The 461,373-nt window shown below is 64.0% G+C and carries 408 protein-coding genes, 9 tRNA genes, 3 pseudogenes and 1 riboswitch (1 of these 421 only partly in view); of the genes and pseudogenes, 247 read left to right on the top strand and 173 right to left on the bottom strand.

Annotation, left to right across the window (positions count from 1 at the left end; translation table 11 throughout):
• From AC56LV_RS14350 to AC56LV_RS14325, 6 genes are all read left to right on the top strand, one after another.
• Positions 1-256, top strand: partial view of a glycosyltransferase gene (locus AC56LV_RS14350; RefSeq protein ID WP_499558581.1) — the 3' portion only. 779 nt of this gene lie to the left of the window's left edge; the window shows 256 of its 1,035 coding nt (coding positions 780-1,035); its start codon lies beyond the left edge, outside the window; the stop codon is at positions 254-256.
• Positions 253-624, top strand: a complete 372-nt coding sequence (locus AC56LV_RS14345; protein ID WP_499558579.1) for a GtrA family protein — start codon at positions 253-255, stop codon at positions 622-624. Before AC56LV_RS14350 ends, AC56LV_RS14345 begins: the two co-directional genes overlap by 4 nt.
• Positions 621-2,225 carry a hypothetical protein gene (locus tag AC56LV_RS14340; RefSeq protein ID WP_499558577.1) on the top strand — a complete coding sequence of 535 codons (1,605 nt, stop codon included), beginning with the start codon at positions 621-623 and terminating at the stop codon, positions 2,223-2,225. Before AC56LV_RS14345 ends, AC56LV_RS14340 begins: the two co-directional genes overlap by 4 nt.
• 98 nt (positions 2,226-2,323) lie before the next feature.
• A complete protein-coding gene (locus tag AC56LV_RS14335) occupies positions 2,324-2,752 on the top strand; it encodes a CoA-binding protein (RefSeq protein ID WP_499558575.1) in 429 nt (142 codons plus the stop codon).
• Between the two features lie 67 nt (positions 2,753-2,819).
• Complete coding sequence (locus AC56LV_RS14330) at positions 2,820-3,413, top strand: glutathione peroxidase (protein ID WP_499558573.1); 594 nt, start codon at positions 2,820-2,822, stop codon at positions 3,411-3,413.
• 105 nt (positions 3,414-3,518) lie between these two features.
• Positions 3,519-4,130: an OmpW/AlkL family protein gene (locus AC56LV_RS14325; protein ID WP_499558571.1), complete on the top strand. Its 612-nt coding sequence runs from the start codon at positions 3,519-3,521 to the stop codon at positions 4,128-4,130.
• On the opposite strand, the gene AC56LV_RS14320 is transcribed toward AC56LV_RS14325, so the two are convergent.
• From AC56LV_RS14320 to argB, 5 genes are all read right to left on the bottom strand, one after another.
• A complete protein-coding gene (locus tag AC56LV_RS14320; RefSeq protein ID WP_499558569.1) occupies positions 4,118-5,956 on the bottom strand; it encodes a chorismate-binding protein in 1,839 nt (612 codons plus the stop codon). The genes AC56LV_RS14325 and AC56LV_RS14320 overlap by 13 nt on opposite strands.
• 9 nt (positions 5,957-5,965) lie before the next feature.
• Positions 5,966-6,544 (bottom strand): nucleoid occlusion factor SlmA, encoded by a 579-nt coding sequence (gene slmA, locus AC56LV_RS14315; protein WP_499558567.1) that lies wholly within the window; start codon positions 6,542-6,544, stop codon positions 5,966-5,968.
• A 25-nt stretch (positions 6,545-6,569) separates the two neighbouring features.
• Positions 6,570-7,298 carry a pyrimidine 5'-nucleotidase gene (locus tag AC56LV_RS14310; RefSeq protein WP_499558565.1) on the bottom strand — a complete coding sequence of 243 codons (729 nt, stop codon included), beginning with the start codon at positions 7,296-7,298 and terminating at the stop codon, positions 6,570-6,572.
• Between the two features lie 39 nt (positions 7,299-7,337).
• Positions 7,338-7,412, bottom strand: a tRNA-Thr gene (locus AC56LV_RS14305).
• A gap of 42 nt (positions 7,413-7,454) precedes the next feature.
• Positions 7,455-8,384 carry an acetylglutamate kinase gene (argB, locus tag AC56LV_RS14300; protein ID WP_183554827.1) on the bottom strand — a complete coding sequence of 310 codons (930 nt, stop codon included), beginning with the start codon at positions 8,382-8,384 and terminating at the stop codon, positions 7,455-7,457.
• 170 nt (positions 8,385-8,554) lie between these two features.
• Between argB and AC56LV_RS14295 the strand changes: the two genes are divergently transcribed.
• Positions 8,555-8,746, top strand: a complete 192-nt coding sequence (locus AC56LV_RS14295) for a cysteine-rich CWC family protein (protein WP_499558563.1) — start codon at positions 8,555-8,557, stop codon at positions 8,744-8,746.
• A 4-nt stretch (positions 8,747-8,750) separates the two neighbouring features.
• On the opposite strand, the gene AC56LV_RS14290 is transcribed toward AC56LV_RS14295, so the two are convergent.
• Both AC56LV_RS14290 and AC56LV_RS14285 read right to left on the bottom strand, forming a co-directional pair.
• Positions 8,751-9,830, bottom strand: a complete 1,080-nt coding sequence (locus AC56LV_RS14290; protein ID WP_499558561.1) for an extracellular catalytic domain type 1 short-chain-length polyhydroxyalkanoate depolymerase — start codon at positions 9,828-9,830, stop codon at positions 8,751-8,753.
• Positions 9,831-9,974: 144 nt separating this feature from the next.
• The gene (locus AC56LV_RS14285; RefSeq protein ID WP_499558559.1) at positions 9,975-10,454 is read right to left on the bottom strand and encodes a hypothetical protein; all 480 of its coding nucleotides are present in this window, start codon (positions 10,452-10,454) and stop codon (positions 9,975-9,977) included.
• 110 nt (positions 10,455-10,564) lie between these two features.
• On the opposite strand from AC56LV_RS14285, the gene AC56LV_RS14280 reads away from it, so the two are divergent.
• Both AC56LV_RS14280 and AC56LV_RS14275 read left to right on the top strand, forming a co-directional pair.
• The gene (locus AC56LV_RS14280; protein ID WP_183554821.1) at positions 10,565-10,759 is read left to right on the top strand and encodes a DUF1289 domain-containing protein; all 195 of its coding nucleotides are present in this window, start codon (positions 10,565-10,567) and stop codon (positions 10,757-10,759) included.
• Positions 10,760-10,847: 88 nt separating this feature from the next.
• On the top strand, positions 10,848-11,801 hold the full coding sequence (locus AC56LV_RS14275; RefSeq protein ID WP_499558557.1) for an NAD(P)H-dependent flavin oxidoreductase: 954 nt from the start codon (positions 10,848-10,850) through the stop codon (positions 11,799-11,801).
• Positions 11,802-12,014: 213 nt separating this feature from the next.
• On the opposite strand, the gene AC56LV_RS14270 is transcribed toward AC56LV_RS14275, so the two are convergent.
• Complete coding sequence (locus tag AC56LV_RS14270) at positions 12,015-12,611, bottom strand: hypoxanthine-guanine phosphoribosyltransferase (protein WP_499558555.1); 597 nt, start codon at positions 12,609-12,611, stop codon at positions 12,015-12,017.
• 144 nt (positions 12,612-12,755) lie between these two features.
• On the opposite strand from AC56LV_RS14270, the gene AC56LV_RS14265 reads away from it, so the two are divergent.
• From AC56LV_RS14265 to AC56LV_RS14225, 9 genes are all read left to right on the top strand, one after another.
• Positions 12,756-14,597: an aminopeptidase P family protein gene (locus AC56LV_RS14265; RefSeq protein ID WP_499558553.1), complete on the top strand. Its 1,842-nt coding sequence runs from the start codon at positions 12,756-12,758 to the stop codon at positions 14,595-14,597.
• Position 14,598: 1 nt separating this feature from the next.
• Positions 14,599-14,865, top strand: coding sequence for a hypothetical protein (locus AC56LV_RS14260; RefSeq protein ID WP_183554813.1), 267 nt, complete (start codon positions 14,599-14,601; stop codon positions 14,863-14,865).
• A 24-nt stretch (positions 14,866-14,889) separates the two neighbouring features.
• Positions 14,890-15,630 (top strand): MgtC/SapB family protein, encoded by a 741-nt coding sequence (locus AC56LV_RS14255; RefSeq protein ID WP_499558551.1) that lies wholly within the window; start codon positions 14,890-14,892, stop codon positions 15,628-15,630.
• A 60-nt stretch (positions 15,631-15,690) separates the two neighbouring features.
• A complete protein-coding gene (locus AC56LV_RS14250) occupies positions 15,691-16,269 on the top strand; it encodes a DUF924 family protein (RefSeq protein ID WP_499558549.1) in 579 nt (192 codons plus the stop codon).
• Positions 16,270-16,273: 4 nt separating this feature from the next.
• Entirely contained in the window at positions 16,274-17,113 is an 840-nt protein-coding gene (locus AC56LV_RS14245) for a Rossmann-like and DUF2520 domain-containing protein (protein ID WP_499558548.1), read from the top strand.
• 43 nt (positions 17,114-17,156) lie between these two features.
• Positions 17,157-17,534, top strand: a complete 378-nt coding sequence (locus AC56LV_RS14240; RefSeq protein ID WP_499558546.1) for an MAPEG family protein — start codon at positions 17,157-17,159, stop codon at positions 17,532-17,534.
• 122 nt (positions 17,535-17,656) lie between these two features.
• Entirely contained in the window at positions 17,657-18,019 is a 363-nt protein-coding gene (locus tag AC56LV_RS14235) for a hypothetical protein (RefSeq protein ID WP_499558544.1), read from the top strand.
• Between the two features lie 56 nt (positions 18,020-18,075).
• Positions 18,076-18,672 (top strand): alpha-ketoglutarate-dependent dioxygenase AlkB family protein, encoded by a 597-nt coding sequence (locus AC56LV_RS14230; RefSeq protein WP_499558542.1) that lies wholly within the window; start codon positions 18,076-18,078, stop codon positions 18,670-18,672.
• A 178-nt stretch (positions 18,673-18,850) separates the two neighbouring features.
• On the top strand, positions 18,851-19,423 hold the full coding sequence (locus tag AC56LV_RS14225) for an outer membrane beta-barrel protein (protein WP_482896768.1): 573 nt from the start codon (positions 18,851-18,853) through the stop codon (positions 19,421-19,423).
• 150 nt (positions 19,424-19,573) lie between these two features.
• Here AC56LV_RS14225 and AC56LV_RS14220 read toward each other — a convergent pair whose 3' ends face one another.
• The gene (locus AC56LV_RS14220) at positions 19,574-20,776 is read right to left on the bottom strand and encodes a glycosyltransferase family protein (protein WP_499558540.1); all 1,203 of its coding nucleotides are present in this window, start codon (positions 20,774-20,776) and stop codon (positions 19,574-19,576) included.
• A gap of 296 nt (positions 20,777-21,072) precedes the next feature.
• Between AC56LV_RS14220 and AC56LV_RS14215 the strand changes: the two genes are divergently transcribed.
• Positions 21,073-22,008 (top strand): glycosyltransferase family 2 protein, encoded by a 936-nt coding sequence (locus tag AC56LV_RS14215; protein ID WP_499558538.1) that lies wholly within the window; start codon positions 21,073-21,075, stop codon positions 22,006-22,008.
• A 148-nt stretch (positions 22,009-22,156) separates the two neighbouring features.
• Here AC56LV_RS14215 and ettA read toward each other — a convergent pair whose 3' ends face one another.
• Together ettA and rarD are read right to left on the bottom strand one after the other, a co-directional pair.
• Positions 22,157-23,824 carry an energy-dependent translational throttle protein EttA gene (gene ettA, locus AC56LV_RS14210; RefSeq protein ID WP_183554795.1) on the bottom strand — a complete coding sequence of 556 codons (1,668 nt, stop codon included), beginning with the start codon at positions 23,822-23,824 and terminating at the stop codon, positions 22,157-22,159.
• Positions 23,825-23,940: 116 nt separating this feature from the next.
• Entirely contained in the window at positions 23,941-24,822 is an 882-nt protein-coding gene (gene rarD, locus AC56LV_RS14205; RefSeq protein WP_499558537.1) for an EamA family transporter RarD, read from the bottom strand.
• A gap of 167 nt (positions 24,823-24,989) precedes the next feature.
• Here rarD and AC56LV_RS14200 point away from each other — a divergent pair, with 167 nt between their 5' ends.
• The 3 genes from AC56LV_RS14200 (at position 24,990) to AC56LV_RS14190 (ending at position 27,820) form a co-directional block, all read left to right on the top strand.
• The gene (locus AC56LV_RS14200; protein ID WP_499558535.1) at positions 24,990-26,867 is read left to right on the top strand and encodes a potassium transporter Kup; all 1,878 of its coding nucleotides are present in this window, start codon (positions 24,990-24,992) and stop codon (positions 26,865-26,867) included.
• 137 nt (positions 26,868-27,004) lie between these two features.
• Positions 27,005-27,436, top strand: a complete 432-nt coding sequence (locus AC56LV_RS14195; RefSeq protein ID WP_499558533.1) for an FKBP-type peptidyl-prolyl cis-trans isomerase — start codon at positions 27,005-27,007, stop codon at positions 27,434-27,436.
• Positions 27,437-27,616: 180 nt separating this feature from the next.
• Entirely contained in the window at positions 27,617-27,820 is a 204-nt protein-coding gene (locus AC56LV_RS14190; RefSeq protein ID WP_499558531.1) for a hypothetical protein, read from the top strand.
• A 15-nt stretch (positions 27,821-27,835) separates the two neighbouring features.
• Here AC56LV_RS14190 and AC56LV_RS14185 read toward each other — a convergent pair whose 3' ends face one another.
• The 9 genes from AC56LV_RS14185 to AC56LV_RS14145 all read right to left on the bottom strand — a co-directional run bounded on the left by AC56LV_RS14185 (position 27,836) and on the right by AC56LV_RS14145 (position 37,821).
• Positions 27,836-28,303, bottom strand: a complete 468-nt coding sequence (locus AC56LV_RS14185) for a GNAT family N-acetyltransferase (RefSeq protein WP_499558529.1) — start codon at positions 28,301-28,303, stop codon at positions 27,836-27,838.
• 40 nt (positions 28,304-28,343) lie between these two features.
• Positions 28,344-29,390 carry a histone deacetylase family protein gene (locus tag AC56LV_RS14180; RefSeq protein ID WP_499558527.1) on the bottom strand — a complete coding sequence of 349 codons (1,047 nt, stop codon included), beginning with the start codon at positions 29,388-29,390 and terminating at the stop codon, positions 28,344-28,346.
• 43 nt (positions 29,391-29,433) lie between these two features.
• The gene (gene gshA, locus AC56LV_RS14175) at positions 29,434-31,029 is read right to left on the bottom strand and encodes a glutamate--cysteine ligase (protein WP_499558525.1); all 1,596 of its coding nucleotides are present in this window, start codon (positions 31,027-31,029) and stop codon (positions 29,434-29,436) included.
• Positions 31,030-31,107: 78 nt separating this feature from the next.
• Positions 31,108-33,138, bottom strand: a complete 2,031-nt coding sequence (locus tag AC56LV_RS14170) for a DUF885 domain-containing protein (protein WP_499558523.1) — start codon at positions 33,136-33,138, stop codon at positions 31,108-31,110.
• 31 nt (positions 33,139-33,169) lie between these two features.
• Positions 33,170-33,991, bottom strand: a complete 822-nt coding sequence (prmC, locus tag AC56LV_RS14165; RefSeq protein ID WP_499558521.1) for a peptide chain release factor N(5)-glutamine methyltransferase — start codon at positions 33,989-33,991, stop codon at positions 33,170-33,172.
• On the bottom strand, positions 33,988-34,473 hold the full coding sequence (locus AC56LV_RS14160; RefSeq protein ID WP_499558519.1) for a disulfide bond formation protein B: 486 nt from the start codon (positions 34,471-34,473) through the stop codon (positions 33,988-33,990). The genes prmC and AC56LV_RS14160 overlap by 4 nt, the downstream gene beginning before the upstream one ends.
• A 126-nt stretch (positions 34,474-34,599) precedes the next feature.
• Positions 34,600-35,676, bottom strand: coding sequence for a peptide chain release factor 1 (gene prfA, locus AC56LV_RS14155; RefSeq protein WP_499558517.1), 1,077 nt, complete (start codon positions 35,674-35,676; stop codon positions 34,600-34,602).
• 110 nt (positions 35,677-35,786) lie between these two features.
• On the bottom strand, positions 35,787-37,061 hold the full coding sequence (hemA, locus tag AC56LV_RS14150) for a glutamyl-tRNA reductase (RefSeq protein ID WP_499558516.1): 1,275 nt from the start codon (positions 37,059-37,061) through the stop codon (positions 35,787-35,789).
• 70 nt (positions 37,062-37,131) lie between these two features.
• Complete coding sequence (locus tag AC56LV_RS14145; RefSeq protein ID WP_183554773.1) at positions 37,132-37,821, bottom strand: response regulator transcription factor; 690 nt, start codon at positions 37,819-37,821, stop codon at positions 37,132-37,134.
• 230 nt (positions 37,822-38,051) lie between these two features.
• On the opposite strand from AC56LV_RS14145, the gene AC56LV_RS14140 reads away from it, so the two are divergent.
• A complete protein-coding gene (locus AC56LV_RS14140) occupies positions 38,052-38,615 on the top strand; it encodes a hypothetical protein (protein ID WP_343828442.1) in 564 nt (187 codons plus the stop codon).
• A gap of 277 nt (positions 38,616-38,892) precedes the next feature.
• On the opposite strand, the gene minE is transcribed toward AC56LV_RS14140, so the two are convergent.
• From minE to minC, 3 genes are read right to left on the bottom strand one after another with little or no spacing between them, the layout of a single operon-like run.
• Positions 38,893-39,144 carry a cell division topological specificity factor MinE gene (gene minE / locus AC56LV_RS14135; RefSeq protein ID WP_183554769.1) on the bottom strand — a complete coding sequence of 84 codons (252 nt, stop codon included), beginning with the start codon at positions 39,142-39,144 and terminating at the stop codon, positions 38,893-38,895.
• A 1-nt stretch (position 39,145) separates the two neighbouring features.
• Entirely contained in the window at positions 39,146-39,961 is an 816-nt protein-coding gene (gene minD / locus AC56LV_RS14130) for a septum site-determining protein MinD (RefSeq protein WP_183554767.1), read from the bottom strand.
• A 37-nt stretch (positions 39,962-39,998) separates the two neighbouring features.
• Positions 39,999-40,811, bottom strand: a complete 813-nt coding sequence (gene minC / locus AC56LV_RS14125) for a septum site-determining protein MinC (protein WP_499558514.1) — start codon at positions 40,809-40,811, stop codon at positions 39,999-40,001.
• A gap of 364 nt (positions 40,812-41,175) precedes the next feature.
• Between minC and AC56LV_RS14120 the strand changes: the two genes are divergently transcribed.
• The 7 genes from AC56LV_RS14120 (at position 41,176) to AC56LV_RS14090 (ending at position 48,357) form a co-directional block, all read left to right on the top strand.
• The gene (locus tag AC56LV_RS14120; protein WP_499558512.1) at positions 41,176-42,354 is read left to right on the top strand and encodes an acetyl-CoA C-acetyltransferase; all 1,179 of its coding nucleotides are present in this window, start codon (positions 41,176-41,178) and stop codon (positions 42,352-42,354) included.
• A 102-nt stretch (positions 42,355-42,456) separates the two neighbouring features.
• A complete protein-coding gene (gene phbB / locus AC56LV_RS14115; protein ID WP_258836962.1) occupies positions 42,457-43,197 on the top strand; it encodes an acetoacetyl-CoA reductase in 741 nt (246 codons plus the stop codon).
• Between the two features lie 58 nt (positions 43,198-43,255).
• Positions 43,256-44,230 (top strand): hypothetical protein, encoded by a 975-nt coding sequence (locus tag AC56LV_RS14110; RefSeq protein ID WP_499558510.1) that lies wholly within the window; start codon positions 43,256-43,258, stop codon positions 44,228-44,230.
• Positions 44,231-44,306: 76 nt separating this feature from the next.
• Complete coding sequence (gene pip, locus AC56LV_RS14105; RefSeq protein ID WP_499558508.1) at positions 44,307-45,263, top strand: prolyl aminopeptidase; 957 nt, start codon at positions 44,307-44,309, stop codon at positions 45,261-45,263.
• Positions 45,264-45,318: 55 nt separating this feature from the next.
• Positions 45,319-45,780: a DUF2721 domain-containing protein gene (locus tag AC56LV_RS14100; RefSeq protein ID WP_183554758.1), complete on the top strand. Its 462-nt coding sequence runs from the start codon at positions 45,319-45,321 to the stop codon at positions 45,778-45,780.
• 25 nt (positions 45,781-45,805) lie between these two features.
• Positions 45,806-46,261 carry a hypothetical protein gene (locus AC56LV_RS14095; protein WP_183554756.1) on the top strand — a complete coding sequence of 152 codons (456 nt, stop codon included), beginning with the start codon at positions 45,806-45,808 and terminating at the stop codon, positions 46,259-46,261.
• Positions 46,262-46,317: 56 nt separating this feature from the next.
• Positions 46,318-48,357, top strand: a complete 2,040-nt coding sequence (locus AC56LV_RS14090) for an oxidoreductase (RefSeq protein ID WP_499558507.1) — start codon at positions 46,318-46,320, stop codon at positions 48,355-48,357.
• A gap of 9 nt (positions 48,358-48,366) precedes the next feature.
• Here the strand turns inward: AC56LV_RS14090 and AC56LV_RS14085 are convergent, their stop codons facing one another.
• Positions 48,367-49,488, bottom strand: a complete 1,122-nt coding sequence (locus AC56LV_RS14085; RefSeq protein WP_499558505.1) for a beta-ketoacyl-ACP synthase III — start codon at positions 49,486-49,488, stop codon at positions 48,367-48,369.
• A gap of 135 nt (positions 49,489-49,623) precedes the next feature.
• Positions 49,624-51,048: a S41 family peptidase gene (locus tag AC56LV_RS14080; protein ID WP_499558503.1), complete on the bottom strand. Its 1,425-nt coding sequence runs from the start codon at positions 51,046-51,048 to the stop codon at positions 49,624-49,626.
• 525 nt (positions 51,049-51,573) lie between these two features.
• Here AC56LV_RS14080 and AC56LV_RS14075 point away from each other — a divergent pair.
• Positions 51,574-53,658: a M13 family metallopeptidase gene (locus AC56LV_RS14075; RefSeq protein WP_499558501.1), complete on the top strand. Its 2,085-nt coding sequence runs from the start codon at positions 51,574-51,576 to the stop codon at positions 53,656-53,658.
• A 76-nt stretch (positions 53,659-53,734) separates the two neighbouring features.
• On the top strand, positions 53,735-55,795 hold the full coding sequence (locus AC56LV_RS14070) for a M13 family metallopeptidase (RefSeq protein ID WP_499558499.1): 2,061 nt from the start codon (positions 53,735-53,737) through the stop codon (positions 55,793-55,795).
• Between the two features lie 83 nt (positions 55,796-55,878).
• On the opposite strand, the gene AC56LV_RS14065 is transcribed toward AC56LV_RS14070, so the two are convergent.
• Entirely contained in the window at positions 55,879-57,183 is a 1,305-nt protein-coding gene (locus AC56LV_RS14065; RefSeq protein WP_499558497.1) for a hypothetical protein, read from the bottom strand.
• A gap of 30 nt (positions 57,184-57,213) precedes the next feature.
• Between AC56LV_RS14065 and AC56LV_RS14060 the strand changes: the two genes are divergently transcribed.
• Positions 57,214-57,426 carry a hypothetical protein gene (locus tag AC56LV_RS14060; RefSeq protein ID WP_499558495.1) on the top strand — a complete coding sequence of 71 codons (213 nt, stop codon included), beginning with the start codon at positions 57,214-57,216 and terminating at the stop codon, positions 57,424-57,426.
• A gap of 388 nt (positions 57,427-57,814) precedes the next feature.
• On the opposite strand, the gene AC56LV_RS14055 is transcribed toward AC56LV_RS14060, so the two are convergent.
• Positions 57,815-58,717: a c-type cytochrome gene (locus AC56LV_RS14055; RefSeq protein WP_499558493.1), complete on the bottom strand. Its 903-nt coding sequence runs from the start codon at positions 58,715-58,717 to the stop codon at positions 57,815-57,817.
• Positions 58,718-58,894: 177 nt separating this feature from the next.
• Here AC56LV_RS14055 and AC56LV_RS14050 point away from each other — a divergent pair.
• The 5 genes from AC56LV_RS14050 to AC56LV_RS14030 all read left to right on the top strand — a co-directional run bounded on the left by AC56LV_RS14050 (position 58,895) and on the right by AC56LV_RS14030 (position 66,055).
• Positions 58,895-58,970: transfer RNA gene (locus AC56LV_RS14050), tRNA-Arg, on the top strand.
• Positions 58,971-59,661: 691 nt separating this feature from the next.
• Positions 59,662-61,065 (top strand): TIGR03013 family XrtA/PEP-CTERM system glycosyltransferase, encoded by a 1,404-nt coding sequence (locus tag AC56LV_RS14045; protein ID WP_499558491.1) that lies wholly within the window; start codon positions 59,662-59,664, stop codon positions 61,063-61,065.
• A 97-nt stretch (positions 61,066-61,162) separates the two neighbouring features.
• Positions 61,163-63,238 (top strand): XrtA/PEP-CTERM system histidine kinase PrsK, encoded by a 2,076-nt coding sequence (gene prsK / locus AC56LV_RS14040; protein ID WP_499558489.1) that lies wholly within the window; start codon positions 61,163-61,165, stop codon positions 63,236-63,238.
• 13 nt (positions 63,239-63,251) lie between these two features.
• Positions 63,252-64,616, top strand: a complete 1,365-nt coding sequence (gene prsR / locus AC56LV_RS14035; protein ID WP_183554742.1) for a PEP-CTERM-box response regulator transcription factor — start codon at positions 63,252-63,254, stop codon at positions 64,614-64,616.
• Positions 64,613-66,055, top strand: a complete 1,443-nt coding sequence (locus AC56LV_RS14030) for a polysaccharide lyase domain-containing protein (RefSeq protein WP_499558487.1) — start codon at positions 64,613-64,615, stop codon at positions 66,053-66,055. Before prsR ends, AC56LV_RS14030 begins: the two co-directional genes overlap by 4 nt.
• Positions 66,056-66,061: 6 nt before the next feature.
• Here AC56LV_RS14030 and AC56LV_RS14025 read toward each other — a convergent pair whose 3' ends face one another.
• The 10 genes from AC56LV_RS14025 to AC56LV_RS13980 form a co-directional block, all read right to left on the bottom strand.
• Positions 66,062-66,955 carry a hydrolase 1, exosortase A system-associated gene (locus AC56LV_RS14025; protein ID WP_499558485.1) on the bottom strand — a complete coding sequence of 298 codons (894 nt, stop codon included), beginning with the start codon at positions 66,953-66,955 and terminating at the stop codon, positions 66,062-66,064.
• Entirely contained in the window at positions 66,945-67,802 is an 858-nt protein-coding gene (locus tag AC56LV_RS14020; protein WP_499558483.1) for a hydrolase 2, exosortase A system-associated, read from the bottom strand. Before AC56LV_RS14020 ends, AC56LV_RS14025 begins: the two co-directional genes overlap by 11 nt.
• On the bottom strand, positions 67,799-68,047 hold the full coding sequence (locus AC56LV_RS14015; RefSeq protein WP_499558481.1) for an acyl carrier protein: 249 nt from the start codon (positions 68,045-68,047) through the stop codon (positions 67,799-67,801). Before AC56LV_RS14015 ends, AC56LV_RS14020 begins: the two co-directional genes overlap by 4 nt.
• Before the next feature lie 51 nt (positions 68,048-68,098).
• Positions 68,099-69,559 (bottom strand): oligosaccharide flippase family protein, encoded by a 1,461-nt coding sequence (locus tag AC56LV_RS14010; protein ID WP_499558479.1) that lies wholly within the window; start codon positions 69,557-69,559, stop codon positions 68,099-68,101.
• A 57-nt stretch (positions 69,560-69,616) separates the two neighbouring features.
• Positions 69,617-70,792 carry a glycosyltransferase family 4 protein gene (locus AC56LV_RS14005; RefSeq protein ID WP_499558477.1) on the bottom strand — a complete coding sequence of 392 codons (1,176 nt, stop codon included), beginning with the start codon at positions 70,790-70,792 and terminating at the stop codon, positions 69,617-69,619.
• 125 nt (positions 70,793-70,917) lie between these two features.
• On the bottom strand, positions 70,918-73,230 hold the full coding sequence (locus tag AC56LV_RS14000; RefSeq protein WP_499558475.1) for a hypothetical protein: 2,313 nt from the start codon (positions 73,228-73,230) through the stop codon (positions 70,918-70,920).
• 280 nt (positions 73,231-73,510) lie between these two features.
• Positions 73,511-74,548 carry a GNAT family N-acetyltransferase gene (locus AC56LV_RS13995; protein ID WP_499558473.1) on the bottom strand — a complete coding sequence of 346 codons (1,038 nt, stop codon included), beginning with the start codon at positions 74,546-74,548 and terminating at the stop codon, positions 73,511-73,513.
• Positions 74,545-75,777, bottom strand: a complete 1,233-nt coding sequence (locus tag AC56LV_RS13990) for an aminotransferase class I/II-fold pyridoxal phosphate-dependent enzyme (RefSeq protein ID WP_499558471.1) — start codon at positions 75,775-75,777, stop codon at positions 74,545-74,547. The genes AC56LV_RS13995 and AC56LV_RS13990 overlap by 4 nt, the downstream gene beginning before the upstream one ends.
• A gap of 16 nt (positions 75,778-75,793) precedes the next feature.
• Complete coding sequence (locus AC56LV_RS13985; RefSeq protein WP_499558469.1) at positions 75,794-76,723, bottom strand: glycosyltransferase family protein; 930 nt, start codon at positions 76,721-76,723, stop codon at positions 75,794-75,796.
• Between the two features lie 115 nt (positions 76,724-76,838).
• Positions 76,839-79,013: a hypothetical protein gene (locus AC56LV_RS13980; RefSeq protein WP_499558467.1), complete on the bottom strand. Its 2,175-nt coding sequence runs from the start codon at positions 79,011-79,013 to the stop codon at positions 76,839-76,841.
• A gap of 193 nt (positions 79,014-79,206) precedes the next feature.
• Between AC56LV_RS13980 and AC56LV_RS13975 the strand changes: the two genes are divergently transcribed.
• The 5 genes from AC56LV_RS13975 (at position 79,207) to AC56LV_RS13955 (ending at position 85,965) form a co-directional block, all read left to right on the top strand.
• Positions 79,207-80,253: a glycosyltransferase family 2 protein gene (locus AC56LV_RS13975; RefSeq protein WP_499558465.1), complete on the top strand. Its 1,047-nt coding sequence runs from the start codon at positions 79,207-79,209 to the stop codon at positions 80,251-80,253.
• The gene (locus tag AC56LV_RS13970; RefSeq protein WP_499558463.1) at positions 80,250-81,986 is read left to right on the top strand and encodes an arsenate reductase/protein-tyrosine-phosphatase family protein; all 1,737 of its coding nucleotides are present in this window, start codon (positions 80,250-80,252) and stop codon (positions 81,984-81,986) included. Before AC56LV_RS13975 ends, AC56LV_RS13970 begins: the two co-directional genes overlap by 4 nt.
• A complete protein-coding gene (locus AC56LV_RS13965; protein WP_499558461.1) occupies positions 81,980-83,056 on the top strand; it encodes a polysaccharide deacetylase family protein in 1,077 nt (358 codons plus the stop codon). Before AC56LV_RS13970 ends, AC56LV_RS13965 begins: the two co-directional genes overlap by 7 nt.
• Before the next feature lie 61 nt (positions 83,057-83,117).
• Entirely contained in the window at positions 83,118-84,701 is a 1,584-nt protein-coding gene (locus AC56LV_RS13960; RefSeq protein ID WP_499558459.1) for an acyl-CoA ligase (AMP-forming), exosortase A system-associated, read from the top strand.
• 31 nt (positions 84,702-84,732) lie between these two features.
• Positions 84,733-85,965, top strand: a complete 1,233-nt coding sequence (locus tag AC56LV_RS13955; RefSeq protein WP_499558457.1) for a pyridoxal-dependent decarboxylase, exosortase A system-associated — start codon at positions 84,733-84,735, stop codon at positions 85,963-85,965.
• A 4-nt stretch (positions 85,966-85,969) separates the two neighbouring features.
• Here AC56LV_RS13955 and AC56LV_RS13950 read toward each other — a convergent pair whose 3' ends face one another.
• From AC56LV_RS13950 to AC56LV_RS13940, 3 genes are read right to left on the bottom strand one after another with little or no spacing between them, the layout of a single operon-like run.
• The gene (locus AC56LV_RS13950) at positions 85,970-87,316 is read right to left on the bottom strand and encodes a putative O-glycosylation ligase, exosortase A system-associated (protein WP_499558455.1); all 1,347 of its coding nucleotides are present in this window, start codon (positions 87,314-87,316) and stop codon (positions 85,970-85,972) included.
• Entirely contained in the window at positions 87,309-88,466 is a 1,158-nt protein-coding gene (locus AC56LV_RS13945; protein ID WP_499558453.1) for a glycosyltransferase family 4 protein, read from the bottom strand. The genes AC56LV_RS13950 and AC56LV_RS13945 overlap by 8 nt, the downstream gene beginning before the upstream one ends.
• The gene (locus tag AC56LV_RS13940; protein WP_499558451.1) at positions 88,463-89,647 is read right to left on the bottom strand and encodes a glycosyltransferase family 4 protein; all 1,185 of its coding nucleotides are present in this window, start codon (positions 89,645-89,647) and stop codon (positions 88,463-88,465) included. The genes AC56LV_RS13945 and AC56LV_RS13940 overlap by 4 nt, the downstream gene beginning before the upstream one ends.
• Positions 89,648-89,926: 279 nt before the next feature.
• Between AC56LV_RS13940 and AC56LV_RS13935 the strand changes: the two genes are divergently transcribed.
• Positions 89,927-91,291 (top strand): UDP-glucose dehydrogenase family protein, encoded by a 1,365-nt coding sequence (locus AC56LV_RS13935; RefSeq protein ID WP_499558449.1) that lies wholly within the window; start codon positions 89,927-89,929, stop codon positions 91,289-91,291.
• Entirely contained in the window at positions 91,291-92,280 is a 990-nt protein-coding gene (locus AC56LV_RS13930) for an NAD-dependent epimerase/dehydratase family protein (protein ID WP_499558900.1), read from the top strand. The genes AC56LV_RS13935 and AC56LV_RS13930 overlap by 1 nt, the downstream gene beginning before the upstream one ends.
• A 68-nt stretch (positions 92,281-92,348) precedes the next feature.
• Here AC56LV_RS13930 and AC56LV_RS13925 read toward each other — a convergent pair whose 3' ends face one another.
• From AC56LV_RS13925 to AC56LV_RS13880, 10 genes are read right to left on the bottom strand one after another with little or no spacing between them, the layout of a single operon-like run.
• Entirely contained in the window at positions 92,349-94,247 is a 1,899-nt protein-coding gene (locus tag AC56LV_RS13925) for an XrtA/PEP-CTERM system amidotransferase (RefSeq protein ID WP_499558447.1), read from the bottom strand.
• A 20-nt stretch (positions 94,248-94,267) separates the two neighbouring features.
• Complete coding sequence (locus AC56LV_RS13920; protein ID WP_499558445.1) at positions 94,268-95,452, bottom strand: TIGR03088 family PEP-CTERM/XrtA system glycosyltransferase; 1,185 nt, start codon at positions 95,450-95,452, stop codon at positions 94,268-94,270.
• Positions 95,453-95,469: 17 nt separating this feature from the next.
• The gene (gene xrtA, locus AC56LV_RS13915) at positions 95,470-97,044 is read right to left on the bottom strand and encodes an exosortase A (RefSeq protein ID WP_499558443.1); all 1,575 of its coding nucleotides are present in this window, start codon (positions 97,042-97,044) and stop codon (positions 95,470-95,472) included.
• A complete protein-coding gene (locus AC56LV_RS13910; protein ID WP_499558442.1) occupies positions 97,035-98,237 on the bottom strand; it encodes a TIGR03087 family PEP-CTERM/XrtA system glycosyltransferase in 1,203 nt (400 codons plus the stop codon). Before AC56LV_RS13910 ends, xrtA begins: the two co-directional genes overlap by 10 nt.
• Positions 98,238-98,241: 4 nt before the next feature.
• Positions 98,242-99,342: a FemAB family XrtA/PEP-CTERM system-associated protein gene (locus AC56LV_RS13905; RefSeq protein WP_499558441.1), complete on the bottom strand. Its 1,101-nt coding sequence runs from the start codon at positions 99,340-99,342 to the stop codon at positions 98,242-98,244.
• Positions 99,339-100,223 carry an XrtA system polysaccharide deacetylase gene (locus AC56LV_RS13900; protein WP_183554692.1) on the bottom strand — a complete coding sequence of 295 codons (885 nt, stop codon included), beginning with the start codon at positions 100,221-100,223 and terminating at the stop codon, positions 99,339-99,341. Before AC56LV_RS13900 ends, AC56LV_RS13905 begins: the two co-directional genes overlap by 4 nt.
• A 6-nt stretch (positions 100,224-100,229) precedes the next feature.
• On the bottom strand, positions 100,230-101,267 hold the full coding sequence (locus tag AC56LV_RS13895) for an XrtA/PEP-CTERM system-associated ATPase (RefSeq protein ID WP_499558439.1): 1,038 nt from the start codon (positions 101,265-101,267) through the stop codon (positions 100,230-100,232).
• Between the two features lie 18 nt (positions 101,268-101,285).
• Positions 101,286-102,908, bottom strand: coding sequence for a TIGR03016 family PEP-CTERM system-associated outer membrane protein (locus AC56LV_RS13890; RefSeq protein ID WP_499558437.1), 1,623 nt, complete (start codon positions 102,906-102,908; stop codon positions 101,286-101,288).
• On the bottom strand, positions 102,889-103,809 hold the full coding sequence (locus tag AC56LV_RS13885) for an XrtA-associated tyrosine autokinase (protein WP_499558435.1): 921 nt from the start codon (positions 103,807-103,809) through the stop codon (positions 102,889-102,891). The genes AC56LV_RS13890 and AC56LV_RS13885 overlap by 20 nt, the downstream gene beginning before the upstream one ends.
• A gap of 26 nt (positions 103,810-103,835) precedes the next feature.
• A complete protein-coding gene (locus AC56LV_RS13880) occupies positions 103,836-105,371 on the bottom strand; it encodes an XrtA system polysaccharide chain length determinant (protein WP_499558433.1) in 1,536 nt (511 codons plus the stop codon).
• 414 nt (positions 105,372-105,785) lie between these two features.
• On the opposite strand from AC56LV_RS13880, the gene AC56LV_RS13875 reads away from it, so the two are divergent.
• The 9 genes from AC56LV_RS13875 to pepA all read left to right on the top strand — a co-directional run bounded on the left by AC56LV_RS13875 (position 105,786) and on the right by pepA (position 113,083).
• Positions 105,786-106,541 (top strand): S1 family peptidase, encoded by a 756-nt coding sequence (locus AC56LV_RS13875; RefSeq protein WP_499558431.1) that lies wholly within the window; start codon positions 105,786-105,788, stop codon positions 106,539-106,541.
• Positions 106,542-106,734: 193 nt separating this feature from the next.
• The gene (locus AC56LV_RS13870) at positions 106,735-107,355 is read left to right on the top strand and encodes an XrtA/PEP-CTERM system exopolysaccharide export protein (RefSeq protein WP_499558429.1); all 621 of its coding nucleotides are present in this window, start codon (positions 106,735-106,737) and stop codon (positions 107,353-107,355) included.
• 172 nt (positions 107,356-107,527) lie between these two features.
• The gene (locus AC56LV_RS13865; protein ID WP_499558427.1) at positions 107,528-108,121 is read left to right on the top strand and encodes a hypothetical protein; all 594 of its coding nucleotides are present in this window, start codon (positions 107,528-107,530) and stop codon (positions 108,119-108,121) included.
• Positions 108,039-108,404: an HPr-rel-A system PqqD family peptide chaperone gene (locus tag AC56LV_RS13860; protein WP_499558425.1), complete on the top strand. Its 366-nt coding sequence runs from the start codon at positions 108,039-108,041 to the stop codon at positions 108,402-108,404. The genes AC56LV_RS13865 and AC56LV_RS13860 overlap by 83 nt, the downstream gene beginning before the upstream one ends.
• On the top strand, positions 108,392-109,309 hold the full coding sequence (locus AC56LV_RS13855; RefSeq protein WP_499558423.1) for an HprK-related kinase A: 918 nt from the start codon (positions 108,392-108,394) through the stop codon (positions 109,307-109,309). The genes AC56LV_RS13860 and AC56LV_RS13855 overlap by 13 nt, the downstream gene beginning before the upstream one ends.
• The gene (locus AC56LV_RS13850) at positions 109,306-110,406 is read left to right on the top strand and encodes a nucleotidyltransferase domain-containing protein (RefSeq protein ID WP_499558421.1); all 1,101 of its coding nucleotides are present in this window, start codon (positions 109,306-109,308) and stop codon (positions 110,404-110,406) included. Before AC56LV_RS13855 ends, AC56LV_RS13850 begins: the two co-directional genes overlap by 4 nt.
• 149 nt (positions 110,407-110,555) lie before the next feature.
• Positions 110,556-111,290, top strand: a complete 735-nt coding sequence (locus tag AC56LV_RS13845) for a GNAT family N-acetyltransferase (RefSeq protein ID WP_499558419.1) — start codon at positions 110,556-110,558, stop codon at positions 111,288-111,290.
• 134 nt (positions 111,291-111,424) lie between these two features.
• The gene (locus tag AC56LV_RS13840) at positions 111,425-112,090 is read left to right on the top strand and encodes a class I SAM-dependent methyltransferase (protein ID WP_499558417.1); all 666 of its coding nucleotides are present in this window, start codon (positions 111,425-111,427) and stop codon (positions 112,088-112,090) included.
• 183 nt (positions 112,091-112,273) lie between these two features.
• Positions 112,274-113,083, top strand: coding sequence for a flocculation-associated PEP-CTERM protein PepA (pepA, locus tag AC56LV_RS13835; protein WP_499558415.1), 810 nt, complete (start codon positions 112,274-112,276; stop codon positions 113,081-113,083).
• A gap of 126 nt (positions 113,084-113,209) precedes the next feature.
• On the opposite strand, the gene AC56LV_RS13830 is transcribed toward pepA, so the two are convergent.
• The 5 genes from AC56LV_RS13830 to icmF form a co-directional block, all read right to left on the bottom strand.
• Positions 113,210-114,088 (bottom strand): ThiF family adenylyltransferase, encoded by an 879-nt coding sequence (locus AC56LV_RS13830; protein WP_499558413.1) that lies wholly within the window; start codon positions 114,086-114,088, stop codon positions 113,210-113,212.
• A 78-nt stretch (positions 114,089-114,166) separates the two neighbouring features.
• Positions 114,167-114,838: a GNAT family N-acetyltransferase gene (locus tag AC56LV_RS13825; protein ID WP_258837016.1), complete on the bottom strand. Its 672-nt coding sequence runs from the start codon at positions 114,836-114,838 to the stop codon at positions 114,167-114,169.
• A 146-nt stretch (positions 114,839-114,984) separates the two neighbouring features.
• Positions 114,985-117,759, bottom strand: a complete 2,775-nt coding sequence (gene prsT, locus AC56LV_RS13820) for an XrtA/PEP-CTERM system TPR-repeat protein PrsT (protein ID WP_499558411.1) — start codon at positions 117,757-117,759, stop codon at positions 114,985-114,987.
• 190 nt (positions 117,760-117,949) lie between these two features.
• Positions 117,950-118,270 (bottom strand): hypothetical protein, encoded by a 321-nt coding sequence (locus AC56LV_RS13815; protein ID WP_499558409.1) that lies wholly within the window; start codon positions 118,268-118,270, stop codon positions 117,950-117,952.
• Positions 118,271-118,330: 60 nt separating this feature from the next.
• Positions 118,331-121,636, bottom strand: a complete 3,306-nt coding sequence (gene icmF / locus AC56LV_RS13810) for a fused isobutyryl-CoA mutase/GTPase IcmF (protein ID WP_499558407.1) — start codon at positions 121,634-121,636, stop codon at positions 118,331-118,333.
• A gap of 199 nt (positions 121,637-121,835) precedes the next feature.
• On the opposite strand from icmF, the gene AC56LV_RS13805 reads away from it, so the two are divergent.
• Entirely contained in the window at positions 121,836-123,053 is a 1,218-nt protein-coding gene (locus AC56LV_RS13805; protein WP_499558405.1) for an HD-GYP domain-containing protein, read from the top strand.
• A gap of 11 nt (positions 123,054-123,064) precedes the next feature.
• Here the strand turns inward: AC56LV_RS13805 and AC56LV_RS13800 are convergent, their stop codons facing one another.
• Positions 123,065-124,099 (bottom strand): GGDEF domain-containing protein, encoded by a 1,035-nt coding sequence (locus AC56LV_RS13800; protein ID WP_499558403.1) that lies wholly within the window; start codon positions 124,097-124,099, stop codon positions 123,065-123,067.
• 90 nt (positions 124,100-124,189) lie between these two features.
• Positions 124,190-124,378, bottom strand: a complete 189-nt coding sequence (locus AC56LV_RS13795) for a hypothetical protein (RefSeq protein WP_499558401.1) — start codon at positions 124,376-124,378, stop codon at positions 124,190-124,192.
• Between the two features lie 80 nt (positions 124,379-124,458).
• On the opposite strand from AC56LV_RS13795, the gene AC56LV_RS13790 reads away from it, so the two are divergent.
• The 11 genes from AC56LV_RS13790 (at position 124,459) to AC56LV_RS13740 (ending at position 134,739) form a co-directional block, all read left to right on the top strand.
• The gene (locus AC56LV_RS13790; RefSeq protein WP_499558399.1) at positions 124,459-124,653 is read left to right on the top strand and encodes a Flp family type IVb pilin; all 195 of its coding nucleotides are present in this window, start codon (positions 124,459-124,461) and stop codon (positions 124,651-124,653) included.
• A gap of 57 nt (positions 124,654-124,710) precedes the next feature.
• Positions 124,711-125,256 carry an A24 family peptidase gene (locus tag AC56LV_RS13785; protein ID WP_499558398.1) on the top strand — a complete coding sequence of 182 codons (546 nt, stop codon included), beginning with the start codon at positions 124,711-124,713 and terminating at the stop codon, positions 125,254-125,256.
• Between the two features lie 100 nt (positions 125,257-125,356).
• On the top strand, positions 125,357-126,721 hold the full coding sequence (locus AC56LV_RS13780) for an ATP-binding protein (protein ID WP_499558396.1): 1,365 nt from the start codon (positions 125,357-125,359) through the stop codon (positions 126,719-126,721).
• Entirely contained in the window at positions 126,718-127,569 is an 852-nt protein-coding gene (gene cpaB / locus AC56LV_RS13775) for a Flp pilus assembly protein CpaB (RefSeq protein WP_499558394.1), read from the top strand. The genes AC56LV_RS13780 and cpaB overlap by 4 nt, the downstream gene beginning before the upstream one ends.
• Positions 127,570-127,589: 20 nt before the next feature.
• A complete protein-coding gene (locus tag AC56LV_RS13770; protein ID WP_499558392.1) occupies positions 127,590-129,137 on the top strand; it encodes a type II and III secretion system protein family protein in 1,548 nt (515 codons plus the stop codon).
• Positions 129,138-129,146: 9 nt separating this feature from the next.
• A complete protein-coding gene (locus AC56LV_RS13765) occupies positions 129,147-129,419 on the top strand; it encodes a hypothetical protein (RefSeq protein WP_499558390.1) in 273 nt (90 codons plus the stop codon).
• Positions 129,420-129,449: 30 nt separating this feature from the next.
• Positions 129,450-130,625, top strand: coding sequence for a CpaE/TadZ family protein (locus AC56LV_RS13760; RefSeq protein ID WP_499558388.1), 1,176 nt, complete (start codon positions 129,450-129,452; stop codon positions 130,623-130,625).
• 37 nt (positions 130,626-130,662) lie between these two features.
• Complete coding sequence (locus AC56LV_RS13755; RefSeq protein WP_499558386.1) at positions 130,663-132,009, top strand: TadA family conjugal transfer-associated ATPase; 1,347 nt, start codon at positions 130,663-130,665, stop codon at positions 132,007-132,009.
• 10 nt (positions 132,010-132,019) lie between these two features.
• The gene (locus AC56LV_RS13750; RefSeq protein WP_499558384.1) at positions 132,020-133,000 is read left to right on the top strand and encodes a type II secretion system F family protein; all 981 of its coding nucleotides are present in this window, start codon (positions 132,020-132,022) and stop codon (positions 132,998-133,000) included.
• 7 nt (positions 133,001-133,007) lie between these two features.
• On the top strand, positions 133,008-133,952 hold the full coding sequence (locus AC56LV_RS13745; protein WP_499558382.1) for a type II secretion system F family protein: 945 nt from the start codon (positions 133,008-133,010) through the stop codon (positions 133,950-133,952).
• A gap of 16 nt (positions 133,953-133,968) precedes the next feature.
• Complete coding sequence (locus tag AC56LV_RS13740) at positions 133,969-134,739, top strand: LytR C-terminal domain-containing protein (protein WP_499558380.1); 771 nt, start codon at positions 133,969-133,971, stop codon at positions 134,737-134,739.
• 122 nt (positions 134,740-134,861) lie between these two features.
• Here the strand turns inward: AC56LV_RS13740 and AC56LV_RS13735 are convergent, their stop codons facing one another.
• Positions 134,862-136,433, bottom strand: coding sequence for a family 16 glycosylhydrolase (locus AC56LV_RS13735; RefSeq protein WP_499558378.1), 1,572 nt, complete (start codon positions 136,431-136,433; stop codon positions 134,862-134,864).
• A gap of 503 nt (positions 136,434-136,936) precedes the next feature.
• Here AC56LV_RS13735 and AC56LV_RS13730 point away from each other — a divergent pair.
• From AC56LV_RS13730 to AC56LV_RS13720, 3 genes are all read left to right on the top strand, one after another.
• On the top strand, positions 136,937-139,969 hold the full coding sequence (locus AC56LV_RS13730; RefSeq protein ID WP_499558376.1) for a TonB-dependent receptor: 3,033 nt from the start codon (positions 136,937-136,939) through the stop codon (positions 139,967-139,969).
• Positions 139,970-140,109: 140 nt separating this feature from the next.
• The gene (locus AC56LV_RS13725) at positions 140,110-140,820 is read left to right on the top strand and encodes a SapC family protein (protein WP_499558374.1); all 711 of its coding nucleotides are present in this window, start codon (positions 140,110-140,112) and stop codon (positions 140,818-140,820) included.
• Complete coding sequence (locus tag AC56LV_RS13720; protein ID WP_499558372.1) at positions 140,804-141,817, top strand: cupin-like domain-containing protein; 1,014 nt, start codon at positions 140,804-140,806, stop codon at positions 141,815-141,817. Before AC56LV_RS13725 ends, AC56LV_RS13720 begins: the two co-directional genes overlap by 17 nt.
• Positions 141,818-142,033: 216 nt before the next feature.
• Here the strand turns inward: AC56LV_RS13720 and AC56LV_RS13715 are convergent, their stop codons facing one another.
• The 9 genes from AC56LV_RS13715 to AC56LV_RS13675 form a co-directional block, all read right to left on the bottom strand.
• Positions 142,034-143,341, bottom strand: coding sequence for a sugar MFS transporter (locus tag AC56LV_RS13715; RefSeq protein WP_499558371.1), 1,308 nt, complete (start codon positions 143,339-143,341; stop codon positions 142,034-142,036).
• Between the two features lie 10 nt (positions 143,342-143,351).
• A complete protein-coding gene (locus AC56LV_RS13710) occupies positions 143,352-144,335 on the bottom strand; it encodes a glucokinase (RefSeq protein WP_499558369.1) in 984 nt (327 codons plus the stop codon).
• On the bottom strand, positions 144,332-146,851 hold the full coding sequence (locus AC56LV_RS13705; RefSeq protein WP_499558367.1) for a glycoside hydrolase family 3 protein: 2,520 nt from the start codon (positions 146,849-146,851) through the stop codon (positions 144,332-144,334). Before AC56LV_RS13705 ends, AC56LV_RS13710 begins: the two co-directional genes overlap by 4 nt.
• 59 nt (positions 146,852-146,910) lie before the next feature.
• Positions 146,911-148,275, bottom strand: a complete 1,365-nt coding sequence (locus AC56LV_RS13700; protein WP_499558365.1) for a GH1 family beta-glucosidase — start codon at positions 148,273-148,275, stop codon at positions 146,911-146,913.
• Between the two features lie 130 nt (positions 148,276-148,405).
• Positions 148,406-149,470 carry a LacI family DNA-binding transcriptional regulator gene (locus AC56LV_RS13695; protein ID WP_499558364.1) on the bottom strand — a complete coding sequence of 355 codons (1,065 nt, stop codon included), beginning with the start codon at positions 149,468-149,470 and terminating at the stop codon, positions 148,406-148,408.
• A gap of 60 nt (positions 149,471-149,530) precedes the next feature.
• Positions 149,531-150,592, bottom strand: a complete 1,062-nt coding sequence (locus AC56LV_RS13690) for an ABC transporter ATP-binding protein (protein WP_499558362.1) — start codon at positions 150,590-150,592, stop codon at positions 149,531-149,533.
• 5 nt (positions 150,593-150,597) lie between these two features.
• A complete protein-coding gene (locus AC56LV_RS13685; RefSeq protein ID WP_499558360.1) occupies positions 150,598-151,428 on the bottom strand; it encodes a carbohydrate ABC transporter permease in 831 nt (276 codons plus the stop codon).
• Positions 151,425-152,318 (bottom strand): carbohydrate ABC transporter permease, encoded by an 894-nt coding sequence (locus AC56LV_RS13680; protein ID WP_499558358.1) that lies wholly within the window; start codon positions 152,316-152,318, stop codon positions 151,425-151,427. Before AC56LV_RS13680 ends, AC56LV_RS13685 begins: the two co-directional genes overlap by 4 nt.
• Positions 152,319-152,322: 4 nt before the next feature.
• A complete protein-coding gene (locus AC56LV_RS13675) occupies positions 152,323-153,585 on the bottom strand; it encodes an ABC transporter substrate-binding protein (protein ID WP_499558356.1) in 1,263 nt (420 codons plus the stop codon).
• A 407-nt stretch (positions 153,586-153,992) separates the two neighbouring features.
• Here AC56LV_RS13675 and AC56LV_RS13670 point away from each other — a divergent pair, with 407 nt between their 5' ends.
• Together AC56LV_RS13670 and AC56LV_RS13665 are read left to right on the top strand one after the other, a co-directional pair.
• A complete protein-coding gene (locus AC56LV_RS13670; RefSeq protein ID WP_499558354.1) occupies positions 153,993-155,000 on the top strand; it encodes a response regulator in 1,008 nt (335 codons plus the stop codon).
• 445 nt (positions 155,001-155,445) lie between these two features.
• Positions 155,446-157,095 (top strand): methyl-accepting chemotaxis protein, encoded by a 1,650-nt coding sequence (locus AC56LV_RS13665; protein WP_499558352.1) that lies wholly within the window; start codon positions 155,446-155,448, stop codon positions 157,093-157,095.
• A 106-nt stretch (positions 157,096-157,201) separates the two neighbouring features.
• On the opposite strand, the gene AC56LV_RS13660 is transcribed toward AC56LV_RS13665, so the two are convergent.
• From AC56LV_RS13660 to petA, 6 genes are all read right to left on the bottom strand, one after another.
• Positions 157,202-157,277 (bottom strand) — tRNA-Thr (locus AC56LV_RS13660).
• 26 nt (positions 157,278-157,303) lie between these two features.
• A complete protein-coding gene (locus AC56LV_RS13655) occupies positions 157,304-157,810 on the bottom strand; it encodes a ClpXP protease specificity-enhancing factor (RefSeq protein WP_499558350.1) in 507 nt (168 codons plus the stop codon).
• 133 nt (positions 157,811-157,943) lie between these two features.
• Positions 157,944-158,555 carry a glutathione S-transferase N-terminal domain-containing protein gene (locus AC56LV_RS13650; protein WP_183554595.1) on the bottom strand — a complete coding sequence of 204 codons (612 nt, stop codon included), beginning with the start codon at positions 158,553-158,555 and terminating at the stop codon, positions 157,944-157,946.
• Between the two features lie 98 nt (positions 158,556-158,653).
• On the bottom strand, positions 158,654-159,418 hold the full coding sequence (locus AC56LV_RS13645) for a cytochrome c1 (RefSeq protein ID WP_499558348.1): 765 nt from the start codon (positions 159,416-159,418) through the stop codon (positions 158,654-158,656).
• A 30-nt stretch (positions 159,419-159,448) separates the two neighbouring features.
• Entirely contained in the window at positions 159,449-160,861 is a 1,413-nt protein-coding gene (locus AC56LV_RS13640; protein WP_499558346.1) for a cytochrome b, read from the bottom strand.
• Between the two features lie 2 nt (positions 160,862-160,863).
• Positions 160,864-161,478: a ubiquinol-cytochrome c reductase iron-sulfur subunit gene (gene petA, locus AC56LV_RS13635; protein WP_499558344.1), complete on the bottom strand. Its 615-nt coding sequence runs from the start codon at positions 161,476-161,478 to the stop codon at positions 160,864-160,866.
• Positions 161,479-161,701: 223 nt separating this feature from the next.
• Here petA and mscL point away from each other — a divergent pair, with 223 nt between their 5' ends.
• The 4 genes from mscL to AC56LV_RS13615 are packed head-to-tail and all read left to right on the top strand — an operon-like array spanning position 161,702 to position 164,391.
• Positions 161,702-162,115, top strand: coding sequence for a large conductance mechanosensitive channel protein MscL (mscL, locus tag AC56LV_RS13630; protein ID WP_499558342.1), 414 nt, complete (start codon positions 161,702-161,704; stop codon positions 162,113-162,115).
• Positions 162,116-162,153: 38 nt separating this feature from the next.
• Positions 162,154-163,323: a Do family serine endopeptidase gene (locus AC56LV_RS13625; RefSeq protein WP_499558340.1), complete on the top strand. Its 1,170-nt coding sequence runs from the start codon at positions 162,154-162,156 to the stop codon at positions 163,321-163,323.
• Between the two features lie 28 nt (positions 163,324-163,351).
• Complete coding sequence (locus AC56LV_RS13620) at positions 163,352-164,038, top strand: DUF2461 domain-containing protein (RefSeq protein WP_183554585.1); 687 nt, start codon at positions 163,352-163,354, stop codon at positions 164,036-164,038.
• Between the two features lie 11 nt (positions 164,039-164,049).
• Positions 164,050-164,391 (top strand): cupin domain-containing protein, encoded by a 342-nt coding sequence (locus AC56LV_RS13615; protein ID WP_332531914.1) that lies wholly within the window; start codon positions 164,050-164,052, stop codon positions 164,389-164,391.
• Between the two features lie 100 nt (positions 164,392-164,491).
• On the opposite strand, the gene AC56LV_RS13610 is transcribed toward AC56LV_RS13615, so the two are convergent.
• The 5 genes from AC56LV_RS13610 to AC56LV_RS13590 all read right to left on the bottom strand — a co-directional run bounded on the left by AC56LV_RS13610 (position 164,492) and on the right by AC56LV_RS13590 (position 167,424).
• A complete protein-coding gene (locus AC56LV_RS13610) occupies positions 164,492-165,520 on the bottom strand; it encodes an NAD(P)H-dependent glycerol-3-phosphate dehydrogenase (RefSeq protein ID WP_499558338.1) in 1,029 nt (342 codons plus the stop codon).
• A gap of 17 nt (positions 165,521-165,537) precedes the next feature.
• On the bottom strand, positions 165,538-165,999 hold the full coding sequence (locus tag AC56LV_RS13605) for an SH3 domain-containing protein (protein ID WP_499558336.1): 462 nt from the start codon (positions 165,997-165,999) through the stop codon (positions 165,538-165,540).
• A gap of 89 nt (positions 166,000-166,088) precedes the next feature.
• On the bottom strand, positions 166,089-166,547 hold the full coding sequence (gene secB, locus AC56LV_RS13600) for a protein-export chaperone SecB (RefSeq protein WP_183554579.1): 459 nt from the start codon (positions 166,545-166,547) through the stop codon (positions 166,089-166,091).
• A gap of 170 nt (positions 166,548-166,717) precedes the next feature.
• Positions 166,718-166,981 carry a glutaredoxin 3 gene (gene grxC / locus AC56LV_RS13595; protein ID WP_183554577.1) on the bottom strand — a complete coding sequence of 88 codons (264 nt, stop codon included), beginning with the start codon at positions 166,979-166,981 and terminating at the stop codon, positions 166,718-166,720.
• Between the two features lie 41 nt (positions 166,982-167,022).
• Positions 167,023-167,424 carry a rhodanese-like domain-containing protein gene (locus AC56LV_RS13590; RefSeq protein ID WP_482896884.1) on the bottom strand — a complete coding sequence of 134 codons (402 nt, stop codon included), beginning with the start codon at positions 167,422-167,424 and terminating at the stop codon, positions 167,023-167,025.
• A gap of 89 nt (positions 167,425-167,513) precedes the next feature.
• Between AC56LV_RS13590 and gpmA the strand changes: the two genes are divergently transcribed.
• The 16 genes from gpmA (at position 167,514) to AC56LV_RS13510 (ending at position 183,713) form a co-directional block, all read left to right on the top strand.
• Positions 167,514-168,260, top strand: coding sequence for a 2,3-diphosphoglycerate-dependent phosphoglycerate mutase (gene gpmA, locus AC56LV_RS13585; RefSeq protein ID WP_499558334.1), 747 nt, complete (start codon positions 167,514-167,516; stop codon positions 168,258-168,260).
• A gap of 19 nt (positions 168,261-168,279) precedes the next feature.
• A complete protein-coding gene (locus AC56LV_RS13580) occupies positions 168,280-169,770 on the top strand; it encodes a murein hydrolase activator EnvC family protein (protein WP_499558898.1) in 1,491 nt (496 codons plus the stop codon).
• A gap of 18 nt (positions 169,771-169,788) precedes the next feature.
• A complete protein-coding gene (locus AC56LV_RS13575; RefSeq protein WP_499558332.1) occupies positions 169,789-171,267 on the top strand; it encodes a S41 family peptidase in 1,479 nt (492 codons plus the stop codon).
• A 292-nt stretch (positions 171,268-171,559) separates the two neighbouring features.
• Positions 171,560-172,336 (top strand): HesA/MoeB/ThiF family protein, encoded by a 777-nt coding sequence (locus tag AC56LV_RS13570; RefSeq protein ID WP_499558330.1) that lies wholly within the window; start codon positions 171,560-171,562, stop codon positions 172,334-172,336.
• Positions 172,337-172,476: 140 nt separating this feature from the next.
• A complete protein-coding gene (gspG, locus tag AC56LV_RS13565) occupies positions 172,477-172,932 on the top strand; it encodes a type II secretion system major pseudopilin GspG (protein WP_183554567.1) in 456 nt (151 codons plus the stop codon).
• A 9-nt stretch (positions 172,933-172,941) separates the two neighbouring features.
• Positions 172,942-173,418 carry a type II secretion system minor pseudopilin GspH gene (gene gspH, locus AC56LV_RS13560; RefSeq protein ID WP_499558328.1) on the top strand — a complete coding sequence of 159 codons (477 nt, stop codon included), beginning with the start codon at positions 172,942-172,944 and terminating at the stop codon, positions 173,416-173,418.
• Positions 173,419-173,432: 14 nt separating this feature from the next.
• Complete coding sequence (gspI, locus tag AC56LV_RS13555; protein ID WP_183554564.1) at positions 173,433-173,819, top strand: type II secretion system minor pseudopilin GspI; 387 nt, start codon at positions 173,433-173,435, stop codon at positions 173,817-173,819.
• Positions 173,816-174,481: a PulJ/GspJ family protein gene (locus AC56LV_RS13550; RefSeq protein WP_499558326.1), complete on the top strand. Its 666-nt coding sequence runs from the start codon at positions 173,816-173,818 to the stop codon at positions 174,479-174,481. The genes gspI and AC56LV_RS13550 overlap by 4 nt, the downstream gene beginning before the upstream one ends.
• Positions 174,481-175,452 (top strand): type II secretion system minor pseudopilin GspK, encoded by a 972-nt coding sequence (gspK, locus tag AC56LV_RS13545; protein WP_499558324.1) that lies wholly within the window; start codon positions 174,481-174,483, stop codon positions 175,450-175,452. The genes AC56LV_RS13550 and gspK overlap by 1 nt, the downstream gene beginning before the upstream one ends.
• Positions 175,453-175,469: 17 nt before the next feature.
• Positions 175,470-176,687 (top strand): type II secretion system protein GspL, encoded by a 1,218-nt coding sequence (gene gspL / locus AC56LV_RS13540; protein WP_499558322.1) that lies wholly within the window; start codon positions 175,470-175,472, stop codon positions 176,685-176,687.
• A complete protein-coding gene (locus AC56LV_RS13535) occupies positions 176,684-177,202 on the top strand; it encodes a type II secretion system protein M (RefSeq protein WP_183554555.1) in 519 nt (172 codons plus the stop codon). The genes gspL and AC56LV_RS13535 overlap by 4 nt, the downstream gene beginning before the upstream one ends.
• The gene (gene gspN, locus AC56LV_RS13530; protein ID WP_499558320.1) at positions 177,199-177,972 is read left to right on the top strand and encodes a type II secretion system protein N; all 774 of its coding nucleotides are present in this window, start codon (positions 177,199-177,201) and stop codon (positions 177,970-177,972) included. The genes AC56LV_RS13535 and gspN overlap by 4 nt, the downstream gene beginning before the upstream one ends.
• On the top strand, positions 177,972-180,386 hold the full coding sequence (gene gspD / locus AC56LV_RS13525) for a type II secretion system secretin GspD (protein WP_499558318.1): 2,415 nt from the start codon (positions 177,972-177,974) through the stop codon (positions 180,384-180,386). The genes gspN and gspD overlap by 1 nt, the downstream gene beginning before the upstream one ends.
• A 4-nt stretch (positions 180,387-180,390) precedes the next feature.
• Positions 180,391-181,812 (top strand): type II secretion system ATPase GspE, encoded by a 1,422-nt coding sequence (gene gspE, locus AC56LV_RS13520; protein ID WP_499500387.1) that lies wholly within the window; start codon positions 180,391-180,393, stop codon positions 181,810-181,812.
• Positions 181,813-181,815: 3 nt separating this feature from the next.
• Complete coding sequence (gspF, locus tag AC56LV_RS13515; protein WP_258837063.1) at positions 181,816-183,036, top strand: type II secretion system inner membrane protein GspF; 1,221 nt, start codon at positions 181,816-181,818, stop codon at positions 183,034-183,036.
• Positions 183,037-183,080: 44 nt separating this feature from the next.
• Complete coding sequence (locus tag AC56LV_RS13510) at positions 183,081-183,713, top strand: hypothetical protein (RefSeq protein WP_499558316.1); 633 nt, start codon at positions 183,081-183,083, stop codon at positions 183,711-183,713.
• A 45-nt stretch (positions 183,714-183,758) separates the two neighbouring features.
• Here the strand turns inward: AC56LV_RS13510 and AC56LV_RS13505 are convergent, their stop codons facing one another.
• The 11 genes from AC56LV_RS13505 to AC56LV_RS13455 all read right to left on the bottom strand — a co-directional run bounded on the left by AC56LV_RS13505 (position 183,759) and on the right by AC56LV_RS13455 (position 194,721).
• Positions 183,759-184,490: a helix-turn-helix domain-containing protein gene (locus AC56LV_RS13505; RefSeq protein ID WP_183554543.1), complete on the bottom strand. Its 732-nt coding sequence runs from the start codon at positions 184,488-184,490 to the stop codon at positions 183,759-183,761.
• A gap of 147 nt (positions 184,491-184,637) precedes the next feature.
• Positions 184,638-184,841: a hypothetical protein gene (locus AC56LV_RS13500; protein ID WP_183554541.1), complete on the bottom strand. Its 204-nt coding sequence runs from the start codon at positions 184,839-184,841 to the stop codon at positions 184,638-184,640.
• An 18-nt stretch (positions 184,842-184,859) separates the two neighbouring features.
• Positions 184,860-186,197: an ATP-dependent protease ATPase subunit HslU gene (gene hslU / locus AC56LV_RS13495; RefSeq protein ID WP_499558314.1), complete on the bottom strand. Its 1,338-nt coding sequence runs from the start codon at positions 186,195-186,197 to the stop codon at positions 184,860-184,862.
• 13 nt (positions 186,198-186,210) lie between these two features.
• Positions 186,211-186,747, bottom strand: coding sequence for an ATP-dependent protease subunit HslV (gene hslV / locus AC56LV_RS13490; protein ID WP_482896899.1), 537 nt, complete (start codon positions 186,745-186,747; stop codon positions 186,211-186,213).
• Positions 186,748-186,982: 235 nt separating this feature from the next.
• The gene (locus tag AC56LV_RS13485; RefSeq protein WP_499558312.1) at positions 186,983-188,242 is read right to left on the bottom strand and encodes an STAS domain-containing protein; all 1,260 of its coding nucleotides are present in this window, start codon (positions 188,240-188,242) and stop codon (positions 186,983-186,985) included.
• Positions 188,243-188,508: 266 nt separating this feature from the next.
• Positions 188,509-188,958, bottom strand: coding sequence for an RNA polymerase-binding protein DksA (dksA, locus tag AC56LV_RS13480; protein WP_183554535.1), 450 nt, complete (start codon positions 188,956-188,958; stop codon positions 188,509-188,511).
• Positions 188,959-189,213: 255 nt separating this feature from the next.
• A complete protein-coding gene (locus tag AC56LV_RS13475; RefSeq protein ID WP_499558310.1) occupies positions 189,214-190,293 on the bottom strand; it encodes a CobW family GTP-binding protein in 1,080 nt (359 codons plus the stop codon).
• 160 nt (positions 190,294-190,453) lie between these two features.
• Positions 190,454-191,404, bottom strand: a complete 951-nt coding sequence (xerC, locus tag AC56LV_RS13470; RefSeq protein ID WP_183554529.1) for a tyrosine recombinase XerC — start codon at positions 191,402-191,404, stop codon at positions 190,454-190,456.
• Positions 191,405-191,409: 5 nt separating this feature from the next.
• Complete coding sequence (locus AC56LV_RS13465) at positions 191,410-192,075, bottom strand: DUF484 family protein (RefSeq protein ID WP_499558308.1); 666 nt, start codon at positions 192,073-192,075, stop codon at positions 191,410-191,412.
• Between the two features lie 109 nt (positions 192,076-192,184).
• Entirely contained in the window at positions 192,185-193,465 is a 1,281-nt protein-coding gene (locus tag AC56LV_RS13460; RefSeq protein WP_499558307.1) for a porin, read from the bottom strand.
• Positions 193,466-193,671: 206 nt separating this feature from the next.
• The gene (locus AC56LV_RS13455; RefSeq protein ID WP_499558305.1) at positions 193,672-194,721 is read right to left on the bottom strand and encodes a porin; all 1,050 of its coding nucleotides are present in this window, start codon (positions 194,719-194,721) and stop codon (positions 193,672-193,674) included.
• A 484-nt stretch (positions 194,722-195,205) separates the two neighbouring features.
• Here AC56LV_RS13455 and AC56LV_RS13450 point away from each other — a divergent pair, with 484 nt between their 5' ends.
• Positions 195,206-196,876 carry a tetratricopeptide repeat protein gene (locus AC56LV_RS13450; RefSeq protein ID WP_499558303.1) on the top strand — a complete coding sequence of 557 codons (1,671 nt, stop codon included), beginning with the start codon at positions 195,206-195,208 and terminating at the stop codon, positions 196,874-196,876.
• A gap of 144 nt (positions 196,877-197,020) precedes the next feature.
• Here AC56LV_RS13450 and dapF read toward each other — a convergent pair whose 3' ends face one another.
• Genes dapF through AC56LV_RS13435 form a run of 3 tightly spaced genes read right to left on the bottom strand, consistent with a single transcriptional unit; the run spans position 197,021 to position 199,588 of the window.
• The gene (gene dapF / locus AC56LV_RS13445; RefSeq protein ID WP_499558302.1) at positions 197,021-197,872 is read right to left on the bottom strand and encodes a diaminopimelate epimerase; all 852 of its coding nucleotides are present in this window, start codon (positions 197,870-197,872) and stop codon (positions 197,021-197,023) included.
• Between the two features lie 4 nt (positions 197,873-197,876).
• Positions 197,877-198,740 carry an LpxL/LpxP family acyltransferase gene (locus tag AC56LV_RS13440; RefSeq protein WP_499500398.1) on the bottom strand — a complete coding sequence of 288 codons (864 nt, stop codon included), beginning with the start codon at positions 198,738-198,740 and terminating at the stop codon, positions 197,877-197,879.
• The gene (locus tag AC56LV_RS13435) at positions 198,737-199,588 is read right to left on the bottom strand and encodes a lysophospholipid acyltransferase family protein (protein ID WP_499558300.1); all 852 of its coding nucleotides are present in this window, start codon (positions 199,586-199,588) and stop codon (positions 198,737-198,739) included. Before AC56LV_RS13435 ends, AC56LV_RS13440 begins: the two co-directional genes overlap by 4 nt.
• A gap of 184 nt (positions 199,589-199,772) precedes the next feature.
• Between AC56LV_RS13435 and metK the strand changes: the two genes are divergently transcribed.
• From metK to metF, 6 genes are all read left to right on the top strand, one after another.
• Positions 199,773-200,939: a methionine adenosyltransferase gene (gene metK / locus AC56LV_RS13430; RefSeq protein ID WP_499558298.1), complete on the top strand. Its 1,167-nt coding sequence runs from the start codon at positions 199,773-199,775 to the stop codon at positions 200,937-200,939.
• A 95-nt stretch (positions 200,940-201,034) separates the two neighbouring features.
• Positions 201,035-201,832 carry a PhzF family phenazine biosynthesis protein gene (locus tag AC56LV_RS13425; protein ID WP_499558296.1) on the top strand — a complete coding sequence of 266 codons (798 nt, stop codon included), beginning with the start codon at positions 201,035-201,037 and terminating at the stop codon, positions 201,830-201,832.
• Between the two features lie 30 nt (positions 201,833-201,862).
• Complete coding sequence (locus AC56LV_RS13420) at positions 201,863-202,486, top strand: glutathione S-transferase family protein (protein ID WP_499500401.1); 624 nt, start codon at positions 201,863-201,865, stop codon at positions 202,484-202,486.
• Positions 202,487-202,582: 96 nt separating this feature from the next.
• Positions 202,583-202,655: riboswitch (S-adenosyl-L-homocysteine riboswitch) on the top strand.
• A 29-nt stretch (positions 202,656-202,684) separates the two neighbouring features.
• Complete coding sequence (gene ahcY / locus AC56LV_RS13415; RefSeq protein ID WP_499558294.1) at positions 202,685-204,097, top strand: adenosylhomocysteinase; 1,413 nt, start codon at positions 202,685-202,687, stop codon at positions 204,095-204,097.
• A gap of 91 nt (positions 204,098-204,188) precedes the next feature.
• Positions 204,189-204,545 carry a phage holin family protein gene (locus tag AC56LV_RS13410; protein WP_332531946.1) on the top strand — a complete coding sequence of 119 codons (357 nt, stop codon included), beginning with the start codon at positions 204,189-204,191 and terminating at the stop codon, positions 204,543-204,545.
• Positions 204,532-205,362, top strand: coding sequence for a methylenetetrahydrofolate reductase [NAD(P)H] (gene metF / locus AC56LV_RS13405; RefSeq protein ID WP_332531947.1), 831 nt, complete (start codon positions 204,532-204,534; stop codon positions 205,360-205,362). Before AC56LV_RS13410 ends, metF begins: the two co-directional genes overlap by 14 nt.
• Positions 205,363-205,509: 147 nt before the next feature.
• Here the strand turns inward: metF and AC56LV_RS13400 are convergent, their stop codons facing one another.
• On the bottom strand, positions 205,510-206,115 hold the full coding sequence (locus AC56LV_RS13400) for a 5-formyltetrahydrofolate cyclo-ligase (RefSeq protein ID WP_499558293.1): 606 nt from the start codon (positions 206,113-206,115) through the stop codon (positions 205,510-205,512).
• A gap of 32 nt (positions 206,116-206,147) precedes the next feature.
• On the opposite strand from AC56LV_RS13400, the gene AC56LV_RS13395 reads away from it, so the two are divergent.
• The 5 genes from AC56LV_RS13395 to AC56LV_RS13375 all read left to right on the top strand — a co-directional run bounded on the left by AC56LV_RS13395 (position 206,148) and on the right by AC56LV_RS13375 (position 212,605).
• The gene (locus AC56LV_RS13395) at positions 206,148-208,172 is read left to right on the top strand and encodes a lytic transglycosylase domain-containing protein (RefSeq protein WP_499558291.1); all 2,025 of its coding nucleotides are present in this window, start codon (positions 206,148-206,150) and stop codon (positions 208,170-208,172) included.
• A gap of 150 nt (positions 208,173-208,322) precedes the next feature.
• Positions 208,323-209,039, top strand: a complete 717-nt coding sequence (locus tag AC56LV_RS13390; RefSeq protein ID WP_499558289.1) for a glutathione S-transferase family protein — start codon at positions 208,323-208,325, stop codon at positions 209,037-209,039.
• A 3-nt stretch (positions 209,040-209,042) separates the two neighbouring features.
• A complete protein-coding gene (locus AC56LV_RS13385) occupies positions 209,043-210,140 on the top strand; it encodes a tRNA nucleotidyltransferase/poly(A) polymerase-related protein (protein WP_499558287.1) in 1,098 nt (365 codons plus the stop codon).
• 110 nt (positions 210,141-210,250) lie between these two features.
• Positions 210,251-211,897, top strand: coding sequence for a diguanylate cyclase (locus tag AC56LV_RS13380; protein WP_499558285.1), 1,647 nt, complete (start codon positions 210,251-210,253; stop codon positions 211,895-211,897).
• Between the two features lie 48 nt (positions 211,898-211,945).
• Positions 211,946-212,605: a GNAT family N-acetyltransferase gene (locus tag AC56LV_RS13375; RefSeq protein ID WP_332531953.1), complete on the top strand. Its 660-nt coding sequence runs from the start codon at positions 211,946-211,948 to the stop codon at positions 212,603-212,605.
• A gap of 1 nt (position 212,606) precedes the next feature.
• Here the strand turns inward: AC56LV_RS13375 and AC56LV_RS13370 are convergent, their stop codons facing one another.
• Complete coding sequence (locus tag AC56LV_RS13370; RefSeq protein WP_183554481.1) at positions 212,607-213,116, bottom strand: Lrp/AsnC family transcriptional regulator; 510 nt, start codon at positions 213,114-213,116, stop codon at positions 212,607-212,609.
• Between the two features lie 189 nt (positions 213,117-213,305).
• Between AC56LV_RS13370 and AC56LV_RS13365 the strand changes: the two genes are divergently transcribed.
• The 3 genes from AC56LV_RS13365 (at position 213,306) to AC56LV_RS13355 (ending at position 220,526) form a co-directional block, all read left to right on the top strand.
• A complete protein-coding gene (locus tag AC56LV_RS13365; protein ID WP_499558283.1) occupies positions 213,306-216,878 on the top strand; it encodes an indolepyruvate ferredoxin oxidoreductase family protein in 3,573 nt (1,190 codons plus the stop codon).
• A 142-nt stretch (positions 216,879-217,020) separates the two neighbouring features.
• The gene (locus AC56LV_RS13360) at positions 217,021-218,634 is read left to right on the top strand and encodes a S41 family peptidase (protein WP_499558281.1); all 1,614 of its coding nucleotides are present in this window, start codon (positions 217,021-217,023) and stop codon (positions 218,632-218,634) included.
• Between the two features lie 128 nt (positions 218,635-218,762).
• Positions 218,763-220,526, top strand: a complete 1,764-nt coding sequence (locus AC56LV_RS13355; protein ID WP_499558279.1) for a M14 family metallopeptidase — start codon at positions 218,763-218,765, stop codon at positions 220,524-220,526.
• Positions 220,527-220,551: 25 nt separating this feature from the next.
• On the opposite strand, the gene pqqE is transcribed toward AC56LV_RS13355, so the two are convergent.
• The 6 genes from pqqE to AC56LV_RS13325 form a co-directional block, all read right to left on the bottom strand.
• Positions 220,552-221,721, bottom strand: a complete 1,170-nt coding sequence (gene pqqE, locus AC56LV_RS13350) for a pyrroloquinoline quinone biosynthesis protein PqqE (protein WP_499558277.1) — start codon at positions 221,719-221,721, stop codon at positions 220,552-220,554.
• Positions 221,721-221,990 (bottom strand): pyrroloquinoline quinone biosynthesis peptide chaperone PqqD, encoded by a 270-nt coding sequence (gene pqqD, locus AC56LV_RS13345; protein ID WP_499558275.1) that lies wholly within the window; start codon positions 221,988-221,990, stop codon positions 221,721-221,723. The genes pqqE and pqqD overlap by 1 nt, the downstream gene beginning before the upstream one ends.
• Entirely contained in the window at positions 221,987-222,715 is a 729-nt protein-coding gene (pqqC, locus tag AC56LV_RS13340) for a pyrroloquinoline-quinone synthase PqqC (RefSeq protein ID WP_499558273.1), read from the bottom strand. The genes pqqD and pqqC overlap by 4 nt, the downstream gene beginning before the upstream one ends.
• Positions 222,712-223,629, bottom strand: a complete 918-nt coding sequence (gene pqqB / locus AC56LV_RS13335; protein WP_499456824.1) for a pyrroloquinoline quinone biosynthesis protein PqqB — start codon at positions 223,627-223,629, stop codon at positions 222,712-222,714. The genes pqqC and pqqB overlap by 4 nt, the downstream gene beginning before the upstream one ends.
• Before the next feature lie 91 nt (positions 223,630-223,720).
• Positions 223,721-223,795: a pyrroloquinoline quinone precursor peptide PqqA gene (pqqA, locus tag AC56LV_RS13330; RefSeq protein ID WP_183555285.1), complete on the bottom strand. Its 75-nt coding sequence runs from the start codon at positions 223,793-223,795 to the stop codon at positions 223,721-223,723.
• Between the two features lie 185 nt (positions 223,796-223,980).
• Positions 223,981-224,631: a glutathione S-transferase family protein gene (locus AC56LV_RS13325; protein WP_499500413.1), complete on the bottom strand. Its 651-nt coding sequence runs from the start codon at positions 224,629-224,631 to the stop codon at positions 223,981-223,983.
• A gap of 181 nt (positions 224,632-224,812) precedes the next feature.
• Between AC56LV_RS13325 and AC56LV_RS13320 the strand changes: the two genes are divergently transcribed.
• Positions 224,813-225,430, top strand: a complete 618-nt coding sequence (locus tag AC56LV_RS13320) for a TetR/AcrR family transcriptional regulator (RefSeq protein ID WP_499558271.1) — start codon at positions 224,813-224,815, stop codon at positions 225,428-225,430.
• Here AC56LV_RS13320 and AC56LV_RS13315 read toward each other — a convergent pair.
• Together AC56LV_RS13315 and AC56LV_RS13310 are read right to left on the bottom strand one after the other, a co-directional pair.
• Complete coding sequence (locus tag AC56LV_RS13315; protein WP_499558269.1) at positions 225,361-225,885, bottom strand: SixA phosphatase family protein; 525 nt, start codon at positions 225,883-225,885, stop codon at positions 225,361-225,363. The two genes, AC56LV_RS13320 and AC56LV_RS13315, sit on opposite strands and share 70 nt — an antisense overlap.
• 49 nt (positions 225,886-225,934) lie before the next feature.
• Positions 225,935-226,999, bottom strand: a complete 1,065-nt coding sequence (locus AC56LV_RS13310) for a GlxA family transcriptional regulator (protein WP_499558267.1) — start codon at positions 226,997-226,999, stop codon at positions 225,935-225,937.
• Positions 227,000-227,103: 104 nt separating this feature from the next.
• Here AC56LV_RS13310 and AC56LV_RS13305 point away from each other — a divergent pair, with 104 nt between their 5' ends.
• Positions 227,104-228,210 (top strand): S-(hydroxymethyl)glutathione dehydrogenase/class III alcohol dehydrogenase, encoded by a 1,107-nt coding sequence (locus tag AC56LV_RS13305; protein ID WP_183554464.1) that lies wholly within the window; start codon positions 227,104-227,106, stop codon positions 228,208-228,210.
• Positions 228,211-228,229: 19 nt separating this feature from the next.
• Here the strand turns inward: AC56LV_RS13305 and AC56LV_RS13300 are convergent, their stop codons facing one another.
• Positions 228,230-229,093, bottom strand: coding sequence for a LysR family transcriptional regulator (locus tag AC56LV_RS13300; protein ID WP_229424723.1), 864 nt, complete (start codon positions 229,091-229,093; stop codon positions 228,230-228,232).
• A 122-nt stretch (positions 229,094-229,215) separates the two neighbouring features.
• Between AC56LV_RS13300 and AC56LV_RS13295 the strand changes: the two genes are divergently transcribed.
• The 3 genes from AC56LV_RS13295 to AC56LV_RS13285 all read left to right on the top strand — a co-directional run bounded on the left by AC56LV_RS13295 (position 229,216) and on the right by AC56LV_RS13285 (position 231,530).
• Positions 229,216-229,998, top strand: a complete 783-nt coding sequence (locus AC56LV_RS13295) for a DODA-type extradiol aromatic ring-opening family dioxygenase (protein ID WP_499558265.1) — start codon at positions 229,216-229,218, stop codon at positions 229,996-229,998.
• A 35-nt stretch (positions 229,999-230,033) separates the two neighbouring features.
• Positions 230,034-230,462 (top strand): DoxX family protein, encoded by a 429-nt coding sequence (locus AC56LV_RS13290; RefSeq protein WP_499558263.1) that lies wholly within the window; start codon positions 230,034-230,036, stop codon positions 230,460-230,462.
• Positions 230,463-230,678: 216 nt separating this feature from the next.
• Positions 230,679-231,530, top strand: a complete 852-nt coding sequence (locus AC56LV_RS13285; protein ID WP_499558261.1) for a transposase — start codon at positions 230,679-230,681, stop codon at positions 231,528-231,530.
• An 89-nt stretch (positions 231,531-231,619) separates the two neighbouring features.
• On the opposite strand, the gene ttcA is transcribed toward AC56LV_RS13285, so the two are convergent.
• From ttcA to AC56LV_RS13270, 3 genes are read right to left on the bottom strand one after another with little or no spacing between them, the layout of a single operon-like run.
• Positions 231,620-232,573: a tRNA 2-thiocytidine(32) synthetase TtcA gene (gene ttcA / locus AC56LV_RS13280; RefSeq protein ID WP_499558259.1), complete on the bottom strand. Its 954-nt coding sequence runs from the start codon at positions 232,571-232,573 to the stop codon at positions 231,620-231,622.
• Complete coding sequence (locus tag AC56LV_RS13275; protein ID WP_499558257.1) at positions 232,570-232,968, bottom strand: dihydroneopterin aldolase; 399 nt, start codon at positions 232,966-232,968, stop codon at positions 232,570-232,572. Before AC56LV_RS13275 ends, ttcA begins: the two co-directional genes overlap by 4 nt.
• A 2-nt stretch (positions 232,969-232,970) precedes the next feature.
• Positions 232,971-233,807 carry an SDR family oxidoreductase gene (locus AC56LV_RS13270; RefSeq protein ID WP_499558256.1) on the bottom strand — a complete coding sequence of 279 codons (837 nt, stop codon included), beginning with the start codon at positions 233,805-233,807 and terminating at the stop codon, positions 232,971-232,973.
• A 66-nt stretch (positions 233,808-233,873) separates the two neighbouring features.
• On the opposite strand from AC56LV_RS13270, the gene AC56LV_RS13265 reads away from it, so the two are divergent.
• The 17 genes from AC56LV_RS13265 (at position 233,874) to rpoC (ending at position 253,834) form a co-directional block, all read left to right on the top strand.
• A complete protein-coding gene (locus AC56LV_RS13265) occupies positions 233,874-235,022 on the top strand; it encodes a class I SAM-dependent methyltransferase (RefSeq protein WP_499558255.1) in 1,149 nt (382 codons plus the stop codon).
• 133 nt (positions 235,023-235,155) lie between these two features.
• Positions 235,156-236,094: a J domain-containing protein gene (locus AC56LV_RS13260; RefSeq protein ID WP_499558253.1), complete on the top strand. Its 939-nt coding sequence runs from the start codon at positions 235,156-235,158 to the stop codon at positions 236,092-236,094.
• 155 nt (positions 236,095-236,249) lie between these two features.
• A complete protein-coding gene (locus AC56LV_RS13255; protein ID WP_499558251.1) occupies positions 236,250-237,902 on the top strand; it encodes a response regulator in 1,653 nt (550 codons plus the stop codon).
• A 2-nt stretch (positions 237,903-237,904) separates the two neighbouring features.
• Entirely contained in the window at positions 237,905-239,440 is a 1,536-nt protein-coding gene (locus tag AC56LV_RS13250; protein WP_499558249.1) for an HDOD domain-containing protein, read from the top strand.
• A 168-nt stretch (positions 239,441-239,608) separates the two neighbouring features.
• Positions 239,609-239,693, top strand: a tRNA-Tyr gene (locus AC56LV_RS13245).
• Positions 239,694-239,729: 36 nt separating this feature from the next.
• Positions 239,730-239,803: transfer RNA gene (locus AC56LV_RS13240), tRNA-Gly, on the top strand.
• 39 nt (positions 239,804-239,842) lie between these two features.
• A tRNA-Thr gene (locus tag AC56LV_RS13235) sits at positions 239,843-239,917 on the top strand.
• Between the two features lie 86 nt (positions 239,918-240,003).
• Positions 240,004-241,197, top strand: a complete 1,194-nt coding sequence (tuf, locus tag AC56LV_RS13230; protein ID WP_183554297.1) for an elongation factor Tu — start codon at positions 240,004-240,006, stop codon at positions 241,195-241,197.
• Between the two features lie 102 nt (positions 241,198-241,299).
• Positions 241,300-241,375, top strand: a tRNA-Trp gene (locus AC56LV_RS13225).
• Between the two features lie 36 nt (positions 241,376-241,411).
• On the top strand, positions 241,412-241,798 hold the full coding sequence (gene secE / locus AC56LV_RS13220; RefSeq protein WP_183554440.1) for a preprotein translocase subunit SecE: 387 nt from the start codon (positions 241,412-241,414) through the stop codon (positions 241,796-241,798).
• A gap of 2 nt (positions 241,799-241,800) precedes the next feature.
• On the top strand, positions 241,801-242,469 hold the full coding sequence (gene nusG, locus AC56LV_RS13215) for a transcription termination/antitermination protein NusG (RefSeq protein ID WP_499558247.1): 669 nt from the start codon (positions 241,801-241,803) through the stop codon (positions 242,467-242,469).
• Positions 242,470-242,582: 113 nt separating this feature from the next.
• On the top strand, positions 242,583-243,014 hold the full coding sequence (gene rplK, locus AC56LV_RS13210; protein ID WP_137172442.1) for a 50S ribosomal protein L11: 432 nt from the start codon (positions 242,583-242,585) through the stop codon (positions 243,012-243,014).
• The gene (gene rplA / locus AC56LV_RS13205) at positions 243,014-243,712 is read left to right on the top strand and encodes a 50S ribosomal protein L1 (protein WP_183554438.1); all 699 of its coding nucleotides are present in this window, start codon (positions 243,014-243,016) and stop codon (positions 243,710-243,712) included. Before rplK ends, rplA begins: the two co-directional genes overlap by 1 nt.
• Before the next feature lie 273 nt (positions 243,713-243,985).
• On the top strand, positions 243,986-244,522 hold the full coding sequence (gene rplJ, locus AC56LV_RS13200) for a 50S ribosomal protein L10 (protein ID WP_183554436.1): 537 nt from the start codon (positions 243,986-243,988) through the stop codon (positions 244,520-244,522).
• Positions 244,523-244,582: 60 nt separating this feature from the next.
• Complete coding sequence (gene rplL, locus AC56LV_RS13195) at positions 244,583-244,957, top strand: 50S ribosomal protein L7/L12 (RefSeq protein ID WP_183554434.1); 375 nt, start codon at positions 244,583-244,585, stop codon at positions 244,955-244,957.
• A gap of 294 nt (positions 244,958-245,251) precedes the next feature.
• On the top strand, positions 245,252-249,361 hold the full coding sequence (gene rpoB, locus AC56LV_RS13190; RefSeq protein WP_183554432.1) for a DNA-directed RNA polymerase subunit beta: 4,110 nt from the start codon (positions 245,252-245,254) through the stop codon (positions 249,359-249,361).
• 225 nt (positions 249,362-249,586) lie between these two features.
• On the top strand, positions 249,587-253,834 hold the full coding sequence (gene rpoC / locus AC56LV_RS13185; protein ID WP_183554430.1) for a DNA-directed RNA polymerase subunit beta': 4,248 nt from the start codon (positions 249,587-249,589) through the stop codon (positions 253,832-253,834).
• Between the two features lie 72 nt (positions 253,835-253,906).
• Here rpoC and AC56LV_RS13180 read toward each other — a convergent pair whose 3' ends face one another.
• The 3 genes from AC56LV_RS13180 to AC56LV_RS13170 are packed head-to-tail and all read right to left on the bottom strand — an operon-like array spanning position 253,907 to position 255,169.
• On the bottom strand, positions 253,907-254,320 hold the full coding sequence (locus AC56LV_RS13180) for a hypothetical protein (protein WP_499558245.1): 414 nt from the start codon (positions 254,318-254,320) through the stop codon (positions 253,907-253,909).
• A 16-nt stretch (positions 254,321-254,336) separates the two neighbouring features.
• On the bottom strand, positions 254,337-254,660 hold the full coding sequence (locus AC56LV_RS13175) for a hypothetical protein (protein ID WP_499558244.1): 324 nt from the start codon (positions 254,658-254,660) through the stop codon (positions 254,337-254,339).
• Between the two features lie 14 nt (positions 254,661-254,674).
• Entirely contained in the window at positions 254,675-255,169 is a 495-nt protein-coding gene (locus tag AC56LV_RS13170) for a tlde1 domain-containing protein (protein WP_499558242.1), read from the bottom strand.
• 294 nt (positions 255,170-255,463) lie between these two features.
• Here AC56LV_RS13170 and AC56LV_RS13165 point away from each other — a divergent pair, with 294 nt between their 5' ends.
• Positions 255,464-256,030 (top strand): cysteine hydrolase family protein, encoded by a 567-nt coding sequence (locus tag AC56LV_RS13165; protein WP_499558240.1) that lies wholly within the window; start codon positions 255,464-255,466, stop codon positions 256,028-256,030.
• 141 nt (positions 256,031-256,171) lie between these two features.
• The gene (gene sodC / locus AC56LV_RS13160) at positions 256,172-256,693 is read left to right on the top strand and encodes a superoxide dismutase [Cu-Zn] SodC (protein ID WP_258837106.1); all 522 of its coding nucleotides are present in this window, start codon (positions 256,172-256,174) and stop codon (positions 256,691-256,693) included.
• 83 nt (positions 256,694-256,776) lie between these two features.
• Here the strand turns inward: sodC and AC56LV_RS13155 are convergent, their stop codons facing one another.
• The 7 genes from AC56LV_RS13155 to AC56LV_RS13125 form a co-directional block, all read right to left on the bottom strand.
• Positions 256,777-260,322 carry a pectinesterase family protein gene (locus tag AC56LV_RS13155; protein ID WP_499558238.1) on the bottom strand — a complete coding sequence of 1,182 codons (3,546 nt, stop codon included), beginning with the start codon at positions 260,320-260,322 and terminating at the stop codon, positions 256,777-256,779.
• Positions 260,323-260,413: 91 nt separating this feature from the next.
• Positions 260,414-261,007, bottom strand: coding sequence for a hypothetical protein (locus AC56LV_RS13150; protein WP_499456379.1), 594 nt, complete (start codon positions 261,005-261,007; stop codon positions 260,414-260,416).
• A 208-nt stretch (positions 261,008-261,215) separates the two neighbouring features.
• Complete coding sequence (locus AC56LV_RS13145; RefSeq protein ID WP_499558236.1) at positions 261,216-262,271, bottom strand: AI-2E family transporter; 1,056 nt, start codon at positions 262,269-262,271, stop codon at positions 261,216-261,218.
• Positions 262,264-263,115: an alpha/beta fold hydrolase gene (locus AC56LV_RS13140; RefSeq protein WP_499558234.1), complete on the bottom strand. Its 852-nt coding sequence runs from the start codon at positions 263,113-263,115 to the stop codon at positions 262,264-262,266. The genes AC56LV_RS13145 and AC56LV_RS13140 overlap by 8 nt, the downstream gene beginning before the upstream one ends.
• 103 nt (positions 263,116-263,218) lie before the next feature.
• Positions 263,219-264,856 (bottom strand): M28 family peptidase, encoded by a 1,638-nt coding sequence (locus AC56LV_RS13135; protein ID WP_499558232.1) that lies wholly within the window; start codon positions 264,854-264,856, stop codon positions 263,219-263,221.
• 109 nt (positions 264,857-264,965) lie between these two features.
• On the bottom strand, positions 264,966-267,212 hold the full coding sequence (locus AC56LV_RS13130) for a M28 family peptidase (protein WP_499558230.1): 2,247 nt from the start codon (positions 267,210-267,212) through the stop codon (positions 264,966-264,968).
• An 82-nt stretch (positions 267,213-267,294) separates the two neighbouring features.
• The gene (locus AC56LV_RS13125; RefSeq protein ID WP_499558228.1) at positions 267,295-267,957 is read right to left on the bottom strand and encodes an energy transducer TonB; all 663 of its coding nucleotides are present in this window, start codon (positions 267,955-267,957) and stop codon (positions 267,295-267,297) included.
• Positions 267,958-268,290: 333 nt separating this feature from the next.
• Here AC56LV_RS13125 and AC56LV_RS13120 point away from each other — a divergent pair, with 333 nt between their 5' ends.
• From AC56LV_RS13120 to AC56LV_RS13105, 4 genes are read left to right on the top strand one after another with little or no spacing between them, the layout of a single operon-like run.
• Positions 268,291-268,941, top strand: coding sequence for a response regulator (locus AC56LV_RS13120; RefSeq protein WP_183554407.1), 651 nt, complete (start codon positions 268,291-268,293; stop codon positions 268,939-268,941).
• 3 nt (positions 268,942-268,944) lie between these two features.
• Entirely contained in the window at positions 268,945-269,916 is a 972-nt protein-coding gene (locus AC56LV_RS13115; RefSeq protein WP_499558226.1) for a hypothetical protein, read from the top strand.
• A complete protein-coding gene (locus tag AC56LV_RS13110) occupies positions 269,913-271,460 on the top strand; it encodes a sensor histidine kinase (RefSeq protein ID WP_499500440.1) in 1,548 nt (515 codons plus the stop codon). The genes AC56LV_RS13115 and AC56LV_RS13110 overlap by 4 nt, the downstream gene beginning before the upstream one ends.
• 26 nt (positions 271,461-271,486) lie before the next feature.
• The gene (locus AC56LV_RS13105; protein WP_499558224.1) at positions 271,487-273,178 is read left to right on the top strand and encodes a M14 family zinc carboxypeptidase; all 1,692 of its coding nucleotides are present in this window, start codon (positions 271,487-271,489) and stop codon (positions 273,176-273,178) included.
• A gap of 51 nt (positions 273,179-273,229) precedes the next feature.
• On the opposite strand, the gene AC56LV_RS13100 is transcribed toward AC56LV_RS13105, so the two are convergent.
• From AC56LV_RS13100 to AC56LV_RS13090, 3 genes are all read right to left on the bottom strand, one after another.
• Positions 273,230-275,041: a DUF885 domain-containing protein gene (locus AC56LV_RS13100; RefSeq protein ID WP_499558222.1), complete on the bottom strand. Its 1,812-nt coding sequence runs from the start codon at positions 275,039-275,041 to the stop codon at positions 273,230-273,232.
• 24 nt (positions 275,042-275,065) lie between these two features.
• On the bottom strand, positions 275,066-276,202 hold the full coding sequence (locus tag AC56LV_RS13095; RefSeq protein ID WP_499558220.1) for a branched-chain amino acid ABC transporter substrate-binding protein: 1,137 nt from the start codon (positions 276,200-276,202) through the stop codon (positions 275,066-275,068).
• Between the two features lie 84 nt (positions 276,203-276,286).
• The gene (locus tag AC56LV_RS13090; RefSeq protein WP_183554394.1) at positions 276,287-276,772 is read right to left on the bottom strand and encodes an Lrp/AsnC family transcriptional regulator; all 486 of its coding nucleotides are present in this window, start codon (positions 276,770-276,772) and stop codon (positions 276,287-276,289) included.
• 149 nt (positions 276,773-276,921) lie between these two features.
• Here AC56LV_RS13090 and AC56LV_RS13085 point away from each other — a divergent pair, with 149 nt between their 5' ends.
• From AC56LV_RS13085 to AC56LV_RS13075, 3 genes are all read left to right on the top strand, one after another.
• A complete protein-coding gene (locus AC56LV_RS13085; protein ID WP_499558219.1) occupies positions 276,922-278,454 on the top strand; it encodes an aminotransferase class V-fold PLP-dependent enzyme in 1,533 nt (510 codons plus the stop codon).
• Between the two features lie 183 nt (positions 278,455-278,637).
• The gene (locus tag AC56LV_RS13080) at positions 278,638-286,905 is read left to right on the top strand and encodes a GH36-type glycosyl hydrolase domain-containing protein (protein WP_499558217.1); all 8,268 of its coding nucleotides are present in this window, start codon (positions 278,638-278,640) and stop codon (positions 286,903-286,905) included.
• 186 nt (positions 286,906-287,091) lie between these two features.
• Complete coding sequence (locus tag AC56LV_RS13075) at positions 287,092-288,246, top strand: sensor histidine kinase (protein WP_499558215.1); 1,155 nt, start codon at positions 287,092-287,094, stop codon at positions 288,244-288,246.
• An 18-nt stretch (positions 288,247-288,264) separates the two neighbouring features.
• Here the strand turns inward: AC56LV_RS13075 and AC56LV_RS13070 are convergent, their stop codons facing one another.
• Genes AC56LV_RS13070 through AC56LV_RS13060 form a run of 3 tightly spaced genes read right to left on the bottom strand, consistent with a single transcriptional unit; the run spans position 288,265 to position 292,490 of the window.
• Positions 288,265-289,161, bottom strand: a complete 897-nt coding sequence (locus tag AC56LV_RS13070) for a PfkB family carbohydrate kinase (protein WP_499558213.1) — start codon at positions 289,159-289,161, stop codon at positions 288,265-288,267.
• Entirely contained in the window at positions 289,158-290,147 is a 990-nt protein-coding gene (locus AC56LV_RS13065) for a LacI family DNA-binding transcriptional regulator (RefSeq protein WP_499558211.1), read from the bottom strand. The genes AC56LV_RS13070 and AC56LV_RS13065 overlap by 4 nt, the downstream gene beginning before the upstream one ends.
• Before the next feature lie 12 nt (positions 290,148-290,159).
• A complete protein-coding gene (locus tag AC56LV_RS13060) occupies positions 290,160-292,490 on the bottom strand; it encodes a GH92 family glycosyl hydrolase (RefSeq protein ID WP_499558210.1) in 2,331 nt (776 codons plus the stop codon).
• A gap of 563 nt (positions 292,491-293,053) precedes the next feature.
• On the opposite strand from AC56LV_RS13060, the gene AC56LV_RS13055 reads away from it, so the two are divergent.
• The 3 genes from AC56LV_RS13055 (at position 293,054) to AC56LV_RS13045 (ending at position 298,254) form a co-directional block, all read left to right on the top strand.
• Positions 293,054-294,670, top strand: coding sequence for a CehA/McbA family metallohydrolase (locus AC56LV_RS13055; RefSeq protein WP_499558208.1), 1,617 nt, complete (start codon positions 293,054-293,056; stop codon positions 294,668-294,670).
• Positions 294,671-294,772: 102 nt separating this feature from the next.
• On the top strand, positions 294,773-296,629 hold the full coding sequence (locus AC56LV_RS13050; protein WP_499558206.1) for a M1 family metallopeptidase: 1,857 nt from the start codon (positions 294,773-294,775) through the stop codon (positions 296,627-296,629).
• The gene (locus AC56LV_RS13045; protein ID WP_499558204.1) at positions 296,626-298,254 is read left to right on the top strand and encodes a serine hydrolase; all 1,629 of its coding nucleotides are present in this window, start codon (positions 296,626-296,628) and stop codon (positions 298,252-298,254) included. The genes AC56LV_RS13050 and AC56LV_RS13045 overlap by 4 nt, the downstream gene beginning before the upstream one ends.
• Before the next feature lie 54 nt (positions 298,255-298,308).
• On the opposite strand, the gene AC56LV_RS13040 is transcribed toward AC56LV_RS13045, so the two are convergent.
• Together AC56LV_RS13040 and AC56LV_RS13035 are read right to left on the bottom strand one after the other, a co-directional pair.
• The gene (locus AC56LV_RS13040; RefSeq protein WP_499558202.1) at positions 298,309-299,889 is read right to left on the bottom strand and encodes a S1C family serine protease; all 1,581 of its coding nucleotides are present in this window, start codon (positions 299,887-299,889) and stop codon (positions 298,309-298,311) included.
• A gap of 107 nt (positions 299,890-299,996) precedes the next feature.
• Complete coding sequence (locus tag AC56LV_RS13035; RefSeq protein ID WP_499558200.1) at positions 299,997-300,782, bottom strand: class I SAM-dependent methyltransferase; 786 nt, start codon at positions 300,780-300,782, stop codon at positions 299,997-299,999.
• Between the two features lie 351 nt (positions 300,783-301,133).
• Between AC56LV_RS13035 and AC56LV_RS13030 the strand changes: the two genes are divergently transcribed.
• The 10 genes from AC56LV_RS13030 to AC56LV_RS12985 all read left to right on the top strand — a co-directional run bounded on the left by AC56LV_RS13030 (position 301,134) and on the right by AC56LV_RS12985 (position 314,310).
• Entirely contained in the window at positions 301,134-302,768 is a 1,635-nt protein-coding gene (locus AC56LV_RS13030) for a TldD/PmbA family protein (protein ID WP_499500454.1), read from the top strand.
• A gap of 12 nt (positions 302,769-302,780) precedes the next feature.
• A complete protein-coding gene (locus AC56LV_RS13025; RefSeq protein WP_499558198.1) occupies positions 302,781-304,115 on the top strand; it encodes a TldD/PmbA family protein in 1,335 nt (444 codons plus the stop codon).
• 70 nt (positions 304,116-304,185) lie between these two features.
• Complete coding sequence (locus tag AC56LV_RS13020) at positions 304,186-305,823, top strand: TldD/PmbA family protein (RefSeq protein WP_499558196.1); 1,638 nt, start codon at positions 304,186-304,188, stop codon at positions 305,821-305,823.
• Between the two features lie 10 nt (positions 305,824-305,833).
• Positions 305,834-307,171 (top strand): TldD/PmbA family protein, encoded by a 1,338-nt coding sequence (locus AC56LV_RS13015; protein ID WP_499558194.1) that lies wholly within the window; start codon positions 305,834-305,836, stop codon positions 307,169-307,171.
• 15 nt (positions 307,172-307,186) lie between these two features.
• Positions 307,187-307,810, top strand: a complete 624-nt coding sequence (locus AC56LV_RS13010) for a DUF4159 domain-containing protein (protein ID WP_183554362.1) — start codon at positions 307,187-307,189, stop codon at positions 307,808-307,810.
• A gap of 3 nt (positions 307,811-307,813) precedes the next feature.
• Entirely contained in the window at positions 307,814-308,818 is a 1,005-nt protein-coding gene (locus AC56LV_RS13005; RefSeq protein ID WP_499456405.1) for an AAA family ATPase, read from the top strand.
• Between the two features lie 14 nt (positions 308,819-308,832).
• The gene (locus AC56LV_RS13000; protein ID WP_499558192.1) at positions 308,833-309,717 is read left to right on the top strand and encodes a DUF58 domain-containing protein; all 885 of its coding nucleotides are present in this window, start codon (positions 308,833-308,835) and stop codon (positions 309,715-309,717) included.
• Between the two features lie 6 nt (positions 309,718-309,723).
• Positions 309,724-310,707, top strand: a complete 984-nt coding sequence (locus AC56LV_RS12995) for a BatA domain-containing protein (RefSeq protein ID WP_499558190.1) — start codon at positions 309,724-309,726, stop codon at positions 310,705-310,707.
• Complete coding sequence (locus AC56LV_RS12990) at positions 310,691-312,778, top strand: hypothetical protein (protein ID WP_499558188.1); 2,088 nt, start codon at positions 310,691-310,693, stop codon at positions 312,776-312,778. Before AC56LV_RS12995 ends, AC56LV_RS12990 begins: the two co-directional genes overlap by 17 nt.
• Positions 312,775-314,310 carry a hypothetical protein gene (locus AC56LV_RS12985; RefSeq protein ID WP_499558186.1) on the top strand — a complete coding sequence of 512 codons (1,536 nt, stop codon included), beginning with the start codon at positions 312,775-312,777 and terminating at the stop codon, positions 314,308-314,310. Before AC56LV_RS12990 ends, AC56LV_RS12985 begins: the two co-directional genes overlap by 4 nt.
• 191 nt (positions 314,311-314,501) lie before the next feature.
• Here AC56LV_RS12985 and AC56LV_RS12980 read toward each other — a convergent pair whose 3' ends face one another.
• Positions 314,502-316,925 carry a TonB-dependent receptor plug domain-containing protein gene (locus AC56LV_RS12980; protein WP_499558184.1) on the bottom strand — a complete coding sequence of 808 codons (2,424 nt, stop codon included), beginning with the start codon at positions 316,923-316,925 and terminating at the stop codon, positions 314,502-314,504.
• Positions 316,926-317,154: 229 nt separating this feature from the next.
• Between AC56LV_RS12980 and AC56LV_RS12975 the strand changes: the two genes are divergently transcribed.
• Complete coding sequence (locus tag AC56LV_RS12975) at positions 317,155-317,541, top strand: hypothetical protein (RefSeq protein ID WP_499558182.1); 387 nt, start codon at positions 317,155-317,157, stop codon at positions 317,539-317,541.
• Between the two features lies 1 nt (position 317,542).
• Positions 317,543-318,043 (top strand): hypothetical protein, encoded by a 501-nt coding sequence (locus AC56LV_RS12970; RefSeq protein WP_499558180.1) that lies wholly within the window; start codon positions 317,543-317,545, stop codon positions 318,041-318,043.
• Here AC56LV_RS12970 and AC56LV_RS12965 read toward each other — a convergent pair.
• The 8 genes from AC56LV_RS12965 to AC56LV_RS12930 form a co-directional block, all read right to left on the bottom strand.
• Entirely contained in the window at positions 318,012-318,794 is a 783-nt protein-coding gene (locus AC56LV_RS12965) for a spermine/spermidine synthase domain-containing protein (protein ID WP_183554344.1), read from the bottom strand. The genes AC56LV_RS12970 and AC56LV_RS12965 overlap by 32 nt on opposite strands.
• Before the next feature lie 55 nt (positions 318,795-318,849).
• Positions 318,850-320,199 (bottom strand): sensor histidine kinase, encoded by a 1,350-nt coding sequence (locus AC56LV_RS12960; protein WP_499558179.1) that lies wholly within the window; start codon positions 320,197-320,199, stop codon positions 318,850-318,852.
• Positions 320,196-321,539 carry a sigma-54-dependent transcriptional regulator gene (locus tag AC56LV_RS12955; RefSeq protein WP_499558177.1) on the bottom strand — a complete coding sequence of 448 codons (1,344 nt, stop codon included), beginning with the start codon at positions 321,537-321,539 and terminating at the stop codon, positions 320,196-320,198. Before AC56LV_RS12955 ends, AC56LV_RS12960 begins: the two co-directional genes overlap by 4 nt.
• Positions 321,540-321,568: 29 nt before the next feature.
• The gene (locus AC56LV_RS12950) at positions 321,569-322,801 is read right to left on the bottom strand and encodes an ABC transporter permease (protein WP_499558175.1); all 1,233 of its coding nucleotides are present in this window, start codon (positions 322,799-322,801) and stop codon (positions 321,569-321,571) included.
• A gap of 31 nt (positions 322,802-322,832) precedes the next feature.
• On the bottom strand, positions 322,833-324,140 hold the full coding sequence (locus AC56LV_RS12945; protein WP_499558173.1) for an ABC transporter permease: 1,308 nt from the start codon (positions 324,138-324,140) through the stop codon (positions 322,833-322,835).
• 9 nt (positions 324,141-324,149) lie between these two features.
• Entirely contained in the window at positions 324,150-324,863 is a 714-nt protein-coding gene (locus AC56LV_RS12940; RefSeq protein WP_183554333.1) for an ABC transporter ATP-binding protein, read from the bottom strand.
• A gap of 16 nt (positions 324,864-324,879) precedes the next feature.
• Complete coding sequence (locus tag AC56LV_RS12935; RefSeq protein WP_499558171.1) at positions 324,880-326,148, bottom strand: efflux RND transporter periplasmic adaptor subunit; 1,269 nt, start codon at positions 326,146-326,148, stop codon at positions 324,880-324,882.
• Between the two features lie 157 nt (positions 326,149-326,305).
• A complete protein-coding gene (locus tag AC56LV_RS12930) occupies positions 326,306-328,084 on the bottom strand; it encodes a YbhB/YbcL family Raf kinase inhibitor-like protein (RefSeq protein ID WP_499558169.1) in 1,779 nt (592 codons plus the stop codon).
• A gap of 221 nt (positions 328,085-328,305) precedes the next feature.
• Here AC56LV_RS12930 and AC56LV_RS12925 point away from each other — a divergent pair, with 221 nt between their 5' ends.
• The 4 genes from AC56LV_RS12925 (at position 328,306) to AC56LV_RS12910 (ending at position 332,484) form a co-directional block, all read left to right on the top strand.
• Positions 328,306-329,889 (top strand): MutS-related protein, encoded by a 1,584-nt coding sequence (locus AC56LV_RS12925; RefSeq protein ID WP_499558167.1) that lies wholly within the window; start codon positions 328,306-328,308, stop codon positions 329,887-329,889.
• Positions 329,890-330,044: 155 nt separating this feature from the next.
• Positions 330,045-330,455: a hypothetical protein gene (locus tag AC56LV_RS12920; protein ID WP_499558165.1), complete on the top strand. Its 411-nt coding sequence runs from the start codon at positions 330,045-330,047 to the stop codon at positions 330,453-330,455.
• 87 nt (positions 330,456-330,542) lie between these two features.
• Positions 330,543-330,896 (top strand): hypothetical protein, encoded by a 354-nt coding sequence (locus AC56LV_RS12915; RefSeq protein ID WP_499558163.1) that lies wholly within the window; start codon positions 330,543-330,545, stop codon positions 330,894-330,896.
• Positions 330,897-331,119: 223 nt separating this feature from the next.
• A complete protein-coding gene (locus AC56LV_RS12910) occupies positions 331,120-332,484 on the top strand; it encodes a hypothetical protein (protein ID WP_499558161.1) in 1,365 nt (454 codons plus the stop codon).
• A gap of 797 nt (positions 332,485-333,281) precedes the next feature.
• Here AC56LV_RS12910 and AC56LV_RS12905 read toward each other — a convergent pair.
• The gene (locus AC56LV_RS12905; RefSeq protein ID WP_499558159.1) at positions 333,282-333,962 is read right to left on the bottom strand and encodes a PEP-CTERM sorting domain-containing protein; all 681 of its coding nucleotides are present in this window, start codon (positions 333,960-333,962) and stop codon (positions 333,282-333,284) included.
• 18 nt (positions 333,963-333,980) lie between these two features.
• Positions 333,981-336,158, bottom strand: a complete 2,178-nt coding sequence (locus AC56LV_RS12900) for a phosphocholine-specific phospholipase C (RefSeq protein ID WP_499558157.1) — start codon at positions 336,156-336,158, stop codon at positions 333,981-333,983.
• A gap of 110 nt (positions 336,159-336,268) precedes the next feature.
• On the opposite strand from AC56LV_RS12900, the gene AC56LV_RS12895 reads away from it, so the two are divergent.
• Positions 336,269-336,469 (top strand): hypothetical protein, encoded by a 201-nt coding sequence (locus AC56LV_RS12895; RefSeq protein WP_499558155.1) that lies wholly within the window; start codon positions 336,269-336,271, stop codon positions 336,467-336,469.
• Between the two features lie 500 nt (positions 336,470-336,969).
• Positions 336,970-337,116: pseudogene (locus AC56LV_RS12890) on the top strand (IS5/IS1182 family transposase); the annotation flags it as partial.
• 29 nt (positions 337,117-337,145) lie between these two features.
• On the opposite strand, the gene AC56LV_RS12885 reads toward AC56LV_RS12890, so the two are convergent.
• Complete coding sequence (locus tag AC56LV_RS12885) at positions 337,146-338,993, bottom strand: phytase (protein WP_499558153.1); 1,848 nt, start codon at positions 338,991-338,993, stop codon at positions 337,146-337,148.
• Positions 338,993-341,494 carry a TonB-dependent receptor gene (locus AC56LV_RS12880; RefSeq protein ID WP_499558152.1) on the bottom strand — a complete coding sequence of 834 codons (2,502 nt, stop codon included), beginning with the start codon at positions 341,492-341,494 and terminating at the stop codon, positions 338,993-338,995. The genes AC56LV_RS12885 and AC56LV_RS12880 overlap by 1 nt, the downstream gene beginning before the upstream one ends.
• A gap of 293 nt (positions 341,495-341,787) precedes the next feature.
• Between AC56LV_RS12880 and AC56LV_RS12875 the strand changes: the two genes are divergently transcribed.
• The 12 genes from AC56LV_RS12875 (at position 341,788) to AC56LV_RS12820 (ending at position 353,202) form a co-directional block, all read left to right on the top strand.
• Positions 341,788-342,657 carry a GGDEF domain-containing protein gene (locus AC56LV_RS12875; protein ID WP_499558150.1) on the top strand — a complete coding sequence of 290 codons (870 nt, stop codon included), beginning with the start codon at positions 341,788-341,790 and terminating at the stop codon, positions 342,655-342,657.
• Positions 342,654-343,688 carry an AraC family transcriptional regulator gene (locus AC56LV_RS12870; RefSeq protein ID WP_499558148.1) on the top strand — a complete coding sequence of 345 codons (1,035 nt, stop codon included), beginning with the start codon at positions 342,654-342,656 and terminating at the stop codon, positions 343,686-343,688. The genes AC56LV_RS12875 and AC56LV_RS12870 overlap by 4 nt, the downstream gene beginning before the upstream one ends.
• A 63-nt stretch (positions 343,689-343,751) precedes the next feature.
• Positions 343,752-344,246, top strand: a complete 495-nt coding sequence (locus AC56LV_RS12865) for a hypothetical protein (RefSeq protein ID WP_499558146.1) — start codon at positions 343,752-343,754, stop codon at positions 344,244-344,246.
• A 31-nt stretch (positions 344,247-344,277) separates the two neighbouring features.
• The gene (locus AC56LV_RS12860; RefSeq protein ID WP_499558145.1) at positions 344,278-345,252 is read left to right on the top strand and encodes an alpha/beta hydrolase; all 975 of its coding nucleotides are present in this window, start codon (positions 344,278-344,280) and stop codon (positions 345,250-345,252) included.
• 51 nt (positions 345,253-345,303) lie between these two features.
• Positions 345,304-346,191: a LysR family transcriptional regulator gene (locus tag AC56LV_RS12855; protein ID WP_499558143.1), complete on the top strand. Its 888-nt coding sequence runs from the start codon at positions 345,304-345,306 to the stop codon at positions 346,189-346,191.
• 272 nt (positions 346,192-346,463) lie between these two features.
• Positions 346,464-346,847, top strand: coding sequence for a 30S ribosomal protein S12 (gene rpsL, locus AC56LV_RS12850; protein WP_005663517.1), 384 nt, complete (start codon positions 346,464-346,466; stop codon positions 346,845-346,847).
• A gap of 134 nt (positions 346,848-346,981) precedes the next feature.
• Positions 346,982-347,452: a 30S ribosomal protein S7 gene (gene rpsG / locus AC56LV_RS12845; RefSeq protein ID WP_183554302.1), complete on the top strand. Its 471-nt coding sequence runs from the start codon at positions 346,982-346,984 to the stop codon at positions 347,450-347,452.
• A gap of 130 nt (positions 347,453-347,582) precedes the next feature.
• Entirely contained in the window at positions 347,583-349,688 is a 2,106-nt protein-coding gene (gene fusA, locus AC56LV_RS12840; protein WP_258837164.1) for an elongation factor G, read from the top strand.
• 84 nt (positions 349,689-349,772) lie between these two features.
• The gene (gene tuf, locus AC56LV_RS12835) at positions 349,773-350,966 is read left to right on the top strand and encodes an elongation factor Tu (protein ID WP_183554297.1); all 1,194 of its coding nucleotides are present in this window, start codon (positions 349,773-349,775) and stop codon (positions 350,964-350,966) included.
• Positions 350,967-351,155: 189 nt separating this feature from the next.
• A complete protein-coding gene (gene rpsJ / locus AC56LV_RS12830) occupies positions 351,156-351,470 on the top strand; it encodes a 30S ribosomal protein S10 (protein ID WP_183554295.1) in 315 nt (104 codons plus the stop codon).
• A gap of 203 nt (positions 351,471-351,673) precedes the next feature.
• Positions 351,674-352,591, top strand: a complete 918-nt coding sequence (locus AC56LV_RS12825) for a hypothetical protein (protein ID WP_499558141.1) — start codon at positions 351,674-351,676, stop codon at positions 352,589-352,591.
• Positions 352,585-353,202, top strand: coding sequence for a hypothetical protein (locus AC56LV_RS12820; RefSeq protein WP_499558139.1), 618 nt, complete (start codon positions 352,585-352,587; stop codon positions 353,200-353,202). Before AC56LV_RS12825 ends, AC56LV_RS12820 begins: the two co-directional genes overlap by 7 nt.
• A 172-nt stretch (positions 353,203-353,374) precedes the next feature.
• Here the strand turns inward: AC56LV_RS12820 and AC56LV_RS12815 are convergent, their stop codons facing one another.
• The 8 genes from AC56LV_RS12815 to AC56LV_RS12780 form a co-directional block, all read right to left on the bottom strand.
• Positions 353,375-354,715, bottom strand: a complete 1,341-nt coding sequence (locus tag AC56LV_RS12815; protein ID WP_499558138.1) for a TerD family protein — start codon at positions 354,713-354,715, stop codon at positions 353,375-353,377.
• On the bottom strand, positions 354,712-355,629 hold the full coding sequence (locus AC56LV_RS12810) for an HpcH/HpaI aldolase/citrate lyase family protein (RefSeq protein ID WP_499558136.1): 918 nt from the start codon (positions 355,627-355,629) through the stop codon (positions 354,712-354,714). The genes AC56LV_RS12815 and AC56LV_RS12810 overlap by 4 nt, the downstream gene beginning before the upstream one ends.
• Positions 355,622-356,713: a cysteine protease StiP family protein gene (locus tag AC56LV_RS12805; RefSeq protein WP_499558134.1), complete on the bottom strand. Its 1,092-nt coding sequence runs from the start codon at positions 356,711-356,713 to the stop codon at positions 355,622-355,624. Before AC56LV_RS12805 ends, AC56LV_RS12810 begins: the two co-directional genes overlap by 8 nt.
• On the bottom strand, positions 356,710-357,474 hold the full coding sequence (locus AC56LV_RS12800) for an HAD family hydrolase (protein WP_499558132.1): 765 nt from the start codon (positions 357,472-357,474) through the stop codon (positions 356,710-356,712). Before AC56LV_RS12800 ends, AC56LV_RS12805 begins: the two co-directional genes overlap by 4 nt.
• Positions 357,452-358,630 carry a phosphoribosyltransferase domain-containing protein gene (locus AC56LV_RS12795; protein WP_499558131.1) on the bottom strand — a complete coding sequence of 393 codons (1,179 nt, stop codon included), beginning with the start codon at positions 358,628-358,630 and terminating at the stop codon, positions 357,452-357,454. The genes AC56LV_RS12800 and AC56LV_RS12795 overlap by 23 nt, the downstream gene beginning before the upstream one ends.
• A complete protein-coding gene (locus AC56LV_RS12790) occupies positions 358,627-359,646 on the bottom strand; it encodes an ATP-grasp domain-containing protein (RefSeq protein ID WP_499558129.1) in 1,020 nt (339 codons plus the stop codon). The genes AC56LV_RS12795 and AC56LV_RS12790 overlap by 4 nt, the downstream gene beginning before the upstream one ends.
• A gap of 84 nt (positions 359,647-359,730) precedes the next feature.
• On the bottom strand, positions 359,731-360,306 hold the full coding sequence (locus AC56LV_RS12785) for a TerD family protein (RefSeq protein WP_332530672.1): 576 nt from the start codon (positions 360,304-360,306) through the stop codon (positions 359,731-359,733).
• Positions 360,307-360,474: 168 nt separating this feature from the next.
• Positions 360,475-361,608, bottom strand: coding sequence for an epoxide hydrolase family protein (locus tag AC56LV_RS12780; protein WP_499558127.1), 1,134 nt, complete (start codon positions 361,606-361,608; stop codon positions 360,475-360,477).
• A 158-nt stretch (positions 361,609-361,766) separates the two neighbouring features.
• Between AC56LV_RS12780 and AC56LV_RS12775 the strand changes: the two genes are divergently transcribed.
• Positions 361,767-362,522: an SDR family NAD(P)-dependent oxidoreductase gene (locus tag AC56LV_RS12775; protein WP_499558125.1), complete on the top strand. Its 756-nt coding sequence runs from the start codon at positions 361,767-361,769 to the stop codon at positions 362,520-362,522.
• Positions 362,523-362,534: 12 nt separating this feature from the next.
• On the opposite strand, the gene AC56LV_RS12770 is transcribed toward AC56LV_RS12775, so the two are convergent.
• The 3 genes from AC56LV_RS12770 to ggpS are packed head-to-tail and all read right to left on the bottom strand — an operon-like array spanning position 362,535 to position 366,889.
• Positions 362,535-363,425, bottom strand: a complete 891-nt coding sequence (locus AC56LV_RS12770; protein ID WP_499558123.1) for an AraC family transcriptional regulator — start codon at positions 363,423-363,425, stop codon at positions 362,535-362,537.
• Positions 363,426-363,453: 28 nt separating this feature from the next.
• Positions 363,454-364,569: a mechanosensitive ion channel family protein gene (locus AC56LV_RS12765; RefSeq protein ID WP_499558121.1), complete on the bottom strand. Its 1,116-nt coding sequence runs from the start codon at positions 364,567-364,569 to the stop codon at positions 363,454-363,456.
• Between the two features lies 1 nt (position 364,570).
• Positions 364,571-366,889 carry a glucosylglycerol-phosphate synthase gene (ggpS, locus tag AC56LV_RS12760; RefSeq protein WP_499558119.1) on the bottom strand — a complete coding sequence of 773 codons (2,319 nt, stop codon included), beginning with the start codon at positions 366,887-366,889 and terminating at the stop codon, positions 364,571-364,573.
• 403 nt (positions 366,890-367,292) lie between these two features.
• Here ggpS and AC56LV_RS12755 point away from each other — a divergent pair.
• The 30 genes and pseudogenes from AC56LV_RS12755 to dsbD all read left to right on the top strand — a co-directional run bounded on the left by AC56LV_RS12755 (position 367,293) and on the right by dsbD (position 383,928).
• Positions 367,293-367,369: transfer RNA gene (locus AC56LV_RS12755), tRNA-Val, on the top strand.
• A 276-nt stretch (positions 367,370-367,645) separates the two neighbouring features.
• Positions 367,646-368,302 (top strand): 50S ribosomal protein L3, encoded by a 657-nt coding sequence (gene rplC, locus AC56LV_RS12750; RefSeq protein WP_183554268.1) that lies wholly within the window; start codon positions 367,646-367,648, stop codon positions 368,300-368,302.
• A 3-nt stretch (positions 368,303-368,305) separates the two neighbouring features.
• Positions 368,306-368,926: a 50S ribosomal protein L4 gene (gene rplD, locus AC56LV_RS12745; RefSeq protein ID WP_183554266.1), complete on the top strand. Its 621-nt coding sequence runs from the start codon at positions 368,306-368,308 to the stop codon at positions 368,924-368,926.
• Positions 368,923-369,240: a 50S ribosomal protein L23 gene (gene rplW / locus AC56LV_RS12740; protein ID WP_183554264.1), complete on the top strand. Its 318-nt coding sequence runs from the start codon at positions 368,923-368,925 to the stop codon at positions 369,238-369,240. The genes rplD and rplW overlap by 4 nt, the downstream gene beginning before the upstream one ends.
• Complete coding sequence (rplB, locus tag AC56LV_RS12735) at positions 369,240-370,067, top strand: 50S ribosomal protein L2 (RefSeq protein WP_183554262.1); 828 nt, start codon at positions 369,240-369,242, stop codon at positions 370,065-370,067. Before rplW ends, rplB begins: the two co-directional genes overlap by 1 nt.
• A 9-nt stretch (positions 370,068-370,076) precedes the next feature.
• Positions 370,077-370,352 carry a 30S ribosomal protein S19 gene (rpsS, locus tag AC56LV_RS12730; protein WP_119811777.1) on the top strand — a complete coding sequence of 92 codons (276 nt, stop codon included), beginning with the start codon at positions 370,077-370,079 and terminating at the stop codon, positions 370,350-370,352.
• Complete coding sequence (rplV, locus tag AC56LV_RS12725; protein WP_183555278.1) at positions 370,349-370,681, top strand: 50S ribosomal protein L22; 333 nt, start codon at positions 370,349-370,351, stop codon at positions 370,679-370,681. Before rpsS ends, rplV begins: the two co-directional genes overlap by 4 nt.
• Positions 370,682-370,692: 11 nt before the next feature.
• Complete coding sequence (gene rpsC / locus AC56LV_RS12720) at positions 370,693-371,532, top strand: 30S ribosomal protein S3 (protein ID WP_332530667.1); 840 nt, start codon at positions 370,693-370,695, stop codon at positions 371,530-371,532.
• Between the two features lie 2 nt (positions 371,533-371,534).
• Positions 371,535-371,954, top strand: a complete 420-nt coding sequence (gene rplP, locus AC56LV_RS12715; RefSeq protein WP_145653055.1) for a 50S ribosomal protein L16 — start codon at positions 371,535-371,537, stop codon at positions 371,952-371,954.
• A gap of 12 nt (positions 371,955-371,966) precedes the next feature.
• Positions 371,967-372,158 carry a 50S ribosomal protein L29 gene (gene rpmC, locus AC56LV_RS12710; RefSeq protein WP_123069940.1) on the top strand — a complete coding sequence of 64 codons (192 nt, stop codon included), beginning with the start codon at positions 371,967-371,969 and terminating at the stop codon, positions 372,156-372,158.
• Entirely contained in the window at positions 372,155-372,427 is a 273-nt protein-coding gene (rpsQ, locus tag AC56LV_RS12705) for a 30S ribosomal protein S17 (RefSeq protein ID WP_183554240.1), read from the top strand. Before rpmC ends, rpsQ begins: the two co-directional genes overlap by 4 nt.
• 232 nt (positions 372,428-372,659) lie before the next feature.
• A complete protein-coding gene (gene rplN, locus AC56LV_RS12700; protein WP_183554239.1) occupies positions 372,660-373,028 on the top strand; it encodes a 50S ribosomal protein L14 in 369 nt (122 codons plus the stop codon).
• A gap of 9 nt (positions 373,029-373,037) precedes the next feature.
• Positions 373,038-373,352, top strand: a complete 315-nt coding sequence (gene rplX / locus AC56LV_RS12695) for a 50S ribosomal protein L24 (RefSeq protein ID WP_171085179.1) — start codon at positions 373,038-373,040, stop codon at positions 373,350-373,352.
• A gap of 6 nt (positions 373,353-373,358) precedes the next feature.
• Positions 373,359-373,898, top strand: a complete 540-nt coding sequence (rplE, locus tag AC56LV_RS12690; RefSeq protein ID WP_123069942.1) for a 50S ribosomal protein L5 — start codon at positions 373,359-373,361, stop codon at positions 373,896-373,898.
• A gap of 5 nt (positions 373,899-373,903) precedes the next feature.
• Positions 373,904-374,209 (top strand): 30S ribosomal protein S14, encoded by a 306-nt coding sequence (gene rpsN / locus AC56LV_RS12685; protein WP_332530666.1) that lies wholly within the window; start codon positions 373,904-373,906, stop codon positions 374,207-374,209.
• Positions 374,210-374,223: 14 nt separating this feature from the next.
• The gene (gene rpsH, locus AC56LV_RS12680; protein WP_183554237.1) at positions 374,224-374,619 is read left to right on the top strand and encodes a 30S ribosomal protein S8; all 396 of its coding nucleotides are present in this window, start codon (positions 374,224-374,226) and stop codon (positions 374,617-374,619) included.
• A 10-nt stretch (positions 374,620-374,629) separates the two neighbouring features.
• The gene (gene rplF, locus AC56LV_RS12675; protein WP_183554236.1) at positions 374,630-375,163 is read left to right on the top strand and encodes a 50S ribosomal protein L6; all 534 of its coding nucleotides are present in this window, start codon (positions 374,630-374,632) and stop codon (positions 375,161-375,163) included.
• An 11-nt stretch (positions 375,164-375,174) separates the two neighbouring features.
• A complete protein-coding gene (gene rplR, locus AC56LV_RS12670; RefSeq protein WP_183554234.1) occupies positions 375,175-375,537 on the top strand; it encodes a 50S ribosomal protein L18 in 363 nt (120 codons plus the stop codon).
• Between the two features lie 12 nt (positions 375,538-375,549).
• The gene (gene rpsE / locus AC56LV_RS12665) at positions 375,550-376,068 is read left to right on the top strand and encodes a 30S ribosomal protein S5 (protein ID WP_183554232.1); all 519 of its coding nucleotides are present in this window, start codon (positions 375,550-375,552) and stop codon (positions 376,066-376,068) included.
• An 11-nt stretch (positions 376,069-376,079) separates the two neighbouring features.
• Positions 376,080-376,259, top strand: coding sequence for a 50S ribosomal protein L30 (gene rpmD, locus AC56LV_RS12660; protein WP_123069947.1), 180 nt, complete (start codon positions 376,080-376,082; stop codon positions 376,257-376,259).
• A gap of 28 nt (positions 376,260-376,287) precedes the next feature.
• Entirely contained in the window at positions 376,288-376,719 is a 432-nt protein-coding gene (gene rplO / locus AC56LV_RS12655; protein ID WP_183554230.1) for a 50S ribosomal protein L15, read from the top strand.
• Positions 376,720-376,747: 28 nt separating this feature from the next.
• Positions 376,748-378,082: a preprotein translocase subunit SecY gene (secY, locus tag AC56LV_RS12650; RefSeq protein ID WP_183554228.1), complete on the top strand. Its 1,335-nt coding sequence runs from the start codon at positions 376,748-376,750 to the stop codon at positions 378,080-378,082.
• Positions 378,083-378,103: 21 nt separating this feature from the next.
• A pseudogene (locus AC56LV_RS12645) lies at positions 378,104-378,312 on the top strand (S1 domain-containing protein).
• Positions 378,313-378,351: 39 nt separating this feature from the next.
• On the top strand, positions 378,352-378,465 hold the full coding sequence (gene rpmJ / locus AC56LV_RS12640) for a 50S ribosomal protein L36 (RefSeq protein WP_005663407.1): 114 nt from the start codon (positions 378,352-378,354) through the stop codon (positions 378,463-378,465).
• 16 nt (positions 378,466-378,481) lie between these two features.
• Positions 378,482-378,847: a 30S ribosomal protein S13 gene (gene rpsM / locus AC56LV_RS12635; RefSeq protein ID WP_183554226.1), complete on the top strand. Its 366-nt coding sequence runs from the start codon at positions 378,482-378,484 to the stop codon at positions 378,845-378,847.
• 14 nt (positions 378,848-378,861) lie between these two features.
• Complete coding sequence (gene rpsK, locus AC56LV_RS12630; protein ID WP_005663404.1) at positions 378,862-379,266, top strand: 30S ribosomal protein S11; 405 nt, start codon at positions 378,862-378,864, stop codon at positions 379,264-379,266.
• A 249-nt stretch (positions 379,267-379,515) separates the two neighbouring features.
• A complete protein-coding gene (gene rpsD / locus AC56LV_RS12625) occupies positions 379,516-380,139 on the top strand; it encodes a 30S ribosomal protein S4 (protein ID WP_183554224.1) in 624 nt (207 codons plus the stop codon).
• A 283-nt stretch (positions 380,140-380,422) separates the two neighbouring features.
• Entirely contained in the window at positions 380,423-381,400 is a 978-nt protein-coding gene (locus AC56LV_RS12620) for a DNA-directed RNA polymerase subunit alpha (RefSeq protein ID WP_159627930.1), read from the top strand.
• Positions 381,401-381,535: 135 nt separating this feature from the next.
• Positions 381,536-381,931 carry a 50S ribosomal protein L17 gene (gene rplQ / locus AC56LV_RS12615; RefSeq protein WP_183554222.1) on the top strand — a complete coding sequence of 132 codons (396 nt, stop codon included), beginning with the start codon at positions 381,536-381,538 and terminating at the stop codon, positions 381,929-381,931.
• Positions 381,932-382,056: 125 nt separating this feature from the next.
• Positions 382,057-383,928, top strand: a complete 1,872-nt coding sequence (dsbD, locus tag AC56LV_RS12610) for a protein-disulfide reductase DsbD (RefSeq protein ID WP_499558117.1) — start codon at positions 382,057-382,059, stop codon at positions 383,926-383,928.
• A gap of 42 nt (positions 383,929-383,970) precedes the next feature.
• Here the strand turns inward: dsbD and AC56LV_RS12605 are convergent, their stop codons facing one another.
• A complete protein-coding gene (locus AC56LV_RS12605; protein ID WP_499558115.1) occupies positions 383,971-384,504 on the bottom strand; it encodes a Spy/CpxP family protein refolding chaperone in 534 nt (177 codons plus the stop codon).
• Between the two features lie 196 nt (positions 384,505-384,700).
• On the opposite strand from AC56LV_RS12605, the gene AC56LV_RS12600 reads away from it, so the two are divergent.
• The 5 genes from AC56LV_RS12600 to AC56LV_RS12580 all read left to right on the top strand — a co-directional run bounded on the left by AC56LV_RS12600 (position 384,701) and on the right by AC56LV_RS12580 (position 392,252).
• Entirely contained in the window at positions 384,701-385,429 is a 729-nt protein-coding gene (locus AC56LV_RS12600) for a response regulator (protein WP_183554216.1), read from the top strand.
• Complete coding sequence (locus AC56LV_RS12595) at positions 385,426-386,781, top strand: ATP-binding protein (protein WP_499558113.1); 1,356 nt, start codon at positions 385,426-385,428, stop codon at positions 386,779-386,781. The genes AC56LV_RS12600 and AC56LV_RS12595 overlap by 4 nt, the downstream gene beginning before the upstream one ends.
• A 130-nt stretch (positions 386,782-386,911) precedes the next feature.
• Entirely contained in the window at positions 386,912-388,081 is a 1,170-nt protein-coding gene (locus tag AC56LV_RS12590) for an efflux RND transporter periplasmic adaptor subunit (RefSeq protein ID WP_499558111.1), read from the top strand.
• Positions 388,078-391,185 carry an efflux RND transporter permease subunit gene (locus AC56LV_RS12585; RefSeq protein ID WP_499558109.1) on the top strand — a complete coding sequence of 1,036 codons (3,108 nt, stop codon included), beginning with the start codon at positions 388,078-388,080 and terminating at the stop codon, positions 391,183-391,185. The genes AC56LV_RS12590 and AC56LV_RS12585 overlap by 4 nt, the downstream gene beginning before the upstream one ends.
• Positions 391,186-391,325: 140 nt before the next feature.
• On the top strand, positions 391,326-392,252 hold the full coding sequence (locus tag AC56LV_RS12580) for a hypothetical protein (protein ID WP_499558108.1): 927 nt from the start codon (positions 391,326-391,328) through the stop codon (positions 392,250-392,252).
• Positions 392,253-392,468: 216 nt separating this feature from the next.
• Here AC56LV_RS12580 and hemB read toward each other — a convergent pair whose 3' ends face one another.
• Both hemB and yihA read right to left on the bottom strand, forming a co-directional pair.
• The gene (hemB, locus tag AC56LV_RS12575) at positions 392,469-393,476 is read right to left on the bottom strand and encodes a porphobilinogen synthase (protein ID WP_499456452.1); all 1,008 of its coding nucleotides are present in this window, start codon (positions 393,474-393,476) and stop codon (positions 392,469-392,471) included.
• A 19-nt stretch (positions 393,477-393,495) separates the two neighbouring features.
• Positions 393,496-394,245: a ribosome biogenesis GTP-binding protein YihA/YsxC gene (yihA, locus tag AC56LV_RS12570; RefSeq protein ID WP_499558107.1), complete on the bottom strand. Its 750-nt coding sequence runs from the start codon at positions 394,243-394,245 to the stop codon at positions 393,496-393,498.
• A 151-nt stretch (positions 394,246-394,396) separates the two neighbouring features.
• Between yihA and AC56LV_RS12565 the strand changes: the two genes are divergently transcribed.
• The 5 genes from AC56LV_RS12565 (at position 394,397) to msrQ (ending at position 400,176) form a co-directional block, all read left to right on the top strand.
• Positions 394,397-395,068 carry a c-type cytochrome gene (locus tag AC56LV_RS12565; protein WP_499558106.1) on the top strand — a complete coding sequence of 224 codons (672 nt, stop codon included), beginning with the start codon at positions 394,397-394,399 and terminating at the stop codon, positions 395,066-395,068.
• Between the two features lie 111 nt (positions 395,069-395,179).
• Positions 395,180-397,279: a cytochrome c biogenesis protein ResB gene (locus tag AC56LV_RS12560; RefSeq protein WP_499558105.1), complete on the top strand. Its 2,100-nt coding sequence runs from the start codon at positions 395,180-395,182 to the stop codon at positions 397,277-397,279.
• Positions 397,280-397,302: 23 nt separating this feature from the next.
• The gene (gene ccsB, locus AC56LV_RS12555) at positions 397,303-398,481 is read left to right on the top strand and encodes a c-type cytochrome biogenesis protein CcsB (RefSeq protein ID WP_499558104.1); all 1,179 of its coding nucleotides are present in this window, start codon (positions 397,303-397,305) and stop codon (positions 398,479-398,481) included.
• Positions 398,482-398,578: 97 nt separating this feature from the next.
• Complete coding sequence (msrP, locus tag AC56LV_RS12550; RefSeq protein WP_499558102.1) at positions 398,579-399,556, top strand: protein-methionine-sulfoxide reductase catalytic subunit MsrP; 978 nt, start codon at positions 398,579-398,581, stop codon at positions 399,554-399,556.
• Complete coding sequence (gene msrQ / locus AC56LV_RS12545) at positions 399,556-400,176, top strand: protein-methionine-sulfoxide reductase heme-binding subunit MsrQ (RefSeq protein WP_332530652.1); 621 nt, start codon at positions 399,556-399,558, stop codon at positions 400,174-400,176. The genes msrP and msrQ overlap by 1 nt, the downstream gene beginning before the upstream one ends.
• A 162-nt stretch (positions 400,177-400,338) precedes the next feature.
• Here the strand turns inward: msrQ and lysA are convergent, their stop codons facing one another.
• Together lysA and lptM are read right to left on the bottom strand one after the other, a co-directional pair.
• Positions 400,339-401,616, bottom strand: coding sequence for a diaminopimelate decarboxylase (gene lysA / locus AC56LV_RS12540; RefSeq protein WP_499558100.1), 1,278 nt, complete (start codon positions 401,614-401,616; stop codon positions 400,339-400,341).
• 29 nt (positions 401,617-401,645) lie between these two features.
• The gene (gene lptM / locus AC56LV_RS12535) at positions 401,646-401,828 is read right to left on the bottom strand and encodes an LPS translocon maturation chaperone LptM (protein WP_499558098.1); all 183 of its coding nucleotides are present in this window, start codon (positions 401,826-401,828) and stop codon (positions 401,646-401,648) included.
• A gap of 40 nt (positions 401,829-401,868) precedes the next feature.
• Here lptM and cyaY point away from each other — a divergent pair, with 40 nt between their 5' ends.
• Entirely contained in the window at positions 401,869-402,198 is a 330-nt protein-coding gene (gene cyaY, locus AC56LV_RS12530) for an iron donor protein CyaY (RefSeq protein ID WP_499558096.1), read from the top strand.
• Positions 402,199-402,262: 64 nt separating this feature from the next.
• Here cyaY and AC56LV_RS12525 read toward each other — a convergent pair whose 3' ends face one another.
• Positions 402,263-404,596 carry a penicillin-binding protein 1A gene (locus AC56LV_RS12525; protein ID WP_499558094.1) on the bottom strand — a complete coding sequence of 778 codons (2,334 nt, stop codon included), beginning with the start codon at positions 404,594-404,596 and terminating at the stop codon, positions 402,263-402,265.
• A gap of 362 nt (positions 404,597-404,958) precedes the next feature.
• Between AC56LV_RS12525 and AC56LV_RS12520 the strand changes: the two genes are divergently transcribed.
• From AC56LV_RS12520 to AC56LV_RS12485, 8 genes are all read left to right on the top strand, one after another.
• Complete coding sequence (locus AC56LV_RS12520) at positions 404,959-405,981, top strand: pilus assembly protein PilM (protein WP_499558092.1); 1,023 nt, start codon at positions 404,959-404,961, stop codon at positions 405,979-405,981.
• On the top strand, positions 405,981-406,598 hold the full coding sequence (locus tag AC56LV_RS12515; protein WP_499558090.1) for a PilN domain-containing protein: 618 nt from the start codon (positions 405,981-405,983) through the stop codon (positions 406,596-406,598). Before AC56LV_RS12520 ends, AC56LV_RS12515 begins: the two co-directional genes overlap by 1 nt.
• Complete coding sequence (locus tag AC56LV_RS12510) at positions 406,595-407,284, top strand: type IV pilus inner membrane component PilO (protein WP_499558088.1); 690 nt, start codon at positions 406,595-406,597, stop codon at positions 407,282-407,284. The genes AC56LV_RS12515 and AC56LV_RS12510 overlap by 4 nt, the downstream gene beginning before the upstream one ends.
• A gap of 14 nt (positions 407,285-407,298) precedes the next feature.
• Complete coding sequence (locus AC56LV_RS12505; protein ID WP_499558086.1) at positions 407,299-407,826, top strand: pilus assembly protein PilP; 528 nt, start codon at positions 407,299-407,301, stop codon at positions 407,824-407,826.
• Positions 407,823-410,033 carry a type IV pilus secretin PilQ gene (locus AC56LV_RS12500; RefSeq protein WP_499558084.1) on the top strand — a complete coding sequence of 737 codons (2,211 nt, stop codon included), beginning with the start codon at positions 407,823-407,825 and terminating at the stop codon, positions 410,031-410,033. The genes AC56LV_RS12505 and AC56LV_RS12500 overlap by 4 nt, the downstream gene beginning before the upstream one ends.
• A 40-nt stretch (positions 410,034-410,073) precedes the next feature.
• The gene (locus AC56LV_RS12495; RefSeq protein WP_499558082.1) at positions 410,074-411,975 is read left to right on the top strand and encodes an Ig-like domain-containing protein; all 1,902 of its coding nucleotides are present in this window, start codon (positions 410,074-410,076) and stop codon (positions 411,973-411,975) included.
• A 106-nt stretch (positions 411,976-412,081) separates the two neighbouring features.
• Positions 412,082-413,692: a bifunctional shikimate kinase/3-dehydroquinate synthase AroKB gene (aroKB, locus tag AC56LV_RS12490; protein ID WP_499558896.1), complete on the top strand. Its 1,611-nt coding sequence runs from the start codon at positions 412,082-412,084 to the stop codon at positions 413,690-413,692.
• Positions 413,689-414,837, top strand: a complete 1,149-nt coding sequence (locus tag AC56LV_RS12485; RefSeq protein WP_499558080.1) for a deoxyguanosinetriphosphate triphosphohydrolase — start codon at positions 413,689-413,691, stop codon at positions 414,835-414,837. Before aroKB ends, AC56LV_RS12485 begins: the two co-directional genes overlap by 4 nt.
• 93 nt (positions 414,838-414,930) lie before the next feature.
• Here the strand turns inward: AC56LV_RS12485 and AC56LV_RS12480 are convergent, their stop codons facing one another.
• From AC56LV_RS12480 to mutM, 4 genes are all read right to left on the bottom strand, one after another.
• A complete protein-coding gene (locus AC56LV_RS12480; RefSeq protein ID WP_499558078.1) occupies positions 414,931-415,320 on the bottom strand; it encodes a DUF3224 domain-containing protein in 390 nt (129 codons plus the stop codon).
• A 192-nt stretch (positions 415,321-415,512) separates the two neighbouring features.
• Positions 415,513-416,625, bottom strand: coding sequence for an A/G-specific adenine glycosylase (gene mutY / locus AC56LV_RS12475; RefSeq protein ID WP_499558076.1), 1,113 nt, complete (start codon positions 416,623-416,625; stop codon positions 415,513-415,515).
• The gene (locus tag AC56LV_RS12470) at positions 416,622-418,574 is read right to left on the bottom strand and encodes a dynamin family protein (RefSeq protein WP_499558074.1); all 1,953 of its coding nucleotides are present in this window, start codon (positions 418,572-418,574) and stop codon (positions 416,622-416,624) included. The genes mutY and AC56LV_RS12470 overlap by 4 nt, the downstream gene beginning before the upstream one ends.
• A 21-nt stretch (positions 418,575-418,595) precedes the next feature.
• Entirely contained in the window at positions 418,596-419,429 is an 834-nt protein-coding gene (mutM, locus tag AC56LV_RS12465; RefSeq protein ID WP_499558072.1) for a bifunctional DNA-formamidopyrimidine glycosylase/DNA-(apurinic or apyrimidinic site) lyase, read from the bottom strand.
• Between the two features lie 159 nt (positions 419,430-419,588).
• Here mutM and AC56LV_RS12460 point away from each other — a divergent pair, with 159 nt between their 5' ends.
• The 7 genes from AC56LV_RS12460 (at position 419,589) to pth (ending at position 425,656) form a co-directional block, all read left to right on the top strand.
• Positions 419,589-421,331, top strand: coding sequence for a tetratricopeptide repeat protein (locus AC56LV_RS12460; protein ID WP_499558070.1), 1,743 nt, complete (start codon positions 419,589-419,591; stop codon positions 421,329-421,331).
• Positions 421,332-421,366: 35 nt separating this feature from the next.
• Entirely contained in the window at positions 421,367-421,996 is a 630-nt protein-coding gene (lolB, locus tag AC56LV_RS12455; RefSeq protein ID WP_499558068.1) for a lipoprotein insertase outer membrane protein LolB, read from the top strand.
• A gap of 4 nt (positions 421,997-422,000) precedes the next feature.
• Positions 422,001-422,894, top strand: a complete 894-nt coding sequence (gene ispE, locus AC56LV_RS12450) for a 4-(cytidine 5'-diphospho)-2-C-methyl-D-erythritol kinase (RefSeq protein ID WP_499558066.1) — start codon at positions 422,001-422,003, stop codon at positions 422,892-422,894.
• An 82-nt stretch (positions 422,895-422,976) separates the two neighbouring features.
• Positions 422,977-423,053 (top strand) — tRNA-Gln (locus AC56LV_RS12445).
• A gap of 145 nt (positions 423,054-423,198) precedes the next feature.
• Positions 423,199-424,149, top strand: a complete 951-nt coding sequence (locus AC56LV_RS12440; protein ID WP_183554159.1) for a ribose-phosphate pyrophosphokinase — start codon at positions 423,199-423,201, stop codon at positions 424,147-424,149.
• 203 nt (positions 424,150-424,352) lie between these two features.
• The gene (locus AC56LV_RS12435; protein ID WP_332530634.1) at positions 424,353-424,946 is read left to right on the top strand and encodes a 50S ribosomal protein L25/general stress protein Ctc; all 594 of its coding nucleotides are present in this window, start codon (positions 424,353-424,355) and stop codon (positions 424,944-424,946) included.
• Positions 424,947-425,071: 125 nt separating this feature from the next.
• Entirely contained in the window at positions 425,072-425,656 is a 585-nt protein-coding gene (pth, locus tag AC56LV_RS12430; RefSeq protein ID WP_258837205.1) for an aminoacyl-tRNA hydrolase, read from the top strand.
• A gap of 21 nt (positions 425,657-425,677) precedes the next feature.
• On the opposite strand, the gene AC56LV_RS12425 is transcribed toward pth, so the two are convergent.
• Positions 425,678-427,420 (bottom strand): DUF3857 domain-containing transglutaminase family protein, encoded by a 1,743-nt coding sequence (locus AC56LV_RS12425; protein ID WP_499558064.1) that lies wholly within the window; start codon positions 427,418-427,420, stop codon positions 425,678-425,680.
• Positions 427,421-427,526: 106 nt separating this feature from the next.
• Between AC56LV_RS12425 and AC56LV_RS12420 the strand changes: the two genes are divergently transcribed.
• The 4 genes from AC56LV_RS12420 to AC56LV_RS12405 all read left to right on the top strand — a co-directional run bounded on the left by AC56LV_RS12420 (position 427,527) and on the right by AC56LV_RS12405 (position 432,119).
• Positions 427,527-428,624, top strand: coding sequence for a patatin-like phospholipase family protein (locus AC56LV_RS12420; RefSeq protein ID WP_499558062.1), 1,098 nt, complete (start codon positions 427,527-427,529; stop codon positions 428,622-428,624).
• A 142-nt stretch (positions 428,625-428,766) separates the two neighbouring features.
• Positions 428,767-429,858, top strand: coding sequence for a redox-regulated ATPase YchF (gene ychF / locus AC56LV_RS12415; RefSeq protein WP_499558060.1), 1,092 nt, complete (start codon positions 428,767-428,769; stop codon positions 429,856-429,858).
• A gap of 181 nt (positions 429,859-430,039) precedes the next feature.
• Positions 430,040-430,885 carry an MOSC domain-containing protein gene (locus AC56LV_RS12410; protein WP_499558058.1) on the top strand — a complete coding sequence of 282 codons (846 nt, stop codon included), beginning with the start codon at positions 430,040-430,042 and terminating at the stop codon, positions 430,883-430,885.
• 115 nt (positions 430,886-431,000) lie between these two features.
• Positions 431,001-432,119, top strand: coding sequence for a DUF484 family protein (locus AC56LV_RS12405; protein WP_499558056.1), 1,119 nt, complete (start codon positions 431,001-431,003; stop codon positions 432,117-432,119).
• 3 nt (positions 432,120-432,122) lie between these two features.
• Here AC56LV_RS12405 and AC56LV_RS12400 read toward each other — a convergent pair whose 3' ends face one another.
• Positions 432,123-434,102: a monovalent cation:proton antiporter family protein gene (locus tag AC56LV_RS12400; RefSeq protein WP_183554143.1), complete on the bottom strand. Its 1,980-nt coding sequence runs from the start codon at positions 434,100-434,102 to the stop codon at positions 432,123-432,125.
• Between the two features lie 109 nt (positions 434,103-434,211).
• Here AC56LV_RS12400 and AC56LV_RS12395 point away from each other — a divergent pair, with 109 nt between their 5' ends.
• The 9 genes from AC56LV_RS12395 to AC56LV_RS12355 all read left to right on the top strand — a co-directional run bounded on the left by AC56LV_RS12395 (position 434,212) and on the right by AC56LV_RS12355 (position 441,988).
• The gene (locus AC56LV_RS12395; protein WP_499558054.1) at positions 434,212-435,234 is read left to right on the top strand and encodes a KpsF/GutQ family sugar-phosphate isomerase; all 1,023 of its coding nucleotides are present in this window, start codon (positions 434,212-434,214) and stop codon (positions 435,232-435,234) included.
• Positions 435,234-435,770 carry a KdsC family phosphatase gene (locus AC56LV_RS12390; RefSeq protein WP_499558052.1) on the top strand — a complete coding sequence of 179 codons (537 nt, stop codon included), beginning with the start codon at positions 435,234-435,236 and terminating at the stop codon, positions 435,768-435,770. Before AC56LV_RS12395 ends, AC56LV_RS12390 begins: the two co-directional genes overlap by 1 nt.
• 5 nt (positions 435,771-435,775) lie before the next feature.
• Entirely contained in the window at positions 435,776-436,381 is a 606-nt protein-coding gene (gene lptC / locus AC56LV_RS12385; protein WP_499558050.1) for an LPS export ABC transporter periplasmic protein LptC, read from the top strand.
• Positions 436,382-436,426: 45 nt separating this feature from the next.
• Positions 436,427-436,975 carry a lipopolysaccharide transport periplasmic protein LptA gene (lptA, locus tag AC56LV_RS12380; protein WP_343026501.1) on the top strand — a complete coding sequence of 183 codons (549 nt, stop codon included), beginning with the start codon at positions 436,427-436,429 and terminating at the stop codon, positions 436,973-436,975.
• Positions 436,972-437,727 carry an LPS export ABC transporter ATP-binding protein gene (lptB, locus tag AC56LV_RS12375; protein WP_183554134.1) on the top strand — a complete coding sequence of 252 codons (756 nt, stop codon included), beginning with the start codon at positions 436,972-436,974 and terminating at the stop codon, positions 437,725-437,727. The genes lptA and lptB overlap by 4 nt, the downstream gene beginning before the upstream one ends.
• A 14-nt stretch (positions 437,728-437,741) precedes the next feature.
• Entirely contained in the window at positions 437,742-439,226 is a 1,485-nt protein-coding gene (locus AC56LV_RS12370) for an RNA polymerase factor sigma-54 (RefSeq protein ID WP_499558048.1), read from the top strand.
• A gap of 74 nt (positions 439,227-439,300) precedes the next feature.
• A complete protein-coding gene (gene hpf / locus AC56LV_RS12365) occupies positions 439,301-439,657 on the top strand; it encodes a ribosome hibernation-promoting factor, HPF/YfiA family (RefSeq protein WP_499558046.1) in 357 nt (118 codons plus the stop codon).
• Positions 439,658-439,755: 98 nt separating this feature from the next.
• Positions 439,756-440,832 carry an enoyl-CoA hydratase/isomerase family protein gene (locus AC56LV_RS12360; RefSeq protein ID WP_499558044.1) on the top strand — a complete coding sequence of 359 codons (1,077 nt, stop codon included), beginning with the start codon at positions 439,756-439,758 and terminating at the stop codon, positions 440,830-440,832.
• 85 nt (positions 440,833-440,917) lie between these two features.
• Complete coding sequence (locus AC56LV_RS12355) at positions 440,918-441,988, top strand: DUF5694 domain-containing protein (RefSeq protein ID WP_499558042.1); 1,071 nt, start codon at positions 440,918-440,920, stop codon at positions 441,986-441,988.
• Positions 441,989-442,158: 170 nt separating this feature from the next.
• Here AC56LV_RS12355 and AC56LV_RS12350 read toward each other — a convergent pair whose 3' ends face one another.
• The 6 genes from AC56LV_RS12350 to ilvA all read right to left on the bottom strand — a co-directional run bounded on the left by AC56LV_RS12350 (position 442,159) and on the right by ilvA (position 448,429).
• The gene (locus tag AC56LV_RS12350; RefSeq protein WP_499558040.1) at positions 442,159-442,923 is read right to left on the bottom strand and encodes an SDR family oxidoreductase; all 765 of its coding nucleotides are present in this window, start codon (positions 442,921-442,923) and stop codon (positions 442,159-442,161) included.
• A gap of 174 nt (positions 442,924-443,097) precedes the next feature.
• The gene (rapZ, locus tag AC56LV_RS12345; protein WP_499558038.1) at positions 443,098-443,976 is read right to left on the bottom strand and encodes an RNase adapter RapZ; all 879 of its coding nucleotides are present in this window, start codon (positions 443,974-443,976) and stop codon (positions 443,098-443,100) included.
• Positions 443,977-444,035: 59 nt separating this feature from the next.
• Complete coding sequence (hprK, locus tag AC56LV_RS12340; protein ID WP_183554122.1) at positions 444,036-444,971, bottom strand: HPr(Ser) kinase/phosphatase; 936 nt, start codon at positions 444,969-444,971, stop codon at positions 444,036-444,038.
• A gap of 67 nt (positions 444,972-445,038) precedes the next feature.
• Positions 445,039-445,521, bottom strand: coding sequence for a PTS sugar transporter subunit IIA (locus AC56LV_RS12335; RefSeq protein WP_183554119.1), 483 nt, complete (start codon positions 445,519-445,521; stop codon positions 445,039-445,041).
• 378 nt (positions 445,522-445,899) lie between these two features.
• Positions 445,900-446,736 (bottom strand): NADPH-dependent 7-cyano-7-deazaguanine reductase QueF, encoded by an 837-nt coding sequence (gene queF / locus AC56LV_RS12330; protein WP_499558036.1) that lies wholly within the window; start codon positions 446,734-446,736, stop codon positions 445,900-445,902.
• Positions 446,737-446,890: 154 nt separating this feature from the next.
• The gene (gene ilvA / locus AC56LV_RS12325) at positions 446,891-448,429 is read right to left on the bottom strand and encodes a threonine ammonia-lyase, biosynthetic (protein WP_499456489.1); all 1,539 of its coding nucleotides are present in this window, start codon (positions 448,427-448,429) and stop codon (positions 446,891-446,893) included.
• 183 nt (positions 448,430-448,612) lie between these two features.
• On the opposite strand from ilvA, the gene AC56LV_RS12320 reads away from it, so the two are divergent.
• The 7 genes from AC56LV_RS12320 to AC56LV_RS12290 all read left to right on the top strand — a co-directional run bounded on the left by AC56LV_RS12320 (position 448,613) and on the right by AC56LV_RS12290 (position 456,157).
• Entirely contained in the window at positions 448,613-449,116 is a 504-nt protein-coding gene (locus AC56LV_RS12320) for a YqaA family protein (protein ID WP_499558034.1), read from the top strand.
• Positions 449,117-449,159: 43 nt separating this feature from the next.
• A complete protein-coding gene (locus AC56LV_RS12315; RefSeq protein ID WP_499558032.1) occupies positions 449,160-449,468 on the top strand; it encodes a DUF1272 domain-containing protein in 309 nt (102 codons plus the stop codon).
• Positions 449,469-449,499: 31 nt separating this feature from the next.
• Positions 449,500-450,072, top strand: a complete 573-nt coding sequence (locus AC56LV_RS12310; protein ID WP_499558030.1) for a flavin reductase family protein — start codon at positions 449,500-449,502, stop codon at positions 450,070-450,072.
• Between the two features lie 219 nt (positions 450,073-450,291).
• Positions 450,292-454,305 (top strand): DUF3683 domain-containing protein, encoded by a 4,014-nt coding sequence (locus AC56LV_RS12305; protein WP_499558028.1) that lies wholly within the window; start codon positions 450,292-450,294, stop codon positions 454,303-454,305.
• Positions 454,302-454,733, top strand: coding sequence for an HIT family protein (locus tag AC56LV_RS12300; protein ID WP_499558026.1), 432 nt, complete (start codon positions 454,302-454,304; stop codon positions 454,731-454,733). Before AC56LV_RS12305 ends, AC56LV_RS12300 begins: the two co-directional genes overlap by 4 nt.
• Positions 454,734-454,746: 13 nt before the next feature.
• Positions 454,747-455,184: a gamma-butyrobetaine hydroxylase family protein gene (locus AC56LV_RS12295; protein ID WP_499558024.1), complete on the top strand. Its 438-nt coding sequence runs from the start codon at positions 454,747-454,749 to the stop codon at positions 455,182-455,184.
• A gap of 241 nt (positions 455,185-455,425) precedes the next feature.
• Complete coding sequence (locus AC56LV_RS12290) at positions 455,426-456,157, top strand: Npun_F0296 family exosortase-dependent surface protein (protein ID WP_499558022.1); 732 nt, start codon at positions 455,426-455,428, stop codon at positions 456,155-456,157.
• Between the two features lie 62 nt (positions 456,158-456,219).
• Here AC56LV_RS12290 and AC56LV_RS12285 read toward each other — a convergent pair whose 3' ends face one another.
• The 7 genes and pseudogenes from AC56LV_RS12285 to AC56LV_RS12255 all read right to left on the bottom strand — a co-directional run.
• Positions 456,220-457,188 carry an IS1595 family transposase gene (locus AC56LV_RS12285; protein ID WP_499558020.1) on the bottom strand — a complete coding sequence of 323 codons (969 nt, stop codon included), beginning with the start codon at positions 457,186-457,188 and terminating at the stop codon, positions 456,220-456,222.
• A gap of 171 nt (positions 457,189-457,359) precedes the next feature.
• Positions 457,360-457,566 carry a cold-shock protein gene (locus tag AC56LV_RS12280; protein ID WP_183554103.1) on the bottom strand — a complete coding sequence of 69 codons (207 nt, stop codon included), beginning with the start codon at positions 457,564-457,566 and terminating at the stop codon, positions 457,360-457,362.
• A gap of 193 nt (positions 457,567-457,759) precedes the next feature.
• A complete protein-coding gene (locus tag AC56LV_RS12275) occupies positions 457,760-459,166 on the bottom strand; it encodes a hypothetical protein (RefSeq protein WP_499558018.1) in 1,407 nt (468 codons plus the stop codon).
• Between the two features lie 38 nt (positions 459,167-459,204).
• On the bottom strand, positions 459,205-459,723 hold the full coding sequence (locus AC56LV_RS12270) for a hypothetical protein (RefSeq protein ID WP_499558016.1): 519 nt from the start codon (positions 459,721-459,723) through the stop codon (positions 459,205-459,207).
• Between the two features lie 12 nt (positions 459,724-459,735).
• Positions 459,736-460,425 (bottom strand): C39 family peptidase, encoded by a 690-nt coding sequence (locus tag AC56LV_RS12265; RefSeq protein ID WP_499558014.1) that lies wholly within the window; start codon positions 460,423-460,425, stop codon positions 459,736-459,738.
• Positions 460,422-460,823, bottom strand: coding sequence for a hypothetical protein (locus AC56LV_RS12260; RefSeq protein ID WP_499558012.1), 402 nt, complete (start codon positions 460,821-460,823; stop codon positions 460,422-460,424). Before AC56LV_RS12260 ends, AC56LV_RS12265 begins: the two co-directional genes overlap by 4 nt.
• Before the next feature lie 100 nt (positions 460,824-460,923).
• Positions 460,924-461,373: pseudogene (locus tag AC56LV_RS12255) on the bottom strand (hypothetical protein); the annotation flags it as partial.

Genomic DNA, 461,373 nt, shown 5'->3' with positions numbered 1-461,373 from the left:
CTATGGAAGCATTGCCCTGTTGTTCATGCTGGTTTCAGTCGTGCTTTCCATTCCACTGTTGGACACCTATGTGCAGACTGGCACGGTGCCACGCTTTCCGACCGCCATTCTCGCAACTGGGTTGATGCTGCTTGGCGGGATGTCGCTCATGTGCGGCGTGATCCTCGATAGCGTCGCCCGTGCCCGTCTTGAGCAAAAGCGCATCCAATATCTGCAGGTGCCGCGCTTCAAGACCGAACAGAGCGAGCAAGAGTGATCCTGCGCTTTCTCGTTGTGGGAGGCCTCGGTTTCGCGGTCGACCTGGGGTGCACCGCGCTACTGGTCTGGAGCGGTGTGTCGCCGTTTTATGCGCGCCCGCCCGCCATGGTGGTCGCCACCCTGGTGACCTGGATCGCCAACCGCAGCTTTACGTTCCAGGTCAAGGAAAAGACATCGCTGGCCGAAGGCCTGCGTTATGCGGCGACTGCGCTGGCGGCTGCGGGCGCCAACTATGCCATCTATTCTTTACTGGTGTGGAAGGACTGTCCTCCATTGCTGGCGGTTGCCATTGCCTCCGTGCTTCAGGCGGGCGCGAGCTATGTTGGCTACCGAAAATTTGCGTTCCGGATCGATACGCCAAAATGAACAACACCCTATCCCATACGTCCCCGACCGGCATGGACAAGATCCGTCACCACAGCCTGCCGCTGATGGGGATCCTGGTTGGCCTGGCGGCAATGATCCATTACTTTGCCATGCGCGGTTCGCTATGGGAAGACGAGCTGATTGCGTTGACCCATACCTTCCAGCCGCTGCCGTCCTTCTTCATTGAAATCCTGCGCAACGACATCCATCCCTTCTTCTATTTCCTGGTCCTGAAGGGCTGGATGCTGCTGTCACCGGGTAGCAGCTGGTGGGCGCTGGCAAATTCGTTTGCCGTCACCCTGCTGTCGGCCGTGGTCGTGTACCGGGTCGGGCGCGCGATCAGCGGCACCAGCGCGGCGCTGTGGGCGACCGCGATCTTCCTGTTACTGCCGACGACGGTCTGGGGCGCTGCCAACCTGCGCATGTACGGTTTGATGCCGGCGATGCTGGTGGGTCTGTGGTACTTGAATGTCCGCTTCCTGCAGCAGCCATCGCGCTGGGGCGGCGTTGCACTGGTGCTGCTCGGGATCTGCACGGCCTACGTGCACGCAATCGCATTCATCTTCGTTTTCTTTATCTTCCTCGCGGTCGCCATCGAGCAGTTCAAGGTCGCTCCACGCAAGACATTCAGGAACTGGTTCTTGCTGCAGGGCGTCGCCGGCATCACGATTCTGCCGCTGCTCGGCACTGCGCTGATGCGCGGCACCGAACCACTGCCTGCAAGTTCGTGGGACAGCATCGTGATGATCCTGGGGCAGACTGTTGCAGGCAATGGAGGGGGGCCCTACCGCACCATACTCATGTGGGCTGGCTTTGTCGTGTTCTTGTCGCTCCTGTACTTTGCCCTGCAGAGCAAGCGCTGGCGCGTGCCGGTACTGGTTATTCCGGTGGGCGTGCTGGTGGCCGTGTATGTCATCGGGTTCCTGGGTAAACCGATTTTCAAGTCGCCACCGTTTTCGGCTGCCGTGCTGCCGTTCCTGGCGCTGGGCGCGGGCGCCGGTATTGCGCACATCATGACGCTGCCGCGCCGCCTGCCTGCCGCCTTTGCTGCGACATTTATCGTCGCGCTCGCGGCCGTAACCATTCCGTGGTCGGACAAACTGCTGTCATTCGGTAGTTACGAAGCGGCCGCCGCCGAGGTAAAAAAACATGCCGTCGCGGGTGATGTCGTGGTCATTCCACATCTGAGCGTGTATTGGGGCGTGCTGTTCTTTGCCGAAGGCGCCGATTGGGGCCTGCCACTGGAAGTGCGCCCGCCCGACAATCAGCAGTGGCGCAAGGTGACCGACAAGCTCGGGCCTGAAATGGCCAATACCTTGTCGCTGCTGCCCAAGACGCAGTTTGTCGAGTTCAATGGGATCAGGTACTGCGTTGGCACCGATGTTGCCGCCTGCGCCAGCGGTGCCCGACGTGCGTGGGTGGTCGATCGTCGCAGCTACAACAATGGCGTGGAATTTGGCCAGCGCATGGCGCCGCAAAAGTCGGTCTATATCCACGAGCTCGTGGTGACGGAACTTCTGTCTTCCGAGCAGGGGCAGAAGCGTTTCGACAATCCTTTTCTGTCCGATCGGGAGATTCAAGGGCAGGAAACATCCTACTGACTGAAGGCCGACGCCGCGGCTGACATCGCCGCGGAGATCCGACGCTCATCTTTTGTTAAGCTGCCTGTCATCACAACGACGCTCACGCCTACACCACCATGCGCACCATTGCCCGGATTCTCGAAGAGAGCACCACCATCGCCATCGTCGGCCTGTCGAACAAGCCGGAGCGGGCCAGCCACGAAGTGGGCGCCTACCTGCAGCAGCACGGCTACCGCATCCTGCCGGTCAATCCCCAGTACGCCGGCGAGACAATCCTCGGCGAGCCCGTGTTCGCCACGCTGCAGGACGCTGCCGCCTCGCTGGCAGAGAGCGGCCAGCGCATCGATATCGTCGATTGCTTCCGCAAGTCGGAAGACATCGGTCCGATCGCGCGCGATGCGATCGCCGTGGGGGCAGGGTGCCTGTGGATGCAGCTCGGGATCGAGAACCAGGTTGCCGCCGATCTGGCGCGTGCTGCCGGCCTGGATGTGGTGATGGACCACTGCATCAAGATCGAGCACCGCAGCCTTCAGGCAAGTGCCTGAAAAGCGGCGCGTGGCGTCGCTGCCCGCGCTACAATCGCTGCTACTTCCACCTCGTCAATACCACGCCATGATCAAGACCATTGCCCTGCTGCTCGCCGCCACCGCCGCCGCCAGTGTCATTCCGCCTGCAAGCGCGCAGGCAGCGCCTGCTGCACCAGCGCCGGCATTGAGCAAAACGCCGGCCGCCTGCCCGGCAGTGCTCAAGCACAGCTTCAAGCGCCTGCAGGATGAAGCGCCGCAAGACCTCTGCCAGTACAGCGGCAAGGTGGTCCTGGTGGTCAACACGGCCAGCTACTGCGGCTTTACCAAGCAGTACGAAGGCCTGGAAAAGATCTACGCAAAATACGGCAGCCGCGGTCTGGTGGTGCTGGGCTTCCCGTCGAACGACTTCGGCCAGCAGGAACCGGGCAACGCGAAAGAGATCGCGGACCTCTGCTACAACACCTACGGCGTGAAGTTCCCGATGTTCGCCAAGACGTCGGTCAAGGGACCGGACGCCAATCCGCTGCACGCGCAGCTGATCAAGGCAACGGGCAAGGAACCGAAGTGGAACTTCACCAAGTACCTGATCGGGCGCGACGGTAAAGTACTGGAATATTTCCCGAGCAAGGTCACGCCGGAAGACCCGCAACTGGTCGGTATGATCGAAAAAGCGCTGTAACCTTACTGACAGCATGGTCATTTTGATGTGGATCAACGTTTTTTTGGGTCCACATCAATAAGCTTACCTTCGTCGACAGTGACATGACAACGAAAGGTAAGAACAATGAAAACGATGTTGAAATCCGTAGTAGTGGCCCTGATTGCCGTGGCGTCCGCGCAGGCGCTGGCACAGGAATCGCCATGGCTGGTACGTGCACGCGCCGTCCAGCTGGAGCCGGACAACAAGTCGAGCCCGGTTGGTGGTGTGGGCGCGGCGGACACGATCAAGGTCAGCAACAAGACCATTCCCGAGCTGGACATCAGCTACTTCTTCACGCCGAACTTCGCGGCGGAACTGATCCTGACCTATCCGCAGAAGCACAATGTGACGCTGGCCGGCACAAAGATCGGCAGCTTCAAGCACCTGCCGCCAACGCTGAGCGCGCAATACCACTTCGCACCGGGCGCCACCTTCAATCCGTACGTGGGCGTGGGCGTGAACTACACGCGCATCTCGAGCGTCAAGCTGCTCAATGGCGCGGCTGACCTCGAGAACGACAGCGTCGGGCTGGCGCTGCAGGCTGGCGTTGATTTCCGCCTGGACGAGCACTGGTCGCTCAACGCCGACATCAAGCGTGTCAACATCCGCAGCGACGTGATCGTCGGCGGCGCCAATATCAGCCACCTGAAAGTCGATCCGATGCTGTTCGGTCTGGGCGTCGGTTACCGCTTCTGAAGAAGCACCGCGCGCAGCGGCCCGCGCAGCGCGTTGCAGACGACGATATCGTCGGCCGCTTCGAGCATCGCGCGCGTGATCACGCCTTCGCGCGCATGCCATGCGGGCGCTGCCAGCAGCACGCCCCGCATGACGCCCGGCAGCACACCACAGCGGAGGGGCGGCGTGATCCACGCATCCCCCATGCGCACGAACACATTGCTGCGCCCACCTTCCGTCAATTCACCACGCTCGTTGAAGAACAGCGCATCGAACGCGCCGCGTGCTTCGGCTGCCTGCCAGGCCGCGTCGTAGCGGCTGCGCCGGCTCGTCTTGTGACGCAGGAAGATGTCGCTACTGGCCGTCGGTTCGTCGGCCAGCACCACCAGCACCGGCTCCTGCAGCGGCGCCAGCACGCCAGACGTGATCTTCATTGCGCCGGTTGCATCGATGGCCAGGCGCATGCGGTACGTGCTGTCGGTCGGCAGCGCCAGGCAGGCAGCGTCCAGGGCAGAATGCGCGGCGCCGGGGTCGAACGGGACACCGAAATAGGTGCATGAAGCGTGCAAGCGTTCGAGGTGCTGTTCGACGTGTCCGCAGCCGTGTTCGCGTGAGGCGCGCAGCGTTTCGAAAATCGTGACATCGTTGGCCAGCCCGGTCAGGAAGCCTGCTTTCAACTTGCACTCCGCGAATTCGTCATGTGCTTCGCTGTCGTGGACAATGCCGGCGCCGACACCCAGCTCGCCGCGCCTTATGCCGCGCTGTACGCCATCCTCTGGCGCCGCCAGTGCCAAAGTACGGATCGGCACCGACAGGCAGAAGTCGCCGAACGCGCGGCCCTGTGGCGCCGGATCGAACCAGCCAATCGCGCCGGTGTAGACGCCGCGTGCATCGGGCTCGAGGTCGTGGATGATCTCCATCGCGCGGCGCTTGGGCGCGCCCGTGATCGAGCCGCACGGGTACAGCGCGTCAAATATATCCACCAGCGCCGCATCGGGCTTCAGGCGCGCCTGCACCGTGGACGTCATCTGCAGCACGGCGCCGTAACGCTGCACGTCAAACAGCACGGGTGTCTGTACGCTGCCCGTGACGGCCACGCGGCCCAGGTCATTGCGCAGCAGGTCGACAATCATCAGGTTTTCGGCGCGGTTCTTGGTGTCCTGCGCCAGGTCGCGCGCACGCGCAGCATCGATGGTGGCATCGCCGCTGGCGCGCGCCGTGCCCTTCATTGGCCGCGCCTGCAGCACCCCGTCAGCGTGGCGCACGAACAGCTCGGGCGAGAACGACAGCAGCGCGCGGCCATCCGGCAGCGCCACCAGCGCGCCATACGGCACCGGCTGGCGCGCGCGCAGGCGCGCATACAGGGCGACGAGGGGGCCGAAGGCGTCGAAGCGCAAGCGATACGTGTAGTTGACCTGGTAGGTGTCGCCCGCTTCAATGAGTGCACGGATGCGGGCGATGGCCTCGACGAACTGGGCTTCGTCGACATTGGCCGTGATGCCGGCCACGCCGGCAATCCGGTCCGGGCCCGCGCTGCGCGTGGCAAGCCACGATGCAACCTGCTCGCCCGTCAGATGGTCGCAGTATGAAAACAGCAGCACCTGCGCCAGCGGTCCATCCACGGCGCGCGCCGGCAGGTTCTGCAGGTGCGCGCCAAGTTCGTACGTCAGCAGCGGCACCGCATACAAACCCTGCTGCAGCGCCGTTTGCAGGGCCGCTAGCAGCGGCGGCCAGCCGCTGGCGTCATCACACGTCAGCGTGCCGGCATGGCCGCGGTAGAGCCGTGAACGGGCCTCGTGCGTGGCGCGCGCATCGTCGAGCAGTGCAAAGACTTCACCAGTATCCATCCCCGGATTTTACGCTGCCAGCAGCAACGACAGGTGCAGCGCCGTACCTTCCACGGGATTGACCTTGAAGCCGGTCTTGGCAAAGCGGTGCCAGCGGCCGGTGACGTAATTCATCAACAGGCCCGCGCGGCCGGCGACATCGGCTTCCTGGCCATGGCCCTGAGTGACGGCCACGCGCAAGGCGCCCTTGAAGGCCAGCTCGACCTTGTCGTAAAACGCGTTCATGCGGTGCTGCAGGCGCTCGTCTTCGTTCACCAGCGCGTCGCCGATCAGCACGCGCGTCATGCCCGGATTGTTCGCGGCAAAGCCGAGCAGCATCTGCACGATCGCGCGCGTCTGATCCAGGCCGCCTTCTTCGTGTTCGCTGATCTGGTTGATGACGCCGAATACCGAGGTCTCGATGAACTCGATCAACCCCTCGTACATTTGCGCCTTGCTGGCAAAGTGGCGGTACAGCGCCGCTTCGGAGACGCCCAGGCGCGCGGCCAGGGCGGCAGTGGTGATTTTCTCGCCCTTGGGCTGCTCGAGCATCGCGGCCAGGGCCTGAAGGATTTGCAGCTTGCGCTGGCCGGGCTTCGTGCTTGCCATGGGATCCCTAGGAGTGGTTGATCGATTAACGCAGCCTCGACAGCCGCGCAGGAAGTTGCCGCACGGATTTTACTTTGACATTGACGTAACCGGGGCATTTCAATGTCCTCGGCAGTGGGGCAGTTCCGATCGGATCGCTCACACGCAGGTATTGGGTGACCCAGACGGTGCGCAGGCCCAGCTGGCGCGCGGTGCGCAGATTGGCCAGCGTGTCTTCGACCAGGATGCAGCGCTGCGCGGCCACGCCATGCTTGCGCAAGAGGCGGCGCAGCATCAGCTTGGACGGCTTGGGCCGCAACTGGCGGTGCACGTGCATGTGCTCGATCGCCACGTGGTGCGAGAAATGGTTGTGCAGCTTCAGGCGGCGCACGATCTCGGTCGAGTACGAGTTGGGCGCATTGGTCAGCAGGATCTTGCGGCCCGGCAGGCGGCGCAGCAGGCGGCCCAGGCCGCGCTCGAAGCGCAGCAGCTCGGCCAGCGGGCCGATATCGTGCGTCTGGCGCAGGAAGTCGGCCGGACACACCTGGTGATGGCGCATCATCCCGAGCAGGGTGGCGCCGTAGCGCTTCCAGTACCCGACGCGCGCGGCATTGATCATCGCTGGCGTGGCGGTCTCGCCATTCTGGCTGAGCACGCGCGCGATATAGGTGTTCATGTTGGCGCTGATCGCCGGGAAAATTGCATGCGATGCGTCGTGCAGGGTGTTGTCGAGGTCAAATAACCAGACAGGTGCGCGGGGTAGGGGAGTGGCCACGGTGCGAGGCGTTGGTAAAGCAGAGGGGAGGTGAAGCGATGGTGCCCTTTACGTGGATTGAACACGTGGCCTCTCCCTTACCAAGGGAGTGCTCTACCACTGAGCTAAAAGGGCGGTACTGGTTTTTCTGTGGCGATTGTTTCCGCCACAAAAAATTTAATGAGACCGGATCATAGTGCCAAAAGCCTGTTCGGTCAAGACTTCGAGCAGCAATGAGTGTTCGATGCGGCCATCGATGATGTGAACGGTGTTCACGCCCGATTTGGCAGCGTCGAGAGCTGATGAAATCTTGGGCAGCATGCCGCCCGAGATCGTGCCGTCGGCGAACATCTCGTCGATCTCGCGTGCCGACAGGTCGGTGACGAGGTTGCCCGATTTATCTTGCACGCCGGCGATGTTGGTCATCATGATCAGCTTTTCGGCTTTCAGGATTTCAGCGATCTTGCCGGCGACGACGTCGGCATTGATGTTGTAGGCCTGGCCGTCCTGGCCAAAGCCGATCGGCGAAATGATGGGGATGAATGCGTCGTCCTGCAGCGCCTTGACGACGGCCGGGTTGATGGCGTCGATCTCGCCAACAAAACCGATGTCGAGGAACTCGCCCGGTTTTTCCTTGTCGGGCATCGCCATGCGGCGCGCGCGGATCAGGCCGCCATCCTTGCCGGTCAGGCCCACGGCCTGGCCACCGTAGTGGTTGATCAGCATGACGATGTCCTGCTGGACTTCGCCGCCCAGCACCCACTCCACCACTTCCATGGTTTCTTCGTCGGTGATGCGCATGCCCTGCACGAACGTGCCTTGCTTGCCGATTTTTTTCAGCGCATTGTCGATCTGCGGGCCGCCGCCGTGCACCACGACCGGATTCATGCCCACCAGCTTGAGCAGGATGACGTCGCGTGCGAAGCCGTGTTTCAGGCGCTCGTCGGTCATGGCGTTGCCGCCGTATTTGATGACGATGGTCTTGCCGTGGAAATTACGGATGTACGGAAGCGCTTCGGCCAGGATCTGCGCCTTGATCGCCGGGGAGACGCCCGCGAGGTCGTTAGGTTGGTCGTCGGTGGTCAGGCTGGTCACTTGAGCGTTCATGGAGAGTCCGAAATAATTGTCGCGAGATTTTACAGCCAAATGCCGTAAAAACAGCGTAAACCTTGTGGGGAGTGGGCGGCGTTTCGTTGTATTTTATAGCAGTACCCACCACTCTACTCCTGCCATGCCATTCCCGCCGTTCGCCATCCATCCTCAAGGCTGTTCAGGCCATGAATAGTTGCACGCGCTGCGGCGCCACGTTCAGCTGCGCCATGGCCGATGGCGACAGCGCGCCGTGCTGGTGTACGGCATTGCCGGCGGCGGTGGCGGTGCCGCAGGAAGCGGTCGGCTGCTGGTGTCCGGCCTGTCTGCGCGCCCACATTGCCGCGCAGGGCCAGTCCCCAGCTGCCGCACCGCCCTGACGGCTCAGCGCTGGGTGCGGAAGAAGCGCATCATTTCGCGGCTGGCGTCAGGCCCCTTGCCGTCCGTGTAGCTGCCGTTTGCCTGCCCGCCCGACCACGCATGGCCCGCGCCATGCACCAGCCAGTGTTCTGCCTGCACGGTGCCATCCGTGGCCGGATACAGCGTGCGCGTGTAGGCATGGCCGTCCGGCACGTTGCCCGGTTCGGTCGTGCCTGGCTGCGGCAAATGGCGTGCGCCTTGGGCCACCACCTCTTCGCCATTGGCCGGGTGCACTGTCGTATCGCGGTCGCCATGGAACACGATGACCGGCAGCGGCTGGTTCTCGAGCTGGCTGCGCCGGAAGTCGCCCTTCATCGCCGCCAGGGCCGACGACAGATCGTTGGCCGACGCAAATGGCAAGCCGGAATGCACGCCGACGGCGGCGTACAGGTCGGGATACAGCGTGCCCATGATGGTGGCCATCGCGCCGCCGGCGGACAGGCCGGCGACATACACCTGGCTCGCATCGACGCTGTAGGTGTCCATGATCGCCTGCGTCATGCCGGCAATGAGCGACGGCTCGCCTTCATCGCGGCGCTGGTCGACGGCGTTGAACCAGTTCCAGCAGCGCGACGGGTTGGCGCTTTTACTTTGCGCCGGGTACAGCACCAGGCAGCCGACCTCTTCGGCCAGCACGTTCATCCCGGTGCCGGCGGCAAAGTCGTCCGGGTCCTGTGTGCAGCCGTGCAGCATCACCACCAGCGGCGCGGGGCCGTCCGTGTAGCTGGCTGGAACGTAGAGCTTGTAGTCGCGTGTGCCGGCGGCGTTCGTGTGGCTGCCGGCGATGAAGGTGCCGGTCAGTGGCGCGCTGGCCGTTGCTGCGGGCGCGGCCGCAGGCGTGACGGCGGGCGCAGGGGCCGGCGCGGATTCCGGCGCCGTCACCGTCAGCGTGAAGTCACGCATCTGTTGTCGGGCGACCCGGTGCAACGCGTTGACGTTGCTCATCGCTTGCCGTACTGCTGCGCCAGGGGTCACCGGACCCGAGCGCCAGAGCGTTCGGGTTGCGCTGCGCATTTGCGCCAGCATGAGTCGGTTGAGTTTCATGGCATTCCTTTTTTGTGCAGTGCACCAATTTCAGGCCATGAGCTTACACGAACCTTGCCAGCGTTGCCGAACGGCCCTTATATATGCTGTTACGTTAGATACGGAACATTGATCTATGTGATCACATCAAGCGCCAACGAATGCTCAACCGCAGGTTTCCACGTATTCCACGGCCGGTTTGATGCCCGCGTGCATGCGTTGCAGCTTGCCCTTGCTTGCTTCGAAGATCAGCGCCTTGTCCTTGCCCTTGGCCAGTGTCAGGTACTGGCCGTTCTCGTCGTATTTGTGGGGCCCGACCGTCAAAGCCGGGCGATGGCGCTGCGCATCCTTCACCGACATGCGCGCCGTGATACCGGCGCTGTTGCGCACGATCCGGTTGGCGTCCGCGCGCGTGATCACGCCGTTTTCGACCATGAAACGCATGTCGGGATACCGTTTGAAGGCCACCATCGAACAGGCCGGGTCGGCCGGGCGGGGAGAAGCGCGCTGGCCCAGCTGGCGCTCGACGGCGCCCAGCCGCTGGCCGAACCCGATCTTGCCGTAGCCGTCGGGAGAGAGTATCTGGCCGGAGGCGGTCGTGGACACGCCGAACAGGCCAGCCAGCAAAACAGATCGTAATTTCATGGACACCTCGTGCAAAGTGGCGTTGCCCAGTATAGTAAAAGACAGGCAACACGCGGCGCTGCACTGCCAGCCGCGCGATAATGCCACTTTATTTTTCACCACTGCGAACGATGGCTCCCGAACTGCAAACCCCCGTACCGTCGCCCTGTATCAATATCTGCCAGATGGTCCCCGAGACGGGGCTGTGCCAGGGGTGCCTGCGCACCATTGATGAAATCGTCGCCTGGGGCACGGCCACGGACGACGCCAAACGCGCGATCTGGGCCGAGATCCGGCGCCGCGAGGGCGAGATCGACTGGCAGTAACGGTCGTTTAGAGGCAGGAATCTAGCACGGTCGTACTTTTCTCAAGGCTATAATCTGGCCTATCCTCCACCCACCACCGAGAGCTTCCATGACGATGCCTGCTGCGCTGCAAGACCTGTCCCTTCCCGTCATCGCTTCGCCGATGTTCATTGCCAGCGGGCCCGCGCTGGTGGCAGCCCAGTGCAAGGCCGGCATCGTCGGCTCGTTCCCGGCACTCAATGCCCGGCCGGCCGAGATGCTCGACGTCTGGCTGACCGACCTGCAGCGCGAACTGGCCGACTATGCAGCGGCCAATCCGGGCAAGAAAGTCGGCCCAATCGCCGTCAACCAGATCGTCCACCAGTCGAACGACCGCCTGGCGCATGACGTCGAAGTCTGCGTCAAGCACCAGATACCGATCATCATTTCGTCGCTGCGCGCACCGCCGCGCGAGATGATGGACGCCGTGCATTCGTATGGCGGCATCGTGCTGCACGATATCGTCTCGATCCGCCATGCCGAGAAAGCGCTGGAAGCGGGCGTCGACGGCCTGATCCTGGTGGCCGCTGGCGCTGGCGGCCATGCGGGCGCCTTGTCGCCGTTTGCGCTGGTGGGCGAAATCCGCAAGATGTTCAAGGGACCGATCGCGCTGTCCGGCTCGATTGCCACGGGCGACGCAATCCTGGCCGCGCAAGCGATGGGCGCCGACTTTGCCTACATCGGTTCGCGCTGGCTGGCGACCAAAGAATCGAACGTCAGCGACGACTACCGCCATGCGATCGTCGAATCAACGGCGGCCGACGTCGTCTACACGAACCTGTTTACGGGCGTGCACGGCAACTACCTGAAAAAATCGATCGTCGCGGCCGGGCTGGACCCGGACAACCTGCCCGAATCGGACAAGAGCAAGATGAGCTTTGGATCGGGCAGCGCCAAGGCCTGGCGCGATATCTGGGGCGCAGGGCAGGGCGTCGGCCTGATGGATGACGTGCCGACGGTGGCCGACATGGTCGCGCGCTTGAGCGCCGAATACATGGCGGCACGCGCGCGCCTCGCGCTGTAAATGCATGGCGGCGCCCGTCCGCCTCGTTCGTAGGGTGGACGGGTTCCCCGTCCACGCGTTCAAACCAGGTTGGCGCAGAGGTTTGTCGTAGCGAAGGGAAGCCGTTGGTTGAACGCGTGGAAGGCGTAGCCTTCCACCCTACGGCACCGGCATCGGTACCAACATCGGCGCCGGCATCGACACCGGCGTCGGCCGCCACCGGCATCGTCCGGCTCAGGCTGCCGGCGTCTCAGGCTGCTTCAAATCCTCGGGCCGGATCGTCCACAGGCCCGGCAGGTTGCGCCAGTAGCCATACACGTCCATTCCGAAGCCGACAACGAACTTGTTCGGCAGGCTCAATCCGACCAGGTCGGCCGTGATCGGCTTGGCACGGCCCAGGTCCTTGTCGGCAAACACCACGACCATCACTTCGGCCGCGCCCATGTCCAGCAGGCGCTGCTTGACGTGGGCCAGCGTCTCGCCTTCGTCGAGAATGTCGTCGACCAGCAAAATCGTGCGGCCCGCCACGTTCTGGCGCGGGATCACTTTCCACACCAGTTCGCCGCCACGGTCGTCGTCGCCATAGCGGCTGACGTGGATGTAGTCGAAGTCGAGCGGGAAGGCCAGTTGCGGCAGCAGGGTACCGGTGAACACGACCGCGCCGCCCATCACGCCCAGCACGAGCGGGAACTCGGTGGCGCCCGGCGCGGCAAAGCGCGCATTGAGCTGGTCGGCGACGCTGGTGACAGCGGCCTGGACTTCAGTCGGCGTGACGATCTGCGTGGCATTCGCCAACAGCGCGCGGGCGCGCTCATGATGGAAATCGAGCATGGGTCTCTATGTCTGGTGGATGCCGCGCCATTATGCGTGATCCTCGGGCTGGAGGGTGTTCCGGTTGGGGCGCCCCGCGTATGTCGGCGACGCCAAATGGGGCGTATCATACGCAGCTTGGAAAACAAATCGACGCCTCCGCCCATGTCCGCAGCCACCGAACAAGCCAGCACTTCCCTCGATTCCCAGACTGTCCGCGCCGACCGGCTCGCACAGCTGCGCGCAGCCATGGCGCGCCACGGCATCGACGCCGTCATCGTGCCGTCGAGCGACCCGCACCTGTCGGAATACCTGCCCGGTCACTGGAAGGGCCGCGAATGGCTGTCCGGCTTCACGGGCTCGGTCGGCACCTTCATCGCCACCGCGAAATTTGCCGGCGTCTGGACCGATGGGCGCTACTTCACGCAGGCCGAAACCGAACTGGCCGGCACCGAGATCGCGCTGATGAAGATCCCGGGCGCGGCCAGCCAGCTGCATGTCGACTGGCTCGCCGCCAACCTGGCCGCCGGCCAGACTGCCGCCGTCGATGCGCGCGTGCTGGGCCTGGCCGGCGCGCGCCTGCTGGCCGATGCGCTGCAGGGCAGGGGCGTCGCGCTGCGCACCGATCTCGATCTGCTGGACGATGTCTGGAGCGAGCGCCCGGCGCTGCCGGCCGACGCCGTGTTCGAGCACCTGCCGCCGTTTGCCACCGCCACCCGCGCCGACAAGCTGCAGGCCACGCGCGCGGCGATGGAAGCGCATGGCGCCGGTTTCCACTTCGTCTCGACGCTCGACGACATCGCCTACCTGTTCAACCTGCGCGGCGCCGACGTCAGCTTCAATCCCGTGTTCCTGGCCCATGCGCTGATTGGCCGTGGCGACGCCACGCTGTTCGTTGGTGAAGGCAAGGTGCCGGCTGACGTACGTGCGCGCCTGGAAGCGGACGACGTGCACCTGGCGCCGTACGAGAACGCCGTGCATGCGCTCGAAGCGCTGCCAGAAGGCGCGACGCTGCTGCTCGATCCGCGCCGCGTCACGGCCGGCATGCGCGCGAGCGTGGCCAGCGGCGTGAACGTGGTCGAGGCGATCAACCCGACCACATTCGCCAAGTCGCGCAAGCTCGATAGCGAGGCCGTCAACGTGCGCGCCACGATGGAGCAGGATGGCGCCGCGCTGTGCGAATTCTTCGCCGCGCTCGAGCCACTGCTGGCGGACGCAGGCCGCAGTGCAATCAACGAAGTCGACATCGACACGCGCATCACCGCCGCCCGCGCGCGCCGCCCGAACTTCGTCAGCGCGAGTTTCTCGACCATTGCGGGCTTCAACAGCAATGGCGCGATCATGCATTACCGCGCTGAAGCAGCCACCTGCGCCACGATCGAAGGCGACGGCCTGCTGCTGATCGACTCGGGCGGCCAGTACCTGGGCGGCACCACCGACATCACGCGCGTGATCCCGGTCGGCACGCCAGGCGCGGACCAACGGCGCGACTACACGCTGGTGCTGAAAGGCCTGATCGCGCTGTCGAGCGCCCACTTCCCGCGCGGCACCCGCGCACCGCTGCTCGACGCGATCGCACGCGCCCCGATCTGGGCCGCCGGCATCGACTACGGCCACGGCACCGGCCATGGCGTCGGCTACTTCCTGAACGTGCACGAAGGCCCGCAGACGATTTCGCCGGCCGTGCCGCCGGACCCGCACACCGCGATGGAGCCGGGCATGATCACGTCGATCGAGCCGGGCATCTATCGTCCGGGCCGCTGGGGCATCCGCATCGAAAACCTGGTACTGAACGCGGTCGCGAACAAGACCGAATTCGGCGAATACCTGGCCTTCGAGACGCTCACCTTATGCCCGATCGACACCCGCTGCCTCGATCGTTCCCTGTTGCGTCCCGATGAAATCGTCTGGCTCAACGACTACCACGCCACCGTGCGTGCGCGCCTGACGCCCCACGTCGAAGGCGCCGCGTTCGAGTGGCTCATGCTGCGCACGGAGGCAATCTGACATGGCAAGTTCCCGTTCCACACGCGCCAGCAGCGCGGTCGACCGTCTCAAGCAGCGCACCGGTAATCCCCTGTATTCGATGGCGCGCACCGGCGATGGCCACTTCTACCTGTCCGAAGCGCCCGGCAGCCCGCCGCTGTGCGCGCCGATGGAGCTCGACGACTTCGTCACCTTCGTCAAGGGCCTGGGGCCGCAGGAGCAGCCGCGCATGAGCAAGAACGACATCGCGTTCGAAAAGCAGCTGGTGCGCAAGAAGCCACCGGCCTGACCGCGCCCGTTCGCTGACACGCGCATGACGGAACGCGACCTGTTCTCGGCCTACTGGTCGACCCGCGAGTTGTTCACCAATGGCCTGATCCTGCTGCACCTGGCCGGGGCTTTGGTGCTCGGGCTCCTGGTTGGCTACGAGCGCGCCTATCACGGGCGCGCGGCCGGCATGCGCACCTATGGCCTCGTGTGCATGGCGTCGGCGGCGCTGACGATCCTCGCGGGCTACCCCGAGATCTGGTACGGCGGGCATGCCGGCATGGCGCCGGTCGATCCGACCCGGATCATCCAGGGCGTGGTCACCGGCATCGGCTTTCTCGGCGCCGGCGTCATCATGCGCGAAGGCTTCAATATCAGCGGCCTGACGACGGCCGCCTCGATCTGGACTTCATCGGTCATCGGCATCCTGGTCGGCATCGGCTTTTACCTGGCCGCGATGGGACTAGCCTTCCTGGCGTCGATGATCATGATTTACCTGAACCGCCTGGAGACGCTGCTGCCATCGCGCCACGCGGTGGCGGTGCGGATGCGTTTTCGGCCCGAATTCCTGCCGCGCGAAGCGGCGATCCGCGAACTGGCGCTGTCGCGTGGCTATGAAATCGCCGGCAGTTCGCTCACCATCAGCAGCGACGATGGCCGCCAGGAGTGGCGCTTCGTGGCGCTGGCGCTGTCGCGCAAGACCGGCGCACCGCTGTCGGAACTGGCGCGCGAGCTGGACGCCACCGAGGGTGTCGAAGCGTTCCAGCTGTCGCACGCACGCAATTGATAACGCTGTAGTGCATAAATATCGACTGCATCACCATAACAATACCAACGGGGTTTATTCATGGACGCACAAGAAGTTCTCGATTTCTGGTTCCTGCCAGCTTCCCATCCTGACCATGGCAAGGCGCGCGCCGAGTGGTACCGCAAGGACCCGGCGTTCGACGCCGTCATCCGCGAACGCTTCGGCACGACGATCACGCACGCGGTTGCGGGCGGCCTGCGCGAGTGGGACGAGCAGGGCGCGCGCGGCGTGCTGGCGCGCATCCTGGTGCTCGACCAGTTCACGCGCAATGTGTATCGCGGCGCGCCGGAATCGTTCGCCGGCGATGTGCTGGCACTGAGCGCCGCGCGCCAGATGGTCGACGCCGGCGAGCACATGGCGCTTGCACCCATCGAGCGCCAGTTCGTCTACATGCCGTTCGAGCACGCCGAAGACGCCGGCATGCAGCAGCTTGCGGTCGACCAGTTCACCGCGCTGGCCGCCGACCACGAGGGCTTCGATGAAGCGCTCGACTATGCGCACCGCCACCGCGGCGTGATTGCGCGCTTCGGCCGCTTCCCGCACCGTAATCCGATTCTCGGGCGCGCCTCGACACCCGAAGAACTCGACTACCTGAGCCAGCCCGGCGCCGGCTTCTGACGTGATGTCGACGCTGACCCCGACGCTCAACCTGGTCGGCGCAGGCCACGTCGGCCGCGTCTTGGGGCGCCTGTTCGCCGCCAGCGGCGCGTTTGCGCTGCAGGATGTGCTCACCCGTTCGCCTGCCAGCGCGCAGGCAGCTGTCGCGTTCATTGGCGCCGGCCATGCTTGCGCCGATGCTGCGCAGCTGCGCCCGGCGCAAGCATGGCTGCTGGCGGTGAGCGACGATCAGATCGAGCCGGTCGCCGCGCAGCTGGCCCAGGCGCATGACCTGACTGGCGCCGTGGTGTTTCACTGCAGCGGCGCGAAAGCATCGTCTGCGCTGCAGGCGGCGCGTGCAGGCGGCGCACTGGTGGCCAGCGTGCATCCGATCCGCAGCTTCGCCGATCCGCAGCAGGTGGCGCGCGAATTCGCCGGCACCTTCTGCGGCGTCGAGGGCGACGCGGCGGCGCTGGCGCTGCTGGGCCCCGCATTCGAGGCCATCGGCGCGCGCCTCGTGCCGATCGACGGCGCGGCCAAGACGGTCTATCACGCAGCCGCCGTGTTCGCGTCGAACTACCTGACCACGGTGCTCGACGCAGCGCTGCGCGCCTATCAGGCCGCCGGGATTCCCGAAGCGGTGGCGCGCGAACTGGCGCAACCGCTGGCCACCGAGACGCTGGCCAATGTGTTTCGCCTCGGCCCGGCCGCCGCGCTCAGCGGCCCTGTCGCGCGCGGCGACCTTGCCACCGTCGCGCGGCAAGAACAGGCATTGCTGGACTGGGATGACGCAACGGGCCGCCTGTACGGCGCGCTGGTGCCGCCCACGACCGACCTGGCACGGCGCAAGCATGGTGGTAGCTGAGCGACAACGACCTTCTCATTCACGCCAGTCACAAAGGAAAACCATGTTCTTCACCGCCTGGGCCACGCTCGCCGTGCTTGGTGTCTATTTCTGGACTTGGGGCAATGCTGCACGCGCCCGCATCCAGTTCAAGGTGCCGGCCCCATCAATGGACGGTCCCGAAGGGTTCTTGCGCGCCCATCGCGTCCAGATGAATACGCTGGAAATGCTGCCGCTGGTGCTCGTGCCACTGTGGCTCTGCGCCATGTTCCTGGGTGACGTGTGGGCGGCTGCCGGGGGCTTGCTGTGGTGCGTAGGCCGGATCCTGTATGCGCTGGGTTACTACCGCAATCCGGCCAAGCGCGAAATCGGGTTCATCGTGAGCATGCTGGCAAGCGCCGTGTTGATTGGCGCCACAGTTTTTGGCCTGGTCATGCGGTAAACCGGGTAAAGCGAAAACTTCAGTCGACAAAGTTCCCATATGGAAATATGCTGGCAGACTGATTAACTGAAAAGCGATCTGCGAACTATCTCGCGGGTCACTAGCGCGCCAGGAGCACCGTGATGCTGTTTTTGAAAAGTACGAACGCCACCAAGGCGCCTGGAATCTACGAAGTGGACGTCGCGGCCAAGCCGCCGGGCAAGACCTTCGGTGTATTCCTTGCCACTGATCCGGACAATCCGCCACACACCGTGCTTGCCGGTCTGGCCGAGCTGGGTTTTCAGAACGTCCATCAGCAAAACTATATTCACCGCGACAGGGGCAAGGTGCTGGAGCTGCATTTCCAGAAAGATGGCACCGACCTGTTCAAGGGCTGGAAAACGGACGAGTGCAGCGCCAATCTGGCGGCGCTTGATGCCTTGTTCGGCAACGTCGGCATCAAGATGGAGCCACGCGTCATGAGCCTGGCAGAAGCTTACGCATAAGCCATGCGAGAATGACGCCATGGTGGCCTTCACCATGCCTGGCGTGATGATTGTCGATGGATTTATTTGCACCGCAAGCGGGCCTGCTCCCGCTGCCGTTCGAAGATGGTGAACTGGGCTGGATGGCCCAATTGCCACTGCCCTGGTCGAATGCCGAGGTCTTCGCGCGCCTGTTGGCCGACACCGGCTGGCGCGAAGAAACCGTCGTCGTGTACGGCAAGCGGCACCTGCAACCCCGGCTGAGTGCGTGGTATGGCGACAAAGCCTATGCCTATTCCGGCCTGCGCCTGCAGGCGACGCCGTTTACACCGCTACTGACGGTTCTGCGCGATGCCGTCGAAGCTGCAACGGGGCACACCTTCAACAGTGTCCTGCTGAACTATTACCGTAACGAGCGTGACAGCATGGGCATGCACAGCGACGATGAGCCCGAATTGGGCTGCCGACCCGCGATTGCATCCCTCAGTTTTGGCGAGGAACGCACTTTTGTCCTGAAGCACAAACACAAGAAACACACGGTTCGCGTCGCATTAGGCGATGGCAGCCTGCTGCTGATGGCGGGTGACACGCAGCGCTATTGGTTGCATGGGATCAACAAGATGACAAAACCGTTACAAGCCAGAATTAATCTAACTTTCAGGAACATCGTCTAAGTTCTAAGTAATATCGCTTATAGGGTGGCAAATATTACTTACCAATGGGTCATTTAGTTACACTTTCTTACAGTTCTTACGGAATCGCGACGGACTTGATCTTTCGACAGTGTTATCTTGACCCTATCGCGATTCATTGTGAATCACGAACTAGATGAACAAAAAGAGGAATTTAGAGATGAAAAAGCTGATCGTCGCCCTGCTCGCCACCACCGCCGCTGTGTCGGCTGTCCAGGCCCAAGAATTCACCCCGCGCGCCTACGTTGGCGCCGGTGCAGTCGCTACCGACTATGAGTCCCGCGTACCGGGCGCAACTACTGCCGACATCGATACCATCAAGGCATCGGCCAAGCTGTTCGGTGGCTACGAGTTCACCCCAAACTGGGCTGTTGAAGTCGGTCATACCGATTTCCGTAGCGCCGACATCTATTACACCCTGGGCCCAGTTGCTTCCAGCGGTGTGGTCGATGGCCGTTCGACCTACGTCGCAGCAAAGTTCAGCTCGCCGCTGACCGAAAAGCTGGTCGGTTACGCCAAGCTGGGCGTGTCGCATGACGTGAACGAACTGTCGGCGATCAATTCGTCGCTGAGCCGTCGTGACAGCGACAACAACGCCTACGGCGCCCTGGGTGTTCAGTACAACATCAACCAGGACGTGGCTGTGATCGCTGAGTACGAGCGTTTCGGCGGCACCCGTGACTTCGGCGTGCGTCCAAACGCACTGACCATCGGCGCAAAATACTCGTTCTAAACAGACCGCGTAGCCAATAAAAAGCCCTGCCGGGATTGCTCCCGGCAGGGCTTTTTTTGATGCAAACTTGTATTCTGGTCAAGCCCTGTGGCCCGGTTGAACGTCAGCCGGGCCATTTCTTTTCCCGACAGTGGCTGGTTTACTGGACGATCAGGTTTTTGGCGATTGCCCAGTGAACAGTTGCGTGAGAATGTCTTCCCACTGCACCAGGACCTGGGCCGACAATCTGCGCTGGTTGGCGTTCGCGAGCCCATTGGCCTTGATTGTCGAGCGCATCGTCTCACTACGCAACATGAGATCCATCGCGCCATGCCAGCCTTCTGCTGTGTTCTCACACAGCAGTCCTGTAACGCCATGCAGCACGCTGTCGCCGTAGGGCCCCACGTTGCTGTAGATCGCAGGAACCAGGCCAAACCCGTAATCCAGTGTCTTGATGTCTGACTTGGCGGAATTGAACTCGTTATCTCGCAACGGTGCGATGGCCATGGTCATGTAAGAACACACGGCGCGGAACCAGCGGACGAACTCTGGATATTCTCCTGCTGGAGGCACGATTTCACGCGCACCCGGTAGCAGGGCGCCGCCGCCGATCTGGATAATCTCCAGGTCGGGATAGTGTTGGCGCAAGCGCTCGACTGCCGGAAATATCAGCTGCAAGTCGTGCGAATGCGAGATGGTCCCCATATACAGAAGCTTGAGGCTGGGACTCATCAACCGATTGTCCTGGCCTATCTTTTCTATAAAGCTGGCAGGAAGAGGATCCGCCCAAATGGTTTCATCCAGGCCATTCGGCAGGATCGTTACGGTGCAGCCGATGGATTCCAGAATCTCTGCCAGGCGCCTGGTCGATACGGTAACGATGGCCGCTGCCCGGGCGAGTTGCTGCATCGAGCCTTTGTGCGCCTCCTTGATACCATGGTCGAGATGGTCTGCAGGAAGATTCCAGAGCCAGTCATCGATCTCATAGATCAGAGGGATGTTCGCCGAACGCAGTGTATCGATGAGGTCATTTGTCATCTCTGGTGGCAGGGCATCGCGCTGCACCAGCACGGCATCGACCTGAGCTGCTCCGCCATTCAACAGCCAGGATGCTGTGACAGCGCGCGAGTCGACGGACATGCGCTTTTCAAGCATGCGAAAAGCGCGCAGTACCCGAATGTGCGCTGTGGCAGGGTGCGCATTCTTGCCCTTGATGACAAGTGCGACACGACGCACCGGCCTGGAACTGCCCTTCAATACACCAGAGAATCCACGAGGCAGGAACATCGGCCCATGATGACGCCATAGAAAATAGATGTTTCTACGTATCCGCTTTACAAGCAACGCAGCATGCGCCTGCATCTGGCCACTCATACGCAGCTCTCATGAAAAAAATAGGGTCGGTATACAAGCATCAGATCAGTCAGAAAGGTAGTTGGTGCAGATAAAAAAGCAATACTGCAGTACGATACCATTTTTAAAAGAAACTCTAGTTGTTAAATTTTCCATTGTGTAAAATGAAAGAATGTGTCTGCGTGGGCACGTCGCATCCTCGCTACAGCAAATGTCGCATCAATTTAGTTAACATATCGCGTTCTCCAAGAACAGAACTGTCGGATCAGGTTCCAAGTAAAGTCGAAACGTCCAGAGTCATTTAAGGAAATCAAGAGATGAGTGCCAGGGTGTTCGTTGTGATCGTCACCTATAACGGGGCGAAGTGGGTCGAGCCGTGTTTTTCCAGTCTCCGCAAGTCGACGATTCCACTTGAAACGATTGTCATCGACAACGGTTCGACCGATGACACTTTGGCTCGAATCGAGGCAGGTTACCCCGAAGTGCAGATTGTCCGCACCGGGAAGAACCTGGGCTTTGGCAAGGGCAATAATGTTGGCATGGAGTTGGCCTATCAGCAGGGCGCCGACTATGTATTCCTGCTGAACCACGATGCGTGGATCGAACCCGATGCCGTTGAACGACTGGTCGCAGTACACCGCGCCCATCCAGCCTACGGCGTCATCAGCCCGATGCACATGAACGGCGCCGGTGATGCGCTTGACTATGGCTTCTCGAACTACATCGCACCAAACAAATGCCATGGCCTGTATTCGGACATTTTCTTCGGCAAAGCTGGAGAGATCTACGACGTGTCGTTCGTAAATGCCGCTGCCTGGCTCATGTCACGCGAGTGCCTGGAAAAAGTTGGCGGTTTCAGTCCTTCTTTCTTCCATTATGGCGAGGACGACAACTACACCAATCGCTTGCAGTACCATCGCCTGAAACTCGGTGTCGCACCGGGCGCGCGCATTTCTCACGACCGCGAGCAGCGTATTGTGAGCAAATTTTTCGAAGATGGCGAAGTGTACAGGCGTGAGTTGGTGCAGCGAAGTTCAGATCCCAACAAGACCATTTCGTTTACGCGCGAAGCAGTCACGCTGTATGCCCATCTGGTACTCGGATTGCTCGGGCGCGACACTAAGGCCGTCAAACTGCAAATACGCAAGCTCAAGCTCTTCTCGGCAATGGACAAGAAGATGATCATCGCCAACCTCGAACGCAGCAAACAAGGCAATGCAGCTTTTCTGAGCCTGCGTAACAGTACGGTATAGCCGCCTCGGCGCCTGGTCCTGTTGCGGCCGGGTAGGCGTAAAAAAAACGTCGTTCAAACGCAGTTGTCGCGAAAAAGTGGACTCCCCGACAATGAAAAAGCCCGCCAAATGGCGGGCTTTTGCTAAGGGCGCGTCGTCCCCGCGTCGATCAGGTCGTGAGCGGCTTGTAGCGAATCCGCTTCGGCTTGGCGCCTTCTTCACCCAGACGCTTCTTCTTGTCGGCTTCGTATTCCTGATAGTTACCGTCAAAGAAAGTCACCTGGGAATCACCTTCGAATGCCAGGATGTGGGTCGCGATGCGGTCCAGGAACCAGCGATCGTGGGAAATAACCATCACGCTGCCGGCGAACTCGAGCAGAGCGTCTTCCAGTGCGCGCAGGGTTTCGACGTCCAGATCGTTTGACGGTTCATCGAGCAGCAGGACGTTGCCGCCTTGCAGCAGCGTCTTGGCCAGGTGCAGGCGGCCACGCTCACCACCGGACAGGTTGCCGACGATCTTTTGCTGGTCCGAGCCCTTGAAGTTGAAGCGGCCCAGGTACGCACGCGACGGCATCTCGAAACGGCCGACGCTGAGCATGTCGGCGCCGCCCGAGACGTCCTCGAACACGCTCTTGGCATTGGCCAGTTCGTCGCGGTGCTGGTCGACAATGGACACGCGCGCGGTCTGGCCGATCTTGACCTCGCCGCTGTCCGGCTGCTCTTTGCCGGTGATCATTTTGAACAGCGTCGACTTACCGGCGCCGTTCGGGCCGATGATGCCGACGATCGCGCCTGGCGGCACGGTGAACGACAGGTTGTCGATCAACAGGCGGTCGCCAAAAGCTTTCGAGACGTTCTTGAATTCGATGACTTCATTGCCCAGGCGTTCGGCCACGGGAATGAAGATCTCCTGCGTCTCGTTGCGCTGCTGGTATTCGTACTCGGACAGTTCGTTGAAGCGCGCGAGGCGGGCTTTCGACTTGGCCTGGCGTGCCTTTGGATTCTGGCGCGACCATTCGAGTTCTTTCGCCAGTGCTTTCTGACGGGCCGATTCGGTCGATTCTTCCTGCTTCAGGCGCGCCTGCTTCTGGTCCAGCCACGACGAGTAATTGCCCTTCCATGGAATGCCACTGCCGCGGTCCAGTTCCAGGATCCATTCGGCGGCATTGTCGAGGAAGTAGCGATCGTGGGTGATGCCGACCACGGTGCCCGGGAAGCGCAGCAGGAATTGCTCGAGCCACTCGACCGATTCGGCATCCAGGTGGTTGGTCGGTTCGTCGAGCAGCAGCATGTCGGGCTTGGAGAGCAGCAGCTTGCACAGCGCCACGCGGCGCTTTTCACCGCCCGACAGCACAGCGATCTTTGCATCCCACGGCGGCAGGCGCAGCGCGTCGGCGGCCATTTCCAGTTGCAGGTTCAGGTTGCCGCCATCGGACGACGAGATGATCGCTTCCAGGCGTTCCTGCTCCTTGGCCAGCGCGTCGAAATCGGCGTCTTCTTCGGCGTAGGCTGCGTAGACGGCTTCGAGCTTGGCTTGCGCTTCAAACGCTTCGCCCAGGCCGGATTCCACCTCCTGGCGCACGGTTTTTTCAGGGTCGAGCTGCGGTTCCTGCGGCAGGTAGCCGATGTTCAGGCCCGGCATCGGACGGGCTTCGCCCTGGATGTCGGTGTCGATGCCGGCCATGATTTTCAGCAGGGTCGATTTGCCCGATCCGTTCAGGCCCAGCACGCCGATTTTGGCGCCCGGGAAGAAGGACAGGGAAATGTCCTTCAGAATCTGGCGTTTCGGTGGGACGATTTTGCCCACGCGGTTCATGGTATAGACGTAATTGGCCATGCTTGTACTCTGGTGTTGTTCGAGGTGCACAGGATACGACAGAACCCGCACCCGACACAGGATTTCTTGGCAAATCTGCCCCGCATGCGACCCAGATATGCCCCCGATACGCCCCCTCAGGCCTTGGCCGCAACGGGCTGCCGGCGCAGCAATCCTTCCCCGGCGAACAGCGCCAGCGCGCTCCAGATCAGCACGAAGCCGACGAGGCGATCGGCCGAGAACGCTTCTTTGAACAACCACACGCCGAGCAGGAATTGCAGCGTCGGCGACAGGTATTGCAACAGGCCCAGGATCGACAGCGGGATCTTGCGCGCACCGGTAGCAAACAGCAGCAGCGGGATCGCCGTGAGCGGGCCGGCCATGATCAGCAGCCAGCGCGTGGTATCCGACGCCGTGTTGATGAACACGTTCTGGCCGTGCACCGTCAGCCAGATCACGTAGCCGGCCGCGAGCGGAAACAGCACGATGGTCTCGAACGACAATCCCTCGAGCGGACCCAGCGCGGCCGTCTTGCGCAGCAAGCCATAGCCGCCGAACGACAGCGCCAGGAACAGCGCAATCCACGGCACCGTGCCGGCCTGCCAGGTCAGCCAGGCCACGCCCAGCGCCGCCACGCCAATGGCGGCCCACTGCAGCGGGCGCATGCGTTCTTTCAGGATCAGATAACCCAGCACGATATTGACCAGCGGATTGATGAAATAGCCAAGGCTTGCCTCGATCACATGGTGGTTCATCACCGACCAGATATACACGAGCCAATTGGCGCTGAGCAGCAGGGCCGACAGCACGAAACTGAAGAACACGCGCGGCTGGCGCACGACCTGCAGCCACTTCCAGTCGCGCCGCAGCAACAGCAGCACCAGCAGGAAAGCAAGCGACCACAGCATGCGATGCGCCAGGATCTGCAGCGGCGGCACCTCGCCCAAGGCGTGGAAATAGATGGGGAACAAGCCCCAGCAGAAGAAGGCCAGGGCCGCGTAAATAATGCCGGAACGCATGGGGAGGGGAGGCGAGGTTGCAGGGCCGACATTATCACTGAATAAGTAGCATGCTGCTGGCGCGCCGCCGGTTTTACACAGGTGTATGATGCACAACCGAATCTTCTTGCAATTCCAACCACTTCATATCATGGTGCGCCGCACCACTACAACAGCGATGGTGACTCTTGACCTCAGATAACAAGAAAAGCAGCCTGGCGGCCCTTACCCTGGCAGCGGTCGGGATCGTCTATGGCGACATTGGCACGAGCCCCCTATATACACTGCGCGCGGTGTTCGACGAAGACCACGGCCTGCCGCTCAATACGCCGAATATCCTCGGCATCATTTCGCTGATTTTCTGGGCCCTGACGCTGATTGTCTCGCTCAAATACGTGATCCTGGTGCTGCGCGCGCACAATCGCGGCGAGGGCGGCATCATGGCCCTGATGGCGCTGGCCACCAGTTCGATACCACGTAGCTCGAAATGGAGTTTTCCGCTGCTGGCCATCGGCGTCATCGGTGCCACGATGTTCTATGGCGACAGCGTGATCACGCCGGCAATCTCGGTACTGGGCGCCATCGAAGGGATCGAGGTCGCCGCGCCCGGCATGTCGCAATACGTCGTGCCGCTGGCGGTGGTGGTGCTGGTGGCGCTGTACAGCGTGCAGCGCCATGGCACGGCCGGCATCGGCCGCTTCTTCGGGCCCGTAATGGCAGTCTGGTTCCTGGTGCTGGCCGCGATGGGCATCGTCAATATCATCGAAGCACCGGTGATCCTGAATGCGCTCAATCCGTGGCATGCGCTGCGCTTCATGCTGGAAAATAAGATGCTGGCCTTCATCGCGCTGGGCGCGGTGGTGCTGGCCATCACCGGCGCCGAGGCGCTGTACGCCGACATGGGCCACTTCGGCGCCAAGCCGATCCGCTGGGCCTGGTTCCTGATCGCATATCCGGCGCTGACCCTGAACTACCTGGGCCAGGGCGGCCTGTTGATCATGCAGCCGGCCGCAGTGGAAAACCCGTTCTATTACCAGCTTGGCGCGTGGAGCGTGATTCCGCTGGTGATCCTGTCGACGATGGCCGCCGTGATCGCCTCGCAGGCAACGATCTCGGGCACCTATTCGATGACCAAGCAAGCCATTGCGCTGGGCCTGTTGCCGCGCATGCGCATCATGCACACGTCCGAAAGCGAGATCGGCCAGATCTATATCCCGGCCGTCAACTGGCTGCAACTGGTGGTCGTGCTGATCGCCGTGATCGGCTTCGGCTCATCCGACGAACTGGCCGGCGCCTACGGCATTGCCGTCACCGCCACCATGATGGCCACGACGATCCTGACGTTCTTCGTCACGCGCTACCGCTGGCACTTGCCGCTGTGGATGTGCTTGATGGCGACCGGCTTCTTCCTGACGATCGACATCATGCTGTTTGCCGCCACCACGACCAAACTGTTCCACGGCGGCTGGTTCCCGCTGCTGATGGGCGCCGTGCTGCTGACCCTGATGCTGACCTGGAAACGGGGCCGCGAGCTGGTGTTCGAGAACCTGCAGAAGCACGCGATTCCGCTGGAAGCGTTCATGGAGTCGCTGTTCGTGGCGCCGCCGACGCGCGTGCCCGGCACCGCCATCTTCCTGCGCGGCGAAAGCGATGGCGTGCCGCACGCCATGCTGCACAACCTGTCGCACAACAAGGTGCTGCACGAGCGCGTCGTGTTCCTGACCGTGCACATGCGCGAAGAGCCGTGGGTGCCGGCGGACGAACAGATCGTCATCAATGACCTGGGCCACAACTGCTACCAGCTCAATATCCATTACGGCTTCAAGGACGAGGCCGATATTCCGGACATCCTGCAGCGCAGCGCCGCACTGGGCCTGGAATTCGAGATGATGGAAACGTCGTTCTTCATTGCGCGCCAGACCGTGATCTCGGCCCCGGGCGGCGGCATGGCGCCATGGCGCGAGCACCTGTACGTGGCGATGTCGCGCAATGCCCGCAGCGCGGCCGACTACTATCAGATCCGGACCAACCGCGTGATCGAGCTGGGCACGCAAATCGAAATTTGATGCGCGAAAATTTGCTTAACTACAATTTTCAGACAAAGTCGGGACAGTTTCATGTGGCTGATTCGATAAGGTACGAGCTTTCGTAATACCCGGTTTCTCGTACCTATTTCGTGTAATTTTTCAGTCAAGGATGTCCCATGATGAAGCGCCCCCTGATCGCCGCCTTTGCCGCCATGCTCGCCCTGAGCGCCTGCGGCGGTGGCAGCGATGATTCGCCCGCCCAGCCGGCCGTGAGCAGCCCCGCTGCCCTGACCAAAACCGACAACGTCGTTGGCACCGGCGCCGAAGCCGTCGCCGGCAAGCGCGCCACCGTTGCCTACACCTTGTGGCTGTACAGCGCGACGGCGAGCGACTTCAAGGGCACGCGCCAGGAAGCCAGCGAATTTGCGTTCACCGTGGGCAGCCGCGATACGATTACCGGCTTCGACCAGGGTGTGACGGGCATGAAGGTCGGCGGCAAGCGCACGCTACTGATTCCAGCAGCGCTGGCCTATGGCGCGGCCGGCCGCGGACCGATCCCGGCGAATGCGGGCCTGGTGTTTGAAGTGACGCTCAACAAGGTCGAGTAAGCCACGCATGTTGAACGCGTGGACGGCAAACCCGCCCACCCTACCTGGTTTGTTGGCTGGACGTGCCCTGGTCATCGTCTGTGTGGCATCCACGCCAGAGGCGGTGCGCACGGCTGATCGGGCGCACGGGCGGCGTTTGCCCATCGGCGATGCTCGGGACTTTGTTGCCGCGAGCCCGCCATGCCGCCTTTCCTGCCGATCCTCGGCGCGTTACCGTTCCTTGTCCTGCCCTCATCTAACACCACCATGCCCGCACCGGCCCTGGTGGCGCCTGCCTGCGTCGTTGCCATCACCAAGCCCATGGTGAACCATGAACCACCCGCCTGGCTGTTGCTCGCCGGCGCCGTCATCCTGCTTGGCGCCGGCCGTCTGGCAGCATCCTGACAGGTATAAAGGCGCCTAGCGCAGCATGTCGATGTGCATGATCCCGTCTTCGTCGTACGGCGCCGACACCGTCTGGAAGCCGAAGCTCGCATAAAAGCGCTCCAGGTATTGCTGGGCGCCGATGCGGATGCGGTGGCCCGGGTGCAGCGCTTCGGCATGGGCGATGCCCTGGTCGAGCAGCGCTCGGCCGGCGCCGCTGCCGCGTGCAGCCGGCGTGGTGACGACGCGGCCAAGCGACATCTCGTCGTACTTCGCGCCCGGCGCCAGCACGCGCAGGTAGGCGGCCAGCTGGCGCTTGCCGTCCACGTCGCGCCAGCCGAGCAGGTGGTGCGCCTCGAGGTCGTAACCATCGATGTCCGGGTACAGGCACGTCTGCTCCAGAATGAAGACATTCTGGCGCGCGGCCAGCACGTCATACAGGTCGAACGGGGTCAGGTCGGCGAAGCGGGAGAATTGCCAGTCGATGGTGCTCGGGGAGGTCATGGGCAGATACGGGTGAATGAAAAAATGGAGCGGGAGTGCGCTATTCGGCGGCGGTCTCGAAGCCTTCGAGTACGTTGACGGTATGGATGCCCAGTTCCGGGCTCGTGGCCCCACCTTCGAAAACGAACACGGTCGGTAAACCCAGGTGCGCAATGCGCTCGCCGATGCGCAGGAAGTCGCCGCCGTGCAGATGGAAGCGCGGGTCGTTGCCATGGGCGAAGGTGTCGACGCCCAGCGACACCACGAGCGCCTGCGGGCGCGTCATGGCGATCTTCACGCACGCGGTTTCCAGCGCTGCAAACCAGGTGGCGCTGCTGCTGCCCGGTGCGAGCGGCAGGTTCATCGTGTAGCCGACCCCTGCGCCGCTGCCGGTTTCGTCGGCGTGGCCCAGGTAGAACGGGTAGGCGACGCGTGGATCGGCATGGATCGAGATGAACAGCACGTCGCTGCGGCCATAGAAAATGCTCTGGGTGCCGTTGCCGTGGTGGTAGTCAAGGTCGAGGATGGCGACGCGCGCGCGCCCGTCGTCCAGCAGGTGCTGGGCCGCCAGCGCTGCGTTGTTCAGAAAGCACGAGCCGCCGAAGAAGTCGCTGCCGGCGTGGTGGCCGGGCGGGCGCGTCAGCGCAAAGGTGCCGCGCTCGCCGCGCTGCAAGGCGTGGGCGGCATTGACGGCGCAGTCGGCGCCGGTCTTGGCCGCGACCCAGGTGCCGGCAGTGAGCGGCGTGCCGCAATCCATCGAGTACAGGCCCAGGCGGGCACCGAAGTTCTCGGGTTCGATGTCGCTGCGCAGCGTGCGCACGGGCCACACGGCAGGAAACGCATCCTTGCCGGCGTTGGCCGGATCGAGCGCGAGCCATTCGCTCCAGGCCGTGCGCAGGAAGTGCAGGTAGCGCGGGCTGTGCACGCGCTCGAGCGTCATCAGGGGCACGCCGTGCGGCGTGACGATGGCGCCCAGGCCACGCCGGTCGCACTCTTTCAACACCATCGCCACGCGCTCGGGTTGTTCCGGACACGACGCCAGCTCGCCGCGCCCGATTGCGGCGCGGCCGTCATGCTGGGCATGGTGTTCGTTATAAAACGTGAGCAAGTGGTCCTCGTGCGTCGGAGCAGGTGAGGCGGGGGCTGCAGTCTCAGTTATTGCCGCACAGCGTACTGCTGTTGTACGCCGCAACGAAGGCATCGAAGCTGCCGGTATCGGTTTGCTCGATGATCATCTGGTCGGCGATCGAAACCGCGGCCATTTCGTCGAACAGCATTTCTTCGGCCGGCATCAGCGGGCTGTCGCGGAATGACGCCGCATGCAGCGTGCTTTGCTGCAGGCCGAACGCCGCGGCCGAGCCCAGCGCGCGGATTTCTTCCAGCACGCGTGCCGATGGCGTCAGCGCCGGATCCTCGATCTTGGCTTTCTGGCGGCCCAGCGAGGCAGCGTGCACCTCACCTTCGTTGTGCCCGTCGTCGAGCAGCGCCGCCACGGGCCGGATGCGCTCGATCAGCTCGAGCGCCCAGGTCGCAAGCGGCACTTCGAGGCCGTCGCGCGTCAGCGTCAGGCCGGGCCGGCGGCCTTCCTTGACCGTGCGCGCGAAATTGCGGGCGTGCATGGCGCTGTCATGGTCGCTGATCAAAGGGCTTTCTTCGAGGGCGCAGAACAGCAGGAACGCGTCCAGGAAGCGGCCCGTCTCGAGCGAGATGCCGACCGGCTCATACGGATCCACGTCCATGCAGCGCACCTCGATGTACTGCACGCCGCGGTTGCACAGGGCCTGTACCGGACGCTCGCCGGTGCGGATCACGCGCTTGGGGCGAATCGTCGAGTAGTACTCGTTTTCGATCTGCAGCACATTGGTCGACAGCTGGATCCACTCGCCGTCTTTCTTGGTGCCCAGTTCCTGGTACGGCGGATAGGGGCGATTGACCGCGTCCATCAGGCTGGTGACGTAGCTTTCCAGGCTGTTCTCGTGCGGGCGCAGGCCCGACTGCGCATCGTTCTGGTAACCGAGGTCGCTCATGCGCAGGCTGGTCGCGTACGGCAGGTACAGCGTGTCATCGGACAGCGTTTCGAGCGCGTGCGGGCGGCCGCGCAGGAAGCTCGTGGTTAGCGCCGGCGTGGCGCCGAACAGGTACATCAGCAGCCACGAATAGCGGCGGAAGTTGCGCACCATCGCGATATAGCTCTCGGACTGGAAATCGCGCAGCGCATGACGGCGTTCTTCGACGATGCCTTCGTCCTGGGCAAACACCTGCCACAGCTTTTCCGGCAGCGAGTAATTGTAGTGAATGCCTGCGATGCACTGCATCGCCTTGCCATAGCGCAGCGCCAGGCCGCGCCGGTACACGTGCTTCAGTTGGCCGATATTCGAGGTGCCGTAGTAGGCGATCTCGATCTCTTCTTCGGGCGGCAGTTCGCCCGGCATCGACATGCCCCACAGCATTTCGTCGCCCAGCTTGGTGTAGGCATGGCGGTGGATCGCATCGAGACGGTGCAGCGCCAGCGAGATATCGTGCTCGACCGGGGTGATGAATTCCATCAGTGCTTCGGCGTAGTCGGTGGTGATGCTGGGGTGCGTCAGTGCCGAACCGAGGGCAGGGGGATGCGGGGTACGCGCGAGCTGGCCGGCAGCATCCACGCGCAGCGTTTCGCGCTCGATGCCGCGCAGGCCCTGGCCCAGCAAGGCGCGGTGTTCGTCGTCGCCCAGCAGGGCCAGACGGCGGTTGAATTGGTTCGACACGGTGTTTCCTTTCTTATACTGCCTGTTTCGGCTGGTGCAGAGATTAACCGAAAATCGGACTCCACGTTCGGGCGCTCATCATTCGCGCCAGGGCGGCGCCCGGTACGACGGCGCGGCGGGCGGCGGCGCGGGTCTGGCAGGCGGTACAAAATCGGGCGCCGGACCCGGTTCAAGACCGGGCGGAACTTCGCCGTCGAACGTGAAGTCAAATTCAAACACCGGTTCAAGCACCGGGACAACGGATTCGAATTCGGCATTGAACGTGTCATCCCGCGGCGCTTCCAGCATCGGCGCCGAGACCGGCGTGTCCGGTGCAGCGATCCAGCGCTCGACCTGGCGTTCCAGTTCGTTCAATGGCAGCGCACCGTTGCCCAGCACCGCATCATGAAAACGCCGCGCATCGAACCTGGCGCCCAGCGCCGCGCGCGCCTTGTTGCGCAGCGCCAGGATGCGCAGCTGGCCGATCTTGTAGCTCAGCGCCTGCGCCGGGCGGGCGATATAGCGATCGACCTCCGCCTCGTTGTCCGCCGGCGGATTGGCCGTGTTCGCGGTCAGGTAATCGATCGCCTGCTGGCGTGACCAGCCCAGCGTGTGGATACCGGTATCGACCACCAGCCGCGCAGCGCGGAACATCTCTTCGTTCAGGTTCCCGAACAGCGAGAACGGGTCCTTGAACAAGCCGATCTCCGGACCCAGGCCTTCGGCGTAAGTCGCCCAGCCTTCGCCGAACGCGTCGTACCAGCCGTAACGGCGAAACGCGGGCAGCGCGAGTTCCTGCGCACGCGCCACCTGCAGGTGGTGGCCGGGCACCGCTTCGTGCAGCGCGATGGTGTCGACCTGCCACATCGGCCGCGCGTCCAGCCGCACATTGTCGACCACCAGTGCGGCGCTGCGCTGGGCGCTGCCGGCCTCGTAGTAGGCGGCCGGCTGGCCGCTGCTGCCTGGCCCCATCGGCTTGACGACGATGCCGGCCGCCGGCACGCTGCTGACCACGCGGCCAAGACGTGCCTGGGCCAGCGCCAGCGTGCGCCGGTAGCGGTCCAGCAGGGCGTTCGGATCCGTGAAATACAGGCGCCGGTCGCTCCGCGCGAACACGATGAACTCCGCAAAGCCGCCCCGGAAACCGGTGCGCGGAATCAATGCCTCGATCGCGGCGCGCAGGCGCGCAACTTCCTGCAGGCCCAGCGCATGCACCTGGGCCGGCGTGAGCGCCGTACTGGTGCTGGTGCGTACCAAGAAGGCGTACCAGTCCGCGCCGCCGGCTTGCTGGCTCGCGCCGATCGTCGCGCGCGCACTTGGCAGATAGTCCTGGCGCAGGAATGTTTCGAGCGTGCGCAGGCTGGGCGCGACGGTATTGGCCAGCGCGGCCGCACCTGCAGCGCGCAATGCCTCGCGGCTCTCGGGCGCGATCGTTGCGGGGATGCGCTTGAACGGCGCGCCCAGCGGACCATCCTGCAGGCCCTCGCGCAGCACGCGCAAGGCGTCCGGCACCGGTGCCAGCGCCGCCTTCGGCGTGGTCCAGCCGGCTTGGCGGCCGGCGCGCAACTGCTCGATCAGGCCATCGACGTGGGCCGGCAGCGCTTGCAGGCGCGCCAGATACGTCTGGTAGTCGGCGTCACTCATGAACGGCATCTGCGCCACGAGGCGCGGCAGTTGTACGTGCAGGCCGTCGTAGGCGGTGAGCGGTTGCGGATCGAACGGCATCAAGGCGGCGCCGGCCAGTGCACGCTGCTTGTCGGCGCTGAACAGGTCGAGCGACAGCCCGTCCTGGCTCGACAGCGCGCTGCGCTCGATCGCACGGGCCGCGGTCAGCATGGCGCGCTCGTGCTCGATCGCCTGCGCGCGCGCAGCCAGCGAGGTGTCGGTCAGATAAGCGTTGTAGCGGTGCTCGCCCAGGGCCGTGGCGCGTTCGGGCGCGTGGCGCAGTTGCCACTGCCAGTCGCGCTCGAACAGCTGGGCCGCCTGCGTTGCCGGTGTTTCGGTTGGACTGGCCGCCTGCACAGCGGGAGGAACAGCGGGCGCGGCCGCGGCGGCGCAGACCGGCGGCACTAGCAAAGCAAGTGAGGCAAACAGGATGCGCATGCGCTCTCCGTTGACGGGACTGGTCATTTTAACAAGTCCATTGACGGGCGGGCGCGCCTTACGCGCCGCGCCGGCCACCGCTGACGCGTTCGATGCCGGCCAGGTCGCGCCAGCTTTGCACGTCGCCGTAGCCGCGCGCCGTCAGCAGTGCGCGCACGGCGCCGGCCTGGTCGTAGCCGTGTTCGAGCAGCAGCCAGCCACCAGCATCCAGATACGCGCCGGCACCCTCGACGATCTGGCGCAGGTCGGACAGGCCATCGGCATGGTCGGTCAGCGCATCCACCGGTTCGAAGCGCAGATCGCCTTCGCTCAGGTGTACGTCGCCGGCCACGATGTAGGGGGGATTCGAGGCGATCAGGTCGAAACGCGCATCGCCCAATCCGGCAAACCAGTCACTGCGCACGAAGTGCACGCGCGCGCCGTTGGCACTAGCGTTCATGCGCGCGATGGCCAGGGCGTCGTCGCTGACGTCGAGGGCGGTCACGGCCAGGTCGGGCCGGGTGTGGGCGGCGGCGACGGCAATGGCGCCGCTGCCGGTGCCCATGTCGAGCAGGCGCGCCTGCGGCGCCAGGCGTTCGAGCGCGAGCTCGACCAGCAGTTCGGTATCGGGCCGCGGAATCAGCACGGCCGGCGTGACCTTGAACGGCAGCCCGAAGAATTCACGTTCACCGGTGATATAGGCGATCGGTTCGCCAGCCAGGCGCCGCTCAATGAGGCCATTGAGCAACGCTGCTTCGGAGGTGGTCAGCTCGCGCTCGGATTGCGTGATCAGCGCCACGCGCGGCAGGTGCAATGCATGGCAGAGCAGGATGCGGTTTTCCAGCGCATCGAGCGGCAGCGCCAGGCGCGCCTGGGCCAGGGTGACGCCGGCCTCGATCATGCGTTGGCGCGGCGCAGCTGGCGCATCAGCACCCAGCCCAGCAGCACGGTAAGGATCACGAACCAGACGGCCGACCATTGTGGAATTGCCAGGCCCAGCACCTTGTCGGTCGCGCCTTCGCACAAGCCATCGGCGCGGAACAGCCATGGCAGGTATTCGGCCGTCGGGATCTTGTTGAGCATGGTTTCCATCGGATCGATGCCGCACGAGAAACCGGGGTTGGCGATCACGTACAGGTGCTTGCCGACCGTGACCAGGCCACCGACGGCAGCGACCAGCGCAACCACGACGCTGCCGCCGATCTTGCCGGTGAACGCGCCGACGAGGGCAGCCAGGCCGATGCCGAGGAAGCAATACCGCTGGATCACGCACAGCGGGCAAGGCCGCATTTCCAGGCTGTGTTGCAGATAGAGGGCAAAGCCGACCAGTGCAAAACTGATGAAGGAGATGATGAACAGGGCCTGGCGATTGGTAGGTTGCATGATGGGTGGTTTTCTCGGCGTGGGAGCGGAAGCGGCGCGATCGTGGGCTGAATCGGGAGCGCCCATTTTCGCACAAACGTTATCGGCAGCTTCCCGCTATTTTCAATCTGGCAACTTAAAGCGGCCTTAGTCGCCCAGCGCCGCCAGTTGCTCGGCCTGGTGCTCCGACGCCAGCGCATTGGTCAGATCGCTCAGGTCGCCATCCATGATGAAATCGAGCTTGTACAGCGTCAGGTTGATGCGGTGGTCGGTCAGCCGCCCTTGCGGGAAGTTATAGGTGCGAATGCGTTCGCTGCGGTCGCCCGAACCGATCAGGCTCTTGCGCGTGGCTGCTTCCTTCGATTGCTGCTCGCGCAGCTGGGCGTCCTTCAGGCGCGCGGCCAGCACTTTCATCGCCTGCGCCTTGTTTTTGTGCTGGCTGCGGTCGTCCTGGCATTCGACCACCAGGCCAGTCGGCAGGTGGGTGATGCGCACGGCCGAATCGGTCTTGTTGATGTGCTGCCCGCCGGCGCCCGAGGCGCGGTAGGTGTCGATGCGCAGGTCGGCCGGGTTGATGTCGACGTCTTCGACTTCGTCGGCCTCGGGCATCACCGCCACCGTGCAGGCCGACGTGTGGATGCGGCCCTGCGTCTCGGTGGCCGGCACGCGCTGCACGCGGTGGCCGCCCGACTCGAACTTCAGCTTCGAGTAGGCGCCGTTGCCGACGACGCGCACGATCACCTCGCGGTAGCCGCCCAGGTCCGAGGTCGACTCGGACACCATCTCGACCTGCCAGCGATTGCGCTCGGCAAAGCGCGTGTACATGCGCAGCAGGTCGCCCGCGAACAGGGCCGATTCGTCACCGCCCGTGCCGGCGCGGATCTCGAGAAAGATATTGCGCTCGTCGTTGGCGTCCTTCGGCAGCAGCATCTTTTGCAGTTCCTGCTCCAGATCCGCCATGCGGACCTTGGCTGCTTCGATTTCTTCCTGCGCGAAGTCCTTCATTTCCGGGTCCTGCAGCATGTCCTGCGCTTCGGCGGTATTGGCCAGCGCGCTTTCGTACTGGCGGTACACGGCCACCAGCGGCGAGAGCTCGGCGTGCTCGCGCGTCATCTTGCGGTAGCTGTCCATATTGGCGGTCACGCCTTCGGTCATCAACAGTTCGTCCAGCTCGACCAGGCGGTTGGCAAGTTGGTCCAGCTTGGAGAGCATGGAAGGTTTCATGGGCGGTATCAAGGATGAAAGGAATCGGACAGGCCACGGGTTGCGGCCGGATTACAGCAGAGAGGCGCCAGGCACGGCGCGGGCGGGCAGGCCGCCGGAGAGCAGGTGCGCTAACGGCGACCGCGGAACAGCTGCGGCAGCAGGCTGGCCAGGCGCGCGCGTTCATCGCCCTGGGCATGGTGCAGGGCCTGTTGCGGGCCATGCAGGAACTTGGCGGTCAGGCCACGGGACAGGGCTTCGAGCACGGCGTCGGCATCGTCGCCGCGCGCCAGCATGCGCCGTGCGCGTTCCAGTTCGGCCAGGCGCAGCACCTCGCTCGACTCGTGCAGGTCGCGGATCACCGGCACCACGGCGCGGTCGCCCACCCAGTGCATGAACGACTCGACGCGCGTTTCGATGATGGCTTCGGCCTGGCGCACGGCGGCCTGGCGGCTTTCCATGCCGGTCTGCACCACCTGGGCCAGGTCGTCGACCGTATACAGGAACACGTCGTCCAGGCGCGCGACTTCGGGTTCGATATCGCGCGGCACGGCCAGGTCGACCATGAACATCGGGCGATGGCGGCGCGCCTTGACCGCCCGCTCGACCATGCCCAGGCCGATCAGCGGCAGCGTCGAGGCGGTGCACGAGATCACGATGTCAAATTGGTGCAGGCAGTCAGGCAGCTCGGCCAGGCCGACCGCACGCCCGTTGTAGCGGCTGGCGAGCAACGCGCCCCGTTCCATGCTGCGGTTGGCGATGGTGACCGATTTCGGGTTCTGCGCCGAGAAGTGCGCCGCGCACAGTTCGATCATTTCGCCGGCGCCGATGAACAGCACGTGCTGGTCGGCGATGCGGTCGAAGATGCGGTGCGCCAGGCGCACGGCGGCGGCGGCCATCGACACGCTGTGCGCGCCGATCTCGGTACTCGAACGCACTTCCTTGGCCACGGCGAAGGTGCGCTGGAACATCTGGTGCAGATACGTGCCCAGGCCGCCGGCTTCGTCAGCGGTGCGCACGGCGTCCTTCATCTGGCCCAGGATCTGCGGCTCGCCCAGCACCATCGAATCGAGCCCCGAGGCGACGCGAAACGCGTGGCGCACGGCGTCGTCCTGCGGTAGCAGGTACAGGTGGGGGCGCAGCTCGGCGTAGTTCAGCGCGTGATAATGGGCCAGAAACTGCGCCGACGCGTCGAGCGGGTCGGGCAGGCTGGTGGCCGCATACAATTCGCTGCGGTTGCAGGTCGACAGAATTGCCGCTTCTTCATTGCCCGTAGAACCATTGCGCGCAAACCAGCCGCGCGCCGACTGCACCGCCGTGCCGATCTGGTCGGGGGCGAGCGCCAGCTGCTCGCGCAGCGAGACCGGAGCGGTCGTGTGGTTCAGGCCAACGGCGAGAAGTTGCATTCTGGGGAGGGTAGAGGGTGAATGACTGCGGTCATTATACCCTCATGGGGGCAGGGCTTCAGAAGCCGGGTCAGGCGCCTAGTTTTTCCAGGCGGTAACCATAGCTGTAGACGGGCACCAGTCGAAAGCCATTCTCGGGGCGCAGATGCAGCTTATTGCGCACCCGCGACACGTGCGTGTCCATCGTGCGCGACGGCACGTCATTCTCGCGGACCCAGACCGACTCGTGGATGTAGGCACGCGACAGCGGCCGGCCGATGTTACGGAAGAACAGCAGTGCCAGCGAAAATTCCTTCTGCGTCACGTCGATGACGGAGCCGTCCTTGAGCAGGCGGCCCGGGCGTGTTTCAAAGGTGTACGGGCCGAACTGCAGCTGCTCGGCGCTGTTTTGCGACGGGTAGGCGCGGCGCAGCAGAGCCGACACGCGCGAGACCAGTTCGCCGCGGCGCAGCGGCTTGATCAGGTAATCGTCGGCGCCGGCGTTGACGCCGGCAATGATGTCGTCTTCTGCGTTATTGCCGACCAAGAACATCGTCGGCGCCTGCGACGCCAGCTTTTCCTTGGCGCGGCGCAGTACTTCGGCGCCATCCATATCCGGAACGTTCCAGTCCATCACGAGCATGTCGGCGCTATCCTTGCGCAGTTGCGCGAGCAGGTCGCGGGCGCTGTCAAACGATTGGCAGTTGTGGCCGGCAGCACTGAGGACCTGGCAAATCAGGTCGGCTTGCGGGCGGTCTTGCTCCAGAACAGCGATCTTCATGATAGGACGAGTGTGAAAGTTTGCACTGTAGGAAGACTCCTACAAGGTTAAAAATGAATATAGCAGACTTTTACAAAATAGTGCTAAGGGTAAATACTGTTTTTTCGCTTCTTGTTGCAACTGTTGTGTTAAAGGGACCACGTACGGCGTCATGTCATGGGGGTACACTGGATTTCAGATGAAATCTGAATAACGAAAAGGGTGAGATTATGTTGTTTCGACGCAAAGATGTGACTGTTCCTGAAGACCGCGTGCCCGTCAGTGGCCCGGAAGTCGAGGCCACGCGCCTGCGTTGCCTGGCATTGGTCAAAAAGCGCGCCGCGATGTCGGCAGCGGTGGCGGCCGTGCCGATTCCAGGCCTGGATCTTTTGGCCGATATTACCGGTTTTGCGTCCTTGGTCGATGAAGTCAACGCCGAATTCGGCCTGACGCAGAAGCAGATCGAGCGCCTGAACCCGCGCCTGCGCATCATTGCCTATAAGGCAGCGGCGTCAGTCGGCGGCATGTTGGTCGGCAAGCTGGTCACGCGCGGCGTGGTGCTGCGCCTGTTCCAGCGCGTGGCGGGCCGGATGGCCGTCAAGTCGAGCGCGAAAATGGTGCCGATCGCCGGCCAGATCGCGTCAGCCGCCATCGGCTATACGCTGTTCAAGCGGATGGGGACGCAGCACGTTGAAGCGTGCGTGGCCGTGGCGCGCGAGCTCGAAAACGCCGGGATCGACCACAACGTGGCCGAGGACGACGATGCCGTGGGCGCGACCAGCGGCACGGCGAAGGCGCCGCTGCTGGTGATGTAACGCTGGCCGGGCATTTGACTTAACGATTTTGTGGCGCATTGACGTTCGTTGAACGCGTGGACGGGAAACCCGTCCACCCTGCTGCTGTGGCGTATTTGGGTTCGTTGAACGCGTGGAAGGGGAACCCTTCCACCCTACGGCCCTGAAACAATCGTCTGCTCGTAGGGTGGGCGGCTATGCCGCCCACGCGTTCAACGAACCAGTCCTCACCACAAAAGATGACCGCCCAAAACAAAGCCCGCGCGAAGCGGGCTTTGTCGTTCACGGGTGCGCACGTTCAATTATCCGGCAGCACCACGTTCACATCGAGCACTTCCAGGTTGCCCTGGCGGTCGAGCGACACCTTGATGTCGTCCGGATTGACCTTGACGTACTTCGAGATCACCGCGATCAGCTCCTGGTGCAGGGCAGGCAGGAAGTCCGGCCCGGCACGGTTGGTGCGTTCGCGCGCGATGATGATCTGCAGGCGTTCCTTGGCAGCTGTCGCGCTCTTCTTTTTTTCGGGGAAGAGAAAGGATAGCAGTGCCATCTCACTTGGCTCCGAAGATACGCTGGAACAACCCTGGCTTTTCGTAGCTGGTAAAGCGCAGCGGGCGTTCTTCGCCCAGGAAGCGCGCGACCACGTCTTCATAGGCTTCGGCCACGTCGGTTCCCTTGAAGTGAATCGCCGGGTTGCCCTGGTTCGATGCGTGCAGCACCGATTCTGATTCCGGAATGATGCCGATCAGCGGAATGCGCAGGATTTCCTGGACGTCCTGGTACGACAGCATTTCGTCGGCGTCGACGCGCTTTGGCGAATAGCGGGTGATCAGGAGGTGTTCCTTGACCGGCTCCGAGCCGCTCTGGGCGCGGCGCGATTTGGCCTGCAGGATGCCCAGGATGCGGTCCGAGTCGCGCACCGACGACACTTCGGGGTTCGTCACGACAATAGCTTCGTCGGCGAAGGTCAGCGCCATTAGCGCGCCGTGCTCGATGCCGGCCGGCGAATCGCAGATGATGAATTCGAATTCCATCTTGACGAGGTCGTTGATCACGCGCTCGACGCCTTCTTCGGACAGGGCGTCCTTGTCGCGCGTCTGCGATGCCGGCAGGATGAACAGGTTGTCGCAGTGCTTGTCCTTGATGAGCGCCTGGTTCAGGGTCGCTTCGCCATTGACGACGTTGATCAGGTCATACACCACACGGCGCTCGCAACCCATGATCAGGTCGAGGTTGCGCAGGCCGACGTCGAAGTCGATGACGGCGGTCTTGTGGCCACGCATGGCCAGCCCGGAAGCGAAGCTGGCGCTCGAGGTCGTCTTGCCAACACCGCCCTTGCCGGACGTCACAACAATAATTCGTGCCACAAATAAGTCCTTTACAGTATCTGTTCAATTCGAACGGTCAGGCGCGCGATGGCGCCGCGAGCGACTGGATATCGATCCGGTCGCCGACGAGCCGGATCTGCGTCGGCTGACGCGCCAGGTCGGTCGGGAAGCCTTCGTCGAACGTGCGGTAGACGCCGGCGATCGAGACCAGTTCGGGCTGCATCGACAGCGCGAAGATCCGCGCGTCGGCATTGCCCGAGGCGCCAGCCAGCGCGCGGCCATTGAGCGGCGCGTAGACATGGATGCTGCCATCGGCGATCAGTTCGGCGCCATTGTTGACCACGGCGGTCACGATCAGGTCGGTACCGCGTGCATAGATGCGCTGGCCGGCGCGCACCGGGGTGTCGATCACCAGCGGCGCCAGGGCGGGCGCGCCCGGCTGGCTGGCGGCCGGAGCCGGGGCTGGTTCTGGCGCGGGCGCGGCTGGCGCCGGGGCTGGCTCGGGTACGGGCGCGGCTGCCGCATGCACCACGAGCGGGGGCGGCGTGGCGTGGCCACCGGCGTGTACGCCGCCCGAGCCATCGTCCAGCGCCAGGCCCTGGGCCCGGATCGCGTCGATCATCAACGGGCTGGCGCCGCGTACGGCAACAGCGTTGAGGCGGTATTTCTTGAGCAGCGCCACGATGGCGGCCCAGTCGATCGTCCAGGCGCTCGAGGTGAAGGCGCTCACGTCGATCACCGCAAACTCATCCTCGAAAAAATCCGACACGCCGCCCGTCATCGAGGCCAGTGCGGAATCGATCGCCTCGAGGTCTGCCGAGTGCAGGATCGTCGAAATGGCGACGACCGTGGAAATCTTGATCTCGATGGGAAGCGTGGTCTTGGGCATAAAACAGAGTGGTTGGCATTGCGCTTGTGCATTCTACTGTGAAAATTGTAGAAAAGGACAGAAGCGCACGCATCATTCCTAGTGGCAATTGAACATGCATCGAGTTGGAAATTAAGTTCTGTTCTACATCAAACCCTGGCGCTTGCGACCTTGTTTTCGATGAATAAACTGCTAAGATTGCCAGTGCTTAAAGATCAGCATGGGTTCCTCGACCCCCGATCCTCGTTGCTATTTTTTATGGCAGTCCGGGCGGTTGGGGCTTCACTATTCCCATGCGCATGGGCACCGCACCCGACAAAGCTGCGCCCCGTCCCAGGGAAGTCCTGAATAATGCCGGTCTCAGGCCGGTTGAACGGAGAATGAAATGGAAGACGTCGTCATCGTGGCCGCTGGCCGCACCGCAGTTGGTAAATTCGGCGGCACGCTCGCCAAGATCCCCGCCGCCGAACTCGGCGCACAAGTCATCAAGCACCTGCTGGACAAGACCGGCATCGATCCTGCCGCTGTCAGCGAAGTCATCATGGGGCAGGTGCTTACCGCCGGTGTCGGGCAAAATCCGGCGCGCCAGGCTCTCATCAAGGCCGGCCTGCCCGAAATGGTCCCTGGCTACACCATCAACAAGGTCTGCGGCAGCGGCCTCAAGGCCACCCACCTGGCCGCGCAGGCCATCCGCTGCGGCGACGCCGACATCGTCATCGCCGGCGGGCAAGAAAACATGAGCGCCTCGCCGCACGTGCTGTCCGGTTCGCGCGACGGCTTCCGCATGGGCGACGCCAAGCTGGTCGACACCATGATCAATGATGGCCTGTGGGATTCGTTCAACGGGTACCACATGGGCGTGACGGCGGAAAACGTCGCGCGCAAGTACGAGATTTCGCGCGCCGAGCAGGATGAATTCGCGCTGCAGTCGCAGCTCAAGGCCGAAGCCGCCCAGAAAGAAGGCCGCTTCAAGGACGAAATCATCCCGATCGAGATCGTCTCCAAAAAAGGCACCACCGTCTTCGATACCGACGAGTATCCAAAACAGGGCAGCACGATCGAAGCATTGGCCAGCCTGCGGCCCGCCTTCAATAAAGAAGGCAGCGTCACCGCTGGCAATGCGTCGGGCCTGAACGACGGCGCCGCCGCCGTGATCATGATGAGCGCATCGAAAGCGCGCGAGCTGGGCTTGACGCCACTGGCGCGCATCAAGGCCTACTCGTCGTCCGGGCTGGACCCGGCGATCATGGGCATGGGCCCGGTGTCGGCCTCCCAGCTGTGCCTCAAAAAGGCCGGCTGGACCCATGAAGACCTCGACCTCATGGAAATCAACGAAGCCTTTGCCGCCCAGGCCGTTGCCGTGAACAAGGAAATGGGCTGGGACACGTCCAAGATCAACGTCAATGGCGGCGCTATCGCGCTGGGCCACCCGATCGGCGCCTCCGGCGCGCGCGTCCTGGTGACGATGCTGCACGAAATGATCCGCCGTGACGCCAAGAAGGGCCTTGCGAGCCTCTGCATCGGCGGCGGCATGGGCGTGGCGCTGGCAATCGAACGCGACTGACGCCCTCAGTATCCAACACGGTGATGTGCGGGGGCGGCCAGGACGGGCGTCGGCGCCATCGCCGGTTTCGAGTAGCAACCAACAATAAAACTGGAGAAGACAATGGCTAGAGTAGCGTTAGTAACCGGCGGCATGGGCGGCCTGGGCGAAGCGGTGTGCATCAAGCTGGCCGCGCTGGGGTACCAGGTCGTCACCACTTTTTCGCCGGGTAATACGAAGGTCGAGGGCTGGCTCGGCGCCATGCGCGAGCAGGGCTTCGATTTCAAGGCCTATGCCTGCGACGTTTCCGACTACGATGCGGCCCAGGAATGCGTGCGCCAGGTGATCGCCGACGTCGGCCCGGTCGACGTGCTGGTCAATAACGCCGGCATCACGCGCGACATGACGTTCAAGAAAATGGACAAGGTCAACTGGGACGCCGTGATCAAGACCAATCTCGACTCCGTCTTCAACATGACCAAGCCGGTCTGCGACGGCATGGTCGAGCGCGGCTGGGGCCGGATCATCAATATCTCGTCGGTCAACGGCCAGAAGGGTGCGTTCGGCCAGACCAACTACTCGGCGGCCAAGGCCGGCATGCACGGCTTCACCAAGGCGCTGGCGCTCGAAGTCGCGCGCAAGGGCGTGACCGTCAACACGATTTCGCCAGGCTATATCGGCACCAAGATGGTGATGGACATCCCGAGCGAAGTGCTGGAAACCAAGATCATTCCGCAAATCCCGATGGGCCGCCTGGGCAAGCCCGAAGAAGTCGCCGGCCTGGTCGCGTATCTGTCGTCGGATGAAGCGGCGTTCGTCACGGGCGCGAATATCGCGATCAACGGCGGCCAGCACATGTCTTGATGGCGCTGGATAGCATCGCAAAGCCGTGGCGACACGGCTTTTTTCTTTTGAGGGCCACGTGACAAGCGCATTGTCACGCTCCTTGCCGCGCGTGATTGCGCACTGCGACTGGAGCATCCACCCCGGCAAGCGCTGGATGGCGGTGGCGCTGCAAGATGGCACTGGCACTGGCGCTGGCGCCGGCACTGGCTGGCAGATCGGCGTGCCCGAGCCGGTCGGCGCGACCGCCACGTTCCTGGAACGGCTGGCGGCCCGTTCAAAGGCGCCCGGCCCGGTGCTGGTGGGCGTCGATTTTCCCATTGGCGTGCCGGCGGCGTATGGCGCGGCGACGGGGCTGGCGAATTTTGCCGAGCTGCTGGCCAGCGTCGGCAGCGGCGCCTGGGAGCGCTGGTTCGATGTCTGCGATGACCGCAGCGACATCGGCATCCACCGGCCGTTCTATCCGGTCCGGCCCGGCGGCTGCCGGCGTGAACACTTGCTGACGGGCCTGGGCCACGCCGATGCCGCCGACCTGCTGCGCGCCTGCGAGCGCAAGACCGACCAGCGTCCCGCCGCGTGCAGCCTGTTCTGGACACTGGGCGGCAACCAGGTCGGCAAGGCGGCGCTGGCCGGCTGGCGCGAAGTGCTGCAGCCGCAGGGTGCGCGCATCGCGCTGTGGCCGTTCGACGGCGCGCTGCACGACCTGCTCGGTGGCGAGCGCACGATCGTGGCCGAGACCTACCCGGGCGACACCTACCACCGGCTCGGCATTGGCCGCCGGCCCGTGTGGAGCAAGCGCAGCCAGGCCGGGCGCGCATCCGTTGCGCCGCCATTGTTCGACTGGCTGGCGCAGCGGGGGCACGCGCAGGCGCCGGGTCTCGCGGCCGCGATCCGTGACGGCTTCAGTGCCCACGCCAGCGGCGAAGACCAGTTCGATGCGCTGGTCGGCCTGTGCGGCATGCTCGACGTGGTCGAGGGCCACCGCGCCGAAGGCCCGCCGCTTGAGGCGCAGATGCGGCGCTGGGAAGGCTGGGTGCTCGGCCAGGCAGCGTGACCACGCCGTCTGCTTCTGCATCGCATGCCCGTACGTTACAATCGATTTTCCCATTCACTGACCGTCAAAGCCCCCAATGCCAGCTACGCCGCCGTCGCTGTTCCCGCCGCTCCAGCCGCTTCGTAGCGGGATGCTGGCGGTCGACGAACTGCACACGATCTACTGGGAAGAAGTCGGTAACCCGGATGGCATTCCCGTGCTGTTCCTGCACGGCGGCCCGGGCGCCGGGCTGTCGCCGCAGCACCGCCGCTTTTTCGATCCCGCGGCCTACCGCGTGATCCTGTTCGACCAGCGCGGCGCCGGCAAATCGACGCCGCTGGGCGAGTGGCGCAACAACACGACGCAACTCTTGATCGACGACATCGAGCGCCTGCGCGCGCTGTTCGGCATCAAGCAATGGCTCGTGTTCGGCGGCTCGTGGGGCTCGACGCTGGCGCTGGCCTACGGGCAGGCGCATCCCGAGCGCTGCCTGGGTTTCGTGCTGCGCGGGATCTTCCTGTGCACGCGCGCCGAAGTCGACTGGTTCATCAACGACATGCGCTGGTTCTATCCCGAGCTGTACGACGAATTCGTCGCGCCGATCCCTTTGGCAGAACGCGATGATTTGCTGGGCGCCTACGCGCGCCGCCTGCTGTGCCACGATCCGGATGTGTTCTGGCCGGCCGCGCGCGCCTGGAGCCGCTTCGAAGGCCGCCGCGTCTTTCTGCTGCCGCAGCCCGAAGAAGCCGCCAGCGATACGCTCGACCTGGGCGTGGGCCGGCTCGAGGCGCACTACATGGTCAACGGCGCGTTCCTGGACGAAGACCAGCTGGTGCGCGACCTCGGGCGCATCGCGCATCTGCCGGCCGTGATCGTGCAGGGCCGCTACGACGTGATCTGCCCGCCGCTGTCGGCCTGGCGCCTGCATCGGGCCTGGCCGGGTTCAACCTTGCAGATGATTCCCGACGCCGGCCACGGCGCGCTCGAAACAGGCATCGCGCGAGCACTGGTCGCGGCCACCGAACAGTTCAAGCGCCACCGGCGCTTCGAATGAGCGGCGGCTGTTAAACTACGCCAGACCCACACTACAACAAGATCAACGCGTTCTCATGAATATCCAGATCAGCGATATCGGCCACGTCATCCAGCTGGCCATCGCACCCGTTTTTTTACTCACCGGCGTGGCCACCAAACTGACCGTGCTGACCAACCGGCTGGCCCGCATCATCGACCGCACGCGCGTGCTCGAAGACCGGCTCAAGGTCAGCCCCAACACCGAGTTTTCCAGCGAGCTCGAACTGCTGTACCAGCGTTCGCACCTGATCAACTTCGCGATTGCTTCCAGCACCGCCTGCGGCCTGCTGGTGTGCGTCGTCATCGCGATGCTGTTCGCGGGCGACACCACCGGCATCCCGCTCGACCAGTACATCGCCGCGAGCTTCGTGCTGGCGATGCTGGCCCTGATCAGCAGCTTCGTCTATTTTTTGCGCGAGATTTTCATCTCGTCGCGTTTCATGCGCATGCAGCACCAGCAAATCATGATGCAGCAACCGCCGGCACCGCTGCCGTAAGGCGGGTGCGGCCAGAAAGAACCCCATGCACGACTACCAACGCCCACCGACCCTGCACCGCTACGCACTGCGCACCGAACTTGAAAATTCGCTGCGCCTTGGCCAGTTTCGCCTCGAGCCCAGCGGTGGCTTTCTGAACCTGTCGTTTTCCACCGCCTGGGACAAGGCGCTGTTCGACATCATCACGCCGAGCGACGCGTGCCTCGTGATCCACAATAGCGAAGAATTCGGCGAGCGCCTGCACCGCGCCGTGCAGCGCATGCTGCCCAACTGGGCCGGCATCGACGGCGCCATCGAATACGGCAGCCGTTCGCCGCTGGGCGCCGCGTTCACCAAGAGCGCGGGCCAGGCGCGCGAGAAAGAATGGCAGTTCGCATGGCGCTCGATGTCGCCGGGCGCGAGCCTGAACCCGATCGTCGTCAAGATCGGCAGCATCGAGAGCTTCGCCGAGCTGCGCGACCGCGACAGCCACCTCGCGTAACACCCGCCAGCCGTGTTTAGACGCACGGCTCGACAAAATCGCGGTGTAATGCCGCGATGACTATCTCTTCTGCCTACGCGCACCTGCTCGCGCCGCTCGACCTGGGTTTTACCACGCTGAAGAACCGCGTGATCATGGGCTCGATGCACACCGGGCTCGAAGACCGCTTCTACAACTACGGCAAGCTCGCCGCGTTCTACCGCGAACGCGCGCGCGGCGGCGTCGGCCTGATCGTCACCGGCGGCATTTCGCCCAATCGCCAGGGCTGGCTGCTGCCGTTCGGCGGCACGCTCAATTTTCTTGGTGACGTGCCGAACCACCGGCGCGTCACGCGCGCCGTGCACGAAGAGGGCGGCAAGATCGTGCTGCAGATCCTGCACGCGGGGCGCTACGGCTACCAGCCGTTCGTCGTGTCGGCGTCGAACCTGAAGTCGCCGATCTCGCGCTTCAAGCCCAAGGCCCTTTCTGAATCCGGCATCGAGTCGACGATTGCCGCCTACGTGCGCTGCGCCAGGCTCGCGCAGAAGGCCGGCTACGACGGCGTGGAAATCATGGGCAGCGAAGGCTACCTGCTCAACCAGTTCCTGTGCGCGCGCGCCAATCGCCGCACGGACGGGTGGGGCGGACCGATCGAACACCGCATGCGCCTGGCCGTCGAGATCGTGCGCCGCATCCGCGCTGCGGTCGGGCCGGACTTCATTCTGATGTACCGCCATTCGGTGCTCGACCTGGTCGACGGCGGCAACACGTGGGACGAGGTGGTGCTGGTGGCCAAGGCGCTGGAGGCTGCCGGCGTGACAATCCTGAATACCGGCTACGGCTGGCACGAGGCGCGCATTCCGACGATTGTCACGTCGGTACCGCGCGCCGCGTTCGCGCAGGTGGCGGGCCGCCTGCGGGCTGCGGTGGGCATTCCGGTGGTGGCCTCGAATCGCATCAATATGCCGCACGAGGCCGAAGCCTTGCTGGCGCGCGGCGATGCCGACCTGGTGTCAATGGCGCGGCCGTTTTTGGCCGATCCCGAATTCGTGAACAAGGCGGCGGGCGGCCGCGCCGACGAGATCAACACCTGCATCGCCTGCAACCAGGCATGCCTGGACCACACCTTCTCGAACAGGCGCGCCACGTGCCTCGTCAATCCGCGCGCCTGCTACGAGACCGAACTGGTGATCCGTCCGGCCGCGCAGCCGCGCCGCATTGCCGTGGTGGGCGCCGGCCCCGCCGGTTTGTCGGCCGCAACGGTGGCCGCCGAACGGGGGCACCGCGTGACGCTGTTCGATGGACTGGACCGCATCGGCGGCCAGTTCAATGTCGCGATGCGCGTGCCGGGCAAGGAAGAATTCGCCGAGACGATCCGTTATTTCGGACGCCGCCTGGTATTACTTGGCGTCGACGTGCGCCTGAATACGGTGGTCACGCGCGAGGCCTTGCTGGCCGAAGGCTTCGATGAGGTCGTCGTCGCCACCGGCATCCGCACCCGCAAGCCGGCCATTCCCGGCATCGACCATCCGATGGTGCTCAGTTACCTGGATGTGCTGCGCGATGGCCGCCCGGTCGGCGCACGCGTGGCGATCATCGGCGCTGGCGGCATCGGGTTCGACATGGGGGAATTCCTCGTGCACGATCCGCAGGTGCCGCTGCCAATGACGCCCGCGCACTGGATGGGCGAGTGGGGCGTCGATCCAATGGTGGCCACGGCGGGTGGTTTGACGGCACCGGTGGCGCCGCATCCGCCGCGTCAGGTCTGGCTGTTGCAGCGCAAGAGCACGCGCCCGGGTGCGGGGCTGGGCAAGACATCGGGCTGGGTGCATCGCGCAACGCTGGTGCGCAACGGCGTGACGATGCTGGCGGGTGTGCAGTACGACCGCATCGATGATGCGGGCCTGCACATCACCGTCGGTGGGCAGGCCCGCGTGCTGGCGGTGGACAACGTGGTGGTCTGCGCGGGGCAGGAGAGCCTGGCCGAGCTGATGCCGGCCGAGGCAGCTGGCAGCAGCGGGCCAGGTTTCCACAAGATCGGCGGCGCCGCGCTGGCGGCGGAGCTCGATGCCAAGCGCGCGATCCGCGAAGGATTTGTGCTGGCCGCGCGCTTGTAACCTTGGCGCTTACAGCTTGCGCACCACCACGCAGCCGATCGAGTAGCCAGCGCCGAACGAGCAGATCACGCCATTGGTGCCGGCCGCCAGATCATCCTGGTACTTGTGGAACGCGATGATCGAACCGGCTGACGACGTGTTGGCGTAGCTGTCCAGGATCACTGGTGCTTCGCCTGGTTCGGCATCGCGGCCCAGCAGCATGCGCACGATCAGCAGGTTCATGTTCAGGTTCGCCTGGTGCAGCCAGTAGCGCGCCACGTCATCGGTTGTCAAGCCGGCGGCAGTCAGGGTGTCCTTGATCGTCTCGGCCGCCATCGGGCAGACTTCCTTGAACACCTTGCGGCCCTGCTGGCGGAACAATTTGTCCGGCAGGCCGACGCCGGCTTCGTCGAAGCGGTTCATGAAGCCGAAGTTGTTGCGGATATTGTTCGAGAAGCTGGTCTTGAGGCGGCTGTCCAGGATTTCCCACTGGTGCGCGCCGGTAGCCGTGGCTTGCGCCTCGATGATGATCGCGGTGCAGGCGTCGCCAAAAATGAAGTGGCTGTCGCGGTCACGGAAATTCAGGTGGCCGCTGGTGATTTCGGGGTTCAGCACCAGCACCGCGCGGGCGCGCCCGCCGCGCACCGCATCCACCGCGGTGGCGATGCCGAACGTGGCCGACGAACAGGCCACGTTCATGTCGAAGCCGAAGCCGTCGATGCCGAGCGCTTCCTGGACTTCGACCGCCATTGCCGGGTAGGCGCGCTGCATATTGCTGCAGGCGACCAGCACCATGTCGATGTCGTGTGCCTGTTTGCCGGCGCGCTCCAGCGCTTCGCGCGCGGCAGCCACGCACATCTCGGCCTGCAGCGAAATCTGGTCGTCCGGGCGGTCGGCGATACGCGCCGTCATGTGGGCCGGGTCGAGGATGCCGCTCTTTTCCATCACGTAGCGCGACTGGATGCCGGATGCTTTTTCGATGAAGCCGCTGCTCGACGGCTCCAGCGCCGTCACCTCGCCCGCGGCGATGGCAGTCGCGTGTTCGGCGTTGTGCAGGTCGACGTAGGCGTTGAAGGCGGTCACCAGCTCGTCGTTCGAGATGGAATGCGGCGGCGTAAACAGGCCGGTGCCGCTGATGACGACAGGTATCATGTTCGGGAAACTTTCAAGGAAAATAAGGCCGCTTGGCCGCAAGATGCGCCGATTCTACACGCTCGGCGCGAGCGTGGGAATCGGCAGAAAGCCGGGTAGAAAGCCGGGCGGCAGCCAGGCTGCAGCGCCATACCTTCAGCGCCCCTGGCGCGCCAGTGTCGTGCTGCTGGCGCGGCCAGACAGCACCACCGGCTGGCCCTTCAGGTGGCGCAGCGCCTGGGCCAGCTGGAAGTCGTCGGCGCTGCCGTAATCGAGTGGTTTACGCTGGCGCGCTGCGTTCAACAGCCGCATCTGCTCTTCGATGTCATCGTCGCGCGTGGCGACTTCGGCCCCGCCGCCATTGGTCAGGTGGTGTTGCAGGTCGGCTTCGCGCATGCGCAGGGCGTTCAGACCGTCGCCGTCGGCATACTCATCGACCGGGACATCGGGCAGGATGCCGCGCGCCTGGATCGAGCGCCCGGCCGGCGTGTAGTAGCGCGCCGTGGTCAGCTTGACGGCGGCATTGCCGCCGATCGGGCGGATCGTCTGCACCGAGCCCTTGCCGAAGGTCTGGCTGCCGAGGATGGCGGCGCGCTTGTAGTCCTGCAGCGCCCCGGCGACGATTTCGGAGGCCGAGGCCGAGCCGGTATTGACCAGCACGACCATCGGCAGCTTCTTGAATGCCGGTGGCAGGCTCGCCAGCGGGTCGGCGCCGCTGCGCAGCATGTAGAACTCGGGCCGGCCGTAGAAGCGCTGGCGCGAGTCGGCCAGCTGGCCGTTGGTCGAGACGATTTCGGCGTTGTTCGGCAAGAACGCAGCGGCCACGCCGATCGCGCCCTGCAGCAGGCCGCCCGGATCGTTGCGCAGGTCGAGCACCAGGCCTTTCAGGTCGGGGTCTTCGCGGTACAGCGCCTGCAGCTTGGCGGCCATGTCGTCCACGGTCGGCTCCTGGAACTGCGCCACACGCAGCCATGCGTAACCCGGCTCGACCATTTTTGCCTTGACGCTTTTCTGGACGATCTCGCGCCGCTCGACGGTGATGGTGAGCGGCGCTGGCGCCGACTTGCGCACGACCGTCAGCGTCACGCGCGTGCCCGGTTCGCCGCGCATGCGCTTGATCGCATCGTCGATCGGCGTGCCCTGCACCGGGTGGCCGTCGATGCGGGTGATCAGGTCGCCCTCCTTGATGCCGGCGTGGTAGGCGGGCGAATCTTCCATCGGGCTGATGATTTCGATGTAGCCGTCTTCGCTGACGCTGATCTCGATGCCCAGGCCGACGAAGCGGCCTTCAGTGCCTTCGCGCAGTTCGCGAAACGCGCGGGCGTCAAGGTAGGCCGAGTGTGGATCGAGCGACGCTACCATGCCGGTGATGGCCTGCGACAGCAGGGCCTTGTCTTCGACCGGTTCGATGTAGCTGGTCTTGATGACGCCGACGACGTCGGCCAGTTCGCGCAACTCGGCCACCGGCATGCTCGATTCGAGCGACGGTTTGAAGGAGAGGGCGGAAAACTGCATCGTCAGGCCAACGCCGGCAACGATGCCCAGGCCGATCAGGCAGCCATTCTTGAAGGTGGAACCCATGTGATCCATTGTGGCAGCGCGCGCCGGTCGTGGAACCCGAGGCGCTGTGATCGGCCTGAGGTTGCGCAAGCGGAGTATAAACCGGTTCGCGCGCTGTTGTTGGTGGCCCCCTGGCCCCCACCATATCTCATAACGTTATCGAAATACGGAACATCGGATGAAATGGCCCGAATAGCGATTTGTTACATGCCGTTAGCGAGGGTAAGCAAATGTAAGAGTGGCGCCCGGTACAACAGTGCCCCCCTATAGTCGTGACTAGTTTTTCTCTCTCTCCACTCTTGAAGTGGTCTTGTCCCGCGGCTATCTTGCCGCGGGATTTTTTTTATCCATGTCACCTTGTTGTCACCTTCCAACACATGCATACGCGATATTCACCTGCCTGCGTGTATCGAAAAGTAAAAAAATCACCACGGCCAGCGCCGTTGCAAGTGCACCCGCTAGAATGTTCTTTTGCCGGCACGCAGCAGGCGCGACCGGTCAGATGTTGTTTATCCCTGCGAACACTTAGCAACCAAGGACTTACCCGTGAAGCGACTTCTCCTGAGTACCCTGACCCTGTCCCTGGCGGCAGCCTTCGCCGCACCGGCCATGGCCGCCGACGCCGCGCCTGCGGCCGGCGCAGCGCCGGCAACCGCCGCCGCACCGGCTGGCGTCATCTCCGGCATCGACACCCAGTACATCGACAACAGCGTGCGTCCGCAGGACGATTTCTTCACGCACCTGAACGGCAAGTGGCTGAAAGAGACCGAGATCCCGGGTGACCGCTCGAGCTGGGGCACCTTCATGAAGCTGCGCGAAGACACCACGCCGCAACTGCTGGCGATCATCGAGGCTGCGCAGAAGGACACCGGTGCCAAGGCAGGTACCGAAGCGAAGAAGATCGGCGACCTGTACGCCAGTTTCATGGACGATGCGCGCCGCGAAGCGCTTGGCTACAAGCCGCTGACGGGCGAACTGTCCCGTATCCGCACGCTCAAGGACAAGAAGGGCATTCCGGCGCTGGCCGCTCACCTGGGCAAGATCGGCGTGGCCAGCCCGTACGGCATCTACGTCGGCCAGGACATGCGCGAATCGACCCGCCACGCGACCTACCTCAGCCAGAGCGGTCTGGGCATGCCCGACCGCGACTACTACCTGAAGGCGGACGACGCCAAGCTGGCCGAGATCCGCGCCAAGTACCAGGTGCACGTCGAGAAGATGCTGGCGCTGGCTGGCGAAAAGAACGCTGCCGCGCAGGCCAAGGCGATCGTCGACTTCGAGACCGACCTGGCCAAGGTCCAGTGGACCAAGGTCGAGAACCGCGACCCGGTCAAGCGCTACAACAAGATGACGGTCGCCGAGCTCGCCAAGCTGGCGCCGGGCTACGACTGGAAAGGCGCACTGGCCGCCGCCGGTGTGGGCAACAAAATCGACACCATCATCGTCAACCAGCCAAGCTACTTCACGGGCTTCGATGCGCTGCTGGCCAAGACCGACCTGGCCACGCTCAAGTCGTATTTCGAATGGCAGCTGCTGCGCGAATACGCGCCGTACCTGTCGAAGGCGTTCGTTGACGAGAACTTCGCGTTCTACGGCACCGCGCTGACCGGCGTGGCCGAGCAGCGTCCGAGCTGGAAGCGTGGCGTCTCGACGGTCGAAGGCACGCTGGGCGAGGCACTGGGCAAGCTGTACGTGGCCGAGCATTTCCCGGCCGAGCGCAAGGCGCGCATGGAACAACTCGTCAAGAACCTGATCATCGCCTACGGCCAGTCGATCGACAACCTGGAGTGGATGAGCCCTGCGACCAAGAAGGAAGCGCGCGCCAAGCTGGCCAAGTTCACGCCGAAGATCGGCTATCCGGACAAGTGGCGCGATTACTCGCGCCTGACGATCAAGCGCGACGATTTGGTGGGCAATGCGATGCGTGCATCGACCTTCGCCTACAACTACAACATCGAAAAACTCGGCAAGCCGATCGACCATACCGAGTGGGGCATGACGCCGCAGACGGTCAACGCCTACTACCGCAGCACGATGAACGAAATCGTGTTCCCGGCCGCGATCCTGCAGCCGCCGTTCTTCGACATGCGCGCCGACGACGCGGTCAACTACGGCGCCATCGGCGCCGTGATCGGCCACGAAATCGGCCACGGTTTCGACGACAAGGGCAGCCAGTCCGATGGCGACGGCAATCTGCGCGACTGGTGGACGGCCGAAGACCGCGCCGCCTTCAAGGCCCGCACCGACAAGCTGGTCAAGCAGTTCAACGGCTACGCGCCGCTGCCGGGCTACAACGTGAACGGCGAACTGACACTGGGCGAGAACATTGGCGACAACGCCGGTCTGTCGATCGGCTACAAGGCCTATAAACTCTCGCTGGCCGGCAAGCCGGCGCCGGTGATCGATGGCTTGACGGGCGACCAGCGCTTCTTCATGGGCTTTGGCCAGGTGTGGCGCTCGAAGATGCGTGAAGCCCAGCAGATCAACCAGGTGAAAACCGATCCGCACTCGCCGGGCCAGTTCCGCGCCAACGGCACCGTGTCGAACATGCCCGAGTTCTACGAGGCGTTCAACGTGAAACCGGGCGACAAGATGTACCTGCCGCCTGAAGACCGCGTCATCATCTGGTAAGGTTCCATGACAAGGGGCCGGCGTCACGAGCGCCGGCCTTTTGCATTGCACTCACAAACTAACAAAGAGAGATAACATGCAACGAAAACTGATCAGTGCAGCAGCGCTGGTGTTGACCACGTCGTTCATCGCACCAATGGCGCTGGCCCAGGCCACCGCCGCCACGGCGCCGGCCGGTGCATCGTCCGGCATTGCGACGCAATACATCGAGCCGTCCGTGCGCGCGCAGGACGATTTCTTCGAACACCTCAACGGCAAGTGGCTCAAGAGCGTCGAGATCCCGGCCGACAAGTCGACCTGGGGCGCGTTCCACCAGCTGCGCGACGACACGCTGCCGCAACTGCGCGCGATCATCGAGCGCACGGCCGCCGACAAGAACGCCGCCGCCGGCAGCGAAGCGCGCAAGATCGGCGATTTCTACGCCAGCTACATGGACGAAGCGCGCCTCGAGCAGCTGGGCGCCACGCCACTCAAGGGCGAGATGAGCAAGATCGCCGCGCTCAAGAGCAAGGCCGAACTGCCGGCGCTGTTTGCCAACCTGAACCGCGCCGGCGTGACCGTGCCGTTCACGTTCTTCATCCACCAGGATGCCAAGGATTCGACCAAGTATGTCGCCGACCTGTACCAGTCAGGCCTGGGCATGCCCGACCGCGACTATTACCTGAAGCAGGACGATGCCAAGCTGGCGGACGTGCGCGCCAAGTACCAGGTGCACATCGAGAAGATGCTGGCGCTGGCTGGCAGCAAGACCGCCGCCGCTGACGCGAAAGCCATCCTCGACCTGGAAACCCGCCTGGCCAAGGTGCAGTGGACCAAGGTCGAGAACCGCGATCCGATCAAGACCTATAACAAGGTCGAGTTCAGCAAGCTGGCCGCGATGGCGCCGGGCTATGACTGGAACACGTGGCTGAAAGCCTCGGGCCTGCAGGGCAAGGCAACGTATCTGATCGTCAGCCAGCCGACCTACCTGAAAGGTTTTACCGACGTCCTGAACAGCGTGCCGCTCGCGACCTGGAAAGCGTATCTGCAATTCCAGACCGTCAACAGCTATGCGAACTACCTGTCGAAAGCCTTCGTCGACCAGCGCTTCTCGTTCAACGGCACCACGCTGGCCGGCATTCCTGAACTCGAACCACGCTGGAAACGCGGTGTCTCGACACTCGAAGGCAGCCTGGGCGATGCCGTGGGCAAGCTGTACGTGAAAGACCATTTCCCGGCTGAACGCAAGGCGCGCATGGAAGTGCTGGTCAACAACCTGCTGGCGGCCTACAAGGACTCGATCGACACGCTCGACTGGATGAGCCCGGCGACCAAGAAGGAAGCGCAAACCAAGCTGGCCAAGTTCACGCCGAAGATCGGCTACCCGAACAAGTGGAAGGAATACACGGCGCTGACCGTCAAGCGCGATGACCTGGTGGGCAACGTGATGCGCTCGCGCGACGTCGAATACAACCGCGAACTGAACAAACTGGGTAAGCCAATCGACCGCGACGAATGGGGCATGACGCCGCAAACCGTCAACGCCTACTATAACCCGGAACTGAACGAAATCGTGTTCCCGGCCGCGATCCTGCAGCCGCCGTTCTTCGATGCAAAGGCCGACGACGCGGTCAACTACGGCGGCATTGGCGCCGTGATCGGCCACGAAATCAGCCACGGCTTCGACGACCAGGGTTCGCAGTACGACGGCGACGGCAATATGCGCAACTGGTGGACCGAAGAAGACGGCAAGCGCTTCGGCGAAAAGACCAAGGCCCTGATCGCCCAGTACGCCGCATTCAGCCCGCTCGAAGGCTACAACGTGAATGGCGAATTGACCCTCGGCGAAAACATCGGCGACAACTCGGGCCTGGCGATTGCCTATAAAGCCTACAAGATCTCGCTCAAGGGCAAGCCAGCGCCCGTGATCGACGGTCTCACCGGCGACCAGCGCTTCTACATGGGTTGGGGCCAGGTGTGGCGCACCAAGATGCGCGAACCGGCGCAGATCGCGCAGATCAAGACCGACCCGCACTCGCCGGCGCAATACCGCGCCAATGGCACGCTGAAGAACCAGCCAGGTTTCTACGAAGCGTTCAAGGTCAAGGCCGGCGACAAGATGTACCTGGCGCCAAAGGATCGCGTGATCATCTGGTAAGCCTGCAGCGCAGGCCATTGCCTGCATAAAACAAGGGCCGCTTTCGCGGCCCTTGTTGTTGCTACTGCCTGTTGGCTACGCGATCAGCGCGCCTGGCTCGAATAGCTGCACGACTTGACCGTGCCTTCGATCGGATCGCCGAACACGGCATTGGTGCAGGCGGTGCGCGTCGTGAACGTCTTGGTGGCGTAGGCGCCGGGCACGCCGTAGCGCACATCACGGGTGCCGGTGAACGAGCAGGTGCCCTTTTCGGCAGCGCATGCGGTCCAGGTCACGGGCGTGGTCGGCGCCGGGGCTGGCGCGCTCGACGCGGTACCCGCATAGCTGCAGGTCTTGACCGTGCCTGCGATCGGATCACCGAACACGGCGTTCGAGCACTGGACATTGTTGGTAAACACCTTGACGACCCAGGAATTGCCCGCGCCATAACGTACTTCACGCGTGCCGCTGAAACCACACGTGGCGTTCTCGTTGGCGCAGTTGGTCCAGGTGGACGGCGTTGGCGTCGGGGCAGGCGTGGGCGCTGGCGCCGGCGCCGGTGCCGGGGTGCCGCCCGAAGTCAGCGCCGCGTAGGCGCCGATATCGCGCGCGCTTGCAGCAGCGCGGGTCTCGCCCGATGCCAAGTGCTTGTACTGTGCCACTGGCGTCAGGGACACACCAGATGCCGACACGCCCGGCGTCGAGCCGGCGTTAATCACCAGCACGTTCGCGATCGGATGCAGATCGAACAGCAGGCGATTGATGAAGCCGGGCACGAGAGAACGGAAGTTGGTCCGGTCGATGGCATTGCTCTGGTTGGTCACGGCGCCAGTACCGCCGAAGATATTGTTTTGCAGCAGAACCGGCGTGGTCACACTACCGCCGACGAGGACGAAGGTGCCGCGTCCACTGTCGTCGTTCAGGAACGTGTTGTTGACCACATACAGATCCTTGCCAGGATTGCTCGCGCCTTCACTGCCATAGGCCAGCAAGCCGGGATTATTGTGACTGGCCGGTTGGTGGATCACGTTGCCGATGACATACGAGGTACCGGCATTTGGCAGGTCGATCTCGTAGCTCGGTTTGCCGGTGCTGCTCGAGAAGCGGTTGTAATTGATCGTGTTGACGTTGGCGCGCGACTTGAGGTTATGCCCGCCATTGGCGTCGTGCGAATAGTTGTAGCGGAACGTCAGGCTGCCGACATGACCGATATAGACATTGTGGCTGTAACCGTCACCCCGGCCGTTGGAACCGAACTCGGTGTTCTCGATCACGATACTGCTGTTGGCATTGGCACCGGTCAGGATGCCGTTTTCGTTATCGTGCAAGTACGACGAACGCAGCGTGAAGTTGGTGCCTTCGATACGCAGTGCAGCGCCGTTGCGGTCCGGAACCGACGCTCCGGCCATTTCGACGTTTTCCACCGTGATGTTGCTGCCTTGGATAACCCATATGCCCTTGCCTTGGGCATTTTTGCCTTGAGCATTAATGGTTGGACGACCATTGACGCCGCGAATGGTCAGGTTGCTGGCACCGATGGCGCAAACGTCCCCATTGTAAGATTTACCGCCATCGATCTGGATGATATCGCCGGACTGCGCACGGGCAAAGGCAGCGCACGGCGCAGCATAGGTTTTTCCTGGCCCCACTGAGAGGGTGGCAGCGGATGCGCTGCCTGCAGCAGCGAGGGACATCAGGAAAATTGCTGACAGACGGCACGAGGCGGGCACGATGAATTGGGAGCGGAGGGACATGGTGGACTAATCCTGTAAAGATTCCATTAGGAATTAATTTCGACTGGAAGCTGTGCAGGATAAGGTATTTATTTGTCGCAATTTGTAAGCAATTGTTACTTTACTTTTCAATCAACATGTCACATATGATAAATATGGTGGTATGAAAGTAATGCAATTAATTGTTCAATTAATATGCGTAGAGGGTCATGTTCTGCAGGTACTCAGGCTGGGCTGGAGATAAAAACGACAGGTAAAAAAAAGCGCCGATGCCGGCGCTTTGTTGTTTTGCCGTTCCCGGCAACGGTTATTTGACCGCAGCAGTCATGTAGTCGACGGCAGCCTTGACGTCAGCATCAGGAAGCGTGGAGCCACCTTTCGGGGGCATATAACCGGCCTTTCCCTGGAACCCCTTGATGGCGTGGTCGTACAGGACCGAGGCGCCCTGACCGATACGTGCGCTCCACGCGGCCTTGTCACCAAACTTGGGCGCGCCTGCGATACCGTCGCCGTGGCAGGCGATACACGCCGTGTCGTATGCCTTTTTGCCGGTATCGGCACTGGCGACGGCTGGACCTGCAACTGGCGCCGCTGCTACCGCAGGCGCCGCTGCCGCCGTGGCGGCCGGCGCTGCAGCGACCGGTGCACCAACCGTCGCAGTGGCAGCGTCACCGGCAACCGGTGCGGCTGCAGCAGCGGGTGCGGGCGCCACCGGCTCCTTGAAGCTGGCGCCACTCTTATTGGTCATGAAGACGACGGCGCGCGCCACTTCGAGATCATCCAGGTCAGGGTTGCCGCCTTTGGCCGGCATGGCGCGGATCCCTGCGATCGCGTGCGTGACCAGCGTATCGTAACCTTGCGCCAGGCGGGCAGCCCAGGCAGCATTGTCGCCAGTCTTGGGGGACCCGGCCATGCCGCTGTCGTGGCACGCCGCGCAGGTGGCGGTGTACACGGCGCCGCCTGCCAGCAGGACACGGGGCGCATTGGCGTCGCGCAATGTGAAACCTGCATCGGAAACGGGACGGATGCGCGCGGCAATCGCCTCGGCGCTCTGGGCATTGCTGCCGGCGCCGGTGGTCGACGCATTGGTGACAAAGGTAACTAGCAGGATGATGCCAAGGACAATGACTAGGAAGAATCCCGCGACAGCAATCACGAGCTGTTTTGGCGTACGAATGAGGGATTCGTGGTCGTGCTGTGCGTCGCTCATGATTTCCTTAATTCAATTAAAAAAACCGGCCACTGGGGCGCTGCGATCTAGTGGCTTTTTTGCAAGTGCCGTCGAGCATCTTATTATAGTGTAAACCTCTATTGATGCCAGGGTTTTTCGGGCGCTGCCCATGGACGTACTCAACGAAAGACTGTATCCTTCGCTACGCTTGCCAGTGCGGCTGTAGCTCAGTGGATAGAGTATTGGCCTCCGAAGCCAAGGGTCGCTGGTTCGATTCCAGCCAGCCGCACCAATTTGGCATCTTGCCATCCCGTTTCCCGCATCTGGCGTTGTCGCACAACGCTTGCCGGCAGTCGTACTTCTTCTTGTCACTTCCCTATCAGTTCAGGTTCTGCTGTGTCTTATTGACCACTTCCTGGCTGCAAGTCTCTGTTGTTCATCAATTATTCTGAAATCTATAGCGCACGATTACAACCTTTGCGTGGTTTTATGCATCGTCAGTGCTAAAATCCCTCGACTTATTGCATGGTGGAACTAATTTTGTCTTTTGATGCAACTGTACTGACGAACTCACAGGGTTCAAACAGGCACATGTTGCAACAAGCTGACGGGTCAGCAGCCTGTCATTGAGTGGCCAGGTGTTTCCATGCTATATTGAATGTTAAAAATATGTCAAAACAATAACTTAAAAGTGATGTTGATCTTGCAAGAAACTTGTTGCGATGTCAGATCATGGAATAATTTCCCAGATTGACCTCGTCTCCATGACGCTGCCAGGGTACTGCCTCCATGCCGGTGTCCTGAAAAGCGCATGCGCGTATTTCAACGTGTAACGTTACGTGTGGTTGCCGTTGTATTGGTTGACAATTAATCGAAGAAGTTAGTAGCTGCCAACACAGGCAACGGTGGTGTAGCGGATGTACGACGCGTGCATTCGGCATCTCGGCATGCAGTAAGCGTAATCATCAATTCTGGGGAATAACATGTTTCGGATCTCTAACCACTACGTGTCGAAGATCGTTTTCGTCCTGCTATTCGTGGAAATATTGATCCTGTTGGGCGCTGCCTACGCAGGCGCAGCCATGCGTTTTCTCGACATCGGCGCGCCGCTCACGAGCGCCCAGTTCGATCACTTCCTGGCTTCGGCCGTCGCGTTTGCCGTGGCGGTCAGCTTCAGCATGAGCGCCATGGGCATGTACCAGCTCGATTTCGACGAGGGCTTGCGCCATCCGTTCTTCATGAAGCTGATGCCGGCGTTCCTGATGGGTTTCCTGATCCTGACGCTGGTGTTCTATGTGGCGCCCGACCTGTACTTCGGTCGTGGCATCCTGTTGCTGGGCTTTGGCCTGGCTGCAGCCGGCATTTTCATCGCACGCATCATCTTCTTCAAGACATCGGAACTGCGCCTGATGCAGTCGCGCATCCTGTTCCTGGGCAACGGCGCGCTGGCCAAGGAGTGCAGCGAACTGGCCGTCAACAAGAACAGCTACCACCGCTACAAGGTCGTCGGCTTCATTCCAGTGGGCAGCGACGACATGTGCGTGCCAGCCGCCGACGTGCTCAAGGTGCGCGAAGGCGACTCGCTCGTCAAGCTGGCGACCCAGTATGGCGCGCAGGAGATCGTCGTGTCGGTGCAGAACCGGCGCGGCAGCTTCCCGATCAAGGAACTTCTCGACTGCAAGCTGCAGGGCGTGAAGGTCACTGATGCCGCCACGTTCTTCGAGCGCGAAACCTGCCAGATCCGGGTCGACTCGCTGCAGCCGAGCTGGCTGGTGTTCGGCGGTGGCTTTGACCAGAGCTTCATCCGTATCTTCATGAAGCGCGGGTTTGACCTGATCTGCAGCACCCTGATCATGGCGGTCACGTTCCCGATCATGCTCGGCGCAGCGCTGGCCGTGTGGCTCGAAGACCGCAACCCGGTGTTCTATTCGCAGGAGCGGGTCGGCAAGGATGGCAAGATTTTCCGTGTCCACAAGTTCCGCAGCATGCGCGCCGATGCCGAAAAAGGTGGCACGCCACAGTGGGCGGCGCAGAACGATCCGCGCGTGACGCGTGTCGGCAACTTCATGCGCAAGACCCGGATCGACGAGCTGCCGCAAATCCTGAACGTGTTCAAGGGCGACATGTCGTTTGTGGGCCCACGGCCCGAGCGTGCCTACTTCGTCCAGCAGCTGATCGAAGTGGTTCCATATTACAATGTCCGTCATAGCATCAAGCCAGGCATTACCGGTTGGGCGCAGGTGCGTTATGGTTATGGATCGTCGGCTGAGGACGCGTTGCAGAAATTGCAGTACGACCTCTATTACGTCAAGAACAACAGCCTGTTCCTGGATGTACTCATCCTGATCAACACGCTCAAGGTCGTGCTGTTCCGTAGCGGCCGCTGATCGTCCCGGACCGGCTTGCGGTGCGTGCACCGCAGGCCGCTGGCTTTAACGTTTCTATCCCGAATTTTTCAATGGTCGTTTTCATGGATGGCATACGTTGACCACCATTGCCGTCTATAGCTATAGCGTCGCCGCCATCGGTTTCTTGCTGCTGATCGGCCTGCTGTTCACCATCTGGCGCGGCCGTACCCAGGTTGCCGCCATTGCCCTCGCATGCGGATTCACCGCGCTCTGGTCCGCCGCCCTGGCCGGGCAGGCCGCTACCGGCCACGAACTGTGGTCGGTCTGGACCGACACCCTCGAAATCCTGCGCAGCGCCGCCTGGTGCGTCGTGCTGCTGCTCTTGCTGGGCAACTCGCGCGATCCCGCCAGCCGCTGGCCGTTCAGCCTGCGCACGCCCATCTTCATCGGCGCCGTTTGCTATGGACTCCTGCTGCTGGTGACGGTATTCGTGCGTACCGACCTGATGCTCAATCTGGACGGTGGCCTGCTGCCCAATGTCACGGCGCGCGTGTGCCAGGCGGTGCTCGGCATGCTGCTGGTCGAGCAGGTCTACCGCAACAAGACGATCCAGGAGCGCTGGGCCATCAAGTTCGCCTGCCTGGGCATCGGCGCGATGTTCGCCTACGACTTCTACATGTACAGCCAGGCGATGCTGTTCCACGACATGCATCCGGATACCTGGGCCGCGCGCGGCATCGTCAATGCACTGGCCATGCCGCTGATCGGCACCGCCGTCAAGCGCAGCACGTCGCGCTCGAACGCACTGGTGCTGTCGCGCCGCGTGATGTTCCATTCGACCGCACTGTTCGGCTCGGCGATCTACCTGCTGGCGATGGGGTTTGCCGGCTACTACCTGCGCTATTTCGGTGGCAGCTGGGGCGGCGTGATGCAGGTCGCGTTCCTGTGCGGCGCCTTGCTGCTGCTGACCGGAACCCTGTTTTCGGGTACCTTCCGCGCCTGGCTCAAGGTCTTCATCAGCAAGCATTTCTACAGCTACGGCTACGACTACCGCGAGGAATGGATGCGCTTCACGCGCACCCTGTCGTCGGGCAGCACGCACATCGGCGAGCGCGCGATCGAGGCGGTCGGTGCGCTGGTGGAGAGCCCGGGGGGCGTGTTGTGGCAGCGCCGCGACGACGATGGCGGCCATTATCAGCCGGTGGCGGGGTGGCAAGCCACCAGCACCGCGACCGAGCCGGCCGACTCGAATTTCTGTCACTTCCTGGAATCCACGCAGTGGGTGATCGACCTGCGCGAATACGCGGCGCTACCCGAAAAATACGGCGACCTGGTCTTGCCGGAATGGCTCGTCGCGTTTCCGCGCGGCTGGCTGGTGGTGCCCCTGATCCTGCACGGCAAGCTGTTCGGCTTCGTGGTGCTGCAGGATGCGCGCAGCGCCGTGTCGCTGAACTGGGAAGTGTTCGACCTGCTCGAAATCGCCGGCAGCCAGGCCGCCAGTTACCTGGCGCAGCAGGATGCCGCCAACGAGCTGATGGTGGCGCGCCAGTTCGAGTCGTTCAACCGCATGTCGACCTTCGTCGTGCATGACCTGAAAAACCTGGTAGGCCAGTTGTCGCTGATGAACGCCAACGCCGAAAAGCACCGCGACAATCCCGAGTTCCAGCGCGATATGCTCGATACCGTGACACACTCGGTCGACAAGATGAAAATGATGCTGCAAAAGCTCAGTCGCAACGATGCGCCGGAACGGCCGTTGCCGCTGCGCGTCGAGAACGTGGTGCGCCAGGCGATTGCGCTCAAGAGCGCGTTCGAGCCGCATCCGGTGCTGGACGTGGTCGATGCGGGCCTTTTAGTGCTGGCCGATGGTGAACGCCTCGAGCGCGTGCTGGGCCACCTGATCCAGAACGCGATCGAAGCCACGCCGCGCAGCGGCCGTGTCAGCGTTTCGGTTGCCCGCGCGGGCGGGGAGGTTGCCGTCACCGTGGCCGATACCGGCGCCGGCATGAGCGAGGAATTCATCCGCGAGCGGCTGTTCAAGCCATTCGAATCGACCAAGCCGGCCGGCATGGGCATCGGCGTGTTCGAAAGCCGGGAATACATTCATGAATTGGGCGGGGCGCTGGCATTGACCAGCGTACCTGCGCAGGGAAGCACATTTACCGTCACGTTGCCGCTGTACCGCGAGGCTGGCGCCGGGCGCGCTGCGTGATGAAAGGAAAACCGTGAGCCAAAATAAACCGAAACTGCTGATCATCGAAGACGACCCGGGCCTGCAAAAGCAGCTGCGCTGGAGTTTCGATGCCTATGACGTGGTGGTCGCCGACGACCGCGAGAGCGCGCTGGCGCAGATCCGCCGCCATGAGCCGGCCGTGGTCACGATGGACCTCGGCCTGCCGCCCGACCCGGACGGTTCGACCGAAGGCCTGGCCACGCTGCAGCAGATCCTGGCGCTGGCGCCCGAAACGCGCGTGATCGTCCTGACCGGCAACCAGGACCGCGCCAATGCGGTCAAGGCGATCGCCATGGGCGCCTACGACTTCCACCAGAAGCCACCCGAGCCCGAGGTGCTCAACCTGGTCATCCAGCGCGCGTTCTTCCTGCACAACCTGCAGGAAGAAAACCGCCGCATGCAGAACGGCCAGGCCGATTCGCCGATGGCCGGCGTGATCAGCCGCGATCCCGGCATGCTCAAGCTGTGCCGCAGTATCGAGAAGGTCGCCCCGACCTCGGCTTCGGTGATGCTGCTGGGCGAATCGGGCACCGGCAAGGAAGTGCTGGCGCGCGCCGTGCACGCGATCTCGCCGCGCGCCAAGGAGCGCTTCGTGGCGATCAACTGCGCCGCGATTCCCGAGAACCTGCTCGAAAGCGAATTGTTCGGCTACGAAAAAGGCGCCTTCACCGGCGCCGCCAAGCAGACCAAGGGCAAGGTCGAGCTGGCCCACGGCGGCACCTTCTTCCTCGATGAAGTGGGCGACCTGCCGATGGCGCTGCAGGCCAAGCTGCTGCGCTTTTTGCAGGAGCGCGTGATCGAGCGTATCGGCGGGCATGAAGAAATCCCCGTCGACGTGCGCATTGTCTGCGCAACCCACCAGAAGCTCAAGGAATTGTGCAGCACCGGGCGCTTCCGCGAAGACTTGTATTACCGCCTGTCCGAGATCGTCGTGACGATTCCGCCGCTGCGCAACCGCCAGGGCGATGCGGCCCTGCTGGCGCACCACTTCAAGAACAAGTTCTGCGCCCAGGAGTCGCGTCCGACGCTGCACTTCTCGCCGGACGCAATCGCGGCGATCGAAGGCTATGCCTGGCCGGGCAATGTGCGCGAGATGGAAAACTGCGTCAAGCGCGCCGTGATCATGGCCGATGGCCCCACCATCGTGGCCGACGACCTGGGCCTGCCCGAAGGCGACACGCCGGTCGAGGAACCGCTGAACCTGCGCCAGGTGCGCGACGAGGCAGAGCAGGGCGCCATCGTGAAGGCGCTGGCGCGCGCGGACGGCAATATCGTCAAGGCGTCGGAAATGCTGGGCATCAGCCGGCCGACGATGTACGACCTGATGAACCGCCACGGCATCAAGAGCGGGACATGAGGCCTGTCGCCCGCCTGGCGCTGGGCGCGGCACTGCTCGGCGCATGCGGGGTCGTATCGGCACTTCTTGTGGTCGACCGCATGGGCGTGGCGCCGCGCGCGCTGGCGCCCTATGTCGAAAAACGCAGCAGCGGCCACAATCCCGCCATCGTCGGCGCCGGTCAGTACGCCAGCCGCATGCTGGTGGCGCTGGACCGGGGTGAGGTGCGCCCGGTGCTGCAGGCCGAGTTGCATGCTCTGGCAATCGGCGCCCAGCAGGTGGCCGTCGGGAGCAGCAGCGGCGAGGCCGCGCAGCGTGTGGACGTGATCGACGTCGACGGGCTGCGCGAAGCCATGAAAGAAGCCGCGCCAGGCACGATCATTACGCTCGCACCGGGCACCTACAGCATCGGCGGGCGCTCGCTCGAAGCCAACCGCGCCGGCAGCGCAGAAGCGCCGATCGTGGTGCGCGCCGCGCAGCCGGGTAGCGTGACATTGGTCTCGAGCGTGCTCATGGCCTTCAAGGTCAGCGCCCCCTACTGGCGCTTCGAAAACCTCACGATTGACGGTGCGTGCCAGCGCGATGACGATTGCGAACATGCGTTCCAGGTCGTGGGCGCGGCGAGCCACTTCGCGGCGCTGAACAATACCATCGGCGGGTTCAACGCCCACTTCAAGATCAACGGCAGCGATGGCCGTTTTCCGGACCATGGCCTGATCGAAGCCAATACCCTGTTCAATCCGGCGCCACGCGCCACGCGCCAGCCCGTCACACCAATCGACCTGGTTGCGGCCAGTCACTGGACCATCCGCAGCAATATCGTTCGCGACTTCGTCAAGATGCATGGCAACCAGATCAGTTATGGCGCGTTCGCCAAGGGCGGCGGCAGCGGCAATGTCTTCGAGCGCAACCTGATCTGGTGCGAACGCGAGCTGACCGGCCAGCCGGGGCAGCGGATCGGCGTGTCGCTGGGCGGCGGCGGCACCGGCAAATCATCTTGCCGCGATGGCCGCTGCATCACCGAACAGGATGGGGGTGTGCTGCGCGCGAACCTGATCGTCGGCTGTTCCGATGCCGGCATCTATCTCAATAGTGCGGCGGGCAGCCGGATCGAGGACAACACCGTGCTCGACACCGGCGGCATCGACGTGCGCTACCCGACCAGCAGCGCCCAGCTCGACGGCAACCTGGTCGACGGCCCGATCCGGGCGCGCGACGGCGCATTGCTGCGTCTGGGCGACAATCGCGATGCAGGGCTGTGGAGATCGTTCGTGGGCCACCATCCGGTGCGTGCGCTGTTCGCCGCGCCCACCCGGGGCGACTTCGGCTGGGCCGGCGATGCGCCGCTGCGGGCCACTGGGCCGGCGCCGGAATCGCGCGAGGACTTGTGCGGTGCTGCACGCGGCGCCACGCGGATCTATGGCGCGTTCGAAGACTTTACCGCCTGCCGGCGGCCCTAGCCGCTGTTACCAGGATCGCAGCCAGTCGGCTGTCCAGCGCGCGACCTGGTCACGCCATTCGCGGCGCGAGAACGTGTGGTCGGCGCCGTCGATCTGGTAACGCCGCACGCGCGGCGGCGCCAGCGTGCGGCGCCAGTGCGCATCGGCGTCGGCCAGGTCGGAAAACTCGCGGGCAGTCAGGTCGGAGCCCGACAGCACCAGGAGGATCGGGCCGCCAAAGTCGCGCAGGCCGGCATGCATCCGGTCCGGAAGCGAGCACGCTGGCCCCGTGGACTGCGCCGGCGCGGGCTGGCGCGCAGCCTGGCGCGTCAGCGCCACCAGTGACGACAGGGATTTACGCCACGAGAACTGGCCACTGAGCACACGCCGCCAGAAGGCGCCGTTGCGCAGCTGGGCGCTGTAGTAATGGCGCAGCGTGGCGCGTGCCAGTCCCTCGTCGGTACGCACCCACGGATTGAGCAGCACCAGGCCGGCCACGCGTGCATCGCGCGCGGCATACATGCCGATGGCCGACGCTGCGTCGCACAGCCCCCACAACACCACTTCGCGCAGCGCGGGCACGGCGGCCATCATGGTATCGATCGCCGCGCGCAGGTCGTCTTCGACGTCGTCGAAGGCCCGCACCATGCCGCTGCTGTCGCCCATGCCGCGGTAGTCGAAGCGAAACGCGGCGATGCCTTCCTGCGCCAGGCTGCGCGCCAGCAGAGTGAACTGACGGTGACTGCCGGCCCGGTACTGCGGCCCGCCGACCACGATCAGCACGCCACGCGCACTGGGCGCCGGGGGCAAGGTCAGGATGCCATACAGCCGCTCGCCGCCGCCGTCAAACGCCACGGCGCGTTCATCGAATGCACCACCATGGGCAGGTACCGGCAAGGTCTGCACGTCGTCAAGTTCCATCGCCGCGCGCCTCCAGCGCCAGTACCGTGGCCTCGACCCAGGCCGCGTTTTCGGTGATTTCGCTGGTCGACCAGAACGGCGCGCACGCGACCGGATGCAGGCGCAGGTCAATCCCCTTGCCCTGCCAGGCCGCTGCAGCCCGCGCGGCGCCCGGCGCCGGGCCCTGATTGCTGCCCGTGATGGCCTCGATCCAGTCGACCGGACAGGCTGGGGCAGCCGCGTCGAGTGGCTCGAGCGCATCGAGCGCCGCAGCCAGTTGCGGATGGAGGTCATAGCCGGCGATTTCGAGTACTTCACCATCATGCAAGGCCTTGCGCAGGGCTTGCGTGCTGCCGGGTGCGCTGGCACTGGGCTCGCCTTCGGCCAGCATGGCGCCGGCCAGTCGCAGGCGCAGGAACTGGGTCAGGTGGTTCGAGCCGGTGAGCACGGGCTGCCATAGCAGCAGGCCGTCGACCGGATGGCGCGCTTCGCGTGCGTAATCGAGTGCGAGCAGTGCGCCAAGGCGCAGGCCCCACAGCCGCAATGGGCCGTCGAAGCGCTCGAGCAGCCAGCGCGCGCCGGCGGCCAGATCAGCCTTCCACAGCGCCCAGCGGGCATCACCAAAGTCGCCACTGCTGTCGCCGCAGCCGGCCAGGTCGATCTGGAGCACGGCATGGCCGGATGCGGCCAGCGCGCGCGCGCCGAGCGCGGCCATGCGCCGGGTGCGGTTCATTTCTTCGGCAAACGGGTGCACGTACAGGACCACGCCACGGCAGCGGCCGGCAGGCGGGTGATACAGGCAAAAGCGCTGCCCGTCTTCCATTTTCAGGAAAAACGGTTCGGCAGGCCGCGCCACGGCGACAGTCATGGGGCGCGCTTGTCGGCCACGAATGCCGCCAGGCTCCCCAGGGTGGCGAAGGTGCTGGCGCTGATGTCGTCATCGTCGATCGCGATGTCGAAGTGCTCTTCCAGCGCGGCAATGAGGCTGATCACCGCCATCGAATCGAGTTCCGGCAGCGCGCCCAGCAGGGCTGCGTCGGCAGTGAGGTGACGACCGTTCTCACCCAGGCTGAGGACATCGGTCAGGATGGTCTTGATTTCTTCGAGATACATGCGAATTCCATTCCAGTGGGCGCCGCAGGTCGCCGGCGCACTCGGTTACGTTTATGGATTGGGGCGCAGCAGCGCCAGCCGGGCCTTGATTGGCGCTGCCAGCCGGTGCACCTCGTCCACCAGTTCATGGCGCGTCAGGCGCAGCAGCAGATACCAGACCGCCGCCAGCGGCAACGCCATGATCAGCAGGCGCAGCAGAGGCGCAAGTGTCGCCGGCACTGCTACCTGCAGCAGCAGGGCGGCGGCCCCGGTACCCAGTGCCACGACCGCGCTTGGCGCCAGCGCGCGCAGCAGATGTTGCAGCCCAAGGCCAAAATAGCGTTGCTGCATGTACAGCACCAGTGGCATGGTAACAATTGTCGCCGCACACAGTGCCCAGGCAAACCGCTCCAGCGAGCCATCATACATCAGCACGCCGAAAGCGATGCGGGCTGCCAGCGAGCCCAGTGTCGGCAGTGCGCTCAGATAGGGCCGGCCGATCGCCAGCACCGCCGGCGGAATGTAGTGGGACATCATGGCCACAGCCGCCGCCAGCGCCAGCGGCAGGATGGCCGGTACTGCCGTGACCCAGGTAGGACCATACAGGGCCGTGACAATATCCTCTCCGAGCACGGCGGTCAGGACCAGCGCAGCCCACCCGATGCCAGTCAGTAGCACGGTAGCGCGGGTCAGCATGGGCACCAGCGACTCGCCACGGTGGAAAATCTGGGCCAGGTAAGAGATTGCGCCGTAGTTCACCGTCGAGCCGGCGACAAGAAGGAAGATCTGCACGGTCGAGTTGGCGCGGCTGAGCAGGCCAACCTGGGCGGCCGACCCGAGCTTGCCGAGCAGGATGTCGGGAATGGAGTTGTTGATCGCCCCGGCCATGTTCGCCAAGAGCGAGCCGGCGCCGAAATGGACCACGCTGCGCCAGTGGGCGATCGACGGCAGCCATGGCAGCTTGGCCGGGCGTAACGGGATGTAGGCGATCACGCAGGCCGCAATATTGATCAGGTTCGCCCAGGCCAGGCTCATGCTGCCAAAACCGAGTTTGGCCAGCAGCAGGCAGCTGACGCAGAAGCTGATGGTGCCGACCGCATTGACGATGGCCTGCTTTTCGGCGGCGAACTCGCGCACCAGCAGCGCCGAGGTGATCGAGCCAAACGGGATCAGCACAAAGCCCAGGGCCAGCACGCGCATCACCGGCACGATCTCGGGTTCGGCAAACCATTTGCCAAGGGCGTCGCTGGCCAGGAACAGGCCGAGGGCGATCAGCCACGAGGTCGTATACACCACGCCGGTGGCCGAGCGGATTTTGTCGGGGGTTAATTCTGCTTCGCGCTGCAGGTACTGGGTGACGCCGAAATCGCGGAACACGTGGGCAAAATTGACGAATACCAGCGTCATCGAGTACACGCCGATTTCGCTTGGGCTGAGCATGCGCGCCAGGATGACACTGACCGCGAATTTCAGTACGGTCGAGCCGGACGTCGAGAAAAAATTGATGATCAGCGAGCGACGTAGGTTCGCCATAGGGGGAGCAGAAATCGATATTGAGGGGAGGGCGCGCCGCACCGGGCGGCGCAGCGATTAAAGAAATCGCACTATGTGCTGGGCAAATTCCTTGCTGTAACGCACGACATTATATTCTTTATCGACATGCGCACGTGCGTTTGCTCCGTGTTTTTTCGTCAGCGCGGGGTCGTCGACATAGCGCAGCACGGCCTGCCGGAAAGCGTCGAAATCGTGCAGCGGGATCACCGCGCCGGTCTCGCCATCGAGGATGGTTTCGCCCGGGCCCATGGCCGCGCTGGCCACCACGGGCACGCCACAGGACATGGCTTCGACCACGGCCAGCCCGAAGCTTTCGCGCTCGGCGCCATGCACCATCAGGTCGCACGCCTGGTACCACGGCAGCACATTGTCCTGGCGCCCGGCAAAGACGACGACATCCTGCAGCCCAAGCTCGGCCACCAGTTTCTTCCAGCCATCCACCAGCGGGCCGTCGCCAACGTACACGAAGCCCAGGGCGCGCCCGGGGCGGGCCTGGTGCACCTCATGGATCATCTGGATCAGTCGCTCGACCCGCTTCTCGGCGCGCGCCTGCGACACTGCCAGGATCCAGAAGCGTTCGGGCGCGAGGCCCAGCTGCGCGCGCGCGCGCGCCTGATCGCCCGGCGTGAAGCGTGCTGTGTTGATACAGTTGGTCATCAGGACCACGCGGCGGGACGGCAACATCGCGTAATTGCGCAGAAATTGCAATTGACCCTTCGAATTGGCCAGGTGCAGGTCATGCATCTGGCGCCCCAGCACGTGGCGTACGAAATATTTCGCAGCGCGCTTGGGCAGGCTGTCGCGGCGGGTAAGATCGAAACTGTCGTTTTCGGTGTTGAGCGTGCGTACGCCCAGGCGGCGCAACAGGTTCAGGCACACTGTCTCGGGCATCGCGCTCATGAACACGATGACCTTCACGCGGTGGCGGAGGACGAACTCTTCGATCCTGGCCCTGCCCTGGACCGAGTTGTCGTAGCAATCGAGTTCGACCGCTGGCATGTGGCGCAGGGCATAACTCGGATGACCGCTCAACTTCGGGAACGCCATGTACGGCCGGGCCTTTCCCGCCAGATGGGCACTGACCTCGTCGCGCAGATAGGCGATATGGTTCCATACGTAGCCGGTATCGTCCGGATAGCGCATCGTGAAGATGACACCTGGGAGTTCTTGCTGAGCGCTCATCGACTGGGCCGAGATATTAATAGAATGCAATCATATCCTATTGTGGCATTGCACAGCCACCACTTGCATGTGCAGCCGCCAACGCGCCAGCACAACGCACAACGGCCTTCCACCAGGTGGAAGGCCGTTGTTGCTACGTCAGCCGTTGCGGGATATCAGCGCGGAATGATATTCCACTGAGGACCGTTCTGGTACTTCGGCTTGGCATCGCGGGTGGTGAACAGGGACCATGCCTGCTGGGCGTTCGGCACCCCGGCAGTCGCCGCGATCGCCAGCGCTGGCTGCAGGTTGGCCGGGTAGCCGATCGTCGAGTCGGCGTAGCCGTCCATGCGGCGTGGACCCCAGATGAACGTGGACGAGGCGTTGAACCAGTCCGCCATCGCCTGGGTGGCGCATGGCTGGTCGATGAACAGCAGGCCCTGAGGATGGGTCTTGGTGCCGCCTTCGTGCGAAATGCTGGTGCCGCTGAAGTTGGCACGGTAGACCTTCTCGAACGTGTCGTAGACCGGCGACTTGTCATTGTCGCGGATTTTCAGCGAGTACGCAGACGCCTTGATCCAGCAATACCCTGCTGCGGTCATGCGGCCGACCGGATACTTGGCTTTCCACAGCATGATCGGCTGGGCTTTATCGAAGCCGAGCTCGGCGAGGTAGCCGAAGCTCCAGGTCAGGTAATCGTCCTGCCATGGCGGCGAGCCGCCGATCGGGGCTGCGTTCGGACCCGAACCGTCGTACATGCCGAGCTGGTTCGGATTGCCGACCACGTAGGCGTCGTAGTAGAACTGCAGGTTGTTGTCGAGCTGCTTGGTGAAGTAATCCTTCAGCGGGTGCCCATCGGGCGTGATGAATGCGGCGTGGCCGAGCGTACGCAGCGCCCATGCCTGACCGCGCACCTGGTGCCAGCGCAGCAAGCCCTTGCCGCGGCCCGAGTTACCCGGGTCGGTGCCCAACGGGTTCCAGGCGGCCCAGAACTGCAGCTCCTCGAGGTAATAATAATCACCCGTCAGCAGGTAGGGCAGGTAGGCCAGCGAAGGCTGGTGGGCAACATCGTCAGAATACGGTGACGCGGCGAAGCGCGGCGCCGGCAGGGGGCCGACCTTGAGCAGGTTGCTGTGCGTGGTTACAGTACTGTTGGCCTCGTTGTCGACGCGCAGCGGCTGGCCGGTGTTTTCGTCGCGCAGGTGGATTGACCATGTGCCCGAGCCATCGGCGAGGGCCATCATGGCAGCGCGTGCACGCTTGTCCAGCGACAGCAGGTAGGACACCGACCACGTCGGCAGTGGACCGATGTCGCCGCGCCCGCCGGTCGTGCCCATATAGGCGACCAGCGGCCCGATCGTCATCGGACCGGTCGTGTTGGCATTGGTTTCCTTGGCGAACGTGGCCAGCATGGTTTCCGCAGGCTTGGTGCTCAGGTCGTAGTTCGACACGGCCTTCGAAGCGATCAGGTAGCTCACATTCGGACGCACATGGATGGCTGGTGCGGCAGCGCCGTTCCACCAGGCCTTCTGGTGCCAGCGCGCACGGGCGTAATGGGTGAGGCCAGTCTTGGCATAGATTGAACGGCCGCCGACGTCGACGTCGACGTCATATTTCACGACATAGGCGCCGGACTTGAAGGTCTTGGCGTTCTCGACGACGACATCGACCCGCGCCTGTTTTTCCAGTCCTGGATACCAGCGCACGGCGAAACTGGCGGTCAGTTGCGGGTGCTCCGAACCATCCGCTGCCTTCAGCGGGGCCGAGACGATCCATTCGTTGGCCACGGCGCCGGACAGCCAGGTGATTGGCTTGGGGGCGACCAGAGCCTGGGCCAGCGAGGCGCTGTAGCGCACGCCGGCCACGGTGGCCACCACATTGCTCGACAGGCCGGTTGCAGCCAGGTCCTGCAGCGTGGCGCTGCCTTTTTCTTGCGGAGTCGACTTGACCAGCTGGATCTTCTCGATCTGGCCTGCGGCCAGGCTCGGCAGCACGCCGGACACGATCACGTGGCGCACCGTGCTGTCGGGGTGGCTTGCCTTGACGTCGGTCTGCAGACGCAGCAGTGTGCCATTGGACAGGCGCGCGGCCAGCCCTTCGTTCTTGGCGAGTTGGCCGACCGCGACCACCTGACCGAATGTGAACGGCACATTGGTCTGGGCCGCGCCTTCGTTCTCGATCTCGAAGTCAGTCAGTACCGCACCGGCAGTAATGACGTTGGCGCCGATCACTTTGTCCGGGGCTGGGACCACTGGTGCCATCTGGGACGGCAGCTTGGTAACGGTCTTGGCCGCCGAGATGCCGGCATCGACACCGACCTGTTCAGCCATCGTCGCGTCGGCGCCGCCGCCGCCACAGGCGCTCAGCAGGGCAAGGGTAATGAGGTTGGCGCTGACCAGCGCGACGCGCTGCGGACGGGGCAAGGCAGAAACGGAAGCGGCTTTGCCAGCGAGCACACGGCGCGCAGGGAATTCGGTGGTGGAGGTCATGTTGGTAGGCTCACGAAAAGTTTTCCAGGGAGAACTCAACTTTACGCCTAGAAACAGTTTCCGTCGTGCAAAATGCGCCAATTTTGCTGAATTTCTGTGCAAAAACAACGGAAATAACAAATTGAAAACGCCGAAAAACAACTCAAGTCAAGGAATATTTACGAGAGTTGTAAAATTGCAGCAACTAAGATGCATTTAAATCAAAAATGTTGTTTTTTTGAATAAATTTTATCTGAGTCTGCTGAAACTTTGCGCAAATAACCGGCAAAACCGGTAAATGTCAGGCACGGCGCATGCGCGCGTGAAGCCGTCCAAGCCAGGACCAGCGGTAGGCATTCAGGTGGTACAGCACGCGGAAATCGTCGCTCCAGCGCCTGTGCCATTCCATGACCCGGCCGTAGAACTCGATGCGCGCTACCTGCCCTGCGTCGAAGATGTCGCGCACGGCTTCCTCGCGCATCAGCAGCGCTGGCGACAGCTGGCCTGCACTGGCGGCAGGCAAGTCGAGGTGTTCGTCGTAGGCAGTCTTGAGCACGACCAGGAAAGCGCCGCCCTCGATGCACAGGTCCATCGCTGCCAGTTGCTCGCCGATCCAGTAACGGTAGACGCGCGCGCTGCCGTTGGCCGCGAACGCTTCGAGCAGGGCGCGATAGAAGCGACCCTGCGCGTTGCCGCTGGCGACGGCGGTGCCGTCCGCGCCCTTCCAGCCAGTGCTCTCCAGGCGGCCATAATCCTCGACTGCCGTCGCCATCTCGCCCACGGTTGTGCTCAGCTGCAGGCGGGTGACGATGCCGTCGTCCGCCAGGCGCTTGCGCTGCTTGCGCAGGTTGTTGCGCAGGTTCTTGCCGCGTGCCTGCCAGTAATCGTCGAAACTGCCGATGACATTGACATGCGCGGTTTCGATATAGTCCAGGCAGTGCAGCGCGGGGCTGTCGTCCGGGCGCGGCATGAGCAGGGGATCGCACTGGCTCAGGCCCAGCATCAGCGCTGGGCCGGGCAGGGCGCGCAGCAGGGCAGCCAGGCTGGCTGTACGACCAGGGTCGCCGCGCTGCAGCCAGAAGCCCAGCGGCGCCTGGGCTGGCTGGAAGGTATGCCAGACGCCGGCCTGGCCGGGCGTGAGAATGGCGATGGTGTCGACCTGGCCGTCGTGCGTATGCCAGGCCAGCCGTTCCCTGCCGCTGCCGTACACCGCCAGGGCAGCATTCACGAATTCGAGCGCCAGCAGGGGCGAGGCGGGTCCGGCGCGGTGCACCTGGCGCCAGCGCGCGGCCATTTCGGGCGCCGCCAGGTCGCGCGCCATCACCACGGTCCAGCTCATGGCGGCGCTCCGGCCAGGTCGTCGAGCGCGGCGCGCACCGTCGCCGCCAGCCAGGCGCGTTCGGCGTCGTCCAGCTCCTGGTGGCATGGCAGGCCGAACAACTGGCGGCCCAGCGCCGCACTGTTGGCGCAAGTGGCGGCATCCACCCCGGGCCACAGGCTGGCGCCAAAGCGCACCATCGGTACACCGGCCGCTTCCAGGCGCGCGAACAGCGCCTCGGGCTGCGCGGCCAGCAGCGGCACCACCCATGGGCAGGCGCCATCCGGCAGGGTGGCGAACAGGGGGCGCCAGCCGGGGGCGCCGGCCAGCACACGTTGCAGCGCGAGGTAGTTGCGCCGGCGGCGCGCGACGATGCGCGCGCTGCCCGCCAGGCGCAGTACCGCACGCGAGAACCACGACGAGCGCTTGTCGACCCAGCGCGGGTCGAACTCGAAGCTGCTGTCGGACGAGGCCGGCGCCAGCGCCGGGCCAGGCCGGGCCGCATCGGTCCCGGTCCCGGTCCCGGTGCCGGCACTGGCACGACGCCGCTTGATATGCGTCCACACGGCGCTCTTGAGCTTGAGCGGCAGCGCCAGCGCGGCCCGCAGAGGCGCCAGACGGCCATGGGCAAACGCCAGTTCGAGCGCGGTCAGCGCAGCCTTGGCTTCAAAACCGGCGCCGCCCCCGTGCAGCTTCCCGGATAGCCGATGCCGGCGCGATACCAGGCAGCCACCCTCGAAGATCGGGAAGAATTTCATGCTGCTGCCAATCGCGTAGTCACCGGCCGCGCCCACGGCAACCCCGTCCCGCTCGCCGAAGAAGCAGTGGGCGCAATCTTCGACCAGGCCGATCCCGTGGGCGTCGCACAGGGCGCGCAGGGCCGACAGGTCCTGGGGAAAGCCGAAGAAGTGGGTGGCCATGATGGCTTTCACGCGCGGGCCGAGCAAGCGTGCGATATCGTCCAGGTCGGGCGTGGTGTCTGGATGGATGCGGTAGAAGACGACCGTGGCGCCGCGCCAGTGGACCGGCGGGATCATCGAGGGACTGTGGTAGGCCGGCACCAGCACCGTGTCGCCGGGGCCGACCCCGAGTTCGCGCAGTGCCATGCCGATCGCAATCCGTCCGCTGGTGACCAGCTGGACCGCACCGGCATCGAGCAGCGAGGGCAGGGCAGGCGTGCCGCGACCGCCGAAGGTGGCCAGCGACAGCACCGGCACAGAAGGGATGAGGCGCCGCATTGGTTCACGCATCGCGCGCCGTCCCGGCTCAGGCAGCCTGCTGGGCGGCGTTGATCAGGCCGAGCGCCTGGCGCGTGGTCGTTTCGTACTTGCCGTTAATGAAGCGCATCGATCCGATGAAATGGAAGAACGCGGTGTCCGGTGTGGCCTGGTCGGGCGTCCCGTATTTGGGGAACGGCAGCACCCGGGTGCCGGCGGCATTCGCCACCAGGTAGTTCGACGTGACCTGTTCGGTGCCCCAGCGCGCCCAGTCGTCCCCCAGCTTGGCCATCATGCGGCGCGAGAAATCGGCCATGGTCTCCTGCATCGTGGCTGAGCGTGGAAAACCGGTAAAGCCCGAGCAGCCGCGGACATAGCGCGCGTCCGACGGCAGGCCGACATTGACCATCTCGGTTTCGGCAATGCCCTGGATGTGGGCGCCCGGCCGCATCCACGGCAGCGCATTCTCGCGCACAGCCGGCAGCTGGCGGATCGGGGTGTCCGTCGCCTCGCCGATCACGAAGCCGTGACCGGCCTGGATCGCGGCCACCACCTCGGGAATCGCCTGCACGGTCAGTGTGTCGGCGTCGAGCTGCACCACATAGTGATCGCGCGTCAGGCCGGCGATCGCATACAGCCGCTCCCAGGTGCCGCCGCGCGGCATGTCGGGATGGGCGAACTCGTCAGCATGGCGCAGTTCGATATGTGGCACATGGCGCTGCAGCAGCGCGCGGTCCTCGTCGGTGATCGACGGATCGCACACCACCACGATGCGCTCGGGATTGGCGAAATGGATGAACGATTTAAGCGCAACCAGGTACGGCACGACATCGCGCGTCTGCACCATCGAGAGAAGCAGGAAAGGCAATACCCCGCGCGTAGCCGGCCTGGTCGCCAGCACCTGGCGCGCCACCTTCTGGTAACGCGCGCGGAAGTGGTCGCGCTTGAGACGCTGGATCACCCGGGTGAAGAACGACATCCTTGCTGGCTCCTGTGTTGTATGAGTGAAGTGGAATGAGTTATTGCTTAATCGCACAACATTATAGTACGCATTTCCATATGCACATTTCCATTTCAATAATCAAACAGACAATCTAGCGCGCCCGCCTGGGTGTTTTGCCTGTCGCTACCGGCGCGGTGCGCGGCACGATCGCCCATTGCGGGGCGGCGGCATAGTTCGGCTGATTGGCGCGCGCCGTGAACACCGACCAGGCGCGCCCGGCGTCGGGAATGTTGTAGGTCGCGGCCATGGCCAGCGTCGGCTGCATATTCGCCGGGAATCCCATCGGCGAGCTGGAGTAGCCGACCATGCGGCCCCGCTCCCAGCGTTGCCCGGTGGCGGCCGACAGCCAGTCGGCCTGGGCCTGGCTGCCACATGCCTGGTCGATATAGCGCAGTCCCTGCGGATGCTGGACCGGCTTGTCGTCAATGGTGAGCTTGTCACGGTCGAAATTTTCGCGGTAGAGCTGGGCGAAGGTGTCGTAGGCGGGCAAGCCTTTGTCTTCACGGAATTTCAGGCTGTAGGCCGAGCCCTGGATCCAGCAATAACCGGGCGCAGTCATGCGCCCAACTGCGTACCTGGCCTTCCATTGCAGGATCGGCAGCGCCTTGGCGAAGCCGAGTTCGGCCAGGTGGCCGAAGCTCCAGGTCAGGAAGTCGTCCTGCCAGGGCGGCGAGCCGTTGACCGATGCCGCGCGCGGGCCGGAGCCGTCGTACAGGCCAAGCTTGTTCGGATTGCCGGCCACGTAGGCCGCATGATAGAAGGCCAGGTTATTGTCGACCTGTTTGGTGAAATAGGCCTTGAGCGGATGGGCGTCGGGCGTGATGTAGGCGGCGTGGCCGAGCGTACGCAGCGACCATGCCTGGCCGCGCACCTGCATCCAGCGCACCAGTCCCTGGCCGTCGCCCGAGTTGCCCGGATCGGTGGCCAGCGGATTCGAGGCAGCCCAGAACTGCAGTTCTTCGAGATAGTAATAGTCGCCGGTGAGCAGGTAGGGCAGGTAGGCCAGCGAGGGCTGGTGCGAGGTATCGTCCCCGTATGGCGACTTGCACGAGCTGCCCGGTGCGCTATCGCAGCGCGGCACCGGCAGCGGCCCCCGGTGCGCCAGGTTGTTATGGGTCGAAATGCCCTTGTTGGCAGCGTTGTCCGTGCGCACCGGGTAGCCGGTGTTGTCGTCGCGGTAGTGGATCGACCAGCTGCCCGATCCGTCTGCCGCCGCCATCATGGCGGCGCGCGCGCGCGCATCCATCGACAGCAGATAAAGGACGGAAAAGCCCGGCAAGGGCCCGATATCGTGGCGCCCGCCTGCAGTTGGCATGTAGGCGGTAAGCGGACCGATCTTCATTGGCCCGACGCTATCGGCGTTGAGGCCCTTGCCCAGCGCGCCGAGTGTCTGCTCGTCGGGCTTGAGCGTGCGGTCATAGTTCGGTACGGCGCCGGTGGCGATCAGGTAATCGGTGTCCGGTTGCAGGTGCACGGCGGGGGCGCGCTCGGCATCCCACCAGGTGCTGTGGCGCCAGCGCGCATGGTGGTAATGGGTCAGCCCGACCAGCGCATACGCGGGGCGGCCCGCGATCTCGACCTCGACGTCGTACACCAGGTTGCGCGCACCGGCCGCGAAGGTTTTGGCGTTCTCGACCACGACGTCGATGCGCGCCTGCTTTTTCAGCGTGCGATACCAGCGTACGTCGAAGCGTACGGTCAGCAAAGGATGGACCCGGCCGCTGGCGTTCTTGAGCGGCGCGTCGATCAGCCATTCGCTGGCGATCGGACCAGCCAGCCAGGGACGGGCCTTGTTTGTGGCCAGTGCTTCGGCCAGCGATGCGGTATAGCGCGCGCCGTCGACCACGATCGTTACCTTGCCGTCGAGGCCAGTTGCAGCCAGTTCGCGCGGGCCGGCCGGCCGCGCCGCCGGGGCTGGCGCCGCGGCGGCGACCAGTTGCAAGCTGGCGGGCTGGCGCGATGCGAGTGCCGGCAGCACGCCCGACACGATCGCATGGCGCACCGAGCCGTCGCCATGGGTGGCCTTGACGTCGACTTGCAGTGGCACCACGGTGCCGCCGGCCAGGCGGCCGCCCAGGCCCTGGCCGGGCTGCAGGTGGCCGGCTTCGAACACCTGGCCAAAGGTAAACGGCACGTCAGAGCGGGCCTCGCCCGTGTTCTGGATGCGCATGGTGGTGATGCCAGCCTCGGGCGCAGCGATGGCTGGCGCGCCAGTGCACAGCGCTGCCGCCACCAATGTGGCGCTAAAGAAATACGAGATTTTCATCCTGAAATCATAGACGATTGCGGGGAAAGCGCGGGTTATCTCAGCATTTTTACATGCTCCATGGTGCCCGATGGACGCATGTCACCCTATAAAATACCAATTGTGCGCGCCGTATAAGCGTGCAACACCTTGTGTTAGGATTGCAATATTTTGTTACGGCAGCTTGCCGCCCGTTTACGCCCGAAGGCAAAGAGTGTCCCCCCAATCACTAATCCGCACCAACGGCGAGCCGGCGCCGTCAGGCACTGATACGCAGGTGCCATGCCGCATCTCGGTCATTGTCCCGACGCGCAACCGCCATGTCCTGCTCGAGCGAACATTGGCGGGCATTCTTGCACAGGCCTTCGATGCGTTCGAAGTGATCGTGATTGACGATGCCTCCGACGCCACCACCCGCGCCGCTTACGCCGCCATCTGGCAAGGGCTGGATGCCCGTTTCCGTCTGGTCCAGCTGGGCGCCACCGGCGGCAGCGGCAGCGGCCCGTCGCAGGCGCGCAATGCCGGCATCGAGCTTGCGCGCGGCGACATTCTCACCTTCTGCGACGATGACGATTTCTGGACCTGCGCCAGCCATCTGTCGGCCATGGCGGAGGTCTTCGACGCCGGTCTGGCGGTCGACCTGTACATCGCCGACCAGGTCGCGGTGACCCATGACGGCACACGCGAGCGCGCACACTGGCTGCCGGCGCTGGCTGCGCTGGTGGGGCGGCGCAGCCGCGACCACGCACGCGGCTACCTGCTGCCGATCGACGACCTGGTGCGCGCCGGCGGCTTTGCCCAGCTCAATATCCTGGCGGTCTCCAAAGCAACCACAGCCGCCATCGGCGGCTTCTGGACCCGTACGTCATACGAGGAAGACCGGGACTTCTTCTGGCGCGCTGCCGATGCTGCGCGCGCCCTGTTTTTCAATCCCGATATCGTGGCCCAGCACAACGTTCCCGATGCGTCGCGCCAGAACAACCTGTCGCGCAGCTTTTCCCAGGCCGAGCGCTGGCTGCTGTCGGTGCTGGTGTCCCAGCATATCGCGATGACAGTGCGTAGCAGCGCCATTCGCACCATGTGCCAGGCCTATGAAGGCGACATCCTGCGCCGCCTGTCGCAATACTGGTCGGGGCAGGGCAGGCATGCGCTCGGCCTGCAGTACGCGCGCCGCGCGCTGGCTGCGCGGGTCTCGTTCAAGTGGGCCATATATACAGCGGGGCTGGCAACGCGCCAGGCGTTGCGCGGGAGGCAGGCATGAGCCAGGTTGTGACGCGTGAAAAGGTGCTCGTCATCGGCGATGACACCCGCAGCTTCCTGGCCACGGTGCGCTCGCTCGGCCGCCAGGGCATCGAGGTGCACGTGGCGCCGTTCGATTTCCGCGCGCCGGCCCTGGCCTCGCGCTACATCCACGCCACCCATTTCCTGCCCTATTACCTCGATGGTGGCCAGGCCTGGCGCGACGCCATGGAAGCGCTGCTGCGCGAGCACCAGTTCGCGCTCGTGATCCCATGCGACGAGCGTGGCCTGCTGCCGCTGTGCCTGCACCGCGACATGCTGTCGACCCTGACCGCGCTGGCGATTCCGTCGCCCGAGGCGCTCGACATCTACTTCGACAAGGTGCGCACGCGCGCGCTGGCGCAATCGTGCGACGTGCCGGTGGCCGGTGGCCGCCTGCTGGCGCCTGGTGACAGCGTCGACTCGATCGTGGCCGATGTCGGCCTGCCGGTGGTGGTCAAGGAGCCGATGTCGTATGCCTTGCCCGAGTTGTACGTGCGCACCAGCACCCGCATCGTGGCCGATCGCGCGGCGCTGGCGGCCTGGCTGGCGCGCCACGACCAGGCATCCGGCCCGATCCTGCTCGAGCAGATGTTCCCCGGCTACGGCGCCGGCGTGTCGGTGCTGTGCCACGAGGGCGAGGTGCTGCAGGCCTTCGAGCACCACCGTGCCCATGAACTCAACGGGAGCGGTTATTACCGCAAGAGCGCGCCGCTCGATCCGGGCCGGGTCGCTGCGGTCGAGCGCATGGTGCGCGCCAGCCGCTACACCGGCCTGGCCATGTTCGAGTTCAAGATCGACCCCGCGAGCGGCGGCTGGATCCTGATCGAGGTCAACGCGCGGCCCTGGGGCTCGCTGCCACTGCCGGTCTCGATTGGCGTCGATTTTCCCTATCGCCTGTTCCAGCTGCTGGCGCGTGGCCAGAAGACTGCGCCGGTCGACTATCCGGCCGGGCGTTATTGCCGCAATCTGGTGCCGGACATGTGGCAGGCCCGCTCGGCCGCTGCGGGGCTGGCGCGCCAGCCGGCGCGCCTGGCTGCCCACTGCGTCGGCTGGGCCTGGAACTTCCACCGGGTGCTGCTGGGCCGTGAGCGCAACGACACCCTGGTGCTGGACGATCCGCAGCCCGGCCTGCAAGAGCTGCGCGAATTGTTCGCCTCGCGCTTTGGCGCAGCGCGCGAGCACGCTGGCAACGGCCTGCAGCAGCGCCTGGCCGAACTGGTGGCAAAGGCCAACGGACGCAAGATCGAGGTGCTGTTCGTCTGCCAGGGCAATATCAACCGCAGCAGCTATGCCGAACTCAAGTCCAGTCAGCTGTTTAGCGCCAACCTGCACTTTTCCTCGGCCGGTATGCTGCCACGCAACCAGCGCGGTTCGCCAGCCGTGGCGATCGGCGCCGCGGCGCGCCACGGCGTGAACATGGCGGGCCACCGCTCGCGCCACGCCAGCGCTGAGCTGCTGGAGAACGCCGACCTCGTGATCGCCTTCGACCGCATCAACCTCGACGCCATCGCAGCGCGCTATCCAACGCTGCGCCAGCGCATCTACCTGCTGGGCGAGGCGGCGCCGACGCAGGGCGCAGACGCCCAGATTCGCGACCCCGAAGGCCGCGACGAAGCCACTTTCCTGTCGACCTACCAGCGGATCGACGCCTGCCTGGCCGTGCTGGCCCAGGCCGCGCCGGCGCCGCTGTTGCAAAAGTCCTCCCCATGCTAGGCACTACCAACCATGTACCGGCGCGTCTTGCAGCCGGCGAACCGCCAGTCCTGCTGATCGTCATCGATACCGAGGAAGAGTTCGCCTGGGACGGCCCATTCGACCGCGCCAGCGTCGGCACCACCTCGATCGCCGGCCAGCCACTGATGCACGAGCGCGTGTTCGACCGCCTCGGCATCGTGCCCACCTACGTGATCGACTATCCGGTGGCCACCACCCCGGCGTCGGTGGCGGTGCTGCGTACGCTGATGGAAGCAGGCCGCTGCGAGATCGGCACCCACCTGCATCCCTGGGTCTCGCCGCCGCATGACGAAGAAGTGACGCGCTTTAATTCTTACGCCGGCAATCTGCCGCGCCAGCTCGAATACGACAAGCTGCGCGTTCTCACCGCAGCCATCACCGAGTCGTTCGGACGGGCGCCGGTCGCGTTCAAGGCCGGCCGCTACGGCATGGGCCCGCACACCGCCGAGTCGATCGCCTCGCTCGGTTACCGGATCGATGCCAGTGTGGTCCCCTACAGCGCCTTCCTGGATGATGGCGGCCCGGACTTCCGTGCCTTCGATGAACAGCCCTACCGTTTCGATGCGGGCGCCACCACGCTGCTGGAACTGCCCGTCACCACCGGCTATGCTGGCTGGCTGCGCCAGCGCGGCACGGCGCTGTACGAAATGGCCCAGCAACCGTGGGCGCGCACGATGCGCCTCGGTGGAATAATGGCGCGCAGCGGGGCGCTCGAACGTATCCGCCTGAGCCCCGAAGTCGCCAGCGGCGACGAGATGCGGCGCCTGACGTCCAGCCTGCATCGCGACGGCTGCCAGGTGTTCTCGCTGACGTACCACAGCCCCTCGATGGTAGCGGGCCACACGCCCTATGTGCGTACCCAAGAAGACCTGGAGCGCTTCATCGCCACGGTCCACGACTATTGCACCTGGTTCCGGGACATCCTGGGTGGCCAGTTCATGAGCATGTCCCAGCTCGCCGCGCGTCTGCAGGTGCCGGTGCGTCCGCCGAATGTGCGCGAAGGCGGCGTGCCCGCCGAGGCGCCGCTTGTCGATCCGAAGCTGACCTGAACTGGTAAGATGCCAGTTGCGCCGCGCCATTTCCAGGCCGTGCGGGCACAATGACATCACGATGAACCACCTGATCCACGACAGCATTTTCAATAGCGCCGCGCGCACGCCCAACGCCGAGGCGCTGGTCTATGGCGAGGTGCGCTGTACCTATGCCGCGCTGGCGCTCCAGGTGCGCGCCGCTGCTGCCCTGTTCCTGGCCCACGGCCTGGGGCCGGGCGAGCGGGTGGCGGTGTACATGGAAAAGCGCATCGAGAACGTGGTCGCCATGTTCGGCGCGGCCGCCGCCGGCTGTGTGTTCGTGCCGGTCAATCCACTGCTCAAGCCGAATCAGGTGGCCTATATCCTGGCCGACTGCAATGTGCGGCTGCTCGTGACGACGCCGGAACGTCAGGCGCTGCTGGCGCCCGTGCTGGTTTCTTGCCCCGACCTGCGTATGCTGCTGCTGACCGGGGCGACGCCGTCGGGGACGTCAGCCGGGCAGGCCCCGGCGCTACCGGCGATTGTGGGCTGGCCACAGCTCGACGCGCTGGCGGGCACGCCAGTGCAGGGCCACCGCCGCATCGATACTGACATGGCGGCCATCCTGTACACGTCCGGCAGTACCGGCGAGCCCAAGGGCGTGGTGCTGTCGCACCGGAACATGGTAGCCGGCGCCGCCAGCGTGGCCGGCTACCTCGGCCTGGAGGCTTCGGACCGCCTGCTGGCCGTGCTGCCCATGAGTTTCGACTATGGCCTGTCCCAGCTCACCACCGCCTTCCTGCGCGGCGCAGCGGTGGTGCTGATGAACTACCTGTTCCCCAAGGATATCGTGGCCGCCGTGCGCGCCGAACGCATTACCGGCCTGGCTGCCGTCCCGCCGCTCTGGATCGCGCTGGCGCGCCTGGAGTGGCCAGCCGACTGCACCTTGCGCTTCATCACCAATTCCGGTGGCGCCATGCCGGTCGTGACCGTCGAGGCGCTCCAGCAGGCGCTGCCGCGCGCCGAGATATTCCTGATGTATGGCCTGACCGAGGCCTTCCGCTCGACCTACCTGCCGCCCGCCGAACTTGCGCGCCGTCCCGATTCGATCGGCCGTGCGATCCCCAACGCCGAAGTGCTGGTGGTGCGTCCCGACGGCACCCTGTGCGACGCCGACGAGCCGGGTGAGCTGGTGCACCGCGGCGCCCTGGTGTCGCTCGGCTACTGGAACGATCCTGCACGCACTGCCCAGCGCTTCCGCCCGGCGCCCGGCAAGGAGGTTGGCCTGCCGTTGCCCGAGCTGGCCGTGTGGTCGGGCGACACGGTACGGCGTGATGCCGACGGCTACCTGTACTTCATTGGCCGCAGCGACGAGCTGATCAAGGTGTCCGGCTACCGCATCAGCCCGACCGAAGTCGAGAGCGCGCTGTACGCGAGCGGCCTGGTGAGCGAGGTCGCGGTATTCGGCATCGACGACATGCAGCAAGGCCAGGCAATCGTGGCGGTGGCGGTGCCTGCTGCGGTGCAGGTCGATCGCGCCGGCCTGCTGGCCGAGTGCCGGCGCCGGCTGCCGGCATACATGGTGCCGGCCCATATCGTCCTGCGCGAGCAGGCATTGCCGCGCAACCCGAACGGCAAGATCGACCGCAATCTGCTGCGCCACACCTTCCAGTCCGGCGCCTGACGCCGGCATCCAACATCCCCCGCGACTTTCCATGACCAGCACGAAGCCCCAGCACGCTCCCCAGATCCATTTCCCGGTGGTCGACGACGTCCTTCAGGTGGGCGGCATTCCCCTGTCCAGATTGGCCGAGCGCGTCGGCCGTACGCCGTTTTATGCCATCGACCGGCGCGTTTGCAGCGCCCAGGTCGCCACACTGCGGGCGGTGCTGCCACCCGCGGTCGCGCTGCATTACTCGATCAAGGCCAATCCGATGCCGGCGCTGGTGCAGCACATGGCGGGCCTGGTCGATGGGCTGGACGTGGCCTCGGGTGGTGAACTCAGGACGGCGCTCGATACCGGCATCGACCCGGCCCGGATCAGCTTTGCCGGCCCGGCCAAGGTCGAGGGTGAATTGCGCCAGGCGATCGCCGCCGGCGTGTGCCTGAACATCGAATCGGGCAACGAGCTGGCCAATGCCGCCCGGATCGGCGACCTGCTTGGCATCACGCCGCGCGTGGCGCTGCGCATCAATCCCGAATTCGAACTGAAATCCTCGGGCATGCGCATGGGGGGCGGCGCCAAGCCGTTCGGCATCGATGCCGAGCAGGCCCCGCAGGTGCTGCAGCAGGCCGCGGCGCTGGGCCTGGATTTCCAGGGCTTCCACATTTATTGCGGTTCCCAGAGCCTGCGCCTTGATGCCGTCATCGATGCGCAGTCGCGCAGCATCGAACTGGCCCTGCGTCTGGCCGGCGACAGCCCGCTGACGGTGCGCCAGCTCAATATCGGCGGCGGCCTGGGGATCCCGTATTTTCCGGGCGAGGCGCGGATCGACCCGACGCCGCTGGGCGAGCACCTGGCCGGCTGGCTGCCACGCCTGGCGCAAGCGTTGCCAGAAGCGCGCCTGGCGCTTGAGCTTGGCCGCTACCTGGTGGGCGAGGCCGGGGTGTACGTTGCGCGCGTGATCGACCGCAAGGTCTCGCGCGGCGAGGTGTTTCTGGTCCTGGATGGCGGCATGCACCACCACCTGGCGGCCTCCGGCAACCTGGGCCAGGTCATCCGCAAGAATTATCCGGTGGCGATCGGTAACCGCATGGCGCCGGATGGCAGCCTGGCTTCGGCCACCGGTCCGCTGTGCACCCCGCTCGATATCCTGGCCGACCGCATGGAACTGGGCCATGCCCGGATCGGCGACCTGGTCGTCGTGTTCCAGTCGGGCGCCTACGGCGCCAGCGCCAGCCCGGCCATGTTCCTGGGCCATCCGCCGGCGCTGGAAGTGCTGGTGTGAGCGCCTAGCGCGGAAACGCCGAGCGCGCCTTGCGCTGCGCTGTGGCCGCCGCCTTGGCGCGGGCGCGTTCGCGGTACCGTTCGACCAGGCCGATCCGCATCGGCGGCGTATTGTCGGGCTGCGGATAGCGGATCAGCACCTTGTCGAGTACGACCAGGATCGTGATCACGTAGTAGATCAGATCGTAGTACGCCAGCGTCAGGAAGGCGCCAGCCGTCATGTAGCCGATCATGCTGACCTGGCACATGCGTGCCAGCATCGAGGCCCATCCCAGTTCCTCCTTGCCGCGGCAGAACCGTACGATTTTCGATCCGAGCCGCCAGCTGACTGCGAACAGGGTGAGGAACAACGCCAGTCCAAAGTAGCCGAGTTCGCCGAGTACCTGGAAATAGATGCTGTGGGCGTCGTAGTAGCGATCCGGATTCGGCGCGTACAGCATGAACATATGGGGCGAAAACACGTTTGGCCCCCCGCCTTGCGGAAAGGCGTTTGCCACATTAACGGCGAACATCCAGGAATTGATGCGCCCGGTGGCCGATTCGTCTTCCTCGTAGGTTTCGATCGTCTGCATGCGGCCTGTCCATTCCGGCGGCATGCTCAGCAGGACAATCGGCACCAGCACCGCGATGGCCAGGCCGGTCTTGAACTTCTGATTCGACTTGAGCCACAGGAAGAAGCCCATGGCGCAGGCGCCCAGCAGCGCGCCGCGCGAATACGAGCCGATCGCCGCCAGCGCAGTCAGCCCCGCGATCCCCATCACGCCGCGTTTGAGCCACTTGGAATCGACCTGGGTGATCAGGTAGGCGATCAACGGCGTGATGGTCACCAGCGCCAGCGCCAGCGTGTTGTTGTCGCCGATGAAGCTGCTGGACGGGCCCTTGAGGCCTTGACCACCGCCGCTCAGGAGCACGAAGATGCCGCTCTTGACGCCCCAGAAGCCGAGCGACAGCGCCACCGTCAGCGCCAGCAGCTTGACGTCACTGACGGTACGCACAGTCAGCATGGTCACGAAGATCATCAGCACGATCTTGCTGAACCGGTCCCAGTCGAACCAGGCCGCGGCCGGGTCCTGCGCCAGCACGGCGCCGATGGTGTACCAGGCAAAGAACAGCATCAGCACGATGACCGGCGGCGACATCGGGAGCTTCTTTTTCTCGCGCGATATCAACAGCGCCAGCAGCGTCGCGATGCACAGGTACATCGCGAACGGGAAGAAGGTCGCGGCGCCGTAGGTCAGCCGGTGCGGGTTCATCAGGCTGACCAGGGCGTAGGCCAGGGTGCCGACGACAGGCCGCTTGAAGATGAAGGGGATGATCGCCAGGAAAGCGGCAAACAGGATTAGATCACGCACGTTTCTGCAGTCTCTCGAAAAGGGCGACAACGCGGCGCGCATTGGCGCGCCAGGTCAGCTGCTGCTCGTCGATGGCGTCGCGCGCGCCTTGCGCCACGCGGGCGCGCAGCAGCGGATCGTCGCACAGGCGCTTGACCGCGCCGGCCAGGCCGCCTGGCGCATCCGGGTCGAACAGCACGGCGTTGTGGTCGGCGCGCAGGATCTCGCGGATATTCGGCTGGTCCGGGCCGACGATCGCCTTGCCCAGTGCCAGGTATTCGAACAGCTTCAATGGTGAAGCATACTTCACCACGGCCGGTTGCAGTGCAATGTCGAAGGCGGCCACGTAACGCGCCACGTCGTCGCGCCCGATGATGCCGGTGAACTGCACGCGGTGTCCGATGCCCAGGTCGCGCGCCTGCTGTTCGAGCGTGGCGCGCACGGGGCCGTCGCCGACGACCAGCAGGTGGCGCCGTGCATCCGGCGGATCCTGCGCAATCAGCTCGATCACCTTGTCCAGGCCATGCCAGTCGCGGACAAAACCGGTAAAGCCCAGCACCAGCACATCCTGCAGGCCCAGCGCGCGCTTGGCCTGTTCCACGTCGGGCGCACCGGCAAAGCGTTCGGGGTCGATGCCGTTCGGGATCACGTCGATGCGTTCCGGCGGCACGCCGTAGGCCTGCACGATATCGCCCAGCACGTGCGTGACCGGCAGCACCATGTCGGCGTTGCGCCACGCATAGGCCTGCGACCAGCGGCCCAGCTTCGTCAGTGCCAGGCCGTCGTAGCGGGTGCGCTCTTCCAGGATCGGGGCGTTCACTTCGAGCAGCATCGGCAGCTTGTACTTGCGCGCCAGCCAGATGCCCGCTGGCAGGAACAGGTTGTAGCGTTCATACAGCACATCCGGGCGGTGCTCCTTGACCGCCCTGGCCAGGCGCCGGTACGCGACCAGCGAATACGACAGCTCCATCAGTTCATAGAAGGTCTTGGGCAGGTGGCGCTTGAGCCAGGCGACCGGGCCGGCATCCGAGCCGAACGATTCGGTTTCGGCGCTGGGCGGGGCCACGATCACGACCTCATGGCCTTCGGCGCGCAGTGCGCGGATCATTTCTTCGATGTGGACGTACTGGCCGTCCTTGGAACGGGTACGGTGGTGATAAAGGATTTTCACGCGGCTTTTCTCGCCAAGATGGAGTGGAACAGGTCGATCTGGCCCTGGGTGGTCGGTTGCCAGCCGAAGTCTTCGGCGTAGCGGCGGGTGGCGCTGTGCGCCGGATAGTTGGCGCGCAACTGGCCCAGCGCCGCGACCAGGCCTTCGGGGGTGCGCTGCGGCATCAGGACGCCGGCGGCCGGCGCCGCCACCACTTCGGGCGTGCCCCACACATTGCTGGCCACCACCGGCGTGCCGCACGCCATGCTTTCGAGCAGCACATTGGCCCAGCCTTCGCGGCTCGACGCCAGCACCAGCGTGTCAGCGGCGTTGTAATACGTTTTCAGTTCGGTCTGCGGCACGCTGCCCAGCAGCTTGACACGGTCCTGCACGTTCAATTCACGCGCCAGACGCTCCAGATTGTTTTTTTCCGGGCCGATGCCGGCGATCAGGAGGTCGACGTCCGGCAACTGGGGCAGGGCGCGGATGATCAGGTCGTGCGCCTTGCGCGGATCGAGCAGGCCCACCGACAACAGCGTGAACCGCCCCGGCGCCAGGCCGACGGCGGCGCGCGCGGCGGCGCGGTCGATGGGTGCGAAGCGTTCCAGATCGACGCCGTTGCGCAGCGGGGTGATGTTGTCGGGCGCCACGCCCAGGCCGACCATCTCGTCCTTGAGCGCCTTGCACACGGTGATGATGCCGTCGGCGTCGCGCGCTGCGTCCAGGATCAGCTGGCGCGGCCGTGCGAACTGGGGGATCAGGTTGATGTCGGTGCCGCGCGCAGTGATCACCACCGGCTTGTTGAAGTACTTGCCAAGCATCACCGCTGCCACGCCGTCCGGATAGAAATAGTGGGCGTCGATGGCGTCGAAATCATAGCCGCTGTCGAGGATGCGGCCGATCTCCTTTTTGGCTGCATGCGCCAGCGTGTAGGGCGTGACGTTCATGCCCACGCGGGGCAGTACCAGGTAGCGCGGGTGCGTGACGTCGATGCCGTTGCGTGTCTCGCGCCGCGGTACCTTGGCAAGAGTGCCATAATGGCCAAAACGCTCTCCCTTGAGCGGGAACCATGGCACTGGCGCGACGACGCGTGACTCGACCTGCCCGCTGGCAATCAGGTAGCGCAATCGAGTTTCCACAAAGATACCGTGGTTCGGTTGCTGCGAATTGGGGTAAAGGGTGCTAAAAGTGAGTAACTTCATTGTGTCGTGCCGGGTGCTGATCGGTGCACCGCCGGATGGTTTGATCCGGGAGTGGAAGTGTTGTACTGCAATGTCGTGATTATGCGAAAAATTTTGCCAGAGGGCAGCACAATTAACGAGCAAACGCATAAATTTTTGACAACCATGATACTATAATTCAAGTTTTGCACGCATTTGTTACGTGTGGCAATTATTTTCCAATCTGTGGAAAAATAGCCTGGTTCGCCGTGCTGCTCTGCCCGGTTCTATTTTTCAGTTACTCGTTCCTCAATATAAATCATGAAGATCACCATCATTGGCACCGGCTACGTCGGGCTCGTTTCAGGCGCTTGCTTCGCCGATGTCGGCAACACTGTACTGTGTCTCGACGTCAACGAAGAAAAAATTGCAATGCTCAAGAACGGTGTCATTCCGATTCACGAGCCAGGCCTCGACAATATGGTCGAGCGCAACGCCAACGCAGGCCGCCTGCTGTTTTCGACCAGCTACGACGAAGCCGTAGCGCACGCTGACTGCGTGTTCCTGGCCGTGGGTACGCCGCCTGACGAAGACGGCAGCGCCGACCTGACCCACATCCTCGCCGCCGCCCGTTCGATCGGTCAGCGCATCGACAAGCCGGTGGTCGTGGTCGACAAGTCGACCGTGCCAGTTGGCACCGCCGACAAGGTCCGCGCCGCCATCCAGGGCGAGCTCGACAAGCGCGGCAGCACGCTGTCGTTCTCGGTGGTGAGCAACCCCGAATTCCTGAAAGAAGGCGCAGCGATCGACGACTTCATGCGGCCTGACCGCATCGTCGTTGGCAGCGACGACACCGTCGCGACCAAGCTGATGCGTCAGCTGTACGCACCATTCAGCCGCAACCACGAAAAGCTGGTCGAGATGGACGTGCGCAGCGCCGAGCTGACCAAGTACGCTGCCAACGCCATGCTGGCCACCCGCATCAGCTTCATGAACGAGCTGGCCAACCTGGCCGAAGTGCTGGGCGCCGACATCGAAGCCGTACGCCACGGCATGGGCCTCGATCCGCGCATCGGTTCGCAGTTCCTGTACGCCGGCATGGGCTACGGCGGTTCGTGCTTCCCGAAAGACGTGAAAGCGCTGGTCAAGACCGGTGGCGACCATGGCCAGGTGCTGCACATCCTGGAAGCGACCGAACTGGTCAACGACAACCAGAAAAACGTGCTGTTCAAGAAGCTCACGCGCTTCTACGGCGGCGTCGAAGGTCTCAAGGGCAAGACGATCGCCGTGTGGGGCCTGTCGTTCAAGCCGAACACCGATGACATGCGCGAAGCCCCAAGCCTGGTGCTGCTCAAGGAGCTGTTCGACGCCGGCTGCCACGTGCGCGCCTACGATCCGGTCGCCAGCAGCGAAGCGCTGCGCGTGCTGGAGCGCGAGCACGGTGCTGCACGCGTCGAATCCATGCTGACGATCGTCAGCTCGGCTGCCGCGGCAACCGAAGGCGCCGATGCGCTGGTCCTGGTCACCGAATGGAAAGAATTCCGCGCGCCGGACTTCGCTGGCCTGGCCACCATCCTGCGTGACAAGGCGATCTTCGATGGCCGTAACATCTACGATCCAGCCGTCGTCGCTGCCGCTGGCCTGGCGTACGAAGGGATTGGCCGCGTCAGCCGGACGGCTGCTTGATGACACCCCAGCGGATCCTGGTCACGGGTGCTGCCGGCTTCGTCGGCAGCTTCGTGGCCGCGCGTCTGGCGGCCATGGGCCATCAGGTGACCGGCTGCGACAACTTCAACGATTATTACGATCCGCGCCTCAAGCATGACCGGGTGCGCGCACTGCTCGTACCCGCCGGCGTTGCCTGCCACACGGTCGAACTGAGCGATGCAGCGCAAGTTGCCGCACTGTTCGAGCGCGAACGGCCGCAACTGGTGGTGCACCTGGCCGCGCAAGCCGGCGTGCGCTACTCGATCGACAATCCGTCCGTGTATATCCAGTCGAACCTGGTGGGCTTCGGGAATATCCTCGAAGCGTGCCGCCACGGCGCCATCGAGCACTTGTTGTACGCCAGCAGCAGCAGCGTGTACGGCAACAATGCCAAGGTGCCCTTCAGCGAGGATGACCAGGTCGATGCGCCCGTGTCGCTGTACGCCGCCACCAAGAAGTCCAATGAATTGATGGCGCACTCGTACAGCCACCTGTTCAGGTTGCCGGCCACCGGCCTGCGCTTCTTCACGGTCTACGGACCGTGGGGCCGGCCCGACATGGCGTATTTCAGCTTTGCCGAGAAGATGATGCGCGGCGCCACGATCCCCGTGTTCGCCGAAGGCCTGCTCACACGCGACTTCACCTATATCGACGACATCGTCGAAGGGGTGGTGCGCCTGCTGTTCAAGCCAACGCCGGCCACGGCCACGAGCGCGCCGCATACGGTGTTCAACATCGGTAACCACAATCCGGTGCAGGTGCTCGAGTTCATTCGCACGCTCGAGTCCGTGATGGGTGTCGAAGCGCGCAAGGAATTCCTGCCAATGCAGCCGGGCGACGTGCCGGCCACGCATGCATCGATTGCCAAGCTCAAGGCCTGGGTCGACTTCGCGCCGACCACGCCGCTGGCCACGGGCCTGGCCAGTTTCTGGACCTGGTACCGTGACTGGGCGCCGACGCGCGCATGAATGAAAAGGCCGGTTGCAACCGGCCTTTTTTTTGTGCAGTCAACGTTAAACAGGGCCGAGCACTGGCCTTATGGGCGGTTGGCGCTCACCCGCAAGAAGGTCTCGAACATCAATACCGACCATAACGGCGCGCTGTAATCCTTGCTGCCGGCGATGTGCTGGTCCACCATCTCGCGCAAGAATTTTTCGTTGAACATGCCCGTGTCGAGCAGCAGCGGCGACAGCGCCGCGGCGCGCAGCTTCTCGCGCAGCGGGCCACGCAGCCAGGCCGCCAGCGGAATCGAAAACCCCTTCTTGGCGCGGTACAGGACGTCGTGCGACAGGTAGGGTTCAAGCGCTTTCTTGAAGATGTACTTGCCTTCGCCACCGCCGAGCTTGATGTCCGGCGGCAGGCCGGAGGCCCATTCCACGAACGTGTGGTCCAGCAGCGGCACGCGTACTTCGAGCGAGTGCGCCATCGCCGCGCGGTCGACCTTGGTCAGGATGTCGCCTGGCAGCCAGGTCTTGAAGTCGAGGTACTGGATCAGCGACAGCGGGTCGTCCGTCGGCGATTTTGCAGCGTGGCCGAGGAACACCTCGATCGCGCTGTAGCCCTGCAGCTCGCGCTTGAACGAATCCGAGAACAGCTGCGCCCGCACGCGGTCGGGCATGATCGACACGCCGTGGAAGTAACCCTCGACCGTGTCGCGTGCCAGTGCCTCGAACGTGGTCTTGGCGCGGAACATGCGCGGCGCCCAGTCGGCCTTCGGATACAGTTTGCCCAGCGTGCCGAACACCGGTTTACGCAGGCTGGCCGGCACCTTGTCGCGCACGCGCTGCTCGGCCATTGCATAGCGGTAGCGGCGGTAGCCGGCAAAGCTCTCGTCGCCGCCATCGCCCGACAGCGACACCGTCACGTGCTTGCGCGCCAGCTGGCAGACGCGGTAGGTCGGGATCGCCGAGCTGTCGGCAAACGGCTCGTCGTACAGGTGGCCCAGCGTGTCGATGAGGCCGTAGTCGTCCTTGTCGACGATCTGCGCGTGGTGGGTCGTGCCGTAGCGCGTGGCCACCTCGCTGGCGAACTTCGACTCGTCGTACTCCGGATCGTCAAAGCCGATCGAGAGCGTGGTCACGGGATCGGGATTATTCTGCGCCATCATCGCCACCACGGCGCTCGAATCGACGCCGCCCGACAGGAACGCGCCCAGCGGCACGTCGGCCACGGTCTGGCTCTGCACGCATTCGCGCACGCGCTCGATCAGCTCCTGCTCGATCTCCTGCATCGGCCGCTGCGGTGCGCGCTTGAACGGCACGTCCCAGTACTGCTCGGGCGTGACCTCGCGCGCGCCGGCCTTGATCACGATGCGGTGGCCGGGCGCCAGCTTGTACGCGTTGTGGAAAATGGTGTGCGGCTCCGGCACGTAGCCGAACGCAAAGTAGTCCTCGACCGCGCGCGGATTGAGTTTGCGCGATAGCTCCGGGTGGGTCATGATGGATTTCAGCTCGGAGCCGAACACGAACAGGCCATTGGGCAGCAGCGAGTAGAACATCGGCTTGACGCCGACATGATCGCGCGCCAGGAACATCGTCTGCTTCTTGCGGTCCCAGATCGCGAACGCGAACATGCCGCGCAGGCGGTGCACGCAGTCCGGGCCCCAGGCCTGGTAGGCGTGCAGCAGCGATTCCGAATCCGACTTGGTGCGAAACACGAAGCCCAGCGCCTGCAGTTCGACGCGCAGCTCGCGGTAGTTGTAGATTTCGCCGTTGAACACCATCACCACGTCGCGCTCGGCGTTGACGATCGGCTGCTGGCCGCTGGCCAGGTCGATCACGGACAGGCGGCGGTGGCCCATGCCCATGCTCGGTTCCAGATACAGCTCGCCCTCGTCGGGGCCGCGGTGGTGCTGGCTTTCGTTCATGCGGCCCAACGCCGCGCGGTCGATCTCCCGGTTGCCGAGGGTATCAAAAATGCCGACTATTCCGCACATGCTGTCTGGTTCCGCTGAAGTTAAGAGTTGACGATGGGGCGCAGCCGCGCCGGCGCCTTGCGCGCACACAGGCCGTCGTACAGCGCGGTGTACGCGCCGAGCATGGCGGCCATGCTGTACTTGTCTTCGATGCGCGCGCGCGCAGCTGCGCCGTGGCGTGCCCGCAGGGCCGGGTCCTGGACGTAGCGCGCAAGCGCCCCGGCCAGCGCGTCGACCTCCACCGGCACCAAGATACCATGCACGTCATCGACGACGACTTCGGGGATCCCGCCCACGCGCGAACACACCGACGGCAGGCCGCAGGCCATTGCTTCGAGCAGCGACACGGGCGTGCCTTCGGCCAGCGAGGGCAGGGCGAAGATGGTAAAGCCATGCAGCAGGTCGGCCACGTCGGCGCGCGCACCGGGCAGCCACACGACATCCTGCAGGCCAGCTTGCGCGACCTGCGCCTGGATCTTGCCGAACAACGGGCCGTCGCCGACGATCGACAGGCGCAGCCGGTCGCGCAGCGCAGGCAGGCGCTCGCGCAGCAGCGCGAAAGCAGCCACCAGGCTGGCGTGGTTCTTGACGTCCTGCACCCGTGCAACGGCGCCGATGACGATGTCGCCGGCGCCCCACGGCGCGGCCGTCACCGCTTGCGCGCGGGGGGCGTAGCGGTCGGTATCGACGCCATTCTTGATCAGGTGGTTCTTGGCCGCGGGGATGCCCACGACCTCGGCAAACCAGCGCTGCAGGTCGTCCGACACCGGCACATAGCGGTCGATGAACGGCGCGAGATGGCGGCGCAAAAAGTTGTGCTTGGGGTTCAGGCCGTGCGGATCGGACGCGTCGCGGCCATGCTCGGCGTGGATGCGCACCGGCACGCCGGCAGCGGCGGCCGTGAAGCAGTACTCCATCGCCGACAGGTTGTAGGTGTGCAGGATCGTCGGCCGCAGGCGCCGCATCAGCTTCCAGAAGTCGACGTGCACGCGCAACCCGTTCCCGGGCGGCTTGTTCAGCGCATACAGTTCGACGCCCGGTTGCGTGATCTTGTCCGCGAACGCGCTGTAGCGGGTCAGGCAGACCACCGCATGCCGGTATTTTTCGGCCGGCATGCGGTTGATGCAGTCGACCAGCAGCGTTTCCAGCCCGCCGACATCGAGCGAATACACCAGGTGCACGACGAGCGGCCGCTGGGCGTTCAACACCGCCAGATCGCTGTGCATGGTCCGTGCGTCCCCGTTCAATGCGTGCGCGCGTGCTCGATGGCACGCTCGATCGCCTGGCCCTGGACCGTCATGAAGGCGCGCAGTGCAGCGCGCGCAGCGTCGGGGTTGTCGCCCACCGGCGCCGACAGCAGCACGACGGCGCCATCGTCGCCGCGGAAGCGCAGCTTGGCCTGGGCCTGCAGCAGCTTGCCGATGTAGTTGTTCGAGGTCAGGTGGCCGTCGATCGACATCCATTGCCACACCAGGAACTGGCCACCCGGACCGGTCATCCGCGTTTCGCGCAGCGTGACCGGCTTGCCGTCGATCGTTTCGCTGCGCGCCGAGCCGCCCAGCGCATGCCAGGCATCGTCAGAGGTCGCCAGCGTATTGACGGAGCTGATCAGGGCCTTGCCGTTGCGCTGATTGCGGTAGTACATGATGTCGAGCGAGACCGGCGCCGCAGCGTCGGGGTTGCGGAAGGTCGCGCGGTACGCGGCATCCGGGGCGACCCAGCGTGGCGTCCAGCCAGTAAATGGCGCCACCTGCGGCCAGCCGACCGCCACGTTCGTCAGCTCTACCTGCTGGGGATTGAGATTGGCCGCATCGTTGTAGCGGGCAAAGCCCGGCCACAGCGCGGCAAAGGCCACCACGGCGGCGCACATCGCCGCCATGCGGGCCGTGCTGACCGGCGGCACGCCATCGCGGCGGGTACGCGCCGCCACCGGCAATTCTGCCGCCGGCAGCGGATCGTCGTCGCGCCAGAAGCTGCCGATCCAGAACATCAGCAGCATGACAAGGCCGAAGAAGACCCAGCCATAGATCAGGTGGTCGACGCCGGTGGCCAGTTCCATGCCCGACAGGTGGCCGATCATCACGATCATGTAGGCGCGCAAGCCGTTGGCAATGATGGGCACGATGATCGACACGAGCACAAAGAGTAAACGCTTTTTTGTCGACTGGTAGGTCAGGTAGGCATACAGGCAGCCCAGCGTGACCGACGAAATCAGGTAGCGCACACCGCTGCAGGCTTCCACCACCGACCATGAGCCGGTCGGCAGTTCGAAGCGGGTGCCGTTGCGCAGCACCGGGATGCCGGTGGCCTGCACGGCCCACACGGTGAAGTCGGCGGTCAGGTTGATCAGCGGGGCGACAAACACTTCGCCGAACGGCACTGCCAGCAGCAGAAACAGGAGCGGAAACGCGAGCGCGCCGGCCAGGCGCGGCCCGAGCATGGCCAGCGCCACGATCGGGAACATCGCGACAAACGCGTACTGCATCACGACCTGGACTTCGCCCATGCGCGCCAGCAGCCAGCCGGCTCCCAGCACTGCCAGCAGGAGCAGCGCGGGCGCCCACGGGCGCGCGGGGATCGCGTCGAACACGTCGCGCCGGCGCCAGATCAGCCACAGGCTGATCGGCAGGATGGCGTAACCGTGGGCGAAGGTTTCCGAGCTGTTCCAGATTGCGACCAGCGATTCGGCGGTGCCCAGGTACAGGAAGAAGGGCGCGAGCAGCGCCAGCGCGATCAGCATGGCGCTCGAGCGTGCCAATGGAGTCGGAGCGGCGTCCAGATTGGCGCCGGCAATGCCGGATGGGGGTGTCACGTGCATTCCAGTCGCTCCTCGATGCAGGCCAGGTTGCTTGGCCAACTATAGTGATGTTCGACGCGCGCGCGTGCGGCGCGGCCCATGCTTGCGTTCTGCTGGTGCTGGCGCGCCAGCAGCGCGCCCACGGTTTCGATCCAGGCTGGCGCGCCGTCGGCCACCGCCAGCTCGCTGCCCGGGGCGGCATCGATGCCTTCGAGCGCCTGCGGCGAGACCACCGTCGGCGTGGCCATGGCCATCGCTTCCAGCACCTTGTTCTGGATGCCGCGCGCGATGCGCAGCGGCGCCACCGCCACGCAGCCGTGGCGGATATACGGGCGCACGTCGGGTACGGTGCCGGTTACGGTCACACCCGGCAAGGCGCCGAGCGCCTGCACCTGGGCATTCGGGCGCGAGCCGACGATGTAGAAGGCCAGCGCCGGATCCTGCGCGCGCAGGGCAGGAAAGACTTCGTCGCAGAACCACTGCACCGCGTCGACGTTCGGCCAGTAATCCATCGCGCCAGTAAACACCAGGGCGCGTTCGCCCGCGGCGTACGGGCTGGCAAAGGCGTGCTCGGGCGAGAAGTACTCGGTATCGACGCCGTTGCTGAAGTGGCCGATGCGCGCGACGCTTTCCGGTGCCAGCTTGCGGAACAAATCTGCCTCGGGCGCAGAGACGAACAGCGACGCGTCGTACTGGCTGGCGACCTGGCGTTCGTAGCGCAGCAACTGGCGCGCTTCGTGCCGGTACAGCCAGCTCATGGGCGGCGACTTCTTCTCGGCATACTGGCGCCACTTGTCCGAATCGACATCGCAAAAGTCGATCACGCGGCGCGCACCGCCCAGCTTGTCGGCGTATTGCGCCATGGGCGACGAAAACACCATCACGCGCTTGATATCGTGCGCGGCGACGGCCTGGTCGACCCAGCGCGCCATGCCGGCATCCTGGTAGTAGTCGAGCGACAGCGAGCGGTTTTTTACGAGCGCGCCCAGGCTGCGCACGCGGGCGCGCAAGGGGTTGAGGGGCGCGAAATGGCTGCTGGCGCACAGCGCCTCCACCGCCGGCACGTGCTGCCAGTCGTCGGCATCGTCGACGAACGTGGCCAGGTGCACGCGGTAGTCGCGCGCCAGGTGCTTGAGCAGGTGGTAGGAGCGGATCTTGTCGCCCTTGTTGGGCGGGTACGGGATGCGGTGAATCAGCAGCAGCAGGTCTTGCACGTTGTCAGCCCAGGTTGCGCACGATGTAAGGGCCCAGGAAGTTCGCCACCGGCAGCGGCAGCTTTTTCCACACCTTGATGAACAACTGGTACTTCGGGTTCAGCGGATTGTTGTCTGGCAGCGCATCCGTGGCGTACAGCTTGTACTCGTACGGCAGCGGCGTGGCGACAAAGCCCCAGTTCTTCTTGAAGTCGTAGGCGCCTGTGCCCAGCTTGCTGCGGCCGAAGTCGAACAGGCGGCAACCGCGGGCAGCGGCCGCCTGCATCAGGTTCCAGTACATGAAATCGTTGCCCGCCACTTCGCGCGCCAGGTCCATGCCGCCACCGTAGTAGGGCACAACTTCGTCGCGCCAGTAGAACGACAGCACCGAGCCGACCAGGCGGTCGTCGCTGGTGTAGATAGTGCGCACTTCGCATTCGGCGCCAAAGGTTTTCTGAAGCAGCGCGAAGTACTTTTTCGGGAACACCGGGGTGCCCAGGCGCAGCACGCTGTGCGCATACGCCGTGAACATATTGTCGACGTTGTCCTCGACCACCCCTTTCAGGCCCAGCTTGATCCCCTTGCGCACCATGGCGCGCTGCTTGCGCGGGATGGCGTTGAGGTTCTCGTCATCGACGGCGCTGATCTCCTTGCGGAACGTGACGTACAGTTCCTTGGTCAGCCAGCTCGGGTCGTGCGGGTGCGCGCGCTCCATGGCGCGGTATTCGAGGTGGCCCACGCCGAGCTGGCGCGCCAGCGCATCGGCCGCGCCATCGAGCAGCACGCGCGCGCCGTCGTCGATGGCAGCCACGCCACCGTACACGCAAAACGGCATCGCGCCCAGCGAATGGCCGAACAGGCGGCTCTTGATCTCTGCCAGCGGCAGCACGCCCTGGATCTGGCCGTCCTGCTCGACGAAGTAGAACCAGGTCTTGATGCCGAACGATTGCTCGATCACGGACTGCCAGCCGGACAGGTGGAAGAACGTCGCTTCCGGACAGGCCCGTACGAATGCATCCCAGCGCGCCGCGCTCTGCGGCGTCATCAAATGCAGCGTCTGCGGACCGGCGGCAGCGGCGACGGGCGCCGCGCGCCGGGCTTGCGCCGCTTCGATGATCGAATTCATGGCTTGTCCAGGAAGATGCGGTCCATGCGGTCCCACTTGAAATCACGCGCCAGCTGTTCGAGACGGCGCTCCATACGGTCGATATTGACGTAGTGCCGGAACTTCGCCTTGGCGCCCAGGCCGTCGGGCCGCGGCTGGTCGGTGTCGATTTCCCACGGGTGGAAATAGAACAGGGCCGACTCGCCGTCTTCGCGGTTGACCTTTTCCATCATCCAGCGCGACAGCGCGTACGGCAGCAGGCGGAAGTAACCGCCGCCGCCGGCGGGCAGGTGACGGCCAGCCATTTTCACCGTGGTGATCGGCACTTCGAGGATGCCGTCCGGGCCGTTCGGGTAGAACGCGAAACGCGGCGCGTCGGGCATGCCGTAGTGGTCGTGCGCGATCGGGTAGATGCTCGAGCTGTACTTGTAGCCCGCTTCGTGCAGCGCGTCGAGCGCCCACAGATTGCCGTGGCCAATTGAAAAACTCGGCGCGCGGTAGCCGACGACGGCCTGGCCGCCGATGTCTTCCAGCAGCGCCTTGGCCGAGCGGATATCGTTGTCGAATTCGGCGCGGCTCTGGTCCGAGGCGCGCAGGTGGCCGTAGCCGTGGCTGGCCAGTTCGTGGCCCGCCTCGACGATGCGGCGCACCATCGCGGGATAGCGCTCGGCGATCCAGCCCAGCGTGAAGAAGGTCGCGCGCACGCCTTCGCGCTCGTACAGCGCGAGGATGCGTTCCATATTGGCTTCGACGCGGCATTCGCGCGTCGGCCAGCTGTCGCGGTCGATGTACGGGGCAAAGGCCGACACCTGGAAGTAGTCTTCCACGTCGCAGGTCATCGCATTGCGGATTTTTTCACCCGGCGCTGGACGCGGTCGGGCTGCGGGAGCGGTCATTTTCATGGCGGGTTATTCCTGGTGGTCCGGGTGGTGGGGCGCGGCGCCGGCGGCGTTGGGTGGCGTGGCCGCAATCTTTTTCAGGATCGACAGCACCGACACGATCGATTTCTCGAGGCGCATCATGCGCTCGTCGAGCTGCTCGACGCTGGCGCGGCGCTCGCCCGGATGCAGCTCGCTGGCGTGGCTGCCGCCGCTCGTCTGGTCGGCATCGGCCAGGTTGTCGGTGTCGGGCGCGTCGAATTCTTCCGAGATGTCGCGCACCACGTCGTTGATGTGCGCTTCGGTGAACGCCTGCAGTTCTTCCAGGTAGCCCATCAGGAGCACGCGGTCCATCAGCGTGTTGGTCTTGCGCGGGATGCCGCCGCTGTAGGCGTAGATTGCACTGTACGCACCGTCGTCGAACGACGGCGTGCCCTGCCAGCCGACGGTGGCCAGGCGGTGCTCGACATACGCGCGCGTCTCGGCCGCATCCATCGGACCCAGGTGGTAGCTGGCGATCACCCGCTGGCGCAGCTGCTGCATGCCGGGGCTGTGCAGCGTGGCGCGAAACTCGGGCTGGCCGAGCAGGAACGTCTGCAGCAGCGAACGCTCGTCGGTCTGGAAGTTCGACAGCATGCGCAGCTCTTCGACCGTGCGGGCATTGAGGTTCTGGGCTTCGTCGATCACGAGCAGGGCGCGCTTGCCCTGGCGGTCGACCGTGCGCAGGAACTGCTCGAGGCGGTTGAGCAGCTCGGCCTTGCTCTGGCCTTCGTACGGCAGGCCGAAGCTCGACACCACCATGCGCAGCGTGTCTTCGGGATCGAGGCTGGTATTGACGATGTGCGCGGCCACGATCTGGTCGAGCGGCAGTTTGCCCAGCATATTGCGCACGAGCGTGGTCTTGCCGGCGCCGACTTCGCCTGTGATGACGATGAAGCCCTCGCCTTGCGACAGGCCGTACTCGAGGTAGGCCATGGCGCGCTTGTGACCCTTGGACCCATAGAAGAAATGCGGGTCAGGGCGGAGCTGGAAGGGCTTGGCCGACAGGCCGTAATAGGTTTCGTACATCGTGATTTACCGTTACTTTCAGAACTTCATGGAGACGCTCGCCACCAAGGCGTGCTCGGTAAAGGTGCCGCCGGCACTGGCGCCGTCGGCGTTCCAGCGGCCGAGGTTCCCGGTACGGCGACGCAGGTCGAGTGCAGCGCGCAGGTCGCCGAAGGTGCGCGTCACGCCCACCCGCAGCGTGCGCTGGTAGTCTTCGTACTCTCTCGATGTCGACTCGTTCTTGCTGACGTCATAGCCCGCGGTCACGTTCGAACGCGAACTGAGCCGGTACGTATAGCTTGCATCGAAGCCTTGCTGGTGCACGTTATCGTTCAGGCTGCCTTGCTGGCTGCCCAGCAGCGGGCTGTCGCTTTGCTGGCTCGACAGCGCATTGCTCCGCGTGGCATACAGCGAGACCACGGCATTGCTGTAGCCCCGGCGGTAGGCGACCGAAGCGCGCAGCGATTTCTGGCGTATGAAGCGGTTGCTCAGGTAGTTGACGCTGTCGGTCAGCGACGGCGGCAGGCCGTTCGCCTGAATGTAGGCGGCAACAACGCGCTGGCGCTCGGCCGGGTCCGGGTAGGCGGTGGCGAACATGCTGTCGAGCAGGCCTGCGGTGTCGATCGTCGACGGCAGCAGGAATTGCTGGCGCGAGGTCGTGACGACATCGTCGTAGCTGATGTTCCAGCTCGTACTACGGGAGCGGTGCACAGCCGACAGCGTGCCCGTGGTGCCATAGAAGTGGCGTCCGAGCGTCATCTGCAGATTGGTGCGCAGCGATGGCGACCAGGCAAAGCCGAGCGACCAGTTGGCGCCCTGGTCGCCACCGCCCAGTCCTTCGTATTGGTAGCGGTCGTAGCCGGCATTGGCCAGCAGCGACAGGCGCTGGCTGACGATGTAGCGCAGATTGGTCGACAGGCTCTCGTTCGACGAGTCGCCATACTCGGCGCCGCCGAGCTCTTGCCTGGTGTAATTGACGCCCCAGGCGACTGTGCGAAAGCCCGTTCCGCTGGTCAGCGAGGCCAGGAAGCTGTCACCACCGGTGCCGCGGTAGCCAAGGGCATCGCCGCCGCCGACCGAGTCGCGCGTGTAGCGCAGCGTGCCCTGCGCGGCGGTGCCGAAGCGGTGCATCAGGTACGGGCTGATGCTCCACGTGTCGATTTCGGTGCGGTTGCGGTTCGAATACATGTCGTTGCTTGCGCGCGGACCGAAGGCCGAAATGCTTTGCTGGCCGCGCGAGGCGCTTGCGTCGATATAGAACAAATCGCGCGCCAGTTCGCCTCTGAGGTTGCCGCGGTAGCTGCGCTGGGTATTGGCGGTGTCGAGGTTCTGGCCAACGACGGCGGGATCGGCCAGGTTGCGCCGGTCGTCGCCGTGCAGGAAGGCGAACGCATGCACCTGGGCAGTGGCGTCCACCGTCAGGCGCCGGCTGCGGTTGAGCACCGTGATGCCAGGCGAGACCTGGGTGATCAGGTCGCTGTAGGCCGACGCGTCGTCGGTCAGGTTGACGTTGTCGGTCCAGATTTCACTGACGAGCAGCGTGGGCGTGATCGTCAATTCGGCGTGCGCCGGGAAGGCGGCCAGCAACATCGCGGCCGCCGCGAGCGGCGTCAGGCGCGACACGGCGCGGCCCATGCGCTGCTTAGCCATAGTGGTAATCATACGTTTCTTCGATGCCAGGAATATCCCTGGTCTTGTTATACAGGAGGTTGACGTTGGCCATTCCTTCGAGCTGCTGCAAGGCTTCCTTGACCGCATGCTGGGTCGTGGTCTGGGCTTCCACCACCACCACGATCTGGCCCATGTGGCTGGCCAGCACGCGCGCTTCGCTCGTGAGCATCAGGGGCGGCGAATCGAAGATGATCACGCGGTCCGGGTAGCGGTGCGCCAGTTCGTGCACCATCGCTGTCATCGTCGAGCTGGCCAAAAGTTCGGTTGCACGTGGCGTGCTGGTACCCGCCGGCAGGATCGACAGCGTATCGACGTTGGTGCGCAGCATGACATCCGACAGGTCGAGGGTGTCGTCGAGCAGGATGTCCATCAGGCCGCGCTGGGCTGGCAGGCCGAGCGTGCGCAGCACCGAAGGACGCGCCACGTCAGCATCGACCAGCAGCACGGTGTGATCGAGTTCCATCGCGATGCTCATCGCCAGGTTGATCGCGCTGTAGGTCTTGCCTTCGCCCGGTAGCGAACTCGTCACCATGATCAGGTTGCCCGGATTGTCCTTGACGCCGCGTTCGGCAAAAGCGCGCTTGAGCAGCGGGCGCTTGATGATCCGGAATTCTTCCAGCAGGTTCGTGCGTCCGCCAGCGGCAGTGACCATGCCCAGCTCGCGCATGCGCGAGAGGTCCAGTTCGATGACGCGGGTGCTGTGGCGGCCGGCCGTTGGCCGTGCGGCCGCGGCCGGCGCCGGCACGGCAGGATCCGGCGCACGCGCGTGGACGAAACCGGTATCGGGCGTGATGGGGTCATGCGAATCTGCCACGCTGCTGGCGGCGGGGGTATCAGCAGCATTCTGGCGCTGCTGGTCGATACGGCTTGCTGCTTTTTCGATAATGCTCACAATTGCTCCTTGTTGGCCAACCGGCCTTACATCGTCGGGCGGACCAGGATGGCGGCAACGCCGGCACCGTACAGGCCGAACAGTACCAGCACCGAGGCTGCCAGTGCGAGCAGGCGGCGCTTGCGCAGCACGGTCTGTTCGGCGGTCCAGTTCATGCTCACCGACCCGAGGATCGGCAGGCCCGTCGCTTCACGCAGGGCAGCCTGGCTGAGGAAGGTCGGACGCAGTTGGCTCAGCAGGAATGCACCGGCCAGACCCGCGCCGAGCGCAGCCACAAACACCAGCGAGAACAAGCGCAGGCGGTTCGGACCACTTGGAATATTCGGTGCGGTTGGCGGGTCGATCACGCGGAAGGTCAGCATGTCGGTGGCCGACGACAGGTCTCCCGACAGCTTGGCCGACTCGCGGCGCTCGACGAGTTTCTGGTAGTTCTCGCGATTGACTTCGTAGTCGCGGTTCAGGCGCGCCAGCTGGGCTTCGATTTCAGGCACTTGCTCGCTCTGGCCGCGCAGGCGGCCGGAACGCGCGCTGAACTCGGCCACGCGGGCCTGCAGTGAGGCAACGCGCGCTTCGGCATCGGACAGTTGCACGGTCAGCTGTTGCAGCATCGGGCTGTAGCTCGCGCCCGGATCCAGGCTCGGCTTGGTATTCTTGGCTGCTTCGGCGCGGCGCGCCTGCAGTTGCTCGAGCAGGCGGCGATTGGCGACGATATCGGGATGCTGCTCGGTATACTGGGTGCGCAGCGTATCCAGGGTTTTCACCACCGTGGCAATGCGCTCGTCCATGACCGGATCGACAAAGATCGGCGCGGCGCGATTGCCGCTGCTGCCACGGTTATCGCCCGAAATCTGGCGACGGATGGCATTGCGTGCCTGTTCCGCTTCGGCCAGTTCCAGACGCGCCTGGTTCAGCGATTCATTGGTGGCCATCATGCGCGAACCGTAGTCGGCGCCCTGATTCGGCAGCATGCCGATGTTCTTGATCTTGAAATCCTTGAGCGCGTTCTCGGCTTCGGCCAGGCGCTCTTCGTAGCTGCGGATCTGGTCGTCGATGAACTGCACGGCCTTGTCGGAATCCTGCTTCTTGCCACCGAAGCTGCCTTCGACGAAGATGGTCAGGAAGGCCTGGACCACGTCCTTGCCTTCGCGCGCGCTGGTGCCGGTGTAGCTGATGGTATAAATGTCGTCGCGCTCGGTGCCGGCGATCTTGATGTTGGCCATCATGTCGTCGACCAGCTTGGTCATTTCGCTGGCATCCGTGGCCTTGACGTCGAGATCGACATCGCGTACCACGCGTTCCACGTTCGGGCGGCTGATCAGGGTGCGACGCATGAAAAGAACTTGCTGTTCCAGGTTCGGCAGCATGGTCATGCCCGACAGCAGCGGCTTGAGGATGCTTTGCGTATCCACATAGACGCGGGCCGACGCTTCGTACTGGTTGGGCAGCTTGTAGACGACGAGCCAGCCGGCGAGCGCCACCACCCACGTGATGATGACCGCGTGCCAGCGGTACTTGCCGATGGCTTTCAATAAGTTAAGAATCTGGGAAGTAATTTCAGCCATCGTATCAGTCTCGCCGGTCAGGTCCCGGTCTCTAAAAAAAACCAGGTTCACAAATAAACAATGTGCATGATCGCTTGTACCCTAAGCAATTGCAATTGAGGGTTAGGAAATCCAGCGATTCTGGGTAATTGGTAACATCTGTTTGCAACACAGCCGCAAACAGTCGCAGGGAATCTTAAATAAATTTCATTACCGCACGCTTAACTGTTGCATTATCGCAAACATTTAATGAACTTGCTCGGTGTATTTTTTGGAACGGTTGTTGCTGGACCGTGACAAAGCAGGCGTTGCAGAATGTTGCTGAAATTCAAAGGTCCTTATTATAATGGCTAAATTCCGAAACGGTCCGTACGATTGCTTCCGTTGTGCAACAACACTATATAGAGAAGCCGGGAAGTCCTGATGATGTGTCGAATGATTGGATTGAAGCTGGCAACAGCGGTGCTGGCCTGGAGCATGGCTCTGCCTGCCATCGCCGCCACGCTGGTGCAAACGGTGGCGGCGGTCAAGCCGTCGATCGTGGGCATTGGCACGCAAATGCAGACCCGCAGCCCGGCCATCGTGTTCAGCGGCACAGGGTTTGTGGTCGGCGATGGCCTGAGCGTGATCACCAACGCCCACGTCGTGCCGAACCAGCTCGACGGGGCCAAGCTGGAGCAGATGGGCATCGTGGTGCCCGATGGCGCCAATGTGCGTTTTCGCGCGGCTCAGCTGGTTGGCCTGGATCGCGAGCACGACCTGGCGCACCTGCGCATCCAGGGCACGCCATTGCCGGCACTGAAGCTGGGTGATGCGAACATGGCGGCCGAAGGGCAGGCGCTGGCATTTACCGGTTTTCCGCTTGGCATGGTGCTGGGCTTGTTCCCGGCAACGCACCGCGCACTGCTGGCGGCGATCACGCCGGTGATGCAGCCGTCACTGAGCGCCCGCCGGCTCGATGCGCGCGCCGTGACCCAGTTGCAGCGCACGCCGTTCAGTATCTATCAGCTCGATGGCACGGCTTACCCTGGCAACAGCGGCAGTCCGCTGTACGACCCGGATACGGGGCAGGTGCTGGCGGTGATTAATATGGTGTTCGTGAAGGGTTTGAAGGAATCTGCCATCACGGCGCCCAGCGGCATCACGTATGCGATTCCCGTGCGCCATGTAAAGGAATTGCTGGCGCGCTAGGCGCGCCTGCCACGTTGGCTTGTCAGGCATCGTGTTGAAGTTGCAACAAGAAAGTATTTCAATTGTGCATGGCTTGTTCCCATCCCGGACTGCGCTACAATAGCGCAGGCCATGATGGCGAAATAACAATTATTGATGCGCGCCGTACACCATGCAGGTACGTGGAGCACGCAGCGCGCTAGGGATCAACGCGATGATGACGAAACTGACGAAACACCTGGTAACTGCGGGCGCTGCTGCCTGCATGCTGATGCTTGGCGCTTGCGCTACGCCCGTGCCACCGAGCACTGCCGCGATGGCGCCAATCAACCCGGATTACCTGATCGGCCCTGGTGACAGCGTCAATATCATTGTCTGGCGCAACCCTGAAGTGTCGATGTCGGTCCCGGTCCGTCCGGACGGCAAAATCACCACCCCGCTGGTGGAAGACCTGCCGGCCGCTGGCAAGACCTCCACCCAACTGGCGCGCGATATCGAAGGTGCCCTGGCGAAGTTCATCCAGCAGCCTGTTGTCACGGTCGTGGTCACCAATTTCATCGGCAACTTCAGTGAGCAGATCCGTGTGATCGGTCAGGCTGCACGGCCGCAGGCGCTGCCATACCGCCGCGACATGTCGGTGATGGATGTCGTGATCGCCGTCGGTGGCGTGACTGAATTCGCTTCCGGCAACAAGGCCAGCATTATCCGTACCGTCGATGGCAAGCAGGAAAAAATCGTCGTCCGTTTGGACGACCTGATCAAGGACGGCGACATTTCGGCGAACATCATGATGCGTCCAGGCGACATCCTGGTGATCCCGGAGAGCTTTTTTTAAGTTGTTGTCGATGGTTTTTACACCCCAGCCCGGCTTCAGTCCTACAATGGGTGTGAATCGCGCTTGACAAGCGTCTAAGTTATTGTTTTAAGTGAATTATTCCCGCAGGAACTTTTTTGGGCGCGAATCTTGCTCCTTCATCTGCGTGCGCAATTGAAATCGAGGACTATCCGTGGCTAATGATCAACAACACAGCGGTAACGAGCCGCAGCAGCAACTTCCACAAGTGCCGCCAGCAATGGCCCGGCATGGCGCGGCGCGTCGCCGTCTGGCCAAGGCCGGCCTGGGCGCGGCTGGCGTGCTGTGGACGCTGGAAAGCCACGCCACGCTGAAAAAAACCGGTTTTGTGTGCGAGTCGGCCTCGGCCTACGATTCGGCTGGCCTGAACAGCAATGTCGCTACCGAGCAGCGCTGCAATCCGCTGTCGCCGACGAGCTGGTGCTTTATCCAGCACAGCTGGCCGTGCAGCAAGACCAAGAGATTCCACGATGTCTTCAAATGCAATGAGCGCCGCTTCGAACAGACGTACTACAAGGACACGCTGCTGGCGGTCATGAACGCCAAGTACGACTCCTACAATATTGGGCGTCACCTGGCAGCGGCCTACCTGAACGTGACGTCCAAGCGCATCGATTTCCTCGACGTGCCGACGCTGCAGCGCATGTGGAACGAGCTCAAGGTGAGTGGCCACTACAAAGTCAGCGCCAACCAATACTGGACCGTACGCGAGGTCAGAGATTATCTTGTCGCAGTCCACGGCTGGTGATCGATCAGGGTCCTGGCGCCGCCCAGGACCTGCAACCCTGCATTATCGCCAGTGGCAGGATGACGTGGTGCTGTTTAACGAGGTATCCGGCGCGACCCACTTGCTCAGTCCCGAGGCGCTGGTCGTGCTCCAGCAGCTGGGCGCCACGCCCACCTCCGTACTGACCCTTGCCGCAGCCTTGCGCGAACACTTCGACGTTGATGAGGCCACCTTGTCCGACGATGTGGCCGATCTGCTCGAACAACTCTCCAGCCTGGACCTGATCGAACCATGTCACTTGTAGCCGATCTGGGTCGCGCCGAACTGGCGCGGCGCCTCGGCGGCCCCGGTCTGTTGCTGCGTACCGGACCTTTTGTCAGCCGTGTCCAATCAAATATTGCCCTCGTTGCCGATGGCATCGGATCGCTCTACGGCGACTATCCGGTCGAGGAGCCGGGCGGCTTTGCCGACTTTCAGGTGCGTCTGGTGCGCTCGACGGGCCTGCGGCGCTGGTGGCATCCGCAAGCATGCTTCGACTATGATGGCCGCGAGCCATTCGCACCATTGCCGCTGGCCCAGGCCTGGCCGATGTTCGAATGGGTGATGAACTGGTGTGTCTCGAACCGCGCCCACCGCTACCTGATCGTGCATGGCGCCGTCGTCGAGCGTAACGGCTGCGCCATCGTCCTGCCAGCGCCGCCTGGTTCGGGCAAGAGCACGCTGTGCGCTGCCCTTGTGTGCCGCGGCTGGCGTTTGCTGTCGGACGAACTCACACTGGTACGGCGCGACGACGGCATGGTCGTCCCGCTGGCACGCCCTGTCAGCCTGAAAAATGCGTCGATCGACGTGATCCGTGGTTTTGCGCCCGATGCGCTGCTGGGCAAGCCGGTTCCCGGCACCACCAAGGGCACGATTGCGCACCTGAAAGCGCCACCGGACAGCGTTGCGCGCTTTGGCGAACCGGCGCGGGCGCGCCACATCGTGTTCCCGCGCTACCAGGCCGGCGCCGCGACCACGCTCACGCCGGTGCCCAAGGGGCAATTGTTCATGCGGGTGGCCGAGAATGCCTTCAATTATTTCGTGCTCGGCCCCGTCGGCTTTGACTGCCTGGCCGACCTGGTCGACGATTGCGATGGCCATGAGTTCTGCTACAGCCAGCTTGACGAAGCCATCGCCCTGTTTGACCGCCTGGCGGGAGTGGGACCATGATGTCGCCGGCCTCATCGCTGCTGGTCGAGGTCCTGGCCACGCCCGGCCGGGTTCGCTTTCTCGACCTGCCTGGCTGGGAGCGCTTGCTGCGCCAGGCCAACAGCGCCAATGTCGGCGCAATCCTGGTCTATTTGCTGGAAGAGTACGGCCTGCTTGAAGATGTACCGCCCAAGCCGCGTGAGCACCTGGAAGCAGCGCGCATCGTCGCTTTGCGTCACCGGCGCCTGGCCGGCTACGAGGTCGGCCGCATCCGAAGCGACTTGGACAGCCTCGGTCTGCCATTGATTTTGCTCAAGGGCGCGGCGTATGCAATGGCCGGCCTGCCGTCCGGACGCGGCCGCCTGTTCTCGGACATCGACATTCTGGTGCCCAAGGACAGCCTCGACCAGGTAGAGCGTGCGCTGATTTTGCACGGTTGGGCCAGCGCCCACCATGACGCCTACGACGAACGCTATTACCGTACCTGGATGCATGAGCTGCCGCCAATGGTGCATTTGCGCCGCGGCAATGCGATCGATGTGCACCACGCGATCCTGCCCGAAACGGCGCCGGTGCGGCCCGATCCGGCACTGCTGCGCGCAGCCGCGCGGGCGATTCCTGGTGAGCAGGGCGCGCCGGATATCTACACGCTGTGCCCACAAGACATGTTTTTGCACAGCGCCGTGCACCTGTTCTTCGGCGGCGAATTTGACCAGGGCTTGCGTGACCTGTTCGACCTGCACCGCCTGGCGCTGCATTTCGACACCGAGCCAGGGTTCTGGGATGGCCTCGTGGCCCGTGCCGATGCGCTGGAACTGACGCGCCCGTTGTTTTATGCGCTGCGTTACATCACCCGCACGTTCGGCACGCCGGTGCCAGCGGCAACGCTGGCTGCCGCCGCACCGTTTGGTCCAACGAGCTTGTTGTTGCCATTGATGGATGCGCTCTTCTTGCGCGCGCTGGCGCCGTTGCACCCGGAATGCACTACGCGCTTCGACGGTGCAGCCCGCTTCACCTTGTATGTGCGCGGAAACTGGCTGCGTATGCCACCATTGTTGCTCGCGCGCCACTTATTTCACAAAGCTTTCTTGTCGCCACGTACCGCAGAGGCCGCTTGAGCTGCTACTCTTTGCTTTCTGACGAGGTTAGTAGCCCTATTGCCAGAAAAAATTCATTCTGGTAATAAATTTATAAATTGTAATTATCGATGCTATGATGATCACATTTCATCAATGCATCACATACCGGTTTCGCCTGGAGGAAGTATATGATCGAGACATTAGCGCCAGACGTGCATTGCGCGAGTCTGGGCAGCGATGACTTCGCTAAGGGTGGAATGAATCCCAGCATCATCGACGTCACCATCAACGAACGCGTATTCGGGATTCGCGCAGCCGATATTGACACCCAGCGTAACTCCGCGAGCATGCTCATCAGTAAGATGTATGCCTGGCGCGGCTATAGCGGCAATCACCAGATCGGTAACGATCCAAACCGGATCACGCTGACCGCTTCGGACCATGGGCAGGTGTTCGGCACATTGAGCCTGGGCCTCGATTCCGAGATCGGCCTGATGGCCGACCAGGTGTTTGCCGACTATGTCGATACCCAGCGCAATAGCGGCAAGGTATGCGAAATCATCAAGCTGGCTGTCGATCCGGCGATCAAGTCCAAGGCCGTGCTGGCCTCGCTGTTCCACGTGGCCCTGATCTATGCCCGCGATCTGAACGGTTGCACCCACATCTTCATTGAGGTCAATCCACGTCACCGTCGCTTCTATGAAGCCATGTTGGGCTTCCAGACAGTGTGCGAAGCGCGGCCCAACCCGCGCGTCCAGGCGCCGGCGGTGCTGCTCAGTGCCGCTACAGCCTATGGTACCGAGCAGGTGGCCAAGTGGGGCGGCATGCAGGACAAGGCAGTGGGTGAGCGCTCGCTGTTTCCATGGTTCTTTTCGCAACGCGAAGAGGCCGGTATTATCAACCGTTTGCGCCAGCTCGGTTAATCAGTCTCCCTTCTGCGGTCCCTTCGAACGGGCCGCGGCAGCCTGCCATACTTTCTCTGTTGCATTTGTTCCTTGCCTGCTTGGCGGGAACGTCCTATATTCAGCGCTCTTGTATTTGACAATGAGGGTGCGCCATGACGACAGGTAAGACCAGAGACGAAATCGCCGAAGCTTACTCCTCCGAGCCGTGGTGGTACGACCTGCGGGGCTTTTTCATTCTGACCTTCGCCTATAACAGCACCATCGGCACCCAGATGCGCTTCTTCGGACCGAACTTCGGCCCGGAACACCTGGAAGTGGCATGCGGCACCGGAACGCTGCTCGAGATGGTGCTGAACTGGCGCCGTCGCCGCAAGCTGCCGCAAGTCAAGGTAACCGGCATCGACTACGCGCCATCGATGCTGGCCGGTGCCAAGCGCCGTTTTGCCAACAATCCCCAGGTCGTTGTCCAGCACGCCGATGCAGCACAGCTGCCGTTCCCCGACAACAGCTTCGACACGGCCAATATCGCCAACTCGATCCACTGCTTCCCGACAATCGATGGTGCCTTGCGCGACATCCTGCGTGTGCTCAAGCCAGGTGGCACGATGGCGGCGAACGTGTTGTTGTATCCAACCGGATTCGCACCGCTGCGTTGGGCAGCTCAAAAAATCAACGACTGGGGCATCCGCAAGGGCATTCTGTACAGCCCATTCCATACCGAAGAACTTCGCGCCAAGATGTTGGCGGCAGGTTATGAAATCCACTCCGAATTTACTTCGGGAAATACTTGGAATGTGGTGGTACGCAAGCCTGTGTAGGAGTACTCTGACAGCATCGTTTTCAGGCAGAAAATATGCTGTCGGTATTTTTTACACTGATGTTTGATCTGGATCAGTCTAAATCGCTAACTGTTTGATTTAAAACAAATCTCTTGAGCTGGCACGGTGATTGCTTATATAGCCTCGTGAGTAGTACCCCAGACAACCCAGGAGATTTACGAAATGACCGCTTTCAAGAAAACCATCGTCGCCGCATCGATCGCAGCTGCTGCCCTGTTCAGCGCAACCGCCAGCGCTGGCGTGTTCGAAGTCAACCCAACCGGCAGCACGGCGAACTTCTCCGCTGATCGTATCGGCGGTACCTACACCGAAGTGGCAACGTTCAACGCCAACGGCACCTTCGACGTGTCGCTGTACTTCCGCGCTACCTCGTTCGTGAACGCTGGTACGCCACTCGAGTCGCGTGAAACTGGTCTGGGCAACAACTACAGCATGTACGCACTCTACAAAGCGTCGGGTACTGTCACGCAACAAGGCACGAACACCAAGTTCACCTTCCTGCCAGGCACCGGCGGTCTGTCGCTGTTCTTGGATATGGACGGCATGACCAAGGTCGCGACCAACGCAACAACCGGCTTGGGCAACTTCACGCTTGCCAACAACGGTGACGACCTGCTGCTGGCTACCGGTAACCCACTGGCTGGTGAAGGCAACCTGAATCCAATGCTGTCCACCTGCGGCACGGGTACCGGCGCCGGCATCAATTGCGGCAGCTTCGGTTCGACCACCAGCTTCAACCTGACCGCTGACGGCAAGAACTTCTTCGTCGCGCCAAACCCGTTCTACAACCTGTCGTTCCAGTCGGGCCAGCTGACCCGCTTCACCGCCACGAACACCCAGACCATCACCGGTTCGCTGGACGTCGTGTTTGAGAACGCAGCAGAAGTGCCAGAGCCAGCATCGGTTGGCCTGCTGGGCCTGGGCATGCTGGGTCTGTACGCAGCACGTCGCCGCAACAAGAAAGCTGCCTAAGAATCACGGGTCTGCTGCGCAGGCCCTGTTCTCAAGCAAGAAAAAAACCACTGCCGGTGACGGCAGTGGTTTTTTTCGTTGCCGGATTCGTCAGCATGATGCGCCGATGAATCGACGCCCAGTCGTTCAGCGGCCAGCAGCCGCCATGCGCGCGAATTGACGCCGGCCGATGGCAATCGCCAGGCGCTGGATCGGATGCCGGTTGCCGCCCGGGCGCCACGTACGCTTGAGCTTGTTGCGGTAGGCGTCGAACTGCATGCCCCAGGGGGCCGCCAGCACGTCGCCGCGCCCCAGCAGGATCTTGAGCGATTCGGTGGCGATAATGCCGGCGCACAGCTGGCAGGCCATGAAGGTCGACGGGCCGCGCCGCTCGGCGAAGTTCACCGAACCCGGCACCATCAGGTAGTTGCGGTGCAGACCGGCCGGCGCCAGGCCGACCACGAAGCGGATCGCTTTTTCCTGTTCCGGCAAATCGCCCCAGCCAAAATACTCTTCAAACGTCATCTTGCCCGGCATGAAGTTCAGCAGGGCAGCGCCCATGCCCAGCGGTGCGGCAGTGGTGGCCGGGATGCCAAGCCGTGCGCAGGCGGCAAAGGTCTGCTGGCGCGCATCGAAGGCGAAGAAGTCGAGCGCATCGACATACAGGTCGACGCCGGCCAGGAATTCATCGAGATTGTCGCCGTGGACACCCTCGGGAAAGATCTTGATCTCGATGTCGGGATTGATGTCGCGTGCCATGCGCGCCAGCACGTCGGCCTTGGGCTGGCCGACGGTGGACATCATCGCGCCGACCTGGCGGTTAAAGTTGGGAATGTCGAACGTGTCGAAGTCGGCAATGTGAAAATGCGTCACGCCCAGGCGTGCCAGCGTCAGCAGATGCACGCCACCGACGCCACCACCGCCCGCGATGGCAATGCGCTTGCCACGCAACTGCTGCTGTTCGGCGGGGGTGACCCAGCCAATATTGCGTGAAAACGCCTGCTCGTACTGGAACGGATTGCTCATCGGGGACATTGCGAAAAAGTAGGGACAAGCTGGTCGGCGCCGCAGGAAGTGCAGGGCGCATACCGGCGGCGCGGGTGCTTACGCCGGGTGCGACTCATCCATTCGCAGCAGGCGGTTGATGATACCGCGTTCCTCGCGGGGCGAAAAGAAGTAAGGGTAGAACGAGCGCTCTTCGGTTTCGCCATCGGCAGCAAAGGTGCCGCCAAAAATGCTGATCTGCTCGGTAACGTATTTCAGGTTGACGCGCAGCAGGTAAGCCGGCGCATCCACCCGCGTATTGATCTTGAGCTCGCCCTCTTTGCGAAACCCCAGCATGCGCTCGTAGAAGCGGCGGTGGCGCGGGTTGACTTCGATGATGATGTCGGTGCAGCCATGCATGTCGCGCGCGTAGATGACGGCCAGGTGAAACACGTTGGCCAGCGCGGTTTTTGAGCGTACCGACGGGTCGAACGCAAATTTGGTGAACTCGCACAGACGCGCGCCGTTGGCGCGGTGGGCATCGAGCTCGGCGCCGAAGACTTCATCGGCCATCAGCCCGACCTCGGAATCGATGCCGATGCTGAGAGTGCCGACAACGTCGCCCTTGTCGGTGGCGGTCAGCGTGATGCGATTGGGGTCGTTGCTCGGCTGGTGATCTCCGGAATAGCCACGCCAGGCGTACATCCTGTTGATCAGCATGCTGGCCGAGTTACGACCGTCCGAAGTATCGGTAAGCCGGATTCCGTATGAATCGTCGTTCACGATAAACATCCTTATTTATGTCATGACATCTTATCTCGACATCAATAAATTGAGCGTTCGATAGGATGAATAAATATTACCGTCAGGATGCCGTATGCAACGGTAAACAAGGCCGCCGCAAGCCATGCGATAGCGTGCGGCGGCGGTGTGCCACATTACAGCGTCTTGAGCAGCGCGCGTGCCTCATCGGCTTGGGCGAACGGCGCGTTCGCTGCCAGCAGCTTGTCGAGCTCGCGCTTGGCACCGGCCTTGTCGCCACTCTTGTTCAGCGCCTGCGCCAGGTGATAACGGATCTCCATGGCGTTCGGCGCCTGGGTGCTGGCTTTTTGCAGCAGCGGCAGGCCGCGTGCGACATTGCCCTGTTCCACCAGCATCCAGCCCAGCGTATCCATCACCCCCGGATTGTCGCTGGCGACCTTGAATGCCTGCTCGGCAGTTGCCAGTGCCCGTGGATCCTTCACCTGCTGGTAGGCCCAGGCCAGGTTGTTCAGCACCAGCGGGTTGTCCGGCGCCGTCTTTTGCACGGATTCCAGGCGGGTAATGGCCGCCTTGTAATCCTTGCTCGCCATATTGATCTCGGAGACCATCAGCGCCATGCGTGCGTCGGACGGGTTCTGGGCCAGCCACTTCTCGGCGCGCGCCAGCGCTTCCTTGCTCTTGCCGCCTGCCTGCATCGCCTGCACGACCTTGGCGTTCAGCTCCGACGACGGCGCCAGCGCTGCCGCTTTTTCATACGCCTGCAGGGCGGGTGCGCTCTTTTGCTGGCTCATCAGGATGTCGCCCTCGAGCACGAAGCCGAGCGGTGCTTTCGGCGCCGCCTGCTGCGCCTGGCGCGCTGCTGCCAATGCATCGTCCGGGCGCTTGGCGCGCATCGCTGCGTCCACCTGCATCAGGCGCGCCGGCATGAAATCAGGCTGCAGGTCGACCGCGCGCTTGATGTGGCCGGCAGATGCGCTGTCGTTCTTGAGCATGCGCTGTACCTCGGCCAGGCGAATCTGCGCCGGCGCCGATTTCGGCAGCACATTGGCCAGCTTGCTGTAGGTATCGAGCGCGCCGTTCAGATCCTTGGTGGCGACCTGCGACTGGCCAAGCAGTTCGAGCACGCCGGCATCGGCCGGGTGCGTGGTCTGGAACTTGCGGGCCAGCGCCAGCGCTTTCGGCGCCTGGTCGGTGCGCAGGTAGTGCGCGCCCAGCTTCAGTGCCGGGGTCGTTGCCTGCGGATTGGCCGTGCTGGCTTTTTCGAACCAGGTAGTGGCTTCGGCCGTGTTCTTTTGCAGCAGCGCCAGCTCACCCAATGCCGCCATCGCATCGGCATTGTTCTTGTCTTTCTCGAGGAAGGCCGTGAAGCGCGCTTTGGCAGCGTCCGGCTTTTTCTCCTGCATGTCCAGGCGCGCCAGATTGGTTACGGCCGGCAGGAACGTCGGCTGCAGCTGCACGGCCTTTTCAAACGCCGTACGTGCTGGCGCATTCTTGCCCTGGACCATGTACACGGCACCCTTGAGCTGCTGCACTTGCGCGCTGTCAGGCTGCTGCTTTTCGAGCGATGCGACGGCGGCCTCGGCCCGGTCGTAGCGCTTCATGCCCATCTCGGTCTGCACCAGGGCCATCGTGGCCTGGATCGATTTCGGATCGAGCGTGGCGGCCGCTTCGAGTTCGCTCAGGCCACGGGCCTGGTCACCCTGCGCCAGGCGCGACAGGCCAAGCGAGGTGCGCACGGCGGCAGCTTGCGGCGCCAGCGTGGCGGCCTGCTGGAGGTAACTGCTGGCCTTGTCGAAGTCGCGCACCTGCATGTACGACTCACCCGCCAGTGCCAGCAATTGCGCATCCTGCGGCGCGTCTTTCAGGGCCGGCGCCAGGGTTTCGGCGGCATCGGCTGGCTGCGAATTGCGCAGCTGTGCCTGGGCCAGCAGCTTGCGTGCATACACATTGTCCGGGTTGTTTTGCAGGTATTTGCGCAGATGCTGCTCGGCCTGCTGGGTCCCGCCCAGGTTCAGCTCGGACGCGCCAGCCAGCAGGATGCTCGGCTGGTGATCGGGCGCGATCTTGAGGATCTTGGCCAGCGCATCTTTCGCTGCCGAGTGTTTACCTTGCGAGAACTCGAACAGGGCGCGCGTGTACACCACCAGCAGGCTGCCCGGCGAATTCTTTTCGGCTGCTTCGACTTCGATCTTGGCCGCATCGAACTTGCCGCGTGCGATCTCGACATAGGCCTTTTCAATGTGGGCGCCGCGGTGATCCGGCTTGAGCTTGAGCGCCTGGTCATACGACGCCAGGGCTTCGTCCGGCTTGTTCATCATGCGCAGCATCGAGCCGCGCATCATGTAAACTTCCGGGTTCTTCGGATCCTTCGCGACTGCATCCTCGACATAGCGCTGTGCTGCTTCGCGGTCGCCTTTGGCGGCGGCCATGCGCGCCATGCCCATCAGGGCCTCGCCCGAATTGGCATCGGCTGCCAGCGCGGCGGCGTAGGCCTGCTGCGCTTCATCCGGCTTGCCGCTGCCCAGCAGCGCATCAGCGCGCAGGCTCAGCAGTGGCGCCGAACCGGCCGCCACTTCGGGCGTGATCTCGGTCAGCACTTCCTTGAACTTGCCTTGCTGCGTCAGCGCCTGGCCGAGCAGCGGCAGCACGCGCGCTGCCGGGATGCCCAGCGAACGGGCACGGCCGAATTCTTTTTCAGCCGACACGGCATCGCCGGTCGATAATTGCAGGGCGCCCAGCGCCATGCGCGCTTCGCCATTTTCCGGGCTGTTTGCCACGGCGTTCTTCAACTGGATCAGCGCCGCCTTGATATCGCCTTTTTGTTGATAGTCAGTGGCTTCGGCCAGCAGGGTCTCGGTCGACTGGGTGCGGTTGCAACCAGACAGGCCGGCAGCAAGGATGGCGCCGGACAGCAGGGCGGTAAGAGTAAGCTTGGTAGCGTGGCGCGACATGTGGGATTCCTCAGGCAGTGGAGTTCGTTGTTTCGCCAGATAGCGAAATTCCTCAACAACAAATAATACCTGAAGGAACAGCGTCGCCAACGTGCAAACGGATGCAATTGTTGCAAATTCCAGCCACAGGTAACAGCAAAAAAGTGAGAGCAATTGTTACCAGAACGGGAAGGGGCGGGGGCAGCCCTTTTTAGGCGTCTTCGCTGCCGGGACCCTTGCGCAGACGTTGCAGCAAGGCATCGGCATGTTCGCCCACGGGCAAGCCATGGCGCCGTAATAACTGTACGTGAAGCACGAGGTTTTCCAGCACCAGCTTGGCCGAGACCGCAAGCAGCGTCATCAGGCGATCTTCCTGGCTGAAGTTCTCCATCGCCGCCGCCATCTCGCACAGGTGATTGGCGACGAGGTCGCGCAGTTCGTCTTCGGGGAAAGGGAGGTCGGCGAAGTCGATCGGATCTTCCTGTTCGACTTCGCGCATCAGGGCGGCGAGTTGTGCGGGGCGGATTGGCATGAATGACTCCGTGGTGTTCACGAAGTCATTCTAGGCCGTTTGCCGCCGCCATTATTACAATTACATATTGCGCCGATACTGTCCGCCCACTTCAAACAGCGCCGTCGTGATCTGCCCTAGCGAGCACACGCGCACGGCATCCATCAGGTGCGCAAACACGTTCTGGTTGTCGATCGCGGCCTGGCGCAGGGCGGCCAGGGCGGCGGGCGCGGCCTCCGCGTGGCGGGTGTGGAAAGCATCCAGGCGCTGCAGCTGCGACTGCTTTTCGTCGTCGGTCGACCGTGCCAGTTCGATGGTCGCCGGCGCGCCCGAGCCCTTCGGGTTGCGGAAGGTATTGACGCCGATGATCGGCAGCGTGCCGTCGTGCTTCTGGTGCTCGTACAGCATCGACTCTTCCTGGATCTTGCCGCGCTGGTAGCCGGTTTCCATCGCGCCCAGCACGCCGCCGCGTTCGGCGATGCGCTCGAATTCCTGCAGCACCTGCTCTTCGACCAGGTCGGTCAGTTCGTCCATGATGAACGCGCCCTGGTTCGGGTTCTCGTTCTTGGCCAGGCCCCATTCGCGGTTGATGATCAGCTGGATGGCCAGCGCACGGCGCACCGATTCATCGGTCGGCGTGGTAATCGCTTCGTCGTAGGCATTGGTGTGCAGCGAGTTGCAGTTGTCGTAGATCGCGATCAGCGCCTGCAGCGTGGTGCGGATGTCGTTGAAGTCGATCTCTTGCGCGTGCAGCGAACGGCCCGATGTCTGGATGTGGTACTTGAGCTTTTGCGAGCGGTCGTTGGCGCCGTAGCGCTCGCGCATCGCCACTGCCCACAGGCGGCGTGCGACGCGCCCGAGCACCGTGTATTCCGGGTCCATGCCGTTCGAGAAGAAGAATGACAGGTTTGGCGCGAAGTCGTCGATGTGCATCCCGCGCGCCAGGTAGGCTTCGACGAACGTGAAGCCGTTCGACAGCGTGAAGGCCAGTTGCGAGATCGGATTGGCGCCTGCTTCGGCAATGTGATAACCGGAGATCGACACCGAGTAGAAATTGCGCACGCCGTGGCGCACGAAATACTCCTGGATGTCGCCCATGACCTTGAGCGAAAACTCGGTCGAGAAGATGCAGGTGTTCTGGCCCTGGTCTTCCTTCAGGATGTCGGCCTGCACGGTACCGCGTACGCTGGTGAGGACCCAGGCGCGGATTTTTTCGCGCTCGTCCGGCGTGGGCTGGCGGCCGTTGTCGTGCGCGAACTTGTCGATCTGCTGGTCGATCGCCGTATTCATGAACATCGCCAGGATGGTCGGCGCCGGGCCGTTGATCGTCATCGATACCGACGTCGACGGGCTGCACAGGTCGAAGCCGTCGTACAGCACCTTCATGTCGTCCAGCGTGGCAATCGACACGCCCGAGTTGCCCACCTTGCCGTAGATATCGGGCCGCAGCGCCGGGTCGGCGCCGTACAGCGTGACCGAATCGAACGCCGTTGACAGGCGCTTGGCGTCCATCCCGGTCGAGACGAGCTTGAAGCGTTTATTGGTGCGGAACGCGTCGCCTTCGCCAGCGAACATGCGGGTCGGGTCTTCGCCTTCGCGCTTGAACGGGAATACGCCGGCCGTGTACGGAAACGCGCCCGGCACGTTTTCGAGCATCAGAAAGCGCAGGATTTCGCCGTGGTCTTCAAAGCGCGGCAGCGCGACCTTGCGGATCGGGTTGCCCGACAAGGTTTTTGTAACCAGGCGCGTGCGGATTTCCTTGTCGCGCACGTGCGTGACGTAGTCGTTGCCGGCATACGCGGCCTGCAGCGCGGGCCAGGCTGCCACGAGGTTTTTCGCTTCGCCATCCATCGCGTTGTCGCGTTCGGCCATCAGGCCGTCGAGCGCGTCGCCCATGGCAGCGCCCTGGCCGGCGGCCAGCAGCATGCGCTTCGATTCGCCCAGTTGCTGGCGCTCGCGCGCGAGTTTCACCTGGCGCGCCACGTGGCGGTGGTAGCCGCGCACGGTGTCGGCGATCTCGGCCAGATAGCGGCTGCGCGCCGGCGGCACGATCACGTTCTTGCCGCTCGAGTAGCGCAGCGCGGGCGCGGGCAGGCTGCTCGTATCGATCGGCAGGCCGAGCGCCGCGAGGCGGGGCAGCAGGCCGTGGTACAGCGCCGTCACGCCATCGTCGTTAAAGCGCGACGCCTGGGTGCCGAACACCGGCATCTGATCCGGGCTCTGGCTCCACAACTCGCGGTTGCGCTGGTACTGCTTGGCCACGTCGCGCAGCGCGTCGAGCGCGCCCTTGCGGTCGAACTTGTTGATGGCGATGAAGTCGGCGAAATCGAGCATGTCGATTTTTTCGAGCTGCGAGGCGGCGCCGAACTCCGGCGTCATCACGTACATCGACGTGTCGACGTGCGGCACGATGGCAGCGTCGCCCTGGCCGATGCCGGATGTCTCGACGATCACGAGGTCGAACCCGGTCACCTTGCAGGCGGCGATCACGTCGGGCAGGGCCTGCGAGATTTCCGAGCCGGCGTCGCGCGTGGCCAGCGAGCGCATGAAGATGCGCGTCTGGCCGTTCCACGGACTGATCGCATTCATGCGGATGCGGTCGCCCAGCAGCGCGCCGCCCGACTTGCGGCGTGACGGGTCGATCGAGATCACGGCGATGTTCAGGCGGTCGCCCTGATCGAGGCGAATGCGGCGGATCAGTTCATCGGTCAGCGACGATTTGCCCGCGCCGCCGGTGCCGGTGATGCCCAGCGTCGGCACGCGCAGGGTTGCAGCGTGTTCGAGGATCTGTGCGCGCAGCGCGGTGTCGACCTTGTCGTTTTCCAGGGCCGTGATCAGCTGCGCCAGCGGGCGGTGGCGCGCGGCCAGCTCGCCCTGCTGCAGCGCCGCCAGCGTGGTCGGCGCATACGGCGACAGGTCGACGTCGCAGGCTTGCAGCATCGCGTGAATCATGCCGACCAGGCCCATGCGCTGGCCGTCTTCCGGACTGAAGATGCGGGTGACGCCGTAAGCGTGCAGTTCGTCGATTTCGTGCGCGACGATCACGCCGCCACCGCCGCCGAACACCTTGATGTGCGCGCCGCCGCGCTCGCGCAGCAGGTCGATCATGTATTTGAAGTATTCGACGTGGCCACCCTGGTAGCTCGAGATGGCGATGCCTTGCGCGTCCTCGGCCAGCGCCGCCGTGACGACGTCGTCGACCGAGCGGTTGTGGCCCAGGTGGATGACTTCGGCGCCGTTCGATTGCAGGATGCGCCGCATGATGTTGATCGAGGCATCGTGACCGTCGAACAGCGAGGCGGCGGTGACGAAGCGCACCTTGTTGGCCAGCTGCGGGGTGGCAGGGGCGGGGGCGGCCAGCGTGGCGGCGGCGGTTGTATCGTTCATGGATAGCAGTCCTTGTAGACGGGAGGACGAGGGGTGCTGGTACGGTAGCTGACGTTAACGTTAACGTCAAGTCGTAGGCAAATGAACCGCTTTCATGAAGTTTACTAAAAATAACATTAAGTGATTTATTGCAATCATTTGGTATACTTTCTGCAGAGTGCGTGGCACACCCGCGCCGGTTACCAGAGGGGTACGTCAGATGTTGAAAAAAGTGGATGCGTCACAGCTCAGGGTTGGCATGTTCATCCACGATCTCGATTGTGGATGGATGGAGCATCCATTTGTGCGCAGTCAGTTCCTGCTGTCCTGCGAGAGCGAAATCCAGAAAGTCCGTGATGCGCGCATCCACGGCGTCGTGATCGATTGCAGCCGCGGCATGGACGTGGACGCGCCCACACTGGCCCAGGCGCAGGCAGCCACCGACGCCGAAGTGGCGGCGCTGGCCACCACCGCGACCAGCCGGGTACGGATCTCCGTTGGCGAGGAACTGCAACGCGCGGCCACGGTGCGGCGCGAAGCGGTGGGCGTGGTGCGCACGGTGATGCAGGACGCGCGTCTGGGCAAGGCCGTCCACCTCGACGAGGTCGGGCCGGCCGTGCAGAACATCACCGAATCGATCCTGCGCAACGCGGGCGCCTTGCTCGGCCTGTTGCAGATCAAGAACAAGGACGATTACACGTTCCTGCATTCGGTGAGCGTGTGCACGCTGCTCGTGGCGTTCTGCCGCTCACGCAATCTGGACGACGAGCGTGTCTACCAGGCCGGCATCGGCGGGCTGCTGCACGACACCGGCAAGGCGCTGGTGCCCGATGCGATTCTCAACAAAGTGGGGCGCCTGACCGACGCCGAGTTCGAGATCGTCAAGCGCCACCCGCGCGATGGCCACGACATCCTGCTGCGCACGCCCGGCATCGGCGCCATACCGCTCGACATCACGCTGCACCACCACGAGCGGCGCGACGGCAGCGGTTATCCGGACCATCAGGCCGGGGGCGCGATCAGCGAACTGGCGCAGATGGCGGCCATCGTCGACGTGTACGACGCGATCACGTCGGAGCGCTGCTATCACAAGGGGGTGGCGCCGGCCGAAGCGCTGCGCAAGCTGTATGAGTGGAGCAAATTCCACTTCGATCCCGCCCTGGTCCAGGAGTTCATGCGCTGCGTCGGGATCTACCCGGTCGGCACGCTGGTGCTGCTGGAATCGGGCCGCCTGGGCGTGGTGGTCGAGCCACACGAAACGAGCCTGCTCACGCCGAAGGTCAACGTGTTCTTCCATACCCGGGAACAGCGTTACATCAAGCCCGAAACCGTCGATCTGTCACGGCCGCTGGGCTTTGGTGGGGGCGACCGGATCGTGCGTCACGAATCGGCCGAGAAGTGGCAGGTCGAGCCGCTGCGCTTCATGCAGGTAGCCTGAGCGCAACGCGCTCAGAAGAACTCGGCGGTGTCGTTGGTCGTGACGGTCTGCAGCAGGCCGCCATCGACCAGCGATTCGTAATGGCAGACGCGGTTGCGGCCGTTGGCCTTGGCGAAGTACAGCGCCTGGTCGGCATGGCCGAGCGTGACAACCGGCGAATCGGCCGCGCTGACGCTTGTAAAGCCGATGCTGACGGTGACTTGCCCCACCTGCGGGAAATGGTGGCTTTCGACATCGAGACGAAAGCGCTCGATGATGCGGCGCGCGTTCTCGAGCGTCGTCGAACGCAGCAGCACCACGAACTCTTCGCCGCCAAAGCGGAACACCCGGTCCTGCGTACGGAATGACGATTGCAGCAGATTGGCGATCAGGATCAGGACCTCGTCGCCGTACAGGTGGCCGAAGCGGTCGTTGACCGTCTTGAAGTGGTCGACGTCGACCACGGCCAGCCACTGCGCCTCCGCCCCATGCTGTCCGCGCCGCTCGGCCAGGCCGGGCATGACGGGATCGACGTCCGTGGCATGCAGCATGCGCGCCAGCTGATCGTCGAAGGTCTTGCGGTTGAGCAGGCCCGTGAGCGAATCGCGTTCGCTGTAATCGAGCAGATTCTGGAAATTGCGGTACACGCTGACGATGCCGCTGACCATGTACAGCGCTTCCGGCGTGAACGGGGTGTCGTGGACGATCTCGAGGCAGGTATCGGCCCGCTCGCCGAACCAGATCGGCAGCCACAGGCGGCGCAAGCCATCCTGGCCCGTGCCTTCGGCGCGCGTGGCGTGCTGGCGCAGGCATGCCTCGAGTTCAGGATAGGCAGCGATCGGCTCGCCCGGGCCGCTGTCCTGTGGCTCTTCCTGGCAGGCTGCACCGCCAGCACGGATGCAGGCGCGCGAGCGCACGAACTGCTGGTCGCCGACGCTGGAAATGCCCAGGACCCGGATCTGGTTCGCGCCCGATAGTTCCTGGACCGCCGAGATCACGGAGATGTCCAGCATCGCATGATCGCGGTGGCCGGTCATGTCCACCATGTGTCGCAGCAGGGAATCCATGTCGTCGTTGTCAGGCCATCCAAAGCACGAAAAAAAGACCCTGCAGATGGCGTGGGATGACGCACAAGAGGGCCAGAAGTGCCGCATTTTTCAGCGGCCAAGCAAAACAGCATAATGCTTTTTTGTACTAGCGGCAACTATTCTTGGCAATTTTTCTCCTGCGTCATCGGGTCGCACCGCATCGGCCAATGAACCTTGTTTTCCATCAGGTAAAAATATTTCCATGCGGAAAAACTGTGCATCATCAAATTGCCGATCGGCACTAATGCCTATAGTCAACTTACTGGCGCAAGTCATATAGCAGGGGCGGCCGGGCCCGGTCGCAGCCAGTATTTTTCAACCACTAAAGGAGTTTTGTCATGAGCACGATTACCTCCGCCATCAAAGCCTTCATCGCAGACGAAAACGGTGTGACTGCCATCGAGTATGGCCTGATCGCTGCACTCATCGGCGTCGCAATGGCCACCGTGGCTGGGCAAGTCGGTGATGGTATCAAGGAAACGTTCGAGTACATCCGGGATCAGCTGGACGCCGCCAACCCGACCGCACCGTAACCCGCGTGCCCCCGGGGCTGCAGTCCGGCCCCGGGGGCATTTTTTCAGGAGCCGATCATGGATATCGCACCCTACCTCGACACGCTGCTGCTGCTGCTCGTGACGGCCGCTGCGATCAAGGACCTGGAAAGTCGGCGCATTCCCAATTTTCTGCTGCTCGCCGGCGTACTTGGCGCGCTGCTGCTGCACCTGCTGTCGCCCCAGCCAGTGACGGCGCTGCTATCCGCATTGGGCGGCTGCGCAACCGGCCTGGCCGTGCTGCTGCCGTTCTATCTGCTGCGCGGCATGGCCGCCGGCGACGTCAAGATGATGGCCGCCGTCGGCGTCTTCACCGGCGCGGGCGACGCGCTGCGCATCGCGATCCTGGCCTGGTGCGCAGGCGGCGTGATGGTGCTGGTGGTTCTCATTGCCAAAGGGCGGCTGCGCCTGGCCCTGGCCAATCTGTGGGCCATGTTGCTGCCCATTCTGCTGCGCCTGCAACGCTTGCCGAACCCGGATAACAGCGGCCGCCCCAGCGCAGGCGCGATTCCGTATGGCGTGGCCATTGCTGCCGGGACGATCGTGCATCTGGTCGGTCGTTACGGCGCCACGCCCCTCGCTTGATCGCTGCGGCTGCTCTTGTCAGGCATCAAGTGCCGCAAATAGATGCTCGTTAGAATCAATTGAGGTTTTCCCAGAACCAACTTCAGCAGCAGGAGACGTCATGATCGGAGTGTTATCGGCCGCCGCGCCAACCGGACCGGATGCATCGTTGCCCCTGTCTGCGCCAGGTTTTGATGCAGATGGCAATCTCGCCGCCGTGCTGCCACGCCAGCCGCGCACGGTGCACGACACGGGGCTCGACGCCCGCCTGGTGACGGCGCTCGTGGTCAAGACCCTGCATGCCGACGGCAAGACGCCGCTGTCCCAGTTGACTGGACGCCTGCGGCTGTCGGTCAGCGTGCTGCGCGAAGTGCTGCAGGCCCTGGTGGGCACCCAGCAGGCCGAAGTCGCGTATTCGGGCGACAGCGACCTTGATGTGCACTACCAGTTGACCGCCCTGGGCCAGCGCGCCGCGGGCGACTACCTGGCCGAATCGCGCTATCTCGGCCCGGCGCCGGTGACGCTGGCAGCATGGCGCGCCGTGGTCACGCGCCAGTCGCAGCGCCAGCCCGATGCCGCGCGCGTCACGCGCACCGAGCTCGATGCGGTGCTCGACGGCGACGGCCTGGCGCCGGCCATTCGCGAGCAGATCGGCGCTGCCCTGTATTCGGGCCGCCCGCTGCTGTTGTACGGGCCGTCCGGCAGCGGCAAGACGTCACTGGCGCGCAAGCTGGCGCGCCTGCGCCAGGATCCGATCGCGGTGCCGTATGCGGTGCTGGTCAACCACGAAATCATCCAGCTGCACGACCTGACCCTGCATCCTCTCCCGCTGCACGTGCGCGCCCTTGAAGAGCGCCGCAGCGGCGATGCACGCTGGGCCCTGAGCCAGCGTCCGCTGGTGCACGTGGGGCCGGAGCTGGCACGCGACATGCTGGAGCTGCGCACTGATCTGGGCAGCGGCGTGCTGCATGCGCCGCCCCATATCCTGGCCAACAACGGTTTGCTGGTGGTGGACGATGTGGGCCGCCAGCGTGTGCCGCCGGGCGAACTGCTGCACCGCTGGCTTGGCGCGCTCGAAGCGGGCCTGGACCATGTCACGGTGCCGGGCGGCGCCACGCACGTCTTGCCGTTCGATGTGAGCCTGGTGCTCGTCACCAGCCTGGCGCCGGAGTCGGTGCTCGACGAGGCCTGCCTGCGCCGCATCGGCTACCGGATTTCGGTCGGGCCGCTGTCGGAGCAGAGTTATCGCGCGCTGCTGCGGCGCCAGGCGCGGCAGCGCCGGATCGACCTGGATGACAGCGCGATCGCGTTCCTGATCGAGCACCTGCACCGCCGCACCGGGCGCGCGCTGCTGGCCGCCTATCCGCATGAGCTGCTGGGCCGGATCGCCGACTTCGCCGGCTTTGCCGGTCAGCCGCCGTGCTGCGACGTCGATGGCCTGACGCGCGCCTGGTACAGCCTGTTCGGCGAAGGGGACGCACCATGAAAAACCAACGGGCCGTGATCATGATGGCGCTGGCCGTGGTGCTTGGCCTGCTGGCCGTGGCGCTGGCCGCGCGCTGGCTGCTCAATGCGCCGGTGCCCGCTGCCGGCAGGATCGTCGTCGCGAAAAGCGACATCGACATCGGCCAGCGGCTGACTCCCGCGCTGTTCATCGTGGTGGACTGGCCCACTGCCAGCGTGCCCAAGGGCGCGTTCACCGAACCCCAGCCGCTGAACGGCCGGGTCCTGCGCAGCAGCCTGCTCGCGGGCGAACCGGTCAGCGAAGCCAAGCTGGCCCCGGCCGGCACGCTGGGCGGCCTGTCGGCCCTGATCACCGAAGGCAAGCGCGCGATCACGGTGCGCGTGAACGACGTGATCGGCGTGGCCGGCTTCGCCCTGCCGGGCAACTATGTCGACATCATCGTCAGCACCGAGACGTCGCCCGATCCGAACGCTCCGCAGGCCCGTGCGCACAGCATCTCGAAGATCGTCCTGGAACGCATCCTGGTGCTGGCGGTGGCCCAGGAAGTCGGCCGCGACGAGACCAAGCCCAAGGTCGTCAACGCCGTCACGCTCGAAGTCACGCCCGAACAGGCCGAAAAGCTGGATCTGGCGCGCAGCGTCGGCACGCTGTCGCTGGCGCTGCGCAACCAGATCGATCCTGCCGCCACTGCCACCACCGGCGCGACCAAGGAGAACCTGCTGCCGGCGCCGCCCGCCGCGCCGGTCGTGCTGCGCGCTGTGGCACCACCGCGGGTGCAGCTGGTGCGGGCGCCGGCGCCACCGCGGGCGCCGCACCGCGAATGCATCAGCGTCATCAACGGCCTGCACGCATCGCAGGAGTGCTTCTGATGTTTTCGACTGGACCGATCATGCACCGACATTCCACGATCGCACTGCGCGCCTGCCTGGCGACTGTTTTGGCAGGCCTGAGCGCGTTGGCCCTGGCTGCCCCGGCAGGCAAAAAAACGGTACCGCCTGACGTGGCAGCGCAGCCCGGGCTGCACCTGAAGGGCGGCTGCCAGGGCGAGGCCGCGCGCCCGGCCACCATGGCGCTCCAGATGGGCAAGTCGACCATGCTGCGCCTGCCCGAAGCAGTCACCCGGCGCAGCGTCGGCAACCCGGCCGTCGTGCAGGCAATGCTGGTCGCACCGGACACGCTGTATATCGCCGCCGTCGACGTCGGCACCACCAATATGATCGTGCAGGGCCGCAGTGGCGCGTGCAGCGTGATCGACATCACGGTCGCGATGGACCCGGCCAGCCTGCAAGCGATGCTGGGCCTCGCCATGCCGCACGAGAAGGATATCCGGGTGATGGCCGCGAATGATACGCTGGTGCTGACCGGCACCGTCAGCGACGCTGCCGCCGTCAACCGCGCCGTGGAACTGGCCAGCGCCTATGTGCGCCGCCCGCTGCGCCAGTTGCCGGCGGCCGACAAGGACAACGCGACCGACGGCGTGATCCAGATCGGCAATGGCAGCGGCGGCGGCGCCGCTGCCGGGGCGGGTGGCGCCAGCGCCCGCGTGATCAACCTGCTGGCGGTCAGCGCGCCCCAGCAGGTGCAGCTCGAGGTCAAGGTGGCCGAAGTCGCGCGCACGCTGCTCGAGCGGCTGGAAACCGGCGTGCGCCTGAGCTTCGGGTCGGGCAGCTGGACCACCACGCTGGCCACCGATTTCCTCAGCGGCCTGGCGCGCGGCGGCCTGGCCGGCCTGAAGACCAACGGCAACCGCTTCGGCATCGACACCGACAAGCTCGATGGCCTGGTGCGCATCCTGGCCGAACCGAACGTGCTGGCCATCAGCGGGCAGGAAGGCGCGTTCCTGGCCGGCGGCAAGTTCTTCGTCCCGGTGTCGCAGGACAATAACAAGGTGACGCTGGAAGAGAAGGAATTCGGCGTCGGCCTGCGCTTTACCCCGACAGTGCTGGGTGGAGGCCTCATCAACCTGAAGGTTGCGCCCGAAGTGTCGGAGCTGTCGCGCGAAGGAATCGGCATCAGCGCCGCCGGCATTGCGGGCACCGCGATCATGCCGCTGTTGACCACGCGCCGCGCCAGCACCACGGTGCAGCTGCACGACGGCCAGAGCTTCGCCATCGGTGGCCTGGTGCGCAACAACCTGGTCGCCAACCTGAAAGGCCTGCCGGGACTGAGCGACGTGCCGATACTGGGCGCGCTGTTTCGCAGCACCGATTTCCAGCAGGAGCGCACCGAACTCGTCTTCGTCATCACGGCGCGCCTGGTCAAGCCGCTGCCGGCCGGCAGTCTGAGCTTGCCGACCGACCGTTTCGACGTGCCGTCGCGCGCTGGCGTGCTGCTTGGCGGCCGCCTCGAAGGCACGCCCGTTAGCACGCCCGCCGTTGGCACGGCGCCTGTCCCACCCGCACCGGCGCCGGCCGCCGGCGGCCCCGAACCGGAATAGGAGAGCAGCATGGCATCCACATTCACACGCCGGGCGGCGCTGGTGCTGCTGGCCTGCGGCGCGCAGGGCTGCATCTCGAGCACGCCGCACTGGGACAGCCAGTTCGGCGCGGCGACCCGCGCCAACCTGGCCGCGCAGACGATCGACCCGGCTGCGGGTACCAGCCGCAACCCCGCCGCAGGGCTCGATGGCCGGGCCGCGCGCGCGGCCATCGACAACTACGAGCGCTCGTTCGCCCAGCCGGACACCGGCCAGCCGGCGCCCATGATCCGTGCGCAGTAAGCGCGCGGCCCTACCTTTATCGAGGACTTCATGAGAGCGCTCCTGATCAGCCGGGACAGCCACCTGTACGCGGAACTGGCCGCCCAGGGCGCCGCACGGGTGCCGCCGCTGCACCTGGGCGCGACTCGCGCCGGCCTGCGCGAGGCGCTCGACCGGCCCGATCCCGACGCGCCGCAACTCGTGATCGTCGATGCCAGCAATCTCGAACCGTCCGAGGCCAATCTGCTCGAGCGCCTGGGCCGGCAGTATCCGACGGCGCAACTGATGCTGCTGACTACCCAGCACCAGCCCGACCTGTTGATTACCGCGATGCGCGCCGGCGTGCGCGAGCTGCTGCAACTGCCGCTGGTGCACCGCGCCTTTCATGAGGCGATGGACCGGATTGCGAGCGCCGCTGGCATCTCGACCATGCGCGACGGGAAGGTGCTGGCCTTCATCGCCTGCAAGGGCGGCAGCGGCGCCACCTTCATCTCGACCAATTTCGGCTACGCGCTTGCCTCGCTGGCAGGCAAGAAGGTGCTGCTGATCGACCTGCACGGCCAGTTCGGCGACGCCGCGCTGTACGTGTCGGACCAGAAGCCGGCCATGACGATGTCGGACGTATGCGCGCAGATCGCCCGCATCGACGGGCCGTTTCTCGAATCGTGCCTGGTGCACGTGACGCCGGGCTTCGGCGTGCTGGCGGCGGCCGACGATCCGTCCCACGAGCGGCAGGCCAAGCCCGAACACATCGACACTATCCTGCGCGTGGCGCGTCAGCACTACGACTACGTGCTGCTCGACGTCGGGCGCCAGATCGACGCCGTGTCGCTGCGCGCGCTGGACGTGACCGACACGATCTACCCGTTGCTGCAGCTGGCGTTGCCCGATATCCGCGATGCGCGCCGCCTGCTCGATATCTTCCGCTCGCTCGGCTACGTGCTCGACAACATCCGCCTGATCGTCAACCGCTACGAAAAGGGCGGCAAGCTGCGCCTGCAGGACCTGCATGCGGCGCTGGGCTGCGAAGTGGTGCACACCTTCCCCAACGACTACATCGCGGTCACCGATTCGGTGAACCAGGGCGTGCCGGTGCTGCAGTTGTCGCGCTCGAGCGCCGCCGCGCGCAGCCTGGCCGACCTGGTCGAACTGGTGACCGCGCAGCGGGTCCACGAAAGCCGCGGCCTGCTGGGGCGCCTGTTCGGGCGCCAGGATCACGACGACTGAATCGTTCCAACGCTTGAACCACGCACCGGAGACATCGATGTCCCTTCGCGAACGCCTTGCGCTGCCCGACCCGGAACGCCCGAGCGGCGCCGAATCGCACGACGCCCCCAACCAGGCCTACCAGGAGCTCAAGAAGCTGATGCACCAGATGATCCTCGACCGGATCGACCTGGAGCGCCTGAAGCGCCTGACCGCCGAACAGTTCAAGCACGAGCTGGCGCTGCTGGTCCAGCGCATCATCGAAGACGAACGCATCGTGCTGAACCAGCACGAGCGCCACCACCTGGTGCTCGACATCCAGCACGAGATGCTGGGCTTTGGCCCGCTTGAGCCGCTGCTCGCCGACCCGACGATTTCGGACATCCTTGTCAATACCGCCAGCAAGGTCTGGGTCGAGCGCCACGGCAAGCTCGAGCTGACCGACGTCACCTTCCACGACAACGCCCACCTGATGAAGATCATCGAAAAGATCGTCTCGCGCGTGGGGCGCCGGGTCGATGAATCGAGCCCGATGGTCGATGCGCGCCTGCCGGATGGCTCGCGCGTGAACGCCATCATCCCGCCGCTGGCCGTCGACGGGCCGATCCTGTCGATCCGCCGCTTCGGCGGCAGCCCGCTGACGGTGCACAACCTGCTCGAGTACAAAAGCATGGCGCCGCCGATGATCCGGGTGATCGAAAGCCTGGGCACGGCCAAGGTCAACATCCTGATCTCGGGCGGCACCGGCAGCGGCAAGACCACCTTGCTCAACCTGATCTCGGGGTTCATCCCGGCCAGCGAACGGATCGTGACGATCGAGGATGCGGCCGAGCTGCAACTGCGCCAGCCGCACGTCGTGCGCCTGGAAACGCGTCCGCCGAATATCGAGGACAAGGGCGAAGTCACGCAGCGCGCGCTGGTACGCAACGCACTGCGCATGCGGCCCGACCGCATTATTCTTGGCGAGGTGCGCGGCGCCGAGGCGCTCGACATGCTGCAGGCGATGAACACGGGCCACGAAGGCTCGCTCGCCACGATCCACTCGAACACGCCGCGCGACGCGCTCTCGCGCCTGGAAAACATGGTCAGCATGGCTGCCGTGAACCTGACGCCGCGCGCGATCCGCCAGCAGATCGTATCTGCGGTGACGGTGGTGCTGCAGGTCTCGCGTCTGACCGACGGCACCCGCAAGCTGGTGAGCATGCAGGAGATCACCGGCATGGAGGGCGAGGTCATTTCGATGCAGGAGATTTTCCTGTTCGAACAGCGCGGCGTCGATCCGCAGGGCAGGGTGCTCGGCCACTTCAGCGCCACCGGTGTGCGGCCGAGGTTTGCCGATCGCCTCAAGCTGTTCGGGGTCCCGGTGCCGGACGACACGTTCGATCCCGACCGCGTGTTTGATTGAAGGAGCGGCCATGGACATCCTGTTCTACGGTTTCGTCGTGGTGCTGTTCGCCGCCGTCATCCTGGCGGTCGAAGGCTTCTACCTGTGGTGGATGAGTACCCGCGGCGCCGCAGCGCGCCGCATTGCACGCCGCCTGCAGGTCATGTCCGGCGGCGCGCAGACGCGCTCGGGCGAACGCATCTCGATCCTCAAGCAGCGCCCCTACAGCCACCGGCCTGCACTTGACCGGCTGCTGCACCGGGCGGCCCTGGCCCAGCGCATCGATGCGCTGCTGGTGCAGGCCGGCGCGCCCTGGACCGTCAGCCACTTCATTGGCGCCACCTTCGGCTGCGTGATCATGGTCCTGGTGGCGGGCAGCGTCTGGACGTTGCCGCTGCCGGCGCGCCTGCTGCTGTGCGTGGCCAGTCCGGGCCTGCCCTGGTGGCTGCTGCAGAGAATGCGCAGGCGGCGCCTGATCCGCATCGAGCACCAACTGCCTGAGGCGGCCGACTTCATCGCGCGTGCGCTGCGCGCCGGGCACTCGTTCATCAATGTGCTGCAGATCGTCGGCAATGAAATGCCCGAGCCGCTGGCCGGTGAATTTCGCATCGCGCGCGAAGAGATCAATTACGGCGTCCCGATGAACGAAGCCCTGCACGGGCTGGCCGCGCGCATTCCGCTGACCGACCTGCGCTATCTGGTGATCGCGGTGCTGATCCAGCGCGATTCGGGCGGCAACCTGGCCGAAATCCTCGGCAATATCAGCGGCATCATCCGCGCCCGCCTGAAACTCGTGGCGCAGGTGCGGGTGCTGTCGGCCGAAGGCCGCATGTCGGCCTGGATTCTGGGATTGCTGCCATTTGGCGTGATGGGCGTGATGACGGTGAGCAGCCCGAACTACGTCAGCATGCTGTGGACCGACCCGAGCGGCCAGCGGCTGCTGTGGTACGGGCTGGGCATGATCATCTTTGGCGTGCTGTGGCTGCGCCAGACCATCCGCATCCGCATATGAGGCCGCGATGAATACCATGCAACTGTGGTTCTTGCTGATCGTCTTCATTGTCGTCTGCGCGCTATGCTGGGTCGCGCTGGCCCTGTTCGCGCCGGTCGCGCTGCGCGAGCGCCTGCGCCGTCTTCATGGCCAGCGCGCGGTGGCGGGCATGGGTGACGCGCCGCGCCTGCGCTGGATCGAGCGTGTTGCCAGCGTTGCCAGGCCGCTCACCCGGTTGTCGATCCCCGAAGAGGGCTGGGAAAAATCGACGCTGCGCACCCGCTTCATGAACGCCGGCTGGCGCAACCCGGCGGCGCCGACGCTGTACTTCGCGGCCAAGACGGCGCTGGCGCTGCTGGCGCCCGCCGTACTGGCGCCCGTGATGCTGCTGCGCGGCGATACGTCGGTCCGCATGCTGCTGATGATCCTGCTGTGCGGCGCGGCGCTTGGCTACTACCTGCCCAACGCCGTTCTGGCGCGCCGCGTCAAGCGGCGCCGGCGCGAGATCTTCGAGACCATTCCCGATGCCCTCGACCTGTTGACGGTGTGCGTCGAAGCGGGCCTGAGCCTGGAGCGCGCCCTGGTCAAGGTTGCCGCCGAAATCCATATCAAGAGCGTGGTGCTGGCGCAGGAGATGCAGATCGTGCTGATGGAAATGCGCGCCGGCTTCAGCAAGGAAAAGGCGCTGCGCAATTTCGCGCTGCGCTCCGGCGTCGAGGATGTCGATACGCTGGTGGCCATGCTGATCCAGTCCGAACGCTTCGGCACCAGCGTGGGCGACGCCTTGCGCGTATATGCCGACAACCTGCGCCACAAGCGACGCATGATCGCCGAAGAAACCGCTGCGCGCATCGGCCTGAAGCTGCTGTTCCCGCTGATCTTCTGTATTTTCCCGACGCTGATGATGGTCCTCCTGGGACCGGCGGCGATCCAGATTTCCCGTGCCATGAGCGCGCTGGCCAGCGCGCGCTGAACCCAAGGAGGCCGCCATGCGCCTGACCATCCACCGTAGCGCCCGATTCACGCGGCTGGCATTGCTGTGCGCCGGCCTGGCGGCGTGCGCGCCGCTGCAGGCGCCAACGGGCGCGGAGCCAGGAGCGCTTGCCGTTCGGCGCGATCTGGGCGCATTGCTGCAAGCTGATGCCGGGCCGGATACCGCGCCGGATACCGCCCAGCGGTTCGTCGCTCTGGGGAGCGCGTACCTGCGCAGTGGCGATTACGACGCTGCCCGCATGGCGCTGGAACGCGCCTGCCTGCTCGACCCGCTGGTCGCGCACTCGTGGGAGTTGCTGGGCGAAGCGCTGGCGGCGCTGGGACAGGATGCCCGCGCGCGGCAGATGCTGCGCCAGGCGGCATCGCTGCGCCAGTACGACTTGCGCGCCGACTTCGCTGCGACCGGTGGCCAGACGGACGTCGCCGCGCTCGGCCAGGCCATGGAAACGCCACAGCCCGGCTGGGCCCAGGCGCAGATCCACGTCGGTGTGGACGGCATGATGGAACTGCGCCGCATACCGGCCAGCCGGCCTGTTTTGCCGCCAGTCCTGCAGCCAGCCGTGGCGCACCTCGAGATCAGCAATGGCAATGGCGTGACCGGGATGGCGCGCGCGCTGGCACGCCAGATCGACGCACCTGGCCTGCGCGTCACGCGCCTGTCGAATCAGCCCGGCTTTGCAGTGCGCCACACGCGCATCGAATACGACGCTGCCCACGTCGATGCGGCCCGGCGCCTGGCGCAGCGCGTAGGCAGCGTGCACCTGTAGGAAGTCGGCCACCGCGCGCTGTCCAACCTGCGCCTGGTGCTGGGCCGCGATCTGGCGCAGCGCGGCGCCATGCTGCGCCTGGATGCGAAGAAGGCAGAGTCACTGGCGCTGCGCTGAACCGGTCACCGCGCCGGCGCGGCATCCTTGCGATACACGCGCACATAATCGACCAGCATCCGGCGCGGGAACACGGTCGTGCTGTCCGGGTAACCGGGCCAGTAACCGCCGACAGCGAGGTTCAGCAGCACGAAGAAGGGGTGCTCGAATACCCAGTCGCCTTTCACCAGGGCCGGCGTGGCGGTGTGGTAATGCACACCGTCGCGGTACCAGCGGATCGCCTGCGGCTCCCACTCGACGGCAAACACGTGGAAGTCGTCACCATAGTCGGCACCGTCCAGCGCGATCGGTTTGCTGAAGGCGTGCTCGCCCGAATAGCCCGGTCCGTGCAGCGTGCCATAGGCATTGCGCGGCTCCTTGCCGATGATTTCCATGATGTCGATCTCGCCGCTGCGCGGCCAGCCCACCTTGCCGATATCGGCGCCCAGCATCCAGAACGCCGGCCAGATGCCCTGGCCCTTCGGCACCTTGATGCGCGCTTCGAAGCGCCCGTACTGCATCTCTTTCAGGCCGGCCGTCTTGAGCCGCGCCGATGTGTAATCCTTGCCTTCGTAGCGCTCCTTGCGCGCCTCGATGACCAGGTGGCCGTCCTCCACGCGCACGTTTTCGGGGCGCGCCGTGTAGAACTGCATCTCGTTGTTGCCCCAGCCATGGCCGCCCGTTTCCAGTGTCCAGATCGTGCGGTCGAGCGTCGCGCCGATGAATTCATCGCTCCAGGCAAGCGTCCAGCCGGGCAGGCGCGCCTGCGCCTTTTTGACATGCTGCATGATGTTGATGAACGTGTCAGTCCAGACCACGTCACGGTGCGCGGCCAGGTAACGCACCAGTTCTTCATGCGCCTGGGACGACACGCTCAGGTGGTCGCCCCCGATGCCATGGAAGGTGAAAGCGACCATGGTGCCGCGCGCGACCGCTTGCTCCACCAGCGCGATCAGTTCCGGACCGCTGGCGCCCACCGGGCCGACCGAGGCAACCTGGTACGGATCGACCGCCGCCATCGATGCCGGCACGCCAGGCCCGTTGTCCGCCTTGATCGCAACGAACGCCGGGCGCAGTGCCGGCAGGTAGTCGCCGCCCAGCGCCTGCACGTCGCCGCAGGGCGCTGTGTAGGTGCGCTCGCGCCGGCCGTCGATCGCTTCGAGCATCGTGTTGGCCAGCAGGACCTGGTCGACCATCTGCGCGCGGCTCGTCGTTGCGAGGTCGCGATGCGCAGCGACCCAGCCGCGGTCCGCGCCCTTGCCCGAACACTGGTGGAACAGGCTGTGGTTGCCCAGTTCATGACCGCGGGCGGCGGCAGCGCGCCACGCCGGCAGGCGCGATGCCACCGGCGGGCTCGATAGCTGCAGATAGAAGGTGCCCTTGATGCCGTGGCGGTCCAGCGCCGGCAGCGCGTTGTCGAGTTGCGAGTCGAGTGCATCGTCGTAAGCGAGGCTGACCGCAGCGCGCGCGCCGCCGGGCCAGGCAAATGCGGGCGTCGGTGCAGCGGCATGCACGGCACCGCTGAAAGCGACACAGACAGCGGCAAGGAGGGCGCCGCGAGGGGCGCTGCGAGTGAGGCGGGCCAGAAAATGGTGCATGCATGCTCCAGTTTGGAAACGTTACCAAAACGTCAAGGCGACTATAGCCTGTCGAACCGCTCCCGTCAATGCGGGACGCACACCCATGGTCCGTCATTGGTAAGGACTGCCTGACGCGCCGCGCGCACCAAAGTGTTGCAAAACTACGTCACACGGGTTGACGAGGTAACGGAATATTCCGTTGACAATTTATTTTCATAACTCTAAGATTCAGATCACTGCATGGAAACGTTTCCATGTGACGGACAAATTCCCTTCGATCCCCGATTGGCGCAACCCGCCAAGAAGCCGAGGACACATGACACAGTGCAGCGCGCACCCGGCGATTCACGCGGCGAGGCCATCGGTGCCAACCGATCGGTCTCGCTGCACCACATGGTGGCGTGTAGCCGGGCAAGGAGGCGCCCGGGTTTGAAAGGCAGTACCCGGGGCAGCGGCGACGCATCCGGATGGCGGAGACACCGTGTCTGAGCACGGTCATATTTATAAAAACAGGAGAAGACATGTACTACCCAAAGGCTAAACAGACCTTGATCAGTCTGGCAGTTGCCAGCGCATGCGCGGCGTTCATGCCGGCGTTTGCCCAGGAAGCGGCCAGCATGCCGCCAGCCGAAACCGCGACCAGCGCCCCCAACCAGGCAGTCGATGCGGCCAGCAATCCCACCGCATCGATCACCGGCCCGGCCCAGAACGGCACCCAGACCGTCGTCGTGACCGGCCTGCGCGCCAGTCTCGAATCGTCGATGAACCTCAAGCGCAATGCGCAGGGTTTTGTGGACGGCATCGTCGCCGAAGACATCGGCAAATTCCCCGACACGAACCTGGCCGAATCGCTGCAGCGCATCTCGGGCGTATCGATCGACCGCGAAATCGGCGAAGGCTCGAAGATCACCGTGCGTGGCGTCGGCCCCGACTTCAACCTGGTGCTGCTCAATGGCCGCCAGATGCCGGTGTCGAACCTGGGCGACCGCAATGGCCGCGCATTCGACTTCGCCAACATCGCTTCCGAAGCGATCTCGCAGCTGCAGGTCTACAAATCGAGCCGCGCCGAGACCCCGACCGGCGGCGTCGGCGCAACCATCAACGTGATCACCGCGCGCCCGCTGTCGCGTCCCGGCATGCAGGCCAGCATCGGCATCAAGGGCGTGCACGACACGTCGGCCACCAACCTGCCGGACGGTCTCCAGCACGGCAACAAGGTCACGCCGGAAGTCTCGGGCATCTACTCGAACACCTCGGCCGACGGCCGCTTCGGCATTGGCCTGTCGGCCAGCTACCAGGAACGTAACCTGGGCTACAACCGCGCGTCGGTGGCCAATGGCTGGAAGGGCCCGTTCCGCGGCGACCAGGCAACCTACGGCGCGATCCCGCTGCCAGGCCAGCCAGGCTCGGAGCTGATCACGAACCGTCCCGGCCCGACCGACCTGTATCAGACCCCGCAGAACCTGAACTACAACCTGAGCGGCGTGCAGCGCGAGCGCACCAACGGCCAGGTCGTGTTCCAGTTCGCACCGAACAAGTCGATCACCAGCACCCTCGACTACACCTACTCGGAAAACAAGATCCACACCCGCCGCAACGACATGTCGGCGTGGTTCAACTTCGGCCCGTCGTCGAGCAGCTGGACCGACGGTCCGATCGCCGGCCCACTGACCTACACCGAATTCATCCCGGCCGGTAACAGCGATATCGCGATGGGCGTGTCGGACTTTGCGACCCGCAGCGAAAACAAATCGCTGGGCTTCAACACGGTCTGGCGCGTCAATCCCGACCTGCGCTTCGAGCTCGATGCCCACAGCTCGTCGGCCGAATCGACCCCGGACAGCCCATGGGGTTCGAGCAACGTGATCGGCACCGCGAGCTTCAGCCGCGGCAATACCACCGCCGACTTCTCGCAAGACTTCCCGGTGCTGAGCATCCAGGGCGCCGACTACGCGCGCGCGCCGCAGCAGGTGACCGGCTCGGTGTTCGAGAACGGCTACATGAAGACCGAAGTCGACCAGATCCAGACGCACGGCAGCTGGAAAGTACTGGAAGCATCCGAGGTCAAGTTCGGCCTGGGCGCGACCAAGGTCGATTACCGCTCGGCGTTCTCGGTGCAGCAGCGCGACACCTGGGGCGGCGCGACGCAGGCATCCGACTACCCGGCCAGCCTGTTTACCGTCGATAGCCTTGGCAAGTACTTCGACCAGGTCAACGGCAGCAACAATCCCGCCCTGTTCGACCGCTTCCACACCTTCAATTTCAGCCAGATCCGCGACATCGTCGCGCAGGCGTCCGGCCTGCCGCAGCTGTACGTGCCGAAGACCACCTACGACACCGACCGCCGCACCGAAGAAAAATCGAAGAGCCTGTACCTGCAGTTCAACACCGAGTGGAACACGCGCTACCCGATCAATACCTCGCTCGGCGTGCGTTACGAGAAGACGGACGTCAGCTCCACCGCGCTGGTGCCGACCCCGATCGCGATCAGCTGGGTCTCGCAGAATGAGCTGCCAGTGGTGTTCGGCCAGTCCGGCTTCACCACGCTGAAAGGCGACTATAGCCACGTGCTGCCAAGCTTTGATGCCGACATCGCGCTGCGCGACGACATCAAGGGCCGCTTCAGCTACGGCCACACCATCGGCCGCCCACGCTACGACCAGATCGCCGGCGGCCAGGTGCTCGACACGCTGGCGCGCGTCGAAGGCGGCACCGGTTCGCAGGGCAATCCAGCGCTGGAGCCGGTCAAGTCGAAGAACTTCGACCTGGCGCTCGAGTGGTACTACGGCCGCCAGAGCTTCATCTCGGTCAACCACTTCCGCAAGCAGCTCGAGAACTACGCCGGCCAGTCGCAGATCATCGCCCAGCCGTTCGGCGTGCGTACGCCGGTGGGCGGCGCCTACTGGAATGCGGCGCTGGGCAGCTGCACGACGGCGGACACCACCTGCATCCGCAACTACATCTTCCGTAACTTCAACGGCCAGCCGGGTGTGGTCGCAGGGCCGAACAACGCGTCGGGCGATGCCACCGGCACCATCACGGCCATCGGCACCGATCCGGTCGCGAACTTCCGCATCACGTCGTACTCGAACCAGAAGAAGGCGAACATCCGCGGCCTGGAATTCAACCTCCAGCACATGTTCGGCAACAGCGGCTTCGGCGTGCAGGCCAACTACACCTACGTCAATTCGGGTCTGAAGTACGACAACGGCAGCGTGGGCGAGCAGTTTGCGCTGGTCGGCCTGGGCGACTCGGCCAACCTGGTGGGTATCTTCGAGAACGACAAGTGGAACGTGCGCGCGGCCTACAACTGGCGCGACGAGTTCCTGTCGTCGACCTTCGACGGCTCGGGCCCGAACCCGAACTACGTCGAAGCGTACGGCCAGCTCGATCTGAGCGTGGGCTACAACGTCAACAAGAACCTGTCGGTGTCGTTCGAGGGCATCAACCTGACCGACGAGATCCAGCGCACGCACGGCCGCACCAAGCAGCAGGTGCTGTTCGTGACGCAATCGGGTCCGCGTTACATGCTCGCGGCGCGCTACAAATTCTGATAGCGCAGCATCTGGCCGGCGCCGGTATTCGGGAGTAGACTTCCCGCACACCGGCCCTGCAACCGCAGCGGCGGGCCGGCATCAGCCGGCCCGCCGCTGTCGTTTCACCGAGTGCTTCCAATAACGACAACGAGACGTCCATGCCCAATATCGCCCTGCTGAACAATATCGAACACAAGGACCTGCGCATCATCGCCGGCCACCGCCCCGGCCTGGGCAGCGAAGTCGCGTGGGTGCCGACCTTCGCCGACGAATTCCGCTCCCTGCAGGGGATCTACCCGATCATCTTCCGCCAGCTCGAAGACGGCGCGAACTTCGAAGCGATCGCGCTGCTGGGCTTTACCGAAGACGAGAACCTGTTCCTGCAAGACGGCCGCTGGGATGCGCCGCTCGTGCCGTGGATGCACGAGCGCCAGCCGTTCTACATCGGCCGCAACGGCGACGAGCTGATGATCCAGGTCGATCTCGACCACCCGCGCGTGAGCACGACCGACGGCGAGCCGGTGTTCATGCCGCATGGCGGCAACACCGAGTACCTGGAAAAGGTCAGCACCATGCTGTCGAACATCCACAACGGCGTACAGGCCAATATCGGTTTTCTCGAAGCGCTCAAGCGCCATGATCTGCTCGATGCGTTCGTGCTCGACATGGAATTCGACAACGGCGCGCAGAACCGCCTGGGCGGCTTCTTCACGATCCACGAAGAACGCCTGGGCGCGCTCGAGGCAAGCGCCATCGCCGAACTGCACGCGGCCGGCTACCTGGCGCCGATCTACTTTGCACTGGCCTCGCTGTCGAACTTCCGCAACCTGATCGACCGCAAGAATCACCGCGATGCCGCCGGCCGCTAACGCCATCCGCGAGCTCGCCGGTGTGACGCCGGCCGATCTCGATGCAACGATCCTGGCGTCGACCGAGCCGCTGCTGCTGCGCGGCCTGGTGGCCCACTGGCCGGTGGTGGCTGCAGGGCGCCAGTCGCCGCAGGCAGCGCTCGATTACCTGCGCCGCTGGTGCAGCGACGCCACGGTCAATGCGATGCTCGGCCCGCCCGACATCAAGGGCCGCTTCTTCTACAACGCCGCGCTCGACGGCTTCAATTTCCAGTCGCTGCGGGTGCGGCTCGACGCCGTGCTCGATGAACTGGCCAAGCACCTGGCCACGCCGGCGCCGCCCGCGATCTACGTCGGCTCGACCACGATCGACGGCGCGCTGCCGGGCTTCAGAGGCGAGAACGACGTCGACCTTGGCCCGCGCGACCCGCTGGCGTCGATCTGGATCGGCAACCGCACCCGCATCGCCGCCCACTACGACCTGCCGGACAACCTGGCCTGCATCGCAGCCGGGCGACGCCGCTTCACGCTGTTCCCGCCGGGACAGCAGCACAACCTGTACATCGGCCCGATCGACCTGACCCCGGCCGGTCAGCCCATCAGCCTGGTCGACTTCGCACAGCCCGATCCCGAACGTTTTCCACGCTTTGCCAACGCGCTCGCACAGGCGCAGAGCGCCGAACTGGCGCCGGGCGACGCGTTGTTCATCCCCAGCATGTGGTGGCACCACGTCGAGGCGCTGGATGACGTCAATGTGCTGGTCAATTACTGGTGGCGCCAGTCGCCGGACTGGATGGACACGCCCAACAACGCCCTGATGCACGCCCTGATGACGGTGCGCGACCTGCCACCGGCGCAGCGCGCAGCGTGGGCCGAACTCTTCCGGCACTACGTGTTCGAGGCCGACGGCGAGACCGCAGCCCATATCCCGCCAGGCGCACGCGGCCTGCTTGGTCCAATGGACGACAACGCCTCGCGCATGGTGCGCGCACAGCTGCTCAAGCGCCTGAACCGCTAGCACCTCTTGAAAAGCCGGGGTCAGGTCTGACATTTGGACACGATCTGGACAGTGAGCTACCCGTAACCAGCTAGCACCGGGCCATGCTAATACTGCGCAAGACGCCATTGGAAGTGGCCAAGGCTGAGTTCGTGTCCGAATGTCAGACCTGACCCCGGCTGTGCCCAAAAAAATGCCCGCATCATGTGCGGGCATTTTCGTTGATGACGGAGGCGTTTATTCCGCCGCCACCTTCTGCTTGTGCAGATCGGCGTACTTCACGCCGTAGTACAGGATGAACAGATAGCAGGCTGCCGGCACCAGGAACGAGATCTGCAGGCCGACGGTGTCGGCCAGGATGCCCTGGATGAACGGGACGATCGCGCCGCCGACGATGGCCATGCACAGGATGCCCGAACCCTGGCCCGTGAACTTGCCCAGGCCGTGCAGCGCCATGCTGAAGATGGTCGGGAACATGATCGAGTTGCACAGGCCGACAGCGATGAGCGCCCACATCGCCAGGCTGCCATCGGTGAAGATCGCAGTGAGCACCAGCGCCATCGAACCGAGTGCGGTGACGGCCAGCGACTTGCCCGGGCTGACGTAACGCATCACGCCAAAGCCGATGAAGCGGCCCACCAGCGCGCCGCCCCAGTACAGGCTGACGTAGCTGGCCGCGTCGGCGTGCGACAGCGCTGCAATGTGCGGCTCGCCGATGAAGTTGATCAGGAAGCTGCCAATACTGACCTCAGCGCCCACGTACAGGAAGATGCCCAGCGCGCCGAGCACCAGGTGGCGGTACGCCATCGCGCCGCCCTTGCCATCGACGGCAGCGGTGGTGGTGTCCTGGAATGCGATCTTCGGCAGGCGCGCCAGTGCGAACAGCACGGCCAGCAGCGCGAGCGCAGCGGCCAGGCCCAGGTACGGGCCCTGCACGGCAGCCGCTTCGGCGGCGCGGTGCGCGGCCTGCTCGGCTTGCGGCAGCAGCGCCAGCTGGTCGGCGGACAGCGCCACCGTCGACAGGATCAAAAAGCCGCCCAGTGCCGGCGCCACCGTGGTGCCGAGCGAGTTGAAAGCTTGCGTGAGCGTCAGGCGGCTGGCCGCGGTGCGCGCAGGGCCAAGGACGGTGACGTACGGGTTGGCGGCGACCTGCAGGATCGTGATCCCGCTTGCCAGCACGAACAGCGCGAACAGGAACAGGCCGTAGCCGCCGTTCGACGCCGGATAGAACAGCGCGCAGCCGGTGGCGGCGACCAGCAGGCCGGCGACGGCGCCGTTCTGGTAACCGAGGCGGCGAATCAGCGCGCCGGCCGGCAGCGACACGACGACGTAGGCGCCGAAGAAGCACAGCTGCACCAGCATCGCCTGCATGTAGGTGAGGGTATAAATCGATTTCAGGTGCGGGATCAGGACGTCGTTGAGTGACGTGATCAGGCCCCACATGAAGAACAGGATGGTGACGATGAACAGCGCGCCGGTATGCGCATTGCGTTCGCCGTCAATCGCTGCACTGGGCACGGACGGGGTCTGGATGGGATTCTGCATGGTCTCTCCGTTATTGGTGCAGACTAAAAATTTGATCCGACAGCATAGCCGAAACGCCGCGCAAGGCGGGATATTGTTCAGTAATCAAGTAGGTCGGTATGCGTGCCAGGTAATCGCCCAGGCGCCCCTTGTCTTCGAAGCGCGCGCGAAACGCCGATTGCTCGAACAGCACGCCCAGGCGCGGTACGATGCCGCCGCCGATATACATGCCGCCGGTCGCCCCGAGCGTGAGCGCGACATTGCCGGCCACGCTGCCCAGGATCGCGCAGAACACCCTCACCGAGCCCTGGCACTCCAGGCACGAACCATCGAGGGCCGCGGTGGTGATGTCGGCCGCCTTCATGCGCCGGCTGGTGCGGGCCCAGTGGATCAGCTCCAGTCCCATGCCCGACAGCAGGCGCTCGGCCGAGACGTGCCCGTACTCGCTCCACAGCGCCTCCAGGATCGCCACCTCGTCGCGGTTGACGGGCGCGAAGCTCACGTGCCCCCCTTCGCCGGACAGCGCAATCCAGCGCCCGCCAGCCGGGACCACGCCCGAGACACCCAGGCCCGTGCCAGGGCCGATCAGGCCAATGGTCCGGTTGGGCAGCTCGATGCCGCCGCCGATGCGCTGGCGCCCTGCGGGCGGCAGGTGCGGCAGCGCCATCGCCAGCGCCGCGAAGTCGTTGACCATCAACAGCGTGGTCAAGCCCAGTTCCTGCCGCAGCGCTTCGATCGAAAAAGCCCAGTGGTGGTTGGTCATCCGGATCTCGTCGCCCTCGACCGGATTGGCAATCGCCAGCGCCGCATGGCGCACGCTGTCGACCGCCATCCCGCGCGCGCGGGCGCCTTCGAGGTAGGCGCGGATCGCGTCGCCCAGCGTCAGGTAGCTGGCGCCGGTCAGCACCTCGACATCATCGAAGCCGCCAGCCGGATCGGACTGCAGCGCGAAGCGCGCATTGGTGCCGCCGATGTCGGCCAGCAGCCGCAGGCCGTGCGTCACATCTGCCGTCATTTCAGGTCCTCACAGCGCACGGCATCGGCCTCTTTCGCGGCGCCACCGGCGATCTCGATGTTCGCGAAGGCCGCGGTGAACGGGCCGTCGCTGGTCACGCTGAACGGCGTGTCGACCTTGGCCAGATCGATCCCCTTGGCCTGGAAGCAGGCCAGGGGGATCGAGACCGTGTGCTTGCCGCCGTCGGCCAGGCGCTTGAACAGGTTCGTGGCATCGAGCGCCGTGTCGCTCGCGCCCTGGCGCATCGCGAGCATCACCTTGCCAGTTGGCGCCTTGGCGACCATGGTGTCAAAGCGCAGCGCGCCGTCCTTCGCCGCCGCTGCGGGCACCACCATGGCGCGCGCACCGCGCGCTTCGAGCGTGGCCGGGCCGGTCCAGGCGCCCATCTTGGCATCCTGCTGGGTGTTGACCTGCGCGGTCGTCACGACGATGCCCGGCAGCGTGAAGCTCGCATTCAGGTCGGCGCCCAGCACCGTGGTTTGCCCGCTGCTCCGGATCGCCAGCGGGAAGCTGGTGCGATCGGCCTGGCTGAACACGGGGAAGGTGTTGCCGGCGCTGCAGCCGCCTTGCGGGATCGTCTCATCGAGCTTGCCGAGCTTGGAGCGCGTGCCTGCCTTCAGGCCGTAACCGTAGGCGAACAGCGGTGCATACTCCTTGTCGCCGACGTTGAGCTTGACCTGGCAGGCGGACTTCGGCCACGAGAACGGCAACGTGCCGCGGAAGTCATAACGCTTGCCGCCTGCGATGAGCAAGTCCGACACGCCCTTGCCCTCGGAGCCCGGCAACCAGGCCGAGATGAAGGTGTCCGACAGATTCAAAAGGTCGTTGCCGTACACCGGGCGGCCCGTGACCATCACGGTAATCACCGGTTTGCCCTTGCCGGCCACTGCCTGCAGCACGGCCAGGTCTTCCGGATAGCGGCTGCTGTGGCGCAGCGTGCCGGATGGGTGGATGTCGCCATCGCCTTCCGCATATGGGCGTTCGCCGATGATAGCGATGACGGCATCGAACTGCGTCACGTCGACGTCTTTCGCGTCGACGCTGAAGCGCACGTTGTCGCTGCCGGCCGCTTCGCGAATGCCCGTCAGGATCGTGTCGGCGTTCTTGAAATCGGCATTCGTGGTGGCGGTGCCCTGCCACGTGATCGACCAGCCGCCGCTCTGGTTCGACAGCTCGTCGGCGCTCTTGCCCACGACGAGGATTTTCTGGCCGCGCTTGAGGGGCAGGGCCGGGCCTTCGTTCTTGAGCAGCACGAGCGACTCGCGCACGGCCTGGCGCGCCAGCGCGCGTGCCTGCATCGCATCGTCCTTGCCCGCATACGCGTTCTGGGCCGGGCTCTTGTCGAACAGGCCGGCGCGCAGCTTGACGCGGATGATGCGGGTCACGGCGTCGTCGATGCGCGCCATCGGGATCTCGCCCGACTCGACCTGCTTGATCGTGTTGGCGATGAAGGCCTTCCAGTCGTCCGGCACCATGAACATGTCATTGCCGGCGTTGACCGCCTGGGCGCAGCTGTCGTTGCGGCAGCCTTTCACTTCGCCGATGCCGTTCCAGTCGGTGACGACAAAGCCATCGAAGCCCATCTTGTTCTTGAGGATGTCGGTGATCGCCACTTTGCTGCCATGCAGCTTGCCATGCTCGACGCCGGCCGCCGTATCGGTCCAGCTGTTAAATGAGGTCATGACCGTCTGGGCGCCAGCGCTCAGTGCCGGGACGTAGCCGGCGCCATGGATGTTGATCAGGTCAACGGCGCTGGCTTCGGTCACGCCACGGTCCTTGCCGTTCCTGGTGCCGCCGTCGCCAATGAAGTGCTTGGCCGTCGCAATGGTGTTGGCGTCGTCCCTGAACGCGCCCTGCATGCCTTTGACGTACTCGCCCGCGTAGCTGCGCACCACTTCCGGATGCTCGGCATAGCTTTCATAGGTGCGGCCCCAGCGATCGTCGCGCACGACGGCCAGCGTCGGGCCGAACACCCAGGCGATGCCGGTCGCGCGCACGGCCTTTGCGGTGGCCGCGCCGATCTCGCGCATCAGCTTCGGATTGCGCGCCGCGCCCAGCCCGATATTGTGCGGGAACAGCGTGGCGCCTGGCACGTTGTTATGGCCATGGACCGCGTCGGTGCCCCACACGACCGGCACCTTGATCGCCATGTCGGTCTTCATCGACGCGTCGTGGTACGCCTGCGCCAGCGCCAGCCATTCCTTCGCGCTGGCCGCCTTGTTCCCGTTCGGCCAGCTGCCGCCGCCATTGAGCACCGAGCCCAGATAGTATTTGGTCACGTCGGCCGGCGTGGCAGTCTTGATTTCGGGCTGCGTCATCTGGCCGATCTTCTGGGCCAGTGTCATCTTGCTGACGATCTCCTGGACGCGCTTCTCGAGCGCGGCGTCCTTCCTGATCGCGCTGGTCACGCGCGGCCAGTCGGCCAGGTTGGTGTCGACCGGGGCGGCATGCGCAAAGGCAGGCAAGGCAAGGGCGATCGCAAGGGCGAGCAGGGAAGGGCGAAGCGTGGCTGTCATGGTTTGTCTCGTTCGTTGTCGTTGTATGGATTCATGCATAGGGATTCATGCATAGGGATTCATGCCTGGCGCAGGAAGGCGCCGTACCATTTGCCGCTGCTCTTGAGGCGGCGTTGCTGCGTAGCGTAATCGATGTGCACGAGGCCAAAGCGCTTCAGATACCCCTCGGCCCACTCGAAGTTGTCGAGCAGGCTCCAGGCGAAGTAGCCTTTGACGGGCGCGCCGCCGTCGATCGCGGCCTTGAGCGAGGCCAGATGGCGCATCAGGTAGTGGCGGCGCTGCACATCGTCGATCTCGCCGTCCGCGCCCACCACGTCGTCAAAGGCCGAGCCGTTTTCCGTCACGTACATCGGGCCCGGGTGGTAGTCGTTCTCGATGCGCAGCAGGAGTTCGGCCAGGCCTTCGGGCACCACGGGCCAGCCCATCGCGGTGATTTCGCCTTCGGTGGGCGGCAGCACCTTTGCGTCCAGCGGCGCGTGGCCGGCGGCATGCGCGACAGTTTCGGGGAAGTAGTAATTCACGCCCATGAAATCGGTCTTGACCGCGATGGCGTCCATGTCGCCCGGCGCGACGTCGGGCGCGGCGGCGCCGAGCTGCGCGAGCGTGGTTTCAGGGTAGCCGCGGCCGAACAGCGGATCGAGGAACCAGCGGTAGCGCAGGCCGTCGTGGCGCTCTTTTGCCGCGATGTCCTCGGCGCTGTCGCTCGCCGCGCGCAGCGGATGCAGGCTGACGGCCATGCCGACCTGCGCATCCGGCACATTCGCGCGGATCAGCGGCACCGCCTTGCCGTGCGAGACGAGCACATTGTGCGCGACCTGCAGCGCCGCCTTCAGGTCGGTCTTGCCGGGCGCATGCCAGCCTTCGAAGTTGCCGATGATCGCCGTGCACCATGGCTCGTTGTGGGTGATCCAGTGCTTGACGCGGTCGCCCAGCGTGCGCGTCATGGCATCGGTGTAGTCAAGGAAGGCATCGATCGTCGCCCGGTGTTCCCAGCCGCCCGCATCCTGCAGCGTTTGCGGCAAGTCCCAGTGGTACAGCGTGGCCCATGGCTGCAGGCCCCGTTCGAGCATGCCGTCGACCAGGCGCGAATAGAAATCCAGGCCCTTCTGGTTTGGCGCGCCGCCGCCTTCGCTATAGACGCGCGGCCAGGCGATCGAGAAGCGGTAGGCATTCAGGCCCATGCCGCGCGCGATGTCGAAGTCTTCCGGCCAGCGGTGGTAATGGTCGCACGCGACCAGGCCGTTGGAGCCGTCGCGGATGGTGCCGGGCGTGGCGGCGAAGCGGTCCCAGATCGATTCCACGCGGCCGTCGTCGCGGCCGGCGCCTTCGATCTGGTAGGACGATGTGGCGCAGCCCCACAAAAAATCGCGGGCAAAATCGCTGCGCTGCGGCGCTTGTGGCTCGGGGCGGTTGGCAGTGGTCATGGGTTTCGCTCTATCTGGTCAATAAGGTCTGAATGAAATTTCAGGAAAACATCCAAGTCGTTTGGAAAGCTTTCCAGTTCGTGTCCAAAAAAATGGCCGCGCGCGGCCGGTGCTGGCTGCGCCAGCGATGTCATGTTTTCTTGCCCTCGTGTTTGGCTTTGGCTTTGGCTTTGGGCCTGGCCTTGCTGCCTACGGCCCTGGCCAGCGATGCGCGCATCGTCACGCTGACGGGGAACGTGCGCGCCACCGGGCGGCCCAGCTCATAGCACCGATTGAGCAGGGCGTTGATGCCGGCCAGTGTCATTTCGCGCCATGGCATGTGCACCGACGTCAGGCGCGGCGCCGCGAATTCGGCGCTGGGCGTGTCGTCGTAGCCGATCACCGACAGGTCGCGCGGCACGCTGATGCCGGCTTCCTGGAAGTACGACAGCGCGCCCACTGCCATCTCGTCGTTGGCGCAGAACAGCGCCGTGCACGGCGTCTTCGATTCGACCAGCGCCTTGGCCGCCAGCCAGCCGCCCTGCGGCGAGAAGTCGCTTTCGGCGATCCAGACCTTGTCGGTATCGAGGCCTTCGGCCAGCAGTTCGTGCATGAAGCCATCGACACGCGCCACGTTGTCGACCAGTGCATTCGGGCCGGCGATGACGGCGATGTCGCGGTGGCCATGGTCGAGCAGCGCGCGCGCTGCGAGGCGTCCGCCCAGCGCATGGTCGACCGTGAAGCACTGGCCGGGCAGGTCGGCGAAATCGTGGTTGAGCGAGACGATCGTGCGCCGCTTGGCGCCCAGCGCGGCGATGTCGTCATCGGTCAGCGCGCTGGTCATCATGATCAGGCCATCGCAGCCGCGCTCGATCAAAAATTCGATGCCTTCGATGGCCTGGTTGCGCGCGTCGCCCAGGCCCACGCCAAAGGCCACCACCATGTGCAGGCCGGCGGCGCGCAGTTCGGTATCGATGATCTGCAGGATCGGCGTGTAGAAGGTGCCCGACAACACCGGGATGTAGACGCCGACCATCCGGCTGGTGCCCGACAGCAGGGCGCGCGCCGCGTGCGACGGGCGAAACCCCAGTTCGTCGATCGCCTTGCGCACGCGCTCGAGCGTGGCGGGCGAGACCGAGCCTTTGCCGCTGACCACGCGCGAGGCGGTGCCGAGACCGACGCCGGCCAGCCGCGCTACGTCCTTGATTGTCGCCACGTGCGATTCCTGTTCGATGAGTGGATCAAAATAGCCGCCAAGCATACTGTATTCATCTGACTATGGCATCCCTGTTTGCACGCGATTGCCGGTGGACCCGTCGAACAACGACACCCGCTGCGTGTCGATCGCAAAGCGCACCGATTGGCCGGCTGCCAGCGGCCGCGCATCGTGCACGATGGCGGACAAGGCCTGGCCGGCGCAGTCGAGCCATACCACCTGGTGATTGCCCATCGGCTCGACCAGCGTGACGCTGGCCTGCAGCGCGCCATGATCGTCGATCCGGAGATGTTCGGGGCGCGCGGCCAGCGTCACGGCGCCCGCAGCGATGGGACCTGCCAGTTGCAGCGTGACGCCGCCGGCGCTGAAGCGCCCGGCCGCATCGATGCTGCCGTCAATAAAATTCATCGATGGTGAACCGAGAAAGCCGGCCACGAAGCGGTTTGCCGGCGTGTCGTAGACCTCGGCCGGGGTACCGATCTGCTGGATGCGGCCACCCTGCATCACGACGATGCGCGTGGCCAGCGTCATCGCCTCGGCTTGGTCGTGCGTCACGTAGATCATCGTCGAACCCAGGCGCTGGTGCAGCAGCTTGAGTTCGCGTCGCAGTTCGGCGCGCAGCTTGGCGTCCAGGTTCGACAGCGGCTCGTCGAACAGGTACACGCCCGCTTCGCGCACGAGCGCGCGCCCGATCGCGACGCGCTGGCGCTGGCCGCCCGAGAGCTGCGCCGGCTTGCGATCGAGCAGGGCGCCCAGCTGCAGCATCTCGGCCGTGTGGCGCACGCGGCGCGTCACTTCGGCCTTCGGCGTGCCGGCGATGCGCAGGCCGAACGACATGTTCTTTTCGACCGTCATCGTCGGATACAGCGCGTACGACTGGAACACCATGCCGATCCCGCGCTCGCTCGGATCGGCGTGGCGCATGTCGCGCCCGCCGATTTCGATGGCGCCGCCCGAGACGTCGATCAGGCCCGCGATGCTGTGCAACAGCGTGGACTTGCCGCAGCCCGATGGGCCAAGCAGCACGAGAAATTCGCCCGGCGCGATCTCCAGGTCGAGGTCGCGGATGATCTCGTTATTGCCGCGGGTGATGCACAGTTTGCGCAGATGGACATTCGACATGAGGGTCAGCCTTTCACGGCGCCGGCGGCGATACCGCGCACGAACCAGCGTCCGGAGATGAAGTAGATCACCAGCGGCACGGCGGCCGTCAGGATGGTGGCGGCCATGTTCACGTTGTACATGCGGGTGCCGGTGGTGGTGTTGATCACGTTATTGAGCTGCACCGTCATCGGCAGGTTCTCGCGGCCAGCGAACACCAGGCCCAGGATGTAATCGTTCCAGACGCCCGTGACCTGCATGATCGCAGCCACCACGATGATCGGCAGCGACATCGGCAGCATCACCTGCAAAAAGATGCGCCAGAAGCCGCCGCCATCGATGCGCGCGGCCTGGAACAGCTCGTGCGGCACCGACGCATAGTAATTCCGGAACAGCAGCGTCATGAGCGGCATGCCGAAGATGACGTGCACGACGACGATCGCCGGCAGCGAGCCGAAGACGCCGGCATGCGCCATCATCCACACCAGCGGGTAAATCATGACCTGCACCGGAATGAAGGCGCCGGCCAGCAGCACGCCGAACAGCAGGTTCGCGCCACGCGGGCGCCAGAATGACAGCGCATAGCCGTTGATTGCGCCAAGCAGGATCGGGATCACGGTGCTGGGCACGGCGATTGCCACCGAATTCCAGAAGCCCTGGCTGACCGCACCCCAGGCCGCGCGCCACGGGTCCAGCGTGGCCACGCCGGGCAGGGCGAACACATTGCCCATCCTGATTTCTGCCATCGGCTTGAACGAGGTGATGATCATGACGTACAGCGGCAGCAAAAAGAACAGGGCGGCGCTCAGCAAAAAAGCGTAGATGCCGATGCGGGCCGGCGAGAGGCGCGCTGTCATGCGTGGCCTCCGCTCAGGCGCGCGCGGCGGCTGCGCGCATACGCATACGGTGCGAGCAGGGCCAGCACGGGCACCAGCAGCGTCACGGCGCCGGCCGACGCCAGGCCGATGTTCGAGCGCAGGAACAGGTGGTCCATGATGAACTTGGCCGGCACTTCGCTGGCGATGCCAGGGCCGCCCTGCGTCATTGCGACGACGGCGTCGAACAGCTTGACGACGGCGGTCGAGAGCAGCAGGAACACGGTCGCCACGGTGGGGCCGAGCATCGGCAGCACGATCTGCAGGTACACGCGCCAGGCCGGAATGCCATCCAGGCGCGCAGCCTTGTAAATCTCGGGATCGATGCCGCGCAGGCCGGCCAGCATCAGCGCCATGACCAGGCCCGAAGCCTGCCACACGGTGGCGATGACGACGGTGTAGATCACCAGGTCCTGGTGCACGATCCAGTCGAACGAAAAACCGGGAAAGCCCAGCTGGCGCACGGCGCCTTCGATGCCGCTGCCGGGCGCCAGCAGCCATTGCCACACCAGGCCCGTGGCGATGAACGACATCGCATACGGATACAGGAACACTGTGCGCAGCAGGCCTTCGCCCTTGACGTTCTGGTCGATGAACACGGCCAGCAGGAACCCGATGACCATGCAGGCGACGATGAACATCGCGCCGTAGATGGCCAGGTTATGCAGCGACAGCAGCCAGCGCTCGTTGTCGAACAGGCGCACGTACTGCGCCACGCCGATGAATTTATCGGACGGGAAGGTGCGCGAGGCGGTGAACGACGTGCGCAGGGTCCACAGCGCGCCGCCGACGTAGGCCAGCAGCACCGTCAGCGCCATCGGCAGCAGGGCGATGTGGGGACTGAGGCGCCGGGAGAGTCGGAATGGGTGCATGGTGTCAGTACTTGAGGGCACGGGCGATGCTGCGCTGGACCTTCTCGACGCGCGTGTCCATATTCCAGTAGGCGGTCAGGATGTCCTGCATCGCCCCGTTCTGGTCGGGCGTCAGGTAGACCTCGGTCACGCCGACCTGGCGCGCGCGGTCCTTGATGATGGCCACGCCCTTTTGCGCGCACAGGTCGAGCTCATTGGACTGGGCATCCAGGCGCACGGGGATCGAGCCTTTCAGTTTGCTGAAGGCGATCTGCAATGCGGGCTGCGAGACGACTTGCGCCAGCAGTTGCTGGGCCTTGATGGCGTCCGGCTTGTCGGTGCGCGGGAAAACGAAGACATCGCCCTGCATCAGGTACGGCGTGTCGGGTTTGAGGCCGGCGATGCAGCCATAGTGCTGGCCGGGCAGCTGGCCGGCATTGGTGAATTCGCCCTTGGCCCAGTCACCCATCACCTGAAAGCCCGCACGGCCACTGATGACCAGCGCGGTGGCGTCGTTCCAGTTGCGCCCCGGCGCGCCCGGATCGACATACGACTTCATGCGCTTGAAGGCCAGCAGCACGTCGCGAAAGGCGGGCGAGAGGATCGTGGCCTGGTCACGGTCGCGAATCACTTTCAGGTACAGATCGCGTCCGCCGATATTGGCGAGTAAAGCCGAGAACAGCACGGTCTCCTGCCACGACTGGCCGCCATGGGCCAGCGGGATGAGACCTGCGGCCTTCAGTTTGTCGAGCGCGGCGAAGAGTTCCGGCATGCTCGCCGGTTCGCGCGTGATGCCGGCTTTCTTGAAGGCGGCTTTCGAGTACCAGATCCACGTCTGCATGTGGATATTGAGCGGCACCGCGTAGTAGTGGCCATCGTGCTTGATGACGTCGATCAGCGGCTCGGGCAGGATGCGGTCCCAGTCCTGGGCCTTCGCGACGGCGTCGACGTTGTTGAGCATATTCTGCTCGATGACGTCGGTGAACTGCCTGGAGGTGTTGAACTGCGCAGCGGTCGGCGGATTGCCGCCGATGATGCGGTTGATGGTGACGGCGCGCGACTGGTCGCCGCCCGCGATGGCGCTGTCGACCCACACGCCGCCGGCATCGCGAAACGCCTGGGCGACCTGCTTGACGGCGTTCGATTCGCCGCCGGAGGTCCACCAGTGGATGACTTCTGCTTTCGGTGCGGCCGCACTGGCTGGCGCGCTACCGAGCACGATACTCAGCGCACCTGCAGCGGCGCACAACCATGCGCAGGCTGCTGCCAGGTTGCGGGATTTGACCATCTTGTCTCCGTTCAGTGCCATGTTTTTTGGCACGTTGGAAACGTTACCATTGGCTTTGCCCGACTATAGCATCGGGTCAATTGACGGTCAAACTAAACTTGCGGATTGTAATTTGGAGCGACGTTCTGTCAGGGGCAAAGTACGCAAGTCCGAAATCAGGCAACGCTCGAAGCGGAAAAAACGCACATGGTTTTCGTCATCGTGTAGAGTAATAGTTAATCTTTCAGGCAGGTGGAAATCTGGTTGCCACGCTTGCAAATGGCGCGACGCTTCGGAGGCATGTTGAGAAATTCAAAGATATTTCCACGCGAACCGCACCCCTGGATCAATGTTGATCGAGCAGGCCTGTCTGCCTGCCACGCCGGCGCAACATCAGTCGCGCTGGCCAACGCGCATGGTAGTAAGCCATGAGTCGCCCGACCATTTTACTTGTCGACGATGAGCCCGCCAACCTGGCCATGATGCGCAAGGTGCTCAGCGATGACTACACGCTGGTATTTGCCCGCAACGGCGCCGAAACGATGGCAGCGCTGCACAAGTATCGCCCGGCGATGGTGTTGCTGGACATCGGCCTGCCCGACATCAACGGCTACGACCTCTGCCTTAAAATCAAGCAGAGCGATACGACCGGGACCATCCAGGTCATCTTCGTGACGGCGTACGCCGACCCCGTGAACGAAGCCGCCGGGTTTTTTGCTGGCGGCGTCGACTACATCACGAAACCCGTTTCGCCCCCGATCGTACGCGCGCGCGTTGCCAGTCATTTATCTCAGGTGCGCGCGGAACTGCTGGCCAGGAGTTACCGGGAGGCGATCTCGATGCTGGGCCAGGCGGGGCATTTCAACGATACCGATACCGGTGCGCATATCTGGCGCATGGCCGCGTACGCAAAGGCGCTCGCCAAAAGGGCAGGGTGGAGCGTCGAAGACAGCGAGCAGCTCGAACTGGCCGCGCCGATGCATGACACCGGCAAGATAGGCATTCCCCAGTCGATCCTGCGCAAACCCGGTCCACTGGACGAGGCAGAGTGGGCCATCATGAAAACCCATCCACAGATCGGCTACGACATTCTGAGCAAAAGCGCAGCACAGGTGTTCCAGCTCGCCGCCGAGGTGGCGTTGTATCACCATGAGAAGTGGGATGGCAGCGGCTATCCGGCTGGGCTGGCCGGCGATGCCATTCCCCAGTCAGCGCGCCTGGTGGCGCTCGCCGACGTGTTCGATGCCCTGAGCATGCAGCGCCCGTACAAGGAAGCGTGGCCTGTCGACAAAATCGTGGCGTATGTGGATGGCCGCTCAGGGACGGATTTCGATCCGGCGCTGGTGGACGTGTTTCACAGGACGTTGCCCGAGTTGCTCGACATCCAGCAGACATGGGATGCGCGGGATAGCGAGCTGCACCCTGGTCAGGGATGATCCAGAAAAAAGCCCAACCTGAAGGATGGCTTTTTTAAAGTGATGACAAGAATGCATAGTGAGCCCTCACAGAAGATGGCATTAAAGCTGAACCGCATTTGTCGGACTTTTGCTACACAGCGGCATGATAATAATGGTCAGGTGAAACTTTCCCATGAGAAATTGCGATAAGCTTAGGACGTAGTCACCACTCACATTCACGCGCTGAGATAGCTATGCCACGAGTGCCTTTTCATACCTGCTGCAATGGCAGTGTGTATACACACCCGCCCCCGCCTTAAATACATGCGCGGATGCCAACCGCTTGTTTCATTTCTTTTATTCTTGGCAAATGCCTGATAAACGTTCTATTTTCGCAAGAGAATAGAGTCGGCTTGTCGAACTACGTCATTCTGCTTGGAAAAAATATATCCGACAGTATGGTGTTTCTTAATTCGGAGTCATCATGTACTTTTTCAGGCAGCGTCTTAGTCGACAACTGACAATCGCTTTTGCGACTCTCGTCTCAATTATTGTGGCCATATCTGCGCTGGCAGTATTCAGCTTGAGTGAAGCCCAGTCCAACTTTGACGGTTTTGTTGGTGATGAGTTCAACCGCGGCAGTGTTGCGCGTGATGTCAGGTCGTCAGTCAGCGCAAGGGCAATCGCAGCGCGCAACCTTATTTTATTGAATGCGCCTGCCGACATCGCTGCAGAAAAGGCTGCAGTGATGGCCGCCCACGAGCGTGTAAAAGACCGTATGGCGTTGCTGAAAAGATTACTTGATCTGGATAACAAAGCGACGCCGAGAGAGCATCAACTCTATGATGAATTGGTCAGTATTGAGCAGCGTTATGGCCCTATTGCACTCTCAATCGTTGAGATGGCACTGAACGGCAAGAAATCTGAAGCAACTGAAAAAATGAATGCCAAGTGCCAGCCACTATTAAAGAAGCTGATCGCTACGGTGGGCGAATATGCAAAATTGATCACTAGTTCGGCAGAAGGTGAAATCCAGAAATCAGCTGAAAAATTCCGCACCAAGCGTTTGTTGCTGATCTGCGTGTCGCTGATTGCCGTTGTCACGGCGATTGCACTTTCACGCTTGATAAAACGCAGCTTGCATCTCTCTTTGGGCGCCGATCCGCACGATTTGAGAAAAGCCGCGAATCAGGTCCGCTCCGGGGATCTGGGTATTTTGGAGGATGCAGCGACCGCGCCGGCAAACAGCGTAATGGCATCACTTGGAGAGATGCAGCAGTCATTGGCAACCATTGTGAATAGTGTCCGTCGTTCTTCCGATACGATCGAGTTCGGTTCAACAGAGATTGCTGACAGAAACAAAGATTTATCGGCGCGGACTCTGGAACAGGCAAGGCAGTTGCAGGAAAGTGCAAACGCGATGGAGAAAATCACCGGGACCATCCGGGTCAATGCCGACACCGCGGCCCGTGCCAGTGACTTGGCGTTGAGTGCGCGCGCGGCTGCCGAAAACGGCGGCTCCATGGTCGACGAAGTTGTCATCACCATGCAAAAAATCACGGCGAGCTCCAAAAAGATTGAAGACATCATTTCGGTGATTGACGGAATCGCCTTCCAGACCAACATCCTTGCGTTAAACGCCGCAGTCGAGGCGGCCCGTGCGGGTGAGCAGGGCAGGGGGTTTGCCGTCGTGGCAAGTGAGGTTCGCGCACTGGCGCAACGTAGCGCACAGGCGGCCAAGGAAATCAAGATACTGATTATTGACAGCGTCGGCATGATCGGCTCGGGCGCGGGCATGGTGTCAAACGCTGGTGAAGCAATGACCGCGATCGTCAGCGAAGTAAAGAGTGTTGCCGAGCTGATCAGCGAAATCAGCACGGCCACCCGTGAGCAGACCATGAGCATCAGCAGCGTTGGCGAGACAGTCATTGCACTCGATCGAGGCACCCAGCAAAATGCATCGCTCGTCGAACAGATGGCCGATGCGGCAGATGCCCTGAATCAGCAGGCGCATAGTCTGGTGTCGGCAGTGTCATTATTTAAAGTCGCAGGGGGCAACGATATGGCCAGTGCAGGCAAGGTGCCATCCAATCGCCGACCACAGTCGCCACTGCAACTGCAAGCGGTGGCGTGACCATATGTGACCGTGGAATGATCCGGTTCTCACGTTGATCCAGGCTACATGGCGCCCAGAAAGCAAAAAGCCCAATCCTGAGGACTGGGCTTTTTGCTTGACTAACTGGTGCCGGCTGCCGGTTTCGAACTGGCCACCTGATGATTACAAATCAACTGCTCTACCAAATGAGCTAAGCCGGCGTGATCTTTAGAGCAAGAATTATACGCTATTTGATCCGCGTGAGGGTCGGTCGTCCACCCTTCTTCGGTGGCTCGTCATCGCCACCCGACGGAGGGGCAGACACGTCCGTATCCGGCACCACCGGCGAATCCACGCCCTTGGACGGCACCGCCGACAGCGATGGCCCCGCAGGCGCCGTACCCACTTCTGGTGCCGATCCATCCGACGACGCAGCAGGCAATGCACCCACTTCAAACGCCATCCCCTGGCCATTCTCGTTGGCATAAATCGCCAGCACATTGTGTACAGGGATATAGATCTCGCGCGACACGCCGTTGAAGCGTGCACGGAAGTGGACTGCGTCGTTATCCATCTTCAGTGCCGAGGTGGCGCCGAAGCTGATGTTCAGGATGATCTCGCCCTTGCGGACGTATTCCATCGGCACCGTCGTCGATCCATCGACCTTGACTGCGAGGTAAGGCGTAAAGCCACTGTCGGTGCACCATTCGTAGATGGCGCGTAGCAGGTAGGGTTTGGTGGAGATCTCTGACATGGTGGTATGGGCTAGCAATACAGGCAAAACGGGCGTTCGCGCCAGTCTATCGGATTCGCCCGAAGAACGTCCGATTCCGGCGCGTACGGTGCGGCTGACAACAGGGGGCGGGAATAAGCCCGCCCCAGGTCCATCAACGACGCATCACTTTCTCGGACGGGGTCAGCGCCTCGATGTAGGCAGGGCGCGAGAAGATGCGCTCGGCGTACTTCATCAACGGTGCAGCCGTCTTCGACAGTTCGATGCCGTAGTGGTCCAGGCGCCAGAGCAGCGGCGCGATGGCCACGTCGAGCATCGAGAACTCGTCACCCAGCATGTACTTGTTCTTCAGGAACAGCGGTGCCAGCGTGGTCAGGCGGTCGCGGATTTCGGTGCGGGCCTTGTCGTGGATCTTGTCGTTCGACTTGTTGCGCTCGCTTTCCAGCGTGTGCACGTGGACGAACAGCTCTTTTTCGAAGTTGAACAGCATCAGGCGAGCACGGGCGCGCATCAGCGGGTCGGCCGGCATCAGTTGCGGATGCGGGAAGCGCTCGTCGATGTACTCGTTGATGATGTTCGATTCGTACAGGATCAGTTCGCGCTCGACCAGGATAGGTACCTGGCCGTACGGGTTCATCGTCGAAATATCTTCCGGCTTGTTGAACAGGTCGACGTCGCGCACTTCGAAGTCCATGCCCTTTTCGAACAGGACGAGGCGGCAGCGTTGGGAGAACGGGCACGTGGTGCCGGAGTAGAGAACCATCATGGTTTATAGTTCCTTAAGAAACAAAGGGGTGCAGCGCCGAGCACTCACCCCAGAGAAATGATTGCCCGTATTATAGCCAACCGGACAACGAAAGCGAATTACTTCACTTCTTTCCAGTACGATTCATTCAATCGCCAGGCCAAAAAGGCGAAAATCGTCAGGAACAAGAGCACGAATGCACCCAGTCGCTTGCGTGTCGCCTGGGCCGGCTCGGCCATCCAGACCATGTAGGCGACCAGGTCGGCGGTGGCCGTGTTGAACTCCTGCTGGGTCATGGTGCCGGGGCTCACTTGCTCGAAGCCAGCGAAGGTGTGAACCATCTTGCCGGCTTCATGCGGATCGGGCTGCTCCGTGAACTTTGCCGTGCGGATCCCCTGCTGCAGCCACATCGCGTGCGGCATCGCGACATTCGGCACCACCATATTGTTCCAGCCGGTCGGGCGCGTCTCGTCCTGGTAGAACGTGCGCAGATAGGTGTACAGGTAGTCGGCGCCCGAGCCGCCCGGTGATGCCTTGGCGCGCGCGATCACCGACAAATCCGGTGGCACCGCGCCGAACCAGGCCTTGGCATCGTTTGGTCGCATGGCTGTGGTCATCATGTCGCCGACCTTGTCGGCAGAAAACAACAAATTTTGCCGGATCTGGTCGTCTGTCAGGCCCAGGTCGCGCAGGCGGTTGTAGCGCATCGACGCGGCCGAGTGGCAATTGAGGCAGTGGTTGACGAACAGTTTGGCACCGTTCTGCAGCGACGCCAGGTCGGCGCGGTCCGGGGCGCGGTCGAGCGGGAAGCTGCCTTCGGCGGCGAATGCCAGGCCAGGCGCGAGGGCCAGGATGGCGAGCAGTTTTTTCACAAGCAATGTCATGGGATGTCCTTGTGCGCGGGTCCGAAGGCGTCAGTGCGGGGTGAAGGTGACACGGGTCGGCACCGGCTTGAAGGTGCCCATCGTGCTCCACCACGGCATCAGGAGGAAGAACCCGAAGTACGCCAGCGTGCACACTTGCGAGATCAGCGTGAACGCGGCCGTCGGCAATTGCGTGCCCAGGTAGCCCAGCGTCACGAACACCACGGCAAACACCGCATACACCCACTTGTGCCAGTCCGGACGGTAACGTAGCGAGCGGGCCGGCGAGTGGTCCAGCCATGGCATGCCGGCGATGATCATCACCGAAGAGCCGAACAGCACCACGCCCCAGAACTTGGCGTCGAGCACCTGCGGGAGCATGCCGATGACCAGTAGCAGCCCGACCACGGCAATGATCGCCTTGGTCACGAAGGCCAGGCGCGACTTGAACCAGATGAAGACGACGTAGGCGGCGACGGCTGCCATCAGCACGTACATGAAGTCGGCCGTGGTGGCGCGCAGCACCGAGTAGAACGGCGTGAAGTACCAGGTCGGCGCGATGTGCGACGGGGTCTTCATCGAGTCGGCTGGCAGGAAGTTGTTGTACTCGAGGAAGTAGCCGCCCATCTCGGGCGCAAAGAACACCACCGCCGAGAACAGCAGCAGGAACACGCTCACGCCGAACAGGTCCTTGGTGGTGTAGTACGGGTGCGACGGGATCGTGTCGAGCGGGTAGCCGTCCGGGCCGATGTGGTCCTTGACTTCGATGCCGTCTGGATTGTTCGAACCCACTTCGTGCAGCGCCGTCAGGTGGGCCACCACCAGGCCGATGATGACCAGGGGCAGGGCGATCACGTGGAACGCGAAGAAGCGGTTCAGCGTGGCGTCCGACACCACGTAATCGCCGCGGATCCACAGCGACAGGTCGCCCCCGATCACGGGAATCGCGCCGAACAGGTTGACGATCACCTGCGCGCCCCAGTACGACATCTGGCCCCACGGCAGCAGGTAGCCGAAGAACGCCTCGGCCATCAGGCACAAAAAGATGCCGAAGCCGAACAGCCAGACCAGCTCGCGCGGCTTGCGGTACGAGCCGTACATGAGGCCGCGCGCCATGTGCAGGTAGACGACGATGAAGAAGGCCGAGGCGCCGGTCGAGTGCATGTAGCGCACCAGCCAGCCCCACGGCACTTCGCGCATGATGTACTCGACCGAGCCGAAGGCCAGCGCCGCGTCGGGCTTGTAGTGCATCGTGAGAAAAATGCCGGTGACGATCTGCAGCACCAGCACGAGGGCCGAGAGCGAACCGAACAGATACCAGACGTTGAAATTCTTGGGCGCGTGGTACTTGCCCCACTGATCATTCCACAGCTTGGTGGCCGGAAAGCGGTCGTCGACCCAGGCCAGTGCCTTCTGGGCCGCCGGTGCATCGGCGGGCAGCTTTGTCTCCTTGAACGCGCCCATGGTTATGCCTCGCCTTTCTCGTCTTTGCCGATCACGATCCTGCTATCGGAGAGATACATGTACGGGGGAACGTCCATATTCGTCGGCGCCGGCTTGTTCTTGAAGACGCGTGCCGACAAATCGAAGGTCGAGCCATGGCAGGGGCACAGGAAGCCGCCGGGCCAGTCGTTGGGCAGGTTCGGCTGCGGGCCGGCGGCCAGGCGCGACGAGGGCGAACAGCCAAGGTGCGAGCAGATGCCCACGGTGACCAGGACTTCCTTGTGTTCGACGCGTGCGCGGTAGGGATTCTTGCAGTATTCCGGCATCTCGAGCTGGAATATCTTTTCGGAGGCGGGGTCGGCCAGTTCGTCCTGGTCTTTTTCGAGCGTGGCCATCATGGCCGGGGTGCGGCGCAGGATCCAGACCGGCTTGCCGCGCCATTCGACGACTTTCATTTCGCCGGGGGCGACGTCGCCGATATCGACTTCAACCGGTGCGCCTGCGGCCTTGGCGCGCTCGGATGGCTGGAAGGTGCTGACCAGGGCTCCCGCCGTGGCCACGCCGACGACGCCGCCTGCGGCGCATGTCGCGACCAGCAAGCCCCGTCGACCAGGATCGACCTGCTTTTGAGTACTCATACCAACCCCACTCCGTGAATATACGAATTATAAGAATTAAGTCCGAGCTTCCAGCTTGCAAAATTATATGTGAACGGCAACACCTATAGAAAAAATATTGTCTCGCCTACACGCCTTGCGAAAATGGTCTTTTACACCATCCCGGCACCCCGCTGACACCGCCGCCGATAGGCATCGGTTATCATGCAACGACTTATTTCAACAACAATGAGAGGGGTGAATCATGGCAATGATGGACGAATTCAAGAAGTTTGCGATGCGCGGCAATGTGATGGACCTGGCCGTCGGCGTGATCATCGGTGGGGCTTTCGGCCGCATCGTCGATTCGCTGGTCAAGGATGTCATCATGCCGCCGATCGGCGCGCTGTTCGGCGGTCTTGATTTCGGCAATTATTACATCCCCCTCAATGGCCAGGGCTATAACCTACCACTTGCCGAGGCGCAAAAGGCAGGTGCCGTGCTGGCGTACGGTAATTTCTTGACGATCATGCTGAACTTTATCCTGCTTGCATTTGTCATCTTCCAGATGGTGCGCCTGATGAACCGCCTGCGCGGCCCCGTCGAAGCGCCGACACCGGCCGCCACGCCTGAAGACGTGCTGCTGCTGCGCGAGATCCGGGACGCCCTCAAAAAGTGAAAGATGACATCGTCCGCGACATAAGACCCCCGCATCCGTTGCGGCGCTTCTGGGTACGTGCATGGCTGCTGTTTGCGCAAACGGTCACGGTGGTGCTGGCCATCTGGTTTGTCGTGTCTGCGTTGCGGCCGGCCTGGCTCGAATCGACGCCGGCGCCCAGGCAAGTGGAAGTGGGCGCGCCGGGCAAACCGGTGCCGATGCTGCAGGCGCCGCCCCGGCCCGCCACCGGCAGCTACCGCGACGCTGCTGCCAAGGCGATGTCGTCGGTGGTCAATATCTACACGAGCAAGGCCTCGCGCGAAGCGCATCCGTTGCTGAAAGATCCGCTGTTTCGCCGCTTCTTCGGCGGCGACCGCGCGCCGCAGGCCGAGCAGCTGGCCAGCCTCGGCTCGGGCGTCATCGTCAGCAGCGACGGTTATATCGTCACCAACTTCCATGTGATCGATGGCGCCGATGCGATCGAGGTGGGGCTGGCCGATGGCCGCAAGGCGGCAGCGACGCTGGTCGGCACCGATCCGGAAACCGACCTGGCCGTAATCCGCATCAAGGAGCGCAACTTGCCGGTGATGGTGCTGGGCGACCCGGAGCAGGCGCGTGTGGGTGACGTCGTGCTGGCCATTGGCAACCCGTTTGGTGTCGGCCAGACGGTCACGATGGGGATCATCTCGGCACTGGGCCGCAACAATCTGCACATCAACCACGTCGAGAATTTCATCCAGACCGATGCCGCGATCAACTTCGGCAACTCGGGCGGGGCGCTGGTCGATACCAATGGCCACCTGCTGGGCATCAATTCGGCGATCTATTCGCAGAGCGGCGGCTCGGTGGGCATCGGATTTGCCATTCCCGTGTCCACCGCCAAGAGCGTGCTGGACGCCATCGTCAAGAACGGCGAGGTGGTGCGCGGCTGGATCGGCATCGAGTCGCAGGACATCACGCCCGAAATGGTCGAGAGCTTTGGCCTGACTAAACGCAGCGGCGCCATGATTGCCGGCGTGGTGCGCGGCGGGCCGGCCGAGCGTGCCGGGATTCAGCCGGGCGACATCCTGGTGGCAGTTGCTGGTAAAAAAGTGGCTGATACGAGCGAGATGCTCAAGCTGGTGGCCCAGCTCGAGCCGGGCGCGTCCGTACCGATGACGATCGTGCGCCAGGGGCGTGAAACAGCGATCGCCGTCAAGGTCGGCCGCCGTCCACGCCAGACGCCCTGAACTTCTTGAATTTTATTTTCGGACCCACATGCACCTGCGCGACCTGACGCAATACCTGAACGAACTGACCGAGAGCAATAACCGCCCCTGGTTCATCATGAACAAGCCGCGCTACGATATCCTGCGCGAAGAATTCCAGGAGGTTGTCACCGAGCTGATCCGTGCCATCACGGCCTTCGACAAGCAGGTTGCGGCCTGCAACCCGAAGAAGGCGATGTTCCGCATCAACCGCGACATCCGCTTTTCAAAGAACAAGACGCCGTACAAGACGCGCTTTTCGGCCGGCATCACGCCGAACGACAAGCGCCGGCCCAGTGCAGGCGGTGGCTCGACCTATTATTTCCAGATCGATGCCAACGGCAAGCTCGGTTTTGGCGTCGGCGAATACCTGCCGCCACCGCCGCGCCTGAAGGCCATTCGCGAGCACGTGGTCAACGATGCGACGGGTTTTGGCAAAATGTTGAAGAATAAGCATCTCCGCGCCACCTATGGTGACCTCCTGGACGAGGACAAGTTGCAGCGTCCACCAAAGGGTTTCGATGCGGATCATCCGCATGTCGAGTACCTGAAGCTGAAAAGCTTCTTCGTGTGGACCGAAGTCGATCTGGCGCTCAATGCGCCGGAAAAGCTGGTGCCGCAACTGGCGCAGGGATTCAAGGACGCGTTTGCGCTGGTCACCTGGCTGCGCAGCGTTCCAGAACAACACGACGAATAGAGGAGGGCGACATGGCCTTGCATCACGCTACATCCGGCGAGAAAATCGCATTGCAACGCGGCGATAACGATATCGCCCATTTCACCTCGGTGGCCCTGGTCAAGACCGAGCATATGGAACTGATCCGGCTGGTGTTGCCGGTGGAACGCCCCATCCCCGAACACCGGGTCGATGGCGAAGTGACGGTGCTGTGCCTCGAAGGCGAGATCGCCGTCGATGCGCACGGTGCGACGACGTCGCTATTGCCGAACGAAATGGTGTATCTGAGCGGCGGTGTGCCGCACACGGTGCGCGCGGTAAAGGACGCGGTCGCGCTCATGACGATCCTGATCGGGCCGCAACAAGCTGCCTGATATGCAGCCACAACAAATTGCTTGATACGTAGGGTGGACGGCTACGCCGTCCACGCGGTGATGGTTGGCGGCGAGATCATCCGGCACGCCACGCTACGTTTTACGCGACTTCAATCCTCGGATCACGTGCCAGCAAACCCGCCGCCGTCTGCGCCGCATCCACCCCATCGAACAACACGCCCGCCACCGCCTCGGTGATCGGCATGTCCACGCCCATCTTGTGCGCCAGTTCGCGCACTGCCTTCGCACATGGCACGCCTTCGGCCACATGGCCCAGCTCTGCCACGATGGTGGCCAGCGCCTTGCCCTCGGCCAGCGCCAGGCCCACGCGCCGGTTGCGCGACAGATCGCCCGTGCACGTCAGGATCAGGTCGCCCATGCCACTGAGGCCCATGAACGTGCCCGGCTGCGCGCCCAGCGCCAGCCCCAGGCGCGTGATCTCGGCCAGCCCGCGCGTGATCAGCGCGGCGCGGGCATTCAGGCCCAGGCCCAGACCGTCCGATGTGCCGGTGGCAATGGCCATCACGTTCTTGACCGCGCCGCCGACTTCCACGCCGACCAGGTCGTCGCACGAATACACGCGCAGGTTGTCGCCATGCGCCAGCGCGACGACGCGTTCGCGCAAGGCGCGCGAGCTCGACGCCACGGTCAGCGCGCATGGCAGGCCGCGCGCCACTTCCTGGGCGAACGACGGGCCGGACAACGCCGCGCCCGGCACGGTGTCGCCCAGCACCTGCGCGACCACCTGGTGCGGCAGCAGGGCAGTGCCGGCCTCGAAGCCCTTGCACAGCCAGACGACGTTGGGGATCGAGCGGCCGCGCAATTGTTCGAGCAGGGGGCGCAGGCCGGCCACCGGGCAGGCCAGGATCAATAGCGGCGTCTCGTCCGGCGCGCTCGTGGCGACATGGGCCAGCGCCGCGTCGAAGTCGGCGCTCACGCGCAGGGCGGCCGGCAGCGGATGGCCTGGCAGGTAGGCGCGGTTGTCGCGCGCGCTGTCGATGGCCTGCATCTGCTGGGGATTGCGGCCCCACAGCAGCACGTCGTGGCGCGCTGCCAGGGCAATGGCAACGGCAGTGCCCCAGGCGCCGGCGCCCAGGACAGTGATTTTGGTGAGCTTATTCTGTTGCATGGAACTCCTGTGGTGAATTACAGGCCCCAGACATCCGAGACCTTGATGTAGCCGTCGATGCCGTCGCGGTGATGAACGCGGGCCCAGACGACGGCCGTCGGATCGCGCAGTACCAGCATGACGCCTTTGTCCGCCGTCATCAGGACGGCGGAGTGTTCATCGGGACTGGCATGCACGCGTGCGCCAGGGATGTTCACCAGCACATTGCGCTGCGCATTGAGGCCCTTGGCCTGGGTCCACGCTGTGTCGCCGTTCATGTCGCGCACCTTGACCCAGTCACCATAGGTGAGCAGGATTTGCAGCGGCATGCCAGGCGGCGCGATATAGAGTTTATTGCCCTTGGCCGATGGCGTCGCGTACAGGATCGCCGGGGTAGTACCGACAGTCTTGAAATCAAAGGCGAATGCGCTTGGGGCGACCAGCAATGCGGCGCATGAGGCGGTCAAAGCGAAGCCGGCAAGACGGCGTGCGGAGAACATGGCGGGCCTGGATGGTGGTTGAAACCGGGACGCCGGCCATCTGGCACGAACGCGGCGTGGCGCCGCGTTCGTCGGGTACGACGGACTGCTTAGTTCGACGGCGCTGCTGCGGCTTCGGCCATGGCCTGGGCGCGCTGCTGGTAGAAGGCTTCGAAGTTGATCTCGGCCAGGTGCACTGGCGGGAAGCCGGCACGGCTGATCACGTCAGCGATGTTCGCGCGCAGGTAGGGATAGATGATGTTCGGGCAGCCGATGCCCAGCAGCGGATCCATCTGGTCAGCCGGGATGTTACGGGCTTCGAAGATGCCTGCCTGCTTGCCTTCGACCAGGAACGCAACCTTGTCCTTGACCTTGGCGGTGACGGTGATCGTCACGGTCGACTCGTAGATGCCTTCGGCGATGCTTTCAGCACCCACGTCGAGCGACACTTCGATCGCTGGCGCTTCTTGCTCCAGGAAGATCGATGGCGAGTTCGGTTGCTCCAGCGACATGTCTTTCAGGTAGACGCGTTGGATTTGGAATACTGGTTGCAGAGTTTCGTCGGACATGGAACGCTTTCTAATAATAGTGGGAAGTGGCGGGCCACTCCGGTTGCCTGGTCGAGCGCGACGTCGTGAACGGGCCGTCGGATCGAACACGACGGCAATTGTAGCAAAATCAACTTGCTTGCAATAGCAGTCTTGCCGCCGGCGGCCACGCTACGCAGTGCGCATACAGCTTACTCGCCCTTGAGCAGCGGGTCCAGGCGGCCGGCCTGGTCCAGCGCATACAGTTCGTCGAAGCCGCCGACGTGGGTATCGCCAATATAAATCTGTGGCACCGTGCGGCGACCGGTGCGCTGCATCATGACCTGGCGCTGCTCGGGATCCAGGTCGACACGGATGCCTTCGATCTCGGTGACACCCTTGGCTTCGAGCAGGCGCTCGGCGCGGACGCAGTAAGGGCAAGATGCGGTGTGGTACAAAACGACGTGAGCTGCCATGATGAATCCTTTCGTGTGCCCGATCGACTCGATGGGGCGGTTTATTTGGTGAGCGGCAAGCCTGCAGCCTTCCAGGCCGCCAGGCCGCCTTCCAGGCTGTGGACGTCCTCGAAACCGGCCGCCTGCAACTGGCGCGCCGCCTTGTCGCTGCGTGCGCCAGTCTGGCAGACCATGACGACAGTCCGGTTTTTCGACTTGTCCAGTTCGCCAATGCGAGTACCCAAGTCTGCCAGCGGGATGTGTTTCGCGTCGCGCAGGTGACCGGCGGCGAATTCTTCGCTGCTGCGCACGTCGACAATCGTGGTCTTGCCGCGGTTGATCATCTGCGTCAGCTGCAGTGGCGATGCGCGTTTTCCGCGCGGCGCCAGGGCTGGCCACAACAGCGCGCCGCCAGCGAGAACGGCGATCGCTACGAGGAAAATGTTATCGATAATGAATTTCACAAGGGTTCCGATTGGTTGAACTGAATCGGGGCATTATAAAATAGATGCTGGACCGGACATCAACCAGAAATTTTGCGAAAAGAGCTTTCATGTACAAAATCGTATTCATGCGCCACGGCGAATCCACCTGGAACCTGGAAAACCGCTTCACCGGCTGGGTCGACGTCGACCTGACTGCCAAGGGTGTGGCCGAAGCAAAGGCCGCTGGCCGCGCGCTCAAGGAAGCCGGTTTCACCTTCGATCTCACGTACACCTCGGTGCTCAAGCGCGCGATCCGCACGCTGTGGCTCGCGCTGGACGAGATGGATGCGATGTATCTGCCGGTCAAGAACGACTGGCGCCTGAACGAGCGTCACTACGGCGCGCTGCAGGGCCTCGACAAGGGCGAGACCGCCGCCAAGTTCGGCGACGAGCAGGTGCTGGTCTGGCGCCGCAGCTACGACACGCCGCCGCCGGCGCTCGAGAAGGACGATTCGCGCACGTCGTTCGGCGACCCGCGCTACGCCAGCCTGGACGAGAGCCAGATTCCGCTGACCGAATGCCTGAAAGACACCGTGGCGCGCGTGATGCCAGCCTGGAACGACGAGATCGCCCCGGCGATCCGCGCCGGCAAGAACATCCTGATTTCGGCCCACGGCAACAGCCTGCGCGCCATCATCAAGATGCTCGACAACATCAGCGACGCCGACATCGTGGGCCTGAACATCCCGAACGGCCAGCCGCTCGTGTACGAACTCGACGCTGACCTCAAGCCGATCAAGCACTACTACCTGGGCGACCAGGCGGCAATTGCCGCTGCCATGGCCGCCGTCGCAAACCAAGGGAAGGCGAAGTAATCTTTTGCGTTTGCCAACCATGAAGGACGCCGGCAGCAAGCTGTTGTGCACACTGCTGGCGGTCGCGCTGTCCGGCGCGTTCGCGTCGGACGCGTGGGCGCAGCGCCAGACCGAGCGCAGCCGCCAGAAAGCGGCGGCCGAGAAGCAGCGCGCCGGCATCCAGCAACAGCTGGCGGCCATCAAGCGCGACATCAACCAGACCGAAAACGCCAAGGAAGACGCGGCCGACACGCTGGCCGAGTCCGAGGCTGCCATTTCCGACGCCAACCGCGCGCTGCGCGATCTGGCCGAAGAACAGGATACGACGGCAACCCGGCTGCAATCGCTGGCAAATCAGCAAGCCCAGCTGGCGCAGACCATCGGCGCCCAGCAACAGCAGCTGGCCAGGCTGCTGCGCGAGCACTATGTGGCCGGCAACGAAGACCGCATCAAGCTGCTGCTGTCGGGGGATAACCCGAACCGCATCAGCCGCGACCTGCAACTGATGGCGTACGTGTCGCAGGCCCAGGCGCGCCTGCTGGACTCGGTGCGCAGCAACCTGGCGCAGGTCGAAGTCAACCGCGACAAGGTTGAAAATGCCCAGCAAGAGCTGGAAGAAATCGCTCAGGAGCAGCTCGACCAGAAAGCCATGCTCGAGAAGGAAAAGGCACGCCGCGCGGCGTTGCTGGGCACGCTGTCGAGCAAGCTGGCCGACCAGCGCAAGCAGGCCGACCGCCTGAAGGGCGACGAAGAGCGCATGTCCGGCCTCGTCGACCGGCTGGCGCGTTTGATCCGTGAACAGGCCGAGGCCGAGCGCAAGCGTCAGGTGGCGGCTGCGGCCGCAGCTGCCGCGAAAGCCAAAGCCAAGGCCGAGGCCGATGAAAAAGCCCGCCTGCTGGCGCAGGCGCGTGCCAAGGCAGCGGCCGAACGGCGCGCCGAGCGCGAACGCGAACGTGAACGCATCGCGCGCCAGAACGCCAACGCCAAGCCGGGCGTCAAGCCCGAGCCGCTGCCGGCGCCGCTCCCCGCACCGGTCAAGGAAGCCCCGGTCGTGGCTGAACAGCCGCGGCCAGCGCCAACCCGGCCCGAACCGGCGCCGGCGCCAGAGGTCGTGCTGGGCCCGGCAGCGCCGTCCGGCTCGTTTGCCTCGCTCAAGGGCCGCATGAACAGCCCGATCAATGGCAGTGTCGTGGCACGCTTCGGCACCCGCCGCGGCGACGGCCCGAACTGGAAAGGCACCTTCTTCAAGGCGCCCGAAGGCACCGAAGTGCGCGCTGTGGCCCCGGGCCGCGTCGTGCACGCCGACTGGATGCGCGGCTTCGGCAACCTGATCATCATCGACCATGGCGGCGAGTACCTGTCGATCTATGGCTACAACCAGGCGCTGCTCAAACGGCCAGGCGACAGCGTGCGCGCGGGCGAGGCGGTGGCCAGCGCGGGCAACACCGGTGGCAACGAAGAATCGGGGCTATACTTTGAGCTCAGGCGTAACGGCAAGGCGTTCGACCCGGCAGGCTGGGTCCGGTTCTAAGGTCACCACAGGGTACACATGGGCATGAAAGCAAAGGGGTTCGGGCTGGTTGGCGTGGGGATGGTATTGGGTGTGGCGGCGTCGTTCCAGTTGTCGGCCTATGCACAAAAAACCGGCACGGCCACGTCGCTGCCACTGGACGAGCTGCGCCAGCTGGCCGATGTGTATGGCCTGATCAAGACCGACTACGTCGAGCCGGTCGAAGACAAGAAATTGCTCACCGAAGCCATCGGCGGCATGGTGGCTTCGCTCGACCCGCACTCCGTGTACCTCGACCAGAAAGCGTTTCGCGAGATGCGCGAAGCGGTGCAGGGCAAGTTCGTCGGCGTGGGCGTTGAGATCTCGAATGAAGACGGCTACATCAAGGTCGTCTCGCCGATCGAGGACACGCCCGCGTTCAGGGCCGGCATCAAGTCGGGCGACCTGATCACCCGGATCGACAATGTCCCCGTGCGCAATATGTCGTCCGACGACGCCATCAAGCGCATGCGCGGCAAGGTCGGCAGCAAGGTCACGCTCACCATTGCCCGGCCCGGCGACGACAAGCCATGGGTCGTGCCGCTGGACCGCCGCGAAATCAAGGTCGTCAGCGTCAAGGCCAAGGTGGTCGAGCCCGGCTACGCCTGGCTGCGCATCAGCCAGTTCCAGGAAAATACCCTCGACGAGCTGGCCAAAAAGACCAGGGAACTGTACGCCGAACAACCGGACATCAAGGGTCTCGTGCTGGATCTGCGCAACGATCCGGGCGGCCTGCTGCCGGGCGCGATCGGCGTCACGGCGGCGTTCCTGCCCAAGGCCGATCAGGTCATCGTCAGCACCAAAGGGCAATTGCCCGATTCGAATCAGTCGTTCTACGGCCGGCGCGAATTCTATGCCCAGCGCGGCGATCCGCTGGCCGGGTTGCCGGCCGGGCTCAAGACGGTGCCGATGGTGGTGCTGGTCAATGGCGGCTCGGCATCGGCCTCGGAAATCGTCGCCGGTGCGCTGCAGGACTACCAGCGCGCGATCGTGATGGGCAGCCGCACGTTCGGCAAGGGCTCGGTGCAGACGCTGCGCCAGTTGTCGCCCGACACGGCGATCAAGCTGACCACGGCGCGCTATTACACGCCAAAAGGGCGGCCGATCCAGGCGACGGGTGTGCAGCCTGATCTGCGGGTGGACGAAACGGCGGATGGCGACCTGCTCAACGCCCTGCGCGTGCGCGAATCGGATCTGCAGCGTCACCTGGTGGCTGAAGGCGAGCAGCCTGCGGCCGCTGGCAAGGACCAGGCGGCAAGCCTGGCCCAGCAACAACGCGCGCTGGCGCTGATGAAAGACCGCAAGCCGCTCGAGTTCGGCAGCAAGGACGATTTCCAGCTGGCACAGGCGATCAATCATTTCAAGGGCCTGAAGGTGGTGCTGGCAAAAGGCGAGCCGGTCGACGAAAAACCGGCGCCGGCGCCATTGCCGGGCGCGGAAAACAAACCGCCTGAGCTGCATGCGCCAGCCAAGAAGTGATTGGCGAATTGCCGCAATGGTGTGGCGTGGACGGCGCCACACCATTGCGGTAATGGCGTAGGGTGGACGGCTTCGCCGTCCACGCGGTGATCGCCAACGGTGCCGTTCTCGGACCGGATGATATCGCCGCCAACCATCACCGCGTGGACGGCAGAGCCGTCCACCCTACCGGATACGTGCCAGTTGATCCGGCGTCCAATCACCACCGTACGATGCAATGGTGTGGCGTGGACGGCGCCGTTCACGTGCCGGTCGATCCGGCGTCCAATCACCACCGTACGATGCTTTCCCCATGAACGACAACCAACTCCTGCGCTACTCGCGCCACATCCTGCTCGACGACATCGGCATCGAAGGCCAGCAACGCCTGCTGGACGCGCACGTCGTCATCATCGGCGCCGGTGGCCTGGGTTCGCCCGCGGCGCTGTACCTGGCCTCCGGCGGCATCGGCCACATCACGCTGGTCGACGATGACACGGTCGACCTGACCAACCTGCAGCGCCAGGTCATGCACACGACCGGGCGCATCGGTGAGCCGAAGGTCGAGTCCGGCCGCGCCGCCCTGCTGGCAATCAATCCCGACATCGAAGTCACTGCCTTGCGCGAACGCGCCGGCCCCGAGCGGCTGCTGGAACTCGCGCGCGCCGCCACGGTCGTACTCGATTGCAGCGACAATTTCGCCACCCGCCACGCCGTCAACCGCGCCTGCGTGGCGGCCGGCACGCCGCTCGTGTCGGGCGCCGTGATCCGCTTCGACGGCCAGCTGGCCGTGTTTGACGCACGCCAGCCGACCGCCCCATGCTACGCCTGCCTGTTTCCCGAAGACAGTGGCTTCGAGGATGTGGCGTGCAGCACGATGGGCGTGTTCGCGCCGCTGGTTGGCGTCGTCGGCGCGGTCCAGGCTGCCGAGGCGATGAAACTCATCATGGCCATCGGCGAGCCACTGGTCGGTCGTCTCCTGATGCTCGACGGCAAGTACATGGATTGGACGTCCATCGGCGTGGCGCGCAATCCGGCGTGCCCGGTGTGCGCGGCGCGCCATGGTGAGAGCGGCAACACTGTTGATTAGTGGTGTCTTAACGGGCATTGCGAAACGTGGTGTGCAGGTGAACGTGACATACAATTGCGTACTTTTCGCAGGTACGCTTGTCATAATTCGGGCTTATACTGTGCCGGTTCCATCGATTCCCCTGTCATCACACAAAGCTTATGAATTTTCAACGTACTCAGCGCAACACGCGCAGCACAGGTCGTGCACGCGGTTTTACCCTGGTCGAGATCATGGTTGTCGTGGTCATCATCGGCATCCTTGGCGCGCTGGTCGTGCCCAAATTGCTGGGCCGCACGGGTGAATCGCGTGTCACGGCTGCCAAAGTCGACATCGCCACGATGATGCAGGCGCTCAAGCTCTACAAGCTCGACAACCAGCGCTACCCGACCACCGAGCAGGGCCTGGTCGCACTGACTACCAAACCGACCTCGGGCCCGTCGGCCAATGGCTGGAAAGAAGGCGGCTACATCGAGAAACTGCCGAAAGACCCATGGGGTAACGCTTACCAATACCTGTCGCCGGGCGTCAAGGGCGAGGTCGACGTGTTCTCGTACGGCGCCGACGGGCAGCCGGGCGGCACTGGCGAAGACACTGACGTCGGTTCCTGGGACTAAGTTATCTCCATGCCGGCCATGCGCACAGCGCGCACACGCGGCTTCACCCTGGTGGAGCTGCTGGTCGTGATGGTCATCATCGGCCTCACGCTGGGCATGGCCACGCTCAACGCCATCCCGAGTCCGCGCCAGGATCTCGACAAGGAAGCGCAGCGCCTGGCGCTGCTGCTGCAACTGGCCCGTGACGAAGCGATCGTGCGTAACCGCCTGGTCGCGTTCGAGGCCAACGGCGACCGCTACCGCTTCATGGTGCGCGGCGACGCCGGCTGGGAGCCGGTCACGCGCGATGACCTGCTGCGCGAGCGTGAATTCAAGAATTCGCCCCTGCAATTGATCCTCGAACCGACCGGTACCGGCAACCCTGACATGCTGCGCATCACGTTTGGCCGCGAGCCGGTCGACCGCCCGTTCGTGCTGACGATGGCCAAGGGTGCCAATACGGTCGCGATCCGCGCCGATGGCATCGGCCACTTCACTGTCGAATGACATCCCCCGCCACCATGCGCCCAGTTTCCCGACCTGCTGCCGGTTTCACGCTGCTCGAAGTGCTGGTGGCGCTCGTCATCGTCGGCACCGCGCTGGCTGCCGGCCTGCGCGCGGTTGGCAGCCTGACCTCCAACAGCCAGGGCTTGCGCGCGTCGATGATGGCGACCTGGTCGGCCGAGAACCGGCTCGTGCAGATTCGCCTGGGGCGCGAGTTCCCCGAAGTGGGCAAGCGCAGCTTTCCGTGCCCGCAAGGCGGCCTGAACCTGATGTGCGAAGAAGAAGTCCTGACCAGCCCGAACCCGCTATTGCGCAGGATCGAAGTCTCGGTGTTTGACGTCGACAAGCCCGGTCGCCGCATTGTCAAACTGATCCAACTGGTTCTGAGGCCGTCCCCGGTATGACGCGGATTTCAAGCAGCAGGCAGCGCCCTGCAGGCTTTACCCTGGTCGAGCTCCTGGTGGCCATCGCCATCCTCGCCATGGTGGCCGTGCTCGGCTGGCGCGGCCTGGACGGCATCGTCCGTGCGCGCGTGGCGCTGACTGCCGACATGGAAACCACACGCGGCATGCAGCTCGCCTTTGCCCAGATGGAAAACGATTGCGAGCACGCGGCCGGCAACGACATCATGGCCGGGCGTCCGGCGCTGCTGTGGGATACCGACCGCCTGGTTCTCGTGCGCAAGGTGTTTGTCGAGAATGAACCGTCGCGCCTGCAGGTGGTGAGCTACCGCGTCGTCGAAGGAAAATTGGTGCGGCGCGAGTCGCCCGGTACGCGCGACCTGATCCAGATCGAGCAATTGTGGCAGGCGATCACGTCCGATGCAGCGGCCGAGAATTCGCCGTCCGTCGTGCTGCAGGTCGGTGTGGCCGGCATGCAGGTGCAGGGCTGGCAGAACAATGCCTGGCGCAACGAACCCACGGCCGTGGGCGGTGGGGCGCCGGACCCTGCCGGCACCGACCCCAATGTCAAAAACGCGCAGGACCCAACCGGCGTGCAGGTGGCGCTGACCGTGCAGGGCCTGGCCCAGCCGATGGTCAAGGCATTCCTGCTGGGAGGCACCTGATGCATCGCCACCTCACACGCCAGCGGGGCGTCGCCGTCGTCACCGCCATGCTGCTGACCACGCTGGCCATTTCCATTGTCGCCAGCCTGTTCTGGCAGCAGCAGGTGCAGGTGCGCTCGATGGAAAACCAGCGCCTGCAGTCGCAGACCAAGTGGATCCAGCGCGGCGCGCTCGACTGGGCCAGCGTGATTTTGCGCGTCAATAATACTAGCAACTACACCTCGCTTGATCAGGTCTGGGCCACGCCGCTGGCCGAAACCCGGCTCGACCAGTACATCGAGCGTGAGCGGATCCAGGGCGAAAACTTCGATGCGTCGCTGTCGGGGCAGGTTCTGGACGCCACGGCGCGCTACAATCTGAACAATCTGGCCAAGGGTGGCACGCCTGACAAGGCAGAGATCGACGTCATGCGCAGGCTGCTGACCAATCTGCGCCTTGAAGCGCGGCTGGCGCAGCCGATTGCCGAGTTCGTTGCTGCCGGTCAGCCCCTGGTCGCCGAGCCGCCGCCAGACGGTACACCCCCGCTGGCCCAGAAGCCGCGTACGGGGGCGCCGATGCGGCTGGAGCGGGTCGACGATTTATTGATGGTGCCAGGTTTCAAGCCAGAAGCGGTCGAGCGGCTGCGTCCGTTCGTCATCGTGCTGCCGGCGTCGAATACGGATGTCAATGTGAATACTGCGGCGCCTGAGGTACTGGCCGCCGTGCTGCCGGGAAGTTCGATGGCCGAAGCCAATTCGATCGTCGCGCAGCGCCAGCGGGTGCCGTGGGCTGACGTGGGTATCTTCAAGGCGTCGTTGCAGAATATGCCGGCGGAGAGCCAGCCGAAGATCACCGTCAAAAGCACGTATTTCCTGGTCCAGAGCCGGATCCGGCTCGACCGCGCCGCATTGGACGCCGAATCGCTGGTGCGAGTCGGCGGCAATCTGGTCAATTCCGGTAGTGTGAACGTGATCTGGACCCGCCAGAACTGAGAAGAAAGCGAGACAGTTTGAGTACTCTTTATATCCGGCATCCGGCACGCAGCCAGGGCGAAGGCGCCCTGTGCCGCTTCGCGCTGGTCGGCGACAACGGCGCCATCGGCCAGCAGGGCGAGGGCGTGCTGCGCAATCTGGGCGACGTCGTTGCCGCCAGCCGGCGCGTGGTGCTGGTGCTGGCCGCCAGCGACGTCACGCTGCTGTCCGTGCAGGCCCCGCCGCTGGCCGGTGCCCGCCTGCGCGCGGCGCTGCCGGCGCTCGTCGAAGAACACATCCTGGGCGACCCGCTCGATTGCGTACTGGTGGCTGGCCCTGTGCAGCCCGATGGCCGCCGGCCCGTGGCCGTGGTGCAGCAAGCCTGGCTCGAACCGCTCGTGCGCGCGCTGCTCACGCTCGGTGCGCGCCAGATCGCCGCCATCCCCGAGCAATTGTGCCTGCCGCTGCATCCGGGCAGCGTCAGCGCCGCCGTCGGTAACGGCGAACTGATCCTGCGCCAAAGCCAATATGACGGCCTGGGCCTGGCGCTCGACGGCAGCCCCGTGATGGCGCTGCAGACGGCGCGCGCGCTGTCGGGCGACGCGCCACTGGTGCTGTACGTCGACCGTGAACAGCTGGGTGAATACAATGCGCTGGTGGCCGAAGCCGGCCCCGGCATCACGCTGGAAAGCGATGACTGGGCGCACTGGATCGCCGGCGCCAAAGGCAGCACCGGCCCCGTGCTCGACCTGGTGCCGGGCCTGGGCACGGCCGGCGTCGCGCAGCGCGACTGGCGCCGCTGGCGCTGGCCGATCCGCCTGGCGCTGGCTGCCGTGGCGATCAACCTGATCGGCCTGAATATCGAATGGCTGGGCCTGAAGCGCGAAGCCGATGCCGTGCGCCTGCAGATGAGCCAAACGTTCCGCTCGGTGTACCCGAACCAGCCGGCCATCGATCCGGTCGTGCAAATGCGCCAGAACATCGACCGCGCCAAGGCCGGCAGCGGCCAGGTGGCCGGCAACGAGTTCAACTGGATGGCCGCCGCCTTCGGCGAAGCGACACGCACGCTGGGCGTGCCGCCTGCGATTGCATCAATCGATTACCGCGAACGGACCCTCACCGTGCGCGTCAAACCAGAGTCCACCAACCCCGGCATGGCCGACCAGCTCCGCGCGTCCCTGTCGTCACGTAACCTCAGCCTGGAATCGCCCGACGCGACCACCTGGCTGATCCGCAGCACAGGAGCCAAGCCATGAGCGCCATCGGCAAACTGAGCGGCCTGCGCGAGCGCGTGGGCGGCTACTGGAGCGCGCGCACCGCGCAAGAACGCAAGTTCCTGCTCGTCGGCGGCGGCGTGGTGGCGCTGACGCTGCTGTACCTGGTGCTGCTCGAACCAGCGCTGACCGGCCGCGAACAATTGCGCCGCGCGCTGCCCGAGCTGCGCCAGCAAGCTGCGCAGCTCGATGCGCTGGCGGCCGAAGCGCGCGCCGTCGCGGCCCAGCCGGCGCCGGCCGTTGCACCCGTCACGCGCGAGGCGCTGGCCGCCAGCATGACGGCCAGCGGCCTGAATCCCGCGTCGCTGTCGGTCAGTGGCGAGTACACCAAGGTGCAACTCAATGGCGTCTCGTTCGCCAACCTGATGGCCTGGCTCGACGCGCAACGCCGCGACAGCCGCCTGCTGGTGCAGGATGCGCAATTTACCGCCAAGGATGCCCTTGGCCAGGTCGATGCCACGCTCACGCTGCGTCAAAGCACCGAGCCGGCCGCATGAGGCGGGCGCTGACGTGGGGCCTGCTGGTGGCGCTGGCCGTGGCGGCAACGGTGCTGGCATTTTTGCCGGCGGCCTGGCTTGGCCCCATGGTCGAACGCCAGACCGGCGGCCGATTGACGCTGGGGGATGCGCAGGGTACGCTTTGGCGCGGCTCGGCCTTTATCGGCGGGGCGCCGGGCCAGGGCGGTGCGGTGACGCCATTGCTGCCAGGCCGTTTTGCCTGGACCCTGTCGCCACTGGTGGTGCTGGGCAACGTGAACATGACGCTCGAGAACCCGCAGGCGCTGGCCAATCCGGTGCGCGTGCAGGGCAGCTGGTCGCAGTGGCAAGTCAATGCCGGCGAACTCCTGCTGCCAGCCGAGGGGCTGGCAGGCCTGGGTGCGCCGCTCAACACGCTCGCGCCCACCGGCCGCATCCGGCTTTCCTGGAATACGCTAGACCTGCTGCGCCAGCAAAACATCGTGACGCTGCAGGGTCGTACCACGCTGTCGATGAGCGACATGGGTTCGCGCATGTCGCCCATCAAGCCACTGGGCAGCTACGAAATGATCATGGACTGGCGCGGACCGCAGGCCGATCTGACGCTGCGTACCGTACGCGGCGCCCTGCTGCTGTCGGGCGCAGGGTCATTGCAGAACGGCCGCCTGCGCTTTTCAGGCCAGGCAGCGGCCGCCGATGGCTATGAAGACACTCTGGGAATCATGTTGAATCTGCTGGGACAGCGCCGGATGGTGAACGGCAAAAACGTAATCGCACTCGAGTTCAGATAATGAAGAAAACAGACCACACCACCTTCGCGCACCTCGAACTTCCGGCCCTGCGCCGTCTTGCCGCCGGCGCCATGCTGTGCTGCGCCGCTTCCGCCGTCGTCACGACCCTGGCCCTGCCATTGTCGGCCTCCGCGCAAGAGACTGCGAACGCCGCAGCGCTCAGCTTCGTGAATGCCGACATCGAATCGGTGATCAAGGCGATCGGCCACTACACCGGCATGACCTTCATCATCGACCCGCGCGTCAAGGGCACGCTGACGCTGGTGTCCGAAAAGTCGCTCAGCAAGAGCGAAGCCTTTGGCCTGCTCACGTCGACCCTGCGCCTGCAGGGCTTCGCGGTGGTCACCAGCGGCGACGGTTATGCCAAGGTGGTGCCCGAGGCCGAAGCCAAGCTGCAATCTTCGCCCACGCAGGTGGGCGGCGTGCGCTCGAGCAAGGCCACCGGCGACCAGATCGCCACGCAGGTGTTCTACCTGTCGTACGAATCGGCTGCCAACCTCACCGCCGTGCTGCGTCCGCTGATTTCGCCGAACAACTCGATCATGGCCAACCCGGGCAACAACACCCTGGTCGTGACCGATTACGCCGACAACCTGCGCCGCCTGGCTCGCATCATCGCTGCGCTTGACGCGCCGGTGGCGGCCGAGCTCGACGTGATCCCGATCCGCAACGCCATCGCCAGCGATATCGCGCAACTCGTCACGCGCCTGATGGAACCGGCCGCCGGCGGCGACTCGGGCCGCGTCACGGTGCTGGCCGATCCGCGCACCAACGCCGTCATCGTGCGCGCGCCATCGCAGGCCCGCGCCAACCTGGCCAAGGGCCTGATCGCGCGGCTTGACCAGGAAAGCTCCAGCCGCGGCAATATCCACGTCGTCTACCTGAAAAACGCCGACGCCAGCCGCGTTGCGCAAACGCTGCGCGCCGTCGTCTCGCAGGATGCCTCGGCCGTGCCGGTGCAGCAGCAGGGCACGGCGGGCAGCTCGATCACGTCGGGCACAGGCAGCGGGCAGGGCGGCAGCGGCGCCGGCGGGCTCGGTGGCCAGCAAGGCCAGCAGAGCAGCACCGGCATGGGCGGCACCGGCAACACCTTCGGCCAGCAAAGCCAGCTCACCGCCAATGCCGGCGGCGCCGGCGGCGGGCAGGGCTCCGGCTTCATCCAGGCCGATGCGTCGACCAACAGCCTGATCATCACTGCGCCGGACGCGGTCTACCGCAACCTGCGCTCGGTCATCGACCAGCTCGACGTGCGCCGCGCCCAGGTCTATATCGAAGCACTGGTGGTCGAAGTCACGTCCAACAAGGCGTCCGAATTCGGCGTGCAGTGGGTTGGTGCGACGGGTGACTCCGACAGCAAATACCGCTTCGGCGGCTTGCAGAACTACACGGGCGGCGGTTCGAGCAGCAGTATCGTCAACCTGGCGCTGGCCGCCAGCCAGGGGACCAGCGCCACGACCACGCCAAGCGTGCCGTCGGGCCTGACCTTCGGCCTGTTCCGCCAGATCGGCGGCGAGCTGGGCCTGGGCGCCGTGGCCCGCGCACTGGAAAACGATGGCAATGCCAACATCCTGTCGACGCCAAACCTGATCACGCTCGACAATGAACTGGCCACCATCAAGGTCGGCCAGAACGTCCCGATCATCACCGGTTCGTACACCACGTCGGGCAACAACAGCGGCAACCCGTTCCAGACCGTCGAGCGGCAGGACGTCGGCCTGCTGCTCAAGGTGCGCCCGCAAATCTCGGAAGGCGGCACCATCAAGATGGCCATCTACCACGAGAATTCGAGCGTCGATGCGTCCACCCGCAATCTGGCCTCGGGCCTGACGACCAATGTGCGCGCCATCGAAAGCAATGTGCTGGCCGACGATGGCCAGATCATCGTGCTGGGCGGCCTGATCGAAGACACCGAAGGCGACGGCGAAGAAAAAGTGCGCGGCCTGGGCGACATTCCGGTGCTGGGCAACCTGTTCAAATACCGCACCCGCACGCGCAACAAGACCAACCTGATGGTGTTCCTGCGTCCGGTCGTGGTGCGCAGCAAGGATGCATCAAACTCGATCGCGATGGACCGCTACGAATTCATGCGCGCCGCTGGCGCGGCCGGCCGGCCTGAAAGCTCGCCGCTGCTGCGTGACCTGGGCGCACCGCTGCTGCCGCCGCTGGTGGGCGGTCAGCCGCCGGCCGGTGGGGGTATGGCCACCATGCCGGTTCAGGCGCCGCCGCCGGCCAACGCCGCGCCAGGCGCATCGAACGATGGCGCGGCCAATCGTCCGGGCGCCTCGCGATCCAGCTCTGTGAACCCGGCGAGCAATGCGGCAGAAACTGCACCGGGCGCAGCATCTGGCACAGTATCTGGCGCCCCCGTGCCAGCTTCGCAGTTTCGCCCGGTGACGCCACCGAACCGGGAGTAATCACATGACCAATCTCTTGCCCTACGCGTTCGCCCGTGACCACGTCGTCCTGGCGCGCGGTACTGGCGAACCGGGCCAGAGCGTCGAAGTGCTGGTCTCCAGCGCGACTGCGCCGGCCGCCATCGCCGAGGTGTCGCGCCGCTTCGGCCGCATCCAGCTGCGCCGCATGGACAAGGACGAGCTCGACACGGTCATCGCCGGCGCCTATGCCGGCGGCGGCAACGACGCTTCGCAAGTGGTCGACGAGTTCGATGCCGACCTCGACCTGACCAAGCTGCTGCAGGATGTCCCCGCGATCGAAGACCTGCTCGAATCGTCCGACGACGCGCCCGTGATCCGGATGATCAACGCGCTGCTCACGCAATCGCTGCGCGAAGGCGCGTCCGATATCCACATCGAGCCATTCGAACAGACGTCGGTCGTGCGCTTTCGCATCGACGGCGCGCTGCGCGATATCGTGCGGCCCAAAAAGGCCATCCACGCGTCGCTGATTTCGCGTATCAAGATCATGTCGCAGCTCGACATTGCCGAAAAACGCCTGCCGCAGGATGGCCGCATCACACTGCGCGTGGGCGGCAAACCAGTCGACGTGCGCGTCTCGACGCTGCCGACCGGCCACGGCGAGCGCGCCGTGCTGCGCCTGCTCGACAAAGAGGCAGGGCGCCTCGACCTGTCGCACCTGGGCATGGCCAGCGACCTGCTGCCGCAGTTCGACCGCCTGATCAACCAGCCGCACGGTATCGTGCTGGTCACGGGCCCGACCGGCTCGGGCAAGACCACGACGCTGTATGCGGCGCTGTCGCGCCTGAATGCGGCGACCGCCAACATCATGACGGTCGAAGACCCGATCGAGTACGACCTGAACGGCGTTGGCCAGACCCAGGTCAATGCCCGTATCGACATGACGTTCGCAAAAGCGCTGCGCGCCATCCTGCGCCAGGATCCCGACATCATCATGATCGGCGAGATCCGCGACCTGGAAACGGCGCAGATTGCCGTCCAGGCATCGCTGACGGGTCACCTGGTGCTGGCCACGCTGCACACCAACGATGCGGCCTCGGCCGTGACGCGCCTGCTCGACATGGGCATCGAACCGTTCCTGCTGTCCTCGTCGCTGCTGGGCGTGATGGCCCAGCGCCTCGTGCGTAAACTCTGCTCGCAGTGCAAGACTTTCGACGGCAGCACCTGGCACGCGGTCGGTTGCGAACGTTGCGGCCACACCGGTTACCACGGCCGCGTCGGGGTCTACGAGCTGCTCGAGACCACCGACCAGATCCGTGCCCAGATCCACAACCGCGCGTCCGAAGCCGACATCCGTGTCGCGGCGCTGGGCGTGGGCATGAAGACCATGCGCGAGGACGGCGAACGCTGGCTGCTCGATGGCACCACCACACGGGCCGAAATCGTGCGCGTGACCAAGGACTAACCGATGCCGGCATTTCGTTACGAGGCCGTCGACAACGGGGGCGCCACCCGCAAGGGCGTGGTCAACGCCGACAGCCCGCGCGCCGCGCGCGCCGACCTGCGCGCGCAGGGCCTGACGCCTCTGAGCGTCGAAGCCATCGCAGCCCAGCTCGACGCCGCCGGCGTGGCCCGCTCGCGCGGCATCGGCGAGCGCCTGTCGCAAAACGAACTGGCCCTGTTCACACGCCAGCTGGCCAGCCTGCTGGAAGCCGGCCTGCCGCTCGAACAAGCGTTTACCGCCTTGCTTGAACAGGCCGAGCGGCCGTACGTGCGCGACCTGGTCGCGTCGATCCGTGCCGAAGTCATCGGCGGCTCGGCCTTTTCCACCGCCCTGACGCACCACCCGCGCGACTTCGCCGAGATTTACCGGGCGCTGGTCGGCTCGGGCGAACAGATCGGCCAACTGTCGCGCGTGCTCTCGCGCCTGGCCGACTACATCGAGCGCCGCAACGCCCTCGTGCAAAAGGTGCGCCTGGCGTTCACGTATCCGGCGATCGTCACCGTGGTCGCGTTCGCGATCGTGATTTTCCTGCTCACCTACGTGGTGCCGCAGATCGTCTCGGTGTTTGCCAACACCAAGCAAAAGCTGCCATTCCTCACCGTCGTCATGCTGGCCGTGTCCGACTTCGTGCGCGCGTATGGCATCTATGTCGGCATCCTGATTGCCGGCGCGTTCTGGCTGTGGCGGCGCGCGCTGCGCAATCCCGTGCTCAAGCGCCGCTGGCACACGTGGCTGCTGACCGCGCCCATCTACGGCAAGTTCGAGCGCAGCCTGAATACCGCGCGCTTTGCCAGCACGCTGGCGATCACCACCGGCTCGGGCGTGCCGATCCTGCGCGCGCTCGACACCAGCCGCGAAACGCTGTCGAACGTGGCGATGGCCGAACTGGTCGAGCAGGCCACGGCCAGCGTGCGCGAAGGTGTGAGCCTGGCGCGCGCGCTGTCGGCGCAAAAGCTGTTTCCACCGATGCTCGTGCACATGATCCGCGCCGGCGAGATCACCGGCGAACTGCCTGCCATGCTCGAGCGGGCTGCCAATTCACAGCAGGCCGATCTCGAACGCCGCACGCTGACGATCGCCGGGCTCCTCGAGCCGGTGCTGATCCTGGCGATGGGCCTGGTCGTGCTGCTGATCGTGCTGGCTGTGCTGATGCCGATCATCGAAATCAATCAACTGGTGCAATAAGAAAATCGCGCAGCGATGCCAATGAACGAGATGCGAAAGACACCATGAACAAGCGTTTGCCCCTTCTTTTGACCCTGCTGGCCCTGCTTGTGCTGGCCGCATCGGGTGCCTATTGGGTGCTGCAGCTGTACAAGCCCGAGCAGCGCCCGCTGGCCGCCGCGCCGCCGGCGACCCAGCCTGCACCGAGTCCGGAAGCAGCAGCCACGTTGTTTGGCGGGCAGCCGACGGTCGCGATTTCCAGTTTCCAGTTGACCGGTGTGGTCTCGGCCGGCGCCAACAGCGCCGTGATTCTGGTTGCCGACGGGTCGCCGCCGAAAGCGGTGCGCATCGGCCGCGAGATCGCGCCTGGCGTCGTGGTGGCCGAAGTGCATCGGCGCTATGTGATGTTGTCCGATAACGGTGTCATGAAGCGCGTCGAACTGGCGCCCGATGCCGGCCAGTCGAGTGCGATCAGCCAGCCGGTGCCGCGCGCGATGCCGCCGCAGCCGATGATGGAGCCGCAAATGGCGCCAGGCGTGGTCAGCGCGCCGCCGATGATGCAGAGCGCACCACCGGACGCCAATCAACAGGGGATGCAAAGCCAGCCCCGCGATCCGCCGCCGGAGCAGGACAACCCCGGCCAGCCGCAGATGCCACAGAACGCACAGCCAATGAACGGAGAGCGGCCGGTGATGTAATCAGCTCGGTGTCGGCAGCGTGGCCGCGCATCAGCAGCAGCAGCCTTAGCGCCGCAACGCCGTAAACGCCGCCAGTTCCCACGACCTGAAGCCTAGCAGCAGCGTATGCCCCTTGCGCTCGTCGGCCGGCAGGCGCCGGTCGTTGCGGTGCAGCCGCGCAAGTTCGGCCGCCAGTTGATCAATCTTCAGCGACAGTTCGAGCGCACTGGCCGGCGATAGCCGTGCCGGCAAGCACAGCAGCGCTTCGCCCGCACCGTCGAAGCGGCCCGAGAAATAATCGTTTACCACGTTCTCGCGGAAGAAATGCTGTACCGGGCCATCCGGCAGCCAGCGAAATGCATTCGACACCCGCAGCAGATAGCGGTTCAGCGGTTTCAGTTCGATCAGCCCCAGCCGGTCGAGCTCGGCGAGCAGCGTGATGCACTCGGCCTCGGTCAGGTCGTAGGTCTCGATGATCTGTTCGATACTCCAGTGGCCCAGGCAGCAGATCGCCATCAACAGCAGGCGCGGGTTGGCAACGATCGAACGTTCCTGCGTCAGGCTCAGCGCATCGAGCTGGGGCCGCGCCTCGATTGCCCCGCGCAGCAGGTCTTCCAGCCCGATTCCGGTGGCCTGGCAGATCTCCGCCAGGCGCGACAGCGCCATATCCTTTTGCCCGAACATGCGCTTGACACTCGATTCGCTCACGCCAATGCGCTCGGACAGCGTTTTATACGTGATGCCGGCCGCGCGCAAGCGTATGCGCAGCGCGTCCAGGATCAGATCGGGTGAACTCATTGGCGATCCAGAGAAAATGACAACGGCTGACTTTAACGTTGAATCACGGTGCGGACAAGGCGCGTACACCTGAATGGCGCCCCTGGCCAAAAAAACGGACACCGAGGTGTCCGCAAAGAGTGTAAGCACAACGTGCCTGGGGCCGGTTCAATCGTCGTCGCCCGCCACCAGCTTGACCTTCCTGAGCGCCTGCTTGGCGGCAGTGCGCTCGCTCGAGAGCGGCTTGGCATGCGGGCCGGCGGCGCGCGCCTTGGCCAGCGCGGCGATGGGATTGCGCGGCTTGCCCGCTTGCTGCGACGGTTCGATCCGCAACCGCATTTTTTGCCGCGTCGCTAATGCCTTGTTTGCCATGCCGGCCTCCCGCAAAAATTACAGCACGTAGCGTGACAGGTCTTCGTTGACCGCCAGCGCGTCGAGCCGTTCGTTGACAAAGGCAGCGTCGATGCGCACCACCTGGTCTTTTTCCGACCCGGCAGTAAACGAAATTTCCTCGAGCAGCTTTTCCATTACCGTGTACAGGCGGCGCGCGCCAATGTTCTCGGTGCGCTCGTTGACCGAGAACGCGATCTCGGCCAGGCGATGGATGCCTTCGTCCAGGAACTCGACCTGCACGCCTTCGGTGGCCAGCAGCGCCTGGTATTGCTTGGTCAGGCTGGCGTGGGTCGACGTCAGGATGCTCTTGAAGTCTTCGATCGACAGCGATTCAAGCTCGACGCGGATCGGGAAGCGGCCCTGCAATTCAGGAATCAGGTCCGATGGCTTGGACAAGTGGAACGCGCCCGACGCGATGAACAGGATGTGGTCGGTCTTGATCATCCCGTACTTGGTGTTGACGGTCGTACCCTCGACCAGCGGCAGCAGGTCGCGCTGCACGCCGGCGCGCGAGACATCGGCGCCGCCGTGCTCGGAGCGCGTCGCGATCTTGTCGATCTCGTCGAGGAACACGATGCCGTTCTGCTCGACGTTGGCGATGGCCTTTTGCTTGAGCTCGTCTTCGTTGAGCAGCTTGCCGGCTTCTTCGTCGATCAGGATCTTCATGGCTTCCTGGATCTTGAGCTTGCGCGGCTTCTTGCGCGCGCCGCCCGCGCCGGCAAACATCGACTTGATCTGCTCGGTCATTTCTTCCATGCCCGGCGGTGCCATGATTTCCATCTGCGGCGCAGCGTCGGACACCTCGATCTCGATTTCGCGATCGTCGAGCGCGCCTTCGCGCAGGCGCTTGCGGAAGGTCTGGCGCGTGGCGTCGCCTTCCTTGCTGTCCGGCGTATTGGCGGTGTTAAAGCCAAAGTCGCGCGCCGGCGGCACCAGGATGTCGATGATGCGGTCTTCGGCCGCGTCTTCGGCGCGCTGGCGCACTTTCTTCGCTTCGCTGGCACGGGTCTGCTTGATGCCGATGTCGATCAGGTCGCGGATGATCGTGTCGACATCGCGCCCGACGTAGCCGACCTCGGTGAACTTGGTCGCCTCGATCTTGATGAATGGCGCATCGGCCAGCTTGGCCAGGCGGCGCGCGATCTCGGTCTTGCCGACGCCCGTCGGGCCGATCATCAGGATGTTTTTTGGTGTGATCTCATAGCGCAGCGGTTCCTCGACCTGCTGGCGGCGCCAGCGGTTACGCAGCGCGATCGCGACGGCCTTCTTGGCCTTGCCCTGGCCGACGACGTGCTTGTCCAGCTCGGAGACGATTTCGGGTGGGGTCATGTTCATGAAGCTGTTCATATCAATCCAGGGTCTCGATGATGTGGGACATGTTCGTGTAGATGCACAGTTCGCCCGCGATGGTCAGCGCCTTCTTGACCACTTCGGCAGGCGGCATGTCGGTGTTCTCGTACAGCGCCTTGGCGGCCGACTGGGCATAGATGCCGCCGGAGCCAATCGCGCCGATGCCGTCTTCCGGCTCGAGCACGTCGCCATTGCCGGTGATGATCAGGGTGGACTCGCGGTCGGCCACGAGCAGCATGGCTTCCAGGCGGCGCAGCACGCGGTCGGTGCGCCAGTCCTTGGCCAGCTCGACCGAGGCGCGCAGCAGGTTGCCCTGGTGCTTTTCAAGTTTGCCCTCGAAGCGATCGAGCAGCGTGAAAGCGTCGGCGGTGCCGCCGGCGAAACCGCACAGGACCTTGCCCTGATACAGCTTGCGCACCTTGCGGGCCGAGCCCTTCATGACGACGTTGCCGAGCGTGACCTGCCCATCGCCGCCGAGCGCGACCTGATTGCCGCGGCGTACGCTGACGATGGTTGTACCGTGAAATTGTTCCATTTTTACCTCGTGATTGTCTGGCTACCAGCAGGTGGGGACCGTGCGCAGGATTGCAAGATTATCCGAACGGGAAATACCGATGAGCTCCCACAGCCGGGGTCAGGTCTGACATTTGGACACGACCTCTGCCTTGGCAACGGTCGCATGGTCCAGTGCCAGCTAGTTGCGGCTACCCTACTGTCGAGATCGTGTCCGAATGTCAGACCTGACCCTCGCTTTTGGGTTTGCTGTATCGTCAGTAGCGGTGTGGATAGAGCCGTACGGTCTCGCCGGCGCCCAGCAGCCGCAGCAGGGCGGCTATCAGGTGGTTCAGTTCGCGCAGCTCGACCGTGCGGCCGGCTGCCGCTTGCGCATCGAGCCGCGCCAGCAGGCTGCCGGCGCCGGCGTACTCGATGCGCGCCAGCCGTGAGCAGTCGAAGACGAGCGTGTCGCGTTCTGCGGCGTAGGCCTCGATGGCCCCGATCAATGCCGGGTCCAGGCTGCTGATCACGGCGGGCAACATGAAGCGGTCGCCGTGGCTCGGTGCTGGTGCGGCCGTCGAGACGTGACGGGGCGCTTCGAACGAGGGCGGCGAGACTTCGTAGGTGACGCAGTAATCCATCGCCGCTTCTTCGAAATCCTTTTCGCGGTTGGTCAGCAGCAGCAGTTCGAGCAGCAGCAGCCAGGGCGCCGGGCTGGCCCCGCGCTTGCCGATGACGAGCATCGGGCGCAGCGTCGTGATCAAGGTGTCGGCGCCGGCCAGCACCAGGCCGCGGTCGCTCGCGCGCAGCGTTTGCAGGGTGGCCAGCAGGCAGTCGGCGCCGTCCGCATCGATGCTGCGCACCTTGCCGAAGTCGAGCCGCACGTTCGGTGCCTGCGCCTCGAGCACGCGCCGCAGGCGGGGTGCGACGGTCGCATCGAGCAGCGCGTCGAAGGTTTCGGTGGCGGTCAGCCCCTGCGCCGGCTGGCTTGCCACCGAGGCGGGCGCGAGCGGCTTCCAGGTGGGTGGCGAGGTTTCGAAGTGGCTCGCGTAATCGATGGCGATGCTCTCGAACAGTTCTTCGCGGCCATCGGCCTGGTACAGGTCGAACAGCATCCACCATGGCAGGCGTTCGTGGCGGCCCAGCGTCGCGAGCGATTCACGCAGCAATTGTTCGGCAGCGGTACTCTGGCCATTGGCGTACAGGATGGCGCTTTCGTCGACCGCCGGGGCGCTGGCGGGCGCAGCGGCCAGGTCGGGAATGTCGTCGGGATCGGGCGCGGCCGCCACCGTGACGCCGTTGGCGGGACGGCGGCCGCTGTCCCAGGCCGGCTCGTCGTCGAACATGTCGGACGCAAATTCGAGTTCGATTTCGTCGATCTTGGCAGCGGTGGCGCGGGCGATTTCACGCTGGCGCTCGCGCTCGGCATCGGACGCCAGGCGTGACGGTTCGCCGCGCAGGCGCGACTCGGGTGGCGGCCAGCTGGGCGCGGCCACCGCATCGTTCTTTTTCTTCAGGAAGGAAAAAAGCCCCATGCTCACCGTTGTCTCGATAACGTGTCCACCATGACCTTAGCACGGACCCTGGCGACGGATGCTGAGCACACGTGGCCGCGCGTCAGTGTAGCCTAATGGCAATGTTGGTAGGGTATTGAGCAATTGTAGCGTGCGCGCATGGCTGGTGCGGCAGCTGTCATGCGTCGTTACAAACATCAAGAAATGGTGGCTGCAAACAAAAAAAGCATGCGACAGGTCGCATGCTTTTTTGCTGGTGCTGAATCAAGGTTCAGCACGGTCATCGATCAGTCGCCGTACAGCTTCTGCTTGAGTTCGCGGCGCTGCTGGGCTTCCAGTGACAGCGTGGCGGTCGGGCGGGCGATCAGGCGCGGAATGCCGATCGGCTCGCCGGTTTCTTCGCACCAGCCGTATTCGCCGCCATCGATCGACTGGATCGATTGCTGGACTTTCTTGAGCAGCTTGCGCTCACGGTCGCGGGTGCGCAGTTCGAGCGCATGTTCTTCTTCGATGGTTGCGCGGTCGGCCGGATCGGGGACCAGCACGGTTTCGCGCAGGTGTTCCGTGGTTTCGCCGGCGTTCTTGAGCAGTTCGCGCTCAAGCTCTTGCAGGCGGTTCTTGAAGAATGCCAGCTGGGCCGCATTCATGTAGTCGCCCTCGCTCATCGCGCGAATCTCGTCTTCCGTCAGGAGGCGTTCGTCGGACTGGGCGGTATTCGGTTTCGTTGTTTTAGTCATGATGCCTTCGATACGACAGAGGTTTGCATTTTATCAGCTTGCCCATTAGCAACACCGCACAAATGGGTGCATGCCGGGCAGGCTGCCTTGATGACGACGGTACGCCATCCTATCTCCGTCCGCGCCGCATGGGCGGCAAGGGCGGTTCACCACTGGCTGTTTGAAGCGCGTCGTGGCGGTCCGTGCGGCCCGGCCTGGCAGGCTGCCGACGCATGGCGCCGGGCATGCCTGCATGGCCAGTCAAACTGATGCAGTTTATACCAAACACTGTTCCAGTCCGCGGATAAATACGTCTTTTGGTAAATTTTTACCAATAAAGACCATCTTGGTGGCGGGCGTTTCATTCTCCCCCCATTTCGGTCCCACGTCGCTGCCCATGATCTGGTGCACGCCCTGGAACACGACCTTGCGATCGACGCCATCCATCCGCAATACGCCCTTGTAGCGCAGCATTTGCGGGCCGAAGACCTGGACCAGGCTGCCGAGGAATTGTTCCAGGCGTTCCGGGTCGAATGCGCGCTCGCTCTTGAACACGAACGCGGCGATGTCGTCGCTGTGGTGGCTGTGATGATGGTCGTGGCTGCACGATGCATCGTGCACGTGGTCGTGGCCGTGGTCGTGGCCGCAATCGGCGCCATGCTCATGCTGGTGATCATGATCGTGCCCGTCTTCGCCGTCGACACGCAGGAAGTCGGGGTCGATGTCCAGCTTGTCGTTCAGGTTGAAGCCGCGCAGGTCGAGCACGTCGGCAATCGGCGCGCGGCCGAAGTCGCTCGTGGCGATCGGCGCGCGCGGGTTGATGCGCTGCAGGCGCGCCTTGAGCGCATCGACGGCAGCGGCATCGACCAGGTCGGTCTTGGACAGCAGGATCTTGTCGGCAAAGCCCACCTGGCGCTGGGCTTCTTCGTGCGCGGTCAATTGTTCCATTGCGTGGCGGGCATCGACCACGGTGACAACGGCGTCGAGCAGGTAGTGGGCGCCAACTTCTTCATCGACGAAGAAGGTCTGCGCCACCGGCCCCGGATTGGCCAGGCCCGTCGTTTCGATGACGACGCGGTCAAAATGGATCTCGCCAGCGGCGCGTTTTTTCGCCAGGCTGTTGAGTGCCTCGATCAGGTCGCCACGCACGGTGCAGCAGATGCAGCCGTTGTTCATCTCGATGATCTGCTCGCCCGAGTCCTGCACCAGGATTTCATTGTCGATGTTTTCTTCACCGAATTCGTTCTCGATGACGGCGATGCGCATGCCGTGGTCTTCCTGCAGGATGCGGTTGAGCAGGGTGGTCTTGCCCGCGCCGAGAAAGCCGGTGAGGATGGTGCTGGGGATCAGGTCCATTGGTTCGCTACTCGTGGTTGACATCAAGGTTGGACAAAAGAACCGGGGGATTATGCCGCAATTCTTGCAACCTCACCATCTGGCGTGTCGCGTGCTGATCGTGTTCAAACCATGAACGAAATTTCTGAACCCGATCGCGCTGGACGTGGTTCGGTCGGCTTCAGGACTCCGGCTTGGCTTTGGCCCGCGGGTGCGCCGCGTCATACACTTTTGATAAGTGCTGAAAGTCCAGGGCCGTATAGATTTGCGTGGACGTGATGCTGGCGTGGCCCAGCAGTTCCTGCACTGCGCGCAGGTCACCCGACGATTGCAGCAGGTGCGACGCGAACGAATGGCGCAGCACGTGCGGATGCACATGTACCGGCGTGCCGGCGCGCAGCGCGTGCTGCTTCAGGCGGGTTTGCACGACGCGCGGCGTGATGCGGGTGTCGCGCGCCGACAAAAACAGCGCGGCGCCCCCGTCGCGCGCGGCAGGACGCACTGCGAGCCAGCGCGCCAGCGCCTCGCGCGCGGGGCCGCCGACCGGCACCCGGCGCATCTTGTTGCCCTTGCCGGTCACCACCACTTCGCCCGCCTGCAGGTCGAGCCAGCCCAGCGAGCCCGGCTGCCCGCCGCGTGCATCCTGCCAGGCCACGTCCAGGCCTGCCAGTTCCGACACGCGCAGCCCGCTCGAATACAGCAGTTCGAACATCGCGTGATTGCACAATTCGAATGGCTCGAGGTGGCCGCGCTGGTTTGCTTCCATCAATTGCACGGCGTCGTCGACCGCGAGCGCCTTTGGCAAGCTCTGCGCGCGCTTCGGGGCGCGCACACCATCGACCGGATTGGCGGCAAGCGTCGTCTGGTGCGACAGCCATTCATAGAAGCCACGCCAGCCCGAGAGCTTGCGCGCAATGGAGCGCGCGGACTGGCCACCGGCATGCAGCTTGCCGGCAAAACGGCGGATGTCGGCGTGCACCAGCCGCGCCCAGTCGCTGTGGCCGGCCAGTTCGGCGAGCTCGGCCAGGTCGCGCCGGTAGGCCGCGATCGTATGCGGCGACAACTGGCGCTGCGTGGCCAGTTCGCCGAGGTAGCGCGCGGCCCAGTCGGTTGGCGGCTCGCGCGTGTCCATGCCGGTCAAGCGCGCAGCGGCGCCAGGGCGGTGGTGGCGGTGGCAGCGATGTGGACCAGGAAATCGGTCGCCATCGCGGTGGTAAAGCGCGCCGGATCGGGCGAACCGAGCACCAGTAGGCCAAAGCTCTGGCCCGGCGCGCCGAGCGGCAGCATCACCGTCGAGCGGATCGATTCGGCGTCGTCCAGCCAGCGCACCGCTTCGAAATCATTGTTCGGGCCGCAATATGGCGCGCGCAGGCTGTTGGCGAAGATGCGTGCGTCGTCCGAGACATTGCTGGCAAACCATGCACCGGCATGTTCCGGGGCCACATGCCACAGGCGCAAGGTTACTTGCGGCACGGTGAAGTGGGTGCGTAAACCCTCGGTCAGGTCGCGCGCCATCGCGGCGCCGCCTTTCGAGACCAGGAGGGCCTGGGTCCAGGCGTGAAAGCGGTTGGCGATGCCGGCGTTCTCTTCGGCGCGGCGCGACAGGTCGGACAGGCGCAGTTCAAGCGCGCGGTACTTGTCGCGCATCACTTCCATCTGGCGTTCCTGGAGCGACACGGTGCGGCCGGTCAGCGGACTCGACAATTTCACTTCACCCAGCAGGCCGGCTTGCTCCTGGAAGAACTCCGGGTGATCGGTCAGGTATTGCGCAACGGTGCTGGCGTCCAGTGGTGCAGTGCTCATGGGGAGAATAGGGTATTGAAATGGATCGGATCATTTTAACCGACGCTGGGCGTTGCACCGGAGAACAAAAAAGACGCCCGAAGGCGTCTTTGCGTGAACGCAGGCGCGCTCAGAAGCGGTGACGGATACCCAGTTGCAAGGCGCGGCCATCGGCGCCCGGTGCTTCGGTAAAGCCGCCCGGATTGCCCGAGGTGCCCGGCGAATACTGGGCTTCGTTGTCGTTCTTGATGAACGCCAGCGCCGTGTACAGGTCGGTACGCTTGGACAGATAGTAGTTGTAGCCCAGCGCGTACAGATTGGCATCGCTGTTGGACGCGGTGCGGTCGTTCTGGTGCGCGTACGACGCGACGATGCGGCCGTTGCCGATCTTGTAGTGGAGGCCGACCTGGTAGCTGCGGGCATCCTGCTTGGTATTGGCCGAAATCGCGCTGGCGAAGATACCGCGCAGTTGCTGCTGCGCGCCCGCAGGAATGCCTTGCGCGGTCAGCGCCGGGCCCACGGCCGTGTCCCAGCCATTCAGGTAATCGGGGATCAAGGCCGAATTGTCGTTGCGCTGGCTGTGGAAACCAGCGAAGAATTTCCAGCTTTCGCCCAGCGCGTAAGAGCCGCCGACGGTCAGCGTGCGCAGGCTCGGCCGGTTCTGCTGGTCGTAGCCATGGTTGTAGCCAACGCCGACGTCGAAACCGTTGGCTTTGTACGTCACCGCGCCGGCGCGGAATTTGTTGTAGCGGCCAAGGTAACCAGAATTGCGGGCGCCATACATCACCGAGCCGCCCAGGCCATTTGGCAATGCGATGCGGTACTGGATGGCTTCCTGCGAGCGGATGTCGGCGCCCAGTGCGGTAAAGCCGGCGGTGCCGCCCGTGACGTGGCCCCAGGTGCCGGCCGTGCCCGACTCAAACGCATCGGCCATATTGAACACTTCGTAGCCAGGCGTGTACATGCGGCCCAGCAGCACGGCGCCGATCGGGGTGATCAGGCCGACCATCGAAGTGCGGTCGAACAGGGCTTTTTCCTGGTTGACGGCAGGGCCGCCCGGCGGCTGGATGGCCGCTTGCAGGCGGTCGCGAATGGCAACCGGGATGCGTTCCATGCCGCGCAGCAGGTAGCGGCCCGGATTGTCGTTCATCAGCGTCGGTTGCTGCGAACCCGTGTCGAGTTCGACCCGGGCTTCGAGATTGAAAATCGCCTTGTAGCCATTGCCCAGGTCTTCGGAGCCGCGCAGGCCGAGGCGTGAGCCATCGGCGCCGCCGCTGTAGATCTTGGTCGGGCCGCCTTTTTGCCACATCACGCCGGCGTCGGCAATGCCGTAGATCTGGACACTGGTTTGGGCCAGGGCGGTGCTTGCGAAGGTCGCGCCGAGCAGGGCGGCGATAAGGCATTTTTTCATGGTGTCTCCATATTATTTTCTTGTCGCGTGGCATGGGCCCGCTACGCAAATATGCCATTGCCTTGCTGCACTGTACAGAACGCTCGTTCGGATGGGGCCTGGTGGCCCGTTGTCGTTGTGAAAAGGCTACAAAGTGTTGCATACGACAAGGGCGAACATCGTTACCGATGTCCGCCCTCAAGCAGTTGCTGGCCGCTGCAGCTGGTTTAGAACGTGTGGTGAATACCGATGTCGTACTGGTTGATCGTGCCCGGGGCGGTCGGGACGCCTTTTTTGCGCGACACGTCAAAATACAGGTAGGTGCGCTTGGACAGGCTGTATTCGTAGCCCAGCGACAGTTGCTTGACCTTTTCCAGGCCATCGGTGTCCTTTTGCCCATAGCCAGCAAGGAACTTCCCGGGACCGACTGTGTAATTCGCGCCCACGACCCAGGAACTGGTGTTGGTATTGAAGAGGCGCGTATTGTCCTCGTCGAGCCGTGTGAACGTGCCCATCAGCTTGAGTTCGGGTGTCGGATTGACCGAGGCACCGATCGACCAGACCTTTGATTCGACGGCGTTGCGCTCGTAGGCAGCCATCAGCGCAGCCGGGCCGCTGTTGTAGGTGCCGGAGATGGAGAACGGATTGGTCGAGGCTTCAGTGCCGGCCGCATACTGCGGCGCCGCTGCACTGCCACGACCGATGATGGCGACGGCGCCATTGTTTTCTTTGGTGGCAATGGCCGTGTTGAGCTGGAAGCCGTTCACGACCGGCGAGTTGTACCAGACCGCGTTCGACCAGCGGTTGGCGGTGGAACCCACCGGGTCGAGTGGCTGCGAGCTGTAGCCGGCCACGCTCAGGTCGGTATAAAAGCCGCCGGCGGTTTCGATGGCGTGGAACGGCTCGAAGGCGCCGATGGTTTCGTGGAAGGGGGTCAGGCCGCGCCCGATGCGCAGCATGCCGAAGTCGCCCTGCAGGCCGACGCGGCTCTGGCCCTGGAACAATCTGCGTCCATTGCCATCGGGCCCGATTTCGGCGCTGCCGGTGTCCGGCTCATACCGCGTTTCAAGTTGGAACAGGGCCTTGAGGCCATTGCCCAGTTCTTCGGTGCCCTTGAAGCCAAGGGTGTTGGCCGAGCGCTTGCCGATGCTGACATTCTGGCTGCTGCGCTTGACGATACCGGCATCGAGGTTGCCGTAGACCTGTACTGACGTCTGCGCATGGGCCGCACCGGCGCAAGCGCCAAGCAGTGCGACAGCCAGGAGAGAGGTCTTCATCGGGGTAATCCTGTCAATAAAGTGAACACGTACATCTGGAGCGTTGAGACCTGGCTGAACGCGCGATACGTGCACCTTAAATCTTTCAAACGTCAAGACTAGCTAATCCGTCAATTATCGGGGGGGGCGCCACGCTCCTTGCCAATAAATCGAACTGTGCTGTTGTATTTTTGAAACGAGCGTCATGAATCGGGACAACATGACGTCTTTCGACGGGGTAACCCGGCGGTGCCAGCCTCGGCATGACGGTTTGGTTTGCGATTATCCGGAACAGTTTCATCGTTTTTGTGCTGTTTTGCGACCTCTCAATCCGCTTCGGAATCCAATCGAATCGCCATCTGCCACGGCGTAGACTTTGGCCTCGTTCGCACAGCAGCGCCGCGTGGTGTCGATAGCTTGTATATTTGCAACTTCCACGTTGCCGCCGTGTGTCGCAGGCACACTTTCCATGGCTCTCACGTCATGTCTTTCACGTATTCCAACGATGGCTAACCGCGAAGAACTGGCAATCATCCGCAATGCCCGTGCCGGCCAGGTGGCAGCCCAGCTCGCGCTGGGCAAGCTGTACCTGTTTGGCAGCAGCAGCTTGCCGCAAAGCCTTCCTACCGCGTTGCACTGGCTGGAACGCGCGGCGCGGCAAGATTGTCCGCCAGCGTGGCAATTGATCGGCAACCATATCCCGCTTGAACTGGCGCAGCGCGATGCAGCAGGCGTGTCGCAATGGTACGAACGCGCGTATGACGATGGCAGCGTGCATGCCGGCCTCGTGTTTGCGCAACTGGTGCTCGATCCCCTGGCGCCGACCGCGCAACAGCAGCAGCCCAAAGCCGTGCGCGCGCTCGAAGATGCCGCGCGGGCGGGGTTTTCGCATGCCCAGGTGCTATTGACCCGGCAACACGAGCAGGCGGCCAGCAGGGCGGCGGCCACCCCGGCCATGGCGGCGCGTACGCAGGCGGTGCAGGGTGCGACCCATGGCGCGCCGCATCGCGCGAGATTCTCGCCCGCGCAATGCGCCGCCATGGCGCAGCATGCCGGCCTCGATGCCCTGTGGTTCGCGCGGCGCTGGGCCGACTATCTGCGCCTGGCCTTGCCGCAGGCGCGGGCGCTGGTAGATGAACACAGCGAGCGTGGCGAGCCCGGCGAACTGCGCCGCTTCGCGCCGGACGAGATCGCGCTGCTGTCGCGTTGCGCGCGTCTGATGGATCCAGCGCTCGAGGGGGGCCATGGCGTCGGTGGCGTTGGTGGCGTCGGTGGCGTCGGTGATGCGGCCGGCACTGCGCCGGTACCTTGCGATCCCGGTGAGCTGGCCATCTTCTGGGAACTGGCTGCCGCCGAACACGATCCCCACGCGCAACTGGCGCTGGGCCTGCGTTCTGCCCGCATGCGGGTGGATGGCCGGCGCATTGGAAGTGGCGATGCGCATGCCGCGCACGTTGCCAATTTCAAACGGGCGATCCGCTGGCTGACACTGGCAGGCGAGCAGGGGCTGGCCGAGGCCTGGTACGCGCTGTCGCGCATCTGCATCAAGCCAGAATTCTCACAGCGTAATGTGGCCGATGCCCAGCGCTACCTCGAACGCGCGGCCGAGATGGGGTATCGCGATGCCCAGCTCGAATGCGGCCACAACGCCTGGCGCGCGCGCCGCGAAAACGAAAACAACGATGTGCGGGCCGTGTACTGGCTGCAAAAGGCGGCGCAGCAAGACGCGCCCGACGCAGCCGGCCTGCTGCACAAGATCGCGCCACGCCTGACCACCACACCGTACACCGACACGGGCGCCTTGCTGGCGCTGCACGCCGGGGTGCTGGCGGCGCATCCGCTGCTGGCGGCGCGTCTCGAACTGGCACAGCTGTTCAACCTGTCGCGGCCTGAAGCCTTGCTGCTCGATGTGGTCGCCGCCGACCAGGGCCATTGCCTGGTCATCGATATTCGCGCCAGTTACGGGCGCAGCAAGCGGCGGCTGGTGATGGTGGCGCCAGGGCCCGAGCGCCAAGCGCTCGACCGCATCGTGCGCCTGTTCGAGCCCGTCGATTGTGGCCCGGCCGGACCGGAAGGCAACTACCGCCAGCGCCTGTACCGGCTGCGTACCCTGCTCAACATCGCGCAGCCTGACAGCGACGACGGAGCCGGTAGTAACGCGGAACTGGCGGCCTGATGCGCACGCCGGTAGGGTGGGCGTGTTTCCCGCCCCACGCGTTCAACATAAATCGATGTTGTGGCGCACCAGAGATCGTTGGATGCGTGGACGGGAAACCCGCCCTGCAGGTCGCATACACCCTACGGCCGAGCGGCTTTAAGATCAGATCTCGACTTCGCCTTCAAACACCGACACGGCCGGCCCGCTCAGATACACCGGCTGGTCCGGCCCCGTCCAGGCGATGCTGAGTTCGCCGCCACGGGCCGAGACGCGCACCGGCGAATCGAGCAGGCCGCGCCGGATGCCGGCCACGACCGCAGCGCAGGCGCCGGTGCCGCAGGCCAGCGTCTCGCCCGCGCCGCGCTCGAACACGCGCAGACGGATATGGTGCCGGTCGATTACCTGCAGATAGCCGGCATTGACGCGTTTCGGAAAACGCACATGGCGCTCGATCAGCGGACCGGTTTCTTCTACCGGCGCCGCATCGACATCGTCGACCACCTGCACCGCATGCGGATTGCCCATCGATACGACCGACACGAAGACGGTCTCATCGCCGACCGGCAGTGGCCAAAGCGTGTCGTCGCCCTGGACCATGCCCGCCAGGCCGGTCTCGTCGAAGGGCACGTCGGCCGGCACGAGGCGCGGCGCGCCCATGTCGACCGTGACGCTGCCGTCGTCTTCCAGGCGCGGGCTGATGATCCCGGACATGGTCTGCACGCGGATGCTGCGCGCCTGGGTCAGCCCCTTGTCAACGACAAAGCGCACGAAGGCGCGCGAGCCGTTGCCGCACTGCTCGACCTCGCCGCCATCGTTGTTGAAGATGCGATAGCGAAAGTCCACGCCGGCGTCCGTCGGGCGTTCCACGACCAGGATCTGGTCAGCGCCAATGCCGAAGCGGCGGTCGGCCAGGCGGCGCCATTGATCGATGCTCAGGTCGACCTGCTGGTTGATCGCATCGACAACGATGAAGTCGTTGCCGGCGCCGTGCATCTTGGTGAATTTCAGTTTCATGGCTTCAATCGTACAGCGAAGGTTCACCCGGCGGCCGGGTTTTAAAACGTTTGTGGGTCCAGAAATATTGTTCCGGCGCTTCGCGCACGCGCTCTTCGATGAAGGCGTTCATGCGGCGGGTCGCTTCGACCATATCGTCGCCCGGGTAGTTTTCCCAGGCCGGATAAAAGCGCACGCGCCAGCCCTGATAATTCGGCAGGTAAGTGGCGATGACGGGAATGACCTTGGCACCGGTCGTGCCGGCAATCCGGCCCAGCGCGGTGAGCGTCGCGGCCGGCACGCCGAAGAACGGCACGAACTCGGCATCCTTTTCGCCGAAGTCCATGTCGGGCAGCATGAAATAGGGCAGACCGTCGCGCAGGGCGCGCAGGATCGGCTTGATGCCTTCCTTGCGCGTGACCAGGCGTACCGGGCCGTAGCGTTCGCGGCCATGGCGCAGCAGGCGGTCGAAGTCCTCGTTTTTTTGCGGCACGTACATGCTGCACACGGGAATCACACGAGCGCCGATGCCGGCCACGTCGAGGCACACGAAGTGCGGACACAGCAGGATCGTCGGGCCATCCTGCATGGCGGCCAGCGGCACCGATGGTTCGATCTGGATCAGGCTGCGCACGCGTTCTTCGGGCGCCCACCACAGGATCGAGCGCTCGAAGATGCTGCGGGCGTAGGCGCGGAAATGCTGTTTGGCGATCGTGCGGCGCGCGCGCTCGTCGAGCTCGGGCAGGCACAGGCGCAGATTGGTCAGCGCGATCTTGCGGCGCTTGCCCAGAATCAAAAACATCAGGCTGCCGATTGCTTCGCCGAAGCGGCCCAGAATGGGCAAAGGCAAGAAATGCAGCAACCACATAAATCCCAGCAAGATCTTCATGGCACGACCTCGGTGTCCGGGCCCGCCACGCCGTCCGGCTGCTTGTAGCGGTTATAGCTCCAGAAATACTGGGCCGGCGCACGGGCGATGAGTTGCTCCATCGCGCGGTTGATGGCCGCTGCCTGTTCGGCGCCGGTGCCCGACAGGTCGCCATCGAACTCGACGAAGCGCACGATGTAGCCGGCGCCATGCGGACGGCGCTCGGCATACACCAGCAGGATGTCGGCCTTGCCGAGCTGGGCCAGCTTGGCCGGCAGCGTCATCGTGTAGGCATTGCGGCCAAAAAATGGCGCCCAGACGCCTTCGCCTTCTTGTGGCACCTGGTCTGGCAGCAAGCCGATTGGCTGGCCGCCCTTGAGCGTCTTGGCCAGGATGCGCACGCCCGACAGATTGGCCGGCGCCAGATGCAGGTTGTGGCGCGCACGGGCGCCTTCGACCAGCGGCTTCAATGCGCTTTTGCGCGGCGGGCGATACATGACCGTCAACGCCGTGCGCAGCGCAATTTGCTGCGCCGTCATTTCAAAGCAGCCCAGGTGTGGCGTAAGAAAGACAATCCCGCGACCGGCGTCGAGCCGCGCCTGGACCAGGTCCCAATTCTCTACCGTGGCATGCCTGGCAACCCGCTGCGGGTTGGCGCACCAGACGAACGCGAGCTCGATGGCGGCCTTGCCGGCCTCGGCCACGGCCGCGCGCCAGTGGGCGTCATAGCCGGCCTGTGCGAGGTTGGCGCGCAGGCGCTTGCGATACGATGGCGACAGGCCATACACCAGCCAACCCATCGCTGCGCCCAGGGCGTGCAGGAGTGGCAAGGGAAAAACGGAGAGTATCCGGAAAAGTACAACTAGCATGTCGTTTGTTGGGCGGTGGACGCCACGCGCGTTTCCACACCAAAATTCCAAGGAAGCGTAAAATACCACTTTATGCAGGATCCGCCGAGTTAACAGACAACTTGCGAAGCGGAATATAAATGTCGCTAAAGCGTCGCAGGCTCAGTTTGCTGCGGCAGAATTATGACCCGTAACAGGAGCCTTCATGTCGAACGACTACCTCTTTACCTCTGAATCCGTTTCCGAAGGCCACCCAGACAAGGTGGCTGACCAGATTTCCGACGCCATCCTCGATGCGATCCTCACTGAGGATCCAACCGCCCGCGTCGCTGCAGAAACGCTGTGCAATACCGGCCTCGTCGTTCTCGCCGGTGAAATCACCACCCACGCCAACGTCGACTATATCAAGGTCGCACGTGACACCATCAAGCGCATCGGCTACGACAATACCGATTTCGGTATCGACTACAAAGGTTGCGCCGTCATGGTCTGCTATGACAAGCAGTCGCCGGACATCGCCCAAGGCGTCGACGAAGGCAAGGGCATCGACCTCGACCAGGGCGCCGGTGACCAGGGCCTGATGTTCGGCTATGCCTGCGATGAAACGCCAGAGCTGATGCCAGCTGCCATTTACTACGCGCACCGCCTGGTCGAGCGCCAGTCGCAGCTGCGCAAGGACGGCCGTCTGCCATGGCTGCGCCCGGATGCCAAGTCGCAAGTCACGCTGCGCTACGTCAATGGCCGCCCCGTGGCCGTCGATACCGTCGTGCTCTCGACCCAGCATCATCCTGACGTGACGCATGCGCAGATCGAAGAAGCCGTCATCGAAGAAATCATCAAGACCACGCTGCCGCGCGAGTGGCTCAAGGACACCCGTTTCCTGGTCAACCCGACCGGCCGCTTCGTCATCGGCGGTCCACAGGGCGATTGCGGCCTGACCGGCCGCAAGATCATCGTCGACACCTACGGCGGCGCAGCCCCGCACGGCGGCGGCGCGTTCTCGGGCAAGGATCCTACCAAGGTCGACCGTTCGGCTGCGTACGCCGCCCGCTATGTGGCGAAGAACATCGTCGCTGCCGGCCTGGCACGTCAGTGCCAGGTGCAGGTCAGCTACGCCATCGGCGTGGCGCGTCCGATCAATATCACCGTGTACACCGAAGGCACCGGCGTGATTCCGGACGACAAGATCGCAGCGCTCGTCAACGAGCACTTCGACCTGCGCCCGAAAGGCATCGTCCAGATGCTCGACCTGCTGCGTCCGATCTACACCAAGACCGCTGCCTACGGCCACTTCGGCCGCGAAGAGCCGGAATTCACCTGGGAGCGCACCGACAAGGCAGCCGAGCTGCGCGCAGCGGCCGGCCTCGCCTAAGTTCCTGGCGCGCACACCGCGACAGCACCGCAAACCCCAAAAATTGCCCTGCAGTTTTTGGGGTTTTTTCTTGCTGACTGCAACCAAGGGACGCCATGCAGGTACTGCCCATCTATCAAGTCGATGCCTTCACAAACCGGCTGTTTGGCGGTAATCCGGCCGCCGTCGTCGTGCTGGACGCGTTTCCCGACGACGCGCTGCTGCATGCGATCGCTGCCGAAAACAACCTGGCCGAGACCGCGTTCCTGGTGCCGCATGACGGGCAATACCGGCTGCGCTGGTTCACGCCGCTGGTCGAGGTGCCGCTGTGTGGCCATGCCACGCTGGCGAGCGCGGCGGTTGTCATGGAACGGCTCGAGCCCGGTCGCACCGAGGTCGTGTTCGACACGGCGAGCGGGCCGTTGCCGGTGCGGCGTTCAGCAACCGGCTACGTGCTGGATTTTCCTGCCCGCAAACCAGAACTGGTGGTGGCGCCGCCCGGTCTGGCAGCGGCCCTGGGCTGCAATCCGCACGAAGTGCTCGAAGTCCTTGACGATGGTTTCACCTACACGGCCGTGCTGGCAGACGCACGCGCCGTACGCGAACTCGCGCCGGACGTCGGTGCCATCGGGCGCCTGGCGCGGCCCGGCCTCGCCGTGACGGCGCCGGGCGACGGTGACTACGATTGCGTCAGCCGCTACTTTGCACCGGCCAAAGGCGTGCCGGAAGATCCCGTCACGGGCAGCGCCCATTGCGCGCTTGCGCCATACTGGGGCGCGCGGCTGGGCAAGACGACACTGCGCGCCTTCCAGGCATCGCGCCGCGGCGGCGAACTGGCGTGCCGGCTGGTCGATGGCCGCGTCGAGCTCGAAGGTGGATGCGTGTTCTATCTCGAAGGCCGCATCACCGTCTGAATCACCCGCTTTCATTTCACAGGAACCCCCATGCTCAAAATTCTCGGAAAAGCTGCATCGCTCAACGTGCGCAAGGTCTTGTGGACCTGCAGCGAACTGGACATCCCGTTCAAGCGCGAAGACTGGGGCGCAGGCTTTCAGTCGCCCCAGCAGGAAGCCTTCCTTGCGCTTAACCCGAACGCGACGGTGCCGGTCATTGTCGATGGCGACTTCGTGCTGTGGGAATCGAACGCGATTTGCCGCTACCTGTGCGCCAACAGCGCCGAACAGCACCTGCTGCCGCCTACGCCGCGCGCCCGCGCGCTGGTCGAGCAATGGATGGACTGGCAAGCCACCGAACTGAACAATGCCTGGCGCTATGCGTTCATGGGACTGGTGCGGGGCAGCCCGGCGCACCGCGATCCGGATCAGATCGCAGCGAGTATCGCCAGCTGGCACCGGCATATAGGCATCCTCGAGCGCCAGCTGGCCACCACTGGCGCCTACGTGACGGGCGCGCAATTCTCGCTGGCGGACGTCGTACTCGGCTTGTGCGTCAACCGCTGGCTGCTCACGCCGATGGAGCGGCCGCACTATCCGGCCGTGCTCGCTTACATGGAACGCCTGAATGAACGTTCAGGATTCCGGACGTTCGGCGCCAACGGCGAGCCGTGAATGTTGAACAGTCGGCCGTTGCTGTCGGGTCACGCCGTGTCCCGATGCTCGGCCAGGCAAGCATATCCATGGCGGATCAGGCGTGCTAAACTACTCCGTTCCGAGGAGCGTTGCGACTGAAAGACTCCTTTCAGCCAGGCTCGGATATCAGCAACTGCGCTCACGTTACTTTTTTCTAATCATTGAAAGGAGGGCGTGATGAACGCCGTACTCAAAGAAACTGCCGACTATCTGGTCGCCGACATTTCCCTGGCCGCCTGGGGCGAAAAAGAAATCCGCATCGCTGAAACCGAGATGCCGGGTTTGATGGCCATTCAGGAAGAATACGCTGCCACGCAACCGCTCAAGGGCGCGCGCATTGCCGGCTCGCTGCACATGACGATCCAGACCGCCGTGCTGATCCGCACGCTGGAAGCCCTGGGCGCCACCGTGCGCTGGGCATCGTGCAACATCTACTCGACGCAAGACCACGCTGCCGCGGCCATCGCCTCGGTCGGCACGCCAGTGTTCGCCGTCAAGGGCGAAACCCTGGACGAATACTGGGAATACACCCACCGCATCTTCGAATGGCCAGGCGACAGCCACGCCAACATGATCCTTGACGATGGCGGCGATGCCACCCTGCTGCTGCACCTGGGCGTGCGCGCTGAAACCGACATCTCGGTGCTCGACAAGCCGGGTTCGGAAGAAGAAATCTGCCTGTTCAACGCGATCAAGGGCCGTCTGGCACGTGATCCGAAGTGGTACTCGAAGCGCCTGCCGGAAATCAAGGGCGTGACCGAAGAAACCACGACCGGCGTGCACCGCCTGTACCAGATGCACCAGGAAGGCAAGCTGGCTTTCCCGGCCATCAACGTCAATGACTCGGTCACCAAGTCGAAGTTCGACAATCTGTATGGTTGCCGCGAATCGCTGGTTGACGGCATCAAGCGCGCGACCGACGTCATGATCGCCGGTAAAGTTGCTGTGATCGCCGGTTACGGTGACGTCGGCAAGGGCTCGGCACAGGCCATGCGCGCATTGTCGGCGCAGGTGTGGGTCACCGAAATCGATCCGATCTGCGCACTGCAGGCGGCGATGGAAGGCTACCGCGTCGTGACGATGGATTACGCCTGCGAACACGGCGACATCTTCGTGACTTGCACCGGCAACTACCACGTCATCACCGAGCAGCACATGCTCAAGATGAAAGACCAGGCCATCGTCTGCAATATCGGTCACTTCGACAATGAAATCGAAGTTGCCGCGCTCAAGAAATATGAGTGGGACAACATCAAGCCGCAGGTCGATCACGTCATCTTCCCTGATGGCAAGCGCATCATCCTGCTGGCCGAAGGCCGCCTGGTGAACCTTGGTTGCGGTACGGGTCACCCGTCGTACGTGATGAGCTCGTCGTTTGCAAACCAGACGATCGCCCAGATCGAACTGTTCATGAACACCGAGCAGTATCCGGTGGGCGTGTACACGCTGCCGAAGAAGCTGGACGAAAAAGTCGCGCGCCTGCAACTGCGCAAGCTGAACGCCCAGCTGACCACGCTGACCGACGAGCAAGCCAAGTACATCACGGTGAGCCAGGACGGTCCGTACAAGCCGGAACACTACCGTTATTAATCAGTCCTGGACTGTGCACTAGCTGTTCCGTTGTTCTGTGAAACGCCTTTCGGGGCGTTTCGTTTATCCAAATCCACGAAAGTCTGTAACGATGCGCCTGTTAATCACCTGGCTGATCAATGCCGCGGCCCTGATGGCCCTGCCTTACCTGATGCACTCCGTCGAAGTTTCGAGCGTCGGCACCGCCCTGATCGCGGCGCTGGTGCTGGGCCTGGTCAACACGCTGATCCGGCCCGTGCTGGTGCTGTTGACGCTGCCAGTGACGCTGCTCTCGATGGGCCTGTTCATCCTGGTCATCAATGCTGTGCTGTTCTGGCTGGTGGCGAACGTGGTGGGTGGCTTTGAAGTGGCCGGTTTCTGGTCGGCCTTCCTGGCAGCTATCCTGTACAGCATCATTTCGTGGGCGCTTTCTTCCTTGCTTCTCTCCGACAAAGATGGAAACTCCTGATTTCAGTATCGAGTTCTTCCCGCCCAAAACGCCGGAAGGTGCCGAGAAACTGCGCGTGACGCGGGCCAAGCTGGCCGAGTTGCAGCCCAAGTATTTCTCGGTGACGTTCGGCGCCGGCGGCAGTACCCAGCAGGGTACGCTGCAGACGGTGCAGGAAATCCAGGCCGCCGGCCACGAAGCCGCGCCGCACCTGTCGTGCGTGGGCGCCACGCGCGAGTCGATCCGCGCCGTCCTCAAGCAGTACCAGGACAGCGGCATCCGGCGCATCGTGGCGCTGCGCGGCGATTTGCCAAGCGGTTACGGCGGCGCCGGCGAATTGCGTTATGCCAGCGACCTGGTCGAATTCATTCGCCAGGAAACCGGCGACTGGTTCCGCATCGAAGTGGCGGCCTATCCTGAAATGCACCCGCAGGCACGTTCGCCGCAGGACGACCTGCAAGCGTTCGCGCGCAAGGTGAGCGCTGGCGCTGACGCCGCCATTACCCAGTACTTCTACAATGCCGACGCGTATTTTTCGTTCGTCGACAATGTGCGCAAGCTGGGCGTGACGGTGCCGATCGTGGCCGGCATCATGCCGATCACGAACTACATGCAGCTGATGCGGTTCTCGGACATGTGCGGCGCGGAGATTCCGCGCTGGGTGCGTCTCAAGCTGGCCAGCTTCGGCGACGACAGCGCGTCGATCAAGGCCTTTGGCCTGGATGTCGTCACTGGCCTGTGCGAAAAGCTGCTGGCCGGCGGTGCGCCGGGGCTGCATTTCTACAGCATGAACCAGGCAGTGCCGACGACGGCGATCTGGCAGCGGCTCAGGCCTTGAGCGGTTGCGCCAGTGTGATTTGAACGCGTGGGCGGCGGAGCCGACTGCGCGTCCCGGCCCACCCTACGCCATCGTGTGATCTGCTAAGGGTAGGGTGGGCGGCTTGCCGTCCACGCGTTCAACCCACGTTCGATATGTCCGGTTACCTCACGCTTCGGTAATCACCCGATCGAGCGGCACATCGTGCGCGTCACCGACAAACTCGACCAACTGGCACGCATACGCGATGCCCACCGTGCTCGGGCGCGGCTCGGGCGCCAGCGTCCGGTCATAAAACCCGCCGCCATACCCCACGCGATACCCCAAAGCATTGAACCCCAAACACGGCACCAGCAATGCCGGCGGCCGCGCCACCATGCGCAACTCGGCCGGCACCGCCACGCCCATCCGGTCGGCCACGGTCGGCTCGCCCGGCAACCACTCGGCAAATTCCAGCGCCGCATGGCGCGCCACGACCACAGGCAGCGCCAGTCGTACGCCTGCCGCCGCCATTTCCGCGTACGCTGGACCCAGATCCGGCTCGCCCGCGAGCGGCCAGTAGACGGCCAGCGAGGCGTGGGGATTGGCCTGCCACCACGCCAGCACCTGCGCGCCGATGCGCTGGTCCCACGCGGCCTTGTCGGCTGGATCGAGCGCACGCCGCCGGGCCTTGAGTGTGTCGCGCAACAACGCCTTGTGTTGATGTGGTTGCTGTAGAGCACTTGTGTCTGGGTGCGGCACGGAGGCGCGTGGTATTCTTGGTTCGCCGGTCATGGTTTCAATGCAGCGTATTGTGAGAGTGGTGGATGTTTCAATCGAAATTGTCTGTCGGCGTGTTGCCGGCTGCTATTGCCCTTGTTCTGAGTCTGGCGTTCGCGCCAGGCGCAGCGGCCCAGGAAGACCCGGAAGCACCCGCGCCCGAGGTAGCACTGTCCCCCGTTCCGGCGGGTGCGCCCACCGTGGCGGGCGCCGCCAGCCGCGCCGACGACGACAACTTCATGTTGCTGCGCGAAGCGGCGCGCCAGAACGACGAAGCGCGGGCCAACGCCATCGCGTCACGCTTGCCGGTGACCAATTATCTGCTGGCGTCCTACGTTGACTATTATCGTCTGAAACCGCGCCTGCGCGATGCCATCCAGGACGAGGTGCTGCAAGTGCTGCGGCGCCACGAAGGCACGGCGGTGGCTGAACAGCTACGCGCCGAGTGGCTGATGGAGCTGGGCAAGCGGCGCGAATGGAACACCTTCGAACGCGAAGCAGGCGCGCTGGCCCAGTCCGGCAGCCTGCCGATCCGCTGCTACGCGCTGCTGGCCAGGGCCGAGCGCGGCGAGCGCGTCGCCGACGAAGCGCGCGCACTCCTGAAAACCCCGGCCGGCTATGGCGACGCCTGCGGCTCCCTGATTGCGCAACTGGTGGCCAATGGCCAGTTCACCGAAGCCGACCTGCTGACGCAACTGCGCCTGGCGGGCCTGGACAATGCCAGCGGCCCGGCGCGCCGCGCTGCTGTCTTGCTCGGCTTGCCCGAAACCCGGGCCACCCAGGCAGTCGACCTGCCCGCCGTGGCCATGGCGCGCGGGATTGGCAACAGCCGCGCCGAGCGCGAGCTGTACCTGGTCGCCGTGGGCCGCATGGCGCGCACCACGCTGCGCCTCGCCGTGGCTGGCCTGGAAAAGAACAGCGCCCAGTTGACAGCCGAAGAACGCGCCATCGGCTGGGCCAATGTGGCGCTGGCCGCCTCGATCGTGCTGGCGCCCGAAGCACACGCGTATTGGGAACGGGCGAATGGCGCGCCCCTGAGCGACTTCCAGATGCAGTGGAAGACGCGCATGGCGCTGCGCCGCGGCGACTGGAAAACCGTGCGTGCCACGATCGAGACGATGCCGCCGGCCTTGCGCGCCGACTCGACCTGGGTCTACTGGCTCGGGCGCGCGCACCAGGGCGAAGGGCGCCCGGCCGAAGCGCGCGCGCAGTGGCAGAGCATCGCCGGCCAGACCACCTTTTATACCCAGCTGGCCCAGGAAGAGCTGGGCAACCAGGTCGTCGCGCCGCCCCCGATCGCGCCGATCACGGCCGCTGAACTGGCCCAGGCCACGGCGAATCAAAGTCTGCAACGGGCACTGAAATTCTACGATCTGCGTCTGCGCGCCGAAGGCAACCGCGAATGGAGCTGGGGCTTGCGCAACCTGTCCGAACGCCAGTTGCTGGCCGCCGCCGAGCTGGCGCGCCGCAACGAGCTGCTCGACCGCATGGTCGAGACGTCGCTGCGCACGCGCACCGAGTTCAGCTACGACCAGCGCTTCCCGGCGCCGCACCTCGACGTATTGCGGCCTACCGCCCAGGGCCTGAGTCTCGACAAGGCCTGGGTGTATGGCCTGATCCGGCAAGAGTCGCGCTTCATCCGCGATGCGCGCTCGGGCGTGGGCGCATCGGGCCTGATGCAGGTGATGCCTGCCACCGGCAAATGGGTGGCGGCCAAGATTGGCCTGAATAACTTTGTCACCAGCATGCTCAACGACCTGCACGTGAACATCACGCTCGGGGCCAACTACATGACGATGGTGCTGAACAATTTTGAAGGCTCGCAAGTGCTGGCCACGGCCGCCTACAACGCCGGCCCGAGCCGTTCGCGCACCTGGCGCAGCCGGCTCGATGCGCCGATGGAAGGCGCGATCTTCGTCGAGACCATCCCGTTCACCGAAACACGCGGCTACGTGCGCAACGTGATGGCCAACGCCACCAATTACGCGTCGATCTTCGAGGGCAAGCCGCAGTCGCTCAAGGCGCGCCTGGGCACGATCACGCCGCGGCCATCCACGTCCGTGCTGGACTGACAGGCTGACCCCGCCGCGCTTCACCGTGCTGTCGGGCAAGCGCCTTGACAGCCGCGGCATTGGGCCGCAAGCTGATGTCGATTACCGCAGCCGTCCCGGGCGTCCATGCGCCGCCCGGGACGCCCTTCGCCACGTACCCGACGAGACCCCATGCAGACCATCGAACGCGACCCGATTCTCACGCACACCCTGGACCAGACCCGCAGCCCCGGCTTGACGCTCATCATCGGCAACAAGAACCTGTCGTCGTGGTCGATGCGCCCCTGGGTCGCGGCCATGGCCTTCGGGATTCCGTTCACTGAAATCAAGGTCCTGCTCGACCAGCCCGACACCGCCAACGAGATCGCCCGCTACTCGCACGCAGGCCGCGTGCCGGTGCTGCTGGCCGGCGAAATGACCGTGTGGGACAGCCTGGCGATCACCGAATACCTGGCCGAGCAATTTCCCGACAAGCATATGTGGCCGCAGGACGTGGCGGCGCGTGCGCTGGCGCGCTCGATCGTGGCCGAGATGCACGCCGGCTTTGGCGAACTGCGCAGCGCCATGCCGATGAATATCCAGGCTCGCCTGCCGGGCCGGGGCCGCACGCATGGCGCGCAGGCCGACATTGGCCGCGTCTGCGAAATATGGGAAGACTGCCTGTCGCGCTTTGGCCATCACCAGTTCCTGTTTGGCGCGTTCTCGATTGCCGACGCGTTCTATGCGCCGATCGTGCTGCGTTTCCAGACCTATGGCGTGATGCTGGCCCCGGCGCTGCAAGCGTATTGCGAGCGCGTGCTGGCCCATCCGGCCGTGGCGCGCTGGGTGAACGAGGCGATGCTGGAAACGCACCCGACGCCGTTGCACGACGCCGATTTGCCGGAGTAAACGATGCGCAGTTATGTTGTCGGCGGCGCCGTGCGTGATGCGCTGCTCGGGCTGCCGGTCAAGGACCACGATCACGTGGTCGTGGGCGCCACGCCCGAACAGATGATCGAGGCGGGCTTTCGCGCCGTGGGCAAGGATTTCCCGGTCTTTCTGCACCCGAAGACGCACGAGGAATATGCGCTGGCGCGCACCGAGCGCAAGACCGCGCCAGGCTACCACGGCTTCGTGTTCCATGCGGCGCCCGACGTTACGCTCGAACAGGATCTGGTGCGGCGCGACCTGACCATCAATGCGATGGCGCAGGGCGAGGATGGCGTGATCGTCGATCCGCTGGGCGGCCAGCGCGACCTGGAAGCGCGCCTGTTCCGCCACGTGTCCGACGCCTTTGCCGAAGACCCGGTGCGCATCCTGCGCGTTGCGCGCTTTGCCGCGCGCCTGCCCGAATTTAAGGTTGCCAGCGACACCAATGCTCTGATGCGCCAGATGGTCGAGGCAGGGGAGGTCGACGCCCTCGTGCCCGAGCGCGTCTGGCAAGAGCTGGCGCGCGGCCTGATGGAACGCCAGCCGTCGCGCATGCTGCTCGTGCTGGACGAGTGCGGCGCGCTCGCGCGCCTGTTGCCCGAGCTCGATACGCAAGAGCGCACGCTGCGCGTCATCGACACCGCCGCGCAGCAGGATCACCCGCTCGAGATCCGTTTTGCGGCCCTGATGCGCGACGTTGGCACAGCGGCCGTCGAGGCGGTGTCGAAGCGTCTGAAGGTGCCTAATGAATGCCGCGACCTGGCCCTGATGACGGCGCGCGAGCATGGCATGCTTGCGCAGGCACGCGAGCTCGATGCCGACGCGCTCGTCACACTATTCGAGCGCAGCGACGCCTTCCGCAAGAGCGCGCGCTTTGTCCAGATGCTGCTGGCCATGCGTTGTCACGCCAAAGATACTGAACACGACCCGGCCGGCGACTGGCTGCTGCAAGCCCTTGGCGCGGCGCGCGGCGTGGATGCGGGCGCCGTGGCGGCGCGCTGTGACCAGCGCGACCGGATTGCACAGGCCGTGCACCAGGCGCGCGTCGAGGCAGTGGCTGCCATTTGTAATAAAGTGTGAAAAACCGCCCTGTAGAGCGTCACAGTTACATGTAGTTACACCCTGCGTACAGTGTGGGCCAGCGGTTTGTTATTCTTCCACATGGTCAATTGTTGCGTTGGAGAAAAACGATGTTCAGGATGCTGGTACGGCGGGTAGGGAGCTGGGTACGGCGCCGCCGCCTGTTATTGGCGAGCCTGGCCGTCGTATTGATGAGCGCGCTGCTGGTGTTCCTGTACACCCGCACCGAGGTGATCGACCCCGAAGTGCGCAGCAACGTCCTGCTCAACCTGCGCGAATTCGAAAAGCTCGACGCCGAATGGGACGCCAACCTGCTGCGCGCCCACACCGGCCGCGCCAGCATCCGGCCCGACCTGAGCTCGCAACTGCCGCGCATGCGCATTCTGATGGCGCGCCTGGAAGAAGCCGCGCCGCTCACCGGCAGCCGCGCCGCCACCGAGGCCTGCGCCGATCTGCGCACGGCGCTGCGCAACAAGGAAATGCTGGTGGCCGAGTTCGCGCGGCACAATCCGCGCCTGCGCGCAGCGCTGCTGCACATGCCACCGGCCGTGGCCGACCTCAAAACCGAAATTTCCGGCATCGAAGGCGCGCTGGCGCCGGCCCAGTTCGTCGTACGGCTCGACACGACCCTGAATGCGCTGCTGACCGACATCCTGCGCTACAACATCGCCCCATCGCCCGCGCTGGCCAACCGTATCGAAGAAATCCTGGGCAATGTCGCCGCTCAGGAGATCGCCTTTTCGCCCGCTGTCGTCGACAAGATGGACGCCGTGATCCTGAGCAGCCGTGTGATCCTCGAAAAGCGGCCGCTGGAAAACCTGCTCGAAGCGCAGATCGCTGCCGTCGGCAGCGACATCGTGCTCGACCGTCTGGAGCAGGAATTCGAGCGTTCGTTCACCACCGTGCTGCTCGAGCGCCAGCGTTTTCGCGGCTACCTGGCAGCGTATTCCGGCCTGTTGCTGGTGCTGCTGGCCTATGCCGGCGTGCGCCTGCGCCGCAGCTACCGCATCATCGGCGTCGTCAACCGCCGCCTGCAGGCGGCCAACGAAACGCTCGAGCAGCGCGTGGCCGAGCGCACCGCCGAGCTGCAGGCGCAGTCGGTCCAGCTCGAGCGCCTGGCCCAGCACGACAGCCTGACGGGCCTGATCAACTACCGGCAACTGACCCGCCTGCTCGAACGGGCGCTGGCCCGGGCCGACCGCCGCGACAGTGTCGTGGTGCTGATGTTCATCGACCTGGATGGTTTCAAGGCGGTCAACGATACCTGGGGCCACGCGACCGGCGACCTGGTGCTCAAGACCGTCGCGCGCCGCGTGCAGGCCAGGCTGCGCGCCGAAGATGCGCTGGCGCGCCTGGGTGGCGATGAATTCGTTATCCTGCTCGAAGACGTGACGTCGCGCGACGGCGCGCTGCGCGTGGCGCGCCTGGTGCTGGCCGAAATCGAATCGATCACCGAGGCCGATGGTCATGCCATCCGGATCTCGGCCAGCATCGGCATCGCCAGCGCGCGTGGCCAGATGGGCGCGGCGCGCGGGCAGGAAGCGTTGCTGGCCGAGGCCGACCAGGCCATGTACGCCGCCAAGCAGGCCGGCAAGGGCCGCTTCGTGGTCAGCGAGCAGGCGCAGTGGCGCGACGAGGACGACCCGGCAGGACTGGCGCCGGAGCAGGCGCGGCGCGAGCGTCCGAAAGAGGGCGCTGCCGGCAGCACTGGTACCGGCACAGGCACAAGCAAGGCAGACGCCGGCCGGATCGGCTAAGATTTACGGGCGACATCGACTGGTTGTCGCGCACGGGAAGGTGTGAACATGCTGGACAATCCATTACGCCGCTGGTTACAGGGCTTGCGCGGCAAGAAGGGGCAGCCGCCGGTCCTGGTCAAGGAGTTGCACGAGCGCGACCGCCGCCGTGTGCTGCGCCATCTGCTCGCGCTCGACAAGGATGACCGCCTGCTGCGCTTTGGCAGCATGATGTCCGACGATGGCATCACGGCGTATGTCGGCAAGCTCGATTTCGAGCGCGACATCGTCTTTGGCGTCGTGAGCAATGTGTTCCAGCTGGTGGGCATGGGGCACCTGGCGTTCGCGCCGACCGAAGGGCGCACCGGCACGGCCAAGGCGCAGGTGGCCGAGTTTGGCGTCTCGGTGTCGGCCTCGGCGCGCGGGCAGGGCGTGGGCACGCGCCTGTTCCAGCGCGCGGCGATCCACTGCCGCAACTCGGACGTCGACACGCTCTATATGCAGTGCCTGACGTCCAACAAGACGATGATGCATATCGCAAAGAAAGCCGGGATGGTCGTCACACGCGAATACGGCGAGGCCGACGCCCACCTCGAATTGCCACCGCCCAGCCCGGGCAGCGTGATGGCCGAGGCGTTGGAGGAGCAGTTCGCGGCGATCGATTACACGGTCAAGGCCAATACGCGGGCGGCAGTGAAGTTCTTCACGCCACGAAAGCCGCGGCAATAACTCACACCAGCGGCATCGCCGTCGTTTCCTTGATCCGCTGCAGCGCAAAGCTCGACTTCACATCCAGCACGGCCGGATGCTTGAGCAGCGTGCCCATCATGAAGCGCGAGAAGTGGTCCATGTCGCCCACGTGCACGCGCAGCAAAAAGTCCATGTCGCCCGTCATCGCATAGCAGGCAACGACTTCGGGCCAACTGCCCACCGACACCGCGAAATCGTTGCGCGGAGACGTTGCTGGCAAGCCCGGCTGGCGCGTGGTGCTGGCCACTTCGCTGTGCTTTTCCAGCCGCACGTTGACGTACGCCAGCAGGCCGAGGCCGATCTTGTCCGAGTCGAGCAGCGCCACGTACTGGCGAATCACGCCCGCTTCTTCCAGCCGCTTGATGCGGCGCAGGCACGGCGACGGCGACAGGTTCACGCGCTCGGCCACATCCTGGTTCGACAACCGCCCATCGTTCTGCAAAATCTCCAGGATTTTGCGATCTGTTTTATCCAGCTCAATCTTTGACATACCTTCCCCACGTCCGTCTTTTGTATGGCAATTTTATTGCGCAATTCAAGAAGGAGGGGGAATTGTTTGGAATTTAATGCTGGGGGGGCAGGTCTATACTGGCGCAAGACGGGAGACCACTCCCGCCAAGAAGCGAGATGCAGGAAATGCACCGCTTCCGGCAACCGCCACCAGTTTCTTGGAGACACAATGAACGCACCCCTGGACCGCGCCCACCTGGCGTCGCCGTCGCCCGTACCCGCACCCGCACAAGACATCACGCTCGACGACAAATGGACGCTCGAGCGCGGCCGCGCCTTCATGACCGGCACGCAAGCGCTGATCCGCCTGCCGATGCTGCAGCGCGAGCGCGACGTCAAGGCTGGCCTGAACACGGCCGGCTACATCACCGGCTACCGCGGCTCGCCCGTTACCTCGGTCGACCAGACCGCGATGAAGGCCAAGGCGCACCTCGACGCGCACCACGTCAAGTTCCATCCCGGCATGAACGAAGACCTGGCGGCGACCGCTGTCTGGGGCACCCAGCAAACCAATCTGTACAAGGACGCGAAGTACGACGGCGTGTTCTCGATGTGGTACGGCAAAGGCCCGGGCGTCGACCGCTGCGGCGACGTGTTCAAGCACGGCAACAACGCCGGCTCGTCGCAATACGGCGGCGTGCTGGTGCTGGCCGGCGACGACCACGCGGCCAAATCGTCGTCCACCGCGCACCAGTCCGACCACATCCTGACCCACTGCGGCATCCCGGTGCTGTACCCGTCGTCGGTGCAGGAATACATCGACTTCGGCCTGCACGCCTGGGCCATGAGCCGCTATACGGGCCTGTGGGTATCGATGAAATGCGTGACCGACATCATCGAGTCGGGCGCCGTCGTCGACCTCGATCCGGACCGCGTGCAAACGGTCATCCCGACTGACTTCCAGCTGCCCGAGGGCGGCCTGAACATCCGCTGGCCGGACGCCGTGCTGGACCAGGAAGTGCGGATGAGCAACCACAAATGGTATGCCGCGCTGGCCTATGCGCGCGCCAATAAGCTCAACCGCATCATCTGGGACAGCCCGCAGCCGAAGATCGGCATCATCACCGCCGGCAAAAGCTATCTGGACACGCGCCAGGCGCTGGCCGACCTTGGCATCGATGAGCAGGCCGCGCAGGACATTGGCCTGCGCCTGTACAAGGTCGGCATGACCTGGCCGCTCGAAGCCGAAGGCGTGCACGAGTTCGCACGGGGCCTCGACGAAATCCTGGTGGTCGAAGAAAAACGCCAGGTCATGGAATACGCGCTCAAGGAAGAGCTGTACAACCTGCCCGACGGCGAGCGTCCGCGCGTGGTCGGCAAGTTCGACGACACGGGCGAATGGAGCAACAAGAACCGCATGGGCCATGGCGACTGGCTGCTGCCGGCCACGTACGAGCTGAACCCGGCGCAGATCGCACGCGCCATTGCCTCGCGCATCGGGCACTACTGCGCCGGCCACCCGGTCGCCGAGCGCGTCGCTCAGCGCATCGCGTTCCTCGAAGCCAAAGAGCTGGTACTGCGTAACATCCCGGCCAAGGCGAACCCGGAAACCGACCGCATCCCGTATTTCTGCTCGGGCTGCCCGCACAACAGTTCGACCAAGGTGCCGGAAGGCTCGCGCGCGATGGCCGGCATCGGCTGCCACTACATGGTGCTGTGGATGGACCGCGAAACGTCGACCTTCACGCACATGGGCGCCGAAGGCACCACCTGGATCGGGCAGTCGCCGTTCACCGACGAGAAGCATGTGTTCGTCAATCTGGGCGACGGCACCTACTTCCACTCGGGCATCCTGGCGATCCGCGCCGCGGTGGCGGCCAAGGTCAACATCACCTACAAGATCCTCTACAACGACGCGGTCGCCATGACGGGCGGCCAGAACGTCGACGGCCCGCTCGACCCTGGCATGATCAGCCGCCAGATCGCAGCCGAAGGTGTTACGCCCATCATCGTCGTCACCGACGAGCCGGACAAATACCCGAGCGACTACGCCTGGGCGCCCGGCACCACGGTGCGTCACCGCTCCGAACTGATGGACGTGCAGCGTGAACTGCGTGAAATGCCCGGCGTGTCGGCCGTGATCTATGACCAGACCTGCGCTTCCGAAAAACGCCGGCGCCGGAAGAAAGGCGAATTCCCCGACCCGGCCAAGCGCGCCGTGATCAACGAAGCCGTCTGCGAAGGCTGCGGCGACTGCTCGGTGCAGTCCAACTGCCTGTCGGTCGAGCCGCTGGAAACCGAACTGGGCCGCAAGCGCCAGATCAACCAGTCGTCCTGCAACAAGGATTATTCGTGCGTGTCGGGCTTCTGCCCGAGCTTTGTCACCGTCGAAGGCGGCGGCCTGAAAAAGCCGAAGAAGGCTGCAGCGTCCGACGCGGCGCCGCCGGTGCTGCCAGAGCCCGTCATTCCATCGGTTGCCACGCCATTCGGCATTCTCGTGGCCGGCGTGGGCGGCACCGGTGTCGTCACGGTTGGCCAGATCCTGGCAGTGGCGGCGCACGTCGAAGGCAAGGGCGCGATCGTGCTCGACCAGAGCGGCCTGGCCCAGAAGGGCGGCCCCGTGATGTCGCACGTGCGCCTGGCCGAACATCAGGCCGACCTGCACTCGACGCGCGTGGGCACCGGCAGCGCCGACCTCGTGATCGGCTGCGACCAGATCGTCACGGCCAGCCGCGACGCGTTGTCGCGCATGGGCGAAGGCCGTACCTGGGCCGCCGTCAATTCGAGCACTGCCACCACGGCCGCGTTCGTGAAGAACCCGGACTGGCAATTCCCGGCCGAAGGTTCGCGCGGCGCGATCGAGCAAGCCTGCGGCAAGGCCAATGTCGAATTCCTCGACGCCGGCAGCATCGCCACGGCGCTGCTGGGCGACGCGATCGCCACCAATATGTTCATGCTCGGCTACGCGTTCCAGAAGGGCCGCGTGCCGCTGCGCGAAGCCTCGCTGCTCAAGGCCATCGAACTCAATGGCGTGTCGGTCGCATTCAACAAGGCGGCCTTCAACTGGGGCCGCAGCGCCGGGCACGATCTGGCGGCTGTCAGCAAGTCGGCGATGCCGGCCAAGGTGATCGAGTTCAAGCGCATGCAGACGCTCGACGATGTCGTCAAGCGCCGGGTCGAGCTGCTCACGGCGTACCAGGACGCGGCGTATGCGGGCCAGTACACGGCCTTCGTCGAGCAGGTCAGGGCGCAGGAAGCGCGCCTGGGCAAGGGCACGCGCCTGTCGGAAGCCGTGGCCAAGTACCTGTACAAACTGATGGCGTACAAGGACGAGTACGAAGTCGCGCGGCTGCACACCGATCCGGCGTTCCGTGAAAAAATCGCCAATATGTTTGAAGGCGATATCACGCTCAAGTTCCATCTTGCCCCGCCGCTGCTGGCCAAGCATGACAAGGAAGGCCGCGCCATCAAGCAGGAGTTCGGCCCGTGGATGATGCGCGCGTTCGGCGTGCTGGCGAAGTTCAAGGGGCTGCGCGGCACGGCGTTCGACGTGTTCGGCTACACCGCCGAGCGCCGCGTCGAGCGCGCCCTGATCGGCGAATACCGCGCGACGGTGGCGGCTCTGCTGCCCAAGCTCACGGAGGACAACCTGGCGCAGGCCGTGGCGGTGGCCAGCATTCCGGAAGACATCCGGGGCTACGGGCACGTCAAGGAGCGGCACCTGAAAGCGGCGAAGGCAAAAGAAGCGGCGCTGCTGGCGGCATTCCATGCGCCGGCAGGTGCAGCACCGCGCGCGGCTTGATGGTGTTTTGATCACGCCGGCGCGGGTGCGCGCCGGCGTTGTCTGATGGATGCTTGTCGGCTTGGCATGCTTCGTTGTCGCCTGGCCTCACTGTGACATTTGGTGGTGTTGTGCAGGAAAACCGCCGTCTATAATCATCCGCATGAGCCCGACATTCTCCCTCCCGCGCAAGGCAATTCCCGTCCGTCTGATGTCAAGCGCGCTGGGTGCGCTGCTGGTTCTTGCCGGCTGCGGCGGCGGTGGCGGCTCGCCCGGTGTGGGGGCGCGGCCACCCGTGGCGGACACGGCGCCGGTGACGCCAGCCCCGACCCCGACCCCGACCACTAGCGGCGCCACGCCGGAAGACCTCAATCCCAACCTGCTCGGCGACGCCTACGGCACTTACTGGAACAAGTGCGCTGCGCCGCGCACGGGCTTTGACGCCAGCGGCAAGGCCTTCCCCGATGTGCAGGGCACGCTGCTGGACGAACTCAAATTTCTGCGCGCCTGGACCAACCAGTACTACCTCTGGTACAACGAAGTCCCGAACACCTACAAGATGGCCGATTTCAAGAGCGCGATCGCCTACTTCGACGTGCTCAAGACCCCGGCCGTGACCGCCACCGGGCAAGCCAAGGACCGCTACCACTTCACCTATCCGACCGCCGAATGGGAGGCGATGCAGACCCAGGGCATCGACCTGGGCTACGGCATCACGTGGTCGCGCAACGCGAACGGCACGGCGCCGCGCACCTGGCTGATCACGGCTGTGGAGCCGGGTTCGCCGGGCGCCGCCGCCGGCCTGCTGCGCGGCGATCAGCTGACGAAGATCGATGGCATCGACTTCATCAACGCGACCGACGCGGCATCGATCACGCGCATCAACCTGGCGCTGTTCCCGGAAACCGCCGGCAGCGCGCACCGCTTCACGCTGCAGCGCGGCGGCGTGCCGTTCGAGGTGACGATGACGGGCGCCGACGTGCGCATCGCACCGGTCAAGAACGTCAAGATCATCGAAACCGCGACCGGCAAGGTCGGCTACCTGACCTTCGACACCTTCAATGCGGTCTCCGAAAAGCAGTTGATCGATGCCTTCACCACGTTCCGCCAGGCGGGCGTGAACGACCTGGTGCTCGACATCCGCTATAACGGCGGCGGCCTGCTGTACCTGGCCAGCCAGCTGGCCTATATGGTTTCGGGGCCGGAGTCGACGGATGGCAAGGTGTTCGAGCAATCGCAGTACAACGACAAGTTGCCGCGCGAAGCGCCGCTGCCGTTCCGCTCGACTGCGTGGGGCTTCGCTTCGAGTAACCCGGTGCGCACCGGCACGCCGCTGCCGACGCTGGGCCTGAAACGCGTGACGGTGCTGAGCACGGCCGGCACCTGCTCGGCCAGCGAATCGGTGATCAATGGTTTGCGCGGCGCCGACGTCGAGGTCATCCAGATTGGCGGCACCACCTGCGGCAAGCCGTACGGCTTCACGCCGGTGCCGAATTGCGGCACGACCTATTTCTCGATCGAGTTCAAGGGCGTCAACAACAAGGGCTTCGGTGACTTCACCGATGGCTTCGCGCCGACCTGCCAGGTCAGCGACGACCTGACGCGACCCGTGGGCGACGAGAGCGAAGGCTTGCTGGCCGCCGCGCTGACCTACCGCGCGACGCAGGCGTGCCCGGTCTCGACCACGAGCCGCGCCCGCGTCGCACCGATGGAAATCGTGCGGCCGCAGGTGAAAGAAATCGCGATCCGGCCGACGCCCGGCGCACCACCGCGCTGAGCAGACCAGCCGTATTGACGGGCGGCGTGGCCAATCGGCGCGCCGCCCTTTGTGTTTCCAGAACTTAACTTTGCGTCAAGAACACGTCTATAATCGTCGGCTTCCCTGTCACCTGCCGGAGCTTCTCGATGATTCGTTCTGCGTTACTGCTGGCCCTGCTGTCTGCATTCCCCCTGGCGCACGCCGCTACCCCCGATCTGACGACGATCTCGGAACGCTCCGGCTTCCAGGCCACGGGCCGCTACGATGAAACGATCGCGCTGTGCGCGGCGTTTGCGCAGGCGTATCCGAAGCAGGTCCAGTGCATCGATTTCGGCATCACGCCGGAAGGCCGCCCGATGAAGGCGCTGGTGGCCAACAACAACGGCGTGTTCACCCCCGCGGCGGCCAAAAAGGCGGGCTTGCCCGTCACGCTGATCCAGGGCGGCATCCATGCCGGCGAAATCGACGGCAAGGACGCCGGTTTCCTGGCGCTGCGCGAGATCCTCGAAGGCCGCGCGGGCAAGGGCGCGCTCGACAAGCAGGTGCTGCTGTTTGTGCCGGTGTTTAACGTCGACGGTCACGAGCGCTTTGGCAAATGGAACCGCCCGAACCAGCGCGGCCCGGTGGAAATGGGCTGGCGCACCACCGCCCAGAACCTGAACCTGAACCGCGACTACCTGAAGGCCGACGCGCCGGAAATGCAGGCGATGCTGGGCCTGGTGAACGCCTGGGATCCGCTGACGTATGTCGACCTGCACGCGACCAACGGCGCCAAGTTCCAGCACGATATCTCGATCCAGGTCGAGCCGGTGTATTCGGGCGACGCGGAATTCCGCAAGGCTGGCCTGGCGCTGCGCACCAATGTCATCAAGGACATCGCGAAAGAGGGCTCGACGCCGCAGTCGTACTACATGTCGTTCGTGAAGCAGGACGATCCGATGTCGGGCTTCGAGGACAGCGTGTCGGATCCGCGTTTTTCGACCGGCTACTTCCAGCTGCGTAACCGCATGGCGATGCTGGTGGAAACCCACTCGTGGAAAGAATACCCGGTGCGCGTACGCATCACCCGCAACACCGTGGTCTCGGTGCTGAACCAGGTCGCAAAGCACGGCGCGGACTGGCAAAAAGCGGCCTACGCGGCCGACGCGCGCGCCGCAAAACTGGGCAACAAGAAGGTGGCGCTGAACTACCGCACCACCGACAAGACCGAGATGGTCAATTTCAATGGCTACGAATACACGCGCAAGCCGTCCGAAATCTCGGGCGGCCTGATGACGCGCTACGATGAAACCAAGCCGCAGGTGTGGCGCGTGCCGCTGCGCGACGAGGTTGTCGCCGACGTGGAAGTGACGGCCCCGGGCGCCGGCTACATCGTGCCGGCTGCGCAAGCGGCGATCGTCGGCGAGAAGCTGCGCCAGCATGGCGTCGTGTTCCGCAAGCTGGACCAGGGCATTACTCGCGCGAATGTCGAGACCTTCCGCGCCGACAAGGCGACGCTGGACGCCGCCTCGGTCGAAGGGCACCAGCGCCTGACGGTCACGGGCAAGTGGACGGCGGAGCCGCGCGCAGTGACGGCCGGTTCGCTGTTCGTGCCGATCGCGCAGCCAAAGGCGCGGCTGGTGGTGGCCATGTTTGAACCGCAGGCGCCCGATTCGCTGCTGGCCTGGGGCACGTTCAACACGGCCTTCGAGCGCAAGGAATACATGGAAGACTACGTGGCCGAAGACGTGGCGCGCGAGCAGATGGCGGCCGACCCGAAAGTGGCGGCCGAATTTGCCCAGCGCCTGGCGTCGGACCCAGAGTTTGCCAAGGATCCGCAGGCGCGCCTGGCGTTCTTCGCCAAGCGGCATTCATCGTATGACGAGCGGTTGAATCTGTATCCGGTGCTGCGTACGGATACGGCGCTGTAACCTGGCTCCTGCAGACCGACCCGCCTTACGTGTCTGTCTGCAAGAGACTGCGTGAATTCGCATTCGTGCGAAATACGATCGGCTGCTCGATCACGTGGGCGTTGTCCAGCCCGGCCGGGCGCTGGCTGGCAAAGCGGATCACCTTGTCGACTTCGCCGCGCTTGGGCGACTTGCTGCAGACGGGGTCGGTCGCTGCCGCGTCACCGGCGAGCATGAATGCCTGGCAGCGGCAGCCACCCAGGTCGCGCCCTTTTTCGTCGCAGCTGCGGCATGGCTCCTGCATCCAGTCATTACCACGGTACGCATTGAACGCGGTGCTGGTGCGCCAGATGTCGGCCAGGCCCACGTCGCGCACGTTCGGCAGGTTCAGGCCCGGCAGGTCGCGCGCATTGTGGCAGGGCAGCGCCACGCCGTCCGGCGCCACGCCGAGAAACACCGCACCCCAGCCATTCATGCAGGCCTTGGGGCGGTCCTCGAAATAATCCGGCACCACGAACAGCAGCTTGCAGGCGTCGCCAATCCGCTCGCGGTACTCTGCCACCACGCGTTCGGCGTCACGCACCTGTTCGAGCGTCGGCATCAGCTGGTTGCGATTCTTCATGGCCCAGCCGTAGTACTGGGTGTTGGCCAGCTCGAGGTATTCGGCGCCCAGCGCCAGCGCCATCTCGATGATCTTGCCGACATGCGGCAGGTTATAGCGATGCAGCACGCAATTCATCACCATCGGGTAATCGTATTGCTTGATCAGCTTGGCGACTTTGAGCTTGAGGTCGAACGTCTTGGTGCTGCTCAGGAAATCGTTGAGCTCACGGGTGGAATCCTGGAACGACAACTGGATATGATCCAGCCCGGCGTTCTTGAGGGCCGCGATGCGGGTTTCATTCAGGCCGACACCCGACGTGATCAGGTTGCTGTAAAAGCCCAGGCGGCGCGCTTCGGCGACCAGCTCTTCGAGGTCGTCGCGCATCAGCGGCTCGCCCCCCGAAAACCCCAGCTGCACGGCGCCCAGCGCGCGCGCTTCGCGCATCACCCGCACCCATTCGCCCGTCGTCAATTCATTGCGCACCGCATCGTAATTGAGCGGGTTATAGCAAAACGCGCAGTGCAGCGGGCATTGGTAGGTCAGTTCGGCCAGCAGCCAGAATGGCGGCGACACAGTGGGCGAACCGCTGCCGGCAATAACGGTTGGCAGCATCATTCGATCCACTTGTGCTGGTGGGCGTGGGCCAGCAAGCCCTCGATATCGGTGCGCAGGCCGGTGGCCTGGAATCTGGTTTCCAGGTCGTGCACGATCTGGTCGACCGTGGTCTTGCCGTCGCAGCATTTCAGGATTTCGCCGGCGCTGCCATTCAGTTTGACCATGCCTTCCGGGTACAGCAGCACGTAAGCCTGCTGGGCGTCTTCCCATTGCAGGCGAAAGCGCCGGTTCAGGGCCGGTGTGGCGGGGATGAGGGGATCGTTCATGTTGGATAGGCTTTTTCGATGGCGTCCAGCATGGCCCACAGGATGTCCAGCTTGAACTTGAGGATCTCGAGTGCACGCTCCTGCTGCGCCCTGGTCGTGAAATAGTCGAGCGTCACGGCCAGGCCATGGTCGACATCGCGCTGGGCCAGCGGAATGCGGCTGCGGAAATAATGCAGGCCGGCCGGTTCCACCCATGGATACTGGGTTGGCCAGCCGGCCAGCCGGTCCTTGTGGATCTGCGGCGCGAACATCTCGGTCAGCGACGAGCACACGGCCTCTTGCCACGGCGAGCGGCGCGCAAAATCGACATACGCATCGCAGGCAAAGCGCACGGCCGGCACCACATGCTGGAGCGACCACAGTTCGGCGCGGGGAATACCGGCCGCCTCGCCCAGCTGGGTCCAGGCTTCCATGCCGCCCTGGGCGTCGCCCTGGTAATCGTCGTAGCCGTCGTGGTCCAGAATGCGGGCGATCCACAGGCGGCGCGTCGCGCGATCGTCGCAATTGGACAGGATCGCCGCATCCTTTTTCGGGATGATGAACTGGTAGTAGAAGCGGTTGGCGATCCAGCCGCGCAGCTGTTCGGGCGAGCATTGCCCGGCATTCATGCGCAGGTTGAACGGATGATGGATATGGTAGCTCTTGCCCATCGCCCGCAACTGCTGTTCGAATTCGGCGCGCGACCAGGGCGCCAGCTGGTCGCTGCTATCGGGGGAGGGCGTCATAAGGTAATGTCCATGCCGTCGAACGCGACCTCGATGCCGTGCGTGGCCAGTTCGGCACGCTCGGGCGAATCTTCGCGCAGGATCGGATTGCTGTTGTTGATGTGGATGAGGATCTTGCGGCGCGCCGGCATGCGCGCCAGCACCTCGATCATGCCGCCCGGTCCGGACTGCGGCAGATGGCCCATCATGTGGGCCGTTTTTTTCGACAGGCCGAGCGTGATCATTTCGTCGTCGCTCCAGCAGGTGCCGTCGACCAGCAGCACATCGGCCTGGCGCATCGCCGCTTCCACCGCATCGGTCATCTGGCCCAGTCCGGGCGCGTAGAACACGCGCGCACCGCTGGCGCTGTCGTGCAGCATCAGGCCGATATTGTCGCCCGGGTGCGGGTCGTTGCGGTGCGACGAATAAGGCGGGGCCTTGCTCGACAGCGGAACGGGCAGGAACGTCGTGTCGCGCAGCGGCGCAATCGGGAACGGCTGGCCATCGATCGCCAGCGTGTGCGGCTCGACGCCGCAATAATGGCCAAGCACGCGCGTCAAAGGCAGCGCTTGCGACAGGTCGGCCAGCACCTCGGCGGTCGCATACAGGGGCAGGGGCGTGCCGCGCTCGCGCAGCATCAGCAAGCCAGTCACGTGGTCGATCTGGGCGTCCATCAGCAGCACAGCCGCAATACCGGTGTCGCGCACGGCGCGGGCAGGTTGCAGGGCGGGTGTGGCGCGGATTTGCACCAGGATATCGGGGGATGCATTGACCAGTACCCAGTCGATGCCATCGTCGCTCACGGCGATCGAGGATTGGGTGCGGCTTACAGCCTGGATGGTGCCGTTGCGGATGCCATCACAGTTCAGACAATTACAATTCCACTGCGGAAAACCACCTCCCGCTGCCGAACCAAGAATGCGGATTTTCAACAGCGTATCCAACCTTTCACATGGTTATCGCTGATAACCGGAGTGGCAGGTACCGATGACAGGATCGTTCATTGGTACCTGCCGGAATTAAACATCAACGGTTCAGCACGTACATGGTGATTTCAAAACCCCAACGGAAATCAATTGCTTCAGGTGTTTCCCAGCGCATGGTAAGCCTCCTAGTGAATGCATGATGGTATGTTGCGAGTGATGGTCGTCGACTACGCGACGACATCTGATTGTGACGCAATCTTGTCGATTCTGCACGACGGCGGGCGCTGCCGTGCGGGGGTATGTACGACGGGACCGGCGATCGCGCCTGATCGGCAGCGCGCGTCGGCCGCGTCGAGCGCGTCAGCGCGCTTTATCGGCATCCCAGTCAAGCGGACCTTCGATCTGCCTGACGTGCCGGATGACGGGGCGTGCTTCTACCCTGGCGATCAGCGCGCGAATGTTTGGATAAGGGTCCAGCGAGACCTGACATGGCACTGACCATCCCAGAGCAACAACCGCGTAAGCGTCGATCACTGAATAGGCTTCCCCCAGAATGAATTGGCGGTCTGTCAGGTGATTTTCCAGGACCCTGAGTGGCAGGGAAACACGTTCGTCATAATACGAGCGCAGACGCGCTTGTATTGCGTCATCTTTCTCGGCCCAGATCCAGGCAACTTCTACCATTCTTGGATGAAGGTCCGATGCGATAAAACCAAGCCACTGCTCCGCCTCATGGCGCTCGCGCGTTCCCCGCTCGGGCAAGAGTTTTCTGGATGGCGCGAGATCGGCGATGAACGGCAACGTCGCGCTGTTCTGTGTGAGCACGGTACCGTCGCTCAGGACCAGCACGGGAGTCATGCCCATCGGATTAAGTGCACGGACCTGCTCTGTCAACGGGTCATTCTTTGCCCTCAGATTGACCTCGATCGCCTGGTAAGCGACGCCGCTTTCTTCCAGTGCAAAGTGGTTCGCCGTCGAGCATGCACCCCTGTGGTAATACAGTGTGATCATGGTTGATCCTTCCGGCGACCGGTGCCCAGCACCAATTCGGAAACACGCTGGCCAGTATGGCGCCCCAAAATTTGATAACGCATGTCGCTCCTTGTTGTCATCCCCGCTGCAGCGGCGCTACAATAAAAGGATCACTGATCCATATGATGTGGATCAGTGATCCGATTGTCAAGGAGTGTTTATGCGGGCCGATGCGAAAGAAAACTATGACCAACTTCTGGAGACCGCGCGGGTCGTCATCGCCGAAGCTGGTGTCGATGCGTCGATGCGCGACATCGCGCGCAGGGCTGGGGTGGGACCGGCGACCCTTTTTCGTCATTTTCCGACACGGGAATCCCTGCTCGACGCGTTGCTCAGAAGTTCGCTTGAAGAACTGACGCAAAAAGCCGAAGCACTCGAGTCCGCCGTCAGTGCTGATGACGCGCTCGTTACGTGGCTACGCGAGGCGGTAGCGTTTGTCCGGATTTATAGCGGCGTGGTCACGTTGATGGCGGCTGCACTTTCCGACGTCAACTCGGCATTGCACACGTCGTGCGACAACCTGCGCAGCGCTGGCACCCGCCTGCTGACGCGCGCGCAGGCAGTGGGAACGGCGGACAAGAACATGACGGGCAGCGATATGTTTGCGTTGATCGGAGCGCTGGGCTGGATTGGCGATCAGGCCTCGTTCTCGGCACGCAGCGACTATCTGTTCGATGTCATCGCCGCTGCGATTCTGACAGGCAGGCGTTACGGCGTTGCCGGCAACGACGTCAACAATACCGTCGTCACTTTGCCATCGGCACCATTGACCAGCTGATACACCCGGTCAAATTCGTTGTCCCCAATCTCGGTCCCTGGCGCACCGCCGAACAGCCGCACCAGTTCCGGCAGGGTATTGGAATGCCCCACCACCAGCACCGGCCCTTGCAGCGCCTTGACCTTGGCGACCAGCGCCTCTGGCCTGCCTGCCTCGTATTGCTGCACGGGCAGGCCGAGTGACGCAGACAGCGGTTTCGCCGTCTCGAGCGTGCGGGCGGTGGCGCTGCTGAAGATGGCCTGAATGCCGGCGCGGTGCAGCATCGTTGCGATATTCTGCGCGCGTTGCCGGCCTTGCGGCGTGAGCGACGGGTCGTTGCCGTCGGCGGCTTTTTCGCCGTGGCGCACGAGGTAGATCATGTCGGGCTCAGCCATGGCAGCGCAGGGCGCGAGCAGGGCAGCGGCCAGTGCCATTTGTCCCAACAGTTGCAAGGGTCGTGTCAGGGAAAATTGCATCGCAGTCTTTCAGCGTGGATGTGGTTAAAAACAGCGTAGCACGGGGCGGTCAGTTGTCGTGCGCGTTGGCGGCGCGATCGGCCGCGACACCCGTGGTGGCGAAGCGTTCGCGATACACTTTCGGCGCAATCCCCAGCTTTTTCAGGAACACCCGTCGCATCTGCGCCTCGTCGCTGAAGCAAGCACGCGCCGCGACCGTCTTCAGCGGCAGCGCCACATCGGCCAGCAACTGCGTGGCGCGCTCGAAGCGGCAGGTTTCGATGAATTCCTGCGTGCTCATGCCTACCTCTTGCTGGAATACGCGGGCGACGTGGCGCTCGCTCATCATCGCTTTGGCCGCCAGCTGGGCGACCGACAGGCGCTCGTGCAGGTTCTCCAGAATCCAGGCCTGCAGCTCGCGGATCGTCGGTTTCGCCGTGCGCTCGCTGAGCAGGTGGGCGCTGAACTGCGACTGGCCACCCGGGCGCTTCAGGTAGACGACCATCTCGGTGGCCACGTCCAGCGCCAGTGCGCGCCCAAAGTCCTGTTCCACCAGCGCGAGGGCCAGGTCCATGCCGGCCGTGACGCCGGCCGAGGTCCAGACATTGCCGGAGCGGATGAAGATGGCGTCGGCATCGATGTCGATGGCCGGAAAATTCGCCTGCAGGCGATCGGCCACGCCCCAGTGCGTGGTGGCCCGTTTGCCGTCGAGCACGCCGGCGGCGGCCAGGAAGAACGCGCCCGAGCACAGGGCGCTCAGGCGTTCGAGGCGCGGGGCGGCGTCGCGGATCCAGTCGATCAGGGCGGCGCTTTCGACCAGCGCAGCCTGGATGTGGCGCGCACCGACCACCATCGCGGTGTGGGGCAGGGCGAGGGTGTTGACCACCTTCGTGGCCTCGAGCGACATCAGGGTGTCCGAGCGGATCGACCCGGTCTTGAAGGACGCCACGCGCACATCGTAGCCGGCCGCCTTGCCTTGCCGCGCCAGGTGCAGATTGGCGTACTCGAACACCGACATGGGGCCGATTGCTTCCATTGCCTTGAAGCCGGGGTAGACGACGATGTCGACGGTGATGGTGTCCAGAGGTGGCGCAGAAGGCATCGGCAGGGCGGTCAGTGGCGAAGATCCGGTCATTATTGCACCAAATCCTGCCATTTCCGGCCGGGCGGCGTCGGTCGCCCTGCTCGCGCCTGCAGAATGGCGGCATTCCATTTTTTACTGAGCCAGAGACCATCACCATGAAAACCAAAGCAGCCATTGCCTGGCGCGCCGGCGCGCCATTGACCATCGAAGAAGTCGATCTGGAAGGTCCGCGCGAGGGCGAAGTACTGATTGAACTTAAAGCAACCGGGATTTGTCATACCGATTACTACACGCTGTCCGGCGCTGATCCGGAAGGGCTGTTCCCGGCGATCCTGGGCCATGAAGGCGCGGGCATCGTGGTCGATGTGGGGCCTGGCGTGACGAGCTTGAAGAAAGACGACCACGTCATTCCGCTCTACACGCCGGAATGCCGCCAGTGCAAATTCTGTCTGTCGCAAAAGACGAACCTGTGCCAGGCGATCCGCAGCACGCAGGGCCGCGGCCTGATGCCGGACGCGACCAGCCGTTTTTCGCTCGATGGCAAGCCGCTGTTTCACTACATGGGCACGTCAACCTTCTCGAACTACATCGTGGTGCCGGAAATCGCACTGGCGAAAATCCGTGAAGATGCCCCGTTCGACAAGGTCTGCTACATCGGTTGCGGCGTGACGACCGGCGTGGGCGCGGTGCTGTTTTCGGCCAAGGTCGAAGCGGGCGCCAACGTGGTCGTGTTCGGTCTGGGCGGTATCGGTTTGAACGTGATCCAGGCCGCAAAAATGGTGGGCGCCGACAAGATTATCGGTGTCGACATCAACCCGGCGCGCCAGGACATGGCGCGCAAGTTCGGCATGACCCATTTCATCAATCCAAAAGAAGTCGAGAATGTCGTCGACGCGATCGTGCAGATCACCGATGGCGGCGCCGACTACAGTTTCGAGTGCGTTGGCAACGTCAACACGATGCGCCAGGCGCTGGAATGCACGCACAAGGGCTGGGGCAAATCGTTCATCATCGGCGTGGCAGCGGCTGGCGAAGAAATCGCGACCCGGCCATTCCAGCTGGTGACGGGCCGCGAGTGGCGCGGTTCGGCCTTTGGCGGCGCGCGTGGCCGCACCGATGTGCCGAAGATCGTCGACTGGTATATGGAAGGCAAGCTCAATATCGACGACCTGATCACGCACCGCCTGCCGCTCGAACGCATCAATGAAGGGTTCGACCTGATGAAGAGCGGCGAATCGATCCGCTCGGTGGTGCTGTACTGATGCCGCTGGCCGCGGCGGTTCAGGCCAGCGCGGCCACGACGAAGTCGACGAAGGTGCGCACCTTGGCCGACAAGTGCTTGCGGCTTGGATAGAGCGCATGAATGCCCAGCTCGGCTGACTCCCAGCCGGGCAGCACCTGCACCAGCCGCCCGGCCGCCAGATCCTCGCCCACGATAAAGTGCGGCTGGAACACAATGCCGGCCCCGGCGAGCGCCGCCAGGCGGATCATGTCGCCATTGTCGGCCCTGATGGGGCCATTCACCGGCACGGTGAGATGTTCGCCTGCGGATTCCAGGCGCCAGTCGGCGCCGCCCCCGCTCAATGAGTAGCTCAGGCACGTATGCTGGCTCAGGTCGTGCGGCGTCTGCGGCGTACCGTGCGCCGCCAGATAGGCGGGCGAGGCGCACACGATACTACGCGCGACGCCCAGCTTGCGTGCGATCAAGTCCGACTGGGGCAGGGCGCCGATCCGGATCGCCACGTCGAAGCCTTCTTCGACCAGGTCGACCTTGCGGTCGGACAGCGCAATATCGAGCTGTACCTGCGGGTAGGCCTGGGTGTACGCACCGATGATGCTGCCCAGGCGGTGCTGGGCGTAGGACAGTGGAATCGTCACGCGCAGCACGCCGCGCGGCAGCGTCGTCATCTGGCCGGCAATCTGTTCGGCCTCGTTCACGTCCCCCAGAATCTGCACGCTGCGCTCGTGGAAGGCGCGGCCCGTTTCCGTCAGGCTCAGGCGCCGCGTGGTGCGGTTCAGCAGGCGCGTGCCCAGATGCTCTTCGAGCTTTTGCACCTGCTTGGACACCATCGCGCGTGACACGTCCAGCCGGAGCGCCGCAGCGGCGAAGCTGCCGCTGTCGACCACGGCAACGTAGGTTTTCATCGAGCCGAGCAAGTCCATTGGGCGAGATTGTCAATCAAATGGAAACAGTCTAACCACGTTCCCCTGCTTTATCAACGTCAGGGACATGGGTACGATAGATGCATCATTTAACGAGGTGCACCATGAATTTGCCCACGATCTTTGTCTCACACGGCTCGCCGATGCTTGCGCTGCAGGACAGCCCGGCACGCCGCTTCCTGCAGGGCCTGGGCCAGACATTGCCACGGCCGAGCGCGATTGCGGTCGTCTCGGCGCACTGGGAAACCGCTGGCGGCCCGGCCGTCTCGCTGGCCACCCAGCCGGAAACGATCCACGACTTTGGTGGCTTCCCGCAAGCGCTGTTCGACATGCGCTATCCGACACCGGGCGCGCCTGCCGCTGCGGCACGCGCGGCGGCGCTGTTCGACGCGGCCGGTATCCCGGTCGGGCGCAGCGCGACACGGGGCCTGGACCATGGCGCGTGGGTGCCGCTCAGCCTGATGTATCCGGCGGCCGATGTGCCGGTGATGCAGATTTCGATCGTGCATGGCGCCGCACCCGCGCTGCATCAGCAACTGGGCCTGGCGCTACAGGCCTTGCGCCAGGAGGGCGTGCTGGTGATCGGCTCGGGATCGCTGACGCACAACCTGTATGAAATCCGCGGGCACAGCGCCGATGCGCCGCCGCCAGCCTGGGTCAGCGACTTCGGCACCTGGATGCGCGAGCGACTGATGGCGAATGACCGCGCCGCCTTGCTGGACTACCGCCAGCTGGCGCCGATGGCCGCAAAAAACCATCCGACCGAAGAACATCTGCTGCCGCTGTTCGTGGCAATGGGCGCGGCCGGGCTGGACGCCAGGGCGTCCGTGCTGCACACGAGTGTCGAACATGGCGTACTGGCCATGGATGCCTACGCGTTCAATTAATCATTTACCTTGTTTTCATTTACGAAAGAACGATCATGCACACCACGACCACACAACTGAATACCAACAACAACGACGCCGGCAAACTGATGCTGCGCGTCGCCCTGGCCGCGATGCTGCTGTTCCACGGCGTCGCCAAACTGAGCGGCGGCATCGGCTTCGTGGCCGACATGCTGGCCAAAGCCGGCTTGCCTGCGGTGTTTGGTTACGGGGTGTACATCGGCGAAGTCGTCGCACCGCTGCTCATTTTGTTTGGCCTGTTCACGCGTCCTGCCGCGCTGATCGTGGCCATCAACATGATCGTCGCCGTGCTGCTGGCGCACACAAGCCAGTTCTTCACGCTCAACGAAACCGGCGGCTGGGCGCTGGAATTGCAGGGGATGTTCTTCTTTGCTGCAATGGCGGTCGCGCTGCTGGGCGCGGGGCGTTACAGCATCGGTGGTGTCAATGGGCGCTTGAACTGAATCAAGCTGCATCCAAAGCCGGGGTCAGGTCTGACATTTGGACACGAGCTCGGCCTTGGTCGGATCAAAGCCGGGGTCAGGTCTGACATTTGCATCCAAAGCCGGGGTCAGGTCTGACATTCGGACACGAGCTCGGCCTTGGTCGATATCCTCCCTAGCTTCTTGGATGCTGAGCAATCTCAGCGCCAGGTATCCCGTATCCGGTAGCGTCGCCGGATGACACGACCACTCAGACTCGACTTTCCCGGTGCGCTGTACCATGTGACGTCGCGCGGTAACCGGCGTAACACGATCTATCGCGATGAAGCCGATCGCCGGATTTGGTTGGAGGTTCTTGCGAAGGTGTGTGAACGCCACCACTGCGTTATCCATAGCTTTTGCCAGATGACCAATCACTACCATCTGCTGATCGAAACGGTCGAAGCAAATCTTGCGCAATGCATGCGTCAGCTCAACGGGGTGTATTCGCAGCATGTCAATCGACGGCATGATCTCGTCGGGCACTTGTTTCAAGGGCGCTACAAGGCGATCCTGGTGCAGAAGGAAAGTTATCTTCTGGAAGTGTCCCGGTACATCGTGTTGAATCCACTACGTGCACATGTCGTCGAAGCGCTGGATCAATGGCGATGGAGCAGTCATCGTTATTTTGTCGGGGATGAAACACCGCCTGAATGGTTGGCGCGCGACCGGCTCCTGGAGCGCTTCGGTGACACACGCACCAGCGCCATTGAGGCATATCAGGCGTTTGTACTGGCGGGTGTCGGGCAAGCAAACCCGCTGGATGCCACCCGCCATCAAATCCTGCTGGGGGACGACGTTTTCATATCGGAGCATCAGCAGATGCAGCGATCTGAAGCGCTCTTGGAAACCAAGCGCGCGACGCGGCGCGCAGTGGCGCTTCCCTTGCTTGACTATCAGAACACCTATCCCGCCAGGGATGAGGCAATGGCGCGCGCCTACCGATCAACCGCCTATACCATGCCGCAGATTGCAACCGCCTTTGGCGTCTCGACCAAAATAGTCAGCCGGGCGGTTGCTGCTTTCGAGAAAGCGAAACCGCATGGTTAATGCTGAGGTCGTGTCCAAATGTCAGACCTGACCCCGGCTTTGATGCTGAGGCCGTGTCCAAATGTCAGACCTGACCCCGGCTTTGAAAATCAAAGCTGCGTCAACGAAATCGTCCCCGCCACCGGCGTCGAGCACGGCTCTTCATCAAACGCGATATCCCCCAGCGGATTGGCCACGCCATCCGTCTTCAGATCCGCGAAACCGAACAGGCTACGGTCCATCAGATGCGATGGCACCACGGTCGACAGCGACGAGAAAATGCTTTCCACGCGCCCGGGATGTTTTTTCTCCCACTCGCGCAGCATGTTCTTGATCTGCTTGCGCTGCAGGTTCTCTTGCGAGCCGCACAGGTCGCACGGGATGATCGGGAAGCCTTTTACCTCAGCATAGCGCTCGGTATCAGCCTCTTTCACATACGCCATCGGGCGGATCACCATGTGCTTGCCATCGTCCGACACCAGCTTGGCCGGCATCCCCTTCAGCTTCCCGCCGAAGAACATGTTGAGGAAGAAGGTTTCGAGGATGTCGTCGCGGTGGTGGCCCAGCGCGATCTTGTTGCAGCCCAGCTCATCAGCGACGCGGTACAGGATGCCGCGGCGCAGGCGCGAACACAGCGAGCAGGTGGTCTTGCCTTCCGGGATCAGGCGCTTGACGATGCTGTAGGTGTCCTGGTTTTCGATGTGGTAGTCCACGCCGAGCTTGTCCAGGTAGGCCGGCAGGATGTCGGCCGGGAAGTTCGGCTGCTTCTGGTCGAGGTTGACCGCGACGATGTCGAAGTGGATCGGCGCGCGTTCGCGCAGCGTCAGGAGGATGTCCAGCAGTGCGTAGCTGTCCTTGCCGCCCGACAGGCACACCATCACCTTGTCGCCGTCTTCGATCATGTTGAAGTCGCCAATGGCCTGGCCGACCTGGCGGCACAGGCGCTTGTGCAGCTTGTGGTTTTCGTGGGCGATCTTTTCCTGCTTTTTGGCGTCGATCACGGGGGCGGCCTCGCCCAGCGGGAAGTCCGCCTCGGTCAGGCGCTCGATAACGGTTTCGTTCATGCTTCGTCCTTGATACGGAATACTTCGACACCGACGCCTTCGCAATCGGCATACACGTCGGGTTTCATCGTCGACACGCCCGCCGCGCGCACGCGCGGATGGGCCAGCATGGCCTGGACCATGTCGTCGCACAGTGTTTCTTGCAGGTGGATATGGCCCTTGGAAATGCGCTGGGCCACCGTCTCGCGCATGAAGTCGTAGTCGACCACTTCAGACAATTGATCGGCCTTCGGCGTCGACATCTCAAGCGGAATGTACAGCTCAACATTGATCAGCACACGTTGCTCGCCCTTCTTTTCGAAATCGTGCACGCCGATATTGATCATCACTTCGTAATTGCGCAGGAACAGCCGGCGGCAATTGCGCAAGCTCGGGTGGGACAGGGCGGACAACATGGTTAAGCCTTTTGGATAGATGATTCGGTGCTACGGTTGTTGGGTTCGTCGTTGCGTGGTTCGGTCAGGAACATGACGTCGCGCGTCGATGGCGTCAGGTGCTGGCCGCCATCGACCAGCAGGGTCGTGCCCGTCAACGCGCGGGCGCTGGCGGCATACACGACCGCGTCGGCAATGTCCTGCGGCGTCGAGGAGCGCCCCAGCGGCGTGGCGCGGTGCGCATGCGTGAAACCTTCCTCGCTCTGCTCGCCCGAGACCAGCGTGATGCCGGGCGCCACGCCCACCACGCGCACGGTCGGCGCCAGCGCTTGCGCCAGCATCGTGGTGGCCGCGTGCAGCGCTGCCTTGGACAAGGTGTACGACAGAAAATCCGGGTTGAGATTGTACAGTTTCTGGTCGAGCAGGTTGATGACGACGGCTTGCTCGCCTTGCGGCGTGGCCGCATGCAGCGCCTGCGCCAGCAGCACTGGCGCTGTGACATTCGCGGCCATATGCGCGTTTAACAGCGCCGGCGAAAAGTCGGTGGCGCTGTCGTATTCGAACAACGACGCGTTGTTCACGATGCACGTCAACGCGCCGAGCGCATCGATGGCGCGGCCCGCCAGCAGGCGCACGGCCACATCGTCGGCCAGGTCGCATTGCAGCAGTACGGCGCGCCGGCCCAGCGCCAGGATGGCGTCGCGGGTGGCGATCGCATCCTGTTCGGAATGGCGGTAGTGCAGCGCGAGATCCCAGCCGGCCCTGGCCAGGCCCAGCGCAATGGCGCGCCCGAGGCGGCGGCCGGCGCCGGTCACCAGCGCGACCCGGGGCAGGGCGGTTGGAACTGTGTCGGTCATCATGGGTGATCAAGCCTGAACGTCAGGCAGTAAATTGTTGATAAAAGCGAATCTGGCTACAATGCCGGCATGTCCCTGCCCACCCCCGACCACGACGCCCTGGCCGCGTCCCACGCCCTGCAACAGCGCATCGCTGACGAGATCGAACAATCCGGTGGGCAGATCGCGTTTTCGCGGTTCATGGAACTGGCGCTGTACGCGCCGCGCCTCGGGTATTACAGCGGCGGCGCCGCCAAGCTCGGCGCCGAGGGCGATTTCATCACCGCGCCCGAGATGACGCCGCTGTTCGGGGCAACGGTGGCGCGCGTGGCAGCCGCTATTATCGCCCAAAGCGCGCCCGACATCATCGAGTTCGGCGCCGGCACCGGCCGCCTGGCGCGCGATGTGCTGGCTGCGCTGGCGCGTCAGGGCGTCGCCGTCAACTCGTACACGATCATCGAATTGTCGGGCGAGCTGCGCGCGCGCCAGCAGGCCAACCTGGCCGATCTGCCGCAGGTACGCTGGCAGGACGCCATGCCAGAGCACTTCAGCGGTGTGGTGCTGGCCAACGAAGTGCTCGATGCGATGCCGGTCGAGCTGGTGATCCGCACACGGGACGGCTGGCGCCGTCAGATGGTCACGATCGAGGACGGTGCGTTCGCCTTTGTCCAGGCGCCGCTCGACGCGGCCTTGCACGAGCAACTGGTGCGCAAGGTGCTAGATCATGAACAGATGATCGAAGGCTATGTCACCGAGCTGCACCCGGTCGGCGCCGGCTTCATGGGTTCGCTGGCGGCGATGTTCGCGGGCGGCCGTGGCGCGGCGATCCTGTTCGACTACGGGTTCCCGGCCCACGAGTACTACCTTGACCAGCGCATCGGCGGCACCCTGATGTGCCACTACCGCCACCACGCGCACCCCGATCCGTTCTATCTGCCGGGCCTGCAGGACATTACCGCGCACGTCGATTTCACGGCGATGGCGCTGGCGGCCCAGGATGCCGGCCTGCCGGTGCTGGCTTATATGAGCCAGGCGGCGTTCCTGATCGGCGGCGGGATCGGTGAATTGTTGCTTGAAAACAACCCTGAAGATGCGTTGCGTTTCCTGCCGCAGTCGCGCGCCGTGCAAAAGCTCGTTTCACCAGCGGAAATGGGCGAATTATTCAAGGTACTGGTGGTCGGGCAGGCTGTAACATTGCCCGATGCAATCGCCCAGGCCGACCGCAGTCATCGTCTGTGACAATTGTGATATCTTGCACAACGGACACAATTGCGTCTAAGCTGTACGACATTCCAGTGCCAGGGTCCGGCCATCCGCCTTGGCCGAGGACGTAGCATCAATGGCAGGCATCAGCGGGCAGATTTGACACACCATGGCCAAGATTCACACACACTATGACAACCTGAAGGTGTCGCGTCACGCGCCCCAGGAAGTCATTCGTGCTTCGTACAAGGCGCTGAGCCAGAAATACCATCCGGACAAGAATCCGGGCGACGAAAAGGCCGCCCGCATCATGGCGGTTGTCAATTCGGCCTACAACGTCCTGGCCGATCCGGTGCGCCGCAAGGAGCACGACGAGTGGATCGCGTCCGAAGAATGGGAAGTCGAGTGGCTGGAAAGCTCGAACGCCAAGGACGGCCAGCTGCGCAAGGGCGGCGACGCGGGCGACGCCCCGTCAGCCCACAAGCCGCGCCGCGCGCGCCTGATGCGCGACCCGCGCTGGTGGCTGGGCCTGGTTACCTGTTTTGTGGCCGGCGCCGCGACTGCCGTCCTGCTCTTGCAGCAACCGGGCATGATGCCCGACGCGCTGGCCTGGAGCGGCGTGCAGAAGCCCGTCAGCGTGCTGGCCAGCACACCGCCGACAGCCGCAGCAACGCGGGCAACTGCAGCCGCCGAGCCCGCACCCGCGCCGGATACCTGGGCCGGCCGCGGTATGCCTGCCGTTCGCACGCTCGGCATCGCCCAGCTGGTGGTGCTCGACCGCGCGCCCGATTGCAGCACCGACCTGCAAACCCTGGCGGCGCCAGGCGGCGAGCCGTGGCCGGCCGAATCGGCCTATCTGCCGGGCTACCCGGTGGGTAACGAGGGCGCCGGGATGCAGGTGACGCTCGACAATAGCGCGAACGCGTCGCCGGTGTTCGTCAAGCTGTACGACCTGGAGCGGCGCGCGAACGTGCGCCACGCCTTCGTGCAGCCGCGTGCCACGTTCACGCTCGACAAACTGACGGCCGGCAAGTACGAGGTGCATTACCAGAACATCGTCGTCGGCGCCGGCAAGGGCGAGTGCGACAGCCGCCAGCCCGTTCAATAAGCGCTCTCCAGCTGTCGTTTTTATGCGCCGTAGCTGGCCCTGAAACGGCGCATCATGCCAATTTCATTTAATTCGTTCTGCGCCGTAATATACTGGGTCGATACTGCGCGCCCATGCAGCCGCACCACGCCCATCGCAGGCCAATACGGACCACAATGAACGAACTGGAAGGCCTGACGGCCCTGATCATCGAGCCCCATGCAGGAATGCGCGCCAGCATCCACAGCATGCTCACGCTGTGCGGCCTGACCCGGATCGAGCACGCCAGCACGTCCAACCAGGCGATCAAGCACCTGGGCCTGCGCCAGTTCGACCTCATCCTGTGCGAATACGACCTCGAAGGCGGCCAGGATGGCCAGCAGTTGCTGGAAGACCTGCGCCACCACAAGCTGATGCGCTTGGCCACGATGTTCTTCATGGTCACCGCAGAAGGCAACCACAGCAAGGTGGTCAGTGCGGCCGAGCTGGCGCCGACCGACTACGTCCTCAAGCCGTTCACCGCCGACCGCCTGCTCGAACGCATCGGGCGCGCGCTCGACAAGCGCAATGCCTTCCTGCCCGTGTTCACGCTGATGGAGGCAGGCGACCAGGTAGAGGCGATCGCCGCCTGCATCGAGGGCCAGCGCCTGCACACGCGCTATGCCATCGACTTTTTGCGCCTGCGCGCCGAGCTGCACATGTTTCTGGGGCAGGCCGAGCTGGCCGAACCCATCTATCGGCACCTGGTCGAGATCAAGGCGATTGCCTGGGCCCGGCTGGGGCTGGCCAAGACGCTGTTCGTGCGCAAGCGCCTGGCCGAAGCCAAAGACATTCTCGAAGAGCTGGTCGACACCAACCGCAATTTCGTCGACGCCTTCGACTGGCTGGCGCGCACCCACGCCGCGGCTGGCGAGCTCGAGAAGGCGCAGGCCGTGCTTGCCGACGCCGTGGCCGTCTCGCCCCACGCGGTGCGGCGCCTGCGCACGCTGGCCGACATTGCCTTCGATGCGGGCGACATCGACACCGCCGAAAAGTCGCTGCGCCAGGTGGTGAGCAAGGCCAAGTATTCCGAGTTTCGCGATCCCGAAGACCACGTCAAACTGGTGCGCACGCTGGTGGGCAAGGGCGATCCGGTGGGCGCGGCGGCTGTCGTGCGCGATCTCGACCGCACGATGGGCGGGCGCACCACGACGGCGCTGTGCAGCGCGGTTGCATCAGCCCTGGTGCACGAATACACCGGCAACGAGGTGCGCCTGGGCGAATCGTTGACCACGGCGGTGGCGGCCTGCCAGGATGCGCCGGGCGTGTCGGTCGACATCAAGCTCGAGCTGGCCCGCACATGCCTCGACCATGACATGGAAGAGGGCGCCTGCTCGGTCGTGCGCGACGTGATGCGCAATGCCGGCGACGAGGCCGTGATGGCGCGCGCCGTGGGCGTGATGGAAAGCGCGGGCAAGGGCGAGCTGGCCCGCTCGATGGTCCAGGAAAGCCGCCAGCACGTGGTCGACCTGGTCGCCAGCGGCGCCGCGCGCGCCAAGAGCGGCGATTACCGGGGCGCGGTTACGCTGATGCTCGAGGCAGCGCACAAGCTGCCGAACAACCCGTCGGTGGCGTTCAATGCCACGCTGGCGGTGCTGCGCTGCCTGGAAGCAGGCGGCTGGGACGAGCGGCTCGGTGGCCAGGTTCCGACCCTGATCGGCAATGTGCGCAAGCTCGACCCGCTCAATCCCAAGCTGCCGGCGCTGGCGGCGCTGTTCCAGCAAGTGCTCAAGCAGCACGATCAGGGCGTGCGCCAGGGGCTGCGCATGCCGCCGCCCAAGGCAGGCTGACGATGGCCGATCTTCCCCACGGCGCACACGGCCACCCCGCCTCGGGTCGGGTGCGTGACGCGCTGATGCGCAAGCTGAGCGGCACGGAGCGCATGTTCAGTCTCGGCGGCACCATGACGCGCGTGATCGGCATGGGCTACAGCGTCGATGAAGGCTCGGCCGATCTCGCGTATTACGTGATGGCGGATGTGGCGCTGACCCAGCGCATCCTGCGCCTGTCGAACACGGTGGCGTATCGCACGCAGCTGGGCGCGCCGGTGACGACGATTTCGCGCGCCATCTCCCTGCTGGGCTTTGACAATGTGCGCGCCGCCGCGCTGGCGATGCTGCTGGTCGACGCGCTCGACGTGGCCGAGCACGGCGTGCGGGTCGAACTTCAGGCGGCGCTGTGCGCCAGCCTGGTGGGCCAGGAAATGGCGCACCGCAGCCCCCATCCGGGCGCAGAAGAAGCGGGGATCTGCGCGCTGTTCAAAAACCTGGGGCCAATGCTGCTGGCCAGCCACGAGCCGGAGCGCTACCGCGAGATCGCGGCCCTGGTCGCCACCGGCAAGCACACCCACGCGCAAGCGTCGCGCCTGATCCTTGGCTGCACCTTCGAGGCCCTGTCCGAGGCCGTGCTGCGCGAATGGCAATTGCCTGCGCTGATCATCGAAGCCCAGGCCTCGCCCCCGCCTGGCACGCTCACGGTCGCGCCAGAACGCGCCGAGTGGATGCGCCAGGTGGCCGCGTTCAGCCAGGACGTGGCGCGCCTGATGGGCCATCACCACGATCCGGCCAATGCGCCCGAGGCCGCGGCGCTGCTGGCGCGCTACGGCGCGGCGCTCGGGCTCGACATGCCCGGGCTGGCAGCGCTGTTCGACACCGTCCAGGAAAGCATGAACGGCATGCTGCAGAGCATGAACATGGAGCGCGCCCCCAAGACCGACCCGAAGGCCGGCAGCAGCCTGCCGAACGTGCTGGCACTGGCGATGCTCGACGCAGGCGAGGCCGACGAAGGCGAGTTCTACCCCAGTGGCAAGCCGAAGAATGCGCGCGACCTGCTGCTGGCCGGTGTGCAGGATGTGTCGGTGCTGGGCGGGTCGGCCGCCAACGCCAACGACGTCATCATGGCGGTGCTTGAAACGCTGTACGGCGCGCTGGGCTTTCGCTTTGCCACCATCTGCCTGCGGGACGGCCGGACCGGCACCTTCCGGGCACGTGCCTCGCTGGGGGACAACAAGGCCGAGCTGCAGGCCGGCTTCACGTTCCCGTGCGCATTCACGCGCGACCTGTTCCACCTGGCGCTGGAAAACAATGCCGACATGATGATCCCGGACGCCTTCAGCCCCAAGATCCGCGACCTGCTGCCGGCCTGGTACAAGACGCTGCTGCCGGACGCCGAGAGTTTCATCGTGCTGCCGCTGGTGGTGGGCAAGGCGCAGCTGGGGCTGTTCTACGCCGACCGCATCTTCACGGCGCCCGAAGGCGTGCCGCCGGACGAGACGGCGCTGATCAAGGCGCTCAAGGCGCAGGTGCTGGCCGCACTGGCGCCGGCTTGACGAACAAACCAAGTTTTTTTCACGCCGCGCAAAATGACCCTTGCGGCTTTAGAGTCCGACCGTTACAATCACGCCCCGAAGCAACGCTGTCAGGCGAAGTGGAAAAACCTTCTACCCAAACCTGATTGACAGTACGTTGAGCTTGCTTCATACTCTGCGGTTCTTCGCGGTGGGGTGGCCGAGTGGTTAAAGGCAGCAGACTGTAAATCTGCCCTCTCTGAGTACGCTGGTTCGAATCCAGCCCCCACCACCAAAAGAAGATCGTGAAGTCGAATTGAAGTTGTACCTCGCGGGTGTAGCTCAATGGTAGAGCAGAAGCCTTCCAAGCTTACGACGAGGGTTCGATTCCCTTCACCCGCTCCAGTGTTTTGCGGTGTGCAAGTTGAACATCGCACCAAATCAGCCCTTGTAGCTCAGTGGTAGAGCACTCCCTTGGTAAGGGAGAGGCCACGTGTTCAATCCACGTCAAGGGCACCAGAATTTTGTACGGCAGTCGCGTTGCACTCGTCCGTCAGGTGTGCCTGGTAATTCTCAAAAATATCGTTAGATCTTAGGAGTCTGAAATGGCAAAAGGTAAATTCGAACGGACCAAGCCGCACGTAAACGTCGGCACCATCGGTCACGTTGACCACGGCAAAACCACGCTGACGGCTGCAATCGCGACCGTCCTGTCGAAGAAATTCGGCGGCGAAGCCAAGGCCTACGACCAGATCGACGCGGCACCAGAAGAAAAAGCACGCGGCATCACCATCAACACCGCGCACGTCGAGTACGAGACCGAAAACCGTCACTACGCTCACGTTGACTGCCCAGGCCACGCCGACTACATCAAGAACATGATTACCGGTGCTGCGCAGATGGACGGCGCGATCCTGGTGTGCTCGGCTGCTGACGGCCCAATGCCACAGACCCGCGAGCACATCCTGCTGGCCCGTCAGGTTGGCGTTCCATACATCATCGTGTTCCTGAACAAGTGCGACCTGGTCGACGACGCAGAGCTGCTGGAACTGGTCGAAATGGAAGTGCGTGAGCTTCTGTCGAAGTACGAGTTCCCAGGCGACGACGTCCCAATCATCAAGGGTTCGGCACGTATGGCCCTCGAAGGCAAGCCGGGCGAAATGGGTGAAGAATGCATCACCCGTCTGGCCGAAGCACTGGACACCTACATCCCAACGCCAGAGCGCGCTGTTGATGGTGCGTTCCTGATGCCAGTGGAAGACGTGTTCTCGATCTCGGGTCGCGGTACCGTTGTGACCGGTCGTGTCGAGCGCGGCGTCGTCAAAGTCGGCGAAGAAATCGAAATCGTCGGCATCATCGACACCGTCAAGACCACTTGCACCGGCGTGGAAATGTTCCGCAAGCTGCTGGACCAGGGTCAAGCTGGCGACAACGTCGGCCTGCTGCTGCGCGGTACCAAGCGTGAAGATGTCCAGCGTGGTCAGGTCCTGGCAAAGCCAGGTTCGATCAAGCCGCACAACCACTTCACCGGCGAGATCTACGTTCTGTCGAAAGATGAAGGCGGCCGTCACACCCCGTTCTTCAACAACTATCGTCCACAGTTTTACTTCCGTACGACTGACGTGACCGGTTCGATCGAGCTGCCAGCAGACAAAGAAATGGTCATGCCAGGCGACAACGTGTCGATCACCGTCAAGCTGATCAACCCGATCGCGATGGAAGAAGGTCTGCGTTTCGCAATCCGTGAAGGCGGCCGTACTGTCGGCGCCGGCGTGGTCGCAAAGATTCTGCCTAACTAAGCAGAGCAGAGGGAAACGGAAGTCATTTCCGTTTCCCTCGAACAGCATTGTCAGTGAGCGCGCGCTTGCTGTATAATGTTGGATTCAGCTGGAAGTTTTCGTAGGGGTGTAGCTCAATTGGCAGAGCGTCGGTCTCCAAAACCGAAGGTCGCGGGTTCGATTCCCTCCGCCCCTGCCACCGAATTCTGGTGCCAGGCACCGAAAGTAAAGAAGAATGTCTAATCAATCCGTGCAAACTGTCAGCACCTCGAATGACAAGTTCAAGGTCGCGTTGGCGGTGGTTGCAGCGATTGCAGGCGTCGTCGGGTTCTTTTACCTGACAGGCCAGAACAAACCAGCCTTGGTCGCCGCAGGCGCCCTTTTGGCTGGTTTAGTTTTTGCTGTCCTGCTTTTGTGGACTTCCACCACCGGCCGTGATTTCCTGAGCTTTGCCAAGGAATCGGTGCGCGAGACCAAGAAGGTCGTTTGGCCGACCCGCCGTGAAGCCTTGCAGATCACCGGCATCGTGTTTGCCTTTGTGGTTGTGATGGCGATTTTCCTGTGGGGCACCGACAAGATTCTCGAGCTCCTGTTGTACGACTTTGTCCTGGGTTGGAAATAAACATGAGCGAAAACGTACAAGAAGATACCGCGCCGGAAGAGATTCCGGCGACAGGCGCTCCGGAAGAAGGCGTTCCAGAGCAGGAAGTAGTGCCAGAAGCAGCACCAGAAGCAGCTGCACCCGTGAGTGTCCCGGTCAGCAACAAGCGCTGGTACGTCGTTCACGTCTACTCGGGTATGGAAAAGAGCGTCATGCGCGCCCTGACCGAGCGGATCGAACGTGGCGGCATGCAAGAACAGTTTGGCCAGATCCTGGTGCCAACCGAGGAAGTTGTCGAGATGCGCAACGGCACCAAGGCCGTTACCGAGCGCCGCTTCTTCCCGGGTTACGTGCTGGTCGAGATGGAAATGACCGACGAAACCTGGCACCTGGTGAAGAACACCAGCAAGGTCACCGGTTTCATCGGCGGCAAGTCGAACAAGCCGACCCCAATCCCGGCGCGCGAGATCGACAAGATCATGCAGCAGGTCCAGGAAGGTGTCGAGAAGCCTCGGCCAAAGACGCTGTACGAAGTGGGCGAACAGGTCCGGATCAAGGAAGGCCCGTTCACCGATTTCAACGGCAACGTCGAAGAAGTCAATTACGAAAAGTCGAAGGTGCGAGTTTCTGTTACCATCTTCGGCCGCGCGACTCCGGTGGAACTGGAGTTCGGGCAAGTCGAGAAAGTCTAAACGCTACAATCGGAGCGTCGCAGCAGGTAGGCGGAATCCGGTAAGAGGAGCCCCGCCGGAGACGAGTAGTCGCGGTGGGGCGCTACTACTCAAGTCAAAGATAGGAGCCTTTCATGGCAAAGAAAATCATTGGCTTTATCAAGCTGCAAGTTCCAGCTGGTAAAGCAAACCCATCCCCACCGATCGGTCCAGCACTGGGTCAGCGCGGTCTGAACATCATGGAATTCTGCAAGGCGTTCAACGCCCAGACCCAGGGTGTCGAGCCAGGCATGCCAATCCCGGTCGTGATCACCGCGTTCGCCGACAAGTCGTTCACCTTCGTGATGAAGACGCCACCGGCAACGTACCTGATCAAGAAAGCCGCTGGCATCACCAAGGGTTCGGCCAAGCCGCATACCGACAAGGTTGCATCGCTGACCCGCGCTCAAGCTGAAGAAATCGCAAAAACCAAGCAGCCGGACCTGACCGCCGCCGACATGGACGCAGCAGTGCGTATCATCGCTGGCTCGGCACGTTCGATGGGCATCACGGTGGAGGGTCTGTAATGGCTAAGCTGTCCAAACGCGTCAAAGCTATCAAAGCTAAAGTAGACCGCAATAAAGTCTACGCCTTCGACAACGGTCTGTCGCTGGTCAAAGAATTCGCCACTGCCAAGTTCAACGAGTCGATCGACGTCTCGGTGCAACTGGGCGTGGACCCAAAGAAGTCGGACCAAGTGGTTCGCGGTTCGGTCGTGCTGCCAGCAGGCACCGGCAAGACCGTGCGCGTTGCTGTGTTCGCAACGGGCGAGAAGGCTGAAGCTGCACGTGCAGCCGGCGCCGACATCGTCGGTATGGAAGACCTGGCCGAGCGCGTCAAAGCCGGCGACATGCCTTTCGATATCGTCATCGCTTCGCCAGACACCATGCGTATCGTCGGTACCCTGGGTCAGATCCTGGGCCCACGTGGCCTGATGCCTAACCCGAAAGTCGGCACCGTGACCCCAGACGTCGCAACCGCCGTCAAGAACGCCAAAGCCGGTCAGGTCCAGTACCGTACCGACAAGGCAGGTATCGTTCACGCAACGATCGGCCGTGCATCGTTCACCGACGAAGATCTGAAGAGCAACCTGGTTGCCCTGATCGACGCGCTGAACAAAGCCAAGCCAACCACGTCGAAAGGTGTGTACCTGCGCAAGGTCGCCCTGTCGTCGACGATGGGTGCTGGCGTGCGCATCGATCACGCTTCGATCGCTGCTGCTTAATTAGCAAATTCAAGTCCTCGCACCATTGGTGCGGGGCGATTCTTTGGGCTGTCGCAGTAACTGATCGCTGCGGCAGACAATCAAAGACCGTTGGGCCAAGTGCAGAGGTTGGGCATGCGGTTAAAAGACAACCCAACGCAGATGGTGTACCCGAACAAGTTTTGTAGTCCAGCTGCGTGAATTCATCCGCTCAGTTTAAGGCTTCTTAACTTCGGACGCCGTGTGTTCGAACCGATGTGAACATCTCGTTCTCATCATTTAAGGAGATTGACCGTGGGTCTTAATCTGAATGACAAAAAGGCCGTCGTCGAAGAAGTTTCCGCAAAAGTAGCATCTGCGCAAACCATCGTCGTCGCCGAGTACCGTGGCATCCAGGTTAGTCACTTGACCAAGCTCCGTGCATCCGCACGTGCCCAGGGCGTGTACCTGCGTGTTCTGAAGAACACGCTGGCTCGTCGCTCTGTTGAAGGCACGCAGTTTGCCTCGCTGGCTGATTCCATGACCGGTCCGCTGATCTATTCGATCTCGGACGATGCCGTTGCAGCAGCTAAAGTCATCAATGACTTCGCTAAAACCAACGACAAGCTGGTCATCAAAGCCGGTAACTACGCAGGTAAGCAGCTCGACGTAGCTGGCGTTACCTCGTTGGCAAGCATCCCATCCCGTGAAGTTCTCATCTCGCAGCTGTTGGGCGTCATGTTGGCTCCGGTGTCGGGCTTTGCACGTGGTCTGGCTGCCCTGGCAGCGAAAAAAGGCGAAGGTTCTTCCGAAGCAGCTCCGGCCGCAGAAGAAGCTCCTGCAGAAGCGTAAGCTTCCCTTTTTTTTCAAGTACCAACCTGAACTACATACAAATCAAAACTGGAGTTTCAAATGGCAATTAGCAAAGACGATATCCTGAACGCAGTGAGCGAAATGTCCGTCATGGACCTGAACGAACTGGTCAAGGCATTCGAAGAGAAGTTCGGCGTGTCGGCAGCTGCAATGGCAGCTCCTGCAGCCGGTGGTGGCGCTGGCGCCGCTGCTGCTGAAGAGCAGACCGAGTTCAACGTTGTTCTGACCGAAATCGGCGCGAACAAAGTCGGCGTCATCAAGGCAGTCCGTGAAATCACCGGTCTGGGCCTGAAAGAAGCCAAAGACGTCGTCGACGGCGCTCCTAAGACGGTCAAAGAAGCCCTGCCAAAAGCAGAAGCTGAAGCCGCCAAGAAGAAGCTGGAAGATGCAGGCGCCAAGGCTGAACTGAAGTAATACATAGGCAAAGGGTGCTGTTCGCAGCACCTGATGCGGGAGTCAAAGCTTGCAAAACTTGCCGGAAGGCGGGAATTGCGGCTTTGGCTCTTTTGTCGTCCCTGCGACAGACGTCGCCAAGGAATGACAGAATAGAGACGGCAACACCGGCTCAGAAATATCGTAACACAGCAGTTTGCTTGTCCTTTTCATCTGGCGCGAAAGAGTAAAGACTTCAGGAATTGTGTGTGGTGGTGGCGCGTGCCACTGGCAAATCCTGAATTCTTCATCCTTTCTGTCACTCACGGAGTGTCCATGCACTACTCATTTACTGAGAAGAAGCGTATTCGCAAGTCGTTCGCGAAACGCGCCAACGTTCACAACGTTCCCTACCTGCTGGCTACCCAGCTGGAATCCTACGAGAACTTCCTCCAGGCTGATGCTGTCCCATCGGGACGCAAGGCCGAGGGTCTGCAGTCGGCTTTTTCTTCGATCTTCCCTATCGTGTCGCACAATGGTTTTGCGCGCCTCGAATTCCTGTCGTATGTGCTGGGTGACCCTGCGTTTGACGTGAAAGAGTGCCAGCAGCGTGGCCTGACCTTCGCGTCGCCGCTGCGCGCCAAGGTGCGTCTGGTGATCCTGGACAAGGAATCGCCGACCAAGCCGGTCGTCAAGGAAATGAAGGAACAAGAAGTCTACATGGGCGAGCTGCCACTGATGACCACGAACGGTTCGTTCGTGATCAACGGCACCGAGCGCGTGATCGTGTCCCAGCTGCACCGTTCGCCGGGCGTGTTCTTCGAGCACGACCGCGGCAAGACGCACTCGTCGGGCAAGCTCCTGTTCTCGGCACGGATCATTCCTTACCGCGGCTCGTGGCTCGACTTCGAGTTCGACCCGAAGGATATCCTGTTCTTCCGCGTCGACCGTCGCCGCAAGATGCCAGTGACGATCCTGCTCAAGGCCATCGGCATGACGCCGGAGCAGATCCTGGCGAACTTCTTCGTCTTCGACAACTTCGTCGTGCGCAACGACGGCGGCGAACTCGAGTTCGTCCCCGAGCGTCTGCGCGGCGAAGTCGCGCGTTTCGACATCGTCGATCCGAAGTCGGGCAAGACCATTGTCACCAAGGACAAGCGTATCAACGCGAAGCACGTCCGTGACATCGAAGCTGCCGGCATCAAGACCATCTCGGTCCCTGAAGACTACCTGCTGGGCCGCGTGCTGGCCAAGAACATCGTCGACCAGGACACCGGTGAAGTCATCGCTGTCGCCAACGACGAGCTGACCGAAGAACTGCTGGGCAAGCTGCGCGATGCAGACGTGACCGAGATCCAGACGCTGTACACCAACGATCTGGACCAGGGCGGCTACATCTCGCAAACCCTGCGCACCGACGACACCGCTGACCGCACCGCGGCGCGCGTGGCGATCTACCGCATGATGCGTCCTGGCGAACCGCCAACCGAAGAATCGGTCGAAGCGCTGTTCAACGGCCTGTTCTACATGCCGGAACGCTACGACCTGTCGGCTGTCGGCCGCATGAAGTTCAACCGCCGTATCGGCCGTGATGAACTGACCGGCGACATGACCATGTCGAACGAAGACATCCTGGCCGTGATCAAGATTCTCGTCGAGCTGCGCAATGGCCGCGGCGAAGTCGATGACATCGATCACCTGGGTAACCGTCGCGTCCGTTGCGTCGGCGAGCTGGCCGAGAACCAGTTCCGTGCTGGCCTGGTCCGCGTGGAACGTGCAGTCAAGGAACGTCTCGGCCAGGCCGAAGCGGACAACCTGATGCCGCATGACCTGATCAACAGCAAGCCGATCTCGGCCGCGATCCGTGAGTTCTTCGGTTCGTCGCAGCTGTCCCAGTTCATGGACCAGACCAACCCGCTGTCCGAAGTGACGCACAAGCGTCGCGTCTCGGCCCTGGGCCCTGGCGGTCTGACCCGCGAACGTGCTGGCTTCGAAGTGCGCGACGTGCACCCGACCCACTACGGCCGCGTGTGCCCGATCGAAACGCCTGAAGGCCCGAACATCGGTCTGATCAACTCGCTGGCACTGTACGCCCGCCTGAATGAATACGGCTTCCTGGAAACCCCGTACCGCAAGGTCGATGGTTCGAAGGTCACCGATCAGATCGATTACCTGTCGGCCATCGAAGAAGGCCGCTACATCATTGCGCAGGCAAACGCCGCGATCAATGAAAACGGCCAACTGATCGACGAGCTGGTCTCGTCGCGTGAAGCCGGCGAAACGATCCTGGTCTCGCCAGAGCGCGTCCAGTACATGGACGTTGCACCAGGCCAGATCGTGTCGGTCGCTGCCTCGCTGATTCCGTTCCTGGAACACGATGATGCGAACCGTGCACTGATGGGCGCCAACATGCAGCGTCAGGCCGTGCCTTGCCTGCGTCCTGAGAAGGCCGTCGTCGGTACCGGTATCGAACGCACCGTGGCAGTCGACTCGGGTACCACCGTGCAGGCACTGCGTGGCGGTATGGTCGACTACATCGATGCGGGCCGCGTCGTCATTCGCGTGAACGACGATGAAGCACAGGCTGGTGAAGTCGGCGTCGACATTTACAACCTGATCAAGTACACCCGTTCGAACCAGAACACCAACATCAACCAGCGTCCGATCGTGCAGGTTGGTGACCGCGTCGCCCGTGGCGACGTGATCGCCGACGGCGCATCGACCGACCTGGGCGAACTGGCCCTGGGTCAGAACATGCTGGTGGCGTTCATGCCGTGGAACGGTCTGAATTTCGAAGATTCGATCCTGATCTCGGAAAACGTCGTCAAGGATGACCGCTACACCTCGATTCACATCGAAGAGCTGTCGGTCGTCGCACGTGACACCAAGCTGGGCGCGGAAGAAATCACCCGCGACATCTCGAACCTGGCAGAAAACCAGCTGGCGCGTCTGGATGAATCGGGCATCGTCTACATCGGCGCCGAAGTGCAGGCTGGCGACGTGCTGGTCGGTAAGGTCACGCCAAAAGGCGAGACCCAGCTGACACCGGAAGAAAAGCTGTTGCGCGCGATCTTCGGCGAAAAAGCGTCGGACGTGAAAGACACCTCGCTGCGCGTGCCTTCGGGCATGGTCGGCACCGTGATCGACGTCCAAGTGTTCACCCGCGAAGGCATCCAGCGCGACAAGCGCGCCCAGCAGATCATCGACGATGAACTCAAGCGCTATCGCCTGGACCTGAACGACCAGATGCGTATTGTCGAGGGCGATGCCTTCGAGCGTCTGGAGCGCATGCTGATCGGCAAGATCGTCAATGGCGGTCCGAAGAAGATGGCCAAGGGCGCGGCGATCACTGCCGAGTACCTGGCGGACCTGGACAAGTTCCACTGGTTCGACATCCGTCCGGCAGAAGACGACACCGCGAACGCTCTCGAAGCGATCAAGGAATCGATCAACGAGAAGCGTCACCAGTTCGATCTGGCCTTCGAAGAGAAGCGCAAGAAGCTGACGCAAGGCGACGAGCTGCAGCCAGGCGTGCAGAAGATGGTCAAGGTCTACCTGGCCGTCAAGCGCCGCCTGCAGTCGGGCGACAAGATGGCAGGCCGTCACGGTAACAAGGGTGTGGTCTCGCGTATCGTGCCAGTGGAAGACATGCCGTTCATGGCGGACGGTCGTCCTGCCGACGTCGTGCTGAACCCGCTGGGCGTGCCATCGCGCATGAACGTCGGTCAGATCCTGGAAACCCACCTCGGTTGGGCGGCCAAGGGCCTGGGCTGGCGCATCGGCGAAATGCTGCAGGCGCAAGCGAAGGCACAAGACCTGCGCGTGTTCCTGGACAAGATCTACAACGAAACCGGCCGCAAGGAAGACCTGGACAGCTTCAGCGATGAAGAGATCCTGACCCTGGCGGGCAACCTCAAGAACGGCGTGCCGTTCGCGACCCCGGTCTTCGATGGCGCCCACGAAGAAGACATTCGTCGTATGCTGGATCTGGCGTTCCCGGACGACATCGCTGCCAACCTGGGCATGACTCCGTCGAAGAACCAGGTCACGATGTTCGACGGCCGCACCGGCGAAGCATTCGAGCGCAAGGTCACCGTTGGCTTCATGCACATGCTGAAGCTGCATCACTTGGTCGACGACAAGATGCACGCGCGTTCGACTGGTCCGTACTCGCTCGTGACGCAGCAGCCACTGGGCGGTAAAGCCCAGTTCGGCGGCCAGCGCTTCGGTGAGATGGAGGTGTGGGCACTGGAAGCGTACGGCGCATCGTACGTGCTGCAAGAGATGCTGACTGTGAAGTCGGATGACGTGAACGGCCGTACGAAGGTCTACGAGAACCTGGTCAAAGGTGACCACGTGATCGAAGCCGGCATGCCAGAGTCGTTCAACGTGCTGGTGAAGGAAATCCGTTCGCTGGGTATCGATATCGATCTCGAGCGCAACTAAGCAGGCCAGCAAGGCCGCCAGCCTTCGGGCTGGCTCTGCGGCCTTCGCGACGTCGCCCCGGAGCAGTCCGGGGCCTGAGCCCGGTGAATCAGCCGGCACACTTCGATCCCCGCCTGCGCGGGGATGACGCCTTTAAGGTCAGCGGGTTATGCAAGCACTGGCGAAAATCAGTGAGGAGCTGGCGGCAAGCAAGTCAGTAAAGAATTCAATCACCTGGAGTGATACATGAAAGCACTGCTCGATCTATTCAAGCAAGTTCAGCAAAACGAAAGTTTCGACGCCATCAAGATTGGCCTGGCGTCGCCTGAAAAAATCCGTTCGTGGTCGTTCGGCGAAGTCAAGAAGCCGGAAACCATCAACTACCGCACGTTCAAGCCTGAGCGCGATGGCCTGTTCTGCGCCAAGATCTTTGGTCCTATCAAGGACTACGAATGCCTGTGCGGCAAATACAAGCGCCTGAAGCACCGCGGCGTGATCTGCGAGAAGTGCGGCGTTGAAGTCACGCTGGCCAAGGTGCGCCGTGAGCGCATGGGCCACATCGAGCTGGCCTCGCCAGTCGCGCACATCTGGTTCCTGAAGTCGCTGCCATCGCGTCTGGGCATGGTCCTGGACATGACGCTGCGGGACATCGAACGCGTGCTGTACTTCGAAGCATACGTCGTCACCGATCCAGGCATGACCCCGCTCAAGAAGAGCCAGATCATGTCGGAAGACGACTACGCCGCCAAGTACGAAGAGTACGGCGACGACTTCACCGCATTCATGGGCGCCGAAGGTATCCGTGAACTGCTGCGCTCGATCGACATCCACCGCGATGCCGACGCGCTGCGCGTGGAACTCAAAGAGTCGAAGTCCGAAGCCAAGATCAAGAAATACGCCAAGCGCCTGAAAGTGCTCGAAGCGTTCCAGCGTTCGGGCATCAAGCCTGAATGGATGATCATGGAAGTTCTGCCGGTCCTGCCGCCAGAACTGCGTCCGCTCGTCCCGCTGGACGGTGGCCGTTTCGCCACGTCCGACCTGAACGACCTGTATCGCCGCGTCATCAACCGTAATAACCGCCTGAAGCGCCTGATGGAACTGCGCGCACCAGAGATCATTACGCGTAACGAAAAGCGCATGCTGCAGGAAGCAGTCGATTCGCTGCTGGACAACGGCCGTCGCGGTAAAGCGATGACCGGCGCCAACAAGCGTCCGCTGAAGTCGCTGGCCGAGATGATCAAGGGTAAGGGCGGTCGTTTCCGTCAGAACTTGCTGGGCAAGCGCGTCGACTACTCGGGCCGTTCGGTCATCGTGGTCGGTCCACAGCTGAAACTGCACCAGTGCGGCCTGCCGAAACTGATGGCTCTGGAGCTGTTCAAGCCATTCATTTTCAACAAGCTCGAACTGATGGGTCTGGCTACGACCATCAAGGCTGCGAAGAAGCTCGTCGAAGTGCAAGAGCCAGTGGTCTGGGACATCCTTGAAGAAGTCATCAAGGAACACCCGATCATGCTGAACCGTGCGCCGACGCTGCACCGTCTGGGTATCCAGGCGTTCGAGCCGGTCCTGATCGAAGGCAAGGCCATCCAGCTGCACCCACTCGTCTGCGCGGCGTTCAACGCCGACTTCGACGGTGACCAGATGGCTGTCCACGTCCCGCTGTCGATCGAAGCACAGATGGAAGCACGTACGCTGATGCTGGCGTCGAACAACATCCTGTTCCCATCGAACGGCGAACCGTCGATCGTGCCGTCCCAGGATATCGTGCTGGGTCTGTACTACGCATCGCGCGAGGCAATCAACGCCAAGGGCGAAGGCATGATGTTCCCGGACGTGTCGGAAGTCATCCGCGCGTACGACAACAAGGAAGTCGAACTGGCGACCCGCATCACCGTGCGTATCGTGGAATTCCCACGCAACGCCGAAGGTGGCTTCGACCAGACCCTGACCCGCTACGAGACCACGGTCGGCCGTGCGATCCTGTCCGAGATCCTGCCAAAAGGCTTGCCATTCTCGGTGCTGAATCGTTCGCTGAAGAAGAAAGAAATCTCGAAGCTGATCAACACGTCGTTCCGCAAGTGCGGTCTGCGTGCGACCGTCGTGTTTGCCGACAAGCTGATGCAGTCGGGCTTCCGCCTGGCAACGCGCGCCGGTATCTCGATCGCCGTCGACGACATGATGATCCCGGACGTCAAGAAGGGCATGATCGCTGCCGCTGAAGCCGAAGTGAAACAGATCGAGCAGCAGTACAGCTCGGGTCTGGTCACCGCCGGCGAGCGCTACAACAAGGTCGTCGACATCTGGGGCAAGACCTCCGATGAAGTCGGCAAGGCGATGATGGACCAGCTGAAAATCGAGCCGGTCACCAAGCGCGATGGCACCGAAGGTACCCAGGAATCGTTCAACGCGATTTACATGATGGCCGACTCGGGCGCCCGTGGTTCGGCAGCCCAGATTCGTCAGCTGGCCGGTATGCGTGGTCTGATGGCGAAACCGGACGGTTCGATTATCGAAACGCCGATTACCGCGAACTTCCGCGAAGGCCTGAACGTGCTTCAGTACTTCATTTCGACCCACGGCGCTCGTAAAGGTCTGGCCGATACCGCGCTGAAGACCGCAAACTCGGGTTACCTGACACGTCGTCTGGTCGACGTGACGCAGGATCTGGTGGTGATCGAGGACGATTGCGGCACCAACAACGGCACGCACATGAAGGCGCTGGTCGAAGGTGGTGAAGTCATCGAAGCCCTGCGCGACCGTATCCTCGGCCGTGTCACCGGTACCGATGTCGTCAATCCTGAAACCCAGGAAACCCTGTTCGAAGCCGGCACGCTGCTGGACGAAGACATGGTCGAAGAGATCGAACGCGTCGGCATCGACGAAGTGAAGGTCCGCACGCCACTGAACTGCGACACGCGCTTCGGCCTGTGCGCCAAGTGCTATGGCCGCGACCTGGGCCGCGGCATGCTGGTCAACAGCGGTGAAGCAGTCGGCGTCGTGGCAGCACAGTCGATTGGTGAGCCGGGTACCCAGCTGACCATGCGTACGTTCCACATCGGTGGTGCGGCATCGCGCGCGGCAGTGGCGTCGTCGGTCGAAGCCAAGTCGAACGGTACGGTTCGCTTCACGGCAACCATGCGTTACGTCACCAACGGCAAGGGCGCGCAAATCGTCATTACCCGTTCGGGCGAAGTGCTGATCACGGACGATCACGGCCGTGAGCGCGAGCGTCACAAGGTGCCGTACGGCGCGACCCTGATCGTCAAGGATGGCCAGGCTGTCAAAGCCGGTATCGCCCTGGCAACGTGGGATCCGCTGACCCGTCCGATCATCACCGAGTACGCTGGTACCATCCGCTTCGAAAACGTGGAAGAGGGCGTCACCGTCGCTCGCCAGGTGGACGATGTGACCGGTCTGTCGACCCTGGTCGCGATCGATCCGAAGCGTCGTGGTTCGGCTGGCAAGGTGCTGCGTCCGCAGGTCAAGCTGCTGAACGAAGAGAACCAGGAAGTCAAGATTGCGGGCACCGAACACGCAGTGGCCATTGGTTTCCAGGTTGGCTCGCTGATCATGGTCAAGGACGGTCAGCAAGTGTCCGTCGGTGAAGTGCTGGCACGTATCCCGACTGAATCGCAGAAAACGCGAGACATTACCGGTGGTCTGCCACGCGTTGCCGAGCTGTTCGAAGCACGCTCGCCGAAAGACGCCGGCATGCTGGCGGAAGTCACGGGTACTGTCGCGTTCGGTAAAGAGACCAAGGGCAAGCAACGCCTTGAGATCACCGACATGGACGGCAACAAGCACGAGTTCCTGATCACCAAGGACAAGCAAGTGCTGGTCCACGATGGTCAAGTCGTGAACAAGGGCGAGATGATTGTCGACGGCCCGGCCGATCCGCAAGACATCCTGCGCCTCCTGGGTATCGAATCGCTGGCGCGCTACATCGTCGACGAAGTGCAGGACGTGTACCGTCTGCAAGGCGTGAAGATCAACGACAAGCACATCGAGGTGATTGTTCGCCAGATGCTGCGTCGTGTTCAGATCGTCGAAGCAGGCGACACCGACTACATCATCGGCGAACAGGTGGAGCGTTCGGAGCTGCTGGACCAGAACGACCGCATGAATGCGGTGGGCAAGCTGCCGGCAACGTACGAAAACGTGCTGCTGGGTATTACCAAGGCATCGCTGTCGACCGATTCGTTCATCTCGGCCGCATCGTTCCAGGAAACCACCCGCGTGCTGACCGAAGCGGCGATCATGGGCAAGCGCGACGGTCTGCGCGGCCTGAAAGAGAACGTCATCGTCGGTCGCCTGATCCCGGGCGGTACGGGTCTGGCATTCCACCGCGCTCGCAAAGAGAAGGAAGTGTGGGAAGCGGAAGAGCGCCAGGCACTGCTGCAGCAAGAGAAGGCCAATATGGCCGCCGAGCTGCAAGCGATGGAAGACCAGCAAGTTGCTTCGGCTTCGGCTGAGCAGCACGACGACGGCGAGTAATCGTCTGCGTTGAAAGCGAAACGGCACCCTGAGGGGTGCCGTTTTTTTTGTCTGCGTTTTTGGTAGGCGCTGTCAGCAGATACTGCCACCGATACTCTTGCCGCTCACGAGGTCGAATCCGAAGCTGCACGCGTAGTCGTTCTTTTTGTTCAAGGTGCAAGTCAGATGTTCGTGATCCTTGTGGCGGACGCGCATGCCGCTGCCTTCTGCGCACGGGTCACGCTGGTCCGGCCCGATGGCATCAAAAATCTGCCTGGCCGCATTGCCTTCGATGGAAAATGCCACTTTTTTATCGTTCGGCTCGGCCGCTGTTGGATCCCCAAGTCCGCCGCCATAGAGCCGGTACGAGGCAGCCGTTTGCAGATACGGCCCTGGATCGGTGTCAGCGGCGATGACAGGCGACGCGAGTAGAAAAATGAACGGGTATAAGCGATGAATGTTCATGGCGGGAGCCTCAACGTAGATCGATGTGGACATGATCGTCATGTTCTCGCTGCATATGTCAGGTCACGCTTTTTCGGTGCAGGACATAACCCGCGAAGAGTCCACACAACGACAAACCAAAGGCCGCATATGCCTGCAGAAAGTACACAGAGCCTTGTTCAATGCGTAAGTGCGGGCCGACATCAGGTGAGTGAAGTTCCAGGAACAGGCTCCCGAACCATATTGCGACAGGTAGAAAGCAGATGATGCCGACCCAAGGTTTGATGCGGGCACCGACGAAGCAGATGATTGCTGCAGCCAGACCGATTTTCCAGAAGAGATCTGCAGAAGGCTCCTTGTCACTGACCTCGGCAAACACTGCCGCTGGGTAGACCAGCATCATCAGCGTGACGAGTTTTAATATTGCACGGTAAGTGGAATGTAGCATTCCGGACGCCCCCCTAATTCTTGCGTCAGCCGTTGTACAAACTTGTCGATATAGTGGATGAGATCGATGCACCCCGCGCTGCCGGCGGTGCTGCCACCGTGAATGAAGAAGCCGCCCCGATCATGCGTCTCTGTCAGTGGATAGGGATGGATTGTAAGTCTAAAATTACCCCAAGCACCTCTGGGAGCGATGACGAGATTTTTTACCCAATTGTTTTCCCAGAGTTGAGAAGGTTGCACCCAGTATTGACCGGCAGGAATCGGGCCCTGGGAGCGCATGCGCTGTCGTTCAGTCGAATAATCAAACTGGCCCCGCGCGTTTGGTTTTCCGGATACTGCCGGAAATACCAATGGAGTTTTGGTACCAAATGCGTGGAGTCTCTTTCCATCAAACCGAAGTGAGATGTTAGATTTTGCGCATGCGGGCGCGCTTGGAACGCCCCGTTCTTCTGAGTATTTTCCCATGATCGATGTCCTCGCTAACTAGATGGCTTGGTGGATGGACGACCTGAGGATAGTCAGCCATTCCGAGGCGCTCTGGCTTATGCGCAGTCAAGTAGCGAAGTTATCTCTAGAGCAGTCAGAGGAGCCAGGAGCCAGAAAGTCAGGGCTAGGTGCATGGACTGTCATGCCAACGCACGGTCACATACGATGGCCCTGCAGATAGCGCTACCCCCTGAGATAACACCCATCAAGTCCATCAGTATCACTGCGCAGTTCGCCATGTTAATTTAGCGATCTGCGTACAGAGGAATCAGCATGCCCCAGCCACCAGCCCTGATCATCATCGATATGCAACAGGGCATGCAATCCACGACCCTGCCACCCCGGAACAATCCGACCGCCGAAGACATGATCGCGCGCCTGCATAAGGCCTGGCGGGCGGCAGGGCACCCGATCGTCAGCGTCCGTCACATCAGCCGCTCGCCGGACTCCGTCTTCGCGCCGGGCCAATCCGGCGTGGAATTCCAGCCGCGCTTCCATCCAATGGCCCATGAACACATGGTCGAAAAGAACGTTCCCGATGCCTTCATCCACACCGGCCTCGAGCGCTGGCTGCATGCGCGCGGCATCACGCATTTGGTGATAGTCGGTGTCAGCACCAATAACTCGGTCGAAGCCACTGCACGCACGGCAGGCAATCTGTGCTTTTCCACCATCGTGGTGTCGGATGCGACCTTCACGTTCGACAAGCCGGATTTTGGCGGCACGCATCGCAGCGCCGAGGACGTCCATTTGATGGCGCTTGCGAACCTGCACGGCGAATACGCCGAAGTCATGTCGTGCGACGACGTGCTTCGCCGCTACGCAATGGGCATAGCGTGACAGAGAAATAGCCCTCTAGCCCCGACCAGCGTGCCGTGTTCATTCCCCGGAAGCCCTGGTCAGTCGTACACCCCCTCAGCATGGAATGGTCTACACTTACTTGTCTTTTAAATATCCCGAAATTTTGCCAAGGAGTGAACCATGAACAAACAATGGATGAGTGCTGTCCTGTTCGGCGCCGTGTGCGCCTCCGCCAGCGCTGCCGACATGTCGGTCACGCTGAAAATGGCGACCGACAAAGGCGAAGGCGCCAGCATCGGTACCGTGAAGATCAGCGAAACCCAATACGGCGTCGTGTTCACTCCTGAGCTCAAGGACCTGACTCCGGGCCTGCACGGCTTCCACGTGCACGCCAACGGCAGCTGCGCACCGAACCAGGCCGACGGCAAGACCGTCCCTGCAGGCGCCGCCGGCGGTCACTTGGACCCGGCCAACACCAAGAAACACGGCACCCCATGGGGCGATGGTCACCTGGGCGATCTGCCAGGCCTCTCCGTTGACGCCAAGGGCATGGCCACCAATCCGGTGCTCGCCCCGCGCATGAAAATGGCGGACCTCAAGGGCAAGGCCCTGATGGTGCACGTCGGTGGCGACAATCACGCTGATCATCCAGCGCCACTGGGTGGTGGCGGCGCCCGCATGGCATGCGGCGTGATCCAGTAATCCGGTAGACAGAAAAGCAGCAAACGCGCAGGGCCCATCGCTTGGATAGCAAGCGATGGGCCCTGCGTCATTTCAACCCTTTATTACGGCTGCGGATTCCAGCCTTCACCGGCACCGAATGCCGCGAACACCTGGGCGCGGGTCGAGAAGCCAGCCTCCACCTCATCGACGCGCAGCAGGTAACCGCCAACCCGGCGCGACAAGTCCAGCGGCACGCCGGCGAGGTCGGTGCTGCCGTATTCGCGCCAGCCGCTCACCGCATTGGGCACCACTGGATTGGGTGCAGGCTGGCTGTTCACGCCCAGTCCGGCCCAGCCTGCGGGCGCCACATGCCGGTCCATCCGGGTGTTGATGAACGCGATGTTGTCGTAGCTCGCCGTGCCGCCCGGGCTGCGCGCCAGCCAGGTGGCGCCGTCCGGCACCTCGCTCTTGAGCGGGCCGCGGCCCGGACCACGCGTCAGCGCGCTGTTGAGGAAGACAAAACCCTTGTCGGCCGGATTGATCACGCGTGCCTGCAGCACGTAACCACCGCTGGTCGGGCTGGAGGTATCGCCGATCGTACGGATCTCGCTTTCCTCGAACAGCGCGGCGCGGCTGCCGCCCCAGATGAAGTCGACGTTGCCGGATACCAGGCTGCGGTAGAACCAGTTGAACCCCTTCAGGTTGAGCGTGTCCTGCTCGCTGTAGAACGCGCTGTTTCTCGCGATCAGGCGGCCACCGTCATTGTTGAAGTACAGCGTTTCGGCCTGGCCGGTTGTGGGGCCGCGTAGCGTCGTGTTGTCGATGCTGAGGGTATCGAGCACGAGCATGTCAGACGTCTCGACCAGCATCACGGCGCGCCCGCCGGTCGCCGCCGCAGCAGCGTTTGCCACCTGGCTCGCGCCGGTAAATGGATTGAGCGTATTGTGGTTGGTATAGCGGATCACCACGCCGTCGCGGCTCTGGCCGACGATGCTGACATTGTCCTTGCCACGCAAAAAGAGCAGCTCCTCGTACGCGCCGTTCATCACCCGGATCGTCACCGGCTCGGCCCGGGCGAAGTTCTGCATCGCATAACTGAGCGCCCCCTGTACGGTGCGGAAATCGGCCACGCCATCGTCGTCCACCGTCACGCTCGTGCCGCTCGGCGCAGCCGCGCGGGTAGTAAATGCCCATCCAGCAGGCTTGCCGATACCCCGGAACGGCACACCGCCAAGGCTGGTACCCGTGAAGACGCCGTCGGCGATCGCCACGTAATAGCCCGTGTTGTAATCCAGCTTGTTGCTGTGCAGCTTGATGGTCACCGTGTTGCCGGCAATCTGGATTGGCGTCGTGTTGACCTTGCGGATCTGGTCCTGGCCCGGATAACCGAGCATGTCGGTTTCACCGGTCAGCCTGATCACGTCCACCAGCGCGTCGTCCGACTGGCGGAAGACCCGGATCGTGCCGCCCGTGCCGAGGACCGGCGGCTTGTCGAACACCAGCTTGAGCGTGCTGTCGATGTAGGCGGCACTTTCCATCGCCGCTGGCACGGCGACGCCGTCCAGTTGGTACACCTGGGTCGGCTGGACGAATTGCGGCGCAATCGTTACCGCAATCGAACGCGTCATGGTGGCGTCCGAGCCGGCCCGGAACAGAATGTTCGCCGTGCCCGCGCCCACCGGTGCGATCGTGGCCGTGGCGCCGTCGAGCGTGACGGTGGCCACGGCAGGGTTGCTCGACTCGGCGGTGAAGCTGTCGGGCGTGCCGTCGGCCGCCACCGCAGTGACCTGCACCTGCAGCGGGGTATCGCCAGCTTCGGCGGCCCAGGTGGGCGTGCCGGGGGCGAGCGTCAGCTGCACCGGTTTCATGCGCGGGTCGCCAATGCGCACGTCGTCGATCTGGAAGCTCTTGTTGGCCGTGTACAGGCCGACCCGGCCACGTGCGGCAAAGCTGCTGTCGGTCACCGAGCCAAGATTTTCGCCGTCGAGATACACCGTCAGCGTGGCGCCGACCATCTCGAAGCGCACCGTATAGAACTGGGCATCCATCGCGATCGGTCTGCGCACCGCGCGCTGCCGGTTGAGCGCGCCGGCGAGCAGCTTGACGATCTCGACCTGGGTGCTGGTGGTGGCATTCTGCACGTTCAGGCCGGCGCCGTACCAGTTGTTGACATCGACGTAGCGCGTGACCAGGAACAGGAACTTGTTCCCGGTGGTGCCATTGGTCATTGGCCGGATGCGGGCTTCGACAAAATAGTCGCCCGACGGCACGGCGCCCATCTCGCTGTCCTTGATCAGGGCCAGCACGCCGCCGGTGGTGGCTGCAGTGTATTGCAGAACCTTGTTGGCGCTGCCGGCAGCTTCCGTCACCACGTTGAAGGTGCCGTTCGGGCCCGGCAATGGCTTCAGGTCCCATTTGGCGCTGCCGCCATTCTGGAAGTCGTCGCAGAAGTAGAAGCCGGTCGCGGGGCAGGCCAGCGTCGGCCCGGTATCGACGACGACCTTGCCGGTGCCGCTGATGGTCGTTACTAGCTTGCCGCCGCCGGCCTGCGCCAGCGCGTTGGCCTTGACCAGCGGGATCGGTCGCGCGCTGAACGCATACGGCGGGGTCCAAGTGACGGTCGTCGGGACGCCGCAGGCACCGAGCGGTTTGGCGTTGAGCAGCGAACCGGTGTCCTTGAAGGCGCCGGGAATCGTGCCGCCGAAATTCTCGACGACGTCGCTGCAGGCGGTGGCGCCCGCGACTTCGAACACATTGTTGTTCGACAGGATCTTGGCGGCGTGGCCGACGCCGACGTAATAGCTGGTGGCGTAGACCGGGTGCGACGTCGAACCGGCATAGTAGTTGTTGAACAGGTGCACCTGGCCATAGCGCACGCGCGGTGCGCGGCTGGTGACGTCGCGGAACACGTTATTGCTGAACGTGACGCGCAGCTTGCCCTCGTCAGCCGTTGCGCCGTCGCCGCTGCCGACCAGGTTGTTCTTGTTGTGTTCGCCGAAGACGTTATACGACACGGTGACGTAGTCGGACGCGTTCGTGATATCGACCGCGCCGTCATGGCACTGCTTCACTTTGCCGTTCTCGACAGGCAGGAAGTTATCCGTGCGCGGGACGTCGGTAAAACTGTTGTGGTCGATCCAGACATGGCTCGAGCCCGTCACGGCGATGGCGTCGAAGGCGCTGTTCCAGTTGCCGCTGGAGCCATCGTTCGGATCCCAGACGGGCGCAACGTCGCACGGATTGACGAGCTTGAGGTTGCGGATAATGATTTGCGAGACGTTCGACAGGATGATGTGGCCGTTGACGATGCCCGCATTGGCACCGCCGATCAGCGTCGTGTTGCTTTTCAGGCGGACCGCGCCGCGCGCTGCCTGGTCCGCGTTGCTGGTGTAGGGCTGGCCTTCGCTCATGTCGAGCACGCCGACGAGCTTGATGATCTTGTTGTCGACGCCGCCGTTCTGAATCGCCGCGAGCAGCTGGGCGCGGTTGGTCACCGTATAGATATGGGATTCGACGGCATTTGCGCCGCCGACGGTGCCGCCTGCCTGACTGGCCCAGCCGTCGGCAGGGGCGCTCTGGCGTGCCGGATCGACTGCAGCCGCAGCGTGTCCGCCGCTGACAAAGAGTAGGGCAGCGCACAGCGCTGCATGCAAACCTGGATAGTGCATGTGGTTCTCCTGGTGGAGGAAATGAGGCCGCGAGCCCGCCGCCGCGCTTGAAGCGCTGCCGGACTGTCCTTGAATGGCGAGAGACGCGAGGTCAGGCGCGTGGTTTGCGTCCGCTGCGTCCGCTGCGCCCGTTTTGCACGAGCGCCAGTGCAGCCAGGCCACCCAGCAGGATCGCGGGCGCGCCGGGTTCAGGCACCGCCACCGCTGTACCGGTTTCCAGGCGCGCGCTCAGTGCGCCGAATTCGCTCCAGTCGACGCCGCTCAGGTCGAGCGCGATGGTATGACTGTCGATGATCGACAGGCCTGGAATGCCGGTGACGCCGCTGGCGCCGGTCAATGTGAACGCCGTGACCGGCAATGCGCCGCCAAGATCGAAACGCATGCTGTAGGCGCCGGGCGCGACGGCATAGTTGGCGATCACGGTCAGCATGCCGTCAGCGGAAAAGTCGATCCCGAACAGGAAATCCGACGTGAAGAACTCCACGCCGGTGTCGGTAGGGTCGAGCTTGCTGGTATTGGCGCCCGGGCCGGCCACGAAGCCGTGATCCAGCCCGAGCATGCCGTCGGCCGCGCCGTTGTAGGTGGCAGTGATGCTGGCGTCTTGCAGCATCAGGGGCGCCGCGTGCACGCCCCCCTGACCCAGTGCGACGAGCGCAAGGGCCTGCAGTAGATAGTTGGTTTTCAAGATGTCTCCGGCTTGTATTTTTTTAACTGCGAAGTAGGCTCGATGTCAGAGCCGGTGCCGATCTGGTTGATGCGTCAGGCTACCGGACGATGCATCGCGCCTAACCGGTTCATCGATTCTAGATTGGCCCAACCAAATTCGCAAGTTGGTAAACCAAGACGGGAGATTATTACAACAATTTTAATAATTGACGCCAACTGGCCCAGCGTCAGTTCAACCAGCGAATCCGCTTCAGCTCGGCTTTGACGAACGCGTAGATGACAGGTGCGGCCACCATGCCGGCCGGTCCAAACATGATTTCGAACGCAAACAGCACAATCAGCAGCTCCCAGACTTTTGCGCCGATGCGATGCCCCTGAATCCGCGCGCTCAGGAAATATTCCAGCTTGTGGATGACAAGAAGGAACACCGCTGAAATGACGGCGGCCGGAAACGCAACGCTCAGCGCGATCGTGCAGATCAAGGTGTTCGACACGATATTGCCCACGATGGGCAGCAGGCCAAAGAGGAACGTCGCCAGGATGAGGGTTTTGACGTAGGGAAGATTCCAGCCCAGTGCCGGCATCACGGCTAACAGGTACACCCCCGTCAGGGTTGCGTTGATGGCGGCAATCTTGGTCTGGGCCCAGGCCACGTTCTTGAAAGCAGTGGCCAGCATGCTCCAATGGCGGTGCCAGGTCCGGTAGAAGACGGAATGCCTCGTTTCGTCGGTCGGTGTGACGGTAATGCTCACCGCGGCCAGCACCCCTGTGATCCAGCCGATCACGGTCAACAGCAGGCTGCGCAGGATGCCCGAGCCAATGCCCGCGACTGCATTGACATGCTCTTTCAGGGTGTCCGACGCCAGTTCGCGCATCTCGAAGAGCGATTGCGGCACGTACTCAGCCAGCGCCGGCGGCAGGAACTGCTTGATCTGCGTGATCGTCTCGGCCACCTTCAGGGAAAACGCACGCAACGATTCGCCCTCGAGCAGCCGAACCACCAGAACGGTGATGATGGCGAGCACGGCGATCGACCCCAGGCCGACCACGAAGCTCGCAATGAATTCATGCGAACGCAGCTTTTTGTACAGGTCACGTGTGCGCAGGATGCTCAGCAGGCCGCGTGTGAGCACGAATGCCAGAAGGCCGGCCAGCAGCGCTGGTACTGCGTGCAGCATCAGGGCCAGAAGCAGGCAGAGGGCGAACATCGCGGTTGCTGCGTCGCGCGGGAGATTGAATTTATATGAGGTCATGAAGTCGTGGTCAGCGTCGTGGTCAACCATCGCTCGCTTGCTCCCGCAACCACGCCAGTGCCGACGCCGCACTGTTCAACACCGAGATATGCCCGTCATCCGGCCGCTGCCACAGCCGCGCCGAGCGGCAGCTGCGCGCCAGCCATTCGCTGTGCGCACATGGCACGACGCGGTCCTGCGCCCCATGCACCAGCAGCACCGGCTGCACGATGCGCGCGCAATCGAAGCCCCACGGCGTGACATACGCCAGGTCGTCGTCGATCAGGCCCCCCGGGCCTTCGCTGAGCGCCGGTCGGACCACGCTGTCGAACCACGACCAGGTGCCCGACAGCTCGGCCCAGTCCTCGGGCGTGAACATCTCGCGATCGAATTCCTGATTGAGCCCTTCGTGCTGCACCTTGGCCGCATGCCCCTGCGCCGCGGCCCGCAGCGCTGCCGCGCCCGATGCCGTCATCCCATTAAACCAATCCAGGCCCGCCGCATCGAACGGCGCCAGGCCCGCGATGCTGACGGCAGCAATGACGCGTTTGGGCAGCAGCGCAGCGCAGGCCAGCGCGTGCGGCCCGCCGCCCGAATGCCCCATCACGGCGAAGTGCTCGATCCCGAGCTGGTCGGCGATGCGCGCGACGTCCTCGGCGCACGAGGCGACATCGCGGCCGCTCTTCGCGCTCGAGCCGCCGTAGCCGGGCCGATCGTAGCCGATCCAGCGGATGCCCATTTCAAGCGCGGCGGCAAACAGCGGGGCAGGCGGCTTGCCGATGTTTGGCGTGCCGTGGTGCCAGAACACCGTCAGCTCGGGTTCCTCGAACTCCGGCTTCCAGTCGTAATAGTGCAGCACCCGGCCATCGCCCAGCGTCAGTTCGTTCTCCTGCATTGCATGCCTTTCATCGCTCGATGGCGTGATGCTACAACGAGAAACGGGCTGGCGCGCACTCGTCATGCACGCCAGCCCGTTCAGGCCCTGCTACTGAAGCGAATTATTTCGCCGTTTCGCGCGCCTTGCCGAACGGGTCGCCTGCTTTCCACGCCGGCATCTTCGGCGCATCGGCCACCGCGCGGCCCAGGTTCAGCGTGAACTGTGCCTGCTGCACCATGCCCGACAGATCCCAGCTCGGATCGTACTCGTCTCCCACCTGGTGGTACTTGGCACGGTAGGTCTTGGCCTTGGCGTTGTTCGCGTCGACGTCCTTGACCCAGCTGCTGCCGGCGCCGACCGAGAAGGCGGGCACGCCGGCCTTGGCGAAGCTGAAGTGGTCGCTGCGGAAATAGCCGCCGCCCAGGTCCGGCTTGCTTGGTGCAATCACCAGGCCCATCGACTTGGCCACCGTGGCCGCCATCGCGCCCAGCTCGGTGCGCTCGCTGCCTGGCACGCTGACGTCCTTGACCAGGCCGACCCAGTTCAGGCTATCGAGGTTCAGGTTGGCGGCGGTCTTGGCGATCGGCCACAGGGGCGACGCCACGTAGGCGGCGCTGCCCAAGAGGCCTTGCTCTTCGGCGCCGACCCACAGGAACATCTGGCTGCGCCTGGCCGGGTTCTTCACCGCTTCGGCGGCCATCGCCAGCAGTGCGCCGGTGCCCGATGCGTTGTCGACGGCGCCGTTGAAGATCGTGTCACCCTCGGTGCCTTGCTTGCCCATGTGATCCCAGTGCGCCGAGTAGATCACCACTTCGTCTTTCAGCTTCGGATCGGTGCCCGGCACGACGCCGGCCACGTTGAATTCTTCCAGCGTGCGCACCTGCGCGCGCGCCTCACCCTTGACGCGGGCATTGAGCGCGACCGGCTTGAAGTCCTTGTCTTCGGCGGCGGCGCGCAGCTTGTCCAGATCCTGGCCGGCGGCCGCGAATACCTTGCGCGCCGTGTCGTCGGTCATCCAGCCCTGCAGGCCGCTGCCCACTTTGCCTTCGGTGAGCTGGAAGCGCTCGGAATTGGCCCAGCTGTTCTGCACCACGCTCCAGCCATACGAGGCCGATGCATCGGTGTGGATCAGCAGGACGCCGGCTGCGCCCTGGCGCGCCGCTTCTTCGAGCTTGTAGGTCCAGCGACCGTAGTAGGTCAGGCCCGCGCCGTTGAAGCGGTTCGCTTCGGCGGCGGTCGGCGCCGGATCGTTCACCATCATCACGATCACTTTGCCCTTGACGTCCATGCCCTTGAAGTCATCCCACTTTTCTTCCGGCGCCACGATGCCGTAGCCGACGAAGACCATCTCGGCGTCGAGCGTGTGATCGGCCTTGCCGTCGCCCGGGCCCCAGACCCAGTCCGCGCCAAACTGCAGCGGCACGGCCTTGCCGTTGGCGACGATGCCGACATTGCTCTTCTCGGGCAGCGAGCGCACGCCGGCGATCTTGACCGGCTGGCGGAAGCTCTTGCCGTTGCCGGGTTTCAGGCCCACGGCGGCGGCTTGCGTTTCAAGATACGTGACGGTCAGCTCGCCGCCGCGCTGGCCGGTACCGCGGCCTTCAAGTGCGTCGGACGACAGGAACGCCATGTGCGCGCGCAGCGGCGCTTCCTGGACGGTGGCCTTGGCCTTGGCCCTGGTCTGGGCATGGGTAGGGAAGGCCAGCGCCAGGCTGCCGGCGAGGACGGAGAGAATGAGGGAAGAGACGATCTTGTGCATGGAGTCCTGCTGCGAAGTGAATGCCGCGAAGTTGACGCTGCATGGTTAATCAAGCCATTCATCGGGAAGGGCGCACTCGTGGCGCGCGCGGCCATTTTATGACAACTTGTCAGTAAAACCGCAGGATATCGGTCGACATCGTCGTGCCCACCTGCGGCGCTATGCTTTGCCGGTCCGCTGGCAAGAGATGCCGTGGCAGGCCGGGAATGTGTTCCTGCACCGTGATGGCGAAGATCTCGTTGGGCGCACTTTCGATCTCGATCTGCAGCACTCGGTCCCCCATCCCGTACAGCGACAGCGACCACGCGCTTTCCTTGTCACTGAGCGTCACGCCGTCGACGCGCGAGCGCAGCGCCCTGGCGCCGTGCATGGCCAACGCGATATGCGGGGCGCGATTGGCCGAGCGCACCGTGAATCTGGCCAGCCGCACCTTGCCGACGTGGTTGCGCAGGATGAAGCACTCGGGAAATGCGATCGCGTCGTCGCGCGGCGCGACGGCGTACCACTGGGGCGCGCTGCGCAGGCCGAACACCTCGACGAAGACGGTCGGCCTGGCGCGGCCCGCGAAGAGGTCGCGGCGCCAGTCGTCAAGGGGCTGCTGCGGCAGCAGCCAGTAGGCACGCCACGAGTTCATGTCCTTGTAATACACCAGCCCCTCGAGGTTCCCGGGTTCTGCCGCCTGTTCATGTCGTGCTGCAGTGCTATCCGGCAGTGCCAGGCATGCCGCCAGTGCCAGCGCGCCGGCGACGGCGGCTCTGCTGCGCAGCATCAGCAGGGGACCGGCAAAGCACAGCATGGGCAGCGCCATCAGCATCGGCGGGACATGCATGTGGCCCGGTGCAAGCAGGAGCCAGGCATCGCGCAGCGCCGGCGGGAGCAGGCTCGCGGCCGGCACCAGGCCGGCCAGCAGCACCAGCCGGCGCACGCTGACGCCTTGTTGTTTACCCCAGCGCGTATGCAGCAGCGTGAATGCGCCCAGTGCCGCCACCAGTGGCCACGCTAGCAGCGGCGCGAGCGTTGGCAGGAATACGGCGGCGAAGAGCAGCACCAGCGTCGGCCAGGCCAGCGTGCCGAGCACCGTCGCGGCCGTGCCCACACTGCGACGCAGCAGGTACAGGCCGGCCACGAATACGCAGGCCGTGACGACGGCAACGATCAAAGGCAGGCGGTGCTCACCGGCCAGGCCGGCGGCGGCCAGTTCGCCATCCCAGCTCCAAGTCCCTACGCGCACCACGAGCAGCAGGAAGCACACGCCGAACGCGCCCTGCGCTGCATCCAGCACACCGTCCTGGCCGAACTGGCCTCGCCATGCGCGCGCCAGCATCAGGCAGGACAGGATCGCCGGCGCCCACACCAGCCACGCCGCATGGTGGACGGGACCGATGACCGGCAGCGAAAAGTAGACGTGCGCTGCCTGTGCGCCCGGTGCCAGCGGCGCCGCACCATAGGCGCGGGCGAGGCGCAGCATGGCGTCGCCCAACTGGCGCGGCGCGGTGCCGGCGGCGCGCGGCTCGCCGCCCCCGAACAGCAGCACCGGCGCATCGAGCCGGGTGAGAGGGCCGATGTGGGGCGCGTCGCCCAGCAGCCATGCCAGCGTCGCATTCGCGGATGCGCCGCGCAGCTCGGGCGCCGCCTGCATCCAGCCCGCCAGCGCCGGTGCACCCGCGCCCCTCGCCTCCAGCATGCGTAGCGGGCCGTCGGCGGCGCCATCGAACCGGAGCGCCATGCCGATGCGGCGGGCCAGCGGGTGCTGTTCGACAAATCCTCGGGACCCCAGCATGCCAACCCGCTCGCCGTCGGCAAACAGCAGCACGGTATCGTTGGCCGGCGGGGCGGCGCGCAAGGCGCGGGCAGTCTCAAGCAGGGCGCTGGCGGTGGCCGCGCCGGGCAGGGCGTCACGCGGCGCAGCGCCGCTGTCGTAGTGGGTTGCCAGCAGCAGGGCGGGGCGCCGCGCAGCATCGGGCGCAGTACCCGGAATCGTCGCGACGACGTTGTGCACGACCCCGATCGTGTGGTGAATGCCGCCGAACAGCCGGGTAACCGATGTGCGGACAGTGGCGCGCTGCACGCCAGGCGTCAGTCCCATCGCGCGTAGTTGCTGCATCAGGTAGGCACGCGCGTGCGCATTGTCGCTGCCGCCGATCGAGCGGGGGCTGGCCGCCAGCACCCGCTGATGTTCGTGCGCGCGCGCGGCCCACGCAGGGGACGCAACCGATGCGACGGGCGCCGGCACGTCGGGCGGGGCCAGCGCCACCCAGGCCAGGACGGCGAGGGCGGCCAGTGCGACAGCGCCGGCAAGGGCATGTCTGAAACCCGTGATGTGGAAAGCTGGTGTTACGGCGCGGACGGCATCCATCGGTTGTTCTCCATGCACCTGTCATCAGGGCGAAAAAAAGCCCGCCGGGTCAAGAGGGGCGGGCGAAAGAGGGCGGCTTTGATTACTCGAGTGTCCAGACATAGGCCAGCCTGGCCCACCCGGCTTCGGCGACGCCGCCATGCATCGCGGGCTGGAACGTGCATGTGCTCAGCGCGTTGATGGCGGCGCGATCGAGATCGCGCGAGCCGCTCGACGACTGGATGCGCGCATCCTGTACGCGCCCATCGGCGCCGACCAGCAGTGCCAGCGTCACGGTGCCGGTGTCGCCATTGCGCGCGGCGCGCACCGGATAAGCAGGCTTGGCGCAGCCGTTGGCGTCAGCCAGCACGGCGCTGCGCAGTTGGCCGTTATTGGTCGACGGCTGGGCAGCCGGCGCCGGTGGCGCTTCCGCTTGCAGCGGCGGGGCGGGTTCTTGTGCTGGCTCGGTGCTGGCCTGGACGGCAGGTTGAGGCGGCGGCGCGGCAATCTCGACCTCGACCTTCGGCACCACGATGTCGGGTGGCGCCGACTGGACTTGCGGCCTGGGTGGTTCGGGTGGCGGCGACGGCGGGGGTATCTCGGGGGTCATCCACACCATGGGCTCGTCAAAAATGGCGGGCAGCGAGATCGTCTTCGCATTCATGACGTGCACGACGCCCACCGCAATCAGCACGTGCAGACCGGCGACGAGTAAAAACTTGCCGGCCTTGCTGCCGACGCCATCGTGGATGTGAGAACCATGCATACCGACCTCCTGAGGATGTTGAAGGGTGCATATATACCGCTGATGGAATCAATATATGCTAGAGCCTAGCAATTTGCAAAGCTATTATGAAGTAATCTGAGTTCTATTATTGAGCGGTTTAAAGTGCGACGATGTTTCCGGCACGTCCAGCCAATGCACCGTCTCAGCGCGCATCGCATGCCGTATGCGCCTTTTTACCCATCGCTTCCCCGCCCGTTGTGTGAAATAATTCCCCTCTATTCCCGGGGCCCCATTGCCCCGGCCGTGCATGCCGCATCAGGCACCGCACGCGCAACGCATGTGCACCACAGGCCCCCGCGCCAGGAGAACAAATTGGCAGATCAGAACAAACCCATCCGCGTCATGCTGGCCGACGATCACCCCATCGTCATGACCGGTTTTGCCATGTCGCTCGAAGCGGCCGGCATGCAGGTGGTGGGCCAGGCCAAGACCCCGAGCGAGGCCACCGCGCTGTACGCGGCCGAGCAGCCCGACGTCGCCGTGCTCGACATGCGCTTCGGCACCGAGCTGACCGGCATGGATGCGGCCCAGGCCATCCTCAAGTCCGATCCGTCGGCCAAGATCGTTTTCCTGAGCCAGTTTGACCAGGATAGTCTGATCAAGGAAACCTACCGCCTCGGCGCCCACGCCTTCGTCACCAAGGATTGCGACCCGGCCGACCTGGCCACCGCCGTGCGGCACGCGCACGAGGGCAAACTGTACTTCCTGCCGCATATCGCCTCGCGCCTGGCCAGCATGGCCGTGCGCGGCGAAGTCACGCCGCAGTCGCAGCTCGACGAGCGCGGCCTGGAAATCTTCAAGTTCATGGCCGAGGGCATGACCAACGCTGAAATCGCCGAGCGGCTCGACTTGTCGACCAAGACCATCAGCAATATCAGCCAGTCGATCAAGGAAAAGCTGGGCGTGCACCGCCAGGCCAGCATCACCCTGCTGGCCGTCAAGCACGGCCTGATTGAGCCGTAACCGATGGCCAAGCTCCTGCGCCGGATGCAGAACGCTTCACGCGCGCGTTCACTGGCCCCGCTGATCGCCATGACGCTGGCATTGGCCGCCAGCGGCGCCCATGCTGTCCACGCCGCGCAAACCCCGCAGGCCACGCAAACGGAGCGCGAGCGCGAAGAAGTGCAGGGCTACCGCTTCCAGATCATCACCGGCGACGACAGCGCGGTCACGCACCGCATCGTCGACGACCTGTACAAGCGCCTGGTGCCGACGTTCGCCGCGTTTCGCACCGAGCTCGCGCAAAAGCGCCGCATGCTCTACATCGCGATCGGCCCGACCGCGCTGCGCGATGCGCTGTCGCGGCGCTGCGATTGCGTCGTCATCTCGGCCTACACGTCCAGCCAGGTATGGCGCGGCCTGACGGCGCGCCTGCCCAAGCCACGCCGCATCGCCATCACGGCGGTGTATGCCGAGCCGGCGCCGAACGACCAGATGCGCCTGGCCGAACTCGTGTACGGCCGCCCGGTGCGCGTGGGCGTGCTGCTCGGCCCCGACACCGCCTTCCTGCGCCCGGTGCTGCACGACGCCACCGAGATCCAGATGTTCACGCCGGGCGACGACCTGAATCACACGCTCAACAGCATGACGCGCGCCGAGACGCTGCTGGCGCTGCCCGACAGCGACATCTACAACGCCGAAAACGTGCGCAACATCCTGCTCTCGACCTACCGCCGCAAGCAGGGCGTGATCGGTTTTTCGGCCGACATGGTCAAGGTCGGTGCGCTGGCCACCACGTATTCGGAAGTCGAAGAGATCAACGCCCAGGTGGCCGAGCTCACGGCCGATTTCGTGCGCACCGGCGAACTGCCTGCGCCGCAGTTCCCGCGCTACTTCAGAACGATCATCAACGAAGGCGTGGCCAGCTCGCTCGACCTGCGCGTGACGGATGCTGCGCGCAACTTCGCCCGCCCAGCGCCGGCGCCGGCGGCGCGATGAACCTGCGTTTCTGGCGCGGCTGGGGTGTCGGGCGGCGCATGGCCGTCATCACGATGCTGCCGGTGATCCTGCTGTTTACGTCCTTCGTCTGGTACTCGTGGTACGCGCACCGCGCGCAGGTGGCCGAAGAGCTGGCCGAGCGTGGCCGTATTCTGGCGCGCGCGCTGTCCGAGACGTCCGAGTACAACGTCATCTCGGGCAACCTGTCCGACCTGCGCCTGACGATCAATGGCCTGGTGCAGTCCGACCGCAGCATCTACCGCGTCGACGTCATCGACGGCAGCGGGCGCGCCGCCGTGCGCGTGGTGTCCGAATCGGCCGCCGACGCCCAGTCGCACTATTACGAAGCCCCGATCCGCAAGCAGGTCGTGTGGATCAACCTGTTCTCGGACAACGGCACGCCGCACGTGTCGGCGTCGAGCGATTCGCGCCCGCCCACGCTCACCACCGAAGTGGTGGGCTGGGTGCGGGTGACGATGTCGCCGGCGAACATGATGGCCAAGCAGACCGACCGCTTCCAGATCGAGCTGTCGATGGCGGCGCTGGCGCTGGCCGCCAGCGGCATCCTGGCCTGGGTGCTGGCGCGCTCGCTGATCGTGCCGCTGCGCGAGGCGATCGGCACGCTGCGTCAGATCCGGGGCGGCAACTTCCGCGTCCATCCGCCGGTCACCACCGGTGGCGAGATCGGCGAGCTGCAATCGTCGATCGGCGAGATGTCGCTGGCGCTGGGCGAATCCAAGCGCGACCTCGAAAACAAGGTGGCCGAGCGTACGCGCGACCTGCTCGCCTCGCGCAACGAAGCGCTGCGCGCCGACGCCGACAAGCGCAAACTGATCCAGAAGGTCAACGAGATCATCGAGGACGAACGCAAGAGCATCGCGGTCGAGATCCACGACGAACTCAATGCGTCGCTGATCGCGGCGCGCCTCGAAGCGCAGGCGATCGGCCTGCTGGCGGCCAAGGCGCCGGCCGGTCCCGAGGTGGTGGAAATCAAGCGCAAATCCGAAGCGATCACCAAGCTCGCGCTCGACCTGTACGCCAACGGCCGGCGCCTGGTGCGCCGCCTGCGGCCCGAGGTGCTCGACATGCTCGGCCTGCACGGCGCGGTCGAAGAGATGGTGCGCCATTACGACACCACGTCCGGCTGCCGCTTCGACCTGCACAGCGAAGGCGACTTCGCGCGCCTGTCCAACGAGCTGGCCATTTCGGCCTACCGCATCGTGCAGGAGGCGCTGTCGAACGTCATGAAGCACGCCGCCGCGCGCTCGGCGCATGTCAGCCTGCTGCTCGACGAAGGCAAGGGCATGCTGCGCATCCGCGTGGTCGATGACGGCGCCGGCTTCGACACCGCCAGCGCCTCCGAAGGCATCGGCATCATCGGCATGCGCGAGCGCGCCTACGCGCTGCACGGCACGATCGAGGTGCGCTCGAGCCCCGGCGAAGGCACCGATGTCGCCATCGCCCTGCCGCTGACGCTGGCGCCGCCAGCAGCGGCCGCGCCCACTGCGACTGCGCCTGCCGCACCTTCCGGCGTCATCCTGTAAGCATCCTTTTTACTAGCGAAGAACACATGGCTACTGCACCCCTCACGCCCTACGAACAAGGCAATTTAAACCAGACCACCACCTGGGCCGACTGCATCGCCTGGTATCACGACCTCGCGCGCCAGTATCCGGCAGTGCTGCGCTTCGAGCAGGTGGGCGTATCCGATGCCGGCGTGCCGATCCACGCTGGTGTGGTCAGCAGTGACGGCGTGTTTGACCGCGCCGCGATCAAGGCTGCCGGGCGCGCGGTCTTCTTCAACAACAACGGCATCCACCCGGGCGAACCGGAAGGCGTCGACGGCTGCATGGCGCTGGTGCGCGACTTTTGCCTCGAGCCGGAGCGCCTGGCCGCGCTGGGTACGACCGTGTTCCTGTTCGTCCCGCTGTACAACGTCGACGGCGCCTTCAACCGCGCCGACACGTCGCGCGTGAACCAGGACGGGCCGGAGCAGTTCGGCTTTCGCGGCAACAGCCGCCACCTCGACCTGAACCGCGACTTCGTCAAGTGCGACACGCTCACGGCGCGCGTGTTCAACGAATTGTTCACGGCCTGGGACCCGGACGTGATGGTCGATACCCACACGTCCAACGGCGCCGATTACAGCTACACGATGACGCTGATCCACACGCAGGCCGACAAGCTCGGTGGTGGCCTGGGCGAGTTCCTGCGCGCCGAGATGCTGCCCGCAATGTACGCCGGCATGGATGCGCGCGGCTGGCCCACCTGCCCGTACGTGAACCCGGTGCAGGACAGCCCCGACCACGGCATCGCCGAATTCCTGGAAACCGCGCGCTTCTCGACCGGCTACGCAGCGCTGCACCACACGATCGGCTTCATGCCCGAGACGCACATGCTCAAGCCGTTCCGGGACCGCTACGAATCGATGCGCGCACTGGTCGACGTGGCGCTGGCCTTCACCGTGCAGAACGCCCCGCGCATCCAGGCGCTGCGCCGCGCGGCCAAGGACGCGGGCCGCACGCAAGCCGAGTGGCCGGTGCGCTGGAAGATGGACGAGGCCAATCCGTCGAGCTTCCGCTTCAAGGGCTACGAGGCCAAGTATAAAAAGAGCGTGCTGGGCGACTATACGCGCCTGTACTACGACCGCAGCAGCGTCTGGGAACGTGACATCGCCTACTACAACCGCTTCCCGGTGGACGTGAGTGTGCCGGCGCCGCAGGCGTACGTGGTGCCGCAGCAGTGGCGTGAAGCGATCGAGCGCCTGGAATGGAATGGCGTGCGCATGGAGCGCATCGACGCCGACCGCATGCAGCAGGTCGCGTACTACCACATCGACAGCGTGACCTCGCGCCCGACGGCGTACGAAGGCCATATGTTCCATGACGAGGTGGTGCTCGAACGGCGTCACGCCAGCGTGCAGCTGCGCGCGGGGGATGTTCTGGTGCCGCTGGACCAGGACAATGCGCGCTATGCGGTCGAGACGCTCGAGCCGCTGGCACACGACAGCTTCTTCCGCTGGGGCTTCTTCAACAGCGTGCTGGAAAAGAAGGAAGCGTATTCGGAATATGTGTTCGAGGACGAGGCCGAGCGGCTGCTGGCGCAGGAGCCGGAATTGGCAGCGAAGTTCGAACAGTGGAAGAGCGAGCATTCCGGCTTGCTGACCAATCAGGAAGCGGTGCTGGACTTCATCTTCGCCAACTGCGCGCGCTACCGCGAGCCGGAATGGCGCCGGTATCCGGTGTTCATGATCGAGCGTTGAACAGCGCGTTGAACCGTACGGTGGACGGCCTGGCCGTCCACCGTGAAGGAGTTACTTCGACGCTGCAATCCAGCGATCGACTTTCGCCTCCAGCACCGCCAGCGGCAGCGTGCCTTCATCCAGAACGACGCGGTGGAATGCCGGCAGATTGAACTTGTCGCCCAGTGCCGCCTGCGCACGCTGACGCAGTTCCATGATCTTCAGGGCGCCGATCTTGTACGCCAGCGCCTGGCCCGGCATGACCATGTAGCGCTCGATCTGGGCGCGCGCTTCCAGTTCCGAGTAGCCCAGCGTTTCACGGAAGTACGTGATCGCCTGGTCGCGGCTCCAGCCCTTGGTGTGCATCCCGGTGTCGACCACCAGGCGCGCGGCGCGCAGCATCTCGTCGTTCAGGTGGCCGAAATAGTCTTCCGGCTTGTCGAACAGGCCCATCTCCTTGCCCAGCGTCTCGGCGTACAGCGCCCAGCCTTCGGTGAACGCCGTGTTGCCGCCGAACTTGCGGAAGTTCGGCAGGCCCAGCTCCTGGGTCAGCGCGATATGGAAGTGGTGGCCCGGCTGGCCTTCATGCAGGTACAGCGTGACCATGCCGGTGCTGCCGTACTTGGTCGGGTCGTTCACCACCGACCAGAACACGCCCGGCCGCGAACCATCGGCCGCCGGTGACGAGTAATGGTCCGACGCTGTCTCGCGCGTCAGTTCCGGTTCCAGGCGCACTTCGAGCGGCGCCTTCGGCATCAGCGAGAACAGCTTCGGCAGCTTGGTGCGCACGTCGGCGTCGATCTTTTCGAACACGGCGATTACCTGCGCATCCGACGTGAACGGCTTGTACTTCGGCTGCTCCGACACCCAGCGCGGCAGGCCGGCCGCAGGACCGGTGTACCCCATCTTCGGGCCGATCTTGCCGTATTCGCCCTGGATGCGCGCCACTTCCTTCTGGCCGATCTCGTGGATCTGTCCGGGCGTCAGGCTCGTCGTGGTCATCGCGGCCACACGCGCCTTGTACCACTCGGCGCCATTCGGCAGTGCGCCCCAGCCGGCCGTCGTGCGGGTGGCCGGCAGGTAGTCCTTCTCGACATACGTAGCCAGGCGCGCCAGCGCCGGATTGAGCTTGTCAGCGATCGTCTTGCGGTACGACGCGGTCAGCTTGGTCTTGTCGGCGTTCGAGAAGCCCGCCGGCAGCGCCTTGATCGGGCTGTAGAAGATGCTGGTTTCGGGCGTGGCCGCGACCAGTGCCTTCAGTTGCGGCAGCAGCGACAGCATCGGCTCGCGAGGATGCACGACGCCGCGCTTGACGCCTTCGCGCATATTGGCAATCGCCTGGTCGATGTAGGCGACCATCTGGTCCAGGCGGCTCAGGTAATTGCGGTAATCCTGCGGCGTGGCAAGGGGCTGCGCGCCCTGGCCGCCGGCGTAGTTGGCCATGAAGACCGGCATGTTGAACATCTGGTCCACCGGCAGCAGGTGCTCGGGGAAGGCGCCCAGGCGCAGCGCGGTCTCGAGCTCGAACTTGACGATGTCGTAGCTGGCCTGGTCGCGGGGATTGAGGCGCTCGCGCGGGATCGTGCCCAGGCGTTTCAGGTAGCCGCGGTACAGCGCAAACTGGGCGTCGCGGTTTTTCGGCGCGATCGGCAGGCCAAGCTGGCCATCGAAACGGCCGTCGCCGGACTCGGTCGCCCAGACCGGCTCGAAGCGCGCGTAGGCGTCGTAGTACTCGTCGACCAGCTTGTTGATGGCTTTGCCGGCCTGGGTGTCGGCAGCCGATGCCGATGCAGATGCAGGGGCCGTGACCTGCGCAGCGCCGGCACTGGCGCACAGGAGCAGGGCGGCCGTGGCCAGCACGCCGGTTTTGAAGAATGGGTTCATCGTGTTCGAAGTCCTGGTAAAGAATCAGTAACTGGCCAGCGGCGTGAGGGCGCCGTTCTTGAAGGTGTAGACCGTGACGGCCGTTTTCTTCAGATTGCCCTTGGGGTCATAGCCATAGGTGCCAACCACGCCCTGGTAGCTGATCGTGTGCATCGCAACGCCAACTGCCTTGGCATCGACCGTCTTGGCCGACTGGATCGCCTGCGCGATGAACTTGGTCTGGTCGTAGAACGATGGCGCATACACGTCCGGCTCGCGCCCGAAGCGCTTCTTGTAGCCGGCCAGGAAGGCCGCGCCGCCCGGCTGTTTGGCGACGATCGCGCCGGCCTGTGCGCAGCGCACGTTCTCGCCGACCGCGGCGCCGCCGAGTCTTGCCATCTCGGGGCTGCATAGCGTGTCGCCGCCCAGCAGCGGCACGTTCAGGCCGAGCTGCTTCATCTGGCGCACCATCGGCGCGGCCTGCGGGGCGTAGCCGCCGTAGAAGATGGCGTCGACTTTCTTGGCGCGCAGCGCGGTGAGAATCGCGGCGAAGTCGCTGGCCTTGTCGTTGGTGAACTCGTGGCCCGCGACCTTGATGCCGGCCTGCTGCGCCTGGCGCTTGAACTCCATCGCGATGCCCTGGCCGAACGCCGTGCGATCGTCGATCACGCCGATGTTCTTGATCTTGAGTTCCTTGGCCGCATAACCGGCGACCGAGGCGCCCACCTGCGTGTCGCTCGCGACGATGCGAAACACGGTGGGGTAGCCGCTGGCGGTGATCTTGGGATTGGTGCCGACCGTCGACATCAGGATGCCGCTGTCGTTGTAGACGCGCGAGGCGGGAATCGCCACGCCCGAGTTGTACGGGCCGAGCACGAACTTGACGCCGGCGTCGGCAAATTTCTGGGCCACGGTCACGCCCTGTTTCGGGTCGCCCGCGTCGTCTTCGGATTGCATCACGAAGCGCAGCACGTTGGCGCCGATCTGGATCTTCTGTGCGTTGAGCTCTTCGATGGCCATGCGCACGCCGTTTTCATTGTCCTTGCCGGCAAACGCATTGGCGCCTGACAGCGGACCGCTGACGCCGATCTTGACGACCTGCTCGGCAGCGTGCGCGTGCACGCCGATGGTGGCAATCAGTGCGGCCAGCGCCAGCGGCGCCATGGTGATTTTCGATGGCATTGACTCAGTCTCCCGTTGATGTGGACGGGCGCCATCATCGCACGATTCGGGCGCGCGGCGAAAGCGCACGACGCCTGTAAAGACTCAGGCTGGCGTGCCGTGCGAGATCAGTTCGAGGGGCAGGGCGGTGGTGGACTTGATCTGTTCCATCGAGAACGCCGACGACACGCCGGTCAGGCGCGCGGTCTTGATCAGCTTTTTATAGAAGCGGTCGTAGCCGGCGATATCGGTGGTGACGACCTTGAGCAGGTAATCGACGTCGCCGCTCATGCGATGAAATTCCAGCACCTCGGGCAGCGCGATCACGGCTGCGGCAAAGCGCGCCAGCCATTTTTCATCGTGTTCGGGGGTCTTGACGCTGACGAATACGGTGACCGGCAAGCCGACCTTTTCGCGATTGACGATGCTGACGCGGCTTTCGATGAAGCCTTCTTCTTCCAGGCGCTTGACGCGTTTCCAGCAAGGCGTGCTGGACAACCCCACCTTTTCGCTCAGGCCCGAAATGGACAAAGTGGCATCCGCCTGCAGGGCAGCGAGGATCGCGCAATCAAACTTGTCGAGTGAATTCATATTCCGCATTGCTGATTATAAGAATAATTATCCTACTGTTTGATTGAAAACCAGAAAGTTTAGGACGTATTGACCGTCTTTAGCTCGTACCATATTACTGGACAATAACATGTTGTGCGACACCTTTTTTATATTTTTGGCACCTATTCATGCAGACCGAAATTTACCTCGACACCAATGCCACGTCCCCGGTATTGCCCGCCGCCGCCGCCGCCGCCATGGCCGCCATGCAGGACGGCTTCGGCAATCCGAGCAGCAGCCATGCAACGGGCCTGCGCGCCCGGGCGTTGCGCGAGAGTGTGCGCGCCAGTGCGGGCCGGGTGGTCGGCGCCGGGGACGGCCGGTTGATGTTCAACAGCGGCGCCACCGAAGGCATCCAGACGGCCGTGCTCTCGGCCCTGTGCGCGGTGCGCGAGCGGCGCGCGCGTGGTGAAGCCTGCGGCGACATCGTCCTGATCGGCGCCACCGAGCACAAGGCGATACCCGAAAGTCTGGCGCACTGGAACCGGCTGCTGGGTACGAACCTCGAACTGCGCATGCTGCCGGTCGATGGCGATGGCCACCACCGGCTCGATGTACTGCGTGCGCTGGCGCCGCGCGCAGCGCTGGTGTGCACGATGGCGGCGAACAATGAAACGGGCGTCGTGTCCGACCTGCGCGGCATCGAGGCAGTGTTGCGCGATGCCGGCAGCGACGCACTGTGGCTGGTCGATTGCGTGCAGGCGCTGGGCAAGCTCCCGCTCGACCTGACCGCGAGCCGTATCGACTACGCGCCGTTTTCGGGGCACAAGCTGTATGCGCCGAAAGGCATCGGCATGCTGTACGTGCGCCGCGGCGCGCCGTACACGCCGCTGATGTGCGGCGGCGGGCAAGAAGACGGCCAGCGTTCCGGCACCGAAAACATGGCCGGCATTGCGGCGCTGGGCGCCGTGTTCTCCGCGCTGGAGCGGGGCGACACGTTCCGCGACGGCGCCGCGCTGCTGGCGTGCCGCGCGCGCCTGGTGGCGGCGCTCGAAGCAGCCTTGCCCGGCATCATGTTCAATGCGCCCCTGGCGCTAGCGCTTCCCACGACCATCAATTTTTCGGTGCCGGATGTGGCCAGCGCCACGCTGCTCGACCTGTTCGATGCCGCCGGCATGCGCGTCAGCGCCGGCTCGGCCTGTTCGGCGGGGAAGGCCGGATCGAGTTACGTGCTCGATGCGATGGGCGTGCCGGCCTGGCGCAGCGCGGCGGCGGTGCGCCTGTCGTTTGGCGCGCTGCTTGACGATGCGTCGCTCGACCTGGCCTGTGAGCGCATCGCGCGCTGCGGCGCCGCGCTGGCCGCGCCGATGCCTGTGGCAGGCGCCGAGCCGGCGATTGATGGCGCCATCGACAGCGCAATGCTGGTGGCGGCCGATGCCGCCGGCGACTGGCTTGCCGCGCATCCGGACGCGATCGTGATCGATGTGCGCGACCTGCGCGAGCACAGCGTCGCGGGCACGGTCCGCCTGCATGGCCGCGCGGTATGCAACGTGCCGCTGGCGTGCGTTGCCGACGAGGCGCCCCAGTGGCTTGGCGCGACGGCGCCGCTGCTGTTTGTCTGCCGCAGCGGCGCACGCAGTGCCCGCGCGGCGCAAGCCTTGCGCGCCATGGGCCATCAGGGCGCCTGGTCACTGGTGGGCGGATTCGCGCTCGTTATCTGATCTCGGGTAGGATAGCCCCGATGCCCGTGCATCGGTGGGGTGTGTTCGTCAGCGCACAGTAACGACGCTGGTCTTTGCCTAGCATGAGATCAGCCGTGCGCGCTCAGCGTTTTCTGCCCTGATCCGTCCCGGACGCCACTGTGCTCCAGCGGTCTGCTGCGCACGCTCAGTCCCGAGGCCCCGTTGAACGTCAAGAACCACAACCTGCCCGCCGGGCAGCGCACGCCGCATGATGCGGCGCGCGCGACCGGCGACGATGCGCCATGGCGCGCAGCACCTCTCGGCGCGCTTCAGCGCGCGGAACACGCACGCCAGTTGGCGGCGCGCCACGTACTGCAACCCACCACGGCCGGCAAGGGCGGCGCCCAGGCCCTGCGCGCCCTCCTGGGCACGGATGCCGACGCCATCGCGGCCTCGTGCGACGCGCTCGACGAGGCCGCCCGCACCGGCTTCGCGCTGCCGCCTGCCGGTGCACGCCTGCTTGACCAGCACCATCTGCTCGACGCCCAGATACGTCTGGTGCGCGCCGGCTTGCGGCCGGTCGCCGCGACCTTGCCGACACTGGCCCCGGATGGCGCCGTGCGCGCCTGGCGCCTGGTGCTCGATGTGGTAGCGCATGGCGATGGCCGCATCGACGCCGGGGAACTGGCCTTGTTCGTGGCCGCTTACCAGGAAGGCTCGCAAAGCGCAGCGCTGCGCATCGCCGAACTGGATGCGCTGCCGGCGCTCCTGCGCCTGGCCCTGATCGACAACCTGCGGCGCCTGGCTGCGCGCGCGGCGCGTGCCTGCGCCGCGCATGAGCAGGCCGCCGGGTGGGCCGTGCGCCTGCTGGATACGGCAGAGACGCGGCCCGGTGACCTGATCCTGCTGGTGGCCGACATGATGCGCAGCGTCGAGGCCAATGACAGCTTCATTGCCGAACTGGCGCGGCGCCTGCACGGCCGCGGCGGCGCCGTGAGCCAGGTACTGGACTGGCTCGACGCGCGCCTGGCCGATGCCGACAGCAGCATCGCGCAGCACACGCAGCGCGAACACAGCGAACAGGCCGAGGATGCCATCTCGGCCGGCAACACGCTGGCCAGCCTTCGCCTGCTGGGCGGGATCGACTGGCGCGCCTTCGCCGAGGCGCACGGCGCCGTCGACGCGCTGCTGCGCACCGACCCGGATGGCAGTTACGCCGCCATGGACGGCGCCACGCGCGACAGCTACCGGCACGCCATTGCACGCCGCGCCCGGGCTGCCAAAGTCGATGAAGTCGAGGTCGCGCGCGACGCGCTGACGCAGGCCGGCACGCACCGCGCGCCGGGCGAAGGTGGCCTGGACGTGCGCACCCGCCACGTCGGCCACTACCTGCCAGCGCTGGCGCACAAGGCGCCGGTTGCCACGCGCATTGGCGCAACCGCGGTCCTGACACTGCTGCTGACAATCGCCATCCTCGTGCACGCACGCCAGGGCGATGCCGGCGCCTGGTTGCTGGCGCTGATTGGCCTGCTGGCGCTGCCCGGGGCGAGCGCGCTGGCGCTGTCCCTGGTGCGCATGATGGAACGCTGGCGCATCCCGCCTGTCACCACGCCGCGCATGGATTTCAGTGCCGGCATTCCCGACACCTCCCGCACCGTCGTCGCCGTCTGCGCGCAAGCGGGTGACGCTGCCGCGACCGAACGGCTGCGCGAAGAGCTCGAGGTGCGCTACCTCGGCAACCGTGACCCGAACCTGCGCTTTTGCCTGCTGCTCGACCTGCCCGATGCCGCCAGCGAAACGCTGCCGACGGACGACGCATCGCTGGCGCAGGCACGCACTGCCATCGAGGCGTTGAACACCCGGTACGCCCCTGACGGTGACGGGCCATTCATGCTCCTGGCGCGGCCACGCACCTGGAGCGTCGACCAGCAAGCCTGGATCGGCCAGGAACGCCAGCGCGGCCAGATCGCCGACCTGAATTCGTGGCTGTGCGGCGCGCGTGAACGCTTCCTGCTCACCGCCGGCAATACCGGCGCCGGCGCCGCGATGCGCTACGTGATTGCACTGGACGCCAACGCCGGCCTGCCGCGCGACGCGGCGCGCAGCCTGGTGGCTGCGATGGCGCACCCGCTGCACCAGCCGGTGCAGGACGACAGCGGTCGCGTGCTCGAAGGACACGGCATGCTGCTGCCAGCACGTGGTCCCGCGCCACCAGGCCATCGCGCGCCGCGCTTTGCCCGCATGGGCGGGGCCGCGCTGGATGCGCGCTACGGTTGGGTCGCGATCCATGATGTCGATGCCTGGCGCCGCGCCTGCGGCGACGTCGTGCACGATGACGGGCGGGCCTGGCCCGGCGCCGTCGAGCGCGATCGCCTGCGTGCTGGCCGCGTGGCGGACCTGCGCGTGGACGCACTGCGCCCATCCAACTATGGCGAATACATGCTGCGCCGGCACCGCGCCGTGCGCGCGGCCTGGCAATCGGTGCAGCGCCTCGGTCGCGGCCCCGATTACCTCGAGTACGCGCCTGCGCGCTGGATGCTGTTCGACCAGCTGCGCGCGAGTCTCGTCGCGCCGGCGTCCCTCGCCTTGCTGATCCTGTGCTGGAGCCTGCTGGCCGCGCCCGTGTTCTGGACCGCGGCGGTGCTGGCGGTCGTGTTCGTGCCGGCGCTGGTGGGCATGCTGGTGGCGCTGGGAGACCGGCCGCTCGACGCACCATGGCGCCAGCACCTGGACGGCTGGGTGCGCGGCGCGCGCCTGACGCTCACGCGCAGTGCCTTGTGGGCAGCCTTCCTGCCGCATGCGGCGCTGGTCGATGGCCATGCCCTCGTGCGGGGGCTGTGGCGCCGGTACGTGACGCAGCGCGGCTTGCTCGACACGCAGGCGGCGGCGGTCCCGGGCCGCTCGCTGGAAATCAGCGGCCGCGCCATGTGGTTCCCGCCGTTGCTGGCGATGGGCACTGCCATGCTGGTGAGCTTTGCCAACCCGTACGCCTTGTTCGCCACGGCGCCGATGCTGCTGGTGTGGTTCCTGTCGCCGGTGCTGGCCTGGTGGACGGGGCACGTAACCCGCCGCAGCGCGCGCCTCGCGCCGGTGCAGGATCAGTTCTTGCGCGCGCTGGCGCGCCGCACCTGGGGCTTTTTCGAACGCCACGGCGCCGATGGCCATGGGCTGGCGCCGCACGCCGTGCTCGAACATCCCGAGCCCGCGGTCGATGCACGGGTCTCGCCCGACGGGATCGGCCTTGGCCTGCTGGCCACGCTGAGCGCGCGCGACTTCGGCTTCCTGCCACTGGAGGGACTGCTGGAACGCAGCGAGCGCGCGTTTGCTTCGCTGGCGCTGCTCGAACGGTGGAACGGCCATCTGCTGCAGTGGTATGACGGCGCCACGCTGGCCCCTCTCGAGCCACATCATGTCGATACCGGCGCCAGCGGCAGCCTGGTGCTGGCGCTGCGCACCTTTGCCGTTGGCATGGACGAATTGCTGGATCAGCCGATCGCCGGCGCTGCGCCGGACGGCATCCGCGCCACGCTGCTGGTCGTGCGCGAGCACGCGCATGGCGCGCCAGCGTCATTCCTGGATGCGCTGGACGAGATGGATGGCGCGCTGACGCCCGAGCGCTGCCGCGCTCTCGATACGCTGCCCGGCCTTGCCGATTGCCTGCGCCTGGCGCTGGTCAATGCCGAACGCCTGATGGCAAGTCTTCCCGAGGATGCAGCGGCAGAGCCGGCGCTGTTCGCCTGGGTCGAGCGCCTGCATGCCGGCTGCGCCGCGCAGCTGGACGACCTGTATGCGCTGGCGCCGTGGATGCGCGCCGTTCAGGAATACGTCCTCGGCGCCAGCCTGACCCGGATCCCGACACTGCGCGAACTGGCGCAGCTCGACGCCCCGGCAACGGGTGGCGCCGGCCTGGCTGCCCTGGTGGAAGCGGGCCGCGCTTGCGCGCAGGAGCGCATCGAGCGGCTGACCGCCCTGGCCGCTGCGGCGCGCGACGCCGCGCGCATGGACTTCGGCGCGCTGGTCGATCCCGCCACCGGCCAGCTGGCCGTCGGCTACCACGTGCGCGACAAGCGCCTGGATGGCGACAGTTGTGACTTGCTGGCGTCGGAGTCGCGCATGGCCAGTTTTGCCGCCGTGGCCCAGGACCAGCTGCCGCAGCAGCACTGGTGGTCATTAGGCCGCCCACAGCGCATGGCTGGTGGAAGCACGCTGCTGCTGTCGCGCCGTGGCGCCATGGCCGATCTGCTGGCGCCGCAACTCTGGATGCCGGTCTGGCGCGACACACTGCTCGACGCCGCCGCCCGCGCGCTGGTGCGCGCCCAGGCTGCACATGCCAGAAGCAGGGACGTGCTGTGGGGCTTTTCGCCATCCCGTTGCAATGCCGTGGACGCCGCTGCGCGCTACCGCTCCGGCCAGTTCGGCTTGCCCGCCGCCGCGCTGCAGCGCCAGCGTGATGACGACCTGGTGGCCGCGCCGTACGCCGCTGCGCTGGCGCTGGGCGTGACGCCGGGCCTGGCCAGCACCAATCTGCGCGCTTTTGCAGCGCACGGCATGCTGGGCGAACTCGGATTGTATGAAGCGCTCGACTACGCACCAAGCCGTTTGCCGCAAGGCGAGCGCCAGGTCGTCGTGCGGGCCTACGCCGCGCGCCACCAAGCGATGCTGCTGCTGGCGCTGGCCCGCCATCTGCTGGGCGAACCGATGCAGCGCCGCTTCTGCCGCGATCCCGAATTCCGGGCCGCGCTGCCCTTGCTGCAAGAACCGGTGCCGGTCTCCGGCGCAGCCGCCGAACGCCGCTACACCGGCGCGGCGACGGCCAGCCAGAGCGTGACGGCGCGCCCGTATGCGCGCGTCATCGGGAGTGAGCCCCCGGTACTGCCCGAAGTCCAGCTGCTGTCCAATGGCCGCCATCACCTGGTCGTGGCCAGCGATGGCACTGGCGCCAGCCGCTGGGATGACAAGCAGATCACCCGCACCGGCATCGGCGAGACCGGTTTGACATGCCATGTGCGCGACGTCGCATCCGGCCAGGTCTGGCCGGGCCTGTTGCCAGAGAGCGAGCGCGAAACGGTGTTCTCCGAGGGCCGGGCCAGCGTGCGCTGTCTGGACAACGGGCTGGCCATGCACACCGATATCGTGGTGGCGCCGGACGACGACGTCGAGCTGCGCCGCATCCGCATCGTCAATCAGGGCCTGCAGCCGCTGACGCTCGAGCTGACCAGCAGCGTGGCGCTGGCCGGGCCGGCGCTCGAGCCGGGCGGCCGCAGTCACATCATGATCGAATTCGACGCCCCGCACGACAGCCTGCTGTGCGTCACGGCGGCCGATGCGCCCGTCGTCATGCACCGCATGGCAGTGCGCGACATCGCGCCCGCCGTGACGGTGGAAACGGACCGCGCGCGCTTCATCGGCCGCGGCCACGATCTGCGCGCGCCGCAGGCCATCGGCGCCGGCGGCGCGCTGCCCGGCCTCGTCGCCGAACCGGATGACGCGTTGCTGGCCTTGCGCCGCACCGTCACGCTGGCGCCGCAACAAGAGATCACGGTCGACCTGGTGCTGGGCGTTGCCGCCAGCCGGGCGATGGCGCGTGAACTGGCGGCCCGCTACAGCGCCGGCCATGCGGTCGACCGCGCGATCGACGCGGCCTGGACCCAGGCCCAGGCCTTCCTGCGCCGCATGGACGTGAGCGAAGCCGATGCGCAGCTGTGCAACCGCCTGGCCGGTTGCCTGCTGCAGCCGGTACCGGCCCTGCGCGCCGACCCGGCCGTCATCGCGCGCAATGTGCGCGGCCGCGCCGACCTGCTCGCATATGGCATCGATGGCGTGCAGCCGGTGCTGCTGCTCCAGCTGGCCGACGGTCCGGACACCGGCCTGGCACGCCAGGTGCTGCAGGCGCATACCTACTGGCGCAACCGCGGCTTCGCGGTCGACCTGCTGGTCCTGTGCGACAGCCGCGCCGTGCGCGAAGGGGTTATGACGCTGGCGATGGCGTTGGTCGACCCGGACACCTTCGACGCGCCGGGCGGCGTACACCTGTTCCTGCGCGAAGACGTCGCGCAGGAAGACCGCATCCTGCTGCGCTCGAGCGCAAGCGTGCTGCTGCTGTCCGGCCGGGGCGACCTGGCCGACCAGTTGCGCCGCGCCGCACGGCCCGGCGCCGCCCTGCCGTCGCCGCTGGTGGCCGGTGAAACGACGCCGTGGATGACGGAAGCACTGCCCACCGTGCAGCCTGAGCGCCTGTTCGACAATGGCATCGGCGGCTTCACGCCCGATGGCCGTGAATACGAGGTGCGCAGCAGCGCCGCAGCGCCGGTGCCGCAGGCGCCCTGGGTCAACCTGCTGGCCAACCCCGGCTTCGGATCGGTGGTCTCGGAACGGGGCCATGCCGTCACCTGGAGCGGGACGCGCGCTGCGCGCCTGAGCGCCGGCGGCGACGATGTCACACCGCAGGATGGCGAAGCGTTCTATCTGCGCGACGAAGACAGCGGCGCCTTCTGGTCGCCCACGCCGTGGCCGGCGCCATCGCCGGAACCCTACCTGACCCGGCACGGCGTCGGCTACACCGTGTTCGAACACGGCGCGCATGGCATCCATTCGGCGCTGCGCTGCTTCGTGGCGCCGGATCTGCCCATCAAATACAGCGTGCTCCGGCTGCGCAACGACAGCGATGCGCCGCGTCGCCTGAGCGTGACCGGATTCGTGGCATGGCAGCTCGACAGCGTCGACGCCACGCCTGGCCTGCAGGTCGTCACCGGCATTGACCTGGCCAGCGGCGCGCTGTTCGCGCGCAATGCGTTCAGCGACGATTTCCGCGATCAGGTGGGGTTCTTCCATGTCGACGCCGAAGACGTCGCCGCAACCTGCGACCGCGATGAATTCATCGGCCGCCAGGGCAGCATCGCGCAGCCGGCGGCGATGGGCCGCAGCAGCCTGTCCGGCGCCAGCGGCGCAGGGCGCACACCATGCGCGGCCCTGCAAACGGCGATCACGCTGGCGCCGGGCGAAGAGCGCGAACTGGTGTTCGTGCTGGGCGTGGCCCGTCCCGGCACGCTCGACGCCAGCCGCGAGGTGCAACTGCACGGTGGCGCGCGCGCCGCTGCTGCCGCGTGGGAGCGCCTGCACAACTGGTGGAATGGCACGCTCGGCGCGGTGCAACTGCACTCGCCCGACGCATCGCTCGACCTGCGCGTGAACACCTGGCTGCCGTATCAGGCGATCAGCGCGGCGTGGGGCGAGCGTTGTCCCGCCACGCGCCTGCAGTCGCTGCTCGCCAGCGTGCATGCCCGGCCTGAGCTCCTGCGCGACGCGTTGCTGCAGGCGGCGCGCGACTTCGCCACGGCGCAGTCCAACCTGCCGGCGCCCGCGGTCGACGATTTCCTGTGGCTCCCCCATGTGCTGACGCACTACCTGGCCGTCACGGGCGACTCCGCACTGCTGGCCGTGCTGCCATTCGGCGCCGATCCCGGCGACGCCACGCGGCTGGCCGCCGGGGACGACCTGTACCAGCACTGCGTGCACGGCCTGCGCGGCTGCCTGCGCTTCGGCCAGCGCGGCCTGCCGCTGGCGGCGGCGCGCCTGCACGACGATGACGCCACGGGCCGTGTCGAAAGCGTGCGCACGGGCTTTTTCATGGCCACCGTGCTGCAGCGCTTCGCCGATGTGGCGGACCGGCGCGGTGACTTCGGTTTTGCCACCACCTGCCGCGGCGCCGCGCTGGCGCTCAGGGCGCAGTGCGAAGAACATGGCTGGGACGGCGACTGGTACCGCTGGACGTGGCTGGACAGCCGCAATGCACTCGGCTCGATCGCCAACGCTGCCTGCCGCGTCGAGTTGTCGACCCAGGGCTGGGCGGTGCAGGCCGACGCCGAACACGGTGCGGCCGCTTTGCGCGCCGCAGCGCTGCGCCTGGTCGATGAGGCGCACGGTGTCACGCTGCTATGCGATCCGGCGGTCGACGGGCACTGGAGCGAGCGCGTCGTGGCCAGCCCCGGCCAGGACCACGGCGCCGTCGCGCTGGCGGCGACGGGCTTTGCGCGGCTGGGCGACGCCGGCCGCGCGTGGCAACTGGCCGACATGCTCGATCCGCTGGCGCCGACCCTGGCGCCGGACCGCACGGCCGGTCACAGCGCGCCGCCATACTTCCTCGCGGGCGGCGTGCGCACGGTGGCGCCGCACATCGGCCGCGCCATCGGCGGCTTGCACACCGCCTCGGCCGGGGCCACCTGGCTGCTGGCGATCGAAGCGCTGCTGGGCGTGGAGCGCAACGGCGCGCGCCTGCACCTGACGCCGCACCTGGCGCCGGGCTGGGAAGGTTTCAGCCTGCGCTATCGTTATCACAGCGCGTTCTACGAGATCACCGTGCACGCGGGCGACGGGATGGAAGGCCTGCTGCTCGATGGCCAGCCATGCCCTGACTGGACGTTCGAGATGCAGGATGACCGGCGCGATCACCGGGTGGAGCTGTGGATCGCGGGGACGCCGGCCGGCGCCTAGGGCCAGCGTGCGGTGCGTGGCGGCCCAGCCACAGCCGGCGCTGAAAATCGCCGGGTGCGGAGGCCGGCCGCGCGGTGCGAATTGGCTTGCGCTATATAATTCGGGAACGGCCCCTGATCGCCGTTGATCTTCCCTTATTCGCGACCGATCGCGCATGTTGCGCACGGCCCTGACACTGACGACCGCATGACACTAGCCACTGACCAGAATGTTGACCGCCACGGTATTTCTCCTACGGGACTGCAATTTCTTTCCATTCGCGACGCCGTCATGGACCGCTGGGAACGGGAAGTGCGTGCGCGCGTCGATGGTGCCCAAAATCTGCTGCGGCCCGTGCTGACCAACACGCTGCCGGCGTTTTTCGACAATATCGCCGAAGCCCTGAGCCCGGACCATCCGCGCACGCAGGCTGCGAGCGGCAACAATTCGGCCAGCGTGCACGGGACCGAGCGCGCCCGCATGACGCCATTTGGCCCCGACCAGGTGGTCCACGAATACCAGATCCTGCGCGAGTCGATCGGGGTCGTGGCCAAGGGCAGGGTGGTCCTGGACGACGACCACTGGCGCATCATCGACGCGTCGATCAATGCCGCCATGCGCGAAGCGGTGCGCTCGTTCACACAGATTCACGAAGATCTGCGGCACAAGATGGCGGCCGCGCTGTCGCACGACATGCGCACGCCGCTGTCGGTGGTCGCGCATGGCGCGCAGCTCATGTCGATGACGGCCGACTGGGCGCAGGTGAAAAACGTCGCCGCCCGCATCGGCACCAACGCCGACCGGCTCAACGAGATGATGGCCGAACTGCTCGACGCGCTGACGTTCCAGGGCGCGGCGAAGATCCCGTTGCACCTGACGCACTTCGATATCCTGGGCCTGACGCGCGAACTGGGCGAGCAATACGGGCATGGCCCGCATGGCACGCAGGTTGTCGTTGACGTGGCCGGCGAGCCGGTCACGGGCCACTGGTGCCGCGCCTCGCTCTGGCGCGCACTGGAAAACCTGGTCAACAACGCGATCAAGTATGGCGATGGCGGCACCGTCAGCATCATGGCGCACCAGACGCGCGGGCGCCTGATGGTGAGCGTTCACAACGAAGGCAACGCGATTCCCGAAGAGCAGCACAACCGGATCTTCGAGTACCTGCGCCGCGAAACGGGGCCGTTCTCGGCCACCGGCTGGGGCATCGGCCTGCCGTTCGTCAAGGCCGTGGGCGAAAGCCACGGCGGCAGCGTGTCGGTCGACAGCTCACCCGAGCTGGGCACGACGTTCCTGATCGATATCCCCGTCGACTGCCGTCCTTTTGTGGGCGACAGCGCCCAGTGCGCCGCCTCGGCGTGATCCCGTCACACGGCCCGTTCAGCGGGTGACGGCGACCCCGTCAAGCAGCGCCCGGATGGCGCCGAGGTCGGGCGCGTGCGCTCCTGCCACCCGGCCTGCGGCGCTACCCGCCGCCACCGCAAACGCCAGGTGGGCAGCCATGCCTGCATCGGGCCACTGCTGCAGCGAATAAATCAGCCCCGCCATCCCCGCATCGTCCGCACCCAGCGTATCGACCACATCGACGACGTCAACGACCGGCGCCTGCGCATGCCATGTCTGCGCGCCGTGATACAGCGACGCGCCGCCGGCGCCGCGCGTGAGCAGCACCAGCGCCGCCGGATTGCGTGCGCGCAGGCGCCCCAGCGAGCCAAGCGTGTCGTGGCTGCGAAACAGCGCGCGCAGGTCGTCGTCGGACACCTTGATGACGTCGGCGAGTTCGGTCATGCGCCGCAGTGTGGCGTCGTAGGCTGGTCCCATCAGGTTGCGCCAGTGCGGGTCATAACTGATACGCAACCCATGTGCTTTCGCCTGTTCGGCCAATGCGATCAGCGCGAGGTCGAGCGGGCCACGCGCCAGGCTGGTGCCGCCGAAGTGCAGCCACTTCACGTCGTGCGGCCAAGCCGGCGGCATGATCGTCACATCGAAATGCAGGTTCGCTGCAACGTTGCCGCTGACGACGTCGTGCGGCGGCGTGGTGGCCCGCTGCAGGTAGCGCAGGTCCAGGCCCGCCGCTTCGCTGGCGCGCCACAGCGCATCGCCGGCCATGGAACGGCTGATGGCGCCGGCGAAACCGCTGGCGATGCCCAGCGCGGCCAGTGCCCGCGCCACGTTCCAGGTCGAGCCGCCGGCGTGGCTGCGCCATGTGTCGCCGTCCTGGTGCAGCAGGTCGGCCAGCGCCTCGCCCGCGCAGAGGATGGCTGCGGGCCCGGTCATCGCGCCTCTCCGCTGCTGCTTTCGCGGACCACCAGCCGTACCGTGAGTGTCTGTTCGGGGCCGGACGTTGCGGTCTTGTCCAGCAACAGGTCCACGCCCATCCGGCCCAGCAGATCCTTGTCGATATTGATGCTCGAGAGCGGCGGCACCGCGGCCGCGGCGGCGCTGATGTCGTCGAAGCCGACGATCGCGATGTCGTGCGGGACCTTCAGGCCGCGCGCCAGGCAGTGGCGCATGGCCGCCAGTGCGGCGCTGTCGTTGTAGCAGAACAGCGCATCGGGCCGCGGTTCGCGCTCCAGCAGGGTGTCCACCGCGCCGTGCAGGTTGTCCTGCGTGTCGCCGATGCTGGGCAGCTGGATTTCGAGGTCGGGATCGGCCAGCATGCGCGCCTCGAACAGGGCCTTGCGAAAGCCCCGATAGCGCTCGCTGATGCTGTGATGCGACAGCGGGCCGGTGAGCATCGCGATGCGGCGCCGTCCCAGCGCGAGCAGGTGCCGCGTGGCCAGGTAGCCGCCCAGCGCATGGTCGGGATTGACCGAGCGGTAGCCGGGCAGGCGCATGTCGAGCAGCACCAGCGGCTTGCCGGTGTCGCGCAGCGCGGCCACCAGTTCCGGCTCAAAAAAGCCGGCGCACAGCAGCGCGTCCGGCTGGTGCAGGCGCACCAGATCCAGCATCGGCTCGGCCGGACCGACCACGACGAACGACAGCGCGATGCCGTGCTTGCGGCAGGCATCCTCGGCGCCGTGCAGCACCGGCAGGTAGAACGGGCTGGCCGATTGCGTGTTGTGCTGGCGGTGCAGCAAAAAGGCGACGCGGAGAATTTCGCGCTGGCGCAGATTGCCGACGTCGTACCCCAGCTCGCGCGCCGTGGCGCAGATGCGTGTGCGCGTCTCGCCGGCCAGGCCTTCCTGGTTTTTCAGCGCGCGCGAGACCGTACCGATCGAGTAGCCGGTGGCACGGGCGATGTCGCGGATCGTCACGGCCATGTAGAGCGCCGGTCAGTACGCGGTCTGCGTGTACGGGCGGGCCTCTTTCGCCGTGCCCCAATCCTTGTTCGGCGTGGCCTGCATCGTGAATACCAGCTCGCCGCCGGCCATGATGTCCTGGTGGCGCAGGAAAGTGCGCGCGAGCGGCTTGCCGTTCAGGGTCACGCGCCCGACGTAGCCGTTGGTGGCCGACAGGTTCTCGGCGCGCACGGTGAAGCGCTTTCCGTTCGGCAGGTTCAGCGTCGCCTTGTCGAGGAACGGGCGGCCAATCACGTACTCGTTGCTTCCCGGGGCGACCGGATAAAAGCCCAGCGCCGTGAACGCGAACCAGGCCGACATCTGGCCCAGATCGTCGTTGCCCGACAGCCCATCGGGCTTGTCGCTGTATTGCGTGGCCATGATATTGGCCAGGCGTTCCTGCGTGCGCCACGGCGCGCCCGCGTAGTTGTACAGGTAGGCGACGTGGTGCGACGGCTCGTTGCCGTGGGCGTAGTGGCCGATCAGGCCCGAGATGTCTTCCATGTGCGCGTACAGGTTTTCGTCGACCTTCGCGTCGAACACCTCGTCCATCCTGGCCACGAGCTGTGCGTCGCCGCCCAGGAAGCCGATCAGGCCCGCGTTATCGTGCGGCATGTACCAGGAATACTGCCACGCGCTGCCCTCGGTGTAGTCGCTGCCGAAGTTCGACTGCGCCGGATCGAACGGAGTGCGGAATTCGCCGGTGGATTTGCGGGCGCGGATGAAGCCCGTATCCTTGTCGAACACGTTGCGGTAATTCTGGGCGCGCCGGTAGTAGCGCGCGGCGACGTCCTTCTTGCCCATCTTTTCGGCCATGCGCGCGATGGTCCAGTCGTCGTACGCGTATTCGACGGTCTTGGAGGCCGCTTCCTTTTCCAGGTCGATCGGCACGTAGCCCAGTTTCATATAGTGTTCCAGCCCGCCGTACGGGCCGTATTCGGCGCTGGCGGTCATCGCGGCCAGGGCCTTGTCGGCGTCGAAGCCGCGGATGCCCTTCATGTAGGCGTCGGCGATCACGGGCACCGCGTGGTAGCCGATCATGGTCCAGGTTTCCAGGCCATGGAACTGCCACACCGGCAGCACGCCGTAGGGACTGTGCTGCTGCGAGGCGATCAGCGAGTTGACGAAGTCGGCGCTGCGCTGTTCGGGCGCGACGATCGTGAGCAGCGGGTGCAGCGCGCGGTAGGTGTCCCACAGCGAGAACGTCGAGTGGAAGCGGAAGTCCCTGGCCTTGTGCACCGCGTTGTCCGGGCCGCGGTAGCTGCCGTCGAGGTCCATGAACAGCGACGGCGCGAGCATCGTGTGGTACAGCGCCGTGTAGAACTGCGTGCGCATTGGCGCCGGTGCGTCGACCTTGACGGCGCCCAGCGCCTCGTCCCAGGCCTTGCCGGCGCGGCGGCGTTCGGCGTCGAAATCCCAGCCCGGCATCTCGGCCAGGTTGGCAATCGCATTGTCTTCGCTGACGGGCGAGAGCGCGACCTTCACCAGCAGGGTGCCATCGGCCGGCACGCCGAAACTGAAGTCGCCCATCAGCGCCTTGCCTTCGACCAGCGCGCGGTCGCCCGGCGTCTTGCCCGGCTGGGCAAAGCCCTTGTACTCGACGGCTTCTTCGCGATTGAGCAGCTGGCGCGTGTCGATCGGGCGCGAGAACCGGATCGCGAAATACAGCTGGCGGCCCGGCGCCCAGCCGCGCGTTTCGCGCATGCCGGTGACGGTGCTGGCGTCGCGCATGCGCAGGCGCGACCACAGGTTCTTGCCGTCGTAGTTGTAGATGCTGGTGCGCAGGTCGAGCAGCACCTTGGCCGGCTCGCCGGCCTTGAACTTGTAGCGGTGCAGGCCGACACGCTCGCTCGCGGTCAGCTCGACGTCGACGTCATGGTCTTTCAGGCGCACGGCGTAGTAGCCGGGTTCGGCCTGTTCCTGGTCGTGCGAGAAGCGCGAGCGGTAGCCCGAGAACGGTCGCTCGGGATAGCCCGGCTCCAGCTTGGTTTCGCCGCTGTAGGGCATCAGGAGCACGTCGCCCAGGTCCGAGTGGCCGCTGCCCGAGAAGTGCGTGTGCGAGAAGCCGACGATCGAGCCGTCGCCATGGTTGTAGCCGGCGGCCCATGGATAGCTCTGGCGGAAGTGGCGGTGCTGGGTATCGGGACTGAGCTGCACCATCCCGAACGGGCGGCTCGCGCCCGGGAAGGTGTGGCCGTCGCCGCCGGTGCCGATGAAGACGTTGACCGCCGCGGCCGGGGAGCCCGGTTCGGCCGCCTGCAAGGGCGCCGCACTAAACAACAGGACTGAGAAGGAAAGGGATCGGGTCTTGAAACGAGCTGTCATTGGTGTCTCCACACATGGCGGGAGCGCACAGCCCGCCGCCTGTTCTTGATACGCTGCGCCAGAGGCATGCGATGGCGCGGGCGATGTCATCAACGCGCGCGCTCGTGCCTGAGTACAACTTATAAGTGGAGTCAGGTTTCCCGGCAATCATTACCGGATTTTACTCGGCTGTTTAGTCAGTTTACTAAACAAACTGGCCGGTTAGCGTCGAACGATCTTCGCGACAGCCTCAAAAAGCGGGGGTCAGGTCTGACATTCGGACACGATCTCGACAGTCGGTAGTGGGAACTAGCTAACAATGAGCCATGCTGATACTAGGCGAACCACCACTGAACGTGGCTAAGGCTGAGATCGTGTCTAAATGTCAGACCTGACCCCGGCTGCTAAGGCTGAGATCGTGTCTGAATGTCAGACCTGACCCCGGCTGTGTTACCTGAACGGTATTGCCGTAGGGCTTGGTGCACTTGTCTTCTTTGAAACAGATCAAGCTTAGTGGTCAGGATGACAACGTACTGCACGCATGGCGCAAGGTGACAGGGCAGCAGAGTTGCAAGCTTGTCATCATGAAAACCGCCTGTCTGCCCATCCTTGCCCTGTCGTTGTGCTGCAGTCCGGCCAACGCCGGCCCTGCCGAACACGAGGAATTCGACGCCACGCTGCATGCGCCCTTCCAGCCTGGCGCGCTGGCTGCACGCACGTTCACGCTGACGTTCGCGTATCCCGGCCTGGCGCAGCCGGCCAACGTCCACTGGCGTGTTGACCTGCGCGCACCGGGCGGGCAGACCGTCCTGCGGTGGCGCGGCAAGGTGACGCTGACCGGTGACGAGATCACGGTGGCGGTGCCCTGGTCGGGCCGCCTGGGCAAGCAGCCGGCGCCGGGTGGCATCTATCGCGTGCGCCTGCGCGCACTGGTGCAGCGCGCGGAACATGATGCGATCGACCAGGAATGGGAGATCGCAGTCGGCACGCCGCGCGCACTGGCCACGCCCGCCTTTGCACCGCTGCCCGGTGCCTTCATGCCGGGGGCAGTGCAGGCCCCCGGCGCGCTGCCCTATACCGTCTGGCTGGGTAATCTGCACAGCCAGACCAACCACAGCGACGGCGGCGCCGATGTCGCCAGCTGCCGGAGCGCCCAGCGGCCGCAGTCGGCGCCGTATGGGCCTGCCGATGCCTTTGCCTATGCCCGTGGACGCGGCCTGGACATCCTCGTCGCGTCCGAACACAACCATATGTTCGACGGCTCGCCAGGCAGCGCGCCCAATGCCGACCCGGCTGCCGCCCGTGCCCTGTACCGCGCGGGCCTGGCCGCCGCCAGCATGTTCTCGGCGCAGCATCCGGGCTTTCTGGCGCTGTATGGCCTCGAGTGGGGCGTCATCGAGAAGGGCGGCCATATCAATATCTTCAACAGCGACGAGTTGCTGGGCTGGGAGACGAACGCCAATGGGGCGCCGTTCGCCGACACGATCACGCCGCGCAGCGATTACGCGGCGTTGTATGCGCTGATGCGCCAGCGCGGCTGGGTGGGCCAGTTCAACCATCCGGCGCCAGCGGGCCAGTTCCAGGTGGACGGCGTGCCGCTCGCCTATACCGAGGATGGCGGCGCCGCGATGGTGCTGTGCGAAGTGATGAACACCAGCGCGTTTTCGAACAATGTGACCGAGACCGAAACCCGCCGCAGCAGCTTCGAAGGGGCCTGCAACCGCTTGCTCGAAGCGGGCTACCGGCTGGCCTTCAGCACCAACCAGGACAACCACTGCGCCAACTGGGGCGCGTCGTACGGCAACCGCACCGGGGTGCTGCTGCCAACGGGCGTCGCGCTGAACCGCGCCAGTCTGGTCGACGCGTTCAGGGCGCGCCGCGTGTTCGCGACGATGGACAAGGCGTCCCAGCTGGTGTTGACGGCCAATGGCCACGTGATGGGTGAGCAGTTCACCAACCGCGGGCCGCTCACCTTGACGGCGAATTTCGCCAGCGCCGCTGGCCGGCAGGTCGCGGCGGTAGCGATCATGGAAGGCGTCCCGGGCCGCAACGGCGAGGTCACGCGCCTGTCGCAGCAGGCCGAGACCACGATCACGCCGGCGCCGGGCGCGCACTTCTATTATGCGAAGGTCACGCAGGACGACGGCAACATGCTGTGGTCCGCGCCGGTGTGGGTGACGCAGGCAGCGTTGGCGTATTGACACTGGATCAGCGTGGCCCGGCAGCGCTTTCGCCGGCCTGACGCCCATGCTATTCTGCTCCGGCCTTCAGCCCGGCCGGGCTGTCATTATCCGCGAGAGACCATGAACAAAAGCACCCTGCTGCGCGCCACCACCGCAGCCTTCCTGGGCGCGTGGAGCGCTTACGCGTTCGCGCTCGATCCCCTCAGCTACGCCAAATACGACCAGGTCAAGACCACGGCCCTGCACCTGGACCTGAAAGCCGATTTCGCGAAGAAAAGCCTGGGCGGCTACGCCGAGCTGACGCTGAACTGGATCGACAAGAACGCGACCACGCTCGACCTGGACACGCGCGAGCTGACAATCTCGAAGATCGAAGCGCAGGACGCGAAGGGCGCCTGGCGCAAGGCCGCCTACACGCTCGGCAAGTTCGATGAAGAGAAAGGCCAGCCCCTGCAGATCAAGCTGCCGGCCCGCCAGACCAAGGTACGCATCCATTACCGCACCGCGCCGACGGCCACCGCACTGCAATGGCTGCAGCCGGTGCAGACGATGTCGGGCAAGTACCCGTTCATGTTCAGCCAGTCGCAGGCGATCAATGCCCGCTCGTGGGTGCCGATCCAGGACACGCCGGCCGTGCGCTTTACCTACACCGCGCGCATCGAGGCGCCGGAAGGCCTGCGCGTGGTGATGAGCGCCGATAACGACATGAAGGCGACCGGCAAGGGCGGCTGGAAATTCACGATGCCGCAGCCGATCCCATCGTACCTGCTGGCGATCGGCATCGGCGAGCTCGAAGCGCGCACACTGGGCGGGCGCACCGGCGTGTACGCCGAGCCGCAGCGCATCAAGGCGGCCGAGTACGAGCTGGCCGACACCGAGAAGATGGTCGCCGCGGCCGAGAAGCTGTACGGTCCGTATCGCTGGGGGCGTTACGACATGCTGGTGCTGCCGCCATCGTTCCCGATCGGCGGCATGGAAAATCCGCGCCTGACCTTCCTGACCCCGACCATGATCGCGGGCGACCGCAGCCTGGTCGACCTGGTGGCGCACGAACTGGCGCACAGCTGGTCGGGCAACCTGGTGACGAATGCGACCTGGAAGCACTGGTGGCTCAACGAAGGGTTCACGACCTACGTCACCACCCGCATTCTGGAAGAAATCTACGGCAAGGAAGTCGCGTTGATGAACCTGCAGCTCGAGCAGGAAGAAGCGCTCGAGATGCTCAAGGACCTGCCGCCGGCAAAGCAGGCGCTGGTCTCGCGCCAGGCCGACACCAACGCGGCCGATTACCCGGACACCTCGCTGGCCTATCCGAAAGGCGCCTGGTTCCTGCACACGCTCGAGCAGCGCGCCGGCCGCGCCGCGTTCGATCAATTCCTGCGCGGCTGGTTCGACGAGCACGCGTTCCAGAGCGTGACCAACGAGCAGTTCATCGCCTACCTGCGCGCGCAGCTGCTGGCGAAGAACCCCAGGATCATGAGCGACGCGGAGCTCGACGAGTGGATCCATGGCCCGGGCATCCCGGCCAGCGGACAGCGCGTCGTGTCAGAGCGCCTGGCCAAACTGAATGCCGCGATCGACGGCTGGACGAAGGGCACGGTATCGACCGCGCAGTTGAATGCCAAAAACTGGAACGCCGTCGAGTGGATGAAGTTTTTGAACGATATCGACAAGAAGGCCGACGCTGCCAAGCTGGCGGAACTCGACCGCGCCTATGGCCTGGCCAAGTCGACCAACAACGAAGTGGCGTTTCGCTTCTACCGCGCGGCGGTGCATGCCGGCTACCGTGACGTGCGTCCGGACATGGAAGCATTCCTGATGAGCGTGGGCCGCCAGAAGTTCGTGGTGCCGCTATACGCCGCGCTGCGCGAAAAGGCCGAGGACCGCACTTGGGCGGAAGGCGTCTACAAGAAGGCGCGCGAGCGTTACCACCCCGAGACGCAATCGAGCGTCGACAAAGCGATGGGCAAGCCATGATGACGCGCACTTCCAGCGGACTGTTGAAACACATCGCCGGCGCGGTGCTGGTCGCGTTCTGCGGCGCCGGCCTGGCCATCGCGCAGACGGCGGCAGCGCCCACCACTGCAGTAGTCCCCGCCTACAACCTGGATGCCGACGTGCAGCGCGTGTTGAAGACCTTCGACGTGCCCGGCATCGCCATCGCGGTGGTCAAGGACGGCAAGGTCGTCGTCACGCAGGGCTTCGGCGTGCGCAAGCTGGGCGACCCGACACCGGTCGACGGCAAGACGCTGTTCGAGATCGCGTCGAACTCCAAGGCCTTTACTGCTGCCGGCCTGGCGATGCTGGTCGACCAGGACAAGTTGAAGTGGGATGACCCGGTCATCAAGCACCTGCCCGACTTTCGCATGTACGACAGCTACGTGACGGCCGAGATGACGGTGCGCGACCTGCTCACGCACCGCAGCGGCCTGGGTCTGGGCGCCGGTGACCTGATGTGGTGGCCGACCACCACCTTCACCAGCGACGAAATCATCCACAACCTTCGCTACATCAAGCCGGCAACGAGCTTTCGCAGCAGCTACGCCTACGACAACCTGCTCTACATCGTGGCCGGCAAGATCATCGCGCAAAAGTCCGGCAAGGACTGGGGCACGACGATGCGCGAATGGATCCTCGATCCGGTCGGCATGACCGCCACCACCACCAGCCTGGCCGCGCACACGGCCGGCATGAACGTGTCGGCGCCGCACAGCAAGATCAATGGCAAGGCGGCGGTGGTCAAGCCGATGCCGGTGGCGAATGCCGTCGGCGCGGTGGGCATCAACACCAATGCCGAAGACATCGCGCGCTGGATGAACGTGCTGCTCGATAACGGCCGCCTGCCGGCGGGGGCGGGTGGCAAGGAAGCACGTCTGTGGTCCGACAAGCAGGCCCGCGAGATGTGGACGGCGCAAACGCCGATGACGGTCAGCCAGCCCAAGCCGTCGCTCGCGGCGACGAGGCCCAACTTCATGGCCTACGGCCTGGGCTTCCAGCTGCGCGACTACCAGGGCAAGCTGGTGGCGATGCACGGCGGCGCGCTGCAGGGCTTTTATTCGCGCGTGCTGCTGGTGCCGGAAGCGAAGCTGGGGATTGCGATCTTCACCAACGCCGAAAGCGGCCCGTCGCTCAATGCGCTGCAATACCGCCTGCTCGATGGCTACCTGGGCGTCGCGCCGACCGACTGGATCGGCCGCATCGCCGACATCGCGAACGAGGCCAGCGCCAAGGAAGCAGCCCGCGTGAAGGGTGAAAGCACGGGTCGCGCGAAAGCGTCGAAACCGTCGCTGGCGCTGGCGGGCTACGAGGGCGAGTACGAAGATGCGTGGTACGGCAAGGCGACAATCAAACGCGCCGGCAGCAAGCTGGTGATGTCGTTCGCGCGCACGCCGGATCTGACGGGCGAGATGGAACACTTCCAGCACGACACCTTCATCGTGCGCTGGAAGGAGCGCAACTTCAACGCGGATGCATATGCGACGTTCTCGCTGGAGCCCGATGGTACGATCGAGCGGCTGCGCATGAAGCCCGTATCGACCGAGACGGACTTCAGCTATGACTTCCAGGATCTGCTCTTCACGCCTGTGAAGAAGGCGAAGTAAACGGACGACGCCCGCATGCAGGTGCGGGCGTCGTCATGGTGCAGGCAGCGCGGCCTACCGCTTCTGCCACACCTTCATCATGTCGTCCGAGCCCTGCGAGCGCACCCCGTTGTCCGACAGGATTGCCTCGGTCGCATCGAGTGTCGCCTGGCGCGGCAGGATCATCGTCTCGCCATAACGCTGGTCGAACTTCAGCACCACCTGCTCGTCCTTCAGGTCGCGCAGCAGTGCCACCAGATGCGCCAGGCTGCGTATTGGCTTGCCATTGACCGATTCCACGACTGACCCGAAGCGGTTGCTGTAGCCGCTCACCAGCTTGTGCGGGAAGAACGGCGCGCTGATCACGACCAGCTCTTCGCGCTCGGGTGTCGGTGAATCACCGCGCTGCGTCACGAGCGGACTGGCGTTGAACGCATACGCATTCATCCCCGGCGCGCTGCCGCTGACAAAGGCCATGAATTCGCTGGTGGCGCGCGAGAACGCCACCGGGCCATAGATGAAGTACGACGGATAGCCACCATCCAGGTCCGGGATCAGGAGCGGGCGTGCGCCGGTGGCGGGCACCTCGACCTTCATTGGCTTGCCGCCGCGGATGATCGACATCGGCACCTTGCCGTTTTTTGCCACCTGCTGGATGCGGTACTGGAAGCGCACGCGCAGGCTTGAGCCCAGCTTGACCATCGCCTGGTTGTCGATCGCATGCTCGCCGATGTGCGTGATCACGTCCCACTCCTTCAGCGGCCAGGCGGCGTCGGTGCGGTACGGCCGGTGCACCACCGCGCCCTCAACCGATTTATCGAGCTTGAGGTACTGGCGCAGCGCCGGGCTTTCCAGCGTCTGCACGCTGTCATGCAGCAGCGGCTTGCCGTCGTAGGTGCCGTCGGCCACGTCGCGCAGGAACAGTTCGATTTCTTCGTTCGGGATCACGTAGCCGATGCTCTGCGCATTGGTCACGTTGGCGAACGCCAGGCCGATCATCCGCTCGCCGGCGATCACCGGCCCGCCGCTGTTGCCCGGGTTGATCGGTGCGTCGATCTGGATGCGCAGACCCGAGCTGAAGGCGCCGTAGTTGACGAATTCCACGCGCGAGATGATGCCGGTGGTGGTCGACAGCGAATTGCCGCCGACCGGGTAGCCGTAGGCGAACACCTGCTGGCGCACGTCCGGCAGCACGGCGGCGCGTGGCACCGGCGGGCGCTTGTCGAAGAAGGTTGGATCATCGAGCTCCAGCACCGCCAGATCGAGCCCGCGCGCCAGCGCGATGACCTTCGCCGATACCTTGTCGCCCGACTGGCTGGCCTGTACCTCGACCTGGCTGGCGTAGCCCACCACGTGGGCGTTGGTCAGGATGCGCTTGCCCTCGATGATGACGCCGGAGCCCGTGATGGCCGCTGGCGCTGATTTGGTCCACGGCTTGTAAGGGTCGGGCCGGCGCACTGTCGCAAAAATCTTGACGACCGAGTTTTCAACGGCAGGCAGGGCGGGAGCGGGCGTGGTCGTACGCGAGGCGGCTGGCACGGCGGGGGTGGGAACGGCAGCGGCGGCGGCCGGCTGGGCTTCTGGCAGCGGGGTTTCCTGGGCATGGAGCGCGCCGGAGACGGCCAGCGCGAGAACGGCGAATCGCAAAGTCTTCATGGTTTCCTTCGGTTGCACGAGAGGGCTATCAACCGAAAGAATATACACGTGCGCCGCAAAAGAAAATACGGGGAAGACCCTCGGCCTTCCCACGTCATGCAGGCTGCTTACTTCTTGACGAACTTGAGCGTCATGCGATCGCTCTCGCCGATCGCCATGTACTTCTCGCGGTCCTTGTCCTTGTTGGCCAGCACCGGCGGCAGCGTCCACACGCCTTTTTCATGATCCGCCTTGTCCTTCGGATTGGCGTTCACTTCCGACTTGGCGGCCAGCTTGAAGCCGGCCAGGTCGGCCATGCGGATCACGTACGCTTCGTGCATGTAGCCGCTCGATGCCTTCGCATCCTGCGTCATCTTGACAGGCAGGCGATGCTCGACCACGCCCAGCACGCCGTTCGGTTTGAGGACCTGGTGGACTTCTTTCAGCGTCGTGACCACGGCCTCGTCGCCCGCGCCCAGCCAGTTGTGCAGGTTGCGGAAGGTGACGACCATGTCGGCGCTGTTCGGCGCGCCCAGCTCGAAGCGGGTCGGCGGCTCGAACACCACCGGCATCACCTTGTCATACACCTTGGCGTCGGCAGCCAGCTTTTCGCGATAGGCCTTGCCGCCACGCGATTCCGGCGCACCGGCAGCGCCAATCAGCTTGCCGTTGTCGCGCAGGTAGGGCGCCAGGATCTCGGTGTACCAGCCGCCGCCCGGCGAGAGTTCGATGACCGTCATGGTCGGCTTGATGCCGAAGAAGCTCAAGGTTTCGTAAGGGTGGCGGAACGCATCGCGGGCCTTGTTGGCGGCGGCGCGGTGCTCGCCGGCGATGGCGGATTTCAGGGCGTCGTCCGCGTGTGCGGCGCCGGCGATGCCGGTTGCCAGCATTGCGGCCAGGATCAGTCGTTTCATCGTGCGAGGTCTCCATGATGGTTGACGACGGGCGGTGCGCCGTCGTCGCTGCGCTGATGATCCGGGAGGCGCGGCGCACAGTCAAGCATTCGTCACATATGCATGCGTGGTGAGCGTTGGCGCCCGTATTGACGGGGTGCCGGGAGAAAAGAAGCTGCGCAAGATACGTACAAATTTGTGCATTGAGGTGGCACAACATTTGCCTATTCAAAGTCTTAAGTTGCTGCTAAGGTTGCGCGGTTTGTCACGTTTTCATCTGTCATAAAACCAAAGCATAAGAGCTGTAATTACAAGAGCGGCCCGAGCTGTTCGCGGAACCGCTGCCCGGACGAAGGTTATTCAGGAGATCTCATGGAACGCCGTACCTTTCTTAATCTCAGCAGCGGGGCAGCCGCCTCGATGCTGCTGCCTTTCGGTCGCGCCATCGCTGCCGAAGAGCTCACCAGCAGCATGCCAGTGGCCGCCAAGAAGGCGCTGGCCGATGTCGCGCTCAACGCCGCCACCAAGGCCGGCGCCAGCTACGCCGACGTGCGCATCGGTCGCTACCTCAACCAGTTCATCACCACGCGCGAGCTGAACGTCGAAAACGTGGCCAACACCGAGTCGGCCGGCGTGGGCGTGCGCGTGATCGTGAATGGCGCCTACGGCTTTGCCGCGACGTCCGACATGTCGACCGATGGCATCGCGAATGCGGCGCGCCAGGCCGTGGCAATCGCCAAGGCCAACGCCAAGCTGCAGACCGAACCGGTGCGCCTCGCACCAGTCAAGGGCGTGGGCGACGTGTCGTGGAGCACCCCGATCAAGAAAGACTGGCGCACCGTGCCGATCGCCGAGAAGACCGATATGCTGATCGCCGCGAACAAGGCCGGCATGGAAGGCGGCGCGAACTTCATGCAGTCGATGCTGTTCCAGGTGAACCAGCAAAAGTATTTTGCCTCGACCGATGGCTCGTACATCGACCAGGACGTGCATCGCCTGTGGGCGCCGTTCTCGGCCACCGCGGTCGACAAGGCCAGCGGCAAGTTCCGCTCGCGCGCGGGCCTGAGCTCCCCGGTGGGCAAGGGGTACGAGTACTTCGACGCGCGGCCCGAGCACAAGATCAAGGCCGCCGGCGGCATCGCCACGCTGTACACCGAATCGTATGACATCATCGAAGACGCCCGCGCCGCCGGCCGCGACGCCAAGCGCAAGCTGACCGCCAAGTCGGTCCAGCCAGGCAAGTACGACCTGATGCTGGCGCCCGAGCACCTGTGGCTGACCATCCACGAGAACGTCGGCCACCCGACCGAACTCGATCGCGTGCTGGGCTTCGAAGCCAACTACGCCGGCACCAGCTTTGCCACGCTCGAGAAGCTGCAATCGAAGAGCTTCAAGTACGGTTCGCCAATCGTCAACATCTTCGCCGACAAGACCACGCCAGGCTCGCTGGGCGCCATCGGCTTCGACGACGAGGGCGTCAAATCCAAGCGCTGGGACATCATCAAGGACGGCATCCTGGTCAACTTCCAGGCCACGCGCGACCAGGCCCACATCATCGGCGAAAAAGAATCGCATGGCTGCTCGTATGCCGATGGCTGGAACACGGTCCAGTTCCAGCGCATGCCGAACGTCTCGCTCGCACCGGGCAAGACCAAGCTGACGCCGGACGAAATGGTCAAGGGCATCAAGAAGGGCATCTACATCGTCGGCGACGGTTCGTTCTCGATCGACCAGCAGCGCTACAACTCGCAGTTTGGCGGCCAGCTGTTCTACGAAATCAAGGACGGCAAGATCGGCCAGATGCTGGAAGACGTGGCGTATCAATCGAACACCCAGGAATTCTGGGGCGCCTGCAGTGCCATCTGCGATGAACGGGACTGGCGCATGGGCGGCTCGTTCTTCGACGGCAAAGGACAGCCGCCGCAGATCAGCATCGTCTCGCATGGTTCGTCGACCACGCGCTTTAACGGCATCAATGTGATCAACACCGCTCGCAAGATCGGCTAAGCAGGGGCGCACATGAGTATCTTGACCCAGGAACAAACCAAACGCATCACCGACCGCGTGCTGTCGCTGAGCAAAGCCGATGAATGCATCGTCAACATCGAGGGCAACCGCATCGGCAATATCCGCTTTGCGCGCAACGCCGTCTCGACCGCCGGCCTGGCCGACGACACCCGCATCCAGGTGCAGGTCGCTTTCGGCAAGAAGCAGGGCACCGCGACCATCAACGAATTCGACGACAAGTCGATCGAGCGCGCAGTGCGCCGCGCCGAGGACCTGGCGCGCCTGGCGCCGGACAACCCGGAATTCATCCCGGCCATCGCCAAGACGGCGTACAAGCCATCGGACACGTTCGTGCAGAAGACCGCCGACATCGATCCGGAATACCGCGCGCAGGCTGCGGCCTATGCGATCGAAGGCTGCCGCAAGCGCGGCCTGGTGTCGGCCGGCTTCTTCACCGACCGCACCAGCTTCCAGACCATCGCCAACTCGAATGGCCTGTTCGGCCACCAGGTGGCAACGTCGCTGGACTTCACACTGACCGTGCGCACCGAAGACGGGCGCGGCTCGGGCTGGGTCAAGCGCTCGGCGCGCGACGCCGCCAAATTCGATCCGCGCGAAGCGGCCGAAATCGCGATCGAGAAAGCACTGCGCTCGGTCGACGCCAAGGCGCTGGAACCGGGCCGCTACACGGTCATCATGGAACCGGCCGCCACGTCCGACCTGCTCAGCTTCATGCTGGGTGGCTTCGATGCGCGCCGCGCCGACGAAGGCCGCAGCTTCCTGTCGAAAGCCGGCGGCAAGAACCGCCTGGGCGACAAGCTGTTCGACCAGCAGGTCAATATCTGGTCCGACCCGTGGGACAAGGATGTCGCCGTGCTGCCGTGGGACGACAACATGCTGCCGCGCGAACGCGTGGAGCTGGTCAAGGACGGCAAGATCAATGCGCTCGACTACTCGCGCTTCTGGGCACAGCAAAAGAATCAGCGCGCGGTGGGCGCGGCCGGCAACATCATCATGGCCGGCACCAACAAGACCACAGAGGAGCTGATCGCCAATACCAAGAAGGGCGTGCTGGTCACGCGCACCTGGTATATCCGCATGGTCGATCCGCAATCGGTGCTGCTGACGGGCCTGACGCGCGACGGTACGTTCTACGTTGAAAACGGCAAGATCAAGCACCCGATCAAGAACTTCCGTTTCAACGAAAGCCCGGTGTCGATGCTGAACAATATCGAGGAAATCGGCAAGCCGGTGGTCATCGGCGCCGATGAAGCACGCTACTCGATGCTGATCCCGTCGATGAAGATCCGCGACTTCAACTTCACGTCGCTGTCGGACGCGGTTTAAGCCCCATCGCTGCAACACCGTCATTCCCGCCAGCGCGGGAATGAAGCGCAACCGCAAACGGATAACACACATGGAACGTCGACAATTCCTGCATATCGGCGCCGGCACCGCTGGCGCGCTGTTCATTCCGGTGTTCGGCAACGCGATCGCGGCCGAAGACCTGCTCAACCCGATGGCGGCAAGCGCCAAGAAGGCCCTGGCCGACACCGCGATGAACGCGGCGACGCAAGCCGGCGCGTCGTACTGCGACGTGCGCATTGGCCGCTACCTGAACCAGTTCGTCATCACGCGTGACCTGAACGTCGAAAGCATCAACAATACCGAATCGAGCGGCGTCGGCGTGCGCGTGATCGCCGGCGGCGCCTATGGCTTCGCCTCGACCAACGACATGACGACCGACGGCGTGGCCGGTGCCGCACGCCAGGCCGTGGCGATTGCCAAGGCCAACGCCAGGCTGCAGACTGAGCCGGTGCGCCTGGCGCCCGTCAAGGGCGTGGGCGAAGTGGCTTGGGCCACGCCGCTCAAGAAGGACTGGCGCACGATTCCGGTCAAGGAAAAGGCCGACATGCTGATCGCCGCCAACAAGGCTGGCCTGGATGCGGGCGCGAACTTCATGACCGCGTCGCTCTTCCAGATCAACCAGCAAAAGTATTTTGCCTCGACCGACGGCTCGTACATCGACCAGGACATCCACCGTCTGTGGGCGCCGATCAATGCCACAGCAGTCGACAAGAAGAGCGGCAAATTCCGCTCGCGCGGTGGCCTGGGCGCCCCGGCGTCGATGGGTTATGAATACTTCGACGCGCGCCCCGAGAACAAGGTGCGCGCCGCCGGCGGCGTCACGAGCCTGTACAAGAACGCCTACGACATCATCGAAGACGCCCGCATGGCCGGCAAGCAGGCACGCGAAAAGCTGTCGGCCAAGTCGGTCGAACCGGGCAAGTACGACCTGGTGCTCAGCCCCGAACACCTGTTCCTGACGATCCACGAAAACGTCGGCCACCCGACGGAACTGGACCGCGTGCTCGGTTACGAAGCCAACTACGCGGGCACCAGCTTCGCGGGCCTCGACAAGTGGGAAACCAAGAAATTCAAGTATGGTGCGGAGCGCGTCAATTTTGTGGCGGACCGCACCACGCCAGGCTCGCTGGGTCTGATCGGCTTTGACGACGAAGGCGTCGCGGCCAGGAAGTGGGACATCATCCGCAACGGCGTGCTGGTGAACTACCAGGCCACGCGCGACCAGGCCCACATCATCGGCGAGAAGGAATCGCATGGCTGCTCGTATGCCGACAGCTGGAGCACGGTGCAATTCCAGCGCATGCCGAACGTGTCGCTCGAGCCGGGCAAGAGCCGGCTCACCCCGGATGAGATGGTGGCCGACGTCAAGAAGGGCATCTACATCCTGGGCCGCGGTTCGTACTCGATCGACCAGCAGCGCTACAACTTCCAGTTCGGCGGCACGCTGTACTACGAGATCAAGAACGGCAAGATCACGAACCCGCTGGAAGACGTGGCCTACCAGGCCAACACGCAGGAATTCTGGAATGCCTGTACGGCGATCTGCGACGAGCGCGATTGGCGCATGGGCGGGTCCTTCTTCGATGGCAAGGGCCAGCCAAGCCAGGTGAGCGCCGTATCGCACGGGTCGAGCACGACGCGCTTCAACGGCATCAATGTCATCAACACCGCACGCAAGATCGGCTGAGGAAACCAAGATGAAAGCGCTCAATCAGGACCAAGCAAAACGCATCACCGACCGCGTGCTCGCCATGTCGAAAGCCGACGAGTGCACCGTGTCGATCGAAGGCAGCCGTGTGGGCAACGTGCGCTTCGCGCGCAACAGCGTCTCGACCGCCGGCCTGACCGAAGACATGCAGCTCGTCGTGCGCGTGGCCTTCGGCAAACGCAGCGGCACCGCGATCGTCAACGAATTCGACGACAAGTCGCTGGAAAAAGCCGTGCGCCGCGCCGAAGAACTGGCGCGCCTGTCGCCGGAAAACCCGGAGTTCATGCCGGCGATCAGCAAGCAGGAATACCGCGCCAGCAGCACCTTCGTGCCGGCCACCGCAGCGATCGACCCGGACTTCCGGGCGTCGGTCGCCGCCACCAGCATCGAGATGGCGCGCGCCAAGAAACTCGTCACGGCGGGCTTCTTCACCGACAGCACGCGCTTTTCGACGATCGCCAATTCGAACGGCGTGTTCGGCCACCAGGACTTCACCGACCTGTCGTTCAGCCTTACCGCACGCACTGAAGACGGCCGCGGATCGGGCTGGGTCACCCGCGCCGCCGTCGATGCGGCGCGCTTCGATGCGCGTGAAGCATCCGAGGTCGCCATCGAAAAGGCGCTGCGTTCGGTCGATGCCCGCGCGCTGGAGCCGGGCCGCTACACGGTGATCCTGGAGCCGGCGGCGACGTCGGAAATCCTCGGCAATATGTTCAGCGGGTTCTCGGCCCGTTCGGCCGACGAAGGCCGCAGCTTCCTGGCGAAGAAGGGCGGGGGCAACCGCCTGGGCGACAAGCTGTTCGACAGCCAGGTCAATGTCTGGGCCGATCCGTGGGACAAGGACGTACCGGTTGCGCCATGGGACAACGAATCGCTGCTGCCGCGCGAGCGCACCCAGTTGATCAAGGATGGCCGCATCGCTTCGCTGGACTACTCGCGCTACTGGGCGCAAAAGACCGGCAAGCGCGCCACCGCGGAACACGGCAACATGATCATGGCGGGCGGTACCAAGTCGCTGGAAGAGCTGATCGAAGGCACCAAGAAGGGCATCGTCGTCACGCGCACCTGGTATATCCGCATGGTCGATCCGCAGTCGCTGCTGCTCACGGGCCTGACCCGCGACGGCACGTTCTACGTCGAAAACGGCAAGATCAAGTACCCGCTCAAGAACTTCCGCTTCAACGAGAGCCCGGTCACGATCCTGAATAACATCGATGAACTGGGCAAGCCCCAGATTATCGGTGGCGACGAGGTGCCGTTCCAGATGGTGCTGCCGCCGATGAAGGTGCGTGACTTCAACTTCACGTCGCTGTCGGACGCGGTCTGACGGTCGGGCGCAACCATGGCCAGTTTTGACTTCTACTTCACACGCCTGATGTACGAATCGGGCAACTGGGACGTGGATGTCCGCATGCCGAGCAACGTGCTGAACTCCCTCGTGGAGTACACCACGTTGCGGGTCGATACGACGGAGCGCATGGTGGCCTTGTCCGACCCGAAGATGCTGCAGGCGCCGTTCTGCTACCTGGCCGGCCACAAGCTGGTGCAGTTCACGCCCGCGGAGCGGCGCAACTTCGAACAGTATGTGCGTGGCGGTGGTTTTGTCTTTGTCGACGACTGCAACCACGACATCGACGGCCTGTTCGCCAAGTCGTTCGAGGCCGAGATGGCGAAGATCTTCGGCCTGAACGCACTGAAGAAAATCCCGAACAAGCACCCGCTGTACTCGTGCTTCTTCAAGTTCGAGGACGGCCCGCCCACGACCGGCATGGAGCTCAATGGCTGGGGCGACGACCTGGTGCACGAGTACCTGAAGGCGATCGAGATTGGCGGGCGCGTGCGCGTGCTGTACTCGAACAAGGACTATGGTTGCGAATGGGACTACGACTTTCGCAACAAGCGTTTTCTGGCGGTGGACAACACCCGCTTTGCAGTGAACATCATTCAATATGCGTTGGGAGCATGACCAGTGGCTGACAGTAATTCGATAGCGTGGGACGAACAGGAAATCGCTGCACTGACAGCAAAAGTGGGCGAGCTCAAGGCCAGCATGGCGCGCGTGATCATCGGCCAGGAAGACGTCGTCAACCTGCTCGTCACGTGCTTGCTGGCCGGTGGCCACGCGCTGGTCGAGGGCGTGCCGGGGCTGGGCAAGACGCTGCTCGTGAAATCGCTGGCGCAGGCGACCGACATGCAGTTCCGGCGCGTGCAGTTCACGCCCGACCTGATGCCGTCGGATATCGTCGGCACCGAGATCCTCGAGGAGGACCAGGCCACGCGCCAGCGCGCATTCCGCTTCCAGCCTGGCCCGGTGTTTACGCAAGTGCTGCTGGCCGACGAGATCAACCGCGCGCCGCCAAAAACACAGTCGGCGCTGCTCGAGGCAATGCAGGAGCGGTCGGTCACCTTCGCCGGCCAGACGCACAAACTGCCACGGCCCTTCTTTGTTCTGGCCACGCAGAACCCGATCGAGCAGGCCGGAACGTACCCGCTGCCGGAAGCGCAGCTGGACCGCTTCCTGCTGCGCATCGATGTCGTATACCCGACCGAAGACGAAGAAGTGCTGATGGTCTCGCGCACGACGCACGCCGGTTTGCAGGACGCCGAGCCAGTGATGGATGTCGCCACGCTGCTGCGCCTGCAGCAACTGGTGCGCGACATCGAGATCGGTGACCATCTGGTGCGGTATGCCACGCGCCTGGTGCGCGCCACGCGCCCGAGCGAGACCACGGTCGATGCGGTCAAAAAGCACATCGGTTGGGGCGCCGGGCCGCGTGCCGGCCAGGCGCTGGTGCTGGCGTCGAAAGCACGCGCATTGATGCAGGGCCGGCTGGCCGTGACCCGCGACGACATCGGCGCGATGCTGCTGCCGGTACTGGCGCACCGCGTGCTGCGCAACTTCGAGGCCGAAGCCGACGGCATCGCCATCGCAGACGTGTTGCAGTCGTTGCAGCGCGAGATCAAGGTAGCGTAATTGGCGATCGCAGAATGTCGTCCGTGAATCCGGCGCTGATCGCGCACACGACCAGGCTCGATCTCGTGATCCGCCACGTGCTGGCCGGGCTCGGGCACGGCATCCACGCGGGGCGCGAGCGCGGGGCCGGTGTCGAGTTTTCCGAGTACCGCTCGTACGTGCCGGGGGACGAGTGGCGCCGCGTCGACTGGAAGCTGGCCGCGCGTGCCGACCGTTATTTTGTGCGCGAGGCGGAGCGTGACAGCCACGTCGCCGTCTGGCTGATCCTCGACGCCAGTGCGTCGATGGCCGAACCAAGCCGCAGCATTGAGGGCATCGACAAACTGACCTGCGCGCGCACGCTGCTGGCCTGCGTGGCCGCCATCGCGCAGCGCCAGGGCGATGCGTTCGGCCTGGTGATCCTGAGCGACGGCAAGGTGACGTTCACGCCCGCCAATCGCGGCCCGCGCCATCTGCAGCGCGTGCTGGCGCAACTGCAGCGCGCCACGCCCGCCGGTCAGTTGCCGGACGCCGCAACGCTCAAGGCCAGCCTGCACTTCGCCCTCTCGCCCAGCGCGATTTATGCGGCGAGCGATTTGCTCGACTGGCCGTCGCCGCTGTCGCTGGCATTGACCCGGCTGCGCCAGATGCGCCACGACGTGCGCGTGCTGTGCCTGCAGACGCAGGCCGAGATCGACGCCAGCTTCCCGGACACGCAGGCGTACCGCGACCCAGAGCATGACGAAGGGGTGTTCCGCTTTGGCGCCGACCTGAAGGAAGGCTACCGCCGCAACCGCATGGAACACTTCGATCGGGTGACGGCCCAGTGCCGCAAGAATGACATGCCGTTGACGCTGGCCGCCATCGAGCAGGCGCCGGGCGACGTGCTGCGGCGCTGGCTGCGCCGGCCATCGAGGTAATCGCCCATGAATGCACTCTGGTGGTTTGCGCTTCCCGTATTGCTGCTGCCGGTCTGGTGGCACCGGCGCAAGCGCGTGCAGAACCAGGCCGCGCCCATGGCCACCGCGCGCTTCCTGCCGCGCACCGAGCCGAAACAGACGCGCGTGTGGCGCTGGAGCGATCCGCTGCTGCTGCTTGTGCGCTGCTTGTTACTCGCGGTGCTCATCGCTTGGCTGGCTGACCCGGTCTACCCGTGGCGCGGCGACACGGTGGTCGTGACCGCCGGTGCCGATCCGGTCTGGGTCGAGCGCGAAGCGGCGCAGGCTGGCCTGACGAAGGCCGAGCGCGTGACGCTGCCTGCGGCGCAGGCATTGAGCTGGCTGCACACGCACGAACGCGAGTGGGCTGGCGACGCGCGCCTGCTGGTACTGGGCGACGTACCGATGCCGGCCACGAAGCCGGTGTTTGGCCGTGACATCACGGTGCGCACGCAGCCGACCGCGCCGGCCAACGTGGAGCGGCATGTGGTCATCGCCAGCGAGCGAGCGCAAGCCTGGCGCCGCCTGTTTGCGGCGCAGGATGGTGTCGAGAAGATCGTCGTGGATGAGGCGCCGGGCGCCAGGACGGACCTGATCATCTGGGACCGCGCCGAGGCGCCACCTGCCAGGCTGCGCGCGGCGCTGTGGTGGGTGACCAACCCGGCGACGTTCCCCGAGCTGGCCAAGGCGCGCACGCTGAACGGTTTGCAGTACGCCGACAGCGCGCGTGGGCGCCTGTGGCACCACCCCGCATGGCCGCCGCAGGATGTCGACGCCGCGCGTGCGCTGCTCGACACCTGGCAGCAGGTGCACATCGGGCCACGTACCTACACCTTGCCGTCGCAAACGTTCGCCGCCTCGAAAGGCGCCAACGCACCGGCGCCAAGCGGCGCATTGCGCGACATCCTGCTGGCCATCCTGGTTGGCTTGTTCGTTCTTGAAAGGAGTCTCGCGCATGCACGGAGGCGTTGAGATCACCAAACGCGTATGGCGCGCAGCCCAGCTGCGCCGCATGCCGCTCTGGATCGGCGGGGCTTTGCCCTGGCTGGTCATTCCGTCGGGTCCTGGGTTGCTGGCCTGGGCCGGCTGGTGCGCGCTGGACTGGGTCAAGCTGCGCCGCCGCGTGGCGTATGAATGGCCAGCATGGCTCGATGGCGCCGTACCCGAGATGGAAGACAGCGCTGCCCTGCTCGACGCGGCTGACACGCCGATTGCGCGCCTGCAGCAGCAGCGCCTGTTCGCGCGGCTCGATGCGGCCGTCTCGCGCCAGCAGCTGCGCCAGATCGCGCGCCAGCATGTATCGAGCGGTCTGCCGATCCTGCTGGTCAGCGCAGTGCTCGCCGGGATGGTGTGGTACGCGACCACGCGGCCGGCGCAAGAAGGCGCTGTCACGCCGCCCAGCCCCGTCAGCAGTGCGACCGCCGCCACGCTGGCCGGCCTGACGCTCAAGCTCGCGCCGCCTGCCTACACGGGTGTGGCGGCATCCACGTCGGCGCCGCGCGACCTGCAAGTGCCGGAGCAGACGGTCGTGACGTGGTGCTTGACCGGTGGCACGGGCGGCAACAACAAAATCGAGCTGGGTAACGGTGAAACACTCGAACCGGGTGACCAGTGCGCGCGCTGGACGGCCACCGAATCGGTCGTCTGGCGCTGGCGCGGCGCGCGCCACACGCTGCGCGTGATTCCCGATGCGCCGCCCGAGATCACGATCAGCGCCCCGGCGCAGATGATCCAGGACCTGCGCGACAACGCGACGGGCACCACGATGACGGTGCAGGTGAAGGACGACTACCGGATCACCCGCGCGACGCTGCACATGACGCTCGCGCAGGGCAGCGGCGAGAACGTGCGTTTTACGGACCGCGAGATGCCGCTGCCGGCGTCAAACAATCCCAAGCTGCGTAACTGGTCCAAGACGTGGGCCCTGAACGAACTGGCGATGGAGCCGGGCGACGAGCTGTATTTTTTCGTCCGCGCGACCGACAACGCGGGCCGCGCGCAGACCGTGCAGTCGCCCACGTACACGGTGCGCCGGCCCGCGCCGGAGCAGGAAGCCGAAGAAGAGAGCGCAGCGATGCCATCGCTGGTGAAGCCGGCGTCGCTGCGCAGCCAGCGCCAGATCATCATCGACACCGAGCAGCTGATCGCCGACATGCGCAGCACGAAGCTGGCAGCGGCCGACGTGCGTGACCGCAGCGAGCGGATCGGCGACGACCAGGCGCAGCTGCGCCGCCGCTATGGCCAGTTCCTGGGCGAAGAGTCGACGCTGTTCGGCGAAGAAGCGGCCAAGGCGCCACGCGCCGCCGAGAAGCCTGCCGAAGAAGAAGGCCACGAGGGCCACGACCATGCGCCCGGTGGCCATGACCACGACCACGGCGAACCGAATCAGCGCAAGGGCGGCATCGTCAACGAAACGCAGCAGATCCTCGCAACCTACGGCCACGCGCACGACGAAGCCGAGAACGCAACGATGTACGACGAAGGCACCAAGAAGGTGTTGCGGCGCGCGCTGGTCGCGATGTGGGACGCCGAAAAATCGCTGCGCGCGGTCACGCCGAAAAGCGCGCTGGCCCCCGAGCATAAGGCCCTGGAGGCGATCAAGGAATTGCAGCAGGCCGAGCGCATCTACCTGCACAAGACCGCCTTCACGCCGCCACCGATCAAGGAAGAAAAACGCATGACCGGCGAGATGGACGGCGCCGCGAGCTATCGCCGCACGCAGGGGGACCAGGCGGCGGCGCTACCGGAAGAGCTACGCGCGCTGGTGCAGGCGTTGTCGGGCGAGGCCGCGCTGCCGGCGCTGTGGATGCGCACAGCAAACGACTGGGTGCGCACGCGCCTGGTCGAGGACGAGCAGCGCCTGGCGGCGCAGCGCGCGATCCAGGACGTGGCCGACGGCTGCATCGCCTGCCGCCCGGTGCTGCGCGCCTGGTTGCGTTCCGGCGCGGGTCAGGGGCAGGTGCTGTTGCAGGCGAAGACCAGCGTCGATACGGCGTTCGCGCGCCGCTGGCGCGAGTCGGCTGATGGAGCGACCAAACCATGAACCAGCAGTGGCTCATCGCCGCCATCCTCGTGGCAGGCATCGTCAGCGCCGGCTTGTATCTGCGCCGCCGCCAGTGGCTCGATGCGCTGCTGGTCATCGTCGCCGCCGCGAGCCTGGGCCTGTTCGCGCTGGACTTGCGCATGCCGGGCGAGGGCAGCCGCACGCTGGCCATCGATCCGGCCGCGCCACCGGCGTCGCTGGAGGGTGTGAACAGCCTGACGCTGAAAGGCGATGGCCTGCGCGCCGCCGAGTGGAACGATTTGCCGGCACGGCCGCTGGCTTGGGAAGCGCCACGCGGCGGCGCGCTGCGGCTGGTGTTCCCCAGCCAGGTGGCGCTGGGCCGCCAGTTCACGCTGACGGTCAAGCGCGACGACAAGACCGACGCGCGGCTGCAACTGCTGGCCGAGAATGGCCAGCAGCTGGCAGAAGCGCGGGGCACCGGCGACCTGCGTGTCGACTGGATGCCGCCGGTGGCTGAGCGCGTCGTGCTCAAGGCGCGGCTGCTCGACGCCAAGGACAAGGTGATTGCCGAGGGCCCGGTCCCGTTCACCGTGCACGCGCCGGCGCCGCTGCAGGTCGTTGGCCGCTTCGGCGCGCCATCGTTCGACCTGCGCGTGCTGAACGACCTGCTGACCACCAGTGGCGCGCTGCTCGACTGGCAAGTCACGCTGGGCCGCGCCATCACGCGCACCGAAGCGCCGCGCACCGAGATGGCGTCGCCCAACCTGATGGTGATCGACGCCGCCCGCTTCGAGCGGATGGCGGCCGGCGAACGCACCGCGCTGCTGGACCGCGTGGCCAAGGGCATGCCGCTGCTGGTCCTGGGCGGCAACGCGAACGATCCGGGCGTCTGGTCACGCACGCTGCAACTGCCGCTGCGCGCGCAGCCATTGGGCGCGAAGATTGATGCGCCACTGGAGATGCCGGTGGCCTCGCTGCTGCCCGCATCGCGCGACGCCGGCCCATGGCGCGGCACTGACAACATGGTCTGGACCCGCGGCTGGCAACAAGGCCGCATCGCCTGGCTGGGCGTCACCGAATGGCACCGCCACGCAATCGCCGAGCCGCGCGCGCTGGCACTGTGGTGGCAGGGCGTGCTGGACCGCGTGGGTGTCGAAGAGCGGCACAAGACCGAATGGCTGGCGCCAGGCGACATGCCGCTGGCAGGGCAGCGCCTGGAACTCTGCGCACGCGGCGTCAGCGGCCAGCTGACACTTCCCGTTCTGAAGCAGTCGCTGGGCTGGCAGCATCGCGCAGACCGCGCCGACGCATCATGCGCAGCGCTGTGGCCGCAAAAGGCAGGCTGGTTGCACCTGCAGGACCAGAACGCCGGCCCGCATGCAATCTACGTGTACGCAACGAACGACTGGCCCGAATGGCAGGCAGCCGAGCGGCGCGACGCGACAGCGCGCTACGCGGCCCGTTCGCAGATCCAGCCGGCGAACGGACCAACACGACCCGCACCATCCTGGCCATTCGCACTCGCTTTCGCAGCGGCCATGCTGCTGTTATGGTGGCGCGAACGGCAGTAAACAAAAGCCGGGGTCAGGTCTGACATTCGGACACGGCCTCAACTTTAGCGATGCGTTTTCAGAACGGCTGTGCAACAGCCACGCAGAAATCGATCGCAAAGGCGCACCTTTGTTTTGCTCTTCCAGGCTTGAATTGAGTCGCTACTGCAGAGGTCGTGTCCGAATGTCAGACCTGACCCCCGCTGTTTTCATCAGAAGGTGTAATCCGCCTTCACATACGCCGTGCGACCGTTCATCCCGAATGGGCAGGTCTCCCAGCAGTACGTGAAGCCCAGCTGCGGGAAGGGGGCTGCGCGTACCGGGTCCCATTTGGTTGGGTAGGTGTCGAACAGGTTGTTGATCCCCGCTGACAGGCTCAGGCTCTTGTTGAACGTGTAGCGGCCGGTCAGGTCGACGATCCATTTGGCTTCCCACGTCTGCACGAATGGCGCCGTGAAGCCCTGGCCCTGCACTTCGCCGAAGTAGTTCGCACGGCCCGTCACGTTCCAGGCGCCGGCCGTGTAGTCGGCCGATACCACGTGGTGCTTGCGCGGCTGGCCGCGTTCGATTAGCGTTACTTGCGCATCGTCGAACAGCTGCGCGCCCGTCAGCACGGGCGATTGCGAATTGCGCGCCTTGACCTCGGTCTTGTTGAAGCCCAGCTGGCCGGACAGCACCAGGGTCGAGCCCTGGCCGCGGATGGTCTGCTGCGCCACCAGGTCCAGGCCCGTGGTCGACGTATCGATCGCATTGGTGAAGAACTGGGCCTGGCCCACGCGCAGCGGATCGAGGATCGCGCGGATCGGGCACGCGGCAGGCGTTGCGCACGCGCCCGACTCTGGCGAGATCGTGCTCGAGAACACGATGCGATCATCGATCCTGGTGCGGTACACGTCGGCGGTCAGCGAGAACGTGGTGGTTGGCCGCAGGATCACGCCGATGCTGGCGCTCTTGGACGTTTCTTCTTTCAGCGGTGCGATGCCGAAGGCGCGCGTGACGGCGCTGTCTTCGCGCGCCGTCAGCGTTTCGGTCAGCACGCCGGCCGAATTCAGGTTGGTCGAGACCGAGCTGTAGAACTTCTGCTGCACACCCGGCGCGCGGAAGCCGGTCGATGCGCTGCCGCGCAGGCCGAACGAGCGGCTCGGGTCCCAGCGCGCATTGAGCTTGCCGATCGTGGTGTTGCCGAAGTCCGAATAGCGCTCGTGCCGCACTGCCGCGCCGACCGAGACATCCGGCCCGAACTTGCGTTCCAGGTCGACGTAGAAGGACGTGTTGTGACGGCCCTGGTCGACCGCCGTTGCTGGCGTGTAGCCCGGGAAGCCCTGGATGCCCGATGCGGCGATGCCGCCGGTCTGGTCGCGGATGATGATGGCGGGGTTGTTGGTGCGGCCGTACTGGTACGAGACCGGGTCGCCTGCCTCGATCTCGTAATTATCGCGGCGCCACTCGACGCCAGCAGCGACGAACAGCTCGCCACCCATCAGGTTCACCGGCCCCTTGAAGTCGAGGTTGAACGTGGTCTGCTCGAACTTGAGCGTGCCGGTGTCGGCTTCGCGCGGCGATTCGCCGTTTTCGTACCAGTAGCTGACGTTGATCGAGTTCCGTTCGTGGAACTGGAGCTGGCTGCGGCCGTGGTTCACGCTCGCGTCCACTGACCAGTCGCGGCCCAGGTCGTGGCGGTAGCCGACGGCGAGCGACGCATCCTGCACGGTGGTGACGATGTTCGGCAGGAAGCCTTCCGGATACACCGCCGGCACGTTGCGCCCATCTTCCTTCGGGCGGAAGAAGCCGCCCGAATCGCCCTTGCGTTTCGAGGCGCCGCCGAACGCATACAGCTCGCCGCCACCCATCGGCAGGGCGGAATTCATCCACAGGTAGTAATCCTTGGCGTTGCTGTCGCCCAGGCGCTGCGTGACGCGCGGCGGATTCACGCGCGCCGTGTCCAGGCCGGCGCGGTTGGTCTCGTCGCGCTTGCGCGCTTCGACCGACAGGTTCAGGTAGCCGCCGTCGCTGCCCAGCGCGAAGCCGCGGCTGGCGCTGGCCGAGTAGGTGTCGCCATCGCCTTCGTCGGTCGTGCCGGCGCTGGCGCTGACGATGCCGTTGCCGACACCCTTCTTGAGGATGATGTTGATGACGCCCGCAATGGCGTCCGACCCGTACTGGGCGGCGGCGCCGTCGCGCAGCACTTCGATCGACTGGATCGCCGACAGCGGGATGGCGTTGATGTCGGTGCCGGCCGAGCCTCGGCCGATCGTTTGCTGCACATTGACCAGCGCCTGCTGGTGGCGGCGTTTGCCGTTGATCAGCACAAGCAACTGGTCGGGGCCGAGGCCGCGCAGCGTGGCGGGGCGGATGATGTCGGTGCCGTCGCTGACAAACGTCGACGTGAAGTTGAACGACGGGTCGAGGTCTTGCAGCACCTTGCCCAGTTCGAGCGTACCGGCCGACTGGATGTCTTTCGTGCTGATCAGGCCCACGGGCACGGCGGTATCGAGCGCCGTCTTGGCCTGGGTGCGCGAGCCGAGCACCACGACTTGCGACATATTGCTGTCGGCTTCCTGTGCGCTGGCTGGTGCGAGCGCCGCCAACAGGGCCGACGCCAGCAGGGCGCGTCGTGGCAGTGTTTGTTTCATCATCCTCTGTCCCCTTTTCATCGATTTTTATGTCGCCCTGTTATCAGAGCATTATTTAATCTTAGCAACGGGGTTGGGGTGACAACGATAAAGCATGTGAAATAAGTAAATACGAAGGTGTCTCTACAGCAAATGCGTCGTACAAAAGAGACAGGTTTGCTCGTTAAACAATACTTTCATGAGTAGCGAGTAATGCTTTGAGTATTAAGCACTTTTCTAAAAGAAATAATGTTTGAAAAGTATTGTTTTATTGTTACGTTATTTAACAAGTTTTTCAAATGTGCGCGGGTCCCGACAAGCTAGGATAGCCATTAACCATGCCAAACAGGCACGGCGGCAGGCGGTTCATCCCGCCGACTGGATTTCACCATGCCCGCGCGCCGCGTGGGCGAAATCCGCCGACCACCTCAGGCAGCACACCATGATCCAGCGACGAACCGACGAGCGAACCGCGCTTGCCACCGAATATGCGTTATTCCTGGCCGAGACGCGCGGCGTCAACGCAGGGCTGGTGTACCTCGAAAGCTGCAACGTCTCACGAGAGATCCTGCTGCGCGCCATGCAGGATCCCGCCGCCCGGCGTGTCCGGGAACGGCGCCAACGGCAACGGAACGATTAGCATGAATATCACCCAGCTTTGCAAACGCTATGGCCTCGAGCATTACGGCAGTCTCGAAAGCGCCTGGGACGCCCACAGCGCCACCGGCATCGTCCTGATGCAGCTCTGGCACGCGCCCAACCAGAAGATCAACGACCACCCACTTCCGGGCGCGCAGCTGCGCGTGCGCTGCCTTGACGCATCGGACATTCCGGTGCCGCTGGACGACGCGCGGGCAGCGCGCGGGCGCAGCATCGAAGCAGTGGAGGGCGGCGCGCGTGGCTATGCCGCGATGTCGATTCCGCCAACGCAGTCGCGCGGCGCGGGCGCCTGGGCCAAGTACGCCAACCTGGAACGCGTGTTCCCCGTGCTGGCGCTCGAGCGCGAGTCATGCGGCACCGTGTTCGCAGTGCTGGGCGCACCGGTGCCGGCGTCCGAACTGGGCGTGGCGTCGCCCGAGGCGGGGCATCGGGCGGGCACTGCGCGCCATGTCAGCCTTGATGGTCGCGCATCCATTCCTTGAGGCCGTTCACCCAGTTCTTGGCCGGCAGGTTCAGGCGCCGCTTGATCTCGCCGGCGCGCTCGTAGAGCACTGAAAAGTCCAGTTGCGGCGCGTCCCGGAACGCCACCACCACCACATTGGCATCGTGCACCTCGGGCAGCCAGACGACGGCGTCGAACACCTGCTCCATGTTCAGGAAATTCTTGTCGTAGTTGCTGAAGTCGCCGAACACGTTGGCGGTCATGACGCCGCCCGGTGCCAGGCAATCCAGGCAGCCCTGGTAGAACGCTTCCGAATCGAGCACCGGGCCGCGCGCGTCCTGGTCGTACAAGTCCACCTGCAGCACGTCGGCCTTGCCGTGGTTGGCCGGATCGAGCACGAAGTCCATCGCGTCCTGCTCGCGCACGTCCAGGCGCGCATCGTTTTCCGGCAGCCCGAACAGGGCGCGGCAGATCGCGATCACGTTGGGATTGAGTTCGACGGCTGTCACGCGCGCATCGGGAAAGCGGGCATACGTGAACTTGGTCAGCGCGGCGCTGCCCAGGCCGAGCTGCACGACATGGCGCGGCGCGCTCTGGAACAGCGTCCACATCATCATCATCTGCACGTATTCGAGCTCGATCGTGTCCGGCTTGGCCAGCCGCATCGCGCCCTGTACCCACGAGGTGCCAAGGTGCAAAAAGCGCACGCCCTCGAATTCGTCGATGGTGGCAGGGGGATGGCCGGGCTGGGCGAAGCGCGGATCGATGACGGTGGGTGACTTGGCGGACATGGCACAAAGCGGTGGAGGGCAAAGCCGATGTTACCAGAGCCGCCGATGCAGTCTCTCAGGCCGCCGCCAGCGCCGGCAGGAACAGCGTTACGGCCAGGCCGCCGCCGTCGCGGTTGGCCAGCAGGATGCGCCCGCCGTGCGCTTCGGCGATCTCGCGTGCGAGCGCAAGGCCAAGGCCGGTGCCGGCGCGCTTGGTCGAATAGAACGGCACCAGCGCATGTGTCAGCACCGCGTCGCTCATGCCGCTGCCACGGTCCATCACGTCGATGCGCACCTGGTCCTGCACGCGCCGTATCTGCAACTGCACATCGTCAGGCCGGGAACCCGACTCGTGCGCGTTCTTCAGAAGATTGAGCAGCGCCTGTTCGAGCTGCGCGGCGTCGATCCAGGCCGCATCCGGCGGCAGCTCGCCCGCGACAGTAAACGGCACCTGGCCGGCCAGGTGCGTGACCAGGGCCGGCCAGCTGCAGGCTTCCAGGCGCGGCGTCGGCAGCTTGGCAAAGCGTGCGTAACCCGAGATGAAGCTTTCCAGGTGGCGCGTGCGCTCGCCGATCGTTTCCAGGATCTGCGGCAGGCGTTCGAGCTGGCCGCGCCGTACCAGCTCGGCCCCGGAGTGCGCCAGCGAGGCCAGTGGCGCCAGCGAGTTGTTCAATTCGTGGCTGATCACGCGGATGACTTTTTTCCAGGTCTGGACTTCCTGGCGCCGCAGTTCCACGGTCAGGTGGCGCAGCAGCAGCAGCTCATGGCGCCGGCCATTGAGCGTGAAGGTGCTGCGCGCCAGGTGATAGACCTCTTCGGCCTCGCCTTCACCAGCGGTAAACAGGCCATCGCCACCGCGCGCCAGCGCGTCGCGCAGGGCTGCCGAAGCGCCATCGAGCACCGCCTGCAGGCTGTGGCCTTCGAGCTTGCGCCCCTGCGCCAGCAACTGGCGCGCGGCGATGTTGGCGAACACGATGGCGCCGCCGGGCGTCGTCGAATCGGCCACCAGCAGCATTGCCACCGGCGTGTTCTGCACCATCGAGTCGAGCAGCAGTTCGCGCTGCACCAGCCCCAGGCGCTGCTCGCGCAGCACGTTGCCCAGGTTGTTGTGGGCGGCAATCAGGTCCCGCAGTTCATCGTTGTGTGGCCAATGCAGGCTGCACGAAAAGTCGCCGTCGCGGTAGCTGTCGACGGTGCCCTCGAGTGCCCGGAACAGCGACAGCACGGGCTGCAGCTGCGCGCGCAGCGTGATGACGGCCAGCGGCACCAGCCCAAGCAGGCAGATGGCCAGTACCAGCAGCGGCCGGGCGGGCAGCAGGTGATCCAGCAGGAGGGCAGCGATGACCGCCAGCGCAAGCAGGGTGCCCACCAGCGCCGACAGCCGCGTGACCAGGGAAAACCTGGGCTGCTGCGCGCTGTCCGTCATGGCCGCGCGATACCCAGGCGCTCCATGCGGCGGTACAGCGCCTGGCGCGACAGGCCAAGATCGGCGGCCGCCTGCGCCACCACGCCGCCCGCACGCGCCAGGGCCGCCACGAGTGCGGCGCGGTCCGGCTCCGCTTCTTGGTTTGACGCCGGTGCCGGCGTGCTCGCTGCCGGCAGGCCCAGGTCGGCCACCATGACGGTATCGCCATGCGACAGCAGGCTGGCGCGCGCCATCACGTTTTTCAGTTCGCGCACATTGCCGGGCCACGGATAGGCCATCAGCGCCGCTTCGCTCGCCGGGTGCAGCGCCTTGCCGGCGACCAGGAACGAATGGGCCAGCGGCAGGATGTCACCGGGGCGCGCGCCCAGTGGCGGCAGGCGCAGCTCGATCACGTTCAGGCGGTAGAACAGGTCTTCGCGAAAGGTGCCGGCGCGGATCATCGCGCCCAGGTCGGCGTTGGTAGCGCTGATCACCCGCACGCGCACCTGGCGTTCGCGGTTCGAGCCCAGGCGCTCGAAGCGGCCCGTCTCCAGCACCCGCAGCAGTTTCATCTGGCCGGCCAGCGGCAGGTTGCCGATTTCGTCGAGGAACAGCGTGCCGCCATCGGCCGCCTCGAACTTGCCTTCGCGCGCTTTCGACGCGCCCGTGTAGGCGCCGGCATCGGCGCCGAACAACTCGGCCTCGATCAGTTCGGACGGCAGGGCGCCGCAATTGAGCACCACGAACGGGCCGTCGGCCACCTGCGAATTGGCCTTGATGATGTCAGCGATGCGTTCCTTGCCGGCGCCATTCGGGCCGGTAATCAGCACCGGCACGTCGGCGCGCGCGACCTGGCAGGCCAGGTGCAGCACGCGTTCGGTGGCCGGGTCTTGCCAGACCAGACCGCGCAGATCGAAGTTCTGCTCGAGCGCCAGCCGCGCCTTGCGTTCGTGCTGCAGGCGGCTGCCCAGCGCGCGGTTGGCTTGCCCCAGTTCGATCAGGTTGGACACGCTAGCCAGCAGGCGCTCGTCGTTCCACGGCTTGGGCAGGTAGTCAGCGGCGCCCGCCTTGACCAGGTCGACCGCTGCGTCCAGGTGCGTCCACGCAGTGAGCAGGATCACCGGCAGGTCGGAGTGGCGCGCGCGGATCGCTCGAAACAGCGCCACGCCTTCTTCGCCCGACGTGGTGTCGGCCGTGAAGTTCATGTCCTGGATCACCAGGTCGATCGGTTCGCGCGCCAGCAAGTCCAGGCCTTCTTCGGGCGAGAGCGCGCGCAGCGTGGCGATGTCGTGCAGCGAAAACAGCACGTCGAGCGCCATGGCGACGGCGGCGTTGTCGTCAATGATGAGAACGGTGGGCATGGCCGCCAGCATAGCACCCGCGCGCGCCCTCACAGGCTGCGGGTGGCCAGCGCCGGCGAGGTGCGCGCCGCACGCCAGGCCGGGCCATACGCCGCCAGGATGCCGATCACCCAGAACATCAGGGCGCCGCCGATCAGGTACGCCACCGGCAGGCGCGCCATCTCCAGCTTCGTCACCAAAAGCTGGTTCAGACCAACGCCCAGCAGCACGCCGCCAGCCACGCCGGCGCTCGTGATCATCACGTTCTCGACGATGAAGTAGCGCAGGATGTCGATCTTGCGCGCGCCAAGGGCACGCCGCACGCCGATCTGCTTGCGGCGCTGCGTCACCCACAGGCTGGCCATGCCGACGATGCCGCTGCAGGTGACCAGGAGCAGCAGCACACTGACCGTCACCAGCATCCACGACAGTGCAAGGTCGGCGCGGTAGCGGTTCTTGCGGTCTTCCTGGGTTGTCTTGATGCGCATGATCATCGGCGTGGCCGACGATGCGCGCAGCGCCTGCTCGGCGGCCTGCATCACGCGGTCCCGCTGCCCCGGTTCACTGCGCATCGCATACATCGCACCCCCACTGCCATAGTGACGTGCGGGCATGATCATCGAAAATTCGCCGCGCTCGCCCACTTCGGCGTGGGCGCTCGCCAGGCGCTCGACGACCCCGATCACCCGGGCGCTTGGCGTGCCATCGCCGGTGCCGAAGTACAGGGTCTTGCCCACCGCCGATGCACCGGGCCACAGCTTGCCGGCCAGGGCCCGCGTCACGATCATCTGTGTCGGCACCTCGGCGTTGGTCGTTTCGTCTACCTCGGGGATGTCCGGGCTGGCAAAATCGCGCCCTTCGACCAGTTGCAGGCCCAGCGTCCTGACCAGCGAATCGCCCGTGAAATAGGTCGATGCGTAAGTGCTTTCGCGCGCCTGGCGCGGATCTGCTGCGATGCTGGACGTGCCGCCGCTGTTCGACATCGGCATCTGCGACACCTGCGCTACCGCCGCCATGCCCGGCACCGCGCGCAGCACCTGGAGCTCGCGCTTGATCGCGGTGAGCATCTGTTCCGGCGTGTCCTGGTTCAGATGACGCAGCGAAAAATAGAAGGTCGCGGCTTCGTCCTGCAGCCCCGATGGCCGCGCCGCCACGGCGCGCCGCTCATTGACGATGTGCAGGGCGTTGGCCAGGATCGCCAGGCTCAGCGCGATCTGCATGGCCACCAGAATGGGGCCGGTCTTGTTGCGCATGAGCGCCGACAGGATGGGGCGAATTTCCATGGTCAGTCTCCCGTGATGGTGTGGTGAGCGTTCATTGCGATTTGAGCTGGATGGCGGGCGTGACCTGACACGCGCGCCAGGTTGGCAGCAGGCCCGCGATCACTGCAGCGGCAATCGACAGCACGAAGGTCAGGGCCAGCATTTGCCAGTCCATGCGCGCCACGGCCGCCATGTTCTTGCTCTGCATGCCAATCAGGGCCAGCGCGCCGACGGCCAGCCCCAGTCCCAGTACGCCGCCGGCCAGGCCTACCACGCCCGTCTCGATCAGGAACTGGCGGAAGATGTCGCGCTTCGACGCGCCCAGGGCGCGGCGCATGCCCACTTCGGCGGCGCGTACCGAGAACTTCGCCAGCAGCAGGCCGACCGTGTTGACCAGGCACAGGGCCAAAAAGCCGAAGGCGAGCCAGGCCGACAACCGGGTGTCGTTGCCCACCACTTTCTGCTTTTCCATCCATCCCATGACGTCGTACAGTTCGACTGGCGCCGGGCGTGGCAGGCGCCCCAGCTTGCGCTGCTCGCTGGCGTAATTCTCGAGCGCGCCCTGCAGGTCGGCGCGATCGGCACCGGAGCGCGTCTCGAACCAGAGCTGGATCCAGGTGCACTCCGAGGCCAGCAGGCTGGCATAGCCCGGATCACGGACCTGGCTGCAATTGACGCTGCCGTAAGGCTGCAGTTCCTTGCGCACGGCGGTGGCCATCGGGATCATGAACTCTTCACCGGTGGCCGGGCCGCTGCCAATCAGCTTGTAGTAGCGCGGCATCGGGTTCCAGTCGCCCAGCACGCCCACCACGGTGAACGGTTCGCCGCCCATGCGCAGGCGCTGGCCCACCGGGTTGGCCTCGCCGAACATTTTTTCGGCCACGGTGCGGTTCAGGATCACCACATTGGCGCCGCGCGCCTCGTCTTCTTCACTCCACGGCTGGCCGTACCGGAACGGCACGTCGAACATCGCGAAGAATGCACGCGTCGGCGCCAGGCCATATGACTGGAACGGCGCGCTGCCGGCGCGTGGCGGCTCGACCGGCATGCCAGTGGCGAACATCGCCACACCACGTTCGGCTGGCGCGATGCGCAGCAAATTCATCGCGTCCTGGTATGTTGACTGCATATCGATCGGCTCCGATCCAAGGACGTAACCGTTGCGCGCGCCGTTGTCGACGAACGGCACGAACAGGCGCTCGCTCTTGGCCGGAATCGGGTCGCCCGACATCACGTGCAGGATGGTCAGCGTGGACACGCTGGCCGCCACGCCGATCGCCAGCGTCAGCACCATCAGCACGGTGAGATACGGATTGCGGCGCAGGCTGCGCACGCCAAGCATCAGGTAATAGCTGAACATCGCCGCTCCTTATGCCGTGACGTCGGTATGGGCCTGGTGCAGCGATGGCGCGCGCCGCACCAGATCCGACACCTGGCCATCGATGATGTGCACGTTGCGGTGAGTGCGCACGGCCAGTTCCGGGTCGTGGGTCACCATCAAAATCGTGGTGCCGGCCGCATTGATTTCTTCGAGCAGTTCCATCACGCCGCGCGCCATCTGCGTATCGAGGTTGCCGGTCGGTTCATCGGCCAGCAGCAGCTTCGGGCTGCCGGCCAGTGCGCGCGCGATCGCCACGCGCTGCTGCTGGCCGCCCGAGAGTTCGGCCGGGTAGTGCTTCATGCGCGAGGCCAGGCCCACCTTGCCAAGGGCATCCTCGATGCGTTCCTTGCGCTCGCGCGCATTGAAGCCGCGGTAGCGCAGCGGCACGTCGACGTTGTCGAACAGGTTCAGGTCGGGGATCAGGTTGAAGCCCTGGAAGATGAAGCCGAGCTTTTCGTTGCGCAGGCGCGAGCGCGCTGCGTCGTCCAGGCCCTTGACGTTCACGCCATCGAGAATGAATTCGCCCGATGTGAATTCTTCGAGCAGGCCGGCGATGTTCAGAAAGCTCGTCTTGCCCGAACCAGAGGGGCCGGTCACGGTGACGAATTCGCCCTGGCTGACGTGGATCGCGAAGCCGCGCAGCGCGTGCGTCTCGATCATGTGGGTGCGGTACACCTTGCTCAGGTTGGTCATGCGCAGCATAGTCTGGCTCCGTGGTTCATTGATTGATTGAGACGCGTGCGGCATTGTCGAAGGCATCGGTGCCCGACACCACCACCTTGTCGCCGGCTTTCAGGCCGTCGATGATTTCAACGGCCGAGATACTGGTGGCGCCGATCCGGATCGGCGTGCGTACCGCCACGCCGTCGTGCATCACGTAGGCATGGCGCCCACCTTCGTTCTCGACGAAGGGGCCGCGCTGCACCATCAGCACATCTGGTTTTTCCTCGATCAGCAGGCGTGCGCTGACGCGCTGGCTCTGGCGCAGGCCGGTCGGCTGCGCACCATCGAAGCGCACCCGCGCCAGCACCTGGCTCTTGACTACCTCGGGCGACAGCGCCGACAGCGTGCCGGTGGCGCGCCCCGACGGCAGGGTGATCTCGGCGCGCATGCCCAGGCCCATGTCGCCGGCATAGGTTTCGGGCACTTCCAGTTCGACTTCCAGCCGCGACAGGTCCACCAGCGTCATCAACGGCGCGTTGGCGGCGACCACCATCCGGTTCTGCACATTGAGCGTGCCGATGAAGCCATCGACCGGCGCGCGCACGGTCAGTTCGTCGACGCGGCGCTGGGCATTGGCCATCGACAGGCGCTGGCGTTCCAGTTCATTGGTCTTGGTCTTGATCGCCAGTTCGACGTCGTCGCCTTCGAGCGCGGCGGCCTGCCTGGCGTGGCTGGCGCGGATGCCGGCCGAATTGACCGCATCCTTGGCCTTCTGGTAGTCGATCTTGGCGATGATGCCGATCTGGCCGACGCTGTCGTAGCGCTCCAGCGTGCGCTGGGCCGACAGACGGTCGATCTCGGCGGTGTCGGCTTCGCGCTGGGCCAGCAGCTTCTGCTTGCGCGACAGGATGTGCTGGCGCGCGACTTCGGCCTTGAGCTGCTCCCAAGTCGACACTTCGCGTTTCAGGGCATCGGTCAGGTCGGGCGATTCAAGCAGCGCCAGCACGTCGCCTTTCTTGACGGTGTCGCCAGCGGCGACCTTCAGGTTGACGGTGGCCGGCGCGGTGGCATACAGGGTAGGGCTGACGGCGGCCACGACGCGGCCATTGACGGCGGCGTCGCGCACCAGTGTGCCGCGCGCCACCTCGGCGATGCGGATGCGGCTGGCCGAGACGCTGTGTTCGCTGTTGTTCCACGCAGCGTACAGCGTGGCGCTGACGGCAACCAGCGCAGCGGCCGCGCCGATCGTCAAGGCGCGGCGCTTGAATCGTTGTGCCGGGGGCGGCGTCAGGGTAGTGTCCTGCCGGGATGGCTCGGGAATCATGGTGGTCCAGTAACGACGGTGTGATGGTCGTTATTGCACGATCCGTGCCAAGCGTTAAGTCATTGATTCGTATGGAGGACACTCGCGGACACTGCTGTCCGCGGTGTCCGTCCGGGCGGCCGCGGACACGGCCGCCGGTGAGGTTTGCTCTACAGCCTTACTTCTGCGGCTTCTGCTTCTGCGCGTACTTGCCGACGACTTCGCCCTTGGCCAGCACATGGCCCTTCATCGCAGCCAGCACCTGATCGCGGTCGGCGCCAAACGGCACGTCCAGCATCGTGTCGAGCGCCATCACCTGGAAGTGGTAGCGGTGCGCGGCTTCACCCGGTGGCGGCTTTGGCCCGTAGTAGCCCGGCGAACCGCGCGTCGTGAGACCCTGCAGCACGCCGTCCGGATCCGACAGGCGGGCTTGCTCCTGCACGCCCTCCGGCACGCTGGTGACATTGGCCGGGATATTCCACATCACCCAGTGCACGAAGGGCAGGGCGGGTTTGGCGTCCGGGTCTTCCGCGATGATCACGTACGACTTCGCACCGGCCACCGCTTTCCACGCCAGCGCCGGTGAGACGCCATCGGCGTACTCGGTATAGCGCTCGTTCATCATGCCATTGGCGGCAAAGCTGGGCGACGAGACGGTCATTTGCCCTTTTGCCTCGGTCTCGGGGCGCTTGAGCGCTAGCGGCACATTGGTGCCTTTGCTGGTTTGCTGTTCGAGCGGGCCTGCTGGCGCCTTCGGCGGCGTGGCCGCCATCGCCTTGCCACCCGTGTAGGCGACCCGATAGATCACGCCGTTGGCATCATCCGCCATCAAGAGCGAACCGTCCTTCGCCATCGCCAGTCCGACCGGGCGCGCGATGTGGGTCTTGCCGCCGTCAGTCAGGAAGCCCGTGACGAACGGCTCGACCTTCGTCGGCTGGCCGTTCTGGTAGCGCACACGCACGATTTCGTAGCCCGATGCCGGCACCCGGTTCCACGAACCGCGCATCGTCACGAAGGCATCGCCCTGGTACTCGGCCGGGAACGCGCTGCCGGCGCCGAACACCCATTGCATCGGTGCTGCGTGCGCCGTGTAGCCAAGCACCATCGGCGTGCTGCGCGCTTTCCACTGCTCCTTGGTGATCTCGCCCACGGGCGTGCTTTGCGGGTAGATCTCATTGGCGCCATACACGTGCGGCCAGCCATACTGCTTACCCAGTTCGATCTTGTTGATCTCTTCGGCCTGCACGTCGTCGCCAAGGAAGTCGATGCCATGGTCAAAGCCCCACAGTTCGCCCGTGGTCGGATGCCAGGCGTAGCCGATCAGGTTGCGCAGGCCGCTGGCGAAGATGGTGCGCTGCTTGCCATCCGGCGAAATGCGCAGCAGCGTGGCGTTTTCGGGATTGCTTTCGTTGCAGGTATTGCAGGTGCTGCCCACGCTCAGGTACAGCATGCCGTCCGGGCCGAAGGCCATCGTGCGGTTCGGGTGCTGGCCCGAATCGGGCAGGTCGCCGATCAGCATCTTGAGTTCGCCCAGGCGACCATCCTTCTGGATGTCGGCCACGAACAGTTCCTTGACCGTCACCAGATACAGCTTGTTGTCGCGGATCGCCAGGCCATGCGCGCCGGTGCGGTTGGCCACCGTGATCGGCTCGCCGTCGGCGCGCCCGTCGTTGTTGGTGTCGCGCAGCAGCAGCACGTCGCCCTGGTCACGACGGCTCACATAGATGTCGCCGCTGGGCGCGACGGCGATGATGCGGGCATTTTTCAGGCCGGTGGCGAACGCGCTGACCGTGAAGCCGGGCGGTGCCTTGAGTGCACGGATCCGCTCGGGCGTCGCTGCGACCTTGTTGGGCTTCCAGACGTTGATCTTGGTGGAGAACTGGGTGCCGTCGCCCTGTTGGGCAGTGGCGGAGCCGAACACGAGGCATAGTGCGGCGGCGAGCGAAGCGCGTTTCATGAGGGCCTGCCTTTCCTGGACATTGTTATGGAGATGGTCAAGAAGGCATCGTGCCAGTGTTTACCGCCCCGGTATGTTGGGAAACGAACATTGTCTGTAGCGGCGCCCATTATGCAAAAAAGATAATTTCGCCACTGGAACGTTTTCCTTCTTGCAAGTTCGCCATGTCGTCTGCACATGCACCTTGCAACCGGCGCCGCCGGCTCTTTTCAGGACTGACCTTGTCGTCGTTCGACCACCTGCAGCATCTCTGGCGTTCCGCCATCGCCACACTGGCGCCATCGACCGCGCCGCCTCCGAACCACTTCTTCACACCCCAGGATCTCGGGCGTCTGCACGATCAGGATGGCCTCAACCACGCCAGCATCGATGCCCAGACCTGGGATGATTTGCTCCTGCCGTCGTTCGAGGACAAGCTGGCGCCCGATGCCAGCATTTTCGGGCGCCAGGTACTGCACCGGCGCCTGCGCGCGGGCGTGGACAATGCCGCCTGCAGCGCCCAGCGCACGCGCCTGCAAGGCTTGATCGCCGACCCTGCACACCTGTCCGCGCTGCACGCGCAACTGCGGATACTGCGCCATGCGGATGTCGACGTCACCGCGCTGTTGTTCAGCGAGACGCGGCCCGTGACGCCATGGTGGTCACGCTGGTTGTGGCTGTTGCCGGTGCTGCTGCTGGTGTCGGTCGCGGCGCTGGTGACGTCGCCGCTCGGTTGGATGCTGACGCTGGCTGCGCTTGCGCCGCTGATGGCGCTGCAGATCCGCTATCACCAGGAGATTGAAGGCTGGACCGCGACCATCCGCTCGCTGGGCGCGCTGCTTGCCACCGTGGGCCTGCTCGGCAAGGGTGGCGGGGCGTTGACCGAGCCGTTCGTGGCGGCGCGCGCGGCTGCTGCGCGTCTGCATGTGCGCCTCGACCGGCCCTTCGCGCTGCGCATGATTCCGGGCGGCAGGCAGTATGCCGACTGGTTCGCTGCCGGGAATATCGCGCATTACTTCAGGACGGCGCGCATCGTGTTCGGGCAGCGCGCGTTTCTGCGCGAGTGCTATCTGGCGTGCGCGAATCTCGAAGCCGACGTGGCGCTGGCGCGGCACCTGCACGCGATGCCGCGCTGGTGCTGGGCCGAACGTGGCGGGGCGCGCGAGCTGCTGCTGGAAGATGGCGTGCATCCGCTGATGGCACAGCCGGCGCCGCTGTCATTGTCGCTGCATGAGCGCGGCGCGTTCGTCTCGGGCCAGAACGCGTCGGGCAAGAGCACCTTCCTGCGCATGGTGGGCCTGAACCTGCTCGCGGCGCGCGCGTTCGGCTTTTGCTACGCCACGCGGGCGCGCCTGCCGGCGGTGCCGGTGCGCGCCAGCATGCAGAACGAGGATTCGCTGCTCGGCGGCGAAAGCCTGTACATGGCGGAGTTGCGGCGTGCCCGCGAACTGCTTGAGGCAGCCGGCCAGCCGGCGGGTGTGTGCCTGATCGACGAGGTGTTTCGCGGCACAAACCATCTCGAGCCGGTGTCTGCTGCCGCTGCGGTGCTCGAGCAGTTGTCGAGGCACGACCTGGTGCTGGTGTCGTCGCACAATCTGGTGCTCGCGCCGCTGCTGCAGGCGGGATTCGACGCGATCTGCATCGATACGACCAGCGGCCGGCCGGTGCTGCAGAAAGGCGTGCTGCGCAATCCGAACGGGATTGCGCTGCTGGCGCAGCAGGGTTTCGGTCCACAGATCGAGGGCAGGGCAGCCGAAGTGGCGCACTGGCTGAGCGGCCACTTGCTGGAGCCGGCCACCGGCGCGCCGACGGTAAAGCAGGCCTGACCGGCTTGGGGCGCCTGACAAAAACCTGTTACTTCGTCTGGCGGCAACATGCTTGTACACTGAGCCATGCTGACCGGCCGCTTTCGGCCAGAAGCGGATCTTTATCGAATTCAGCGCGGCCGTAGAGGCAACAGCGCAGGCATGACGGGAGAGCTATGCCATATGACATCTTTGGTTTTGTAGAAAGGCGTCGGCCGACACTGGGACCGTGGCTTTCAGCTTTCAGCGTCGGCGAAAACGTTCACCTTGCTGATCATTTTGCTAACGAGATTTTTGGTCTGGCCAAGTTTGCTCGAAAGGATGCGCCGCTTGCAAACCGAGGGCTTCCAGAGGATATGAGCTTGGAAGTTCAAGAGTGGATGGCCTCTGTCACAAAAGCTGGAATGGAGGATGACGCAAACAATGGTGATCACGGGCACACCTACGCTACTCTGGAAGAGCTGAAGAAATTGAACATGCTTCCCAGTTCTACTTGGCAAGTGGTATTTGAAAAGATCTATGGACTCCAGCAGGACTTTGGTGTTCCTGATGCCGAGTTAAGGGTCGTCCTCTGGGCCAACTGGTGATGCCGAAGCGGTACTGACCGACAGCACCTGTACTTCCGCTTCGGGTCGACACCGGCCTGTCGATCTACCGATATACAAAGGAATCGAATGCACGGCTTTTCGGAAGATTTAAAGCTGGAAGGCGTCGTCGGATCGGAGATACATCAGATCTGTCTCGGGCGGTACGACGTCCAATTTCTCTTCTACTCAGGAACCAGAATTTGCGTTCAAAGTTTGGTTGAGGTGTTTGAGGGCGAGGAGCTAGTCGCTACGTGGGACGAAGAGCGAAATTGGACTACCACGGCCTTTCAAAAGCTCATGAACGAGACGGTCGATAGTTGCGCCGTGCTAAGCAAGCAGACCATGGAGATCAGGTTTCAGAACGGACTGCAGCTGCGCCTGTATGACAATTCGACCCAATACGAGAGCCTTCAAATCTACCCTGACTTCATCGTTATTTGAAGAACGAACCACTGCTTTGAGTCGGAAGCGGACGCAACCGAAAATCGGCAACCACCAAAGAGCAGTGATTTAACCGAGGAACCAGAATACCCACAAATACGGATTGCTGCTCTCCCGCTGAGTTACGATTGGTGAGGATAGCATCGCAATTCGCGGAGGGCTTAACACTACCGCCAGACCGGCAACAAACAAATTTAACGCCCCTACATTCTGGACTTGCAGCATGAGCAAACTATTAAGCTTTCTTTTCGGTTCGCGTCCGCAGACTTCACCCGGGGTCCGCGAGGATCTGAAAAAAGCATCGATTTCCCAACTGGTCGATTGGTCGCGCCACCATGACGGATTCCTGCGAGAGGGAGTGCTGGTCCGCGCTGTCGAGCTCTGCTCGCCAGAGCTTCTCGACGCAATCTTGGAGCGATTGAACGACTGGGTTCCGCAAGTACGTCACGCTGCCCGCACGGCGCTCCTCACGCTTGTACCGTTGCTCCCGCCCTCCGCCATCCTGAAAACGCTTCCTGAAATTGATCGGTTGCGACTTGCCAAGCGCGAGAATCATTCCGACTGGATTGACAAATACCACGCCACAGTCGTTGACGCCTTGGGGGCCGATGCTCTAGTTGCCGAGGCAGTCATGGGTACTGGCGAGATTGCGCGCTCTTGCTTCGACATCGTCAAATCGCATTCCCTACTTGGCGCAGACCGGTTGGCGCAGCGCGTGCTCGCCAAGGGGGCCGACTTCGGCACGTCGCTTGCCGCTTGGCGTTTGGGAAGTACGCTGGAAGCAAACGAGCGGAGAACCTTGGCTGCAACCGGGTTGGCGAGTGCCTTCGGCGCAGTTCGCACGGTCGCTCTGCGCGAGGCATTGACCTCTGCGGACGAACACGCAGATGCTTTGGCCGAGCAGGCTCTACTAGATTCGCAAAGGTCGGTACGTGAAGTAGCGATGTGGTACTTAAAACAAAAAGCCTATCCGGTTGCGCAGTTTTATGTCGACCGCCTTACACAGGACGTACTGGCGATGCGCAGGACGCGTATTTGCCTGGCCTCGTTGGCGGCATGTGGCACGCGCGACCATATCGCGCTCATCAGACGGTTTGCAGACCTTCCGCATGCTCGGACGCAGACAACTGCTGTCATGTCATGGGCCCGTCTGGCTCCTGATGCCCGCGATGAAATCCTGCGATTTGCGCTACTTTCCCAATTCCCCAGGGTTCGAAAACTGGCTCTCGTGTTGATGGAAGATCTCGGCGCATACATCGATCTGGACGAAGCACTGACCCTGGTGGAGGAAAGATCTGACCATGCACTCGCCCTTTCACTAGCGCGACGGGAGCCTTGGACATGGATCACAACCGTCCTGAAGATGGCAAACAGCCCAGTCAAATCACCGGGCAAGGAACATCTGATCCGCGAGCTACAACATTGGCTGGCTGAGTCCGCTAATATTTATACCAAACCGACCGATGCACAGGCCAAAGACTTAACTTCGGTACATACCCGGCGAGTGCTTAAGGAACTTATCGGCCAAGATGTCTTTTGTAGGAACGGAGCATTTCGGCACGTCTTTGAATTGCATGGCCTTACCTGATGAGCTGGATGTCTGCCTCGGGCCGATAAGGCTGCATTCCGCCAGAAGCGGACATGGGGCCGACCGTTTAAACGCTGTTAATAGACCTAGTCTGCGCACAAAAATGATATGTCAAAGTTGGTCACTGATAGCTGGCGCGGTTGCGTTTGGAATCTATGCAGTTGTCATGGCGGCAACGTCTGGCTTTGGGCCGACGGCTGCTTTTTTCTCAGTCCTAGTCGCATTCGTAGCGGGATGCTTCAAAGCAGACGCGCCCCGATTTTTTGCAGGCTTGACACTGGCTCTGTGCTGCTGGATTGCCTTGGGTTTAGTTGCAGGCACGGCGTCTGAGCGCTCATCTGCAATTGTTCTCGTGCCAGTCGTACTAACAATGGCGTTTGGTCTTGGAGCGATAGCATTTTTCGCCGGACACCTGACGCGCCGAATCGCTGAGACGTTAAAGTCATAGCCTGAATGTCTGCAATGTGTCGGTTCCGGCCTGTTGCGGTCACCGCTGAATTTTCAACCTGCCAACCTGCTACGCTGGCCTTAACGGCCGGGTTCGGCCGACGGCTGCCTGTCAAGGCGGTCGCCGGATTTTAAGCCTTGCGACCTCCTATGCTGATGCGAACTACCGGCCCCGACCCAGCCTGTGCAAACAAGTGCGATTGGCGTGTATTCCCGGGTCTCTCTACCACTCTCGACCTTGCGAAAACGTCGTAGCAAGCGTTTTAGAAGGTCGAGTGTCGCTAGGCCGGCATCCAGCATTTTCCGCTAGTTTTCTACGGCAAAATTATTACGAAGCTGCATGGCCCCGATTACGCCTTGCTGGCCGGGTTCCTGTGGCGGCGTGACCATCCCAGCATGCCGGCGCCAAGCAGGAACATCGACGCCATGGCTGGTTCCGGCACCTCGTTGACGGGCTCCAGAAGGACGAATGACAGATTATCGGCATAGCCATCGTTGTCGCCCGAGACGAGGCGCTCCATTGATAGCCAGAAGGACAGCTTGCGGGTTCCGGTAGGCATGAATCCCGCTGCCTCGCGATAGTACAGGCCGGTCTGGTTGCCGCGATCCGCCGGGGTGACGGGACCGATCGCGGAGCTGCCTATCTCGTTGTCGAGGTCATCAAGAAACTGCACGTAGAACAAGGCGTTATCGCCCTGGTCGGCCCAACCGCCAAGCCAGCCGCTCAGGGAATACGAGATGTTCGTCGTCGTCGACACGCTCAAGTCGAGTGTCTGGAATCCGACGGCATACTGCCCCAGCCCGGCAAACATGTTGCTGCCGCGATCGGCCGGGCCAGGCTGACTGGGCAGCACCCAGTTGCTGCCATAGTTCACCGACTGGACCATGTTGTAGTCCGGGTAGCCCGTCCAGCCGTTCATGCCTGCTTCGGCATCGCCATTGACAACGAGGTTCTGACGGTAGATGGCTGCGGCCTGGCTGCTGCAAGCCACGGCGAACAAGGCCGCGGCAACGAGAAATCGAGACTTCATAAAAGCTCCTTGTAAAGATCAAACGACGCGGTACTGGTCAAGTTGGGCGGCCCCGCGCATTGCCGGGTCGCTGATCGACGGCGAGCCGTTTTCCAGATGGCCGGCAAAGCGGCGCAGCCAGCCTGGCAGGCCGTTCACGCGCAAGCTGTAGTCGTACCAGTTGGAGCTCGATGCCAGTGGTAACCGGATCGTGCTCGTCGAGCGTGCGACGACTTGCATTTCCATTGGCTTGTTTGCGTAGTACTTGTTGGCGGTGAGCTGGAAGGTGCAGGGCTGCGCGCCGTTGTTAACCAGATCGATCACCAGTTCGCCAGCCCTGCGGTCGGCGCGCATACGCATTTCCGGCCATCCTGCGGTGACTGCGCCGCGCACGTCCCCGACGATGTGGCGGTGGAAGCCGTTCGGTCCCAATATCCATAGGTCGTAAGCGGCCGCGGTGTTCCAGCGGCCTTGCAGCTGTTTCCCGGGTTCGACGGTATAGCGACGCGGGATCTGGTCTAGCGCGAGACGGTCGTACACATGGAACACCGCTCCGGCTTCGCCGAGGTTTTCGAAGTTGAGCACTACCTGGCCGCCCCCGGCCGGTACCTGGGCCTGTACCTGGAGCTCGTAGGGCAGGGCGCGTGCCGGCCGCACACCGGCCGCCTGGACGGGCGCTGCCAGCGTGGCCGGCGTCGTGGGCACCTTGGTGTTCGGCAGGCCCATCGCCATTGCGCGCCGCGACGCCGTTTCTGGCAGCAGCTGCGCGAAGCCGTTGTCGTTCGGGTTGGCGAAGTCAAAGCAGGACAGCAGGTTGCCGCTCACCGCGCGACGCCATGCGCTGATAAGCGGTTCGCGCACGCCGAAACGCGCCTCGATGAAGCGCAACACCGAGGTGTGGTCGAAGACCTGCGAGTTCACCCAGCCGCCCTTGGTCCAGGGCGAGATGACGTACATCGGCACGCGCGGCCCGAGCCCGTAGGGGCGGTGGTGCGTGCGTGCGTCGGCGCCGTTAAGCACATGATGGTATTCGCCGGTCGTATCGACTGTCGACGCGCCGGCGAGCTGGGACTGTGCAGAATTGGCGCCGTTACCCGTGTAGGCCGGGACCGACGGCGGCGGCATGTGGTCGAAGAAGCCGTCGTTCTCGTCGAAGTTGATAATCAGGACCGTCTTGCTCCAGCTCTCGGGATTGGCCGTCAGGGCGTCGAGCACGCGCGCGATGTAGTCAGCGCCCGAAGCGGGGCTCGAGGGGCCCGGGTGTTCGGAGCCTTCGGCTGTGGCCACGACCCAGCTGACCTGCGGCAGTCGGTTGGCCAGCACGTCGGCTTTGAGCAGGTCGAGGTCGCGTGTGCTGGTGCCTCGCTCGCGCAACGCTTGCGAATAGCCGGGCCTGCGATACCATGCGTTGCGGAAGGAGCGAAATCCTGCCAGCGAGTTATCGGTGAAGTTGTCCGCCATGTTCTGGTAGACCTGCCAGCTGATGCCGGCCGCTTGCAAGCGCTCCGGATAGGTAGTCCACAGGTAGTCGGTGGACGTATCCGGATTGAAGTCGTCGCGGCTGTTGTCGGTCGAGGGCCCGCCTGCCACCGCAAGGGGATCGTTGTGGCCGCTGAACAGGAACAGGCGGTTGGTGTTGGTGCCGGTTTGCGTCGCGCAGTGGTAGTGGTCGCAAATCGTGAAGGCACGCGCGAGCGCGAACTGGAAGGGGATATCGGCCTCGGCGTAGTAGCCCATCGAGTGGTTCTGCTTGACCGTGCACCAGTCGTTCATTCGTCCGTTGTCCCACGCCAGTTGTGCATCCAGCCAGGCGTGCGGTGTCCCGGCCACGCGCATCACCGGGAAGTCCTGCACTGTATTGAGCCGGAACGGCGCGATGGCGCGGCCCTGGGGCCAGTTCGGCCGGCCCGGCACCGGCGCGCCTCCAACCGAACGCTGCACGAAGACCGACTTGCGATTGAAGAGGTTCTGGCGGTCCATTACCGGGATCGGAAAGGGATCACCGAATCCGCGCACCCCTTCCAGAGTGCCAAAGTAGTGGTCGAAACTGCGGTTTTCCTGCGTCAGCACGACGATATGCTCGACGTCCTGCAGACTACGGGTGCGCTGATTGGCGGGGAGGGCCAGGGCTTTCTGTATGGATGGCGGAAAGGTCGCAAGGACGGCGCTGGCGCCACTGGTCTTGCCCAGTGTGCGGAGGAAGTTGCGACGGCTCATGCGTGCACCTTTGTGCATGCGAACGCGGAATCGAAAATTTGCATTTGATTGATCCAGGTCGGTTGTCAGGGAAACACGAAAACTGCAGCCTTGCGAGGATCAGCTTAGGGATGAAAGATGAACAGTTGATGACGAGCCAAGAGAAAGTTCGTGCGTTGCTTGCTTCCGCAGCAATGCAGGACAAGCACAGTACGGCGTGCGGAGCCGCTCTCAAGCGCTCAACATTACTGAGGAAGATGAAGCCGAAGTCGCTCAGGTCTACGGGATCGAAGCGCTTTACCGAACCATTGCAAAGCGATAACAGTCAATGAGGTTCGCGTCATGATCGAATTGTTCGGCCGTGATGACTGCGATGATTTTGCCTCGTCGTTTATACATCGGATCAAGGCGACACCTGGTTCGTCGCTCAAAGACTGCCTGGAGCAGCTGAACGACGAGTGGAAGATCGGGCAGCGGAACCGTGCAATAAGAGACAGTCGCGGCTTTCGGATCTGTGACCCAAAACGGCCAAAACCGGACAGTCCCTCATTAACCCGAACCCTACGATGAACGTAAATTTGCTTGTCGACATGAACTGGGAATCAAAGCTCAACCATGCGATGCGGGTTGTAGATTTCAACGAGCTAATCGAGGCTGATTCCGGGCCCGGCTTATCCGAACTTGTGCTTGTGACAATTTGCCGCGACCCAGTCCATGAGACAGCCGCCGGTCGACAGTGTATGACTTTCCCAGCTCGGCAAGCTGCAAAGCTGACGCCATCGGGATATTGCAGCTCGAATCGCGCTATGACGTAGCGTCGCGCGAACGGCCCGGCCGATGGCGGCGGGTCGTCCAGCGCACCGTGGGTTGGCTACACCGCTTTCGCAGACGGCGCATACGAGATGAGCGACGAGCAGACATCCACCAGGCGTTCCTTTCACGTGTCTGCTCGCTCATCTGTTGGCGATACCTCGAACGGTTTTGTCAGGCGCTCCTGGTCGAGCAGCATCAGTCGAGCTGCAAAGCCCTGGCGATATCGTCCCACGCCACGGCCTTGTAGTTCTGCGCCCCGTCCGGCATGCGCTTGTACCCGTCGTGCACCACCAGCATGCCACGCGCGAACGGGCCGCCGAGATTGGCCGATGTTACGTCGAGTCCATCGGTCTCGGACGCGCCATCGATGCCGTTGACCGCATCGAGCCCCACCCGGAACGCGCCGCGCACGGCAAACGGCGCTGCCGCATCGAACACGACATAGCTGTTGTTGCCCTGGCTCGACACCACCAGATAGCTGCGTTTCGCGCCGTGGTAGATGCCCATGCCTTCGACATCGTCGTGCAGCCATTCGCCCACAGGCATCACCATTTTCAATGTTGCCGGCTGGTCGGCGCGCACCGATGTCACCCACAGGCCGCGGTCTTCTTCGCCCACGAACAGCAGGCCGCTGCGGTCGTCGGCCACGCAACCTTCCGGCTGCGACGCGAGCTTGAACGTGCGCGCGAGCTTCGCGCCGAACTGGCCGCCGCTGCGCGTGATCTGGTAATGCTCGTAGCGGCCGTCCTTGTCGTTGACGAACGCGTCGAGCCCACCTTCGGGCGTGCGCAGCAGGCAGGTGCCGTAGATGTCGCCCAGGCCGGTGGGCAGGCGCGCCGCTTCGCGCAGTTCGCCATTGGCATCGATCGTAAACAGCACCATCGCCTGCTCGTCGCGCTGGGTGGCCACGGCCAGGTCGAAACGCTCCGTGCCAAAGCGCACATCCTGGCGCAGGTCGACGTTGTTCAGGCGACCGGCAGCGAGCAGTTGCGTCTGGCGGCCCTGCAGGTCGTACACCAGCATGCCCTGCTTCTTGTTGGTGCCCAGGATGCGTGATTTGGCAGGATCGGTCGGATGGACCCAGATCGCCGGATCGTCGGCCGCGTCGCCCAGCTGCGCAACGGGTTCGGTCTGCATGCGCGGCAGCACGATCGGCAGGCGTTTGGGCGGCGCGCTGCCGGCTTTCCAGGCCAGCGCCAGGGATTGCCAGCCTTGCTTCGTGCGCACGGCCAGCTTGTCGGACGCGGGCGCGAGCGCCACCAGTTGCTGCGCGCCGAGTGGGCGGACCGGCAGCGCGCGCCAGCGCTTGCCGTCGCGCTTCCATGTCAGCAGGGCGCCCTTGTCGTCGATCGCTGCCACGCCGCCCGGCAGCACCGCCAGCGCCGTCAGTTCGCCCGTCAAGCGACCGTGCGGCGCCTGCAGCGCCACCGGTGTGCGGGCCGGCGGACCTTCTGCATCGGCGCCATACGCCCACAGGCCCATGCCTTCTTCGGCCGCGAACAGCGTGCCATGCGCATCGTCGACGCGGCACACCTCGACACCTGACGGCAGCGCCAGGCGGCGCACCAGGCGGTGTTCGCTGCCGCCGCTACCCAGCAGCCACTGCTGCGCCTGGCCATCTTTCGCGACGAGGAACACGTAGTCGAGCTGCTGCGCATCGCGGTACAGGCAGGCCGCCTCGATGCCAAAGCCCGTGTCCGGCAGCACGGGCAATGCGCGCAGCGTACCGGCCTTGACGTCGATCTGCACCGGCAGCGCGCGTTCGGCATTGGCATCGATGACGATGGCCAGCGCGCCGCCATCCAGCGGGCGAAGGTCGAGTCGTTCGCCACGCAGTTGCAGGCTGGCGCGTTCACGGCCGTCCGCGCCGACCAGGCGCAGCGCGCGCTTGTCGAGGGCAAGCCAGCCGCCGCCGGGCAGCGCGGCCAGTTCTTCGGCGTCATTCAGCGTGGCCGGCACCGTTGGTGCAGCGCCCCATGCCGGCGCGGCCAGGGAGCAGGCCAGCAGGACGGCGTTCAGGATCGGAGAAACGGTCTTGTTCATCAGAAGATGCTCGCTTTCAGGCCGATCTTGTAGGTGCGGCCGTATTGTTCGTGCTGCGCATTGCGCGACTTGTCGCCCAGGTACACATAGTAATGTTCGTTATTCAGGTTGCTGGCGTCGAACGTGACCTGCCAGCGCTTGTCCAGTTTCCACGACATCGACAGGTCCAGCTGCTTCTGGGTGTCGACGAAGCGGTCCTGTGTCGCGTCCAGCGTATCCTCGCCCAGCTCCAGCAGGTACGGCGACTTGTAGTTCATTGCCAGGCGCGCGCTGAACGGGCCGGCTTCGTAGCCGAGCATCACATTGCCGACGCGGTTCGACTGGCCCGGCATGCGGATCGTGCGCGCGGCGCGGCCACCGTCGCCATCGGCGCTGTCGATCGTGGCGCGCGAATTGGTGATGCTGCCATTGATGCCGACCAGCAGACCGTTGAACGGCGCCGGCAGCATGCGCAGCGGCTGCTGCCATGCCAGTTCAATGCCGCGCACGCGCGCCTTGTCGCCATTCTTGTACGAGATCGCGCTGCTGTAATCGGCCCAGGCGCCACTGCCCGCCAGGTCAGTCGTGTAGGTGAAGTCGCGGATGGCCTTGGTGAAGACATAGGCCGAGACCACGCCATCGCCGCCGATCACGCGCTCGATGCCCAGGTCCAGGTTGTGCGAGCGCAGCGGCGCCAGGTCAGGGTTGCCGATCGTCGCTTCGTCGTCGCCATCCAGGCTCACGCCGGGCGCCAGCTGGGCGAAGTTGGCGCGCACGACCGAGTTGCTCCACGCGGCGCGCACGCTGGTGGCCTGGTCGACGTCAAAGCGCAGGTGCACGCCCGGCAGCCAGTTGGTGTACGAGCGGCTGCTTGATCTCGGTGTGATGACGTCATCGGCCACTTGCGAGCCGTCGGCCGTAAAGCGCGTGCGCTCGGCCCGTACGCCGGCCAGCAGCGACCAGGCGCCGCGGCGCAGGCTCGTTTGCAGGTACGCAGCGTCGATGTCTTCCTGCAGCTTGAAGTCGTCCAGCGCCGAATCGACGGCGACGCGGGCCGGGTCGCGCGCCAGACCCGCCAGGCGTGCACGCACCAGCGCCGGGTCGATCGCGTTACCGAGATTGGCAAACGGGTAGTGCAGGCGCGTGCCATTCACGAACGCGCTCATCGAGGTCGGGCCGGCGCCAAAGTAATCGCCATCGGTCGGGTCGTCGCTGCCGTATTCCCAGGCCTCGGTGTCGGTCTTCTTGTCGCGGCGCGTGGTTTTGGCGCCAAACTTGACGGCGCCGTTCCAGTCGCCGGCGTCGAAGTCGCGCTGCAGGTCCAGGCGCAGCTGGCGGGTCGTGTCTTTGGCCCAGGCGCGTTCGAGCGCGAACGAATCGAGTTCATAGTTGGCGGCGTCGGCCACGCCGGCGGGCGCGATCAGGTGCGGCGTGCGGGAATTGGTAAAGCCGATGCCATCGAAGCTCTCGAGATTGGTAAAGCGTGCATCGGCAATCGCGTCCGGCGTCTTGTCGGTGGCGCCGCTGGCCGCCGCTTCCGCATGCAGCTTCCAGTACTGGCCCATGCGGCGATCGAGCGAACCGGTGAGCGAGCGGATCTCTTGCGTGTACTTGCGCTGACGCAGGCGGCGCTCGACGGTGGCAGTGTCCGTGTCACCTTCGAGCACGCCGTCTTCATTGCCTTCAAAATCGCCGATCGTCATGCGGTCGCGCGATTCTTCATCCGAGAAGCGGCTGATGAAGCCGCGCAGCGCGTAGCTCGTCGCGGCGTCCGGGCGGTAATCGAGATTGATGGCGCCGGCGCGGCGTTCGCGCGTGGGCAGGTAGTCACGCAGTTCGAAACCGGCCAGGCGCTTGCCGTTCCAGTCGCCGCCCGTTTCCACGTTGTCCGAACCGAACTTGCGCTTTTCGCCCGAGATGCCGGCGGCCACACCCAGTTTGCCGTCCATGAAGCGCTGGGCCCACAGCAGGTTGGCGCTCGGGCTGTTCTGGCTCGTGTTGGTGTCGTGGCCGACTGCCGCGCCGACGTTCAGCAATTTGCCTGGCAGGTCGAACGCGGACAAGGTCTTGACCTCGACGCTGCCGCCGAGCGAATTGGCATCCTGGTCCGGCGTGGCCGACTTGGTCACGTCAAGCGAGCGGATCATCCCGGCCGGCAGCACGTCCAGCGCCACCGCGCGGCGCGTCGCTTCCGGTGACGGCACCAGCGCGCCGTTGATGGTCACGCTGTTGTAGTCCGCATCCAGGCCGCGCACGACGACGTAGCGGCCCTCGCCCTGGTCGCGCTGGACCGAGACGCCCGGCATGCGCGCCAGCGCCTCGGCCGCGTTCTTGTCCGGCAGGTGGCCGATATCGTCGCTGCTGACGACACTGACGATATTGTCGGCCTGCTCCTGGGCGGCGATGGCGCGCGCCAGGCTGGCGCGCTGGCCGGTGACGATCACGCTGGCCGGTTCAGCAGCGTACACGCCGGCGGCGGCCAGCAGGCCGGCGGTAAGAGCGGGGAGGGCAAAGTGGCGCATGGGGGGGAGAATCCAATGGTTGGGATGCGGCGGATTCTGGTGCCTGAATGTGACCTATCGGTGACCACGATCGGTCTCAATCGCGCATCTGGCGCGCTGCGTGGTGTGCCTGAGCCGAATTGACCCTGCTGATCCTGGCGACACCATGGGACGGGTGCCGCGCCGGGATGCGCAGTGCCGGTCAAGATGAGCTGTTTCGACCCTGGGCGGCGGCGCCACAGTTTTGCCATCCTGTCATCCTGCGGTCATCTGGCTGCGCTATGTTCCGGCGATCTTCCCTGACCGCGCCGCCCATGTCTCCCCTGATCCGCCAAGCTCTGTTGATCGCCGGCCTGCTCGGCGCCGTCGTGTTTCTATTTACCGGCGCCGGTCCGGCCATCCCGTTCGCGGCATGGGACCTGGTGGACATCGCCAGCGAGGGCGGCACGGCCCTGCTGGCGGCGCTGTGGTGTGGACTGGTGCTGGCCAGCCGGCCCGACGGCGTGGTCACGCGGCTGCTGGCCGGCGGCCTGGCCTGCATCATGCTGGGGTCGTGGGCCGACTGCCTCGATGAAGTGTTCGATGTCGAGAAGTCTGCGGTGTGGGACAACGTGCTGGAGGCGCTGCTGCCGCTGGGGATGCTGGTTGTGACCGCCGGCATGGTGTATTGGCGGCGCGAGCAGGCCACGCTGTCGGACCACATGCGCAAGCGCGAGCGCCTGTTTCGCAACCACCGGCCATTCGACCGCATCACCCAGCTGGCCGACGCTGCCTACCTGCGCGCGCAGCTGCACATCGAGAGCAAACGGACGGACGGCGTCGGTTCGCTGGTGCTGTTCGACATCGACGCCTTCCACCGGATCAACCGCGAGCACGGCCAGCCCGAGGGCGACCGCGCGCTGCAGGCCGTCGCCCACATGCTGCTGCTGAACCTGCGCAACGACGACCTGTTGTGCCGCTATGCGGGCGACCGTTTTGCCGTGCTGATGCCGGGCCTGGGCGAGCCGGAGGCACGCGCCGCCGCCGACCATCTGTGCCGCATGGTGTCGTCGATGCGCCATCACGCACCGGGCGGACCGGTGCACATCACGCTGCGCCACGGCTGCGCGCCGGCGCGCGGCGCGCCCGATGCGCTCCTTGGCACGCTGTGCCGGCAGATGGATCGCCAGATGGACCCCGCGTGATCGCCTGGCAGGCCGCCACGGCAGCCTCGCCTGCGGCGCGCCGGCACAGCGCGCTGGTGCTGGAATACGGCCGCTCGCGCGACGCGCTTGACGCCGACCTGCTGCGCGGATGCGATCCGGACGCGGACAGCGCAACGACCCCTGGCCAGTACCTGCAGCAGCTGGCGAACACCCTGCGCCTGCTGGACAGCCCGGACACCAGCTTCATGCTGGGCCAGCAACTGCTGCCAGGGCACGACGGCGCAGCCAGCCACGCGCTGGCGCAGGCGCCCAACCTGCGCACGCTGCTGCAGACGCTGTGCCGCTTCCACGCCGGCCTGACGCCGCTGCTGCGACCGCGCTTCGAGACCTGGGACGACGTGGCGCTGCTGTACTGGGTCGACGCGTATGGCGCGCCAAGCCTGCGGCCGGCGCTGGTCGAGATGCACATGACGGCTGTGGTGGCGCTGTGCCGCTGGCTGGGCGGCGAGCGCCTGCCGTGGCGCTTCTGCTTCAATCGCGGCGCGCCGCGTCACATCGAGCAGCATCATGTGCATCTTGGCTTGGAACTGCGCTTCGGCTGCCAGCTCGACGCGATGCTGCTGCCGTCCGCCTGGCTCGACCGGCCATGGCCACGCGCCAGCGAGATGGCGGCGCGCCTGGCGCACCAGGCGGCCGAACTGGAACCGCGCGAGGCGCCCGGCCTGCTGGCGGCGCTCTATGATTACCTGCTGGCGCACGTGCGCGACGCGCCCACGCTCGAGCGCACGGCGGGCGACTTCGGCGTCAGCCCGGCCACCTTCAAGCGCCAGCTGCTGCGGCACCACACCCATTTCCAGGGGGAGCTTGACGGGGTACGCACGCACGTGGCGCTCTGGCTGTTTCAGGCCGAGGGGGCCGACAATGACGCGGTGGCGCGCCACCTGGGCTTTCACGACGTGGCCAACTTTCGGCGCTCGTTCAAGCGCTGGACGGGCCTCACCCCGGGGCCGATCCGCGCTGCGCTGGCCGGAGAGCTGGGCTGGTTCGCTGGGCGCCTGCAGGGCATCTGAATTCGCTGCACTGCCGCGAAAATGGTATCGTGCGCGGTCATTGTCGCCCGCCGAAGAAGAGGAATGCGTCCCAGTCCCACCCTGCATATCGTTTGTCCCACCCAGAAACGGGGCTTCCCGGCGTTCATGTCGGTGGTCTTCGTCTGGGTCGTGGCGTCGGGCCTGGGCAATGGCTGGGAGCACGACGGGTCGTTCGGCTTCATGCTGCTGACCGTCGGCGCGCTGGTCATCATGGTCCTGGCGGCGTGGGCGCTGTACCGCAATTTCGTGTTCCAGGATGCGCTGTACATTGCGCGCGAAGGCAGCTTGCCGTCGGCGGTGCCGCTGGCGCTCATGGTCCACGAGATACGCGCCGTGCGCCTGCTGCCCAAACATGAGGCATGGACGCCGGAAGGCAAATGGGATGCGCTGGGGTTTGGCCAGGGCCGTATCGAGATCGATACCGCCACCCATCGCTACCACTTCGGCATCGGCCTGGAAGAGCACGAGGCCGAGGCCGCGCTGCAGCGCATCATCGAATTTTGCCGTGAGCAGGGCATCGTTGCCGCCGCGGCCTGAAAGCGCAGTCCAACCACGCATGAGGGATACCATGTCCGCCAACTTTGCCGTTCGTCTTTGCAGCCTGCTGCTGCTCATCGGTGGTGTCGCTGCCCAGGCGCATGCGGCCGAGACGCCGATCACGCTCGACACGCCCACCGGACAGCTGGCCGGCACGCTCGAACTGCCAGCAGGCGCAGACAAGCCGCGCGTGGCCTTGCTGATCGCCGGTTCGGGCCCGACCGACCGTGACGGCAACAGCTCGATGATCCCGGGCCGCAACGACAGTCTCAAGCTGCTGGCGGCCGGGCTGGCCGACGCCGGCATCGCGACGGTCCGCTACGACAAGCGCGGCATCGGTGGGAGCCATGCGGCCGGTTCTGCCGAATCGGCGCTGCGCTTCGAGATGTTCGTCGACGATGCGGCGGCCTGGATCGCCCGACTCAAGGCCGATCCGCGCTTCGCATCGGTGGCCGTGATCGGGCACAGCGAAGGCTCGCTGATCGGGATGCTGGCGGCGCGGCAGACCGATGCGGCGGCATTCGTGTCGATTGCCGGCATTGCCGATGGCGCCTCGACCCTGATGCGCAAGCAGCTCGAAGGCAAGTTGCCACCCGAGCTGGAGAAGGAAAGCGAGCGCATTCTGGTGTCGCTGGAAAGCGGCGCGGTCGTCGATCCGGTGCCGCCGGCGCTGGCGACGCTGTTCCGGCCCAGCGTGCAGCCGTACCTGATTTCGTGGTTCAAGTATGTGCCGGCGCAGCGCATCGCGGAGCTGACGATGCCGGTGCTGGTCGTGCAGGGCAATACCGATATCCAGGTGGACGTGGTGCAGGCCAACCGGCTGCACGGCGCCCGCCCGGGGGCGAAGCTGGCGATCATTCCGGGCATGAACCACGTGTTCAAGCATGTACGCGCGGTGCCGGAACTGCAGGTGGCCAGCTATGGCGATCCAAGCTTGCCGGTCTCGCCCTTGCTGATAAAGTCGATCGCCGACTTTTTGCAGCAGGGCGGCGCTACTGCGCCTTGATGGCTGGTCCGGCCACATCGATACGCCCATCCATCCCTTCTGCGCCTGCCCATGATCGAACGCATTCACCTGTCCATCATCCGCGAGGTCGATCGCCGCGGTTCGCTGACTGCCGCTGCCGACGTGCTGTGCCTGACCCAGTCGGCGCTGAGCCACGCGGTCAAGAAGCTCGAAGTGGGGCTGGGCACGCCGGTGTGGACGCGCGAGGGCCGCTCGCTGCGCCTGACCCAGGCCGGCCACGCGCTGCTGGCGCTGGCCGAGCGGGTGCTGCCGCAGCTTGAACATGCCGAAGGCCAGATGCTGGCTTACGCGCGTGGCGAGCGCGGGTCGCTGCGCATCGGGATGGAGTGCCATCCGTGCTACCAGTGGCTGCTCAAGGTAGTCGAACCCTACCTGGCGGCGTGGCCCGAGGTCGATGTCGACGTCAAGCAGCGCTTCCAGTTCGGTGGCCTGAAGGCGCTGCTGGGCTACGAGATCGACCTGCTCGTCACGCCCGATCCGCTGTTCAAGCCGGGGCTGCGCTTCGTGCCGGTGTTCGATTTCGAGCAGGTGCTGGTGGTGCACAGCGGCCATTCGCTGGCGGGGCGCGCATATGCGGCGCCGCGCGACCTGTCCGATGAGGTCCTGATTACGTACCCGGTCGATATCGAGCGGCTCGACATTTATAACCAGTTTTTCGTGCCGGCCGGCTGCGCGCCGCGCGAGCGCAAGGCGATCGAGACGACCGATATCATGCTGCAGATGGTGGCCAGCGGCCGCGGCGTGGCGGCGCTGCCGCGCTGGCTGGTGGAGGAGTACGCGGGCCGCATGCCGGTGGCGCCCGTGCGGCTGGGGGAGGCGGGCGTGTTCAAACAGATTTTCCTGGGTACGCGCGAGGTCGATGCCGGCACTACGTACCTGGATGCGTTTGTCGAGATTGCCCGGCACGCCGAGTTGTAGCAGCGATGCCACATTGACCACGGTCTGCGTCAAGACGGCGAACGACTGCCTGCAAAATCAGCAAACTGGTTGACCCATCATCACAATGCGTCTATACTCGCAGGTTCTCGATTTATTCTGCACATCGTATACGCATTCGCAGCCGCTCCATTTTACTGAGTGGCTTTCGTCGCCTGTCTATGTCATTGTCATCGGGACTAGGTTTCAGTCCCCGGATCAGCACCTTGCAGGTTCGGGTCATTAATGAGTAGTACTTTGTTGGATTAGGAACGATGCCAACCATCAATCAACTGATTCGCAAACCGCGTGAAGCTGCGGTTGTGAAGAGCAAGTCGCCGGCACTGGAAAACTGCCCGCAAAAGCGCGGCGTGTGCACCCGTGTGTACACCACCACGCCTAAGAAGCCAAACTCGGCGCTGCGTAAAGTCGCCAAAGTGCGTCTGACCAACGGTTTCGAAGTCATTTCGTACATCGGCGGTGAAGGCCACAACCTGCAAGAACACAGTGTCGTGCTGCTGCGCGGCGGCCGTGTGAAAGACTTGCCGGGTGTGCGTTACCACATGGTTCGCGGTGCACTGGATACCCAGGGCGTCAAAGACCGTAAGCAAGCTCGCTCGAAGTACGGCGCGAAGCGTGCCAAGGCTGCGAAGAAGTAATTCTTCGGCGTGTCATGCACACGTCACATTAATTAGATAAGTTGAGCCGGCCGCAAGGCCGAGTAAGTGAAGGGTCAAGAGGGCCTTTCGCGAGTGCACAGCGTGCACTCAACTGAAGACATGAAGGAATCGAAATGCCACGTCGTCGTGAAGTACCCAAGCGCGAAATCCTGCCGGATCCAAAATTCGGTAACCAGGATGTCGCCAAATTCGTCAACGTTCTGATGCTGTCCGGCAAAAAGTCGGTTGCAGAAAACATCATCTACGGTGCATTCGAACACATTCAATCCAAGTCGGGCAAAGACCCGCTGGAAGTGTTCACGACCGCGATTAACAACGCTAAGCCGCTGGTGGAAGTCAAGTCCCGCCGTGTCGGTGGCGCCAACTACCAGGTGCCAGTGGAAGTTCGTCCGGTTCGTCGTATGGCGCTGTCCATGCGTTGGTTGCGCGAAGCCGCAAACAAGCGCAGCGAAAAATCCATGCCGCAACGTCTGGGTGGTGAACTGCTGGAAGCGGCTGAAGGCCGCGGCGGCGCGATGAAGCGTCGTGACGAAGTGCACCGTATGGCAGAAGCGAACAAGGCGTTCTCGCACTTCCGCTTCTAAGCAAAAGGGCGAAGGTAGGGGGATTATTTCCTTGTGCTAACGTCCCCGTAGTATCTGTTGTTCAGGCCGGGCTCATTTTGATCATCAAGATGATGCTCGGTTTTGTCCATTCAAAGATTTAGGAAAAATTATGGCACGCAAGACCCCCATCGAGCGCTACCGCAACATCGGTATTTCGGCTCACATCGATGCTGGTAAAACCACCACCACCGAGCGCGTCCTGTTCTACACGGGCGTCAACCACAAAATCGGCGAAGTGCACGATGGCGCAGCGACGATGGACTGGATGGAGCAAGAGCAAGAGCGCGGCATTACCATTACCTCGGCAGCGACGACCTGCTTCTGGAGCGGTATGGCCAACAACTTCGCCCCACACCACATCAACATCATCGACACCCCGGGCCACGTTGACTTCACCATTGAAGTCGAACGCTCGATGCGCGTGCTCGACGGCGCCTGCATGGTTTACTGTGCAGTCGGCGGCGTGCAGCCACAGTCGGAAACCGTGTGGCGTCAGGCTAACAAGTACAAAGTTCCACGTCTGGCCTTCGTCAACAAGATGGACCGTACCGGCGCGAACTTCTTCAAGGTCTACGAGCAGATGCGCGCTCGCCTGAAGGCAAACCCGATTCCACTGCAGATCCCGATCGGCGCCGAAGAGAACTTCCTGGGCGTGGTCGATCTGGTCAAGATGAAGGCCGTGTACTGGGACGACGCGTCGCAGGGCATGAAGTTCGACTACCGTGACATCCCTGCAGAACTGCAGGACGAAGCCAACGAATGGCGTGAAAAGCTCGTCGAGACCGCTGCTGAAGCGACCGAAGAGCTGATGAACAAGTACCTGGAAGAAGGCGACCTCTCGGAAGAAGAGATCAAGGCCGCTCTGCGCCAGCGTACCATCGCGTCGGAAATCGTCCCGATGATGTGCGGCACCGCGTTCAAGAACAAGGGCGTGCAAGCCATGCTCGACGGCGTGATCGAATACCTGCCATCGCCAATCGACATCCCGCCAGTCACGGGTACCGATGAAGATGACCAGCCAGTCACCCGCAAGGCAGAAGACGACGAGAAGTTCTCGGCGCTGGCATTCAAGATCATGACCGACCCGTTCGTTGGTCAGCTGATCTTCTTCCGCGTCTACTCGGGCACGATCAAGTCGGGCGACACCGTCTACAATCCGATCAAGAACAAGAAAGAGCGTCTTGGTCGTATTCTGCAGATGCACGCTAACCAGCGCGAAGAAATCAAGGAAGTCCACGCTGGCGACATCGCCGCTGCGGTCGGCCTGAAAGATGCAACCACGGGCGAAACCCTGTGCGATCCATCGTCGATCATCACGCTGGAAAAGATGGTCTTCCCTGAGCCGGTGATTCAGCAGGCAGTCGAGCCAAAAACCAAGGCCGACCAGGAAAAAATGGGCCTGGCACTGAACCGCCTGGCACAAGAAGATCCGTCGTTCCGCGTGCGTACCGATGAAGAATCGGGCCAGACCATCATCGGTGGTATGGGCGAGCTGCACCTGGAAATTATCGTTGACCGCATGAAGCGCGAATTCAACGTGGAAGCAACCGTCGGCAAGCCACAGGTTGCATACCGCGAAACGATCCGCAAGGCAGTTACCGACGTCGAAGGCAAGTTCGTCAAGCAGTCGGGCGGTCGTGGTCAGTACGGTCACGCAGTCCTGACGATCGAGCCACAAGAGCCGGGCAAAGGCTTCGAGTTCGTCGACGCGATCAAGGGCGGTGTCATTCCTCGCGAATACATCCCTGCAGTCGAAAAAGGTGTGCGCGAAACCCTGACCTCGGGCGTGCTGGCTGGTTACCCAGTCGTTGACGTCAAGGTCACCGTGACCTTCGGTTCGTACCACGATGTCGACTCGAACGAAAATGCATTCCGCATGGCCGGTTCGATGGCGTTCAAAGACGGCTGCCGCAAGGCCAGCCCGGTCATCCTCGAGCCGATGATGGCCGTGGAAGTCGAAACGCCGGAAGACTACGCCGGTTCGGTGATGGGCGATCTGTCGTCGCGTCGCGGTATGGTGCAGGGCATGGACGAAATTCCAGGCGGCGGCGGCAAGATCATCAAAGCCGAAGTGCCACTGTCGGAAATGTTTGGTTACTCGACCTCGCTGCGTTCGGCGACCCAGGGCCGTGCGACCTACACGATGGAATTCAAGCACTATTCGGAAGCGCCTAAGCACGTGATTGACGCCATCGTCACTGCCAAGTCGAAGTAATCAGCAATACAAGCAATTCAAGGGAGACGGGACGTCCTGTCTCCCTTTAAACAGAACATATCGTTTCTTTAAAGGAATCTGGAAATGGCAAAAGGTAAATTCGAACGGACCAAGCCGCACGTCAACGTCGGCACCATCGGTCACGTTGACCACGGCAAAACCACCCTGACGGCTGCTATCGCAACCGTCCTGTCGAAGAAATTCGGCGGTGAAGCCAAGGCCTACGATCAGATCGATGCGGCACCGGAAGAAAAAGCACGCGGCATCACCATCAACACCGCGCACGTCGAGTACGAGACCGAAAACCGTCACTACGCACACGTTGACTGCCCAGGCCACGCCGACTACATCAAGAACATGATTACCGGTGCTGCGCAGATGGACGGCGCGATCCTGGTGTGCTCGGCCGCTGACGGCCCAATGCCACAGACCCGCGAGCACATCCTGCTGGCGCGTCAGGTTGGCGTTCCGTACATCATCGTGTTCCTGAACAAGTGCGACCTGGTCGACGACGCAGAACTGCTGGAACTGGTCGAAATGGAAGTTCGTGAGCTTCTGTCGAAGTACGAGTTCCCAGGCGACGACGTCCCAATCATCAAGGGTTCGGCACGTATGGCCCTCGAAGGCAAGCCGGGCGAAATGGGTGAAGAATGCATCACCCGTCTGGCCGAAGCACTGGACACCTACATCCCAACGCCAGAGCGCGCTGTTGATGGCGCGTTCCTGATGCCAGTGGAAGACGTGTTCTCGATCTCGGGTCGCGGTACCGTTGTGACCGGTCGTGTCGAGCGCGGCGTCGTCAAAGTCGGCGAAGAAATCGAAATCGTCGGCATCATCGACACCGTCAAGACCACTTGCACCGGCGTGGAAATGTTCCGCAAGCTGCTGGACCAGGGCCAAGCTGGCGACAACGTCGGCCTGCTGCTGCGCGGTACCAAGCGTGAAGATGTCCAGCGTGGTCAAGTCCTGGCAAAGCCAGGTTCGATCAAGCCGCACAACCACTTCACCGGCGAGATCTACGTTCTGTCGAAAGATGAAGGCGGCCGTCACACCCCGTTCTTCAACAACTATCGTCCACAGTTCTACTTCCGTACGACTGACGTGACCGGTTCGATCGAGCTGCCAGCAGACAAAGAAATGGTCATGCCAGGCGACAACGTGTCGATCACTGTCAAGCTGATCAACCCGATCGCGATGGAAGAAGGTCTGCGCTTCGCAATCCGTGAAGGCGGTCGTACCGTCGGCGCCGGCGTTGTTGCAAAAATCCTGCCTAACTAATCAGGGCAAGATCGTGAATCGGCTCTCTTTCGGGAGAGTCTGATTGACACAACGATGGGGACAGACTTTTCGGTCTGTCCCCATCTGTTTGGGTGGGAACGATGTTATACTCCCGCCTCTTGTGCAGTAACGAAGTATCTCGACCACATTGCCGGCACCAAGCCGGAACGTTCTTTTAAAGGAAATCGCATGTCCGCTAACCAGAAAATCCGTATTCGCCTGAAAGCATTCGACTACAAGCTGATCGACCAGTCGGCCCTGGAAATCGTCGAGACCGCGAAGCGCACCGGCGCCGTCGTCAAAGGCCCAGTCCCACTGCCAACCCGTATCCAGCGTTTCGACGTGCTGCGTTCGCCACACGTGAACAAGACCTCGCGCGACCAGTTCGAAATCCGTACGCACCAGCGTCTGATGGACATCGTGGACCCAACCGACAAGACCGTTGACGCACTGATGAAGCTCGACCTGCCAGCTGGCGTCGATGTCGAAATCAAGCTGCAGTAATCGCATTTAAGTGTTGGCGGCATTGGCCGCCGATGCTGCAAGAAGCCAGGTTGACCGCATTGCGGGCAACCTGGCTTTTGTCATTTCTGGACCCAGCTATCATCATGCCGGGTGCATGAACTGCGCTCTGGCAGCCATCAAGCATTGTCGGCCCCGGCAGGGCGTGATGTAATCGACGGGTTTACTTGTTCAATTTCTCGTCCATGCGCCAGATGCACGTTGTTTCCCTTTTGCGCGCCATGACCTGGCGCGAACTCGCCGGCCTGGCGATCGGCGCGCTGCTGCTTGCTTCGATCGCCAAGAAGCTCGCACCTGAAGCGGTCAAGCCGCTGGTGCATCATGCCGGTCTCGCGCTGCCCCTGCTGCTGCTGATGGCAAAGGACATCGTGCATACCCCGCAAGCATGGCAACGGCTGCGCAGCGCCCATGCGGCGCGGGCGCCCTGGCATGCGCACTTGACCGCGCTGCTGCCGCCTGAACTGCCGGGACTGTTCAAGCTCGACCGCCTGCTGTGGCTCGGTTGCCTGCACCGCGTGCAGGGCCAGCCCCTACCGGTCACGCTGCCTGAGGGCGTCGCACTGACTTACCTCGAACGCGGTGCCTATAACACGGCGCGCGCCGTGGTCTTCGTCGCGCTGCTGCTCGAGCTGCCCACGCACGCACTGCTGCTGCACCTGTTCATCAAGGATCCCGATGCGCTGCTGGTGATCCATGTGCTGGGCGCCATTGCCGTGTTGTACACGCTGGCCTGGGTGCTTGGGGACCGCTGGCACATCGGGACAGGGCACCATGTGATGACGCCAGAGGCACTGCACCTGCACGTGGGCGTGCGGGTCAAGGGTACGCTGCCGTTGGCGGCCATCGCGCGCGTCGAACCGGTCGACCTGCTGCTGCCGACGTGGCGTCATCGGTACGGTGTGGCGCGCAGGGATACGCTGGTTGTGACGCCATTCGACAAACCGAACTGCGTGCTGGTGCTGCACGAGGATGCGCAGGTCGACATCCTGCTGCATCAAGTGACGACGCGGCTGCCGCAGTATGTGTTCCTGTATCTCGACCGCCCGGCATTGCTGGCGGCGCACGTCGACCGGATGCGTCCGACTGTCAGCACGCCGTGCTGATGCAGGAGCAGGGCGCAACGAGCCGCGCCGGATCCGTCGCATTAATCCTGCTGGCGCACGTGCTGTTCGTGCTCGCATTGGTGCACTACGCCAGTCCCCGACCAGACAACGTCAGCACCCCGGTCGATTACATCGCATTTGCCTTCATCGTCGCGCCGGTGAAGCCGACGCCAGTGCCGCAGGCACGCAGCGCGCCGCCACAAGTTTCTGTCCAGGTTGTTCGGCCACCCCGCACCGCCACACAGCGTGGGATGCCGGCGTCCCCTGAGCCGATAACGATCATCGCTGCGCCGGAGGAAACCCCAACGGCCACGCCAGCCGAGACGACGACTGCACCGGCACCGACACCGGCAACAACCGGAAAACTGGACATGGAATCGCTGCGCGGCCTGGCCCGGCAGGTGGAGAAAGAGCGGGTGCCAACGGCGCTGGAACGCGTGCGCACCGCAGAGCAACTGCGTGGTGCCGATGACACTAACCTGTCGCGCGCGATCAAGAGGGCGAAGAACCCGGACTGTCAGAAAAAGTATGCCGGCGGCACAGACGCCAACCTGCTGCTGTTGATCCCGCTGGCCATCGACACGATCACTGGCACCGGCTGCACGTGGTAGCTGTCAAAAACAGCCGGGGTCAGGTCTGACATTCGGACACGATCTCTACCGTACCGTGACCGAACAACAGATTAAATGCGTGCTCGCTGGGCGAAGTTGCCCAGTAGCTTCCCAGAACTTTAACTAAAGCTGAGGCCGTGTCCGAATGTCAGACCTGACCCCCGGCTTTGTTTTATTTGCTGCCGGTCTTCCAGCGCATGCCGAAGCCGAAGTGGCGGTCCATCAGTTCGTGCGCGCTGGTGGTGCCTTGTTGCTGGAAGTACTCGGCCAGTTTGGTGATCACGAGCTGGCCGCCGCGGTTTTCGATCAGCGCGATCGCGCACATGATCTGGCGGTCGCCGCCGTCGAGTTTGACTTCCACTGGCGCCTGGCCCGGTGCGGTGATCGTCACCACGCCATTGGTCACGCTCCAGTTGGCGGCGCCTTCGTAAATGAACGAGAAGATCACGGCGCGCTTGATCTGGTCGAAGCGCTCGCCGTTGATGAACAGGTTTTCGCCATTCGCGGCGGCGCCCGTGCGGTCGTCGGCGTCGAGCTTGATGAACGGATCGCGCTCGTAGTCGCCGAACGTGTTGCCCAGTGCTTGCACCAGGCCGCGGCGGCCGTCGGTGAGCTCATACATGCAGCCCAGATCGAGGTCGATGCCGGTGCGGCCCTTGCGCGACGCTTGCGCCTTGTTGGCCATCTCGCCCGCCTTGTGCGCGAGGTCGCCCGCCATGCTGGTGAGGCGGTCGAGGAAGCCGCCGCCCCGGGCTGCTGCAGCCGGTGCCGGCGTGGAGGGCGCCGGTGGCGGTGCGATCGCGGCCTGGTTCCAGTTCAGGTTGACGTGGATGCGGCCATAGCCGCCGCCCGCGCGCTTGTCGAGCGAGACCTTGTCGCCGCGCTTGTCGAGCGTGATTTTTGATAGCGAGACGCGTGGCGCGGCTGGTGTCGCAACGGGAGCAGGCGCCGGCGTGGACACCGGCGCAGGCGCTGGCGTTGCAGGTTTCGATGACGATCCCGCCTCGGCACCGCCAAAGTGCGCGAGCAGCGTCGACAGGCCGCCGGCAAAACCCTGGCCCACCGCGCCGAAGCGCCACTGGCCGTCGCGACGATACAACTCCGCCACGATCACGGCTTTTTCGTCGCCGAAGTCGGCGCCCGACCATGGGAAGCGCAGCGCGCTGCCCAGCGTGAGCGAGCTCGCGCCCAGCGTGCGCATGCTGGCCGCGCCATCGATCGCGGCGACGAATACCAGCTTGGCGATCGACGCCGGCAGCTGGTCGAGGTTGACGGCGAAGCTGGCGCGGCCCGGCGACTGGTTCAGGCGCACCGCGCCTTCCGGGCTGGCCAGCTGGTTGTAGAAGACCATGTAGCGGTCGTCGGACAGCTTGTCGTTGGCGTCCAGGCCGAAGCAGGAGACATCGACCGAGGCGCCGTTGGCGGCAATCTCGACGTCGACGTTGAAGACGTGGCCGCTGCCCAGATCGGCCAGCTTGCCTTTCTGGCCGCGCGAATAGGTGGTCATGTTCATGAGGGTTCCCCTTCCAGGAATGGTTTGTGATCCAGTTCGGCGCCGTGGAAACCGAACAGGCGCGATTGCTCGACCGTGCGTTCGGCCCAGGCGCGGTGGGTGGCGACTTCGCACATGGCGTCGTTCATGCGAAACACGGCCGGTGCCGACTGGTCGAGAATCGCGCGCGCCACCGCCAGGTCCTGCGGCGACACCTTGAAGTGCTGCTCGATCGGCGCGATCTGGGTCGGATGGATGGCGGTCTTGCCGATCATGCCGTGCGCCAGGTCTTCGATGACTTCCTGGTCCAGTAGTGCGGGCAGGTCGAGATATTCGAACACGGGTGCGGTCAGCATGAAACCGTAGGGCCGGAACGTGGTGACCAGGCGCGAGATGACGGGGCCGAGCGGCGTGCGGTACAGCGTCATGCCGCGCGGCCGGCGCAGGCCCAGCAGCGCCAGCAGATCGTTGCCGCCGATGCGCAGGGCCAGGATGCGGTGGCGCACGCCGGGCGCTTCGAGCACCGTGCGCAGGCCCTGCATCTCCTGGTCGTCAAAGGCTTCGGCCGTCTCCAGCGTGGGCATCAACACGTGCTCGGTGTGGCGCAGCAGCCGGTAGTAGCTGTCGAAGTTGTGGCGCGTGATTTTGGGCAGCACGAAGCCGGTAAGCTTGTCGGCGCCTGGCATGGCCAGCACGCGCTCCAGCACTTCGGTATTGCGCACCCGGACGAAGCGGTCGGCCGCCACGTCCACGCGCATATTGGCCAGCACCACCGACAGGTTGAACAGCGAATAGCTCAGCTCCCGGTCGGCGATGGCGTCCTCGGTGCAAAAGATCAGCGACCGCGCCTGCGGGATCAGGTCGCCGTTGGCGATCTCCGCCAGGTCCTTGTGATTGGCCGGCACGTACAACGACGCGCCCAGTGATTTAGCCATCGGATGCACTCCTGATCAGGGATACTGCGTGGTAGGGCAGGCTCGGGTCGATCTCGACCGGGACCTGTTTTTCTTCGGCCAGCGCGGCCAGGTGCGCCACAGCCGGCGCATCTGCAGCGCGCAGTACCAGGAGACGCGGCACGCGCCGCAGCAGCACGCGCGTGGCTTCGCCGATGCCTGGCTTGACGAAGTTGACGTCGGCCACGCCATAGCGCCGCATCGCGGCCCCAAGATAGGCTTGCGAGCGTTCGCGCGCGCCATGCGCATCCACTGCCGGCGCCTCGGCGACATCCGCCGCCAGCGCCAGCGCGGTCAGGTCATCGGCGAATGCCTGCGAGCGGTCGATGCCGGCAAAGTCCGCATAGAACACACAGCCGTGGAAATCGTCCGCACCCAGATCGTCAGGCATGACGGTGCGGCTCACAAGACCGGACACCGTCGCGTTCAGGATGCTCGACGGGATCAGGTAATCGTCGCACGAGGCGGCGCAGGCGGCAGCGCCGGCCAGATCCGACAGCACGTACAGGCCCGCGTCGATGGCCACGCCGTGGCGCACGTTGAACGCGTCGACCGAGCCGGCCAGTTCGCGCGCGATGACGCCCTTGCCGGTCCAGCCGTCGACGAACACGATCGATGCCGGCGCGTGGCCCTGGGCCAGGATATGGCGCAGGGCGGCCGCGTCGATGCCGCGGTCGCGCACGATCGACACGCAGTAATGCACGGCGTCGCGCCCGAACCGTTCGCGCAGCAGGCGCGCCACGACCACCCCCACCGGCGTGCCGGCGCGCGCCAGCGAGACGATCGTGACCTGCCGCGCGCGGCGCCCCGCGATCAGGGCCGCCAGGCGCAGGCAGTCCTGCGCCATGCGCGGGTTATTGGCGGCGCAGGCGGCGTCGAACAGGCGCATGTAGCGCCCGGACGGCGCAGATTCCGGCGACAGCATCTGGCTGTAGTGGCGCTGGCCGCTCTGGATCAGCGCTTCCTTCTTGGCGACATCGGTGAAGTCCTGCTGCGGCAGGCGGCGCAGCAAAAAGTCGACGTCGCCATCGCGATAGCTGCCTGGAAAGGGGGCATGCGAGATCACAGCGCCCCCACGGTGACGCCGGCCAGCTGCGTGCCGCGCGGGATGATCGCGTAGTCGCAGGCGGCCATGAAGCGCGCATCCGAGCGGCTGTCGCCCATGCCGAAGGTGACGATCTCGCCGTGTTCGGCCTTCAGGCGCGCCGTGATGTGCGCGACCGCATGGGCCTTGTCCAGCACCTTCGGCAGGATCGCCAGGTTGTTGCCGTTGCGGTGGACGACGTAGTCGCGGTTGCCGTCCGCGATCCACGGCCGCACCACGTGTTCTTCGAGCGGCGCGAGGCGCTCGCTCAGTTTGTCCGGGTCTTTCACGACCAGGAAGAACGGCGTGCCGATATCTTCGATCATGCGCGCGCGGCCGGCGTAACCGGTGCGGGCGCCATGGGCGTCGATGTGGGCCGCCAGCTCCAGCAGGCCGGGCAGGGCGGTGTGCATCGCCGTGCGCACGCCTTCCAGAAAGGGCCGGTCGACCGCGCCGCCCGGTTCGAGCACGACGCCGCCGTAGTTGATGACGGCGTAGCTGGTGAACGGCAGGTGCACGCGGCGCAGGCCATCGAGGTCGCGCGCGGTGGTCGGGATCATCGTCATCCCGTCCTGCAGCAGCGCGAGAAACGAGCGCTGGGCCGGGGTGGTGTATGAACAGATGCTGCCATCCTTGTAGTACGCAGCAGGCTGCAACGCATCGGGGGCATCCCGGTGCGTGCCGCACTTGCCGAAGGTCTGGAACAGCGTATCGTCCAGGTCAGCGAACAGGAACTTCTTCAACGTGGTCCTCGGACTGGAAGTGGAACAGGCGCGCGCGCAGGGTATCGGCCAGCGCGAACAGCGCGGGGCCGGGAGCGGTTTCAAAGCACAGCAAAACATGGTCGTACTGGCCGGGTGCGACGTTGTACAGGTAGTTGGCGATGCCTTCGCCGTAGTTGTCGGGGAAGGTCAAGGCGTGGCTCACCGCGCCCCAGGTCAGGATCGGCGAGCGGGTCGTTGACTGCACCACGACGTCGACGCCGCGCGCTTGCAGGGCCGCGCCGAGCAGCGTGGACGCGTGCATGAATTCACCGGTGCCCAGCACCAGCACGCGGCTGCCCGGTGCGAACTCGCCGGCCAGGCGCGCAGCCAGGGCGGTCGGCGCTTGCACGGCGTGGTCGATCCCCAGGCGGCCGAACGCGCTGCTGGCGCCGCGGTCGGCGTCGTGCTCGAAGCGCTGGGCCGCGCCCTGGTCGGGCGGCAGCGGGCCTTGCGCAAACGTGAACTGGCCGTCGACCAGCGCGCCGATGGTGGCCGGCAGGCCGAAGCGCGCATCGAGCGCGCCGGGGGCGGCCGGGCCCATGAAATTGGTGATCGTGGCCAGGTGCACGCGCTCGATGCCTGGGTTCAGGCGCTGGCAGGCGGCGGCCAGGTTGACGAAGGTATTGCCGGTGCTGGCTTCATCGTCGACCATCACGACCGTGCGCGCCGCCATGAACAGCGCGTGCAGCGCCGGATCGGTGGGCTCGTGCAGGAACTGGCGCGGCGCGTGGCTGTGCGCCTCGGCGAATTCGATCAGCGGCCCGGCGCCCACGCGGTAGCGCGTGGTGTACAGGAACAGCGCCTGCTGCGCCGGATGCGCGCGCAGCCAGGCTTCGAACACGCCCTGGCCCAGGCCAATGGCGGTTTCGGCCATCGCGATGAAGAGCACCGGGCCATCGACCGGCGGCACCGTGGCCGCCAGGCGCTCGTGCACGGCCAGCATCGCGCGGGGCGACGCCGGCCAGTGCTTACCGAGCACCTTGCTCAGAAAGAGAAAACCACGCTTGGCATTGGCGCGCGCGGCAAAGCCCAGCAGCTCGTCGGCCTCGGCCGCGCCGCTGTCGATGCGCAGTTCGAGCGTACCGGTGGGCAGTTCGATGCGCTGCAGGGTGGAGGAAGGTGCAGCCATGGTCATGCCAGTTCCGTGGCGACGCTGACTTCGGCCACGCGCATGCCGTTGGCCACGGGCGGTACGGTGACGCTGTCGACACCGTCGGCAAAGCAGCGCAGCGCGATATAGGGCAGGTTGGGGCCAGCCAGGCAGGCCATGGCGATCCCGCCCGACATGCGCGGGTTGATCTCCAGCAGGCGCGGGCGGCCGCCGCCTTCGCGGAACTGCGCGTTGAACACGCCGTTCAGGCGGTAGTCGGCGCACAGGCGCGTGGTGGCGTCCAGAATATCCTGACGCATGTCGATCAGCTGGCCGCTGCCTGCCTGCGGCAGTTTGCGGCGCACGACGGCGGTCACCAGGCGGCCATTGTCGCCGACGCAGTCGACGCTGTACTCGGGGCCTTCGAGGAACTCCATCAGGAGCATGGTGCGAAATTCGCCCATCTCGGCCAGGCCGCGGCGCAGGTCGTCGTAGCCGACGTGGTATTCGGCGCCGGCCAGCAGCAGCGCGGCGCTGCTGCGCGCTTCGTCGACGATGGCAAAGCCCAGGCCATAGATCGAATGCGACGGCTTGACGCACAGCTTGGCGTGGCGCGGGCGCAGTTCGGCCCAGGCAGCGTCGAATTGGGCGATGTTTTCAAAGACGCGAAATTCGGCCACCGGCGCATCGGGCAGCACGGTTTCGGCGTAGAAGTCGGCCTTGTCGTGGATGCGTTTGAGTTCGGCCGGCGGCGCGGCCGACAACACGCGCGTGCCAATCTCGGCAAAGCGCCCCAGTTCGGACGCCAGCAGCGTGGCTTCACGGCCGGGCACGAAGATGTCGATCTTTTGCTCGCGGCAGAAGGCCAGGCACCAGTCGATATACGCCTCGCCTTTCAGGCCGACCGGCTCGACATGGAATTCGTGGGCCAGGCGCGCAGCGGGTGCATGGCGGTTGGCGTTGCTGTGAACGATGGTGAAACGGCCGTCGGTATCGGCCTCGCGAATCAGCTTGATCGCAGCATTGACGGACGAAAAAGTCCTGTTGTACCAAACGCGCATGCGCTATTTCCTGAAGATGTTGCAGACAGGGCCCGCATGTGTCGCGGGCCGGGGGATTACATGGCGAACGGTGAGGCGAACGACTCAGACGTTGACGCCGAACGAGCGGGCCAGAGGACCCAGGCCGCCCTTGAAGCCCTGGCCGACGGCGCGGAACTTCCATTCGCTGCCGTGGCGGTAGAGTTCACCAAAGATCATCGCGGTTTCGGTCGAGCTGTCTTCGGACAGGTCGTAGCGCGCGATTTCGGTTTCGCCGGCGGCGTTCAGGCAGCGGATGTACGCCTTGCTGACCTGGCCGAAGCTCTGGCGGCGCGTCTCGGCATCGTGGATGGTGACGCAGAACGAGATCTTGTCGATGTCGGCCGGCACACGGTTCAGTTCAACGGCGATCTTTTCGTCGTCGCCCTCGCCCTGGCCGGTGGTGTTGTCGCCTGCGTGGACCACAGAACCGTCGGTCGATTTCAGGTTGTTATAGAAGATGAAGTCGGTATCGCCGCGCACTTTGGCGTCGGTCTTGAGCAGGAAGGCGCTGCCGTCCAGGTCGAAAGCGGAACCGTCGGTCGAGCGGGGATCCCAGCCCAGGCCGATGATGACCTTGGTGAGGCCCGGCGCCTCCTTGCTCAGGTTGACGTTGCCGCCTTTTTGCAGACTGATTGCCATACGAACTCCTTGTTCCGTTGAGGGTTGACTGGCCGCCGGTACACTGGCGAACCTCGGGGGATGGTGCCGCCAATATAGGCGGTAACCGATCAATTGTACATGGGGCCGCGGCGCGCGGATTTCAACCGTTTTTCATAGGAGAATGTACGTACTTGCGGCCCACAAAAGTCAGCCCCGCGTGCGTAACGGGCGAAAGAACGCGCGGATCTCTTCGGCCAGCATCGCGGGCTGTTCGAGCGCCGCGAAATGCCCGCCCGCCGGCATTGTGTTCCATTGCCGCACGTCGAAGCTGCGCGCGACCCAGCTGCGCGGCGGCATCGGCAGCTCGAACGGGAACACGGCCACGCCCAGCGGCGGCGCAACGCGCGCCGTCAGCGCCATGGGCCGGGCGCGGCCTTCGACATACATGCGAAAGGATGACCCAATCGATCCCGTGAACCAGTACAGGCTGATATTGGCCAACAGTGTGTCGAGGTCGATGGGACCATCGCTCCAGGCCTGGAATTTTTCGGCGATCCACGCGGCCAGGCCGGCCGGCGAATCGTGCAGGCCCACTGCCAGCGTGTGCGGCTTTGTGCCCTGCAGCCGCGCGTAGGCGCCTTCGCGATCCAGAAAGTCGGCGGCGCGGCGCAGGAAATCCCGTTCGTCGTCTGTCAGCTGTTCGCTATCCGCCAGCAGTGGCCGGAACGAGCCGGGGATGTAGTTCAGGTGCATGCCGATGACCTGCTCCGGGAAGCGTTGGCCCAGCCACGCGCTCACGCCGGCGCCGATGTCGCCGCCCTGCGCGCCGAAGCGCGGGTAGCCCAGGCCCGTCATCAGTTCGGCCCACAGGCCCGCGGTTTCGAATGCGCCGATGCCCTTGCGCGTGGGTTGCGACGAATAGCCGAAGCCGGGCAGCGATGGCGCCACCACGTGGAAGCTGTCGCGCGGATCGGCACCGTGCGCGCCCGGGTCGGCCAGCAGCGGGATGATCGCTTCCATCTCGAGAAACGAGCCGGGCCAGCCATGCGTGAGCACCAGCGGCATCGGATCGGGCCCGGCGCCGCGCTGGTGGACAAAGTGGATGGTATGGTCCTGCACGCGTGCAAGGTACTGCGGCAGGCGATTCAGGCGTGCTTCGACCGCGCGCCAGTCGAAGCCGTCGCGCCAGTGCGTCAGCAACTGCGTCAGGAAAGCGGGATCGATGCCTTCGCTCGATCCCTGCCCGGCGATGGCTGGCGCGAGGCGGGTACGCGCCAGGCGCGTCTGCAGGTCGGCCAGGTCGGCCTCGGGAACGGCGATGTGAAACGGTGCGATGTGCATGGCGATCGGGAGCTGGGAAGGTAGCGCCGATTGTAAGGTGCCTTGGAGGCGGCGCACGATCTGGAGGATCAGGCAAAGACCGGCCAGCTTCCGGCAACGGCGCGGGCGGCGCGGCTCACATACTGGTGGCTCTCTCCAACCTACAAGGAATCACCATCATGACCACGATCGCTCTCGTTACCGGCGCCAGCCGCGGCCTCGGACGCAACACCGCACTGCACATCGCCCGCCGTGGCGGCGACGTGATCATCACGTACCAGAGCCGCCTGGCCGAGGCCCAGAAAGTGGTCGACGAAGTGCGCGCGCTGGGCCGCCAGGCGCTGGCGCTGCAGCTCGACGTGGGCGACGTCGCCAGCTTCCCCGCGTTTGCCGCCAGCCTGCGCGCAGCGCTGGCAGAAACCTGGGGCCGCGAACAGTTCGACCACCTCGTCAACAATGCGGGCCACGGCGCCATGGCGCCTATCGCCGACACCACCGAGGCGCAGTTCGACCATCTGGTCGACGTCCACTTCAAGGGCGTGTTTTTCCTGACGCAGGCGCTGCTGCCGGTGCTGGCCGACGGTGGACGCATCGTGAACCTGTCGTCCGGCCTGACGCGCGTCTCGCTGCCGGGCTTTGGTGCGTATGCGGCCGTCAAGGGCGCGGTCGAGGTCCTGAGCGTGTATCTGGCGAAGGAACTGGGCGGGCGCGGCATCGCGGTCAATGCCGTGGCGCCCGGTGCGATCGAGACGGATTTCCTGGGCGGCGCGGTGCGCGACACGCCGGATCTGAATGGTGTTTTTGCCAGCATGACGGCGCTGGGCCGGGTGGGGGTGCCGGACGATATCGGGCCGATGATCGCCAGCCTGCTGGGGCAGGACAATCGCTGGATCAACGGTCAGCGTATCGAAGTCTCGGGTGGCCAGGCGATTTGAGGCGCCTTGAGCTCAGGCGGCGTGCAGGCGCTCGTGCGCGGCGCTCACGTCGCGCACCGGCGGCAGCCCGAACATGCGCCCGTACTCGCGCGTGAATTGCTGCACGCTCTCGTAGCCGACCGCATGGGCGGCCGTGCTGGCGTTGACGCCGTCGGCGAGCATCAGGCGGCGCGCCTCGATCAGGCGCAGCTGCTTCTGGAACTGCAGTGGCGTGAGCGAGGTCACCGCGCGAAAGTGCTGGTGGAACGAGGAAGGACTCATGCCGGCCAGGCCGGCCAGCTGCTCCACCGGGAGCCGGCGTGCATAGTCGGTGCGCAGCAGCGCGACGGCGCGCGCCACGCGGCGCACGTGACTGTCGGGCAGGCCAAGGCGCCGCACCGCCGCGCCGTGGCGGCCGGCCAGCAGCCAGTAATGGAATTCACGTACCAGCGCGGCCTGCAGCACCGGCAGCGCGGCGGGCCGCTCGATCAACCCCATCAGGCGCAGGGCGGTGTCCGCCAGGTGTGTATCGGTCGGCGCGCTGCGCACCGGCGCGCCGGTGGATTCTTCGATCGTCGCCATGTCGGTGGCCAGATCGGCAATCACGGCCGGATTCAGGTCGAGCACCAGTGAACAGTAGGGCGCCGCGCTGCTGGCCTGCGTGATCTGGCTGGCGGTAGGCACGTCGGCCATGATCAAGAGAGAATCGCCCGCATGGAACGTGAGTGTTTGCCCGCCCGTGCTGACCTCTTTGCTGCCTTGCAGGACCAGGCAGGCCAGCGGGCGGGCGATCTGGCAATTGATGGCAGTGCGTTCGCCCGAGTGGATCGCGACCAGGCCGGCGATCGGCGTGGGGGCGATGCCGTCGCGGTCGGCCTGAAGGGCGGCGTAGCGCAGGACGCGGGCGAGAAGTGGCGTGTGCATGCGCCAAGTGTAGCGCGAGGATGCCACGTCAGGCAGCTTTCCCCAGCGATGCATCGGCGTCGTTGCCTGCCTGGGCGCTGTCGTGCGGCCGCGCTTCACGCGTGAGCTGCACGGTCTGCACCGGCAAGGCCAGCGCCACGTCCTGCGCCTGCAGCAGCGCCACGATGCGCAGGTAGATCTCCTGCTGGATATCCATGTAGATCGTGTAGTCGGTGTTGTCGACGTAGTACACGACTTCGTAGTTGAAGCTCGGCGCGGCCAGGCCGCTCAGGTGGGCGCGGTCGAAGCGTACCTGCGGCTGGGCGCGCACGATCTCTTCCAGCAGTGCCGGCAGCGCGCGCAGGAGCGGTTCCGGCGTGCGGTGCGACACGCCGAACCCGAACACCACGCGGCGCGACGCCATCCGGCGCAGGTTCTGGATGCGGCTCTTGAGCAGGTCGTTGTTCGAAAACACGATCTGCTCGCCGCCCAGGCTGCGCACGCGGGTCGTCTTCAAACCGATCTTCTCCACCGTGCCGAGCATCTTGTCGACGATGATGAAGTCGCCCACGACGAACGGTTTGTCGAGCACGATCGAGAGCGACGCGAACAGGTCGCCCAGGATGCTCTGCACCGCCAGCGCGATGGCGATACCGCCGATACCCAGGCTGGCCACGAGCGTGGTGATGTTCACGCCCAGGTTGTCGAGCACCATCAGCGCGACGATCGCCCACAGCGCCACGCGTACCAGGAAGGTAATTGCGGCAGACGAGGTAACGCGGTCCGGGTCTTCGCTGCTGCGCTGCGCGCGCGTGACGCGCAGCCAGGTGCGCAGGCCCGTATCGCCCCATAGCGCGACCTGGATCAAGAGCGCCGTGATGGCGAAGCGGCCAATGAACAGGTCCGCTTTCGCGGGCAGGGTCAGCAGGCTGGCGCCGACATACAGGCCGACGAAGCCCAGCACCACCAGCTTCGTCGAGCGCAGCGTGGCGGCGGCGATGTCGTGCAGGAGCGTGTGCGTGCCCGCTTCGGTCCGCGTGGCCCCCGCACCCAGGCGCCGTGCGACGATCGACTTGAACGCGTCCAGGCCGATGGTGACGGCCACCATGGCCGCCAGCGCGATCAGCCAGTCAGCGACGGGATTGGCAAGGATGATGTAGTTCATGTCAGGCCGCGGCGCGTTCTTCGACCGGTTGTTCGGCGCCCGGCGCCGGCAATGCCGCCAGCGCGGCCAGGAAGTCGTCGCCCCACCGCGTCACATCGTGACCGCGCACGATCGCCGCCATGCGCCCGGCGCGGTACGCCACTTCGTCGGCGCCCATCGTCAGCGCGTCGTACAGCGTGGCGCTCATCGCGTTGGCGTCGTACGGGTTGACCAGCAGCGCGCCGTGCAGCTCGACGGCGGCGCCGGCGAACTCGGACAGCACCAGCGTGCCGGGCCGGCCCGTCGCATGGCGGGTGGCGACGTATTCCTTGGCCACCAGGTTCAGGCCATCGCGCAGCGGCGTGATCCAGGCGATGTCGCAGGCAGCGTAGTGGGCCACTACCTCTTCGAACGGCAGGCTGCGGTAGAAGTAGCGCACCGGCACCCAGTCCATCGTGGAGAAGCGCCCGTTGATGCGCCCGACGATGCGGTCCAGGTCTTCGCGCAGGCTGTCGTAGATGTCCATGCCGCTGGCGGCCGGCGTGATGATGTTCAGCAGCGTGACCTTGCCCAGCAATTCCGGGTGCTGTTCGAGCATGCGTTCATAGGCCTGCAGCTTTTCCAGCGAGCCTTTCACGTAATCGAGGCGTTCGATCGAAACGATCCCGGTCTTGCCGTCCAGGTAGGCGTCGATCCCGGCGATCTGCTGCTGCACGGCGTCGGTCTCGACCAGCGCGTCGATCAGGTCCGTGTTGGTGCCGACCGGATGGGCGCCCAGCGCGACCTGGCGGCCATTCACCTCGAGCGCGGTGGTCATGTGATCGACGCCCAGCGCGCAGCCGAAGGTCAGGAAGCGCGGCGCGCAGCCCACGCCATCGACGACCTGCACCGGCGCGCACGAACGGGCGGCGTCGACGAAGTTCTCGACGTAGCGCGGGATGTGAAAGCCCACGTAGTCGCACTGCAGCAGGCTGCCGATGATGTCGCGCCGCCATGGCAGGATGTTGAAGACGTCGCTCGACGGGAACGCCGTGTGGTGGAAGAACGCGATCTTCAGGTCGGGGCGCAGCGGGCGCAGGAAGGCCGGCACCATCCACAGGTTGTAGTCGTGGATCCAGGCGGTGGCGCCGTACGCCGCTTCGCGCGCGGTCTGCTCCGCGAACAGGCGGTTGATCTCGAGGTAGCGTTCCCAGTGGTCCTGGCGGAACACGGCCTTGTCGGGGAACGAAAAGATGATCGGCCAGAACGCCTCTTTCGAGAACTTCTTGTAGAACTGGTCGATGTCGTCCGGCGTGAGCGCGATGCGGGCGGCCTTCAGGTGCGGGTAGCGCGCCGCATCGACCGCGACGTGCGGGGCAAAGTCTGCCGGGCTGCGGCTGTCCTGCTGCGACCACGCGACCCACGAGCCCTTGCGCCCGCCGGCGAAAAAGCTCAGCAACGTCGGCATGATGCCGTTGGGGCTTTTCGGGCGCCGCGCGTACGTGACGCCATTCTCGAGCACTTCGTCGTAGGGCAGGCGGTGATACACCATCACCAGCTCGGCGTCGCCGCAGGCCGTGGCGGCGGCAGGGCTGTCGTCGCCATCGAAGCGCAGGCCATGGCGGCCAAGGGCTTCGAGGATGCCGCCGCAGCCGGTGGCGTCGGCCACCACCACGCGCGGCGACTTGCGCACGGCTTCGACCAGCGCCGGTTCGGCCGCGCCCACGACCACGCCGCGAAATCCCGCCTCGAACATCGACAGGTCATTCAAGGTGTCGCCCGCCACCAGGATATGGGCCGGATCGAACCCGGCCACCTCGGCCAGGCGGCGCACCGCGGCACCCTTGCCGACGCCGCGCGGGAGCACGTCGAGGTACTGCCCGGCCGAGAACAGCAGGTCGCAGCCGAGGGCGTCGACCGCCGCGCGCAGCTCTGGCGTGATGGCGGACTCGGTCGCATAGAACGAGCAGCGCCGCTCCTGCGGCACGAGCTGGCGCACCAGCTGAGGAAAGCCCCTGAGCGCGCGCAGCACCTCGTGGGTACCGGGCCAGGTGGCGGCGATCTCGTGCGCGAGCGGCTCGACCGGGCGCAGGTCGGCATCGACGATCGTCGCGCCGACGTCGGCAACGATGTAATGGGGGCGCGGGACGGTCGGATCGCTCAGCAGTGGAATGACGGTTTCCAGGCCGCGACCGGTGACGAAGACCAGTTTGGCGCCGGGCAGGGCGCCCGAGAACAGTTCACGGATGCGGCGCCGCGCTTCGTGGGTACCGGCCAGCAGCGTTCCGTCGAGGTCGGTCGCCAGGACCAGGCGGGAAGGGTCCAGCAGGCGGGGCCAGCGTTGCGTATCAATGACAGTCATATAAATCCTTGCAGCAATGCGTCCGCCAGCAGACCAGGGGTGGACTGACGGCGCAGGTCGGGGCACGCGAAGTCGCCGGGGAGGCGCGCGGGCCGGGGAAAGGCGGATGGCGCGAAGCGCGCTTTGTTGTACGAAGAATTGCGCGTTCGACAGGGCCGGGGCCGCCAGGCGGAGGAGAGCGGGCAGCGCCGGCATGGATGCCGGAAAATCACGTGTGCCAGGTGCGCACGACAAAGCCCGTCCTCAAAATACATTTGTACAATAACATTTTGTTGCACCTGGCACAACCGGCGATTTGCCTCGGCTGCTGCGTTCGGGTCACGCCAATGTTCTGCCGAAAAGTTGAATCGCCGAAAAAAGCTATTGCAAAAGTTCCAGCATGCCTCGTATAATTCGGCTCCCCGGGCGGTTAGTTCAGTTGGTTAGAATACTTGGTCGACATCCAAGGGGTCGCAGGTTCGAATCCTGCACCGCCCACCAGAAATTCAAGTCGCAGGCTCCCAGCAATGGTTGATGCCTGTAGAGACAAGGCGCACGATGCTGTGCCTGTCTGTGCCGTTCAGCTCGAACGGATTCTTCATTCTCCAGATACTGCGAAAAGCGCAACAGGACCGGTCTCGATGCCGATTTTTCCTGTTGCGCCGTTGCCGTTTGCGCGCTATACTAGCCGGCTTCGGTACGGGTGCGTCTTTTATTGCCCGTATTATTTAGTAGTTCAACTACCCCCGCCCAATCGTAGGTGGGAATGGAGAAAAAATGAGCTTGGGCCTTCTCGGTCGCAAGGTTGGCATGATGCGTATCTTCACGGACGAGGGTGATTCAATCCCTGTCACCGTGCTGGATGTGTCGAACAACCGTGTCGCACAAATCAAAACCCCTGAAACTGATGGCTACACCGCAGTTCAGGTCGTCTACGGTCAACGTCGTGCTTCGCGCGTGACGAAAGCCGCTGCCGGTCACTACGCCAAAGCTGGCGTCGAAGCCGGTACGATGCTGAAAGAATTCCGCATCGATTCCACCAAAGCCGCCGAACTCAAAGCCGGTGACACCATCGATGCTTCGCTGTTCGAAGTGGGCCAGAAAATCGACGTGCAAGGCACCTCGATCGGTAAGGGCTACGCCGGTACCATCAAGCGTCACAACTTCGCATCGGGCCGTGCTACCCACGGTAACTCGCGTTCGCACAATGTTCCTGGCTCGATCGGTATGGCCCAGGATCCAGGCCGCGTGTTCCCAGGCAAGCGCATGACCGGTCACATGGGCGACGTCACCGTCACCACCCAGAACCTGGAAGTTGCTCGCATCGACACCGAACGTCAGCTGCTGCTGATCAAAGGTGCCGTACCTGGCGCGAAGAACGGCCAAGTGGTCGTCAAGCCTGCTGTTAAAACCAAACTCAAGAAAGGAGCGTAAGCCATGGAACTGAAGCTCCTGAATGAGCAAGGTCAAGACGGCGCCAATGTTGCAGCCGCCGATGAAGTGTTCGGTCGTGAATACAACGAAGCCCTGATTCACCAAGTCGTCGTCGCCTACGCTGCTAACGCACGTGGCGGTAACCGCAAGCAGAAAGATCGTGAAGAAGTCCACCACACGACCAAGAAGCCATGGCGCCAAAAAGGTACCGGCCGCGCTCGTGCTGGTATGTCGTCGTCGCCACTGTGGCGCGGCGGTGGTCGTATCTTCCCGAACAGCCCAGAAGAAAACTTCACGCACAAAGTTAACAAGAAGATGTTCCGCGCAGGTATCTGCTCGATCTTCTCGCAACTGGCCCGCGAAGGCCGTCTGAGTGTCGTCGAGAACCTGTCGATCGAAGCACCAAAGACCAAGCTGCTGTCGCAGAAACTGCTGGGCATGGGTCTGGACTCGGTCCTGGTGATCACCGATACCATCGATGAAAACCTCGAGCTGGCATCGCGCAATCTGCCGCACGTTCTGGTCGTTGAGCCTAAGCACGCTGACCCGATGTCGCTGGTGTTCTACAAGAAAATCCTGGTCACGAAAGCTGCTCTGGCCAAGATCGAGGAGATGTACGCATGAGCGCCGCAATCAAATTTAGCGAAGAGCGCCTGATGAAGGTGCTGCTGGCTCCGATCATTTCCGAGAAGGCTACCTTCGTCGCGGAAAAGAACGAGCAGATCGTGTTCAAGGTCATGCCTGACGCGACCAAGCCAGAAATCAAGGCTGCTGTCGAACTGCTGTTCAAAGTCGAGGTCGAATCGGTCCAGACGTTGAACCGTGAAGGCAAGCAGAAGCGTTCGGGCCGTTTCAACGGTCGTCGCAACCACACCAAGCGTGCTTTCGTGTGCCTGAAGCCAGGCCAGGAAATCAATTTTGTCGAGGAGGCTAAATAATGGCACTCGTTAAGATGAAGCCAACCTCCCCAGGCCGTCGCGGCATGGTGAAAGTTGTGACTGAAGGCCTGTACAAAGGTCGTCCATTCGCAGCCCTGGTTGAAAAGAAATCGAAAACTGCCGGCCGTAACAACAACGGTCACATCACCACCCGTCACATGGGCGGCGGTCACAAGCAGCATTACCGTCTGGTCGACTTCAAGCGCCAGAAGGACGGCATCCCTGCCAAGGTCGAGCGTATCGAATACGACCCGAACCGTACCGCGCACATTGCACTGCTGTGCTACGCGGACGGTGAGCGTCAGTATGTCATCGCCACCAAGAACATGGCTGTCGGCGATAGCATCATGAATGGCTCGGAAGCGCCGATCAAGGCCGGTAACTGCCTGCCGATCCGCAACATCCCGGTCGGTACCATCATGAACTGCGTCGAAATGCTGCCAGGTAAGGGTGCCCAGATGGCCCGTACCGCCGGCGCCGGCGTCGTGCTGATGGCACGTGAAGGCACCTACGCTCAGGTTCGCCTGCGCTCGGGTGAAGTCCGTCGCGTGCACATCGAGTGCCGCGCTACCATTGGCGAAGTCGGCAATGCCGAACACAGCCTGCGCAAGATCGGTAAAGCTGGCGCGATGCGCTGGCGTGGTGTTCGTCCAACCGTTCGCGGTGTGGTCATGAACCCTGTCGATCACCCGCACGGTGGTGGTGAAGGTAAAACTGCAGCCGGTCGTCACCCAGTGTCCCCATGGGGCCAGCAGACCAAGGGTAAGAAGACGCGTTCGAACAAGCGTACTTCGTCGATGATCGTTTCGCGCCGCGGCAAGAAATAAGGATAAAAAATGACTCGTTCATTGAAAAAAGGGCCGTTTATTGACGCCCACCTGGTGAAAAAAGTCGAAGCCGCGCAAGCGAACAAAGACAAAAAGCCAGTCAAAACCTGGTCGCGCCGCTCGACGATCTCCCCAGACTTCATCGGTCTGACGATCGCTGTTCACAACGGCAAGCTGCACGTTCCTGTGTATGTGTCGGAGAACATGGTCGGCCACAAGCTCGGCGAGTTCGCGCTGACCCGTACGTTCAAGGGCCACGCCGCTGACAAGAAGGCGAAAAAATAATGGAAACTAAAGCTATCCTCAAAGGCGTGCGCCTGTCGGAACAAAAAGGCCGCCTGGTGGCCGATCTGATCCGCGGCAAGAAAGTTGACGCAGCACTCAACATTCTGCAATTCAGCCCAAAAAAGGGCGCGACGATCATCAAGAAGGTTCTCGAGTCGGCTATCGCCAACGCGGAACACAATGATGGCGCGGACATCGACGAACTGAAAATCGTTCAGATCTATGTCGAAAAAGGCCCGATCCTGAAGCGTTTCACGGCACGTGCAAAAGGCCGCGGCGATCGTATTTCTAAACAATCCTGTCACATTTACGTGACTGTCGGTAACTAAGGAGTCACAGAATGGGTCAGAAAATCCACCCAACCGGCTTCCGCCTGGCGGTCACCCGTAACTGGTCGTCGCGTTGGTATGCTGGTAACGGCAACTTCGCAGCCATGCTGCTGGAAGACCTGGAAGCACGCGCTTTCCTGAAAAAGAAGCTGAAGAACGCTTCGGTCGGTCGCATCGTCATCGAGCGTCCTGCCAAGAACGCGCGTTTCACCATTTACTCGTCGCGTCCTGGTGTCGTGATCGGTAAAAAAGGCGAAGACATCGAAGTGCTGAAGTCGTCGCTGGCGAAGATCATGGGCGTGCCAGTGCACGTCAATATCGAAGAGATCCGCAAGCCTGAGATCGATTCGCAGCTGATCGCCGATTCGATCTCGCAACAGCTCGAAAAGCGCATCATGTTCCGTCGTGCAATGAAGCGCGCGATGCAAAATGCGATGCGTCTGGGCGCTGTCGGCATCAAGATCATGTCGTCGGGTCGCCTGAACGGCATCGAAATCGCACGTACCGAATGGTACCGCGAAGGTCGCGTGCCACTGCACACCCTGCGCGCCGATATCGACTACGGCACCAGCGAAGCATCGACCACGTACGGCATCATCGGCGTCAAGGTCTGGGTCTACAAGGGCGACCGTTCGGTCACCGGCGAAGCACCAGTCATCGACACCCCGCCGGACGACAAGAAGCCACGCGGCCCACGTCGTGACGATGGCAAGCCATCGCGCGGCCCACGCCCAGCAGGCGGCGCACGTCCAGCCGCAGCGCCAGTTGTCCGCGCTCGTCCAGCTGTCAAGCTGGCGACCCCGGCTGCCGCTGCACCTGCTGCTGCCCCAGCTGAGAAAGCAGGAGAATAAGCATGCTGCAACCATCGCGCAGGAAGTATCGTAAAGAGCAGAAAGGCCGTAACACCGGCATTTCGCACACCCGCGGCACCGCGGTCTCGTTCGGTGAATTCGGTCTGAAGGCAGTTGCCCGCGGCCGTATCACTGCACGTCAGATCGAAGCGGCACGTCGTGCCATGACCCGTCACATCAAGCGTGGCGGTCGTATCTGGATCCGTATCTTCCCGGACAAACCGATTTCGAACAAGCCAGCTGAAGTTCGTATGGGTAACGGTAAAGGTAACCCGGAATACTACGTCGCTGAAATCCAGCCAGGCAAAGTCCTGTATGAGATGGACGGCGTTGATGAAACCCTGGCGCGCGAAGCATTCCGCCTGGCCGCTGCCAAACTGCCACTGGCTACCACGTTCGTGGTTCGCCAGGTCGGTCAATAACAGGAGTTGTATATGAAAGCATCGGAACTCCGCGGCAAGGACCAGGAAGCGCTGCAGAAGGAGCTGAACGAGCTGCTCAAGGCCCAATTTGGTCTGCGCATGCAAGTCGCCACCCAGCAGCTCGGGAATACCTCGCAGCTCAAGAAAGTACGTCGCGATATCGCGCGTGTGAAGACTGTGATGAACACGAAGGAAGCCAAATGAACGACACCACTAAAACGGCGCTGAAGCGTACGCTGGTCGGTAAAGTCGTGTCCGACAAAATGGACAAGACGGTAACCGTACTGATCGAACGTCACGTCAAGCATCCGCTGTACGGCAAGATCATCGTGCGCTCGAACAAGTATCACGCGCACGACGAAGCGAACGAAGCGAAAATTGGCGACACCGTCGAGATCGCAGAAGGTCGCCCGATCTCGAAGACGAAAGCCTGGACGGTCACCCAGGTGCTGTTGGTAGCACCAGTCCTCTAAGCTTTAAAAATTGTCTTGCGTGGCCCGCTGGTATCTGAGATACTAGCGGGCTTCGTTCATGTGTTGCCGCAGTTTGTCCCCCTCGGCAAGTGCGGCCTGTAACGAAAGCGTTATTGGAAAGTCCAATCACCCAATCGTCATGCTCCAGCAGGGGCGTTACGGCGGGACCAAGACTGACCGCAGGCCCACAAATTGTGGGGTTTCTTCGGCTTAAGTTGGGAAAGAAAATACTATGATTCAAACCGAAAGCCGGCTCGAAGTAGCCGACAACACGGGTGCAAAGGAAGTTCTGTGCATCAAGGTGTTGGGCGGCTCAAAGCGCCGTTACGCGAGCATTGGCGACATCATCAAGGTCACCGTTAAAGTCGCAGCCCCACGTGGTCGCGTCAAAAAAGGTGAAATTTACAATGCCGTGGTTGTGCGCACCGCAAAAGGTGTGCGTCGCCCGGATGGTTCCCTGGTCAAGTTCGACGGCAATGCCGCTGTCCTGCTGAACGCCAAGCTGGAGCCAATCGGTACCCGTATCTTCGGACCAGTGACGCGCGAGCTGCGCACTGAAAAGTTCATGAAGATCGTGTCGCTGGCACCTGAAGTTCTGTAAGGATACGACATGGATAAGATTCGTAAAAACGACGAAGTCATCGTTCTGGCCGGGAAAGACAAGGGCAAGCGCGGTGTCGTTCAACAGCGTGTAGACGCTGAACACGTCATCGTCGAAGGCGTCAACGTCGCTAAAAAAGCGACCAAGCCTAACCCGATGACCGGTGTTACTGGTGGTATCGTCGACAAGACAATGCCGATTCACGTGTCGAATGTCGCGCTGTTCAACGCAGCGACCGGCAAGGCAGATCGCGTTGGCTTCAAAGACCAGGACGGCAAAAAAGTCCGCGTCTTCAAGTCGAGCGGCGAAGTAGTGAAGGGGTAAGAATAAATGGCCCGTCTCCAAGCAATTTACAAAGAAAAAGTCGTCGCCGAGCTGACCGAGAAATTCGGTTACAAGTCGGTGATGGAAGTGCCACGTCTGACCAAGATCACCTTGAACATGGGTCTGTCGGAAGCAGTCGCTGACAAGAAGATCATCGAGCACGCCACTGGCGACCTGACGAAGATCGCCGGCCAGAAGCCAGTGATCACCAAGGCACGCAAGGCAATCGCTGGTTTCAAGATCCGCGAAGGCTACCCGATCGGCACGATGGTGACCCTGCGCGGCGCCCGTATGTACGAATTCCTGGACCGTTTCATCACCGTGGCTCTGCCGCGCGTGCGTGACTTCCGCGGTGTCAATGGTAAATCGTTCGATGGTCGCGGCAACTACAACATCGGTGTCAAGGAACAGATCATCTTCCCAGAGATCGACTACGACAAGATCGATGCACTGCGTGGCATGAACATCTCGATTACCACGACTGCTAAGACCGACGAAGAAGCCAAAGCGCTGCTCGCCGCCTTCAAATTCCCGTTCAGGAACTAAGAGCAATGGCAAAACTTTCACTGATTAACCGCGAAAAGAAGCGTGCAGACCTGGTGGAGAAATTCGCCCCGAAGCGTGCCGCTCTTAAAGCGATCATCGACGACCAGTCGAAGACGGAAGAAGAACGCTACGAAGCGCGTCTGAAGCTGCAGGCTCTGCCGCGCAACTCGGCGCCGACCCGTCAGCGTAACCGCTGCGCCATCACTGGCCGTCCACGTGGCACTTTCCGTAAATTCGGTCTGGCACGTACTAAACTCCGCGAATTCGCCATGAAGGGCGAAATTCCTGGTATGACCAAAGCAAGCTGGTAATAGGAGAATATGCAATGAGTATGAGCGATCCTATCGCCGATATGCTGACCCGCATTCGCAACGCACAAGTTGTTCAGAAAACCACGGTCGCAATGCCGTCGTCAAAAGTCAAGGTTGCTATTGCCAACGTCCTGAAGGACGAGGGTTACATTGAGGATTTCGCTGTCACCTCCGAAGGTGGTAAAGCGGAACTGAAAATCGGTTTGAAGTATTACACTGGCCGTCCGGTCATCGAGCGCCTTGAGCGTGTTTCCCGTCCTGGCCTGCGTATCTACAAAGGTAAAGACGAGATCCCAACCGTCATGAACGGCCTGGGCGTGGCAATCGTGTCGACCCCGCAAGGCGTCATGACTGATCGCAAAGCGCGCGCTACCGGTGTCGGTGGCGAAGTGATTTGCTACGTGGCTTAAGGAGTAGACGATGTCTCGAGTAGCTAAGATGCCTATCGCCGTCCCTGCCGGTGCCGAAGTCGCGATCAACGCGTCGTCGATCACCGTCAAGGGCCCGCTGGGCTCCCTGACCCAGGCCCTGAACGGCCTGGTCAAAGTGGAAAACAACAATGGCACGCTGACCTTCGACGTAGTCGATGATTCGCGTGAATCGAACGCCATGTCCGGCACCTTGCGTGCTCTGGTCAACAACATGGTAACCGGCGTGACCAAGGGCTTCGAGAAGAAGCTGAACCTGGTCGGCGTGGGCTACAAGGCAGCAGTGCAGGGCAACGCCCTGAACCTGTCGCTGGGCTTCTCGCACCCGGTGCTGCACGCAATGCCGGAAGGCGTTACTGCAGCAACTCCGACCCCGACCGAGATCCTGATCAAGGGTATCGATCGTCAAAAGGTCGGCCAGGTTGCCGCTGAAGTTCGCGCTTACCGCTCGCCTGAGCCTTACAAAGGCAAGGGTGTCCGTTATTCGGACGAAGTGGTGAAGCTTAAAGAAACCAAGAAGAAATAATCGGAGCTGACATGGACAAGAAAGAATCACGTCTGCGTCGTGGACGTCAGACCCGCATCAAGATCTCGCAGCTGGGCGTGAACCGTTTGTCGGTTCACCGCACCAACCTGCATATCTATGCGAACCTGATCAGCCCGGACGCAAAAGTACTGGTGTCGGCTTCGACTCTGGAAGCTGAAGTGCGCGCCGAGCTGGCAGGTCAGACTGGCGCCGGCGGCAACGCTGCAGCAGCCGCTCTGGTCGGCAAGCGCGTCGCAGAAAAGGCACTGAAAGCAGGAATCACCGAAGTCGCGTTCGATCGCTCCGGTTTCCGTTACCACGGTCGGGTGAAGGCGCTGGCGGAAGCCGCGCGTGAAGCCGGTCTGAAGTTCTAAGGAAGAATCGTCATGGCAAAAATGCAAGCGAAAATGGCAAGCGACAAGCCGGATGATGGCATGCGCGAGAAAATGATCGCGATCAACCGCGTGACCAAAGTGGTCAAGGGTGGTCGTATCATGGGTTTTGCAGCGCTGACCGTTGTCGGTGACGGCGATGGCCGCATCGGCATGGGCAAAGGCAAGTCGAAGGAAGTTCCAGTCGGCGTGCAAAAAGCGATGGAAGAAGCCCGCCGCAACCTGATCAAGGTGCCACTCAAGAACGGTACCCTGCATCACACCGTGTCCGGTCGTCACGGCGCCTCGCGCGTCATGATGATGCCAGCTAAGCCTGGTACCGGCGTGATCGCTGGTGGCGCAATGCGCGCTATCTTCGAAGTGATGGGCGTGACGGACGTGGTCGCTAAGTCGACCGGCTCGTCGAATCCATACAACCTGGTGCGCGCAACTCTCGACGGTCTGTCGAAAATGAGCACTGCTTCCGACATCGCCGCCAAGCGTGGCAAGTCGGTCGAAGACATCCTGGGTTAAGGGGAAATCACATGGCTAACACCGTTAAAGTTCAGCTCGTCAAGGGCCTGATCGGTACCCGTCAGGATCACCGTGCCACCGTGCGCGGTCTGGGTCTGCGTCGCGTCAACTCGGTCTCCGAGTTGCAAGACACCCCGTCCGTGCGTGGCATGATCAACAAAGTATCGTACCTCGTGAAAGTGGTTTCGTAAGCCCTCGGGCTTGCGAACGGAGAAATCAATGGAACTCAATACCATTCAACCAGCTGACGGCGCCAAGCACTACAAGCGTCGCGTCGGCCGCGGTATCGGCTCCGGCATCGGCAAAACTGCCGGCCGTGGTCACAAGGGTCAAAAGTCGCGTTCGGGCGGCTTCCACAAAGTCGGCTTCGAAGGCGGTCAAATGCCTCTGCAGCGTCGTCTGCCAAAGCGTGGTTTCAAATCGCTGAACGCAACGTTCAAGGCTGAAGTGCGTCTGTCCGATCTGAACAACCTGGCCGTCGGCGAAGTCGACATCCTGGTGCTCAAAGCGGCTGGCGTTCTGTCGGTTCTGGCACGTGACGTGCGCGTCATCCTGTCCGGCGAGATCACCAAAGCGGTGAACCTCAAAGGCCTGAAAGTGAGCGCCGGCGCTAAAGCGGCAATCGAAGCAGCTGGCGGCTCGGTCGCGTAAAGCGATCGCTGCCTGATCGGAGCAAAAATTGGCGACTAATTCACAACTTGGTAAAAGCGCCGCTTCCGGATTCCCATGGGCCCGGCTGTGGTTTTTGCTTGGCGCGTTGGTCGTGTACCGCATCGGTGCTCACATTCCGGTCCCCGGGATTGACCCGGTGCAGCTCGCTGCGCTGTTCAAGCAGAACGAAGGCGGCATCCTGGGCATGTTCAACATGTTCTCGGGTGGCGCCTTGTCCCGCTTTACCGTGTTCGCGCTCGGCATCATGCCTTATATTTCGGCTTCGATCATCATGCAGCTCGCATCGATCGTTTCGCCGCAACTCGAGGCGTTGAAGAAAGAGGGCGAGTCCGGCCGCCGCAAGATTACCCAGTACACCCGTTACTTCACGGTTGCGCTGGCACTCTTCCAGGCGTTCGGTATCGCTGTCGCGCTCGAAGCGCAGCCTGGCCTGGTCATTGACCCTGGTCTCGGCTTCCGTTTCGTCACCATCGTGACCCTCTTGACCGGCACCATGTTCCTGATGTGGCTGGGCGAGCAGATTACCGAGCGTGGTCTTGGCAATGGCATTTCGATCATCATCTTTGCCGGCATCGCAGCAGGTTTGCCGTCGGCGCTGGGTGGCTTGTTCACCCTGGTGTCAAACGGTTCGATCGGCAGCTTCTCGGCCATCCTGATCGTTCTGCTGATCGCTGCGGTGACGTATGCGGTGGTGTTCGTGGAACGCGGACAGCGCAAGATTCTGGTTAATTACGCGAAACGCCAGGTCGGCAACAAGATCTACGGTGGCCAAACCAGCCACCTGCCCTTGAAGCTGAACATGGCAGGCGTGATCCCGCCGATCTTCGCGTCGTCGATCATTCTGTTCCCGGCGACGATTGTCGACTGGTTCACCCGTGGCAAGGATTCCAGCGGCCCGGTGATCGGGTTCCTGAAGGATCTGGCGGCGTCGATGGCGCCGGGCGAACCAATCCACGCGTTGCTGTATGCGGTGGCGATCGTGTTCTTCTGCTTCTTCTATACCGCGCTGGTATTTAACAGCAAGGAAACGGCGGACAACTTGAAGAAAAGTGGCGCGTTTGTACCGGGCATCCGTCCGGGTGATCAGACCGCTCGCTATATCGACAAGATCCTGATGCGCCTGACCCTGGCTGGTGCTGTCTACATCACCCTGGTGTGCCTGGTGCCGGAGTTCATGACCGCCCAGTGGAAGGTTCCCTTCTACTTCGGTGGCACGTCGCTCCTGATCATCGTTGTGGTGACGATGGACTTCATGGCACAAGTACAGAACTACGTCATGTCGCAGCAATATGATTCACTGCTGCGCAAGGCGAACTTCAAGGGTGGCGTCCCGACGCGATAAGTGGTCGGGTGCATGGCGCGAATGGCAGAAGACGATGTCATCCGAATGCAAGGGGAGGTTCGAAAGGATCTCCCAAACGCGACGTTCCGCGTGAAGCTGGAAAACGAAATGTGAGCCTGGGGTCGATCTCGGGTAGAATGCGTGTTCGCTTCTGCCTGCGTGACCCGGTAATGGTGAAGTTGACCCCGTTATCGTGGTCCCGGGCTCGCATCGTATTCGGCACCAAGTAAAAACACATCATCAAGTAAACGAACCGAAGAGAGTGCAAAATGAAAGTTAACGCTTCAGTCAAGCGGATCTGCCGCAACTGCAAGATCATCAAGCGCAAGGGCGTGGTCCGTGTGATCTGCGTCGAGCCGCGTCACAAGCAGCGTCAAGGTTAATTTCGAGGAATAACGAATGGCACGTATTGCAGGGGTTAACATCCCAAATCATCAGCACACTGTTATCGGCCTGACGGCGATCTACGGTGTTGGCCGTCCGCGTTCGCAGAAAATCTGCGACGCAACCGGTATCGCGACCACCAAAAAAGTCAAGGACCTGGACGATAACGAACTCGAGAAGCTGCGTGACGAAGTCGCGAAGTTTGTCGTGGAAGGCGATCTTCGCCGCGAACTGTCCATGAACATCAAGCGTCTGATGGACTTGGGCTGCTACCGCGGCATGCGTCACCGTAAGGGCCTGCCGGTCCGCGGTCAGCGTACCCGCACCAACGCGCGTACCCGTAAGGGCCCGCGTAAGGCAGCTCAATCGCTCAAGAAATAATCTAGGAACCGACTATGGCCAAGCAACAAAGCAGCGCGGCAGCAGCGCGCGTCCGCAAGAAAGTCAAGAAGAACGTTGCCGAGGGCATCGCCCACGTGCACGCGTCCTTCAACAATACGATCATCACGATCACCGATCGTCAGGGCAATGCTCTGTCGTGGGCAACTTCCGGCGGCGCCGGCTTCAAGGGTTCGCGCAAATCGACCCCGTTCGCAGCGCAGGTTGCTGCCGAAGCTGCTGGCAAGGTCGCTCAGGAATCGGGCGTGAAGAATCTGGAAGTGCGTATCAAGGGCCCAGGCCCAGGCCGTGAATCGGCTGTGCGCGCACTGAACAACCTCGGCATCAAGATCACCGAGATCCAGGACGTCACCCCAGTTCCACACAACGGTTGCCGTCCACCAAAGCGTCGCCGTATCTAAGTTGCAGGGGAGGGTGGCTTGCCGCCAGCCCGTGTACTTGGTAATCGATGCTCGGGGCGCATAGCCCCGTTGTGTTTTCAAGAAAAGCCGGTGCAGTTGCCCGTAAATGGGATATACTGCCCGGCTCTTGTCGCCTGCTGCTCAAGCGGTGGGTGATGCAAGCCACGTCCGGCCTGACTTTCCAGAGCTGGACTAGCGCCTGGGTGCTTCTGCACTCTGGGGCGTGATCAATTATTAAAGGAATCTAACGTGGCACGTTATATCGGACCAAAAGCAAAACTGTCGCGCCGTGAAGGCACTGACCTGTTCCTCAAGAGCGCACGTCGCTCGCTCGACTCGAAGTGCAAACTGGACATCAAGCCAGGCCAGCACGGTGTCAAGTCGGGTGCCCGCACCTCGGACTACGGCAACCAACTGCGCGAAAAGCAAAAAGTCAAGCGCATGTACGGCATCCTGGAACGCCAGTTCCGCCGCTACTTCGCAGAAGCGTCGCGTCGCAAGGGTAACACCGGCGAAACGCTGCTGAAGCTGCTGGAAGCGCGTCTGGACAACGTGACGTACCGCATGGGTTTCGGTTCGACCCGCGCTGAAGCACGTCAGCTGGTCAGCCACAAAGCCTTCACCGTCAACGGCCAGGTCGTGAACATCGCCTCGTACCAGGTCAAGACCGGCGACGTCGTCGCTGTTCGTGAAAAGGCCAAGAAGCAAGTGCGTATCGCTGAAGCCCTGTCGCTGGCTGAGCAAATCGGTTTCCCAAGCTGGGTGTCGGTCGATGCCAAGAAGCTGGAAGGCACCTTCCGTTCGTTCCCAGAGCGTAACGAAATCGCTGCTGACGTCAACGAAGCGCTGATCGTCGAACTGTACTCGCGTTAATTGACATGATGGGTGGCGCAAGCCGCCCTGCATGTCATCTCCGCGCAGGCGGGGACCCAAGTTTGCCGGCTAGATCGAGCAGCTTGGATTCCCGCCTACGTGGGAACGACGGGAGTAGTCGTGTAAGAGCAGCAACCCAGGGTTGGCCTTGCAATGAATCATCGATTCCTACTCTTCCCGTCGTAACCCAATTCGTTTTACCGCCTGCTCCGGCAGGCGTTTTCCATCAAGCCATCAGCCTTATCGGTGTAACGAGCCGAGGGTATTGAAAAGGACTACGTTCATGCAAAATAGTTTGTTGAAGCCACGTATCATCGACGTCGAAGCACTGGGCGCCGGCCACGCGAAAGTCGTGATGGAGCCGTTCGAGCGTGGCTATGGCCACACCCTCGGCAACGCACTGCGTCGCGTGCTGCTGTCGTCGATGGTTGGCTACGCGCCGACCGAAGTGACGATCGCTGGTGTCGTGCATGAATACTCGTCGCTCGATGGCGTTCAGGAAGACGTCGTCGACCTGCTGCTGAACCTGAAGGGCGTGGTCTTCAAAGTCCACAACCGTGATTCGGTCAACCTGACCCTGAAGAAGGAAGGCGAAGGCGCCGTTCTGGCATCGGACATCGACCTGCCGCACGACGTCGAGCTGGTCAACCCGGATCACGTGATTGCTCACCTGACCGCCGGTGGCAAGCTGGACATGCAGATCAAGGTCGAAAAAGGCCGTGGCTATGTGCCAGGTAACGTCCGTCGTCTGTCGGAAGACACCAACAAGACCATCGGCCGCATCATCCTCGACGCATCGTTCTCGCCAGTGCGCCGCGTCTCGTACGCTGTTGAATCGGCACGTGTCGAACAGCGTACCGACCTGGACAAGCTGATCATCAACATCGAAACGAACGGCGTCATCACGCCAGAAGAAGCGATCCGCCAGTCGGCCCGCGTTCTGGTCGATCAGCTGAACGTGTTCGCTGCTCTGGAAGGCACCGAAGCCGCCGCGGAAGCGCCATCGCGCGCACCGCTGGTTGATCCGATCCTGCTGCGCCCAGTCGACGACCTGGAACTGACCGTCCGCTCGGCCAACTGCCTGAAAGCAGAAAACATCTACTACATCGGCGACCTGATCCAGCGTTCGGAAAACGAACTGCTCAAGACGCCAAACCTGGGCCGCAAGTCGCTCAACGAAATCAAGGAAGTCCTTGCTTCGCGTGGCTTGACCCTGGGCATGAAGCTCGAGAACTGGCCACCTGCCGGTCTGGAAAAGTAATCCACGTTTTTTGTCGCACCCCGCCCGGACGCGTTGTCCAGGCGGATTTAACCCGAACCGGTCCGCGGACGTGCCTTGTAATCAAGGCACGAACGATCGAAGAACTGGCATTGAAAACACCCGAAAGGAATTACCATGCGTCACCGTCACGGCCTTCGTAAGCTGAATCGTACCTCGTCCCACCGTCTGGCAATGCTGCGCAACATGACTGTTTCGCTGCTGCGTCATGAAGCCATCAAGACCACCGTCCCAAAAGCCAAGGAACTGCGTCGCGTCATCGAACCGATCCTGACCCTGGGCAAGACCGACACCCTGGCAAACAAGCGCCTGGCCTTCGCTCGCCTGCGCGACCGCGAAATGGTCCTGAAGCTGTTCGCTGAGCTGGGTCCACGCTACGCAAACCGCAACGGCGGCTACCTGCGTATCCTGAAGATGGGTTTCCGCGTTGGCGACAATGCACCAATGGCTTACGTTGAACTGCTGGATCGTCCAGAAGTGACTTCGGAAGAAGAAGCACCGACCGCCGAGTAATCGACTGTCATTGAAAAGACCAGGCTTCGGCCTGGTTTTTTTTCGCCTGTCGATCGAGCCTCCTCTGCGCGTCCTGGACAGCCGGTGTACCATGCCCGTGCCTTATTACAACTGACTCGACCTCCATGCCCCGATTCCCTGCACGGCACTGGCTTGCTGCCTGCCTGACGCTGTTTGCCTTCTTCACGCTGTTCGCCACCGCGCCAGGCCGCGCCGCCGAGGAATTTCTCGATCCTGCCATCGCCTTCAAGTTCGAAGCACGCATGGCCGATCCGCAGACGGCCGAAGTCACGTACACGATCGCGCCAAAGTACTACATGTACCGCGAGCGCTTCGCCTTCAAGTCGAGCAACCCGGCGGTCAAGCTGGGCGCGCCGGCAATCCCGCCGGGCACCGTGAAGTATGACCAGACGTTCGAGAAGGACGTGGAAACCTACAAGGGAACACTGACGATCCGCATCCCGGTCGAGGGCGACGGCGCGTTCACGTTGACGGCCACGGGCCAGGGCTGCGCCGACGCCGGCCTGTGCTACCCGCCGCAGGATCACACGGCGAGCCTGAGCGCAGGGGAGGGCGGCGCCGCCGCACCGGCGCTGCCAATCGGCGCCGCAGTCGCGCAGGGCCGCATGTCGACACCGCTGTCATCCACCCCAATGGCCGAGAGCGCACCGACCGCGCCAGCCGCCGCCGCCACCCCGCCAGCCGCCGCAGTAGCACCAGCACCAGCAGCACAATCCGACCTCTCCAACATCGCCGGCCTCCTCGGCGGCGGCAGCCTGCTGGCCATCGTCCCCGCATTCATCCTGCTGGGCCTGGGCCTGGCGTTCACGCCATGCGTGCTGCCGATGGTCCCGATCCTGTCGTCGATCATCGTGGGCGAAGGCAAGAACGTCAGCCGTGCGCGCGGCTTCCTGCTGTCGGTGACGTACTCGCTGGGCATGGCGATCGTCTACACGCTGCTGGGCGTGGCCGCGGGCCTGGCTGGTGAAGGCCTGGCCGCAGCATTGCAGAATCCTTGGGTGCTGGGCACCTTCGCACTGCTGATCGTGGCGATGTCGCTGTCGATGTTCGGTTTCTATCAGTTACAACTTCCGGGCGCATTGCAGACCAGTCTGAGCAATGTGTCGAACCGCCAGCAGTCCGGCAAGCTGGCCGGCGTGTTCGCGATGGGCGCCATCTCGGCACTGATCGTCGGCCCCTGCGTGGCCGCGCCGCTGGCCGGCGCGCTCGTCTACATCAGCCAGACGCGCGACGTGTTCCTGGGCGGCGCGGCGCTGTTCTCGATGGCGGTGGGCATGAGCATTCCGCTGTTGCTGGTGGGCGTGTCGGCCGGCTCGCTGTTGCCGCGCGTGGGTGCGTGGATGGAGTCCGTCAAGCGCCTGTTTGGCGTCCTGATGCTGGCGATGGCGATCTGGCTGGTTTCGCCCGTCATCCCGTCGGTCGCGCAGATGCTGCTGTGGGCCGCGCTGCTCCTGGGTTATGGTTTTTATCTGCTGCGTCACACGCGCCACTGGGCGTCAATGGCCTTTGGCGCCGCGTTCGCGCTGATGGGCGGCATGCAGCTGGTGGGCGTAGCCAGCGGCGGGCGCGACGCATTCGCACCCCTGGCGCACCTGAGCGGCACGCCGCAGCATCACGGGCTGGTGTTCACCCGCATCAAGACAGTCGACCAGCTCGACGCCGCACTGGCCGCCAATGCCGGCAAGACCGTCATGCTCGACTTTTATGCGGACTGGTGCGTGTCGTGCAAGGAGATGGAGAAGTTTACGTTCGTCGATCCGAAAGTACAGGCCAAGCTGGCCAATACCGCGCTGCTGCAGGTCGACGTGACCGCCAACGATGCGGCCGACAAGGCGATGCTCAAGCGCTTCGGCCTGTTCGGGCCGCCGGGAATCATCCTGTTTGACGATCAAGGCAAGGAGATTGCCGATAGCCGCGTGATCGGCTACCAGAATGCAGAGAAGTTTTCGACGTCGCTGGAACGTCTGGACAAATGAACGCCGGCGGCGCGGGCCGCCGGCGTTGAATGACGCAATGGATTATGCGTTGGCACGATGATGTTGCTGATGACGCCCGCCCTTGCGGTGCTGGGCCTGCGCATCGAACGTCTTGCGCTGCTCTGGCGTGAGCACCGCGTAGAAGCTGTTCAGGGCGGTGAGGCGCGACTCCATGCGCGCGGTGCGCTGTTTCTGCAGCGCGATCTGCTTTTCCATGCGCTGCGGCGCGCTCAGGCTGGCCCAGGCAGCGCGGTCGCCACGGCCGGCACGCTCACCATGTTTTACCGGTGCGCGGCTGGCGACGAATGCATCCCAGGCCGGCTTTTGCTGGGCCGTCAGATTCAGCGATGCCTGCAGCCTGGCCTGATGCTCGGCGCGCTTCTGCGCCATCTTTGCGTGACGCTCGCCTGCCTTGGCTTGCCACTCGGCCTTCTTGGCCAGGCGTTGTTCAGCCGTTAACGTCGATGCATGGCGGCCCTCGGCCGGGGCAGTGCTCTGGGCCTGGGCACCGACAGTGGCGCCGAACAGGCCGGCAGCGGTGAAAGCGATCACGAGGTGTTTGCGAAGGGTGTTCATGGTAGTTCCTTTGTGTGAGAGTCTGGTGAAGTGCATCCGAAACGCTCGCTGCACAGGACCCATCCTGGGTCAAAACTGTAACCATGGGATTTCCCCTGCCGGGCACTTTGTATCCATATGTTTCGCGCCTGTCGGCATATACACAGCGATACAAATACTTCCGCCGGGGTTGTCATAAATTCGGATAATTGCGGTTATGGATAATCCCTCTACGATTCTGATCGTCGACGACGACCGCGACATTCGCACGCTGCTGGCCGACTACCTCGAGTCCAACAGCTACCGGACGCTCGGCGCCGCCGACGGCACCGCGATGTGGAAGACGCTCGACGAAACGCGTCCCGACCTCATCGTGCTCGACCTGAACATGCCCGGCGACGACGGCCTGACGCTGTGCCGCAAGCTGCGCGCCACCTCGAGCCTGCCCGTCATCATGCTCACCGCCCGCAACGAACCGCTCGACCGCATCCTGGGCCTGGAAATGGGCGCCGACGACTACCTGCCGAAACCGTTCGAGCCGCGCGAGCTGCTGGCGCGCATCCGCAGCGTGCTGCGCCGCTCGCACGCGATGCCGTCGAACACGCCATCCGAGAACGTGCAGCAGATGCGCTTCTCTGGCTGGACGCTGGACCTGACCGCGCGCCACCTGCTCAACCCGGACGGCATCGTCATCATGCTCTCGGGCGCCGAGTTCCGCCTGCTGCGCGTGTTCCTCGAACACCCGAACCGCGTGCTCAATCGCGACCAGTTGCTCAACCTCACGCAGGGCCGCGACGCCGATCCATTCGACCGCTCGATCGACATCCAGATCAGCCGCCTGCGCCAGAAGCTCGGCGAAGACGCGCGCATGCCGCAGATTATCAAGACCGTGCGCAACGGCGGCTACGTGCTGGCCGGCCAGGTCACCGTGGAGCCGGCGGCGTGAAAGTGTTCTTCGGGTCGATGACCGGGCGCGTGTTCCTCACGCTGCTGCTGGGTATTGTGACCTCGGCCGCGCTGACGCAACTGGCGGCCGATTACCAGCGCCTGCGCGACTTTGAAAACCAGCGCGATGCGCACGTGCTCGAACGCGCCGAGCAGCTGATCATGGCCACCGAGATCGTGCCGGCATCGGCCCGCTCGATCTACCTCGATGTCGCCAATCGTCCGGGCCTGCAGCTCCAGGTGGGCGACATGCCGCCACAAGCGGCGCCTCTGACGCCCTTCGCCGCTTCGCTGGCCAAGCGTCTGGGCAAAGGTTACGTCGTCACGTCACGCAGCACGCGCCCGGCTGCCTGCGGCGTCGTGCAATCGCAGCCCGTGATGTACGGCTTGCTGAGCATGAAGTGGGAGGGCGCCTGCGAATCGATCGACGTGCGGCTGCGCGATGGTGCCGAGCTGCAACTGTCGGTGCTGCCGCCGCGCTTTTCCGTTGAGGATGTCGACACGAGCATCATCGTCGGCATGTTCCTGATCAGTATCGCGGTGCTGGCCTACTTCGTGGCGCGCATGACCACGCGTCCGTTCAAGCAGCTCGCGCAAGCCGCGCAAGACCTGGGCCAGGACATCAACCGCCCGCCGCTCGACCTGGTCGGCGCGATCGAGATCCGCCAGGCCAGCGCCGCCTTCAATGCGATGCAGGCGCGCATCCGCCAGTACATCTTCCAGCGCACGCAGATGCTTGCCGCGATCACGCACGACCTGCAGACGCCGCTCACGCGCATGCGCTTGCGGCTCGAGAAGGTGGGGGACACCGAATTGCAGGACCGCCTGATCGGCGACCTGTCCGCGATGCAGGAAATGGTGCGCGAAGGCCTGGTGCTGGCGCGCAGCATGGACACGACCGAGACGATGCAGATGCTCGATCTCGATTCGCTGCTCGAGGCCGTGTGCGCCGATGCGACCGATGCCGGCCAGACCGTGACGCTGGCCGGCAAGGCCTCGATCGCGGTGCTGGGCCGGCCGATCGACATGCGCCGCTGCCTGGTCAACCTGATCGACAACGCTGTCAAGTACGGGCGCGATGCGCGCGTCTGCGTCGACCGCGCCAACGGCACCGCGCGCATCCGCATCCGCGACAGCGGGCCGGGCATCCCGCGCAGCGAGCTGGTGCGCGTGTTCGATCCGTTCTACCGCGTGGAGACATCGCGCTCGCGCGAGTCGGGCGGCACGGGTTTGGGCCTGACGATCGCACGCAATATCACGGAGCAGCATGGCGGCAGCATCAGCCTGGCCAACCATCCGGAAGGCGGGTTGGAAGTGACGCTGATGCTGCCCACGTATTACCCGAACAAATAAAAACCAACAAGCAAAATAAAGCCGTAACGACAGTGTGGGACAATGCGCGCGCGCAATGGCCACATCAACAAGCAGGATCACCAAGCAGCATCACTGACAGAGCCGTCGGCACTGGCGGCAAGGGACAAGCATGAACAAGAAGAATGTCGGCGTCATCGCCGTCGTGGCGGCGCTGGTCGTCGGCGGCGGCTGGTACTTCAATCAGGGCCATGAGGCCAAGGCGGAGGCGCCGGGCGCCAAAGGTCAGGGCGGCGGCCAGGCACCGGTGACCGTCAATGTGGTCAAGCCCGAGCGGCGCGATGTCGGCGTCGAACTGTTTGCCAATGGCACCGTCACCCCACTGCGCACCGTGAACCTGCATCCGCAGACCGTCGCCACCATCCGCAAAGTCCATATCCGCGAAGGCCAGTTCGTCAAGGAAGGCGAATTGATGTTCTCGCTCGACGACCGCGCCGACCAGGCCAATGTCGCGCGCGCCGAAGCGCAGGTGGCGCGCGACCGCGCCACGCTGGCCGACCTCGACCGCCAGTACAAGCGCAGCCAGGAGCTGGTGTCACAGAACTTCCTGGCCCAGAGCGCGCTCGACTCCTTGCTCAGCCAGGTGCAAGCCCAGCGTGCGCTGGTGCAATCCAACCAGGCCGCGATGCGCGCCACCCAGGTCAGCGCCAGCTATACATCGATCCGCGCGCCGATGTCGGGCCGGGTCGGCGCCATCGACATCCATCCGGGCGCGCTGGTGCAGATGACGACGTTGCTGACCTCGATCACGCAGCTCGACCCCATCAATGTCTCGTTCACGCTGCCGGAATCTGCCGTCGGCGCGCTGCTCGGCGCCCAGAAAGCGGGCAATGTCGATGTGCTCGTCAACAGCGGCGCTGACGCCAAGCCGGTCGCCGGCCGCCTGAGCTTCATCGACAATGCCGTCGATGCGCAGGCCGGCACCATTCGCGTCAAAGGCGAATTCAGCAACCGTGACACGAACCTGTGGCCCGGCCAGTACGTCACCGCGCGCGTGGTCGTGCAAACGCTCAAGGACGCCCTCGTGATCCCGCAAACGGCCATCATCACGGCCACCAGCGGCACGTTCGTGTACGTGCTGGGCGACGGCAATGCCGCGCGCCAGGTGCCGGTCAAGCGCGTCTATGCATTTGGCGACCATGCGGTCGTGACGGGCCTGAGCGGCGCCGAGCAAGTGATCACCGAAGGCAAGCAGAACCTGCGTCCGGGCGCCAGCGTGCGTCTTGCGCAAGCCGCCAAGCCAGCCGTGGCGCCGCAACCGAAGCAGGGTGAGCAGGCATGAACCTGTCCGAACTGTGTATCCGCCGGCCGGTGATGGTGGTGCTGCTGTCGATCAGCCTGGTGCTGGTCGGCATCCTGTCGTACATGAAGATCCCGGTCGCCGCGCTGCCGAGCTACAACACCCCGGTCATCAATGTCTCGGCCAACCTGCCCGGCGCCAGCCCGGAGACGATGGCTTCGTCGGTCGCGCTGCCGCTCGAGAAACAGTTCTCGACCATTGCCGGCATCAAGCTGATCACCTCGAACAGCACCCAGGGCGACACCAATATCACGCTCGAATTCGACACCGAGATTGATGTCGACAAGGCAGCAGTCGATGTCCAGGCCGCCCTGCTGGTCGCGCAGCGCCGGTTGCCGCTCGAGATGACGGAACTGCCGGCCTACCGCAAGGTCAACCCGGCCGACGCCCCGATCCTGTTCATGCACCTGACCTCGCCGTCGATGGATTTGTCAGACCTGAACGATTACGCCGAAAACCTGATCTCGCCGGCGATTTCGACCGTACAGGGCGTCTCGCAAGTGTCGATCAACGGCGGCAAGCGTTTCGCGGTGCGGGTGCGCGCCAAGTCCGACCTGATGAACGCGCGCAATATTTCGATGGACGAACTGGCGGCAGCGCTGCGCGCAGCGAACTCGAACACCCCGCTGGGCATTCTTGATGGTCCGACCCAGGCGCTGACGATTCAGGGCGGCGGCCAGCTCATGAAAGCGGCCGACTTCGCCAGCCTGATCATCGCCACGCGCGATGGGCTCCCGGTGCGCCTGAGAGACATTGCCGACGTCCAGGACAGCTACCAGTCGGTCAAGGCAATGGGCAGCCTGAACGGCCAGCGCTCGATTTCGCTGATGGTGCAACGCCAGCCCAACGCCAACACCGTCGAAGTGGTCGACGCCGTGCGCGCGCTGATCCCGCGTTTCGAGGGGCAATTGCCGGCCTCGATCAAGATCGAGCTGGTCAGCGACCGCTCGCTGTCGATCCGTGAAGCCATCCACGACGTCAACCTGACCCTGCTGGGCACCGTGATGCTCGTGATCCTGGTGATCTTTTTGTTCCTGCACCGCGCGGCCGCCACCTTCATTCCGGCGGTGACGGTGCCGATTTCGCTGCTGGGCGCGCTTTCGCTGCTGTACTGGTTCGGCTATAGCCTCGACAATATTTCGCTGCTGGGCATCACGCTGGCCGTCGGCCTGGTGGTCGACGATGCGATCGTGGTGCTGGAAAACATTGTGCGCCACATGGAGATGGGCAAGAAGCCGATGCAAGCGTCGCTCGTCGGCGCGCGCGAGATGGGCTTTACCATCATCTCGATCTCGATTTCGCTGGTGGCCGTGTTCATTCCGATCTTCTTCATGCCGGGCGTGATTGGTCTGCTGTTCCGCGAATTTGCCGTCATCGTCGGCCTGGCCGTGATGGTCTCGGCCGTCGTGTCGCTCACGCTGGTGCCGATGATGTGCTCGCGCCTGCTCAAGGATGGCGGCCACGTCGACCCGAAGGACATGTCGTGGATCGGTCGCCGCTTCGAAGCCATGTTCACCAATGTGCGCAACGGCTACGGCCGTACGCTCGACATGGCGCTGCGCTACCGCTTCCTGGTCCTGATGATGGCGCTGGGAACGTTTGTACTGACCGCGGTGCTGTACATGACTATGCCCAAAGGCTTTTTCCCGGAAGAAGACATCGGCCAGATCCGCGTCAACGTCGAAACGTCCGAAGACACGTCGTCCGCCGCGCTGGCTGAACTTCAGAGCAAGGTGGTCGACATCGTTCGCGCCAATCCGTATGTGCAGGATACGACCTCGTTTACCGGGGGCGGCAACACTGGCCGCATGTTCCTGGTGCTCAAACCGCGCAGCGAACGGCCACGGATTGACCTGGTGATCGACGAGTTGCGCAAGGCCACGCGCGCCGTGCCGGGCGTGCAGGTGTTCATGTCGCCCCTGCAAAACCTGCAACTGGGCGGGCGCCAGAGCAAGGCGCGCTATCAATACACGCTGCAAAGCGTCTCGGGCGGCGAGATCGGCAGCTGGGCCGAGCGCTTCCTGGAAGGCATGCGCCAGGATGCGCGCTTTCGCGACGTCAACAGCGATTCGCAGAACAAGGCCCTGCAGGCAACCATCGACATCAATCGCGACAAGGCCGCGCTGCTGGGTCTGGAGATGGACGATATCCGCACCGTGATGTATGCCTCGTTCGGCGAACGCCAGGTCTCGACCATCTATTCCACCGCCGCCAGCTATTACGTGATCCTGGAAGCGGCGGCGAGCGACCGTTATTACGATGAAGCGCTCTCGCGCGTGTCGGTGCGCAGCAAGTCGGGCGATCTGGTGAAACTGTCGAGCGTGGCCACGGTGCGCCGCACGGTCGGTCCGCTACAAGTGAATCATCAGGGGCAATTGCAGGCGATCACGCTGTCGTTCAACCTGGCGCCGGGCGTGCCGCTGGGCGATGCCACCGCCGCCATTGAACAGATGAGCACGCAGATGAAGCTGCCGGCCTCGGTCATTGCGACCTATGGCGGTGACGCGGCCGTGTTCCAGGACACGCAGTCGAGCCAGCTGGTCCTGATCCTGACGGCCATCGGCGTCATCTACGTGCTGCTGGGCGTGCTGTACGAAAGCTATATCCACCCGCTGACCATCCTGGCCGGCCTGCCATCGGCAGCGGTGGGCGCGCTGTTGACACTGTGGATCTTCGACAAGGACCTGACGCTGATCGCGATGATCGGCATCCTGATGCTGATCGGTATCGTCAAGAAGAACGCCATCATGATGATCGACTTCGCACTCGATGCGCAGCGCACCCTCGGCATGAGCCCGCAAGAGGCGATCCGCGAAGCCTGCATCCTGCGTTTCCGGCCGATCCTGATGACGACGCTGGCCGCGCTGATGGGCGCGCTGCCGATTGCGCTGGGCATCGGCGCCGGCGCCGAGCTGCGCCAGCCGCTGGGCCTGGCGGTGTGTGGCGGCTTGATCTTCTCGCAAGTCATCACGCTGTACATCACGCCGGTCATCTACCTGTACCTGGACCGCTTCAGCGGCACGGGACCGATGACGGACGATCAACTCGCGAAGGCCGACGATGTCCCGGTTGCCCAGCATGCTTAATCCTGGAAACATTTGGTAACAACCATCAACGCCAGCAGCGGTGCAGTCCGCTCGCTGGCGTGATGCGTTGGTACTCTAAAACGGTTAGACTGCCCCCTCTGCTGTTTTTTTAGACGTCGCTTCCAGGATACCGATCTACCTTGCGTGACCATCCCCACTCCTACGATCAGGACAGCGAAGTTTGCTCCCACTGCGGACAGCCACTGGTACGTCCGGGGCCGCATTACGAGCGCGAGGGCTCCAAGCGCGGCGGCCTGATCGGCACGATCGTGCTGCACTTGCTGCTGCTCGCGATTTTCATCTTCAAGCCGCCTGAAAAGGAGCAAAAGACAGCGCGTCCGGCATCGGACCGCGAAACTGACGTCTTCTTTGTCCAGCCGCTGCAGCAGCCGACCAAGGCGCAGCGCGAGCAAAAGCCCAAGCCGGCGCCGAAACCAACACCCCGGCGCGAAACGCCGCGGCCGACGCCGCCGGAGCGCGTCATCGTCAAGCGCCTGCCCGACACGATCACGATTCCCGACGAAAAGCCGGTCGAGCGCAGGCCACCACCACCCCAGCCGCCGCAGCCAAAGACCGAAGTCCCGCCCGACATGGACATGGCAGCCTACGTCAAAGCCCAGCGCGAGCGCCGCGGTGCACCGACCGGCAGCGAAGTTGAAACGCCGGAAAGCGACGCCGTGCGCGGCAACCGCAACGCGCTGGCCAACATCGCCGCAATCAACGGCCGCGGCCGCGACGACAGCAACGAGTCGGGTGGCATCTTCTCGATATCGAACAAGACGTTCAACACGATGGACCTGAAGTTCCGCGGCTGGAACCCGAGCTTCAAGCGCCGCTGGCTGACGGCAGTCACGGTGGAGCAGGGCAGCGCACGCGACATCGAAACGGCCGTCATCAAGAAAATGATCGAACTGATCCGCAAGGAAAAGAACGGCGACTTCGAATGGGATTCGCACCGCCTGGGCCGCGTGGTCAAGCTCAGCGCCCGCCCAGCAGACGAAGCGCGCCTGACCGAGTTCTTGTACAAAGAAATGTTCCCGGAATACCGCCCACCGCCGGGAGGGTGATGAATGTGGCAAAAAAGCCGGGGTCAGGTCTGACATTCGGACACGGCCTCGACAGTCTGGCAGTCAGGACTAGCTTGCACCGGGCCATGCCGATACTGGGCAAGACACCGTTAGATGTGGAAAAGGCTGAGCTCGTGTCCGAATGTCAGACCTGACCCCAGCTTTGTCGTAAAAAAACCGTGCCATGGCACGGTTTTTTGTTGGATGTGCGGGCGGTTAACCTGCCTTCAATTTCCGGGCAATATCCAGCGCGAAGTACGTCAGCACCCCATCGGCCCCGGCGCGCTTGAACGCCATCATCGATTCCATCATGACCTTGTCATGGTCCAGCCAGCCATTGAGCGCGGCTGCCTTGAGCATCGCGTATTCGCCGCTGACCTGGTAGGCAAACGTCGGCACCCTGAACTCATCCTTTACGCGGCGCACGATGTCCAGATAGGGCATGCCTGGCTTGACCATCACCATGTCGGCGCCTTCGGCCAGATCCAGCGCCACTTCGCGCAGTGCTTCGTCGCTATTAGCCGGATCCATCTGGTAGGTGTTCTTGTCGGCCTTGCCAAGATTGGCCGAAGAGCCGACCGCATCGCGGAACGGCCCATAGAATGCCGACGCATACTTGGCCGAGTACGCCATGATGCGCGTATGGATATGGCCCTGCGCCTCGAACGCGGTGCGGATCGCGCCGATGCGCCCGTCCATCATGTCCGATGGCGCCACGATGTCCACGCCGGCGTCGGCGTGGGTGAGTGCTTGCTTGACCAGCATCTCGATCGTCTTTTCATTGACGATATAGCCGTTCTCGTCCGGCAGGCCGTCCTGGCCGTGGGTCGTGTACGGGTCGAGCGCGATGTCGGTGATGATGCCCAGTTCGGGGAAGTTGCGCTTGAGCTCGCGGACCACGCGCGGCACCAGCCCGTCCGGGTTCGTTGCTTCGATGCCGTCATAGGTCTTCACTGACTGGTCCACCAGCGGGAACAGGGCCAGCGCGGGAATCCCGAGCGCGACGCATTCTTCGGCCACTTTCAGCAGGAGGTCGAGCGAGACGCGGGCCACGCCCGGCATAGAGCCGACTTCCTGGCGCACGTTCTGGCCTTCCAGCACGAACACGGGATAGATCAGGTCGGATGCGGTAATCGTGTTCTCGCGCATCATGGCGCGGGAGAACGGGTCGCGGCGCATGCGGCGCGGCCGGGCCGCCGGATAGGCGGAAGTGATGATGCTCATCGAGTGGCTCCTTGCAGGATCAGGCGGAGGTTTGATCGTCGTCCGCCGACGGCGCGCCAGATTCGTCGTGCTCTTGTTCTTCGTCACCCTCGTACTCGCCGGCAACGCCGTCCAGCCCGGCCAGCGCCAGGATCTTGGCATCGGCTTCTTCGATACCGATGCGCTTGAGCGCCGAGAACAGCTGCACCGTGAACGGGAAGCCGACGCCATCTTCATCGACATAGCTTTCGAGCACGCCGCGCGCTTCGCGCAGGGCATTGGTCGATTCGTTGCGGTTGAGCTTATCGGCTTTGGTCAGGATGCAGTGGATCGGCTTGCCGGTAGGGGCGAACCATTCGAGCATCTGGACGTCGAGGTCGGTGAACGGACGGCGCGAATCCATGATCAGGATGAGCGCAGCGAGCTGGTCGCGGCGCTGGACGTAGTCGCCCAGCAGCTTTTGCCAGTGCAGCTTGGCCGTGCCCGACACTTCGGCGTAGCCGTAGCCCGGCAAGTCGACCAGCAGCGCTTCGATTTCATCGACCCGGACCGCATCCTTGCGGTGCTGGCCCACGTGGGCGCCGCCGATCGAGAAGTAATTGATGTGCTGCGTACGACCCGGCGTCTTGGACGCGAACGCCAGACCCTTCTGGTTCGTGAGGATATTGATGGCTGTGGATTTGCCGGCGTTGGAGCGCCCGGCGAAGGCGATTTCCGGCACATTGGTGTCGGGGAGGTCGCGCAACTGATTCACGGTCGTAAAGAACCGGGCTTGCCATAATCTGGACATGGGGGGAAGAGGGTAAGAGGACTACGAAATGGCGTTTGAGAAACAAAGCTATTGTACAATAAGGGGTTGATTGCTGCCTGCCAGCCCCATGGCCCAAGCAATCAGGGCGCTGCACTGAACCTTCAATTATTGACTTTTTCAAGGTGCTAGTATGAACCGCTTGTCGTCCCCCCTGCTCAAAACACTGTTGGTCACACTAACTGTTTTCGGGGGACTCCCGGCGGCGACAGCGGCGGCGCCCACTGCAGCGCCCGCAGTCAAGGCCGATCCGGCCCGGGGCGGCGCGCTGTACGATGCGGGCGATCCCGCGCGTGGCCTGCCATCGTGCGCTTCGTGTCACGGTGCGGCGGGCAATTCATCCATCGTTGCCAACCCCAAGCTGTCGGGCCAGTTTGCCAGCTACACGCACAAGCAACTGGTCGATTTCACGACCCCGAACCGCCAGCAGCCGATCATGACGACCTACGCAAAGATGCTCACCGACGCCGAGAAGAAAGACATCGCGGCCTGGTTAATGGCGCAGGCGCACAAGCCCGGTGCGGCCAAGAACAAGGACACCGTTGAACTGGGCCGCAAGATCTATCGCGGCGGCATCGCCGAGCGGGGCGTGGCAGCCTGTGCCAGCTGTCATGGCGCCAACGCCAGCGGCATCCCCGCCCAATATCCGCGCCTTGCGGGCCAGCATCAGGATTACACGACTGCCCAGCTCGAAGCATTCAAGAGTGGCACCCGCGCCAACAGCCCGCAAATGACCACGCTCTCGCAGCGCATGTCGACGGCTGAAATGCGCGCGGTGGCCGACTATATCGCCGGCTTGCGCTAAGAGACTCTACGATCTCGCATAAGCAACATTGAACGCAGGAAGGGCGGCAGCAACGGGCTGACCCCCTTCCTGCAAGCGGCTACTCGCCGCGCAGGAAGAAAGTTGTAAAGCATGAGCACCACCGGAATTGAACTGAACACCCGCCGCCGTGGTCTGGCCGAGGCGGTCGAACTGATCTCATCGATGCGGTTTGCGATCAGTCTTCTCACCATCATCTCCATCTCGTCGATCATCGGCACCGTGCTCAAGCAGGCTGAGCCGATGTCGAATTACGTCAACCAGTTCGGTCCGTTCTGGTTCGAGATTTTCAACAAGTTCGGCCTGTACAGCGTGTATTCCAGCTGGTGGTTCCTCGTGATCCTGGTCGTGCTGGTCATGTCCACCGGGCTGTGCTTGATCCGCAACGCGCCGAAAATGATGCGCGACATGCGCAGCTGGCGCGAGAACGTGCGCTTCGATTCGCTGCGCAACTTCCATCACAAGCTCGAATGGCAGGCGCCGCTGGCCAAAAACGCGCTGGCCGAGCAGAGCGCACTGCGCCTGCGCCACGCCGGCTACGCCACGAAAATCGTCGAGAAGGATGGCGGCACGCTGGTCACGGCCAAGAAGGGCGCGGGCAACAAGTTCGGCTACATCTTCGCGCACTCGTCGATCATCGTGATCCTGGTGGGCGGCACGCTCGACTCCGACCTGCCGGTGCGTATCCAGCAGTGGCTGTTCAACAAGACGCCGTTCACCGGCAGCGGCGTGATCGCCGACATTCCGGCCCAGCACCGCCTGGGCACGGGCAACCCGACCTTCCGTGGCAATACCGCCATTGCCGAAGGGCAGGCCAGCCGCACCGCGATCCTGAATCAGCCGACGGGCGTGCTGGTGCAGGAGCTGCCGTTCTCGCTGCAGCTCAAGAAATTCCATATCGAGTTTTATTCGACCGGTATGCCGAAACTGTTTGCCAGCGACGTGGTCGTGCGCGACCTGGAAACCGGCCACACGTTCGAATCGACCATCAAGGTCAATCATCCGCTGATCTACAAGGGCATTGCCGTCTACCAGTCGAGCTTTGACGATGGCGGCAGCAAACTGCGGCTGACGGGGTATCCGATGAACGGCGCCACCAGCGCCAGTTTCCCGATCGAAGGCGAAGTCAACAGCGCCACTGAACTGAAAATCGGTGGCGATACCTATGCGGTCGAGTGGTCGGGTTTCCGTCCGTTCAACGTCGAAAACATCAGCCAGGGCAATGACGTGCGCGCGGTGAGCAAGGGCAAAACGTTCAACGAACAGTTCGCCGCCACGCTGGGCAAGGCCTCGGGCGCGGCTGCCAATCCGGACGCCACGAAAGACCTCAAGAACGTCGGCCCCAGCGTGCAATACAAGCTGCGCGACGCCAGCGGCCAGGCGCGCGAATTCATGAACTACATGCAGCCGATGACGCTCGATGGCGCGCAAGTCTATCTGGCCGGTGTGCGCGCGAACCCGTCGGAGAGCTTCAGCTTCCTGCGCATTCCCGTCGATGAACGCTACGGCGTGGGCGACTGGATGCGCCTGCGCGCGGCGCTGGCCGATCCCGAAGCACGCGCCGTGGCGGCGCGCCGCTATGCCGCGCGGGCATTGGGTGGCGACCAAGGGAGCGCGCTGGCTGGCCAGTTGCAGGAGTCGGCGGCGCGCACGCTGGGCATCTTTGCCGGCGGCGACGGTCGCGGCGGCTTTGTCGGTGTGGCCCAGTTCCTGGAAAAGATTCCGCAGGCCGAGCAGGAGAAAGCAGCCGGCATCTTCATGAAGATGCTTAACGGCACCCTGTGGGAGCTGTGGCAAGTGGCGCGCGAAAAACACGGCGACGCCGCGGCCGCGCCAACGGACGCCAATGGCCGCTTCCTGCAACTGGCCACCAATGCGTTGTCGGACAGTTATCTGTACGGTGCGCCGGTGTATCTGCAGCTCGACGATTTCACCGAAGTGAAGGCCTCGGTGCTGCAATTGACGCGCTCGCCGGGCAAGAACGTGGTCTACTTCGGCTGTGTCCTGCTCGTGCTGGGCGTGTTCGCGATGTTTTACATTCGCGAGCGGCGTGTCTGGATCTGGGTGCGCGACGTGCCCGGTAACCCGGAGGCTGGCGCCGAGGCGTTGATGGCGATGAGCACGCAACGCAAGACGCTCGATTTCGAGCGTGAGTACGAAGACTTGTCTGTAAAGCTGCCACAACCGGCGTAAGCTGCGCGGGCCTGGAGAAAACAATGGAACTGTCACAACCCAAGACTGGCGCCCCGGCGCGCTCGACCGATCAATACCAGGAGGCGCCGGGCTATTTCCGCCGCCTGGGCCCGGCCGACTGGCTGTACGCGCTCGCCCTGTGCGCCGCCGCGCTGTTCGCGCTGAACCGGTACGGCCACTTCATGGACATCTATGAAGAGGTGATCCTGGTGTGCACGGCGCCCGTGTTTGCCGTGCTGGGCTGGTACTGGAAACCGATGCGCTGGCTGCTGCCACTGGTGGCCGTGCTGTCGCTGGGTGCGATCGCGCTGTATGACGGTAACCTCGCCGCTGCCGAGCAAAAATTCTTCCTGAAGTACATGTTGTCGAGCCAGTCGGCCATCCTTTGGATGAGCGCGCTGTTCGTGTTCTCGACCGTGTTCTATTGGGTTGGCCTGTTAAGCCGCGGCAAGTTCGGCGGCGGCGTGGGCGCGGCGCTGTGCTGGGCCGCGGTCGTGATCGGCGCGGTCGGCATGATGGTGCGCTGGTACGAGTCGTACCTGATCGGCCCGGACGTCGGCCATATCCCGGTGTCGAACCTGTACGAAGTGTTCATCCTGTTCGCCCTCATCACCGCGCTGTTCCACCTGTATTACGAAGAACACTACGCCACGCGCCAGCTGGGTCCGTTCGTGATGCTGATCATCGGCGCTGCCGTCGGCTTCCTGCTGTGGTACACGGTCTCGCGCGACGCCGCCCAGATCCAGCCGCTCGTGCCGGCGCTGCAGAGCTGGTGGATGAAAATCCACGTGCCGGCCAACTTCATCGGTTACGGCACGTTTGCGCTGGCCGCGATGGTCGCATCGGCCTACCTGCTCAAGTCGCACGGCATGCTGGCCGACCGTCTGCCTTCGCTCGAGGTGCTCGACGACGTGATGTACAAGTCGATTTCGGTCGGTTTCGCGTTCTTCACCGTCGCCACCATTCTCGGCGCGCTGTGGGCCGCTGAAGCGTGGGGCGGCTACTGGTCGTGGGACCCGAAAGAGACGTGGGCGCTGATCGTGTGGCTGAACTACGCGGCGTGGCTGCACATGCGCTTGATGACCGGCCTGCGCGGCCGGGTTGCGGCTTGGTGGGCAGTGGTCGGCTTGCTGGTGACCACGTTCGCCTTCCTGGGCGTAAATATGTTCCTGTCGGGTCTGCACTCGTACGGCGAGCTGTAAAGAAGGCACGGGTACTGACCCGGTAGTGTGGGCCGTATAACGCAGGCTTAAGGAAACTTCGTGTAATGTGAAGCTTCCCAAGCTCGCGAGGCCAGCCATGCTCTTCAAACGCAATCCCAACGGACTTGATCTTCCGTATCCATCCGAAATTACGCCGCAAGAGATCTATACCGGCCGGCGTGAATTCATCACCCGCATGGCCGCCACGGCCGCTGTTGGCAGCGGCGTCTGGGAGATGGCCAACCGCGAAGCCTTTGCCCAAACCGCCGGCCAGAAGCTCGCGGCGCGCGCCAATGTGGCACTGTCGACCGACGAAAAGCAGACCCCGTTCAAGGACGCTGCCGGCTACAACAATTTCTACGAGTTTGGCCTCGACAAGGGCGATCCTGCCGAAAACGCGCACACGCTGCGCACCCGGCCATGGACCGTGCGCATCGAGGGCGAGGTCAAGAAGCCGCTCACGCTCGATATCGACAGCCTGCTGAAACTCGCGCCGCTCGAGGAGCGCGTGTACCGCCTGCGCTGCGTCGAAGGCTGGTCGATGGTCATTCCGTGGATCGGCTATTCGCTGTCGAACCTGCTCAAGCAGGTGGAACCGACCGGCAACGCTAAGTTCGTCGAATTCACGACGCTGGCCGATCCCAAGCAGATGCCAGGCCTGCGTAGTGGCGTGCTGGACTGGCCGTACGTCGAGGGCTTGCGCATCGACGAAGCCATGCACCCGCTGACGATGCTCACGATGGGCATGTATGGCCAGGTGCTGCCGAACCAGAACGGCGCGCCGGTGCGCCTGGTCGTGCCATGGAAGTACGGTTTCAAGTCGGCCAAGTCCCTGGTGCGCATTCGCCTGCTCTCACGCCAGCCCAAGACCGCGTGGAACGACATGGCGCCGCGCGAATACGGCTTCTTCTCGAACGTGAATCCGAACGTGGACCACCCGCGCTGGTCGCAGGCCAGCGAGCGCCGCATCGGTGAATCGGGCCTGTTTGCACCGAAACGCAAGACCCTGATGTTCAATGGCTACGACCAGGTGTCGTCGCTGTATACCGGCCTGGATCTGAAGCGTTATTTCTGATGGCAGGGTTGAACAGCAAACAGGTCGGGTGGGTCAAGGCGCTGGTGTTTGTGCTGGCGCTGATTCCCTTCGCGCGCCTGGTCTGGGGCACCGCCAGCGGGAGCTTTTCGGATCCGCTGGCGGCGATCACCAAGGGCAGCGGCGAATGGGCGCTGTACTTCCTGTGCATCACGCTGGCGGTGACGCCGCTGCGGCGCCTGACCGGCTGGAACTGGCTCGTCAAGCTGCGCCGCATGATCGGCCTGTTCATGTTTTTCTACGCATTCGTGCACTTCACGGCATTCCTGTGGTTCGACCACTTCTTCGACGTGCCGGCGATGCTGGCCGACGTCATCAAGCGGCCGTTCATCCTGGTCGGCTTCATCGCCTTCGTGCTGCTCATCCCGCTGGCGGCGACGTCGACCAATGCGATGATCAAGCGCCTGGGCGGCAAGCGCTGGCAATGGCTGCACCGCCTGATCTACGTGATCGCACCACTGTCGATCCTGCACTTCTGGTGGATGAAAGAGGGCAAGAACGATTTCGCCAGACCGATCATCTTCGGTTCGATCATTGCGCTGCTCCTCGGGTTGCGGGTGTTCTGGCACTTCAGGCGCAAGCAACAGGCCGTGCGGGCCTGAGCACCAAGTGAAAAGCTGGGGTCAGGTCTGACATTCGGACACGACCTCGACAGTCTTTTGGTCGGAACTAGCTGGTACCGCGCGATGCTACTGCTGGCAGGAAAGATTGGAGCTGGCTAAAGCTGAGGTCGTGTCCGAATGTCAGACCTGACCCCGCTTTTTTTACTTGATGAGCGTCTCGAGCGCGAAGGTCTCGGTCGGTGTTTCGCGGCGGCGTACCAGGTGGATGGTGTCGCCGTCGACGATCACTTCGGCTGCGCGGCCGCGCGTGTTGTAGTTCGACGCCATCGTCATGCCGTAGGCGCCGGCCGTCATCATGGCCAGCAGGTCGCCCGGTTCCAGTGCCAGCTCGCGCTCGCGCGCCAGCCAGTCGCCCGATTCGCAGATCGGTCCCACGACATCCCACATCAATGCTGCGCTCTCGCGCTGCGTCACTGCCTGCAGGCCCATCCAGGCCCCGTACAGCGTCGGGCGCATCATGTCGTTCATCGCGGCGTCGACGATGCAGAAGTTCTTCTCGGCGCCTGGTTTCAGGTATTCCACGCGCGTGAGCAGCACGCCGGCCTCGGCGACAATCGAGCGGCCCGGCTCGAAGATCACCTTGAGCGGCTGGCCGTCGTACTTTGCCGCACGCCAGGCGTCGATGCGCGCGAACAGGCGGCCCAGGTAGTCGCCCACCGGCACTGGTGGCGCATCGCCGGCCACGCCGTAGTCGACGCCGATGCCGCCGCCGATGTCCAAGTGGTGCAGGTGGATGCCTTCGGCGTGCAGCGTGTCGATCAGGTCGATCAGCTTGTCGAGCGCCTCGAGCAGCGGCGCGTCGTCCAGCAGCTGCGAGCCGATATGGCAGTCGATGCCGACCACGTCCAGGTGCGGCAGTGCGGCGGCCGCGCGGTAGGTGTCGAGCGCTTCGTCGAAGGCCACGCCGAATTTATTGGCCTTCAGGCCGGTGGCGATGTACGGGTGGGTCTTGGCGTCCACGTTCGGATTCACGCGCAGCGAGACCGGCGCACGCATGCCGAGTTTGCCGGCCACGGCGTTCAGGCGGTGCAGTTCGGGGATCGATTCCACGTTGAAGCACAAGATGCCTTTTTCCAGCGCCAGCGTCATCTCGGCCTCGGTCTTGCCCACGCCCGAGAAAATGGTCTTGCCCGGGTCGCCGCCGGCAGCGATCACGCGCAGCAGTTCACCGCCCGAGACGATGTCGAAACCCGCACCCTGGCGCGCCAGCAGGTCGAGCACGGCGAGGTTCGAGTTGGCCTTCATCGCATAGCAGACCAGTGCGTCGCGGCCGGCGCAGGCATCCTGGTAGGCGTTGAAGTTGTCGAGCAGCGTGGCCTTGGAATAGACATAGGTCGGCGTGCCGAATTCGTCGGCGATGGCGGACAGGGAAACGCCTTCGGCGTGCAGCACGTCGTTCTGGTACAGGAAGTGGGGCATAAGGTAAAAGCGAAGGTGGAAGCGGACGGTTAGCGGTATGGCGCCGGGGTGGACGCGTTGTTCGACGGGACGGGCTGGGCTGGCTGGTCGACGACGACCGGCACGGGCCTGGCGGGCGGGTTGGGCATGTACAGCGGGCCGGTCTGGCCGCAGCCGGCAAGGGCTCCGGCGAGCAGCGCAGCGCCGAAAGGAAGCGCGAGGGAGGACTTCACGATTAGAATCAGGGTTTGATTAGCAGATTTGGAGTGTAGCATGACCGAAACCGAATTTTTGGACCTGGCCGACCTGACCCTGAAACGGATCGAAACCGCCTTCGACCGCCTGAACGACGAAGATGTCGTCGACGTCGAGTGCAAGCGCAGTGGCAACGTGCTCGAAATCGAGTTCATTGACAACGGCACCAAGATCATCATCAACAGCCAGGCCCCTCTGCAAGAGATGTGGCTGGCGGCCCGCTCGGGCGGCTACCACTACAAGCGCGTGGGTGACGAGTGGCGTAACACACGCGACGACAGCGAGTTCTTTGCGGCGCTCGGGCGCTATGCGAGCGAGCAGGGCGGGGCACCAGTCAACTTGGTGTAACGCGATCTCGCACTAAAAACAAAGGCGGCCAGTTGGCCGCCTTTGTCGTTTCATACCCGCGTGATCAGAACAACTCGTTCCTCACCGCGTCACGTTCCTGCTGTTGCTGCGCCGGCGGCGGCTGGCCGACGTCGAGCGCTTCGACGCCACTGCCCGGCGGCGTCTCGGCGTAGTAGTACTCGGACCCGTACTGCACCAGGCCAGCCGGCACTTCGCGTTCAACCATCGGCTGGTCCTTCAGCGCCTTTTGCATGTAGCCGATCCAGATCGGCAGGGCCAGGCCGCCACCGGTTTCGCGCGCACCCAGGTTGCGCGGCTTGTCGTAGCCCATCCAGGCAATGCCCACCAGCTTTGGCTGGTAGCCGGCGAACCACGCGTCGATCGAGTCGTTGGTGGTACCCGTCTTGCCGGCCAGGTCGGTGCGCTTCAGGGCCATCGCCTTGTTCGCGGTGCCGTGGCGGACCACGTCCTTGAGCATGCTGTCCATCAGGAAGGCGTTGCGCGCATCGATCACGCGGTTCGCTTCATCACCCGCGCGCGCCGGCCGTGCTTCGGACAGCACCTTGCCATCGCTGTCGGTGACCTTCGAGATCAGGTACGGGCTGACGCGGTAGCCGCCATTGGCGAACACCGCGTAGGCGCCGGCCATCTGCAGCGGATTGGTCGCGCCGGCGCCCAGTGCCAGCGTCAGGTAGGCCGGATTGCGCTCTGGGTCAAAACCGAAACGGGCCGCGTATTCCTGGCCGTAGCGCGCGCCGATCTTGTTCAGGATGCGGATCGAGATCATGTTCTTCGACTGCATCAGACCGCGCCGCATCGTCATCGGACCGTCGTACTTGCTGTCGTAGTTCTTCGGTTCCCACGCCTGGCCACCGGTCTGGCCGGCATCGAAACTGATCGGCGCATCGTTGATGATGGTGGCTGGCGACAGGCCGCGCTCGAGCGAGGCCGAATAGATGAACGGCTTGAACGACGAACCTGGCTGGCGCCACGCTTGCGTCACGTGGTTGAACTTGTTGCGGTTGAAGTCGAAGCCACCCACCAGCGCGCGGATTGCGCCGTCTTCGGTATTGGCCGCCACAAAGGCCGATTCCACTTCGGGCATCTGCGTGATGAGCCACTTCGATTCGTCGTCCTGCATCACGCGGATCACGGCGCCGCGGCGCACGCGCCGGTTCGGCGCAGCCTTGTCCGACAGCCAGGCTTTGGCAAACGCCAGGCCCGGGCCCGACAGCGTAATCGTCTCGCCCGATGCGATCGCTGCCTGCACCTGCGTGCTCGACGCCTGCAGCACGACGGCCGCGATGATGTTGTCGCTGTCCGGATGCTCGGCCAGCTCGGCTTCGATCGCTTCGTCTGCTGCCGCCCTGCCAGATGGCAGGTCGATGAACGATTCCGGGCCACGATAGGCGCGGCGGCGTTCGTAGTCCATCACGCCGCGGCGCAGTGCCAGGTAGGCCGCGTCCTGGTCGGCCTTGGTGATGGTGGTAAACACGTTCAGGCCGCGCGTGTAGGTGTCTTCCTTGAACTGCTCGTACACCAGCTGGCGCGCCATTTCGGCCACGTATTCGGCGTGCACGCCGAAGGCGGCGCTGTCGGTCTTGATCTTGAGCGGTTCGACCTTGGCCTGGGCGAACTGCGCGTCGCTGATATAGCCCAGCTGGTGCATGCGCACCAGGATGTACTGCTGGCGCGTCCTGGCGCGGGTCGGATTGACCACGGGGTTGTAGGCCGACGGGGCTTTCGGCAGGCCAGCCAGCATGGCCGCTTCGGCCACGGTGATGTCGCGCAGGTCCTTGCCGAAATAGATCTGGGCCGCCGACTGGAAGCCGAAGGCGCGCTGGCCCAGGTAGATCTGGTTCATGTACAGCTCGAGGATCTGGTCCTTGGACAGGTTCTTCTCGATCTTCCAGGCCAGCATCGCTTCATATGCCTTGCGCTTGAAGGTCTGTTCCGACGACAGGAAGAAGTTGCGCGCCACCTGCTGGGTGATGGTCGAGGCGCCCTGGCGCGCGCCGCCTGTGGCGTTGCGGAAGGCCGCGCGCATGATGCCCAGGTAATCGATGCCGCTGTGTTCATAGAAGCGGTCGTCTTCGATCGACAGCACGGCCTTTTTCATGACATCGGGGATGTCCTTGAAGTGGACCAGCGTGCGGCGTTCTTCGCCGAATTCGCCGATCAGGACGTTATCGGCCGTAAAGATCCGCAGTGGCATCTTGGGCCGGTAATCGGTGATCGTGTCCAGCGCCGGCAGGTTCGGGTACGCCATGGCCAGGGCGAACACGAGCACGAGTACGCCAATCGCACCCAGGCCGAACAGGCTGGCGAATGCGATGAGGATCAGGCGCTTGGGGCTGAACTTCGAGGAGGAAGAAGGTGCTGCCTGTTTCTCTTTCATGCTGACTTTCGCTTTGTTGATCCGCCTCATTATAAGACAGCAGTTTGGCACCCGATACTGGCCCGAGCTTAATCGAACCACAGAGCAATATTTAGCTGGCAACGAATCGGCAAAGTGTGGTGCGCATGCCCCGCATTCTGATGTTCCCGAGTAGAAATATCTTGTCCGGCATCATCCTTTATTGCTACGATCCGAGACGGTGCTTTCACGTAAGTATCGGATTTTTATAAGAAAATAACAGGTGTTTGGTTAACGACAACGACCCTTGCAAGGGCGTCTACAGCCAGATTCTGCCCCAATCGGTGTCAAGGAGTGTTTTGGTGATCAATCTGGGTTCCTTGTTTGGAAAGTCGAGTCCGCCAATGATCGGGCTCGATATCAGCACGTCCGGCGTTCGCCTGGTCGAGCTGGCCGATGCCGGCAAGGGACTCGTGCGTCTCGAGCGCTATGCGACCGAAGCACTGCCGCGCGGCGCCGTGGTCGATGGCAATATCGAAAACATGGACCAGGTGGCCGACGCGGTGCGCCGGGTCTGGAAAAAGAGCGGCACACGTGCCAAACACGTCGCGCTGGGCATGCCGCCGGCTGCCGTGATCACCAAGAAAATTATCCTGCCGGCCGGTTTGTCGGAAGACCAGCTCGAAGTGCAGGTCGAGTCCGAAGCCAGCCAGTACATTCCGTTCGCCCTCGATGAAGTCAGCCTCGACTTCGACGTGATCGGCCCGGCGCCCAATTCGCCGGACGACATGGAAGTGATGCTGGCCGCTGCCCGCCGCGAAAAAGTCGAGGACCGGATCGCCATCGCCGAAGGCGCGGGTCTGCTGGCGACCGTGATGGACATCGAATCGTACGCCGCGCGCAGTGCGCTGGAAAACGCTGCCGGCCTGATGCGCGACCAGATCGTGGCGCTGTTCCAGATCGGCGCCCAGGCCACCCACGTGTCGGTGCTGTTCAATGGCGAAGCAGTCTACGAGCGCGAGCAGCCGTTCGGCGGCAACACGCTCACCCAGGACATCGTGCGCGCCTATGGCATGGCGTTCGAGGAAGCCGAAACGCGCAAGAAGGCAGGCGACCTGCCGGAAAACTACCGCGCCGACCTGCTCGCGCCATTCCTGGAGAACGCGGCGCTGGAAGTCACGCGCGCGATCCAGTTCTTCTACACCTCGACGCCGTACACGCGGATCGACCGGATTTACCTGGCTGGCGGCTGCGCGCTGCTGCCGGGCATCATGGAGATCGTGGCTGGCCGCACCCGCATCGCCACCAGCCTGGCGTCGCCGTTCGACAATATGGCGTTCGGCCCCGGCGTGCGTGAACACCAGCTGCGCCAGGAAGCGCCGGCCTACCTGGTCGCCTGCGGCCTGGCCTTGCGGAGGTTCGGCTGATGATCCGCATTAACCTGTTGCCTCACCGCGAGGCAAAACGCAAGCAGAAGCAATCGGCGTTCGTGGCGCTGATGGCGCTTGGTGGCCTGGTCGGCGCCGGCATCGTGCTGCTGGTGGGCGGCTACAACGCCAGCCAGATTTCGGTCCAGAACGAGCGTAATGAGGTGCTCAAGCAGGCCAGCGCCGATCTCGACAAGAAAATCGGCGAGATCACGACGCTCAAGGAAGAAATCGCCGCGCTGCAGGCACGCCAGCAGGCGGTCGAAGACTTGCAGGGCGACCGCAACCAGCCCGTCTACCTGCTCGACGAACTGGTGCGCCAGGCGCCCGACGGCGTGCACCTCAAGACCGTCAAGCAGGATGGCCAGCGCGTGATCCTGACCGGCGCCGCCCAGTCGCAGGAGCGCGTCGCCGAACTGCTGCGCAACCTGTCGAGCCAGTCGGCATGGCTGGAAAAGCCCGACCTGACCGAAGTGCGCGCCGCGACCATCACCCAGAGCAAGAGCGCGCGCAAGGTGGTGGAATTCACGCTGGCCGTATCGATCAAGCGTGCCCGCAACAGCGATGCGCCGGAAGACGGCGCCGCAGCCAAACCTGGCGCGCCGGGGAAATCATGAACATCGATATCAAGGCGCAGTTCGCCCAGCTCGCGGCGCAATTCGAAGACCTGCAGGGCCGCCAGCCCGGCCAGTGGCCGCTGGCGCCGCGCCTGTTGTGCGCGGCCGGCGTGGTGGCGCTGGTGGTTGGCCTGGGCTACTACTTCTACTGGAGCGACCAGTTCGCCGAGCAGGAAACCCTTGCGCAGGAAGAAGTGCGGCTGCGCGGCGAGTACGAAACCAAGATGGCGCAGGCGATCAACCTCGAAGCGCTCAAGGCGCAGAAGGCGCAGGTCGACCAGTACGTGGTGCGCCTCGAGAAGCAGTTGCCGAGCAAGTCGGAAATGGCTGCGCTGCTGTCGGACATCAACCAGGCGGGCGTGGGCCGCGGCCTGCAGTTCGAGCTGTTCAAGCCGGGCCAGGAAGTGGTGCGCGACTACTACGCCGAGCTGCCGATCAGTATCAAGGTGAGCGGGCAATACCACGACATGGGCGCATTTGCCGCCGACATGGCCAACCTGCCGCGCATCGTCACGCTCAACAACCTGTCGCTGGTGAGCATCAAGGAAGGCAACCTCGAGATGGAAGCGATCGCCAAGACCTTCCGCTATCTCGACCAGGAAGAACTGATCGCCCAGCGCGCGGCGCGCGCGGCCGAGAAGAAGGCCGCCAAAGGCAAAGGCAAGGGTAAAGGCAAAGGCAAGTGATGATACGAGCTCACGTGATTGCGCTGTTCGCCGCTGCGGCCCTGCTGGCCGGTTGCGGCGATGGCGGCGTCGGCGAAACGCGGGCCTGGATGAAACAGGTCGAGGGCCGCACCGTCTCGAAGGTCAAGCCGCTGCCGGAACCGAAGACGTTCCAGCCGCACGCCTACCTGCCGGGCGAAGCGCTCGACCCGTTCGACCAGACCAAGCTGCTGGGCGAACTGGCGCGCATGGCGCAGTCCAGCCCCAACGCCAACCAGCCTGACCTGAACCGCCCGAAAGAGCCGCTCGAGAACTTCCCGCTCGACACGATGCGGATGGTCGGCACGATGAAAAAAGGTGGCGTGAGCTACGCGCTGGTTCAGATCGACCGGGCGCTGTACCGCGTCCGGCCCGGCCAGCGGCTGGGACAGAATTATGGCCGCGTCACCCGCGTGAGTGACGAGGCGATCGAAATCAGGGAATCGGTGCAGGACGCCACCGGCGATTGGGTGGAACGACTAGCCAACATCGAGCTGCAGCACAACCAGGAGAGCAGTAAATGACCCCCAACGTCCAGATTCGCTTCGCCATGCCGGCCTGGCTGGCGCGCGCTGCCACCGCACTCGTGCTGTTGACGTGCGCCGGCGCCGCCCTGGCCCAGGGCAATGCGATCGAATCGATCACGGCCAACCAGCAAGGCAGCAACGTGGTCATCAACGTGACCCTGCGCGATGCGCCAAGCCGCGCGCCGATCGGTTTTGCCATCACCAACCCGGCGCGCATTGCGCTCGACTTCGGCGCCACGGCGAACGCCACCGGCAAGAACATGCAGGAGCTGAACCTGGGCGACGTGCGCAGCCTGAACCTGGTGCAGGCCGGCGAGCGTACCCGCATGGTGGTCAACCTGGCGCGCGCGCTGAACTACGCCACCGCCATTGACGGCAAGTCGATCATCGTGACCGTCGAAGGCACGGGCGGCGTGGCGCGCGCGGTCAACGCCAGCGGCCTGCCGGTCGCCGCCAGCGCGGCACCGGTTGCTGCGGCGCCCGCAGCGCGGCCGCAACTGCGCGACCTCGATTTCAAGCGCGGCGCCAACGGCGCCGGCCGCGTCGTGGTCGACCTGCCGAACAACCAGGTCGCCGTCGACGTGCGCCAGACCGGCACCGGCGTGACCGTCGACTTCATCGGCGCGCGCCTGCCTGAATCGCTGCGCCGCCGCCTGGACGTGACCGACTTCGGCACGCCGGTCACGCGCGTGGCCACCAGCGCCCAGGGCGACAACGTGCGCATGACGATCGAGGCGCAGGGCGCCTGGGAGCAGTCGGTGTTCCAGAGCGACTCGCAGCTGGTGGTCGAAGTGCGCCAGGTCGTGGAAGACCCGAACCGCAACAGTCCCGGCTCGAGCAACAACCCGCAGGGCTACCGTGGCGAAAAACTCTCGTTCGATTTCCAGAACGTCGAAGTGCGCGCCGCGCTGCAGGCCGTGGCCGATATCTCGGGCCTGAACATCATCGCCAGCGATTCGGTGGCAGGCTTTCTGACGCTGCGCCTGAAGGACGTGCCATGGGACCAGGCGCTGGACGTGATCCTGACCGCCAAGGGCCTGGACATGCGCAAGAACGGCACCGTGCTGTGGATCGCGCCGAAGGAAGAACTGCTGACCAAGGAAAAGCTCGAACTCGAGCAGCGCGCCCAGATCGCCGAACTGGAGCCGCTGCGCTCCGAGATCTTCCAGCTCAATTACCAGAAAGCCGAATCGTTCCGCAACGTGTTCGGCCTGGACCAGGGCGGCGTCGGCGCTGGCGCTGCCGGCGACGCGGGCCGCAACCGCGTGCTGTCCCGGCGCGGCAGCGCGATCATCGATCCGCGCACCAACCAGCTGTTCGTGACCGATATCGCGGCCAAGATCGAAGACATCCGCAAGCTGATCCAGAAAACCGACGTCGCCTCGAAGCAGGTGCTGATCGAAGCGCGTCTGGTGGAAGCCAATGACGGCTTCTCGCGCAACCTCGGCGCCAAGCTGGGCTTTGCCGACATGCGCACGATGCGCGGCGGGGATTCGGGCTGGCAGGTCAATGGCAACGAACGCGTCGCCATCGGCGGCAACCTGGTCGGCGTGGGCCAGACCACCGGCCAGGTGGCCAACAGCGCCGACAGCTTCAACAACACGACGATGGTCAACCTGCCGGCGGCCGGCATCGGCGGCGTTCCAGCGTCGTCGCTGGCGTTCTCGCTGTTCTCGTCGGCGGCCAACCGCTTCCTGAATCTGGAACTGTCGGCGCTGGAAGCGGATGGCAAGGGCAAGATCATCTCGAGCCCGCGCGTTGTCACCGAAGACAAGCAGGTCGCGCTGATCGAGCAGGGCGTCGAACTGCCTTACGAAAACAGCACCAGCAGCGGCGCCACCGCGATCGAATTCAAGAAGGCCAACCTGCGCCTGGAAGTCACGCCGCAGATCACGCCGGACGGCAACGTGGTGCTGGAAGTGGACGTGAGCAAGGATTCGAAGGGCGAAGACACCCGCGCGGGCTTTGCCATCAATACCCAGCACGTCAAGACCAAGGTGATGGTCGAAAACGGCGGCACCGTGGTACTGGGCGGGATTTACCAGCAGACCGAGCGCACCAACGAGAGCAAGGTGCCGTTCCTGGGCGACGTGCCGCTGCTGGGGTATCTGTTCAAGACCACCGCACGTGAAAGCAGCAAGACCGAACTGCTGGTCTTCATTACCCCGAAGATCGTGAACGACAACGTGGCGGGCGCACGCTGATTCTTGTTTCATCAACGACCGATAACAACAACGAACCGATATGAAAAACCAGACAATCACCTACGGCAGCCTGGCGCTGCTCCTGGCTGCAGCCCTCAGTGCGTGCGGCGGCGGCGGCGGCAGCCCGGGCACTGTTGGCGGCGGCACCGCGCCGACCACACCGGCCACGCCTGCCAGCCCGACCGTCGGCGTCAGCCTCGTCAATGCCAGCGGTCAGGCCAGCACGGCCTTGAGCGGTGCCACGCCATTGACGGTGCGCGCCGTGGTGCGCGATGCGGCCAACCAGCCGGTGCCGAATGCGCTGGTGACGTTTACTACCGATGCCGACCTGGCCGTATTTGCGCCGGGCGCAGGCACTGCACTGGCCGATGCGAGCGGCACGGCCAGCATCACGCTGCGCAGCGCCAGCCTGGCTGCCGGTGGCGCCGGCCGCGTGACTGCGAGCGCGAGCGTGGCCGGTGTTACCGTGACGGGTGATGCCGCGTATTCGGTGAACGCCACTTCGCTGGCTTTCAGCGCCCTGACCCTGGCCCCGGCCAGCATCGATGCCTATGGTTCGACGGTGATCTCGGTCGATCTGCTGGCCAATGGCGTCAAGTACACCAGCCAGCAGGTCAACGTCCGATTCAGCTCGGCGTGCGTCACGTCCGGCAAGGCGACCCTCGCCGCGACCGTCGCCACCAACAATGGTACTGCCCAGACCGTCTACCGCGACCAGGATTGCGGCAATAACGACATCATTACTGCGACCGCCGACGGTGTCGCTACGGCGGCCTCGGCAGCACTGGCCATCGCGCCGCCGAGCGCTGCTTCGGTCCAGTTCGTTGAAGCGCTGCCGACCGACAAATCGATCGTGATCCGTGGCCAGGGTGGTATCAATCGCACCGAGACCGCCACGCTGCGCTTCCGCGTGTTCGACGTGTTCGATCGGCCGCTGGCCGGTCGTCGCGTCGATTTCAGCATCGTGCCAAGCGGTGCCGTGGCCCTGAACAAGGCCACCGACAGCACCGACCAGAATGGCGAAGTGATCACCACGGTCAATTCGCTGGACGTGCCGACCACCTTCCGCGTCCAGGCCGTGTTGCCAGGCACTGCGAACGCCAGCCGCCCGGATATTTCGACGACATCCGATTCGATCGTCGTGACCACAGGCCTGCCGGTGCAGCGCGCCTTCTCGCTCAGCGTCAGCCAGGGCAATGTGGACGGCTGGTCGTATGACAGCGGCCCGACGACCCCGGCCGCCACGGTCAATGTGCTGTTGGCCGATAACTTCGGCAATCCTGTCGCGGATGGCACGCCGATCGTATTCCAGACCAACCTCGGGGCCATCGGGTCATCGAGCAAAGGCGGCTGCAATACGGTCAATGGCGGCTGCTCGGTTGCTTTCCGCACCCAGAATCCCCGCGTCGCCGCGCCCGGCACGCCAGTCACGCCGTGCAACTCCGGAACTGGTTCGACCGCCGACACCACGCGGGCTGGCGTTGCCACGATCTGCGCCAGCACGACCGACGGTCTGAACACCCAGTTCGCCAAGACCACGATCACGTTCAGCGACGAATCGGTGGCTGCTGTGTACGTCAACGGCGCCGCCAGCCCCAGCACCGTGTTCCCGATCAGCCTTGGCAATGCCAGCGCAAACGAATCGAAGGTGTTCTCGGTCCAGCTGGTTGATCTGAATGGCAACGCGCTGCCTGCTGGCACCACCATCGCAGTCAGTGGTGCAGTCAACGCGACCAGCGTCGAAGTGGCGCCCGAAACCGTGCCGAGCATCTTTGCTGCGCCTGGTAACGGTCCACAGGGATCGAATCACCGTATCACGGTGGCCGCCACCGGTACCAAGCCGTGCACCGCTGCCAGTGTGGCCAACTTCAGCGTGCGTGCAACCACACCGCGCGGTGCAGTCACCTCGATCCCGTTCACACTCAACTTCACCTGCCCGTAAAATTGGCGGAATGAGAGGCGGCCAGTCTATACTGGCCGTCTTTTTCATCTCAACGGGTCTGGTTGTGCCACATCCCAAGAACAACAATATCTTCCTTGTTGGCCTGATGGGGGCAGGGAAGACCACGATCGGTCGATTGCTTGCTCGCAAGCTCAATCGCCGCTTCGTCGACGCCGATCATGAGATCGAAGCGCGCACCGGTGCGACCATCCCGTGGATCTTCGAGATCGAGGGCGAAGCCTGCTTTCGCCGGCGCGAAGCCGATGTGATCCGCGACCTGTCGGCGCAGCAGGGCCTGGTGCTGGCCACCGGCGGTGGCGCCGTGCTCAATCCGGCCAGTCGCGCGCTGCTGGCCGAACGCGGCACCGTGATCTACCTGCGCGCGTCGATCGGCAGCATCCTGCAGCGCACCGCGCACGACAAGAACCGCCCGCTGCTGCAGACCGCCGACCCGCGCGGCAAACTCGAGCAACTCTGGACCGAACGCGATCCGCTGTACCGCGAGATCGCCGACCTCGTCATCGACACCGGCAGGCCTAACGTACAATCGATGGTTCAAACCATATTGGACCAGCTGGCCGCGCAGGAAAACGCCCGCGCGCGCAAGCATGCAAGGACAGCAATGAACGAACAGGCACACATCACCCTCAACGTCGAACTCGGCGAGCGCAGCTATCCGATCGAGATCGGCGCCGGCTTGCTGGACGACGCCGCGCTGCTGGCGCGCCACATCGGCGGCCACAAGGTCGCCATCGTCACCAACACCACGGTTGCCCCGCTGTACCTCGACAAGGTCGCGGGCCACCTGCGCGCGGCGGGCCGCGACGTGCTTGAAATTATTTTGCCCGACGGCGAAGAGCACAAGAACTGGCAGTCGCTGAACCTCGTCTACGACGCGCTGCTGCAACACAAATGCGACCGCAAGACCACGCTGGTGGCGCTGGGCGGTGGCGTGATCGGCGACCTGACCGGCTTTGCCGCATCGAGCTACATGCGCGGCGTGCCGTTCGTGCAGATCCCGACCACGCTTTTGGCGCAAGTTGATTCATCGGTGGGCGGCAAGACCGGCATCAATCACCCGCTTGGCAAGAACATGATCGGCGCGTTCTACCAGCCGCGCGCCGTGATTGCCGACACCGCCACCCTCAATACGCTGCCGGCGCGCGAGCTGTCGGCGGGCCTGGCTGAAGTGATCAAGCATGGCGCGATCCTCGACGCCGATTTCTTCGACTGGATCGAAGCGAACATCGAGCCGCTGATCGCGCGCGACCGCCACGCCATCGGGTACGCGATCGCCCGTTCGTGCGAAATCAAATCCGACGTCGTGCGCAAGGACGAGCGCGAAGGCGGCCTGCGCGCGGTGCTGAACTTCGGCCATACCTTCGGCCACGCGATTGAGAATGGCCTCGGCTACGGCGCCTGGCTGCACGGCGAAGCGGTCGGCTGCGGCATGGTGATGGCGGCCGACATGTCGGCGCGCCTGGGCCTGATCGAGCCGGCCGCCGTGGAGCGCGTGCGCGCTCTGGTGCGCGCCGCCGGCCTGCCAGCCGTGGCGCCGGATCTGGGCGAAGCGCGCTGGATCGAGCTGATGGAAGTCGACAAGAAGAACGAGGGCGGCGAAATCCGCTTCATTCTGCTCAAGCCGCTGGGCAGCCCGTCGATCACGACCGCGCCACTGGACGTGCTGCGCTCGACGCTTGCGGCCTGCAGCGCATGAGTAGCCTGATGCGCGACTTCGACGCGGGCCTGGCCCCGTATGCGGCGCATTCGGCCCAGTCGCGTGGGCGCACGCACGTCGAGCCGGGCCCCGGTTCGCGCAGCGAGTACCAGCGTGACCGCGACCGCATCATCCACTCGACCGCGTTCCGGCGCCTTGAGTACAAGACGCAGGTCTTCATCAACCACGAAGGCGACCTGTTTCGCACGCGCCTGACGCACAGCATCGAAGTGGCCCAGATCGGCCGCACGCTGGCGCGCAGCCTGCGCCTGAACGAAGACCTGGTCGAGGCCACGGCGCTGGCGCACGACCTTGGCCATACGCCGTTCGGCCACGTGGGCCAGGATGTGCTCAACGAATGCATGAAGGACTTCGGCGGCTTCGAGCACAACCTGCAAAGCCTGCGCGTGGTCGACCATCTCGAAGAACACTACGGCGCCTTCGATGGCCTGAACCTGACGTTCGAGACGCGCGAAGGCATCCTCAAGCACTGCTCGCTGAACAACGCGCGCCAACTGGGCGACCTGGGCCAGCGCTTCATCGAGCGCAGCCAGCCCAGCCTGGAGGCGCAGCTGACCAACCTGGCCGACGAGATCGCGTACAACAACCACGACATCGACGACGGCCTGCGTTCGGGCCTGATCACGATGGCGCAGATGGAAGAAGTCGAGCTGTTCGCGCGCCTGCATCGCGAGGTCGAGGCGCGCTATCCGGGCTTGCCGGGCCGGCGCGCGCTGTACGAGACGATCCGCCTGATGATCACGGCAATGACGGCCGACCTGGTCGACACCTCGGCGCGCCTGATTGCCGAGGCGGCGCCAGCGACCATCGACGACGTGCGCGCCGCGCTGCCGCTGATCCGCTTCTCGGACGCGATGCGCGCCGAGACCGTGGCACTCAAGCGCTTCTTGTACGCGAACCTGTACCGCCACTTCCAGGTCAACCGCATGCGCGTAAAAGCCAGCCGCATCGTGCGCGAGCTGTTCGAGGCGTTTCTGGCGGATCCGGTGCTGCTGCCGGGCGACTACCAGGTGCAGGGCGATCCGCACAAGCAGGCGCGCAAGATCGCCGATTACATCGCGGGCATGACCGATCGCTATGCGATCCGTGAGCACCGGCGCATTTTCTCGCTCGATCACTTTTAATCCCGGACCGCCATGGATTGCATCGGCGAGTGGAACGGCTTGCTCGCCGGGGCGCCGTCCCGCCGGTCCGACTCACTGTCGTGCACTTGCGCACTATGGAAGATCGTAATCCATCGTGTAGCTGTGTTTGCCCTGGTCGACCTTAATGGTCATCGAGCCGCGCAGCCCAGTCAGGGCATCGGTACCTGAATCGGGCACCACCGTCAGTGCCAGCGACGACACCCCACGATCCATTGTGCCGCTGTGCTGTAGCACGAAGCTACCCATGTGACCGTGTAAATTTCCGGTGACGCGTTCCAATGCCACATAAGCGGCCGAGCCTTCGACCCTGGTGCGTATCGCCAGCATTTCGCCCAGGCTGGCGGCAGCCAGGTCGCCATGAAATTGCTTGTCGATCGTCATGCGACCAAGTTCTGCCGTTTGGATTCCAGGTGCTGCCGTTTGCGGCGTCAGTTTGACGTCGAATGATCCTGTCGCATGCATCTCGTATCCTTTTTCTTTACGCGATCGGCGGTTGGCCGAGGAAAAGAACGAGCCCCACGATGCGAACCCGCACGTCGGGTCGTCCAGGTATCTTTATCGATCAGGCCCATTTTACACAGGGCTTTCGCCCCCTGGCGGGCCAGTCGCCGGCCGAAAATGCGCGCTCGCTGCGCGCAAACGACCCGGGCGCGGTCAGGTGAACAAGTTTGGTTGTGCCAGATCCAGCAACAACTTCTTGACCGGCGCCGGCAATGGCGCATCACCAATCGCATCGAGCTTCCACCACACGTGCCCTGCGCCATGCTCACCACGCGCAGCCAGCGTCACTGCGAACGGCGCGATGTGCAGCTTGTAGTGCGTGAACCCGTGCATCAACGGCGTGAGCGCGCGCACTTCGTCAATCGTGCCGAACGCGCTGCTGGCCGCGGCGATGTCCGCTGTGCAGACGGGATCGGCGTCGCCGTCCATCGCCACATGGCCGCCCACTTCCGGCAGCGACAAGAGGCCGCCCCAGATGCCCGTTTGCGGACGCTGTTCGAGCAGCACTTCGCCGCGGTCGATCAGCACCAGCATCGCGGTGCGTTTTTCCGGCGTCGTTTTCTTGGGTTTGCGCACCGGCAGTTCGGCCGTGCGGCCGGTGGCGAAGGCCACGCAGCGCGCCTGCAGCGGGCAGCGGCCGCAGTCGGGGCGCGAGCGCGTGCACAGCGTGGCGCCCAGGTCCATCAGGCCCTGTGTGTACGATTCGATGCCGCCATCTTCCGGCAGCAGCGCTTCGGCGCGGCGCCACAGCGCATCCTCGACCGGCTTGATGCCGGGATAGGCGTCGATGCCGAACACGCGCGCGAAGACGCGCTTGACGTTGCCGTCCATGATCGCGGCGCGCACGCCGCCCGAGAAGGCGGCGATGGCGGCGGCAGTCGAGCGGCCAATGCCGGGCAGGTCGGCCAGCAGCGCCGGATCGCTCGGGAATACACCGTCGTAATCCGCCACAACGCGCTTGGCGCAGGCGTGCAGGTTGCGCGCGCGGGTGTAGTAACCCAGGCCGCTCCAGTGGGCCATGACGTCTTCCGCCGGGGCCTCTGCCAGCGCGTGCACGGTCGGGAAACGCTCCAGGAAGCGGGCGTAGTAGCCCAGCACGGCGGCGACCTGGGTCTGCTGCAGCATGATTTCGGACAGCCAGACGCGATACGCGTCGGTGGTGTTTTGCCATGGCAGGGTGTGGCGGCCATGGCTGCGCTGCCAGTCGATCACGGCCCGGGAAAAGGTCGGATCGGCCAGCTGGTCAAACTCGGTCAGTCGCTTCATGCAGTCGTGTAGTGGGCGTCGGCGCTGGTGGCCGTCGCGGAGTTGGGTAGGGTGTCGGACAAGGTCGCGGTCACGCCGGCGGCCAGCGAGCCAAGGCGCATGCGCGTGACATCGAGTTCAGCCTGGCCACTCTCGAAGGCACCGATTTTCTGTTCCAGGCTGTCGCTGGCTTCGTGGATGCGTTTCACCGTTGCCTGGCGCTGGCGCAGGTTGTCGCGGTGCTGGCGGATCTGCGCTTCGAGCGGCGCGTTGGCCACTTTCAGCCAGGCTTCGATATCGGCGTTGGCGGCGCGGTACACGCGGCGCACGCGCGAAGCGATCGAATCGAAGAAGCGCTCGAGCAGCGTGGCGCGGCTGTTCATCCACAAGGTGGCGGTGCCGAACTGGCGCGAAAAGAGTTCTTCGATGGCGTCGATCTCGTCGCGGTGGCGAGCCAGCGACAGGGTCGGCGGCAGGCCCAGGCTCATGCCATGCTCGGCGGCGAACTTGCGGTGCATCGCGTCCATCATCGACGTAATTTCCGTGAGCTTGGCGTCAGCGTCGGCCAGGCCGGCGCGGGCGCCGTCAAAGTAGTTGCGCACCGGCGCGCGCATGCCGGTGGCAAAGCGCACTGCGCTCATCGCCACGCGCACGGTCTCGGTCCGGTCCTGCAGCACGTCCATGCCCAGCAGCGTATAGAGTTCGGTCGACAGGCGCGTGAACACGGCGCGCGTGCCCTGCAGCTTGAACAGGCCGGCATCGAATTCCTTCTTCTCGGCCTCGACCCGGCGCACCATGTGCGCAATCACGCCCTGGTTCTTGCCGCGCAGGCTGCGCAGTTCCTGCAATTGCTCGACCAGCTCGCGCAGGCGCGTGGCCACCAGCATCTGCTGGCTGGCCACCAATGCGTCCAGATCGGCGTGCAGCTGGCGCTCGACGATCGCGCGCCGCGCCGGGATCAGTTCATGGAACAGCGCCGCTTCGAGCGCGCCCAGGCGGCTGCGCTCGAACAGGGCCATGTCGCCGCCGATGCGCCCGACCAGCGCCTTGTGCGCCGACACCGGATACACCTGGCTGGCCGCCAGGCCCAGCTGGCGCGCCACGTCGTGCTGCTGGCGCGCGATGTCGGCGTCCACCGCCTCTAGCGACTTGAGCTCGTCCCACATCGCGTCGATCTTGTTGAGCACGGCCAGGCGCCCCGGCCCGGCGCCGATATGCGTGCGCCAGACTTCGATGTCGCTCTTGGTCACGCCCGTCTCGGCGGCCAGCACGAACAGCACCGCATGCGCGTTCGGGATCAGGTTCAGCGTCAGTTCGGGCTCGGTGCCGATGGCGTTCAGGCCCGGCGTGTCGAGAATCACCAGGCCCTGCTTGAGCAGCGGGTGTGGCAGGTTGATGATCGCGTGGCGCCAGCGCGGGATCTCGATCGTGCCATCCGGGTCGAGGCTGGCCGCGAGGTCGGGATCGTCGGCGTCGTACAGGCCGTAGCGCTGCGCTTCGACGGTCGACACGCGCCGGGTCTGGCTGACCTGGTGCAGCGTGTCGTGCATGGCCGCCGGCGAATCGAGATCGAGCGGGAACACGGTCCAGGCGGCGGGATCATCGCGGTAGTCGCCGGTGGACAGGTGGCCGGCGCGGGTGTCGATCGGCAGCAGGCGCAGGCAGGGCGGCAGGCTTGCATCCCACAGCAGTTCGGTCGGGCACATGGTGGTGCGGCCGGCGCTGGATGGCAGGATGCGCTGGCCATAGTCGGCGAAGAACAGTGCATTGATCAGCTCGGTTTTACCGCGCGAGAATTCGGCCACGAAGGCGACCGACAGGCGGTCGTCACGCAGGCGCCCCAGCGCGCGCGCCAGCAACTGCTCGCCGGCCGCATCGATCAGCCCGGCGTCGCGCAGTGCGCTGCCGTAACCGGTGAGGGAGGCGGCGACCCGGGTGCGCCAGGCGCCGTACTGTTGTAAATCCTGCATCGTGTTTGCTCGTAGGGATGACTAGCGCTGGCACTGGGCGCAGTAGAACGTCGAACGTTGTCCTTGCTTGATCTGGCGTACTGGCAGCGCGCATTGGCGGCAGGGCACGCCTGCACGATCATAGACGAAATATGTCTGCTGGAAATATCCAGATTGGCCATTTACGGCAATAAAGTCACGCAGCGTGCTGCCGCCCTGAACGATCGCTTCGGCCAGGATGACGCGGATCGCTTCGGCCAGCCGGTCGTAGCGCGCACGGCTGATGCGCGAGGCCGCCGTCTTCGGGTTGATGCCGGCCCGGAACAGGCTTTCGCACGCGTAGATATTGCCCACGCCAACAACGATGTCGCCGGCCAGCAGCACCTGCTTGATCGGCGCGCTGCGGCGGCGGGTTTCGCGAAACAGCAGGGCGCCGTCGAAGCCGTCTGCCAGCGGCTCGACGCCCAGGCCGCGCAGCAGCACGTGCTCGGGCAGGGGGCCGCCTTCATTGGCATGCCACAGCACGGCGCCGAAGCGGCGCGGGTCGTTCAGGCGCAGCACTTGCCGGCCCTCGGGGCCATTCACGACCAGATCGAAGTGGTCGTGCGTGCGCGGCTCGACGCCCGGAGGAAGCACGCGCAGGTGGCCCGACATGCCGAGGTGGATGATCAGGGTGCCGTGCTCAAAATTGATCAAAAGATATTTGCCGCGCCGGCCGATATCCAGGATACGGCGGCCTTCCAGCAACGCGGACAGGCCGGGCGGGAAGGGCCAGCGCAATCCTTCGCGGCGGCAAATGACGTGCTCGACGATACGGCCTTCGAGATGGGGCGCGACGCCGCGCCGGGTAACTTCGACTTCTGGGAGTTCAGGCATGCCTAAGGGGATTCGTGTAGAGTCAGTTGACAGCGCAGCACACGCGCGGCGGGCCTGCGCATGAGCGTAGAATCAAACTCACTTTGGACTTCTGGACTTGCTTTGAAAAACGCTTTCGCCATTGTAACCCTCTCCGGTCTGTTGACTGCATGTGCTGTCGTGCCGCAACAGCACGCCGTCGCCGCCGATGTCCAGGCCGCGTCCGCCCCCGCCGCCGAGCCCTTGCTCGATGACGAAGCACAGGCCGCCAGGCAAAAAGCCGAGGAAGAAGCCCGCCTGCCGAAGGTCGAAATGACCCCGGTCATGCTCGACCAGTTACTTAAGGCCGAATTTGCTTTTCGCAATGGCGACTGGCAAGGTCCATACCTCACGGTGCTGAGCCTGGCCCAGCAGACGCGCGATCCGCGCCTGGCCCGGCGCGCTGCCGAGATGGCAGTGGCTGCCAAGCAGGCCGACGACACGCTCGCTGCAGTGCGCCTGTGGTACCGGCTCGATCCCGAATCCGACGAAGCGACCCAGTATTTCGTCGGCATGGTGGTCACGTCCGAAAAGATCGCCGAGCTCGAGCCCGTGTTCGAAGAGCGCCTGCGCCAGGCGCCGGTGGCCCGGCGCGGCATCCTGATGTTCCAGGTCCAGCAGTTGCTGGGCCGGGCCAAGGACAAGGACGCCGCGCTGGCCATGCTCGAGCGCCTGATCGAGCCGTATGACAAGATGATGGAAGCGCGCATCGTGCGTGCCCAGATCGCGCTGGTACGCGGCGACAAGGCACTGGCGCGCACTTACGCGCAGTCGGCGCTGGCGGCCAAGCCCGACGCCGAGATCGCCCTGTTGATGCTGGCGCAGGTCACCGACGACGAAGCGCAGGTGGTGGCCATGATGGAGAAATTCCTCAAGAGCTATCCAAAGGCTAACGACGTGCGCGCCGCCTATGCCCGCGTGCTGGTCAACCGCAAGGATTATCCGGCGGCGCGGCGCGAGTTCGAGTCGCTGCTCAAGGTGCAGCCGGACAATGCGGCGACGCTGTATGCGCTGGGCATCCTTGCCACGCAGACGGATGATGCACGCGGCGCCGAAACCTATTTCACCCGCTTCGTGGACGTGCTGGGTCGCAATCCGAATGACGAACGCGACCCGTCGCGCGCGCTCCTGATCCTGTCGCAACTGGCCGAAGAACGGGGCGACCTGGCTGGCTCGCTGCTGTGGCTAAACAAGGTGCCAGAGAACACCGATGAGCAAACGCGCTTCAACGCGCAATTGCGCCGTGCGCATTTGACGAACAAGGGAGGCGACCTGACTGCTGCGCGTGCGCTGCTGGCCGAGGTCAAGCCGACCGAACCGGCGCGCCAGGCCCAATTGATGGCGGCCGATGCGCAATTGCTGCGTCAGGCCAACCAGCTGCCGGAGGCGTACGCCGTGATGGAAGCGGCGGCCCAGCGTTTCCCGAAAAATCCGGATTTGCTGTATGACTTCGCGCTGCTGGCTGAAAAGCTCGGCAAGGTCGACGTGATGGAGGCACAACTGCGCGAAGTGATGGCGCAGGCGCCCGACAATCACCATGCCTACAATGCGCTCGGCTACTCGCTGGCCGAACGCAATGTGCGCCTGCAGGAAGCCTACGGGCTGATCGCGAAGGCGCTCGAGATGGCGCCGGACGATCCCTTCATCATGGACAGCATGGGCTGGATTCACTACCGCATGGGCAACCTGAACGAAGCCGAAAAGTTCCTGCGCCGCGCGTATGGCATGCGCAAGGACGCCGAGATCGGCATTCACCTGGGTGAAGTGCTGTGGCAGAAGGGCGATAAGTCGGCTGCCCAGGAACTCTGGCGCGATGCCCGCGCCAAGGACCCGCAGAACGAGGCTCTGCGCGAGACGCTGACCCGCCTTGGCCTGTCCTTGTGAAATAATCCACCCCCGTTCAACTGTTTCGCTGCCCCATGATGCTGCTCACTCGACGTCTTGCCATCCTCGCCTTTGCCGCCACGGTCCTGACCGGTTGCGCGACAAGCACCGCCAACCTGTCCACCGCCACGGTCGGCGCGTATCGCGAAACCATTGACCTGGCAGGGCGCCTGTCGGTGAACTATCAAAAGGATGGCCGGCCCGAATCGATCAGTGGCAGTTTCAACTGGGAACAGCGCCCGGGCACGATCGACGTTACCTTGATGTCGCCATTGGGCCAGACGGTTGCTGCGATCAATGTCACGCCAGGCTCGGCCACGCTCACGCAGGCCGGCCAGGCGCCGCGCACGGCGGCCGACATCGATAGCCTGACCCAGCAGACGCTTGGCTGGCCGCTGCCCGTGTCGGGTTTGCGCGACTGGCTGCAGGGTTATGCGGTCGATGCACAGGGTCAGCGTTTCCGCGCTTCGCCGGCCAGCAACAGCGTGACGACCAAGGATGGCTGGCGCCTGCGCTTCATCGACTGGCAAGCGGCCGGGACCGGTGATGCTGCGGCCGGTGCTGCTGCGGCTGCGCCGGTGCCGCGCCTGATCCAGGCCGAGCGCGCCGCGTCGGGCGATATCCAGGATCTGGCGATCCGTATCGTCGTCAATCCGGCGGCCTGATTCCATGCGTTCCCTGCACGATTGCCCTGCCCCGGCCAAACTCAACCTGTTTTTGCACGTCATCGGCCGGCGCGCCGATGGTTACCACCTGCTGCAAAGCGTGTTCCAGCTGATCGACCGCGCCGACCGGCTTCACTTCGACCTGCGCGACGACGAACGCATCGTGCGCACCAACGACGTGCCCGGCGTGCCGCATGACCAGGACCTGATCGTGCGCGCGCTGCGCTTGCTGCAGGCAGAATATGCGCGCCGCCATGGATGCCTGCCGCCTGGCATCGATGTGGCGGTCGAGAAGATCCTGCCGATGGGTGGCGGGCTGGGTGGTGGTTCGTCCGATGCCGCCACGGCGCTGATGGCCGCAAACCACTTGTGGCAGGCGGGCCTCACGCGCGAAGAATTGATGGCGCTGGGCTTGCCGCTGGGCGCGGATATCCCGTTCTTTTTGTTTGGTGAGACGGCGTTTGCGGAAGGGGTGGGGGAGGCCTTGCAGGCCGTAGAAGGCCCCGATTGCTGGTATGTCGTGCTCGAGCCCGGCGTTGCGGTGCCAACACCTGCGATTTTTTCTGCGGCAGATTTGACAAGAGACGCAAAGCCGGTCAGAATAGCGGACTTTTCCAGCCACACCAATTCAGGCAGCATGGTGGGGTTTGGTAAAAATGATTTGCAGAACGTGGCGATGCGCCTGTTCCCGCCAGTAGCTGAAGCGGTTGAATGGTTGAGCAGCTACGGTGATGCCAGGATGACTGGCTCAGGGGCATGCGTGTTTTGCTCAGTCTCCAGCGAAGACGCTGCCGACCAGGTGTTGGCGCAAGTGCCGAAGAAGTATGCGGCATGGAAAGCGAAGTCGTTGAAGACACACCCACTGAAAAAATCGCTCTTGCAAATCAGTGAGTTGTAGAATAAAATTTTGCCTGTCGCGACGCTGAGCAGCACAGAAGATGTGCAGCACAATGTTAAGCGGCAAGCACTACAGGTCGTGTAGGGGAATCGCCAAGTTGGTTAAGGCACCGGATTTTGATTCCGGCATTCCAAGGTTCGAATCCTTGTTCCCCTGCCAAAGTTTTCTTGTTCTGTCGATGCCGATGCGTCCAGCAAGAGAATCGCGATGCGGTGCCAAGCACCACATCAGCAAGTTAATCAGCCGGTATAGCCGGCTGATTGTTTTTCTACTGTATTAACGCTTCTTACCTTTTGGGACTCCCATGGCTTACGAAAACCTGATGGTTTTTACCGGCAATGCCAATCCGGCGCTAGCAGAAGGGGTCGCAAAAAGCCTCGGTATTCCACTCGGCAAGGCTGTCGTCTCGAAGTTTTCTGACGGCGAAGTCATGGTCGAAATCAATGAGAACGTGCGCGGCAAGGATGTCTTCGTCCTGCAATCGACCTGCGCACCGACCAACGACAGCCTGATGGAAATCATCCTGATGGTCGACGCTCTCAAGCGCGCCTCGGCTGGCCGTATCACTGCAGCGATTCCTTACTTCGGTTATGCCCGTCAAGATCGTCGCCCGCGTTCGGCGCGTGTTGCGATCTCGGCCAAGGTCGTGGCAAACATGCTGGAAAAAGCCGGCGTCGAGCGCGTCCTGATCATGGACCTGCACGCTGACCAGATCCAGGGTTTCTTCGATATCCCGGTCGACAATATCTACGCATCGCCAATCCTGCTGAGCGATCTGCAGAAGCGCAACTACGACGACCTGCTGGTCGTCTCGCCGGACGTCGGCGGCGTGGTGCGCGCGCGCGCCCTGGCCAAGCGCCTGGGCTGCGACCTGGCGATCATCGACAAGCGTCGCCCGAAGGCGAACGTGTCCGAAGTGATGAACATCATCGGTGAAGTCGAAGGCCGCAACTGCGTGATCATGGATGACATGGTCGACACCGCAGGCACGCTGTGCAAGGCTGCCGAAGTGCTCAAGGAGCGCGGCGCCAAGAAGGTGGTTGCTTACTGTACGCACCCGGTGCTGTCCGGCCCGGCGATCGAACGCATCGCGAACTCGCCGCTGGACGAACTGGTCGTCACTGACACCATTCCGCTCAGCGCCGCCGGCGCCGCTTGCGGCAAGATCCGCCAGCTGACCTGCGCACCGCTGCTGGCTGAGACCTTCAAGCGGATCGTCAAGGGCGACTCAGTCATTTCGCTGTTCGTCGACTAAGCTTCATCGACGTTGTATTCCACGGCGCGCCTGGCTGATTAGCCGGCGCGCCGTTGTAGCATCCAGGATTTCCGTATCTTTTGAGCGCGTAACAATGCGCTCTTTCCTGACTGCCCCTGGTCGCGGGGGTAGTCGCCACTTGGCTACCGGGCTGTTGATCGTTTTCTTCGGCATTCGGGCCTGTTATATTTTTGGAGTATCACATGAAAGTAGTCGCATTCAACCGCACTCTGCAGGGGACCGGAGCGAGCCGCCGCCTGCGTAAAGCTGGTCAAACGCCAGGCATCATCTACGGTGGCGCAGGTACGCCTGAGCTGATCGCCCTGGACGGCAATGCCCTGTGGCACGCGCTGAAAAAAGAAGCGTTCCACGGTTCGGTTCTGGACCTGGAAATCGACGGCAAGACCCAGCAAGTCCTGCTGCGTGACTTCCAGATGCACGCGTTCAAGCAACTGGTCCTGCACGCTGACTTCCAGCGCGTCGATTCGTCGAAGCCAGTGCACACCAAGGTCGCTTTCCACTTCGTCAACGCCGAGAACTCGCCAGCCGTCAAGCTGAACAGCGCTGTCATCTCGCACGTGCTGAACGAGCTGGAAGTGTCGTGCCTGCCAGGCAAACTGCCAGAGTTCATCGAAGTCGACCTGGCAAACCTGGAAGCCGGTAACTCGATCCACACCGACGACCTGGTCCTGCCAGAAGGCGTCACCGCACTGACCCATGGCCAGAACCTGACCATCGTCACCGCAACCATCCCACGCGGCGCAGTCACCGCTGAAGAGACCCCAGCTGCCGAGTAATCGCAGCTGACGCGTCGCTCCGGCGACGCATCGCACAGAAACCCGCCGCGGCTTGCCCGGCGGGTTTTTATTTTTTGATTTGCACGTTTCGGCGATAATCGCCTTTTCTCGACAGAATCTCACGCATGTCCATTCGACTGATCGTTGGCCTCGGCAATCCCGGCCCCGAGTACGAACAAACCCGCCACAACGCCGGCTTCTGGCTCGTGGACAATCTCGCCAATGGCTTGCCCGGCTGCCGTCTGCAGCGCGAATCGCGTTTCAATGCCCTGGTCGCCAAGACGTCCATTGCCGGCAACGATGTCTGGCTGCTCGAGCCGCAGACCTATATGAACCGTTCCGGCCAGTCGGTGGGCGGCCTAGCGCGCTTTTATAAAATCAATCCGGATGAAGTACTGGTCGTGCACGACGAACTCGACCTGCCACCGGGCGTTGCCAAGCTCAAGAAGGGTGGTTCATCCGGCGGGCACAACGGCCTGAAGGACATCACGGCGGCGCTGGGCACCCAGGATTACTGGCGCCTGCGCCTTGGCATCGGCCACCCGCGCACGATGAACCTGCAGCAGGTGGTCGCCGACTTTGTCCTGCACCGCCCGCGCCGTGAAGAGCAAAGCCTGATCGAGGAATCGATCGACAAGAGCCTGCACATCATCCCGCTCGTCTGTGAAGGCAAGTTCGACACGGCCACGATGCGTTTGCACACTGCCTGACAGGCAGGTGCACGGCCAGCTTCAGCCGCGCCTGAACACGACCTGCGAGCGCAGGTCGCGCAGCATGCGCTCGAGTGCGGGCCGCATGCGCCGGTAGTCGTCGGGCGTGCAGGTTGCCGCCGTGTGGCGAAACTTGAGCTGGCGCTGCACCGTCACCAGCGCGCCGCGCCGCGCATAGCGCGAGTGATAGGCAAAGTTGGCATCGTCCACGTGCGTCGCGCGGGGAAGGGCCAGCACGCGCGAGCGCGTCGGCAGATGAAAATGCACTTCGTCCTCGGCATCGATCGCCGGGCACACGAAGTCCTGGTGTCGCTCGGGCTCCTGCGTGAACGCGAACACGGCCTCGCCCAGGCTACCTCTCAGATCATAGGTCGTGGCCAGCCGCGCCGGGCCCGGCGGTTGCGTGAAACCGTTGCTGGGGCTGCGCAGCGGTATTGTGACATCGCCGCCCGGGACGTGCCGGTACGGTTCTGCCAGGGCGCCGCTGCCGGTGCGTGTGACCGTAAAGCGGCTGCTGCCATCGGGCTGGATGGTGAACTGCGCGAGCGTTCGACTTCGCGCTTGTTGGAAGACGGGGAGCATGGCGAACTCGCCCGAGCGCGTCAGCACCGCCGGCTTGCCAAGCAGCGCCGCCGGCAAGAAACCGCCCGCCACGTTCCCGGCCGTTGGATCCAGATACAGCTGCAGCGATGGCACGCAGACGATCGCGTGATTGAGCACGCCCAGCGTGGGCACGGCCGGCAACCGGTAGGCGTTGCCGTTGTTGACGAGGGCAGCGGTGCTGTCGATGCCGGCGCTGGCTAGCAGGGCGACGAGCAGCGTTGCGTGGTCCTTGGCGTCGCCGTAGCGGTTCGCCAGAACGGTGGCCGCGGCGTGCGGCACCACGCCGCCGGGACCGAAGTGCATACTCACGTAGCGCACATTGCGGCGCACCCAATCAGATAACGCGATCGCACGCGCATGGGGTTCGACCACATCACTGGTCATGCGCGCTGCAAGCGCCGCCACTGCGTTGTCGGGCAGCGCGCTTGCGGCCGCGCGATCCTGGTAGGCGCGGGCAAGGGCGGCGTAATCGACGAAGGTGGAGACGGCGAGCCGCTTGCCGTAGTCAAGTTCGCTGACCGAGCCGGCCTCGATCCGGGCATTGTCGCCATCGAGATAGCGCCACGCGTAGCGGCGCTTGCCGGCGGTGGGCGCGGGCAGGTCGGTAACCGTTGTGGCCGCAAAGCCTGCGGCGTCCGCATGCAGCAGCATTGCTGCCGGCATGTCATAGACCAGATGGACGTCGCGCTGGCGCTGGGCGCTGGACAGGTCTTCGAAGTGGCCCGGAAACAGCGGCGTGTGGCGCCGCACGACATAGCGCACGGCCACCCGGTCACCGACGCCGACGTCAGGAAACACGACGATCTTCACGCGCATGGCCTGGAACATCGGGGCGTCGACCGCAGCGGCTTGTTGCTGGTCGCGCATCTGGTGCGGCTGCACAGCGAGCCGGCGTCCGTCGGCCTTTTCGGTGTACGCCTCGACCGCGATGATGTCCTCGAGCGCCTGGTTGTAGTCGATCTCGTACCGGGCGTAGTCGTGCAGCGCATCGCGCTGGGCGATGGTCCTGGTTTGTTCGACCGTGAGCAGGTAAGCGCCACTGGGTTCAACCACAAAGTGCCGTACGTGGCGCTCGACGCCCGTATCACGCGCGCATGCCGGCTGCAGCCCGAGTAAAGGCCACAGAAGCAGACACAGCATGACGACAAAGCGCAGCATCATGGCAATCTCCAGATACACGACCGACCCATGGTACGGGGCGGCGTCCGCGCAGGATTGATGTCGCGCAAGCGGCTGCCGTCGGCCGGACTTCTGCGATAATTTCACGATGAGAGCGCTTACCTTCCAGGCCGGCCCCCTTGCCATGGCCCAGATCGCCGCGCATGGCCTGCGCGCGCAGGACATCGCCATCGTGCCGGCTGCAGCCGGCGGGCCCAAGGGCCTGATCTTCGGCTCGCTCGACGCGTGGCTGTTCGGCGAGTGGTTGCCCACGGCGCCGCGTGAACGAACCCTGATCGGCGCCTCCATCGGCGCCTGGCGCATGGCGGCCGCGTGCCAGAAGGATCCGGCGAAAGCGTTTGCCCGCCTGGCCGAACTCTACACAGGTCAGCGCTACACGCGCCTGAAACCCAGTGCGCAGGAGATCGACGATGTCGTGCAAGCCTTGCTGGCCGAACTGGTGAGCGGGCATGAAGACGACATCATCGGACATCCCCATCACCGCCTGCACATCCTGGCCGACCGTGGCCTGCGTTCGCTGGCCGCGCCGGTCGGCCGCCACGCCGAACTGCGCGGCTTCGCCTCGGCCGCACTGCACAATGCCGGCTCACGGGCCTGGCTGGGGCGCTTGATGGAGAGGGTGGTCATCCATGATGCGCGCAGCCAGGCGCCATGGCTGCGCGAGCCGTTCGACCGTTTCACGACGCATTTTTCGGCACTGACGCGCGCAAATCTGGCCTCTGGCCTGCTGGCCTCGGGCACGCTGCCCTTGATCATGAAAGCGGTGACGGAGATCGCCGAGGCGCCTCCCGGCAGCTATTGGGATGGCGGCATCATCGACTACCACCTGGCCTTGCCGTATGCGCGCGCGGCCGGCGCGGACAAGAGCGAACTGGTGCTGTATCCGCATTTCACCGATCACATCGTGCCGGGCTGGCTCGACAAGAGCATGCCGTGGCGGCGCGCTGCGCGCGGTCCCAACCGCAGCTGGCTGGAGAATGTGCTGCTGGTGACGCCGTCCGCGGAATTTCTGCGCTCGCTGCCGCGCGGCAAATTGCCGGACCGGACCGACTTCACGTCATTCGGCCTCGACCACGACGAGCGCATCCGCGTCTGGCGCCGCGCGATCGGGGAGGGCGAGCGTCTGCGCGATGAACTGGCCGAATTCGCGTTGCGGCCCGACCTGGCGCGCATCCAGCCAATCTAGCTTGTCATTGAGGCAATCGCGAGCGTTGCAGCACGGGGGCGGTGCGCCTTTTTTTTCAGCAGAAAAGCCGGTCCGGGTTACAATGCAGGGTTTAGAGCGGTTCATTGATCGCTCGCTTTTTACCGAATCAGAAAGAGTTCTCATGACCCTCAAATGCGGCATCGTCGGCCTGCCAAACGTCGGCAAGTCCACCCTGTTCAACGCGCTGACCAAGGCCGGCATCCCGGCTGAAAATTATCCGTTCTGCACCATCGAACCGAACGTCGGCGTTGTCGAAGTGCCGGATCCACGCATGGATGCACTGTCGGCCATCGTCAAGCCTGAGCGCATGGTCAACGCCATCGTCGAATTCGTCGACATCGCCGGCCTGGTCGCCGGTGCGTCGAAGGGCGAGGGCCTGGGCAACCAGTTCCTGTCGCACATCCGCGAAACCGACGCCATCATCAACGTCGTGCGCTGCTTCCAGGACGATAACGTGATCCACGTGGCCGGCAAGGTCAGCCCGCTGGACGACATCGAAGTCATCCAGACCGAGCTGGCGCTGGCCGACATGACCGCCGTCGAAAAAGCCATCCACCGCGAAGGCAAGAAAGCGCGCTCGGGCGACAAGGACGCCGCCAAGCTGGTCGCCGTCTGCGAACGCCTGATGCCGCACCTGGACCAGGGCAAACCAGTGCGCACGCTGGGTCTGGACGCCGATGAAATGGAAATGATCAAGACGCTGCACCTGATCACGGCCAAGCCGGCGATGTTCGTGGCCAACGTGTCCGACACGGGCTTCACCAACAACCCGCTGCTGGACCTGTTGACCGCGTACGCCAAGGAGCAGAACGCCCCGATCGTGGCCATCAGCGCCGCGATCGAGTCCGAAATCGCCGAAATGGACGATGCCGACAAGGCTGATTTCCTGTCCGACCTGGGCATGGAAGAGCCGGGCCTCGACCGCCTGATCCGCGCCGCCTACAAGCTGCTCGGCCTGCAGACGTACTTCACCGCCGGCGTGAAGGAAGTGCGCGCCTGGACCATCCACGTGGGCGACACCGCGCCACAGGCGGCCGGCGTGATCCACACCGACTTCGAACGCGGCTTCATCCGCGCGCAGACGATCGCGTATGACGACTTCCTGGCGTACAAGGGCGAGGCTGGCGCGAAAGAAGCGGGCAAGATGCGCGCTGAAGGCAAGGAATATGTCGTCAAGGATGGCGATGTGTTGAACTTCCTGTTCAACGTCTGATCCGCGCCCGGGATACCCGGCGCGCTACCAAAGTAGGGTGGACGGCTATGCCGTCCACGCGTTCAAACCAACCTCGCGCCGTGGTATGGCGAAAGCGGGTTGAACGCGTGGGCGGGAAACCCGCCCACCCTACGACATTGGCCCAGCTGGGCCTTTTTTTACGCCGCCCGAGATTGACCACATGGCCACCCTCACCGAACTCGTTATCTACCCGATCAAATCCTGCGCCGGCCTGTCCGTCCCTGAAGCCCGTCTTGCCCTCGACGGCCTCTCCGCAAACGGCGTGCACGACCGCGAATGGATGCTCGTCACGCCCGACGGCCTGTTCCTGACCCAGCGCGAAGTCCCGCGCATGGCCACGGTCACGCCGCGCGTCGAAGCCACAGCGCTGATCGTCAACGCCCCCGGCATGCCGTCCCTGCACCTGCCACTGGCGCACGACGCTGCCGCGCCCACCGTCGAGGTGCTGCTGTGGGAAGACCGCATCCCCGCCGCCGATTGTGGCGACGCGGCCGCCACCTGGTTCACTACTGCCCTCAAAGCCCCATGCCGCCTGGTGCGCTTCCGCCCCGACGTCCTCCGCCCGACCAGCATCAAGTGGACAAACGGCGTCCCGGCCGCCACGCGCTTTTCGGACGGCTATCCGATCCTGCTGATCGGCCAGGCGTCGCTTGACGACATCAACGCGAAACTCGTGCAGGCCGGCCGCGAGAAGCTACCGATGAACCGCTTCCGCCCGAACATCGTCGTCGATGGCATTGGCGCGTTCGAGGAAGATTTCGTCGCGGCCTTCCAGAGCGACGGAATGACGCTGCGCCCCGTCAAGCCCTGCGCGCGCTGCCCGATCCCGGCCGTCGACCAGATGACCGGCATTCCCGGCCCCGATCCGCTCGACATCCTGCAAGCCTGGCGCGCCAATCCGCGCATGGACGGGGCCGTCACGGTGGGCATGAACGTGATCGTGCAGGAGGGCATTGGCCAGACGCTGCGCGTCGGCCAGCCATTGAACGTCGAGCTCGCTTTCTAGCTCGAGCGCGCCACTGTCGCAAAATCGCCTAACCGCCTGCATGATCAGGCGGTTTTTCGTATCCAAGCTCAGGAACATGGCGTAATGTTACGGTTATTGCTGAAAGGAATTCTTCATGCACGAGCCGGGCATTTCGTCGCGGGAACTGATGGCGGAAAACGAGACCTTGCGCGCACGCATGGCGTATCTGCTCGAACAGGCCGAGCGCAATCACGAAATCATGTGCCGCCATCAGGCGTTCGACTTGCAGATCGTTGGCGCCAGCAGTTTTCCTGACCTGGTCGGCACGATCTTCAGCACGCTGCCGGTGATCTCGGACCTCGATATCGTCACGCTCTCGCTGATCGACCAGAACGCCGATATCTACACGGTCATGCACCGCCTCGGCGTCGATTTTGAAACGCTGCCCAACCTGATGTTCTGCGAGCACGCGGTCGAGCTTGGCTTTGACATGGCGCCGGAGCATCAGCCGCGGCCCATCCTGGGCCCCTATGCGCCGGGCCGGCATCGCGCGATGTTCCCACAGCCGCCGGCCGATCTGCGCAGCGTGGCGCTGGTGCCGTTGATGCGCAACAAGCGCCTGATCGGCAGCCTGAACCTGGGCAGCACGGACGCAAGCCGGTTCACGCCGGCGCTGGGTACCGATTTCGTCGAGCACATGGGCTCGATCATTGCGATCTGCCTCGAGAACGTGATCAGCAACGAGATGCTCAAGTACATCGGCCTGACCGATTCGCTCACCGGCGCCTACAACCGGCGCTACATGGACCGGCGCCTGGCTGAAGAAATCGCGCGCGCGCGGCGTCAGGGCTACCGCCTGTCCTGCATGTACATCGACATCGACCACTTCAAGCGCGTCAACGATACGGTCGGCCACCAGGGCGGGGACGATGTGCTGCGCGAGGTGTGCACCCGCATCAAGGCCGAACTGCGGATGTCCGATACGCTGTGCCGCTTCGGCGGCGAGGAATTTGTCGTCGTGCTGATCGACGCCGACCTGGAAAACGCGAGCATCGTCGCCAACCGCATCCGCACGAGCGTGGCCGGCTTGCCGGTGGACCTGACCACGGGTGAGCAAGTGAGCGTGACGGTGTCGATCGGCGTGGCGGCGCTGACCGACTTCGAGCGCGATCACGCTATCGAAGGCGTCGCGCAGGAACTGATCGCATCGGCCGACGCGGCGCTGTACCAGGCCAAGGCCGCGGGCCGCAACCAGGTCGTCACGTTCACGTAACGCCTACAGCAGCCGCTCCTCTGCGCGGCTGACTGCTTCGCTGTCCCCGCGCAGCACCACGACGTCGCCCGCCGCCAGCAGCACGGCCGGGCCGGGCGCGATGTTCTGGCCACCGCGCCGCAAGGCCGTTACTTCCACCGCCACGTCCTGCAACTGCAACGCGCCCAGCGACAGGCCGATCGCGCCGGCCTGCGCGTGCAAGCGCACCGAATGCAGCTTCACCTGGCCATGTTCGAGATCCGCACCGCTATCGTCCGCACCGTGGAAGTAGCCGCGCAGCGTGGCGTAACGGCCCTTGCGCGCGGCCTGCACGCGGTGCACCACGCGGCGCAGCGGCACGCCCAGCGTGACCAGCGCGTGCGAGGCGAGCATCAGGCTGCTCTCGAGGGCTTCCGGCACCACCTCGGTCGCACCGGCTGCCTTGAGCACGTCCATGTCGCCATCGTCGTGACTGCGCACGATCACGGGCAGGGCGGGCGCCAGCTCGTGCACCAGGTGCAGCACCTTGAGCGCCTGGCGCGTGTCGGCGAACGTGATCACCAGCGCGCTGGCGCGGTGTACGCCGGCCGCGATCAGGCTTTCGCGGCGCGCTGCGTCGCCGTACGACACCGACGCGCCGGCCGCCTGCGCCTTCTGCACCCGCTCCGGATCCAGATCGAGCGCGTACCACGGCAAGGCTTCTTCTTTGAGCAGCGTGGCCAGGCTCTGGCCACTGCGCCCGAAGCCGGCGATGATCACGTGCTTCTGGGTAGTCATGGTGCGCGTGGCCAGTTGCGTCAGCTGCAGCGACTGCATCATCCACTCGTTGGCGGCGACCTTCATCACGATCCGGTCCATGTAGCCGATGATGAAGGGCGCGAGCAGCATCGACAGCACCATCGACGCCAGCACCAGCTGCATCACGAACGGATCGATCAGCTTCGAGCCGGATGCATGGCTGAGCAGCACGAAACTGAACTCACCGGCCTGCGCCAGCGCGAGACCCGTGCGCAGCGCGGTGCCGAGCGGCGCGCCGAATGCGCGCGCCATCAGCACGATCAGGCCGGCCTTGAGCAGCACCACGAGCGCCAGCAGCAGCGTGACCTGCCACCAGTACTGGCTCACCAGGCGCAGGTCGAGCAGCATGCCGATCGTGATGAAGAACAGGCCAAGCAGCACGTCGCGAAACGGCTTGATGTCTTCTTCCACCTGGTGCTTGTAGGGCGTTTCGGAAATGAGCATGCCGGCGACAAAGGCACCCAGGGCCAGCGACAGGCCGGCCTGCTCGGTGATCCAGGCCGACCCCAGTGTCACGAGCAGCAGGTTGAGCATGAACAGCTCTTGCGAGCGGCGCTTGGCCACGATCGTGAACCACCGCCCCATCAGCTTCTGGCCAAAGAACAGCAGCAGCGCCAGCACCAGGCCTGCCTTGAGCGCGGCCAGGCCCAGCGTGATGGCCATGTCCTCCGGGTCGCGCGCGAGCGCCGGGATCATGATCAACAGCGGCACCACCGCCAGGTCCTGGAACAGCAGGATGCCGATGATGCGCCGCCCGTGTTCGCTCTCGAGCTCGAGGCGCTCGGTGAGCAGCTTGACGACGATCGCCGTGGACGACATGGCCAGCGCGCCGCCCAGCGCGAACGCGGCCTGCCAGGCCAGCGTCAGGTGGGGCATCAGGTAGGCCGCCAGCAGGCCGATGCCCATTGCCGCGGCGACAGTCGACACCACCTGGCCGAGCCCCAGTCCGAACACGATGCGGCGCATCGAGCGCAGCTGCCCAAGCGAGAATTCGAGCCCGATCGAGAACATCAAAAAGACGATGCCGAATTCGCCCAGCGCATGGGTGGTGGGGCTGTCTTCGGCCAGGGCCAGGGCGTGGGGGCCGATCAGGACACCGACGGCCAGGTAGCCGAGCATCGGCGGCAGCTGCAGGGTGCGAAAGGCCACCACGCCGAGGACGGCGCAGCCAAGCAGCAACAGGGTAAGTTCAAGACCAGAATGCATGGGGTGAAGCGGGCGATGGTTGTGGTGGCGATACGCCGTGTGGCGTGCTTGTCATCGAATGTTACGACTGGCAAGTTTTTTGCTTTCGCAATTCGTTTATACTTCTGGAATGAGTGTAACTGATGACCAAATAATGCTGAAAAGTTTTGACGAAACCCTGGCGCAGCGCGTGCTGGCGCTGGGTCGCCAGACCCTGGCGATCGAGGCCGATGCCATCGTTGCATTGCACGCGCGCCTGGGCGACGACAGCAGCTTCGTCGATGCCGCGCAGCTGATCTACGCCGGCACGGGCCGCGTGGTCGTTTCGGGCATGGGCAAGTCGGGCCACATTGGCCGCAAGATCGCCGCCACGCTGTCGTCCACCGGTACGCCGGCGTTCTTCATGCACCCGGGCGAAGCAGCGCACGGCGACCTGGGCATGGTCACGGCGAATGACATCTTGATCGCCATTTCCAATTCGGGCGAATCGTCCGAACTGCTCGACATCCTGCCAGCCGTGAAGCGCCTGGGCGCGCGCGTTATCGCCATGACCGGCAAGCCGGCTTCGCGCCTGGCCAGGCTGGCCGACGTTCACCTGAATATCGCGGTGGCCAAAGAAGCCTGCACGCTCAACCTGGCGCCAACCACCAGCACCACCGTCACGCTGGCCATGGGCGACGCGCTGGCCGTGGCGCTGCTCGACGTGCGCGGTTTTCGCGAGCAGGATTTCGCGCTGTCACATCCGGGCGGCGCGCTGGGCCGGCGCCTGCTCACGCATGTGCGCGACGTGATGCGCACCGGCGACGCCATCCCGTCGGTGGGCCTGGATGTCCCGCTGGTCAAGGCGCTGCTCGAGATCAGCCAGAAGGGCATGGGCATGACCGCCGTGGTCGATGCCGATGGCCGTCCGCTGGGCGTGTTCACCGACGGCGATTTGCGCCGCGTGATCGAGCGCATGCACGATTTTTCGAACGTCCTGATTCGCGATGTCATGCACGCCAATCCGCGCAGCGTGCGCCCGGAGCAGCTGGCGGTCGACGCGGTCGCCGTGATGGAAGAATTCCGCATCAACCAGATGCTCGTGATCGATGAGGCGGGTCAGCTGGTCGGCGCGCTGCACATCCACGACCTGACCCGCGCAAAGGTGATTTGATGAACACTCCTGTATTGGCCCATATCGAGCGCGCTGCGCGCATCAAGGTCATGATCTTCGACGTCGACGGTGTGCTCACCGACGGCAGCCTGACCTACGGCCCCGATGGCGAAGTCACCAAGACCTTCAATGTGCTCGATGGCCTGGGCATCCAGATGCTGGGTAAATCCGGTGTACAGACCGCGATCATCAGCGCGCGCCTGTCGCCGATTGTCGTCCGGCGCGCCGCCGACCTGGGCATCTCGCATGTCTACCAGGGCAACCACGACAAGCGCATCGGCTTTGCCAATCTGCTCGACGCCACCGGCTTTACTGCCGACCAATGCGGCTACATCGGTGACGACGTGATCGACCTGCCGCTGTTCGCGCGCGTCGGCTTTGCCGTCGCGGTACCGTCCGGCCATCCGGACGTGCAGCACCGCGCGCATTACGTGACGAAGAATGGTGGCGGACGTGGCGCGGTGCGCGAGATCTGCGACCTCGTCATGCGCGCGCAGGGCACCTATGACCAGGCGCTCGCGCCGTATTTCGCCTGACCGCCATGGCCACGATCGCCTCCAACAAACGCACCGCGCATCGCTGGAATCTGCTGGCGATGATCGTGATCGGCGTGTTCTTCGCCTTCGGCAGCTTCTGGCTGCTGCAGTTGATGCAGGGGACCGAGATCGATGCGCAGCTAGGCGGCCCGCCCGACGAGCCGGATTACATCGTCGAGAACTTTTCGTTTGTGCGGATGACGCCCAACGGCCAGCCGAGCTACGTGGTGTCGGGCAAGCGCCTGGCCCACATCCCGCAAGGGGACGTGTCGAACGTCGACCAGCCGCTCATGCGCGGCATCGAACCGGGTCGTCCGCCGATGACGGTGGTGGCCAGGAACGCGCGCATCTTCCACGAAGAACACCGCGTCGAACTGTTTGGCGACGTCGATCTGCAGCGCCCGAAGACGCCCGCCAGCGAAGCGCTGCGCGTGCGCACGCAGGCCATGACCGTGTTGCCCGACGAAGAAATCGTCAAGACCGACCAGCCGATCGACATGGAGCTTGGCGCGTCCAGCCTCAAGGCCACCGGCATGATGGCCAACAACGCGACCATGCAGATGCAATTGTCCGGCCGCGGCCGTATCGTCTATCCGCCACGCCAGCGCTGAAGGCCATCAGCCATGCGCGCGTGCTAACCCAGGACCAGCACCATAATGAAAAAACTTTTTGCTGCCGCTTTCTTTTCACTCCTTTCCTTGACCGCCATGGCCGAAAAGGCCGACTCGCTCAAGCAGGCGGCGCTCGAATACGATAACGGCGACCTTGATGGCGTCGCAGGCGTACGCACCTTCACCGGCAACGTGATCCTGACCCGCGGCACGCTGCTGGTCAAGGCCGAACGCGCCGTCGTCAGGGAGACACCCGAAGGCTATATGAGCGTGACGCTCACCGCCGCCAACGGCAAGCCCGCCACGTTCCGTCAGAAGCGCGACGGCGGCCCGAACCTGTGGGTCGAAGGCCAGGCCGAACGCATCGAATACGACGAACGCTCGGAGCTGGTGCGCCTGTACTCGAACGCCGTCGTCAAGGAACTCGAAAACGACCGGATGACCAACCAGATGACCGGCCCGTTCATCTCGTACGACAACCGCAAGGAAGTCGTCGCCGTGCGCAATGATGTCAGCGGCGAGAGCAAGGTTGGCGGCGGGCGCGGCACGCTGATCCTGGCGCCCAAGCGTGCGCCGGCCGGAGGCACGCAATGACGGAACTGAACGATCGCAGCACGCTGGTCGTCAAGGGCCTGCAGAAAAGCTATGGCAAGCGCCTGGTCGTGCGCGACGTGTCGCTCGATGTCGAATGCGGCGAAGTGGTGGGTTTGCTGGGCCCGAACGGCGCCGGCAAGACCACCTCGTTCTACATGATCGTCGGCCTGGTGCCGTCGGACGCCGGCTCGATCAGCATCAACGGCACCGACATCACCAGCCTGCCGATCCATCGCCGCGCGGTGCTCGGCCTGTCGTACCTGCCGCAGGAAGCGTCGGTGTTTCGCAAGCTGACGGTGGAAGAAAACATCCGCGCCGTGCTCGAACTGCAGAAGGTCAACGGCAAGTCGCTCACCAAAACCGAGATCAGCGACCGCCTCGACACCTTGCTGGCCGACCTGCAGATCGAGAAGCTGCGCGAGAACCCGGCGCTGTCGCTGTCGGGCGGTGAGCGGCGCCGCGTGGAGATCGCGCGCGCACTGGCCACCAACCCGCGCTTCGTGCTGCTCGATGAACCGTTTGCCGGCGTCGATCCGATCGCCGTGATCGAGATCCAGCGCATCGTGCGCTTCCTCAAGGAGCGCAAGATCGGCGTCCTGATCACCGACCACAATGTCCGCGAGACGCTTGGCATCTGCGACCGCGCCTACATCATCAATCAGGGCGCGGTGCTTGCATCCGGCCGCCCCGACGATATCATCGCCGACGAGTCGGTACGGCGCGTGTACCTCGGTGAACATTTCCGCATGTAAGCCATACTCAATTGATGAAACAGTCCCTTCAGCTCCGCACTTCGCAGCACCTGGCGCTCACGCCACAGCTGCAGCAATCGATCCGGTTGCTGCAGCTGTCCACGCTCGAACTGCATCAGGAGATCGAGCAGATATTGGGCGATAACCCGCTGCTCGAAAGGCTCGACGATCCGCTCGATCATTCGGTGCGCTTGCTGGCCGATGGGGCCATCAACAATGCGCCGGCACCTGGCGAGGCGCCGCCGGCGCCGGGCCAGCAGGCCGAGGGCGAAGGCAGCGCGCCGGCCGAGGGCGAGGGCGCTGAAGGTGGCGGGGTCGATGGCGACCGGCCCGACAACGAGTGGAGCGAAGGCAGCGGAACGTCGTCCGGCAGCGCCAGCAGCGACGATGAAGACGGCCGCCCGCAGCTGGAGGCGTGCGCCATCACGCTGCGCGAACACCTGATGGAACAGGTGCGCGAAACGCTGCTGTCGACCCGCGACCGCGCGCTGGCCGAACTGGTGATCGACGCGCTCGACGACAACGGCTACCTGGAAGAACCGCTCGACGACATCCACGCGCGGCTGCCCGAAGAACTCGACGTCGACCTCGACGAACTGCGCTGCGCGCTGGCGATGGTGCAGAGCATGGACCCGGTGGGCGTGGGCGCGCGCAGTGCGGCCGAATGCCTGGCGCTGCAGATCCGGCGCATGCCGGGCGTGCCGATGGTCACGCGCCGCATGGCCCTGAAGATCGTCGAAGGCTACCTGACGTGGTTCGCGCAGCGCGAATACAGCAAACTGAAAAAAGCGCTCGATTGCGACGACGAAGACCTGCGCGAAGTGCAGGCCGTGGTCCGCCAGTGCAATCCGCACCCGGGCGCCGCGTTCGCGTCGAACGTGTCGGATTACGTGGTGCCGGACGTGATCGTGCGGCGCGCCAAGAACGGCTGGGCGGTCACGCTGAACCCGGACGTCATGCCGCGCCTGCGCGTGAACAGCCTGTACGCCACGATGCTCAAGCAGGGCCGCAGCGAGAGCCAGATGGGCGCGCAGATGCAAGAGGCGAAGTGGCTCATCAAGAACATGCGCCAGCGTTTCGACACGATCCTGCGTGTGGCCGAGGCGATTGTCGAGCGCCAGCGCAACTTTTTCAGCCATGGCGCGGTTGCCATGCGGCCCCTTGTTTTGCGCGAGATAGCTGATACACTAGGTCTGCACGAGAGCACGATCTCTCGTGTCACAACCCAGAAATACATGCTGACCCCGCACGGCATGTTCGAGTTGAAGTATTTCTTCGGTAGCCACGTTGCCACTGAAGCGGGCGGCGAAGCATCCTCAACGGCAATCCGTGCGCTCATCGCACAATTGACAGGAGCAGAAGACCCTAAGAATCCATTATCCGACAGCAAGATCGCGGAAATGCTCGGGGAACAAGGCATGGTCATTGCGCGCAGGACGGTCGCAAAATACCGTGAAGCGCTCAAGATCCCCCCCGTCAGTCTCCGCAAAGCCTTGTAACAACGCCGCTCATACAGTCTGTGCCTTCAGCTCCTGTGTGGTGCAAGCGACGTGACATCTTCAAAGGAGTGTGTATGAACCTCACCATCAGTGGTCACCATCTCGAAGTCACCCCTGCCATCCGTGAATACGTTCAGAATAAGCTGGAACGCATTATTCGCCATTTCGATCAAGTCATAGATACCCACGTCTTCCTGGCCGTCGATAACCTCACTGAAAAAGAAAAAAGGCAAAAAGCTGAAATCAATGTCCAGGTGTCGGGCAAGACCCTGCACGTGGCGAGCGTCGCGCAAGACCTGTACGCCGCGATCGACATGTTGATGGATAAACTGGATCGACAAATCCTGAAGCACAAGCAGATGCTCAAAGACCATAACCGCACAGCGATCAAACGCCTGGACGTCAACGAAGCAGACGTCGCTGCCGCCTGATCGAGCGCAGGTCACCACCGCCAGGGGCGTCTTTTCGGGACGCCCTTTTTGCATCCCGCTGCCGGTAAAATACGTGTTTCCTTTCGATGGATCACGCCATGCCCGAACACGTCCTGACCCGCATCGCCAACCGTACCGGCATCATTACCCTCGACCGGCCCAAGGCGCTCAATTCGCTGTCGCTGGACATGGTGCGCGCACTGACCACGATCCTGCTCGACTGGCAGCTCGACGCCGCGGTCGATGCCGTCGTGATCACCAGCAGCAGTGAAAAAGCGCTGTGCGCCGGCGGCGATATCCGCTTCTTCCACGACGTCGGCAACGCCTCGCCGCAAGGCGGCAGCGCACTGCTCGAAGATTTCTTCACCGAAGAATACGCGCTCAACCACCTGATCCATTTTTATCCGAAACCGTATATCGCGCTGATGGACGGCGTGGTCATGGGCGGCGGCATGGGCATCGCGCAGGGTGGGCCCGATTGCGGCCTGCGCATCGTCACCGAGCGCACCAGGATGGCAATGCCAGAGGTGAATATCGGCCTGTTCCCCGATGTCGGCGGCAGCCATTTCCTGTCGCACGCGCCGGGGCAACTGGGGATGTTTCTGGGCTTGACCGGTTTGACGATCGGCGCGGCCGACGCACTGTACGTGGGCCTGGCCGACGTGTTCGTGCCGGGCGCAGACCTGGCGGCGTTGCACGCGCTGATCGAGGCGACGCCGGGCGCGAATCTGCCGGCGGCGATCCGCGCGTTCGCCATCCAGCATGCCGGCGAGAGTGAATTGCAGGCCAACCGTGCGCGCATCGATGCGCACTTTGGCGCGGACTCGGTGGCGGCGATCATGGCGTCGCTCGAGGGTGACGACACGCCGTTCGCGCAGAAGGCGTTGCGCGCGATGCGTCAGCGCTCACCGTTGATGATGTGCGTGACGCGCGAGCTGCTGCTGCGCGGCGCGTCGCTCGATGTCGCCGACTGTCTGCGCCTGGAGCGCTCGCTGGTGCGCCGCAACTTCGAGCATGGCGAAGTGCTCGAAGGCGTGCGCGCGCTCGTGATCGACAAGGACAATGCGCCGCAATGGAATCCGCCCTCGCTCGACCTCGTGACCGACGCGATGGTCGCGCACTTCTTCGCGCCGGTGTGGCCGGCGCACGCGCACCCGCTGCGCCATCTCGCGTAAGCCTCTTCATGCATATCCGTTTGCGCGTGACTTTTCGCGCAGGCGGTGCAAACATCGTGGCTTCATGAACCGATGAGGACCCCCGATGCGCATGACCGCCTTGCTGCTGTCGATGACCTTGTGCGGCAGCGTCGCCGCCCAGGCCTGGCAGCCTGACTTCAATGCGAGCACATTCAAGGGGCCGGCCTCCGGTCCTGCCAACGAGGTGCTGGTGCTGGGTTCGCCCCATCTGTCGCAATTGCCGAAAACCTTCCAGGCCGCCAGCCTGACGCTGCTGAACGAGCGCCTGGCCGCATGGAAGCCGCAGGCGATTGCGATCGAGGCGGTATCCGGGCCGCAGTGCGACTTCATGCGACGCTACCCTGCCCGCTACAAGGACTCGATCGATTCCTACTGCCGGGATACCGCGCCGGCCCGTCTGGCCACGGGGCTGGATGTCCCGGCAGCGACCGAGGCCGCCGAGGCCTTGCTGGCAACCTGGCTAGATGCGCCCACACCCGCGCAGCGCCGGCGCCTTGCGGCGCTGTTCCTGGCTGGCGGCGAGGAGGCATCGGCGCTGGTGCAGTGGCTGCGCCTGCCCGAGGCCGAGCGCCGCGCTGGCGACGGCCTGGACGCCGCACTGGTCGGTGTGCTCGTGAAGCTGGAAACCAGACGCGACGAAAGCCTGCTGATCGGTGCGCGCCTGGCGGCCCGGCTCGGGCACGAGCGCCTGTATGCGATGGACGACCATACCGCCGACAGCGCGTCTGAAGACCAGAAGGCGTTTGGCAATGCGCTGATGAAAGCGTGGGACAACCCTGCCACGAAGCAGCGCACGGCGGTGGACAAGGCGCAGGAGGACTTGCTGGCCAGTGCCGAGGGCGTGCTGGCGATGTACCGCGCCGACAATGCGCCTGGTCAGGGGGCTTTGGTCTACCACAGCGACTTCGGCGCGGCGCTCAACGAGCCGTCAGTGCAGCGCTTCGGCCGTCAGTACGTGGGTTACTGGGAAACGCGCAACCTGCGCATGGCGGCCAATATCCGGGACGTGCTGGGCATGCGGCCCGGTCAGCGCATGCTGGTCATCGTCGGTGCGTCGCACAAGGGATATCTCGAGTCGTATCTGCACCAGATGCATGATGTGCGGATTGTAAATGCGGCGTCGGTGCTGAAATAATGTGACGGTCGCAGTACCTTAAAAGCAGAACCAATCAATGGAAATTAGCCAGATTATTCCTGATGGGCCGCTGACCTACGTGTACTACACTGGTGGTAAGGTAATCGGTCCAATCTGACATGACGGCGACATTCGCATCAGGGATGCTGGTGTCACCGGCATTTCTTCTGTCATGTGCGGTTGATTGATACGCCACCATCCACCAAAAGGGTCGAGCCAGTGCTGAAGCTGGAGGCATCAGAAGCGAGATAGAGTGCCGAGCGGGCGATTTCCTCCGGCCGTGCAATGCGTTTGAGGGCGTGCAAGTCTTTTACAAAAGCCAGTGCCTCAGGCGTATTGGCGGTCGCTCGGCCCATCGGTGTATCGGTTCCCCCTGGGAGTAAAGCATTGGCGCGAATACCGTGCATGCCATATTCCACGGCGATGACCTGCATCAGGCCGATCAGTCCAGCTTTACTGGCAGCGTATGCCCCCATTCCTGGAAAACCCACGGTGCTTCCGACGAATGTCGACGTGAAAATGATCGAACCGCCGCCTCGTTTTATCATTGCGGGCAGTTGGTACTTCGCACCAAGAAAAGAGCCCGTCAAATTTGTATCGAGCGTAGCTTGCCAGGCGTCAGTCGGTATATCGGCCACTGGGGCGGTGTCCCCTGTCATACCAGCGTTGTTGAAAGCGATGTCGAGTCCGCCAAAGCGGCTTTCTGCCATCTCAACCAATGAGCGCGCAAGGCTCTCGTCCCTGATGTCCCCGGCAATGGCAACTGCCTCACCTCCATGGCGCTCGATTTCCGCGACCAGTTTGGCAAGTTCACCCTGGCGGCGAGCGGTGACGACCAGCTTCGCACCTTCGCTTGCGAATAGCTTGGCCGTTTCGTAGCCAATGCCTGAACTTGCGCCAGTGACGATTGCTACCTTCCCTGATAACTGCAGCATCGTAAATCCTTTGAAAGTATGGAGGAGATTCACAGCCTAGTCAGCTAACAGGTAATGATCTATTCGTTTATTGCTTTCAAATAATTTGATGATGCGGCCGCTAGTCGGCCACAAAGGGAGAAAGCACCACATCGAGGCAGCGCAGATTCACCGACGCCTGGTTCTGACGTCGAGCTAGGCCGCCCGATGCTTCGGCTGCTCGCGATGCCTGACAATCACCCGCTCGGTCGCGCCGAAGTGCGCGCCCAGGTGTTCGGCCATGTACACCGAACGATGCTGTCCACCCGTGCAGCCGACCGCCACCGTCAGGTAGCTGCGATTGTCGGTCTTGAATGACGGCAGCCACTTGGCGACGAAGTTCTGGATGTCGGACAGCATCTCGACGGCGCTCGGTTGTGCGTCGAGGAAGGCGATCACGGGCGCATCCTTGCCGGTGAGCGGACGCAGCGCCAGGTCGTAGTACGGATTCGGGATCGCGCGCACGTCGAACACGAAGTCGGCGTCGAGCGGCACGCCGACCTTGAAGGCGAACGATTCGAAGAACAGCGTCAGCGGTGCGTGGTCGATCTCGGCGAGTTCCTTGATCCAGCCGCGCAGCTTGTTCGACGACAGCTCGGACGTGTCGATCACGTGGCCCAGGTTCTCGATCGATGACAGGCGCTCGCGTTCTTCAGCGATGCACTCGATCAGGGTACGGCGTGAGGCCGGGTTTTCACCCGGACGCAGCTCGTGCGACAGCGGATGGCTGCGGCGGGTTTCGGAGAAACGCGCCACGAGCGAATGGGTGCTCGCGGTCAGGAACATGACCTTGACCGAGTGGCCGTCCTCGCGCAGGCGCCGCACGCTGACGGGCAGTTCGGCCAGCGATTCGGCGCTGCGCGCGTCGACCGCGACGGCGATCTTGCCGCCGCCGCTTTCGCTGACGGTATTGACGAGGGCTGTCAGCAGGGCCGGCGGCAGGTTGTCGACGCAGTAGTAACCGGCGTCTTCCAGGACATTCAGGGCCACGGATTTACCCGAGCCGGAAATTCCGGTAATGAGGACGATGTGCATAGACGCGATGATACCGCAAGCGCCGGTCAGCCGTACACCCGCGGGCCGCGGGCACCGGGTCAATCGGCGCTCATGGCCTGACGCTGGCGCTCCATGAATTCCTGCAGCGTGTCGATGCCGCGCAGTTGCAGGATCGTGTTGCGCACGGCTGCCTCGAGCAGCACGGCGATGTTGCGGCCGGCCGCCACCGGGATGACGACCTTGCGGATCGGCAGGCCCAGCACGTCTTCGGTCGGGAAATGGAAGGGCAGGCGCTCGACTTCTTCGTCCAGCGCGCCGCGCTTGACCAGGTGGACGATCAGCTTCAGGCGCATCTTGCGGCGCACCGCCGTCTCGCCGAAGATCGCCTTGATGTCCAGCAGGCCCAGGCCGCGCACCTCGAGCAGGTTTTGCAGCAGCGGCGGGCAGCGGCCCTCGATCATGTTCGGTGCGATGCGCGAGAATTCCACCGCATCGTCGGCCACCAGGCCGTGCGAACGCGAAATCAGTTCCAGGCCCAGTTCGCTCTTGCCCAGGCCGGATTCGCCGGTGATCAGCACGCCCACGCCCAGCACGTCCATGAACACGCCATGCATGATCACGCGCTGCGCCAGCTTTTTGGACAGGTACACGCGCAGGAAGTCGATCACCTGCGCTGCCGGCAGCGGCGTGGAAAACAGCGGGATGTTCTGCTCGTCGCAGATCGCGAGGATGTCGGGCGGTGTTTCGAGCCCCTGCGCGATGATCAGCGCAGGCGGGCCGCCGCCGATCAGTTCGCCAATCACGTGGGTACGCGAATTGGCTTTCAGGCGGTGGTAATAATTGAGTTCCTGGTGCCCGAAGACCTGGATGCGGCCTGGGTGGATCAGGTTCAGGTGGCCAACCTGGTCGGCGGCCGACGCGGCGTCGCCGGCGATCTGGCGTTCGCCGCCGGGAAAGCCCGCGAACCAGCCGAGCTGCAGGCTGTCGCGGTTATCGTCGTACAGCCGTTGAATGGTCAGCGGGGACTGCAGCATGGGCATCGTCTTCGTCACAAAAAAAGGCGCGCGACATGATTGCCGCGCGTTCGCAGTGACGTGAAGTTTAACCCAGAGCTTGCAGGCTGGGTTGCCAGTTGATAATACGCTCGTGGACGGCCTTCGGGTCGGCATCGGTTGCCAGCGCAGTGCGGATGGCTTCGTCCGAGAACAGCTCGGCGATTTCCGACAGGATCTCGAGGTGCTGCTGCGTGACGTGGTCCGGAATCAGCAGGAAGAACAGCAGGCTCACCGGCTGGCCATCGGGCGACTCGAACGGAATCGGTTCCTTCAGGCGCACGAACGCGGCCAGGGGCGCCTTCAGGCTCTTGCTGCCCTTGATGCGGCCATGCGGGACGGCCACGCCGTGGCCGAGGCCGGTGGAGCCGAGACGTTCGCGGGCGAACAGGTTGTCGGACACAATCGAACGGGCAATACCGCAATTGTTCTCGAAGATCAGGCCGGCTTGCTCGAAGGCGCGCTTTTTACTCGACACTTCAATGTCGAGCTGGACGTTTTCGAGCGAGAGGATTTTGCTTAAATTGGTCATAACATGGGGTGCGTGGCACAAGTGCGCGGCACAAGTGGCGTGCTTGCGAGCACGGATTATAGGCCTGTTTTATGCCCGGGACACTCGAAATCGCGAGCATCAGGGCAGTTGGCGGGACGGTCGCACGGTACCCGTCGAAACAGGGCAGCGGCGGCGTTGATTCATGTTAACGCCACCACGCAATTTTTTTAGCAAATCGCAGAACGCGACCAGTAAATACATGCTTGCGTTGAGATTGGCCGATTTTTGCACGCGATCTGCTCAAAAAACAAGCAGTTTCAGCAGCGCGTCATGCCTGTGCTTACTGACAGGCACGGCGCACGGCTGTCGCCAAAAACGTACAGGCGTGCAAGTCGCATCCTGTCAGAAACGCGATATTTACTGGCGCGCGCCACGCAGATTCGGTGGTTTGCCGGTGGAGAAGTTGGCGCGCCATGGGTTGATATCCAGGCCGCCGCGCCGCGTGTAGCGGGCGTACACGGCCAGTTTGGTCGGCTTGCACTGGCGCAGCACGTCCATGAAGATGCGCTCGACGCACTGCTCATGAAACTCGTTGTGTTCGCGAAAGCCAATCAGGTATTTCAGCAAGCCTTCCTGGTCGATCTGCGGGCCGACATAGCGGATCTGCACCGTGCCCCAGTCCGGCTGGCCCGTGACCAGGCAGTTCGACTTGAGCAGGTGCGACACCAGCGTTTCTTCGACTTGTCCGTTCTCATCGTCTGCGCTGAGCAGTTCCGGGGACGGCGAGTAGCCGTCGATCTCGACATCGAGGCGGTCCAGCAGCACGCCGTCGAGTTCGCCCATCTTGATCGCACCGAATGCTTCCGGGCTGGTCAGCGTGACGTGGACCGGCGCACCGAAGCCGTCCGACAGATCGTCGCGCAGCAGGGCCAGCAGGGCGTCCGGACCGGCCAGGCGGGTCTGGTTGAACGAGTTCAGGTAGAGCTTGAACGATTTCGACTCGACGATGTTCGGCGAATCGGCAGGTACCGTGATCGTCGCAATCGCCACCTGTGGCTTGCCGCGCATGTTCAGCCACGACAGTTCGTAGGCGTTCCAGATATCGACACCGAAGAACGGCATGGTGCCGGCATCCGCAAACAGGCCGAGCTCATCGCGCTTTTGCTGGCGCGCGATCGGGAACAGCAGCTCGGGCGCGTACAGGCTCTGGTAGGCGGAGGATTTGCCGAGGGGCGATTGGTCAGGTGTATTCATAGAAGTAGGAACCAGGTAGTCATGTCAGGCACGTAGGGTGGACGGGTTTCCCGTTCACGCGTTCACCCCGCCTTCATTTACCACGGAGCGTGGTGCGTATGAGCGCGTGGGCGGCATAGCCGCCCACCCTACGGGCATTGAGTCGGGTAGGGAGCTAGGCGCCCAAAAACAATTTATAGACGGGATTGCTGCTTTCGTCCCAGTAACGGTAACCGAGCGACGCCAGGAATTGCCGGAACTCGGCCATTTCAGTCGGCGGCACTTGCAGCCCCACGAGAATGCGGCCCACATCGCCGCCTTGGTTGCGGTAGTGAAACAGTGAGATGTTCCAGTTCGGCGCCATGCTGTCCAGGAAGCGCATCAGCGCGCCCGGCCGTTCAGGGAACTCGAAACGATACAGCAATTCATCGTGGGCCAGCGAACTTTTGCCGCCCACCAAGTGGCGGATATGCAGCTTGGCCAGCTCGTCGCCGGTCAGGTCGAGCGTCTTGTAGCCATGCTCTTCAAACGTGCGCGCCAGCAGTCCGGACTCGCTGCGGCTGCCCACCTGCACGCCGACGAACACATGTGCTTCGCTGGCATCGCTGATGCGGTAATTGAATTCAGTCACGTTGCGTGGCCCGACCAGGCCGCAGAAACTGCGGAAGCTACCGCGCTGCTCGGGCACGGTGACCGCGAACACGGCTTCGCGCGACTCGCCCAGCTCGGCGCGCTCGGCAACGAAGCGCAGGCGGTCGAAGTTCATGTTGGCGCCGCACGCCACGGCCACCAGCGTTTCACCCTTGACCGGCTCGCGGTCCATCTGCGAGCGTTCGATATACGCCTTGGCGCCGGCGATGGCCAGTGCGCCGGCCGGCTCGAGAATGCTGCGCGTGTCCTGGAACACGTCCTGGATCGCGGCGCAGATCGCGTCGGTGTCGACCAGAATGATCTCGTCGACCACCATCTGGGCGACGCGGAAGGTTTCTTCGCCCACCAGGCGCACCGCGGTGCCGTCGGAAAACAGGCCGACATCGTTCAGCGTGACGCGGTGCCCGGCCTTCAGGCTGCGCGCCATCGCGTCCGAATCGAGCGTCTGCACGCCGATGATCTTGATGTCAGGACGAATTTCCTTGACGTAGGCGCCGATGCCCGCGATCAGGCCGCCACCGCCGATGGCGACGAAGATCGCGTGTATCGGGCCGGAATGCTGGCGCAGGATTTCCATGCCGATCGTGCCCTGGCCGGCGATCACGTCCGGATCGTCGAACGGGTGCACGAAGGTCATGCGCTGTTCTTTTTCCAGCAGCAGGGCGTGGTTGTAGGCGTCGGTGTACGAGTCGCCGTGCAGCACGATCTCGACGCTGGCGCCGCCGCGCGCCTTGACGGCGTCGATCTTGACGCCCGGCGTGGTCGTGGGCATCACGATCAGCGCGCGGCAGCCGAGGCGGCAGGCCGACAGGGCCACGCCCTGGGCATGGTTGCCGGCCGAGGCGCAGATCACGCCGCGGGCGCGCTGCTCGGGCGTCAGGTTGGCCATCTTGTTGTAGGCGCCGCGCAGCTTGAAGCTGAACACGCTCTGCATGTCTTCGCGCTTGAAATAGATGCGGTTGCCCATGCGCGCGGACAGCGTGGGGGCCAGATCGAGGGGCGTTTGTTCGGCAACGTCATAGACGCGCGCGGTCAGGATTTTTTTGAGATAGTCGGTAGTCATGGTCGAAACACAAGGGTCAGGCCAATGCGGCTGGCGGGACGGACGACGCAAACTGTTCCGCTAGGGTGGGTGACCGTGGCGCGCAGTACGATCCGGCGCGCTGGGTGACAGGCGATCGTATCGTGTCGTGACGAAAGTTCCGGACCATTATAATGGACGCCTATTTCCCTCGCCTAAGCTCGCATGATCGAAACCGCTGTCCAATGGCTGCTTGACCTCGTTGCGGCGCCGACTGTCGGGCTGACCTCCGTCTTCATCATCAGTTTTATTTCCGCCACGCTGCTGCCGCTCGGTTCTGAGCCTGCCGTGTTTGCGGTAATCAAGGCCAATCCGGCGCTGTTCTGGCCCGCGATCCTCGTGGCCACCGTCGGCAATACGCTGGGCGGGGCGGTCGATTACTTCCTTGGCTACCGCGCCAAGGTGGCGTTTGCCAAAGAGCGCCAGAGCCGCTGGTTCGGCTGGCTCAAGCGCTACGGCGCCAAGACGATGCTGCTGTCGTGGCTGCCGGGCGTGGGCGATCCGCTGTGCACGCTGGCCGGCTGGCTGCACCTGCCGTTCTGGCCGAGCCTGATGTATATGGCGATCGGCAAGTTTGCGCGCTACCTCACCATGACGCTGGCGCTGCTGTACGTGCCGGACAGTTTCTGGAAATCGCTCGGCGACATGCTGACGCGGATTACGGGCTAGACTCGCTGCAAGTCCACCGTCGTGCCACCCAGGGAGTTTTGCCATGCTTGAACTGCGTCCCACCTGCGAACACTGCAACGTCGCGCTGCCACCGGCATCGGAACAGGCGCGCATCTGCTCGTACGAATGCACGTTCTGCGCCACCTGCGTCGATACCGTCTTGCTGAACGTATGCCCGAACTGCGGCGGCGGTTTCGTGCCGCGGCCGATCCGGCCCGCGCAGGATCGCAAGAATGGCAATTACCTGGCCAACGATCCGGCCGGCACGACCGTGAAACACCGCCCCATCGATCCGGCCGCGCACGCCGTGTTCGCCGCGCCGCTCCAGGACATCCCGCCGGCGCAGCGCTGACTGCCCGCGCCATCAATTCAAGGACTCCGGCATGACCGACCGCGTTCCCGTACCCCTCGCCAAAGCCTACCGCCTGATGAACCACGGGCCGACGGTCCTGGTGTCCAGTCGTCACGGCGACGCCGTCAATGTGATGGCGGCCGCCTGGTCGATGCCGCTCGATTTCGATCCGCCCAAGGTCGCGGTGGTGATCGACAAGAACACGCTCACCCGCAGCATGATCGAGGCGTCCGGCGAATTCGCGCTGAACGTGCCGTCGCGCGAGCTGGCGCGCCTGACCCTGCAAGTTGGCTCGACATCGGGGCGCGACGTCGACAAGTTTGCAGCCTTCGGCGCCAGCGCCTGGACCGGCGAGCAGGTCGGCGCGCCGCTGCTCGACGGCTGCCTGGCCTGGCTCGAGTGCCGCGTACTGCCCGAACCGCACATCCAGGACACGTACGACCTGTTCCTGGGCGAAGTCGTGGCGGCATGGGCGGATCCGGCGGTGTTTGCCGATGGGCACTGGAATATGGCGGCAGGTGGCAAGAAAAGCATTCACTACGTGGCTGGCGGGCATTTCTTTGAGACTGGCGATGCATTCGAGGTGCCGGACAGTCCAAGATAACGGTGCAAGCCGGGCCGGACGACGTATGCCATTCCCGGCGTCCGGCTTGATAAATACCGCGCGCCGGCGTATGCGGGTGAATAATGTTTGCATATACGACACAGCATGAATATTTTGTTGCGTCGCGCGCAACGGCGGATGGGGCCGCCCCAAGCGTGGTGCAACGCAATACGATAGAATGAACGTCCTTCGGGCCTGTCCGACTGTCGACGAGTATTCATGAACGCCCCCGCACACATCCATACCCTGCTAGCCGATAACGCGCCCGCGCGCCTGCGCGAGATTCCCTATAACTACACCTCGTTCTCGGACCGCGAAATCGTGATCCGGCTGCTCGGTGAGTCGTCGTGGGAGTTGCTGGGCAGCTTGCGCGGCGCCCGCCAGACCGGCCGCTCCGCGCGCATGCTGTACGAGGTGCTGGGCGACATCTGGGTCGTGCGGCGCAATCCGTACCTGCAGGACGACATGCTGGACAACCCGAAACGCCGGGCCAACCTGATCGAGGCGCTGCACCACCGCCTGGCCGAGGTCGACAAGCGCCGTACCACGGTCGACGCCCAGGATGACGGCGACCCGGCCGTGGTCGCAGCGCGCAGCAGCGCCGTCGAGCAGTTGCTGGCGGCCGCGCGCCGCGCGGTCGACGACTTCGGCCGCGAATTCTCCGAGACCTACGACCTGCGCAAGCGCGCCCTGAAGGTGCTGGGCGCGTACACCGACAAGCGCAATATCCGCTTCGACGGCATGCACCGCATCTCGCACGTGACCGACGCCACCGACTGGCGCGTCGAGTACCCGTTCCTGGTGCTGGTGCCGGACACCGAAGACGAGATGGCCGGCCTGGTCAAGGGCTGCATCGAGCTCGGGCTGACCATCATCCCGCGCGGCGGCGGCACCGGCTACACGGGCGGCGCGATTCCGCTCACGCCCATGTCGGCCGTGATCAATACCGAAAAGCTGATCGGCATCGGCGAAGTCGAAATGACCGCCATGCCGGGCCTGGACCGCGAGTACGCGACCATCCACACCTATGCGGGCGTGGTCACGCAGCGCGTGTCGCAGGCGGCCGAGAAGGCCGGCTTCGTGTTCGCGGTCGATCCGACGTCGGCGCACGCATCGTGCGTGGGCGGCAATATCGCGATGAACGCGGGCGGCAAGAAGGCCGTGTTGTGGGGCACCGCGCTCGACAACCTGGCTTCGTGGCGCATGGTCGACCCCAACGGCGACTGGCTCGATGTCACGCGCATTGCCCACAACCTGGGCAAGATTCACGATGCGCCGCAGGCCGAATTTTTGCTGGAGTGGACGCATCCGTCGGTCAAGGGCGCACCGAAAGGCGCGCCATTTCGCACCGAGACCTTGATCATCGACGGCAAGCGCTTTCGCAAGGAAGGCCTGGGCAAGGACGTCACCGATAAATTCCTCTCCGGCCTGCCGGGCATCCAGAAAGAGGGCACCGATGGCCTGATCACGTCGGGCCGCTGGATCCTGCACAAGATGCCGAAGTTCACGCGTACCGTGGCCCTCGAATTCTTCGGCCAGGCGCGCGACGCGATTCCGTCGATCGTCGAGATCACGAATTACCTCAACGGCTTGCCGAAGAACGGCGACCCGGCGTTTTCCACACTGCGCCTGGCGGGCCTGGAGCACCTGGACGAGCGCTATCTGCGCGCGGTCGGTTACGCCACCAAGTCCAAGCGCGGCGTGCTGCCGAAGATGGCGCTGTTCGGCGACATCGTCGGCGACGACGAAAACGCGGTGGCGCTGGCTGCCTCCGAAGTCGTGCGCATCGCGAATACCCGCGTGGGCGAAGGCTTTGTCGCCGTCAGCCCCGAAGCGCGCAAGAAGTTCTGGCTCGACCGGGCGCGCACGGCGGCGATTGCGCGCCACACCAACGCCTTCAAGATCAATGAAGACGTGGTCATTCCGCTGCCGCGCATGGGCGAATACACCGACGGCATCGAGCGCATCAACGTCGAGCTGTCGATCAAGAACAAGCTGCAGCTGGCCGACGGCCTGCGCGACTACCTGGCGAGCGACCATCTGCCGCTGGCCAAGAGCGACGATGCCAGCAGCGGCGAAGGCGTCGAGCGCGACGAGATCATGGGCGACCGCCCGCTGCAGGCGCGCGCGCTGGTCGACCTGGTGACCAAGCGCTGGAGCTTCATCCTGGCCAATCTGGATGCGCCGCTGGTCGACGTGCGCGAGGAGCTCGAATCGCTCGGGCTCGATCATCTGTCGGCCGCCTTCGATGCGCGCCTGGCGATCCAGCCCGATGCACGCCTGTTCGACCTGGTGCAGGACCACACGGTGCGCATCTCCTGGAAGCAGGAGCTACGTTCCCCGCTGCGCCAGATCTTCAACGGCAGCGCCTACACCTGCATCCTCGACGAGAGCACGGCGATCCACAAGCGCATCCTGCGTTCGCGCGTGTTCGTCGCGCTGCACATGCACGCCGGCGACGGCAACGTCCACACCAATCTGCCGGTGAACTCGGACGACTACGACATGCTGCAGGATGCGCACAAGGCGGTCGAGCGCATCATGAAGCTGGCGCGCTCGCTCGACGGCGTGATCTCGGGCGAACACGGGATCGGCATCACCAAGCTCGAATTCCTGAAGGACGAAGAAATCCAGGAATTCCGCGACTATAAAATCCGCGTCGATCCGGAAGGGCGCTTCAACAAGGGCAAGCTGCTCAATCTGGAAGGCGCCCACGCCGACCTGCGCAACGCCTACACGCCGTCGTTTGGCCTGATGGGCCACGAGTCGCTGATCATGCAGCAAAGCGATATCGGCGAGATCGCCCACAGCATCAAGGACTGTTTGCGCTGCGGCAAGTGCAAGCCCGTCTGCACGACGCACGTGCCACAGGCGAACCTGCTGTATTCGCCGCGCGACAAGATCCTGGCCACGTCGGCGCTGATCGAAGCGTTCCTGTACGAAGAGCAGACCCGCCGCGGCGTCTCGATCCGGCACTGGGAAGAGTTCGAGGACGTCTCGGACCACTGTACCGTGTGCCACAAGTGCGTCACGCCATGCCCGGTCAATATCGACTTCGGCGACGTGTCGATGAACATGCGTAACCTGCTGCGCAAGATGGACAAGCGCAGCTTCAAGCCGGCCAACCGCGCGGCGATGTTCTTCCTGAACGCCACCGATCCGACCACCATCAATGCCACGCGCAAGGTGATGGTCGACTTCGGCTTCAAGGCGCAGCGCTTCGGCAACCGCATGCTCAAGGGCTTTGCCAAGCCGCAGCTGGCCGCGCCTGCGCCGACGACCGGCAAGGCGCCCGTGCGCGAGCAGGTCATCCACTTCATCAACAAGAAGATGCCGGGAAACCTGCCCAAGAAAACGGCGCGCGCGCTGCTGGACATCGAAGACGACAAGATCGTCCCGATCATCCGCAACCCCAAGAAGACCAATGCCGACACCGAGGCCGTGTTCTACTTCCCGGGCTGCGGATCCGAGCGCCTGTTCTCGCAGGTGGGCCTGGCCACGCAGGCCATGCTGTGGGAAGTGGGCGTGCAGACCGTGCTGCCGCCGGGTTACCTGTGCTGCGGTTATCCGCAGCGCGGCGCCGGCCAGTTCGACAAGGCCGAGAAGATGGTGACGGACAACCGTGTGCTGTTCCACCGGATGGCCAACACGCTCAACTACCTCGACATCAAGACGGTGCTGGTCTCGTGCGGCACCTGCTACGACCAGCTGGCGACGTACCAGTTCGAGAAGATCTTCCCGGGCTGCCGCATCATGGACATCCATGAATACCTGCTCGAAAAAGGCGTCAAGCTCGAAGGCGTGAACGGCACCCGCTACATGTACCACGAGCCATGCCACACGCCGATGAAGCTGCAGGATTCGATCAAGACGGTCAACGCGCTGGTGTCGACGGTGGACAACGTGAAGATCGAGAAGAACGATCGCTGCTGCGGCGAGTCGGGCACGTTTGCCGTCTCGCGGCCGGACATCGCGACCCAGGTCCGCTCGCGCAAGGAAGGCGAGATGGTCAAGGGCGCCGACAAGCTGCGCGAAGATGGATTCAAGGGCGACGTCAAGATTCTCACCAGCTGCCCGTCGTGCCTGCAGGGCCTGAGCCGCTACAACGACGATTCGGGCACCACGGCCGACTACATCGTCGTCGAAATCGCCAAGCACCTGCTGGGCGAGAACTGGCTGCCCGAGTACGTCGCACGCGCCAATGCGGGCGGCATCGAGCGGGTGCTGGTATGACGGCGCTGCGCGAACCGGGTTGCGAGCTGTGCGACCTGTCGCTGCCCACTGCATGGGCCGGCGAGAAGTTCAGCGTCATCGTCGTCGACGACGCGAACTATCCCGGCTTTTGCCGCGTGATCTGGCACGACCATGTGCGCGAGATGAGCGACCTGTCGGCGGACGACCGCTTCTTGATCAACGACGCCGTGTTCCAGGTGGAGACGGCGGTGCGCGAGGTGATGCAGCCATTGAAGGTCAATGTGGCCAGCCTCGGCAACGTGGTCCCACACCTGCACTGGCACATCATCCCTCGCTTCGCCGACGATGCGCATTTCCCGGCGCCCGTGTGGGCGCAGGCGGTGCGCGCGACGGAACCTGCTATCCTCGCGGCGCGTCGTGCGCTGCACGACCAATTGGGCGCTGCCATCGCGCGCCGTTTTTCCTGATAAAGAGAGTGTCATGCCACATCCAACCGAATTGACTGTCCACCAGAAATCGCGCGTGCTCGACGTCGCCTACGACGACGGCAGCGCCTTTTCCCTCCCGTTCGAATATCTGCGCGTGTATTCGCCGTCGGCCGAAGTGAAGGGCCACGGCCCGGGCCAGGAAGTGCTGCAACTTGGCAAGCGCGAAGTCGGCATCGCCGACGTCGAGCAGGTCGGCAACTACGCGATCAAGCCGACCTTCTCGGACGGCCACGATACCGGCATCTTCAGCTGGGACTACCTGTATGAGCTGGGCCGCAGCCAGGAATCGCTGTGGAAGCAGTACGTGGCGCGCCTGCAGGCGGCTGGCTACGACGAAGAGAGCGGCCGCGCGCCGGTGACACAGTTCGCGGAAGTGGCGGCGGCAAAGTCGGGCGGCGGCGGCTGCGGCTCGGGTAGCTGCGGCTGCTGATTGCCAGCGCGGCGCACTCCTGGTACTGCAAACGGGGGCATGACTGTCTGGCAGTCGCAGGAAGCTGCCCCTTCAAGGCGCCCTACGCCACGCGCGTAACGTAGAGTATATAAAAGTAACATACTGTCGATAACAATTACGTTGCTGCAAAGATTTATTGCTAAGCAACTGTTTGTTATAGGTTTTTTCCGGTGGCATGGTTAATGCTAAATACTAAGTCTCAACCCACCGGAGACCTATCATGAATAAAGCCTTGGTTCCTTGCCTGGCATCGGTATTGCTGATGTCAGCTTCTGTGACACAAGCTGTAGAAATCACGTACGCCTCCGCAGTCGCGGCGGACGGGTCTGGCAAGACGAGTCTGCAAACAAAAAATGTGTTTGTAGAAACGTTCGATGCCCCCGGTGGCGGACCAACGATGGCAGCCAATATGGTTGCCGTCTCCACCGTATCGGGCGGCGGGTTGGGGTATGCGAAAGGTCACATGCCAAGCGTGTATGCAGCGCCAGCCAACGACAAGACGTATTTTGCTTACGGCCCGGGCGTTGGCAGCGGCGCGAGCACGTCAGAAGTCAATTTCAACTACACTGGCTTGCTGAACGCGCTCGGCAACGGCGCTACCCTGAACTACCTCGGCCTGTATTACGGATCGATCGATACTTACAATGATCTGATCTTCTACAACGCTGTCGGCGCTATCATCCAGACGGTGACGGGCGCATCGTTGATCACCATGTTCAACGGCGAGACGGGTAATCCGAATGCAGATAGCTCGAACATCTACGTCAATCTGTTCTTCAAGCCCGAAGAAGAGTTCACGTCGTTCAGTTTCCGAACCCGCGGCCGCGCGTTCGAGTTCGATAACCTGGTGGTTGGCTATGATGTCGAGCCGGTTCCCGAACCGGCCTCGCTCGCATTGCTCGGTCTCGGCCTGGCCGGCCTCTGCCTGGCACGTCGTCGCATCGGTAAATAACCCGACCGATGCCAGATCAAGAAACCTCCTTCGCGGGAGGTTTTTTTTTGGCGCAGTCAGCATTATCTGTTGATGACGCTGATAGCAATGCGGAGCAACTGCTCTGGCGAAATGATCCGCTGGCCATCCAGCGCCCAGCGCCAGCCCAGGTAATTGGGCAGGTAGCGCGACGCCACGCCATGAAAGCCCTGTAACCAGGCCTTGAAGCGGTGGTGGTAAGCGTTCACGTTCTGCACATGGATGGCAAGGCTACCCAGACGCCTCACACGCACCCCGGCGCGCAGGTTGACCGCCTCGTGCGCGATCCTGTGCTTGCGTGCAAAGGCACGGTAAGCTGGATGACCGTCACTGACCAACAAGGCCTGCCTGTCCAGCCTGGGCAGCAAGTCACGCTCGAGTTGCGCAGCCTTGAGCACACCGCGCCCGGTGACGGCATCGACCGTGCGTCCTTCGCGGTCGCGCGCGACCAGGATGCAGTCGAGTTCGCTGGAAATGCCCCGTTTGACCGCATGGCCGCCACGGTGGCGCGGTGGCCGATCGAGCGTGCGCGAACCTTTTTGTGATTCGAGCAGGAATGTTTCGTCAGCCTCGACGATGCCATTAAGGACTGCGGGCCGGTCGAGCTTGACCCAATGCAGGAAGCGGTGGCGCCAGCGAAAGGCCGTGTTGCGGTGTACGCCGACGCGGTCTGCCGCCTTGCGCACGGGCAGTGAATCGAGCATCACCTGCGAATAGGCGAGCCATTTGGCCTTGAGCCTGAGCCGTGCCAGCGGCGTGCCGGTCAGATCGTTGAAGGTGCGGCTGCAGGAACAGCAGCGGTAGCGCTGCAAATCGTTGGCGAACCCGTGCCGGTAGCAGCGCTCGTTGCCGCATCTGGGGCAGCAGCGGCCTGGTGCTCTGACCTCACTGATGAGCGCGACCACCTGAGCCAGCCCGGCTGCAGGATGCAGGGCATCGAGCACCTGCCGGCGCTGGGGTTGGTTCAGCGAAGGCAGTTTTGCAAACCAGCCCTTGAAACGTGGCGCTTTCATGATCGACTCCTGACGCTGCGGACAGGGGTTGGACCACTGGACTGCTCGTCAGTTCAAAGCGAGTCTCTATTTAACGTTGACTGCGCCCAAAACAGTCGCCACAAAGACAAAGAGCACATCCGAAGATGTGCTCTTTTGCGTTGCTTGCCCGCCGTAGCGGGCCAGCGGACCTTAAGCTTGCGGCTGGATGTTCGAAGCCTGCTTGCCTTTAGGACCGGTGGTGACGTCGAACGTCACGCGCTGGTTTTCTTGCAGCGACTTGAAGCCGTTGGCGTTGATCGCCGAGAAGTGCGCGAACAGATCTTCGCCGCCGCCGTCAGGCGTGATGAAACCGAAACCTTTTGCGTCATTGAACCACTTAACAATGCCAGTCGCCATTTTTATTCCCTCAAAAATTAATTTTACGTTGATGCCCTGTTTGCGTACCTAGGACAAAAACCAGGGTGACGCCTTACATTGCGAATCTGATTATAGGGCAAACTCTTAAAACGGAAGCAAGATTTTTCAATCGTCTCCGTATTTACCACAAGTCATCCCCCCTGCATGACCGATTTCAAGAATAAATTTCTGCTCAGAAAGTCATTGGCAAACGCAGTGTCAGCGTCACGTCCGGCGTGTCCCGCGTGACACCAGCACCGACGGCGATGTTGAGCGAACGTTTCGGACTCAGGCGGTAGGAGTAGCCCAGCAGCAGGGTACCCAGCTGCGTACGCACCGAGCCGATCGAGGTCGCGCCGTTCTGGCGCATGCGCCCGATCGTGCTGTGGTCGTAGCCCAGGCTCAGCGACGCCTTGTCGTTGAGCGCCAGGCCCATCCCGAAGTTAAAGCCCAGCACGGCGCCCGGTTGCAGCGAGCCGAGTGGTTCGCGCTCGCCATTGCGTACCAGACGCGTCACGTCGTCGCGCTTGAAGTTGTGCACGTAGCTCAGGTTGCCGAAGAAGACGGCCGGATCGGATGGATACAGCCAGGTCAGCGTCGCTTGCAGCGAGTGGAAGCCCGAGCCGGTGGGCAGGTCCAGCGGCAGGCCGGTACCGGTGACGTTTTCGCCGATGCAGCGGCGCTCGCAATCGGTGACCACTTCGAACGGATCGCGGCCGGTGCGGCTCTTGTAGCGCAGGCCGGCAATGTAATAGCCCTTGTCGGCGCCGCCGTTATTGAGCTGGTAGCGGCCGGCGACTTCGACGTCGCCCATGCCCTTGCCGGTCGTATCGAACACGCGCTCGACCGCCGTGCCGGTGAAGATTTCCCGGCTGACGGTGGCGTCGGAGCGGTACACATACGGTAGCTTGACCTCGACTTCCATCCGGTTGCTGATGCCGGTGCGGCCGGTAATCGCGGTGGTGAAGGTATTGCGTTTGATTTCACGCACGTCCACCAGGCCGATCAGCAGGGCCGGAATCACCGTGTAGCCGACCAGCGCCACGCGGTTACTCGACGAGTAGCCGTACTGCATCGACGGCTCGAGCACATAGGTCCCGGGCGCCGTGAGCACGCCCGGCTGGTCGCCGATCGGTGCGACTTCCGGCGGCCGGTTCGGCTGCTGGCGGCTGGTGTTTTGCGCCTGCGCCGGCGCGGGCGGCTGGGCCGGTGCAGGGGCGGGTACGCCGGGCTGGTCAGGGCGCTGCTGGGGTGGCAACGGCGCCGGCACGCCTGTTACCGCGGGCGGCAATACGGGTGGCTCGGCGACCGGCGCCTGGCCACTCATCGACCCGCCCGTGCCGCGCTGCTGCGACAGCAGTACGCCATTGGCCGGCGTTCCCATGCGCTGCAATTGCTCGCGCTGCGCCTGGACTTCCAGCAGCAGGCGATTGACCAGCGCGCGTTGCTGCGCCAGTTCGTCCTTCAATTGCGACAGTTCGGTATGGGATGGCTGTGCGCCATTGTTCGACAGGGGGACACCTTGTTGAGCGAGTGCAGGCGGCGCCAGAAGGGCCGCCGCCAGGCCCGCAGCGCCGAGCCGCGCGACGTGTGGATACATCCAGATTCTCCAGAGTTATTGTTGGTGGTGTTGAACATTCATAGCCCGCCCGGGGAACGCACGACGGCGTCACGGATCGTCGACTGGAAATTGATGTCCTTGATCAGCGACATGCTGTTGACGGTCGATGAAATGGTGGTCGCCGTACGGATATCCTGGCCGCTGAGCGTGTTCTGGACCAGCGTCGCACCGTTGGGCAGGTTGAGGTCGGCAGCGGCATAGTTGTTGCCGCCGATCTGGATCATTCGCGCTGCGCCCAGCGCGTCCTGGGTCAGGCGCGCCTGCTCGGCCGTCATGGCCGCCAGGTCGGGGATCGCAATATTCGTGCGCGCCATGATTTCGCCGTTGACCGACACGACGCGCTCGATGCCAAGCGACAGCGACAGGCCGCCAGCCACCTCGAAGCCGCCACGGGCGGCGTCCAGCGTGGTGGCGGCCACCGGCTTGCCAAGCACCGGTACGACGGGCTCGGTGGCCTGGGCGAGCGGCAGGGCGCCCATAAACAGGCTCAGCAGGCCCAGCAAAGCGGTGTGCAAAGGGAAGGGTGGAAGGCGCATGGTGGGTCCCCGTTAAAAATCGCCCGGCCCGAACTTGGGCAGAGTCGCGCTGAGCTGGTCCTGGTGCATGCCGGTGCCCAGCGGCGCACGCGGCGCGCCGCGCCAGTCTTCCGGTGTATTGAAGGCAACCTGGTCCTTGTGGCTGTGGATCACGAACAGAATCTTGTTGCGCCAGATTTCCTGGAACCGCGCCATGCTCACGACGCGGTTGCCGGTGGACGGGTCGCCAATCAGGATGCGGCCGTCTTCGGCGCCCTTGATGACCACGAAATGGTTGAAGCCACGGTCGGTGATCAGGACAATGGCCGGCAATTTTTCGGCGATCAGTTTTTCAATGGGCAGCTTGAAGCCGTCGGCGCGAAAGCCCCGCGTGGCGAGAAAGCGCTGCATGTCGAGCAGCGAAAAACCTTCTTTGTGAATCTTGGCCTGGTCGCCGCTGGCATACATCTGCTGGAACACGTCCTGTTCGGGCGTGGGCGTCTGATAGTGGTGCGACAGCAAGGTGGCCAGCGCGGCGGCGCCGCAGCTGTAGTCGTATTGCTGGCGCAGCGTGCGCTGGAATTTGATGTCCTTGAGACTGGTCACCGGCACGTTGACGCGCCCGACGCCGGCGAGGTCAAGTGCATTCGCACTCCGGGGCGCCAGCACGGCGCCGCAGAGTGCGAGCAGCAGCAGCAAGTGAGGACCGGGTGCCATGCTCATTGCAATTGCAGGTTGATGACGGTCGCGTTCTGGATCAGGACGTTCGCGCCGGAATTCTGGATCACGACTGGCAAGCCCGACGAGTTGGCGAACGAGCCGCCGCTGATCACGTTCATGCCGGTGGTCACGTTGGTAGCCGTGTTGTTGCCGACCGTGCCGCCCAGCGTCGCTTCGGTGGTGATGATGTCGGTGCCGCCGCGCAGGTCGCCCAGGACAGCGGCGTCGGTGGTCTTGCCCCAGCCGCTCGCGAGATCGTCGCCGGGGGCCGGCGCCACGTTCACGGTCGACAAAAAGCGCACGACCACCGGCAATCTGGCCGGCTCGTTGATCTGGGCTGCCGCTGGCAGAGCAGCGCCTGCCGTCAGCAAGAGAAATCCAATCTGGTGTAGTTGTTTCATGATGCCTCGCTCGAAAGGGCCGCCATGCGCGCAAAGCGCCGCATGGCGGGAGTGCAGGGCGCGCAGCGTGAGCGCTGCTTGTCCTGCACCCGTTACCTGATCACTGGCCTGCGCCGCCGACGTTCATGTTCGACTGCACGTTGACGCTTTGCTGGATCAGCGAGGAGAAGCCGTTGTTCTGGCTGATGATCGAGATGCCGGCTGCCGACTGGGCGATGTTGTTCATCGAGTTCGACATGTCGAACGAGCCCGAGCTGACGTTGTTGGTGCCGCCATTGCCGCCCATGCCGGCGCCGCCGAAGCCGCCGGTGCCTGCACCGGCCGTCATTTCGCCGCCCGAGCCGCCTGCGCCGGAGGTGGTCGCACCGCCTGCGCCGCCGCTGCCGCCAGCACCCGAGCTTGCATCACCCGAGGTGGCCGAGCCGCCCGTGGCCGAACCGCCCGTGGCCGCGCCGCCCGCACCGCTGGCGCCGCTGGTCGCGCTGCCGGCCGAGCAGGAGCCACCGGTCGGGGGCGATCCGCCGGTGGCGCCGCCTGCAGCTCCCGGAGC

Source organism: Telluria sp. RB2R28, assembly GCF_059685835.1.
This window is presented reverse-complemented; position numbering and strand designations above follow the sequence as displayed.

Bases quoted from the DNA above. Each gene is read 5' to 3' on its own strand.
- AC56LV_RS13960 (WP_499558459.1), top strand. From the start codon at position 83,118: ATGAACCACCTGATCCACGACAGCATTTTCAATAGCGCCGCGCGCACG.
- AC56LV_RS14085 (WP_499558505.1), bottom strand. From the start codon at position 49,488: ATGATACCTGTCGTCATCAGCGGCACCGGCCTGTTTACGCCGCCGCAT.
- AC56LV_RS14225 (WP_482896768.1), top strand. From the start codon at position 18,851: ATGAAAAAGCTGATCGTCGCCCTGCTCGCCACCACCGCCGCTGTGTCG.
- AC56LV_RS13025 (WP_499558198.1), top strand. From the start codon at position 302,781: ATGAGTATCTTGACCCAGGAACAAACCAAACGCATCACCGACCGCGTG.
- AC56LV_RS13930 (WP_499558900.1), top strand. From the start codon at position 91,291: ATGACACCCCAGCGGATCCTGGTCACGGGTGCTGCCGGCTTCGTCGGC.
- cpaB (WP_499558394.1), top strand. From the start codon at position 126,718: ATGAAAAACCAACGGGCCGTGATCATGATGGCGCTGGCCGTGGTGCTT.
- AC56LV_RS14055 (WP_499558493.1), bottom strand. From the start codon at position 58,717: ATGAGCGACGCACAGCACGACCACGAATCCCTCATTCGTACGCCAAAA.
- AC56LV_RS13705 (WP_499558367.1), bottom strand. From the start codon at position 146,851: ATGACAGCCACGCTTCGCCCTTCCCTGCTCGCCCTTGCGATCGCCCTT.
- AC56LV_RS13060 (WP_499558210.1), bottom strand. From the start codon at position 292,490: ATGACAGCTCGTTTCAAGACCCGATCCCTTTCCTTCTCAGTCCTGTTG.
- rplB (WP_183554262.1), top strand. From the start codon at position 369,240: ATGGCACTCGTTAAGATGAAGCCAACCTCCCCAGGCCGTCGCGGCATG.
- ccsB (WP_499558104.1), top strand. From the start codon at position 397,303: ATGGAACTGTCACAACCCAAGACTGGCGCCCCGGCGCGCTCGACCGAT.
- AC56LV_RS13170 (WP_499558242.1), bottom strand. From the start codon at position 255,169: ATGGGAAAATACTCAGAAGAACGGGGCGTTCCAAGCGCGCCCGCATGC.
- AC56LV_RS13265 (WP_499558255.1), top strand. From the start codon at position 233,874: ATGTCCCTGCCCACCCCCGACCACGACGCCCTGGCCGCGTCCCACGCC.
- AC56LV_RS14185 (WP_499558529.1), bottom strand. From the start codon at position 28,303: ATGACCTCCCCGAGCACCATCGACTGGCAATTCTCCCGCTTCGCCGAC.
- AC56LV_RS13675 (WP_499558356.1), bottom strand. From the start codon at position 153,585: ATGGTCAAATCCCGCAACCTGGCAGCAGCCTGCGCATGGTTGTGCGCC.
- AC56LV_RS13050 (WP_499558206.1), top strand. From the start codon at position 294,773: ATGAACAAAAGCACCCTGCTGCGCGCCACCACCGCAGCCTTCCTGGGC.
- AC56LV_RS14220 (WP_499558540.1), bottom strand. From the start codon at position 20,776: ATGAGTGGCCAGATGCAGGCGCATGCTGCGTTGCTTGTAAAGCGGATA.
- aroKB (WP_499558896.1), top strand. From the start codon at position 412,082: ATGGGGGCAGGGAAGACCACGATCGGTCGATTGCTTGCTCGCAAGCTC.
- AC56LV_RS13105 (WP_499558224.1), top strand. From the start codon at position 271,487: ATGGCTACTGCACCCCTCACGCCCTACGAACAAGGCAATTTAAACCAG.
- AC56LV_RS13175 (WP_499558244.1), bottom strand. From the start codon at position 254,660: ATGATGCTGGTCTACCCAGCGGCAGTGTTTGCCGAGGTCAGTGACAAG.
- AC56LV_RS14275 (WP_499558557.1), top strand. From the start codon at position 10,848: ATGACGATGCCTGCTGCGCTGCAAGACCTGTCCCTTCCCGTCATCGCT.
- rarD (WP_499558537.1), bottom strand. From the start codon at position 24,822: ATGCGTTCCGGCATTATTTACGCGGCCCTGGCCTTCTTCTGCTGGGGC.
- rplW (WP_183554264.1), top strand. From the start codon at position 368,923: ATGAGCGCCGCAATCAAATTTAGCGAAGAGCGCCTGATGAAGGTGCTG.
- AC56LV_RS13970 (WP_499558463.1), top strand. From the start codon at position 80,250: ATGAGCCAGGTTGTGACGCGTGAAAAGGTGCTCGTCATCGGCGATGAC.
- pth (WP_258837205.1), top strand. From the start codon at position 425,072: ATGTCCATTCGACTGATCGTTGGCCTCGGCAATCCCGGCCCCGAGTAC.
- AC56LV_RS13840 (WP_499558417.1), top strand. From the start codon at position 111,425: ATGACGACAGGTAAGACCAGAGACGAAATCGCCGAAGCTTACTCCTCC.
- AC56LV_RS14285 (WP_499558559.1), bottom strand. From the start codon at position 10,454: ATGAAATTACGATCTGTTTTGCTGGCTGGCCTGTTCGGCGTGTCCACG.
- AC56LV_RS13700 (WP_499558365.1), bottom strand. From the start codon at position 148,275: ATGACCACTGCCAACCGCCCCGAGCCACAAGCGCCGCAGCGCAGCGAT.
- AC56LV_RS13745 (WP_499558382.1), top strand. From the start codon at position 133,008: ATGAATACCATGCAACTGTGGTTCTTGCTGATCGTCTTCATTGTCGTC.
- rplK (WP_137172442.1), top strand. From the start codon at position 242,583: ATGGCAAAGAAAATCATTGGCTTTATCAAGCTGCAAGTTCCAGCTGGT.
- AC56LV_RS12320 (WP_499558034.1), top strand. From the start codon at position 448,613: ATGATCGAAACCGCTGTCCAATGGCTGCTTGACCTCGTTGCGGCGCCG.
- rplL (WP_183554434.1), top strand. From the start codon at position 244,583: ATGGCAATTAGCAAAGACGATATCCTGAACGCAGTGAGCGAAATGTCC.
- AC56LV_RS13650 (WP_183554595.1), bottom strand. From the start codon at position 158,555: ATGATGGTTCTCTACTCCGGCACCACGTGCCCGTTCTCCCAACGCTGC.
- AC56LV_RS13420 (WP_499500401.1), top strand. From the start codon at position 201,863: ATGCTCAAAATTCTCGGAAAAGCTGCATCGCTCAACGTGCGCAAGGTC.
- gpmA (WP_499558334.1), top strand. From the start codon at position 167,514: ATGTACAAAATCGTATTCATGCGCCACGGCGAATCCACCTGGAACCTG.
- AC56LV_RS13475 (WP_499558310.1), bottom strand. From the start codon at position 190,293: ATGGACCTGATCCCCAGCACCATCCTCACCGGCTTTCTCGGCGCGGGC.
- rplD (WP_183554266.1), top strand. From the start codon at position 368,306: ATGGAACTGAAGCTCCTGAATGAGCAAGGTCAAGACGGCGCCAATGTT.
- metK (WP_499558298.1), top strand. From the start codon at position 199,773: ATGTCGAACGACTACCTCTTTACCTCTGAATCCGTTTCCGAAGGCCAC.
- dsbD (WP_499558117.1), top strand. From the start codon at position 382,057: ATGCCCCGATTCCCTGCACGGCACTGGCTTGCTGCCTGCCTGACGCTG.
- AC56LV_RS14325 (WP_499558571.1), top strand. From the start codon at position 3,519: ATGAAAACGATGTTGAAATCCGTAGTAGTGGCCCTGATTGCCGTGGCG.
- hslV (WP_482896899.1), bottom strand. From the start codon at position 186,747: ATGGAACAATTTCACGGTACAACCATCGTCAGCGTACGCCGCGGCAAT.
- AC56LV_RS13690 (WP_499558362.1), bottom strand. From the start codon at position 150,592: ATGTCGAATGTCCATCTGCGCAAACTGTGCATCACCCGCGGCAATAAC.
- AC56LV_RS13380 (WP_499558285.1), top strand. From the start codon at position 210,251: ATGTTCAGGATGCTGGTACGGCGGGTAGGGAGCTGGGTACGGCGCCGC.
- AC56LV_RS13255 (WP_499558251.1), top strand. From the start codon at position 236,250: ATGAACGAACTGGAAGGCCTGACGGCCCTGATCATCGAGCCCCATGCA.
- AC56LV_RS12965 (WP_183554344.1), bottom strand. From the start codon at position 318,794: ATGTCCGCCAAGTCACCCACCGTCATCGATCCGCGCTTCGCCCAGCCC.
- AC56LV_RS13610 (WP_499558338.1), bottom strand. From the start codon at position 165,520: ATGCAACAGAATAAGCTCACCAAAATCACTGTCCTGGGCGCCGGCGCC.
- rpsJ (WP_183554295.1), top strand. From the start codon at position 351,156: ATGTCCGCTAACCAGAAAATCCGTATTCGCCTGAAAGCATTCGACTAC.
- AC56LV_RS12510 (WP_499558088.1), top strand. From the start codon at position 406,595: ATGAACATCGATATCAAGGCGCAGTTCGCCCAGCTCGCGGCGCAATTC.
- AC56LV_RS12780 (WP_499558127.1), bottom strand. From the start codon at position 361,608: ATGCACATCGCACCGTTTCACATCGCCGTTCCCGAGGCCGACCTGGCC.
- AC56LV_RS13395 (WP_499558291.1), top strand. From the start codon at position 206,148: ATGTTTCAATCGAAATTGTCTGTCGGCGTGTTGCCGGCTGCTATTGCC.
- AC56LV_RS14195 (WP_499558533.1), top strand. From the start codon at position 27,005: ATGATGAAGCGCCCCCTGATCGCCGCCTTTGCCGCCATGCTCGCCCTG.
- rpmC (WP_123069940.1), top strand. From the start codon at position 371,967: ATGAAAGCATCGGAACTCCGCGGCAAGGACCAGGAAGCGCTGCAGAAG.
- AC56LV_RS12290 (WP_499558022.1), top strand. From the start codon at position 455,426: ATGAATAAAGCCTTGGTTCCTTGCCTGGCATCGGTATTGCTGATGTCA.
- AC56LV_RS13385 (WP_499558287.1), top strand. From the start codon at position 209,043: ATGCGCAGTTATGTTGTCGGCGGCGCCGTGCGTGATGCGCTGCTCGGG.
- AC56LV_RS14070 (WP_499558499.1), top strand. From the start codon at position 53,735: ATGCAACGAAAACTGATCAGTGCAGCAGCGCTGGTGTTGACCACGTCG.
- AC56LV_RS13645 (WP_499558348.1), bottom strand. From the start codon at position 159,418: ATGACATTGCTTGTGAAAAAACTGCTCGCCATCCTGGCCCTCGCGCCT.
- pip (WP_499558508.1), top strand. From the start codon at position 44,307: ATGCCAGCTACGCCGCCGTCGCTGTTCCCGCCGCTCCAGCCGCTTCGT.
- AC56LV_RS12865 (WP_499558146.1), top strand. From the start codon at position 343,752: ATGCGTCCCAGTCCCACCCTGCATATCGTTTGTCCCACCCAGAAACGG.
- AC56LV_RS12600 (WP_183554216.1), top strand. From the start codon at position 384,701: ATGGATAATCCCTCTACGATTCTGATCGTCGACGACGACCGCGACATT.
- AC56LV_RS12980 (WP_499558184.1), bottom strand. From the start codon at position 316,925: ATGATGAAACAAACACTGCCACGACGCGCCCTGCTGGCGTCGGCCCTG.
- AC56LV_RS14095 (WP_183554756.1), top strand. From the start codon at position 45,806: ATGCACGACTACCAACGCCCACCGACCCTGCACCGCTACGCACTGCGC.
- AC56LV_RS14240 (WP_499558546.1), top strand. From the start codon at position 17,157: ATGTTCTTCACCGCCTGGGCCACGCTCGCCGTGCTTGGTGTCTATTTC.
- AC56LV_RS14270 (WP_499558555.1), bottom strand. From the start codon at position 12,611: ATGCTCGATTTCCATCATGAGCGCGCCCGCGCGCTGTTGGCGAATGCC.
- AC56LV_RS12315 (WP_499558032.1), top strand. From the start codon at position 449,160: ATGCTTGAACTGCGTCCCACCTGCGAACACTGCAACGTCGCGCTGCCA.
- rplQ (WP_183554222.1), top strand. From the start codon at position 381,536: ATGCGTCACCGTCACGGCCTTCGTAAGCTGAATCGTACCTCGTCCCAC.
- AC56LV_RS12515 (WP_499558090.1), top strand. From the start codon at position 405,981: ATGATCCGCATTAACCTGTTGCCTCACCGCGAGGCAAAACGCAAGCAG.
- AC56LV_RS14000 (WP_499558475.1), bottom strand. From the start codon at position 73,230: ATGACCTCCACCACCGAATTCCCTGCGCGCCGTGTGCTCGCTGGCAAA.
- AC56LV_RS13615 (WP_332531914.1), top strand. From the start codon at position 164,050: ATGGCCTTGCATCACGCTACATCCGGCGAGAAAATCGCATTGCAACGC.
- AC56LV_RS13755 (WP_499558386.1), top strand. From the start codon at position 130,663: ATGTCCCTTCGCGAACGCCTTGCGCTGCCCGACCCGGAACGCCCGAGC.
- AC56LV_RS13435 (WP_499558300.1), bottom strand. From the start codon at position 199,588: ATGCTAGTTGTACTTTTCCGGATACTCTCCGTTTTTCCCTTGCCACTC.
- rpsS (WP_119811777.1), top strand. From the start codon at position 370,077: ATGACTCGTTCATTGAAAAAAGGGCCGTTTATTGACGCCCACCTGGTG.
- AC56LV_RS13955 (WP_499558457.1), top strand. From the start codon at position 84,733: ATGACCAGCACGAAGCCCCAGCACGCTCCCCAGATCCATTTCCCGGTG.
- AC56LV_RS14290 (WP_499558561.1), bottom strand. From the start codon at position 9,830: ATGAAACTCAACCGACTCATGCTGGCGCAAATGCGCAGCGCAACCCGA.
- mscL (WP_499558342.1), top strand. From the start codon at position 161,702: ATGGCAATGATGGACGAATTCAAGAAGTTTGCGATGCGCGGCAATGTG.
- AC56LV_RS13440 (WP_499500398.1), bottom strand. From the start codon at position 198,740: ATGAAGATCTTGCTGGGATTTATGTGGTTGCTGCATTTCTTGCCTTTG.
- AC56LV_RS12590 (WP_499558111.1), top strand. From the start codon at position 386,912: ATGAACAAGAAGAATGTCGGCGTCATCGCCGTCGTGGCGGCGCTGGTC.
- AC56LV_RS12605 (WP_499558115.1), bottom strand. From the start codon at position 384,504: ATGAACACCCTTCGCAAACACCTCGTGATCGCTTTCACCGCTGCCGGC.
- AC56LV_RS14030 (WP_499558487.1), top strand. From the start codon at position 64,613: ATGAGGCCTGTCGCCCGCCTGGCGCTGGGCGCGGCACTGCTCGGCGCA.
- AC56LV_RS14015 (WP_499558481.1), bottom strand. From the start codon at position 68,047: ATGTATCTCGAAGAAATCAAGACCATCCTGACCGATGTCCTCAGCCTG.
- AC56LV_RS12565 (WP_499558106.1), top strand. From the start codon at position 394,397: ATGAACCGCTTGTCGTCCCCCCTGCTCAAAACACTGTTGGTCACACTA.
- AC56LV_RS14335 (WP_499558575.1), top strand. From the start codon at position 2,324: ATGCGCACCATTGCCCGGATTCTCGAAGAGAGCACCACCATCGCCATC.
- ychF (WP_499558060.1), top strand. From the start codon at position 428,767: ATGACCCTCAAATGCGGCATCGTCGGCCTGCCAAACGTCGGCAAGTCC.
- hemB (WP_499456452.1), bottom strand. From the start codon at position 393,476: ATGAGCATCATCACTTCCGCCTATCCGGCGGCCCGGCCGCGCCGCATG.
- AC56LV_RS13870 (WP_499558429.1), top strand. From the start codon at position 106,735: ATGATGACGAAACTGACGAAACACCTGGTAACTGCGGGCGCTGCTGCC.
- ilvA (WP_499456489.1), bottom strand. From the start codon at position 448,429: ATGACTACCGACTATCTCAAAAAAATCCTGACCGCGCGCGTCTATGAC.
- xerC (WP_183554529.1), bottom strand. From the start codon at position 191,404: ATGGACACGCGCGAGCCGCCAACCGACTGGGCCGCGCGCTACCTCGGC.
- AC56LV_RS12985 (WP_499558186.1), top strand. From the start codon at position 312,775: ATGAACCAGCAGTGGCTCATCGCCGCCATCCTCGTGGCAGGCATCGTC.
- petA (WP_499558344.1), bottom strand. From the start codon at position 161,478: ATGAGTACTCAAAAGCAGGTCGATCCTGGTCGACGGGGCTTGCTGGTC.
- AC56LV_RS13070 (WP_499558213.1), bottom strand. From the start codon at position 289,161: ATGACCGGGCCCGCAGCCATCCTCTGCGCGGGCGAGGCGCTGGCCGAC.
- AC56LV_RS12960 (WP_499558179.1), bottom strand. From the start codon at position 320,199: ATGACGGACAGCGCGCAGCAGCCCAGGTTTTCCCTGGTCACGCGGCTG.
- AC56LV_RS13880 (WP_499558433.1), bottom strand. From the start codon at position 105,371: ATGGCTGAAATTACTTCCCAGATTCTTAACTTATTGAAAGCCATCGGC.
- AC56LV_RS13670 (WP_499558354.1), top strand. From the start codon at position 153,993: ATGAGTCGCCCGACCATTTTACTTGTCGACGATGAGCCCGCCAACCTG.
- AC56LV_RS13315 (WP_499558269.1), bottom strand. From the start codon at position 225,885: ATGCAATTTTCCCTGACACGACCCTTGCAACTGTTGGGACAAATGGCA.
- AC56LV_RS13095 (WP_499558220.1), bottom strand. From the start codon at position 276,202: ATGCCATCGAAAATCACCATGGCGCCGCTGGCGCTGGCCGCACTGATT.
- gspI (WP_183554564.1), top strand. From the start codon at position 173,433: ATGCGCCCAGTTTCCCGACCTGCTGCCGGTTTCACGCTGCTCGAAGTG.
- AC56LV_RS13040 (WP_499558202.1), bottom strand. From the start codon at position 299,889: ATGAAGACTTTGCGATTCGCCGTTCTCGCGCTGGCCGTCTCCGGCGCG.
- rpmD (WP_123069947.1), top strand. From the start codon at position 376,080: ATGGCTAACACCGTTAAAGTTCAGCTCGTCAAGGGCCTGATCGGTACC.
- AC56LV_RS13765 (WP_499558390.1), top strand. From the start codon at position 129,147: ATGGCATCCACATTCACACGCCGGGCGGCGCTGGTGCTGCTGGCCTGC.
- icmF (WP_499558407.1), bottom strand. From the start codon at position 121,636: ATGAACGATACAACCGCCGCCGCCACGCTGGCCGCCCCCGCCCCTGCC.
- AC56LV_RS12855 (WP_499558143.1), top strand. From the start codon at position 345,304: ATGATCGAACGCATTCACCTGTCCATCATCCGCGAGGTCGATCGCCGC.
- rpsG (WP_183554302.1), top strand. From the start codon at position 346,982: ATGCCACGTCGTCGTGAAGTACCCAAGCGCGAAATCCTGCCGGATCCA.
- AC56LV_RS12905 (WP_499558159.1), bottom strand. From the start codon at position 333,962: ATGAAGTCTCGATTTCTCGTTGCCGCGGCCTTGTTCGCCGTGGCTTGC.
- AC56LV_RS12310 (WP_499558030.1), top strand. From the start codon at position 449,500: ATGACCGACCGCGTTCCCGTACCCCTCGCCAAAGCCTACCGCCTGATG.
- AC56LV_RS12305 (WP_499558028.1), top strand. From the start codon at position 450,292: ATGAACGCCCCCGCACACATCCATACCCTGCTAGCCGATAACGCGCCC.
- AC56LV_RS13905 (WP_499558441.1), bottom strand. From the start codon at position 99,342: ATGAATTCGATCATCGAAGCGGCGCAAGCCCGGCGCGCGGCGCCCGTC.
- AC56LV_RS13550 (WP_499558326.1), top strand. From the start codon at position 173,816: ATGACGCGGATTTCAAGCAGCAGGCAGCGCCCTGCAGGCTTTACCCTG.
- AC56LV_RS13015 (WP_499558194.1), top strand. From the start codon at position 305,834: ATGAAAGCGCTCAATCAGGACCAAGCAAAACGCATCACCGACCGCGTG.
- AC56LV_RS14265 (WP_499558553.1), top strand. From the start codon at position 12,756: ATGTCCGCAGCCACCGAACAAGCCAGCACTTCCCTCGATTCCCAGACT.
- AC56LV_RS13465 (WP_499558308.1), bottom strand. From the start codon at position 192,075: ATGAGCACTGCACCACTGGACGCCAGCACCGTTGCGCAATACCTGACC.
- dksA (WP_183554535.1), bottom strand. From the start codon at position 188,958: ATGACTAAAACAACGAAACCGAATACCGCCCAGTCCGACGAACGCCTC.
- AC56LV_RS13260 (WP_499558253.1), top strand. From the start codon at position 235,156: ATGGCCAAGATTCACACACACTATGACAACCTGAAGGTGTCGCGTCAC.
- AC56LV_RS13165 (WP_499558240.1), top strand. From the start codon at position 255,464: ATGCCCCAGCCACCAGCCCTGATCATCATCGATATGCAACAGGGCATG.
- AC56LV_RS13275 (WP_499558257.1), bottom strand. From the start codon at position 232,968: ATGTTGTCCGCCCTGTCCCACCCGAGCTTGCGCAATTGCCGCCGGCTG.
- AC56LV_RS13110 (WP_499500440.1), top strand. From the start codon at position 269,913: ATGAACCTGCGTTTCTGGCGCGGCTGGGGTGTCGGGCGGCGCATGGCC.
- AC56LV_RS13505 (WP_183554543.1), bottom strand. From the start codon at position 184,490: ATGAGTTCACCCGATCTGATCCTGGACGCGCTGCGCATACGCTTGCGC.
- lolB (WP_499558068.1), top strand. From the start codon at position 421,367: ATGATGCTGCTCACTCGACGTCTTGCCATCCTCGCCTTTGCCGCCACG.
- AC56LV_RS14010 (WP_499558479.1), bottom strand. From the start codon at position 69,559: ATGGCGAACCTACGTCGCTCGCTGATCATCAATTTTTTCTCGACGTCC.
- AC56LV_RS13410 (WP_332531946.1), top strand. From the start codon at position 204,189: ATGCGCCTGTTAATCACCTGGCTGATCAATGCCGCGGCCCTGATGGCC.
- AC56LV_RS14020 (WP_499558483.1), bottom strand. From the start codon at position 67,802: ATGACTGTCGCCGTGGCGCGGCCTGCCGAACCGTTTTTCCTGAAAATG.
- AC56LV_RS13605 (WP_499558336.1), bottom strand. From the start codon at position 165,999: ATGTTCTCCGCACGCCGTCTTGCCGGCTTCGCTTTGACCGCCTCATGC.
- AC56LV_RS13130 (WP_499558230.1), bottom strand. From the start codon at position 267,212: ATGGATGCCGTCCGCGCCGTAACACCAGCTTTCCACATCACGGGTTTC.
- rpsC (WP_332530667.1), top strand. From the start codon at position 370,693: ATGGGTCAGAAAATCCACCCAACCGGCTTCCGCCTGGCGGTCACCCGT.
- hprK (WP_183554122.1), bottom strand. From the start codon at position 444,971: ATGCTGCAGTCCCCGCTGACCATTCAACGGCTGTACGACGATAACCGC.
- AC56LV_RS13780 (WP_499558396.1), top strand. From the start codon at position 125,357: ATGATCGGAGTGTTATCGGCCGCCGCGCCAACCGGACCGGATGCATCG.
- AC56LV_RS13035 (WP_499558200.1), bottom strand. From the start codon at position 300,782: ATGAAACGACTGATCCTGGCCGCAATGCTGGCAACCGGCATCGCCGGC.
- rplN (WP_183554239.1), top strand. From the start codon at position 372,660: ATGATTCAAACCGAAAGCCGGCTCGAAGTAGCCGACAACACGGGTGCA.
- AC56LV_RS13785 (WP_499558398.1), top strand. From the start codon at position 124,711: ATGGATATCGCACCCTACCTCGACACGCTGCTGCTGCTGCTCGTGACG.
- AC56LV_RS12300 (WP_499558026.1), top strand. From the start codon at position 454,302: ATGACGGCGCTGCGCGAACCGGGTTGCGAGCTGTGCGACCTGTCGCTG.
- AC56LV_RS13855 (WP_499558423.1), top strand. From the start codon at position 108,392: ATGTCACTTGTAGCCGATCTGGGTCGCGCCGAACTGGCGCGGCGCCTC.
- AC56LV_RS12990 (WP_499558188.1), top strand. From the start codon at position 310,691: ATGCACGGAGGCGTTGAGATCACCAAACGCGTATGGCGCGCAGCCCAG.
- argB (WP_183554827.1), bottom strand. From the start codon at position 8,384: ATGAACGCTCAAGTGACCAGCCTGACCACCGACGACCAACCTAACGAC.
- AC56LV_RS12400 (WP_183554143.1), bottom strand. From the start codon at position 434,102: ATGCATTCTGGTCTTGAACTTACCCTGTTGCTGCTTGGCTGCGCCGTC.
- secB (WP_183554579.1), bottom strand. From the start codon at position 166,547: ATGTCCGACGAAACTCTGCAACCAGTATTCCAAATCCAACGCGTCTAC.
- cyaY (WP_499558096.1), top strand. From the start codon at position 401,869: ATGACCGAAACCGAATTTTTGGACCTGGCCGACCTGACCCTGAAACGG.
- phbB (WP_258836962.1), top strand. From the start codon at position 42,457: ATGGCTAGAGTAGCGTTAGTAACCGGCGGCATGGGCGGCCTGGGCGAA.
- AC56LV_RS14100 (WP_183554758.1), top strand. From the start codon at position 45,319: ATGAATATCCAGATCAGCGATATCGGCCACGTCATCCAGCTGGCCATC.
- AC56LV_RS12875 (WP_499558150.1), top strand. From the start codon at position 341,788: ATGTCTCCCCTGATCCGCCAAGCTCTGTTGATCGCCGGCCTGCTCGGC.
- AC56LV_RS12995 (WP_499558190.1), top strand. From the start codon at position 309,724: ATGAATGCACTCTGGTGGTTTGCGCTTCCCGTATTGCTGCTGCCGGTC.
- AC56LV_RS13455 (WP_499558305.1), bottom strand. From the start codon at position 194,721: ATGAAGACCTCTCTCCTGGCTGTCGCACTGCTTGGCGCTTGCGCCGGT.
- gspD (WP_499558318.1), top strand. From the start codon at position 177,972: ATGAAGAAAACAGACCACACCACCTTCGCGCACCTCGAACTTCCGGCC.
- AC56LV_RS14320 (WP_499558569.1), bottom strand. From the start codon at position 5,956: ATGGATACTGGTGAAGTCTTTGCACTGCTCGACGATGCGCGCGCCACG.
- AC56LV_RS13090 (WP_183554394.1), bottom strand. From the start codon at position 276,772: ATGAATTCACTCGACAAGTTTGATTGCGCGATCCTCGCTGCCCTGCAG.
- secE (WP_183554440.1), top strand. From the start codon at position 241,412: ATGTCTAATCAATCCGTGCAAACTGTCAGCACCTCGAATGACAAGTTC.
- AC56LV_RS12485 (WP_499558080.1), top strand. From the start codon at position 413,689: ATGAGTAGCCTGATGCGCGACTTCGACGCGGGCCTGGCCCCGTATGCG.
- gspH (WP_499558328.1), top strand. From the start codon at position 172,942: ATGCCGGCCATGCGCACAGCGCGCACACGCGGCTTCACCCTGGTGGAG.
- AC56LV_RS12910 (WP_499558161.1), top strand. From the start codon at position 331,120: ATGAGCAAACTATTAAGCTTTCTTTTCGGTTCGCGTCCGCAGACTTCA.
- rpoB (WP_183554432.1), top strand. From the start codon at position 245,252: ATGCACTACTCATTTACTGAGAAGAAGCGTATTCGCAAGTCGTTCGCG.
- AC56LV_RS13020 (WP_499558196.1), top strand. From the start codon at position 304,186: ATGGAACGTCGACAATTCCTGCATATCGGCGCCGGCACCGCTGGCGCG.
- msrQ (WP_332530652.1), top strand. From the start codon at position 399,556: ATGGCAGGGTTGAACAGCAAACAGGTCGGGTGGGTCAAGGCGCTGGTG.
- AC56LV_RS12335 (WP_183554119.1), bottom strand. From the start codon at position 445,521: ATGACCAATTTAAGCAAAATCCTCTCGCTCGAAAACGTCCAGCTCGAC.
- AC56LV_RS13055 (WP_499558208.1), top strand. From the start codon at position 293,054: ATGAAAACCGCCTGTCTGCCCATCCTTGCCCTGTCGTTGTGCTGCAGT.
- AC56LV_RS12930 (WP_499558169.1), bottom strand. From the start codon at position 328,084: ATGAAACGCGCTTCGCTCGCCGCCGCACTATGCCTCGTGTTCGGCTCC.
- AC56LV_RS12620 (WP_159627930.1), top strand. From the start codon at position 380,423: ATGCAAAATAGTTTGTTGAAGCCACGTATCATCGACGTCGAAGCACTG.
- AC56LV_RS12785 (WP_332530672.1), bottom strand. From the start codon at position 360,306: ATGGCAATCAGTCTGCAAAAAGGCGGCAACGTCAACCTGAGCAAGGAG.
- ahcY (WP_499558294.1), top strand. From the start codon at position 202,685: ATGAACGCCGTACTCAAAGAAACTGCCGACTATCTGGTCGCCGACATT.
- pqqC (WP_499558273.1), bottom strand. From the start codon at position 222,715: ATGACGCCCTCCCCCGATAGCAGCGACCAGCTGGCGCCCTGGTCGCGC.
- AC56LV_RS14230 (WP_499558542.1), top strand. From the start codon at position 18,076: ATGGATTTATTTGCACCGCAAGCGGGCCTGCTCCCGCTGCCGTTCGAA.
- AC56LV_RS13295 (WP_499558265.1), top strand. From the start codon at position 229,216: ATGAATTTGCCCACGATCTTTGTCTCACACGGCTCGCCGATGCTTGCG.
- minC (WP_499558514.1), bottom strand. From the start codon at position 40,811: ATGCCCAAGACCACGCTTCCCATCGAGATCAAGATTTCCACGGTCGTC.
- AC56LV_RS14145 (WP_183554773.1), bottom strand. From the start codon at position 37,821: ATGAAGATCGCTGTTCTGGAGCAAGACCGCCCGCAAGCCGACCTGATT.
- AC56LV_RS12795 (WP_499558131.1), bottom strand. From the start codon at position 358,630: ATGACCATGGCTGCACCTTCCTCCACCCTGCAGCGCATCGAACTGCCC.
- AC56LV_RS14080 (WP_499558503.1), bottom strand. From the start codon at position 51,048: ATGGGTTCCACCTTCAAGAATGGCTGCCTGATCGGCCTGGGCATCGTT.
- AC56LV_RS12860 (WP_499558145.1), top strand. From the start codon at position 344,278: ATGTCCGCCAACTTTGCCGTTCGTCTTTGCAGCCTGCTGCTGCTCATC.
- AC56LV_RS13145 (WP_499558236.1), bottom strand. From the start codon at position 262,271: ATGGTTGACCACGACGCTGACCACGACTTCATGACCTCATATAAATTC.
- ttcA (WP_499558259.1), bottom strand. From the start codon at position 232,573: ATGAACGAAACCGTTATCGAGCGCCTGACCGAGGCGGACTTCCCGCTG.
- AC56LV_RS13985 (WP_499558469.1), bottom strand. From the start codon at position 76,723: ATGTCGTTCTTCACCCGGGTGATCCAGCGTCTCAAGCGCGACCACTTC.
- AC56LV_RS13460 (WP_499558307.1), bottom strand. From the start codon at position 193,465: ATGAAAAAATGCCTTATCGCCGCCCTGCTCGGCGCGACCTTCGCAAGC.
- pepA (WP_499558415.1), top strand. From the start codon at position 112,274: ATGACCGCTTTCAAGAAAACCATCGTCGCCGCATCGATCGCAGCTGCT.
- AC56LV_RS13725 (WP_499558374.1), top strand. From the start codon at position 140,110: ATGCCCAATATCGCCCTGCTGAACAATATCGAACACAAGGACCTGCGC.
- AC56LV_RS13715 (WP_499558371.1), bottom strand. From the start codon at position 143,341: ATGCAGAATCCCATCCAGACCCCGTCCGTGCCCAGTGCAGCGATTGAC.
- mutY (WP_499558076.1), bottom strand. From the start codon at position 416,625: ATGAAGCGACTGACCGAGTTTGACCAGCTGGCCGATCCGACCTTTTCC.
- AC56LV_RS12525 (WP_499558094.1), bottom strand. From the start codon at position 404,596: ATGAAAGAGAAACAGGCAGCACCTTCTTCCTCCTCGAAGTTCAGCCCC.
- prmC (WP_499558521.1), bottom strand. From the start codon at position 33,991: ATGATCGAGGCCGGCGTCACCCTGGCCCAGGCGCGCCTGGCGCTGCCG.
- hslU (WP_499558314.1), bottom strand. From the start codon at position 186,197: ATGAACATGACCCCACCCGAAATCGTCTCCGAGCTGGACAAGCACGTC.
- rplF (WP_183554236.1), top strand. From the start codon at position 374,630: ATGTCTCGAGTAGCTAAGATGCCTATCGCCGTCCCTGCCGGTGCCGAA.
- AC56LV_RS13370 (WP_183554481.1), bottom strand. From the start codon at position 213,116: ATGTCAAAGATTGAGCTGGATAAAACAGATCGCAAAATCCTGGAGATT.
- AC56LV_RS12810 (WP_499558136.1), bottom strand. From the start codon at position 355,629: ATGGCTAAATCACTGGGCGCGTCGTTGTACGTGCCGGCCAATCACAAG.
- AC56LV_RS13075 (WP_499558215.1), top strand. From the start codon at position 287,092: ATGACACTAGCCACTGACCAGAATGTTGACCGCCACGGTATTTCTCCT.
- AC56LV_RS12915 (WP_499558163.1), top strand. From the start codon at position 330,543: ATGCACGGCTTTTCGGAAGATTTAAAGCTGGAAGGCGTCGTCGGATCG.
- xrtA (WP_499558443.1), bottom strand. From the start codon at position 97,044: ATGCACGTGACACCCCCATCCGGCATTGCCGGCGCCAATCTGGACGCC.
- AC56LV_RS14255 (WP_499558551.1), top strand. From the start codon at position 14,890: ATGACGGAACGCGACCTGTTCTCGGCCTACTGGTCGACCCGCGAGTTG.
- grxC (WP_183554577.1), bottom strand. From the start codon at position 166,981: ATGGCAGCTCACGTCGTTTTGTACCACACCGCATCTTGCCCTTACTGC.
- AC56LV_RS12560 (WP_499558105.1), top strand. From the start codon at position 395,180: ATGAGCACCACCGGAATTGAACTGAACACCCGCCGCCGTGGTCTGGCC.
- AC56LV_RS12405 (WP_499558056.1), top strand. From the start codon at position 431,001: ATGCACGAGCCGGGCATTTCGTCGCGGGAACTGATGGCGGAAAACGAG.
- AC56LV_RS13510 (WP_499558316.1), top strand. From the start codon at position 183,081: ATGAACAAGCGTTTGCCCCTTCTTTTGACCCTGCTGGCCCTGCTTGTG.
- AC56LV_RS13710 (WP_499558369.1), bottom strand. From the start codon at position 144,335: ATGACGGCAGATGTGACGCACGGCCTGCGGCTGCTGGCCGACATCGGC.
- AC56LV_RS13485 (WP_499558312.1), bottom strand. From the start codon at position 188,242: ATGGGGCTTTTTTCCTTCCTGAAGAAAAAGAACGATGCGGTGGCCGCG.
- minE (WP_183554769.1), bottom strand. From the start codon at position 39,144: ATGGCACTGCTATCCTTTCTCTTCCCCGAAAAAAAGAAGAGCGCGACA.
- AC56LV_RS13800 (WP_499558403.1), bottom strand. From the start codon at position 124,099: ATGGATTCCCTGCTGCGACACATGGTGGACATGACCGGCCACCGCGAT.
- AC56LV_RS12390 (WP_499558052.1), top strand. From the start codon at position 435,234: ATGAACACTCCTGTATTGGCCCATATCGAGCGCGCTGCGCGCATCAAG.
- tuf (WP_183554297.1), top strand. From the start codon at position 349,773: ATGGCAAAAGGTAAATTCGAACGGACCAAGCCGCACGTCAACGTCGGC.
- lysA (WP_499558100.1), bottom strand. From the start codon at position 401,616: ATGCCCCACTTCCTGTACCAGAACGACGTGCTGCACGCCGAAGGCGTT.
- gspK (WP_499558324.1), top strand. From the start codon at position 174,481: ATGCATCGCCACCTCACACGCCAGCGGGGCGTCGCCGTCGTCACCGCC.
- AC56LV_RS13250 (WP_499558249.1), top strand. From the start codon at position 237,905: ATGGCCGATCTTCCCCACGGCGCACACGGCCACCCCGCCTCGGGTCGG.
- AC56LV_RS13735 (WP_499558378.1), bottom strand. From the start codon at position 136,433: ATGCACCATTTTCTGGCCCGCCTCACTCGCAGCGCCCCTCGCGGCGCC.
- AC56LV_RS12285 (WP_499558020.1), bottom strand. From the start codon at position 457,188: ATGAAAGCGCCACGTTTCAAGGGCTGGTTTGCAAAACTGCCTTCGCTG.
- slmA (WP_499558567.1), bottom strand. From the start codon at position 6,544: ATGGCAAGCACGAAGCCCGGCCAGCGCAAGCTGCAAATCCTTCAGGCC.
- AC56LV_RS12275 (WP_499558018.1), bottom strand. From the start codon at position 459,166: ATGTATCCACACGTCGCGCGGCTCGGCGCTGCGGGCCTGGCGGCGGCC.
- ispE (WP_499558066.1), top strand. From the start codon at position 422,001: ATGCGTTCCCTGCACGATTGCCCTGCCCCGGCCAAACTCAACCTGTTT.
- rpsN (WP_332530666.1), top strand. From the start codon at position 373,904: ATGGCAAAACTTTCACTGATTAACCGCGAAAAGAAGCGTGCAGACCTG.
- AC56LV_RS12900 (WP_499558157.1), bottom strand. From the start codon at position 336,158: ATGAGCCGTCGCAACTTCCTCCGCACACTGGGCAAGACCAGTGGCGCC.
- AC56LV_RS12265 (WP_499558014.1), bottom strand. From the start codon at position 460,425: ATGAGCATGGCACCCGGTCCTCACTTGCTGCTGCTGCTCGCACTCTGC.
- fusA (WP_258837164.1), top strand. From the start codon at position 347,583: ATGGCACGCAAGACCCCCATCGAGCGCTACCGCAACATCGGTATTTCG.
- AC56LV_RS12955 (WP_499558177.1), bottom strand. From the start codon at position 321,539: ATGCCCACCGTTCTCATCATTGACGACAACGCCGCCGTCGCCATGGCG.
- AC56LV_RS12520 (WP_499558092.1), top strand. From the start codon at position 404,959: ATGATCGGGCTCGATATCAGCACGTCCGGCGTTCGCCTGGTCGAGCTG.
- ggpS (WP_499558119.1), bottom strand. From the start codon at position 366,889: ATGACTGTCATTGATACGCAACGCTGGCCCCGCCTGCTGGACCCTTCC.
- AC56LV_RS12825 (WP_499558141.1), top strand. From the start codon at position 351,674: ATGCGCCAGATGCACGTTGTTTCCCTTTTGCGCGCCATGACCTGGCGC.
- prfA (WP_499558517.1), bottom strand. From the start codon at position 35,676: ATGAAACCTTCCATGCTCTCCAAGCTGGACCAACTTGCCAACCGCCTG.
- hpf (WP_499558046.1), top strand. From the start codon at position 439,301: ATGAACCTCACCATCAGTGGTCACCATCTCGAAGTCACCCCTGCCATC.
- rpsH (WP_183554237.1), top strand. From the start codon at position 374,224: ATGAGTATGAGCGATCCTATCGCCGATATGCTGACCCGCATTCGCAAC.
- gspG (WP_183554567.1), top strand. From the start codon at position 172,477: ATGAATTTTCAACGTACTCAGCGCAACACGCGCAGCACAGGTCGTGCA.
- AC56LV_RS12935 (WP_499558171.1), bottom strand. From the start codon at position 326,148: ATGATTCCCGAGCCATCCCGGCAGGACACTACCCTGACGCCGCCCCCG.
- AC56LV_RS13620 (WP_183554585.1), top strand. From the start codon at position 163,352: ATGCACCTGCGCGACCTGACGCAATACCTGAACGAACTGACCGAGAGC.
- AC56LV_RS14045 (WP_499558491.1), top strand. From the start codon at position 59,662: ATGTTTCGGATCTCTAACCACTACGTGTCGAAGATCGTTTTCGTCCTG.
- AC56LV_RS13390 (WP_499558289.1), top strand. From the start codon at position 208,323: ATGCAGACCATCGAACGCGACCCGATTCTCACGCACACCCTGGACCAG.
- AC56LV_RS13580 (WP_499558898.1), top strand. From the start codon at position 168,280: ATGAAGGACGCCGGCAGCAAGCTGTTGTGCACACTGCTGGCGGTCGCG.
- AC56LV_RS13665 (WP_499558352.1), top strand. From the start codon at position 155,446: ATGTACTTTTTCAGGCAGCGTCTTAGTCGACAACTGACAATCGCTTTT.
- AC56LV_RS13310 (WP_499558267.1), bottom strand. From the start codon at position 226,999: ATGACCGGATCTTCGCCACTGACCGCCCTGCCGATGCCTTCTGCGCCA.
- rplX (WP_171085179.1), top strand. From the start codon at position 373,038: ATGGATAAGATTCGTAAAAACGACGAAGTCATCGTTCTGGCCGGGAAA.
- AC56LV_RS13935 (WP_499558449.1), top strand. From the start codon at position 89,927: ATGAAGATCACCATCATTGGCACCGGCTACGTCGGGCTCGTTTCAGGC.
- AC56LV_RS13680 (WP_499558358.1), bottom strand. From the start codon at position 152,318: ATGCACCCATTCCGACTCTCCCGGCGCCTCAGTCCCCACATCGCCCTG.
- AC56LV_RS13180 (WP_499558245.1), bottom strand. From the start codon at position 254,320: ATGACGATCATGTCCACATCGATCTACGTTGAGGCTCCCGCCATGAAC.
- AC56LV_RS14295 (WP_499558563.1), top strand. From the start codon at position 8,555: ATGAATAGTTGCACGCGCTGCGGCGCCACGTTCAGCTGCGCCATGGCC.
- AC56LV_RS13305 (WP_183554464.1), top strand. From the start codon at position 227,104: ATGAAAACCAAAGCAGCCATTGCCTGGCGCGCCGGCGCGCCATTGACC.
- tuf (WP_183554297.1), top strand. From the start codon at position 240,004: ATGGCAAAAGGTAAATTCGAACGGACCAAGCCGCACGTAAACGTCGGC.
- AC56LV_RS12945 (WP_499558173.1), bottom strand. From the start codon at position 324,140: ATGTTCAGCTATTACCTGATGCTTGGCGTGCGCAGCCTGCGCCGCAAT.
- AC56LV_RS13575 (WP_499558332.1), top strand. From the start codon at position 169,789: ATGGGCATGAAAGCAAAGGGGTTCGGGCTGGTTGGCGTGGGGATGGTA.
- AC56LV_RS14250 (WP_499558549.1), top strand. From the start codon at position 15,691: ATGGACGCACAAGAAGTTCTCGATTTCTGGTTCCTGCCAGCTTCCCAT.
- lptC (WP_499558050.1), top strand. From the start codon at position 435,776: ATGGCCACGATCGCCTCCAACAAACGCACCGCGCATCGCTGGAATCTG.
- AC56LV_RS13360 (WP_499558281.1), top strand. From the start codon at position 217,021: ATGAGCCCGACATTCTCCCTCCCGCGCAAGGCAATTCCCGTCCGTCTG.
- AC56LV_RS13155 (WP_499558238.1), bottom strand. From the start codon at position 260,322: ATGCACTATCCAGGTTTGCATGCAGCGCTGTGCGCTGCCCTACTCTTT.
- rpsL (WP_005663517.1), top strand. From the start codon at position 346,464: ATGCCAACCATCAATCAACTGATTCGCAAACCGCGTGAAGCTGCGGTT.
- AC56LV_RS13400 (WP_499558293.1), bottom strand. From the start codon at position 206,115: ATGACCGGCGAACCAAGAATACCACGCGCCTCCGTGCCGCACCCAGAC.
- AC56LV_RS13135 (WP_499558232.1), bottom strand. From the start codon at position 264,856: ATGCACAAGATCGTCTCTTCCCTCATTCTCTCCGTCCTCGCCGGCAGC.
- AC56LV_RS13815 (WP_499558409.1), bottom strand. From the start codon at position 118,270: ATGCCAATCCGCCCCGCACAACTCGCCGCCCTGATGCGCGAAGTCGAA.
- AC56LV_RS14215 (WP_499558538.1), top strand. From the start codon at position 21,073: ATGAGTGCCAGGGTGTTCGTTGTGATCGTCACCTATAACGGGGCGAAG.
- AC56LV_RS14120 (WP_499558512.1), top strand. From the start codon at position 41,176: ATGGAAGACGTCGTCATCGTGGCCGCTGGCCGCACCGCAGTTGGTAAA.
- AC56LV_RS14245 (WP_499558548.1), top strand. From the start codon at position 16,274: ATGTCGACGCTGACCCCGACGCTCAACCTGGTCGGCGCAGGCCACGTC.
- AC56LV_RS14235 (WP_499558544.1), top strand. From the start codon at position 17,657: ATGCTGTTTTTGAAAAGTACGAACGCCACCAAGGCGCCTGGAATCTAC.
- AC56LV_RS13375 (WP_332531953.1), top strand. From the start codon at position 211,946: ATGCTGGACAATCCATTACGCCGCTGGTTACAGGGCTTGCGCGGCAAG.
- AC56LV_RS13270 (WP_499558256.1), bottom strand. From the start codon at position 233,807: ATGATGACCGACACAGTTCCAACCGCCCTGCCCCGGGTCGCGCTGGTG.
- AC56LV_RS12950 (WP_499558175.1), bottom strand. From the start codon at position 322,801: ATGGAAATTCGCCCCATCCTGTCGGCGCTCATGCGCAACAAGACCGGC.
- queF (WP_499558036.1), bottom strand. From the start codon at position 446,736: ATGAATACACCTGACCAATCGCCCCTCGGCAAATCCTCCGCCTACCAG.
- AC56LV_RS13065 (WP_499558211.1), bottom strand. From the start codon at position 290,147: ATGGCCGTGACGATCCGCGACATCGCCCGTGCCACCGGCTACTCGATC.
- sodC (WP_258837106.1), top strand. From the start codon at position 256,172: ATGAACAAACAATGGATGAGTGCTGTCCTGTTCGGCGCCGTGTGCGCC.
- AC56LV_RS13290 (WP_499558263.1), top strand. From the start codon at position 230,034: ATGCACACCACGACCACACAACTGAATACCAACAACAACGACGCCGGC.
- AC56LV_RS12480 (WP_499558078.1), bottom strand. From the start codon at position 415,320: ATGCATGCGACAGGATCATTCGACGTCAAACTGACGCCGCAAACGGCA.
- AC56LV_RS12355 (WP_499558042.1), top strand. From the start codon at position 440,918: ATGCGCATGACCGCCTTGCTGCTGTCGATGACCTTGTGCGGCAGCGTC.
- AC56LV_RS12360 (WP_499558044.1), top strand. From the start codon at position 439,756: ATGCCCGAACACGTCCTGACCCGCATCGCCAACCGTACCGGCATCATT.
- lptA (WP_343026501.1), top strand. From the start codon at position 436,427: ATGAAAAAACTTTTTGCTGCCGCTTTCTTTTCACTCCTTTCCTTGACC.
- AC56LV_RS13770 (WP_499558392.1), top strand. From the start codon at position 127,590: ATGCACCGACATTCCACGATCGCACTGCGCGCCTGCCTGGCGACTGTT.
- rplR (WP_183554234.1), top strand. From the start codon at position 375,175: ATGGACAAGAAAGAATCACGTCTGCGTCGTGGACGTCAGACCCGCATC.
- AC56LV_RS12395 (WP_499558054.1), top strand. From the start codon at position 434,212: ATGAGTGTAACTGATGACCAAATAATGCTGAAAAGTTTTGACGAAACC.
- AC56LV_RS13720 (WP_499558372.1), top strand. From the start codon at position 140,804: ATGCCGCCGGCCGCTAACGCCATCCGCGAGCTCGCCGGTGTGACGCCG.
- AC56LV_RS13100 (WP_499558222.1), bottom strand. From the start codon at position 275,041: ATGAACCCATTCTTCAAAACCGGCGTGCTGGCCACGGCCGCCCTGCTC.
- AC56LV_RS13655 (WP_499558350.1), bottom strand. From the start codon at position 157,810: ATGTCAGAGATCTCCACCAAACCCTACCTGCTACGCGCCATCTACGAA.
- AC56LV_RS14065 (WP_499558497.1), bottom strand. From the start codon at position 57,183: ATGGCCGGAGCGTCGGTTCCGGACCGCAACGGCGCTGCACTGCGTATC.
- AC56LV_RS13890 (WP_499558437.1), bottom strand. From the start codon at position 102,908: ATGATTACCACTATGGCTAAGCAGCGCATGGGCCGCGCCGTGTCGCGC.
- AC56LV_RS14160 (WP_499558519.1), bottom strand. From the start codon at position 34,473: ATGCAACCTACCAATCGCCAGGCCCTGTTCATCATCTCCTTCATCAGT.
- gspN (WP_499558320.1), top strand. From the start codon at position 177,199: ATGAGGCGGGCGCTGACGTGGGGCCTGCTGGTGGCGCTGGCCGTGGCG.
- AC56LV_RS12410 (WP_499558058.1), top strand. From the start codon at position 430,040: ATGGCCACCCTCACCGAACTCGTTATCTACCCGATCAAATCCTGCGCC.
- AC56LV_RS12270 (WP_499558016.1), bottom strand. From the start codon at position 459,723: ATGCGCCTTCCACCCTTCCCTTTGCACACCGCTTTGCTGGGCCTGCTG.
- AC56LV_RS13740 (WP_499558380.1), top strand. From the start codon at position 133,969: ATGCGCCTGACCATCCACCGTAGCGCCCGATTCACGCGGCTGGCATTG.
- AC56LV_RS12295 (WP_499558024.1), top strand. From the start codon at position 454,747: ATGCCACATCCAACCGAATTGACTGTCCACCAGAAATCGCGCGTGCTC.
- rpmJ (WP_005663407.1), top strand. From the start codon at position 378,352: ATGAAAGTTAACGCTTCAGTCAAGCGGATCTGCCGCAACTGCAAGATC.
- AC56LV_RS13845 (WP_499558419.1), top strand. From the start codon at position 110,556: ATGATCGAGACATTAGCGCCAGACGTGCATTGCGCGAGTCTGGGCAGC.
- AC56LV_RS13900 (WP_183554692.1), bottom strand. From the start codon at position 100,223: ATGAAAATGACCGCTCCCGCAGCCCGACCGCGTCCAGCGCCGGGTGAA.
- AC56LV_RS12775 (WP_499558125.1), top strand. From the start codon at position 361,767: ATGACCACGATCGCTCTCGTTACCGGCGCCAGCCGCGGCCTCGGACGC.
- pqqD (WP_499558275.1), bottom strand. From the start codon at position 221,990: ATGAACGATCCCCTCATCCCCGCCACACCGGCCCTGAACCGGCGCTTT.
- AC56LV_RS13010 (WP_183554362.1), top strand. From the start codon at position 307,187: ATGGCCAGTTTTGACTTCTACTTCACACGCCTGATGTACGAATCGGGC.
- pqqE (WP_499558277.1), bottom strand. From the start codon at position 221,721: ATGCTGCCAACCGTTATTGCCGGCAGCGGTTCGCCCACTGTGTCGCCG.
- lptB (WP_183554134.1), top strand. From the start codon at position 436,972: ATGACGGAACTGAACGATCGCAGCACGCTGGTCGTCAAGGGCCTGCAG.
- AC56LV_RS12970 (WP_499558180.1), top strand. From the start codon at position 317,543: ATGAATATCACCCAGCTTTGCAAACGCTATGGCCTCGAGCATTACGGC.
- AC56LV_RS13000 (WP_499558192.1), top strand. From the start codon at position 308,833: ATGTCGTCCGTGAATCCGGCGCTGATCGCGCACACGACCAGGCTCGAT.
- AC56LV_RS12770 (WP_499558123.1), bottom strand. From the start codon at position 363,425: ATGCACACGCCACTTCTCGCCCGCGTCCTGCGCTACGCCGCCCTTCAG.
- gspF (WP_258837063.1), top strand. From the start codon at position 181,816: ATGCCGGCATTTCGTTACGAGGCCGTCGACAACGGGGGCGCCACCCGC.
- AC56LV_RS13425 (WP_499558296.1), top strand. From the start codon at position 201,035: ATGCAGGTACTGCCCATCTATCAAGTCGATGCCTTCACAAACCGGCTG.
- yihA (WP_499558107.1), bottom strand. From the start codon at position 394,245: ATGTCCAGATTATGGCAAGCCCGGTTCTTTACGACCGTGAATCAGTTG.
- AC56LV_RS14330 (WP_499558573.1), top strand. From the start codon at position 2,820: ATGATCAAGACCATTGCCCTGCTGCTCGCCGCCACCGCCGCCGCCAGT.
- AC56LV_RS14090 (WP_499558507.1), top strand. From the start codon at position 46,318: ATGACTATCTCTTCTGCCTACGCGCACCTGCTCGCGCCGCTCGACCTG.
- AC56LV_RS13805 (WP_499558405.1), top strand. From the start codon at position 121,836: ATGTTGAAAAAAGTGGATGCGTCACAGCTCAGGGTTGGCATGTTCATC.
- AC56LV_RS13535 (WP_183554555.1), top strand. From the start codon at position 176,684: ATGAGCGCCATCGGCAAACTGAGCGGCCTGCGCGAGCGCGTGGGCGGC.
- AC56LV_RS12370 (WP_499558048.1), top strand. From the start codon at position 437,742: ATGAAACAGTCCCTTCAGCTCCGCACTTCGCAGCACCTGGCGCTCACG.
- AC56LV_RS13355 (WP_499558279.1), top strand. From the start codon at position 218,763: ATGATTCGTTCTGCGTTACTGCTGGCCCTGCTGTCTGCATTCCCCCTG.
- AC56LV_RS13965 (WP_499558461.1), top strand. From the start codon at position 81,980: ATGCTAGGCACTACCAACCATGTACCGGCGCGTCTTGCAGCCGGCGAA.
- AC56LV_RS13325 (WP_499500413.1), bottom strand. From the start codon at position 224,631: ATGATCACACTGTATTACCACAGGGGTGCATGCTCGACGGCGAACCAC.
- AC56LV_RS12260 (WP_499558012.1), bottom strand. From the start codon at position 460,823: ATGAAACAACTACACCAGATTGGATTTCTCTTGCTGACGGCAGGCGCT.
- AC56LV_RS12500 (WP_499558084.1), top strand. From the start codon at position 407,823: ATGACCCCCAACGTCCAGATTCGCTTCGCCATGCCGGCCTGGCTGGCG.
- AC56LV_RS13760 (WP_499558388.1), top strand. From the start codon at position 129,450: ATGAGAGCGCTCCTGATCAGCCGGGACAGCCACCTGTACGCGGAACTG.
- AC56LV_RS14260 (WP_183554813.1), top strand. From the start codon at position 14,599: ATGGCAAGTTCCCGTTCCACACGCGCCAGCAGCGCGGTCGACCGTCTC.
- AC56LV_RS13830 (WP_499558413.1), bottom strand. From the start codon at position 114,088: ATGAGCAATCCGTTCCAGTACGAGCAGGCGTTTTCACGCAATATTGGC.
- rplP (WP_145653055.1), top strand. From the start codon at position 371,535: ATGCTGCAACCATCGCGCAGGAAGTATCGTAAAGAGCAGAAAGGCCGT.
- msrP (WP_499558102.1), top strand. From the start codon at position 398,579: ATGCTCTTCAAACGCAATCCCAACGGACTTGATCTTCCGTATCCATCC.
- AC56LV_RS12765 (WP_499558121.1), bottom strand. From the start codon at position 364,569: ATGAACTACATCATCCTTGCCAATCCCGTCGCTGACTGGCTGATCGCG.
- AC56LV_RS13045 (WP_499558204.1), top strand. From the start codon at position 296,626: ATGATGACGCGCACTTCCAGCGGACTGTTGAAACACATCGCCGGCGCG.
- AC56LV_RS12425 (WP_499558064.1), bottom strand. From the start codon at position 427,420: ATGATGCTGCGCTTTGTCGTCATGCTGTGTCTGCTTCTGTGGCCTTTA.
- ettA (WP_183554795.1), bottom strand. From the start codon at position 23,824: ATGGCCAATTACGTCTATACCATGAACCGCGTGGGCAAAATCGTCCCA.
- rpsK (WP_005663404.1), top strand. From the start codon at position 378,862: ATGGCCAAGCAACAAAGCAGCGCGGCAGCAGCGCGCGTCCGCAAGAAA.
- AC56LV_RS13730 (WP_499558376.1), top strand. From the start codon at position 136,937: ATGTACTACCCAAAGGCTAAACAGACCTTGATCAGTCTGGCAGTTGCC.
- AC56LV_RS12940 (WP_183554333.1), bottom strand. From the start codon at position 324,863: ATGCTGCGCATGACCAACCTGAGCAAGGTGTACCGCACCCACATGATC.
- AC56LV_RS13125 (WP_499558228.1), bottom strand. From the start codon at position 267,957: ATGCATGGTTCTCACATCCACGATGGCGTCGGCAGCAAGGCCGGCAAG.
- rapZ (WP_499558038.1), bottom strand. From the start codon at position 443,976: ATGCACATCGTCCTCATTACCGGAATTTCCGGCTCGGGTAAATCCGTG.
- rpsQ (WP_183554240.1), top strand. From the start codon at position 372,155: ATGAACGACACCACTAAAACGGCGCTGAAGCGTACGCTGGTCGGTAAA.
- AC56LV_RS13570 (WP_499558330.1), top strand. From the start codon at position 171,560: ATGAACGACAACCAACTCCTGCGCTACTCGCGCCACATCCTGCTCGAC.
- AC56LV_RS13750 (WP_499558384.1), top strand. From the start codon at position 132,020: ATGGACATCCTGTTCTACGGTTTCGTCGTGGTGCTGTTCGCCGCCGTC.
- AC56LV_RS13895 (WP_499558439.1), bottom strand. From the start codon at position 101,267: ATGTACGAAACCTATTACGGCCTGTCGGCCAAGCCCTTCCAGCTCCGC.
- AC56LV_RS13140 (WP_499558234.1), bottom strand. From the start codon at position 263,115: ATGCAGGAGAACGAACTGACGCTGGGCGATGGCCGGGTGCTGCACTAT.
- AC56LV_RS13995 (WP_499558473.1), bottom strand. From the start codon at position 74,548: ATGAGCTGGACCGTGGTGATGGCGCGCGACCTGGCGGCGCCCGAAATG.
- AC56LV_RS13920 (WP_499558445.1), bottom strand. From the start codon at position 95,452: ATGCACAGCGATCTGGCGGTGTTGAACGCCCAGCGGCCGCTCGTCGTG.
- hemA (WP_499558516.1), bottom strand. From the start codon at position 37,061: ATGCAACTTCTCGCCGTTGGCCTGAACCACACGACCGCTCCGGTCTCG.
- AC56LV_RS13365 (WP_499558283.1), top strand. From the start codon at position 213,306: ATGAACGCACCCCTGGACCGCGCCCACCTGGCGTCGCCGTCGCCCGTA.
- AC56LV_RS14280 (WP_183554821.1), top strand. From the start codon at position 10,565: ATGGCTCCCGAACTGCAAACCCCCGTACCGTCGCCCTGTATCAATATC.
- AC56LV_RS12790 (WP_499558129.1), bottom strand. From the start codon at position 359,646: ATGCGCGTTTGGTACAACAGGACTTTTTCGTCCGTCAATGCTGCGATC.
- AC56LV_RS12470 (WP_499558074.1), bottom strand. From the start codon at position 418,574: ATGCAGGATTTACAACAGTACGGCGCCTGGCGCACCCGGGTCGCCGCC.
- rpsE (WP_183554232.1), top strand. From the start codon at position 375,550: ATGGCAAAAATGCAAGCGAAAATGGCAAGCGACAAGCCGGATGATGGC.
- AC56LV_RS12895 (WP_499558155.1), top strand. From the start codon at position 336,269: ATGAAAGATGAACAGTTGATGACGAGCCAAGAGAAAGTTCGTGCGTTG.
- AC56LV_RS13850 (WP_499558421.1), top strand. From the start codon at position 109,306: ATGATGTCGCCGGCCTCATCGCTGCTGGTCGAGGTCCTGGCCACGCCC.
- AC56LV_RS12585 (WP_499558109.1), top strand. From the start codon at position 388,078: ATGAACCTGTCCGAACTGTGTATCCGCCGGCCGGTGATGGTGGTGCTG.
- AC56LV_RS13640 (WP_499558346.1), bottom strand. From the start codon at position 160,861: ATGGGCGCGTTCAAGGAGACAAAGCTGCCCGCCGATGCACCGGCGGCC.
- rplE (WP_123069942.1), top strand. From the start codon at position 373,359: ATGGCCCGTCTCCAAGCAATTTACAAAGAAAAAGTCGTCGCCGAGCTG.
- AC56LV_RS12495 (WP_499558082.1), top strand. From the start codon at position 410,074: ATGAAAAACCAGACAATCACCTACGGCAGCCTGGCGCTGCTCCTGGCT.
- rplA (WP_183554438.1), top strand. From the start codon at position 243,014: ATGGCTAAGCTGTCCAAACGCGTCAAAGCTATCAAAGCTAAAGTAGAC.
- AC56LV_RS12280 (WP_183554103.1), bottom strand. From the start codon at position 457,566: ATGGCGACTGGCATTGTTAAGTGGTTCAATGACGCAAAAGGTTTCGGT.
- AC56LV_RS13320 (WP_499558271.1), top strand. From the start codon at position 224,813: ATGCGGGCCGATGCGAAAGAAAACTATGACCAACTTCTGGAGACCGCG.
- rpoC (WP_183554430.1), top strand. From the start codon at position 249,587: ATGAAAGCACTGCTCGATCTATTCAAGCAAGTTCAGCAAAACGAAAGT.
- AC56LV_RS14025 (WP_499558485.1), bottom strand. From the start codon at position 66,955: ATGGAACTTGACGACGTGCAGACCTTGCCGGTACCTGCCCATGGTGGT.
- rplC (WP_183554268.1), top strand. From the start codon at position 367,646: ATGAGCTTGGGCCTTCTCGGTCGCAAGGTTGGCATGATGCGTATCTTC.
- AC56LV_RS12885 (WP_499558153.1), bottom strand. From the start codon at position 338,993: ATGAACAAGACCGTTTCTCCGATCCTGAACGCCGTCCTGCTGGCCTGC.
- AC56LV_RS13825 (WP_258837016.1), bottom strand. From the start codon at position 114,838: ATGTTTATCGTGAACGACGATTCATACGGAATCCGGCTTACCGATACT.
- AC56LV_RS13285 (WP_499558261.1), top strand. From the start codon at position 230,679: ATGACACGACCACTCAGACTCGACTTTCCCGGTGCGCTGTACCATGTG.
- AC56LV_RS13980 (WP_499558467.1), bottom strand. From the start codon at position 79,013: ATGAAAATCTCGTATTTCTTTAGCGCCACATTGGTGGCGGCAGCGCTG.
- AC56LV_RS12440 (WP_183554159.1), top strand. From the start codon at position 423,199: ATGGCTTACGAAAACCTGATGGTTTTTACCGGCAATGCCAATCCGGCG.
- AC56LV_RS12815 (WP_499558138.1), bottom strand. From the start codon at position 354,715: ATGAACATGACCACCTATTCGCGCGGCCAGAAAGGCAAGCTGGCCGAT.
- AC56LV_RS13685 (WP_499558360.1), bottom strand. From the start codon at position 151,428: ATGACAGCGCGCCTCTCGCCGGCCCGCATCGGCATCTACGCTTTTTTG.
- AC56LV_RS13085 (WP_499558219.1), top strand. From the start codon at position 276,922: ATGCAGACCGAAATTTACCTCGACACCAATGCCACGTCCCCGGTATTG.
- AC56LV_RS13300 (WP_229424723.1), bottom strand. From the start codon at position 229,093: ATGAAAACCTACGTTGCCGTGGTCGACAGCGGCAGCTTCGCCGCTGCG.
- AC56LV_RS13940 (WP_499558451.1), bottom strand. From the start codon at position 89,647: ATGAAGTTACTCACTTTTAGCACCCTTTACCCCAATTCGCAGCAACCG.
- AC56LV_RS13450 (WP_499558303.1), top strand. From the start codon at position 195,206: ATGGCTAACCGCGAAGAACTGGCAATCATCCGCAATGCCCGTGCCGGC.
- AC56LV_RS13990 (WP_499558471.1), bottom strand. From the start codon at position 75,777: ATGCGTGAACCAATGCGGCGCCTCATCCCTTCTGTGCCGGTGCTGTCG.
- dapF (WP_499558302.1), bottom strand. From the start codon at position 197,872: ATGAAACTGAAATTCACCAAGATGCACGGCGCCGGCAACGACTTCATC.
- rplO (WP_183554230.1), top strand. From the start codon at position 376,288: ATGGAACTCAATACCATTCAACCAGCTGACGGCGCCAAGCACTACAAG.
- AC56LV_RS13030 (WP_499500454.1), top strand. From the start codon at position 301,134: ATGGAACGCCGTACCTTTCTTAATCTCAGCAGCGGGGCAGCCGCCTCG.
- AC56LV_RS14340 (WP_499558577.1), top strand. From the start codon at position 621: ATGAACAACACCCTATCCCATACGTCCCCGACCGGCATGGACAAGATC.
- AC56LV_RS13875 (WP_499558431.1), top strand. From the start codon at position 105,786: ATGATTGGATTGAAGCTGGCAACAGCGGTGCTGGCCTGGAGCATGGCT.
- gspE (WP_499500387.1), top strand. From the start codon at position 180,391: ATGACCAATCTCTTGCCCTACGCGTTCGCCCGTGACCACGTCGTCCTG.
- AC56LV_RS12420 (WP_499558062.1), top strand. From the start codon at position 427,527: ATGAGAGCGCTTACCTTCCAGGCCGGCCCCCTTGCCATGGCCCAGATC.
- rpsM (WP_183554226.1), top strand. From the start codon at position 378,482: ATGGCACGTATTGCAGGGGTTAACATCCCAAATCATCAGCACACTGTT.
- mutM (WP_499558072.1), bottom strand. From the start codon at position 419,429: ATGCCTGAACTCCCAGAAGTCGAAGTTACCCGGCGCGGCGTCGCGCCC.
- prsT (WP_499558411.1), bottom strand. From the start codon at position 117,759: ATGTCGCGCCACGCTACCAAGCTTACTCTTACCGCCCTGCTGTCCGGC.
- AC56LV_RS13925 (WP_499558447.1), bottom strand. From the start codon at position 94,247: ATGTGCGGAATAGTCGGCATTTTTGATACCCTCGGCAACCGGGAGATC.
- AC56LV_RS12880 (WP_499558152.1), bottom strand. From the start codon at position 341,494: ATGCGCCACTTTGCCCTCCCCGCTCTTACCGCCGGCCTGCTGGCCGCC.
- AC56LV_RS13115 (WP_499558226.1), top strand. From the start codon at position 268,945: ATGGCCAAGCTCCTGCGCCGGATGCAGAACGCTTCACGCGCGCGTTCA.
- metF (WP_332531947.1), top strand. From the start codon at position 204,532: ATGGAAACTCCTGATTTCAGTATCGAGTTCTTCCCGCCCAAAACGCCG.
- AC56LV_RS14170 (WP_499558523.1), bottom strand. From the start codon at position 33,138: ATGACCAGTCCCGTCAACGGAGAGCGCATGCGCATCCTGTTTGCCTCA.
- AC56LV_RS13500 (WP_183554541.1), bottom strand. From the start codon at position 184,841: ATGGCAAACAAGGCATTAGCGACGCGGCAAAAAATGCGGTTGCGGATC.
- AC56LV_RS12350 (WP_499558040.1), bottom strand. From the start codon at position 442,923: ATGCTGCAGTTATCAGGGAAGGTAGCAATCGTCACTGGCGCAAGTTCA.
- AC56LV_RS12920 (WP_499558165.1), top strand. From the start codon at position 330,045: ATGCCATATGACATCTTTGGTTTTGTAGAAAGGCGTCGGCCGACACTG.
- nusG (WP_499558247.1), top strand. From the start codon at position 241,801: ATGAGCGAAAACGTACAAGAAGATACCGCGCCGGAAGAGATTCCGGCG.
- AC56LV_RS14190 (WP_499558531.1), top strand. From the start codon at position 27,617: ATGCCGCCTTTCCTGCCGATCCTCGGCGCGTTACCGTTCCTTGTCCTG.
- AC56LV_RS13790 (WP_499558399.1), top strand. From the start codon at position 124,459: ATGAGCACGATTACCTCCGCCATCAAAGCCTTCATCGCAGACGAAAAC.
- AC56LV_RS12435 (WP_332530634.1), top strand. From the start codon at position 424,353: ATGAAAGTAGTCGCATTCAACCGCACTCTGCAGGGGACCGGAGCGAGC.